This window comes from Streptomyces rimosus (assembly GCF_008704655.1).
Taxonomy (GTDB): domain Bacteria; phylum Actinomycetota; class Actinomycetes; order Streptomycetales; family Streptomycetaceae; genus Streptomyces; species Streptomyces rimosus.
The window spans coordinates 1,087,944-1,549,316 of sequence record NZ_CP023688.1 but is presented as its reverse complement, the minus strand read 5'-3'; the positions used below and the strand labels follow the sequence as shown (position 1 = coordinate 1,549,316).

Genomic DNA, 461,373 nt, shown 5'->3' with positions numbered 1-461,373 from the left:
GGAACAGCCGGTCCAGCTTTTCGGCCAGGCTGACCGGCCCGCGGTCCTCGTCCCCCATCGCGCCGCGCTCCCTTCAAGGCCAAACGTGAGACTTCCACTGTAGTGGTCCGGTCGGCGGGAAGGATCGGCACTCCCACCCCCGTGGGCTGGCACGCTCCGCCCGTAGCCTCTATTCTTCACACCTGAGTCAAAGACTCTGGTGTGAAGCGGGGCGGACAGTTCGGACCGGCACGGGGGTGTGGTCCGAACACGTCCGCAACCACGGGTGGGGCCCGCCCCGCCTCCGGGGGAGCCCCACCACACGCTCGCACAGTCAGGCGCCGAAGCGCCCGCGCGGCACCGCCGCCGTGACGGTTACTTCACGGCGCTCCGCTGCTGCCACTGCTCCCAGCTCTCCTGCCAGACCTCCAGGCCGTTGCCGACATCGGTCTTCTTCGTGCTGGAGGTGTTCTTCACCTCGACCGTGGAGCCGATCGTCAGGAAGTCGTAGGCACGCTTGGCGTCCGAGGTCGTCATGCCGAAGCAGCCGTGGCTGTTGTTGACCACGCCGATCGACTTGTTCCAGGGCGCCGAGTGCAGGAAGGTGCCGGACGCGGTGAGGTGGGTCACCCACTTCGAGTCGAGCATCCACTCGTTGCCGTGGCCGATGGTGGCGGAGTCCATCGTCTCGGCGGCGTTCTTGCTGCGTACGGTGTGCACGCCGCCGCGCGTCGGGTCCTGCGGCGAGCCCGCGGAGCCCCGGATCGTGTCGACGGCCTTGCCGTTCTCGTACAGGGTCATGCTGTGCGACGGGACGTCGATGACGGCCTTGTGGTCCGGGCCGATGGTGAACCCGAAGTCGTAGTCGCGCGCGAACCAGCCGCCGGACTCACCGGAGTCGATGCCGCCCAGACCGCCCTTGACCGACACCTTGGTGCCGGACGGCCAGTAGGTCTTCGGACGCCAGTCGATGCGGTCCTTGCCGGACCAGTCCTTGACCCAGCCCCAGGCGCCCTCCACCTGCGGCTGCGTGGTGACCTTGAGCGCCTTTTGGATCTCGGCGCGCCGGTCCTTGGCGACCGGGTGGTCGAACAGGATCGAGATCGGCATGCCGGTGCCGACGGTCTGCCCGTTGGACGGCGTGTTGGTGAGCTTGTTGACCTTGTCGGCCTTCTCGGTGGTGAAGCTCGCGTCGGAGGCCGACTCCTTGCCGTCGCCGGACTTCGTCTTGGTGTGCACGGTGTACGTGGTCCCCGGCTTGACCTTGCCCTCCGAGGTCCAGGACGTACCGTCGCCGGACAGCTTGCCCTCGACCTTGTCCCCCTTCTCGTCCTTGGCCTCGACGGCGGTCAGGCTGCCGCCGGAGACCTTCACGGATATCGGCGAGCCGAGCTTGGCCGACTTGCTGCCCGCCGCCGGGGTCACGGTCACCTTCGCGGTCGGCTTGTCCGACGCCTGCGAGCCGCCCTCCGCTCCACACGCGGTCAGCAGCGCGGCCCCCGCCAGGGCGGCGGACAGCAGGACTGTGCGACGGGCTGATCTGACGTGCACGTGGGGTTCCCTCCAAAGCAACACAACTGGCTGTGGCGGGCACCACCCCGGACCCCGGCGCGGTCACGGACCGCCGGGCCGGTTGTCGGCAACCGCCGACCATCCAGACGGCTGGACCGGCATGATCGGTTGCCTGGAGAAACGGATATTTGTGTCACAGATTGGTACAGGTGTGTGCCGGGCTGGCGGAATGTGAAATTCCGTTTACGCATGGGGCGCGACGAAGTCCGCGGGCTCCCTGGGGAGCCCGCGGACCGGGGTGCTGTGCGGCGCGGCCGGACTACGGCGTATGACAGACGGCCTCGATGTTGTTCCCGTCCGGATCCCGGACGAAGGCGCCGTAGTACGACGCGTGGTACTCGGGCCTCAGCCGCGGCGTGTGCAGGGATTCCGCCCCGGCGGCGACGGCGGCGGCATGGAACGCGTCCACGGCATCGCGGTCGGCCGCCGCGAACGCCAGATGGACCTCACGTGCCGGGCCGTCGTCGGTGCAGGGGACGAGCCAGAGACAGTGCCCGGTGGTGCCGTAGCCCACGTTCTCGCCGAAGACCTTCGTCCGCCTGCCGCCGAGCGGGGCGAGGACGGCGTCGTAGAACCGCACGCTCGCCGCGATGTCCCGTACCTGGATCGCTATGTGATCAAGCATGGGACGAGCCTTCCACGGCCGTGGCGGGACCGTCCCCCGCTTTCCCCGGAGGCTTCGCCGGTGCCCGGGACGGGATCAGGACGAAGCCGGAGCGCCCGAACCCTCGGATCTGTCCGGATTCTCCGGTTCCTCCGCCGGGGTCTCCGCCGCGTGGCCAGCCAGGACGCAGGTGCGTTTGCGCTGGATGAACCAGTAGTACGTGAAGCCGCCGACGGCGACGATGCCGACGAAAAGGAAGGCGCCCCAGCGCAGGTACCAGTGCTGGGGGCCGTTCGCGTTGTAGACCTCGGCGCGCGGCCAGGCGAGGTTGGTGGCCATCGCGGTGCCCCAGAGCACGGCGAGGATGTTGACCGGCAGGCCGAAGCGGCCCAGCGAGAACTTGCCCTCGGCCGGTTCCCACTGGCCGCGCAGCCGCCGTACCAGCATCGGCACGGTGACCATCAGATACGCCACGTAGATCATGATGATGGCGATGCTGGTGATCACCGAGAAGATCTGCGGCTGGTTGATGTTGACCAGCAGGATGCAGACCGCGATGCACCCGATGATCACCGCGGGCGCCACCGGCGTCTGGAAGCGCGGGCTGACCCGGGCGAGCAGCGAGGCGGCCGGCAGGTTGGTGTCCCGGGCCATGGCGAACGCCAGCCGGATGCCGGCGGTGTGCACGGCCAGCGCGCACACCGTGATCGCGATGACCACACACCACAGCATGATGTCGCCGATGGTCGTGCCGAGCGCACTCAGCACCACGTACTGGAGGCCGTCCACGGCCAGCCGCTTGTCGTGCAGGTCGGGCGTCGCCAGCAGCGCGAACAGCAGGATCAGGCCGCCGATGAGGAACGAGGCGAACAGGGCGCGCAGGATGGCGCGCGGCGCGTTGCGGCCGGGGTCCTTGGACTCCTCGCCGAGCGAGGACGCCGTGTCGAAGCCGTACATGACGTACGCGGAGGCGAGGGAGGCGGTGAGGAACGCGCCGAGGTAGCCCAGCGACTCGCCCCGGCCCAGCCCGTACGTCTCGGTGACCGCGCCGGGGCCCCGGGTGATGTGCGCGGCCAGCAGCACGATCAGCGCGAGGGCCGCGACCAGCTCGATGGCCACCCCGGCCGAGTTGATCTGCGCCATCAGCTTGACCCCGAAGGCGTTGACCAGGGTGGTGAAGACCACGAGCACGGCGCCGAGCAGCACCGCGTTGGCGGCCTGGTCGGTGCGGCCGCTGCCGTCGCCGACGAACTGGAAGAACGAGGAGATCTGCGGCAGCGTGACCTGGTAGGCGAGCGCCACCGCGGCCAGCGAGACCATGGTCGCGGTCATCATCATCCAGCCGCCGAGCCAGCCCACGTGCGGCCCGCCGAGCTGCTTGGACCAGTTGTAGACCGAGCCGGCCACCGGGTAGCGGGCGGCCATCTCGCAGAAGCACAGGGCCACCATCAGCTGGCCGCAGAAGACCATCGGCCAGGACCACCAGTAGGCGGGCCCGCCGTGGTTGACGCCGAAGTAGAAGAGCTGGAAGGTGCCGGTGAGGATCGAGATGTAGCTGATACCGGCCGCGAAGGTGTGGAAGTTGCCGAGGGTGCGCTTGAGTTCGGGCTTGTAGCCGAGTTCCGCGAGCGAATCGTCGTCGCTGGAGGTATCGGTCTTCTCCCCGGCGGGTGCGGTGTCCGCGCCGTCGCCCTGCCCGCCGCCCGCCGCGGGCCCGGCGCCGCTCACTCGAACCACCGCTGCGGCCGGGGCGCGGTGTTGCGCCAGATGTGCTTGGCCTCCTGGTACTCCGCCAGCCCGGCCGGGCCCAGCTCCCGTCCGACGCCGGACTGCTTCATGCCGCCCCACTCGGCCTGCGGTACGTACGGGTGGAAGTCGTTGATCCACACGGTGCCGGCCCGCAGCCGGGCGGCCACCCGGTGCGAACGCTCCACGCTCTGCGTCCATACGCCCGCCGCCAGCCCGTAGACGGTGTCGTTGGCGAGCGCCACCGCCTCCTCCTCGGTACGGAACCGCTCCACGGTCAGCACCGGGCCGAACGATTCGTCACGGATGACGGACATACCGGGGGAGCACTCGTCCAGCACGGTCGGCAGATAGAAGAAGCCGTCCCGCAGCCGGGGGTCGTCCGGGCGCTCGCCGCCGCAGCGCAGCACCGCGCCCTCGGCCAGCCCCGCCGCCACGTACTTCTCCACCTTGTCGCGGTGCTCGGCGGAGATCAGCGGCCCGCTGCGCGCGTCCTCGTCGAACGGCCCGCCCAGCCGGATGGCCCGCGCCCGGCGCACGATCTCGTCCACGAAGTCGTCGTGCAGCTCGTCGTCCACCAGCAGCCGCGCGCCCGCCGAGCAGACCTGCCCGGAGTGCAGGAACACCGCCATCAGCGCGTAGTCGACGGCGGTGTCGAAGTCGGTGTCGGCGAAGACCAGGTTGGGGTTCTTGCCGCCCAGCTCCAGCGCGATCTTCTTCACGGTGGGCGCGGCGGCGGCCATGATGCGCCGCCCGGTGGCCAGCCCGCCCGTGAAGGACACCAGGTCCACCCGCTCGTCGGTGGTCAGCGGCGCGCCGACCGCGCCGCCGGCGCCGAGCACCAGGTTGGCCACCCCGTCCGGCAGCCCCGCCTCGGTCAGCGTCCGCATCAGCAGGATCGCGGTGTGCGGGGTCAGTTCGCTGGGCTTGAGGACGAACGTGTCGCCCGCGCCGACGGCCGGGGCCACCTTCCAGGCGGTCTGCAGCAGCGGGTAGTTCCACGGGGTGATCAGCGAGCAGACGCCGACCGGCTCGTACACCACCCGGCTGTCGACCTCGGGCTGTCCGGTGTCCACCACCCGCCCGTCGTTGCCGGAGGCCACGAGATCGCCGAAGTAGCGGAAGCAGTTCGCGATGTCGTCCATGTCGTACCGGCTCTCCACGAACCGCTTGCCGGTGTCCAGGGACTCGGCCCGCGCGTACGTGTCCTTGTCGCGCTCCAGCAGGTCGGCGACGCGCAGCAGCAGCCGTCCGCGCTCCGCGGCCGGGGTGCGCGGCCACGGCCCGTCGTCGAACGCCGCGCGGGCCGCGGTGACGGCGGCGGCCGCGTCCGCGGCGCCCGCCTCGTCGACGGTGGCGACCGGTGTGCCGTCCGCCGGGCAGCGGATCTCGCGCACCTCCCCGTCGGCCGCGGCGGTCCACTGACCCCCGATGAACAGCTCCGGCATGGGCGAGCCTCCGTGCCTGTGCTCGTGGACGGGCGGCCCGGCCGGACAGCCCTTGGTGACGGTGACCGTACCGAGCGTAGGCGGGGTGGGGCGGGCCCGCATGGCGCGCTGCTCCGGGTGGCGGTCCGGCCCGTCCGGGCCGGTCCGCCGCGTACGACGGACCGGCCCGCGCCTTGGTGAGGCAGCGGGCCGGTCCGGGCGTGCTCCGTGGCGTCAGGCGGCCGTACGGGTCGCCTGCGCGCGCAGCTGCTTCTTGTCCGGCTTGCCGGCGTCCGTCAGCGGCAGCTGCTCGACGAACTCGATGTGGGCCGGCTCGTACATCGCGCCGCGCGCCTCGCGCACCATCGCGCGGAGCTGGTCCGCGTCGACGTCCGCGCCGTCGGCGAGCACCACGGCCGCGTACACCTGCTCCATCCGGTCCTCGTCCCGCACGCCGAAGACGGCGCTCTGCAGGACGCCGGGGTGCGAGTTGAGCAGGTCCTCCAGCTCGGTGGTGTACACATGGCCGCCCACCACGACGATCATGTCCTTGATCCGGTCGACGATGGTCAGGTAGTCGTCGGCGTCCAGGAAGCCGATGTCGCCGGTGTGCAGCCAGCCGTCGCGCAGCACCTCGGCGGTCAGCTCGGGCTGCTTCCAGTAGCCCTGCATGATGCTCGCCGAGCGGATGCAGATCTCGCCGTGCTCACCGCGCGGCAGGTCGCGGCCGTTCTCGTCGCGCACCGCGACCTCGACGTTGGGCAGGATGCGGCCGGCCGAGCGCAGCCGCTCCAGGTTGTCCGGGTCGTGGTCCTCGGCGGGCAGCACGCTGATGCCGCCGGCCTCGTTCTGCCCGTAGAACTGCACCAGCACCGGGCCGAAGCGGCGGATGGCGTCGGCGATGCGGGCGGGCGAGGACTGGCAGCCGCCGTAGGTCAGGCAGCGCAGGCTGGAGGTGTCGGTGGTGGCCGCGTCCGGGTGGTCGGTGAGCCGGTAGAGCAGCGGCGGCAGCAGGAAGAGGTGAGTGATCTTCTCCCGCTCGATCGTCGCCAGCACCTCGGCCGGGTCGAAGTCCTCCAGGAGCACCACGAGCCCGTGCTCGCGCAGCGTGACGTCGGCCATCATGCCGGCCGCGTGCGCCAGCGTGGTGCACACCAGCAGCCGGTTGCCCTCCTGGTCGGCGGGGCGCTCCCACAGCACCTTGGCGTCGCCCGCGTCCTCGTCGTCGTCCGCGACGAAGGTGCGGACCTGCCCGTAGGTGGTGCAGATGCCCTTGGGGTGACCGGTGGTGCCGCCGGTGTGGCGGATGGTGCAGATGTCCTCGGGCCGGGCGCCGCTGGGCACCGGCTCGTCGCTCTCGGCGGACGCCAGTTCCAGCAGGTCGGTGCCGGTCTTCGCGGGGCCCAGGGTCAGTACGGTCGGCACCGGGGCCAGCGCGGTCAGTTCGGCGGCGCGGTCGTCGAACCGGGGGTCGACGATCAGCGCGGCGGTCTCCACGTCCTTGACGATGGTGGCCTGCACGTCGGCCGAGAGCTTGTTGTAGAGGTGGTTGACCCGGCAGCCGATGAGGTTGGCGGCGTAGCGGGCGGCGACGGTCTCGGGCAGGTTGCCGCTGAGCAGTGTGACGGTCCGGCCGCGGTCGATGCCCTGCTTCCGCATCGCGCGGGCCATGCGGTGGACGAGGGCGCGGAACTCACCCGCGGTGACGCGTCGCCCTTGGTGCACCAGCGCCACGCGCCCGGGGTCGGTCCCCAGCGCGTCGAGGTTCTCCTCCACGTAGGTGCGGAAGTCGTGCGCGGTGTCGGGCATAGGTGATTCCTCCTAGATCCCGGGGCATGACGGGTAGTTAGTTGCCCCGGACAACCATTTCCATGCTAACGGCCGTCGATCAAGGGTTCCAAGTTGGCGCGAACGTGCGTTGGCGGGCCTTTTACCGAGGCGGGGATATCTGGCCAACAATGGCGGGACGACGCGGGCGTTCGCGCGTGCGGCGCCTTCCCGTGCCTGCAATTCGGGTACGGGAAGCGGCAGGTCAGGCCGTTGCCGGGCGGTCCTCGGCGGCTCGCGAGAATGGCCGGTTAACGGGGGACGGGACCGTCGGGAAGGTATACGTGCGGCCGGGGCCGCGTATTGCGGACCGCCGGCCGCGCGCGAAAATTGCACATCGTCCGGAATGACAGGTTCTCAATGGCGAGGAATTGACGGAGTGTTTGCCTGCCTTTTGCCGATGCCGTCTCGCCGGATGTGCTTAAAGCGTGGATTTGCCCGGGTCGCCCATCGGCACCGCGTCCAGCACGGCCACATCCATCGGCGCCGCGAGCAGCCCGCCGACCCCGTTCGCGATCTCCGCGAGCGCCGCACCCCGGGAGTGGGCGTCCAGCGCTGCCCGGTCCGCCCAGTTCTCCACGACGACCACCCGGTCCTCGCCCGCGTGCACCGCGTACAGCAGGCAGCCGTCCTCCTGGTGAACGGCCGGCGCGTGCGAACGGAAGACGTCGAGAGCCGTCTCCAGCTCGCCGGGCTTCGTCCTGATCGTGGCGACGACGATGGGCATACGACAACCTCCTGGGCGAACGGACTGTCGACCGAACCTATCCCACCACCGGGACAGGGCGCTGACCTGCGGAGAGGCGCCGGACGTGGCGTCAGGCCCGGCCTTGGGGCCGGGCGTGGGCGTCCGCTGCCGCACCGCTCGGGATCGGCCGGAACCACCGCCCTCCGGGAGCCGGATGCCGGGGTGGCGCATGGTACGGGTGGAAGTGCCGGTGCGGGAACGGCGGAAACGGGGGAAGAGCCATGGACACCGTGATCGTGCAACTGCCCGAAGGGGAGGGCGAAGGGCGTGGTGGGCCGCGGTTGCTGCGGCTGGGGCCGGGGGACACCGCGGACTTCGGGCGCGGCGCGCCGGGCGCGCCGGTGGCCGTCCCCCTGCCCGACCCGGGCGTCTCACGGCTGGCGGGCCAGCTCACCGCCGCGGAGGACTACTGGCGGCTGTCCAATTTCAGCCGTGCGGTGACCTGTGTCGTGGAGAACATGGAGGGCGCCGGGGAGCACATCAAGGTCGCGCCGGGGCGGCTCGGGGCTCCGGTGCCGTTCGAGTTCTCCCGGGTGCTGCTGCCCGCGACGCGGGGCGAGGCGTCCTTCAAGGTGTTCGCGCCGGAACACGCGTATCTGGACGGCGCACCGTACGACGGCGTGGGCGAGCCGACGATGAGCCCCTTCGCGCTCGACCCGACCTCGAAGTACTTCCTCGTGCTCCTCGCCCTGTGCGAGCCGCGCCTGCGCCACGCCTCCAGCGGCGCGGTGCCGGGCGTCGGCGACGTGCTGGAGCGGCTGCGCCCGCTGGAGGCGTGCCGCGAGCTGACCCGCTCCGCCGTCAACTACCACATCGACTACCTGACCTCGGTGAAGCTGCGGCTGCGCGCCGGCGACCCGGCGGAGCCGGACGCCCGCGGCGGCGGCAAGCGCGACGAACTCGTCGCCTTCGCGCTGCGCTTCGACCTGATCCGCGAGGAGCACCTCGCCCTGCTGACCCCCGGAGGCCGGCGGTGAGGCGCGGGGCGGGCTGAGAGGCGCGGCGATGGACGGAGCGAGTGCCACCCCGCCGCCCGGCGTCCGGCCCGGCTACCGGATCGGCGACTGGCGGCTGGGCGGACCCATCGGGGCGGGCAGCTGGGGCAGCGTGTACGCCGCCGAGCACACCGCCGACGGCCGCCCGGCCGCCGTAAAGATCCTGCGTACCGACCTGCTCGCGCCGGGCCAGCGCGCCTGGATGGACGAACTGGTCCGCCGGGAGGTCCGCTTCAGTCTGGAGGCCGACCACCCGCACCTCGTACGGACCCACGCGGCGCTCACCATCGAGGACCCGGACCACCCGGGGCTGGACGGGCTCACCGCCCTCGTCATGGACCGGGCCGAGCACAGCCTGCGGGACCTGCTCGCCGACGCGGCCGGCCGCCCGCTGCCGGACGGGCCGCGGCTCCTGCGGGAGGTCGCCGACGGGCTGGCCCACCTCCACGGGCGCGGCTGGGTGCACGGGGACCTGAAACCGGCCAACATCCTTCTCGCGCCGGACGGCACGGCGTGGCTCGCCGACTTCGGCCTCGCCGCCGAACTGGAGGGCAGCCACGCGTACGTACCGCCGCTCGGCTCGCTCGACCACGTACCGCCCGAGTGGTGGTCGCAGCGCACCGGGCAGCGCGGCGCGACGGTACGCCCCACGGCCGACATCTGGGCGTATGGCGTGCTGGCCCATCAGGTGCTCACCGGCGGCCGGCATCCCTTCCCCGGCCGTACGGCACGGGCCCGCGCCCTCGCCGCGCAGACGTACGCGCACGGCGGTGCGCCGCTGCGGCTGGACGGCCAACTGCCGCCGGGATGGCGGGAGCTGATCGGTGACTGCCTGCTGCCCGACCACGCGTCGCGGGCCCGGCACACCGCCGCGGAGCTGTCCCGGCGCGTACGGCGGTTGTGCGACGCGCCCGGCGTACGGCACCGTGCCGCACGCCGTCCGGCGCTGCTGGCCGCCGGTGCCGCGCTGCTCCTCGCCCTGGCCGGGAGCGCCGGTGTGCTGCTCACCTCCGACAGCCGGTCGGGCCCGGCGGTCGCCGGGGCGTCATCGCCCGCCTCGGCCTCCGCTTCGTCGTCCGCCGAGGGCATCGCCGGGGCGCTGCCGGAGGACTCCGACGTACCGCGCGCCCTGCGCCCGTACATCACCCGGGCCGCGGAGCGCTGCACGGAGCAGGAGGTGACGCCCGCTCTGATCGCCGCCATGCTCAAGACGGAGAGCGGCTTCGACCCGCACGCGCGGCGCAAGGACGAGTACGGCATCGCGATGTGGACCCCGTGGGTCTTCCACGCCTGGGCCGTGGACGGCGACCACGACGGCCGCGAGGACTACTGGTCGCCGCCCGACGCCATCGCCTCCATGGGCTCGTACCTGTGCTGGCTCGCCCAGCAGTTCAAGGCGGGCGGGCTGCGCGACGGCCTGCCCGAGCTGGTCGCGGCGGGCTACCGCACCAGCAGCCGGGTCGTCCTGGACACCGGCGGCGTGCCCGCCCGCACCCGCGACTACGTGGACCGGGTGGCCCGTCAGCTCGCCCGGTACTCCCGCTGACACCCCCCTGACCTGCGGTGTTGTTCCGGTCCTGACAGACGTCAGGTACCGCGGCGGCCCGTTGCGGCGCACGGTGGATCCCGTAAGGCAGGGAGCTGCACGGCAACGGCAGCGCCCACCGCGCACAACGGGGAAAGCAGCACAGGAAGGACACGCACCATGCGCAGGACCGCAGTCACCAGGACCATCGCCAAGCTGGCCGTCGCGACCGCAGCGGCCGGCAGCCTCCTCGCCACCACCGGGGCCGCCCACGCCACCACGCAGCAGGAGCGCTCCGCCGCACCGTCGCACGCCGCGCAGCAGGCCGCCGCCCAGGTGTGCACCGTCAACGACAACGGGGTCAACTTCCGCGGCGGGCCCGGCGAGAACTTCCCGGTCCTCGGGAAGGTCAACGCCGGCCAGAAGCTGAACGCGCGCGGGCAGCAGGGCAACTGGATCATGGGCGACCTGTGGGGCGGCCGCACCGGGGTCTGGATCCACGTCGCCTACCTGAACTGCTGACACCGTCCGACGGGGGACGACGGCCGACGGGGGAAACCGGCCGGACGGGGGACGCCGCGCCGGGTCCGCGCTGCACAAGCGCGGCCCGGCGCGGCTGCCGTGCGGGTACGGGCAGGCGGGGACGGCCGTACGGCTACTTCCCGGTGTCCGGCTGGATGTCGGTGATCCGCAGCGTGTTCAGATCGCAGGTGACGAGCAGATGGGTGTGGCGCGGGTGCTCGGCGCTGCCGAAGGTGAGGCGGACGCGCGTCCAGGCGCGGCCCATGGCGCTGTCGTTGTACGTGACGCGCCAGGCCCGCGGGGCGTCCTGGGCGCGCAGCACGCCGTCCGCGTGCTCGCGCCGCTCCCAGTTCGCCAGATGCGCCCGCAGCTCGGGGGTCAGGTAGTGGGCGCGCAGCGCTTCCGCCAGCGTGCCGCGGCCCTGGTCGCGCACGGCGTCGAGATAGCTGCCGTAGAAGTTGGCGACCCGGTCGACGGCCGATTCCGTGCTGCCGCTGCGGGCGGGTACCTCGGCCTGGTCGCCGGCCGGTGCGGGGGCGGGCGCGGCGGCGGCGCCGGCTCCGGCGGGCGCGGTGACGGCGAGGGCCGACAGGGCGGCGGCCAGCGCGACGCGGCGGACGCTCCGGTTTCCGGACATGGCGGTGCTCCTTGTTCCCGGTGCCCCACCTCCCGCCGGTGCGCCGTGCGGAGGCCGCGGCCGCTGGTCCGGTGCGCTGCGGGGGAGGGGAGGCGCGTACGTCGGAACGGCCGCCTCCGCGCGGTGCACGGGCCACGGGTAACCGGTACGCACGCCGCCAACCCCTTTCGGGCCGCCCGCCGCGCGGGAACGGCGCGAAGCGGTGCCCCGGCGGCCGGATGTGGCGGGTGAGGAGGCCGGGACGCGCCGGAAGACGGCCCCGGGCGGCGGTCCGGTATGCCGGGCGTGCACCATGCTGGAAGTGGATTTCCGTCATGAGGAGAGTGCCGTGGCCCGAGATGTCAGGTCGCTGCTGGCCGAGCTCGACTTCGCGAGCGTCACGCCCGAGGAGTTCGCGCGGATCGTCAAGGGGCTGTCGACGCGGGAGATCACCGAGCTCGCGCGCGGTGAGCTGCGGGACCGGGTGCTCGGTGAGATCTTCGGGCGGATGGAGCGGCAGTTCCGGCCCGAGGAGGCGGGGGAGCTGCGCGCGGTGATCCGCTGGCGGATCACCGGTGAGCGGGAGGCGGTCTACGAGACCACGCTCGCGGCCGGGGTCTGCACGGTCCGCGAGGGCACCGGCCCGGCCGAGCCCCGGCTGACGCTGCGGATGGGCGACGCGGAGTTCCTGCGGCTGGTCTCGGGCAACGGCAATCCGGTGACGATGGTGATCACCCGCAAGATCAAGGTGTCCGGCGATCTCGGGCTGGCGGCCAACATGAACCGGTATTTCGACATTCCCAAGGTCTGAACGGGGTAGTTCCTTCTGGGGCTCAAGTGACGCCCGGGGTACAAGAAGTTGATGTCCGACCTCTTGACCGGAGCCTGCCAATCGGTAAAGTCTAGACCAATTGGCGCACGGGAATCCGGTCCTTCCCACCCAGTCGGCACCGCACCACCGGGGCGGCCGCGGTCCCCGCGCGTCGTGCACCACACCTTCGCGTCACCCACCCCCACCAGCGAGGTCCCCCGAACCGGACGTACGGCGCGACAGCGCCGGAAGACGCCTGTCCCGGGCCGGGCCTCCACCGTGAAGGAGTCGACATGCACCAGAAGAGAAAGATCGCCACGGCCATCGGCGCCGCGCTGGCCCCGCTGCTCGTCGTCACCCTGCCGGCCGGTTCGGCCATCGCGCACGGCTATGTGAACGCCCCGGCCAGCCGCCAGGCCCAGTGCGCGGCGGGCACCGTCTCCTGTGGAGACATCAAGTGGGAGCCGCAGAGCGTCGAGGGGCCCAAGGGCCTCAAGAGCTGCAGCGGCGGCAACGCCCGGTTCCGGGAGCTCGACGACGACAGCAAGGGCTGGAAGGCCACCTCGGTGGGCGGCTCCCAGGCCTTCACCTGGCGGCTGACGGCCCAGCACCGCACCAGCACGTGGCAGTACTTCATCGGCGGCCGCAAGATCGCCGAGATCGACGACCACGGGGCCAAGCCACCGGCCACGGTCACCCACAACGTGAACTTCCAGGGCATCAAGGGCAAGCAGAAGGTGCTCGCCGTCTGGAACGTCGCGGATACCGCCAACGCCTTCTACGCCTGCATCGACGTCAACATCCGCTGATGCCGGAACGGGGCGGCGGCACCCGCATCCGCCGCCCCGTGCGCGCCAACCGCCGTGCCGCTACAACTCCTTGACGCGGATGTCGCGGTACGAGATCACGTCGGACGCCCCGTGCACCTGGAGGCCGATACAGCCGGACGCGTACCGGCGGCCGTCGGTGCCCGGGTCGTCCGGCCGCGGCGGGGCGCCCCCGCGGCCTCCTGCACAATGATCGGCATGACGCAGACGACGGGCAAGGAACAACGGGGCACGGACGGCGGGCGATTGCTGGAGGGCAAGGTCCTGCTGATCACCGGGGCGGGGCGCGGCATCGGCGCCGCCGCAGCGCGGCTGTTCGCGCGGGAGGGCGCCGCGGTCGTCCTGACCGCACGGACCGAGGCGGAACTGGCCACCGTCACCGAGGAGGTACGGGCGGCGGGCGGCAGCGCCGAGCACGTCGTCGCCGACCTGGCGGACGCGGACGCCGTACAGCGGGCGGTGGACACGGCCGTCGAGCGCCACGGCCGCCTGGACGGCGCGTTCAACAACGCGGGCATGGGCATCGCCCACGCGCCGCTGGCCGAGATCCCCGTGGCGGAGTTCGACCGGATCACCGCCGTCAACCACCGGGGCGTCTGGCTGGCGATGGCCGCCGAGATACGGGCGATCCTCGCCACCGCCGGCACCGGCGCGATCGTCAACAACAGCAGCGTCGGCAGCCTCAAGCCGTCCGCCGGGATGAGTCTGTACGGCGCCTCCAAGCGGGCCGTGAACAGCCTCACCCAGACCGCCGCCGTCGAGTACGGCCCGCAGGGCATCCGCGTCAACGCCGTCGCCCCCGGAACCACCATGACCGCCATGATCGAGGACTGGGCCGCCCGCGAACCCGGCCTCCTCGACCGGCTCACCTCCCGTACCCCGCTGCGCCGCGCGGCCGCCCCCGAAGAGGTGGCGCAGGCCGCGGCGTGGCTGCTCAGCGACCGGGCCTCGTACGTGACGGGCGCGGTCCTGCCCGTCGACGGCGGCCTCACCGTCTGAGCGGGGGCCGGCGTGGACCTGACGGCCCTGCGGACGTTCCGGATGGTGGCCCGGCACGAGCACATCAGCCGGGCGGCGGCCGAACTGCGGGTCGCGCAGCCCGCGGTGAGCCGGACGGTCGCCCGGCTGGAGGCGGAGCTGGGCGTGCCGCTCTTCGACCGGCAGGGGCGGTCGATCCGCCTCAACCGGTACGGCGCCGCCTTTCTGCGCCGTGTCGAGCGGGCGCTCGGCGAGCTGGACGACGCGCGGCGCGAACTGGCGGACGCCGCGGGCCTGGACCAGGGGCGGGTCGTGGTCGCCGCCGAGACGCTGCTGACGCTCACCTCGCTGCTGTCCGCCTTCCGGGCCGCGCACCCCGGTGTCGAGATCCGGCTCCATCAGTCGACGGCCGAGGTGATGGCCCGTCAGCTGGCGGCCCGTGAGGTGGACCTGTGCATCGCCTCGCAGCCCCTGAGCGGCGCCGGGCTGCGGTCGGTGGTGCTCAGGGAGGAGGACGTGCTGCTGGCCGTGCCGGTCGGTCACCCGCTGGCCGGACGCGAGCGCGTCGGTCTGGACGAGGTCGCGGACGAACCGTTCGTCACCACCCGCCGCGGGCACTGGCAGCGCGAGCTGCTGGACCGGCTGTTCGCGGCGGCGGGCCGCAGCCCCGTCATCACCTGCGAGGGCGACGAGCCGGCCGCGACCCAGTTCATGATCGGTGCCGGGCTGGGCATCGGGCTCATCCCGGAGATCGCCCGCAACGAGTCGGCCGAGGCGCCGGTCCGCTGGCTGCGCCTGGACGTACCGGGCTGCCGTCGCGTGCTGTGTCTGGTGCGGCGCGCGGACACCTATGTCTCGGTGGCGGAGCGGAGGTTCGAGGCGGCGGCGGTCGCGCATTTCGGGGCCGGGCGGGGGGCCGGACGTTGACGGAGTGAGTACTCACTCCGTACGGTGGTGCGCCTCAGCGACTCCAGGGGAGGGCCCGTGCCCGTCACGCTCAACCACACCATCGTGCCCGCCGCCGACCACCGCGCGGCGGCCCGGTTCTTCGCCTCGGTCATGGGGCTGGAGGAGCTGCCGCCGGCCGGCCGCGACGGGCACTTCGCGCCGGTCCGCGTCAATGATCAGCTGACCCTCGACTTCATGGCAGTGCCGGAACCGGAGGGCCACCACCTCGCGTTCGACGTGGACCCGGCCACCTTCGACGCGATCCTCGCCCGTATACAGGAAGCCGGAATTCCCTACGGCAGCGAGCCCGCCCACCCGGACAACGGCCGCACCGACCACCCGCTGTGCCCGCGCGGCCTGTTCTTCAAGGACGACACCGGGAACCTGTACGAGGTGATGTCCCCGGCATGAGGAGCCGGCGTCCTACAGCTCGCCGCCCGGCATCCCGAACGCGCCCAGGATGCGCTCCGCCGCGAGCGTCGCCGTCAGCGTGCCCGCCCGTACCTCCCGCTCCACCTCCGGGGCCACGTCCCGTACCCCGGGGTGGTCCCGGAGCCGGTTCAGCAGCTGCTCGCGGACCATCGACCAGGTCCAGTCGACCTGCTGGTCGCGCCGCTTCTCCGCCAGCGCCCCGGTGGACTCCAGCAGTTTGCGGTGCTGCTCGACGCGGTCCCACACCGTGTCCAGACCGGTGCCCTCGCGGGCGCTGCACGTCAGGACCGGCGGGGTCCAGGCCGCGTCCGGCGGCTGGAGCAGGCGCAGCGCGCCGGACAGCTCCCGGGCCGCCGACTTCGCGTCCCGCTCGTGCGGCCCGTCCGCCTTGTTGACCGACACCAGGTCGGCCAGCTCCAGCACACCCTTCTTGATGCCCTGGAGCTGGTCGCCGGTCCGGGCGAGGGTGAGCAGCAGGAACGTGTCGACCATGTTGGCGACGGCCGTCTCCGACTGGCCGACGCCCACCGTCTCGACGAGCACCACGTCGTATCCCGCGGCCTCCATGACGACGATGGACTCCCGGGTCGCCCGCGCCACCCCGCCGAGCGTGCCCGAGGTGGGGGAGGGCCGCACGAACGCCGCCGGGTCGGCGGCCAGCCGCGCCATCCGCGTCTTGTCGCCCAGGATGGAGCCGCCGGTACGGCTGGACGACGGGTCGACGGCCAGCACGGCGACCCGGTGCCCGGCCTCCGTCAGCTGGGAGCCCAGCGCGTCGATGAACGTCGACTTGCCGACCCCGGGCACTCCGCTGATGCCCACCCGCCGGGCCGCGCCGGCGTGCGGCAGCAGCTCGACCAGCAGCCGCTGCGCCAGCGCCCGGTGGTCGGCCCGGGTGGACTCCACGAGCGTGATGGCGCGCGCGATCCAGGCCCGGGAGCCCTCGCGCACGCCCGCCGCGTACTGGTCGATGTCGATCGTCGGTCGCTTGCGGGCCGCTCGGGGCCGGGGTGTCTCAGGCATCGGCGCAGTGGCTCACAGGTCGTGGCCGAGGACCCCGGCGAGGTCCTTGACCAGGTCGTACGCGGCATCGGGGATGACCGTACCGGGCGGGAAGACGGCCGCGGCGCCCGCCTCGTGGAGCGCCGGGATGTCGCCCGGCGGGATCACCCCGCCCACCACGATCATGATGTCCTCCCGGTCCTGCGCCGCCAGCTCCTCGCGCAGCGCGGGCACCAGCGTCAGATGCCCGGCGGCCAGCGAGGAGACGCCGACGATGTGCACGTCCGCCTCCACCGCCTGCCGGGCGACCTCCGCCGGCGTCTGGAACAGCGGGCCGACGTCCACGTCGAAGCCCAGGTCGGCGAAGGCCGTCGCGATCACCTTCTGGCCGCGGTCGTGGCCGTCCTGACCCATCTTGGCGACCAGGATGCGCGGCCGGCGCCCCTCGGCCCGTTCGAACTCGGCCACCAGGTCCCGGGTCCGGTCCACGCCGGAGGACGGGCCCGCTTCGTCTCGGTACACACCGGAGATCGTACGGATCTGCCCGGAGTGGCGCCCGTAGACCTTCTCCAGTGCGTCGGAGATCTCACCGACCGTCGCCATCGCGCGGGCCGCGTCCACGGCCAGCGCCAGCAGATTGCCCTCCAGGCCCTGGCCCGGACCGGCGTCGGCGGCGGCGGTCAGCGCGCGCAGCGCGTCCTGGCAGGCCGCCTCGTCGCGCTCCGCGCGCAGCCGCCGCAGCTTGTCGATCTGCTGGGCGCGTACGGCGGAGTTGTCGACCTTCAGCACGTCGATCTGCTCGTCGGTGTCCACCCGGTACTTGTTGACGCCGATCAGCGCCTGCCGCCCCGAGTCGATCCGCGCCTGCGTACGGGCCGCGGCCTCCTCCACCCGCAGCTTCGGGATGCCCGCGTCGATGGCCTTGGCCATGCCGCCGGCCGCCTCCACCTCCTCGATGTGCTGCCAGGCCCGGTGCGCCAGGTCGTGGGTCAGCTTCTCGACGTACGCGCTGCCGCCCCACGGGTCGATGACCCGGCAGGTGCCCGACTCCTGCTGGAGGAAGAGCTGCGTGTTGCGGGCGATACGGGCGGAGAAGTCGGTGGGCAGCGCGAGGGCCTCGTCCAGCGCGTTGGTGTGCAGCGACTGGGTGTGGCCCTGCGTCGCGGCCATTGCCTCCACGCACGTGCGCGTCACGTTGTTGAACACGTCCTGCGCGGTCAGCGACCAGCCGGAGGTCTGCGAATGGGTGCGCAGGGACAGGGACTTGGGGTTCTTCGGGTCGAAGCGCCGGACCAGCTTGGCCCACAGCAGCCGGGCGGCCCGCAGCTTGGCGATCTCCATGAAGAAGTTCATGCCGATCGCCCAGAAGAACGAGAGCCGCGGCGCGAAGGCGTCCACGTCCATCCCCGCGTCGATGCCCGCCTTCAGGTACTCCACGCCGTCCGCGAGGGTGTACGCCAGCTCCAGGTCGGCCGTCGCACCCGCTTCCTGGATGTGGTAGCCGGAGATGGAGATGGAGTTGTAGCGCGGCATCTTCTGCGAGGTGTACGCGAAGATGTCGGAGATGATCCGCATCGAGGGGCGCGGCGGATAGATGTAGGTGTTGCGGACCATGAACTCCTTGAGGATGTCGTTCTGGATGGTCCCGGCCAGCTTCTCGGGCGGTACGCCCTGCTCCTCGGCGGCCACGATGTACAGCGCGAGGACGGGCAGCACCGCGCCGTTCATCGTCATCGACACGGTCATTCTGTCCAGCGGGATGCCGGAGAAGAGCTGCCGCATGTCGTAGATCGAGTCGATCGCCACGCCCGCCATGCCGACGTCGCCGGTCACCCGCGGGTGGTCACTGTCGTAGCCGCGGTGGGTCGGCAGGTCGAAGGCGACGGACAGGCCCTTCTGGCCGGCCGCCAGGTTGCGCCGGTAGAAGGCGTTGGACTCCTCGGCGGTGGAGAAGCCCGCGTACTGCCGGATGGTCCAGGGCTGGTTGACGTACATGGTCGGGTACGGGCCGCGCAGGTACGGCGTGATGCCCGGGTACGTGCGCAGGAAGTCCAGCCCGGCCAGGTCCTCGCCGGTGTACAGCGGCTTGACCTCGATGCCCTCGGGCGTCTCCCACACCAGGTCGTCGACGCCCTTGCCGGTGGCCTCCTGGACGGCGGCCGCCCACTGCGCCGCGTCGCCCTCCGGGGCCTGCGGCCCGCCCAGCTCGACCGTGCTGAAGTCCGGGATGGCGCCCGCCTGCTCCGTCGCGCGCTTCATCACGCCACCTCCATGACATCCAGGGCCGAGGTCAGCACCTCGACCGCGTCGCAGCCCGCGAACACGAACGCGTCCACTCCGGCTCGTACATATGCTTCCCGCTGCTCGCCCGGTTTCCCGGCCAGCAGCACCTGACGCGCGCCCGCGGCCTTGAGGGCCGCCGCGACCTCGGCCGCCTGCTCGGCGTACAGCGCGTCGCTCGAACACAGACAGGCGATGCCCGCGCCGCCGGCCCGGAACGCCTCCGCCGCCGACTCCGCGTCCACCGACACCGGATCGTGCACCGGCTCGATGCCGCCCGCCTGGAGGAGGTTCGAGGCGAAGGTGGCGCGCGCGGTGTGCACGGCGGCCGGGCCGAGCGCCGCGAGGAACGCCTTCGGGCGGCTGCCGGTGGCCGCCAGGTGCGCGTCCGAGCGGGCGCGCAGCGCCTCGTACGCCTCGTCCCGGCGCACCCGCGGCAGCCCGCCGCCGGCCGGTACGGGCGCGGGCTCGCGCTCGACCGGCGCCTCGGCCAGGAACGGGAACTCGCTGACGCCGGTGACCGGTTCACGGCGGTGCGCCAGGGCCTCGGACCGCTTGCGCCAGGTCGAGGCCAGCCGCTCGCCGACCATCCCGGAGCCGAGCGCCGCGGCCTGCCCGCCCGCGGCCTCGATCTCCTGGAACCAGCCCCATGCGGCGTGGGCCAGCTCGTCGGTCAGCCGCTCCACGTACCAGGAGCCGCCCGCCGGGTCGATCACCTTCGACAGGTGCGACTCCTCCAGCAGGATCGACTGGGTGTTGCGGGCGATACGGCGGGCGAACGCGTCCGGCAGCCCGAGCGCCGCGTCGAACGGCAGGACGGTGACGGCGTCAGCGCCGCCCAGGCCCGCCGAGAGGCCCGCCACGGTGGTGCGCAGCATGTTCACCCACGGGTCCCGACGGGTCATCATGACCGTCGAGGTCACGGCGTGCTGGCGCTGCGCGCGAGCCGCGGGGGAGGCGCCGCACACCTCGGCGACCCGCGACCACAGCCGCCGGGCGGCCCGCAGCTTGGCGATGGTCAGGAACTGGTCGGCGGTGGCCGCGTACCGGAACTCCAGCTGTGCGCAGGCGGCGTCCACGCCCAGACCCGCCGCGGTCAGCTCCCGCAGGTAGGCCACGCCGGTGGCCAGCGAGCAGCCCAGCTCCTCGGCGGTCGAGCCGCCCGCCTCGTGGTACGGCAGCGCGTCCACGGCCAGCGCGCGCGTGCGGGGCGCCTCGTCGGCGCACCGCCGGGCCAGCCCGGCCGCCGCCTCCAGATGCCCGGCCAGGTCGTCCGCGCGGCCGGTACGGGCCAGTACGCCCAGCGGGTCGGCGCCCAGGGTGCCCGCGGTCTCTGAGCGGGCCACGCCCTTGTCGTCGCAGAGCCGGAACCACGCGTCGGCCGCCTCTGCGAAGTCCGCGCCCGCGTCCAGGGCGACGGCCGCGAGGTCCAGGTAGACCCCGTCCAGCGCGGTGGCCAGCTCCGCCACCGGCACGCCGCCGTCACCGACGGCCAGCCACAGCGACGTGACGCCGTTCTCCAGGTCGGCGAGGACCGCCTCGTTGGCGCGCCGCGGATCGGTGTCCGCGTGCCGCTGCCGTACGTCCCAGCCCGCGACGGTGCTGCCGGTGGCGCGGCCGGCCCGTACGAACGGCGGGAAGCCGGGGCGGCCGGTGGCGTCGGCGGCTTCGGGCGCGTCCTCGGCGGTGTACAGCGGACGGACCTGGATGCCGTCCTCAAGGGCGGTGGCCAGCGCGTCTTCGGCGGCGGTACCGGTCGCCTCCGCGGCGCCCGACTTGCGCAGGACGCCTTCGACCAGGCGCTGCCACTGCTCGCGGTCCGCGTCCGGGAACGCGGCGGCCAGAGGAAGTTCGGGGGACTGGGCGGTCATGGCAGCAGGCTAGGCGAACGGTCGTTAGCCGCAGCAGGGCCACGGGCTGTGACCTTGCCCTCGTTGACCTGGGATTGCTCCGTTGGGAAGCTCTACGATCGCCCTTCCGGCGGTGTTGCTACCCGCCAGTAGACATCCGCGGTGGCGGTTCGCCGCATTCTTGGCAGGTCGGGATGGTTCGCGGCCCTCGCCGGGGCGGGTTCTGTACGGTGGGCGGCGCGCCATGGTGACGAGGGAGGGACATGCGCGTGCCGGTGAGGCGGACCGTCGTCGTGGCGGCGGTGCTCGCCCTGATCGCCGGCGTCGCGCTGCTCCTCGCACTCCCCGAGCGACCGGGCCCGGCGTGCACCGCGCGCAAGGTGGCCTCCTGGTCGGCCGCATCCCGCTTCACCCAGGAGTTCATCCGTTACGGCAACGACAACACCCGGGTGGACGACTGGACCGCGGGCGACGGCACCCACTCCGTCCGGCTGCCCGACGGCCGCACCCTGTGGATCTTCTCCGACACCTTCACCGACCGCGTCCAGCCGCCGCCCAACCCCTTCGGACAACCGCACCACTGGCGTTCCTCCGACACCGGCCGCACCCCGGCACTGATCCACAATTCCCTCGTCGTCATGGACCGTTCGGGCCGCCTGGAACGCACCCTGACCGGCGCCGGGGGCTCGGGCCCGTTCTTCCCCGACCTGCCGGACGGCTGGCGCTGGCCGGTGCAGGCGCACGTGGAACCCCGTACACCCGGTTCACCCGAACAGGTCGTCCGGGTCCTGCTGTGGAACCGCGCGCCGGGCCAGAACCCGTGGATCTTCGGCATCCCCCGCACGACCGAGGTCGCCACGCTCTCCCTGCCCGACCTGCGACTGGAAGGCATCACGCCGGTCGTCGACCAGACCTCCGTACCCGACCCCGCGCGCCGCGTCCTCTACGGCACCGCATCCGTACAGGACGGCGCGTGGACGTACGTCTACGGCGGCGACGACGGGCCGTCGCGCCCCACCTCCAACGCCTATCTGGCACGGGTGCCCACCGGCCGGCTCGGGCAGGCCGGGGCCTGGCAGTACTGGGACGGGCGGGACTGGCAGTCGCACCCCGGCCGGGCCGCCCCCGTGATACGCGCGGCCAAGGGGCGCGGCGTGGGCAGCTCCTTCACCGTCGTACGGGACGGCACCACCTGGGTGCTGCTCTCCATGGACACGCCCGGGGAGCCCGGCAACGCCCTGTCGTCCATCACCACCTACTGGTCGTGCTCGGCCCAGGGCCCCTGGCACGGCCCGAGCGGACGCATCACCCCGCCCCGCCCGGCCGACCCCACCGGGCAGCACCGCGTCGCCGCCTACAACCCGCAGGTCCACCCGGAGTTCAGCACCCCCGGCCACCTCCTGCTCAGCTACGACATCAACTGGCTCGGCCCGCCGGGCACCCCCTCCGACGCCCAGGTCAACGGCGATGTCGGGCTCTACCGGCCGCGGTTCCTGCGGCTGCGGCTGGGAGCCGGGTGAGCGGTGCGCGCCGGGCCCGTGTGACCGTCACCGCCAGTATCGCGGGCCGGGTCTCCTGCCGGTCGGAGTGTGCGTGCCGGCCGGCCGAGGCCGGGGAGCTCCGCGGTCGGCGGACGAGTGCCCCGGTGGTGGCCGTCTCGCCCGGTGCCGTAGGACACAGGGAGCGGAGCGGTACGTGCACCCCGCCGGTTCACGGCAGGCGTCCGACACGGACGGGGCCGGTGGATACGGGAGTGATGACGGAGGCCGCGCGCCGCCTTATTGGTCGGGTGGCCCCTCTTCCCCCTTTCTCCGGAGGGCGGGAACAATGGTCCCGCGTGTCGCAAGAGGGGATGGACCCGTACCCGAGCGCGTGAGCGGTGACCGGCCCGGCGCCGGCGTCCGGACCGGCGCCTGTGCGCGGGTCCTCGGGCCGTGCGCGCCGACCGACATACCCTTCCCGGGTTTTCCTGAAGGAGTGGTGCATGGTCGCTCATCGTGACTACCCCGTCATCGACGCGGACAGCCACATCGTGCTGCCCGACTCCGACGACTGGTGGCGGGGGAGACTGCCCGAGAAGTACGCCGCCTGGATGCCCTCCTACCAGGACGGCCGGCTGACCGCCGAGGGCCGGGTCATCGAACAGCCCTCGTCCACCTTCCACGGCCGGCCCACCCAGGCCGCCTGGTTCGGCAGCACCCAGGGCGCCACGTACACCCCCGGCAGCTGGAAGTCCGACGACCCGGCCGCCGTGGACGTGCTCGGAGCGCTGCGGCGCGGCGGCCTGGACCCCAAGGACCGGCTCGCCGCCATGGACCGGGAGGGCATCAGCCGCGCCTACATCTTCCCGTCCAAGGTGCTCGGCCTGCTCCCGGCCCTGCGCAGCTCCGCCTTCGCGTACGAGGTCGCCAAGGCGTACAACGACTGGGCCCTGGCCTACTGCGCCGCGGACCGCGAGCGGCTGTTCCCGGTCGCCGCGCTGCCGCAGCACGACCTCGTGCTGGCCGTGGACGAGGCGCGCCGGGCCCTGGAGCAGGGCGTGCGCACCGTCATCCTGCGGCCCAACACCGTGGCCGGGAGCAACGTCGACGACCCGGTCTACGACCTGCTGTGGGAGTTCTGTCAGGAACACGGCGTGGCGGTGTGCTTCCACGAGGGGTTCGGGGTCGCGCGCATCCCCCGTATCGGGACCGAACGCACCCACGACACCATGCAGGGGCACCTCGTCAGCCACACCTTCGAGCACATGACGGCGGTCATGCTCCTCATCACCGGCGGTGTCCTGGAGCGCTTCCCCGGAGTGCGGTTCGCCTTCATGGAGAGCGGGGCGGGCTGGGCCCCGTTCTGGCTGAACCGGATGGACGACCACGCCGAGCAGTTCGCCAAGGACCGGCCGCCGCTCCCCGAGCGGCCCAGCACCTACTTCAAGCGACAGTGCTACCTGGGGGTGGAGCCGGAGGACCCGCTGCTGCCCGTGCTCATCGACCAGGGGCTGGCCCGGAACCTGCTGTTCGCCAGCGACTTCCCGCACTTTGACGCGAAGTTCCCGGGCGCGGTCACCGCTCTGGCCGACCGGAAGGACATCGACGAGACGGCCAAGCGGCAACTGCTGTGCGACAACGCCCGCCGTTTCTTCGGGATCGACTGATGCGGCGGCTCCTGCCGGAGCCGGACCCCCGGTTCACGGCTGTCCTGACCGAGCTGGAGGAACGATCCCTCAAGGAGCAGCGGGAACTTGAGGCGCTGCGCGCGCAGGGCGGTACCGCCCTGCGCGAACGTGCCGGATCGTTCATGCTCGACGTCGGCCCGGACGTCGGCCAGTTTCTGAACTCCCTGGTCCGGGCGATGGCCGCGCGCACGGTCGTGGAGGTCGGCGGTTCGGTGGGCTACTCCACGCTCTGGCTCGCCGAGGCGGTACGGGCCACCGGCGGCCGTCTGCACTCCATCGAGGTCGATCCCGGGAAGCAGGCCGAGCAGCGGGAGAACGTGACAAGGGCGGGGCTCGCCGACGTCGTCGAACTGACCGCGCTGGAGGCGCCCGCCTTCGTCCCCACTCTGGCCGGACCGGTCGACCTCGTCCTTCTGGACCACTGGAAGGAGCTGTACGTCCGGGACTTCGACGCCTGCTGGCCGGCGCTGCGGCCGGGCGGCCTGGTGGTGGCCGACAACATCCTGGTACCGAAGAAGAACGCCGAGGTCATCGCCGCGTACCGGCGGCACGTCGGCGGTGTGCCGGACGCGCAGAGCCAGGTGCTGGACATCAACGACGGGGTGGAGTTCACCGTAAAGCGTGAAGTGCGGCCAGGCGTTCGGCGGGGGCCCGGTTCCGGGCCCTAGCGTGCCAGCAACGCCCCCTTCCGACGGAGAGCTTGGACAATGAAGATCGGCATCGAGTCAGAACTGCCCGTGGTCGACCGCCGGGGGGCTGCGGCCGGCCGCCCGGCCGTACAAGCCGTTTTCGAACGGCTGGCCACCCGGCCGGACTTCACCCCCTACCGCGACGCCACCACCGGCGCATTGGTGGGCGTCCGGTCGGCGCGCGACCACGGGACCCTGGACGTGGGCAACGACTACGGCTTCTGCACGGTCGAGACGGCCCTGCCGCCCGAAGAGGGGTTCGCCGCCGCAAAGACCGCCTGGCATCGCACGCTCGACGACGTGGTGTTCCCGGCCCTGGCGGCCGGGGAACTGTCCGCCCTCGCCCACGGCTGCCAGCCACTGACCGAAACCCTCGGCGGCCCGTACCTGGCAGACAAGGCACACTACGGCCTGTGGCTGGCACAGGCCGAGCGGTTCCCGGGCCACTACGCCAGTGACGCCTGGCCCGGCTTCGCCGCCGTCCAGTTCAACGTCGACGTCCCGCTGCCGCAGGTGATCGACGCCTGCAACACGCTCATCAAGATGACGCCGCTGATCTTCGCGTGGGGCGCCAACTCAGCGGTGTTCGGCGGCCGGGTGCAGCCCTGGTACTCCTTGCGCCTGCGCGGCTACACGGAACTGTCCGACTCCAATCCGTTCTTCGCCCACCGCCTGCACTATCCGCGCCGCCTGTACGGCAGCCTGGCGGACTACATGCGTGAGGCGTGGGCGCTGCCGATCTTCGAGGTCACGCGGAACGGCACCCTCCACACCCCGCTGGTACCCGAGTTGACGACGTGGCAGTTCGCCGAGGCGGGCCACGCCGAGTTCGTCGACCCGGACGGCACCAAGCGCACCCTGCACTGCACCATCGCCGACCTGGCGTCCGGCCTGGTCTTCTGCTGGCCGGCGGTACGGGTACGGATGCGCCTGGACGAGGCGTGCAGCGTGGCGGAGGCGTTGGAGGCGGTGACGGCAGGCCGGGGCGAGGCGGTGCTCCGGGACGGCGGACGCGGCACCTTCGTCGAGATCCGCCACCTGCCCACGATGAACCGCGAGGAGACCTTCGCGTGGCTGGCCATGCTGCTGGGCTGGCTGGGCGACATCGAAGGCTGCCGCGACCTGTTCGGCGGCTGGTCCCTCCAGGACGCCCGCACCGCCGCCGCCGAGGTCCAGACCCGTGGCTGGGCGGCCGAGGCAGCCGGGACGCCGCTGACGGAGTGGGGCCGGCGCGCCCTGGACCTGGCGGCCAGGTCGCTGCACCGGGAGCCGGTGGCGCCCGCCGAGGAGCTGGAACCGCTGGCCCGGCGCCTGCGGGACCGGACGAGCCCGGCGACGGACGCCGTCGCGCAGGTCCGCGCCGAGGGTGTCGAGGCGTTCGTCGAGGGGCTGCGGATGTGCTGAGGGGCTGACGGGCCCGACGGCCGCACGGCTGACGGCGGGCGCCCGGCACGGTGGAGGGGACGCCGTACGGGCGCCCGCGCCGTGCGCGAGGACGTACGGACGACCGGGAGGAGACACCGGGATGGACCGGCGGCAGGCGGAAGCGGATCGGTGGCGCACGGAGGGCAACCGGCGGGGGGTGTCCGGCACGCCTGAGCTCCGGGGTGCGTACAACTTCTCCGCGGGACCCGCGACGCTGCCCCGGCCGGTGGCCCGGCGGGTGCGCGAGGAGCTCGCGGCGCATGCGGGCGACGGCGCCTCGATCATCGAGATCAGCCACAAGCACCCCCGGTTCAGGGGCGTGCTCGACACCGCCGTGGCGCTGTACCGGGAGGTGACCGGGCTCCCGGAGGAGCACCATGTGCTGTTCGTGCACGGCGGTGCCCGGATGCAGTGCGCCGCCGTGCCGCTCAACCTCATCGGCCGGTCCCCGACCCGCACGGCAGGATACGTCGTGACGGGCCTGTTCGCCCAGCAGGCGCAGCGCGAGGGCGCTCGCTACGGCACCGCCGCGATCGTCGCCGGCAGCCGGGACACCGGCTTCGACCGGATACCCGAGGTGACCGCGCGGCACTGTCCGCCGGACGCCGCCTTCCTCCACCTCACCAGCAACAACACGGTCTACGGCACTCGCTGGAACGATTTCCCGCGCGACTGCCCCGCCCCGCTGGTGGCCGATGCCACCAGCGACATCCTCTCGCGACGACTGGACCACGGCCGGTTCGGCATCGTCTACGCCGGGTTCCAGAAGAACCTGGGCCCCTCCAGCATGGCCCTGGTGACCGTCCGCGACGACCTGCTCGGCCACGCGCTGCCCGAAACCCCGCGGCTGCTGGACTACTCCGTCTACGCGGCCTCCGGGTCCCTCGACAACACCCCGAACACCTTCGCCGTCTTCGTCCTCTCCCTGACGCTGGAGTGGATACGCGACCAGGGCGGCCTCGCCGCGGTCGAACGGACGAATCTGGCGAAGGCGCGGCTGCTGTACGAGGAACTGGACCGCACGGCGTTCTACCGCCCCACCGCCCACCCGGACCATCGCTCCGTCACCAACATCGTCTTCCGGCTTGCCGACGAGTCGCTGACCGGGGAATTCCTCGCCCGCGCGCAGGCGGAAGGATTCCTCGGCCTGGCCGGGCACCGCCTGGTGGGCGGGGTACGGGCGTCCGTTTACAACGGGATGCCCCAGGAGGGCGTACAGGCGCTGGCGGACTTCCTCCGGGAGTTCGCGCGCGAGCGGGGGTGAGGCGGGCCGCCGGTCCGTCCCGCCCTGTCTCCCGCCCCGACCGGACCGGCTCAGCCGCCGGGCTTGACCACGGTGAACGCGTACCGGCCGAGGCTGAAGAAGTAGTTCCCCGCCACGTCCAGCTCGTGCAGCTCCCGGGCCCAGGCCCTGGTCACCTCCGGGTCCGCGCCGGGATGGCCGGCGAGGAACGCCTCGATGAAGCCCACCTGCCAGTAACTGTAGGTGTCGCGATCGCACCGCCGGTTGAGGAAGGTCAGCGTGGTCAGGCTCTCCTCGGTGAACCCGGCCTCCCGGAGCAGCGGGCCGAGCCGCCGGGGCAGCCGGGGGTCGGCCACATGGTCCTCCCACAGTTCGAGGATCCGCCGCATCCGGGGCCGGTCGGCGGAGTGCCACACCAGCGAATCCCAGTCCGTGTCGAGCACCACGGCGCGGCCTCCCGGGCGCAGTACCCGGTACAGCTCGGCCAGGGCCCGTTCGATGTCGCCGACGTACTCGTACACCTGAGAGGAGACGGCGGCGTTGAATGAGGCGTCCGGGAAGGGGATCTCCTCGCAGCGCCCCGCCACCAGGTTCACCCGCGCACCGGCCGACGCGCACCGCGCCCGGGCCAGCTTCAGCATCGACGCGCTGACGTCGATGCCGCACACCCCGCCGTCCGGGCCGACCGGGGCCACCAGCTCCGAGACCAGATAGCCGGGGCCGCAGCCGACATCCAGCACCCGCTCGCCGCGGGACACGGCGAGCTGACGGAGCAGGTGCTGCCGCTGTCCGCGCATCTCGGGGGTGTGCGCCTCGATGTCGGCCTCGCAGGCCCGCTCACCTTCGAAACGCAGCACAGCGGTCATGAGGGCACCCCCTCCTCCGCGCGGGCCGGCCGGACCCGGGCGCGCTCCACCGCCCGGTCGGTCAGGGCACCTGCCTCGCCCACATAGCGGGACGGGTCGAGCAGATCGTCCAGCGCGGCGGCGGATAACCGGGAGGTGATCTCCTGGCACTCGCGCACGCAGGCGCGCAGCGGACGGCCATCGCTCTGTGCCCGCTGGCTCACCTCGTAGACGAGGGTGTGCGCGCTCTGCTTGCCGATGGTTTCGCCGAGGGCCAGCATCAGCGCCTCGGTGCACAGGAACTCCGCCACCGACGCGGCGTTCGCCGCCATCCGCTCGCGGTGCACCCGCAGCCCGGCGAGAACCTCGTTCAGGATGGCCAGCGCCGCCAGCGTGTAGTGCGACACGTCGGCGACCGCGACCCACTCCATCCGCAGGCCCCGCGCGTCGCGCTCATGCTCCTGCACCATGCTCTCGACGCCGAGCGCGGCGGCGGACCGGGCGAGCCGGGCGAGCAGCACGACCTGCTCGGAGCGCTCGGGATTGCGCTTGTGCGGCATGGTGCTGCTGCCCACCCGCCCGTGCTCCCAGCCCTCGGACAGCTCACCGACCTCGGCGCGCGAGAGCACCCGGACCTCCTCGGCGATCCGGCCGAGCGTCGCCGCGACCAGCGCCAGCGTGGTGCCGAACTCGGCCACCCGGTCCCGCGCGACGTGCCAGCCCACGACCGGAACGCCGAGCCCCAGACGGGCGGCGAAGTCGGCGAGCAGTTCCTGCCCGCGCCCCTGGAAGCCGGCCATGGTGCCGACACCGCCGTGCAACTGGGCCACCAGGGCCCGCTCGCGCAGCTGGCCCAGCCGTTCTCCATGCCGCATCAGTTCGTCGAGCCAGCTCGCCACCTTGAGACCGAAGGTGATCGGCAGCGCGGGCTGGCCGTGGGTGCGGCCCACCATCATGGTGTCGCGGTGCATCCCGGCCAGTGCGACCAGGCGTGCCGTCATGGTGGCCAGTTCCCGGTCCGCCTCGTCCAGCACGTCCCGCATCTCCAGGGACTGCGCGGTGTCCTGGATGTCCTGCGTGGTGGCCCCCAGGTGCACCACTTCCCCCGAGCCCGCCTCGCACACCGCCTCAAGACCGCGCAGCAGCGGCACGAGGGAATGGCCCGTACGGCGGAACTCGGGCGCCAGGGAGGCGACATCGATCCGGCCCGGCTCACAGGCCCGCGCCACCCGCGCCGCCGTCCCGGGCGGCACCATGCCGAGCTGCTCCTGACTGGCCGTCAGCGCGGCCTCCACTTCCAGCCACCGTCGCAGCCGACATCGGTCACAGAAGATCCGGCGGCTGGCGGCCGTGGCATACCCCTGCCCGTGGAACAGCGAATCCAGTACGTGCCCCCGCTCATGGCCGCACTCCACCGCCGCGCGGCCGCCGTCGTCCTCCAAGGCCGGCGGCGGGTGAGCGGGTCCGGCGGGGCCGTGGGGGAGGCTGCCCCTGTAGGGGGCGGGGGCCTGCTGGGGCCTGCGAGAAGTATCCATGAATCCTCGCGCTCCATGAGTTGCTTCTAGGTCACTTCGGTCAACCCGGCGGAACTCGCCTCATGGCACCACATAGGGGAGCCGAGGCCAACCCTGTGCGCGGGGGTTGCCCGGAACGACCGCCGGCCCACGCCGGAGACGGGGCGCTACAGGGCAGTGCGCCGTTACGGTGATCTGGTCGCGGCCGTGCCTCACACGCACGCGGAGTGGCCGGCGAACTCCGGCCATGGCCACCTGGCGTTGACCGGCACAGCCCGTTGTCAGTGCCGGGTGCGACGATCGCACGCATGACGGAGACAGCGGGCTCAGACCACGACTGGCAGGCTTTCCTCACGCGGTGGAGCGGGGAGTGGGCGGACTCCGGCGGGCCCGATGACATGGGCGACGCGGACGGCGTGGAGGCCGAGTGCGCCCGTTGGCTGGGCTTCGCGCCCGCGGCGCCCGAGCGCATCGCCGCCCTCGAAGAGCGCCTGGGGCACCGGCTGCCGCCCTCGTACCGCACGTTCCTGGAGGTCACCGACGGCTGGCGGCACGCGGGCGGATTCGTGTGGTTGCTGGCGGGCACGGCGGAAGCCCGTTGGCACGAGGACGACGCGGGGCTCGCCGAGATCTTCCAGGAGAACCTGACCGAGGACGCGACGCGTCAGGAGATCCTGGAGGCCACGGTCTGGACCCGGGCCCTCGAACTGGCCGTGGAATCCGATGCGGTGGACGTCATGCTGGACCCGGAGGACGTGGACGAGCACGGCGAATGGGCGGTGTACACCTGGGCTCCGTGGCGGGCCAGCCCTCCTCACCGGTACGCGTCCTTCTGGGAGTTCATGCAGGACGCCTACCGGGAATTCCACCAGTTGCGGGCGGACCGGCCGGACTTCGTGAACGCCACGACGCGGGAGTGGGACCGGCGGGTGGAAGAGGCCCGGCGGGACGCGCTGCGGGGCGCGTACGAGCGGGCTGAGGCGGTGCTCGCCGAGGCGCAGGAGTTCGGCAGGCCCCGGGCCGGGGCGCTGCGGAACCAGATCACCTGGCTGCTCGGAGACCGGTACCGCCGTGACCCCGGCGGACCGGTCGGGGAATTGGACAACGCCCCCGGACCGTTCGGCGACGCCGTGCGGCGGGCCCGGGAGCAGGCCCGCTGGGGCGATACGGACGCGGCCTGGCGGACGCTGCTCGCCGCGCTGCCCGCATGGCAGCCGCTGGAGCCCGACCACCTCGCACCGGTCGCTCTCGCCGCCGATCCGCTGCTCGGCCCCGTGCTCACGCCGGAGCGGTGCCGGACGCTGCTGGCCACGCCCCGGGGCGAGGAGGCGACCGGGGCCGTCGCGGCAGCGGTCGACGTGGACCCGGGAGGGCTCGCGTGGCTCGCGGAGGCGGACGGCGGGCACCGGGAGTACCGCTTTGTGCTCGTGGAGGGCGCGGAGCCCGCGGCGCTGCCCGCCCTCGTCGGCGCCGAGGAGGGCGCGACGCTGGAAGAGCCGATGACACGGTGGGACGCGCGCCGGGCCCTGAATCCGGGCGGGGTGTCCTCCTCGTACGACGACAAGGCGGTGGCCGGGGTCGGCCGGGCCGGGGACGGCTGGAGCTTCGCGTTCGACGGCGATCCGCAGCCGTTCGACGAGACGCGGTTCGTCTCCCCGGCCGTCGCCGCGTCCCGGCACGGCCGTGCCGGGGTGGTCTGGGCCGCGCCCGACAGATTCGACCGGGGAGCGCTGTTCCACCTGTCCGTCGCGGAGCACGGCACCCAGCGGTATGCGTTCACGGTCTTCGGTGAGCGGTGCGAGCGTTCAGGGGAGATACCGGAAGCACTGCTGCCGGAGCGTCTCTTCCCCGAGGTGCGCGACGGCGGCCGGTACATGGAACGGCGCGGCGAGGCCGGCGCCCTGGCCGCCATCGCCGCGACGTTCGGTGTCACGCTGCCCCGCCTGGCCCTCGACCACGGACGGCTGCACTCCTTCACCACCCGCTCCTGGACCCGCCCGCCGGGCCCGGGCGAGGGGTACGCGGTCATCACCGTGGGCCCGCGTCGGCCGGACGCCGACTGAACGGCGGCGCACGGAGCGTGCGGTGCGGGCTTCAGTCGGTCTTCGGGCCCGACTGGAGCGAGCAGCGCAGCGAGAAGGGGTGCCCGGCCGGGTCGGAGTAGACCCGTACCTCGCGGGGGCCGGTGTCGTCCTTGGTGTCCAGCGGGCGCGCGCCGAGGCTGACCGCCTTGCGCTCCGCCTCGTCCATGTCCGCCTCGTCCACCAGCAGGTCCAGATGGGCCTGGAGCGAGCTGTCGGGGCGCGGCCAGGTCGGCGGCGTCATGTTCAGATCGCGGCGGAAGGACATCTGGGTGCCGTTGGCGACGACCTCCACCCGGTCGGGCAGGTGCTCGGTGCGGATCTCGCCCTCCAGGAAGTCGGCGTAGAAGTCCGCCAGCTTCTCCGGGTCGGCGCAGTCGAGCACGATGACGGCCGCTTTGACCAGTCCCATGGCATCTCCTCGGCCCCGAGGGCCCTCGGCGGAGCACCGTCGCCGGTGCCGTCCGCGCGGCGCGCGGACGGGACGACGAGTACCGCGCTCAGGCCGGTTCACTCCCGCCGGGCGGGCCCGGCGCGGTCATCAGCGGCAGGACGACCGCGGAGGCGCGGCCCGGCTCGTGGAAGACCTCGAACCGTATCGGGCGGCAGGCGACGGCGGTGGCGACCGGCGCACCGGTCCCGTGGTGGCGCGCGTACCGGGGGAACGCGCCGCCCGCCACCTGCACCCGCAGGCTGTGCCCGCGCAGGAACCGGTAGCCCGTCGGGTGCATCTCCACCCGGGCCCTCACCACGCCGTCGGCATCCGCGGGCGGCGCGCCGGGGCGCAGGCGCAGTATCCCGTCGGTGACGTTGCGGGAGACCCCGGCCCGGTCCACGTCACAGAGCCGTACGAACACATCGCCGTGCCCGGAGTCCGTACGGACGTGCACCTCGGCCGACACCGGGCCGATCAGGTCCAGGTCCCGGGGGAGCGGCCGGCCGGTGAAGACCAGCACGTCGGGCCGCTGTTCGACGGCCGTGTTGTCCTGCTGCCGGACCTCGCCCGGCAGCAGCAGCGGGCCGCCGGTCGACGGGGTCGGGTCGGCGCCGTGGTACGTGAAGCGGTCGGGCGTGCTGTCCGGCGGCTCCGGCCAGTCGAGCCCGCCGGACGGCTGGAGGCGCAGCGGCGTCGGTACGGACTGCGGTGGCGGCCACCGGTCGAAGTCGAGCCAGCGGCCCGCCCGTTGGAGGTAGAGGCGGACCGGGGACTGGTGCAGCTGCGTCACATCGCCGGCCAGCTGCGCGCTCAGCCACGACACATGGTCGGTGAGGGTGGCCTTGAGCGCGCTGCGGTCGTGGGCCCACGGCCCGATCGTGATCCGCGAGCGGTGCCCGGCGGCGGTCAGCGCCGCGAAGTCCCGCAGCTGCCACGGCAGGAAGATGTCCCACCAGCCGGTGACCATGCTGGTCGGCGTCGCCATGTCCAGCGCCGCCGCACTGTGGTCGATGGGCGCCCAGTAGGTGTCGTCCGGCTCCGCGTGCGCGCTGACCTCGCGCAGGAAGCGCTCCGGACGCCCGATCGCGGCCAGGTCGGATTCGCCGACGGGCAGCGTCCGCATCGCGCGCTGCACCCGCCGGTCGTGCAGCGGGTTGGGCAGCAGCCCGCCGAGCGGCGCCTCCTCCTGGGTGCCCGTGGCGGAGGACCACACCAGCATGTTGTGCAGCGCCAGCACCCCGCCGGGGTAGAAGGCCGCGGGGAAGGCGGAGGTGGTGATGCCCAGGCACATCGCCTCCAGCGGCGGGTCCAGGTACGGGCCGATCGCCCACTCGGTGTGCCCGAGGTAGCTGGCGCCCGCGGTGGCCAGCCGGCCGTCGCACCACGCCCGCTCGCGCAGCCACGCCGCGGTGGCCAGCCCGTCCTCCTTCTCGTGCACGAAGGCGTGGAACTCGCCGCCGGAGCCGAAGACGCCCCGCACGTTCTGCGCCACGACCTGGAAGCCGCGCCGGGCCAGCACGCCCGCGAACAGTTTGATGTCCGGCTTGTGCTTGCCGTACGGGGTGCGCAGCAGCACCACCGGCAGTGGCCCGGCGCCGCGCGGCCGGTAGCGGTCGGCGAGCAGCACGGTGCCGTCCCGCATGGGGACACGCAGATCACGGACGCACTCGACGTCGAAGGTGACCGGCTCGGGCATGTCCAGGTAGCGGTCCACGAGGCGGCCGAACCCCCGCCGGGTTCGTTCGCGCAGCACGGATTGCGTCATCGGGCCCTCCGTCGTCCGTTCCGTCTTCCCTCCGGAAACCGTTACGTGTGGTACGCGGGCGTCACTCCCTGTGCCGTCCCGGGTGTGCCCCCGGGTGGTCCAGTGTCCGGCTTTCCGGAAGATCGCGCATGTACCCGCCGGGCGGCGGCGCGCGTCAGGCGCGCAGCAGGTCGGCGGCCCGCTCGGCGATCATCACGGTGGGGGCGTGGGTGTGCCCGCGGGTGATGGCCGGCATGACCGAGGCGTCCGCGACGCGCAGGCCGGTGACGCCGCGTACCCGCAGGCGGGGGTCGGTGACGGTGTCGTCGCCGGTGCCCATCCGGCAGGTGCCCACCGGGTGGTAGAGGGTTTCGGCGAGGGCGCGGACGGTCTCCCCGGCCGTCTTGTCGTCCTGTTCGCCCGGCCATGGCTGCAGCGGCTTCGTGACGTGCGGGGCGAGCGCCTTCGTCCCGTACAGCCGCTCGGCGAAGCGGACCCCGGCCAGCAGCCGCCGCAGGTCCGCGTCGGACGTGAGGTAGCCCGGGTCGATGCGGGGCGGCGCGTCCGGGCCGTCGCCCAGGGTGATCCGGCCGCGGCTCTCCGGCCGCAGCAGGATCACGCCGATGGTGACGCCGTGCTCGGCCGGCGGCTCCAGGCCGTGGTTGACGAACGGGACCGGCGCGAAGATCAGCTCCAGGTCCGGTGCGGGCAGGTCCCCGGCGCTGCGCAGGAAGGCGACGGCCTCGCCGATGTTGGAGGTGAGCGGGCCGCGGCGGGACAGCAGGTAGCGCGCGATGTTCGCGGGGGTGTCGGCGCCGGTGAGGGTGCGGGGGAGTGCGGTGCGCATCAGGACCGGTACGGACAGGTGGTCCTGGAGGTGGCGGCCCACCGCGGGCAGTTCGGCCACCGGCGCGATACCGGCCTCCGCCAGCTGGTCGGCGTCGCCCACACCGGAGCGCAGCAGCAGCTGCGGGGAGCCGATCGCGCCCGCGCACAGGACGACCTCGCGGTGGGCCCGCAGCCGCCCGCCGGGCAGCTCGACGCCGTACGCCCGGCCGTCCTCGAAGAGCACCCGGCGGACCTCCTGGCCCGTGACCACCCGCAGGTTCGCGCGGCGCAGCGCCGGGCGCAGATAACCGTCGGCGGCGCTCCACCGGCGTCCGCGCCGCTGGTTGAGCGGGGTGGGCGCGCAGCCGCTGTGGTCGGGACCGTTCAGCTCCGCCAGCCGCGGCAGTCCGGCTTCCGCGCACGCGTCGAGGAAGGCGCCGGTCAGCGGGTGGACGTCGCGCGCCGGGGAGATCCACAGCGGCCCCGTCGTGCCGTGCACCCGGCCGCCGGGCGGTCCGGCCCAGCGCTCCGCGCGCCGGAAGTAGCGGGCCACCCCGTCCCAGGACCACTCCTCGCCGGCCGTTTCGGCCCAGCCGTCGTAGTCGGCGCGGTGGCCGCGCACCCACATCATCGCGTTGAGCGAGGAGGAGCCGCCCAGGGTGCGGCCGCGCGGCCAGTACAGCTCGCGTCCGTGCAGGCCCGCCTGGGGCGTGGTGGTGAAGTTCCAGTCGTAGGGCGTCCGGAAGAGCTTGGGGAAGGCCGCCGGGACGCGGACCTCCTGTCTGCGGTCCGGGCCGCCCGCCTCCACCAGCGCGACGCGCACCGACGGGTCCTCGGACAGCCGGGCCGCGAGCACACAGCCCGCGGAGCCGGCGCCGACGATGACGTAGTCGTACCCCTGGTCGTACGCCCCTGTACCGGCCATCCGCGCCCGCCTCCCGATGTCCCCGGCCCGCCAACGCCCCCGTGTCCGCGGGTGATCGTAGGGGAAACGGGCGGGGCGGCGTCAGCCCGCCGGGGTGGCGGAGGGCGACGGGCCGGCCTGGATGAGCGGGAAGGCGTTGGTGCCGCCGCACACCATCGGGCCGACCTTGACGTTGTCACCGACCAGGGTCACCCGGACTTCCGCGGGGTGCCGGCTGCCGGGCACCGAGGCGTTGGCGGCGGTGCACACCAGCTGGCTCACCGAGGGGGTGTCGAGGCGCTTGGCGTTCATGGGCAGGCGGAGGGTGACCTCGTCGTTGCGTACGTCCGCGGTGATCCGGCCCGGCAGCACCGGCAGGACGTTGGTGAGCCCGCGCTGCCGTTCGGCCTCGTTGGGGCCCTCCAGCAGCAGCCGGATCGCCTCCTCAGGGCCGACCGCCGCCTTCGCGGGGCGGCTGGCGGCGCGCAGGCCGGCCGGGCCGAGGAAGTACAGCTGCACGTCGGGCACCGGCTTGCCGGGCGCCTTGACGCCGTACGCCGGTTCGCCCGCGTCGATCACGCCGGTGGGCGCGATGCCGCAGCCGGTGAGGGTGCTCGCCGCCAGTCCGCCCAGCGCGCCGGCCAGCAGTCCGGCCAGCGCGATCCGCCGGGCGCGTGCGGAGTTCGTCATGTTCACGTCTGGTCCGCCTTCCCGGCCGGCGCGGCCGGCCCTCGTCCGCGCGGCCCGTCCGCCGGGGCCTTCGCCAGGCGGGTGCCGCCGTCGTCCGCGCCGCTCTCCGTACGCTCCGCGGCGTCCACCGGTTCCCCGGCCGCCTCGGAGGCTTCGGGCGGCTCCGTACCGCCGCCCGCGCCCTGCTCGGGCATCGGCAGTTCCACGGTGAACACCGCACCGCCCTCAGGGCAGTTGGCGGCCTCGATGGTCCCGCCGTGCAGCCGTACGTTCTCCATGGCGATGGCCAGGCCCAGCCCGCTGCCCTCGGAACGGGCGCGCGCGGAGTCCGCCTTGTAGAAGCGGTCGAAGACGTGCGGAAGCACCTCGGGGTCGATGCCGGGGCCGCTGTCCACGATCCGGATCACCAGCCGCCCGTCGCCCGGTTCCGGCGCCCGCAGCAGCACCCGTACCGGCTCCCCGCCGTGGTGCAGCGCGTTGCCGACCAGGTTGGCCACCACGACGTCCAGCCGCCGCGGGTCCAGCCGCGCCCGTACGCCGTCCGGCAGTTCGGTACCCACCCGGTCCTGCCAGGCGCGGGCCTGGAGCGTCTTGCGGATCGTCTCGGCGACGTCCACCTCGTCCAGGTGCAGCGCCGCGGCCCCGGCGTCGAAGCGGGAGACCTCCATCAGGTCCTCCACCATCCGCGCCAGCTTGCCGGTCTCCTGGCTGATCAGGCGGACCGCGGAGGCGGTGTCCGGGTCGAGCGCGTCGGCGTCCTCGTCGAGCACGTCGGTGACGGCGCTCATCGCCGCCAGCGGCGTGCGCAGCTCGTGCGAGACATCGGCCGCGAAGCGCCGGGCGTTGGCCTCCATGCGCCGCAGGTCCGCGACGCTCTCCTCCAGCTTGGCGGCCATGTCGTTGAACGTCCTCGACAGGTCGGCCAGCTCGTCGGAGCCCTTGACCTCCAGCCGGGTCTCCAGCTTGCCCTCGGCGATCCGCCCGGCGGCCTGCCGCAGCCCGCGCACCGGCCGCAGCACCCCGCGGGCCGCCAGCAGGGCCGGGACCACGGCCAGCGCGAGCACCGGCAGGGCGCCGTTCTGCGCCGCGCTCACCAGCGCCTCGACGTTGGCCTCCTCGGCGCGGAGCGGGAGCTGGGCGTAGACGGACAGCGGGGACGCCTTGCGGTTGCCTTCCTGCGACTGGAGCACCGGCATGCCGATCAGCAGCCACGGATCGCCGTTGCGGTCCGCCACCCGCTGGAACGCGGTCACATGCCGCTTCTCGACCGACTCCCGCAGTTCCTCGGGGACATCGACCGGGCGGCGCCAGCTGCGCACGTGGTCGGCGACGCCTTCGTACCGTACGTCGACGTCCCAGTCCCGGGCCCGGCCGGAGCGGTCCAGCTGCCGGGCGAACTCCTCCAGGTCCTCCCGGGTGGGCGGCACCGCGAGGTCCGGTGCGAGCGAATTGACCTGACCCCTGAGGTCCTGGATCGCGGTGTCCTGGGAGCGCTGGAGGATGGCGGTGCGGGCCTCGCGGTAGGTCAGCGCCGCGGTGGTCAGCGCGCTGACCGCGGCGACCAGCAGGAACGCGACGACGAGCCGGGCACGCAGGCCGCGCGGCAGCGAACGCGGCAGCAGCGTGCGCCGGGTGCCGCCCGCCGGCCGGGGGCGCTTCACAGGGGGCCGAAGCGGTAGCCGAAGCCGCGCACGGTCTGGACGTACCGGGGGCTGCGCGGGGTGTCCTCGATCTTGTTGCGCAGCCGCATCACACACGCGTCCACCAGGCGCGCGTCGCCGTGGTAGCTGTGCTCCCACACATGCTCCAGCAGCTGCTGGCGGCTGAAGACCTGTCCGGGCGTCGCGGACAGGAACAGCAGGAGCTTCATCTCCGAGGGGGCCAGCGGCAGGTCGGCGCCGCCCTTGGTGACGACCAGCCCGGCGCGGTCCACGGCCAGTTCTCCGTAGGTCTCCACGGGGGCGGGGCCGGGCTCGGCGGGACCGGCGGTGCCGTCGGCGGGCAGCGCGGTGCGCCGCAGCACCGCGCGGATACGGGCCTCCAGCACTTCGCCGCGGGCCGGCTTGACGATGTAGTCGTCGGCGCCGGCCTCCAGCCCGAGTACCACGTCCAGGTCGTCGCCGCGGGCGGTGAGCATGATGATCGGCAGCTGGCGGTCGGCGCGGATGCGCCGGCAGACCTCGAAGCCGTCCTTGCCCGGGAGCATCAGGTCCAGCAGCACGATGTCGGGGCGGAAGGCGGGGAGCAGGTCGAGGCCGTCCTCGCCGCTGGCCGCGGCCGTCACCTCGTGGCCGCGGCGGCGGAGCGCGAGGCTCACGCCGTCGCGCACCGCGGCGTCGTCCTCGATGAGAAGTACTCGGGGCATGGGACCAGTATCAATAAGTTTCATGATGGATCGGTAACAGGCGGATCCAGCCCTTACTTCTTCGCATCTGTCGTAATGCAAGGCAGTAAGCGCGCGAGCGCACCGCAGGGGGAATCGTACGGCGCCGACGGTGGCGCCCGTACACATGTCCGCGGTGGCCCGCGCACGGCAGTAGGGACGGGATACGCAATGGCACGGCACGTCAGGCGGAGCGGGATCATCGGGGGAGCCGCGGTGGCGGCGGCGTCGCTGGGTGTGGCGGGCTATCTGACCTTCGGGCAGTCCGGCGCCACCTCCGAGGCGCACGCCGAGCCCACCCAGCAGGCGCGGGCGGCGGCCCCGGTCGACCCCAGCATCGTGCACGCCTCCGACCGGCCCGGAAAGAGCCTGAACATCACCATCGACGACGGCCCCGACCCGGTCTGGACCCCGAAGGTGCTGTCCGTGCTGAAGCAGCACGACGTCAAGGCCACCTTCTGCATGATCGGTCCGTCGGCGAAGGCACATCCGGACCTCGTGAAGCAGGTGGCGGCGGCCGGGCACAAGCTGTGCGACCACACCATGAGCCACAACACCGGCATGGACCACCGGCCGGAGAGCTACCAGTCGCAGCAGATAGTCCCGGCGCAGCAGATGATCGAGCAGGCGGCGGGCGGCCCGAAGGTGGAGTACTACCGGGCGCCGGGCGGCGCGTTCACCCCGTACAGCAGGAAGGTGGCCGCGGAGCGGGGCATGCGGCCGCTGGGCTGGAACGTGGACAGCAAGGACTTCGAGCGGCCGGGCACCGACGCGATCGTGCGCACGGTGAAGCGGGAGCTGCGCAACGGCCCGACCGTCCTCTTCCACGACGGCGGCGGCGACCGCAGCCAGACGGTCGGGGCGCTCAAGCGGCTGCTGCCGTGGATGAAGCAGCAGGGGTACGGGTTCGGGTTCCCGCAGCGCTGAAGCGGACGGCGAAGCGGTGCCGGGCCCCCGGGAAGCCGGGGCCCGGCACCGCTTTCACGCGTCGCCGAGCAGTTCCGCCAGGCCGCTGTCCACGTCCATGTGCTTCTGCTCGTGGCCCGCGGGCACGGACCGGTACGTACGGTCCAGGAAGCGGCGCAGATCGTCGGTGCGGACCTGGACCATCGCGACGCCGTCCTCGACGTGGAACTCCAGCACTGTGCGCTCCGGGCCCAGCGGCCGCACCCGTACGTCACCGGTGCCGGCCGGGGCCCGCAGCCCCTCGGCGAGCAGTTCGCGCGCGAAGGCCCAGTCGACCTCGGCGCCGTCCAGGGAGATCTCCGGCGGGAAGGAGATCCGCACCGCGAGCGGATCGGCCCGGTGATAGTGGAGGACCGCGGGCACCGTGTGCGAGCCGGGGGCGGTCGCGATGAGACGTACCTGGACGGCTTGGTCGATGACACTGGGCACCGCGGCTGCTCCCTTACGGCTGTCGGAACGGGACGAGGCTTACGCCTAGTAGGACGGTGTGCCCGCCCCCGCCGTGCACGTGACAGGGGTGTGATTTATGTCATGTCCAGGTCGTCAGGGTTCCGGTGCAACGTGTGGGTTGACATGGATTTGCGATGCCGTCCCGGGCCGGAATGCCCGTGGCTGTAGGCCGGGACGGCGTTGCCGTGGCCGCCGCGGTCGCCGTGGTCGAGGAATTCCTCCAGGATGCCGGGCCCCGCGGCCGCCGCCAGGGCCGGCGCGTCGTCCGCCGCGAGATCCCGGACGTGATACCCGTCCTCGCCGGCGGCGACCGCCGCGGTGAGCGTGACCAGGCCGGTCCGCCTGCTGAACGGGGTGGTGGAGAACGTCCAGGCCGCGATGGCCTCGCGCTGGAGCGCGACGGTCTCCCGGCTGAACGTGCCGGAGCGCGTGACGAGGTAGCGTCCCTGGACGGCGTGCCCCAGGTTGCGGTACGCGTCCCCGGCCAGCCACAGCACCACCGGCGCCGACACCAGCGCGAACGCCCAGGCGCAGTGGAGCAGTACGGGCGTCAACAGCAGGCCCAGCAGCGCGAGGATCAGGGTGCCCGGGAGGGTGACGAGCAGCAGCCCGCGCGTACGGCGCCGTCGCAGCGCCGCCTTCGGATGGGCGCGCAGCCCGGCGTCGGGGAACGCGGTGCGGAGCGTGCCGGAGGCCGTGCACACCGCCTCGGTGCGCGGCGCGGGCGGCAGGATGACGCTGCGCTTGCGGTTCTCCTCCTTGTTGCCCAGCCCGCCCGCGACCACGCGGACGGTGGCGCCGCCGCCCGCCCGCAGCAGCAGCGGCTCGCGCAGGACCGCCCCGCGCAGCCGGGCCCGCTCGATGGTCACCGACCGCGTGGTGAACAGGCCGCGGCGTACCCGCAGCGTGTGCGCGTCGGTCCATTCGAGACGAAAGTTCCACCAGCCCTCGACGTAGAGGGCGAGGGCGCCGACCGTGCCGAGGACGAGGACGGCCAGCAGCGCGAGCGGAATCGTGATCCAGAGCGCACTGGCGCCGAACTCGTCGAACGCGCTGCGGACGATGCCCAGTTTCCACGGCTCGATGCCGGCGCCGTCCAGGGCGCGGTAGACACCGCCCGCAGCGGCGAAGACACCGCCGATGACCCAGAAGGTGAGCGGCGCGTAGCGCAGCCAGCGCCAGTTGATGCGGGAGACGACCGGGTCCTCCGCCGCCGCGGCGGCGTCGGCGCGGGCCATCAGCGTGGCCCGCAGCCGCTCCGCGTCGGCCGTCGTCAGCGCTTCCAGGGACAGTTCGGCGCCGCCGCCCGAGGAGCCCGCCGTACCGGCCCGCAGGACGGTGACGCCGAACAGGCGGTGCAGCGGTGAGGCGGTCAGATCGACCGTACGGATGCGGTGCAGCGGTACGGAACGCAGCCGCCGGGTCAGCACCCCGCTGCGCACCTCGAAGGAGTCGTGGGTGACGCGGTAGTCGGTACGGAGCCAGCGGATCAGGCCGATCACGGTGAGGACCGCGAAGCTGCCCGCGATGGCGGTCAGCGTGATCCAGGCGCCGGGCGTGATCCGGCCGCCGGTGGCCAGCGCGGTCAGCGCCCAGGAGCCGAGCGGCGCGGCCAGCCAGCCGCAGTGCACCAGGAGGGTGCGGCGGTCCAGCCGGTGCCACCGGGCCGGTGCGCCGGGCGCGTGCGGTGCGGCGGCGGTCACGCGGCATCACCCGGCACGGCCTGCGCGGCCTCGCCGATGCGGCGCGACAGTTCCTCGGCGTCCGCGTCGGACAGTCCGGCTATCTTCACGTCGCCGGCGGTGGAGGCGGTGGTGACGGTGACCGTCGCCAGCCCGAAGCGTTGCTGGAGCGGGCCGCGCACGGTGTCCACGGTCTGCACCCGCGACAGCGGCGCGATCCGCCGCTTCTGCCAGAACCAGCCGTTCGCCGCGTAGACCGCCCGGCCGCCCAGCTCCCAGGCGTGCACCGCGTACCGCCAGCGCGGCATGACCAGCTGGTAGCCGATCGCGGGCAGCACCAGGACGACGAGCAGGAGCGGCCCGAGCCAGGGCAGGGCGCCCGGGAAGAACAGCGCCGAGCAGACGGCCAGGGCGAGCGCGGTGAGCAGCAGCGGACCGCTGACCGTCAGCAGCGCCTGGACGGTCCACCAGCGGCGGGCGCGCGGGTCGACCCGGTTGCGGGGCGGCCGCAGCAGGGGCGTGGCGGGTGCGGACATGGTGGGCTCCCCGTTCTTGGCAAGTCATGTGTATTGAGTAGTCGTACGTTATAACGGTACGAGCGACTTGTAAAAAAGAAGGCGAGGCCAGGTGCCGAAGAAGGTGGACCACGAGGCGCGGCGGCGGGAGATCTCCGAGGCGCTGTGGCGGATCGCGAGCACCCGGGGACTGGAGGGCGCGAGCCTGCGGGACGTGGCCGCCGAGGCCGGCATGTCCCTGGGGCGGCTCCAGCACTACTTCCGCACCAAGGACGAGATGCTGCTCTTCGCGCTGCGCTACATCGAGAGCCTCGCCCAGCAGCGCATCCGCGAGAGCATCGAAGCCCTGGGCAGGGAACCGACGCCCCGTGACATCGTGCGCGCCTGCCTCGTGGGGATGCTGCCCCTGGACGAGCAGAGCCGTACCGGCTTCCTGGTCGGCGTGGCCCACTTCCACCGGGCCGTGCACGATCCGGCGCTGCGCACCGGCGCCCAGGAGGGCATCCCCGCACTGCGCGGTCTCTTCGCCGACCAGCTGCGGAAGGCGATGGAGCAGGGAGAGGTGCGGGCGGAGCGGGACGCGGACGACGAGGCGATGGTGCTGATCTGCCTGGCCGACGGCCTCTCGACGTACATCCTGCTCGACGTGCACACTCCCGAGAAGGCCGTCCAGCTCCTGGACATGCATCTCTCCCAGCTGTTCGACGGGGCGGGCGCGCGCTGACACGACGGCGCGCGGCCGGTCGGGCACCCAAGGAAAAACGGTTTTCGCAGGTGGGAACGGCCAGGGAGGATGCTGCCCATGGCCCAGGACCCGCACGACCAGGCGGCGGACGCCGGACGCCCGGCCGCCGCCCACGCCGACACCCTGCTCGCCGCCCTCGAACCGCTCCCGTACCCCCGGCGCATGACCGAACTGGCGGCCCGCGCCCGGGAAGCGGCCGGGCGCGGCACGCTCGCCGGGCTCCTCGCCGAGTGGGACACGCGCGGCCCGTACGAACGCCGGCTGGCGGCCTTCGCCGCCCGGGTGGCCGGTGACGGCGCATACCTCGCCGCCCGCCTCACCGACCCCGACGCCATCGTCCGTCCGCGCGCACGCGCTCCATGCCGTACGCACCGGAGCGCTGCCGGACGCGGCCGTCGAGGCGGCGTACGCGGACGCCCCCGCCGACGTGCGGCGGCGGCTGACCGGGGCGGTCGTCGCCGGGGGCCGCCCCGCCCTCGCCGAGCGGCTGATCGGGCCGCTGCGCGAACGGTGGGGCGACGCCGAGGCCGCCGGGCTGCTCCCCGGCTGCGGTCCCGAGGCGGTCGCGCGGCTGCTGCCCGAGCTGTTCCACGCCGCCGCGGCGTCCTCGCGCGCCCTGGCCAAGCGGCATCCGGCGGCCGTACTGGCCGAGGCGGAGCGGCAGTTGACGCCGATGTCGCAGGCGTCGCGCGCCGTCTGGTGGCAGCGGTACGCGGCCTGCGTCACGGTGGCCGCCGACCGCGAACCGCACCGCGTGCTCGGCCTCCTGGAACGGCTGTGCCGCGGCCCGCTCGCCGGCCCCCTGCTGCTGCGGCTGGACGTACTGGTCGCCGCCGACCCCGGCCGTACGCTGCGCCTGCTCCTCGAACCCGGGCGCGACGCCGCGCGGACGGTACGGTTCGGCCCTTCCGCGCTGCGCCGTCTCGTACGGGCCGATCCGCCCGAACTTGTCGAGCTGGGGCGGATGTTGCGCTACGACGGGACGGCGCTGGCCGGGCTGCTGCGGGCGCTGCCGCCCGCCCGGCGCGGTGCGTTCCACGACGCGGTGACGGCCGGCCCGGGTGCCGGTCGCGTCCTGCCGTGCGCGCCCGTCCTCGACGCGCTGCCCCGGGCGCGCCGCGAAGCGGAAGCCCGCCGGGCGGTGGCGCTGCTGCGCGAGGACGGCGCCCACTGGTCCGCCGTCCTGGAGGCCGTCGCGTACCTGCCCGTCGCCGAGGCCCGCGCGGACCTGCTCACCGCCGTCCGCCGCCCCGCCGCCGAGGACCGGGCCGCCGCCTACCCGCTGCTGATCGACAACGCGGCCCGGTCCGGCGACCCGGGCGAGATCACCACCCTGCTCACCGACGGGCTCACCGGGCTGCGCAACGAACAGGACCCGGTCCGCCGGGCCGCGCTCGACGCGCTCGCCGAGGTCCGCCCGGCGCTGTTCACCGACGGCGCCGCGGACGCCCTGGAACGCCTCGCCGTGGACGCCGACGAGGCGCGCGACGCCTCGGCCGCCACCCGCGACGCGCTGAGCCGCCTCGCCGTTTCGCTGCTGCGCGAGCACGCGGTGACCGGACAGCGGGAGCTGACCGGCTGGGCGCTGCGCACCCTCACCCGCCTCGCCGGGAGCACCGGCACCGCCCTCGGCCGCCTCGACCGCACCCTGCGCCACGGCCAGGAACACCAGGTCTTCGCGGCCCTCCGTCCCTGGCTGGAGGCGCGGGCCGAACGCGCCGACTTCTGGCCGGCGTTCACGCTCGCGTACGCGCTCGGCCGCCGCGCCCACGGTGTGCCCGGCCTTCAGGACCTGCTGCGCCGCGCCGTGCGCACGGGCGGCGACGGGGCGGTCCGTACCGCCGTCAACCTGTGGCTGGAGCCGCCTGCCACACGCGACGCACGACTCGCCGAGATCCTGGCCCTGGACGCCTCGGCGGCCGTGCTGCCGCCCGTGCTCGACCTCATCACGCGCCGCCGCACGGACCTGCTGCACCTGGTCCTCGGCACCCCGCCGTACGGCCGGTTCCTGACCCCCGCCACCCACTGGACGCCGCCGGTGGCCGGCCGCGCCCACTGCTGGACGGCCCGCCAGCAGGACGCCGCCGCGCGGCTGTTGGAGCGCGCCGTCGACGACCTGCGGTTGCGCCCGTACGAGCGGACCGCCGCGGTCGCCGACGCCGCCCGCCTCCCCGGCCGCGGCACCGCCCTCGTACGCCGCTGCGTCACGCACCCGGACGTACCACTGGCGGAAGCGGCCCTCGCCGCCCTGGCGCGGACCGACCGGCCGGACGAAGCGCTGCCGGAACTCCTCGCGCACGCGGGCGGCGACCGGGCCCGGGTCGCGGTGTACGCGGCGGGCACCGCGGCGCGGTACACGGCCCCTTCACGCCTGGCGACGGCGCTGCGCGCCATGCTCGTCCCCGCCGGGACCGCACCCGGCCGGTATGCCGCTGGGCCGCAGCCCAAGGTGACCGGCAAGAAGGAGGCCGCCCGGCTGGCCGCGGCCCGGCTGCCGGTGCCGGACGCCGCCGAACTGCTGGTACGGGCCTACCACCAGCCGGAACAGCACCGCGACGTGCGCGCCGCCTGCGCGACGGCCGCGACCGGACTGCTCGCCGACGAGGGTGCCTGGGGCCTGCTGTCGGAAGCGGCGCGCGGCCCGCGCGGTGACCGCCTGGCGGTGCTGCGCGTACGGCCGCTGGACCTGCCGGAGCAGCACCGCGCCCGCTACGCCGGGCTGGTCCGCGCCGTGTGCGAGACGGACGACGCCGAACTGGCGGGGGAGGCGTACCGGGCCGTGGGCGCCTGGTCCCGCTGGGCGCCGGACGCGGCGGGCCTGCTGGTGCTGGTCCTCACCGACCTGGACAACCGCGCCACCTGGCAGGAAGCCGCCGACGCGCTTCTGGTGCTCGCAGCGGAAGGCCCGCTGCCGGGGCACGGCCCCGGCGGACCCGTACCGCACGGGTCCGCCACGGCGGAAGACCCGCTGGCCCGCGCCGCCCGGCTGCTGGCCGCCGCCGACGCCCGGCCCGGCACACCCGACGCGGAATCCCGCCGTGACCGCCCCGCGCGGCAGCGGCTCGGATACCTCACCGGCCGGCTGGACGAGTACCGCCTGCGGGAGCCCGCGCTGCGGACCAGCGCCCTGGCGGTCGGACAACTCCTCGCCGGCCTGCCGGACTTCGTCCCGTACGCCGTCCGCGTCCTGTCCTGCGCCCTGGACCTGAACGCCGACGCCGAGCAGCTGACCGCCCAACTCGCCCGCCTGGCCCGGCTCCACGCGGACCGGCCCGCGCTCGCCCGGCGCACCGCCGATACGCTCCGCCACCGTTTGAACGGCGCCCACGCCCCGGACCGCACCACGGTGGCCGGGGCCGCCGCCCGCGCCCTGGCCGAGGACGGGGGGCACGCGACGGGCCTGTTCGCCGTGGCGCTCACCGCCTTCGGCGGCACCCGCGCCGAGTGGTCGCAGCCCTGGCGCGCCTGCCTGCGGGTCCTGCGCCGCCACCCGGTGCCCGACGTGCGCGACGCGGCGCTGGAACTGACCGCGGCGCGGGAGTGATCCGGGCCCCGGCTCAGTAGCGGGTGCCCGCGGCCGCCGGGAGGGCGTCGAGTTCGGCCAGCGCCTCGGGCGGCAGGACCAGGTCCGCCGCGCCCGCGTTGTCCACCAGGTACTTGGGCGTCTTGGTGCCGGGGATCGGCACGACGAACCGGCCCTGCGCGAGCACCCAGGCCAGCGCCACCTGCGCGGGGGAGGCGCCGTACTGCCCGGCGATGGCGCGGACCTTGGCCACCAGGTCCAGGTTGGCCTTCAGCGCCTCCTGCTGGAAGCGCGGCAGCCGGCGCCGGAAGTCGTCCTCCGCCAGCTCCTCGAACGAGGTGATGCTGCCGGTCAAAAAGCCGCGGCCGAGCGGCGAGAACGGCAGGAAGGCGATGCCCTGCTCCTCGCAGTACGGGAGGACCCCGTCGAGCACGTCCCGGGTCCACAGCGACAGTTCGGACTGCACGGAGGCGACCGGGTGCACCGCCTGGGCCCGCCGTATCTCCTCGACGGTCGGCTCCGACAGGCCGATGTGCCGCGCCTTCCCCGCCCGCACCGCCTCGGCCAGCGCGCCCCAGCTCTCCTCGACCGGCACGTCCGGGTCCACCCGGTGCAGCTGGTAGAGGTCCACGTGGTCGGTGCCCAGGCGGCGCAGGCTCGCGTCGATGGAGCGGCGGATGTGCTCGGGCCGGCCGTTGCGCACCAGCCCGCTGGTGTTCTCCGGCGTGATCTCCCCGGTCTCCAGCCCCACCTTCGTCGCCAGCACCACCCGCTCCCGGTGCCCGCCCGCCAGCGCCCGGCCCACCAGCTCCTCGTTGGTGTACGGGCCGTAGACATCGGCCGTGTCGATCAGCGTCACACCGAGGTCGATCGCCTGCCGGATCACCTCGGCCGAGGTGGCGTCGTCCCGGCCGTCCGGGTCGTAGGCATGGGTCATGCCCATGCAGCCGAGTCCGATGACGCCGACCTCGGGGCCGGTGGTGCCGAGCGTGGTGGTGCGCATGGTGATGCTCCTGGAGAAGAGTGCCGTGGTCGGAACGGGATCAACTCTTCATGTTGGAGAGCACTCGAAGTCAAGCGGCGGCGGAGCGGTACGGAAATCACCCGGTACGAACGCCCGGGCACGTACATGTCGGAAACTTGCCGGTGCCGCGCCCCGACTGCTGCTGGACTGATGGCATGACCCACACGGCAATCCCGTACGAACCCACCGCGAACCCCGCCCTCTTGGCCAAGGCCCGTGCCTTCCGCGCCCTGCACGACAGCGCCCGGCAGCACGGCGCGCCCCTGGTGCTTCCGAACGCCTGGGACACCGCGAGCGCCCGCCTCATCGAGGACGCGGGCGCCCCGGCCGTCGCCACCACCAGCGCGGGCGCCGCCTGGGGCCTGGGCACCGCGGACGGCGACCGGCTCGGCCGGGACCGGGCGCTGGAGCTGATCGCCCGGATCGCCGCCGCCGTCCGGGTCCCGGTCACCGCGGACATCGAGGGCGGGTACGGGGACGGACCCGAGGAGGTCGCCGAGACGGTCCGCGGGGTGCTCGCGGCGGGCGCCGTCGGCGTCAACATCGAGGACGCCACCCATGGCGGGACGGCGCCGCTGCGGCCCGCTCCCGAGCAGGCGGCCCGCCTCGCCGCTGCCCGACGGGCGGCCGACACTGCGGGCGTGCCGCTGTTCCTCAACGCCCGGATCGACACGTACCTGACGGCGGCCGGTCCCGACGAGGAGGCGCGGCTGAAGGACACATTGGAGCGGGCGTCCGTCTACGTGGAGGCGGGAGCCGACGGGATCTTCGTCCCGGGAGCCGTGCGGCCCGGGACGGTACGGGCGCTGGCCGAGGGCATCGCGGCCCCGCTGAACGTGATGGCGGGCCCCGGCGCACCGTCCGTCGCCGAACTGGGCGCGCTGGGCGTCGCACGGGTCAGCGTCGGCGCGGGCATCGCCCAGGCCGCGCACGCCCTGGTACGCGAAGCCGCCCGGGAGATCCTGACCGCCGGCACGTACGCGACGCTGGCCGGCGGACTCGAATACGGGGAGCTGAACAGCCTCTTCGGGCGCGGCTGAGGGGGAGGCGGGGGAGGCAGGACCGCCGCGCCCGGAGGCGGTCCCTACGCCTCGCGGAGCAGGGCGGCGAGGTCGCCCTCGACGTCCAGGTACCGGCCCTCACGGCCGAGGGGCACCACGCCGTACGACCGCATCAGGAACCCGCGCAGGTCGCGGGCCTGGAACTGGACCATGGCCAGGCCGTCGGCGGTGTGGAACTCCAGCATCGTGTACTCCGGGCCGCACGGCCAGATGTGCACATCGCCCCGGCCGGACGGCTCCCGCAGGCCCGCCGCCAGCAGGTCGCGGGCGAACGTCCACACCACCTCGATCCCGTCCAGCGACGCCACCGGCGGGAAGATGACCCGCACGGCGAACGGATCGCCGCTGTCGTAGCGCAGCCGGGCGGGAACCCGGCGCGACCGGGGCGCGGTCGCGATGAGACGGGCGTGGACGGCTTGGTCGATGACATGGGGCATCGCCGGCTCCTCGATGCTGGTGCGGACAGGTCCTTGCCTCTCTATGACCGGTAGGACGCCACGGAGATGACGCGAGGTGCACCGGACGGCCGCGTGAGGTCCGTCACGAACGTCTGGCCGAGCGGATATTTGGTCCTTACGCTCACGAAACCCATGCGAGGCTGCCGGAACCGGAACGTTCCCGTCCGAGCCGGCGGCCCGGGACGGTGGTGACACGTCAGGGGTTGTTGGTACATGTCCGAGACATCCGCGGTGTCCGGGGAGTCGGCGGCGGACGACTACGCCCGGCTCTACGAGCGCGAGCACCCGCGCCTGGTCGGGTACGCGCGGTCGCTGACGACGAGCGCCTGGCTCGCGGAGGACCTGGTCGCCGAGGCGCACTTCCGGGTCTGGCGCCGCATCCGGTCCGGACACCACATCGACAACGTGCCCGCCTACCTGCGCACCACCATCCGGCACCTCGCCGCGACCGTCGGCGCGGCGGCCGCCCGCGAGATACCGCAGGACCCCGAGGACGGCGGGCATGCGTGGCCGGTGACCGGACCGGCGGCCGAGTCCGCCGACCCGGCACAGCGCATCGCCTACGTCGACCTCCTCGCCCGTGTCATGGAGCAGTTGCCCCGGCGCTGGGTGACGGCGCTGTGGCTGGCGGAGGCCGAGGACCAGCCGCTGGAGGCGGTCGGCGAGGCGATCGGAGCGGGCAAGGGCGCCACGGCCATGCTGCTGCACCGGGCCAGGGAGGGGCTGCGGCAGGCGTTCCTCGGCACGGTGCCCGGCACACCGGACGACCCGGCCTGCGAACGGTACTGGGAGCGGCTGCCCGCGTACGTACGGGGCGAGACCACCGCCAAACAGACCGAAGCGATCGCCGGTCACCTCACCGACTGCGCCGACTGCCGGACCCGCCGGGTGCTGCTGACCCGGGCCAACGACCGGCTGCCCGCGCTCACCGGCCCCGCGCTGCTGGTGCTGCTGGCGGGCGGCTCGGCGAAGTTCCTCGTGCCGTTGGCGGCGGCCGGGGCAGGGGCCGCCGCGGCCGGTGGCGGGCACGCGGCGGGCAGCGGTGCGCTCACTTCCGTACGTACGGCCGTACGGCATCTGCTGCGCGGCCAGTTCGGTCAGGCCGGGCCGGTCGGCGCCGCCGTGGCGGGGGTCGGCGTTGTGGTGGTCGCCGGGGTGGCGGTGGCCGCGGGCACCGTGCTGACCAGCGGCGACGCTGGGGCACGGGCCGAACGGGCGGCAGCGGCGACATCGCGGCCCGGCGGAGGCGGCGACGCGCGGCCGAGCGCCGGGCCCGGCCGGGCCGCGCCCGAGGCGGGGGCGGACCGGTCGGCGACCTCCGTACCGACGGCCTTCGGCCCCACGCCGCCCACGGGCGCCGGTCCCGAACCGGCCGGGCGCGGCACGGCGAGCCCGCCGACGGTGCCACCGGCCGCTCCGGAAGGTCCCGCCGTACCCACCGCGACAGAGGGGCCGGAACCGACCCCGGGGCCGACCGGCTCGGCCACGAGCGCCGGGCCGAGCCCACGTCCGACGCCGAGCCCTCGGCCTACGGAGTCCGCGCCGACCGTCGAGCCCACCGGGCCCACGCCGGAACCCACCACCGGCCCCACGGACCGGCCGACGCCCATTCCCACGCCGACCCCGACGCCCACCCCGACCCCCGACCCGTCTCCGCCCGGGCACTGCCACTGGGCCTGGTGGGGCTGGATTCCGGTCTGGGTCTGCCGCGCCGCCTGATCCGCCGGGCTCAGTCCGTGACCCTGCTGCGGTTCTCGTACGCCAGGTCCCGGTACTCGGGATGCCGCTCCATCCAGCCCGCGACGAACGGGCACACGGCCAGCACCCGCAGCCCGTCCGCCCGTGCGGTGTCCAGCGCGTGCCGGGTCAGCGCCGAACCGACGCCGTTTCCCTCGTACACCGGGTCCACCTCGGTGTGCACGAGGGCGAGCAGCCCCTCGGCGCGCAGATACGCGGCCACGCCCGCCAGTTCGCCGCCGAGCCGGGCCTCGAAGCGGTGGGCGGCGCGGTCGTCGGTCACCGCCACCGGGGCCGGCGCGTTCACCCGCGCACTTCCTGCCGGTCCATCGCGACCTCCTCGTACGCCGCTTCCGGGCGTTCCGTACCCCCTGTGCAGCACAGTAGGAGGGCCGGGCGGAGCACGCGAGGCGAGAGTTCGGGCAGCCGTTGCCTGGTGTCCCTGGACGGGGGGTCCGGGCTGGGCTAGCTTCCAGCCTCATGAGGGTCAAGGGGAAGCCGGGACAGTCAGGACAGCCGGGGCGGATGAGACGGAAGCGCATGCTGTGGGCGGTGGCCTGCGCGGTGGCGCTCGGTGCCGCGAGCACCGCTCCGGTGTCCGCTCAGCAGCAGCGCACCGCGGCACGGGCGGCAGCCGCCGCGCAGGCCGCCGCACAACCGGCCGCGGTCGCCGCGCTGCGCGGCGGCTGGGACCTGAAGGACAGCGACAGCGACGCCCGCTTCCGGGGCCTGGCCGCCGTCAGCCGCGACACCGCCTGGGTCGCCGGCACCGGCGGCACCGTGCTGCGCACCCGCGACGGCGGCGACCACTGGCGCGACGTGTCCCCGCCGGGCGCGGGCACGCTGGAGTTCCGCGACATCGAGGCGTTCGACGCGCAGCACGCCGTGGTCCTGGCGGCCGGCGAGGGCGAGGCGTCCCGGGTCTTCCGCACGGACGACGGCGGCGCCACCTGGACCGAGAGCTTCCGCAACACCGATCCGCGGGCCTTCTACGACTGCATGACGTTCTTCGACAGCAGCCACGGCATCGCGCTCGCCGACCCCGTCGACGGGGCATACCGCATCCTGTCCACCGTCGACGGCGGCCGCAACTGGCGGGTGCTGCCCACCCGCGGCATGCCCCCGGCCCAGCCGGGCGAGGCGTCGTTCGCGGCCAGCGGGCAGTGCCTGGTCAGCTCGGGTGACCACGACGCGTGGTTCGCCACCGGCGGCGCGGCCCGCAGCCGCGTGCTGTACTCGCCCGACCGCGGGCGCAGCTGGACCGTGGCGCAGACGCCGGTCCCGGCGGGCGACCCGGCGCGCGGAATCTTCGGGCTGGCCTTCCGCGACCGTACGCACGGCCTCGCGGTCGGCGGCGACCACCGGACCGGCAAGCCCTCGCCCAAGGCCGCCGCGGTGAGCGCGGACGGCGGCGCGACCTGGCAGGCGTCCGTCCGGCCCCCGAAGCGCTACCGGTCCGGCGTGGCCTGGTTCCCCCGCTCAACGCGGGCCGCCCTCGCGGTCGGGCCGACGGGCAGCGACGTGACGTTCGACGGCGGCCGCAACTGGTACGCCATCGACGACGGCTCGTACGACACCGTCGACTGCGCGCCGGACTCCGGCTGCTGGGCGGCGGGGGAGGACGGGCGCATCGCCCGGCTGGAACCGTGACCCCGGCTATCGCGGGGAGGAGTCCCCGGGCACACGCGCGGACACGGCCAGGACGTGCGGCGCCGCCAGGTAGCGCGCGAACAGGGACGCGCTGCCGTCGGCGGCGGTGCGCGGGGACTGCCAGGCGACCTCGGTGAACCCGGCCTCCGTCAGCGCCCGTTCGTGTGCCTCGCGGGACCAGTAGTAGGCGGTCACCTGGAAGCTCTCCCCGTCGGCACGGGCGTGCAGGCCGACGGGGTCGCCGTCGCACAGGTGCGGGTCGGCCACGGTGAGGTCGAAGCCGTAGGGCCGGTAGTAGTGGGGGACCGTCGCGAAGTCCGGGTTGAGCGTGGCGGCCACGAAACGGCCACCGGGGGCGAGGGTGGCGCGGGCGGCGGCGCAGAGGCGGGCGAGCGCGGCCGGGGTGGCCGCGTACGAGAGCGCGTAGACGGACACGGCCAGGTCGAACGCGCCGGTGAGGGTGTCCGTCGTCGCTTCGTCGTGGACCAGGTAGCGCACACCCAGGGGCTCGACCTCCTCGCGGTGCCGGGCGTGCGCGATCAGCCCGGGGGAGCGGTCGACGCCGAGCACACCGGCCGCGCCGTTGCGGGCGAAGAAGCGGGCGTACAGCCCCGAACCGCAGCCGAGGTCCAGGACCCGGCGCCCCTCGACGCCGCCCGCCGCGGCGAGGACGGAGGGCATTTCGATGTGCCGTCTGAAGGGCAGCTCGTCGATGCTGCGCTCGTGCAGAGCGGCCATACCGTCGAATTGGGAAGTCATACGCTGCCTCAGGAAGCGGGTCGCCGGGCGACGGGGCGGGCGGTGGGCGGACGGTACGGACCGTGTCCCGGCGGTCCCCGCCCGGCGGCGGCCGCGAGCCGCGGCCGACCGTCCCTCCTGGGGCACGGCGTGCGCTCGGACACTGCGGCGTTCCTCCCTCGACCGTGTAGGGACCGGCGCCGGCCTGCGGAGCCGTCCACGGAACGCATCATTCCGCAGCCCGCGCGCGTTGCCCGGGAGGCGCCGGGCGAACGGCCGCCGCGCCACTCCGGCGGACCGTCCGCCGCGCCGTATACCTCCCCGCACCCGGGCACCGGGAACGCGGCGTCGCCCGTCCGGCGTACAGCGGCGCACCGCCCGGCCCCGTTCCGCCCCCGGCCGCCGTCAGTCCAGCAGGCTGCCGAGCCGCCCTTCCAGCAGTACCAGCAACTCGCTGAGCCCCTCGGACAGTTCGGCCTGCCGCCGGGCGTCGATGCCCTCCAGCAGACCGGCCTCGTAGCGCAGTTGCTCGGGCAGCAGCCGGTCGATGACCGCGCGGCCCGCGTCGGTGAGCGAGAGGTGCGAGACGCGCCGGTCCCGCTCGTCGGGGCGCCGCGCCAGCAGCCCGCGCGACTCCAACTGCCGTACCCGCTTGGTGACCGCGGCCCCGGACGCGAACGTCTCGCGCGCGATCCGGCCCGGCGTCAGCTCGCGGTCCATCCGCCGCAGCGTCCCGAGGATGTCGAACTCCGGGCGGGTCAGGCCCTCCCGCCGCAGCGGCGCGTCGGTCGCCTGCTGCAACAGCGCGGAACAGCGGTTGAGCCGTCCGATCACCGCCATCGGGCCGGTGTCCAGCCCCGGATGGACCTGCTGCCACTGGCGCAGCACCCCCGCGACGATGTCCTCGGTCACGCGCGCACCTCTTCTTCCCGGGCTCTCCCGGCCCCCGTCGGCATCCTGTGTCGCGCACGGCGGAGCACGGGCCGCCGTCCGGGCCCCGCGCCGCGCCGCGCCCGGCCATTCTGCCTGGCGCCGGGCGCGCGAGCGGTCCGGGGCGGCGCGGGCGGCACCGGCGCGGCCCGGGGTGCGGCTCCCGGCGGACGGCCCGGTCCGGCGGACACGCGCTACGCGGCCGGCGCCGGCGCGGACAGCCGGCGGACGAGCCGGGCCAGCGTCCGGTGTCCCCGCTGCTCGGCCAGGGCGACGCGCTCCTCGGGGACGGCGCGCTGCCACCACTCGCCGGCCGACACCTCCACCGCCTCCCGCAGCTCCATCAGGCTCGCGGCGAGCCGGTCCCGCGCCCAGCCGATCCGGCGGGCCCCGTCGTCCGGTACGCCGTCGCCGTCCCGTACGTCCTCGTTGCCCGGCCCGCCGTAGCCGTCCAGCAGCCGCAGGGCCGCCGCCTCGGCAGCGGCCACCTGGTCGAGCGCGATCTCGATACGGTCCGCCGCGCGGCGGTTGGTCACCAGGACGCAGCAGGCCAGCCCCACGGCGGCGCCCACGACGGTGTCGATCCAGCGGTCGGTGACCAGCGTCCGGGCGGGCAGCTGACGCGCGAACTCGGTCAGCAGCAGCGCCATCGGGGTGACCCAGACCGAGCCGAGCCAGTAGTTGCGGGTGATGCTCGCCTCCGCGCAGAACTGGAAGGTGAGCGCCAGCAGGATCATCGCCAGGTGGCCGGTGTGGATCACCGGCAGCAGCGCGGTGAAGAGCAGCAGGCCGAGCAGGTTGCCGAGGGTGCGCTGCAGGGCCCGCTGCCAGGAGAGGGTGGTGTTGGCCTGGTAGATGGAGGCCGCGGTGACCACCGCCCAGTACGGATGGCCGACGCCGACCGCCATCGAGGCCCAGCCCGCCAGCGCGCAGCCCGCGGCGACCCGCGCGCCGATGGGCAGCAGCGGCGAGCCGGGCGCGAGGCGCCCCAGCACGGCGGGCAGGCCGCGCGGGCGGCCCGGGGCGGGGCCGCGGGGCACGGCGCCTGCCGCCTGTTCGTGGTCCGCGTGCTCCGCGGTGATCCCCGCCAGCTCGCCGGCCTGCGCGCCGGTGAGTGTGATCTCCGGCAGCGGGCGGCCCCGGCGCAGGTCACGGGCCCACGCCGCGTAACGCTCGGCCTCCGCCGTATCGGCTTCCGGGGCCGCGAGGGCCGACTCGGCCCGTACGAGCAGCCGCTCCAGCCCCGCGCGGGCGGCTGCCGCGGCGGGTGTGCGGCCCGGCACCTGGAACAGCGTCTGCCAGGCGGCGTTCACGGCGGCCGCGGTGGCGTGCCGGGCGCGGTCAGGCCCGCCGGGGCCGTCCGCCGCGGCCGGGCCGGAGCGCAGCAGCCCGGCTGCGGCCTCCAGCGCCCGCGCCGTCGCGATCCGCTCGGGGCCGCGCGGCCGGACCAGCGCGGGCGCCATGCACACCAGCCAGGCGAGCCCGCCCGCGCCGAGCGCCAGCGCCATGTGGAAGGGCACCTGCCCGAGCCGCTGCGGAACGAAGAAGGCGGACGCCGAGATGAAGGTGAAGATCAGGTTTCCGGGCGGCCCGACGCGCGTCGCGTCGCAGACCATCTTGTGCACGGCGGCGACCAGCGAGGCGAGGAGGACGAGCAGCGGGACCGACGTGGTCAGGGAGGCCGCCGTGAGGGCGGCGCCGAGGCTCGCGACCATGCCGAGCACCACCCACATCAGGGTGCGGGCCCGTGCGGTGTACGGCAGGCCGTGCGCGTACAGGGCGCACATCGCGCCGGCCGAGGTGTAGAGCACCAGGTCCATGCGCCCCAGCGCGAGCAGCGTGAACTCGGGGATGCCGAGGGCGACGACGGCGCTCAGCGCGGGCTTGTGCCAGATGTCCACGGGGCGGCGCAGCAGCACCGTGCTCCTGATGGGCAGCGGCCGGGTGCGTACGGCGCCGCCGCTCCCGGACGTGGCCGCCGCGCGCTTTCCCGTGAGCCTGGCATGCTTCCCCATGGCGAAAAGCTTAACAGGTATTTTACTCGTGAAACATTTGCGCTGTTACCGGGTAGTCGCGACGGGGGAAGGGAGAACGCGGGCCCGGCACTCCGCGGGCGTGCCCCAGGCGTTTCGCAGGGCCCGTGCCTTGCGTATCCACAGGGAAAGGTCCAGCTCATCGGTATAGCCGAGGGCCCCGTGCAGCTGGAGCGCGGCCCGCGCCGCGGCATATGCCGCCTCGCCCGCCGCCACCTTCGCCATCGCGATCCCGACACCCGCGGCGTCCGCGGCATCCGCCGTTCCCGCCTGTGAAGCTCCCGCGACCTCCACCGCCGCCCCGTACACCAGCGGCTCGGCGAACTCCAGCGCCAGCAGCACGTCCGCCAGCCGGTGCTTCACCGCCTGGAACGAGCCGATGGCGACGCCGAACTGGGTGCGCTGCTTCACGTACGCCACCGTGTCGTCCAGCAGCCGCCGGCCGACACCGAGCGCCTGGGCCGCCGTGAGCAGCCGCGCGATGTCGTCGGCCTGCGCGGCGGCGGCCCGGACGGCCGGTCCGCTCGCCAGGACGGCTCCACCCGGGCACCGGGCCAGCCGCCGTGCCGGATCGACCGAGGGCTGGACCGGCCCACTCCCGTCGGACGCCCGCAGCGTGTCGCCGTCGACGAGGAACGTCACATCGGCGGTCGCCGCGTCGAGGGCGTACGGCCCGCGGGCCAGGTCCGCGTACGACACCATCGCATCCCCGGCCGCGATCGCGGGCCGCCAGATGTCGGCCAGGCCGCCCGTGTCACCGAGCCGCTCCAGCAGTACCGCCGCCACGGCGGTCTCCACCACCGGGCCGGGTACGGCATACCGCCCCAACTCCACGAAGGAGACGATCAGATCGACCGGCAGGAATCCCGCGCCCCCGCACTTCTCCGGTACGGCGAGCCCGAACACCCCGGCCCCGGCGAGCCGCCGCCACACCGCACTCCCTGGGGCGCTGTCACCGGCGCCCCAGGCCCGTACGGCGGCCGGGGTGTCCGCCGCCGCCAGCATGCGGCCGAGCGTCCGGCCGAACTCCGCCTGCTCCGCGTCCAGCAGGAACCGCATTCCCACTCCTCTCACCGGCGCGGCCCGCTCAGCGCCGTCCCTTCGGCAGGCCCAGCAGCCGTTCGGCGATGATGTCGCGCTGGATCTCGTTCGTACCGGCGTAGACCGGACCGGCCAGCGCGAAGATCCAGCCGTCGGCCCAGCCGCCGTGGTCCGGCGCCTCGGGGGCGGCGTCGGCGAGTTCGCCGTGTGGCCCGAGGAGGTCGAGGGCGGTCTCGTGCAGGGCGATGTCGAGTTCGGACCAGAAGATTTTGGTGAGGCTGGCCGCTGCCCCGGGGGTGCCGCCCTCGGTGAGGCGTGCGACGCCTGCGTAGGCGGACAGCTGGTAGGCGCGGGCTCCTATGAGCGCGTCGGCGACCCGGTCGCGCAGCGCCGTGTCCGCCGGGTCGGCGCCGGCCCGCCACAGGGCGGCGAGTCGGTCGGCGGCGGCCGTGAAACGTCCGGGGCTGCGCAGCGTCAGCCCGCGTTCGTTGCCTGCCGTGCTCATGGCGACCCGCCATCCCTGGCCCGGCTCGCCGATCACGTCCGCGTCCGGCACGAACACGTCCTCCAGGAACAGCTCGGCGAAGGCCGGCTTCCCGTCGAGGCGCCCGATGGGCCGCACCGTCACGCCCGGCGCCGCCAGGTCGAACATCAGATACGTCAGGCCGTGGTGCGGCCGGTCCCCGCCGGGGTGGCTGCGGAACAGCCCGAAGGCCCGGTCCGCGAAGGCGGCGCGGGAGGACCACGTCTTGTGCCCGCGCAGCAGCCAGCCGCCGTCGGCCCGTACGGCGGCCGAGCGCAGCGCGGCGAGATCGGAACCGGCGCCGGGCTCCGACCAGGCCTGCGCCCAGACCGTCTCCCCGCGCGCCATCGGCGGCAGCACCCGCGCCACCTGCTCGTCCGTACCGTGCTCGAAGAGGGTGGGGGCGAGCAGGCTGACGCCGTTCTGGGAGACCCGGCCCGGAGCGCGCGCCGCGTGGTACTCCTCCTCGAAGAGCAGCCATTGCAGCACCGACGCGCCGCGCCCGCCGTACTCCTCCGGCCAGGTCACGGCCGACCAGCGGCCACCGTGCAGCTCGCGTTCCCAGGCCCGGTGGGCGGCGAAGCCCTCGGCCGTCTCCAGGGAAGGCAGCGGTTCGGCGGGCACGTGGGCGGCCAGCCAGTCCCGCGCTTCCCGCCGGAACTCCTCGTCTGCCGCGGTGAGTTCGAGATCCATCGAGCGGCCTCCCCGGGGCGGCGGCGGGCTCTTCCACGACCGTTCCCTAACAAGTGTTAGGTAGGTTAGCGTACGGCCATGACGCCCGAGAAGCCTCCGACGGCGCACCCGGCACCCCAGCCACCCCCCTACGTCCCCGGACACGGCCTGCTCGCCGGCCGGACCGCGGTCGTCACCGCCGCGGCGGGCACCGGCATCGGCGGCGCCACCGCCCGCCGGCTCCTGGAGGAGGGCGCGGACGTGGTCCTCTCCGACGCGCACGCCCGGCGCCTGAAGGAGTCCGAGGCGGCGCTCGCCGCCGAGTTCGGCGCCGCGCGGATCGCCGCACTGCCCTGCGACGTCACCGACGAGGCCCAGGTCACCGCCCTCTTCGACGGCGTCGAGCAGCGGCACGGGCGGCTGGACGTGGTCGTCAACAACGCTGGACTCGGCGGCAGCGTCGACCTGGTGGCGATGACCGACGCGCAGTGGACCGCCGTCCTCGACGTCACGCTGAACGGGACCTTCCGCTGCACCCGCGCCGCACTGCGCCGGATGCGGGCCGCGGGCCGGGGCGGCGTGATCGTCAACAACGCCTCCGTCGTCGGCTGGCGGGCCCAGCGCGGCCAGGCGCACTACGCCGCCGCCAAGGCCGGGGTGATGGCGCTGACCCGCTGCGCCGCCGTCGAGGCCGCCGCGTACGGGGTCCGGGTCAACGCCGTCTCGCCCAGCCTGGCCGTCCACCCGCACCTGGCGAAGGTCGCCGACGAGGAACTGCTGGCCGCTCTCGCCGCCCGGGAAGCGTTCGGGCGCTCCGCCGAACCGTGGGAGGTCGCCAACGTCATCGTCTTCCTGGCCAGCGACTACGCCTCGTACATGACCGGCGAGACGGTCCCGGTCAGCAGCCAGCGCGCGTGAGCGGGGAGCGACAATGGCCCGGTGTCCACCGACAGCAAGCCCCGGAAGACCGGCGGCAAGTCCCAGAAGAAGCCCGCCGCGGGGAAGCCCGCCGTGACCCCGTCGCCCGCCCGCCGCCGAGAACTGCTCGCCACCGCGGCCGAGGTGTTCGCCGCGCACGGCTACAGCGCCACGACCGTACGCCGCATCGCGGACGAGGCCGGGCTGCTCGCGGGCAGCCTCTACTACCACTTCGACTCCAAGGAATCGATGCTGGACGAGATCCTCAGCACGTTCCTGGACGAGCTGTGGGCCGGCTACGACGCGGTGCTCGCGGCCGGGCTCGGCCCCCGGGAGACCATCGAGGCCCTGGTCACCGAGTCCTTCCGGGAGATCGACCGGCACCGCGCCGCCGTCGCCATCTACCAGAACGAGTCCCGGCAGCTGGCCGCCCGCCCCCGCTTCGGCTACCTCGCCGACTCCCAGCGCAAGTTCGAGAAGGCGTGGCTCGGCACGCTGGAACGCGGCGTCGCCGAGGGCGTCTTCCGCCCCGAGCTGGATGTCCGGCTCACCTACCGGTTCGTCCGCGACACCGTCTGGGTCGCCGCGAGCTGGTACCGGCCGGGCGGCCACCACGGCCCGGAGGAGATCGCCCGCCAGTACCTGTCGATGGTGCTGGACGGCATCGCCGTACGGGACTGACCACACGGCACCTCCGGGAAGCACCGCGCACGCTCCGCACGCCCCGACGACCGAGGAGCCCGCATGGCCGAGGCTTACATCATCGACGCGCTGCGCACCCCCGTCGGCAGGCGCGGCGGCTCACTCGCCGCCGCGCACCCGGCCGACCTTGGCGCCCATGTGCTCAAAGCGCTGATGGCGCGCACGGGCGTCGACCCGGCCGCCGTGGACGACGTGGTCTTCGGCTGCCTGGACGCGGTCGGCCCGCAGGCCGGTGACATCGCCCGGACCAGCTGGCTGGCGGCCGGGCTGCCCGAGGAGGTGCCGGGCGTCACCGTGGACCGGCAGTGCGGCTCCTCCCAGCAGGCCGTCCACTTCGCCGCGCAGGGCGTGCTCTCCGGCACCCAGGACCTGGTGGTCGCGGGCGGCACCCAGAACATGTCGATGGTCCCCATCGCCTTCGCGAGCCGCCGGGCCGCCGAGCCGCTCGGCCTGACCGAGGGCCCGTTCGCGGGCAGCGCGGGCTGGCGCGCCCGCTACGGCGACCGGCCCGTGAACCAGTTCCACGGCGCCGAGCTGATCGCTGAGCAGTGGGGCATATCCCGTAGGGACATGGAGGAGTACGCGCTGCGCTCGCACCGGCGGGCCGTGCGAGCCCTCGACGAGGGGCGCTTCGCGCGCGAGCTGGTCCCGTACGGGGACGTGACGGCCGACGAGGGACCGCGGCGCGACACCTCCGCGGAGAAGATGGCGGCCCTGCCGCCCGTGGTGCCCGGCGGGCGGCTCACCGCCGCCGTCTCCTCCCAGGTCTCGGACGGCGCGGCGGCCCTCCTGCTGGCGAGCGGGCGTGCCGTACGGGATCACGGTCTGACACCGCGCGCCCGCGTCCACCACCTGTCCGTACGCGGCGAGGACCCGATCCGGATGCTGACCGCGCCGATCCCGGCCACCGCGCACGCCCTGAAGAAGACCGGGCTGCGCATCGACGCCATCGACCTCGTGGAGATCAACGAGGCGTTCGCGCCGGTCGTGCTGGCCTGGCTCGCGGAGACCGGCGCCGACCCCGCCCGGGTCAACGTCAACGGCGGCGCCATCGCGCTCGGCCACCCGCTCGGCGCGACCGGATGCCGGCTGATGACGACGCTGCTGCACGAGCTGGAGCGCACCGGCGGGCGCTACGGCCTCCAGACGATGTGCGAGGGCGGCGGGCAGGCCAATGTGACGGTGATCGAACGGCTGTGAACCCGGGCCGGGGCGGGGCCCCGGCCCGGCGGTGCGTCCGGGTCAGCAGGCCCGGTTCTTCACATACAAGGCGCGCGGGCCGCGGTCCGTGCCGTACCGGACGTCCTTCGTCTGCCCCTTGGCGAGACGGCCGTTCACGGTCGGCCGGGCCGGTACGACGATCGTGTAGCAGGCCGGGCGCTGCTTGCAGAGGTTCTTCAGACGGACGAGCCGCTGGTGGTCCTTGGTGAAGTACTTCATCACCTTGGCGCACTGCGGCGCCCGCGGGGCCGCGGCGGCCTGGGACGCCGAGGCCAGACCGAGCGTCGTGCTGAGCGCCGTCACCGCGACGGCCGTGGCGAGGAACTTGCGCATCTGATCTCCCCCGATGGAAACCTCCGCCCGCGGCGGCACCACGGGCAACCTTTCTGGTCGTCCCCACCGTAGTCCGCCGGAGTCCCGTTCGATATTCGGGGCATGTGTTCGAGCCGGGTGGCGGCGTGTCGGCGCGTACGGTACGGGTCCCGGCGGCGGCCTGCTCAGGCCGGGGGCCCGTCCCTCAGACCGGGCGGCCCGCCCCAGCCGGTCCAGCGTCGCCGCCGCCTCGGCCATCACACGCCCGACCAGTTCCGCGCACGACGGCAGGTCGTCGATGAGCCCCGTCACCTGACCGGACGCCAGCACCCCGGCGTCGGTACGGCCCTCCACCAGACCGGCCCGCAGCATCATCGGCGTGTTCGCGGCCAGCAGCACCTGCCCCCACGTCAGCTCCGCGCCGCGCTTCATGGCCAGCCCGTCGCGCACCATACGGGCCCAGCCCGTGCCCGCTTCCTTCCGGAACGCCGCCGCATGCCGCACGGCCCGCAGCAGGGCCGCCGGACGCCCGGACCGTTCGAGGGCGGCGACCAGGTCCGTCCGCAGCATCCGGTGCGGCAGCCCGTCCACCTTGCGCGTCACCGTCACGTCCCGCACCGAGGCGGCCAGGTAGCGCGCCTTGACCGCGGCCGGGACGGTGCTGTCGGAGGTGAGCAGGAAACGCGTGCCCATGGCCACGCCCGCCGCGCCGAAGGCCAGCGCTGCCACCAGCCCGCGCCCGTCGCAGAAGCCGCCGGCCGCCACCACCGGGATGTCCACCGCGTCCACGACCTGCGGCAGCAGGACGGTGGTGGCCACCTCGCCGGTGTGCCCGCCGCCCTCGGCCCCCTGGACGACCACCGCGTCCGCGCCCCACGCGGCGACCTTCTCCGCGTGCCGCCGCGCCCCCACCGTCGGGATGACGACCACACCCGCGTCCTTCAGCCGGGCGATCAGCTCCCGCGAGGGCGCCAGCGCGAACGAGGCCACCCGCACGCCCTCCTCGATGATGATCCGCACCCGCTCCGCGGCGTCCCCGGCGTCCGCCCGCAGATTGACGCCGAACGGCCGGTCCGTACGGGCCGCCACCTCGCGGACCGCGGCCCGCAGCCGCCCCGTGGACATGGTGGCGGAGGCCAGGATGCCCAGCGCCCCGGCCTCGGCGGTGGCGGAGACCAGGCGCGGCCCGGCGACCCAGCCCATGCCGGTCTGCACGATCGGGTACCGGACGCCGGTCAGCTCGGTGAGCGCGGTGGTCAGGGCCCGCACGGCGGCACCTCCCGGTCGCGCAGCCCGCCCGGATCGAGCACCTCGCGGATCAGCCGCAGCTCGGCGGCGTCCGGCGCCCGGGTCACGGGCACCCCGCCGTCCGGCACGCGCAGCGCGAACCCGGTCGCCTCCCGCACGTCCGCCAGTCGTACGCCGGGGTGCAGCGACCGGACGCGCATCGTGCGGTCCGGCGTGTCGAAGTCGAAGACGCCGAGGTCGCTGACGACCTCCCGGACGTCGTGGAAGCGGGTGGCGGACGGCCCGGCGGCCGCGGCCCGGTCGTACCCGACGCCGCACACCATGTCGACCCGCTCGACGAAGGTGCGGGGCGAATGCCGGGGCACCCAGTAACTGGTCGGGTGGTTGAGCGTGTTGACGGGCGCGCCGCGCACCCCGAGCAGCTGCCGGGACGGGCGCGCCCAGTCCCCGACGCAGGAGATGTTCTGGTTGCCGTACCGGTCGATCTGGCTCGCGCCCATCATGACGTGCCGGCGGCCCGTGGCGACCAGCGCCAGATGGCGGCGGTAGGGGAGCCAGCCCTCCGTCACCGGCGCTCCGTTCCCCGCTTCCGGCGCGTCGCCGACGAGCAGCGCCTCGCCGTCCGTCAGCAGGAGCTCGGGGGAGAAGGTGCGTTTCGCGAGCCGGGCGCCGAGGGCGGGGACGGTGCCCATGGGGGAGGCGAGCACTTCGCCGGCGCCGCGCCAGACTTCGGCGCAGGCCACCACGCAGTACTCGGCTCGGGTGACGGTCATGGGTCCGGCGTCGGCTGTCATGAGCGCTCCCCGGCGGTCTCTTCGGTGAAGGCAGCGACCGCGGCCTGGTAGTCGTCCTCGTCGCCCGACAGGAAGCGCTTGACGAACCCGGCCCAGGCGTCCGGGTCCGCCGCCGCCCGTACGTACGCCCGCTGGAACGCCTCGTCCCGCCCGTAGTCCGGCGCGCACGAGGTGAAGTGCGCGCCGCGCGGCGCCTCGACGACACCGCTGACGAACATCCGGCTGACCAGCAGCGTTTGCGGGCCGCCCGCCCGGTTCAGCTCCGCGCCGTCCACGATCCGCTCGCACGAGACGTACGCCGCGTCCGCGGCCTCGCAGAAGAGGTCGTCGAAGTAGGGATCGGGCCCCAGGTACTGCCCGTTGCCCCGGGCATCCGCCCGGTTGAGGTGCACCAGCGCCGCGTCCAGCCGCAGCGCGGGGACGGCCGCCAGCTCCTCGCCGTCCGCGTACGGCGAGGTCACCGTACGGATGTGGGGGTTGACCCGCAGCACGTCGGAGCCCGGCCCGGCCCGTACCGGCAGGAAGGGCAGCCGCTGGCCGGCCGCCGTCAGCCCCCACATGAACATCGCCTCGTCCAGCTCGGTCAGCGCGAAGGCGCCGCGCTCGCGGGCCGCGCGAAAGTGCGGCTCCAGCGGGATCGAGTCCAGGGTGACGAAGGGCACGACCAGCCGGCGGATCTTCCCGGCGGCGGCCAGCAGGCCCACGTCCGGGCCGCCGCAGGAGACGACGGTGAGGTCCGTCAGCGGGGACCGCAACAGGGCCCGTACGAGCGCCATCGGCTTCCGGCGCGAGCCCCAGCCGCCGATGCCGACCGTCATCCCGCTCGCCAGCCGGGCCACCACGTCGTCGGCGGTCATGACTTTGTCCATCAACTCGACTCCTCCGAGGGTGCGTTGGTGCCCTCCGCGTCGGACCGGCCCTCCGGGCACGGCGCCCCGTTGCCGAACGTGTCCCGGAGCCGCTCCGCCACTCCGCTGAGACTGGCCTCGAAGGTGAAGCCCTGCTCGAAGCGGTAGCTGCGGTGCACATCGACGGGGTCGATGCCGTTGATGGCGGCCTTGGCCAGCCGCAGCAGGTACCCGTCCTTGGCGGCGATCTCCCCGGCCAGCCGCAGCGCCGCCGCCAGCAGCGCGTCGCGCGGCACCACCTCCCACACCGAGCCGTGCCGGTGGAGTTCGGCGGCGGTCACGGTGCGCGAGGTGTAGTAGAGGGTGCGCATCAGGTGCGGCGGGACGAGCCGGGCGAGGTGGGTGGCCGCGCCGAGCGCGCCACGGTCCAGCTCCGGCAGGCCGAACGTCGCGTCGTCGCTCGCCACGATCGCGTCCGCGTTGCCGACCAGCCCGATCCCACCGCCCAGGCAGTGGCCCTGCACGGCGGCGACGACCGGCACCTCACAGTCGTACACGGCCCCGAACGCCGCGTGGCACCCGCGGTTGACGCCGAGCAGCGCCCCGTGCCCCGGCGTCCGCCGCAACTCCTTGATGTCCACCCCCGCGTTGAACCCGCGCCCGGCGGCGGCGAGCACCACGCAGCGGGTTCCGGGGTCGCGGCCGGCCGCCCGTACCGCGTCGGCGAGGTCGAACCACCCCTGTACGGGCAGGGCGTTGACCGGCGGCCGGTCGACGGTGACGAGCGCGATGCCGTCCCCGGGACGGGACAGTGTGACGGCGGTGGAGACACCCATGGGCGGATCAGCTACCTTTCCACCAAACGTTTGTTAGGTGCCGGGTATCCGAGAAGGTAGCAGCGCGGCGCCCGCAACGGGAGGGCGGAGGTGGCCTTTTGGCGATCGGCATCGACCTGTCGGGGCGCGTCGCGGTCGTCACGGGCGGCACACGGGGCGTCGGCGCCGGCATCGCCAGGGCCCTGCTCGCGGCGGGCGCCACGGTCGTCGCCGCCGCGCGCCGACCGCCGGAACGGCCGGTCGAGGGGGCGGACGGCCGCGCCGCCGCCTTCGAGCCGCTGGACGTACGCGACCCGGACGCGGTCACCGCCTGCTTCGCCCGCGTACGGGACCGGTACGGCAGCCTCGACATCCTCGTCAACAACGCGGGCGGCACCCCGTACCGGCTCCTCGCCGACTCCACACCGCAGCAGGCCGCCCGGGTCATCGAGCTGAACCTCGTCGCGCCGCTCACCGCGTCCCTCGCCGCCCGCGCCGTCATGGCGGACCAGCCGACCGGCGGCTCCATCATCATGATCGGCAGCGTCAGCGGCACCCGCCCCTCACCCGGCACCGCCGCCTACGGAGCCGCCAAGGCGGGCCTGGAAAACCTCGCCCGGACCCTGGCCGTCGAATGGGCACCGCGCATCCGCGTCAACACGCTCGTCGTCGGCATGGTGCACACCGAACGCTCCCACCTGCACTACGGCGACGCGGCGGGCGTCGCAGCCGTCGGCCGCACCGTCCCGCTCGGCCGGCTCGCGACCCCCGACGAGATCGGCGAGGTCTGCGCCTTCCTGGCGGGGGACCGGTGCGGGTACGTGACCGGCGCCAGCCTCGCCGTCCACGGCGGAGGCGAACGGCCGGCGTTCCTGGACGCGGCGGCCGGTACACCGAGCGGGCCGCCGCCCATGCCCCGTACGCCCGTAACCACCGACCTGGAGGACGCAGATGACTGAGAACGTGCGGGAGGAAGCGGCCGGGGCGGGGCTGTGCGCCGGACGCGTGGTCGTCGTCACCGGGGCGGGCCGGGGCCTCGGGCGCGCCCACGCGCTGGCGTTCGCGGCCGAAGGCGCGCGGGTCGTCGTCAACGACCTGGGCGTACGGCCGGACGGCAGCGCGGCGGCGGAGGCGGGCGGACCCGCCGAAGAGGTCGCCGCGGAGATCCGCGCGGCGGGCGGCGAGGCGGTCGCCCACGGCGGGGACATCGCCACGCCCGCGGGCGCCGCCTCGCTCGTCGCCGCCGCGCTCGGCGCGTACGGGCGCCTGGACACCCTGGTCAACAACGCCGGTTTCGTCCGCGACCGGATGCTGGTGAACCTGACCGAGGACGAGTGGGACGCCGTCCTGCGCGTCCACCTCAAGGGCCACTTCCTGCCGCTCCGGCACGCGGCCGCGCACTGGCGCGCGGAGGCCAAGGCGGGCCGCACGCCGCGGGCGCGTGTGGTCAACACCAGCTCCGGCGCGGGCCTCGCGGGCAGCGTCGGCCAGGCGAACTACTCCGCCGCCAAGGCCGGCGTCCTCGGCCTCACCCTGGTGGCCGCCGCCGAACTGGACCGGTACGGGGTCCAGGTCAACGCCATCGCCCCGGCCGCCCGCACCCGGATGACCGAGCGGACCTTCGCCGCGACCATGGCCGCGCCGACGGACGGCACCTTCGACGCCATGGCCCCCGAGAACGTCTCCCCGCTCGTCGTCTGGCTCGGCTCCACCGCCTCCGAAGGCGTCACCGGCCGCGTCTTCGCCGCCGAAGGCGGCCGGATCACGGTCATGGAGGGCTGGCGCCCCGGCCCCACCGCCGACAAGGGGGGCCGGTGGACTCCGGGTGAGGCGGGGGAGGTGGCGCGGGAGTTGCTGGCCGAGGCGGGGGAGCCGGAGGGGGTTTATGGGGCGGGGGTGCGGTGAGGTGGTGTGCGGGAGTGCGGGAGTGCGGGAGTGCGGGAGTGCGGGAGTGCGGGAGTGCGGGTGTGCATACGTGCAGGCCGGGGGTGAGGCGGTGTTCGGGGCGTTCGGGTGTCCGGGTATGCACGCGTGCAGGCCAGGGGCGAGGTGGTGTGCGAAGCCTTCGGGGCTCGCGGGTGAGGTGGTGTGCGGGGTGTTCGGGGCCCGCGGGTGAGGCGGTGTGGGGGGCGTTCGGGGCCCGCGGGTGAGGTGGCGTGCGGGATGTTCGGGGCCCGCGGGTGAGGTGGCGTGTGGGATGTTCGGGGCCCGCGGGTATGTTGGCGCGGCCAGCACCGACCGAGGAGCACACCATGCCGTCCCGTACCTATCTCGTGACCGGAGCGGCCTCCGGCATAGGCGAGGCCGCCGCCGCCCGCCTCCGCGCGCAGGGCCACACCGTGATCGGCGCCGACCTCAAGAACGCCGACATCGACGCGGACCTCGCCACCGCCGAAGGCCGTACCGAACTGGCCGTACAGGCGCGGGAACTGACCGGCGGCCGGCTGGACGCGGTGATCGCCTGCGCCGGTACCGCCGCCTTCGACCCCCTGACCGTCAAGGTGAACCACTTCGGCGCGGTGGCCACCCTGGAGGGCCTGCGCCCGTTGCTCGCCGCCGGCACCGACCCGCGCGCGGTCGTCGTCTCCTCGATCGCATCGGTGCACCCGTACGACAGCGCCATCGTCGACGCAGCGCTGGCCGGCGACGAGCCGGCGGCGGTCGCCGCGGCGCAGGCGGCCGTCGACCGCGGCGAGGGCCACCTCGTCTACGGCTCGACCAAGGCCGCCATCGCGCGCTGGGTCCGCCGTACCGCACCCATCGAAGACTGGGCGGGCACCGGCATCCCGCTCAACGCCGTGGCCCCCGGAACCGTCCTCACACCGATGACCGCACCCATGCTCGCCGACCCGGACACCCGCCGGGTGGTAGACGCCAGTGTGCCGATGCCGTTGCACGGCCACGCACGCGCCGAACAGGTCGCGGCCCTCCTGACCTGGCTGACCTCACCGGAGAACACGCACGTCACCGGGCAGGTCGTCTTCCTCGACGGCGGCGCGGACGCGGTGCTGCGCGGGGACAGTACGTGGTGAGAGGACGCGGCGTCACCCGTCGGCCACAGCGTCCCGCTTGCCTTTCCTGCCGCCCGCCCGCTTCGTCATAAAGACGGTGCGCATCGACGGAAGGAAGTTCCTGCCGCGGCTCTTGCGTGCAGCGGCGGGAACACCGAAGTCGTGGTGCGCACCCTCGGCGGCGACGAGCGCGTACGCGCGGGAGAGGGTGTTGAGCGCTTTGCTGGACCGCCCCTTCCGCTTGCCCTTGCGGAGGGAGGTGGCCTCGCCGGCGATCGCCCTGAGGAGTTCCTCGCGGGCGACGGCAACGGGTGACCGCGGGACGGCGGCCCATTCCTTCTTGGCCATGATGGTTCCTTTTCCTGTCGAGTTCCTGTCGAGGCTGTGAGCAGGGCGGAACTGCCACCGGGACAGCATCGGCACCCGTGGCAACGTGAAAGGGGCAGGCGGGCGGTTCCGCACCGCCGAAAAGCGGGGGCGGATTCGCGGACGGAATACCGGCGTACGGCAGAAGCGATGCACGGCGATTCCGTCGGTCACGGTCTCGTCGGCACTCACCGGCCCACCGCCCGGACGCGCTGCCCCGTCCCCGGATTTCCGCCGACCTCACCAGCAGTTTCCCCAACAACGGCAGGACATAAGCCTTTTCGCGCGCTCTGTCCCCGCGGAAAACAGGCTTTGCGGCCCAACACCGCGGGCCCGCCTACCGACCCGGTTCCCACACCGAACAGTCATGGGCGAACAGCACCCGCCGCGGATCGAACTCGTTCAGCCGCTCCAGCCACGGCGGGTGGCCGGGCAGCGGGGCGCCGACACCGTCGAGGGCGGCCTGCCGGGCCAGCTGGTCCGAAGCGAACTCCGAGGCGAAATCACGCGCCTGGCCCGCCAGGACGACGGTGCCGTCCGGCCGGCGTACGACCAACGACTGGTGCCCCGCGGTGTGGCCCGGCGTCGGGATGATGTGCACACCGGGCCACACCTCGGCCTCGCCGTGCAGCTCCTCGTACACGGCACCCGGGAAGTCGACCAGCGCGTCCACCGTGTATCCCTCCTGGCGGGCCAAGGCCAGTTCCGTCGCCTGCACGAGAACGGGTTTGCCGGCCAGCAGGGGATTGCCGCCGCAGTGGTCGAAGTGCAGATGGCAGTTGACCACCAGGGAGACATCCGCGAGCCGGTGCCCTGCCTCGGCCAGCGCCGCTTCCAGGGGCCTGCGCCGCGGCCGGTAGTGCGCCTCGGTCTCCGGGTCGGCCGCGCCGATGCCCGTATCGAACAGCAGCAGCCCGGCATCGTGCCGCACCAGATAGGCGAGCACCGGTTCCACCCGCGGCTCCGATCCCCCGGCCTCCGACGCGGGACGAACGAAGTAGCCGAGGTCCAGGCGGCGCACCGCCCGGGGGAGGTCCATGACGCTCTTGGTGTCCGTGGCGTGCGCGGCGTCCGTGGTCTTTTTGGCGTCCATCCCGCCATCGTGGCAGCGGCCGGACGGGGACTCAGCTCTCTGCGGCGGTACGGGAGACTTAGACGATGCCCTACGTGGTGAGGTGGACGTAGGAGCCGGTATGGGGCGGGGGACGGTTGGACCGTTCCGGGCGGGCTGTGGGAGGTCGCGGAGCCGCTGATCCCACCGGCGTGGGTGCGCCCGCAGGGCGGCGGATCGCCGGGCTGCTGAGCGGGGCCAGGGTCACCGACCGGTCGCCGTCGGCGAGTTGGTCGCCGTCCATGCCCTGGAAGTAGAGCGACACGGCTTTGGAGCGGGTGGTCTTCTCGGCCACGGTGTAATGGGTGACCTTCCGGTGCCCGCGCCGGCCGGACCAGGTGCGCTCGTCCTTGGGCAGCAGCGGGTCGTCGTTGTGTCAGGGGCCGCGTGTCCCGGACCCGCTCACGTATGCCCACGTCGTACCACTCAGCTGACGGGCCCCGGGGGTAGTTGGCGCTGCAGCCCCACCCCTGCGGAAGCGCCTCAAGCAACTCCGGCTGACAAGGCTGCCCGGAGGGTGCGGCGCAGCTGCGCGACACCGAGGTCACGGGGACCGAGCCTCCGGGGAGGCGGGCCGGCCCGACCCCCGCCCTCCTTTCGAGACACCGTGTACCGTTTCCATGCTACCGTTTCGGTGCACGGTGAATCGAAAGTGTCCCGGGGATCATGCGTTGCGACGCCCCCGGGCGGAAATGGATGGTCATCATGCGCGTCTTCGTCACTGGTGCGACGGGCTGGATCGGGTCGGCGGCGGTCGACGAGCTGCTCGCTGCCGGTCACGGTGTCGTCGGTCTGGCCCGGTCGGACACCTCGGCGGCGACTCTTGAGGCGAAGGGCGCGACGCCGCTGCCCGGCGGCCTCGACGACCTCGACGTGCTGCGCCGCGGCGCAGCCGAGGCGGACGCGGTCGTGCACCTCGCCAACAAGCACGACTGGGGCAACCCCGCCGAGTCCGACCGCGCCGAGCGCGCCGCGGTCGAGACCATGGCCGAGGCCCTGACAGGCACCCACAAGCCCTTCGTGGTCGCCAACGGACTCTCCGGCATCGTCGAGGGGCGCGCCGCCCTGGAGACGGATTCCTCGCCGGACGTCGGCCCCGGCGCGTCGCGCGGAGGCAGTGAGAATCTCGCACTCGACTACACCCGCCGGGGCGTGAAGAGCGTCATCGTGCGCTTCGCGCCCTCGGTGCACGGCGCGGGGGACTGGGGCTTCGTGGCCTTCCTCGCCAAGGCCGCCCGCGACAGGGGTGTGTCCGGCTACATCGGCGACGGCTCGGTGGAGTGGTCGGCGGTACACCGCGTGGACGCCGCGCGGTTGATCCGGCTGGGCGTCGAGCGCGCCCCGGCGGGGACGCGGCTGCACGCGGTGGCCGAGGAGTCGGTCACCACCCGTGCCATCGCGGAGGCGCTGGGCGAGGCGCTCGGTCTTCCCGTGGCTTCCATCGCGCCCGAGGACGCGGGCGAGCACTTCGGCTTCGTCGGCGGCTTCTTCGCCACGCCGATGGCGGCCTCCAGCGCTCGCACACGCGAACTGCTGGGCTGGAAGCCGACCGGGCCGACGCTGGTCAAGGACATCCTCGACGGTGCCTACGGCGGCTGAGGCGCCGACCGTCGACGACGGGCCGCTGGTGGGTCGCGACAGTCCGCGGCGTCCACGGCCCGTCAGCCGACGCGGCAGGGCAGGCAGTGCCGACACCCCGGACGCCTGTGCCGTCAGTCGGCGCTGCCGCCGCCCCCGGACGTCCCGGACCGCCGTGCGAGCTGTCGGCCGCAGGTCTCGGCGAGGGCGGCGGTGTCCAAAAGTGCCGGATCGCGGCCGGTGAAGTGCCAGAAGAACACCGGCCCGATGAGGGACGCCGTCGCTTGGTCGAGCGTACGGCGGCAGGTGTCCGCGCCCAGGGCGCGGCTGAGGATGACGCGCGCACTGTCGCCGATGACGTCGTGGTCGGCCAGAAGGGCGGCGACGGCCGGGTCGTGCTGTGCCTCGCCGATCAGCGCGCGGTAGGCCGCCCCCGCGTGTGAACGTGTGAGGAAGACCGTCAACGCGTCGAGGTAGGCGGCGAGTTCGGCCACGAGATCGCCCGTCGGCTCCACTGCGAGCTCCTGGCGGGCGTCGTCGGCACTGGCCTCCAGGAGGATCTCCGCCTTCGTCGACCACCATCGGTACACGGTCTGCCGCCCCACGCCCGCGCGGTCGGCGATGCCCTTCACGGTCATCGCCGCATAACCGACCTCTACGAGGAGATCGTCGGCGGCGTGGAGAACGGCGGCGCGTGCCCGCTCGCTCCGGGGCCGGCCGAGACGGGCGCTCTGCTGCTCCATGCCTCGAAGCGTACCCGCGCAACCACATAGGAGACAAACTGTCTCGTATGTGTGGTGTCGCGCCCCCGGAAACCGCGGGAACCCAAGATGCCCAGGAAGCTCAAGGAAGAAGAATGCTGCGCACCGACATCGCCACCACTCCCGAGGACAGCAGGACGGCCGCGCGCCGCGCCGTCATCGTCCTCGCCTGCGTGAGCGCGTGCACCACGCTCGTGATCGGTTTCGTGGCCGCGATCAACCTCGCGGTCCCCCTGCTCGCGGCCGGCGACCTGCACCCCACCTCGTCCGAACTGCTCTGGATCGTGGACGGCTACGTCGTCGTCTTCGCCTGCCTCGTCATCCCCGGCGGCGCGGCCGGCGACCGTTTCGGACGCAAGGGCGTCCTGCTCACGGGGCTGTTCACGGTCGCCGCCGGAGCGGCGCTGTCGGCCCTGGCGCCGACCGTCGCGATCCTGCTCGCCGGCCGGGTGCTCACCGGGATCGGCGCCGCACTCGTACTGCCGAACTGCGTCGGCATCCTCATCCACGCCACACCGGCCGAGCGCCGCGGCCGCGCACTCGCGGTGTGGGCGGGCGTGAGCGGCATCGGCGGCCTGGTCGGCAACGTCGGGGGAGGAGCGCTCCTGACCGGCGGGTCATGGCGGACACTGTTCCTCGCCGTCGTGCTCGTCGCGCTCGCCTGCGCGCTCTGGGCAGCGACCGCCGTGCCGCGCAGCAGCCGTCATGAGCGTGGGCTCGACCCGGTCGGCACGCTTCTCTTCGTCGCGGCGGCCGTCGCCCTCCTCCTCGGCATCATTGAGGGCCCCGAACTCGGATGGACGAGCGCTTTCGTGGCCACCGCGTTCACTCTCTGCGCCGCCCTGACCGCCGTGTGGCTCGCCGTCGAACTGAGGGTGCGCCACCCCATGCTCGACCCGCGGCTCTTCCGCAATCCCCTCCTGGCCACGGCGAGCATCGGCATGGTGGTCGCGTTCTTCGCCAACTTCGGCCTGTTCTACGTCAACGCCTCGCTGCTGCAGTACGGCCGCGGCTTCAGCGTGCTCGGCGCCGGACTCGGCATCCTGCCGATGACACTGCCCCTGCTGCTCGGCACCCGGTACGTGCGGCACCTCGTGGCCCGCGCCGGGCACGCCGTGACCCTCGCCGCCGCGTTCCTCGCCACCACGGGCGGCCTGTTCGGCCTCTCGACCGCCTCGGAACAGCCCTACGCCGTGTACGCGTGCTGGCTGGTGCTCGTCGGCATCGGCATCACCCTGGCACTGCCCTGCCTCACCCAGGAGATCACGGCGGGGCTGCCGCCCCAGCAGGCGGGCGTCGCCGGCGGACTGCAGTCCGCCACCCGCGAACTCGGCAGCGCACTCGGCGTCGCCGTCGTGGGCACGGTGCTCACCGCCGGATTCACACGGAACCTGCCCGCCGCGGTGACCGGCGCGGACAGTGCACCGCGCACGGTCGCCGAGGCACTGGCCCAGGCGCCGGCCCGGCACACGGACATCGTCGCCGCCTACGTCGACGGCGCGGACGCGGCGCTCCGGGTCGCCGCCGTCAGCGCCTTCTGCGCCGGCGTCCTCGTGGTCGCCGGGGCCACCTGGGCCGCCCGCCGCACACGGCAGCACACCGCGTGAACCGTGCCGGCGCAGCCGCGCCACCGACACGACCGCTCCAGCGAAAGGAAAGCACCATGACGCCAATGCCGGCCTCTGACGACCCGTACCCCAAAGTCCTCGAAGCGGCCAAAAGCTTTCAAGCCTCCCTCGGCCGGAGACAACGCGCCGACCTGCTGCACCCGCACACCTTCGCCAACGCGCGCCGCTGGCACACCTACCCGCAGTGGTCGCTCGGCCGCTCCGGACGGCTCGGCGTGAACCTCGCCTCCCTCTCCGGCATCCAGTGGGAGGCCCTGATGCGCCTCCTGGAAGCCGCGCTCGGCACCGGACCCGACCGGGGCGCCGACAAGGTCAGGCAGCACATCATCGCCGACGAGTATCTCCGCTCGACCGGCATGGGCGATGGCTACGGCCGCACCGGTTTCCGTATCGCCTTCCTCGGCGAGCCGACCGCTGAGGGCCGGTGGCAACTGCAGTGCGGAGGCCACCACCTCGCCGTCGCGAACACCTACGAGGGCGGCCGGCTCACCGGAGCCACCCCGTCGTTCCGCGCCGTCGAACCGTGCCGCCCCTTCTCGTACCAGGGACGCACGTATGACCCGATGGGCCGCAAGCGCCAGGCCCTGCGCGCCCTGCTGGCCTCGCTCGACCCCGCGCAGTGGCGCGCGGCCGAACTGCCGGACCGCCTCGATGACCTGCTGCTCCGCCCCGGCCGTGACTGGACGTTCCCCACCCGCCGGGAGGGCATTGCCGTCGCGGACTTCTCCGCCGGCCAACGCGCCCTCGCACTCGATGCGATCCGTGCCTGGGTGGAGGACGTGGACGACACGAACGCCGCCCGTATCCTCGCTCGCTACGAAGCGGAGCTCGACGAGACGACGGTCGCCTACGCCGGTTCCGCCCGCCTCACCGGCACAGGCGACTTGGTCCGCATCGACGGACCGTCCGTCTGGATCGAACTGCGCATGGACGAGCCGTACTCCACCACCGAGCCCCACCCGCACTCCGTCTGGCGCGACCGTCATACGGACTACGGCGGCCTGCGGCCCTGAGGCCGACTCTGCCGGGGACCCCGGAGTCTCGTGGTGCGGCAGCATGGTCAACGGGCGTGCTCGGGTGGCTCCGGTGACAGGCGCCCCATACCCCTCCGCCCACATTCCGGCGAGCAGGTTGAGGTACCGCCGCCGGTAGGGGCGTGAGGCTCGGACTCAGAACGACCGACACGGGCGACGTCGAGGGGGCCGGCGTTGTCGGGCCGGTGCAGCACGGCCCGGTGCAGGTGGCCCCGGACGCCGGCCCTGGACCAGATCAGGAAGCGGCGGTGTGGGCCGTGCTTCGGCATGCCGAAGCACGGCGGCAAAGCCCGACAGGAGCAGTCGCTGACCATGACGTGGATGATCGCGGCGGACAGCGTCTCATCAGGCGTGTCCGGCGATCCGCCGCCCTGCGGGCGCATCCCCGCCGGTGGGATCAGCGGCTCCGCGACCTCCCACAGCCCGCCCGGAACGGTCCAACCCCATGTTCCCCGCCCCAGACCGGCTTCTCCGTCCACCTCACCACGTAGGACATCGTCTTAGTACTCCAGTGGGACTTCACCATTCCTGCTGGTCAGACGCGGTCTTTCGAGCCTAGCGGGCGGACGGTGCCCCGCGGGCCGGTTCCGGGATGTCGTCGTGGACAGCGGGGCGGAACGCTCAGGCTCGGGGCATGATGGCGGACTTTGTCACGGGACGCTGGAGCGCCGAGCTCGAAGACCTGTTCTTGCGGGTGAGCGGAAGGTTCGGCCGGGTCGAGGTGCGGCGTCGGATGCGGGATTACGTGCGGGGCCTGCTGGGCCCGGTGAGCCGCAAGAACAGCTGGCAGCTGGCCGAGTACGCCGGTCACAACGGCCCCTACGGCCTGCAGCACCTGCTGTCGTGGAGCCGGTGGGACCCCGACGAGCTCCGCGATGACGTGCAGAGTTACGTCGCCGAGAAGCTCGGCGCCCCGGGCGGCGTCCTGATCGTCGACGACACCGGGTTCGTGAAGAAGGGCACCGTCTCGGCCGGGGTGCAGCGGCAGTACTCCGGCACGGCCGGACGGACCGAAAACTGCCAGATCGGCGTCTTCGCCGCCTATGCCTCCAGCCGGGGGCGGGCGCTGGTGGACCGGGAGCTGTATCTGCCCAAGTCGTGGATGAACGATGGGGACCGCTGCCGGGCCGCCCGCATCCCCGCCGAGCGTGGCTTCGCTACCAAGGGGGAACTGGCCCACACCCTGGTCCTGCGGGCGCTGGCCTCGTCGCTGCCGATCGCCTGGGTGACCGCCGACAGTCTTTACGGGCAGGAGTGGCGCTTTCGTCACCTGCTCGAGCAGGCCCAGGTCGGCTACGTGCTCGCGGTGCCCAAGTCCCAGCAGCTGAAGTCGCTGTTCGGGATCTGGCGCATCGACCAGGTCATTGCCGATGCGCCGGACGACGCCTGGCAGATCTTGTCCTGCGGCGACGGTGCCAAGGGACCGCGCGTCTACGACTGGGCCGCGGCGAAGCTGCCCGCCAACCTCGTCTTCGACCCTGATCCGCCCACGCACGAGCGGTGGGTGCTGGCCCGACGCAGCCTCAGGCGTCCCGACGAGATCGCCTATTACCTGGCCTACGCGCCCGTTGGCACTGCCGTTGAAAGGCTGGTCGGTGTCGCCGGCTCCCGCTGGGCGATCGAGGAGTGCTTCCAGGCCGCCAAGGGCCAGTGCGGCCTGGACCAGTACGAAGTGCGCCGCTACCCAGGCTGGTATCGGCACATCACCCTGGCCATGCTCGCGCACGCCTTTCTCGCCGCCATGGCCGCGGCCGCGGTCAAAAAGGGGGCGGCCGAAACGACACAGCCGGCCTGGCCCCGCTCACCGTGGCAGAGGTCCGGCGTCTGCTGGCTGCTGTCCGCCCCTGGCCGGCGCACCGCGGTGGCGGCGCACTGACCTGGTCCCGTTGGCGCAGACGCCACCAGGCCATCGCCCGCGCCTGCCACTACCGCAGACGTGTCCGCGACTGACGCGGTATCCCGGAACCGGCCCGCGGGGCACCGTCCGCCCGCTAAAAGTTGTCCCGTAACTGATGGGGCCGCTGGGACGTTGATCGGGGCATGGGTGGGGTGATGTCAGCAGACGATCCGAAGTGGATCGAGCCGTTCACCGGGCTGAGTCCGGCACAGTTCAACCGCCTGGTCGCGCTGGTGCGTCGTCGTGGCGGTGACGTCCAGCGAGGCCGGCCGTGGCGGTTGCCGCTGGAGGACCGGGTGTTACTGGTTGCCACGTACTGGCGCACGAACCTCACGTTGCGGCAGGTCGCGCCGCTGTTCGGGATCTCCAAGTCGGCCGCGGACCGGATCCTGGACCACCTCGCGCCGCTGCTGGCGATCTCACCGGCCCGCCGCAAGCGCGAGGACACCGTCTACATCGTCGACGGCACCCTGATTCCCACCCGGGACCGCAGCGTCGCCGCTTCCAGCAAGAACTACCGGTACTCGACGAACCTGCAGGTCGTCATCGACGCCAACAGCCGCCTGGTCGTGGCCGTCGGCGCTCCCCTGCCCGGCAGCCGTAACGACTGCCGGGCCTTCACCGAGTCGGGTGTCGACATCGCCTGTCGAGGCGTTCCGGTGCTCGCCGATGGCGGATATCAGGGCACCGGCCTGCTCATTCCTCACCGCCGTCGACGCGGGCAGGAAACCCTGAGCCCGCAGCAGGAAGCCGAGAACAAGGTCCACCGCAAGGCCCGCGCACGCGTCGAGCACGCCCTGTCCCGCCTGAAGAACTGGAAGATCCTGCGGGACTGCCGCCTCAAGGGCAGCGGCGTTCACCAGGCCATCCTGGGCATCGCCCGCCTCCACAACACAGCCCTCACCGGATAATCCCCACCCCATACGGGACAGCCTTTAGGCTCGAAAGACCGCGTCTGACCAGCAGGAATGGTGAAGTCCCACTGGAGTACTTAGACGTCATTTCGTTTGGTGTGATCTTGCGGCAGTCTGGGATGGTGACTGCCCCTCTTGTCGAGCGGATGGTGCCGGACAGTCTGTGGGAGCTGTTCGAGCGCGTGGTGCCGCCGGCGCCGGAACGACCGCAGGGCGGTGGCCGAGGTCGGCGCGGGGACCGCGAGGTGCTGGCCGCGATCATCTTCGTGGCCACCTCTGGATGCACATGGAATCAACTGCCGACAGGGTTCGGACTGTCGGGGGTGACCGCGTTCCGCCGCTTCACCGAGTGGACCGAGGCCCGAGTGTGGGCCAAGTTGCACCGCCTGGTCCTGGACGAGCTCGGCGCCCGCGGCGAGCTGGACTGGTCGCGGTGCGCGATCGACTCCGTCAGCGTCCGGGCCATCAAAAGGGGCCGTTGACGGGACCGAATCCGACCGACCGCGGCAAGAGCGGATCGAAAATCCACCTCATCGTGGACCGCAACGGCCTCCCGGTCTCGATCGGCATCTCCGCGGCCAACCTCCACGACAGCCAGGCACTGATCCCGCTGGTGCGGGGCATCCCGCCGATCCGCTCCCGCCGCGGACCGCGGCGTCGCAAACCCGGCAAGCTCCATGGCGACAAGGGATACGACTACCCGCACCTGCGGCGATGGTTAGCCGGCCGCGGGATTCGCCATCGCTTGGCCCGCAAGAGAACCGAGTCCACGCGACGGCTGGGCCGGCACCGCTGGGTCGTCGAGCGCACGGTGTCCTGGCTGCTGGGCTGCCGACGCCTCCACCGCCGCTACGAACGCAAGCCCGAACACTTCCTCGCCTTCACCGCCATCGCCTCAACCCTCATCTGCCATCGACGACTCCAAATGAAATGACGTCTTAGCCGTCCGCGGCGGTACGGGCGGCCACCACGCGCAGGCCCCGCTCGCCGAACTCCCGCCGGACGGACTCCTTCGCGCCGCTGTCCGTGATCAGGGTGTCGAAGACATCCGCGGCACCGACCCGGGCGAAGCAGCGTGCGCCGATCTTCGAGGAGTCCGCGACGACCACGGCGCGCCGGGCCCGTTCGGCCATCAGCCGGTTCACCCGGGCCTCCGCCTCGTCGTGCACCGTCGCGCCCATCACCGGGTCTATCCCGTTCGCGCCGATGAAGGCGATGTCCACGGAGATCTGCTGCAGGACCAGCTCGCTGAACGGCCCGACCAGTTCGAACGACCGGGAGTGCGCCACGCCGCCGGTCAGCACGATCTTGATCTGCGGGCGTACGGCGAGTTCGTTGGCGATGTTCAGCGAGTTGGTGACGATGGTCAGATGCGGCTGCGGTCCGGCCTCGGCGAACTCCGGCCGGGTGGCCAGCACCCGGGCGATCTCCGTGGTCGTGGTGCCGCCGCTGAGCCCGACCACGTCGCCGCGCTCCACCAGCTTCGCCGCCGCCTGCGCCACCGCCTCCTTCTCGTCGGCACGGTGCGCCCGCTTGTAACGGATGGGCAGGTCGTACGCCACCGAGCTGAGCACCGCGCCGCCCCGGGTACGGGTCAGCAGCTGCTGGTCGGCCAGCGCGTCCATGTCGCGCCGCATCGTCGCGGCCGACACCTCCAGCTGGGCCGCTGCCTCCTCGACCTCCACCCGGCCGCGTTCGCCGAGCAGCTCCAGGAGGGCGTTCATCCGTTCATGGCGGTTCATGGCGCGAGCCTAAGTCCTTCCCGGCGGCCTGCGTGATATCGGGGAGCCCGCCGGACGGCCGGGGGCGCGGGGCGGGCAGGTGCCGCGCCCACCCGTCGTGCGAGGGTACGCAAACGCTTTCGCGTCCTGTGCCGGCGGGGGTACGGCGTCCGCCGTCCCTCCGCTCCCTCCCGCACGACCGGTGTACGCCCCCGCACGCCCGCGTGCTCCTCCACGCCGGTTCGCACTGGTCTGCATTGGGCCATACCGGTCTGTATCGGTAGGTACTGGATCGCACCGGCCCGGACCAACTCGCGGCGGCGGCCCCTCGACAGGGCCCGTGGTCGGTGCCTCTCACCCCTGCACGGGCGCCTCCGCGGCGATCGACTGGCCCGGGACCGCGGCCGGGGCGCCGAGCACGCCCAGCAGCCGCGCGGCTTCCCGGGTGACCGCCTCCCGGGCCGGCTTCACGTACTTCCGCGAGTCGACGAGGGCCGGGTCCCCGTCCAGGGTGTCCCGGATGCTGCGGGTGAAGACGGAGACCAGATGGGTGGAGATGTTGATCTTCGTCATGCCGGCCGCGATGGCCCGGCGCAGCTCGTCGTCCGGCACGCCCGAGGACCCGTGCAGCACCAGCGGCACCGGCAGCTTCCCGGCCAGGGCCGCGATCAGCTCCTTGTCCAGGACGGCGGTGCGCTCGTGCATCGCGTGGGACGAGCCGACGGCGACCGCCAGCGCGTCCACCCCGGTCGCCCGGACGAACGCCAGCGCCTCGTCGGGGTCCGTACGGGCGCCGGGCGCGTGCACGCCGTCCTTGCCGCCGACCTCGCCCAGCTCGGCCTCGACGTAGGCGCCGCGCTCGTGGCACCAGGCGGTCAGCTCCGCCGTGGCGGCGACGTTCTGGTCGTACGGAAGCGCCGAGGCGTCCACCATCACCGACCTCACCCCGGCCTCGACGCCCTCCCGCACCAGCGCCGCATCGGTGATGTGGTCCAGGTGCACGGCGACCCGGGCACTGGACGCCTCGGCGAGCGCGAGCGTGGCGCGGACGATGGGCAGCAGGCTGCCGTGGTAGCGGATGCAGTTCTCGCTGATCCCCAGGATGACCGGGAGCCCGGTGCGCTCGGCAGCCGTGACGAGCGCCTCGGCGGTCTCCAGATGGATGACATTGAACGCCGCCGCCCCGGCCCGCGCCTCACGCGCGGCGGTGACGATGGAAGAGGTGGCAACGAGCGACATGAAACCTGACTCCCTCGCGGGACGGGGTGGTTGGCGGAAGAGGTGAGGAGGGGCCGATCTGTCGGTAAGGGCCGACTGTCGGCGTGTCGGCGTGTCGGCGTGTCGGCGCGGAGGCACACGGAGGCGTGGCGGTCGGGAAGCGCGGCGGCCGAGCGGCCCCGCCTACCCCTACCCACCCGCTCCCTACCCGGCCACCCCCTCCCCGGCAGCCGTGAGCATCACCGACCGCGTCAGACTCCGCGGGTTGTCCGGGTCCAGGCCGCGGGCCCTGGCCCGTTCCAGTGCGATGCGCTGGACCAGGACCAGGTCGGCCAGCGGGTCGCGGTCGTGATGGACGAACCGGGCGCCGGTGCGGGCGACGTCGGCCTCCAGACCCTCCGGGACCTCGCCGAACACCCAGGTGACGCGGCCCGGGGCCGCTATGGAGATCGGGCCGTGGCGGTACTCCATCGCGGGGTAGGACTCCGTCCAGCTCTGCGACGCCTCGCGCATCTTCAGCGCCGCCTCGTTGGCCAGGCCGTATGTCCAGCCCGTACCGAGGAACGAGAACTGCTCGGCGTCCAGCCACTCCTTCTCCACGGGCGCGGTCAGCGCCTCCTCCGCGTCGCGCACCGCGGCGGACAGGTCCGCGCCGAGGTGGGCCCGCAGCAGCGCGAGCGCGGTCGTCGCGAACCGGGTCTGCACCACGGACCGCTCGTCGGCGAAGGGCAGCGGGACCGTGGCGTCCGAGAGTTCGGTGGCGGGGGTGTCGGGGTCGCCGAGCACCGTCACGGTCGGTACCCGCCCCTTGACCTCCTCCAGGACGCGCAGCACCTCCGTCGTGGTCCCGGAGCGGGTGATCGCCAGGACGGTGTCGTACCCGCGGCCGGCGCCGAGGAACGCCTCGGAGGCGGCGAACGCGTCCGTCACGCCGAGCCCGGCGCCCTCGCGCAGGGCCGCGTACGCCTGCGCCATGAACCACGAGGTGCCGCAGCCGACCACGGCGACGCGCCGGCCCGCCCCGGGCAGCGGGCCATCGGCGCCGCCGATCTTGGCGGCCTCCCGCCACGTCCCGGGCTGGCTGCGCAGCTCCTGCTCCATGTACGAGGTCCCGCTCACGACACCCTCCAGCTGCTGTCTGCGTGAATGTGCAACATCATGCTTGGTTACGAACAACTCTACGCACGCCCTGCGGCGTAATCCATCCCTCGTAAGGGTGGGACATCCGGCGGGACGGGAAGGGATGGTCCGTGAACTGGCGCTATTCACGGGGAACTGTGGCGAACACCTGGTCGCCTCAGGTGACTGTTGACACATGCAGGAAAGGAGCCGAATACTCGCAGGATCACTCATGCAGCCGCAGTGGGGCGGCGGCCGTCAGGCAGTGCAGCCAGTGCTGGCACCGGGCGGTGCGTCCGGTCCCGGCCGCCCACCGGTGGCTGTGGCAGTGATCGCCACGCAGCAAGGCCGTTCCGCCGACAGTCGTCACAAAGGACTTCCCATGTCCGTTGCAACGCGCTCCACGAAGTCACCGTCCTCGCCTCCTCCCGGTCCGCCGCCCCGCCGCACCGGCCGCCTCTTCGCCCTCACCGGCGCCGTCGTCGGCGTGATCTACGGCTACGACACGGGCAGCATCTCCGGCGCCCTGGTGTTCCTGAGCGAGGACTTCCACCTCACCGACACCGAAAAGGGCCTGGTCAACAGCATCCTGGTGTGCGGTTCGATCGTGGGCGCGCTGCTCGGCGGCAAACTGGCGGACGCGCTGGGCCGCAAGGCCGCGATGCTGATCGTCGCCGGGTCGTACACCGTCTTCGTGGCGCTGTCCGCCCTCGCGCCGAACGTCGTGGTGCTGGACGTGGTGCGCTTCCTGCTCGGCATCGCCATCGGCATCTCGATCGTGGCGGCCCCGCTGTACATCGCCGAGTCCACACCGGCCCGTACGCGCGGCGCGTCCGTGGCCACCTACCAGGTCGCCACGGTCGCGGGCATCGCCCTGACGTACTTCGTGAACTGGGGGCTGTCCGACGGCGGCCACTGGCGGCTGATGCTCGGCCTGTCCGCCATCCCGGCCGCCCTCGTGCTGATCCCGCTGTTCCGGCTGCCCGACACGCCGCGCTGGTACGTCCTCAAGGGGCGCACCGAAAAGGCCGTCGAGGTCATGGCGCTGACCGACCCCGACGTGGACCCGCGGGCGGAGACCGAGGCGGTGCGTGCCGCGCTCTGCGAGGAGAGCGGCGGTTCGCTGCGCTCGCTGCTGCGCAAGCCGTACGCCCGCGCCACGCTCTTCGTCATCGGCCTCGGCTTCTTCTGCCAGATCACCGGCATCAACGCGGTGACGTACTACAGCCCGCAGATCTTCGAGGAGATGGGCTTCACCGGCGACGGGCAGAACTTCCTGCTGCCGTCCTTCGTCCAGCTGGCCTCCCTGGCCGCGACCGTCCTGGCCATCCTCATCATCGACCGGCTCGGCCGGCGTGTCGTGCTGCTCTCCGGCATCGCCACGATGACGGCCATGCTCGCCGTGCTGACCGCCGTCTTCGGCTTCGGCGACCCGGAAGGCGCCACCCTCTGGATCGGCTTCGGCGCCATCCTGCTGTTCACCGCCGCCTTCAACTTCGGCTTCGGCTCGCTGATCTGGGTGTACGCGGGCGAGGCGTTCCCCGCCCAGCTGCGCTCCACCGGCGCGTCGGCGATGCTCACGGCCGACCTCGTCGCCAACCTCCTCATCGCCCAGTTCTTCCCCTCCCTGATGACCTGGGCAGGCGCCGCCACCACCTTCGCCGGCCTCGGCCTCCTCGCCCTCGCCGCCCTCGTCTTCGCCGCGGCCACCGCCCCGGAAACCAAGGGCCGCCAGCTGGAAGAGATCCAGGGCTACTGGCTCAACGGAGGCCGCTGGCCGACCCCCGCCGCGTAACCGGGGCGCCGCCCCCGTACACAGAAATTCGCTGGCCCACCACCACCCACCCCTGCCACGATCCCCCCATGGGCATCTTCATCTGAGCAGACGGACGTGTTCCGCGACCCGGCCGCCCGGCGTTCTGTCGCCGGGCCGGTTCCGTATGTCCGTAGGCCCGACCGTCTGCTCAGGAGACCCCCATGGCACACATGCGCCACAACCCCGCATCGTCCTGTCCCGCCCTCGACCACCGCATCGCCCGCCTCCGAGAACTGGCCGAGGCCGAACCCCGGCTGGAGGGGGTGCTGCTCTATGGGTCGTGGACCCTGGGGGAGGCCGATGCGTATTCCGACATCGAGGCGTATCTGTATGTGCGCGATGCGCATGCCGACGCCTTCGACGGGGTGGAATTCGTCGGCCGTCTGGCGCCGTTGAAGCTGGCGTACACCAATATGTACGGCATTCTGGCCGTCGTCTTCGATGACCTGATGCGTGGCGAGTTCCACGTGGTGGCCGCCGGGGCGGGGATCGACGAGGTGCCCACCTGGCGTGGCATGGTGCATTTGCCCGACCCCGGCGCCGCCGTACTGCTGGACCGCCGCGGCCCGTCGCCTTGCCGACCCGTGCCCGCCCGAGCCCGGCCCGACCGCTCAGCAGCTCACCGATGAACTCGCCAACTGGACGCTGATGCTCGCCCACGTCTTGAGGCGCGGTGAGACCGCTCGTGCACATGCCCTGCTGCACACGGTCGTCGCCCCGCAGCAGCTCCAGCTGTGCCGACTGCTGCGCGGGGCCACCACACACTGGCTGACGCCCAGCCGCGCTCTGGAACAGGACCTGCCCGCCGCCGACCGCGACCGTTACACCGCGACCACCGCTCCCGCCGTGCTCCCGGCCGTACGTACGGCGGCGCGGGCCAGCTGGCGGTGGAGCCGGGAGCTGGCCGGCGAGGCCGCGTCACGGTGGGGCATCCGGGTGCCCGTCGGGCTGCACGAGGAGATCGGGGTGCTGCTCAGCTGAGGGCTCAGGACGGCAGCTGTTCCTTGAAGCGCTCCAGTTCCGGCGCGGTCGTGGTCGCCACGAACTCGGTGATCCGGTAGTCGCAGACGCCCGCGACCGTGAAGGGGTCCTCCGCGACGATCCGCTCCGCCGTCGCCCGGTCCGGCACGGACGCGAGGATGACGCCGCCGTCGCGCGGCACCTTGCGGCCCGCGGCGAGGAAGTGCCCGGCCGCGTAGTGCCTCTTCAGCCACTCCACGTGATCGGGCAGGGCGGCGTCGACGCGCTCCAGCGGCGCGGTGTAGGTCAGCTCCAGTATGAACATGAGTGCCATCGTATGCGGCGCTGTTCACCATGCCGCCGGGGCTCCGCGGCCCGTGGCGCGGCCGCTGTGCCCCTGCCGGGCGGGAGGTGGGACCCGGCGGGGCACAGCGGCCCGGAATGCCGCCATGTGTGTGGCTTCGCGCGCCGTCAGGACTGGTTCTGGCGGCGGCGCAGGTAGTAGGTGCCGCCGATGGCGGCCGTGGCCAGTACCGCGGCGCCCGCGACGATCTCCGTGGTGTTGGAGTCCTCGCTGGTGCCGCCGGCACCCGTGCGCACCTTGCCCTTGGGCTGCTTGGCGTCGGTCCTGAAGCTGGTCATCCACTGCTTGCCGTCGGGGCAGTTGCCGTTCACGCCCCAGTTGGAGTAGCGGCCGAGGTGGTTGGGGCCGCCGCTGAGCTGGGACGCCACCCGGGCGGTCCCGCGGTAGGTCTTGCCGTGCTTGTGGGTGCGGTACAGCCAGATGGTGCCGCTGCGGAACCCCTGCGAGGAGGCGGCGATACGGCCGGCCTTGCCCGTGTCACAGGTGACGGTGACGGTGACGGCGCCGCCGGGACCGGAGAGCTTCGGCGAGGTCGTGGCCACCGGCTTGGCGAACGCGGCGCCGGTCGACAGGCCCAGTGCGGCGATGGTCAGGCCGGATGCGGCGATGACGCGAGTGGAACGCATGGTGATCCTCCGGCAGCGCGGAGGCGGCGCGGGTGCGCCGCGGCGAGATCGGATGGATCCGCGCTGACGCATTCGAGACAAGCCTCGGCGTGCCGTCCCCGCCCGGTGAGGGCCCGTCAGGTACAGTGCGCCCGCCCGGCGTGTCGGCCCCCGCCGGGAGGCGTTGTGGCAGGTCACTGCCCTGAGGGGCGGTCAGCGATTTGCCCGCGCCCGGCAGGGACAGACGGGTGAGCGGCGGCGGGGCCGGTGTAGGCCGTTCGGGAGGGCCGGTGCCCGGGCCCTCTGGCCGCGCGCGGGCCGGGCACAGGACGGGCACGGCCGGACACGCGACGGGCACAGGTTCCGTACGGCCGCGGCCTGCCCGCACTGACCGTACGCAATCCGGGCCCGCCCTTCCCGTACGGAACCCAAACTCCGCCCCCTACGGAACCCGATCCCCGCCCTTCCCGTACAGCGGCCCCGCCCCACCGAAGCCCTCAGGGCCGCGGCCCCACCACCTTCTCCCCGTCCCGGATCAGGATCGCCATGGCGGGGCAGGAGTCCGCCGCGTCGAGCGCGGCCTCGTCCTCGGGGATCTCCTCCTGGAGCGGTCGGGCGTGCGGGCCGTCCAGGACGAAGAGGTCCGGGGCGATGCCCGCGCACATGCCGGACGCCATGCACTGCTGTCCGTCGATCGCCGCTTTCCACGTCATCCGGCTCACCACCCCACCGGCATCACGCGCGGGCCGCGGACCAGCATCTGGTCCTTCCACACCACGTCCCCGGCCACATGCAGCTTCGGGAACCGGGTGATCAGGGCGATCAGCGCCTCCTGGAGTTCCAGCCGGGCCAGCGGCGCGCCGAGGCAGTGGTGCACGCCGTGTCCGAAGCCGAGGTGCTGGTTGCCGTCGCGGGTGATGTTGAGGGTGCCCGGCTCGTCGAAGCGCAGCGCGTCCCGGTTGGCCGCGCCGACGGCGACCAGTACCGGTTCACCCGCACGGACGAGTGTGCCGCCCACCTCGATGTCCTCGGTGGCGTAGCGCGGGAAGCCCGCGCCGCTGCCGAGCGGTACGAAGCGCAGCAGTTCCTCGACGGCGCTCTTGATCAGCGCGGGTTCGGCGCGCAGCCGCTCCAGCTCGCCCGGGTGGTCCAGCAGCGACAGGACGAAGTTGGGGATCTGGGTGGCCGTTGTCTCGTGTCCGGCGACCAGGATGCCGACGCACAGGTCGATCAGCTCCAGCTCGGAGAGCCGGTCGCCGACGTCCCGGGCCTCGATCAGCCGCGTCATCAGGTCGTCCCGCGGCGTCGTGCGGTGATCCTCGATCAACTTCGCCATGTAGGCGCGCAGTTCCTCGCGGTTGGCCTCGAACTCCTCGGCCGTCAGCGAGCTGGTGGACAGTGCGGCGTCGCTCCACGTACGGAACTTGGGCCGGTCCTCTTCCGGTACGCCGAGCATCCGGCAGATCACCGCGACCGGGATGGGCAGCGCGTAGCGGTCCACGAGGTCCACGGGCGGGCCCGCGGCCTCCAGCTCGTCGATCAGGCCGTGTGTCAACTCGCGCACCCACGGCCGGAGTTTCTCCACCTGGTGCACGGTGAACGCCTTGGCGACCAGGGTGCGCAGCCGGGTGTGGTCGGGCGGGTCCATGCTCAGTATCCCGCTGTCCCGCTGGCCCTCCGACTGCCGCGGCTCGTCGCGTTCGAGCCCTTCCGCGCGGCTGAAGCGCCGGTCGCCGAGGACCAGCCGGGCGTCGGCGTAGCGGGTGGCGAGCCAGGCCGGTTCGCCGTACGCCATCTGTACCCGGAGCAGTCCGGGCCGGTCGCGGACCTGTTCGTAGGTCTCGGACAGAGCCAGTCCGTCGGCGTCGTTGAACGGGTAGGCAAGGGGCATCGTGTCGGCTGTGGTCACCGGGGCCTCCCTCGTGTAAGCAGCTGCTTACAAAGTAGAGCGGGGCTCTTGGTACGGTCAACGGCCCTGCGTGCTCCGCGTGCTGGCGGTGCGTCGGGTCCCCGGGGGCGGCAGAGGGCTGGTGCGCGCGGCGAGAGCGCGTACAGGGCGAGCGGAAGGAGTACGTGAATGACCGGGAACGAGGCGTGGGCCGGGGCGGGAGCCGGTACGGGATACGTACCGGGCGGACCGGACGTACCGCGGGTGCCGGGCGGTACCGAGGCGGGCATGGCGACGCGCCGCCGCGGGGCGCAGGGCACCCGGCTGCTGCTCCTGGAGGCCGCGGAGGCGCTGTTCGCCGAGCGCGGGTACGAGCGGGCGACCGTACGCGACATCGCGGAGCGGGCCGGGGTCAACCAGGCGCTGCTCTTCCGCTACTTCGGCTCCAAGAAGGCGCTGTTCGGCGAGGTGGTGGCGCGCGGCGGCCAGGAACAGCTGCACAGCACCCCGCCCGCCGAGCTGTTCGAGGTGGCCCTGCGCGGCATGCTCGGCCGCCGCGGCGAGGAGGCGGGGGACCGGGCGCTGGAGACGTTCCTGCGCTCGATCGGCGACAGTGACGAGATCGCCACCGCCGTACGGGAGATGGGCGACGACTACGCGCGGGTGCTGGCCACGCTCAGCACGGCCGACGACCGCGGGCTGCGCGCCGACCTCGCCCTCTCGTGGATGCTCGGTATCGGCCTGATGCGGGTGGTCGTCGGCAAGCAGCCGCTCGCCGACGCCGACCCGGACGAGGTGTGCGCGCTGGTCACCGGCGCGCTCGGCACCCTTCTGGAGGACCTGCCGCGGTCGGCGCCGCCGCCGACCGCCTGACCGGTCCCGCCGACACCGTCAGCGCGCGCCCGCCCGCAGCTCCCGCCACTCCGGCGCCAGCACCGACCAGATCTCCACATCGTGGCGTACGCCGCCGCGCGCGTACTTCTCCCGCTGTACCCCGTCGCGCACCAGCCCGAGCCGCTGGGCCACCTTGATGCTCGCGGCGTTGCCGGCGGCCGCGATCCACTCCACGCGGTGGATGCCGCGTTCCTCGACCGCCCAGTCGACGATCACCCGGATCGCCCGGGTCACCAGTCCGCGCCCGACGGCCGCCTCCTCCAGCCAGCAGCCGACCTCGCAGGTCCCGGCCGCGGCGTCGAAGGTACGGAACAGGACGCCGCCGACGAGCGTGCCGTCCGCCGTCCAGATCCCGTACAGCCGCCCGCTGTCGTCCGCCGCCTTCTCCGCGTACGACCGCAGGAACGCCCGCGCGGAGTCGAGGTCGGTGCAGACGTCCGCCAGTCCGATGAAGCGGCCGATGTACTCCCGGCCGCGGTCGATGTGCGCGAGGTACTCCTCGGCGTGGTACGGCTCCAGGGGCCGCAGTTCGGCACCGTCGTCACCCAGCGAGATCGCGAACATCCCCGTTCCCCCTTGCTCCCTGCGCCCGTATGGGGCGACTCCGCGGTGCGCCACACGCGCACCGCGCGCATCATCACACACGGCAGTCACGCCCACCGCACCCCACCCACCAGGCCGTTCGATACCGTGGCCGCACCATGACGAACGACGGCACGATCTCCCTCGAAGACGAACTGGCCCACTGGCCCACCGACGAGACCGAGGCGCTGGCGGTCCAGGACCGGCTGCGCGCCCATGTGCGCCGGGAGCAGTCCGGACCCGAGCCGGGCTTCGCCGGGACGGTCGTCGGCGTGGACGTCGCCTACGACGACGAGCACGACCTGGTGGCCGCGGCGGCCGTCGCCCTGGACGCCGTCAGCCTCGCGGTCGTCGAGGAGGCCACCGCCGTCGGCCGGGTCTCCTTCCCGTACGTACCGGGGCTGCTCGCCTTCCGGGAGATCCCCACCGTCGTGGACGCGCTCGGCCGCCTCGGCCGCACACCGGACCTGGTGGTCTGCGACGGCTACGGGCTCGCGCACCCCCGCCGCTTCGGCCTCGCCAGCCACCTCGGCGTGCTCACCGGGCTCCCCACGATCGGCGTCGCCAAGAACCCGTTCACCTCGCGCTATGAACTCCCCGGCGTGGAGCGCGGCGAGTCCTCGCCGCTGGTCGACGGCTCCGGCGATGAGGGGGACGAGGTGGTCGGGCGGGCCCTGCGTACGCAGAAGGGCGTCAAGCCCGTCTTCGTGTCCGTCGGCCATCGCATCGACCTCGACCGGGCCTGCGCGCACACCCTCCACCTGACGCCCAAATACCGCATCCCGGAGACGACCCGGGCCGCCGACGCGCTGTGCCGGCGCGCCCTCTCCGAGGCGCGCACCGGCTGACGGACCGGCGCCCGGTCAGGCCACCGGGGCCGTACGCTCCGCCCGTGACCTGGATTCGGCCACCACCCGGAACGTGATGCCCGCCCGCCGGAGCCGCCCGGTGAGCGCGTCGCCCATCGCGACCGCCGTGGTCACCTGCCCGGACGTGGCGGGCAGATCGTCGAAGGCCAGGCTCAGCGCCGACTCCGCGAGGATCTTCGCCGTCTCGTCGTAGCCCGGGTCGCCGCCCGAGACCTCCGTCAGGACGCGGCGGCCCCCGCCCTCACCGACGAACCGCAGGCTGAACGTGCTGCGCGCCCGCCGCTCCGCGCTCGGCCCGGTGCCCGGCGCCAGGCGGCCGGAAAGCCACCGGCGCGCGGGCGGCACCTGCGCGAGCGTGCACGCCGCGGAGGCCGCGCCCACCGCGCCCACGGCGACCGGCAGCCACTTGACGGCGGCGAAGTGGCGGTAGCGGAAGTCCGGCCCGTACCGCTCCAGCCGGGCCGCCGAGCGCGCCACCACCTGCGGGTCGAGCGTCGGCAGCGGCAGACCCCAGGCCCGTACCGCGCCGTTGCGGTACGGGCGGCCGAGCGGGGCCCGCACCGTGCGGTCCGCGGGTCGCGGCTCCAGCCGCTGCCGGTCGCGGGCGGCGCGCACCAGGCCCAGGGGGCGCGAGACGGCCGTCAGCGCGGAGGCCAGCGTGCCGCCGGAGATGGTGCCGTTGCTCCGTACGAAGCCGTCGACGCGCAGCGGCACACCGGCCGGCAGTCGGCCGACGGTGAAGTGCGCGCCGAGGTCCGCCGGTACGCAGTCGAAGCCGCAGGCGTGCACGATGCGGGCGCCGGACGCGCGCGCCGCCGCGTCGTAACGCACATACGTCCGGTCGACGAACTCGGCCTCACCGGTGAGGTCGGCGTAGTCCGTACCGGCCTCCGCACAGGCGGCGACCAGCGCGTCCCCGTACGTGAGGTACGGGCCGACGGTCGTGGCGAGCACGCGGGTACCCGCGGCGAGCGCGCGCAGCGAGCCGGGGTCGTCCACGTCCGCGCGCAGCAGGGGCAGTTCCGCGCAGGCCGGGTCGATCGCGGCCAGGTCCTCGCGCAGCCGCGCCAGCTTCGTGCGGTCGCGGCCCGCCAGCGCCCAGCGGCAGCCGGCGGGCGCGTGCCGGGCCAGGTACGCGGCGGTGAGCCGCCCGACGAAGCCGGTGGCGCCGAACAGCACCAGGTCGTGCGGCCGTGCTGCGGTCTCCTGCGGTCCTGTCACGCCTGCCTCCGCCTCGGTTTTCCCGGCCGTTGCGTACCGCGGGCCGGTCGGCGCCACGCTAGGCAGCGGTTGACCTCCCGTCAACGAACGGTCCGGCCGTGCGTATTGACACGCCTGGGCGGCTGGACCACATTCACCCGCACACCCGCCAACATGGGACGTCCGATGTCCGGAATGTGGAGGTCCCTGCCGATGCCGCTTCCCGCCCCCCTCACCGGAGTCGTCCCGCCGCTGTGCACACCGCTGACCCCGGACGGCCGGATCGACACCGGCTCGCTGGCCGCCCTCACCGGACGGCTCATCGCGGCCGGAGTGAGCGGGCTGTTCGTCCTCGGCTCCAGCGGGGAGGCCGCCTATCTGACCGACGCGCAGCGCCGTACCGTCGTCGAAACGGTGGCCGAGGCGGCCGCGGGACGGCTGCCCGTCCTGGCCGGGGTCATCGACATGACCACGCCGCGCGTGCTGGAGCACGCCCGGCAGGCCCGCGGCCTGGGCGCCGACGCGATCGTGGCCACCGCCCCCTACTACACGCGCACCCACCCCGCGGAGATCGCCGACCACTTCCGGCGGGTGCGCGACGGCGCCGGGCTGCCGCTGTTCGCGTACGACATTCCGATGGCCGTGCACACCAAACTGCCGGCCGACACGGTGGTCACGCTCGCGCGGGACGGCGTACTGGCGGGCCTGAAGGACAGCAGCGGCGAGGACGGCGCGCTGCGGCGCCTGCTGGTACGGGTGCGCGCGCAGGCACCGGACTTCGCCGTGCTCACCGGATCGGAGCTGACCGTGGACGGCGCCCTGCTGGCGGGCGCCCACGGTGTCGTGCCCGGCCTCGGCAACGTCGATCCGCACGGCTACGTACGCCTCTACGAGCACGCCGCCGCGGGCCGCTGGCGCGAGGCCGCCGCCGAACAGGACCGGCTCGCCGCGCTCTTCGCGCTCACCGACGCGGGCGACCCGGCGGTGATGGGCCGCAACTCCTCCGCGCTGGGCGCCTTCAAGGCGGCCCTGCACCTCCAGGGCGTCATCGCCTGCCCGGCCACCGCGCCGCCGCAGGTGCCGCTGGACGAGGCTGCCGTCGGCCGCGTCCGGCGGTGCCTGGAGGAGGCCGGGCTGCTGTGAGGGCGCGCTCCCCGGAGAGGGACGGGCCGGTGCCCTGGTACCGGCAGGTGACGCCGCGCCAGTGGAAGTCCCTGTTCGCCGCCTGGGTGGGCTACCTCCTGGACGGCTTCGACTTCGTCCTGATCACCCTCGTGCTGACCGAGATCGCCGACACGTTCGGCCTGAGCACGGCCGAGGCCGCCGCCCTCGTCTCCGGCGCGTTCATCACCCGCTGGCTCGGCGGGGCGCTGCTGGGCGCGCTGGGGGACCGGTACGGACGCAAGGCCGCGATGATCACCAGCATCCTCCTGTACTCGCTGGGCACCTTCGCCTGCGGCTTCGCCTGGGACTACACCAGCCTGTTCACCGCCCGGCTGATCATCGGCACGGGCATGGCCGGGGAGTACAGCGCCAGCGCCACCTACGTCCTGGAGAGCTGGCCCGCCGCCCTGCGCAACCGCGCCTCCGGCTTCCTCATATCCGGTTACGCGGGCGGCACGGTCCTCGCGGCCCAGCTCTACCGGTGGGTCGTGCCGAACTGGGGCTGGCGCTGGATGTTCTGGCTCGGGGTGCTGCCGGTGCTGGTCGCGCTGTGGGTCCGCAGGTCGCTGCCGGAGGCGGGCGACTGGAGCGCCGAGATGGCGGCCGGCGGGCAGCGCCCCAACCCGTTCCGGCCGCTGTTCGCCGGACGCGCCCGCCGATGGTTCAACGGGGTGCTCGCGGCCGTCGCGTCCGTCGCCCTCTTCTGCGTCTTCACCCCGGCCGGTACGGGACAGGTGCCCTGGCTGGCCGCGCTCGCCGCGCTCTGCCTGACCGCGTTCGCCGTCCAGCTCGGCGGGCGGCGCGGCCGGGTGCTGTACGTGTCCCTGACGGTCACCGTGTTCTGCGCCTTCCTCTACAGCTGGCCCGTCCAGGCGCTGCTGCCCACCTACCTCAAGACCGAGCTGGGGTACGCGCCCGCCCAGGTCGCCGACGTGATGTTCTACGCCGGGTTCGGCACGACGGCGGGCTGCTGGCTGGCCGGCTTTACGGGCGACCGGTTCGGCACCCGGCGCGCGTACGCCGGCACGCTGCTGGCCTCCCTGGCCTTCGTCTTCCCGGTGTTCGCGGTACAGGACAACCTGGTCGCCCTGGGAGTCCTGCTCTTCGGGCTGCTCGCCCTGGGCCAGGGCATCTCGGGCATCCTGCCGAAATACATCGCCGGGCACTTCCCGACCCCGGTCCGCGCCGCCTCGCTCGGCTTCGTCTACAACGTCGGCGCGCTCGGCGGCGCGGTCGCCCCGGTGCTCGGCGCCCGGCTCGCCGAGGGCATGTCACTGGGCCGGGCGCTGGCCGTCCTCACCTTCGGGCTGACGCTGGTCGTCATCGTCCTGGTGGGCGGCGACGTACCGGTACGGCTGGCCCGCCTGGTGGACCGGGAGGTGGTGGGCGATCACCTGGTGCCGGGCGACGGGAGCGGTACGGGTGCGGCGGGCGGTACGGGGCCGGCGCCCGGCGCCGGCCCGGCGCCCGGCCCCGGTGGTCAGCGTCCGAAGCGGCTCACGTAACGCCGCTGCCAGGGCGTCTCGACGGCGCGGGGGTCGTAGCCGCGGCGTACGAAATCCACCGCCTGGTCGGCCGGCACCCCGTCCAGGACGGCGAGGCAGGCCAGCGCCGTACCGGTACGGCCGCGACCGCCGCCGCAGGCCAGCTCGACGCGTTCGGTGCCCGCGCGCTCCCACGCCTCGGCGAGCACGTCACGGGCCGCCGCCCGGTCGGACGGAAGCCGGAAGTCCGGCCAGCGCAGCCAGCGGTGCTCCCAGGGGACCTCGGGCGGCTCCTTGCCGAGCAGGTACACGGCGAACTCGGGCTCCGGGCCCGGCGGCAGCGGATGGCGCAGGCCGCGGCCCCGCACCGTACGTCCGGAGGGCAGCCGCAGCACTCCGGGGGCGTCCTCCGGCCAGGCCGCGTTCACGTTCACCATGCCGTGCTCACCGGTTCCCTCTCCGCCCCTGTCACTCCGTACGGTCCGATTCCTGTCCCATGGACACCCCGCGCACCCCGTCCAGTTCCGTCAGCCGCTCCACGAGCGGGTGCGCCGAGCCCCGGCCCTCCAGGCGCAGCAGCACCTCGGCCGGCACCTGGTCGTCCGTACCCGTCTCCACCTGGACGTCGGTCACCTGGAAACCGCTGCTGGTGCACATCTCCAGCATCCGGCCCAGCAGGCCGTGCTGGGCGCGGTAGCTCAGGCGCAGCTCGAAGCGCTCGACATACGGCGCACGCCGGCGGCCCGAGAACAGCTTCGGGAAGCCGCGTACGACGAGGAAGTGGACCAGCGTCGCGCCGACGGCCAGCAGGGGCAGGCCGCCACCGCACGCCATGCCGATGGCGCAGGTCAGCCAGATCGTCGCGGCGGTCGTCAGGCCCCGTACCGCGTCCTTCTTCACGAAGATCAGGCCGCCGCCGATGAAGCCGATGCCGGAGACGATCTGCGCGGCCACCCGGGACGGGTCCAGCGCGACGCCGTCCGTGCCCAGCAGCGCGTAGAAGCCGTGGACCGAGACCTCCATGAACAGCGCGCTGCCCACGCCGACGAGGGTGTGGGTGCGCAGCCCCGCGCTCTTCTGCTGTACCTGCCGCTCCAGCCCGATGAGGGAGGACAGGAGGAGGGCCAGGGCCAGTTCGGCGAACTGGCGGAGGCCCTGACCGTGGCTGATGTCGAACAACGGTGATGCAAGGTGCGTATGAGGCATCCGTCCATTGTCCATCCATGATCGGCGGACGGGCCGTTGTCAGTGGTCGCCGCTAGCGTGGTTTTCACGGTGACCGGCGGACGGCCGGTCGGGAGCGCGAGGTGGTGGGTGCGGTGGGTGCGTCGGTGCGGCGGTCCATATCCGGGCGCGGCTCCATCGCCGGTTTCTCCGGGGGAGCGCGCCGCTGGTGAGGTGACGCGCGAAGGCCCGTGGCGGCGGTGGGAGTTGACCACCGCCGCCACGGCTTTTCCGGTGCCCGCCGGTTGTCCTCGGGGTCTTGTGGAAAGTGGAACACGTTCTTAACATCGCGAGTGTTACATCAGTAGTGTCACAGTCTCGGTAATGGCACAGTCCTGCGGAGCTCAGGGGGCCCGATGGCAGGCACAGGGAACGGCCCGCTGAGCGGGGTGCGCGTGGTGGAGCTGGCCGGTATCGGTCCCGGCCCGTTCGCCGCGATGCTGCTGGCCGACCTCGGCGCCGACGTGGTGCGCGTGGACCGCCCCGGCGGGTCCGGACTCGGCATCGACCCGGCGTACGACATCACCAACCGCAATAAACGCTCGGTGCTCGTGGACCTGAAGTCCGCCGAAGGGCCTGGCCAGGTCCTCGACCTCGCCGAGCGCGCCGACGTGCTGATCGAGGGGTACCGCCCCGGCGTCGCCGAACGGCTCGGCATCGGCCCGGACGCCTGCCTGGAGCGCAACCCGCGCCTGGTGTACGGCCGGATGACCGGCTGGGGCCAGCAGGGCCCGCTGGCCGCGACCGCCGGACACGACATCGGCTACATCGCCGTCACCGGCGCCCTCGGCATGACCGGCCCGCCCGACGGCCCGCCCGCCGCCCCCGCCAACCTCCTCGGCGACTACGCGGGCGGCTCCCTGTACCTCGTCGTCGGCGTCCTGGCCGCGCTCCGGCACGCCCAGACCGAAGACGGCCGCGGCCAGGTCGTGGACGCGGCCATCGTCGACGGCACGGCCCACCTCACCTCGATGATCCACGGCATGCTGGCCGCCGGTGGCTGGCAGGACCGGCGCGGCGCCAACCTCCTGGACGGCGGCGCGCCGTTCTACGGCACCTACGAAACCGCCGACGGCCGCCATATGGCCGTCGGCGCGCTGGAGCCGCGCTTCTACGCCGAGTTCGTCCGGCTGCTCGGCATCGAGGACGATGTGCCCGCGCGCGACGACATCGGCGCCTGGGAGGAGCTGCGGGCCGCCATCGCCGCCCGCTTCAAGACCCGTACCCGCCAGGAGTGGACCGCCGTCTTCGAGGCGTCCGACGCCTGCGTCGCGCCCGTACTGTCGCTGCGCGAGGCACCCGGACATCCGCATCTCGCCGCCCGCGGCACCTTCACCGGCCACGGCGGCATCACCCAGCCCGCACCGGCCCCGCGCTTCTCCGCCACCCCCGGCGCCATCCGCCGCCCGCCGGCCCGGCCCGGCGCCGACACCGTCGAGGTGGCCCGCGACTGGGGCGTCCCGGCCCTCACCGACCGCCGGGAGCCGGCGACCGGCACCGGCCGCCGCACGGCCTGGCCCGATGGCACCCGGGCCGGGGACGGCCGCGCCCGGCCCGAGGGCGGGGCCGGCTGATGGCCGCCGCCCGCCGACCCGCCGCCCGCCCCCGAGGAGGCCCGCAGCGATGACCGCGCAGTTGAAGCGCCAGATCTTCACCGAGGACCACGACGCCTTCCGCCGCACCGTACGGACCTTCCTCGACCGGGAGGTGAAGCCGCACTACGACCAGTGGGAGAAGGACGGCATCGTCAGCCGCGACGCCTGGCGCGCGGCGGGCAAACAGGGCCTGCTGGGCCTGGCCGTTCCCGAGGAGTACGGAGGCGGCGGCAACACCGACTTCCGCTACGCCGCCGTACTGGCCGAGGAGTTCACCCGGGCCGGCGCCGCCGGACTCGCCGTCGGCCTGCACAACGACATCGTCGGCCCGTATCTGACCCAGCTCGCCACCGACGAGCAGAAGCGCCGCTGGCTGCCCGGCTTCTGCAGCGGCGAGACCATCACCGCCATCGCCATGACGGAGCCGGGCGCGGGCTCCGACCTCCAGGCCATCCGCACCACCGCCGAGGACCGCGGCGACCACTGGCTGCTGAACGGCGCCAAGACGTTCATCTCCAACGGCATCCTGGCCGACCTGGTCATCGTCGTCGCCAAGACCACACCCGAAGGCGGCGCGCACGGCCTGAGCCTGCTGGTCGTGGAGCGGGACATGCCGGGGTTCGAACGCGGCCGCAACCTGGACAAGATCGGCCAGAAGGCCCAGGACACCGCCGAGCTGTTCTTCACCGACGTCCGGGTGCCCAAGGAGAACCTGCTCGGCGAGCTGAACGGCGCGTTCGTCCATCTGATGACCAATCTCGCGCAGGAGCGGATGGGCATCGCGGTCGCCGGGATCGCCGCCGCCGAACATCTGCTGGAGATCACCACGCGGTATGTGAAGGAGCGCGAGGCGTTCGGCCGGCCGCTCGCCAAGCTCCAGCACATCCGCTTCGAGATAGCCGAGATGGCGACCGAGTGCGCCGTCACCCGCGAGTTCCTGGACCGCTGCATCGTGGACCACTGCGCGGGGCAGCTCGCCGCCGTGCACGCCTCGATGGCCAAGTGGTGGGCCACCGAGCTGCAAAAACGCGTCGCCGACCGCTGTCTGCAACTGCACGGCGGCTATGGCTACATGAGCGAGTATCCGGTCGCCAGGGCCTTCACCGACGGCCGTATCCAGACCATCTACGGAGGCACCACCGAGATCATGAAGGAGATCATCGGCCGTTCCCTCCTCGGCTGACCGGCCGCCAGGACCGGCGCCCCCGCGTACCCCCGCCGCCCCGACCCACAGCTCGAAAGGCTGCTCACCGTGACTTCCGAAGCGTACGTATACGACGCGATCCGCACCCCGCGCGGGCGCGGCAAGGCCAATGGCGCGCTGCACGGCACCAAACCGATCGACCTCGTCGTCGGCCTCATCCACGAGATCCGCGCCCGCTTCCCCGGCCTCGACCCGGCGGCCATCGACGACATCGTGCTCGGCGTCGTCGGTCCGGTCGGCGACCAGGGCTCGGACATCGCCCGGATCGCGGCGATCGCCGCCGGGCTGCCGGACACCGTCGCGGGCGTCCAGGAGAACCGCTTCTGTGCCTCCGGCCTCGAAGCGGTCAACATGGCCGCCGCCAAGGTCCGCTCCGGCTGGGAGGACCTGGTGCTCGCGGGCGGCGTCGAGTCGATGTCGCGGGTTCCGATGGCCTCCGACGGCGGCGCCTGGTTCGCCGACCCGATGACCAACTTCGACACCGGCTTCGTCCCGCAGGGCATCGGCGCCGACCTCATCGCCACCATTGAGGGCTACTCCCGCCGCGACGTGGACGAATACGCCGCGCTGTCCCAGGAGCGCGCCGCCGCGGCCTGGAAGGACGGCCGCTTCGCGCGCTCCGTCGTGCCCGTCACCGACCGCAACGGCCTGGTCGTCCTCGACCACGACGAGCACCTGCGGCCCGGCACCACCGCCGACTCGCTGGCCGGCCTCAAGCCGTCCTTCGCCACCATCGGCGACATGGGCGGCTTCGACGCGGTGGCCCTGCAGAAGTACCACTGGATCGAGAAGATCGACCACGTCCACCACGCGGGCAACGCCTCCGGCATCGTGGACGGCGCGGCGCTGGTCGCCATCGGCTCCCGCGAGGTCGGCGAGCGCTACGGCCTGACCCCGCGCGCCCGCATCATCTCCGCCGCGGTCTCCGGCTCCGAGCCCACGATCATGCTGACCGGCCCGGCCCCCGCCACCCGCAAGGCGCTGGCCAAGGCCGGACTGACCATCGACGACATCGACCTCGTGGAGATCAACGAGGCGTTCGCCGCGGTCGTGCTGCGCTTCGTGGCGGACATGGGCCTGAGCCTGGACAAGGTCAACGTCAACGGCGGCGCCATCGCCATGGGCCACCCCCTCGGCGCCACCGGCGCGATGATCCTGGGCACCCTCGTCGACGAACTGGAGCGCCAGGACAAGCGGTACGGCCTGGCCACCCTCTGCGTCGGCGGCGGCATGGGCATCGCCACCGTCATCGAGCGCGTCTGACCCCCGTCCGATCCCACCCCGGAGCACCCACCATGACCGAGTCCACCACCATCCGCTGGGAACAGGACGAAACCGGCGTCGTCACCCTCGTCCTGGACGACCCGAACCAGTCGGCCAACACGATGAACGACGCCTTCAAGACCTCCCTGACGGCCGTCGCCGACCGCCTGGAGGCCGAGCGGGACTCCGTACGCGGCATCATCGTCACCTCCGCCAAGAAGACCTTCTTCGCCGGCGGCGATCTGCGCGACCTGATCGCCGTCACCCCCGAGCACGCCCAGCGCGCGTTCGAAAGCGGTCAGGGCATCAAGCGCGACCTGCGCCGCATCGAGACCCTCGGCAAGCCGGTCGTCGCCGCCATCAACGGCGCGGCCCTCGGCGGCGGTTACGAGATCGCGCTCGCCTGCCACCACCGCGTCGCCCTGGACACCTCCGCCACCAAGATCGGCCTGCCCGAGGTCACGCTCGGCCTGCTCCCGGCGGCCGGCGGTGTGGTCCGTACGGTCCGGCTGCTCGGCATCGCCGACGCGCTGCTGAAGGTGCTGCTCCAGGGCACCCAGTACAACGCCGTACGGGCCCGGGACAGCGGCCTGATCCACGACGTGGCGGCCACGCCCGAGGAGCTGATCGAGAAGGCGCGCGCGTTCATCGACGCGCACCCCGAGTCCCAGCAGCCCTGGGACGTCAAGGGCTACAAGATCCCCGGCGGCACCCCGGCGCACCCGAAGTTCGCCGCCAACCTCCCCGCCTTCCCGGCCAACCTCAAGAAGCAGCTGAACGGCGCCCCCTACCCGGCCCCGCGCAACATCCTCGCGGCGGCCGTCGAGGGCTCCCAGGTCGACTTCGAGACCGCGCAGGCCATCGAGGCGCGCTACTTCACCGAGCTGGTCACCGGCCAGACCTCGAAGAACATGATCCAGGCGTTCTTCTTCGACCTCCAGGCCGTCAACTCCGGCGCCAGCCGCCCCAAGGACGTCACGCCGCGCACGGTCGAGAAGGTCGCCGTGCTCGGCGCGGGCATGATGGGCGCCGGCATCGCGTACGCCTGCGCCAAGGCCGGGATCGAGGTGGTCCTCAAGGACGTCACCCCGGAGGCTGCCGAGAAGGGCAAGGCGTACGCGGAGCGCCTGCTCGCCAAGGCGCTGAGCCGCGGCCGGACGACCGAGGCGAAGCGGGACGAACTCCTCGCCCGCATCAGGCCCACCGCCGAGGCGCGGGACCTGGCCGGCTGCGACGCCGTCATCGAGGCGGTCTTCGAGGACACCGCCCTCAAGCACAAGGTGTTCCAGGAGATCCAGCACCTCGTCGCCCCCGACGCGCTGCTGTGCTCCAACACCTCCACCCTGCCCATCACCACCCTCGCGCAGGGCGTCGAGCGGGACACCGACTTCATCGGACTGCACTTCTTCTCGCCCGTCGACAAGATGCCGCTGGTCGAGATCATCAAGGGGGAGCGGACCGGCGACGAGGCGCTGGCCCGCGCCTTCGACCTGGTGCGCCAGATCCGCAAGACGCCCATCGTCGTCAACGACTCGCGCGGCTTCTTCACCTCGCGCGTCATCGGCCACTTCATCAACGAGGGCGTGGCGATGGTCGGCGAGGGCATCGAGCCGGCCTCCGTCGAACAGGCCGCGGCCCAGGCGGGCTACCCGGCCAAGGTGCTCTCCCTGATGGACGAGCTGACCCTCACCCTCCCGCGCAAGATCCGCGACGAGACCCGGCGGGCGGTCGAGGCGGCCGGCGGCACCTGGCAGGAACACCCGGCGGACACCGTCATCGACCGCATGGTGGACGAGTTCGGGCGGCCGGGCCGCAGCGGCGGCGCCGGCTTCTACGAGTACGGCGAGGGCGGCGCCCGGACGGGCCTGTGGCCGGGCCTGCGCGAGCACTTCACCCGGGAGGGCACCGCCATCCCGTTCCGCGACATGCAGGAGCGGATGCTGTTCGCCGAGGCGCTGGACACCGTCCGGTGCTTCGAGGAAGGCGTGCTCACCTCGGTCGCCGACGCCAACATCGGCTCCATCCTGGGCATCGGCTTCCCCGGCTGGACCGGCGGCGTCCTGCAGTACATCAACGGTTACGAGGGCGGCCTCCCCGGCTTCGTGGCCCGCGCCCGCGAGCTCCAGGCGGCGTACGGCGACCGGTTCGCGCCGCCCGCGCTGCTGGTGGAGAAGGCGGAGAAGGGGGAGAAGTTCAGCGACGCGTGACGCACAGGAGGTGCGGGCCGGTCCCGGCCGGTCCGCACCGCCGCACGCCGCCGGTCAGTCCCGCCGGAGCCGCCACGCCGCACGCGACCCCGTCCGCCCCGGCACCGGCTCGATCTGCCCGGCGTCCCGCAGCCGGTGGAAGACCCGCTTCATGCGGGCCTCGGAGGCGATGCCGGTGATCCGGCGCGCGATCCGGTTCGGGATCTCCGGGTTCGACCGCAGGTAGCGGAGCACCAGTTCCTCGGGCCGGGCGAGCGGGGTGTGCTCCAGCACCACCACGAACGCGTTCGCCTCGACGAAGAACCGCGGCTCCTTGAGCCTGGCCGCCTTCATCGTGCTCAGCACCGTGTCCAGCCCTTCCCCGATGTCCTTGTTGGGGGCGTCCGGGTACTTGTTCAGCAGCCGCACGATCGTGGGGTTGCGCGCGAAGCGGTCCGTGAGCAGGTTGTCCGGCGTCATATGGCCGGGCAGCCGCCCCGGACTGCGCACCTCCACCCGGTTGTCGAAGACCGAGATCAGGATGTCGTCGGAGAGGTTGTAGTCCCGGTGGATCACCGCGTTGACGATGATCTCCTTCAGCGCCTCCGGCGGATAGGCCATCGGCGACAGCGAGCCGTCCGGACCGAGCACCGGCACCGACTGGATGATCCGGGTCACCGCCGCCAGCGTCCGCTCGATCAGCGGCCGCACCGGTCCGTCGACCGTCGTCGGCGGCGCCTTCAGATGCCGGCGGTCCGGCAGCTGCTCGGCGGTCTCGTACCGGGCGATCTTCACCGAGCACTTCTTCGGTACGACGGCGGGCGGTTCGGCGGCGAACAGGACGGCGCCGGCGACCGTCGCCAGACAGCCGTCGCGGTCCACCAGGCGCTGCCGGCGCAGGAACCGTTCGGCGGAGGTGCGCGGGCTGTACCGGCCGAGGAAGACATGCAGCTCCTCCTCGTCGCGCAGTTCCTCCAGCCCGTAGTCGCCGAGCGGCTGGTCCTCGTAGGAGCGGGCGCCCTTGGACAGCGACAGATCGGTGATCTGGGTGCCCTTCAACCGCCGCGACTGGGCGCCGCGCCGCTGCGGCACCTCGCCGCGCGCCGTCCGGTGCACGTCCGGACTCTTGTGCACGGTGACCAGGCAGGCCCAGCCCAGCTCCGGGCGGCCCGCGACGCGCAGGAACTCGATGTCGTACGGCACCGGCGGCTCCACCTGGTCGACCATGGCCTGCTGGACGAAGTTGGCGTCCTCCAGCGAGGCGAAGCCGCGCCACCGCGCGAGCCCCTGCCCGGTGCGCGGGTCCTCGATGCCCACCATGAACTCACCGCCCTCGGCGTTGGCCAGGGCGGCGGCGATGACCTGCACGACCGCCCCGCCGCTGCGGGCGCTCTTGAACTCCCAGAAGTGGTCTTCCTGCCGGCCGAGGAGGTCCGCCGCCTCGGCCCGGGAAACGGTGCGCCCCTCCACCCGCGGCCTCGTCTCGCTCGTAGGGCTGTGCCGCCCGGCCGGCCGCGCGCCGGGCCGGTATCCACGCTATGCCCGCCGTGCGCGGGCTCACTCCTCGGCGTACGTCGCCCGCAACTCCTCGCGCATCGACCGCTGGAAGGCCGTCACCAGCGCCTGTACCACCATCGGCTGCATATGCGCGGAGAGCGACTTCATCGTCTCCACCTGCTCCGGGTCCGACTCGCGCTCGCGGTAGGGGCCCCACACCTCGTCGTGGAAGAGCCGGGTCAGCTCGCGCGCCGCCGCGCGGGTGTGGTCCTGGACGACGGCGCGGGCGGCGAGCAGCGTCTCCAGCGATACGGGGACGTCCAGCAGCCGGATGCCGAGGTGGAGGACGGCCGGGTCGACCCGGAACGCGTCGGGCTCCCCGGTGCGCTCCAGGACGTCCATCGCCGCCAGCCGGTCGATGTCGTCCTCGCTCAGCGCCCGGCCCGCGCGGCGCTCCAGCTGGGCCCGGGTGGCCTCCTCGGCCGAGTCCGGCGACCAGGAGGCGACCAGCGCGCGGTGGATGGCCAGGTCGTGTTCGCTGAGGTCGTCGGGCAGCCGGGCGAGGTAGCGCTCGATGGCGGCCAGCGTCATGCCGTGGTGCTGGAGTTCTTCGATCAGCGCGAGCCGGGACAGGTGGGCGGCACCGTACCGGCCGACCCGGCGGGGGCCGATCGCGGGCGGGGGCAGCAGCCCGCGGGTGCTGTAGAAGCGCACGGTCCGCACGGTCACCCCGGCGCGGGCGGCCAACTCGTCGACGGTCAGCGTCGGTTCTTCCCCGGTCCCGGTGGCCATGGCCGCGCCTCACTTCCCTCGCTGCGTCCGCGCGTCTCCGCGCCCCTCGGTCCACCGCGTTGTCGTGGCGCGGTCCGTGTTCAACAGTATTGCTGTCTCACCAGCCCTGTGAAACCTCCGGGAAAGGACGGGGCGCCGGAGGCGCGGTTGTGGTGACGGTGCGCGACGGAGGACGGGGGCGGGCCGAGGCCGTCGAGTGATCACCGGCCGTCGCGGACGAGATCGCCGGAGCGCGGTGCAACTCGGCACACGGAACGGGTGCTCGCCGCTGCCGTCGGACCCGTACGTACGGCCTCCGACGGCACTTTCCAGCCACGCCCGACCGGATCGCTTCCCCCGAGCCACTCCCTTGAGTGAGGAGTGATGACCGGAGGGTGGCGAATTGCTGGGCTCGTGCAGAGGGCTTCCGTGCGGCATTCCGGGCATACCTGGGTGAATTATCGGTGTCTTATACACGCTGTGATCCAGCACACAGACGAGGGGGCGGCCTTGGGGGAAGGTGTGCCGTCGGTTGGACTCCGCGTGACCCGTGGGACAGCCGTCGGCTCCATCGCCTGCCCGAAAGCGAGATGAACCAGCTGTGAGCACGGAAACCGTCCAGGAGAACGCCCACAGGCCACCGGACGGGGGGAAGGCCGAGGCCGCGCAGGACGCGGGCGACGCCGGATACAGCAAGGGCCTCAAGGGCCGGCACATCAACATGATCGCGATCGGTGGGGCGATCGGCACCGGCCTGTTCCTGGGCGCCGGCGGCCGGCTCGCCTCCGCCGGCCCCGCGCTGGCCGTCGCGTACGCGGTCTGCGGCCTGTTCGCGTTCTTCGTCGTACGGGCCCTGGGCGAACTGGTGCTGCACCGCCCGTCGTCGGGCTCGTTCGTCTCGTACGCCCGCGAGTTCCTGGGGGAGAAGGGCGCCTACGTCGCGGGCTGGATGTACGTCGTCAACTGGTCCACGACCGGTATCGCCGACATCACCGCCATCGCGCTCTACACCCACTACTGGAGCCTGTTCACCGCCGTCCCGCAGTGGGTGATGGCGCTGATCGCGCTGGCCGTGGTGCTGTCCATCAACCTCATCTCGGTGAAGATCTTCGGCGAGATGGAGTTCTGGTTCGCGATCATCAAGGTCGCGGCGCTGGTCGTCTTCATGTTCATCGGGATCTTCCTGCTGGCCACCCAGCACCCGGTCGGCGGCAGCACCCCGGGCCTGAGCCTGATCACCGACCACGGCGGCTTCTTCCCGACCGGCCTGCTGCCCGTGGTGATCGTGCTGCAGGGCGTGGTCTTCGCCTACTCCGCCGTCGAGCTGGTCGGTGTCACCGCCGGTGAGACCAGCGAGCCGGAGAAGGTCGTCCCCAAGGCCGTGAACTCGATCATGTGGCGGGTCGGCGTCTTCTACGTCGGCTCGGTCATCCTGCTCGCGCTGCTGCTGCCGTGGAACAAGTACACCGGCTCCGAGAGCCCCTTCGTGACGGTGCTGTCCAACGTCGGCGTGCCGGCCGCGGGCGACGTGATGAACCTCGTGGTGCTCACCGCCGCCATGTCCAGCCTCAACTCGGGCCTGTACTCGACCGGCCGCATCCTGCGCTCGATGTCGATGGCCGGCTCGGCGCCGAAGTTCGCCGGCCTGATGAACCGCAACCAGGTGCCGTACGGCGGCATCATGCTCACCTCCGCGGTGTGCGTGCTGGGCGTCGGGCTGAACTACCTGGTGCCGGGCAAGGCGTTCGAGATCGTGCTGAACATCGCGGCGCTCGGCATCATCAGCACCTGGTGCACGATCATGATCTGTCACATGGTCTTCGTCCGCCGCTCCCGCGCGGGCCTGGTGCAGCGCCCCCGCTTCCAGCTGCCGGGCACGCCCGTCACCGACATCGCGACCATCGTCTTCCTGGTCGGCGTCATCGTGCTGATGGCCTTCGACAGCGAGGGCGTGGGGCGGCAGACCGTGATGCTGGTGCCGGTCATCGGCGCGGCGCTGGTCGTCGGCTGGTTCGCGGTCCGCGGCCGGGTCAGCCGGATCGCGGCCGAGCGCGAGCAGGCCGCGGGCCGGGGCACCCTCGACAAGGGCTGATCACCGAACCGTGCCCACGGGAAAGGGCGGCCGCGTGGACCTCACGCGGCCGCCCTTCGCCGTACGTACGCGAGGCTCAGCCGCCCGCCGCCTTCTCCGCCCGCGCGGCGCGGTCGGCCGCGCGCCGGAGGACGATGGTCAGCACGGTGACCACGCAGGTCAGGGCGACCGAGACCAGGGTGGTCCACATGGCGGCGCGGGCGTGGTCGGCGGTGTCCGGCGAGGGACCGGCCAGGGCGAAGAACGCCGCGCCGATGACCGCCACACCGGCGGCGCCGCCGAACTGCTGGGCGGTGGTGAGCACCCCGGCGCCGGTGCCCGCCCGCCGCGCCGGTACCCGTACCAGGGAGGCGCCGATCAGCTGCGGGAACGTGAGCCCGTTGCCCACCCCGGCCACCGCCATGGTGAGGATCACCCAGGGCAGCGCCCCGTGGTCCGGCCGGAGGGCGAGGACGAGGGTGAGCGCCGCCAGGCCGGTCACCGTGACGACGCTGCCCAGTTGCAGGATGCGCAGGCCGTAGCGCTGCACCAGCGGACGGCTGAGCAGCGAGCTGCCCGCGAAGCAGACGCCGGTCGGCGCGAAGGCGAGCCCCGCCTCGAAGGGCCCCAGCCCGAAACCGCCCTGGAGCAGCAGCGTCAGGGTGAACATCAGGCTCGCCCAGTACGCCATGAAAGCGGCCTGGGCCACCACGCCGGCCAGGTAGGACCCCTCGCGGAACAGGGTCAGGTCGACGACCGGGTCGCCGCCGCGTGCGGTCAGCGTCCGCTGCCAGTACACGGTCGCCGCGCCCACCGGCACGGCGGCGGCCAGGCACAGCCACGTCCAGACCGGCCAGCCGGCGGTCCGGCCCATCGCGAGCGGGACCAGGACCAGCCCGAGCGCCAGCGCCACGCCGCTCGCGCCGAGGAGGTCCAGCCGGGCCCGGCGGGCGGGGCGCACCGCGGGCAGGAACCGCATCGCCAGCACCGCGGCGGCCACGCCGATCGGCACGTTGACCAGGAACAGGATCCGCCAGCCCAGTCCCAGTACGTCGGCGTCCAGCAGCAGCCCGCCCAGCACCTGGCCGGCGACCGACGCCGAGCCGCCGGCGACGCCGTACCAGGCCATCGCCCGGCCCCGGGCGTGTGCCGGGAACGTGGCGGTGATCGTGGCGAGCACCTGCGGCACCATCACCGCCCCGGCGAAGCCCTGCAGCAGCCGGGCGCCCACCAGCTGGCCCGGGCTGACCGCGATGCCGCACAGCAGCGAGGTGACGGCGAAGGCGGCCAGGCCCGCGACGAACGTGCGCCGGTGGCCGAACAGATCGCCCAGCCGGCCACCGGTGATCATGCCGCTGGCGTACGCGAAGGCGTAGCCGCCGACGATCAGCTCCAGCGCGGCGGGTCCGGTGTGCAGGTCGTGTTCGAGCGAGGGGGCGGCGACATTGACCACGAAGAAGTCGAACTGCGCCATGAACCACGCGGACAGCAGGACGGCGAGCATGGCAGCGGGGTGGGAGGGTGTGGGGGCGGGCCGTGCGGCGGCGGCCCGTTGATCAGCGGTTAACTCGGTCACGCCAGCATCCTGGACCCACTGTGTCCAGGAGGCAAACGGCCGCCGGGCCGCAACTCGCGTGCGCACACCGCCCCGTGCCCGGCCGGCCGCTTCCCCAGGGGGTGTACCTGGATACACCCCGGCCCGGCATCCAGACGCAATGGCAGCGGGCCCGCCGGACGGCATCGTCGATGCCATGCCAAGGAAACCTGCTGACAACAAGACGATGGCCTTGTTCCTCACCGTCGCCTTCGTCGCGGCCGGAGCGCTCGGCGCGGTCCAGCCCGCGACCGGGATACCCGCCGAGATCATCCAGCTGACCCAGTTCGGGCCCGCACTCGGAGTGGGGCTGGCCGCGCTGCTGTGGCCGTCACGGGTACGGGAAGTGCTCGCCGGCACCGGGCCGGGCCGCAGCGGCCGCGGAGTGCTCCTGCTCGTCACCGCGCCCCTGGTCATCGCGCTGAGCGTCGGTACGTACGCGGCGCTCACCGGGGACCCCCGGTTCACCCCGCCGCAGGCCCCGTTCGCGCTGATCGCCGTGGCGCAGCTGATCGGCGCGTGCGGCGAGGAGATCGGGTGGCGCTGCTTCCTCCAGCCGCTGCTGCGCACCCGTTTCGGCCCGCTCACGACCTCGGTCGTGGTGGGCGTGGTGTGGGGCGCCTGGCACATCCAGATCTTCGCCAAGCACCCGCTGTACGCGGCGGCGTTCCTCACGATGGCCGTGTCCATGTCGGTCGTACTGGGGTGGGCTCTCGAAGGGGTGCGGGCCGCCAGGCTGCCGCTCGCGGGAGGCTTCCACGCCCTGATCAACCTGGGCCTGCTGTTGTTCATGGACGAGGAGTCCGGCGCGGTGCTGCCCATGGCGCTGTTCGGCGCGTCGTGCGTGGTCGCGGCGGGGCTGTGGACGTGGTGGGGCGTCGGCAGGGCGGCACGGTCGGCGTCGGTACCGGCACCGGCACAGGCACAGGCAAGGACACAGGCCCCGGCGCGCGCACACACGCGGGCCAGGATCTTCCCGATCATGGACGATGTTCGCTAGACCACGTACGTTCGCCTCCCGCGCCGCTGTCGCCGTCGCCCGCTGCCAGTTGGCGAGCCTCGACGCCATCGCCGTGTCGGCGGTGGGCTCCCTGGCGGTCCTCGCCCTGCTGCTGATGCCGGTGGGCGTGGGGTTCCGGCTGCTGCCGCCCGCCGCCCGGGCCCTGCGCGTCCTCTCCGACCGCGCCCGCTCCCGCGCCGAACGGTGGACGGGCGTCCGGATCGCTCCGCCGCCGCCCCTGCCCGCGGACCGCAGCCTCAACGCCCGCAGGAGATCGGGCGCGATCATCGCCGACGAGGGGTTCTGTCGCGACCTGGCCTGGGCCTGGCTGGAGCCGGTGGCCGGCGGGCTGCTCGTCGCCGTCCCGCTCGCGCTGATCGGGTACGGGGCGTTCGGCGCGCTGGTGCAGCCGTTCGTGTGGCGGCTCATCGACGACGGCAACTGGTACGCGTTCGTCCCCGTACGCAGCACTGCGGCCATGCTCGCGGCGCTGGTCCTGGGCCTGGCCTTCATGGCCGCCGGACTGCTCGCCGCCCCCGCCATGCTGCGGCTGCGCACCCGGGTGAGCCGGCCGCTGCTCTCCGTAACGCGCGGCGTCCGGCTGGCCCGGCGGATCGAGCGGCTCACCGACACCCGGGCCCGGGCCCTGGACACCCAGGCCGCCGAACTCCGGCGCATCGAGCGAGATCTGCACGACGGGGCGCAGGCCCGGCTGGTCGCCCTGGGGATGACGCTGAACCGCGCCACGCGTGTGCTGGAGACGGACCCGGCGAGGGCGCGCGAACTCCTGCTGGACGTCCGCCGTACGTCCGAGGGGGCGTTGCAGGACCTGCGCGACCTGGTGCACGGCATCCACCCGCCGGTCCTCGCCGACCGGGGCCTCGGCGACGCCGTCCGGGCACTGGCCTTCGACTGCTTCCTCGACGTGCGCGTCGAGAGCCGGCTCCCGCGCCACCTCCCGGCACCGGTCGCGTCCGCCGCGTACTTCGCGGTGGGCGAGGCGCTGACGAACGCGGCGAAGCACTCCGGGGCCCGTGAGGTCGTCATCGTCCTGACCCATGGGAGCGGCCTGCTGCGGATGACCGTCACGGACGACGGCCGGGGCGGCGCGGACCCCGCACGGGGGACCGGGCTGACCGGTGTGCGACAGCGATTGGATACCTTCGACGGCACACTCGCCCTGCACAGTCCGCAGGGCGGGCCGACCACCGTGACGTTGGAGATTCCGTGCGCGTTGTCCTCGCCGAAGACCTCTTCATACTGAGAGACTGGCTGATACGGACGCTCAAGGAGCACGGCTGCGAGGTCGTCGCGGTGGACAACGGCCCCGCCCTGCTGCGCGAGCTCCTCGACGAGGACGGCCCGGGACCGGATGTCGCCGTGGTCGACGTACGGCTGCCGCCGACCTTCAGCGACGAGGGACTCCAGGCGGCCCTCGAAGCCCGGCGACGGCGGCCCGGCCTGCCGATCCTCGTCCTCTCCCAGTACGTCGAGCAGCTCTACGCGAACGAACTGCTGGCCGGCGGCGAGGGCGCTATCGGCTACCTCCTCAAGGACCGGGTCACCAACACCGAGCAGTTCATCGACGCGGTCCGCCGGGTGGCGGCCGGCGGCACGGTGATGGACCCCCAGGTCATCTCCAAGCTGCTGTCGCGCAGCGACGCCCGCGGCATGATCGGCGAGCTGACCCGGCGCGAGCGGGAGGTGCTGGAGCTGATGGCCGAGGGCCGGTCCAACGCCGCCGTCGCCGTCGGCCTGCACATCAGCGAGAGCGCGGTCGCCAAACACACCGCGAGCATCTTCGGCAAGCTCCAAATCAGCCCGTCGGCGGACGACAACCGCAGAGTGCTGGCCGTTCTGGCCTACCTCAAGCGCTGACCGGGCGGCCCGGTACGCCGCCCGGACGGTCATCCGGCGAAACCCACCACGGGGTAGTGGTCCGAGAGGTTGGTGTAGGTGTAGTCCGTGCCCCAACTCGACACGGTCCAGGGCGCGGACCGCTCCTTGACGACCTCGTTGCGCCAGCCGCTGGGCCGGGCGTGGCCGCGGCGGTGCAGGATATGGTCCAGGTCCTCGCGCGGGTCGTCCGGGTAGCGGTATTTCGCCACGGAATTCTCCCGGGTGTCGAAGGAGTACGGGTGGCCCGTGCGCGCGTCGGCCGCCACCAGGCCGGCGTCGGTGAGCAGGGACGCGAATTCGGCGCTGCGCGAGTCGACGTTCAGGTCCCCGGCGACCATCACCTCTTCGTCGGCCGGAATCCTCTTCGCGTCCAGGAAAGCGCCGATTTCCCTGAACTGCTTCGCCCGTACCGCCGCCGCTTCGCCCGCCTTGCAGCCCGGGTCGGTGGACTGGGCGTGCGTGCCGACCACGTGCACCTTGGCGCCGCGTACATTCAGCACCACATAGGCGAAGCCCTTGTTTGACCATTGATCGGAGCCACACGCGTCCTTGAAGACGTACTGCTCCTTGCGGGTCACCGGCCATTTACTGAGCACGGTGACACCGCCGTCCTCAGGAGTGGCGGCGGAATACGCGCCGCCCGTGGCGTCCCAGCCGTTCTTCGAACGCCCGACGACCGGCGTCTGATACGGATACTGAGCCGCGGCGGCCGACTTGAGCGCGTCGGACGAGGAATTGTCGAAGGCTTCCTGGAGCACGACGACGTCCTGACCGCGGAAGAAGTCCGCGGCGGGTATGGCCTTGGCCCGGTGGTCCTGCCCCCAGTTCGGGTAGAGGTTCTTGCTCATGAGAAAGACGTTGTACGAGAGGACTTTCACCGCGGGCGCGGCGGCCGGGGCCGGAGCGGCCGACGCCGCGGGGACCGTGGCGGCGAGCGTCGTCGCGGCCAGTACGGCGGCCAGCGTCGCGCCGGTCGCGGCTCGGTGACGGCGGCGGGGGCTGCGGTGCGGCATGGAATCTCCCGGTCGAATGGGGTGGAGTGGCGGACCGCCGCACAGTGAATCAGGCGTACTTACTTCTGAGTAGCCTCCGCGTGATGCCGGAATGTACAAGCCGTGACGCGTGAGGTGCGGGTGATGCCGGGAAAGTTCATGTGCCGCCGCCATATTTTCGGTCGCTCTGCACCGGGGCGTTCCGGCCACGGCGGCCATGCGGAAGCCGCCCGTCAGCCGGTCGGTGCCGGCGTGGCCGGAAGGGCGCGGGCCGAAATGCCGCCGCACGGTGCCCGGTACGGGCCGGACGGCATGGACGCGCTCCCCGGCGGCCGGAAGCATGAACACGGTCAGCCGAAGGGACGGGCCGCTGCCGCGGAAGACGGCGCGGCAGGGAAAGGGGGCCGCAATGGCGGTCGACATCACCCCTGAGATCCGCTACCACATGGTGCTCAACGACGGCAGCGACCGGGGCATCAGCCGGGAACCCTATATGAACTGGGACTACTGCCTGCTCGCGAACGACCGCGGCAACAAGGGTTATCCGGTGGTCTTCCACGCCAAGGGCGCGGGCTTCACCATCGAGATGACGTCGAGCAACTGGGGCGGATACAGCTATCTGCAGGCCGTCGGGAATGGTGTGAAGCTGGTCCAGGAAGGCGACGCGCACGTGTGGGTGCCGGAATCCGGCGGCCAGGGCGCCCTGTTCAAGTCGTACGAGAACTATCTGGTGTATGGCACCGGCAGCAAGGGCTGGCTCTATGCCTTCGCCAGCATTCTCCCGAACCTGGGCAAGGAATTCGCCTACTGGAAGCTGGAAAAGGCCGGTTAGGGGGGGCCGAGCACGGACGAAAGGGGCCCGGCGCGGCGCGCCGGGCCCCTCGGGCTCATGGATCAGTGGCCGTGGCCGTGTCCGTGGTCGTGCACGTGGTTCGTCGCCTGGATCGACTTCCAGGACTTCGGCTGGGCGACGGCCTTGGCCGGGGCGGCCGAGCGGGCGCCGAGGGCCTTCTTGGCCGCCGCGGCAGCGGGCTTGGACGGCTGGAACAGCCAGGTGTCGAACAGCCCGGCCAGCGGCTTGCCGGTCTTGTGCTCGGCGTACGTCACGAAGTCGTGCACCGAGGCGTTGCCGTACTTCTTGTCGGTCGGCCAGGACTTCAGGAGGCCGAAGAAGGCCTGGTCGCCGACCTCGTTGCGGAGCGCCTGGAGGGCGAGCGCGCCCCGGTCGTAGACCGCGCCGTGGAACTGGTTCTCCGGGCCCGGGTCGCCCGGCTTGACCGTCCAGAACGGGTCGTCGGCCGGGTGCTGGGCGTACACGTAGTCGGCCAGTTCCTGACCGGTGCCCTCACCCTCCTTCTCCGACCACAGCCACTGGCTGTAGCGGGCGAAGCCCTCGTTGACCCAGATGTCCTTCCAGTCCTTGACGGACACGCTGTCGCCGTACCACTGGTGCGCCAGCTCGTGCACCACCACGGAGACGTTGGTGCCGTTGGCGAACGCCTCCTTGCCGTAGAACGGGCGGGTCTGGGTCTCCAGCGCGTACCCGGCCTTGACGTTCGGGACGTAGCCGCCGACGGAGTTGAACGGATACGGGCCGAAGACCGACTCCAGCCACTCCGTGACCTCGGTGGTGCGCTCGATGCTCGCGCGCGCCGAGCCCTCGTAGGAGCCGAGGTCCTTGCTGACGGCGGTGATCACCGGCAGGCCGTTGGCCGTGGTGTCCTGGGTGACGTCGAACTTGCCGACCGCGAGCGTGGTCAGGTACGTCGCCTGCGGCTTGTCCGAGCGCCAGTTGTAGCGCGTCCAGCCGAGCTTGGAGGTCTTCGACAGCAGGACGCCGTTGCTGAGCGCCTGGTTGCCGTCCGGCACCGAGACGGAGATGTCGTACGTCGCCTTGTCGGTCGGGTGGTCGTTGCTGGGGAACCACCACACGGCGGCGTCCGGCTCCTGGGCGATCACGCCGCCGTCCGGCGTGCGGTGCCAGTTGGAGGCACCGTCGATCTTCAGCTCGGACGGCTTGCCCGCGTAGCGCACGACGACGCTGATCTGCTTGCCCTTCGGCAGCGGCGCGGCCGGGGTGACCTCCAGCTCGTGCTTGCCGGAGGTGGCGAAGGACGCCTTCTTGCCGTTGACGCGTATCTCGCTGACCTTCAGGCCGAAGTCCAGGTTGAAGCGGCTGAGGTCCTGCGTGGTGGTGGCGAGGAGCGTCGCCGTGCCCTCCAGCAGGTCCGTCTTCGGCTGGTACTTCAGGCGCAGGTCGTAGTGGGAGACGTCGTACCCGCCGTTGCCGCTCTCGGGGTAGTAGGTGTCGCCCGCGCCCGGAGCGCCGGGTGTGTAACTGGCCGCGGAAGCCGGGATCGCCAGCAGCAGGCTGAGGGCGGCCGCACCCGGAACGATGAGTCTGTGACGCACGAAATCCTCCAGCGTGTAGGGGAGGTGAGCCCGTTCGGGTCGTCATCTCTTCAGATGCTCAGACTCTATGTACTCGGAAGCCGCCCGTCATGTCCATGGCCGTATCTGACACATGACCGACATCAGCACGTCACAGGCCGGCCGTCACCACCCGGCACGGCCGCCCCCGCGTCCCCTCCCGTCGCCTCGCGCACTCTTACGCACAGGAGTTCCCCCGCGCTACCGTCCGCCCGTGACCAATAGCGCGCGGATCACCCGCATCCCCTGGAAAGCGCTCGTGACGGCGGTCGTGGCCGCCCTGCTGTCCTCGCTCGTCGGCCCGGTGTCCGCCGCACGGGCCGCGCCCGCCGAGTCCAGACCCGTGTACTCCTACGACCGCGCGATACGCGAATCGGTCTGGGTGGACACACGGATCGACGGCGACTCGGACGGGCGGACCGACCGGGTCGCCGTCGACATCGTGCGGCCGCGCGAGCCCGCGCAGCAGGGCCGCCGGATCCCCGTGATCATGGACGCCAGCCCGTACTACTCCTGCTGCGGGCGGGGCAACGAGAGCCAGAAGAAGACCTATGACAGCGCCGGGCGGCCGGTGCAGTTCCCGCTCTTCTACGACAACTACTTCGTGCCGCGCGGCTATGCGACGGTGCTGGTCGACCTGGCCGGCACCAACCGCTCGGACGGCTGCGTGGACGTGGGCGGGCGCTCCGACATCCAGTCGGCGCGCGCCGTGGTCGACTGGCTCAACGGCCGGGGCCGCGCCTACGACTCCCGTACCGGCGGCAAACGCGTCAGCGCCGCCTGGTCCAACGGCGACACCGGAATGATCGGCAAGAGCTGGGACGGCACCATCGCCAACGGAGTCGCCGCCACCGGCGTCGAGGGCCTGAAGACGATCGTTCCCATCGCCGCCATCTCCTCCTGGTACGACTACTACTTCGCCAAGGGCGCCCCGCTGTACGACTCCGGCCCCGACCGGCTCGCCGACCGCGTCGAGAGTCCCGAGGCGCGCCTGCGCTGCGCGGCCATGCAGAAGAAGCTCGCCGAGGGCGCCCCGCGCACCGGCGACTGGACCCCGCTGTGGACCGAGCGCGACTACGTCAAGGACGCGGAGAACGTCACCGCCAGCGTCTTCGCCATCCACGGCATGCAGGACCTCAACGTCCGCACCAAGCACTTCGGTCAGTGGTGGGACGCGCTCGCCGACAACGGCGTGGAGCGCAAGGTCTGGCTCTCCCAGACCGGCCACGTCGATCCCTTCGACTTCCGCCGGTCGGACTGGGTGCCCACGCTGCACCGGTGGTTCGACCACTACCTGATGGGCTACGACAACGGCATCGACGAGGAGCCGATGGCCGACATCGAGCGCGCGCCCGACCGGTGGACCACCGACCGCGTCTGGCCCGCGGCCGGCACGTCGGCCACCACCGTACGGCCGCGCAACGGGACCGCGCCCGGCGTCGGCGAACTCGGCACCCGGCGCGCCCCGCAGGGCGCCACCGAGACCTTCACCGACGACCCGAGCCAGAACGAGCAGGACTGGGCCGCGCAGATCGACACGTCCACCCCCGCCAAGGCCGGATTCACCACCAAACCGCTGGCCAAGCCGCTGCGGCTGTCCGGCTCCGGCAAGGTCACCGTCACCGCCACGCCCAGCACCTCCACCGCCCATCTCTCCGCCGTCCTGGTGGACCTCGGCCCCGACACCATCCGCAACTACGGCGCCGCGGGCGAGGGCATCACCACCCTCGCCGACCGCACGTGCTGGGGCGCGAGCACCGCCGGTGACAGCGCCTGCTACAAGGAGACCAAGGCCGACACGGTCGACGTCGGCCACACCGTCTTCAGCCGCGGCTGGGCCGACCTGGGCAACTGGGCCGACCCGGGCAAGGGCCGCCCGCTGACCCCCGGCAAGCGCTACACGATCACCCTCGACCTGGCCGCCAGTGACCATGTCGTCCCCGCGGGGCACCGGCTCGCGCTCATCATCGCCGGTACGGACGCCGGGCTGATCGACCCGCCGTCCACCACCCCGCGCCTGACCCTCGACCTGGCCCGCACCGCCGCCCGCCTGCCCGTCGTCGGCGGCGGCAAGGCGCTGGCCGCGGCCACCGCCGGTGCCGGCGGACCGGCCCGCGTGGCCCCGGCGCCGCTGACCGGCGTCGAGCCGCCCGTACCGAGCCGCATCCCCGGTACGCGCTGACGGCACGGCGGGGCCGGGACACCGCACCCGGCCCCGCCACCTCGTACCGCGTTCGGCCCCGCCGTACCGCAGCCGCTACGCCCGCACCCTCCTCCACCGTTCGCCCCACCGACCGACACCGGAGGCACCCCCTCGTGAATCCCCTCTCCCGCGGCCTCGCCTGCGCGGCGCTGGCCGCCGCGCTCACCACGACCCTGCTGGCCTCGGCACCCGCCGGGGCGGCCGACCCCGACCTGCCCCGCACCGGCTTCGAGACCAGCGAGGGCGCCCGCTGGACCACCCAGCCCGAAGAGCGGGACTTCCTCGCCGCCGTGGACCGGGCGAGCGACCGGGTCCGTACGGACCGGATAGGCACCACCGCGCAGGGCCGCCCGATCCGGCTCGTACGGATCGGCGCACCGGCACCGCGGAGCGCCGAGGCCGCACGGCACGGCACCACGGTGCTGCTCATCTGCTCGCAGCACGGCGACGAGCCGTCCGGGCGCGAGGCGTGCCTGTCCACCGTCCGCGACCTGGCCTTCGCCGGTGACCGGGCCACCCGGCGCTTCCTGGAGCGCACCAGCGTGCTGGTCGTGCCGACCGCCAACCCGGACGGCCGGGCCGCGGACACCCGCGGCAACTCCGCAGGGGTGGACATCAACCGCGACCACCTCGCCCTGAAGACCGCCGAGGCGCGGGCGATGGCCGCCGTACAGCGCGACTACCGCCCGGACATCGTCTACGACCTGCACGAGTACACGCCCGTCAAGCCCTACTACACCAAGGACCTGCTGTCCCTGTGGCCGCGCAACCTGAACACCGCGCGTGCGGTGCACGGGGAGTCCACCGCCCTGTCCGAGCGGTACGTCCGGCCCGCGGCCGCCGGGGCGGGGTTCAGCACGGGGATCTACGGCATCTGGACCGACCCGGAGACCGGCGAGCCGGTCAAGCAGGTGGCCGGTGACGGCCAGGAGCGCATCCTGCGCAACACCGCCGGGGTGAAGCACTCCGTGGGGCTGCTCGTGGAGACCCGGGTCGACGCGCTGACCGACGCCGAGAAGGCCGACCCGGCGCTGAACAACCGGCGCCGGGTCACCTCGCAACAGGCCGCACTGCGCGGGCTGTTCGATTTCACCACCGAACGCCGGGCCCGGATCGAGTCCGCCACCGCCCGCGCCCGGCTGGCCGGTTACGCCGACCGGGGGCCGGTGTACCTCGGCGGCGCGGACAACGAGCCGCCCGCGGCCGAGAAGATCCTGCGCGATCCGCCGTGCGCCTACCGCCTCGACAAGCAGCAGTACACCCAGGTCAGGGACGAACTGGCGCTGCACGGCGTGGCGTTGCGACGGGACGGCCGGGGCGGCGCCGTGGTCCCGCTGCGCCAGTCGCTGCGCGCGCTCGTGCCGCTGCTGCTGGACGGCCGGGCCGAATATCACCTTACGGCCGCGACTCCGCTCAAGGGCTGCTGAACGCTTCCCGCCGTGTGGTAGGGGGTAACGGGTAGGGAAAATGTGGCCTATTGAAAGGTCGACACGTGTCGGAACCAGACAAGGACACGGGCGGCGGGGGAGGTGCGCCGGTCGTGCCGGACCCTCCCGTCGCACCGCACCGCACCGGCCCTCCACAGACCGACCGCGTGGTCTTCGGCGTCACCGCGCTGCTCACTCTCGCCTTCATCGCCTGGGGCGCCACCTCCACCGAGTCGCTGAAGAGCGCCTCCTCGACGATGCTGGACTGGATCATCAAGAACGGCGGCTGGGCCTTCGTGCTCTCCGCCTCCGGCTTCGTGGTCTTCGCGATCTGGCTGGCCGTCAGCAAGTACGGGCGGATCACCCTGGGCAAGGAGGGGGAGGAGCCGGAGTTCCGTACGGTGTCCTGGGTCGCGATGATGTTCAGCGCGGGCATGGGCATCGGCCTGATGTTCTACGGCGTCAGCGAGCCGCTGGGACACTTCGGCACGCCGCCCCCGGGCACCGACCCCAAGGACGCCGCGCAGGCCATGGACACGGCGATGGCCACCACGCTCTTCCACTGGACCCTCCACCCGTGGGCGATCTACGCGGTCGTGGGCCTGGCCATCGCGTACAGCTGCTTCCGGCGGGGGAGAAGGCAGACGATCAGCGCGGTGTTCACGCCGCTGATCGGCGCGCGGCGGGCCAACGGATGGGGCGGGCAGGTCATCGACATCCTCGCCATCTTCGCCACGCTCTTCGGCTCGGCGGCCTCCCTGGGCCTCGGCGCGCTCCAGATCGGCAGCGGGATCAAGGTGCTGGGCTGGATGGACAGTGTCAGCACCACCCTGCTGGTCGTCGTCATCGCCGTACTGACCGTCGCCTTCGTCCTGTCGGCGGTCTCCGGCATCGCCCGCGGCGTCCAGATGCTGTCCAACATCAACATGGTGCTGGCGCTGATCCTGGCCGTCTTCGTGTTCGTCGTCGGGCCGACCATCCTCATCCTGAACATGCTGCCGACCTCCATCAGCACCTTCATCGGCGAACTGCCGCAGCTCGCCGGCCGTACGGAGGCGAGCAGCGGCGACAAGGTCGGTGACTGGCTGCGCAGCTGGACGGTGTTCTACTGGGCGTGGTGGATCTCCTGGACGCCGTTCGTCGGCATGTTCATCGCCCGGATCAGCCGCGGGCGCACCATCCGGCAGTTCATCGGCGGCGTGATACTGGTGCCGAGCGTGGTCAGCCTGCTGTGGTTCGCGGTGTTCGGCAGCTCGGCGATGCACCTCCAGGACACCAAGAGGCTCTCCGGCGAGACCACGTCGGAGGGGCAGCTCTTCGACGTGCTGCACCAGTACCCGGTGGCCACCGTCACCAGCATCCTGGTCATGATCCTGGTCGGTATCTTCTTCGTCTCCGGCGCGGACGCCGCGTCCATCGTCATGGGCACGCTGTCGCAGAAAGGCTCCTTCGAACCGTCCCGGCCGGTGGTGGTCTTCTGGGGCGTGGTCACCGGCGCGGTCGCCGCGATCATGCTGCTGATCGGCGGCGGGTCGGGCGACGCGCTCACCGGACTGCAGAACCTCACGATCCTGGTCGCGGCGCCCTTCACCCTGGTGATGATCGCGATGTGCTGGGCGCTGATGAAGGACCTGCGCCGCGACCCGCTGATCGTCCGCGGGCAGAAGGGCGAGGAAGTCGTCGAACTGGCCGTCATCGCGGGCCACGAGCGCTACGACGGCGACTTCGAGATCCGCATCGGGCCGGGCAACGGCGCCGGCGCGGGGACGGGCGGTACGGCCGGGGCCGCCGAGGAGGGCAGGCCGTAGCGGCGGCCACGCAGCTGAACCACAGGGGGCCGGCGCACCACCGGCCCCCTTCTCACGCCGTACGGCCCCCGGCCAGGCGCACCACCTCGTCCGCGCAGCCCCACGCCACCGTCACACCGGCCCCGCCGTGCCCGTAGTTGTGCACGCACAGCGCGCCGCCGGGCAGCCGCTCCGTCTCCAGCCGTACGGAGCTACGCGCCGGGCGCAGGCCCACCCGGTGGGCCAGGACGCGGGCGTGCGCCAGCTTCGGGTGGACGCGCGCGCAGCGCTCCACGATCGCGCGGGCGGTCGCCGGGTCCGGCTCCCGCGACCAGGCACCTTCGCGAGCCGTACCGCCGAGCACCACCCCGTACGGCTGCGGCAGGATGTACGTCGTGGTCCCGGCGTGCTCACCGGCCGACCCGAACCACTCCTCGATACCGGGGTTCTCCACGATCACCAGCTGTCCCTGCACCGGCTGGACCGCCACGTCCGGGACCAGCTCGCGGGCGCCCAGCCCGGAGCAGTTGACGACCGTGCCGGCCTCCCGCGCCGCCTCCGCGAGCGAGGTGAGCGGACGCCGCTGCACCGTGCCGCCCGCCGCCGCCAACCGCCGCTCCAGATAGCCCAGGTGGGACGGCATGTCGACCAGCGGCATCCGCGCGCGCCACCCCGAGCCGTAGCCCGGCGGCAGCTCGTCCGGCGTGGCCCGCCGCAGGCCCGGAACGGACGCGTGCCAGCCGTCCGAACCGGATTCCGGCGCCGCGCCGGGCTCGTCGGCCATGGTGCCGGCGACCATCCGCACACCGGTCTCCGCCGGGCGCTCCGCCAGCTCCGCGAGCACGTGGAAGGAGCGTACGGACCAGGCCACCGCCCGTTCCTCGGGCCGCACCCGGTAGGGCCAGCACAGACCGCCCGCGACCGCGGAGGTGGTGTCCCGGGCCGGATCGCGGCTGACGACCCGTACCCGGCGCCCGCCCTCCGCCAGCGCGACGGCGGCCGTCAGGCCGAGCACCCCGCCGCCGATCACGATCACATCGCTCGTCGTCATGCCCAGGACGCTATCCGCTGTGCCGTCCGGGGGCGACGGGTGCGGCGGGGCGGCGGCGGACGGAGGCCCGGAACGGCCGGTGCGTGCCGTCGCGAGGAGAATGCCGGAGCGATACGGAATGGACCCCGCCAAGGGATTTGCCGCAGCCGGGCGCTTGGCGCCCGTTGCGTGGGGATACTCAGGACATGTCTGCGCATCACGCGACCTTCGGACTGGCCCCCGCGACGCGCGCCGGCGCCGTACTGTCCAACGGCGCGTACGAAGTCCACCGCGACTTCTGGGACTTCATCGTGGACGGCAGACCGCTGCTGCTGCGCCTGGCGGACCTCGACGCGGTCTCCCCGCTCGCCGCCGACCTCGGCCCTTCTCTGTTCACCGCGCACGTGCGGCGGCTGCTCCTGGAGGAGGACGCCCCGCTCGCCGGCGGACGCTACGTCCTGTACGGCTGCCCGGAGTGCGAGGGGCTGGAGTGCGGCGCGGTGACCGCCGTCATCGAGCGCGACGGCGCGGACGTCGTGTGGCGGGACTTCGCCTGGCAGACCGGGGAGACCGCGGACCTGGGGCGCGACGGCTACCCGGGCGTCGGCCCGTTCCGCTTCGACGGCGCGCAGTACCGGGCCGCGCTGGAACATCTGCTCTCCGACGGCGGCCCGGCGCACGGCGCGGCGACCGCCCGGCGGGTCCTGCTGGTCGGACAGCGGGTCGCGCTGCCCGCCCGGCTGGCCGCGGCCCTGCGCGGCATCGGCATCGGCGCGGAGATCACCCGGGACGCGGCGGGTGCCTCGCCGGACGAACTGCGCTCCTACGGGGCGGTGGCCTTCGGCAGCGCGGTGGACGGGGCCGAGCGGGCCGCGGTGCGCGCCGCGTTCGCGGCGGCGGGCTCCTCGGCGGTCTTCGTGGACCTGCCGGTGCCGGTCGTCCCGCTGCTCATCGCGCGGATCGAAGAGGCCCTGGACCGCTGTCCGCAGGACCAGCGGCGGCTGCTGCGACTGGCGGCCACGCGCGGCGAGGTCACGGTCGAGACCGCCGTACCGTGCGGGGTCGTCCTCACCGCGTACCGCGTGGACCGTCTCTCGCGCACCCGGACGGCCGAGCTGTTCGCGGGACAAGTGGAAGCGGGCACCCACCGGTTGACGGTGGACGCGCGGGCGACGAAGGGCACGGCGTATGTGGTCGCCCGGACGAGCGGGAGCGTACTGGTGGCGGAGGTGGCGGGGGAGTAGGGCCGGGTGGGGCGGGCAGGCGTGGGCCGGGCGTCCGTTCGGTACGGCTGAATGTGATCTTGACATCCCCGTAACCCGTACGTCCTGATGCGTACAAACAGGACCGTAAGCTGGATGTCGGCACCGTCGGCCGATGACGCCCCTCGGACACCCGCCCCCGATCCGCGTACCGGAACCCGCCCGGCCCTGTACGGGACAGTACGTCCCGCTCCATCCGGGTACGTACCCCTACGTTTCCCGTACACCGTCATCCGCCGCACCAAGGAGGCCCATGCCCCGCGCCCCGCGCGCCGTGCCCACCTGGCTCGCCCACCCCCTGCGCTGGCAGCGGCTGCCCGTCCCCTGGGCCGCCGTGGTCCGCGGCGCGCTGTGCGCGGGCCCGCTGCTCGCCGCCGGCCTGGCCACCGGCCACCCGGCGGCCGGGGTGCTGGCCGGGCTCGGCTCCATGCTCGCGGGCGTCAACGACCGGCCCGGCACCCGGCGCCGCGGCATCGTGCACATCGGCCTGCCCGCCCTCGCCTCGGCGTTCGGCATGCTGATGGGCGCCACGCTGCAGACGGTCGGCGCGGGCTGGTGGGTGGTTCCCGCGCTGTTCGCCGTCGGCTTCGTCTCGGGCGCGGGCAGCGTCGCCGGGCCGGTGCGCTCCAACGCGGGCATGCAGATGCTGGCCAGCACCATCCTCGGCGCGGGCATGCCGCTGTCCGGCGCGCCGTGGCTCAAGGCCCTCTACCTGCTGGCCGGCTGCCTGTGGCTGCTCCTGCTGCGCCTGGTGTTCCACCCGCCCCGCCCGGCCGGCGGGCCGCTCAGCGGCGAGCGGGCGGCCGTTGCCACCGTCTTCGACGCGCTCGCGGACGCCCTCGACGCCGTCGGCGGGCCGGGCGCCGAGGCGGCCCGGCGCCGCCTGACCGCCGCCCTCGACCGCGCCGACGAGGCCCTGCGCCTGCGCCGCCTGCTGCGCCGCCGGCCGAGCCCGGGCGAACGGCTGCTCGCCGAGCGGCTGGCCGCCGCGACCGCGCTGTGCGAGGCCAGCGTCGCGCTGCTGTGGGAGGCCCGGCCGCTGCCGGCCCGGGTCGCCGAGGGCCCGCGCCGCTTCGCCGAAGCACTGCGCACCGGCCGCCCGCCGGGCCGCCTCTCCGCGCCGGATACCAGCTCACCGGCGCGCGGCGCCTTCGACCGCGCGCTGCTGGACGCGGCGGTGGTCTTCGCCCGTACGGAGCCGGTGGACGCCGCCGGGGCCGACGGGGGGCCCGCGGTGATCTCGGGGGCGGTACGGCCGGAGGAGCGCGAGTCCGGGGATCAGCGTGGGTCCGGGGCTCAGCGTGAGCCCGAAGATCAGCGCGTGCCCGGAGAGCGGCGCGAGTCCGAAGATCAGCGCGTGCCCGGAGAGCGGCGTGAATCCGGAGATCAGCTCACGTCCGGAGCGCCGCGCAAGCTCCGGTCCGAGGCGCCGCCCGTCCGGCGCGGCCGGAGCATGTTCGGGCCGGCCGGCCGGGACTACGGTCTGCGGGTCGGCCTGTGCATCGCGGTGAGCGTGGCGGTGGCCCTCGCGCTGCGTGCCGAGCACTGGTACTGGCTGCCCGCCACCGCCACCTTCCTCGTCAAGCCCGACCTGGGCCCGCTGTTCTCCCGTACGGTCAACCGCTTCGCCGGGACCGTCGCCGGTGTGCTGGTCTTCGCGGCGGCCGGAGCGGTGCTGGACGGATGGTGGTGGCCCGCGCTGGTGGCCGGTGCGGGTGGCGCGCTGCTGCCGTTCGCCACCCGCCACTTCGCGCTGCAGACCGTCGCGATCACGCTGATGGTGCTGTCGTTCGTACACGTCAGCGGCGATCCGCAGGCCGCGCTGGAGCGGATCGTGGACACCTCGGCCGCCTGCGCCCTGGTCCTCGTCGTCGGCCATCTGCCGCGGCTGGCCGACCCGCGCCGCCGCGTCGGCCACAAAGTGACGGCCGCGCTGCGCGCCACCGAAACGTACCTGGGAGAAGTGCTGCGGACCGAGCCGGGACACGACCGGGGCGAGCGCCTGGTGCGGCGCCGGGCGGCCTACCGGGCACTGGGGGAGGCCCGCGCGGCGGCCGAGACCGCCGCCGCCGAACTCGTCGCGGCGCGTGGCCGCAACCCGGACTGGCTCACCGTCGTCACCGCCGCCGAGCGCATCGTGGACGCGGCGACGGCCTGCGCGGTACGGCTCGACCACGGCGCCCGCCGCCCCACCCCGCAGGAGGCGCGCCGGCTGTGCGAGGCGCTGACCGCGATGGCGGACGCCCTGGAGGACCCGGGACGCCCGGGCCCGCCCGCGCTCGCCGCGCAGATCCCACCCGTACCGGGCTGCGCGACGCTCACGGACGTGGCCGCCGAACTGGAACACCTGCGGGGCTTCGCGGGGGCGGCCTGAACCGGCCGCCGACGGGTAGGCGTGCCGCCGACGGGCGCCGGGCGGCTGCCGCCGGCCGCCACCCGCTTGGCACGCCGGGCATGCCGACGGAGCCGGGCCGGTGCGGTACTGGAGGAGCCGGGCGGCACCGCCGGGCGCCACCGGACCATCGACCGAAGCGTGAGCAGGGAGCCGGCATGGGTGACATGAGCATGAGTGATGACATGTCGAAGAACCGCCCCGAGCGGGAGCGCAGGGCGCAGCGCGCGGCACGGGAGGACGCCCCCGCCTCCCAGGAGCGCAGCGCCAGGGAAGCCCCCGCGGGGGAGAGCAGCTACGTCTCCGAGGAAAACGGCCGGTGGGTCAGCCACGTGGCGAAGCCGGGCACCGGACGGCAGCGGAAGGGCCCCGGCCCGGTGCCGCGCGAGGACGCGCCGGAGTGATGCGTACGGAGTGACCCGGAGGGGCCGCCCGTTGTGATCCGGCCGGGCTGCCCGTCGTGACCCGGCCGGGCCGCCGGGCCGCGGCCTCCCGAGCCGGGCGCTACCCGGAGTGCGTGCGGCCGGGTACGGCTCGCGATCCGTACGGCGTACGGCTGGGTGTGCCGCGCAACCCGTACGCCAGGGTGCGAACCGGAATTCCTACGGCCGGACGTGGCCTGGAATCCGTACGGCCGGGTACGGCTCGCGCCCCCTACGGCTGGGCGTGGCCCCGCACCCCGTACGCGCCAGGTCGCGCCCCGGACCCCTACGACCCGGCGTGGCCCGAAACCCGTACATCGGACACGGCTCGCAATCCGAGGGGCCGGGCGCGATTCGCCCCCATATGCCAGGCCGTGCCCCGCCCCCCCGACCAAGCGCCCCCGCACCCCCGTACGGCCGGGACCGGCACCCGCCGGCCCCGGCCGCCCCCGGTTCAGCGGCCCCCGTTTTCCTTGCCCAGCAGGCCCGCCCGCCGCAGCGCGTCGGCCATGGCGCCGTTCGCCGGGGCCGCGTCGCGGGAGCCGCCGCGGCGGTCGCCGCTCTGGCGCTGCCGGGGTGTGCTGCCACGCCGCTGGTCGCCGCGGTCGGGCCGGTCGCCGCGGCGGCCCTCGCGCGGGCTGCCCGCGCGCTGTCCGCCGTCGGCCGCGCCGCCGCCCTTGCCCGGCTCGTCGTCCAGGCGCAGCGTCAGTGAGATCCGCTTGCGCGGGATGTCCACGTCCAGCACCTTGACGCGCACGATGTCACCCGGCTTGACCACGTCGCGCGGGTCCTTGACGAAGGTCTTGGACATCGCGGAGACGTGCACCAGACCGTCCTGGTGGACACCGACGTCCACGAACGCCCCGAAGGCGGCGACGTTGGTCACCACGCCCTCCAGGAGCATCCCCGCCTCCAGGTCGCCGATCTTCTCCACGCCTTCCTTGAAGGTGGCCGTCTTGAAGACCGGACGCGGGTCGCGGCCCGGCTTCTCCAGCTCCTGGAGGATGTCGGTGACGGTCGGCAGGCCGAAGGAGTCGTCGACGAAGTCGGCGGGCTTCAGCGAACGCAGCACCGCCGTGTTGCCGATCAGCGAGGACACCTCACCGCCCGCCGTCTTCACCATCCGGCGCACCACCGGGTACGCCTCCGGGTGCACGCTGGAGGCGTCCAGCGGGTCGTCACCGCCTCGGATACGGAGGAAGCCCGCGCACTGCTCGTACGCCTTCGGGCCGAGCCGCGCCACGTCCTTGAGGGCCTTGCGGGTGCGGAAAGGACCGTTGGCGTCGCGGTGCGCGACGATGTTCTCGGCCAGGCCCGAGCCGATGCCGGAGACGCGCGACAGCAGCGGAGCGGACGCGGTGTTCACGTCCACGCCGACGCCGTTCACACAGTCCTCGACCACCGCGTCCAGCGAGCGCGACAGCTTCACCTCGGACAGGTCGTGCTGGTACTGGCCGACCCCGATCGACTTCGGATCGATCTTGACCAGTTCGGCCAGCGGGTCCTGGAGGCGGCGGGCGATCGAGACCGCGCCGCGCAGCGACACGTCCAGGTCCGGCAGCTCCTGCGAGGCGAACGCGGAGGCGGAGTACACCGAAGCGCCCGCCTCGGAGACCATCACCTTCGTCAGCTTCAGCTCGGGCTGCGCCGCGATCAGGTCGGCGGCCAGCTTGTCCGTCTCGCGGGACGCGGTGCCGTTGCCGATGGCGATCAGCTCGACGTCGTGCTCCCGGGCCAGCCGCGCCAGCGTGGCCAGCGACTGGTCCCACTTCTGCTGCGGCACGTGCGGGTAGATCGTCTCCGTCGCGGCCACCTTGCCGGTCGCGTCCACGACGGCGACCTTCACACCCGTACGGAAGCCGGGGTCCAGGCCCATCGTGGCGCGGGTGCCGGCCGGCGCCGCCAGCAGCAGGTCGCGCAGGTTGGCCGCGAAGACCCGCACCGCCTCGTCCTCGGCGGCCTGCCGCAGCCGCAGCCGCAGGTCGATGCCGAGGTGGACCAGGATGCGGGTGCGCCAGGCCCAGCGGACGGTGTCCTTGAGCCACTTGTCGGCCGGCCGACCGCGGTCGGCGATGCCGAACTTGTGCGCGATGGACTGTTCGTACGACGTGGTGCCCTCGACCGGCTCGGTCTCCGGCTCCAGCGCGAGGTCGAGGATCTCCTCCTTCTCGCCGCGCAGCATCGCCAGGACGCGGTGCGAGGGCAGCGCGGTGAAGGGCTCCGCGAAGTCGAAGTAGTCGGCGAACTTCGCGCCCGCCTCCTCCTTGCCCTCGCGCACCTTCGCCGCGACCTGCCCGCGCGTCCACATCCGCTCGCGCAGCTCGCCGATCAGGTCGGCGTCCTCGCTGAACCGCTCGGTCAGGATCGCCCGCGCGCCCTCCAGGGCGGCGGCCGGATCGGCCACGCCCTTGTCCGCGTCCACGAACGCCGCAGCGGCGGCCGTGGGCTCCACCGACGGGTCGCTCAGCAGGCCGTCGGCCAGCGGCTCCAGGCCCGCCTCCCGCGCGATCTGCGCCTTGGTGCGCCGCTTGGGCTTGAAGGGCAGGTAGATGTCCTCCAGCCGGGCCTTGGACTCGGCGCCCCGGATCTGCGCCTCCAGCGCGGCGTCCAGCTTGCCCTGCGACCGTACGGACTCCAGGATCGCGGCCCGCCGCTCCTCCAGCTCCCGCAGGTAGCGCAGCCGCTCCTCCAACGCGCGCAGCTGCGCGTCGTCGAGCATCTCCGTAGCTTCCTTGCGGTAGCGGGCGATGAAGGGCACGGTCGAGCCGCCGTCGAGCAGTTCGACCGCGGCCTTCACCTGCCGCTCCTTGACGCCGAGCTCGTCGGCGATCCTCGCTTCGATGGATCCGATGGTCCCGGACGCCCCGTTGGCCTCGGTGGATGCCGTCACGTTGTTTCCTGCCCCGCCTTCCAGCGTTTGCTTGAGCCTGCATTGTGCAGGTTGCCGGGGCGCACTGTCGCGCCCCCCGCGCCGCTGTCGCCAGGTGTGAGAAGCCGCACGCACCGGTGCCCGGGACCCGGCCGTCCGTACGGGGCCCGCCCTCAGCCGTCGGTGCGGCGCAGCACCAGACTCAGGAATCCCCAGCTGTCCCGGTAGCCGCGCAGCCACTCCGTACGGTGGGCCTCGGCCACGGCGAGCGCCTCGGCGCGGTCGGGGCTATCGGGGTGGTCCAGGGCCCACGCGGCGAGCGATCCGGTCCAGGACCACTCGTAGGCGTCCAGTTCGCGGCGGGTGCTGATGTGCCCGTGGACGGGCGTCCACCCGTCGGCGGTGACGCGTTCCAGGGTGGTGGGCAGGTCGGCGAAGTCGCCCAGCATCTCGACGGCCTCCGGGGACGGCGTGCGGTCCCAGAATCCGTCACCGACCAGGACCCGCCCGCCGGGAGCCAGGTGCTCGCGGGCCGCCGCCAGGGTGGGCAGTAGGCCGCCGAAGGCGTGCGCGGCGCCGACGCTGAGCACCAGGCCGAACGGGTGCGGAGAGCGGAAGTCCGCGGCGTCTTGGTGATGGAGGACGAGACGGTCCGTAACGCCCCGCTCGGCGGCGGCCGTACGGGCGTGCGCCAGGGCCTGCGCGCTGATGTCGACGCCCTCGGCCCGCAGCCGCGGATGACGGGCCAGCGCGCGCAGCAGCCACTCCCCGCCGCCGCAGCCGAGGTCGAGCACCCGCTCGTCACCGCGCGGCAGGCCGTGGTCCAGCAACTGCCGTACCGAGTCGTCGTCGAGCGGTGCCGCGATGGGGTGGCCGGTGTGGGCGATACGGGAGATCTCTTGACGGTTCATCGGGGGCAGCGTGGCAGCGGCGGGCCGTCCCGCGCACCTGATTTCCCGGTGCGCGGGACGTGATACGAGAGGGCCTGCAACTTCCGTGTCACGCCTGGTAGTTCGGTACCCATGGCGCGCCCGGGAGTCGCGGGCCCCGGCTCAGCCCTTGCCGAGGAGCGCCTTCGGGAACGCGCCCGCCGCCACCGCGGTCTGCGTGAAGCCGGTGGCCAGTTCGGTCAGCCGGGCCACGTCCGCGGCGCCCAGGTGCTCGTACGGTGCCAGGTCGAGCCGGTCCGTGGTGTCCTCCAGGTCCTCGCGCAGCTGCTTGCCCGCCTCGGTCAGCGCGCCCTCCGCGTCGAGGAAGCCGCGTCCGCGCAGCCGCTCCTCGGCGGCCTGCCACTCCTCCAGCGACCAGCCGCGGAACTCCAGCACCCAGGAGCGGGCCGCGCCGCGGTCGCTCGCGGTGTGGGTGACCAGCGCCTCCAGCCCGTCCAGTCCGGCGTCCAGCAGCGCCGCCAGATGTCCGTCGCCGCGGTGCTCGCGCAGCAACGTCGCCGCGTGCCAGAGGGCGAGGTGCGGCGCGTCGGGGACCGGCAGGTCGGCGTGCGCGGCGTACAGCGGGCGGGCGTGCCGGGTGCACGCCTCGGCGGCGCGCAGCGCCAGCCGGGCAGCCTCGGCCATCTCCGGCGACTCCACCGTCGCGTCGCCGAGCAGCCGCCGCAGGGTGCGGTCGGCGGCCCGCAGCCGCGCGGCCAGCACCTCTTCGGGCGGGGCCACCTTCCACACCTGCGGTATGTGCCGGGCGACCAGGTCGTGCTTGAAGTTGTAGAAGGTCGCCGTGACGGTGCCGGCGCCGACCGCGCCCAGGGCCGCGGCCCGGCCCGCGAAGTAGGCGGCGCTGCGGTCCTCGATGCCGAGGGCGGCGAATTCGGCGGGGGTGTCGGGCGAGAAGTAGACGGTCGAGTGCAGCGGGTTGACGACGTTGTGACAACGCCGGCCGGCGCGCTCGGGGAGCGAGGTCTTGGTGGTCATGACCGCAGGTTACCGACCCGTTGGTATGGAGGGGAGGGGGGTCAGGGGGCCTTCCGGCGGCTATCGGCCGGGGAGGGTGGTACGGGGGCGGTCGTACGGGGGTGGTGGTACGGGGTTCAGGGTCCGGCGGTGCGTGGCCCCGGATCCGGCGGCGCGGCCCCGTACCCGGCGGCGCGCGGCCGTGGGCCCGGCGGTAGTTGGCCCCCCACCCGGCGGTGCGCGACCGCGCACCCGGCGGTACTCGGTCCCGGACCGGATGGAACACAGCCCCGGACCCGCCGGAACCCAGCCCCGCCCCCCGACGCACCGGTCTCCCCATGGCCGTAAAGGTGGGAAATTCGTCATTGCCGCCATCGTCGGCACCCCCGCAGGATGGTCGCCATGGAACAGCGCGACGTGCTGGTCGTCCTCTTCGACGGCGTGCAGAGCCTCGACGTCACCGGCCCCCTGGAGGTCTTCACCCAGGCGGCCCTGCGGGTGCCCGGCGCCTACCCGGTCCGCACCGCCTCGCTCGACGGCGCCCCGGTCCGTACGGGCAGCGGGCTGACGCTGACCCCCGACCTCGCGCTGTCCGACGCCGGGCCGCCGCACACCCTGCTCGTGCCCGGCGGGCGGGGGACCCGCGAACCCGATGCCCGCCTGGTCGACTGGCTGCGGCTGCACGCGCCCCGGGCCCGCCGCAAGGTGTCGGTGTGCACCGGGGCGTTCCTGCTCGCCGCCACCGGACTGCTCGACGGCCGCCGGGCGACGACCCACTGGACCCGGTGCGCCGAGCTGGCCGCCGGGTTCCCGGCCGTACGGGTCGACCCGGAGCCGATCTACGTACGCGACGGCGACGTGGCCACCTCCGCCGGAGTGACGGCGGGCATCGACCTCGCACTGGCCCTGGTGGAGGAGGACCTCGGCCGCGACCTCGCGCTGGCCGTCGCCCGCCACCTGGTCGTCTTCCTGCGCCGTCCCGGCAACCAGACCCAGTTCAGCGCCCAGCTCGCCGCGCAGACCGCGGACCGGCGCCCGCTGCGCGACGTACAGCAGTGGATCACCGAGAACCCGGCGGCCGACCTGTCCGTGGAAACCCTCGCGGGCCGCGCGGGCCTGTCGCCCCGGCACTTCGCCCGCGCCTTCCGGGCCGAGGTCGGCATGACCCCGGGACGCTACGTCGACCGGGTGCGCCTGGAAGCCGCCCGGCGCCTCCTGGAGGACACCGCCGACGGCGTCGAGGGCATCTCCCGCCGCTGCGGCTACGGCACCCCCGAGGCGATGCGCCGCGCCTTTCTGCGCACGCTGGGCGCCGCACCCGCCGAATACCGCCGCCGCTTCCGTCCCGTGGCCCCACCGCCGTTCCCCTGACCGCCCCGCCTCCTACGCCACACCACCACCGAAAGGCACCCCATGCAGATCGCCATCCTCCTCTACGACGGCATCACCGCCCTGGACGCCATCGGCCCGTACGAGACCCTCAGCCGTATCCCGGGCGCCAGGACCGTCTTCGTCGCCGAGCGCACCGGCGAGCACCGCACCGGCAGCGGCGACCTGGCGCTGACCGCCGACGCCGTACTGTCCGAGGTCACCGCCCCGGACGTGCTCGTGGTGCCCGGCGGCACCGGCCAGGCCGCGCTCATGGACGACGGGCCGCTGCACGACTGGCTGCGCGCCGTGGACACCCGTACCACCTGGACGACCTCCGTCTGCACCGGCTCCCTGCTGCTCGCCGCCGCGGGCCTCCTCAAGGGCCGTCGCGCCACCTCCCACTGGCTCGCGCTGGACCGGCTCCCGGCCCACGGGGTGGAGCCGACCGGTGAGCGCGTCGTCTTCGACGGCAAGTACGTGACCGCCGCGGGCGTGTCCTCCGGCATCGACATGGGCCTCGCGCTGGTGGGCCGGATCGCCGGTGACACCCACGCGCAGACCGTCCAGCTCGGCATCGAGTACGACCCGGAGCCGCCGTACGACGCGGGCTCGCCCGAGAAGGCACCCGCTGCGATCACGGCGGCGATGCGGGAGCGGAGCCGGTTCATTCTGGACGGCTGACCTCCGGCGGGCCGCCGGGGCGGTCGCCCTCACCGGCGCCCGGCCCGCCGTCCTCCGGCCCGCCGCCCTCCAGTTCCTCCTGCCACAGCAGCTCCGTCAGGCGGGCGACCCCGGCGGTCAGATGACGCCGGTACGTCGTCATCGGCAGACGCAGCAACTCCGCGGCGCGCGCCTGGGTGCCGGCCGGGCGCAGATACGTGTGGTGCAGCGCCCGGAAGGCCCGGCGGTCCTGTGGCGACGCCTCCAGTGCCGCTGCCGCCGCGCGTACCGCCTTCCGCAGCGCCGCCGCCCGCTCCTTCGGGCCCGCCTCACCCGCCGCGCACCGCCCCGCGACCAGGCGCGTCCGCAGCAGCGGCGAGTCCCGCAAACCGTCCGCCCGTACGAGCCCGCGCAGCGCGTCCCGCACCGCCTCGGCGAACTCCTCCCGGTCCAGCACCCGCAGCGGGTCCGACGCGGCGGGCGGGGTCACCGTGAACGGGTCCTCGGCCCGCTCCCGCTCGGTCAGCATCGCCAGCCACGCCAGCGCCGGCACCCGCCGCCAGTCGTGCACGAACATCCCGAAGCGGCGACCGGCGGCCGTGAAGTCCGCCGCGGGCAGGCGGGCGAAGTCCACATACGCGCAGCCCGGCTCCCAGAACTCCGGGTCGGCGAACGGCAGCAGCGTCACCGCGGGCTTGTGGCCGGTCAGGTAGTGGTGGGTCAGCCGCAGGGTGATCAGGGTCTGCACGGGCGAGACGGCCTGGTACTCGTCGCGGCTCATCCAGAACCGCACCAGCAGCGCCGTCTCGCCGCCGCGCAGCTCCCCGTGCTCCGCCAGCCAGCCGCGGGCGGCCCGTACCGCCGGATCGTCCGGCACGTCCGGCGCGTCCGCCGGGGGAGCGCCGCCCAGCTTGATCAGCGTGTAGAACCCGGCCGCCACCCCGTCCGGGCCCCGCACGGTGTACGTCTCCGCCTCCGGGCGCCGCGACCAGTCGTGCACCAGCCGCGCCGCCTCGATGCCCTCGTGGATCGCCGCGATCGTGCATGCCTCCACCAGCTCACCGCCACTGACCGGGCCCGGCGAGACGGACAGCCGGTCCAGCCGCGCCGCGCCCGCCGCGCCGCGCGCCACCGGCTCCAGCAGCGGCCCGACGACCGGACTGTCCCGGTGCAGATACGCGAAGTCCGCGAGCACCGCCCGCTGCCGCGCCCGGTCGTCCTCCTGGGTGAACAGCCGCTGGTAGTACGCGCTCGCCCGCCGGTGCAGCGCCGCCCGGCGCTCCGGGTCGCGCCAGCGCAGCTCCGCGTCCAGCGCGTCCCGTACGAGGTCGTGCGGATGCACCCCGCGCAGCCCGCTCTCCACCGCGGACAGCCCGCACAGCCAGTCGAAGTACAGCCGGGCATCGGCCACCTGGAGCAGCGCGGCCAGCAGCGGCTCGGTCGTCGAGAGCACCTGCGAGGACGCCTCCAGCGCGGTCCGGTGCAGCGGTGTGGGCACCGCTTCCAGCAGGCTCGCCAGCAGCGCCCGTACGATCTGCGGCGACGGGTCGGCCCCGGCCGCCTCGCCGCCGTGCGCGGCGACGTCCGCCACCAGCGCGAGGGCCAAGGGGTGCCCGCGGGTGAAGGCCAGGCCCTGGTCCTGGACGGCTGGCGGCACGCCGCGCCGGGTGAGCAGCTCCCGGCTGTCCGCCTCGTCCAGCGGCCCGAGCGGGAGCAGGCGCAACAGTCCCTGCCAGGCCGGATCCAGACGCCAGGACAGCGGCGGCGCCGTCCGTCCGGCCAGCGCGACCAGCGCGTCGGCGGGCAGCCGGGGCAGCAGCTCGCGGTGCACGGTGTCGCGCGCCACCCGCGGATCGTCCAGGCCGTCGATGAGCAGCACCAGATCCGGCCGGTCCGGAATGCGCTCCGTCAGCTCCTCCTCGTAGGAGCGCACCCCGGCCGCCTCCAGCCGTACGGCGGGCCGCCCGGCGCGCCGCGCGAGCTGCGCGAAGTGGTGCAGGAGCGTGGTCTTGCCGATGCCGCCGGGGCCGTGGACGTACACCACCGCGCCGCGCCCGGCGGCCAGCAGCGCGCGGAAGGCCGCGGTCTCCCGGCGGCGGCCGACGAAGCCCTCTTCGCGCGCCGTCACGAGCCGGTCGCCCAACCGGTCGGTCACGCGTCAAGTATGTCGCCGCGGCGGCCACAACGGACCCTCATCGGACGTGAAGCGGACACGTTACGGTCTGCTTTCCGGGCGTTCACCGCGCCTAGCTTCCTGGGTGCCGCACACCAACGACTCAGGGGGCGAAGGAAGATGAACCGCAGGACCACCACCGTCATGGGCGTCGCGTTCGCCGCCGCCTCGGCCGCCGGACTGGCCCTGTCGGCCGCCGGACCGGCCGCCGCCTCGCAGTTCTACGGCGGGACCCTGCACCCGGGCGAGCAGCGCTGCGTGCAGCAGTCCGCCCAGCACACGGTGCGCGCGGACGGCAGGGCGACGGGCCAGGGCGCCAAGTTCAAGCTCCAGTACCAGGGCGCGACCGTGCCCGGCACCGGCTCACCCGGCCTGGTCACCGCGTACGCCGCGGAACTGCGGGACACCTGGGCGGGCTGGCCCGGCGTCGGCGACTACACCGCCTGCGTCACCAACAACGGCGCCGCCGACACCAACGTACGCCTGACCCTCAAGACGGACGGCGAGGTCACCTGACCCACGGGGGTCCGCCCGTCGCACGGCCCGCCGGGAGCCGCTCGATTCACCTCACCGACCAGGTGAAACGCGGCTCCCGGCGTTCCAGGAAAGCGGCGACACCCTCCGCGGTGTCGCCGCTTTCGTGCGCCTGCGCCTCCCAGTGGGCGACCCGCTCCCCGTCCGCGGGACCGTCCGCGAACTCCTTCGCCGCGGCCTGCGTCAGCTGCGACCGGCTCGCCAGTACGGCGGTGAACCGCGCCACCCGCTTGTCCAGCTCCCCTTCCGGCAGCACCTCGTCCAGCAGCCCGGTCCGCAGCGCCCGCGCGCAGCCGATCAACTCGCCCGAGAACAGCAGGTACTTGGCGGTCGACGGGCCGACCAGGCGCACCAGCCGCCGGGTGGACGTGGCCGGGTAGACGATCCCCAGCTTCGCGGGCGGTACCCCGAACTGCGCGCCCTCCTCCGCGAACCGCAGATCGCACGCGGCCGCCAGCTGGCAGCCGCCGCCCACGCAGTAGCCGCGTATCGCCGCCAGCGTCGGCTTGGGAAACGCCGCGAGCGCCTCCTCGGCGGCCGTCGCCAGCCCCTTCTCCGCCTCCGCCGACCCGCGCAGCGACCCGATGTCCGCGCCGGCGCAGAACGTACCGCCCGCGCCGGTCAGCACCAGCACCCGTACGGCACGGTCCGCCGCCAGCCGGTCCAGCAGCGGCGGCAGCTCCCGCCACATCCCCGTCGTCATGGCGTTGCGCTTGGCGGGATGGCTGAGGATGACGGTCGCCGTGCCGTCACTGACGCGTGTGATGATCCCTGGTTCCATGCCCCGGATGGTAAGGCGGGCGCCGGACGGCGCGGTGACGGCCGGGGCCGGGGCGATCGGCTGGGGGCTGGGGGCTGGGGGCTGGGGGCTGGAGGCGCCCACCGGATATTGAGGCGACCGCCCGAAAGCGGGCCGGATACGATCGACGGTCTGATGTCTGCCACTTCCGCCACCCTCGTCGCCAAGTCCCTCGCCGCCGGCCACGGCGAACGCGTCCTGTTCTCCGGTCTCGACCTCGTGGTCGCCCCCGGGGACGTCATCGGCCTGGTCGGCGCCAACGGCGCCGGCAAGTCCACGCTGCTGCGCCTGCTGGCCGGGCTGGACACCCCGGAGGAGGGCCGGCTGAGCCTGAGCCCGCCGACCGCCACCGTCGGCCACCTCCCGCAGGAGCCCGACAGGCGTCTTGGAGAGTCGGTACGGGCCTTCCTCGCCCGCCGCACCGGCGTCACCGCGGCCCAGGCGGCCCTGGACGCCGCCACCCAGGCACTGGTCGACGAGGCGCCGGGCGCCGACGACGCGTATGCCACCGCCCTGGAACGCTGGCTCTCGCTCGGCGCCGCCGACCTCGACGAGCGCGCCGAGGAGACCGCCGCCCAGCTCGGCCTCGCCGTCGGCCTCGACCAGCCCATGACCTCCCTGTCCGGCGGCCAGGCCGCCCGCGCCTCCCTCGCCTCGCTGCTGCTCTCGCGCTACGACGTCTTCCTGCTGGACGAGCCCACCAACGACCTCGACCTGGACGGCCTGGCCCGGCTGGAGGAGTTCGTCACCGGCCTGCGCGCCGGTACGGTCCTGGTCAGCCACGACCGCGAGTTCCTGACCCGTACGGTCACCCGCGTCCTCGAACTGGACCTCGCCCAGCAGCAGGTCAACACCTACGGCGGCGGCTATGCCGCGTACCTGGAGGAGCGCGAACGGGCCCGCCGCCACGCCCGCGAGGAGTACGAGGAGTACGCGGACACCAGGGCGGCCCTCGAAGCGCGCGCCCACACCCAGCGCAACTGGATGGAAAAGGGCGTCAAGAACGCCCGGCGCAAGGCCACCGACAACGACAAGATCGGCCGCAAGTTCCGTACGGAGTCCACCGAGAAGCAGGCCGCCAAGGCCAAGCAGACCCAGCGCATGATCGAGCGCCTGGACGCCGGCGCCGTCGAGGAGCCGCGCAAGGAGTGGGAGCTGCGCATGGAGATCGCCGCGGCGCCGCGCGCGGGCGCGGTGGTGGCCACCCTGCGCGGTGCCGAGGTGCGGCGCGGGGACTTCCGCTTCGGCCCGGTGGACCTCCAGATCGACTGGGCGGACCGGGTCGCCGTCACCGGCCCCAACGGCTCGGGCAAGTCCACCCTGCTCGCCGCCCTGCTGGGCCGGCTGCCGCTGGACGCCGGGCACGCCGCGCTGGGGCCCGGCGTCGTCGTCGGCGAGGTGGACCAGGCGCGTGGCGCGTTCCTCGGGGACGAGCCGCTGGCGGACGCGTTCCGCAACGCCGTTCCGGAGATGTCCCCGGCCGACGTACGGACGCTGCTCGCCAAGTTCGGCCTCAAGGCGGCCCACGTACTGCGGCCCGCCGCCACGCTCTCCCCGGGCGAGCGGACCCGCGCCGCGCTCGCCCTTCTCCAGGGCCGCGGCGTCAACCTCCTGGTCCTCGACGAGCCCACCAACCACCTCGACCTGCCCGCGATCGAACAGCTGGAGTCCGCGCTCGCCTCCTACCAGGGGACGCTGCTGCTGGTCACTCACGACCGGCGGATGCTGGAAGCGGTGCACACCACCCGCCGGATCGAGGTCGGGGCGGGGCGTATCACCGAGCGCGTTCGCTGAGGCCGATCCGGACGGTGGCGCCCGGAGCCAGGCGCCGGTAGCGCGCGGGCACACCGGGGCCGCGTTCGCCCAGGAAGCCGTCGACCATCGCGGTGCCGATGTCATTGAGGGCGCCGTCGTGAATCGCGTAGGCGTCCCGCGGGGCGACCTCGCGGACGTAGTCGATCAGGTGGCCGGTCGTGGACCAGGGGGCGTGCACCGGCAGCAGCAGCGTGTCGACGGGGGTCCCGGGGACGGTCAGGGCGTCCCCGGGGTGGAAGAGGGCGCCGTCGATGAGGAACCCGACGTTGGTGACGCGCGGGACATCGGGGTGGATCACCGCGTGCCAGGTGCCGTGGACCTGCACGTCGAAGCCCTCCGCGGTGAACGTCTCCCCGTCCCCGACGGCGGTGACACGGGTGCCGAGACCGTCCAGCCGCGCGGCGACGGCGGAGTTGGTCCAGACACGCAGGCGCGGGTTGCGCTCGGCCGCCCGGCGCAGCGTCTCCTCCGAGAAGTGGTCGAAGTGCTCGTGCGTGACCAGGACCGCGTCGGCGCCGTCCAGGGCTTCCGGGCCGGTCAGCCCACCCGGGTCGACGACCAGGCGACGGCCGTCCTTCTCGACGCGGACACAGGCGTGGCCGAACTTGGTGAGCTGCATGGGAAGGGCCTTCCGCTCGGGGGCTGTACGAGCGAACTGTACAACTAAGTTGTACAACTGGCTTCTATAAGGCCGGGTAGGATGCGGGGCATGGACGAAGACGTGCCGGTCGAAGATCCGCTGACCGAAGACGCGCTGACCGAAGACGCGCTGGCCGAGGATCTGCGGCAGTCGATCGGCGAGCTGGTGCGGGCGGTACGGGCGGTGGACACCATGCCGCCCGGAGAGGCGGCCGTCCTCGGCTTCCTCGACCGGGGCGGCCCGCTCACCACGGCCGACCTCGCCCAGCGGCGCGGTGTCACGCACCAGTCGGCCGCCAAATCCGTGAAGGACCTCGTCGGCGGCGGCCTGGCGCGTACCGAGCCCCACCCCGGCGACGGTCGCAAGCTCCTGGTGCACATCACGGACGCCGGCCGCGCCCGCCTGCGACGCGAACGCGAGCGGCGGGCCCGTACGCTCAACGCCGCCATCCGCGACACCTGCGGCCCCGAGGAGCGGCGGCAGCTGCGGGAGTGCGTCGCCCTGCTCTCCCGCCTGACCGCACACCTCGTCGGGAAGTGATTGCCCGGCGATTTGGCGTACGGCACCAGCGCCCCGTAGGGTGGGCGGTACCGACGCGGGGTGGAGCAGCTCGGTAGCTCGCTGGGCTCATAACCCAGAGGTCGCAGGTTCAAATCCTGTCCCCGCTACTTCCGCAGCAGGCCCGGTGCTCATGACGAGCACCGGGCCTGCTGGCGTCTGCGCGCTGCCATCCGGTTCCGAAGGGGGTATACCGGGACAAAGGCGTCCGTGAGGAGGCGGTGATGATCGGCACAAGCAGATCCTCGAAGCGCTCGGCGCGTGGCACGTCCCCGGGGACACGGGAGGCGGGAGAGCTGCGGCGCGGCTTCGCCTGGCTGGCGGTGCTCGGCGCGATCCTGGTGCTCGCGGGCCTGGTGGGTCTGGTGTACGTCGGGTTCGCGACCCTCACCTCGATGCTGCTGTTCGGCTGGCTGCTGCTGATCGGCGGCGTGGTGGGGCTGCTGCACGCGATCCAGTCGCGCGGCTCCAGCTTCTTCTGGCTCGGGGTGATCGTGGCGGCCCTGAACATCGCGGCGGGCGTGGTCGTCATCCGGCAGCCGGGGGTCGCCGCCGCCGGCCTGACGATGTTCGCCGCGCTGCTGTTCCTGACCGGCGGCGTCTTCCGGCTGGTCGGCGGCGCGGTCGTCCGGGGGCCGCAGTTCGGCTGGACGCTGGTGCAGGGGGCCTTCGGCATCCTGCTGGGCGTGCTGGTGCTCGGCGACTGGCCGCACAGCAGCCGGTATGTGATCGGCTGCTTCTTCTCCCTCGCCCTGCTCTTCGACGGGCTCGGCCTGATCGCGACGGGGGTCGGCGGCCGGCGGATCGTCGGCATGGTGGCGGGCGGTCGCGGCGCCGCGGGGGACGGCGCACCGGACGCCTCCGGCAGCCCACCGGCCTCATCCGGCCAATCTTTGAACGAGAAACAAAAGGGTCAGGATCGGTCGTAGGGCCGATCGCCGATTGCGTTATCGGTCAGAAGGCGTCGATAGAGGCTGACTTCTGTTCAGCGGGTCGGTCCGGACCAGCACAGAACCAACACTCGAAGCGTGAGGATGTCTTCCGGACCACCGGCCGAACCCCCCGAGGAGCTGACCGCCCCGCTCGCGTACGAAGGTGTCTGGCGCTTCACCGCGCCGGCACTGGAGTCCTCGGTGCCCCAGGCGCGGCACGCGGTCCGGGACCTGCTCGCCCAGCAGCGCGTACCGGTCGCGGAGGAGGTCGTGGACGCCCTGCTGCTGATCGCCTCCGAACTGGTCACCAACGCCGTGCAGCACGCGGCACTGCTCTCCCCGGAGATCGCCGTCGAGGTCACCGTCGGCGCGGGCTGGATCCGGGTCGCCGTCGAGGACGACCATCCGTACCGCCCCAAGGCCGTCGAGGCGGACGAGGGCGACGTCGGCGGGCGCGGCCTGTGGCTGGTCAAGATGCTCACCGCCGAGGCGGGCGGCAAGTGCGACGTCGAGCACACGGCGAGCGGCGGCAAGGCGGTCTGGGCCGAATTGCCGCTCGCCCCGCCGGCGGACGGGCCTACCAGCCCGCCGCCGGCCCCGTGAGCTCCCGTACGGCCGGCCGCGCCGCGTCCAGCACGGTCATGAACCACGCCGAGAACGGCGCCTGCTCGTGCCGCTCGGCCAGCTCCCGCGGCGTCACGAACGCGATCTCGCCGACCTCTTCCGGGTCCGGCCGGGGAGCGGCCCGCACCAGCCCCACGAACAGGTGGTTGTACTCCTGCTCGACCAGCCCGGAGTCCGGGTCCGGGTGGTTGTAGCGGACCGTACCGGCCTCGGCGAGCAGCGCCGGGGCCACGCCCAGCTCCTCGGCGGTGCGCCGCGCCGCGGCGGCGAACGGCGTCTCGCCCGGGTACGGGTGGCCGCAGCAGGTGTTGGACCAGACACCGGGGGAGTGGTACTTGCCCAGCGCCCGGCGCTGGAGCAGCAGCCGCCCCCGGTCGTCGAAGAGGAAGACCGAGAACGCCCGGTGCAGCAGGCCCGGGGGCTGGTGCGCGGTGAGCTTCTCCTCGGTGCCGATCGTCGTGCCGTCCTCGTCGACCAGCTCCAGCAAGATCGGTTCGGCGGCGTCGCCCGGTGGGTTCGCCGCCGCGGTCCCGGCGGTCTGTCCGTTGGCAGGTGTGATCGGCATGCCCATCCTTGTCGTAGGTCTCCTCGCCGCTCAAGTCTGCCCCAGGCGCGCCCGCATCATGGGCACGGCTGCGCCTCATGTGCCGTATGGCCGTCGGGTTCGAGCTGGAAGGTGCAGTGTTCGACGGCGAAGTGGCCGGCCAGACACCCGCGCAGGTCGTGCAGCAGCTTCTCGTGGCCCATCGCGTCCAGCGCCTTGGGGGCGACGACCACGTGGGCCGACAGCACCGGCATCCCGGACGTGATCGTCCAGGCGTGCAGGTCGTGGACGCCCGTCACGCCCGGCAGCGCGAGCAGATGCGCCCGTACCTCCGTCATGTCCACGCCCTTCGGAGCCGTCTCCAGCAGGACGTCCAGGGACTCCCGGAACAGCTTCCAGGTCCGCGGGACGATCATCAGACCGATCACGATGGACGCGATCGGGTCGGCAGCGGACCAGCCCGTCAGGGTGACCAGCAGCGCCGCCACGATGACCGCCACCGACCCGAGCGCGTCCGCCATCACCTCCAGGAACGCGCCGCGCACATTGAGGCTGTCGCGCTGCCCGCGCATCAGCAGGCCCAGCGAGACCAGGTTCGCCAGCAGGCCGACGACACCGAAGACCATGGCCGTACCGCCCTCGACCTCGACCGGCTCGAAGAACCGCGGGACCGCCGCGACCAGCACATATCCGCCCACCCCGAACAGCAGCAGCGCGTTGGCCACCGCCGCGAGGATCTCGGCTCGGGCGAGCCCGAAGGTGCGCTGCGGCGACGGCGGCCGGTTCGCCAGGCGGATCGCCGTCAGCGCCATGACCAGCCCCACCACGTCGGTGGCCATGTGCCCCGCATCGGCCAGCAGCGCCAGCGAGCCGGTGATCGCACTGCCGACGATTTCGGCGACCATGACGCCCGAGGTCAGCGCCAGCGCGCCGCGCAGCCGCCCGCGGTACGCGGCGGCCGCCGTACCGGAACCCGCGCCGCCCCCGGCCCGCCCGCCGGCCCCGTGGTCGTGTCCTGCGCCCATGCCGTACGCCTCCCGGAGAGCCGCGCCCGTGCCGCCCGGCGAACGCCGTCGGCCCTTGCAGTGAACTACGGGTGGGGGGTATACGGCAACGCGACGCTGAACACCGTTGTCATGCGCTGACCTGCGGGGATGTGGGGCGGGGTCGCCCCCATCCGCCCGGGGCGCGCTTCCCGTCCGCGTCCGCTGGGTAGACCCCCGGTGGGGGTATGTGGCACGTGGCCTGTAGGCGCTCCGCCCGGCGTCGAAACCTGCCCCAGCCGCTCGCCCGGCGTCGAAACCTGCCCCAGCTGCTCAGCCGGCGTCGAAACCCGCCCCATCCGCCCGGGGTGTGCTTCCCGTCCGCGTCCGCTGGGTAGACCCCCGGTGGGGGTATGTGGCACGTGGCCTGTAGGCGCTCCGCCCGACGTCGAAACCCGCCCCACCCCGCCCCGCCACACCGCACGCCTCGCCCGACCCCACCCCGTAACCGCCCCTCCCCGTGACCCACCCCACCCACCCGGCATTCCGCCCAAGCATGGCCAGATGTGTCATAACCGGCACGATGTCCGGGGCTCGTGCGGGCGTCAGTTGTTCACGGGCGCTTCGATCCACCATGATGATCGCGGCAGGCGCAGCCGGCGGTCACTCGATCGTGCGGTGAATGCGCGGTGAACGGCCGCATCCGGCGATCCGATAGCCTCTGCCGACGTGCCCACCCACCCCCTCGGGGCCAGGTGTGCCACGCCCGCTGCCCGGGTAGCCCGTATCGAATGCGGACCGACCGGCGCGGCCTCGCCAGCTTCCAAGGAGTGAGTTCGTCTGTCGACCGCCATCCTCACCGGTCCGCCGGTCGCCGGGTCGCCGCTCGAAGCCGCCCTGCGCTCGCTGGGTTTCCACGTCCGTACGGCGGACGGCGCCGCGGCCGTGGCCGACGCGCTCGCCGAGGTCCCGGCCGATGAGCGCGTCGCCGTCGTCGACCCGCGTTTCGTCGGGCATCTGCACAGCCTCCGGCTGGCGCTGACCGACCCGCGCTTCCCGGCCGCCGCCGTGCCGGGCGCCGTCACGGCGCAGCCAGAGGCGCGCGCCGCGCTCAAGCGCGCCGCCACCGCGGTTCCCGCGGGCCCCGGCACCCGCTACCGCGTGGACGTCCTCGCCGACGCCCTCGCCGAGGGCATGGCGGCCGAGGACGCCGCGCCGCAGAGCGTCGAGCTGGGCAGCCTGGTCGCGACCGTGCCGCTGACGCCCGCCGAGCGCGCCGCCGCCGAGGAGGCCGTCGCCGCCGTCGACGACGAGGCCGTACGGCTGCGTACCGCCGTCAAGGCCCGCGACGGGTTCTTCACCACCTTCTTCATCAGCCCGTACTCCCGCTACCTGGCCCGCTGGTGCGCGCGCCGCGGCCTGACGCCCAACCAGGTCACCACCGCGTCGCTGCTCACCGCGCTGATCGCGGCGGGCTGCGCGGCCACCGGCAGCCGCGGCGGCTTCATCGCCGCGGGGCTGCTCCTGATCTTCTCCTTCGTCCTGGACTGCACCGACGGGCAGCTCGCCCGCTACTCGCTGCAGTACTCGACGATGGGCGCCTGGCTCGATGCGACCTTCGACCGCGCGAAGGAGTACGCGTACTACGCGGGCCTGGCGCTCGGCGCGGCGCGCGGTGGCGACGACGTGTGGGCGCTGGCCCTGGGGGCGATGGTGCTCCAGACCTGCCGGCATGTCGTCGACTTCTCCTTCAACGAGGCGAACCACGACGCCACCGGCAACACCAGCCCCACCGCGGCCCTGTCCGACCGGCTCGACAGCGTCGGCTGGACGGTCTGGGTGCGCCGGATGATCGTGCTGCCCATCGGCGAGCGCTGGGCCATGATCGCCGTACTGACCGCCTGCACCACCCCGCGCATCGTCTTCTACGCGCTGCTCGTCGGCTGCGCCCTGGCCGCCTGCTACACCACGGCGGGCCGGGTACTGCGCTCGCTCACGCGGCGCGCCCGCCGTACCGACCGGGCGGCGGCCGCACTCGCCGACCTGGCGGACTCCGGGCCGCTCGCCGAACTGTTCGCCCGCGGCGGCCGCGGCGGTGCCTACACCGCCCCCGTCATGGCTTTCCTGGGCACGGCCTGCCTCCTGACCTGGGTGATCTTCCAGGAAGAGCCCATGACGTGGACGGCCGTGGTGATCGCGGTCATTTACGCCCTGTTCTCCGGCCAGGCCGTCGCCCGCCCCCTGAAGGGCCCCCTCGACTGGCTCGTCCCCCCGCTGTTCCGTGCGGGCGAGTACGTCGCCATCCTGGTCGTGGCGGCCCGTTCCGGCGTCGACCAGGCGCTGCCCGCGGCGTTCGGGCTGGTCGCGGCGGTCGCCTACCATCACTACGACACCGTCTACCGCATCCGCGTGGGCGCCGGAGCCCCGCCGCGCTGGCTGGTGCGGGCCGCCGGCGGGCACGAGGGGCGCACGCTGGTCGTTGTCCTCCTCGCGGCCCTGCTGCACTCCACAGGTTTCACAATCGCGCTGACGGCCCTGGCAGTGGTCCTGGCGCTGCTGGTGCTCGCCGAGAGCATCCGTTTCTGGGTGTCCTCCGGAGCACCCGCCGTACACGATGAAGGAGAACCCGCATGATCGGCCTCGTGCTGGCCGCCGGCGCCGGACGGCGTCTGCGTCCCTACACCGACACCCTGCCCAAGGCGCTGGTGCCGGTCGATGGTGACACCACCATCCTGGACCTGACGCTCGGCAACTTCGCCGAGATCGGCCTGACCGAGGTCGCGATCATCGTCGGCTACCGCAAGGAGGCCGTGTACGAGCGCAAGGCCGCGCTGGAGGAGAAGTACGGCCTCAAGCTCACCCTCATCGACAACGACAAGGCCGAGGAGTGGAACAACGCCTACTCCCTGTGGTGCGGCCGGGACGCGATCAAGCACGACGTGATCCTCGCCAACGGTGACACCGTGCACCCGGTCTCCGTCGAGAAGACCCTGCTCGCCGCCCGTGGCAACGGCCAGAAGATCATCCTCGCGCTGGACACGGTCAAGAACCTGGCCGACGAGGAGATGAAGGTCGTCGTGGACCCCGACAAGGGCGTCCAGAAGATCACCAAGCTGATGGACCCGGCCGAGGCCACCGGCGAGTACATCGGCGTCACCCTCATCGAGGGCTCGGCCGCCGAGGAACTGGCGGACGCGCTGAAGGCCACCTTCGAGCGCGACCCCGACCTGTACTACGAGGACGGCTACCAGGAGCTGGTCAACCGCGGCTTCCAGGTGGACGTGGCGCCGATCGGCGAGGTCGCGTGGGTCGAGATCGACAACCACGACGACCTCGCGAAGGGCCGTGAGATCGCATGCCGGTACTGACCCGCCTGATTCCGTCCCCGGTCGTCGTCGACATCAGCGCCGGCGCACTGGACGACCTGGCGGGCCTGCTGGCCGACCAGCGCATCTCCGCGTCCGGGAAGCTCGCCGTCGCCATCAGCGGCGGCTCCGGCGCCCGGCTGCGCGAGCGGCTGTGCCCGATGCTGCCCGGCGCCGACTGGTACGAGGTCGGCGGCGGCACGCTGGACGAGGCGATCAAGCTCGGCGACGCCATGAAGAAGGGCCGCTACGACGCGGTCGTGGGCCTGGGCGGCGGCAAGATCATCGACTGTGCGAAGTACGCGGCGGCCCGGATCGGCCTGCCGCTGGTCGCCGTCGCGACGAACCTGTCGCACGACGGCCTGTGCTCGCCGGTGGCCACCCTCGACAACGACGCGGGCCGCGGCTCGTACGGCGTGCCCAACCCGATCGCCGTGGTGATCGACCTCGACGTCATCCGGGAGGCCCCGGTCCGCTTCGTACGGTCCGGGATCGGCGACGCCATCTCCAACATCTCCGCGGTCGCCGACTGGGAACTGTCGCACCGCGAGACCGGCGAGGACATCGACGGGCTGGCCGCCGCCATGGCACGCCAGGCCGGCGAGGCCGTGCTGCGCCACCCCGGCGGCGTCGGCGACGACGGCTTCCTCCAGGTGCTGGCCGAGGGCCTGGTCCTGACCGGCATCTCCATGTCGGTGGCCGGCGACAGCCGCCCGGCCTCCGGCGCCTGCCACGAGATCAACCACGCCTTCGACCTCCTGTACCCGAAGCGGGCGGCGAGCCACGGCGAGCAGTGCGGCCTCGGCGCCGCCTTCGCCACGCACCTGCGCGGGGACAAGGAGACCTGCGGGCTGATGATCGAGGTGCTCAGGCGGCACGGCCTGCCGGTGACGCCCGGCGAGATCGGCTTCAGCGACGAGGAGTTCGTCCGGGCCGTCGAGTACGCGCCGCAGACCCGCCCGGGCCGCTACACGATCCTCGAACACCTCGACCTGTCCACCGACCAGATCAGGGACGCCTACGCCGACTATGCACAAGCCGTCAGTAGCTGAACTCCGCCCGGTCGTGCACCCCGCGGGTGTCAAGGACCGGCGCAGCGGTGAGCACTGGGCCGGTCGCCTGTACATGCGGGAGATCTCGCTGCGCTGCGACCGGTACCTGGTGAACACCAGGATCACGCCGAACCAGCTCACCTATGTGATGACCCTCTGCGGCGTCCTCGCCGCCCCGGCCCTGCTGGTGCCGGGCGTCTGGGGGGCCGTGCTCGGGGTGGTGATGGTCCAGCTCTACCTGCTGCTCGACTGTGTCGACGGCGAGGTGGCCCGCTGGAAGAAGCAGTTCTCGCTCGGCGGGGTCTACCTGGACCGGGTAGGCGCCTACCTCACCGACGCCGCCGTACTGGTCGGCTTCGGCCTGCGCGCCGCCGACCTGTGGGGCTCCGGGCGGATCGACTGGCTGTGGGCCTTCCTCGGCACCCTCGCCGCCCTCGGCGCGATCCTGATCAAGGCGGAGACCGACCTGGTCGGCGTGGCCCGCCACCAGGGCGGACTGCCGCCGGTCAAGGAAGCCGCGTCCGAGCCGCGCTCGTCCGGCATGGCGCTGGCCCGCAAGGCGGCCGCGGCGCTGAAGTTCCACCGGCTGATCCTCGGCATCGAGGCGTCGCTGGTGATCCTGCTCCTGGCGGTCGTGGACGCGGTACGGGGCGACCTGTTCTTCTCGCGGCTCGGTGTCGCGGTGATGGCCGGTATCGCGCTCCTGCAGACCGTGCTGCACCTGGTGTCCATCCTCGCCTCCAGCAGGCTCAAGTGACGGGGGCGCGAGAGATGAAGGTCGGCGCTGTCGTCCTGACCATGGGCAACCGCCCCGACGAGCTGCGCGCGCTGCTCGACTCGGTCGCCAAGCAGCACGGCGAGCACATCGAGGTCGTGGTCGTCGGCAACGGCTCGCCGCTGCCGCCGCTGCCCGACGGCGTACGGACCGTGGAGCTGCCGGAGAACGTCGGCATCCCGGCCGGGCGCAACGTCGGCATCGAGGCGTTCGGACCGGGCGGCAGCGAGGTGGACGTGCTGCTGTTCCTGGACGACGACGGGCTGCTGGAGCGGGCGGACACGGCCGAGCTGTGCCGCGAGGCGTTCGCCCGCGACAAGAAGCTGGGCATCATCAGCTTCCGTATCGCGGACCCGGACACGGGGGAGACCCAGCGCCGGCACGTGCCGCGGCTGCGGGCCTCCGACCCGATGCGGTCCTCCCGCGTCACCACCTTCCTCGGCGGCGCGAACGCGGTCCGCACGAAGGTCTTCGAGGAGGTCGGCGGGCTGCCCGACGACTTCTTCTACGCCCATGAGGAGACCGACCTGGCGTGGCGGGCCCTGGACGCGGGCTGGATGATCGACTACCGGTCGGACATGGTGCTGCTGCACCCCACCCACGCCCCCAGCCGGCACGCGGTCTACCACCGCATGGTGGCCCGCAACCGGGTCTGGCTGGCCCGCCGCAATCTCCCGGCCCCGCTGGTTCCGGTCTATCTCGGTGTCTGGTTCCTGCTCACCCTGGCCCGGCGGCCCTCGCGGCCCGCCCTGCGTGCCTGGCTGGGCGGCTTCAAGGAGGGCTGGGCCACGTCCTGTGGTCCCAGGCGTCCCATGAAGTGGCGTACCGTGTGGCGCCTGACCCGGCTGGGCCGCCCTCCCGTCATCTGACAAGCTCGTATCTGAGAGCATCAGGCGCGAACCCGGGGCACGGCCCCGGCAGCGCACCTTGAGGACGAAAGTGTCAACAGTGAGCGAGACTACGCACGACAGTGCGGTCGCCATGAGTGCCCCGCCAACATCCGACGACGGGCTGTCCCGCGCCGAGCTGGCCCGCAAGTACGGGCTGACGCAGAGCGGCGCCCGGCCCAGCCTGCCGGAGTACGTACGGCAGCTGTGGGACCGGCGGCACTTCATCTCCGCCTTCGCCAGCGCGAAGCTGACCGCGCAGTACAGCCAGGCGAAGCTGGGCCAGGTGTGGCAGGTGGTGACGCCCCTGCTGAACGCGCTCGTCTACTACCTCATCTTCGGCCTGCTGATCGGCACCAGCCGCGGGGTCGAGGACTATGTGCCCTTCCTGGTCACCGGCGTCTTCATCTTCACCTTCACGCAGAGCTCGGTGATGGCCGGCACCCGCGCGATCTCCGGGAACCTGGGCCTGGTGCGCGCCCTGCACTTCCCGCGCGCCTGCCTGCCCATCTCGTTCTGCCTGATGCAGCTCCAGCAGCTGCTGTTCTCGATGGGCGTGCTGGTCCTCATCCTGCTGGGCTACGGGCAGGTGCCCACCTGGTCCTGGCTGCTGGCGATCCCGGCACTGGTGCTGCAGTTCGTCTTCAACACCGGGCTCGCGATGGTCATGGCCCGCCTGGGCAGCAAGACCCCCGACCTGGCGCAGCTGATGCCCTTCATCATGCGGACGTGGATGTACGCGTCCGGCGTGATGTTCAGCATCGACCAGATCCTCAAGGAGAAGGCGGTCCCGGCCTTCGTGCACGTCCTGCTGGACTGCAACCCGGCCGTGATCTTCATCGACCTGATGCGGTTCGCGCTGATCGACAGCTTCACCTCCGACAAGCTGCCGCCGCACGTGTGGCCGCTGGCCGTCGGCTGGGCGCTGGTGATGGGCGTCGCCGGCTTCGTGTACTTCTGGAAGGCTGAGGAGCGCTACGGCCGTGGCTGAGCAAGAGGGCGCCGCGCAGACGGCGGACACCACCCGCGTTCCCACCGTGATCGCGGACGACCTGCACATCGTGTACCGGGTGTACGGCACCGGAGCGGGCAAGGGCAGCGCCACCGCGGCCCTGAACCGCATCATCCGCCGCAAGCCGTCCAGCGGGGTGCGCGAGGTGCACGCGGTCAAGGGCGTCAGCTTCACCGCGTACCGCGGCGAGTCGATCGGGCTGATCGGCTCGAACGGCTCGGGCAAGTCGACGCTGCTCAAGGCCGTCGCCGGACTGCTGCCCGCGGAGCGCGGCAAGGTCTACTCGCACGGCCAGCCGTCGCTGCTGGGCGTGAACGCGGCCCTGATGAACGACCTGACCGGCGAGAAGAACGTCATCCTCGGCGGCCTGGCGATGGGCATGTCCCGCGAGCAGGTGCACGAGCGCTACCAGAGCATCGTCGACTTCTCCGGCATCAACGAGAAGGGCGACTTCATCTCGCTGCCGATGCGCACGTACTCCTCCGGCATGGGGGCGCGGCTGCGCTTCTCCATCGCGGCGGCCAAGGACCACGACGTGCTCATGATCGACGAGGCGCTGGCGACGGGTGACCGGGCGTTCCAGAAGCGCTCCGAGGCCCGCATCCGCGAGCTGCGCAAGGAGGCCGGCACGGTCTTCCTGGTCAGTCACAACAACAAGTCGATCAGGGACACCTGCGACCGGGTGCTGTGGCTGGAGAAGGGCGAGCTGATGATGGACGGACCGACCGACGAGGTGATCAAGGCGTACGAGAAGGAGACGGGCAAGTAGCCCGCAGCGCGCCGCACGGCCCCCGCGAGTCCGGCTCGCGGGGGCCGTTGATCGTTGCCGGGACGGAGGCGGAAGGTTGTCCGCAGGTCCAAAGATCGTTAACAGATGGTCAACTGGGCCGGAAACGGGAACAGTTCGGGCCGGTTGGATGTTGACCGGATCGTTGCTTCGCGGTTCGGTACCCCCTCGGACGCCGGAGAGATGTACGGCGTAAGCTGTACGGGTACTGAACAGCACAAGTGGCACAAGTCGGGCAATGCGTACCCGCCCTGGAGACCGGGGGTTCGATCGGGTGGGTCGCGGCATGCGGCGTGTCCGAAATGGGATGCTTTGGCTTTGCGGTGTAGAACGGGAGGCGTGACGGCAATGGCTACTGGAACTCTCCGGCCCCGAAGCGCGCCGGGCAGCCTCCGGTGAGCCGAGGGATGGCACGGGCACGCGACGTCCTCGTCCGGCAGCGGGTGCCGGACGGCGCCCGCGACGACGACGCGCAGTCGCGCACCGTCCTGGACCAGGCCGCGCACGAGAACTTCCCGGTGGCGCCGTTCTTCCTGCCCCGCGCCTGGCGGCAGGATCTGATGGCCGTCTACGGCTTCGCCCGCCTCGTGGACGACATCGGCGACGGCGACCTGGCGCCCGGCGGCGGCGACGCCCGGCGCCTGGGCCTGGACCCGGCGCAGAGCGGAGACACCCTGGCCCTGCTCGACGCGCTGGAGGCGGACCTCCACCGCGTCTTCAGCGACCGGGCCCCCGGCCCGCTGCACCCCCTGATGCGCCGCCTGGGCCCCACCGTGCGCCGCTGCGGCCTGACCCCCGAGCCCTTCCTCGGCCTGATCGAGGCCAACCGGCAGGACCAGCGGGTCGGCCGCTATCCGGCGTACGGCGACCTGCTCGCCTACTGCGAGCTGTCCGCCAACCCCGTCGGCCGGCTCGTCCTGGGCATCACCGGCACCGCCAGCCCCGAGCGCATCCGGGCCTCGGACGCCGTGTGCACCGGCCTGCAGATCGTCGAGCACCTCCAGGACGTCGCCGAGGACCTGCGCCGGGACCGCGTCTACCTGCCGGGCGAGGACATGAAGCGCTTCGGCGTCACCGAGCGGGACCTCGCCGCGCCGACAGGGGGCGCACCGGTGCGCGCGCTCATCGCGTACGAGGCGGAACGCGCCCGCGCGCTGCTGAATGAAGGCACCCCGCTGGTGGGTAGCGTCCACGGCAGGCTCAAGCTGCTGCTCGCCGGTTTCGTCGGCGGCGGACGCGCCGCACTCCGGGCGGTCGCGGCCGCCGACCACGACGTGCTCCCTGGACCGCCCAAGCCGACCAAGCTCAGCCTGCTGCGCGAGGTGCGGGCGACATTGCGAAGAAAGGGGTGAGTCGGACCGTGGAGGACATCGCACACGCGTCCGCGCCGGTGCTCGCTGCGTACCGTTACTGCGAGGCCGTGACCGGGCAGCAGGCACGTAACTTCGCCTACGGCATCCGGCTGTTGCCGACCGACAAGCGGCAGGCCATGTCGGCGCTCTACGCCTTCTCGCGCCGGGTCGACGACATCGGCGACGGCCCGCTGGCGAACGACGCCAAGGAGCGGCGGCTGGAGGACACCCGCGCCCTGCTCGCCCGTATCCAGGACGGCGCGGTCGACGAGGACGACACCGACCCGGTGGCGGTGGCGCTGGCCGACGCGTCCCGGCGCTTCCCCATCCCGCTCGGCGGACTGGACGAGCTGATCGACGGCGTCCTGATGGACGTACGCGGCGAGACCTACGAGACTTGGGACGACCTGAAGGTCTACTGCCGCTGTGTGGCGGGCGCGATCGGCCGCCTCTCGCTGGGGGTGTTCGGCACGGTCCCCGGCGCACCGGACACCGCACGCGCCGCCGAATACGCCGATACGCTCGGGCTGGCCCTCCAACTGACCAATATCCTGAGAGACGTTCGCGAGGACGCGGGAAACGGCCGTACGTACCTGCCTTCCGACGACCTCGCCAAGTTCGGCTGCTCGGTGGGCTTCCACAGTCCGGTCCCGCCGCCCGGCGCCGACTTCACCGGACTGGTCCACTTCGAAGTACGGCGCGCCCGCGCCCTGTTCGACCAGGGATTCAGGCTGCTGCCCATGCTCGACCGGCGCAGCGGAGCCTGTGTGGCCGCCATGGCGGGGATCTACCACCGGCTGCTCGCGCGGATCGCCGCCGATCCGGAGGCGGTGCTGCGCGGCCGGGTCTCGCTGCCCGGCCGGGAGAAGGCGTTCGTGGCCGTGCGCGGGCTCTCGGGTTTCGACGCACGGGCGATCGGCCGCCGGCAGGCGGCGCGGGCGGCGGGCCGGCCGCCCGCGAGGAGGCGCGGATGACGGGGCGGGAGCCGGACGGGGCCGACGAGCCCAGCTCAGGGCCACGGCGGCGGTCCAAGCGGCGGGCAACCCTCCGCCGGGCCGCTGCGTCCCTGACGACAGTAATCAGGGAGGGCGAATGACATCGCAACGGATGCGGCCCGACCGGCACGATGCACATGAGGCAGGCCGTCCCGATGGGGCGGCTGCGGTGGTCATTGGGGGCGGTCTCGCCGGTATCACGGCAGCGCTGGCGCTGGCCGACGCGGGGCTGCGCGTCACCCTCGTCGAGGGCCGGCCCCGGCTCGGCGGCCTGGTCTTCTCCTTCCGCCGCGAGTCCGCGGTGGGCGAGCTGACCGTCGACAACGGCCAGCACGTCTACCTGCGCTGCTGCACGGCGTACGGCTGGTTCCTCGACCGGGTCGGCGCCCGGGACCTGGTGCCCCTCCAGGACCGGATGGACGTCCCGGTGCTGGACGCCGACGGCCTGCGGCTGGGGCGGCTGCGGCGTACCGCCCTGCCCGTACCGCTGCACCTGGCCAGGAGCCTGGCGACCTACCCGCACCTCTCGCTCGCCGAGCGGGCGAACGTCGGCCGCGCGGCACTGGCCCTGAAGAAGCTCGACCCCGAGGACCCGCGGCTGGACGGCGTGGACTTCGCCTCCTGGCTGCGCCGGCACGGCCAGTCGCCGCGCGCCGTCGAGGCGCTGTGGGACCTGGTCGGCGTCGCGACGCTGAACGCACGGGCCGGCGACGCCTCGCTCGGCCTGGCCGCCAAGGTCTTCAAGACCGGCCTGCTGTCCGACAACGGCGCCGCCGACATCGGCTGGGCCCGGGTGCCGCTCGGCGAGGTGCACGACGCGCTCGCCCGCGAGGCCCTGGAGAAGGCGGGCGTCCGCGTCGAGCTGCGCACCCGCGCGAGCGGCCTGGACCGTACCGAGGACGGGTCCTGGCGGGTGACGGTCGACAACGGCCCGCACGGCCGTGAGCAGCTGGCCGCCGACACGGTCGTACTGGCCCTGCCGCAGCGCGAGACGCACGCCCTGCTGCCCGCCGGCAGCCTCGACGGGCAGGACCGGCTGCTGGACATCGGCACGGCGCCGATCCTGAACCTGCATGTCGTCTACGACCGGCCGGTGCTCAAGCTGGGGGCGCCCCCCGGACCGTCAGGTCCGTTGAGGGGGACGTTCTTCGCGGCGCTGGGATCGCCTGTGCAGTGGGTCTTCGACCGTACGGAAGCCTCCGGGCTCGCCGCCCTGCCCGGCGGCGCCGGCAGCCAGTACCTGGCCGTCTCGCAGTCCGCCGCGCAGGACGACATCGACCGGCCGGTGGCCGAACTGCGCGAGCGCTATCTGCCGGAGCTGGCACGCCTGTTGCCCGCCGCGCGCGGGGCCGGCGTCCGCGACTTCTTCGTCACCCGCGAACGCACCGCGACGTTCGCGCCCACCCCGGGCGTCGGCCGGCTGCGCCCCGCCGCCCGCACACAGAACCCCGGCCTGTACCTGGCCGGTGCGTGGACCGCCACCGGGTGGCCCGCGACCATGGAAAGCGCTGTTCGCAGCGGCCTCGGCGCCGTTCGCGAGGCACTCACCGAACTCGGCTTCCCCCAGGGCCAGTTGCCCCAGGAGGTGGCATGACCACGAGCACGAGTACGAGCGCTCGCACGAGCACGAGCACCGGAAACAGAGGAGAAACCGTGCATCCGGCTTCCCCAGCTATCGACACCGAGAGCGTCACCGCGCTGCTGGAGCGCGGGCGGCGGCTCGCCACTCCCGTGCTGCGTGCCGCCGTGGACCGCCTCGCGTCTCCCATGGACACCGTCGCCGCGTACCACTTCGGCTGGATCGACGCCGCCGGACGCCCCTCGGACGGCGACGGCGGCAAGGCCGTGCGCCCCGCGCTCGCGCTGCTGTCCGCGCAGGCCGCCGGACAGCCGCCGGAGGTCGGCGTGCCCGGCGCGGTCGCCGTGGAACTGGTCCACAACTTCTCGCTGCTGCACGACGACCTGATGGACGGCGACGAGCAGCGCCGCCACCGCGACACGGTGTGGAAGGTGCACGGCCCGGCCCAGGCCATCCTCGTCGGCGACGCGCTGTTTGCCCTCGCCAACGAGATCCTGCTGGAGCTCGGCACGGTCGAGGCCGGCCGCGCCACCCGCCGCCTCACCGTCGCCACCCGCAAGCTCATCGACGGCCAGGCCCAGGACATCTCCTACGAGCACCGCGAGCGGGTCACCGTTCAGGAGTGCCTGGAGATGGAGGGCAACAAGACCGGCGCGCTGCTCGCCTGCGCCGTCTCCATCGGCGCCGTCCTCGGCGGCGCCGACGACCGCACCGCCGACACCCTGGAGCGCTACGGCTACCACCTCGGTCTCGCCTTCCAGGCCGTCGACGACCTGCTCGGCATCTGGGGCGACCCGGAGGCCACCGGCAAGCAGACCTGGAGCGACCTGCGGCAGCGCAAGAAGTCGCTGCCCGTCGTCGCCGCCCTGGCCGCCGACAACCCGGCCGCCGAACGCCTCGCCGGCATCCTCGCGGCCGACGCGAAGAAGAGCGAGGACGAGATCGCCGACTTCACCGAGGAGGAGTTCGCCTCGCGCGCGGCCCTCATCGAGGAGGCCGGCGGCCGCGAGTGGACCTCCCAGGAGGCCCGCCGCCAGCACGCCACCGCCATCGCCGCACTGGACGAGGTGGACATGCCCGCACCGGTCCGCGCGCAGCTCGTCGCGCTCGCGGACTTCGTCGTCGTACGAGAGAGATGATCCCTATCGAGCCGAACTAGATCGCAGTCGCCGGGCGGCGCTGCTCCCCGCGGCAGGGGAGCGGGCGCCGGCCGACGGAATCCCTGAGCACGCTTCACAGAGTTCACTGCAGAAGGGGAAGCCATGACAGCGACGACCGACGGAAGCACCGGGGCCCTGCCGCCCCGGGCCCCTTCGGCCGGCGACGCCACCGCCGAGACCACCGAGAACGACCCGGCCGCCCCCACGAGCACGGCGGCCGCCGCCCGCCGCGCCACGGCCCGCGCCACCGACTACCTGCTGTCCGTCCAGGACGCGGCGGGCTGGTGGAAGGGCGATCTGGAAACCAACGTCACCATGGACGCCGAGGACCTGCTGCTCAGACAGTTCCTGGGAATCGGCGACCCGCGCACCACCGAGGCCGCCGCCCGGCACATCCGCGGCGAGCAGCGCGACGACGGCACCTGGGCCACCTTTTACGGCGGGCCGGGCGAGCTGTCCGCCACCATCGAGGCGTACGTCGCCCTGCGGCTGGCCGGCGACGAGCCGGACGCCGCCCACATGGCCAGGGCCGCCGCCTGGATCCGCGAGCACGGCGGCGTCGCCGCCGCCCGGGTCTTCACCCGTATCTGGCTGGCCCTGTTCGGCTGGTGGAAGTGGGAGGACCTGCCCGAACTGCCGCCCGAGCTGATCTGGTTCCCGAAGTGGTTCCCGCTCAACATCTACGACTTCGCGTGCTGGGCGCGGCAGACGATCGTGGCACTGACGATCGTCTGTTCCGTGCGCCCGGTGCGCCCCGCGCCGTTCGCCCTGGACGAGCTGCACGCCGACCCGGCCCGCCCGAACCCGCCGCGGCCGCTCGCCCCGCCGACCACCTGGGACGGCGTCTTCCAGCGGCTGGACAAGGGCCTGCACCTGTACCGGAAGGTGGCCGTCCGCAAGCTGCGCCGCTCCGCCCTGCGGGCCGCGGCGAGCTGGATCGTCGAACGCCAGGAGAACGACGGCTGCTGGGGCGGCATCCAGCCGCCGGCCGTCTACTCGATCATGGCGCTGCACCTGCTCGGGTACGACCTGGGGCACCCCGTGCTGCGGCAGGGCCTGGAGTCGCTGGACCGTTTCGCCGTATGGCGCGAGGACGCGGACGGCGCCCCCGTCCGCATGATCGAGGCATGTCAGTCCCCGGTGTGGGACACCTGCCTGGCCGCCATCGCGCTCGCCGACGCCGGACTGCCCGCCGACCACCCGCAACTGGTCAAGGCGGCCGACTGGATGCTCGCCGAGCAGATCCGCCGGCCCGGCGACTGGAGCGTACGCAGGCCGCGACTGCCCTCCGGGGGCTGGGCGTTCGAGTTCGAGAACGACAACTACCCGGACATCGACGACACCGCCGAGGTCGTCCTCGCGCTGCGCCGCATCCAGCATCCCGACCCGGAGCGCGTCGACGCCGCCGTACAGCGCGCCGTGCGCTGGAACCTGGGCATGCAGTCCAAGAACGGGGCCTGGGGCGCCTTCGACGCCGACAACACCAGCCCGTTCCCCAACCGGCTGCCGTTCTGCGACTTCGGCGAGGTCATCGACCCGCCGTCGGCCGATGTGACCGCCCATGTGGTGGAGATGGCCGCCGACCTCGGCATGACGCACGACGCGCGGGTCCGCCGCGGCATCCGCTGGCTGCTCGCCGAACAGGAGCCGGACGGCTCGTGGTTCGGGCGCTGGGGCACCAACTACATCTACGGCACCGGCTCCGTCCTCCCGGCCCTGGCCGCCGCGGGCATCCCGGCCTCGCACCCCGCGGTGCGCCGCGCCGTGCGCTGGCTGGAGCGCGTACAGAACGAGGACGGCGGCTGGGGCGAGGACCAGCGCTCGTACCACGACAAGGCGTGGGCGGGCCGCGGCGAGTCGACCGCCTCGCAGACCGCGTGGGCGCTGATGGCGCTGCTCGCGGCGGGCGAGCGGGAGAGCGCGGCGGTCGCGCGCGGGGTGCGCTGGCTGGCCGGGACACAGCGCGACGACGGGTCCTGGGACGAGCCGTACTTCACCGGCACGGGCTTCCCCTGGGACTTCTCGATCAACTACCACCTGTACCGGCAGGTCTTCCCGCTGACGGCCCTCGGCCGTTACGTCAACGGCGGACCGGCCGGCGCGTCCCAGGGGGCCTGATGCCCGTCTCGCGCAGCGCGAAGGCCGCCCGGGAGGGCCTGCGGGCCGGGTCCGACGGGCCGCCGCCGCTGCTGCTCGCCTGCGCGCTCGGCATCGAGCGGTTCGCGCTGCGCGGCGGCGACCACGGCGGCGCGCCCGCGCCCGTGGTCACGCTCCGTACGGGCATGGGGCCGCGCGCGGCGACGGACGCCGTCCGGCACGTGCTGGGCGACGGCCCCGCCACCGCGCGGGTCCCGGTCGTCGCCACCGGCTTCTGCGCCGGCCTGGTCCCCGGCATGCGGCCGGGGGACGTGGTCGTCGCCGACGCGGCACGGGGCCATCTGCCGGACGGGCCGGACGTGCCCTGCTCCGGCAACGGTCCGCTGCTGCGCGCCCTGGAGGAACGCGGTATGACCGTGCACACCGGCCTGCTGCGCGGCTCCGACCACGTGGTACGCGGCGCCGAGCGGGCCGGGCTGCGCGCCGCGGGCGCCGTCGCGGTGGACATGGAATCCGCCGCGACGCTGGCGGCCGCGACACGGGACGGCGGACGTCCGGTTGCGGCCGTACGGGTGATCGTGGACGCTCCAGAACATGAACTTGTCCGAATCAGCACTTTGCGCGGTGGAATGTCAGCCTTCCGTGTGCTGCGCTCCATCCTCCCTGTCTTCTTCGAATGGCACCGTTCTTTGCTGCTCCCCAGGAGGTGAGCCAGATGGCCATGCCGCTCCGTCAGTCCATCCGGGTCGGTACGTATCTCTTTGAACAGAAACTGCGCAAGCGGGAGAAGTTCCCGCTGATCGTGGAGCTGGAGCCGCTCTTCGCGTGCAACCTCAAGTGCGAGGGCTGCGGCAAGATCCAGCATCCGGCCGGTGTGCTCAAACAGCGCATGCCGGTCGCCCAGGCGGTCGGCGCGGTCCTGGAGTCCGGCGCGCCGATGGTCTCCATCGCGGGCGGCGAGCCCCTGATGCACCCGCAGATCGACGAAATCGTGCGCCAGTTGGTGGCCAAGCGGAAGTACGTCTTCCTGTGCACCAACGCCGTGCTGCTGCGCAAGAAGATGGACAAGTTCACGCCCTCGCCGTACTTCGCCTTCGCGGTGCACATCGACGGCATGCGCGAGCGGCACGACGAGTCGGTGGCCAAGGAAGGCGTCTTCGACGAGGCGGTCGAGGCGATCAAGGAGGCCAAGCGGCGCGGCTTCCGGGTCACCACCAACTCCACCTTCTTCAACACCGACACCCCGCAGACCATCATCGAGGTGCTCAACTTCCTCAACGACGACCTCAAGGTCGACGAGATGATGCTCTCGCCCGCCTACGCGTACGAGAAGGCCCCCGACCAGGAGCACTTCCTCGGCGTCGAGCAGACCAGGGAACTGTTCAAGAAGGCGTTCGCCGGCGGCAACCGGCGCCGCTGGCGGCTCAACCACAGCCCGCTGTTCCTGGACTTCCTGGAGGGCAAGGCGGACTTCCCCTGCACGGCCTGGGCGATCCCCAACTACTCGCTCTTCGGCTGGCAGCGCCCCTGCTATCTGATGAGCGACGGCTACGTCCCGACGTACCGGCAGCTGATCGAGGAGACCGACTGGGACAAGTACGGCCGCGGCAAGGACCCGCGCTGCGCCAACTGCATGGCGCACTGCGGCTACGAGCCCACCGCCGTCCTCGCCACCATGGGCTCCCTGAAGGAGTCCCTGCGCGCCGCCCGCGAAACCGTCGCGGCGAACCGCGGGTGACGTGATGGGTACCGGTGAACCTCCCGGGGGCGGTCCTTCCGCCGCCGGTGTCGCACTGGGCATGCCGGAGATACCGGCCCGGCCGCTGGCCGAGCGGCGCGTCTCGCGCCGCATCCAGGTCGGGCCGGTGCCGGTGGGCGGCGGCGCGCCGATATCGGTGCAGTCGATGACCACGACCAACACGGCCGACATCGGCGCGACGCTCCAGCAGATCGCCGAGCTGACGGCCTCCGGCTGCCAGATCGTCCGCGTCGCCTGCCCCTCGCAGGACGACGCGGACGCGCTGCCGGTCATCGCGAAGAAGTCGCAGATCCCGGTGATCGCGGACATCCACTTCCAGCCGAAGTACGTGTTCGCCGCGATCGACGCGGGGTGTGCGGCCGTCCGGGTCAACCCCGGCAACATCCGGCAGTTCGACGACCGGGTGAAGGAGATCGCCAAGGCGGCCTCCGACGCCGGGGTGCCGATACGTATCGGCGTCAACGCGGGCTCGCTGGACAAGCGGCTGCTGCGGAAGTACGGCAAGGCCACGCCGGAGGCGCTGGTGGAGTCGGCTTTGTGGGAGTGCTCGCTGTTCGAGGAGCACGGTTTCCGGGACATCAAGATCTCGGTCAAGCACAACGACCCGGTCGTGATGATCAATGCGTACCGGCAGCTGGCCGCGCAGTGCGACTACCCGCTGCACCTGGGGGTGACCGAGGCCGGTCCGGCCTTCCAGGGCACGATCAAGTCGGCCGTGGCCTTCGGCGCGCTGCTGTCCGAGGGCATCGGCGACACCATCCGCGTCTCGCTCTCCGCCCCGCCGGTGGAGGAGATCAAGGTCGGTATCTCCATTCTGGAGTCGCTGAACCTGCGGCAGCGCCGTCTGGAGATCGTCTCCTGTCCGTCGTGCGGACGGGCGCAGGTGGATGTGTACAAGCTCGCCGACGAGGTCACGGCGGGCCTGGAGGGCATGGAGGTGCCGCTGCGCGTCGCGGTCATGGGCTGTGTCGTCAACGGGCCCGGCGAGGCCCGGGAGGCCGATCTCGGTGTCGCGTCCGGCAACGGCAAGGGCCAGATCTTCGTGAAGGGCGAGGTCATCAAGACCGTGCCGGAGTCGAAGATCGTGGAGACGCTCATCGACGAGGCCATGAAGATCGCGGCGGGCATGGAGTCCGAGGGAGTGGTGCCCGGCACCCCTGACGTCGTCGTCGGCTGAACCGTACCGGCTGAACCCGTAGAGCCGTACCGGCTGTACCCGTAGAGGGGGACGAAGCATGTCGATGCTGGAACAGATCCGCGAGCCGCGCGACCTCAAGGCGCTTCCCGGGGAGGCCCTCGGCGCACTCGCCGAGGAGATCAGGCAGTTCCTCGTGCACGCGGTGGCACGGACCGGCGGCCACCTGGGCCCCAACCTGGGCGTGGTGGAACTGACCATGGCCCTGCACCGGGTCTTCGACTCGCCGGCCGACCGCATCCTGTGGGACACCGGCCACCAGTCGTACGTACACAAACTGCTGACGGGGCGTCAGGACTTCTCCAAGCTGCGCGGCAAGGGCGGACTGTCCGGCTACCCCTCCCGCGAGGAGTCCGAGCACGACGTCATCGAGAACTCCCACGCCTCGACCGTGCTCGGCTGGGCCGACGGCCTCGCCAAGGCCAACCAGGTACGCGGCCGCAGCGACCACGTCGTTGCGGTCATCGGGGACGGCGCGCTGACCGGCGGCATGGCGTGGGAAGCGCTCAACAACATCGCCGCCGCCAAGGACCGCCCCCTCATCATCGTCGTCAACGACAACGAGCGCTCCTACGCCCCCACCATCGGCGGTCTCGCCAACCACCTCGCCACCCTGCGCACCACCGACGGCTACGAACGCTTCCTCGCCTGGGGCAAGGAGGTCGTACAGCGCACCCCCGTCGTGGGCCGCCCGCTGTACGAGTCGCTGCACGGCGCCAAGAAGGGGTTCAAGGACGCCTTCGCCCCGCAGGGCATGTTCGAGGACCTGGGCCTGAAGTACGTCGGCCCCATAGACGGCCACGACATCGCCGCCGTCGAGTCCGCGCTGCGCCGCGCCGCCCGCTTCAGCGGGCCCGTACTGGTCCACTGCCTCACCGAGAAGGGCCGCGGCTACCGCCCCGCGCTGGAGGACGAGGCCGACCGGTTCCACACGGTCGGCGCCATGGACCCGCTGACCTGCACGCCCGTCGCACCCCCCGGCCCGCCGTCGTGGACCTCCGTCTTCGGCGACGAGATGGTGAAGATCGGCGCGGAGCGCCCCGACGTGGTCGCGATCACCGCGGCGATGCTCCAGCCCGTCGGCCTCGCGAAGTTCGCGGCGGCCTACCCCGACCGTACGTGGGACGTGGGCATCGCCGAGCAGCACGCGGCGGTCTCCGCGGCCGGCCTGGCCACCGGCGGCCTCCACCCCGTCGTGGCCGTGTACGCCACCTTCCTCAACCGGGCCTTCGACCAGGTCCTGATGGACGTGGCGCTGCACAAGTGCGGCGTCACCTTCGTCCTCGACCGGGCGGGGGTGACCGGCACCGACGGCCCGAGCCACAACGGCATGTGGGACCTGTCCGTCCTCGGCGTCGTCCCGGGCCTGCGGATCGCCGCACCCCGCGACGCCGACCAGCTGCGCGCCGAGCTGCGCGAGGCCGTCGACGTGGACGACGCGCCCACCGTCCTGCGCTTCCCCAAGGAGTCGGTGGGCGCGCCGGTCCCGGCGCTGGAGCGGACCGGCGGCGTGGACATCCTGGCCCGGGGCGAGCGGGCGGACGTCCTGCTGGTCTCCGTGGGCGTGATGGCCCCGGTCTGCCTGGGGGCCGCGGAACTGCTCGCCGAGCGCGGCATCGGCGTCACGGTCGTCGACCCGCGCTGGGTCAAGCCCGTCGATCCCGCGCTCGTCCGGCTGGCCGCCGGCCACACCTCGGTGGCGGTCGTGGAGGACAACAGCCGCAGCGGGGGAGTGGGCGCCGCGGTCGGCCAGGCGCTGCGCGACGCGGGCGTGGACGTACCGCTGCGCACCTTCGGCATCCCCGAACAGTTCCTGGCGCACGCCAAGCGCGGCGAGGTGCTGGCCGACATCGGACTCACCCCCGCCGAGATCGCCGGGCGGATCGGCGCCTTCCTGGCCCGCAAACAGAACGACTAGCGCCTTCCTCGCCCGTAAGCAGAACGACTCGTGACGGAGAACGGCCCGTGACCGGATTCGACCTGACCAAGCTGCTCGCCGAACGCGGCGCCGAGCGCTACGACCTGCACGCCAAGTACATCAACCACCAGCTGCCGCGGATGCTGCACACGATCGGCTTCGACAAGGTCTACGAGCGGGCCGAGGGCGCGTACTTCTGGGACGCCGACGGCCAGGACTACCTCGACATGCTCGCCGGCTTCGGCGTCATGGGCCTCGGCCGCCACCACCCGGTCGTACGCCAGGCCCTGCACGACGTCCTCGACGCCCGGCTCGCCGACCTCACCCGCTTCGACTGCCAGCCCCTGCCCGGCCTGCTGGCCGAGAAACTGCTCACCCACACCCCGCACCTGGACCGCGTCTTCTTCGGCAACAGCGGTACGGAAGCCGTCGAGACCGCCCTGAAGTTCGCCCGCTACGCCACCGGCAGACCACGCGTCCTGTACTGCGCCCACGCCTTCCACGGCCTGACCACCGGGTCCCTCTCGGTCAACGGCGAGAACGGCTTCCGCGACGGCTTCGCGCCGCTCCTGCCGGACACCGCCGTGGAACTGGGCGACCTGGCGGCCCTGGAACACGAGCTGCGCCGCGGCGACGTGGCGGCGCTCATCGTCGAGCCCATCCAGGGCAAGGGCGTCCACCCCACGCCGCCCGGCTATCTGCGCGCCGCCCAGGAACTGCTGCACCGCCACAAGGCACTGCTCATCGCCGACGAGGTGCAGACCGGTCTCGGGCGTACCGGCGACTTCTTCGCCTACCAGCACGAGGACGGCGTCGAGCCGGACCTGGTGTGCGTGGCAAAGGCCCTTTCCGGCGGCTACGTCCCGGTCGGCGCCACCCTGGGCAAGGACTGGATCTTCAAGAAGGTCTACTCCTCCATGGACCGCGTCCTGGTCCACTCCGCCAGCTTCGGCTCCAACGCCCAGGCGATGGCCGCGGGCCTGGCGGTCCTCGCCGTCATGGAGGACGAGGAGATCGTCGCCAACGCCCGCCACACCGGCGACCTGCTCCGCACCCGCCTGGCCGCGCTCACCGACCGCTACGAACTCCTCCACGACGTCCGCGGCCGCGGCCTGATGATCGGCATCGAATTCGGCCGCCCCCGCTCCCTGAAACTCCGCGGCCACTGGACCATGCTCCAAGCGGCCCGCAAGGGCCTTTTCGCGCAAATGGTCGTCGTCCCCCTCCTCCAGCGCCACCGCATCCTCACCCAGGTCTCCGGCGATCACCTGGAGGTCATCAAACTGATTCCGCCCCTGACGATCGGGGAGAAGGAGGTGGACCGCTTCGTGAACGCGTTCACGGAGGTGATGGATGACGCGCACCGGGGCGGGGGACTGATGTGGGATTTCGGGAGGACGTTGGTGAAGCAGGCTTTGCAAGGGGGGTGAGCCGGGGGAAGTTCCTGCCTGCTACGCCGGCGCCGCCGGGCCGCATCGATGAGCGGGAGGGGCCACCGACGCGATGCTCAGCGTCGGTTCCCCCTCCTCGGGGATCGCGAAGCCGAACTGCACCTGGGAATCGACGACACGTATCGTGCGTTGGTCGTCAAAGGTCAGCGGTGCGGATTCCTCCCACCGGCAGCCGGCTGCTTCCAGCGTGTCCACGACCCGTCGGTAGGTGAGACGTTCGGAAAGCGACCGCACATGGCCCCACCCCGGCAGCGGAAGCTCGAATTCGCACTCGGCCCAGCCGGTCTGCAGGTGAATGGACTCGATCCGCCGGCAGAAGAACTGGCAGGTGCCGATTTCCAGATTGCCGTACGCGTACAGGTACGGAAGTCCGTCGTGCCCGAAAGAGGTGCCCGTGGCCCACGGCGGGCCAAGAATCTCCGTCAGGGCGGGCAATTGGTCGCCACAGCGCACCGGCCCGACCGATCCGGTCCGGGCGAAATCGACGAGAACCGGCATGACGGACGTGGGCGGTACGGCAGACATGGGGGAATTGTGTCATTCCCTTTATGGGCGCTCCGACGCCACGAACCGGGCCGCCGCCCCCGCCGCCCCGGTCGTCGCGGCCGCTCAGTCCTCCAGCAACTGGAACCGCAGCCGCTCGCGCGTCGCCGCGGACAGCTTCAGGCCCTCGCTCAGGTACGTCTCCGTCGAGCCCCACGTCGTCTCTATGGCGTCGAACGCCGCGGACAGGTATTCGGCGCGGGCGTCGAAGAGGGGGGCGAGGAGTTCCATGACCTCGGGGGACATGCCGGCCGCCGAGTTGTCGGAGCGGCGCACCTTGTAGCGGCGGTGGGCGGCGTTGGACTCCAGGTAGTCGGCCTCGATGGCCTCGCGCTCGACGCCGACGGCGAGGAGGGTGACGGCGATGGACAGGCCCGCGCGGTCCTTGCCGGCCGCACAGTGCATGAGGGCAGGGACGCTGTCCTCGGCGAGCGCGTGCAGGACACGGCTGTGGTCGGCGGTGCGGGTGGTGATGATGTGGCGGTACGTCTCGGCCATCCGGCCGGCCGCCTTGCCGTCGCCCAGCGCCGTACGCAGATGGCCCAGCTCGCCGTCGCGCACCATGGCCCAGAACTCGGCGCCGTCGGCGGGGTCGGTGAGCGGGATGTTGACGTTCCGTACGCCGGGCAGCGCGACGTCCGGGCCCTCCAGCTTGATGTCGGCGGCGTTGCGGAAGTCGAAGACGGTGTGCAGCCCGAGCCCGGCGAGGAAGGCGGCGTCCGCCTCGGTGGCCGACGCCAGGTGTCCGCTGCGGAACAGCCGGCCCCTGCGCACCCGGCGCCCGTCCGCTGTCGGCAGGCCGCCCACGTCACGGAAGTTGCGTACTTCCGCGAGCTCGGAGTCGGTCGACGGGACCTCCGGGGTCTGCTGCGTCACGGGCGCTCCTCGGGATCGGTCGCCGACGCTGCTCGTCGACGAGGCGGGCCACTTTGACGATACGACATGGGTGCGGTCGGTAACCGGGCCGGTCGCGGGGTGTCCGGGGCGCCGGGGGTGGCCATGTACCGGCCGGTCCCGCCCTGTCGTATCCGCATCCGGACCGGGCACCGTCCCGGCCACCACCCCCACCCCCCGACTGGCCGAAAACCACCGTTTACCCCGGCCATTTCTTATTCCGACTTGAGCAGAATTTGACCGGGTGGCATTAATCACCCCACGTCAACCCCTGGTTACGGTGGCGTAAGTCACTTCCGGGGGTGAAGTATGTCCTGACGTGGCAGACGATTCGAAGAAGATGAGCAGTGGCGCAGATGACGCCATCGGGTCGTACGCAGCCGTCGGGGACAGCTTCACCGAGGGGGTCGGGGACCCCGGCCGTGACGGGGCGTACATCGGCTGGGCGGACCGGCTGGCGGTTCTCCTGTCGGACCGGCGTGCGGAGGGGGATTTCCGGTACGCCAATCTCGCGGTCCGCGGGCGCCTGCTGGACCAGATCATCGCCGAGCAGGTGCCGCGTGCCAGGGAGCTCGCGCCCGATCTGGTGACGTTCTGTGCCGGCGGGAACGACATCCTGCGCCCGGGGTCGGACCCGGACGCCGTCGCCGAGCGGTACGAGGCGGCTGTCGCCGACCTGCGGGAGACGGTCGGCACCGTGCTGCTGTGCACGGGGTTCGACACCCGCGGCGTACCGGTGCTGCGGCATCTGCGCGGCAAGATCGCGACATACACCGCCCACGTACGGGCGATCGCCGACCGTCACGACTGCCCGGTCCTGGACCTGTGGTCGCTGAAGTCCGTGCAGGACCGGCGGGCCTGGAGCGACGACCGGCTGCACCTGTCGGCCGACGGGCACACCCGGGTCGCGCTGCGCGCCGCGCAGGTGCTGGGGCTCGACGTACCGGCCGACCCGGACCAGGCGTGGCCGCCGGAGGCGGAGCGCACCGCCGCCGAGGCGCGCCGGGACAACATCCACTGGGCGCGCGAGCACCTGGTCCCGTGGATCGGCCGCCGCCTGCGCGGCGAGTCCTCCGGCGACCACGTCGAGCCGAAGCGGCCCGATCTGCTGCCCCTGTAGAACGGCGATGCCACACCGCCGCCCGACGCTGACGCGCGGGCGGCGGTTTCAGTGTGCGGTGGGGGAGCCGTACGCCAGGTCGGCCCAGACGGTGCGGCCGCGGCCGGTGGGGTCGGGGCGCACACCCCAGCTCTCGGACAGGGCGCCGACGAGGAACAGGCCCCGGCCGCACTCCTTGTCCACGCTGCCGGGCTGCACGTGCGGCGTGGAGCCGCCGCGGCCCTGATCGGTGACCTCCACGCGCAGGAACGCGCCGAGCACGGTCAGTTCGCAGTCGACCTTTTCACTGTCGGTGTGCCGTACGGCGTTCGTGAACAGCTCCGAGACCACCAACTCGGCGTCATCACGGACCTGTTCTGCCGCGCCCCACTCGTGCAGCACCGCGAGAACACGTCTGCGCGCCTCCGGTACGGAGGTGCGGCGCGCCGGCAAGTGGAACGCGTCCCGGAGACGCTCGGCGACGAAGCCGCCACAGCGCCCTAACGAAGGAGCGTTGTTGGAGGAAGCCACTCCGCAACTATGTGCGATGTTGCTCACCGATGGCAAGGATCAATGTGTAATTTGCAGAATCGCAAGCACAGTCTGTTCGGGTCTGCTGACGACATGACACACTGCTGATCACTCATGTTGGTTGGAGGGGATCAGAAGTGGCGGATGCACGGTCGGGTGGCGCTCCGACCGTCCTGCGGGTGGTGCTCGGCAAGCGACTGCAGGACCTGCGTGAGAAGGCGGGGCTGTCCTACGAGCAGGCGGCCGCCGCCCTCGATGTGACCCACGCCACCGTACGGCGCATGGAGAAGGCCGAGGTCGGCCTGAAGATCCCGTACGTGGAGAAGCTGCTCGCGACCTACGGTGTCACCGACCAGGACGAGATCGACGGCTTCCTGAAGCTGGCCCGCGAGGCCAACCGGCCGGGCTGGTGGCACAACTTCCGGGACGTGCTGCCCGAGTGGTTCAGCGCGTACGTGAGCCTGGAGAGCGAGGCCAACCTCATCCGCGGCTACCAGCCCCACTACGTACCGGGCCTGCTGCAGACCGAGGAGTACGCCCGCGCCGTGCTGCGCGCGGGCCAGCCGCACGCGCCGCGCGAGGAGATCGACCGTTCGGTCGCGCTGCGCATGGAGCGGCAGTCGCTGCTCACCCGCCCGGACGCCCCCATGCTCTGGGTGGTCATGGACGAGACCGTCTTCCGGCGCCCGATCGGCGGGCCGCGGGTGATGCGCGACCAGATCGCCCGGCTGGCCGAGGCCGCGGCCCTGCCCAACATCCGGCTGCAGATCATCCCGTTCGCGGCCGGACCGCACCCCTCGATGTACGGGCCGTTCAGCATCTTCCGTTTCCCGATCCCGGAACTGCCCGACATCGCGTACGCGGAGAACCTGGTCGGAGCCGTGTACTTCGACCAGCGCGACGACGTCTCGACCTTTCTGGAGGCACTGGACCGGATGTGCGCGCAAGCCGCGCCGGCACAGACCACCGAGGCCCTTCTGGGCGGCTTTCGCAAGGAGATCTGAACCATGGATCGCATACGCATCTACAACGGCATGCCCGCCACCGACCTGGGCAGCGACGGCTGGCACAAGCCGTGGAGCGGCGGCAACGGCGGCGAGTGCGTGGAGGCGCTGCGGCTCGGGGACGGCCGGGTGGCGCTGCGCCAGTCCACCGACCCGGGCGGCCCGGCCCTGATCTACACCCACCGCGAGATCAAGAGTTTCATCGAGGGCGCGAAGGCGGGCGCGGCCGACTTCCTGCTCACCGCGGCGCCCTGCGGGTGCGGCTGCGGCACCGATCGGAGGACGGCGTGAAGGAAGCGGAATTCTCCCGGGCCGTGGTCGGCTCGTGGGACGAGGACGGCTCGCGGGGACTCCAGGACGCGGCGGCCTTCGCGCCCGAGGAGATCGACACCAGCAGGCCGCACCCGGCCCGGATGTACGACTACTACCTGGACGGCCGGGACAACTACGAGGTCGACCGCCAGGCCGCGCGGCGTGTCATCGAGGTGCACCCGCAGGTACGGCTGAGCGCCCGCGCCAACCGGGCCTTCCTGCACCGCGCGGTGCGCGAGGTGGTCGCCGGCGGCATCCGGCAGATCATCGACATCGGCACCGGCATCCCGACCTCGCCCAACACCCACGAGGTGGCCCGCGAGACGGCGCCGGACGTCCGGGTCGTCTACGTGGACAACGACCCGATCGTCGCCACCCACGCGGGGGCGCGGCTGACCAACACCGAGGACACCGGGTTCGTCCTGGCCGACGTACGCGATCCGCGGGCGATCCTCGACCACCCGACCGTGCGCGAACTGATCGACTTCGATCAGCCGGTGGCGTTGCTGCTGGTCGCCGTCCTGCACTTCGTCCGAGATGACGAGGACCCGGCGGGAATCGTCGCCACGCTGGCGCGCGAACTGCCCGCGGGCAGCGTCCTGGTGCTCTCGCACGCCACGGGCGAGCCGTACGAGGCGTACGAGCAGGGCCGCACGGACGAGCAGGCGCGGGACGGCGTCCTGAACGTCTACAAGAACGCCACGGCCACCCTGAACCTGCGCACCAAGGCCGAGGTCGAGCCGCTCTTCGGCCCGTTCGACCTGCTGGAACCGGGGGTCGTACGGGTGCCGCTGTGGCGGCCGGACGGGCCGCCGCCCGGCGCGGAAGAGCTGAACAACATCATCTTCTATGGCGGGGTGGGACGGAAGGGGTAGCGGCTGCCGGCGCCCGGCGCGCGGCACGTCCAAGTGCGCGGGTGGCGCGGTGGTTGACAGTGCCGCCCGGCAGACCGAGGGTGAAAGTTCCGTACAGGACCGGTGGTGCGACGGCCGCCCGCCGGACGTGAGGGGCGCCCGAGGGCGGAACGGGGGCAGCGGTGGGAGAGACCGCCGAAGCGGCGGGGGAGCGGCACGCGGTCGTCATCGGCGGCGGACTCGCCGGGATGCTCGCGGTCACCGCCCTGCTGGGGCACGTGGACGCGGTCACCGTCGTCGAACGCGACCGGTATCCGACCGGCCACGCCTTCCGCAAGGGCGTCCCACAGGCCCGCCACCTGCACGTCTTCCTCAGCGGCGGCCTGCGCGCGCTGGAGGAACTGCTGCCCGGCACGGGCCGCGCCCTCACCGACGCCGGGGCGCGCACCCTCTATCCGCCGCGCGACCTGGTCACCCGTACGGTCCTCGGCTGGCAGCACCGCTTCGACGAGCGCCGCCACGGATGCCTGTCGGTCACCCGCCCGGTGATCGACGGCGTCGTACGGGACTGCGTACTGCGGACGGCCGCCGGGTCGGCGACCCGCCTGGAGGTGCTGGAGGCGACCGAGGCGGTCGGTCTGACCGGCGACGCGGGACGGGTGACGGGCGTACGGGTACGGGCACGGAAAGGCGGCGGCCGGACCGGCGCAGCGCCCCCGGCCGAGCGGACCCTCCACGCGGCGCTCGTCGTGGACGCCTCCGGGCGCACGTCCAAGGCCCCGCAGTGGTACACCGAACTGGGCCGCCCCGCCCCGCGCCAGGAGACGGTGGACGCCGGGTTGGCCTACGCGACCCGGATGTTCCGCCCCACCGGACCGGCCGGCGCCCCGGACATGGGCGTCAACGTCCCCGGCTGGCCGGGCTGTCCGCGCGGCGCCGTGTACGTACCCGTCGAGGACGGCACCTGGCTGCTCACCGCCGCGGGCGTACGCGGCCACCACCCGCCCACCGACGACCAGGGCTTCGCCGACTTCACCGCCACGATCGGCGACCCGTACATCCACGGCCTGCTGTCGCACGTCGACCCGGTCTCGCCCGTCTACGGCTTCCGCGACACCGCCAACCGCCGTCGGCACTTCGAGCGGCCCGGCGCCGTCCTCGAAGGCTTCGTCGTTCTCGGCGACGCCAACTGCACCTTCAACCCGGTCTACGGGCAGGGCATGTCGGTCGCCGCGCTCGGCGCCCTGGCGCTGCGCCGCACCCTGGACTCCGGCGGTGGTCTGCGGCCGGGGCTGGCGCACGAGGCGCAGCGCGCGGTGGCGCGCGCCTCCGACGCCGCCTGGAGCACCGCGGTCGGCGCCGACCGGCCGTATGCCGACGGCCCGGACGCCCGTGCGGGGCTCGGCGAGCGGCTGACCTCCTGGTACGTACAGCGGCTCGTGCTGGGCGCCGTCGTCGACCCCGTCCTCGGCGCCGCCTTCCGTGACGTCCTGTGCCTGACCGCGCCGCCGTCCCGCCTGATGGCCCCGCGCACGGTTCTGCGCACCCTGCTGCTGCCGCTCCGGCCCGGTCTCAGTGCCCCGCCGACGGCCGTCATACCGCTGGACCGGGCGGCCTGACCGTATCCGGCGCGCCCCCTGCCCGGCGCGTCACTGCCCCCCGCTCGGCAGGAACAGACTGAACGCGCCGGTGGCCAGCGGCGCCAGGATTCCCAGCGCCGGGGCCAGCACTTTGGGCAGGGAGAGGTCCAGGCGCAGGAACGCCACCAGCCGGGCCCGGCGCTCGATCCAGTCCTCGGTCAGCTCGTCCGCCTCGGGGATACGGACCGTCACCTCGACCAGGCGGCCCGCGACCGACCGCCACAGCACCATGACCGGCAGGAAGACCAGCGCGAACATCACGCTGAAGAAAGCCCCGTAGAGCAGCACGGAGGACGCCGGGAAAGTCTTCTCCGGTGCGCCGTGGGCGAGCAGCGCGTTGCGCAGCGCGCCCGCGTCGATGACCGCGGTCGAGATGATCAGGCTCCCGCCGGTCAGGAAGCGCACCGCGTCCCGCCACGCGCGGTCCAGCTCCCGCAGCGCCCCCGCGGGCGCCAGGACGCCCGGCTCCGTGGGCAGCCGACGGCTCAGCCGTAACAGCCCGACCTGTACGTCCCACAGGCCCACCGCGCCCGGCGCCGCCGCCAGCATCCCCAGGACGAGCAGCACCGGGACGCGCCACGCCAGCCCGTCGAGCGGTACGGGCAGGGTGCCGGGCGGCGTGAAGAAGCGCAGCACGCCGAAGACCGCGCCCATCAGCAGGACGGCCCCCAGCGCAAGTGCGGCCACGGCCCAGGGGGCGGGCCGGTCGACCGGGTGCCGCCACCGCTGGTGCACCCCGTACGCCATCGCGTACGCCACCGCCACGTACAGCGCGATCGAGGCGCCGACCAGCGCGCTCCACAGGTCGAACTCCAGCAGCTTGGTGAAGGCGCGCGCCTCGGGCGACTCGGCGGCCCGGAACCGCCCCACGAAGCCGGTGCCGAGCCCGGCGACGGCCAGCAGCCCGAGCGTGACCATCAGCGGCAGGGCCACCAGCCGTACCCCCGGCCGGAACAGGTGCGGGGCGGCGCGGGCGACGGGCGGGGGGAGTTCGGCCGGGCGGGTCGGCCGGTCCGGTTCGGCCGATTCGGCCGATTCGGCCGAGGGGGCCGGGAGCGGCTTCCCGCCGTCCGAGGAATCGTCGTGGTCCGGCGGACAGGTCTGGGCCATGACATGAAGGTAGGGCCGTACGGTCCGGCCGCACAGGGGAGAGGTACGCGGAGCCCCGGGACCCGCCGGAGAGCACGCCGCCCGGCCCGGAATGCGCAGGCCGGCCGAGTGGTTCGGGACGGTGGGGGAACACGTGTCCTGTCCGGGCGTCGTGATCCGCTGCCGGAGCCACGTGCCCGGACGCCGGCGTGCCGGAACCCGTCACCCCGGCGGTCCGTTCACTGCGCGGCGACCCGTTGACAGCGTTACCGCCCGAACCATGGAGGTGCCGTGCCCGGCTTCCGACCCCGCCGCCAGACCCCGTCCGACCCGCCTGCCGCCGGGCGGTACGCACTGCGCCGCCCCGCCGTCTTCGGTGCCTGGCCCACCGGGGAGCGGCTGGCGCGGATACGCCGCTCCCCGCAGTTCGTGGACGGCCAGTTCCGCAACCCCGTACCGACCCGGCAACTGCTCCCGGGCTCCGCGCTGCCCATGGCCCGTACGCAGTTCGCCCGCGAGGGCCGGCTGCGCCGGATGCCGGTCGGCCGCATCCCGGTGCACCGGCCCACCGCGGCGGACTGGGGCGAGCCGCCCGCCTCCGGGCTGCGGCTGACGTGGATGGGGCATTCGAGCGTGCTCGCCGAGATCGACGGGCACCGGGTGCTGTTCGACCCGGTCTGGGGCGAGCGCTGCTCACCGTTCACCTGGGCCGGGCCGCGGCGGCTGCACCCGGTGCCGGTCCCGCTCGGCGAGCTGGACCCGGTCGACGCGGTGGTGATCTCGCACGACCACTACGACCACCTCGACATGCCGACGGTCAAGGCGCTGATCCGTACGGGCACCCGCTTCGTCGTACCGCTGGGCATCGGCGCCGACCTCGAACTGTGGGGCGTTCCCGAGGAGCGCATCACCGAACTGGACTGGCACGAGTCGACCGAGGTCGGCGGTCTGACCCTCACCGCGACGCCCGCGCAGCACTTCTGCGGACGCGGGCTGCGCGGCCCGCAGCACACCCTGTGGGCGTCCTGGGTGGTGGCCGGCCCCGCGAACCGGATCTTCCACAGCGGCGACACCGGCTACTTCCCCGGCTTCGCCGAAATCGGCGCCGAGCACGGCCCGTTCGACGCGACGATGATCCAGATCGGTGCGTACAGCGAGTTCTGGCCGGACGTGCACATGACACCCGAAGAAGGGGCGCGGGCCCACCTCGACCTCCAGGGCGGCCGGCCGACCGGCCTGATGCTCCCGATCCACTGGGGCACTTTCAACCTCGCGCCCCACCCCTGGGCCGAACCCGCCGAACGCACCATGTACGCCGCCCGCACAGCCGGATTCCCCTGCGCCGTCCCGCACCCCGGCCGCCCCTTCGAGCCCGCCGACGAGCCCATGGTGGAGCCGTGGTGGCGGACCGTGGCCCTCCCGCCGGTCCACGGCTGGCCGTCCTGGCCCGCCCGGACACCGGCCACCGAGGCGTTCGAGGTGGCGGGGTGAGGCGGGGGCGGGTCCCGGCCTAGCTCCTCGTTCCGTTTTCGTTCCTCAGGAGAGCGAGGTCCGGCCTGCCCTGGCCGTACGGACCGGTGCCGCCGGCGCGGCACCGGTCCGTACGGCGTTGTCAGGCACGTCGGCGGATCCACAGGGGAGTGATGACGGCGAGCAGGACGGCTGCGATGCCGATCTGGAAGATATGGCGGATCCAGTCGATACCGCCGGTGTCGCGCACGCCGAAGGCGGTGGCGAGCGCGTTGCCGGCGACGGCGCCGATCATGCCCAGGATGATCGTCAGCCACAGGGGGACGGGCTGCCGACCGGGCACGACCAGCTTGGCCAGCAGCCCGATGACGAGCCCCGCGATGACGGCCCACAGAAACGACACGACGACTCCTTCCGGTTGGTGGTGCACCCTCGGACACCCGTGCGCGTGCCCCTCCGAGGCCGTCCTACGCCACGCAATATGACCATTCGGTCACCGATCTTCACGTCCTGCTCAGATAACGGTCACTTGTCGGTATGGTCCTGGAAAACGGTCGATGCCGTCCGTCTTCCGGACATGGGGGGCGTAACGGCACGTGTGCAAAGGGGACTTGATGTTACGCATGCAGCGCATCCGCCGTCGTTTCCGTCCGGCTCTGATCGCCGCCGCCGTCGCGGCCTCGCTCGCCCTGCCGCTCGCCGCCGCCGGCCCGGCCGCCGCGTCGGCGCAGCCCCGGCCCGCCTCGGAGCGTACGGCGATGTACGCCCGTGACCACGACGGTGTGCTGTGGCAGTACGAGGGCACGGGGTGGACCGTTCCGCCGTTCCGGCCGCGGGCGAGAATCGGCGGGGGCTGGGACGAGTATGTGCAGATCACCTCGCTCGGGGGGACGTCGGCCGGCGGTACGGGGGACGTCGCGGCCGTCGACCGGAGCGGGAAGCTGTACTTCTACGAGGGCAGCGGCGATCCGTCCGCGCCGTTCAAGTCTCGGCAGGCCATCGGATACGGCTGGGACCGGTACATCAGCATCACGGGTGCGGGCGACGCCAACAACGACGGCAAGAACGACCTGGTGGCCCGCGACACCGACGGCGGCCTCTACTTCTACGCCGGTACGGGCAAGCCCTCCGCCCCGTTCGCGCCGCCGGTGCGGGTGGGCGGCGGCTGGCAGGTCTACGACCACCTGACCACCTTCGGCAACGGCCTCCTGGCCCGCGACACGGACGGCGTGCTCTGGAAGTACCAGGCCACCGGCTCCAGCGACCCTTCCCGGCCCTTCGAGAGCCGGGCCCGCGTGGGCGGCGGCTGGAACATCTACGCCGACTTCGTCGGCATCCGGGACCTGGACGGCGACCAGCTGCCCGATCTGGCCGCCCGCGACCTCGACGGCAACCTGTCGGTCTACGAGGGAATGCGCTACCAGGGCAGGGTCGTTCCCAACAAGGCCATCCCGATCGGTGGCGGCTGGCAAGCCTACGATCTCCTGTTCTGACCCGCTCCGGCTGACCGGAGCGCGGTCCACCGCACACTCGGGAAGCCCCGACCGCTTGAACATGGGCAAATCACTAAGGGATGGCTAACCTTGATCTTGTGACTCCGGTTCACCAGCTCGCCGGCGCGGCCGGTTCCACCGACCTGGACGCGACGTACGCGGCCTACTTCGCGTCGATCGCCCAGGCCGACACATGCCGCGACGGCACCGTACGGCACCGGCTGCGTCCCGAGGTCGGCGACGGCACGATCGAGGTGACGCCGTTGCGCAGCGGGTTCCACATTCTCCGGTACGACGTGGCGTTCGCCGGCGGGCACCAGGTCAGGTTCGCCTTCCCCGGTGACCACTTCGAGCTGGAGCACTGCGTCGACGGGCGCATGCACATCAGGGAGACCAGCACCGGCGCCGGCGACCTGCGGGCCAGTTCGGTGTCGCTGAGCCCCCGGTGCGCTACCGACGGCGTCATCGCGCACGGCGACGGCGAGCGGTACCGGGCGGTGTCGATCACCGGGACCTGGACCGGACTGGAGTCCTACCTCGGTGGTCTCGGTACGGGCGCCCTGCCGGCCATCGGGCCGGACCACGTCGCGCGCGAACGGTATCTGGGCCGGTCCGCCGAGCTGCGCCCGGTGGCCGGGCCGCTGGAGGAGATCTTCCTGCACCGGCGCTCGTCCCCCGGGCGCCTGCTGTTCATGGAGTCGCGGCTGGTGGCGGCGATGGCCGCACTGATCGACGGGCTCACCGTCACCGCGCCGCCCGCGGACGCCCAGGAGCCCCTGGTCCTGGACGACCACGAGGTGGCCGCGCTGCGCCGCGTCCCCGACCTGCTGTGGCAAGCACGCCACGCGCCGCCGACGCTGGCCGAGCTGGCCCGCGCGTCCTCGATGTCGGTACGGCGCCTGGCCACCGGGTTCCGCGCGCTGTACGGGACATCGGTGATGGAGTACCACCGGCGTCGCTGCCTCGACCGGGCCGCGGCGCTGCTCGTGGAAACCGACTGGCCGGTGGCCCGGATCGGGCACGAGGTCGGTTACGCCTCACCCAGCAATTTCGGCTACGCCTTCCGGCGCGACCGGGGCATCACTCCCGCCCGGTTCCGGCGGGCGCACTCGTGACGCCCTGAGGGCGGGCACGCTCTGGCTCCCGTGGCGCGCCTGGCTTCCGTAGAGCGGGCTTCCGTAGCGCGGGCGAACTTCTGACTCCTGAGAGCAGGTGCCGCAGCGCCCGCGGCGGTTGGGCACCGCGCTCCACATTCCCGGGCCCCGTGCTCCACACCATGGCGATGTCCCGGTGCGGAAGATATGGCGTGGAGCGGCCCATGCCGTTGCCGTACGCGATGACCGGCGGCCTCGGTGCCGCACCGTGGTGCCCTCGGCGCCGTCGGCGGTACCGCATGGGCCGCTGCCTTCGTGCTGCCCAACTACCCGAAGAGCGTGCGGCTTTGACCGGCGCTGATGGGCGGTGGCGATCCGGTTCCGCGCCGGGGCCGGGTCGACAGCCGAGGTGGAAGTAAGGTTAGGCTTACCTTACTGTTCAGCTATCCCTCAGGCACCTTCGGATGGAGACCGATGACTGTCAGCATCGATTCCGCGCCCGCCCGGACCGGAACGGGGCGACTCATCATCGTCCTCGGCGGGCTCTCGGCGGTTTCGCCGTTCGCCATCGACATGTACGCGCCCGGCTTCCCCGAGATCGTCGGCTCGTACGGCACCTCGAAGACGGCCGTCCAGCTCTCCCTGACGGCCTGCCTCATCGGGCTCGCCATCGGCCAGATCGTCATCGGCCCGCTCAGCGACGCGATGGGGCGACGGCGCTTACTCCTCGCCGGTTCCGGCATGTTCACCGTGTTCTCCCTGGTCTGTGCGGTCGCCCCGACCATCGCCGTCTTCGACCTGGCCCGGCTGCTGCAAGGCGTCGCGGGCGGCGCGGGGATCGTCATCGGACGGGCCGTCGTCAGCGACCGGTTCACCGGCACCCACGCCGCGCGCCAGCTCACCACGCTGAGCGTGATCGGCTCGACCGCGCCGGTGCTCGCGCCGGTGGCCGGCGGGCTGATCCTCGACATCGGCTCGTGGCGCCTGGTGTTCGTGGCGCTGGCCCTGACGGGGCTGCTGCTGTTGCTGGCGGTCCGGTCCTGGGTGCCCGAATCGCTGCCCGCCGAACGGCGCAGGACCGGCGGCCTGCGAGCCGTGTTCGCCGCGATGGGCGGCCTGCTCCGGCGCCGCGAACTGGTCGGCTACCTGCTCGTCATGGGGTGCGGGCTGGGCGCCCTGTTCGCGTACATCAGCGGCTCGCCCTTCGTCTTCCAGAACATCTACGGCCTGTCGCCCACCGGCTACAGCCTCGTCTTCGCCGCGAACGCCGTCGGCACCGTGGCGGCCGGTACGGTCTTCGGGCGGCTGGCCGGGCGCGTACGCCTGAACAGCCTGCTCGCCGTCGGCGTGGCCATCACCGTCGTCTCCCTGGCCGTGCTGGTGGGACTGCTCTCCCTCGGCATCAGCACCTTCCCCACCACCTGGGCCTGCCTGTTCGGTCTGACCACCGGGTTCGGGCTGCTGCTGCCCGCCTCGACCACCATCATCCTCGCGGTTGGAAGCGACGCCCCCGGCGCCGCTTCCGGTCTGCTCGGCGGCGCCCAGTTCGTGCTCGGCGCCGCGGCCGCACCGCTCCCCGGCGTGCTGGGCAACACCACCGCGATGTCGACGGCCGTCGTGGTCCTGGGCTGTTCCCTCATCGCCGCGGTGGCCCTGGTCGCCCTCGCCCGCCCGTGGCAGGGCCATGGCGAACCGGCCGCCGGTCAGGCCTGAGCCCGCAGCGCCGCGTCCACCGCACCCGCCCACCGGCAATGTGTCCCTCGGCGTACCGGAGAAGGGGAAACCGTGACCAATACGGAACGTGCCTCGACAGCTACAGCGACCGTGACCGCGGCCGCGCAGGAACTGGAAATCGCCCGCGCCTGCCCCTACTCCCCGAATGCGCAGCACATCGCATTCCAGCAGCAGGGCCGCCCCGTCAAGGTCACCCTGGCGACCTTGGGGCCGGGTGCGCCGGTCTGGGCGGTGAGCAATCACGCCGATATCCGCACCATGCTCAACGACGCCCGATTCAGCGCCGACCGGCAGCAGCAGGGCTTTCCCTTCCAGGTCGACGGGCAGCCGGGCAACTTCCGCCGGACGATGATTTCCATGGACGGGGCGGAACACCGGGAAGTCCGCCGTTCCGTGACCGGCGAATTCACCCTCAAGCGCATGAAGGCCCTGCAGCCGCGGATCCAGCAGATCGTGGACGACTGCATCGACACCATGCTGGCCGGTCCGAAACCCGCTGACCTGGTCAGCGCGCTCGCGCTCCCCGTTCCCTCGCTGGTGATCTGTGAACAGCTCGGTGTGCCCTACGAAGGCCACGACTTCTTCCAGTCCCGGTCCCACATGCTGTTGCTACGCGGCGCTTCGGCGGAAGAGCGGCTGCGCGCGCTGGACGAACTCATCGATTTTCTCGGCGACCTCATCACCGAGAAGGAGGCCGAGCCGACCGACGACCTGCTCGGGCGCCAGATCGTGAAGCTGCGCGAGGCGGGGACGTACCGCCACCAGGACCTGGCGCGCATGGCCTTTCTGCTGCTGGTCGCCGGACACGAGACCACCGCGAACATGATTTCGCTGGGCACCATGGCCCTGCTCGACCGCCCCGCGGACGCGGACGCCCTGCGCGCGGACCCGAGCAAGCTCCCGGTCGCGGTGGAGGAACTCCTGCGGTACTTCACCATCGCCGAGTTCATTCCCACGCGCGTCGCCACCGAGGACGTGGAACTGGGCGGCAGCCTCATCAAGGCGGGCGATGTCCTCGTGGCGCTGTGCAATGTGGCCAACCGCGACCCCTCGGTGTTTCCCGACGGCGACACACTGGACCTGCAACGCGGAGCCCGTCACCAACTGGCGTTCGGCTTCGGGGCTCATCAGTGCCTGGGGCAGAATCTCGCCCGCATGGAACTGGAGATCGTCTATGCGACGCTGCTCCGGCGGATACCGACGCTGCGCTCCGCGATACCGACCCGTGAACTGCCGTTCAAGCACGACGCGGACATCTACGGTATCCACGCATTCCCGGTCACCTGGTGACCCGCGCTGAACCTGGCGCGCCGGCCGACCCGACTCGAACCGAAAAGAGAGTGAGGATGTCATGTGCGGCATAACGGGCTGGGTGGATTTCGAGCGTGATATGCACGGCGCGCGGGACGTGCTGCGGGGCATGGCCGACACGATGGCCTGTCGGGGCCCTGACGCGCAGGGATACTGGACGGATACCCACATCGGCCTCGGCCACCGGCGCCTCGCGGTGATCGACCTGGAAGGCGGGGTCCAGCCGATGACCGTCGAGCACGACGGCCGCACGCTGGCGGCCGTCACGTACAGCGGAGAGGTGTACAACTACCGCGAGCTGCGGGCCGAACTGCGCGCGCTCGGGCACCGGTTCCGCACCGAAAGCGATACCGAAGTCGTCCTGCACGCCTATCTGCAATGGGGCGCGGGCATGGTCGACAAGCTGAACGGAATGTTCGCCTTCGGCCTCTGGGACGCGCGCAGCGAGGAACTGGTCCTCGTCCGCGACCGGATCGGCATCAAGCCGCTGTATTACTTCCCGACGGAGCGCGGGCTGCTGTTCGGCTCGGAGGCCAAGGCGATACTCGCCCATCCCGAAGTACGCCCGGTCGTGGACCAGGACGGGCTGCGCGAGCTGCTGGCCTGCGTCAAGACTCCAGAACACGCGATCTTCCACGGCATGTACGAGCTGCGCCCCGGCCATCTGCTCCGCTTCGGCCGCGCGGGATCGCGTATCCAGCGGTACTGGGCGCTGGAGGCGCGCGAACACACCGACGACCTGGACACCACCGTACGGACGGTGCGCGAACTGCTCGAAGACATCGCCGAGCGCCAGCTCATCGCCGACGTCCCGCTGTGCACCCTGCTCTCCGGCGGACTGGATTCCAGCGCGGTGACCGCGCTCGCCGCCCGTTCGCTCGCCGAACGCGGCACCGGGCCGGTGCGTTCGTTCTCCGTCGACTTCGCCGGCAACGAGCGGGACTTCACGGCCAACGTGGTCCACAGTTCCCCCGACGCTCCCTTCGCCGCGGAAATGGCCGGCCATGTGGCCGCCGACCACACCAATCTGGTGATCTCCCTGGAGGAACTCACCGACCCGCGTATCCGGTCCCTGGTACCGAAGGCATACGATTCGCCCGCCGCGATGCTCGGTGACGGATACGCCTCGCTGTACCTGCTGTTCCGGGCGATTCGCGAACGCTCGACGGTCGCCTTGTCCGGCGAGGCGGCCGACGAACTGTTCGGGGGCTACGGATGGTTCCACGCACCCGAGCTGCGCGATGCGAAGACCTTTCCCTGGGTGGCCGCGGGATACGACCTGATCCCCATGCTGTCCGGGCTGATCGACCCGGGGCTGATCGCCGACCTGGACATCGACGGGTACCGCGCCCAGCGCTATTCCGAGGCGCTGGCCGAGGTTCCGGTCCTGCCCGGCGAAGGCGCCGCGGAGCGGCGGATCCGGGAGGTGAGCTATCTCAGCGTCACCCGCTTCGTGCCCTTGCTGCTCGACCGCAAGGACCGGATGAGCATGGCCGTCGGCCTCGAAGTGCGGGTGCCGTTCTGCGACCACCGGCTCGTCGAATACACCTTCAACGTGCCGTGGTCGATGAAGTTCTTCGACGGAAAGGAGAAGAGCCTGCTGCGCGCCGCCACCCGCGATCTCCTGCCGCGGAGCATCGTGGAGCGCAAGAAGAGCGCGTATCCGGTCAGCCACGATCCACGCTACGATGCCGCGCTGCGCGCCGAGTTCGAGAAGCTGGCCGCCGACTCCAACGCGCCGGTGCATTCCCTCATCGACCACGGCGGCGTCCGGCAGCAGACGGGGGACGGCTGGCCGTACCGTATCGGGCTGGAATTCATGGTGCAGCTCAACAGCTGGCTGGAGAATCACGAATTGAAGCTCTGACGTGGAGTGAGGCCGAAAACCGGGCCGGTGCGGACCCTCTCCGGGGACCGCACCGGCCCGTGTCGTCCGCGGACAGCCGCAGCGCACCGGCCCCCGCGACGACCGATCGCTCCACCCCTGGTCAGCATCGACACTGACCATTCTGACCGTGACCTGACCCAGCTGACCGCCGCCCGTCCTTCTGGTACCCCGGGCGCCCGGCTTTGATGGGGCGCACGGGACTGCGCCAGGGGGGAAGGTGAGCGGTGGGATGACCGTCGAGTCAGCCTTACGGGCATCACGGGCCACCCCCGGGCCCGGCGCCGTGCGACCGGGCCGAGCGGTCACCGTGCCGATCAGCGCACTGGACGTCTCCCGCCCGCTGCGCAGCGGCGGACCGAATCCGGACCACGTCAGGACGCTGGCCGCGCTGGACGCCTCACTGCTGCCGCCCATCCTGGTGCACCACCCGACGATGCGCGTGCTCGACGGGGCGCACCGGGTGCAGGCCGAGCTGCTGCGCGGCGGTACGCACATCCGCGTGGAGTTCTTCGAAGGCACGGAAGAGGAGTGCTTCGTCCTGGCGGTCCGCTCAAACGTCGGTCACGGCCTCCCGCTGCCACTGGCCGACCGCAAGGCCGCGGCCGCCCGCATCCTGCGCGCCTATCCGCAGTGGTCGGACCGGTCGATCGGCGAGGTGTCGGGCCTGTCCCCGAAGACGGTGGGCGCCATCCGGCGCCGTTCAGCCGAGGAAAATCCCCGCCTGAACGGTGGGGGGCGGCTGGGCCGGGACGGCCGTACGTACCCCACCAGCGTCGCCGAAGGGCGGCTCTACGCCAGCAAGCTGATCGGCGAGCGCCCGCACGCCTCACTGCGGGAGATCGCCAGCCGCGCCGGGATATCCCTGGGCACGGCCCAGGACGTACGCAAGCGCCTGGAGAACGGGCAGGACCCGGTGCCGGGGGCCCGTGGTGGGGTGCGGCGGGCGGTGGGCCCCGATGGCGAAGGCACCTGTAACGACAGCGCCTTGGACGCCAACGGAGATCGCCGTACCGTGCCGGACGTACCGCATCCGTCATTGCCCGAGCGGCTACGCCCCCTGAGGCAGGACCCCGCATTGCGCTCCACCGATATGGGGCGCGCACTGCTGCGGCTGCTCAGCTCCCACGAAATTCCGGTCGCGCATTGGCAAGCCCTCATTGACGGGGTTCCGCCGCACCGCGCCAGGGCGGTGGCCGACATAGCGGACCAGTGCGCGCGGATATGGCAGGAGTTCGCCCGCGAAATGGCGGGACGGGTGTCGGAAGGCTGACCGAAAAGGCTGTCGTACGGGCCCCGCGCCGACCGCCGTTACCGCTGGACTGAGCTGCCGCATCTCCTGCCGAATGCTGCCGCGGACCCATCCGGACGCCGCCACCAAGGGCCGCCCTCGCCCCCGCCATTCGCGCTCAAGGCAGGAAAAGCGGACGCCAAACCCGGTCCCTCACAGGCCCGTTACGCATGCCCCCGCCTTGAACACCCCCATTTCGTTGACACCCCTCCCGGCCTCCTTGAGCATCTACCCGGCCGGGCGTTTGCTCGCACGGTGCTACGGCAGCGCGGAACCGGCCGCGCAGGCCGCGAATTGGCGAAGGGATCGTGAGCCCGATGGCGACACAACCGCCTCAGATCGACCTCTCCGTAAGCGAGCCGCTGGAGGCGGCAGTCGACGAGACCACCGCGCTGGCCCAGTACCCGGGGCTGCGGGAATTCCGGGCGACGCTGGGCGGTACCCCGCTCGTCGAGGTGCCGGGCCCGCCCGGCGGGGCGAAGATCATGGCCAAGTACGAATTCCGTAACCCGTCCGGCTCCGCCAAGGACCGCCCCGCGTATTCGATGCTCTGCCGCGCCATCAACGCGCACGCGGGCCAGGACGGACCGCTGAAGGTCGTGGACTGCTCGGGCGGCAACATGGCCCGCGCGCTGACCGGGCTCAACGCGGTCACCGGAATTCCCGTACGGGCCGTGATGCCCGATTCCGTACCGCAGAGCCTGCTGACCCACCTGACCGAGCGGGGAACCGCCATCGACCTGGTGCCGGCGTCCGAATTCCCGCTCGCCATCATGCAGCGGGCCTCGGAGATCGCGGCGGAGGACCCCAGCTGGACGCTGCTGGCCCAGCACCGGAACATGGCCAACGTCGCCGCGCACCAGTTCTTCACCGGCCGCGAGATCGTGGGCCAGCTCGACGGTGTCCGCCCCAGTGCCGTGGTCGGGGCGGTGGGGAGCGGAGGCATGATCGCCGGTGTGGCGCGGGCGCTGCGGGGCATTTCCCCCGGGCTTTCCGTCATCGGCGTGACCCCGGCCGAGCTGCCTTACGGGACGCCCGAACCGCCGAACGCCGAGCCGAAGTTCGCCGGGGCCGGCGGTCTGACGTACGGCATGCGCCAGCCCTTCGTGGAGAAACTGATCCCGGAATTCGAGAGTGCCCAGGTCTCGCATCCCGAAGCTCTCACGGCGATGTACGACTTCTGGAAGGAGACCGGCACCAGGATCGGATCGTCGGCGGGCGCGAGCTGGCTGATCGCGCGCGAGAAGGCGAAGAACCTCGGCCCCGACGAAACCGTGGTCACGGTTTTCGCGGACGCCGGGTCGAAGGAGGACTGGGAGAAGGCAGAAAGCATGGGGAACTGAGCCATGCTTTCGTCACAGCCCGACCGGACCGAGCCCATGGACCGGACACAGGCCATGGACCGGAATCAGCCCGTCGACCGAACCCAGCCCGACCGGAAGGCGAAAGCGGCCGCCGTACCGTTCGGCGGCCGGCGCACCGGCGGCGGTCCGCTGTCCCGGATGCTGGAGGACATCGAGACGACGCTGGCCCGCGACCCCTCGATCACCTCCCGCGCGGAAGCGGTGTTCCACTCCACGCTGCCCGCGCTGTGGATCCACCGCGTCGCCCACCGCCTGTACGGCCGGCGGCACCGGATCGCCGCCCGCGTACTGACCAGCTGCGCGCGGGTGCTGACCGGCATCGAGATCCACCCGGGCGCGCGGATCGGCCGTCGGCTGTTCATCGACCACGGCACCGGCGTGGTGATCGGGGAGACCGCGATCCTGGGGGACGATGTCACCATTTACCAGCAGGTGACCCTGGGCGCGGTGGGGTGGTGGCGGGACACGCTGCGGCCGAGCGGCGACCGGCGCCACCCCGAGGTCGGCGACCGGGTCACGCTCGGTGTGAACGCGACCGTCCTCGGCCCGCTGACCATCGGCGACGACGCCCTCATCGGCGCCCACGCGCTGGTGCTCGGCGACGTGGCGGCGGGGAGCCGCGTCATGGGCGAGCCCACCGTCGCCCGCCCCCGCAAGAAGGCGGACCTCCGGACCGACAGCGCCTGAGTCGGTTCCCCCGCGGTGGTGGCGCCGGGCGGTGGGCCCGGTGCCGTACGCCGCGGGCGTCTTCGCGTACGCGCGGGCCGATCCGGGCGCCCGCGCCGGAGTACTAACGCACCCAGATCTCGTAGAACGAGCCCCCTTGTTCACGCGGTCGACCTCGCTGTACTGGCCGCTGTCGACGTAATCCTGGCGCGCTTCGCTTTCGCATGCCTGCTCCGAGGAGTACCGTCCGCCGCCGGCGACCTTCCAGTCTCCGGCGGAGGCGGTGGTGGCGGTCAGCGGAATGGTGAGCGCCGCGGCACTGACAGCGAGACCGACGGTGACACGGGTGCGCCATGACTTCATACGTAGCTCCCCAGAAGGCAGAATTCATTGCCCTCCGGATCGGCCAGAACGCGTCGGCGCCCGGCGCCGGTCGGGCCGACGGCGACGGGCCTGGCTCAACGAGTGGGTGGGGCCATGGCGTCGCTGCGCGGCCTCGTGCCGGTCGGTGGCTTCGGGCGGGCGGGGCTGCCCGGCATGTTCTCCCTGGCCGCCCCGGACCGCATCCGCGACGTCCTCACCGGGGCCGGGTTCACCGGCGTCGCCGTCAGGCAGGTGGAGGCGTACGGGGAGTGGGGGCACGGGCCGCGGACGCGGTGGAATTCGTGCTGGGCACCGGCCCCGGGCGCCACCTGATGGAGCAGGCCGCCGAGCCCACGCGCGCCCAGGCCCGCCGTACCCTGACGGACCACCTGCGGGTCCGCGAGGCGGCGGACGGCACCGTACGGCTGCTGAGCACGTCGTGGCTGGTCACGGCCGACCGGCCGATACCGCCTGGCGGTGACGACTGATCCCGTGACGTTGTGGCGCCGGGGCACACTCGGCCGGAGCGTGCGTGACCGGTGCGCGCTCCGTCGGTCGGGGGTCGCCGCGTCCCCGCCAACGCCAGTGCGTCAAACGGAAGTTCGGGCGGATACGCACTGGCGTGCGGGGGCGCCCCTCGGGGGGAGGTGGCGTGGGGTAGCGAAACGCCGAAGTGCGCCCAAGTGCCACCCCCGTAACAACTAGCGTGCGTGCTCCGCGAACTGCCGACGGCCGATCCGGAGGGCGCCGATGCCTGCTGCATTCCCCCAGGGGACTCCTGCCATCCAGGAGACCCAGGGCTCCCCGGGCTGCCCCGAGGGGGCGGAGTCCGCGTCGGCGGGCTCCCGGCGCCGGGAGCGGGAGGGCGGGCGGCACGGCCGGGCCGCCTTCCCGGAGACGGCCGCCGACTCGGCGATACGAACCCGCCTGGTGCGGCTCGCCGCCGTGCCCTGCCTCCTGGTCGCCGCCACCTGCTCGGCCGCCACCGCCTTCGTCGTACGGGTCGGCGGCGCCGAGCTGGCCGGCCGCGACTGGGCCGTACTGCTCGGCGCCAGCGCCGTGGTCTGCGCCATCGTGACGGCCGCCGGCACCGCCGCCGCCAACGAGGCACGCGCCGTCGTGGCCCGCCACGCGCGCCTGCGCGAAGTCTGCGCCCGCGGCCGGCACGACCTCCACGACCTGCTGGAACGGGTACGAGAGGGAGAGTGGCTGCAGCTGCGCGAGCGTGCACCGGCCGCCGCGCCGCCCGCCGGCGACGCCCTCGACCTGCTCGCCCATGAGGTGGCCGAGGCGGGCCGGGCGGCCGAGGCGGCGGTCCTGGAGGGCGTGGCCATCGCGCGCGGCAACGCCAGCGGCAACGAGCAGAAGGTCGAGGTCTTCGTGAACCTCGCCCGGCGCCTGCAGTCCCTGGTGCACCGCGAGATCGAGCTGCTGGACGAGCTGGAGAACCAGATCGAGGACCCCGACCTGCTCAAGGGGATCTTCCACGTCGACCACCTCGCGACCCGCATCCGCCGGCACGCCGAGAACCTCGCCGTCCTCGGCGGCGCCATCTCCCGCCGCCAGTGGAGCCGCCCGGTCACCATGACCGAGGTGCTGCGCTCCTCCATCGCCGAGGTCGAGCAGTACCCGCGCATCAAGCTGGTGCCGCCGATCGAGGGCACCCTGCGCGGCCACGCCGTCGCCGACGTCATCCACCTGCTCGCCGAACTCGTCGAGAACGCCACCGTCTACTCCTCCCCGCAGACGAGCGTCCTGCTGCGCGCCCAGCTGGTCACGGCCGGCCTCGCCGTCGAGGTCGAGGACCGCGGCCTGGGCATGTCCCTGGACGAGCAGTCCCGGATGAACGGGCTGCTCGCCGACCCCGACCACATCGACGTGGCCGAGCTGCTGAGCGACGGGCGCATCGGGCTCTTCGTGGTCTCCTCGCTCGCGCGGCGGCACGGCATCGTGGTGCGCCTGCAGAGCAACATCTACGGCGGTGTGCAGGCCGTCATCGTCGTGCCGAAGGGCCTGCTCGGCCCGCAGACGGAGCAGGGGGACGGTGACGAATCGTTCACGGACGCCGGGGACATCGACCTGACGGTCCCGGAGCCGCGCACCCTGACCGATGCCGCGTCCGGGTACCGAAGCGCGTACGACGATGACGGCGCGGCCCCGCGCGGCCCGCGCCGGCGGCTCGTCCAGGCCGCGCACGGTGCGCCCGTGGCGGGGGCCGCCGAAGGCGCGTACCCGGACATCGTGTACGGCGACGGCGTATGGCCCAGCGCCCCCGACACCCCGCACGCCGGTACGCACACCGTGCACGCCACCGCGGCACCGGCCGATGCCCCGCGCCCGGCCGGCGCGCACCGCGCCCCCGACCCCTTCACCGGCGCGGACCGGCACCCCGACCCGCACCACTCCGAGCCGCACACCGCGGCCGACCCGGGCCCCGTCCTCATGCCGCCCGCCCCGCCCGTGGCGGACGACGGCACCCGCCCCAGCCTGCCGCGCCGCCGCAAGCAGGAGCACCTGGTGCCCCAGCTGCGCGGCGACCCGATCCTGCCGTCCGCCGGACGCCGCGACGGCAGGCCCGAACCCGAACACGACCCCGGTCTGATGGCCGCCTTCCGCCGCGGCATCAGCCTCGCCGACGAGAGCTACGGCAGTCCCGCCGACCACGACGGTTACGACAGTTACCGGGCCGGTACCGAAGCCGGCCACGACAGGACCGACCCCCGCCGAGGAGACGACCGCGACCATGGTGAGTGACGTGCACACGCAGGCCCCTGCGCTACAGGGAAGCCGGCACACCGACCTGTCCTGGCTGCTGACCGGACTCGTCAACCGCGTACCGCATGCGACCAGCGCGCTGCTGCTGTCCTCGGACGGCCTGGTCAAGGCGGCCCACGGCTTCGACCCGGACAGCGCCGACCACCTCGCCGCCCTCTCCTCCGGCCTGTACTCCCTCGCCCGCAGCGCCGGCGTGCGCTTCGGCAACGGCGACGACGTGCTCCAGGTCGTCGTCGAGCTGGAGACCACGTTCCTGTTCGTCTCCACGGCCGGGTCCGGCGCGTGCCTGGCCGTGCTGGCGGGCCGGGACGCCGATGTCGCGGTCCTCGGCTACGAGATGGGGATGCTGGTCAAGAGCGTACGGCCCTACCTCGCGACGCCCGTGCGACAGCAGGCCCGCGCGGGCGGTCGCTGAGGATGGGCGTACGGCGCCGCCGCAGAGCGGGCCGCGACATCCCGTGGCTGGACGACGAGGCCGGCCGCCTGGTCCGCCCGTACACGGTCAGCAACGGCCGGACCAGGCCGACCGCGCACTTCGACCTGCTGACCATGGTCATAGCCACCGGCAAGCCGCCCGCCACCTGTCAGGGGCCCGACTACGCGCAGGTGCTCGGGCTGTGCGGCGGCCCGGTATCGGTCGCCGAGATCGCCGCGCACATACGCCTGCCCGCCGTGGTCACCAAGGTCCTGCTGGCCGATCTCGTCGACTGCGGGGCGCTCGCCGCCCGCGCGCCCGTCCCGGTGGGCGCCGGCGGGCCGGACTCCCCGAACCGTACCGACCGAGCCCTGCTGGAGGCGGTGCTGCATGGACTACGCAAACGGCTCTGACGCCCTGTCCGCCGATGCCCGGCCCGCGTCCGCCGCGGGGGCGGACCTCGACCCCTTCCCGCTGGCGCTGAAGATCCTGGTCGCCGGGGGCTTCGGGGTGGGCAAGACGACGTTCGTCGGCGCGGTCAGCGAGATCGAACCGCTCAGTACGGAGGAGCTGCTCACCCAGGTCAGCGTGGGCACCGACGACCTGGCGGGCGTCGAGGACAAGAACACCACCACGGTCGCCATGGACTTCGGCCGGATCACCCTCGGCCGGGAGCACGTCGTCTACCTCTTCGGCACCCCGGGCCAGGACCGCTTCTGGTTCCTGTGGGACGAACTGTCCAACGGGGCGCTCGGCGCCGTCATCCTCGCCGACACCCGCCGCCTGGACCAGTGCTTCGCCGCCGTCGACTTCTTCGAGCGGCGCGGCATCTCCTTCGTCGTCGCCGTCAACGAGTTCGACGGCGCGTACCACTACGAGCCGGACGAGGTGCGCACCGCGATGGCCCTCGGCCCCGGCACCCCGGTCGTGCTCTGCGACGCGCGCCAGTGCAGTTCGTCCACCCATGTCCTGGTCGCGCTCGTCCGGCACCTGCTGTCCCCCGCCCTCGCCGCCACCCCGGAGCTCCCGTGACCCGTCCCGTCCCGCGCGCGTCGTACGCCTCCTACGACCCCACGCGCCATCTGCTGCTGACCCCGGAGGACCACGAGGCGCCGGCCCGCGTCGCCCGGCTGCGCGAACTGGGCATCGGCGACGCGCCGCTGCCCGCCTTCGACGCGTTCGCGCGCAAGCTGGCCCGGACGACCCGGGCGCCGTACGCCATGGTCAACTTCATCGACGAGCACCGGCAGTACTTCGCCGGGCTCTACACGCCCGGCAGCGACCAGGCACCCGTCGAGCTGGGCCCCGCTCCGCCGAGCGCCCAGCCCGGCCGGGTGATGGCCCGCGACCACGGCTACTGCCCGCACGTCATCGTCCGCCGCAAGGCGCTGGTGCTGGAGGACGTCTGCGACTACCCGCGCTTCGCGGGCAACCCGGTCGTGGACGAGATCGGCATCCGCTCCTACCTGGGCGCCCCGCTCATCGACCGTACGGGCATGGCGCTCGGTACGGTCTGCGTGGTGGACCTCGAACGCCGGCCGTGGGGACGCGAGGGCCTGGAGACCATCAAGTCGATGGCGGCCGAACTCGTCGAGCAGATCCACCGCATGGAGCGGCGGCAGGCCGAAGCCGAGGAAGGCTGAGACCGCGCGCCGCACGACCGTAGCCCGTACCGCTTCTCCCGGACGCAGCCGCCGGGAGCAGTGGCGCGGGCTTCGGCATTCGGCGCGGCCCCGCGGTGCGCTAACCGGTCGGCTGCAACTCCGTCCGCTCCCGCGGGAGACGGGCGGGCGCCGCCCCCTCGTCCGGGTCCTCCGCCGCCTCCGTGCGCACCACGTCCGACAGCCGGCTGGACCACTCGCCCTTGGGGGCACCGAGCGCCAGCTCGCCCAGGCGCAGCAGCTGGATGTCGGAGGTCCCGGCCGGGGCGAAGATGTGGTGCGCGTCGCGCAGGTAGCGCTCCACGGGCCGGTCCGTGAACAGCCCGCTGGCGGCGTGGATGTCCATCGCGTCGCGCGCCGATTCCAGCGCGGACTCGACGTTGACCAGCTTGGCGTTCATCAGCTCGGCGTCACACGGCAGTCCCCGGTCGAGGAGGTGGACGGCGTGGTAGGCGGCCAGCCGGGCGAGCAGCAGCCGGGACTGGATCCGGCCGAGCTTGATCTTGATGTTGCCGAGGTTCGCCAGCGGCTTGCCGTACCGTTCCCGCTCCGCGCAGAACCGCGAGGTCTCGTCCAGCACCGCCTGGTGGATGCCGAGGGACACCGCGGTCAGGTTCGGCCGGCCGTACAGCACGCTGGAGGAGTACGCGACGGCCAGCCCGTCGCCCTCGCGGCCGAGGAGGTTCGCCGCGGGCACCCGGCAGTTGTCGAAGAACAGCTCGCCGAAGCCGAAGCCGTGCAGCCCCATAGCGGGCCGCTGCGCACCGGCCCGTACGCCCGGCCGGTCCGCCTCCACCAGGAACGCCGACAGGCCCGAGGAGCCCTCGCCGGTGCGCATGACGACGCCGTGCAGATCGCCGACGTGGCTGTTGCCGACGTAGATCTTGCGGCCGTTGAGGACGTAGTCGTCGCCGTCGCGGACCGCCGTGCCGGTCATGCCGAGCACCTGGCCGCCCGACTGCGGCTCGGTGACCGCGATGGTCGGCAGGCACGCGCCCGTGGCGATGGCCGGCAGCCAGGTCTTCTTCTGCTCCGCGCTGCCGAAGTGGATGATCTTCGCGGCGCCGAGCTGGGACGCCTGCACCATGGCGCCCATGGCGCCGCTGACCCGCGACAGCTCCTCGATGATGACGGTCTTGGCCAGGTGTCCGGCGCCCATCCCGCCGTAGGCGCGGTGCACGGTCGCGCCGATCCACCCCTGGCGGGCGATCAGGCGCGACAGATCATGACAGACCGTACGGGCCGCCTCCATCTCGGCTATCCGGGGCCGGACCTCGCTCTCGGCGAAGTCCCGCACCCGGCGCCGGAGCGCTTCATGCCGCTGATTGGTGAAGTAGCGATGCAAGACGAGCCTCCTTGGCTGAACGCCCCCGCGCTGTGCTGCTGCTCGCTTCGCCGGACGGCGCGCTCCGGGTGTGCGCCTCCGGTCGCCCCGGCCCCTGCGGTGCCGTTCCGGACCGTCATCGGTTGCTTACCTTGTGCAATACACGTTGGCATACCTGCTGAGCGGCGCATAAAACATCAACTCCGCGCATTTATGCGACCAATAGGAGCGCGCAGAACCCATTCACCACCCCCGTGGTCTACGGTGCGGGGAGCACGTCCGGCGGTGTTTCCCCGGGGTGGCGTAGGTCGGCGCGAAGGCGGGGCCCGCGGCCCCGCACGCGCCGCCGGCCCTCGGTTCCCCGCCCCGCCGACCATGGAGTCCGTCCGACCGAGGAGGCACCTCATGACCGACGATCTGCGGCTGGGCGTCATCGGCTTCGGCCTGCGCGGCGACCTCGCGCTCACCGCCCACCGGCCGGGATACGGCGCGCGGGTCGCCGCGGTGGCCGACACCGACCCAAAAGCACTGGCATTCGCCACCAGACGCCTCCCCGGCGCCGAGGCGTTCACCGACCACCGCGCGCTCCTGGACCACCCGGACCTCGACGCGCTGCTCGTCCTGACCCCCGACCACACCCACGCGGACCTGGCGTGCCAGGCCCTGCGCGCGGGCCACCCGGTCTTCGTGGAGAAGCCCCTCGCGATCTCCGTCGAGGACTGCGACACGATCCTGCGGACCGCCCACGACACCGGCACGCGCCTGTACGTGGGCCACAACATGCGCCATATGCCGGTGATCCGGCTGATGCGAGAACTGATCACCCGCGGCGACATCGGCCGCGTGCGGACCGTATGGGTACGCCACTTCGTCGGGCACGGCGGCGACTACTACTTCAAGGACTGGCACGCCGAGCGGCGCCACACCAACGGACTGCTGCTCCAGAAGGGCGCGCACGACCTGGACGCGCTGCACTGGCTCGCGGGCGGCTACGCGCGCCAGGTGCAGGCGCTGGGCGACCTGATGGTGTACGACGATCCGGGCATGCGCCGGGCACCGGGCGAGCCCCGCCCGGAGGACTGGCTGGAGCACGACGCGCACTGGCCCCCCGGAGACCAGCGCGGCCTGAACCCGCGGATCGACGTCGAGGACGTCTCCCTGGTCAACATGCGCCTGGACAACGGGGTGCTGGCCGCCTACCAGCAATGTCACTTCAGCCCCGACTACTGGCGGAACTACACCGTCATCGGGGACGCGGGCCGTCTGGAGAACTTCGGGGACGGGCCGGGCGGTTCGGTACGGGTGTGGAACTCCCGCCAGTCCGGCTACCGCGCCGACGCCGACGCGGTGTACCAGCTGCCGGCCGGCGAGACGGACGACGAGGCGGGGCACGGCGGCGCCGATCCGCTGCTGGTCGACGAGTTCCTGCGGTTCGTCCGGCACGGCGGGCGCACCGACACCTCACCGGTCGCGGCCCGGATGGCGGTGGCGGCGGGCGCCCTGGCCACCGCCTCGCTCCGGGGCGGCGGCACCCCGCGCGAGGTGCCGCCGCTGGACCCGGTGCTGGTGGACTACTTCGAGCGGGGCCAGACCAAGAAGGTGTGAGGACGCCTCCCGCGCACCTCAGCCCCCGCAGCAGGAATCGCGCCGGTGCCGCCGCCCCACCGCCAGCCAGTCCGCCTCCCGCGCCGCGGCCCGGGCCGCGCGGGCGGTGGGCGCGGGGAAGGCCGCCACCAGGTCCCGCTGCTCGTACAGCCGCCCGCCGCGCAGCACCGCGGCCGTACGGACCAGCGAGGCGAAGTCGGTGAACGGGTCGCCGTCCACGATCACCAGGTCGGCCAGCTTGCCCTCCTCCAGGGTGCCCAGGTCCCGGTCCGCGCCGAAGACGCGGGCCGGGAGCGCGGTGGCGGTGCGCAGGGCCTGCGCGGGGGTGAGCCCGTAGCGGTGCAGGGCGCGCAGCGCCAGGTGCAGGTGCAGGCCGACCGGCGTCAGCGGCTGGTCGGTGCCCAGCGCGACGAGCCCGCCGCCGCGCAGCACCCTCCGGTAGACGCCGACTTCGGTCTCGATGTCGCCCAGCTGCTGCGGGGTGGGCCGCTTGCCGGCGTTCTCCCGCACCAGTGCGGCGTCCCACGGCGGCATGAGCGTCTTGACCCGGGCGTCGTCGGCGAGCCCGGGGTCGGCGCCCAGCAGCACGGAGGCGGTGAACGGGGTGGCGATGAGGTGGAAGTTCGTGGCGGTGTAGACCTCCTCCACGTCCTCGTACGCGTGCCCGGTGGCGGTGACCGCGTGCCCGAACTCCAGGCGCTGGGTGGCCTGGAGGTGGGTCGTCAGGTCCTGGCCGAGCTGTACGCCGGGCGTCAGCAGGTGCCCGCCGGAGCGCACCCCCAGCCGCTGGTGCGCGAAGCGCGCGGCCTCCGCCATGATCCAGCCGGGGGCCCGTACGTAGGTCTTGACGAAGTCCCAGTCGAGCGCGGCGCCCCGTTCCAGCGACCGGCGCAGGCCCTCGCGCGTGCTGTGCGCGCGGCCCATGCTGTACGCGACGCGGCTGCCGTCCAGCAGCTCGCCGCAGGCCAGCAGCCGCGGCCCGGCGAGCGTACCGGCGGTGACCGCCTCGCGGATGCGGGCCTGCTCGTAGGAGAAACCGCCGAACGAGACGGCCGTGGTGATGCCGTAGGCGAGCTGGAGCGCGGTCTGCCGGCCGCCGTACGTCGTCTGCCACGGGTGGGTGTGGGAGTCCCACAGTCCGGGGATCACCGTCCGCGCGGAGGCGTCGACGCGGCGCGCGGCGCGCCGTCCCGCCCGGGCGTGCGGCTCCACGGCGGTGATCCGGCCGTCCCGTACCACCAGGTCGACGTCCTCGCGCACCTCCTCGCCGGTCCCGTCCCAGAACCGGCCCGCGTGCACGACCGTGTCCCGGGCGCGGGTGCCGCGGTGGTCCAGGGCCACCTTGACCGTACGGGCCGCGCCGCCGTGCACCCCGATCAGCCGCAGCCTGCCCGCCGAGAGATAGAGCAGCGTACGGGAGTCGCCGGACCAGGACGGGTGGTCGGCGCTCTCGTCGGTCAGCCGGCGCGGGGCGCCGTCGGGCGTGCCGTCCGGCCGTACGGGCAGCACCCACAGCGCGGATTCCGCGATCAGCGCCAGCCACCGGCCGTCCGGGGACCAGACCGGACCGGAGTCGTAGCGGTCGGCGATGGACAGCAGTGTGGTGCCGGGACCGGGGGTGTGCAGCCGGTCGTTTCCGGTGCGGGTGTCGATGATCCGGATGAGGTTGTAGCCCTCGCGGAAGCGGCGGTTGAGGCGGTTGCGGTCGCAGAACGCCAGGTAGCGGCCGTCCGGCGACCAGCTGGGCCGGCCCGGCACACCGCCGCCGCCCAGCGGCTCGGCGGCCACCCGCTCCGTGCCGGCCGCCAGGTCCCGTACGACGAGATTGCCCGACATGTCGATCGCGGCCAGCCGCCCGCCGTCCGGGGACAGTGCGGGCTGTACCCGGCCGCCTTCGGCCAGTACCGTCTCCGCGCCGGTCGTCAGGTCGTGTCGGCGGACCGCGAACAGCCCGTCGCGGTCGTCGGCGTACAGCAGGGACCGGCCGTCCCTGGCCCAGCTCGGCCCGAGGACGTACCGGGTGGGGTCGGCCCGTACGACACGCCGCGGCCGCCCGCCAGAAGTGGGCGTCACCCACAGTGAATTGAGCGCGGCGAAGGCCACCTGCCGCCCGTCGGGGGAGAGCGCGGGCAGGTGCACCCCGCGCACCGGCCGGACGCCCGTGCGCTCGAAGCCGTAGTCCTTGACCTCGTAACGGGGGCGGCGCACCGGCAGCTCGGCCTTGAAGTCGATGGTCTCCGCGTCGTCCGGCGCACCGGGTCGCAGTACCGTGAACTGGCCGCCGACGGTCAGCAGCAGCTCGTCGCGCGAGATCCAGCGCGGCGGCACGGGCTCCACGTCACCGTCCACCGGGACCTGCGCACCGTCCACGACGAGGGCGCAGGTGGCGCCGGGGCGCTCGGTGGTGCGCAGGTAGGCGAGCCGGGCCGGGCCGCCCTTCGCGGCGGGCGCCACCGCCGGGACCATGACCTGGCCGCCGGAGGTGTCGGTGTGCTCGGCCGTGACCTCGCCGCCGCCGTCGGCCTGTACGGACACGATCGTACGGCTGTCGAGGGCGGTCTCCGAGACCGTGCCGCGCACGAACCACAGCCGTGCGCCGTCCGGCGACCAGGTGGGGTCGAAGTCCTCCCACGCGCCGTCCTGGAGGGGCCCTCGCTGCCCGGCCCGCCCCGTGATCTGGGTCAGTTTCCGTGTCCGTACGTCCAGGACCCAGATCCGGTACGGACTGCCCGCCACCGGATCGCCGCCCCGCTCGGAGGCGAAGGCGAGCCGGGTGCCGTCCGGCGACCAGGCTGGGCCGCGGTCGTCCCACGGCCCGTCGGTCAGCTGCCGCAGGTCCGTGCCGTCCGGGCGCAGCGTCCAGATGTGGAAGCCGCCGCCGCGGTAGGCGCAGACGGCGATCCGGCTGCCGTCGGGGGAGAAGACGGGCCGGGTCGGCTCCAGGTCCGGCGGGGTCAGCGCGCGGGCCTCGCCGCCCCCGCGCGGCACGGACCACAGGACGTTCTGGATCTCGGCGATCAGCCGGTCGCCGGCGGGGGAGAGGGTGGCGGAGCCGTTCGTGGCGGCGGTGAAGGAGAGGATGGGCAGGCCGGTGGCGTCGGCCGCGTGGGCCGCACCGGCGAGCGGGCCCGGCAGCCCGGCCAGGCCGGTGACCGCCGCCGCCGAGGCCGTCCCCTGCAGAAATCTGCGCCGTGAGAAGGGCCGCGGTGGGCGCGCGGCCGGGGAAACTTCCTCGGATCTGTCCGTGGTGTCCAACGGTCCTCCAGCTGTGGGGGGTTGCGCGGGTCGGTCGCCGGCAAAGGGACGACTGATCGTGTCACGCGCGGTCGGCCGGAGGTCAACACTTACGGGGGAGTGTCTGAGGTGTGTCCCAGAGGTGGCCGGGGCGTCGGGGGCACGGGGGAGAGGCCGGGCGGCGAGAATGACGCCGGAGGTACAGGGTGGTGCGTACCGGCGGGGCCGCCACCGCCCCCACTCGGTGATTCCGTACGTCGCCCGGCAGTCAGGAGAGTGCGTCATGCAGCCCGTACAGCAGGACTTCCACGAGGCCGCGGACGGCGTCCGCGTCGCCACGTACACCTGGGTGCCGGAGTCGGCCCGGCCGCGTGCCCTGGTCCAGATCGCTCACGGAGCGGCCGAACACGCCATGAGATACGACCGGTTCGCGCGCTTCCTGACCGGACACGGCTACGTGGTGATCGCCTCCGATCACCGGGGGCACGGTGCCACCGCCGCCTCCACCGGCGGCCCCGGTGTCGCCGGTGACGACGGATGGCGCGCCATCGTCACCGACCTCAAGCACGTCGGCAACCGGGCCGGTGCCTTTCACCCCGGCCTGCCGCTGGTCCTCCTGGGCCACAGCATGGGCTCGATGCTGGCCCGCGACTACGCCCAGGAGTACGGCGCCGACCTGGCCGGACTGATCCTCAGCGGCACCTTCCGCAGCCTGCCCGGCGCCGAGATCGAGACCAGCGCCGCCGCCCTGGAGGCGGAGATCGCCGAGGGCGGACGCGCCGCCCGCTCCGGCTTCGTCCCGCGCCTCTTCAGCTCCTTCAACGACCCGTACGAACCCCGTACCGGCTTCGAATGGCTCTCCCGGGACACCGCCGAGGTGGACCGCTACGTGGCCGACGAGCACTGCGGCTTCCCCTTCAGCGCCGGGCTGGCGCTGGACTGGGTACGGGCGGTCCGCAAGGTCAACGACCCGCGCAACCTGGCACGGATGCCGCTCGGACTGCCCGTCCACATCGCGGTCGGCGACCAGGACCCCTGCAACCAGCGGCTGACACACGTCGCCGAACTCCTGGAGGACTTCCGCTACCTGGGCCTGCGCGATGTGACCTGGCGGGCCTACCCCGGGGCCCGCCACGAGATCCTCAACGAGACCAACCGCGACGAGGTGCAGCGGGACCTGCTGGCGTGGCTGGACGAGCGGGTGTAGGCGGCGGGCGTCCGGGCGAGGGCCCGCCGCACCGGCTTCACCGGCCTTACCGGCCGAGGAAGCCGGTGATCCGCTCGCGCAGCGACCGCGCGTCCAGGCCCTGCCCCGCCAGGTGCTCGTCGATCTGCCCGTAGCGGCGCAGCTCCGGGCGCCCGACGCCCAGGCCGAGAACACGGTGCGGCACATGCGCCAGCGCGTCGTTCGCGTGCCGGGTCGAGGTGCCCTCGTGGTACGGCTCCACGAGCACCATGTCCGCCGCCGTGGCCCCGGCCACCGCCGTACGCAGCGCCGCGTCGTCGAAGGGGCGCACGGTCGAGGCGTACAGCACGGTCACGTCCAGGCCCTCGGTGGCGGCGAGGACGTTGTCCAGCATCGGCCCGACCGCCAGAACGACACCGTCCCGTCCTTCGCGCACCGGCAGGAACCGCGCCCCGTCGACCGGCCGCGCCGCCTCGTTGCTCTGTACGGACAGCCGTACGTAGACCTTGTCGTCACCGGCAGCGGCGGCGTGCCGCAGCAGCGTCTCCGCCTCGTCCGGGTGCCCGGGGACGTGCACGGTCCAGCCGTCCAGGCTGTCCAGCAGCGCGATGTCGCCCGGCGCCATGTGGGTGAAGCCGCCGGCCGGCCAGTCGTAGGACCCGGCGGCGCTCACCAGCACCCCGCCCACGCCCTGGTGCCCGAAGTCCAGCTTCACCTGCTCGAAGGGCCGCTCCACCAGGAAGCTGGCGAAGGTGTGCACGACGGGCCGCATCCCGGCCAGGGCCAGACCGCCGCCCACGCCGATGAGCAGCTGCTCCCTGATGCCGACGTTGACCACCCGCCGGGGGTGGCGTTCGGCGGCCGTGCGGAAGCCGTCCACGCCGATGTCGGCGAGCACGACCGCCAGCCGCGGATCCTCGTCGAGCAGCTGGGTGGTGACCGAGGCGAAACGTTCGCGCATGGTGTCCATCGGATTGAGACCTTTCGAAGTTGTCATGGGGTGCGGTGCTGCTTGTACTGCGGTACGGACGCGGCTCAGGCGGCCGCCGCGCCCGGCTCCGGCTCGGGCGCCGCCTTCGGCTTCGGCTCGCCCGCGTACTCCTTGGCCTCCACCCGGGCGACCACCGCGTGCGGCCGGTCCGGGTGCGGCTGGGTGAAGGCCGTGTACAGCGCTTCGTGGTCGCGGCCGTCCACGGTCGTCACGGACCAGCCGGCGGCCTCGAAGCGCGAGGCGATCCCGCCGCGCCAGCCGTGCGTCGCCGAGGAGTTGTCGATGACCAGCGTGTGCAGCCGGGACAGGCCGGCGGCGCCCGCGTACGCGATGGCCTCGTGGTTGCTGCCCTCGTCCAGCTCGGCGTCGCCGATCAGCACCCAGACCGCCGGGCCGGTACGCCCCTGGGCGGCCAGGCCCAGCGCCGTGCCCACGGCCAGCGGCAGCCCGTGCCCCAGGGAACCGCTGCCGATCTCCGCGCCCGGCACCAGCAGCCGGTCCGGGTGGTGGCCGAGCGGCGAGTCGTACGAGCCGAAGCCCGGCAGCCAGTCGGTGGGGAAGAAGCCCTTCGCGGCGAGCACCGCGTAGTAGGCCATCGGGCCGTGCCCCTTGGAGAGCAGGAAGCGGTCCCGCTCCGGGTCCTCGGCGGTGGCGGGGGAGACCCGCAGCACCCGGTCGTAGAGCACCCACAGGGCGTCGAGGGTGGAGGTGGCGGCCGGGCCGTGCTTCTCGTCCCCGGTCATCAGGCTCATCAGGCGGGGGAGTGCGGCGAAGTCGGCGACCGGCGAAGCGGCGGTGGCCCCGGTCGTGTCCGTGGTCGTGTTCGTCATGGCAGGAAGCTTGCAACTTAAAGCGCACTTGAAGTCAAGCGCTAACCTGCCGACATGACTTCACCCCACGACCGCCTCCCGATCGGGGAACTCGCCGGCCGCAGCGGGCTGGCCGCCTCCGCGCTGCGGTACTACGAGGAACTGGGCCTGATCCACTCCGAACGCACCAGCGGCGGCCAGCGCCGCTTCACCCGCGCCACCCTGCGGCGCGTCGCCTTCATCCGGGCGGCCCAGGTGGTCGGCCTCTCCCTGGAGGAGACCAGCGTCGCCCTGGCCAAGCTGCCGCAGGACCGCGCACCGAACGCGGCCCAGTGGAACAGCGTCGCCCGCACCTGGAGCCGCCGCATCGACCAGCAGATCGCCGAACTGGAGGAACTCAAGCGCAAGTTGGCGGGCTGCATCGGCTGCGGCTGCCTGAGCCTGCGCAAATGCGGCCTCTACAACCCCGGCGACGCGGCGGCGGAGAGCGGGGCGGGCGCCCGCTACCTGCTGGGCGAGCGCCCCGACACGGTCGGCGTCGACGCGCCCGGCGTCACACCTGGCCGGGCTTGAAGACGTCCTGCTCGACGAGCAGCTTGTCGATCCGCGCCTTGTCCACCCGGTTGGTGACCTCCTCGGCCTCCTGCCGGTCCCGTACGCACTTGGCCAGCGTGAACGCCGACGAGACCACGAAGATCAGCCCCAGCCCGAGGAAGCCCCGCTCCCAGGCGCCCACGGGCAGCTTGACGATGCCCACCATCAGGGCGACCAGGGAGAGCCCGAACGAGATCGCGGACTGCACGAAGAAGGCGGTGGTCGTCGGCCGCTGTATCGAGGGAGTGGTCATGCGCGTAGCGTGCCGCCGCCCGCACGGGGGCGCATGAGTACGCGTACTCAGCCCCGCCCGCCCCCGCCCACGGCCCGCTCCCTGGGAACCCGGCAGTGGACACCCCCTGACATGCGGTATTGTTCTCGTGCACGGCCGCCCGGGACGAAACCCGGACCGGACGGGCACCGGGACGTGGCGCAGCTTGGTAGCGCACTTGACTGGGGGTCAAGGGGTCGCAGGTTCAAATCCTGTCGTCCCGACGGTGCGAAAACGCCCGTTGGCTTGGACGTAAGTCCAGGTCAGCGGGCGTTTTCGGTGTGTCGTGGAGCAGGGTGGCGCAGGCACCCGTCCGCGTTCCTGCCCGGCCTCGTCCCACTGCCGCCTGCCGCCTCCGCGCCCGGGCCGACGCGCGCAAACGCCGCTGATGCGTTCCGTGAGCCGTCGCGCGTCCGCGCACTGCACACCCACCCTCGCGAGGCATCCACACGCGATGCAGCCACCGTCGGCATCTGAGTGAACGCACACGGTGACGGTGCTGCTGACGCCACAGCGCCCCGCACCGAGCGCGTGCCGGAGTGGTGGGCGCCTCGCCATCACGCTGATGGGGCATCACTTCCGGGCCCTCAACCGGCCGTTTGCGTGTTGCCGGCCCCGCGACCCCATCTTCGATTCCTCGGAAACAGCCCCCCGTTTCCACCGTTTTCACTGTCCGTAAGTGGACTGGTGCGCGTTATTCCTCGCGTGACAGGATGCGGGCTGCGGTTTCGGCGGTGCTAACTGCGTGCGGGGCGCGGGCGGCCGGGATCGGGGGAGCGAAGCCGGGGGGCGGATGCCATGGGGGGCGTGCGGGTCGGGAGTGGGGCGCGGGGTGTGCGTGGGCGGCGCTGGGGGCGTCTGTGTGCGGGCGCGCGAGCCCGGCGGGTCCGGCGTCGTTGCGAGCAGGTGATCGGGGAACTGGCGCTGCCGGACCGGACCGATCTGACGGGTGTGTGCGGCGCCGTGGCGGCGTACCTGGGCTGTCCCGTACGGATCGTGCCGATGCGGCTGGACGGCGCGGCGTCCGGGGTGACGGCCCGTACCGACGACGGGTACTGGATTTTCTGCGAGCTGCGGACCAGCGCCTGGCACCGGACGCACATCGTGACGCATGAAATCGGCCGTCTGCTGCTGGACCACGCGGCGCCCGGCATGACCGGCCGTGACGGCCCCGCGCCCTGGGCGGCGGAGGTGCTGGGCGGGCTGCTGATGGCGCGGGTGGTGCCCTCGCCGGTGGACCGCGGGCCGGAGCCGACGGGGCCGGCCGCCGAGCTCGCCGCCGCGCTGGCGCCCGCGCTGCGACACCGGCGCGACGGGCCGCTCCGTGCCACGGGCCGTGGGGGCGGCGGCAACAGCGGGAAGGACGGCGCCGCGCGCGGCGCCGGTGACTCGGACGGGGGATCGAGTGTTTGACGTGCTGTATCTGTGTTTCGGCGGAGTGGCCTGGACGGTTGTCGCCTTCAAGACGCGCGCCTGGCTCCGCGACCGCGGCAACGCGGATCTGGGGCTGACGTGCGTGATGAGCGCCGGTGTCGCGACGGTGTTCGTCTTCTCCGCGCCCAGCGTCTACCGCTGGTTCGACCGGCTGACCGGCGTGTCGAACCTCTCGATGGTCTTCCTCTACTCCTCGGTCGTGGTCTTCGCGGCCGGCGCGTTCGTCCTGCTGCTGCGCTGGAACGGCGGCGCGGGCGCGGAAGGCCGCGCGCGGGTCCGGGCGCGCTCCCGTACGGCGGTGACGGCCGTGGCCGTGGCCTGGGCGGTGGCGGTGACCTGCTTCGTCGTCGGGCGGCCGGACGACGTGGAGCACCCCCGCGACCTCAGTACGGCCTACGCGGGCTCGCCGGGAGTCATGGCCTTCCTGGTGCTGTATCTCGCCATCTTCGGCACCAGCCTCGCGGGCCTGGGCGCCCTCTGCCCGCGCTACGCCGGCCGGCTCGGCGCGTCCTGGCTCGCCCGGGGGCTGCGGCTGCTGGCCGCGGGCTGCTGGCTCGGCCTGGCGTACTGCGCCTGCAAGCTGGCCGGCTTCGTCCTGTCGTGGGCCGGGCACGAGGCGCCGTGGCTCTCCAACGGCGTGGCGCCGCTGAGCGCTTCGGTCGCCGCGGTCCTGGTGCTGACCGGGCTCGCGCTCCCGGCCGCGGGCCCGCGGGCATGCGCGTGGCGCCGCCTGCGCCGGCTGCACCCCCTCTGGAAGGATGTCACCGCCCAGGCCCCCGAGATGGCGGCGGGCGGCCCCTTCTGGGGCGGGCGGTGGCCGTTCGCGCGGCTCCAGTGGCGCGCCGACCGGCAGATGGCGCAGATCCGCGACGTCCAGCGCGGCATCCGGCGGTACGTGGAAGCGGACACCGTCGACATCGCGCGTGAACGCGGGCGTGCCGTGGTGGCGGACGAGCGGCAGCTGGCGGCCGTCGCGGAGGCCGCAGCGCTGCGCCGCGGCCTGGAGAACCGGGCGATCGGGCTCGTTCCCGTACTGGGCGCGGAGAGCGTGGTGGTGACGGCGGACGAGGAGCGGCTGCCCGCCCGCCCCGCGAACCGCGCCGACATATCCCGAGAGCGCCTTCCGGACACCGTGCCGGGCGGCCCCGCACTCGGCCCGTCCGCCGAACTGATCGCGGAATACGAGCACTTGGCGCGAGTGGCGGACGTCTACTACTCGCCCCTGACCGACACCGTACTCACCGAACTGCGCCAGCGGAGCGCCATGCAGCGGCACTGAGCCGAAGCGGGGAGCAGCCCCCCGCGCCCCTCCCGAACGCCTTGTCTAAAGTCATGCACCATGCAGAACACCGCCGAGACCGGCCCCGACGACCTCATTGACGTGACGCAGCTTCTGGACGATCCGCACGCCGGGTACGCGGTGTTGCGGGAGGCGGGGCCCGTCCATCGGATTGCCGGGCCGGACGGGCAGCCCGCGTGGCTGGTGACGCGGTACGAGGATGTGCGGCGGTGTCTGTCCGATCCGCGGCTTTCCCTGGACAAGCGGAACGCGCGGGGCGGCTATCGCGGGTTCGCGCTGCCGCCCGCGCTGGACGCGAATCTGCTCAACATGGATCCGCCGGACCACACCCGGGTGCGCCGGCTGGTGGCCAAGGCATTCACGCCCGCGCGGGTCGAGAAGCTGCGGGAGCCCGTACGGCGGCTGGCGGACGGGTTGCTGGACGCGGTCGCGGACGCCGGGCGGGCCGACCTGATGGAGTGTTACGCCGGTCCGCTGCCCATCATCGTCATCTGCGACCTGCTGGGCGTACCGGAGGACGACCGGCCGGACTTCCGGGCCTGGACGGACGCGCTGATCACGCCCGACCCGGCCCGGCCGGAGCGGGCGAAGGAGGCCGTCGGGGCGATGATGCGCTACTACACGGGGCTGATCACGGCCAAGCGGGCCGCGCCGGGGGACGATCTGCTCTCCGACCTGATCCTGGTGCGGGACGGCGCGGCGGCGGAGGGTGGCGCGGGGGACCGGCTCGGTGAGGACGAGCTGACCTCGTTGGCGTTCCTCCTGCTCTTCGCCGGTTACGAGAACACCGTTCACCTCATCGGTAACTCAGTCCTCGCCCTGCTCGACCACCCCGAACACCTCATGGCGTTGCGTACGAATCCAGCCGAACTGTCGGCGGCCGTGGAAGAGTTCGCACGCTATGACGGACCGGCCTCGCTGGCCATCCGCCGGTTCCCCCTGGAGGACGTGGAAATCGGCGGCGTACGGGTGCCCGCGGGCGAGAGTGTGCTGCTCTCCCTTGCCTCGGCGAACCGCGACCCGCACCGCTTCGCCGACCCCGGGACGCTCGATCCGGGCCGCGACGCCACGGGTCAGCTGATGTTCGGGCACGGCATCCACTACTGCCTCGGCGCGGCCCTGGCGCGCCTGCAGACCGAGACCGCGCTGACCGCTCTCATCAGCCGTTTTCCCGGGTTGCGGCTGGATGTGCCACGGTCGGAACTGCGCCACCGCCGCACCCTGCGGGCACGTGGCTTGATCTCGCTCCCCGTCGCCTGGTAGTTGCAGGACGAACAAGTTTTTGAGGCATAACCGTTCCTGCATGCGGTAGAAAAGGTCGTGAGGCCCGCCCGGTGTGCATCCCCCGTCGCACCGGGCGGGTCCTCGTGCGTACGGGGCGCATGCGGTAGCCGCCCGTGAATCTCTGGCCTTGAATGCCGCGCTCCCCACGCGCTCCCCGCCCCCTCCCCGGCCTCCCTCGGCGCTTCGGCCGACTGGCGTAGGCCCGTCTGCGGTCGAAGTGCGGGCTTCCTAGCGTGAAGGCATGGCAATTGACAGGCTTTTGTCCCGGAATGCCGGTGTGCTGGCCGCCATCGCCGCCACCGGCCTGACCCTCACCTCCATACCGGCGACCGCCCACGCCGAGGAAGCGGTGGGGGCCGGGGCCCCCGCACTGCCCGGCGGGGTGTCCGCCCGCTCCTGGGCGGTGACCGACGTGCGTACGGGCGATGTGCTGGCGGCCAGGAACGCGCACCAGCGGCTCGCGCCCGCCAGCACCCTCAAGACCCTGTTCGCGGTCACCGTGCTGCCGAAGTTCCGCGCGGGCGCCGTCCACAAGGTCACCGCGAAGGACCTGGCGGGCATCGGGCCGGGCAGCAGCCTCGTCGGCATCCAGGAGGGCCGCAGTTACCAGGTCGCCGACCTGTGGCGCGGTGTCTTCCTGCGCTCCGGCAACGACGCGGTACGGGTGCTCGCCTCGATGAACGGCGGCTGGACGGCCACGGCGAAGGAGATGCAGACCAAGGCGCGGCAGCTGGGCGCCCGCGACACCACGGTGCGCTCCCCGGACGGGTACGACAGCCCGGGGCAGGTGTCCTCGGCGCACGACCTGAGCGTGTTCGGCCGCGCGGGCCTCGCCAACGCCGACTTCGCCCGGTACTGCGCCACCACCACGGCCCGGTTCCCCAGCAAGGGCAGTCCCTCGTTCGAGATCCAGAACACCAACCGGATACTGACCGGCTCGAACGGAACGCGGCGCTACCCCGGCATCGTCGGCGTCAAGAACGGCTACACCAGCAACGCCGGCAACACCCTCGTCGCCGCGGCGCGGCGGGGCGGCCGCACGCTGCTGGTCACCGTGATGAACCCGCAGTCCGGCGCCTCCAACGCCGTGTACAACGAGGCGGGTTCGCTGCTGGACTGGGGCTTCAAGGCCGTCGGCAAGGTCCGCCCGGTCGGCTCCCTGCAAGCCGCCGCGGCCACGCCGGACGAGAGCCGGGTCACCGACGGCACGCGGGGCGGGGCGGAACGCCACGCCGCCACGGCGCGGCCGGTCACCGCCCAGGTCTCCCGGGAGGCCGGACGGCGGACGGACACCACGATGTGGGCGGTCGCGGGCGGCTTCGCCTTCGCGCTCGCCGTCGGCGCCGTCTTCGGCTGGCGGATGTACGTACGCGGACGGCGGGCGCCAGGCGACGATGCCTGACCGGCGACGATGCCGCCCCGTACAGCCACCGCCCCGGCTCCCGGGCGGACGGCCGCCGCCCCGCCCGGACGCCGGCCCGTCGCGCGCTGCACAATCGAAGCGTGAACGTGACGCGACGCGATGAGGGCGGCGATCCGGCCTGCTGGCTGGACCAGGTGTGCCAGGAGTGCGGCCGGATCTCGGACCACCCGGGGGAGCCCGGCTGCGAACACTGCGGTACGGGAACGGAGAGCGGGAGCGCGGCGGAAGGCGGGAGCGCGGTGGAGACCGGGCGCACGGCGGATACCGCAGCGGGCTCCGGCCCCAAGACCGGAGCCCCGCGCGACCGCGACCCCGAAGGCCGCGCCCGCAACGCCCGGCCGCGGGACGGTCTGGGCCGTCCGCTGCCGTACGGCGCCCCGGGCGTGGAGCGCCAGCCCGAGGGCGTCGAGCGCAGCCCCCGTCAGGCGCTCGCCGAGGCCCAGGACCTCCTGGACCGCGGTCTGCCCTTTCACGCCCACGAAGTGCTGGAGGACGCCTGGAAGGCGGCCCCCGAGCAGGAGCGGCAGCTGTGGCGCGGCCTCGCCCAGCTCGCCGTCGGCCTCACCCACGCCGCCCGCGGCAACGCGAAGGGCGGCGCGGCGCTGCTGCTCCGGGGCGCCGGCGCCATCGCCCCGTACGCGGACACCGTCCCGTACGACATCGACGTACCCGGGCTGACGGCCTGGGCCCAGAACCTGGCGGACCGGCTCGGCGAGCGGAACGAGCGCGACGAGCCGGTCGAGGCGGCCGGGAACGCGCCGCGCCTGTGCGCCGGGGGCGCCCGCCCCGCGGAGTGAGCCGCCCCACCGGACCCCGCCCGTTCAGCGCACCAGTGCGGGAGACGAGCCGCCGGCCACCCGCAGCGCCGGAGCGCCGCCGTCCGCCGGTACGGTCCAGATGTCGCTGCCCTTGCCGCCGCTGCCCGGCAGCGCGTAGGCGAGCGTGTGGTCGTCCAGCCAGGCCGCCTGGTCGTCCACGCTGCGCCGCTCCGCGACCGGGTGTTCGCGCATCGTGCGCAGGTCGAGCACGTACAGCCGCCAGGGGTCGCGCGCTCCCTCCCGTACCCGCTTCTTGAAGGCGAGGCGGGTGTTGTCGGGCGAGAGGGACGGGCACTCCAGGTTCTCGCGCAGGGTGCGGGCCGTCCAGCGGCGCATGTCGCCCTCGACGAGGTAGGTGCGGCCCTTGGTGGAGACGGTGGCGTAGAACCGGTTGTCGTCGCGGGCGAAGGTGACGCCCCAGTAGTTGACGTCGGGGGAGTGGTAGCGGCGGCCGTCGAGGGTGAGGGGGATGTCCTCCATGTTCTTGATCAGGTAGCCGGTGCGGGTGTCGAGGATGGACGTACGGGTGGAGAAGGCCGTGGTGGCGTAGGAGTCGCCGGTGGCGAACATCGTCCAGGACAGCATCCGGCCGGAGGCGGAGACCCGGGCCCGGTTGGGGATGCCGGTCAGGGCGATCCGGCGCTTCTCGCGCAGCCGCCCGTCCAGGACGACGGCGTACGCGGCCGGCGGGATGCCGGGGCGGCGCTGGAGGCACAGTGCGGTGCCGCCGGCCGCGTGGAAGCGCTCGCAGGCGGGGCCGCCGGTGGTGCGGCGGTCCGGCGCCGGGGCCGCTTCCGCGCTCATCGCGGCGGCGCCGCGGGCGGACGGAGCGGCGGGCAGACGGGCGACGCGCCCGGTGCCGTCCCCCTCCCGCGTACTGCGGAAATACAGCTGACCCCGGTCCAGCCCGAAGGCCGAGGGCGTGTCGGCGGATCCGGCGCGCCGGGCCGCCGACACCGTATAGACCACGGCGACCGTGGCGAGTACGGCGGTCGCCACCACGATGGCGATGACGCGGGCGCGCAGGGACGGCCCGCCCGGTCCCTTGCCGGCCGTGCCCTCCGCCGGGGCACTGGCCCTGTCCGTCACGAGCACGACGACCGCCTTTCCGTACGGGGAAGCAGCGCGGCGGCGCCCGCCAGGGCGGCCGCGAGGACGACGACGGCGGCGACCAGCGCGGGCCCGCTGCCCCACAGGGTCCAGGCGGCGCCGAACCCCGCGGCGGCGAGCAGCCGGCTCAGCGCCTGGCCCGTCTGGAGCAGCGCCATGCCGCTCGCCCGGCGCGCCGCCGGGAGGGCGGGACCGGCGAGGGCCATCAGCACGCCGTCGGTGGCCGCGTAGAAGACACCGACCAGCCCCAGCACGCCGGCCAGCAGGACGATGCCGTCGCCGACGGTCAGCAGCAGGACGTAGGCGGCGAGCAGGGCCGCGTGGCCGAGGAGGAAGGGGACCCGGCGCCCGATGCGGTCGCCGAGCCGCCCGGCGGGCACCGCGAGCAGCAGGTAGACCGCGGCGGTGCCGAGCGGCAGCAGCGGGAACCAGCGCACCGCGAAATCCAGTTGTTTCTGGAGCAGCAGGTAGACGAACGAGTCGCCGATGGTGGCCGCGCCCAGCAGGGCGGCGGCCAGCATGATCCGCCGGAAGGCGGCGTCCCGCAGCGGTTCGGTGATCCTGGTGCGCAGCGGGACCCGCGGCCCGGTGGGCGCCGCGGCCACCGGGCCCAGGGCGTCGCGCCCCGGCACGAACGCGATCAGCAGCAGTACGCCCAGCAGCCCGACGCAGAAGCTGACGACGAACACCGCGTCATATGCGTCCGCGGTCGCCCACAGCAGTGCGAACGCGGCCAGCGGTCCGAGCAGCGCGCCCGTGGTGTCCATCGCGCGGTGCACGCCGAACGCCCGGCCCAGTTCGTCGGGCGGGCTGCTGAGCGAGATCAGCGCGTCGCGCGGCGCGGTCCGTACGCCCTTGCCGATACGGTCGGCGGCCAGCGCCGCGCCGATCCCGGCCGTGCCGCCGCCCGCGAGCAGCAGGCCGAGCCGGGACAGCGCGGACAGCGCGTACCCGGTGCCGGCCACGAGCTTGTGCCGCCCGCCGCGGTCGGCGGCGTGCCCGCCCAGCAGCCGTACGAGCGCGGTGACGCCGTTGTAGAGCCCGTCCAGGAACCCGAACTGGAGCGGTGACAGGCCCAGTTGGAGGACGAAGTAGAGCGGCAGCACCGCGGTGACCATCTCGGAGGAGATGTCGGTGACCAGGCTGACCGTGCCGAGCGCGAGCACCGGTCCGGCGACGCGGCCGCGTGTCAGCCCGGAGGTGGCGGCGGCCGCGCCGGTGGTGGCGAGATACATGGCGAGTGGTTTTCGGGCCGGTCAGTGGCACCGGTAGGACGGGCTGCTGTCCTTGGTCTTCCCGTCGGTGCCGACCAGGTCCCAGGAGAACCCGTCGTCGGTGAAGTTCAGCTTGACCACGCCGAAGGTCTTCGTCAGCCGCTTCTCGCTGTTCGGCTGGACCTCCTCGATCTTGTACGGGTTGGCGCCGCCCATGCCGGCGAGCAGTTCGACCAGCCCGTTCGGGTCGGCCTTGCCGTCCGGGTCCTGCGGCGCGAAGCGCTCGTAGTGGTGGTCGTGCCCGTTCAGGACCAGCTCCGCCTTGGCGTCGTACAGCAGCTTCCACACCGACCGGCTGACCGGCTGGTTGCCGTGCTCGCCGGAGGAGAACAGCGGGTGGTGCCAGTAGGCGGCCACGCACTTCTTGGAATTGGCGGCGAGGTCGTCCTTGAGCCACTTGGTCTGCGTGGAGTCCAGGCTGTTGGAGTCCAGCGCGACGAAGTGCCAGTTGCCGTGGTCAAAGCTGTAGTAGCTCTTGCCCTGGGGGTAGGCGACGGAGCCGAAGTAGGACTTGTAGCCGGACAGCTTGCCGGCCGGGTCGTAGGTCTCGTGGTTGCCGGCGACCGGGTGGGTCTTGGCCTTGAAGGCGCCCCAGGACGTGTCGTAGTACTTCTGGAAGTCCTTCAGCCGGGCGTCGTCGTACTGGTTGTCGCCCATGGTCAGCACGAAGGCCGGGTCGATCTTCTTGACCTGGGCCGCCGTCTTCGGGTGCACACAGCTGCTGCTGCTCGCGGTGCACTGCTCGGCGATGTCACCGGCGGCCACCACGGTGAAGGCGCCCGCCTTGGCGGCCGTGCGTTCGGGCGCGGCGTCCGCGCGCCCGGCCGGCGACCACAGCAGCGCACCGCCGACGAGCGCGAGGACCGCGCCCGCGGCGGTGGGTATGCCGGTGCGGGGGTTGGTCAGGAACGTGCGGGACTTCGCGGCGCGGGGGGTGGGCGTCATGTCCGTCTCCTCGGTCGGCGGGGGGTGCCGTACGGAGGAATCTTGACGACGGCTCATGTACGCGTCAATGAATTCGGCGGAGAATAGTTAGGAAACTTTCCTACTCGCTCCCGTCCCGGCCCTCGCCCACCAACTCCGCCTCGTAGAAGCACAGATGGTCCTTGATCTGCGCGACCGCGGACTTCGGCGCAGGATAGGCCCACGCGATGTCCTCCGGGCCACCGGAAAGTGACCAGTAGGAGGCGTCTCCCTTGAACGGGCAGTGCGTACGGGTCTCGGACGGCGTCAGCAGATCCGTCCGTACGTCCTCCGGCGGCAGGTAGTAGCGCACCGGATAGCCGGTCTCGTGCAGCAGCAGCGGGCGGCGGCTGTCGGCGACGACCTGGCCGTCGTGGACGACGCGGACGTGATCGGTGCCCTGCTCGACGGTGATGCGGTGACCTGGTACGGACGGCATGACGGTTCCTCTCCTGACGGGAGTGCGGCACCTCAGGGTCGCACCGCGGGACGGCCGGACGGCCGACCCGGCGACGGCGTGCCCCCGCGTATCGGGGACACGCCGTGCAACGCCGCCCTACACCTCCCGGATTCCCCGCCCCGCCCACTCGGGCGCCGGACCGGCCAGCGCCGCCAGCCGCTCCCGCGCCTCCCCGGGCAGCGGAGCCGCCCGGCCCTCGCCCTGGTGGACGTGCAGGGCGAAGATCTCCTCGGTCGCCACCGGGTCGCCGGACGCTTCGCCCACGTACATCTCGTGCACGAACCGCACCTTCTTCGCGCCCACGCCCAGCACCGTCGTCCGCACCGCCAGTTCGGCGCCGCGCGGCACCTCCGCCAGATAGCGCACATGCGCCTCGACCGTGTAGAGCGAGTGGCCGGTGCGGTCCCGGTAGGCCGCGTCGAGCCCGGCCCCGTCCATGAGGGCGTCCGTGGCGAAGCCGAAGACCAGGACGTAGTACGCCTCGGAGAGATGGCCGTTGTAGTCGATCCAGTCGTCCTGGACCGTACGGCGCAGCAGCGGCGGGCGCTCCGCCGTCGGGTGCGCCGTCACCGGGCGGGCCCGTCCAGACGGCCGGTCGCGCGCAGCACGTCGATGACGCCCTGGTCGCGTTCGGCCACGAGCTGCGCGTACGTACGGCCGTCCGCGGCCCGCTCGCAGCCGTCGACCATCGCGTCCCGCAGCGCCCGGTCCAGCTCCGGCGCTTCCAGCCGGGTCCACGGGGACTTCAGCGACGGGCCGAAGTGGTCGAGCATATGGGCCATCCCGCCCTCGCCGCCGGCCAGCGCGAACGTCAGGATCGGGCCCATGAACGCCCAGCGCAGCCCCGGCCCCTCGGTGATCGAGGCGTCGATGTCCTCGACCGTGGCCTCGCCGTTGGCGACCATGTGCAGCGCCTCGCGCCACAGGGCCTCCTGGAGCCGGTTGGCGATGAAACCGGGCAGCTCGCGGTCCATGGTGATCACGGACTTGCCCGCCACGCCGTAGAACTCCGCCGCCCACTCGACCGCCGCGCGGTCGGTCCGCTCGCCGCCGACGACCTCGACCAGCGGGATCAGATACGGCGGGTTGAACGGGTGCCCGACCACCAGACGGCCGGGGGTCGCGGCCGTGATCTGCATGTCGGTCATCGGATAGCCGGAGGTGGACGAGGCGATGACCACACCGGGCGGGGCGGCCGCGTCCAGCTGGGCGAGCAGGTCGCGCTTGAGCTCCAGCTGCTCGGGCGCGCTCTCCTGGACGAACTCGGCGTCGGCGACGGCCTCGGCGAGGCTCGGCGCCAGGGTGAGGCGGTCGGCGGAGGCGCCCTCGGCCAGGCCGAGCTGTTCCAGGGCGGGCCAGGCGGCCGTGACCAGGCGGCGCAGCTTGTCCTCGGCGTCCGGCGCCGGGTCCCAGGCGGTCACGTCGTAACCGCGCGCGAGGAAGTGGGCGACCCAGCCGCCGCCTATGACGCCGGCGCCGATGCACGCCACACGGCGTACGGAGGAGGGAGGGGTGGGGGACACGGGAACTCCTGGGGTGGGGAAGCGGGCGGGCGGTACGGTCCGGCGTCAGCCGCGCGGCTTCAGGCCGAGGCGCGCACGGGCCTGGTCCGGGGTGGCGACGCTCGCGCCCAGCAACTCGGTGATCCGCACGGCGCGTTCGACCAGCTGGCCGTTGGTCGCCTTGACACCCTTGCTCAGGTACAGGTTGTCCTCCAGGCCCACCCGTACGTTGCCGCCGAGCAGGATGGACTGCGCGACCCACGGCATCTGCATCCGGCCGAGCGCGAAGCTGGCCCACTGCGCGCCCTGAGGGAGCATCGCGACCATCGACTGGAGCACGCCCGGGTCGGCCGGCGCGCCCCACGGAATGCCCATGCACAGCTGGAAGACGGTCGGGTCGTCGAGCAGCCCCTCGGCCAGCAGCTGCTTGGCGAACCACAGCTGCCCGGTGTCGAAGATCTCCAGCTCCGGCCGTACCCCCAGCTCCTGGATGCGCCGGGCGCCCGCGCGCAGCATGTCGGGCGTCGAGACGTAGAGGTTGGAGCCGTCCCCGAAGTTGAGGGAGCCGCAGTCCAGGGTGCAGATGTCGGGGAGCAGGTCCTCGACGTGCGGCAGCCGCTCCAGGCCGCCGACCAGGTCCGTACCGGGCAGCTGCCGCAGCGGCTCGTCCGGGTCGATGACGAGGTCGCCGCCCATGCCGGCGGTCAGGTTGATGACGACGTCGGTGCCGGTCTCCTTGATCCGTTCGACCACCTCGGCGTACAGGCGGGGATCGCGGGACGGATCGCCCGTCGCCGGGTCGCGTACGTGGATGTGCACGACGGCGGCACCGGCCGAGGCCGCCTCGACGGCGGATTCCGCTATCTGCTCGGGGGTGACGGGCACGTGCGGGGAGCGGCGCACGGTGTCACCGGCGCCGGTCAGGGCGCAGGTGATGATGACCTCGTTGTTCACGGCGGGTTCCTTGGAGAGGAGGTAACTACGGGTCTACGGACGTCAGTTCGCTGTCGACGAAGGTGAGCAGCGCCGCGTGCATGCTGTCGGGGGTGGTGCTGTCCGGCGCGGTGGCGAGTACCTGGGTGGCCAGGCCGTCGATGAGCGCGGTCAGCCGCAGCGCGGTGGACTCCGGGTCCACGGGGTGGAAGACGCCTTGTTCGACGCCCCGGCGCAGCACATCGGCGACAGTGGTCCGCCACTGCCGGTAGTAGTGCTCGTGCAGCCGCCCGACGGCGGTGGAGCGGGCGGCCTGCGCCCACAGGTCGAGCCAGACCAGCCACTGGCGCCGCTGCTGTTCGGTGCGCGGGGTCTGGAGGGCGATCAGGTGCAGCAGTTCGGCGCGTGCGTCGCAGGCTTCGGCCAGGCCCGCCGCGCGCCGCGCGGTGTCCTCGTCCATGCACCAGCGCACGGCCGCTTCCAGCAGTTCGTCGCGGCCGGGGAAGTGGTAGTGCACGGCGGCCGTGCTGGTGCCGCAGGCGGCGGCGATGTCGGCGACCCGTACGGCGTGGAAGCCGTGCTCGGCGATCAGCCGGACGGTCTCCCGGACGATCTGCAGCGGACGGCCGCCCTCGGGTACCGCGGCGGGCTCCCGGCCGCGGGCCGGCGCCGGGGTCCCGGTGCGCGAGCCGAGCAGCCAGGCCACGTCCACGCCACCGATGTCCGCGACGCGCACGATCTCGGCGAGGGTGAAGCGCCGGGTGCCGCCCAGCGACCGGGACAGCTTGGAGGGGTCCATCACGATCCGCCGGGCGAACTCGCGGCGGCTGCACCCGAGGCGCTCGACCACCTGCTTCACGCGGTCGGCCACGTCGCCGTCGTCGGCGATCCGGGTGCCGGGGTCTTCGGTCATGGTCCGGGACCGTAACAGTGTGTTGAGGAAACAGCAACGTTAGGGAAGGTGCAAGCCTGTCAGCGCAAGGCTTTCGCGCCGTGTTGCGTACTGACTGATGCGCAAGTCAGGGTATAGGGACCCGGCCGGAGCCCGGCCGCCACGCCGCCCGTAAAGCGGAGGAATGTGGCAAAGTGGCGAACATGGCTGACCGGGGTGCGAAGCCGTCGGCCGTGTCGGTGCCGGACGACTGGCCGGCCCACCCGGACCTGACCCTGGCCCTCAACGGCATGGGCGGCTTCGACTGGGACCTCGACAGCGGCCGTATGCACATGGACGGCTCCGCTCTAGAGGTCTTCGACCTGCTGCCGGAGGAGTACGACTCCGACCCGGCCACCCTGGCCTGCCGTCTGCCGCCGGAGGAGGCGGCCCGCCTCGACGCGGTCGTCGCCCAGGCCCTGAAGGACGGCAGCGACTCCTACGGCGCCTACTTCCGCGTCCGGCTGCGGGACGGCGCGGTGCGCTGGACCCACACCCAGGCCAGCATCCGCCGGGACGCGAACGGCCGGGCACGCCGCGTCATCGGCATCGTCCGGGACGCCAGCCAGGAGTACGCCCAGGCCGCGGAACGCGCCCAGGCGCACGCGCGCAGACTGCGCAACACCGGCCTGGTGGAGCGCACCACGGCCGCGCTGGCGCACGCCCGTACCGTCCGGGACGTCATCGACGTGCTCGGCGACGACCAGGCGTTGACCCGGCTGGGCGCGCAGAACGTCATCGTCGGTCTGGTCGAGGCGGGCCGCATCCGGGTGGTCCACGAGGGGCAGGCGGGCAGCTTCGTACCGCAGCACGAGGTGCTGCGCGTCGAGGACGAGTACCCGATGAGCGAGGTGGTGCGCACCCTGACGCCCTGCTTCATCCGCTCCCGCGCCGAGTTCGCCGAGCGCTACCCCGCGCTGTGGCCGCACCTGGAACGGATGGACTTCGGCTCCGCCGCGTACCTGCCGCTCATCGCGCAGGCCCGGCCGATCGGCGTGGTGGGGCTGTTCTACCGCTCGGAGAACCCGTTCGGCGTACAGGAGCGCAACCTCCTGATCGCCCTCGGCTCCAGCGTCGCGCAGAGCCTGGCCCGCGCCATGCTCTACGACCAGGAGCACGACCTCGCCGAGGGCCTCCAGCAGGCCATGCTGCCGCGCCGCATCCCCGGCATCCCCGGCGCCCAGATCGCGGTCCGCTACCGCGCCGCCCGCATCGGCCGGGACATCGGCGGCGACTGGTACGACGTGATCCCGCTGCCCGAGGGCCGGGTCGCCGCCGTCATCGGGGACGTCCAAGGGCACGACACCCACGCCGCGACCGTCATGGGCCAGCTGCGCATCGTGCTGCGCGCCTACGCCGCCGAGGGCCACCCGCCCGCCACCGTGATGGCCCGCGCCTCCGCCTTCCTCGGTGAACTGGACACCGACCGCTTCGCCACCTGCACGTACGCGGAGGCCGACCTGACCACCGGCACGGTGCGGCTGGTGCGCGCCGGGCACGTGGACCCGCTGCTGCGGCACGCCGAGGGCCACTGCCGCCGCCTGGAGGTCACCGGCGGCCTCCCGCTCGGCATCGCGACCGGCTTCCGCGACCTGGACTACTCCGTCACCACCGTCCACCTGGCCGTCGGCGAAACCCTCGTGCTGTACACCGACGGGCTGGTGGAACAGCCCGGCGTCGACATCGAGGAGGGCGTACAGCACCTGGCCAGAGTGGTCCGCGACGGACCGCAGGACGTGCAGCGGCTGGCCGACCGGCTCTGCGACCTGGCCGCCGAGCAGCCCGGCGACGACGACATGGCGATGCTGATCCTGCGGCGCGGCGGCGAGCCCGTCACACCGGCCACCGGCCGGCTCCAGCAGCATGTCGCGCCCGACGACCCCCAGGGCCTGTCCGCCGCCCGGCACATGATCCGCGCCGCGGTACGGGCCTGGGGCGCCCGGGAACGCGCCGACGAGATCGAGCTGGCCGCCGACGAGCTGATCACCAACGCGCTGCTGCACACCGAGGGCGCGGCCCTGGTGACCGTACGGATGCCGCACGGCACCGACCGGCGGCTGCGGCTGGAGGTGGCCGACCGCTCCAGCGCGCTGCCCCGGCGCCGCGAAGCCGACGAGGACGCGATGTCGGGCCGCGGACTGCTCCTGGTGGACCGGCTGGCGGATGTCTGGGGTGTGGAGCCGCGCGGCACCGGAAAGTGCGTATGGTGCGAGTTCGACTGTCCGTGACCGGCCGATCGTGCCGCGGGGACGACGCAGCAGTCCGATCGGCCGCCGAGTGAGGGGACACGCGCCATGGGACCGGTGCCGGCGCAACAGTGGGGCGACGCCCGCCAGACGGCGGCGCGCCTGGACGCGGAACACGTCCGGGCCATCGCTTTGACCTGGGTTGACAACGCGGGTGTCGTGCGTACGAAAACCGTGCCGACCGCCCGGCTGGCGCCCGCCGTCCAGCGCGGCGTCGGCATGTCACCGGTCTTCGACGTCTTCACCGCCGACGACGCCATCACCGCCTCCGCCCACCTCGGCGGCCCCGACGGCGATCTGCGGCTCTTCCCCGACCTGGAGCGGCTCACCGTGCTCGCCGCGCAGCCCGGCTGGGCCTGGGCACCGGTCGACCGCTACGACCAGCTCGGCACGCCGCACCCCGCCTGCCAGCGGCAGTTCGCCCGCCGCATGGTCGAGCGCGCCGCCGACGCGGGGCTCGCCCTGCGGATGGGCTTCGAGACCGAATGGGTCGTCAGCCGGGCGCCGTTGCACGGCCGGTGGCCGGACGGGGCGGCCGGCGGCGGGCGCCTCGACGGGGCCGTGGGCACCGGCGACCCTCTGGAATACCCGTGCGTCGGCCCCGCCTACGGCATGACCCGCGTCGTCGAACTCTCCGACTACCTCCGCGACGTGGCCGAGGCGCTGGCCCTCCAGGGCGTGGAGGTGTTCCAGCTCCACCCCGAGTACGCGCCGGGCCAGTTCGAGGTGTCCACCGCGCCGTCCGACCCGCTGCGCGCCGCCGACGACCTGGTCCTCGTCCGCGAGACCGTACGGGCCGTGTCGCTGCGGCACGGCCTGCGGGCCAGCTTCGCGCCGTCCGTCGTCGCCGGACAGGTCGGCAACGGCTGCCACCTCCACCTCAGCCTGCACCGCGGCGAACGCAGCCTGCACCGCGACCCGGACGCCCGGTGGGGCCTGGACCCGGACGCCGTACGCTTCCTCGGCGGCATCCTGGAGGCGCTGCCCGCCCTGCTCGCCATCGGCTGCCCCTCGCCCGCGAGTTACCTGCGGCTGGCGCCCTCCATGTGGGTCGGCGCCTACCAGTGCTGGGGCGTGGAGAACCGGGAGGCGGCGCTGCGGCTGGTCACCGGCGCGCCCGGCGACCCGGACGGCGGACACGCCGAGGTCAAGCCGTTCGACGCCGCCGCCAACCCGTACCTGGCCGTCGGCACGGTGATCGCCGCCGGACTGCACGGCCTGTCGGCGGGCGCCGAACTGCCGCCGCCGGTCACCGGCGACCCTGGCGTCCTGGGCGTCCGCGAACGCGCCCGGCGCGGCATCGTCCGCCTGCCCGCCTCGCTCACCGAGTCCACCGACCGGCTGGCCCGCTCCACCACGCTGGCCGAGGCCATGGGCGAGGTGCTGCACGGCGCCGTGATCGCGGTGCGGCGCGCCGAGGCGGCGCACTGCGCCGAGATGGAGCCCGCGGACATCGCCGCCGCGACCCGCTGGAGGTACTGATGACCACGGCCGCACCCGGCGGCACCGGGGTCCTGGACCTGCCGCCGCTCGTCGACCAGCACTGCCACGGCGTGCTGCGCGGCGAGCTGTCGGCCGCCGCATTCGAGTCGTACCTCACCGAGTCCGACCGGCCCGCCGCCGCGGGCACCACCTTCTTCGACACCCAGACGGGCTTCGCCGTACGCCGCTGGTGCCCGCCGCTGCTCGGCCTCGCGCCGCACTGCACCCCCGGCGAGTACCTCGCCCGGCGGCGCGAACTGGGCACGGCCGAGGTCCGGCGCCTGCTGCTGGGCGGCACCGGCATCGGCACGTACCTGGTCGACACCGGCCTGCCCGGCGACCTCACCGGAGCCCACGAGACGGCCGAGGCGGGCGGCGGCACCGGACACGAGATCGTCCGCCTGGAGACGCTGGCGGAACGGGTCGCCGCGGGCGTACGGGCGGCGGGGGAGCCGGGCGCGGCCGCCGAGGTGTTCACGGCCGGGCTCGCCGACGCCGTACGGGACGCGGCGCGCACCGCCGCGGGCTTCAAGTCCATCGCCGCCTACCGCCACGGCCTGGCCCTGGCCCCCGAACCGCCCACCACCGCCGACGTGGCGACCGCCGCCCGCGATTGGCTCGCCACCGGCACCCCCCGCCTCACCGACCCCGTCCTCCTGCGCCACCTGCTGTGGCTCGCCACCGGCACCGGCCGCCCCCTCCAGCTCCACACCGGCTTCGGCGACCCCGACCTGCGCCTGCACCACAGCGACCCGGCCCTGCTCACCGACTTCGCCCACGCCACCGCGGGCACCGGCACCGACCTGGTGCTGCTGCACTGCTACCCGTACCACCGCCAGGCCGGCTACCTGGCCCACGCCTTCCCGCACGTGTACGCCGACGTCGGCCTGTCCCTCGGCCACACCGGCCCGCGCGCGACGGCCGTCCTGGCCGAATTCCTCGAACTCGCCCCCTTCGGCAAACTCCTCTTCTCCACCGACGCCTACGCCCTGCCGGAGCTGTACACGGTCGGCAGCGCCGCCTTCCGCACGGCACTGGAGGAGGTGCTGACCGGCTGGGTCCGCTCCGGCGCCTGGTCCGAGACGGACGCGTGCCGGATCGCGGCGCTGGTGGGGGCGGGCAACGCGCGGCGGGTGTACGGGCTTTCGGGAGGGTGAAGCGGGGCCGGGCGGCCGCCGGGAGCGGTGTGGAACACATCACGCAGGTAAGTGGCACACCCACGTACCGTGCTTTACTGCCCCGTGACTCCTGCCATATCCCCCGCCACCCCGAAGCCCCGTCCACCGCTGCGCTCCCGGCTCTTCGCCGACATCACGCCGCTGCGCACCTCGGTCCACTACCGCCGGCTGTGGTTCGGCAACACCGTCTCCTGGGTCGGCCAGCAGATGACCGCCCTGGCGGTCTCCCTCCAGGTGTACGACCTGACCGGTTCCACCTTCGCCGTCGGCGCGGTCGGCCTGTGCTCCCTGGTGCCGCTGATCGTCTTCGGGCTGTACGGCGGTGCCATCGCGGACACCGTCGACCGCCGCAAGCTGGGGATGTACACCGCGGTGGGCGCCACCGTGCTGTCCGTGGCGCTGGCCGCCGCCGCGCTGCTGGACGTGCGGCAGGTCTGGGTGCTCTACACGGTCGTCGCCCTCCAGGCGGTGTGCTTCGCGATGAACTCGCCCGCCCGCTCGTCGATGATCCCGCGCCTGCTGCCGCCCGAGCAGCTGCCGGCCGCCAACGCCCTCAACTCGCTGACCAGCAACCTCGGGATGATGGGCGGCCCGATGCTGGGCGGCGTCTTCGTCGGCCTGTGGGGTTACCAGGCCGCGTACCTGATCGACGTGGTGACCTTCACCGCCGCCCTGTACGCGATGTGGCGGCTGCCCGCCATGCGCCCCGATCACGGCGGCGAGGACGGGCCGCGCCGGCCCTCCGTGCTGGAGGGGCTGCGGTTCCTGGCCACCCGGCCCAACCTGCGCATGACCTTCTTCGCCGATCTCGCGGCCATGGTGCTGGCGCAGCCCCGGGCGCTGTTCCCCGCGGTCGCCGTGCTCTGGTTCGGCGGCGACGCGAAGACGGTGGGGCTGCTGGTCGCTGCGCCCGCGGTCGGCGCGGTGCTCGGCGCGCTGTTCTCCGGCTGGCTCGGTACGGTCCGCCGGCACGGCCTGGCCATCCTGGTCGCGGTCGTCGCCTGGGGAGCGGCCATCGCCTGCTTCGGCCTCACCCGCCACCTGTGGCTCGGCCTGTTCTTCCTCGCCGTCGCCGGCTGCGCCGACACCATCTCCATGGTCTTCCGTGGCACCATGCTCCAGGCCGCCGCGCCGGACCGGATGCGCGGCCGCCTCCAGGGCGTGTTCATCGTCGTGGTCGCGGGTGGCCCCCGGCTCGGCGACTTCCTGACCGGTTCGGCGGCCGACCTCACCTCACCCGCTGTCGCGGTCGTCGGCGGCGGTCTCGCCTGTGTCGTGGCGGTGCTGCTCCTGGGCCTGTGGCGGCGCGACTTCGCCCGCTACGACGCCCGCGACCCGAAGCCCTGACGAGGGTTCCGGCGCGTCGGCGGGGCGGCGCAGTATCGCGGTGGCGAGGTCCAGGAAGTCCCGTATGAGACCCGTGCAGTTGCCTTCCGGTGCCGCCAGGCAGGTACCGACGGGCAGGGCATCGGTGACGGTCAGGTACACGAGGTCGGGCCGGGAGTACGAGCCCGCGATGCTGAGGGGGACCAGGGCGATGCCCTGACCGGACGCGATGAGCTCGAACTTCTCCTCCAGGGAGGACGTCCGCCGCGTCCGGACGTCGAGTACCGGCTCGCCGTCCAGATCGGCCGAGGTGAGGGCGGGACGACCCGCCAGCGGGTGGGTCACGGGCAGGCACGCCACCTTGGTCTCGTGGCCGATGGGGACGGTGCGCAGCCCCGTGTCGTCGAACGGGTGCCGGAGATAGCCGACGTGCGCGCGGCCGTCGCGCAGCGGCGCGTCCCGCTCCCACCAGCGCAGCGGGAAGACATCGATCGCGACGCGCGGGTGGCGCGCCGTGAACGCCCGGATCGCGTCCGCCACATGGAGGCCGGGCGAGAAGGCGACGACGAGCCGCTGCTCGCCCCGCCCGGCCTCGTGGACGCGCCGCAGCGCAGTGTCCACCACCGTGGTGATCCGCGGCGCCTCGTCGTACAACCGCTGTCCCGCCGGGGTCAGTTCGACGCTGCGCGTGCTCCGCGTGAACAGCGCGTAGCCCAGCTCCTGTTCGAACGCGCGGATCTGCCGGCTGAGGACCGGCTGGGCGATGAACAGCGCCTGTGCCGCCCGGCCGAAGTGCCGGTGCTCGGCCACCGCGAGGAAGTAGCGGAGCTTGCGCAGATCGAGGTCCATGCCGTGACGGTATCAATGCGGACGGAAAGGGTATTGGACGCCCGGACGGGCCGTCCGAAGACTGGGTTTCCCGCTCGTCGTGCCGTACGACGCCGCTGGACCACGAACAGGAACCCCATGACCGACACCCGCAAGACCGCCCTCGTCGTCGGCGCCTCCCGGACCCTGGGCCTGGGGCTCGCCGCCGAGTATCTGCGCCGCGGCTGGGACGTCATCGGCACGGTCCGCGGCAGCGGGCGCACCGGCCTGCACGACCTCGCCGACACGGCCGGCGGGCGGCTGACCGTCGAGTCGCTGGAGATGACCGCTCCCGAACAGATCTCGGCCCTGCGCGACCGGCTGGCACAGCGCTCCCTCGACCTGCTCTTCGTCAACGCCGCCATCACCCGCGGCGACATACCGATCGGCGAGGTTCCGGCGGACATGTTCACCGAGGTCATGCTCACCAACGCGCTCGCCCCGATGCGCGTCGTGGAGTGGCTGCGCCCCCTGGTCGCGCCGGACGGGACCATCGGCGTCATGTCCTCCGACCAGGGGAGCGTCAGCCTGAACACCGACGGCGGACAGGACCTGTACCGGGCCGGCAAGTCCGCGCTGAACCAGCTGATGCGCTGCTACGCCGCCCGCCACGCCGGGGACCCGCGGACGCTGCTGCTCATGGACCCGGGCTGGGTGCGCACCGAACTCGGCGGTGCCGACGCCGAACTGAGCGTGGAGGAGAGCGTTCCCGGGGTGGCGGAGACGATGGAGAGCCACCGGGGGAAGTCCGGCCTCCACTTCGTGGACCACCAGGGGCAGGTCGTGCCCTGGTAGACGCGGCGGCCGCTCCGCGCCTTCGGAGCGCGGAGCGGCCGCCGTCCGTCACCGTCCGCTGTCCGGCCAGCTCCACTCCTCGACCTCCGGCAGGTCCGTGCCGTGCTCGCGGATCCAGCTGTGGTGGCGCTGCCGTACGTCCGCCATCGCCTGCCGCACCCCGGCGGCCCGCACGGCCAGCCCCGGCACCCGGTCGACCACGTCCATCACCAGCCGGTAGCGGTCCAGGTCGTTGGTGACCACCATGTCGAACGGCGTGGTCGTGGTGCCCATCTCCTTGTAGCCGCGCACATGCAGGTTGGGGTGGACGGCCCGGCGGTAGGTGAGGCGGTGCACCAGCCACGGGTAGCCGTGGTACGCGAACACCACCGGCACGTCGTGCGGCAGCAGCGCCTCGAACTCCCGCTCCGTCAGCCCGTGCGGATGCTCCTCGTTCGGCTGGAGCCGGGTCATGTCGACCACGTTGACGACCCGTACGGAGAGGTCCGGCAGGTGGGTGCGGAGCAGTGAGGCGGCGGCCAGAGTCTCCTGCGTCGGTACGTCACCGGCGCAGGCGAGCACCACGTCGGGCCGGGTGCCGGGCTGTTCGGTGCCCGCCCACTCCCAGATGCCCAGGCCGCGCGCGCAGTGCGCCCGCGCCTGCTCGATGTCCAGCCAGTCGAAACACGGCTGCTTGCCCGCGACCACCACATTGAGCACGTCCCGGGTACGCAGCACATGGTCGGCCACGCACAGCAGGCTGTTGGCGTCCGGCGGCAGGTAGACCCGTACGGTGTGCGGGTCCTTGTTGAGGATGTGGTCCACGAAGCCGGGGTCCTGGTGCGAGAAGCCGTTGTGGTCCTGGCGCCAGACGTGCGAGGTCAGCAGGTAGTTCAGGCCCGCGACGGGGCGCCGCCAGGGGATGGAGCGGGCCGACTGGAGCCACTTGACGTGCTGGGAGGCCATGCTCGACACGATGTGCGCGAACGCCTCGTACGAGGAGAACAGGCCGTGCCGCCCGGAGAGCACGTACCCCTCCAGCCAGCCCTGGCACAGATGCTCCGAGAGCACCTCCATCACGCGTCCGTGCCGCCCCAGATGCTCGTCGGTGGGCTCGGTCCTGGCCTGCCATGTCTTGTCGGTGGCGGTGTACACGTCCTGGAGCCGGTTGGAGGCCGTCTCGTCCGGGCCGAACAGCCGGAAGTCGCGGCGGTCGGCGGTCCGCTCCATCAGGTCGCGCAGCAGGCCGCCGAGGACGCGGGTCGGCTCGTGCATCCGGGTGCCGGGCTTGTCGACCGGGACGGCGTACTTCTCGGGGTCGGGCAGCGGCAGCGTACGGACGAGCCGGCCGCCGTTGGCGTGCGGGGAGGCGCCGAGCCGCCGGTCACCGCTCGGCACGCAGGCCAGCACCCGGTCCACCGGCCGGCCGTCGCCGCCGAAGAGTTCGTCCGGCGCGTACGACCGCAGCCAGCCCTCCAGCTGGCGCAGGTGGTCCGGGTTGTCCCGCACCCCGGACAGCGGCACCTGATGGGCGCGCCAGGTGCCCTCGACGGGGGTGCCGTCCACCTCGCCGGGGCCGGTCCAGCCCTTGGGGGTGCGCAGCACGATCGCGGGCCAGCGGGGCCGTTCCCGGTCGCCTTCGCCGCGGGCGGCGCGCTGCGCCTCGTGGATGCGGTGCAGCGCGGTGTCCATGGCCGCGGCCATGTCCCGGTGCACCTGCGCGGGGTCCGAGCCGGTGACGAACAGCGGCTCGTGGCCGTAGCCGCGCAGCAGCGCCTCCAGCTCGTCCTCGTCGAGCCGGGCGAGGACCGTGGGGTTGGCGATCTTGTAGCCGTTCAGGTGGAGGAGCGGCAGCACCGCGCCGTCGTGCCGCGGGTCCAGGAACTTGTTCGCGTGCCAGGAGGCCGCCAGCGGCCCGGTCTCCGCCTCGCCGTCCCCGATCACGCAGGCCACCAGCAGGTCGGGGTTGTCCAGGGCGGCGCCGTACGCGTGCGAGAGGGAGTAGCCCAGCTCGCCGCCCTCGTGGAACGAGCCCGGTACGTTCGGCGCGGCGTGGCTGGGCACCCCGCCGGGGAACGAGAACTGTTTGAACAGCCGCGCCATCCCGGCCGCGTCCCGTCCGACGTCCGGGTTCAGCTCCCCGTACGTGCCCTCCAGCCAGGCCCCGGCGAACACCGAGGGCCCGCCGTGCCCCGGGCCCCATACGCACACCGCGTCCTGCCCGTGCGCGGCGATGATCCGGTTGAGGTGGGTGTAGACGAGATTCAGGCCGGGACAGGTGCCCCAGTGGCCGAGCAGCCGCGGCTTGATGTGCTCGGGCCGCAGGTCCTCGGTGAGCAGCGGGTTGCCGGTCAGATAGATCTGGCCGGCCGCGAGGTAGTTCAGCGCCCGCCAGTGGGCGTCGAGATCGAGCAGTTCGCTCTCGGTGAGCGGGGTCGGCGACTCCATCGGGGCCCTCCGTCGGGGAAAGGTGATCAGGGAGCGCCTCTCCACCGTACGGGCCGTCATGCACCGGCGCCGCCCATACCGGCCGTACTGGCCGGTTCGGCCGTTTTCGTGCACCGAAGGGCCCCAGGCGCCGGTCCGAAGGGCCCGGGGCCGTCAGAGCAGGACCGGTGTCAGGTCCGGGTCCTCGAAGCCCGCGTCGTCGAACGGGTAGAGCGGACGGGCGACCCGGCGATGGCCCAGACGGAGCAGGTCCTGGTCCACGCCGCCCGGGGTGAGGGCGAGCAGCCAGTCGGCGGCCATCGCGTACAGCTCCGGCTCCAGGTAGCCGATCTTCACCACGACGATGTCGTACGCCGTCGGGTCCAGCGGCCCGAAGTCGGCGCGGGTGTGGAACGGCGTGCGCCGCTCGGTGAGGACGGCGGTCACCCCGCCGCAGGTCACGGCGGCGCTGCGGCCACCGCCGTCGTACGCCGGGTTGCCGCGCGGGGCCCCGGGCGCGGGCGCGGCGGGGTCCCGCAGAGCGGTGACCGTGCCGGTCAGGTCGTACGGCTCGGCGTGCGGCCCGGTGCCCGCGCTGATGTGGCCGCCGACCTTCAGCGTCACCCGGGTGCCCACTCCGGCCTCGAAGCACGCGGCCACCGCCGCCGGGTCCGTGATGCCGGGGTGCAGCGCGGTGACCCGCCCGCTCGCCAGGTCCTCGTGCGCCAGCAGACGGCCCAGCATGTACGCGAGGTCGCCCGCGCCGCCCGCGGTCGGGTTGTCGCCGGAGTCGCTGATCAGGAACGGGCGGGCGGGGGACGCCACGGCGCGCGCTATGCAGGTGTCGGCGTCGCCGGTCGGGCCGACGAAGACGAAGTCGCGGCGCACGTCCCAGTACTCCTGGGCGAGGCTGCGGACCTGCGCCAGCGCCAGGTCCGGGTCGTCGCCGGTCACCACCACCGCGGCCCGGCAGCGCTCCTCGTCGGCCCAGGCGTACCCCACCCACACCGCCGCGTCCACGATGCCGTCCAGCGCCTCGACCGCGGCGAGCCGCCCGTAGAGGGACTTGGCCGGTTCCAGGCGGGTGCTGGTCTTCTCGCCGGGGAGCAGCACCGGGACCTGCACCCAGGCGCGGTACGGGCGGCCCTTGCCGGACGCCAGTCGCCCGACCAGTTTGCGGGCGGCCCGCTCGCGGGTCTCCCAGGCGTCCTCGTGCGGGGCCAGCCGGTGCGCGGTGAGCAGGTCGAGGCGGTCGGCGAAGCGGCGCGAGACGTTGCCGTGCAGGTCCATGGCGGCCGAGATCAGCGCGTCGGGGCCGAGCGCGTCCCGTACGGCCTCGGCCAGGTCCGCCTCGGCGTCGTCCAGGCCGGTGACGCTCATGGCGCCGTGGATGTCGAAGACCAGGCCGTCCAGCGGCCCGGCCTCCCGGATGCGCGTGACCAGTTCGGACTTGATGCGGTCGTACGTGTCCCGCTCGACGGGCCCGCCGGGCAGCGCCACCGCGTGCACCAGCGGCACCCATTCCACGTCCGTACCGAAGCCGCCCGGCCGCGTCCACGTGTAGCGGCCGAGCAGGTCGGCGCCACGGGTGACGCGGAAGTCGTCGTAGGTGGACCGGTGCGGGCAGAACTGGCTGGACTCGATGGCCATGCCGCCGATCGCGATGCGCATGTCGATGGTGCACCTTTCTTCGGGGGTTACCTACGGGCTGCGGGCAGGACCGGCAGCCCGCCTTCGGTGGCCAGTTCGCGCAGTGCGGCGTGCCCGGCGCCGAGCAGGCCCGCGTCCGGGCCGCGGCTCGCGGCCACGATGGACAGCTCGCTCGTCGCCATCGGCAGACAGCGCTCGTACAGCACCCCGCGTACGGCCGCGACCAGCGGTTCCGCGGCGGAGAGCGCGCCGCCCAGCACCACGGCCTGCGGGTTGAAGAAGTTCACCACCACTCCCAGCACCGCGCCGATGTGCCGCCCTGCCTGCCGCACCAGGGTCGTGGCGTGGGGCTCGCCGTCCTCGACGAGCCGCAGGATGTCGGTGGTGGACTCCGCTCCGATGCCCCGCTCGCGCAGGGCGGCGGCGATGGCGGCGCCGCTGGCCACGGTCTCCAGGCAGCCGATGTTCCCGCAGGAGCAGGGGCGTTCGGCGGCGGCGTCCATGCGTACGTGGCTGATGTCGCCGGCGCAGCCGCGGGCGCCCCGGTAGAGCCGGCCGTGGCTGATCACGCCGGAGCCGATGCCGCGGCCCGCCTTGACCACGACCAGGTGCCGCAGGTCCGGGTGGGTGGCCCGGTGCTCGCCCAGGGCCAGGACGTTGGCGTCGTTGTCGACCAGGACCGGCAGGCCGGTCCGATCGGCGAGCCGGTCGCGCAGCTCGTACAGATGCCAGCCGGGCATCCGGGACGGGGCGATGATCCGGCCGGACGCGGGATCGACGGGCCCGGGGAAGCCGACGCCCACCCCGCACACGGCGCGACCCGCCGCGCGCTGCCGGGCGGCCAGCGCGGTCAGCCGCTCGGCGAGCAGGCCGACGGCCGGTTCGGGGCCGGCCGTCAGGTCGAAGGCGCACTCGTCGATGTCGTAGCCGGTGCCGGTCAGGCCCACCGCGCCGGTACGGATGTGGTGGCTGCCCAGGTCGGCGGCGAGCGCGACGGTGCCGCCGTCCGGGACGCGCAGCAGCCGCGGGCGGCGCCCGCCGCGCGAGGCGCCCTCACCGGACTCGGTCAGCAGCCCGGCGTCGACCAGTTCCTGGACGCGGGCGGAGACGGTGGAGGCGGCAAGCCCCAGTTCCCGTACGAGGTCGGCGCGCGAGCGGGCGGTGCCGGCCGCGACGAGTTCGAGGACGTGCGCGGCGGAGCCGGGTTCGGTGCCGGTCATGGCGGAATCTCGGCGGCGGTCATGGCGGCGCCCTTCGCTGGAACGTCGGTATACGGTCCCGGTCTTTCTTCGATGGCCGAATGAAGTCAGGGAATCAAGTGGCGTCCAGTCCACACCAATTGGCGATGTTCCGCCAGACCCTTGACTTCTTTTCTCGGCCGTCCGTACTTTTCTCGCACTCTTCGACCGGCCGACCTCCCGGAGGCAGCATGGGCCCGCGCAGCACCCGCCGACGCGGCCCCCTCCACGCCCTGCTCGCCGCCCTCCTCGCGCTGTTGCTCGGTACGGCCACGCTCACCGGCTGCGGCCCCGAGAACGGGGCCGTCACCAGTCTCGGCGCCACCGGCGGCACCCGCGTCGAGGGCGGTACGGCCACCATGGCGCTGCCGCCCGCCGCCACCCCCAACTGGATCTTCCCGATCGGCACGGCCGGCTACCTGGCCTCGTACAACAACGCCGTACAGGACCTCCTCTACCCGCCCCTCTACACGGCCGAGAAGAAGGGCGCGGGCCTGACCATGGACAGCCCGCGCAACCTCGCCGGGCAGCCGCGCTACAGCGACGGCAACACCACCGTCACCATCGCGCTGAAAAAGGGTTACCGCTGGTCCGACGGCACGCCCGTCACCAGCCGCGACGTGGAGTTCTGGTACGACCTGATCAAGCACGACAAGCAGGAGTGGGCGGGCTATTCGCCGGGCCTGCTGCCCGACAACGTCAAGAAGTTCGAGGTGCTGGACGACCACACCTTCCGGCTGCGCCTGGACCGCGCGTACAACCCCGCCTGGTTCACCGGCAACCAGCTCCAGGATTTCACCCCGCTGCCCAAACACGCCTGGGACCCGCACGACGAGAATCCGAAGAAGGTCTTCGCGCGCCTGCTGGAACACGCCAGGAAGCTCTCGGAGTTCGCCACCGACCCGCTCTGGAAAACCGTCAGCGGACCCTGGCGCATCGAGAAGTGGACCACCTCCGGGCAGGTGTCGCTGATTCCCAACCAGCAGTACAGCGGCCCGGACAAGCCCCATCTCGACCGCGTCGTCCTCAAGCCGTTCACCACCGCGGATTCCGAATTCAACGTGCTGCGCGCGGGCGGCGTGGACTACGGCTACATTCCGCCGTCCGTGATGGCCCGCTCCGCGAGCTTCAAAAAGCTGGGCTACCGCATCGACCCGTGGGAAGGCTGGGCGATCACCTACATCGTCCTGAACTTCAATCACCCCACCGCGGGCCCGCTGCTCCGCCAGACCTATCTGCGCCGCGCCCTCCAGCACCTCATCGACCAGCGGACGATCGCCGACGTCGTCTGGCACGGCAGCGCCGAGCCCACCCGCGGCCCGGTGCCCGCCGGACAGCTCGACCGGGACCCGTTCCCGTACGACCCGGAGAAGGCGGAAGCGCTGCTCGCCGCGCACGGCTGGCAGCGCACCGGCGGACAGTTGCGCTGCGCCCGCCCCGGCACCGGGCCGGATGAGTGCGGCAAGGACATCCCCGCAGGTCAGCCCCTGCGTCTGGAACTGCTCTCGCAGTCCGGCTCCACCGAGACGTCCAACACCATGCAGGAGATCAAGTCCGCCATGGACAAGGCGGGCATCACCCTGGACATCCGGCAGCAGCCGCTGAACACCGTCCTGGGCACCACCGTGCCCTGCAAGAAGACGGAACCGGTGTGCTCCGCCTGGCAGCTGGGCTTCTTCGGGACACAGGGCAGCTGGTACTTCCCGACCGTGGCCAGCGGCGAATCCCTCTTCGCCACCGGCGCGCCCTCCAACATGGGCAACTGGTCCGACCCGAAGGCCGACGAGCTGATCAAGAAGACCGAGTACTCCGACGACCCGTCCGCGCTGCGCGACTACGCCCGCTACACCGCGGACCAGGTGCCCGTCCTGTGGACGCCCAACCCGGCCTACCAGGTCTCCGTCATCCGCAACGACCTGCGCGGCATCGACCAGAACCCCACGCTCAGCCTGGCGCCGCAGGACTGGTACTTCGTCAAGAAGGGCGGTGCGGGCCGGTGATCCGCTTCCTGGTCAAGCGCCTCGCACAGGCCGCCGTCGTCCTGCTGCTGGTCTCCGTCATCGTCTTCGTGCTGCTGCACCTGCTGCCCGGCGGTCCGGCCCGCGCCATCCTCGGCGTCAAGGCCACCCCGGAGGCCATCGCCCACTTCGACCACCAGCAGGGCTATGACCGCTCCCTGCCGCAGCAGTACGCGATGTACCTTGGACGGCTGCTCACCGGCGACCTCGGCGAGTCGTACAAGCTCAACCAGTCCGTCACCTCGCTGCTCGGCGAACGCCTCCCGAAGACCGCGCTGCTGGCCGGCCTGTCGATCGCGCTCGCCGCCGTACTGGCCGTGCCCCTCGGCATCCTCCAGGCCGTACGCCGCGGCAGGGCCGCCGACTACCTGCTCACCGGCGCCGCCTTCCTCGCCTACGCCACCCCGGTCTTCTTCCTCGGCCTGGTCCTGATCCTCGTCTTCAGCCAGCAGCTCCAGATCTTCCCGGCCGAGGCGCCGCAGGCCGACACCGTCGGCGGCCTGCTCGCCGAAGCGCCCGCGCTGGTCCTGCCCGTGGTGACCACCGCGCTCGGCATCATCGCCGCGTTCAGCCGCTACATGCGCTCGGCCGTTCTGGACAACCTCGAAGAGGACTACGTACGCACCGCGCGCGCCAAAGGGCAGTCGAACGCCCGCGTCATGGCCCGGCACGTGCTGCGCAATGCGCTGATCCCCCTCGCCACCCTCCTCGGGCTCTACCTCCCCACCCTCTTCAGTGGCCTCCTCGTCGTCGAGTCGATGTTCAACTACCCGGGCATGGGGCTGCTGTTCTGGAACGCCGCCCAGGGCTCGGACTTCCCGGTCCTGCTCGGCGTCACCCTGGTCGTCGGCGTGGCCACCGTGCTCGGCTCACTGATCACCGACATCGCGTACGCCGTACTGGACCCCCGCATCAGGAGCGTGTCGTGACCGCACCCTTCATGGACGCGCCCAGCAGCAGCGGGACCGCACCGGCCGCGGACCCGGCACCCGCCGCCCCCGGACCGCTGCGCCGCACCCTCTCGGTCTTCACCCGCAACAAACTCGCCCTCACCGGCGCCGTCGTCCTGCTCGGCCTGCTGGCCCTGTGCTACCTCGGCCCGCTGCTGCACCCCACCGACCAGACACACACCGACCTCTCGCGGGCCGCCCTGCCGCCCGGCAGCCCCGGCCACCTCCTCGGCACCACCGACCTCGGCTACGACATGCTCGGCCGGCTGATGTACGGCGGGCAGACCTCCCTCGAAGTCGGCCTCGCCGCCGGGCTGCTGGCCACCCTCTTCGGGACCGTCTACGGCGCGGTCGCGGGCTACTTCGGCGGCTGGGCGGACGCGGCCATGATGCGCGTCACCGACGCCGCGCTCGCCATCCCCGCGCTGTTCCTGCTGGTCGTGGTCGCCGCCATCGTCACCCCCAGCAAGCCCGTACTCATCCTGATCATCGCCTCGGTCGCCTGGCTGTCCCCGGCCCGCCTCATCCGCGGTGAAGCGCTCGCCCTGCGCAGCCGCGACTACGTGCACGCCATGCGCCTGATGGGCGGCGGCGGGACCCGGGCAGTCTTCCGGCACATCCTGCCCGGCGCCGTGGGAACCGTCATCGTCAACGCCACCTTCCAGGTCGCCGACGCCATCCTCTACGTCGCCTACCTCTCCTTCCTGGGCCTGTCCATCCCACCGCCCGCCGCCGACTGGGGCTCCATGCTCTCCGCCGGCATCACCTACACCCAGGTCGGCCACTGGTGGCTGATCTTCCCGCCGGGCCTGGCCATCGTCCTCGTCGTCGCCGCGTTCAACTTCATCGGGGACGGCCTGCGGGACGCCTTCGACGTGCGCCTCCGGAAGAGCTGAGGAAGGGCCCATGACCGCCGACCCCCTGTCCGCGACCACCCGCCCCGCGTCCGGCACCGCCGCACCGCTGCTGGCCGTCGAGGACCTGCACGTCGAGATCGCCAGCCGCGGCCGTACCGTGCACGCCCTGGACGGCGTCAGCCTCGACCTCGCGCCGGGAGAAGCACTCGGCATCGTGGGCGAGTCCGGCTGCGGCAAGACCATGACGGCGCTGTCCGTCCTCGGCCTGCTGCCGAAAGGCGGCCGGATCACCGGGGGACGCGTCCTCTTCCGGGACGGCACCGGCAGTCCGACGGACCTCGCCGCCGCCCCCGAACCGGTCCTGCGGCACGTACGCGGCAACACCATCGGCATGGTCTTCCAGGACCCGCTTACCTCCCTCAACCCGACCATGACCATCGGCGCCCAGGTCGCCGAACCGCTGCTGCTGCACCAGCACACGACCCGGCGGGACGCCTGGGCGAAGGCCGAGGAGACGCTGCGGCTGGTCGGCATGCCGCAGCCCGCCGAGCGGATGCGGAACTACCCGCACCAGCTCAGCGGCGGGATGCGCCAGCGCGTCGCGATCGCCATGGCCCTGGTCTGCGAGCCCCGGCTGCTGATCGCCGACGAGCCGACCACCGCCCTCGACGTCACCACCCAGCACCAGATCCTGGAACTCATCGACGACCTGCGCGCCCGCCTCGGCATGGCGATGATCCTGGTCACCCACGACCTCGGCGTCATCGCCAAACGGGTGGACCGGGTCGCGGTGATGTACGGCGGCAAGATCGCCGAAAGCGCCGGCGTACGGAGCCTGTTCGCCGCGCCACGCCACCGGTACACCGAGGCCCTGTTCGCCGCCCTCCCCGAACGCGCCGCGGCCGAAGGCACCACCCTCGCCACCATCCCCGGCCTGCCGCCCGCCCTCCTCACCCGCCCCGCCGGCTGCCGCTTCGCGCCGCGCTGCGCTTACGCGACCGCCGAGTGCCGCACGGAGGAACCCGCCCTGCTGGGCGACTCGGACCATGCGTACGCGTGCTTCCACCCGGCCGCCGCCGAGCCCATATCCGCAACGGAACCCGCAGCCGTCGTGGAATCCCCACTGGCCGGCCGCCTCACCGACCCCGGCATCCTTCTCGACCTCGACAACGTAACCAAGCGATACGCCCTGCACGCCGGGCCCTTCGCCCGCCGCAAGGGCGCCGGAGAAGTCGGCGCCGTCGCCGGGGTCAGCCTCACCGTCACCCGCGGCGAGACCTTCGGCATCGTGGGGGAGTCCGGCTGCGGCAAGTCCACCCTCGGGCGGCTGGTCGTCGGCCTGGAGCCGCCGACGGACGGCACGATCCGCTTCGCGGGCCGCGACATCGGCGCCCTGTCCCGCCGGGAATTGCGCGCCCACCGCCGCGACGTGCAGCTGATGTTCCAGGACTCCTACGCGTCCATGGACCCCAGGATGCGCGTCGGCACCATCCTGCGCGAACCGCTGGTCATCCAGGGCATCGGCGACCGCACGGCCCAGCAGCGGCGGGTCGCCGCCCTCCTCGACGACGTGGGCCTGCCGCGCGGCGCCGTGGACCGCTACCCGCACGAATTCTCCGGCGGCCAGCGCCAGCGCCTCGGCCTGGCCCGCGCGCTCGCCCTCTCCCCGTCCCTCGTCGTCGCCGACGAACCGGTCTCCGCGCTCGACGTGTCCGTACAGGCGCAGATCCTCAACCTCATGCGCGACCTCCAGCGCGACCGCGGGCTGACGTACCTGTTCATCTCCCACGACCTGGCGGTGGTCCGGCACCTCGCGGACACCGTCGGCGTCATGTACCTGGGGAAACTGGTGGAGACCGGCCCGGCCCGCGAGGTCTTCGAGCGGCCCCTGCACCCGTACACCCGCGGCCTGCTCGACACGGTCAACGCACCCGACCCCACGGCCCCCGCCGCGGGCACCCCGCTGACCGGCGAGACACCCTCGGCCGCCGCGCCGCCCTCCGGCTGCCGCTTCCGTACCCGCTGCCCGGCGGCCCGTGCCCGCTGCGCGGAGAGCGAGCCCGTACCCACCGAGCCGGCCGGGCCGGGGCACCGCGTCGCCTGCCACTTCCCCCTCGTGGCGAGCCCCGGCCCGGTCAGTAGCGGGTGATCGCCGTAGGCCCTGAGTCCGTGCCGATCGCGATGTGCGGACGGGCCGCGGGCTTCACCCAGGACACGATGCGGGCCATCGCACGGGCCGGTACGGACACACAGCCCGCCGTCGCCCCGCGGCCGTTGACGTGCAGGAAGATGCCCGCGCCGCGGCCGCGCACCGGACGGTGGTAGTTGAAACCGACGACCAGCGCCCGGCTGTACTGCGTCGGATAGCCGGCCAGCCGCTCGGCCTCGTTCGCCGCGCAGTCCGACGGCCGGGGGTCCACCCACCGGTTGTACGAGGCGGAGGCGTTGTCCTGGCACCACCAGGAAGAGGCGCGCACGGGGCGGTACGGGACCGTCGTACCGGCCGGGGCCTTCGCGAGGCCGAAGGCGAACGGCAGGTCGTACAGCCCGGTGGGGGTGGTCGAGGTCCCCTGCTCGCGGGTACGGCCCTCGGCCAGCCCGTTCGCGCCGAACCGCGCCGGCGCCGTACCGACCCGGTGCCAGCGCTTGCCGTACCGCTGCCACCAGCTGACCGTGCCGGTGGTGGAGCGCGGGTCAGGGGCGCGGGCCGTGATCAGCTGACTGCCGCCGCCGGTGTCCGCCATACGGGCGGGCAGCGGACGCCAGGCCGGTGCGGAGGCGGGGGAGCGGGGTACGGCCAGGGCGGAGGCGGGCACGGTCAGGGCGAGCGCGGCGGCGCAGACCGCGGACGCCAGGGTCCTCGCGGAGGTCATGCACGCAATGTAGGGCCACCGGGTGCACTGGGCGCCGACCGAACCGGCCAGGCTCCCTGAAGGAACGATGGTGCGTAATCCACCGGTCGTGAGGGAGATAGACCGGCGAAACCCGGGTACCGGGGCCGGAGAACCACGTGTCGACCGACCCAGGAGGTCTGCTGTGGAGCGGCAACCGACACCGCACCGTACGCAAGGGCCCGGCCAGGAGCGGGAGCCCGCACCGCCGACGCCCACACCGTCGCCGGGCCCCGGCGGACCCGAGCCGGGTCCGGGACCGACGCCGGGACCGCCGGTGCCGGGCCCGCCCGACCCCGTACCGCCGACGCCCGCGCCGCAGCCGCCGACGCCCAGCCCCGACCCCGTACCGCGCCCGCCGGGCCCGGACCCGGTGCCGGAGCCGTCACCGGCGCCCGGACCGATCACGTAGTACCCGCCCGCCACCCCATGGGAGGTGCATCCACATGGCCATCGCCACGGTCAATCCGGCCACCGGCGAGACACTCCAGACCTTCGACGCGCTCGACGCGGACGGGATCGAGGAACGGCTCGCCCGCGCCGAGGAGGCGTTCCGCAGCTACCGGACGACGTCGTTCGAGGAGCGCGGCGAACTGCTGCGCAACGCCGCCGGCCTGCTGGAGGCGGGCCAGGACGGCATCGCCCGCACCATGACCACCGAGATGGGCAAGCCGCTCGCGGCGGCCCGCGCGGAGGCCGCCAAGTGCGCGAAGGCGATGCGCTGGTACGCCGGGCACGCCGAGGAACTCCTCGCCGACGAGGTGCCCGACCCCGGTGACGTGAAGGACGCGGGCGCCACCCGCGCCTACGTCCGCTACCGGCCGCTGGGCACCGTCCTCGCCGTCATGCCGTGGAACTTCCCCCTCTGGCAGGTCATCCGCTTCGCCGCGCCCGCGCTGATGGCCGGCAACACCTGTCTGCTCAAGCACGCCTCGAACGTGCCGCAGACCGCGCTGTACGTGGAGGACCTGCTGCGCAGGGCGGGCTTCCCCGAGGGCTGCTTCCAGACCCTGCTGGTCGGCTCCGGCGCGATCGAGGACATCCTGCGCGACCGCCGGGTCGCCGCCGCGACACTCACCGGCAGCGAACCGGCCGGCCGCTCGGTGGCGTCGATCGCCGGCGACGAGATCAAGAAGACGGTGCTGGAGCTGGGCGGCAGCGACCCGTACATCGTGCTGCCGTCCGCCGACCTGGACGCGGCCGTACGTACCGCCGTCACCGCGCGCGTGCAGAACAACGGCCAGTCCTGCATCGCCGCCAAGCGCTTCATCGTCCACACCGACGTGTACGACGAGTTCGCGGTGCGCTTCACCGAGCGGATGGCCGGGCTGACCGTGGGCGACCCGATGGAGGAGACGACCGACGTCGGCCCGCTCTCCAGCGAACAGGGCCGCTCCGACCTGGAGGAACTGGTCGACGACGCGGTCCGGCGGGGCGCGGCCGCCCTGTGCGGCGGCAAGCGCCCGGAGAAGCTGACCGCGGGCTGGTTCTACGAGCCGACCGTCCTGGCCGGAATCACCCCCGAGATGCGCATCCACCGGGAGGAGGCGTTCGGCCCGGTCGCCACGCTCTACCGCGTCAACGACCTGGACGAAGCGATCACCACCGCCAACGACACCTCGTTCGGCCTGAGCTCCAACGCCTGGACCCGCGACGAGGCCGAACAGGAGCGCCTCATCCGCGACATCGAGGCCGGCGGCCTCTTCTTCAACGGCATGACCGCCTCCCATCCCGCCCTTCCCTTCGGCGGGATCAAGCGATCCGGCTACGGCCGGGAACTCGCGGGGCATGGGATCCGGGAGTTCTGTAATGCGACGACGGTTTGGTATGGGGCGTAGGGACTCCGAGGCAGGGGCCCGGGGCGCGGACCCGGGCTCCTGCTGTGTGCGTCCCTAGCTCTTGGGCACATCCTTCACGAACACCAGACCATCACTCTCCGTCAGATGCTCCAGCCCCAGCGGCGCATACCCGAACCAGGGTGACTCGCGGGGAACGGGTGGTGTGTCGCCGAGGGCGGTGGACAGTTGGGTGAGGTTGACGAGGTAGCGGTCCTCCGGGAGTGCGTACAGCAGGCCCTCGATCGTGTCCGGTGGCGGGGTGCCCACTCCCCGGTGGTGGATGGTGCCGAGGGCCGTGGCCACGAAGGCGTAGTCCTCGCCCAGGCGGGCGTTCACGAGTGCGCCGGCGCTCCACCATTCCAGCAGCGGGTGGTCCCACATGCGCATCGTGCTCTTGTGCCGCTGGAAATGGCTGTTCTGGGCGAAGGCCAGGACCGGGGCCCGCTCGGCGAGGGCGAGGAGATTCTCGGCCATCATCGAATCCCGTATGCCCAGCAGCCGCGTCATACGGTCCGGCGTGGTGTCGGCCATCCAGTAGTGGTAGCGCAGCAGGCCGGTGGCGGTGCGGCCGTACAGCCGTGCCCGGTCCCAGGCGTCGCGTGAGGTCGCCGCGATCAGGTGTGGCGTCTGTTCGTCCAGCACCGCCACCAGGTCGTCGGCCAGCAGCCGCAGCTCCCTGGCCTCGGCCGACCGCCCCGCCGACCGGGCCGGGTCCAGCATCGCGGCGGGTTCGGTCCACTGCTCGTCGGTGCCGAGCAGGCGGTCGAGGGTGTCCGCGGTGCAGGGCAGCAGGTCCTTGTTCCCGTGGGCGGCGAGGTAGCCGTGGAGGGCGAGGAGGGCCCGGCGGGGGCTCTCGGCGTTGGTGATCTCCAGCGGGCCGTCGAAACCGGCGAAGCGCAGCCGGTCGGGCCAAGGGCGGTCTTTGTTGTAGTCGCGCATCCAGCGCACGAGTTCGCGGTTGGCGGCGGACGCGCCGAAGCCGTGGCTGAACCCGCGCTCCATGACCTCGTCGAGAGTGCCGGTGCCCTCGACGACGTAGTCGTCCACGATCAGGCCCAGCAGGCAGTCGCTCTCGATGGTGATCGTGCGGTAGCCCTCGTGCTCGATGAGCTGCCGGAAGAGCGCGTTGCGCACTTCGAGCAGCGTGTCCTCGCCGTGGGTGGGCTCACCCAGGGCGAGCACCCGCGGCCGGGACGGGAGCAGTCCCAGAACGGCGGCGGCGTCGAGCGGGTGGGTGGTGTCCTTGATGTCGGTGCCCATGTCGGTGCCCGTGTCGGTCTCCATGCCTTCAACGCTATCGTTGAACCCTCGGTGGAAACTTTGGAGGATTTTTCTCGCGATATCGTCGAGTTCATGGGACGCAACCTTCAAACGGGCGATCGGCTCAGGCCGATTGACCTGGCACGCGGGCACGGCCTGTCCACGCAGGCCGTCCGGAATTACGAGGAGTCCGGCATCCTCCCGGCCGCCGGACGCACGCCCAGCGGCTACCGCACTTACACTCCGCTGCACGCCCGGGCCCTGCGCGCGTTCCTCGCCCTGGTGCCCGGTCACGGCCACCCGACGGCGACAGCGATCATGCAGGCGGTGAACGCGGACGCGCCCGAAGAGGCGCTCCGCCTCATCGACGAGAGCCACGCCCAGCTCCTCGAAGACCGCCGCACCCTCCGGGCCGTGGAAAACGCCCTCCGCGACCTGGCATCCGCCACGGCACCCGAGCCGGCCACAGGTTCAAGGACAGGCGGCATGTTCGTCGGACAGCTGGCGGCCCAGCTCGGCATCCGCCCCGCGACCTTGCGCAAATGGGAGCGCGCGGGCCTGGTACGCCCGCGCCGCGACCCCCTCACCGGATACCGCGTCTACGACGACGCCGACGTACGGGACGCCCGCCTCGCCCACCAGCTCAGACGAGGCGGCTACCTCCTGGAACAGATCGCCCCGCTGCTGGACCGGGTACGGGCGGCCGGCGGCCTCGAGCCCCTGGAGGCCACCCTGCACGACTGGCGCGGCCGCCTGTCCGCCCGCGGCCGGGCGATGCTGACCGGGGCCGCCGAGCTGGACGCGTATCTGCGCGAGCGCGAATGAGCCACCCGAGGGCCGCGGCCCTCACTCTTCTCCCGGCAGCGCGAACTCGCACCACAACGCCTTGCCGCTGCCCCTCGGCTCCGCGCCCCAGGAATCCGAGAGGGCCTCGACCATCATCAGGCCGCGGCCCGAGGTGGCGGTTTCGCCGGGGGTGCGGCGGCGGGGCCAGCGGCTGGAGCGGTCCTCCACCTCCAGGCGGATACGGCGGCGGGCGCCGCCCGGTACACCCGGGCGGGCGGGCAGCAGCTCGACCGTGATCAGCGCCCCGCTGTCCGTGTGCGTCAGCGCGTTCGTGATGAGTTCGGTGGCGGCCACCTCGATGTCGTACGCCAGTGAGCCCGCCCGCCACTGGTCCATGGTGCGCCGCAGCATCGCCCGTACCTCCGAGGCGCCCGAAGGGTCCGCCTGGTGGACGTGCAGCCGGAAACGCGGGGTGGTGGGGGTGGTCCCGGCGGAGGGGTGGCGGTGCAGGAGGACGAGGGCCATGTCGTCGGTGGACCCGGAGCGTGCCCACAGCTGGTCCGAGAGCCGGTCGGCCAGGGCCTCCAGTTCGGCGGGCCCCTCCCGTACGGCGGCGGCCAGCGCGTCGATCCCGGCGGTGATGTCCTCACCGGGCGTCTCCACCAGGCCGTCCGTGCACAGCAGCAGCCGGGAGCCGGGCTCCAGGAACAGCTGCGTCTCGGGGAAGTGGTCCTGGCCGAACGCCGTCGCCAGCCCGAGCGGCAGCCCGCCGCGTACCGGGTGCCAGTCGGTGTGCCCGGCCGCGTCCCAGATCAGCGGGCCGAGGTGGCCCGCCCGGGCCACGTGCAGCGCCCCCGACTCCAGGTCCGCCTGGACGTAGGTGCACGTCGCGAACCGTTCGGTCTCCAGCTCGGCGAGGAAGCGGGAGGCCCGTACGAGCACCGTCTCCGGCGTGTGGCCCTCGGTGGCGTAGGCGCGCAGGGCGATACGGAGCTGGCCCATCACCGCCGCCGCGTGCGTGTCGTGCCCCTGGACGTCACCGACCACCAGCCCGGTCCGCCCCTGGGGCAGCGGTATCACGTCGTACCAGTCGCCGCCGATGTCCCGGCCGGTGCTCGCCGCGTGATAGCGGACGGCGACCTCGCCCCCGGCGATGTCCGGGACCAGCCGCGGCAGCATCGTGGCCTGCAGACCGGTCGCGAACTCGCGTTCCTGGTCGAAGAGCGTGGCCCGCTGGAGCGACTGGGCCACCACACCGGCCAGCGCCAGCGCCAGGTTCCGGTCCTCCGCCGTGTGCTGCTTCGGCTCGGCGTTGAACAGGCCGAGCGCCCCGACGACCCGGTCCTGCGCCACCAGCGGCAGGAAGACGGCGCTGCCGGTCGGTATGCGGTCCAGATACGGGCGCAGCCGCGGGTAGCGGGCGAGCAGTTCACCGCGCGACGACAGGAATGCGGCCCGGCGCGAGAGGGCGGCGTCCGACAGCGGCAGCGTGTCGTCCAGCCGGGAGGCCATCATGTCCTCGGGCGTGGTGCCGGGCAGGCCGGTGATCGCGATGACCTCGAAGCGGTCGTTGTCGACCAGGCCGAGGATCAGCGCGTCCGCGCCGAAGCGCCGCGCCCCGCCGGTCCCGGTCAGCACCCGCGTCACGTCCGCGACCGACAGGGCCCGCGAGAGCGCCGCGGTGGTCTGCTGCACCATCGCGGTCTGCCGCTGCCGGTTCTCCTGGAGGGACCGCAGCAGTACGGAATCGGCCAGCTCCGTACCCGCCTCGCGTACGAGCCCGACGATCCGGTACAGCCGCCCTTCCCCGTCGCGCAGAAGGTGGCCCTGGGTGTGCGTCCACCGGGGCGTGCCGTCGCGGCAGTGCACGCGGAAGTACACACCGTACGAGGGCGCCCCGTCCTGCACGGCCTGCGACACCGCCGCGTCGAGCCGGTAGCCCTCCTCGGGCGGGATACGGGCCGCCAGCGAAGCGGGCCGCCCGTCGTATTCGTCCGGCCGCAGGTCGAAGACCTCCAGCCCGCACGCGTCCAGCTCCAGCGTCTCGCGGTCCAGGTCCCAGTCGAAGGTGCCGGTCTTGTTGAGGGCGAGGCGGTCGCCGAGGCCGATGGGGTCGAGAGGCGGGGGAAGGTCGGTACCGTCGTCATCGGGGCCGGTATCGGTGGCCCGGAACAGCCCGCCGCCGCGGCGCGGGTCGTAGCGCCCCGCAGAATCAGGCGCGTCGTGGTCTCCCGTCATGCCCCGTTCCACCCCTGTGCCACCGCCGCCGACCGGAACCCGGCCACCGAAGGCGCGCCGACCCCGGCCACCCACCGGGCAGCCAGGGCCGGCGGCGCCGGGGCCACCACGCCCGCCGCTCCCGTCCGGGGCCCGCCGAAGCGGAACCATCGCAACCGGGAAGCGGCCATGGGCTCACATTAGGACGGGGGGCGGGGTTGTGCATTTTGAGAGGGTTGGTGGGGGGATGTGGAGGTGAACGGGTGGCCGTCCACGCCCCGTGTCCGCCCCGCCTCCGGCTAGCGCACCCCCGCAGGAGCCCCCACCGGCACCCCTGCCGCCACCGGCCGCGTGGTCCGCGTGCGGTGGGCGAGTCGTGCCTTCTTCGTTGCCACGTCGACCGTGTAGGCGTCGATCGTCATCGCGCCGGCCGACACCTTCAGCAGCATGAACCCGTGCCGGGAGAAGTCCTGCCAGGCGGCCGGGTGGGTGAAGTGCGCCGTGCCGTCGCCGGTCTTGGAGGCGGCGCCGCACACGAGTTGCCGGGTGCCGCGGGTGCGGTCGGTGGGCTCCAGGATCTGGAGGGTGTGGTCGTGGCCGGACATGATCACGTCGGCGCGGCCGCACACCACCTCCTCGTAGAGCTCCTTGAGGTGGACGCCGCTGGTGTAGTGCCCGATGACGAAGCCGTCGTAGGAACCGGCGCTGCCGTGCTTGCCGTTGTTCAGATACGGGTGGTGGCCGAGGACGACCTTCCAGCGGGCGCGCGAGGCGCGCAGCGCGGTGTCCAGCCAGCGCCGCTGTTCGCGCATGTACGGACCGTCCCACCGGTAGTGCGGGTCGAGCTGTACGACGGAGGAGGCGACCGGGTTGGTGTCGAGCGCGAAGAACTCGATGAGCGGGTCCGGCCGGCCGCCGCCCGCCGGGAGCGTGACGTTGTAGTAGCGGCTCGGCATGTACCAGCGGCGCGACGTGGCGGCGTAGGCGACCTCCCGGTCACCGCGCGACGGGTCGCCGCCGCTGCCGGGCACCAATCCGGAGCAGTCGTGGTTGCCCAGCACCATCAGCCACGGCACGTCGATGCCGGTGTTGGGCCGCTCGAACTTCTCGTCGAACTCCGAGTCGTGGTCGGACTCCGGGCCGTTCTCGTAGATGTTGTCGCCGAGGCCGACCGCCAGGCCGACGCCTTCGGTGCGGCAGATCTCCCTGGCCGCCGCGGTGACCGCGTACTGCTCCGCCTTGCCGGTTCCGGCGTCGCCGGTGATCAGGACGGCGTACTCGCCGGACGGGCCCGGCGCGGACGGCAGCGGGAAGCGGTCCGCAGCGCCCGCCCGCGCGGCGGCGACCGCGCGCTGCTGCGCCCCGAAGGGCAGCGCGGCCAGCGCCGCTCCCGCCACCGCGCCGCCCAGCAGCGTCCGCCGGTGCACACCGTGTGCCGCGGCTGCGGCGTCCGGTGTGTCGTCCGGTACGGCAGCGTCGGCGAGGCCGGGGCCCGCCGTCCGCAGCCACTGGTCCTCGGTCAGGTCCGCCCGCGGCGGGATCAGCTCGCACATGGCTGGCTTTCTCTCATGGGCGGCGGGGCAACTGGTGACGGAGTGATGAACGCCGTGTGGACGTATGGAGGACGGGGGAGGGGGAGGGCGGGCGTGTGGTTCTGCGGTCGGTCTTCGGGGGCCGGTGCGGCAATCGGTCAGCGGTTCCGCCGGGCCAGCCGGCGCAGCGTCCGGCCGCAATGGCGCGCGTACAGGCGCTGGAACAGCGGGACCAGCGGCCCCGCCAGCCGCGTGTACCAGCGGCCCGGCACACTGAACGCCGTCATCGTGAACCACACCGCGCCGTCGGCCCGCATCTCCACCACAAACGATTCCTCACCGCGCTGCGGATGACCGGCCAGCGTGCCGTACGCGAAGCCGATGCGCTCGCTCTCGTACTCGCTCCACACCACCCGGCACGGCGCCCACAGCCGCAGCGGGCCGAGGCCCAGGGCGCATTCCACCCGGACGCCGGGCGCGGCCTCCGGGGCCGAGGCCCGCACCCGTACGCCCGCGGCGCGGTGCATCCGGAAGCCGGTGACCGCGTGCCCCGCCGCTTCGAGGACCGCGCGGCCGTGACCGAGGTAGGTCGCCTCGTGCAGATGGCGGTATCCGCGGGGCAGCGGGTGGCGGCGGGTGGCGCCTTCCTCGGGGTAGTTGAAGGGGGCGGGGGCGGGGGTGCCGGTGGTCATGCCGGGGCCTGCTTCCTCTGGTGTGGTGGCGTCGGGGGAACGGTCATACGGGTGCGGGGGCGGTCCGGTGGGACGTGGCGGGCTCGTTCCGGAGGCGGTGCCAGGCGAGCAGCGCGCACAGGGCGAAGCCCAGCGCGTTGCCGAGGCCGTGGGTGGCCGCCATCCATGCCAGTGTGGGGTGCGGGAGGCCGGTTGCCTCGCCGAGCGCCCAGCTCAGGGCGAGCAGCATCGTCGCGACGAGCACGGCGGCCGAGCCGCCGAGCAGCGCGCGGGTGGTCCGGTCCGGCGCGGTCGTACGGACGTCCCGCCAGGTGACCAGGGCGACCAGCCACATGCCCGCGGTCAGGACCACCGCGCCGGCCAGTTCGGCCCAGTCGTCGATGAAGTAGCCCGCCAGGACGAGCAGGGTCCCCACCGGCACGCTGAGCGCGGCGAACGGCCCGGCGCGGCCGGGGCGGGCGGCGCGGCAGACCAGCCCGGCCACCAGCGCGGCGGCGAACCCGGCGAAGTGGAAGTGCGGCACGGTCAGCGACAGGATCTCCAGGTCGAAGCCGAGCAGCTGGTGGCCGGAGCGCTCGGCGACCAGGGCGGTTCCGGCGACGGCGGGGGTGACGAGCGCTGTCAGTACGGCGATCTCACCCGGGGCGAGGCTGCGGGTGCGGGCCAGCCGGCGCGGCGCGTACAGGGCGAGGGTGAGGGTGGCGAGCGCGTAGGCGCCGGCGAGCACGGTGGCGGCGGCGCCGCGCGGCAGCCACAGGGAGGCGGCGCCCGCCGCGGCGGCCAGTGGCCAGCGGCGCCGCAGCCATCGCGTGCCGGGTTCGCGGAGCAGCGCGAGCCCCGTCGGGACCACGACGAACATGCCCAGCATGACGATGAGGTCGACCAGTGCGGTCACGATGCCCCCAGATGCGTTGCGGTGCGCGGCTCGGACCGGGTTCTTGAACGCGTTCAACCCGGCACGTAAGACAGTACGTGACGGGTTGAACGCGTTCAACAGAGGGGGTGACGGCAGGGTGCTCAGCGCACCCTGCCGTCCCACTGCCATGCCGTACGCCGTGGCAGGCCGGGGAGTGCGGCCCGGCCCGTGCACCAGAGCAGTACGTCGAACGGGCCGTGCCCAGATGGCGCTTCCGGCGCGTCAGGGAAGAGCCGGGTCAGTACGGCGGCGCACAGGGCGTCGTCCGGTGCCCAGGGCGAGTCCGGGTCCAGCGCGCGGGTGATGTCGTAGGTGTGGAGGAGCAGTTCCGTGATGCCCATGGCCGCGAAACCGGCGGCGTCGGAGTGTCCCCACAGGTGCCAGGCCCGCACATCGGACGGCGTGTCACGGACCGTGGACCCCAGGAGGGAGGCCGCGATGCGCAGCCCCTCCAGGCAGGCGGGGAGGGGCGCTTGCGGGTCGAGGGAGGCGAAGAGGGTGATGTAGCGGTCGGTGGGGCGGGCGATCAGCAGGCCCGCGTACCCGGTCAGGCCGAGGGCGAGGTGGTCGAGGGTGTCCCGGCAGGTCCAGTCCAGGTCGTGGGCGGGACGCGACCAGTCCTGGCCTGCCTGTTCGAGGAGGGCGTCCAGGCAGGTGTCGGTGGCGGTGGCCAGCAGGCCGGGCCAGGCGGCGGGCGGTGTGGTGGTGACCGGCGCCGTATCTGTCCAGGTCGTCATCGGTTGCCCGCAGCCTTCCTGAGGGTTTCGATGACGCTCGCGTAGCTGCTGGAGCCGTGGCCCGCGGCGCGGGTCCGCTCCATGGTGGCCTTGAGCAGTTCGGGCAGCGCGTTGTCGACGCCGCGCGCCGCCGCGGCGTGGATCAGATGGTCGATCGCGGCGATCTGCACGTCCACGGTGGCGTCGTCGCCCGGGTAGTGCCCGGCGTCCACCTGGGGCGCGTACGTGGTGAGGAAGCCGGTCACCGCGCTCAGCCAGCGGATCGCGACCGGGGTGAAGGCGGTGGCCGGGGTGCCCTCCGCGCCGACCAGCGCGGTACCGTGCAGCCACCCGGTCATGGCGGCCCACATCAGGCCGAGCAGAGCCGCGTCGTACAGGGACGCCAGTCCCGGGTCGGTACCCAGGTGCAGCGGGTCGCCCAGGGAGGCGAGGACCGGGCGGTGGGTGTCGAAGACCGTGCGCTCACCGCTGTAGAGGAACATCATCTCCGGGCTGCCGACGCCCGGGGGAGTGGTCATGATCGCCCCGTCGAGGTAGTGCGCACCGTGCGCCCGCGCCCACGCGGCGGCCTCCGCGGCCTGCTCCGGGGAGCCGGAGGTGAGGTTGACCAGCGTCTTGCCCGCGAGCGAGTCCGCCACCGGGTCGAGGACGGTGTGCAGGGCCGCGTAGTCCAGTACGCAGGCGATGAGGAGGGGGCTCGCCGCGACCGCCTCCTCGGGCGTCGCTGCCACCGTGGCCCCGCGCTCCGCCAGCGGCTTGGCCTTGTGCGGCGAACGGTTCCACACCGTCGTCGCATGGCCGCCCTTCAGCAGCGCGCCGGCCAGCGCCGTCCCCATCGAGCCCAGCCCCAGCACCGTCACGGCCGCGGGTTCGCTTCGCATGTGCTTCTCCTCGTACGTCCGCCGGTGTTCGTGGACCGGCGGTTGATCACGTACGGACCACGCTCGCAGCGCGGGGCGCCCGCGACCAGTGACAGTGGTGACGGCCGGCACCAAATTCCTGCCATCCCCGCGGGCTGCCTATCCTTCGGGGATGAGCGCTGGTTCCGTCGCGGTCGTCGTGACCGAGGAGATCGGGGTCCCGTCGTGGGACCTGTACGAACTGAGCATCCCCTGCACCGTCTTCGGCAAGCCGCAGCCCGACCTGGCCGACCCCTGGTACGACCTGCGGCTGTGCGGCACCGGGGAGCGGGGCGGCGCGGACGGGCCCGCGGGCGCGGCCGGGCTGGCGCTGCGTACCCCGTACGGACTCGACGACCTGGCCGGCGCGGACACGGTCATCGTCCCGTCGGTGCCCGATCCCTGTGTGGAGGAGGGCGCTCCGCTGCCGCCGGGGCTGACCGAGGCGCTGCGCCGCGCCCACGACGCCGGTGCCCGCATGGTGTCCCTGTGCACCGGCGCCTTCGCGCTCGCCGAGGCCGGGCTCCTCGACGGGCGCCGCGCCACCGCCCACTGGATGCACACCGCCCAGCTCGCCGAGCGCTACCCGAAGGTACGGGTCGACGACTCGGTGCTGTACGTGGACGACGGCGACGTGCTCACCAGCGCCGGGCTCACCGCGGGGCTCGACCTCTGCCTCCACCTGGTGCGGCGCGACCTGGGCGCGTACGTCGCCAACCAGCTCGCCCGCCGTATGGTCGTACCCGCCCACCGGCCCGGCGGCCAGGCCCAGTTCATCGACCTGTCCGTGCCCGCCGCCGACGACCAGGGGCTGGCCCCGGTCCTGGCCTGGGCCCGCGCGCACCTGGACCGGCCGCTGACCGTCGAGGACCTGGCGGAGCGGGCCGCGCTCAGCCCCAGGACGTTCTACCGGCGGCTCCAGGCCGCCACCGGCACGACCCCGCTGCAATGGCTTCTCGACCAGCGCCTGGCGCGCGCCCAGAGCCTGCTGGAGTCGACGGACCTGCCGGTCGAGAAGATCGGTGAACTCAGCGGCCTGGGCACGGCGAACAACCTGCGCCACCACTTCCTCAAGCGCGTCGGGGTCTCGCCGTCCGACTACCGGCGGGCGTTTCCCCGTACGGCACCGGACATACCGCTCGCGGGGTGAGGCGCAGGCAAGGGGACGGTGCCCCTTACGTCTCCATCGCCCCGTGCCGCCCCGCCCCCGAAGCGAAGCGCGCCGCGCCCGTCATCGCCTCCGCCAGGACGCCCTGCCCGTAACGGAGTTCCTGCGCCATGGCGGCCTCCTCGGACAGGCCCTCCTGCGCCAGGACGGAGGCGCGGTCGCTGCGCAGGCACGCCTGGGGGAAGCGGGCGATGGCGGCTGCCAGCTCCTCGGCCTCGGCACGGGCCCGTCCCGGCGGTACCACCCGGTTGGCCAGGCCCATCGCCAGCGCCTCGGCCGCGCCCACCGGCCGCCCGGTCAGCACCATGTCCAGGGCGCGGCCGGTGCCGACGACACGGGGCAGGCGTACCGTACCGCCGTCGATCAGCGGCACGCCCCAGCGGCGGCAGAACACCCCGAAGACCGCGTCCTCCTCCGCCACCCGCAGATCGCACCACAGGGCCAGCTCCAGGCCGCCCGCCACCGCGTGCCCCGCGACCGCCGCGATCACCGGTTTGTCCAGGCGCATCCGGGTGGGGCCCATCGGCCCGTCGCCGTCCGCCGCGACCCGGTTGCCGCGCTCGGCGCCGATCGCCTTGAGGTCGGCGCCCGCGCAGAACGTGCCGCCCTCGCCCCACAGGACGGCGGCGTGCGCCGTGTCGTCCGCCGCGAAGGCGCGGAAGGCGTCGGCCAGCGCGGCGGCCGTCGCGCCGTCCACCGCGTTGCGCGCCTGCGGCCGGGACAGGATGACGGTCGTCACGGGGCCGGAGCGCTCGACGCGTACGGGCCGCGCCGCCGGGCCGTCGCCGCTCATCCGGCCTCCTCCGCAGACGTCCGCTCCAGGATGGCCGTCAGGTCGGCCGTGGCGGGCAGGGTCCCGAAGGCGTGCCCCCACTCCCGGTCGAGGCGGGAGGCACAGAACGCGTCCGCGACCGCCGGGTGACTGTGCTGTACGAGCAGGGCGCCCTGGAGCGCGAGCGCCATCCGCTCCGCCAGCGAGCGGGCCGCACGCTGCGCCTGGTCCGGGTCGCCGAGCGTGCCGAGCGTCTTGCGTACCCCCGCGACGGCCGCGTCCAGCCGCCGGTCGGCGCCCGCCGCCGCGTCCACCTCCGCGAAGTACGCTTCCAGCGAGGCCGGTTCCTTGGCGAGCGCGCGCAGCACGTCCAGTGCGGCGACGTTGCCCGAGCCCTCCCAGATCGACAGCAGGGGGGCCTCGCGGTAGATGCGCGGCATGCCCGACTCCTCCACGTAGCCGTTGCCGCCCAGGCACTCCAGTGCCTCCGCCGCGTGCGCGCTGCCCCGCTTGCACACCCAGTACTTGCCGACGGCCAGCGCGAGCCGGCGCAGCGCGGCCTCGCCCGCGTCCCCGGCCTGCGCCCCGTCCACGGCGGTCGCCAGCCGCATCGCCAGCGTCGTCGCCGCCTCCGACTCGATCGCCAGGTCCGCCAGCACCGCCCGCATCAGCGGCTGTTCCGCCAGCGCGCGGCCGAACGCGTGCCGGTACGCGGTGTGGTGTAGCGCCTGCCGCAGTCCGGCGCGCATTCCGGCCGCCGAGCCGATCACACAGTCCAGCCGCGTCATGTTCACCATCTCGACGATGGTGCGCACCCCGCGCCCCGGCTCACCGACCGGCCAGGCCACCGCGTCCTCGTACTCGATCTCGGAAGAGGCGTTGGAACGGTTGCCGAGCTTGTCCTTCAGCCGCATCAGCCGCATACCGTTGCGGGTGCCGTCGGGCAGGACGCGCGGCAGCAGGAAGCAGCTCAGCCCCTCCGCCGTCTGCGCGAGCACCAGGAACACATCGCTCATCGGCGCGGACGTGAACCACTTGTGGCCGGTGATGCGGTACGTGCCGTCGCCCGCCGGCACCGCCCGCGTCGTGTTGGCCCGGACGTCCGAGCCGCCCTGCTTCTCCGTCATCGACATGCCCGCGATCAGGCCCGACTTGGCCAGCGGGGGCCGCAGCCCGTAGTCGTACGTACGGGACGCCAGCAGCGGTTCGTACTGCGCCGCGAGGTCCGGCTCGGCGCGCAGGGCCGGTACGGCGGCGTACGTCATGGAGATGGGGCAGCCGTGCCCCGGCTCGGCCTGGGACCAGACGTAGAACTTGGCCGCGCGCACGAGATGGGCGCCGGGGCGGTCGTCCGCCCATGGCGCGGCGTGCAGCCCGCGCTCCACCGCCACGGCCATCAGCTGGTGCCAGGCGGGGTGGAACTCCACCTCGTCGATCCGGTGGCCGAAGCGGTCGTGGGTGCGCAGCCGTGGCGGCTGCTCCTCCACCATCCGCGACTGCTCCTGCACCTCTTCCGTCCCGGCGAGCGCACCCAGCTCCCGTACCTCCGGCTCGCCCCACCCGGCGCCCGCGCGGCGCAGCGCCGCCAGGAGGGCCGGGTCGTCCGCCGCGCTGAATCCGGTCAGGGGCGGGGCCTGGTTCACGACTTCATGGGTGAGGGTCATACCGGGGACGTTACAGAAGCGGAACAGGCGTGGGAAGACTGTAATAGAACGGGCTGTCATAGAGTCGGGGTCCGTGGCGGCCCGACCGGCCGCCGGACTTCGAGGGGGACGGAACGTGCGGGGACGGGACCGGGCCATGGCGGCGCGCGGTGGGGACGGCGAGGCGGAAGCCGGAAGCCGGCGGCGGGTGCCGCTGCTCCTGGCGGTGGCGGGCGCCGCCTATCTGCTCGACCTGGGCAGCAAGGTGGCCGTGGTCGCGGAGCTGGAGAACGGCGCCCCCGTCAAGGTGCTCGGCGACTGGCTGGAGCTGCTGGTGGAGCGCAACCCCGGCGCGGCGTTCGGCATCGGCGAGGCGGCCACCCTCCTGTTCACGGTCATCGCCGCGGCCGTCGTGGTGGTGATCGTCCGTATGGCGCGCAAGCTCTACAGCGTCCCCTGGGCGATCGCGCTCGGCCTGCTGCTGGGCGGCGGACTCGGCAACCTGACCGACCGTCTCTTCCGTACCCCCGGCGACTTCCGGGGCGAGGTGGTCGACTTCCTCCACATACGCGGCTTCAGCATCATGAACCTCGCCGACTGCGCGATCGTCTGCGGCGGCATCCTGATCGTGCTGTTCTCCTTCCTGGGGTGGGAAGTGGACAACCGGGAGAAGACGGCGAAGGAGGAGCGCGCCGGGGCCCTGGACGGGGCGGTACGCGGCGACGCGGCCCGGTGAGGCAGGCGGCCCGCACCGGCTCGCGGGGCACCTCCTAGGATTTCGCCCGATGGACCACGACACCCCCGTACGCGACGCCGCGGAGCGTCTCGGCCTGCGGCCGCTCACCGCCCGCTCCATCGTGCTCAGCACTCTCCTCGGCCACCATCCGCCCCGCCTTCCGGCGCGTGCCCTGGTGCGGGTCGGTGAGCTGTTCGGCGTTGCCGAGGGAACCGTTCGTGTCGCGCTGTCCCGGATGGTGGCCGCGGGCGACCTTCAACTGGGGGAGGGGACGTACGGACTCACCGCGCGGCTGCTGGAGCGTCAGGCGCGGCAGGACGAGAGCCGTGCGCCGCGCACCCGGCGCTGGGACGGTGCCTGGGAGATCGCCGTGGTCACGGCCGAAGCACGCCCCGCGGCGGAGCGGACCGCGCTGCGCCAGGCCATGGCCGAACTGCGGCTCGCCGAACTGCGCGAAGGGACCTGGCTGCGCCCGGCCAACCTGGAGCGCACCCGACCGGCCGTGGCCGCCCGGCAGTGCACCTGGCTCACCGGCGCTCCGGACGGCGACCCGGCGGAGCTGGTACGCGGCCTGTGGGACCTGGACGGCTGGGCGGCGCGGGCGCGCGCCCTGCTGGCGGCGCTGTCCGACGCCACGTCACCGGCCGGACGCTTCACCGTCTCCGCCGCCGTACTGCGCCACCTCCTGGCCGACCCGCTGCTGCCGGACGCCCTGCTGCCCGCCGGGTGGCCGGGCGCCGAGCTGCGCAGCCGTTACGACGCCTTCGAGGCGGAGCTGCGCGATCTGCTGCGGCAGTACGTCACGCCCGGCAGCGCGGCCTGAGCCCGTACGCGGGCGCTCAGCGGCCCTCGAACAGGAAGTCCAGGAACAGGGTCGCCGACAGCAGCGCCGCGCTGCCCCCGGCCGTGAGCCCGTTGCGGGTCATCCGCGAGTCCAGCCGGACGAAAGCCTTGCGTCCGCGCGGGGTGCCGAAACCGCCCGACGACAGGACGTCGCGCGCGTCCATCTGCACCGACAGCAGACCCTGCGAACCGCCCCGTTGCAGCAGGGTCGTGTCGTCGAGGGTGGACAGCAGCGCCAGCAGCGCGTCCATACGGGCTGTCACTTCGGAGGCGCCCGCCGCGCGGGACTGGCGCAGCGCGGGCAGGGCCACGCCCAGGACGTTCGGGAAGCCGGAGCGGGCCTGGCCGACGGCGCCGGGAACGCCGTAGTACTGCCGGGCACGGCCGCCCGGGGACCGGCTGGCGGCGGGGGCGCCGCCGTCCGGCAGGCGCGCCAGGGTGGCCGCCGCCTCGCAGGTTTCCACGTCCGAGCGGCAGTTCGTGGCGGCGGCGCCCGCCACCAGCAGGCCAACGGACCACAGCGCTCCGCGCTTGCCGGGCGCGCCCGGGCCCGCCTGGAGCGCGCGCTGCTCGCCCGCCCGGCCCAGCCGTCCGAGCTGTTCCCGCAGCCGCCGGTCCAGCGGCCGGCCCATGGCGGCCTCGGCCATGGAGGCGAAGGGGGCGTGCAGGAGCTCGGCGGCGTGCAGCGCGAGCGGGTCCGGCTTGGGAGCGAGCACCGTCTGCGCGGTGCAGGCGGCGACGGCGAGATCGGCGAGCCGCAGCGGAAGGGGGCGGTCCGGGGAGGGATGCGGGACCGTGTGCAGGACGGGGCGCTCGTGCGCCGGCGGCACGACGTCGCGCGGCGCCTCCGGCCGTAGTCTCCTCATGATCGACCGGCTGCGTACCGCCGAGCGGGCTGAAGAAGTAGGAGTACTCATCGGGTCGCGCTCCCTCCGTGTTACGCCATGCCCTCCCAAATCCCTCCCAAAAGAGTACGGCTTCGCCCACACGTCCGATGCTCCGCCCCCTGGTCTGTCCGGTCCGCGCCCCCGCGCCACGGACCCGGCCCACCCCGGGGCCCCTTCGGCGCCCCGCGCCCGTACTTGGCGCATCCTCCAGCCCGGCTCGCATCTGCCAGGTGCATTCCCACGCAGAAATTGCAGATGAGAGAGCTTCTGCCATACGGTGCCGCACATGCAGTCCTACACGATCGGCCAGGCCGCACGCCTGCTCGGCGTCAGCCCCGACACGGCCCGCCGCTGGGCCGACGCCGGCCGGGTCCCCACCCACCGGGACGAAACCGGCCGCCGGCTGATCGACGGCCGCGATCTGGCCGCGTTCTCCACCGAACTCGCCAAGAACGGCGCCTCGGAGGACGACACCTCCCACACCTCGGTCCGCAACGCCTTCCCCGGCATCGTCACGGCGATCAAGCTGGGCGACGTCGCGGCGCAGGTGGAGATCCAGGCCGGCCCGCACCGGCTGGTCTCCCTCCTGACACGGGAAGCGGTGGAGGAACTCGGACTGGAGGTCGGCATGCGCGCCACCGCCCGCGTGAAATCGACCAATGTCCATATCGACCGCGTCTGACGCCCGCCGCGGCCCCGCGTCACCGCCCCGCGTCCCCAAGGAGTCGATTCCGATGTCCCGCACCCTCGGCGTCACCCGGCGCCGTGCCCTCGCCGCCGCCCTGACCGTCGCCGTACTCGCCCCGCTCACCGCCGCCTGCGGGGGCGGTGACGACTCGTCCGCGGCGGACGGCGGCAAGACCACGCTCAAGGTGCTCGCCGCCGCCTCCCTGACCGACGTGTTCGCCAAGGCCGCCGACGCGTACCACAAGGAACACCCCGACACCACGGTGAAGTTCTCCTTCGCCGGCTCGCAGCAGCTCGCCGCCCAGGTCAACCAGGACTTCCCGGCCGACGCCCTGGTCACGGCCGACACCCGGACCATGGACGGCCTGAAGGGCAAGACCGCCGAGCCGCAGATCATCGCCAAGAACCGGCTGGTGATCGCCACCGCCGAGGGCAACCCCAAGCACGTCAAGGGGCTGGCCGACCTGGCCACCGCCAAGAAGCTCAAGGTCGTGCTCGCCGCGCCGGCGGTGCCCGTCGGCCGCTACAGCAAGAAGGTCCTGGACCGGCAGCACATCACGGTCCAGCCGGTCTCCCAGGAACAGGACGTACGCGGCGTCCTGAGCAAGGTCGAGCTGGGCGAGGCGGACGCCGGCATCGTCTACGCCACCGACGCGATGACCGCGCCGGACAAGGTGGACGCCGTACAGATCCCGGACGAGCAGAACGCGATCGCCGAATACCCGGCCGCCACGCTCAAGGTCTCCCAGCACACCAAGGAGGCGGACGCGTTCGTGAAGTGGCTCGGCGGTGCCGAGGCGCAGAAGATCCTGCGCGACGCGGGCTTCCAGCAGCCGTAACGCGGCACGGACCGGCCACGCCATGATCCCCTCGAAGCCGTGATCCCCTCTGAGCCATGAAGCGCGATGCCATGAAGCGCGATGCCATGAAGCGCGACGCCGTCAAGCGCGACCGGAAGCCCGGCGCCGGACGCGACCGGACGCCCGCCGACGGCCGGGGCCGCACCCCCGGCACGGAGCCCGGCCGGGGACCCGGCGCCGGGCGCGCCCTCCTCCCCGGGCGCGTCCGCAAGCCCGTCCCCGGCCGCCGCGCCCCGCTGGCCCTGGCCGTGCCCGCCGTCCTGGCGGTGGCGTTCCTGCTGGTGCCCATGGCCGGCATCCTGGCCCGTACCTCCTGGGGCGAGCTCGGCACCCATCTGACCTCCGACGGGGTCGTCGAGGCCCTGCGGATCTCGCTGGTCGTCTCCTGCTGGGCGCTGGGCCTGTCCCTGCTGCTCGGCGTGCCGCTCGCCTGGCTGCTGGCGCGCGTCGACTTCCCCGGCAAGGCGCTGGTGCGCTCCCTGGTGCTGCTGCCGATGGTGCTGCCGCCGACCGTCGGCGGCGTGGCGCTGCTCCTCGGGTTCGGGCGGCGGGGCCTGCTCGGCGGATGGCTGGAGAGCTGGTTCGGCGTACAGCTGCCGTTCCACACGGCGGGCGCGGTGGTCGCCGCCACCTTCGTCTCGATGCCGTTCCTGGTCATCAGCCTCGAAGGCGCGCTGGCCGGGCTGCACGCGCGGTACGAGGAGACGGCCGCCTCGCTCGGCGCCGGGCCGCTGCGCGTCTTCGCCACCGTCACGCTGCCCATGGTCGCCCCCGGGCTCGCCGCCGGCGCCGCCCTGACCTGGGCGCGGGCGCTCGGCGAGTTCGGCGCGACGATCACCTTCGCGGGCAACCTGCCGGGCGTCACCCAGACCCTGCCCCTCCAGGTCTATCTGCTCCTCCAGGACAGCCCCGAGGCCGCCACCTCCGTCTCCCTGCTGCTGCTCGTCGTCGCGATGGCCGTCCTGGTCGCCCTGCGCGGCCGGTGGGCGGGCGGGGGCGGCCCGGTGCGGGGGCGCACGAGCGGCGCGGTGACGCGTACGGACGCGGAGGGCGGCGGGGTGCCGGATGCCGACGGCACATGGCCGGACCACGTGACCGGCGCATCCGCGGCACCCGGCCCGCCCGCCCCCGCGGACCCGTGCGCCGCCGCCACCGCGCACACCGGGGCCGCCGACGCGGGCCCCACCGCCACCGACGGCCCCGGCGACGGCGCCCGCACCGGGCGGTGGCCGCTGCACGCGGACGTCACGGGCTTCAACCGGCTCACCCTCGAAGCCGCCCCAGGCACCACCATCGCCGTCGTCGGCCCCAACGGCGCGGGCAAGACCACGCTGTTGCGCGCCCTGCTCGGCCTCACGCCCCGGGCGCACGCCACGCTGACGCTCGGCGAGCGCGACGTGACCACGCTGCCGCCGCACCGCCGCGACGTCGCCTGGGTCCCGCAGGACGGGGCGCTCTTCCCCCACCTGACGGCCCTCGGCAACACCGCGTACGGGCTGCGCGCCCACGGCACCGCCCGTGCCGAGGCCCGCCGTGAGGCCCAGCGATGGCTGGACCGGCTCGGCGTCGGCCACCTCGCGCACCGCCGCCCCGCCCAGCTCTCCGGCGGCCAGGCCGGACGCGTCGCACTGGCCCGCGCGCTGGCCGCCCGCCCCCGCCTGCTGCTCCTCGACGAGCCGCTGGCCGCCCTCGACCAGAGCACCCGCGCGCACGTCCGGCACACCCTGCGCCGGCATCTGGCCGGCTTCGGCGGCGTCTGCCTGATGGTCACCCACGACCCGGTCGAGGCGGTCTCGCTGGCCGACCGCGTGCTGGTCCTGGAGGACGGCCGCGCCCTCCAGGACGCGGCCCCCGCCGAGGTCGCCCGGCATCCGCGTTCGCCGTGGGTGGCGCGGATGCTCGGCCGTAACGCCTGGTCCGGCAGGGCCACCGCCGACGGCCTGCGGCTCGGCGGCACCGGGCGGCTGGTGGCCGCCGATCCGCTGCCCGAAGGCACCGCCGCACTGGCGATCATCGGCCCGGAAGCGGTCTCGGTGCACCGCGAGCGGCCCTCCGGCAGCCCCCGCAACGTCTGGCCGGGACGGGTACGGGAGATCACCGCGCTCGGCAGCCGGCTGCGCGTCCTGGTCGCCTCGCCGCAGGTGCCCGACCTGGTCGGCGAGATCACCCCGCAGGCCGCGGCGGAACTGGGGCTGGCCGAGGACACCGAGGTCTGGGTGAGTGTGAAGGCGACCGAGGTCACGCTCGTACCGGTGTGACCCGGGCGGCACACCCCCGGCGCACCGAAACCCTCCCTGGGGACGGCGGTGGTGCACCGCTCCCGGGGCCCGTGCGCGGTGCGTGCGGACCCCCGCCGCGCGTGACCCGAGCCCCCCGGTGCGCTCCGCGGCCACCCCCGGCTCGGACAAGCGCTCGATACGCCAGGGCAGGCCATGCGCGCCGCCTGTGAGGGTGCGCCCCTACCCGGCACGAGGGGGCGCCATGCGGCGCCGTCTGCCTCCGCTCCGGCGGTGCGGGGGCAGGCCGCCCGGTGCGGGCGCTACCGCGCGCTCTGACAATGCGGACCGTGCCCGTGGTTGTCTCGGACTCGTCGAATTCATGACGGCCCGGAAAACGCATCGCACGGACCGGTGAAGACGCGGGAGCAATTCCGCGGAAAAGCCGGGGAAAGGCGTGCGCCGACGGACGTCATGCATCCCCATAGCCGCCGGGAAACCGCGCGGTGAAGGACGGGAGCACATCGATGGAATATCCTCAGGGATCGGAAACGAGCGGACGCGGTGAAGTCCGGGGGCGCGGGGCCCGAGGGGCGACGGCGGCAGTGGTCCTGCTGGCCGCCGGCGCGTTGAACGTGGTGGCCGAAGGGCCGGCCGAAGCCCGCGGCGGTGCCACCTGGGACCGCCTGGCCGGGTGTGAGAGCGGCGGCAACTGGCGGGCCGACACCGGGAACGGCTTCTCGGGCGGGCTGCAGTTCGCCCACTCCACCTGGCGTTCCTTCGGGGGCGGCAGGTACGCCTCCCGGGCGTCGCGGGCCTCCAGGTCCCAGCAGATCAGCGTGGCGGAACGGGTGCTGGCGCGACAGGGCTGGGGGGCCTGGCCGGCCTGCTCGTCCCGCCTGGGACTGCGCGGGTCCGGCACGCGGCACAGCGCTCCGAACGCGAGCGTCCAGCGGTCCGCGCCGCGCGTCGGCGCCCCGGCCCGCGCGGAGGGCAGCGGCCGGGCCCGTGAGCGGCTGCGGCAGCGGCACTACCGCCACGGCAGCGGGTACGGGCAGCACAAGCAGTACAAGGCCCGGCCGCACCGCACATCCGGTGGCCAGGTCGTGGTGAACCGGGGGGACACGCTCAGCGGAATCGCGTACGCCCACGGCTGGGGCTGGCGGGAATTCTACCGGCTGAACCGCCAGGTGATCGGAGCGAATCCCAATCTGATCTACCCCGGAATGCGGCTGGACGTCCACCGGTAAAACGCCGGCTGAACGCGGCGGTTCCGCGGCACGCATTTCCTTCCCACCCTTCCGGGAATTCTCCGTGACACATTCCCGGAGCGGCGGTCCGGCTGGGGGCGGGCGGACCGCTGCGGGAAGCGGTGGGCACCGGCAGGCCGTCCGTGGCGCCACGGACGGCCTGCGCGTTGAGTACGGACCGGCGCCGTCGGCCTCTCGCAGGCACAGGCACAGCCCCGGGCGCAGGGACTCGACTTGGGTGAACCCGGGGCACTCTTCGTCCGGCAAGAGTTGCGCCTACGCCGGGCGGGCCCCGTTCCGCAGCGACGGGTGCACCTTCGCGGTCCACGACGACGAGAAGGACGGCTACGGCGTACAGCTCTTCGTGCACGCGACGAAGAACGGCAGCGGCCTCGACGCGCTTGACCGCCCGCGGCAGGACGCGGCCGGTCGCAGCGCGGGGGAGACGCGTGCTTCCCGCGCCGCGGGTATTCCTCCCGCCCCCGTGTTTCGCCCGTTCCGGGGAACCACGCGGTGCCGACGGTGACGGGGCATCCGCCCGGGGCATGACCGGGCGTGAAGGTGCCGCGGGGCCCGGAGGTGGGTGTGGAACGGACAGGGCGACAGCGACTGCCGTCGTTGACGGGGCTGCGGTTCTTCCTCGCCCTTCCGGTGCTGGTCTCGCACCTGCTCGTGGACGTGGCGCTGTTCGCCGACGCCGATGTGCACACGGCGCTGTACCCGTCGCAGACCCTCGCGGCCTGCGCGGTCAGCGGCTTCTTCGTCCTCTCCGGCTTCGTCCTCGCCTGGACCCACCGGCCGGGCGAACCGGTCCGCGCCTTCTGGCGCCGCCGCCTGTGGCGGATCGTCCCCGCCCATGTGCTCGGCTGGGCGGGCGGAGTGGCGTTCTTCGCCCTGACCTCGGTCTCCGCCCTGCCCGACGGCATGCCCACGGATTGCGGGCCGCGCTTCGGCGTGATCAGTCTGCTCCTGCTCCAGGGCTGGACTCCCGGCACGGCGCTGGACGCGTGCTTCAACGCGCCGTCGTGGTCCATCTCCTGCGAGATGTTCTTCTACGCGCTGTTCCCGCTGCTGATCGCCGCCGCCCGCAAGATCCCCGCGGCGCGCCTCGGGGCGTGCTGGGCGGTCCTGGCCGTCGCCGTCCTCACGCTGCCGCTCACGGTCCTGACGGTGGCCGCACCGGCACTCGGCCGGGGCATCGACGTGGGCCGGGACAGCATGTGGCTCTGCTATTTCTTCCCGCCGACGCGGCTGGCGGAATTCGCGCTCGGCATCGTCACCGCCCGCCTGGTCGCCGCCGGCCGCTGGCCCCGGGCCCCGCGCGCCCTGCTCCTCGTCCTGCCGGTTCCGGCCGTCGGCCTGGCGCCGCTCTGCCCGCCGCCGCTCCGGTACGGAGCCCTCGGGGCGATTCCGCTGGCGCTTGTGATCGCCCACCTGGCACTCGCCGACGGCCGTGAGACCCCGCGCCCCCTGGCCCGCCCGGCCTTCGTCGCCCTGGGCGAAGCCTCGTACGCCCTGTACATCATTCACTGGCCGCTGCTGCTGGCCTTCCGCCACCTGCTGGGCTACGAACGCGCCTTCACGATCCCCACGAGCCTGGCGCTGGCCGCCGCCGGCGCCGTCCTGGCCCAGGCCACCGCCTTGATCGTGTACCGCTTCGTCGAGCGTCCGCTGAACCGGCGCTTCGCCCGCCGCCCCGCGCGTACGGCACCCGGCCCGGCCGGAGCCTTCGGCGGTCCGGCCCCGGAGCACACGGGCCCCGCCGCCTGAGCCGGTCGGCCGGAAGACCGGGTTCCCCGTACGTCCCGATGATGATCCGGTCCCTCTCGCGTAGGACCCGAGGCATACGGCATGACCAATCCGCGGAGGGATTCGCCGCACCCCCGTCGCCTCGTAGCTTCGTGATCAAGCACATGCGCGATCAGGAGGCCACGGAAGACATGTACGGCAAGGCATTCGCCCCGGAGTACCAAGGCGAGCTGGGCGCGGCCCTGAACGTGAACTCGTCCTACGAGGACGTGCTCGCCACGGCCGACCGCGCACGGCACGACGCCCGCACCGACCTGGAGCGCGCCCGAACCTCGCTCGCCGTCGCCGAGGCCAACCGGCGCCTGGGGCGGGTGGACGACGCGCGCACGGCCTGGCAGGAGAGCTACCGCAGCGCCCGCACCGCCGGTGACAGCGGCGCGATGTCCTGGGCCCTGTGGAGCGGCGGCACGCTCGCCCGGCAGTGCGGCTCCCCCGCGCTGGCCCGCAGGCTGCTGGCCCACGCCGTCGCCCTCGCCGACGCGGGCGGCGACCGCCTGGCGCACGGCTACTCCCTCGCCGGGCTCGCCGAGACCGGCCGCATACAGGGCGACTACGAAGCCGTCGCCGACCTGCACGAGCAGCTGCTCGAACAGGCGCGCAGGCACGGCGAGGCCCGCCACATGGTGTGGGCGATGTCCGGCATAGCGCAGATGCACCGCAACACCGGCGACTACGAAAAGGCCCTGGAGCTGTTCGAGGAGTCCGCGCGGATCGCCGCCGACGGCGACGACGCGCGGGGCCGCGCCTGGTCGCTGCGCGGCGTGGCCGACGTCCTGTCCGTACAGGGCCACACGGAGCGGGCACTGTCCCTGCTCACCGAGGCCGAGACGATCTGCCGCGCCATGGACCTCGCGAGCGCCCTCGCCTACAACCACAAGATGCGCGGCAACGTCCTGTTCCGGGCCGGGCGGTACGCCGAGGCGTGCGAGGTCTACGCCGGGGCGCTGCGCGAGTTCGAGGCGATGCGGGAGCCGCGCGGCACCGCCCTGGCCCGGCTCGGCCTGGTCAAGTCCCGTTCCCGGCTGGGCGGTTCGAAGGACGAGACGCTCGCCGAACTGGACGAGCTGGAGCGCGATTTCGGGCGGATCGGGCTGCGGCACGCCCGCGACATGGTCATCGCCTTCCGCGCCGAACTGCTCCCGTCGGCTTCAGGAAGTCCCGCAGCTCCGTACGGAGCCACCACGCACCGGTCTCCCGCCGTTCCCGCCACGTCGTGAACCGGTACTGGAACAGCCGGGCGCGCACCAGCGCGGGCGGCGCGTCCGGGAACGGATTGTGGCGCAGCAGCCGCAGCGTGTCGGGGTCGTTCGCCAGCAGGCGCTCCACGAACGGCCCGAACCAGCTGCGCGCGTAGGCGGGGGAGAGCGCCGCGAACCACATCAGCCAGTCGAGCCGGAGGTGGTACGGCGCGTACTGGCGCGGCATGCGCCGTACGTCACCCGGCTTGCCCCGGAATTCGTACTCCCGCCACACCGCGTCCGGCGAGGCCACCGGGGAGTCCGTGCCCTCGATCACGATCTCCCGGCGCACCCGGGTGACGCTGCCGAAGGCCCCGTAGGAGTTGACCAGGTGCAGCGGGTCGAAGGAGGTGTTCATCACCTGCCGCCGGGACAGCAGATTGCGTACGGGACGGTAGCTGCGGAAGGCGACGAAGACGGTGAGGAGCACGGTCAGCACGCCGAACCAGGCCGGGGTGGCGGCGAACGCGGGCGCGTCGGCGATCCGGGAGGCGTCCACCGCGGACAGGGCGAGCACGATGGTCAGCCAGTTCAGCCAGGCGAAGTTGCCGGACAGCACGAGCCACAGCTGCGTGACGACGATCCCCAGCGCCGCCCAGGCCGCCACCGGCTGGGGGGTGAACAGCAGCACGGGCAGGCCGAGTTGCGCGACGTGGTTGGCGGCCGTCTCGACCCGGTGCAGCGGCTTGGGCAGCCGGTGGAAGAACCAGCTCAGCGGGCCCGGCATGGGCTGTGTCTCGTGGTGGTAGTACAGGCAGGTCAGATCGCGCCAGCAGTGGTCGCCCCGCATCTTGATCAGCCCGGCCCCGAACTCCACGCGGAACAGCAGCCACCGCAGCAGCCACATGACGAGCACCGGCGGCGCGATGTCGTCGTTGCCGAGGAAGACGGCCAGGAAGCCGGTCTCCAGCAGCAGGGACTCCCAGCCGAAGCCGTACCAGGTCTGCCCGACGTTGACGATGGACAGGTACATCGCCCACAGCACCGCCCACATCGCCATCGCGGCCCCCAGCGGCACGGCGTCCGCCGCCCCCGCCGCCACGGCCGCGGCCAGCAGGGCACCGGCCCAGCACCACAGGGCGAAGAACCGGTCCGAGTACCGCCACTGGAACACCGACGGAGCCTTGCGGAACGGCACCCGGCGCACGAAGTCCGGCACCGGCGTCATGCCGCGCTCGCCCATCAGCGCGCGGAACTGCCGCGCCGCCGCCACGAACGCCACCAGGTACAGCACGGCCAGCAGCCGCTGGAACACCAGCCGGCCCAGCCACATGTCGCTCTCCGTCAGCCAGTCCACACGACCTATCCCTAGCACCGCCGGGGCGCCCTGCCGCCGGTCCGGCACGCGGCACGCACGAGATGTACCGGACCGCCGCACCGTGCAGGCTGGAGGCATGCCCGAACTGCCGGAAGTCGAAGCCCTGCGGGAATTCCTCGACGCGCACGCCGTCGGCCGCGTCCTGGAACGCGCCCAGCCGACCGCCGTCAACGTGCTCAAGACGTACGACCCGCCGCTGACCGCCCTCGAAGGCGGCATGGTCACGGCGGTGGCACGGCACGGGAAGTTCCTGGACCTGACCGTCGGAGACCTGCACCTGGTCGTCTACCTGGCGCGCGCGGGCTGGATGCGCTGGCAGGACGCGCTCCCGGAGGCCCCGCCGCGCCCCGGCAAAGGCCCGCTGGCCCTGCGCGTACGGCTGAGCGCCGACGGGGACGGCCCGGCGCCCGGCTTCGACCTCACCGAGGCCGGTACGCAAAAGCGCCTGGCCGTCTACTGCGTGACCGCCCCCGCCGAGGTCCCCGGCATCGCCCGCCTCGGCCCCGACCCGCTCGCCGCGGACTTCACACGGGAGACCCTGGCGGGCCTGCTCGAAGGGGAGCGGCGCCAGGTCAAGGGCTTCCTGCGCGACCAAGGTGTGCTGGCCGGCATCGGCAACGCCTATTCCGACGAGATCCTGCACGCGGCCCGCATGTCGCCGTTCAAGCCCGCGGCCCGTCTCGACGCGGAGGACACGGACCGGCTCTACGCCGCCATACAGGACACGCTCAGGGAAGCGGTGGAGCGGTCCCGGGGCGTGGCCGCAGGGCAGCTCAAGAAGGAGAAGAAGAGCGGGCTGCGGGTGCACGGCCGGACCGGCGAGCCGTGTCCGGTCTGCGGCGACACCGTCCGCGAGGTCTCCTTCAGCGATTCCTCGCTCCAGTACTGCCCCACGTGCCAGACCGGCGGCAAGCTGCTGGCCGACCGGCGGATGTCCCGGCTGCTGAAGTAGCGCCCACAGGGACGGCGGGCCTCCGTCCGCCGATTGCCGGACCGCTGACCGCGTCCCGTACGGCAAACGGGTGAACGCCGGGCGGACCGCCGGTCGGCACCGGCCCGTGCCCGCCGCCGGGCCCGGGGCTCCTTTTGCCCTGGCCCGGCGGAGGCGGGCGGCCTCCGGCAGAATCTAGGCATTACCCCCGACTTGCGGCCATTACCGGTAAATGTCGAGCGCGCGTCGGTCGCGGTCGTTAATCTGGTGGACGACGGACGACCTGTCTGGGAGATGCCAACACCCTTGGCCCGTCGCGGGAAGTGCCACGAACCCTGGCCGACGTCCCGGTTCGTATGAAGGCGCCACCGCGTCGGAAGTGTCCCTTGATGAAGGAGTGCGTGGTGGCATTGGAAAACGCGCAACGCAAACAGCCGCGGCCCAAGCGGAGCGAGCGCCCGGGCCGGATCGGGGAAGTCCGCAATCTGGAGGTCTGGGGCCGCTGCGTCCCGGTCAGAGTCGCGGGCTGCGACGACGACCCGGCCGAGCCCTACATCTTCCGCGGCATCGACTGACCGCGCCGGCCGGCGGACCTCCGCGGGCCCGGACGGCCCGCGGACACCGGCCGGCGTCCTCCCGGCGCCGCCGGGCCTCTCACGGCCGGCGGCCCAGCAGGCACAGCAGCCGGGTCAGGTCGTCCGCTCCGGGCGGCGGTGTCACGGGGTCGGCGAACATGGACGTGTCCGCGAGTTCGTCCGCGTACGGCTCGACCTCGCGCAGCGCCGCGCTCGCCAGCTCCGGCGGCAGCCGCTCGTCCGCGCCGATGGCCCGCGACAGGTCCCAGGAGTGGACCACCGCGTCCATCATCATCTGCGAGCAGTACGCCGCGGCCGAACTGGGCCCCGAGGACAGGTGGACCGTCCGGTCCAGCGCGCCCGGCTCGGAGAACGCCGCCACCGCGGCCACCGCCGCGCGGTCCCACGCCCCGGCCGGGTCGTCACCGAGCTGGTCGCCGTCGTAGTCGTCCCCCACCTCCTCGATGGTGGCGCCGTCCCGCACCAGGCGCGGCACCCACAGCTGCTCCACCGTCAGGTGGCCGACCAGGTCGCGCACCGACCACTCGGCGCACGGTGTCGGGGCGTCCCACTGGTCGTCGCGCACCCGGTGCACCCGGCTGCCGAACAGGGCGATGGCCTCGCCGTGCCGACGCAGCAGCACATCGTGATCACCCTTTCCGCCTGCATCGGAACCGTTCTTGTCCTTTTCGTGTTGGCTCATGTTCACCGAGGATAGGAGCGGGTACGGCGGCGACCGCGGCGCGACGCACGGTCGCGTTCACGACGGGTAGAGCGCACGACGGCGTGGTTCGTGCCCGGCCCGGTCTCGTACGGCTGCGCATCGCGTGCTCCTTTGCGGTCGGTCGCCGGCCGGCCTCCCGGCACCGGCCGGTCATGTGCATGCCGTTGTGTCCCCCGCATGGTGCAGTCGCCGCACCGGCGCCGGAAGCCCTTCGGCGGGACAGACCTCGGAGCACCGGAGGCGAACGGCTGGCTCGAAACGGGTGGTTGGCGGCCGTACGGAGGCCATACCTCGGATGTCGGGCCCCCGACGCCGGGCGGGCACCGGCCTGCTCGTTCAGTGCCGCCGCCCTGCCCCGTCGTCTTGCTGACGGCTTGTCAGCGCCCTGGCGGCCGGGCGGAAGCACCTGTTCAATGGGCGCGAGCCGCAACCGTCTGGAGGCTACATGGACGTCGCCGCCACGCCCCCCGCCATTCGCTGCGCCGGGGTCGAACGCTCGTACCCGGCGTTCCGGCAACGGGCCGCCCGCATCGCGTCCGGCCTGCACGCCCTGGGCGTCGAACCCGGGGAGCGCATCGCGATCGTGCTGCGCAACGAACCCGCGCACCTGGAGATCGCCGCCGGAGCGGCGCTGCTCGGTGCCTCGGCCGTCCCCGTCAACTGGCACTTCCGGCACGACGAGCTGAGCCATGTGCTCGGCGACAGCGACAGCAAGGTCGTCTTCGCGCATACCGACCTGCTGCCCGCGGTCGCCGCCGCGCTGCCCGCCCGTGCCCGCCTCATCGAGGTTCCGGTGCCCGACGGCATCGCCGCGGCCTGCGGCTTCCCGTGCCCGCCGGTCACCGGCGACCACCCGCTCCTGGACACCTGGCTCGCCGGGCACCCGCCGCTCACCGAGGCCGCCGCCCGCCGCCCCTCCACCGTCATCTACAGCTCGGGAACCACCGGCCGCCCGAAAGGCGTGCTGCGCGATCCGGTCGGCGAGGAACAACTCGCCGAGTCGGTCGCGAAGTTCCTCGAATACTTCGCGGTGCGCCCCGGCGGCCGCACCCTGATCCCCGCCCCGCTCTACCACGCCTCACCCAGCCAGCATGCCGTCCTCGCCCTGGCCGGCGGCCTGGACATCACCCTGATGCCGCGCTTCGACGCCGAGGAGTTCCTGCGGCTGGTCGAGCGCCACCGCGTCGAGCAGGCGCAGCTGGTACCGACCATGTTCGTACGGCTGCTGCGGCTGCCCAAGGAGGTCCGCGAGCGCTACGACCTGTCCTCGCTCACCTCCGTCGTGCACGCCGCCGCGCCCTGTCCGCCGCACGTCAAGCACGCCATGATCGACTGGCTGGGGCCGGTACTGCGCGAGTACTACGGCGGCAGCGAAACCGGCGCCGTGACCTGGTGCGACAGCCAGGAGTGGCTGGCGCACCCCGGCACGGTCGGCCGCGCCGTGGAGACCTCGGCGGTGGCCGTCCTCGGCCCCGACGGGGCGCCGCTGCCCACCGGCCGCACCGGCGAGGTCTATCTCAAGCCGTCCGACACCTGGCCGCAGTTCACCTACCTCGGCGACCCCGCCAAGCGCGCGGCGATGGAGGCCGAGCGGCTGCCCGGCTACGTGACGATCGGCGACATCGGCCACCTCGACGCGGACGGCTACCTCTACCTCAGCGACCGCCGCAGCGACCTGGTCATCTCCGGCGGCGTCAACATCTACCCGGCCGAGATCGAGGGCTGCCTGCTCGGCCTCGACGGGGTGCGGGACGTGGCCGTCTTCGGCATCCCCGACGAGGAGTTCGGCGAGTCGCTCGCCGCGCACGTCCAGCCGGAGCCGGGCGCCGCGCTCACCGCCGAGGACGTACGGGCCCAGGTCGCCGACCGGCTCGCCTCGTACAAGGTGCCCAAGATGGTCGTCTTCGAGGAGAGCCTGCCGCGCGACGAGTCCGGCAAGCTGTTCAAACGGCAGCTGCGCGAGCCGTACTGGGCCGGGCGCGACCGGGCGATCTGAGCGGCCGCCCGCCGGCCCGGTCTCTCTCACAGTCCGCCGCGCCGCATCAGCTGCCGCACGATCACGTCCTTCTGGATCTCGTTGGTCCCCTCACCGACGATCATCAGCGGCGCGTCGCGGAAGTACCGCTCCACGTCGAACTCGGTGGAATAGCCGTACCCGCCGTGCACCCGCACCGCGTCCAGGGCGATACGCATCGCCGTCTCGGACGCGAACAGCTTCGCCATGCCCGCCTCCAGGTCGGACCGCTGCCCGCCGTCGTACGTCCGCGCCGCGTGCAGCACCAACTGGCGCGCCGCCGACAGCGACGTGGCCATCTCCGCCAGCAGGTTGCCGACCGCCTGGTGCCGCCAGATCGGCTTGCCGAAGCTCTCCCGCTGCCGCGCGTACCGTACGGAATCCTCGAAGGCGGCCCGCCCGACGCCCACCGCCCGCGCGGCGACCTGGATCCGGCCGATCTCCAGCCCGCGCATCATCTGCCCGAACCCCCGCCCCTCCCGGCCGCCGAGCAGCGCGTCCCCCGGCACCCGGAAACCGTCGAACGCCAGCTCACAGCTCTCCACGCCCTTGTAACCCAGCTTCGGCAGATCGCGCGAGACGGTCATCCCCGGGCCGTGCTCGGCCAGCAGGACGGACATGCCGCGGTGCGCGGGCTCGGCCGCCGGGTCGGTCTTGACCAGCAGCGCGATCAGACCGGCGCGGCGGGCGTTGGTGATCCAGGTCTTGGCGCCCTGGACGACGTACGAGCCGTCGGCGGCGCGGCGCGCGGTGGTGCGCAGCGCCTGGAGGTCCGAGCCGCCGCCCGGCTCGGTGAGCGCCATCGCGGCCCGTACCTCACCGGTGGCCAGCCGCGGCAGCCACCGCTCCCGCTGCTCCGGCGTGCCGTACCGGACGAGCAGGGAACACACCACCGTATGGCCGCCCATGGCGCCGGCCAGACTCATCCAGCCGCGCGCCAACTCCTCGGTGACCAGGGCGAAGCACGGCGCGGAGACGGGGGCGGGGCCGTACGGGGCGGGCACCGCGAGGCCGAAGACACCGAGCTGCTTCATCCGCTCGACAAGCTGCTCCGGGTAGCGGTTCGCGTGCTCCGACTCGCGTGCCACCGGTCGTACATCGCGGTCCACGAAGTCCCGGACGACATCGACGACGGCGCGTTCCTCGGGGGAGAGCGGATCGTGACCGGACATGGTGCGGCCTCCTTCGGCGGGCGGTGCTCGCGGACGTGCTTCACCTACCCGTACGCGGGCGGCTGTCCGCCGGGCCGGTCAGCTGGTCGCGGGCCGCCGTGCGGAAGGCCGCCACCAGGCGGCCGCGGTCACCGGCGCGGGTCGCCAGGACGACATGGCTCGGCTCGGCGTCGCGCAGGGGGATCGCGGTGAGGTCCGGGCGCAGCCCGTGGGCGCGCGGCCCGGCCGAAATGGCCACCGCCTGACCTGCGGCGACGACTTCGAACTTGTCCTCCAGGCCGTCGATCAGCGGGCCGGTGGGGGCCGGGCGCCCGTCGGGCCGGGGATCGATGCGCCAGAATGCCTCGAAGTGCGGATCGGCCCGGCGCAGCCGGGGCACGGGCTCGTCGGCGATGTCGTCGAAGGTGACGGATTCCCTGCCGGCGAGCCGGTGGTCGAGCGGCACCAGCAGCATCCGGGGCTCGTCGTAGAGAACCGTCACGTCCAGCCGGCCGGTCGCGAACGGCAGCCGGCTCACCAGCGCGTCCACCCGGTGGTCGAGCAGCGCGGCACGTACGTCCTGGAGATCCACATGGACGGTGCGCACCTCCGCGTCCGGATGCCGGCGGCGCAGCTCCCGCACCGCCGGAGTGACGAAGACGCCGGTCGTGTACCCGACGGTGATACCGGTGGGCTCGGCGGCGGCGCGTGTGGCGGCCGCGGCCTGCGCGGCGGAGCGCAGCAGCGCCTTGGCGCGGGGCAGGAAGATCTCCCCGGCCTCCGTGAGCCGGTTGCCCTGCGGGGTGCGGTCCAGCAGCCGGGCGCCCAGCTGCCGTTCGAGGTTGCGTATCTGGCGGCTCAGGGACGGCTGGGTGATGCGCAGGGCCTCGGCGGCGCGGCCGAAGTGCCGGTGCTCGGCGACGGCCGTGAAGTAGCGCACCAGGCGGAGGTCGAGGTCGGGTGCGGGCGGGGAACCGGACATGCCCGAAGCGTACGCCCTCCGCCCCGTGCAGCCGCTCTGACCAGGGGTGATGCCCAAACCGTATGCCGCCATACGGAACAAGCTTTGGACCGGGGCCGGGCCGTCCGCAGACGATGGGACCACCGGCCCGGAGCGCTTCCACGCACCGCACCACAGGGGCCGGATCCGCACGCCATTCAGTTCAAGGAGCGCAGCATGCGCGTATTCGTCACCGGAGCGACCGGATTCATCGGAACCGCGGTGGTACGGGAACTTCTCGGCGCCGGGCACACGGTCCTCGGCCTGGCCCGCTCCGACCGGGCCGCCGCGGCACTGACCGCCGCCGGCGCCGCGGCGCACCGCGGCACCCTCGACGACCCCGGGAGCCTGCGGGAGGGCGCGGCCGCGGCGGACGGCGTCATCCACCTCGCCTATCACCACGACTTCTCGGACCAGGCGGCCTTCGCCAACGCTGCCCAGCTGGACCTGAGCGCCGTCGAAGCGCTCGGAGCCGCACTCGAAGGCACCGGCAAGCCCCTCGTGATCACCTCGGGAACATTGATGCTCGCGTCGCTCGCACCGGGCCGTACCGCGACCGAGGAGGACCTGCCCGCGCCCGGCGCGGACGGACCGCGGATGGCGTCGGAGAACACCGCCAGGTCGCTGGCGCGGCGCGGCGTGCGCACCTCGGTCGTACGGCTCGCGCCGACCGTGCACGACGAGGGCGACCGGGGCTTCGTCCCGCATCTGATCGCCACCGCCCGGGAGAAGGGCGTCTCGGCGTACATCGGCGACGGCTCCAACCACTGGCCCGCCGTCCACCGGCGCGATGCCGCCCGCCTGTTCCGCCTGGCCCTGGAGTCCGCCCCGCCCGGCGCGACCCTGCACGGAACAGCCGAGCAGGGCATCCCGTTCCGCGCCATAGCCGAATCCATCGCCCACGGCCTCGACCTGCCCACCACCACACTCGCCCCCGACCAGGCAACCACCCACTTCGGCTTCCTCGGCGCCCTGGTCCCGCTCGACAACCCCACGTCGAGCACCCTGACCAGGAAACAACTGGGCTGGGAGCCCGTACACCCCGGGCTTCTGGAGGACCTGGGGGCGGGGGACTACTTCGGGGAGGGGGCGCGGAGGGGCTGAGGGGAGGGCGTGCTGCTTCCCTGTCGGTCAGCGAACCTGGTCGCTGTTCGGCCCGACGGCTTTGACGCTGGTCGGAGTTGCGTCCGGGGTGAACGGGTGCCGGAAGGTGAAGGCGTGCGGCGCGGAGCCGTGGTCGTGGACGTGCTCCAGCCTGGAGACCCCGTCCTGCCAGGTGGGTATCTCGCCGTCGCAGACCCACCAGAGCACGTAACTCGGGTGCCCTGTCCTCTCGAACCAGTCGTGCCGCCTGTTCAGCGCCGCACGGTGCAGGCCGGTGTAGATGGCGTCGAAGGCGGGGCGCAGGCCGGTCCAGAGCGAGAGGGTCGCGTCCAGGGCGGCGGATTCCACCGTACGGCCCTTGCCGTACCAGGCCGGTACGGTGAACTCCCCCCAGGCGCCCCAGTCCAGGTCGAAGTGTGAGCCCCGATTGCGGTCCGCCGCCACAGCACGGGTGAGGTATCCGGGATGCCGGCTGATCATCCGGTAGATGGCCTCGCCGCTGTCGCGGAGTTCGCGGGTGAGAGGTGCGGGGTCGGTGAGAGGGGACTTCAGGACGCCGAAGGTGTACAGCGCGAGATGAGGCATGCGTTTCTCCCTGCTTGGGGATGCCTGGTGGGGACCCTCGGGTGGCTCAACCCGAAGGAACTCCTGTGCGACCGTGGGTGATCGCCGAAGACCAGGTGAAGGTAGCTGCCTCCGCGGGTCCTGTCGAAGTTGCGTTTTCCCTGCGTACGTGGCTTCTTGAGCCGGTCGTCGCGGGGCTGGGCGGTTCGCCGGCCGGCCCCGCGGTGCGCCGGCTCCGCTCAGCCCACCTCCCCGTTCGGGACGATCTGGAGCTTGCGGCCCGTGCCCAGTTCGAACGTCTTCAGGGCCTCGGCGTACTGGTCGAGGCCGAAGCGGTGGGTGATCATCTTTTCGCAGTCGATGATGCCCTTGCCCAGCATCTCGACCGCCCGGCCGTAGGTGTGCAGGATCGCCATGCTGCCGACGATGCGGATCTCGTCGTTGTAGATCCGGAACGGCGAGAACCGGGCCGTCTCCTGGTCGGGCGCGCAGCCGAACTGCTGGAACGTGCCGCCGCGGATGGGGCGGGTCAGGCCGTCCTCGATGGCCCGTACGTTGCCGGTGCAGTCGGTGACCACCTGCCACCCCAGCGGGTGGTTGGCGGTCAGCGCGTCCGCGCTGGTGGCGACCGCGTCGGCGCCCAGTTCGCGGGCGACCTCCAGCCGGTCCTCGTTGATGTCCACCACCGACACCGAGGCGGCGCCCGCACGCTGCGCGACCTGGAGGTAGAGCAGGCCCATCGTGCCCGCGCCGTAGATCAGGAAGTGGTCGCCCAGCTTGGGGCCGACGAGGTCGAAGCCGCGCAGGATGGTGGACAGCGGTTCGATCAGCGGGGCGTGGCGGAGGTCGACGGTCTCCGGAAGGCGGTAGCAGTTGCCGGCCGGGACCCGGACGTACTCGGCGGCGGCGCCGTCCATCGTGATGCCGATGGTGCCCCACTTCTCGCAGAGGTTGCCGTGTCCGATGGAACAGAAGTGGCACGTGCCGCAGTAGACGGCCGGGTCGGCGGCGACCGCGTCGCCCTCGGCGAAGCCGGTCACGGCGGAGCCCACCGCCACCACCTCGCCGGAGAACTCGTGTCCGGGAATGACCGGATACCGCGTCGGCCCGAACTCGCCCGCCAGCATGTGCACATCGGTGCCGCACAGCCCGGCGGCGGTGACCTTGAGGACCACGTCGCCGGGGCCGGGCACCGGGTCGGGGACCTGGCTGACGGACAGCTTGTTCGGCTCCTCGATGACAACTGCGCGCATGGTCGTGACCGCCTTTCGGAGGGGAGGGGAGGGAGGGGGGCGGACGGGGTCAGGCCGCGGGCACGCCGGGGGACGTCAGGTTGCGCGACTCGACCTGCTTGATCTTCTCGACCTTGGGCGCGGAGCCGCCCCCGGCGAAGTCGGAGACCAGCCAGTGTTCCAGGCACACCAGCGCGGCCTCGACGCCCATGGTGCGGCTGCCGAAGCAGGCGATCTGCGCGTCGTTGGACTTGCGGGCGCGCTCCGCGCTGTAGCTGTCCGGGATCTGGGCGGCCCGGATGCCGGGCACCTTGTTGGCGGCGATGGCCATGCCGATGCCGGTGCCGCAGACCAGGACGGCGCGTGCGTGCTCGCCGCGCGCGACGCTGCGCGCCACCCGCTCGGCGACGTCCGGGTAGTCCTCGCCGTCCGTGGCGCTCAGGTCGGTGACCTGGTACCCGCGGTCGGCGAGGTACGCGGCCATCGCGTCCTTCATGGCGATCGCGGCGTCGTCGGCGCCGAGGGCGATGCGGTAGGTGTCCTGCACGGTGAACTCCCTAGGAACGGAGGGGAAGCGGGGCGGTGGCCGCGGCGACTTCTTCGAGGACCCGGCGCAGGTTGCCGGTGTCGTGGGCGAGGCGGCCCAGGAACAGGCCGTCCACGCTGCCGGCCAGCCGGCCGAAGGTGCCGGGCCCGGCGGTGCCGCCGTAGATCACCCGGCCGCGTACGCCGTGGTCGCGCAGGCAGGTGCCGATGGCGGTGGCCACCGTCCGTACATGCCGAGCGGGGGCCGGTTCGCGGGCGCCGATGGCCCAGACCGGTTCATAGGCGATGATCACCTGGCTGCCGGGTCCGGTGCCGCCGAGGGCGGCCCGTACCTGGGTCAGCGTCTCCTCGACGGCCCGCTCGGTACCGGCGTCGTGACGTTCGCCCGCGCAGATGACGGGCACCAGCCCGGCCCGGGTGACGGCGCCTGCCTTGGCGGCCACGGTCGCGTCCGTCTCGCCGAAGTGCCGGCGCCGCTCGGCGTGGCCGACCTCGACGTAGCGCGCGCCCGTCTCGGCGAGCATGCCCGCGGAGACCTCGCCGGTCCATGCGCCGGTCTCGGCCCAGTGCACGTCCTGGGCGCCGTACGCGATCCCCGTACCGGCCAGCAGCTCCCGGGCGTCGGCCAGGGCGGGGAAGGCCGGCAGGACGAACAGGTCGACGGGGCGGGGGAGTTCCGCGAGAGCGTCCCGGAGCGCGGCCACGTCCGCGAGCCACTTCCGGGTCGCGGCCAGGCCGAAATAGAGCTTCAGCGATACGCCGACGACCGGGCGGCGGCCCGCTTCCGGGGGCCCGAGGGCCCCGGAGGAGCGGACCGCCGCCGGCGTCGCGTTCTCAGGGATCACGTCGTTCATGATGCTTCAAACAAAAGCACATGTGAAGTTCTCAGATCAAGGCGTTATGTTCCCCAAGTTTGCGAGATTTCTGTGATGTGTGGGAGGCGGGATGCGGAGTGGTCAGACCAGCGGCTTGGACAGGACGGCCTTGCGGTGGCTGAACGTCTCGATCGAGTACCGGCCGTGGTAGCGGCCCATTCCGCTCTCGCCGACGCCGCCGAACGGTAGGTCGGAGATGGTCAGGTGGGCCACCGGCAGACCGAAGCCGAGGCCGCCCGAAGAGGTCTCGTCGGTCAGCCGCCGCCGGGTCTCCGCGGACTCCGTGAAGGCGTACAGCGCCAGCGGCTTGTCCCGGTCGTTGACGAAGCCGATCGCCGCGTCCAGGTCCGCGACCTCGACGATGGGCAGGATCGGGCCGAAGATCTCCTCGCCCATCACCGGCGCGTCGGGCGCCACCCCGCCGAGCACGGTCGGCGCGATGTACTTGCTGTCCCGGTCGTGCGTGCCGCCCACGACGGTGCGGCCCGAGCCGAGCAGACCGGTCAGCCGGTCGAAGTGCCGCTCGTTGATGATCCGGCCGTAGTTCGGCGCGGCGGCCGGATCGTCGCCGTAGAGCGCGGTGACGGCGCGCGCGAGGGCGGGCTCCAGGCGGGCGGCCGTCTCCGGGTCGGTCAGGACGTAGTCCGGCGCCACGCAGGTCTGGCCCGCGTTGAGGAACTTGCCGGCCACCAGCCGGGCGGCGACCGCGTCCGGGTCGGTGCCGCGGTCCACGAAGGCGGGCGACTTGCCGCCCAGCTCCAGGGTGACCGGGGTCAGGTGCTTGGCCGCCGCGTTCATCACGATGCGGCCGACGGTGCCGTTGCCCGTGTAGAAGATGTGGTCGAAACGCTGCTCCAGCAGGGCCGTCGTCTCCGGTACGGCGCCCTCCACCACGGCGACCGCGTCCGTGTCCAGGAAGCGGGGCAGCAGGCGGGCCACCGCGGCGGAGGTCGCGGGCGCCAGCTCGCTGGGCTTGGCGACCACGCAGTTGCCGGACGCCAGGGCGCCGACCATGGGCGCGAGCAGCAGTTGCAGGGGGTAGTTCCAGGGCGCGATGACCAGGGCGACGCCCAGCGGGTCGTACACCGTCCATGCCTCGGCGCCGTCCAGGTGCGGCGGCACCGGCGCGGGCTCGGGCCGCAGCCACTCCTCCAGGTGGTCCAGGGTGTGGTCGATCTCCCGCAGCGTGAAGTCGATCTCGGTGCGGTACGCCTCGGCCTCGCCCTTGCCCAGGTCGGCGCGCAGGGCGGCGGCGAGGTCCGGGCCGTGCTCGGTGAGCATCGCGCGCAGCCGACGCAGCTGGCCGGTGCGCCATTCCAGGGGCTTGGTGCGGCCGGTGCGGAAGGTGGCGCGCAGCCGTGCGACCACGGCGGCCGGCTGCTCGGGGGTGCTGCTGGTCATGGTGTCTCCGATGCGTGCGGGGTGGGGCGGGGTGGCGGGCGTCCCGCCCGGAGATGATCGCTTGACAAGGTCAAGTACCCATTCCATGTAAATGCCAACGATTGCAGAAGTCAAGTAACCCGCTCTACCCTGGCCCCGTGCCCGACACCACCCCGCCCACCCCCGACGACCTCGTGGAACCGTTCGCCCGCACGGTCCGCGGCTACTACGACGACCTCGCCGCCGCCGCGCTGCGGCACGGCCTGAGCACCGCGCAGGCCCGCGCGCTCATCGCCCTGGAGGAGCCGCTGTCGATGAGCGCGCTCGCCGGGCACCTGGTCTGCGACGCCTCGAACGCGACCCGGCTCATCGCCCGCATGCAGGAGCGCGGACTCGTACGGCGCGAGGCCGCGCCGCGGGACCGGCGGAGCAAGGTGGTCACCGCCACCGAGGAAGGCCGGGCGCTCGCCCGCCGCGTACGCGCCGACATGCACGCCGTGCACGACGCGCTCCAGGCCCTGACGCCCGGAGAACGCGCCGCCCTGCTCCCGTTGCTGGAACGCCTCGGCACGCTCCTGGACCGCTGACGCCGCGGCAGGACACCGGCGGTGGGCTCCGGGGTGATCCCGGGGCAGCTCCAGGACGGCCCCGGAGGGTCACGACCCGTCAGGATCCCGCTAAAGTCGGATGAATACCCGCTGGTGAATGAGCCGGAGCGGGCTGTCTCGGGCTGCGCGCCCCAGGGTCCGGGGGCCGCGTGCCCCATGGGCCGGGGCCCTGCCCCAAGGAAGGTACGGGGCCGGGCGCCCCGCGGGTCGGGGCCGGGGAGCCCCAGGGGAGGACGTAGATCCACATGAGTCGCCGCTCCAACGGATTAGTGGCCGTCTGGGCCGAGGCGCAGCGTCAGCAGCAGCGCCGGCAGGAGGCCCAGCGGCGGGCCGGTGAACAGGCCCGCCGCGACCAGGAGCGGCAGCAGCGCGACACCGAGCGCGCCATGGCCCGGATGCAGCGCGAACGGCAGGCCGCGTACCGCCGGCAGCGCGAGGCCGACGCCCGCCGCCGCACCGAGGAACTCGAGGCCCGCATGGCCGAGCTGTCCGGCCTGCTGGCCGACGGCTGCCGGGCTCTCGCCTTCACGCCCGCCGCGCTGCGCCGCCCCGAGCACGTCGAGCCGTTCGCGCCCGGCCGGCTGGCCGTACCCGTACCGATGCCCGACCCGTCCGCCTACCAGCCGCAGGGCGGCGGCTGGGGCCTCGGCGGCGGCCGCCGCGCGCAGGAGGAGGCCCGCGCGCGCTACGAGCACGACTGGCACGCCGCGCAGGCCGCCGAGGCGCAGCGGCTGCGCCAACTGGAGGACTACCGGCGGCAGTACGACCAGTGGGCCGCCGGGCAGCTGGCGGAGATCAGGAGCCACAACGCCGCCGTCGAGGACCTGCTGAGGGGGCTGCGCGACGGCGATCCCGAAGCGGTGGTGGAGTACTTCTCCGCCGCGCTGTACGCCACCGGCCGCCCGCAGGGCTTCCCGCGCCGCGTCCGCGCCGCCTACGACCCGGCCGCGCGCCAGCTCGTACTGGACTGGGAGCTGCCCGGCTTCGACATCGTGCCCGAGGCGAAGGCGGTCCGGTACATGTACGCGGCCGACCAGGACAAGGACGTCGCCCGGCCGGTCACCCAGCGGCGCACCGCCTATCGCGACGTGCTCGCCCAGTCCGTGCTGCTCGTGCTGCACGACCTGTTCGCGGCGGACACCTCCGGCGCGCTCGACTCGGTGACGGTCAACGGCTTCGTGGACGACGTGGACCCGGCCACCGGCCGCCCCGCGCAGATCTTCCTGGCCACCGTCTCCGCGCCCCGCACCGCGTTCGAGCAGCTGCACCTGGCGCAGGTGAGCGCGGTGGAGTGCCTGACCGACGGGCTGCGCGGGCAGCTGTCCGCGCGCCCCGACCAGCGGGCCGCGGTGCGCCCGGTGCGGCAGCCGGGCGACGTGGGCGGCGGTGTGGTCACGCACGGCGGCGAGGACGAGCCCGACCTGTTCGCCATGGACCCGATCGCCTTCGAGGGGCTGGTCGCCGAGCTGTTCCGGGCGATGGGCATGCAGGCCGTGACGACGCAGCGGTCCGGGGACGGCGGCGTGGACGTGGACGCGCTCGACCCCGACCCGATCCGCGGCGGCAAGATCATCGTGCAGGTGAAGCGCTACCGCAACACGGTGCCGCCGTCGGCCGTACGGGACCTGTTCGGCACCGTGCAGTCCGAGGGCGCCAACAAGGGCGTGCTCGTCACCACGTCCCGCTTCGGCCCCGGTGCGCACGCCTTCGCCAACGGCAAACCGCTCACCCTCGTAGGCGGCCCCGAACTGGTCGACCTGCTGGCCCGCCACGGGCTGCGTGGGCGCCTGGGGAACGCCGCGGTCCCGGCCCAGCGGCCGGCGCCCGCCGAGGAAAGCGCCGAGCGGACGCCCGAGCCCCCGGAGGAGGACGGGGCCGCGGGCAACATCCTCGGCATGAACTGGTCCGGCAGCGTCGCCCTGGACGTCTGCGCACTGGTCTGCCAGGGCAACCGCGTCCTGAGCGACGACCACTTCGTCTTCTACAACAACCCGCGCACCCCGGACGGCACGGTCCGCATGCTCTCCGGCTTCGCGCCCGACCGCGCCGCGATGCAGGTGGTCTTCGAGGCCCTGCCCGCCACCGCCGACCGCCTCGTCCTCGTCGCGGCCATCGACCCGGAGGCCGACCCGCACGCCGACCTGTCCGGCTTCACCGACGCGCGCATCCGCCTCGTCGACGAATCCGGCACCGAACAGGGCCAGCTGGAGGTCTCGGACGGCCGCCCCGGCGAAACCGCCCTGGTCCTCGGCTCGTTCCGCCGCCGCGCGAACGGCGACTGGGACTTCGTCATCGGCGGCAAGGGATACGAAGGCGGCCTGGAGGCCCTGGTGCAGGAGTACGGGATCGAGGTCGCCTGAACCACGCCCCGACCTGCCGGGACCCGCGACCGGTCCCGGCAGTTCCCCTCACACTCCCGCGCTTCCGCCACTTCCAGTTCCTCGGCCCCGCCCGACAGGCGGGCCGGGTCCTCGCCGAAGGTTGTGACTACCAGGGCGAAGCGGGCGCGGTGCAGCAGTACGGTTTCGAGGTCGCCCGAGCTGGAGAGGGGCGTCGGCGGCAACGCGTACGGCGGGAGCGGCTCCCCTCACACCCCCGCCAACGACGCCAGCACCCCCGCCACTTCCATCTCCTCCGTCCCGCCCGGCACGTCGCCGTGGTCGGCGCACCACAGGGCGTTCTCGATGGTGCGGGCCGCTGCCCAGGCCGACAGGCGGGCCGGGTCCTCGTCGAGGGCGTCGGCCACCAGGGCGAAGCGGTCGCGCAGGACCGGGCGGGGGTCGGGGTGCTCGAAGGGGGCGTCGATCTGTTCCAGGAGGGGCCATGGGTCGTATCCCGGGTCGCCGATCATGGGTTTGGGGTCGATGGCCAGCCATGGGCGGCGCCGGGCGGACAGGACGTTGCCGGGGTTGAAGTCGCCGTGCACGACGACCTCGCGGGTGGCGGTGGCCGGGAGCTCGCGCAGCAGACGGGCGCCGAGCCGGACGAGACCCGGGTCGTAGCCGGGGCGCAGCCGCGCCATGCGTTCCTCGACCATGTCGGCCCATTCGGCGCATACGTCGGCGACCTGCTCCAGGTCGCCGTCGGGCGGCGCGGGCGCGGACCACAGGCCGCGCAGCAGACCGGCGGCCAGCAGCAGTCGTTCGGCGGGCGGGAGCGGGCTGTCGTCCAGCTGCTCGCCCGGCGTGCAGCGCTCGACCAGCAGGGCGTACCGCTCCCGGTCGTGCCGTAGCAGCCGTACGGCGCCGTCGCCGTCCCACGCGCGCAGGGCCACGGCCTCTCCGGCGGCCTCGCGGTGCGGCCAGGTCACCTTGAGCACCGCCTCGCCGCCGTCCGGCAGCTCCACGGGAGCCACCCACGAGCAGCTGCCGCCGTGCAGAGGCGCGCCGAGCCGCAGATCCCACTCCTCCTGGAGGGCCTGGACGGTGGCGGGCAGTCCGTCCAGCCATGCGCGTCCGGAGGCGGTGCGTCCCATGGCGGCGTACACGGGGAGGCCGGGCGGGAAGAGGTCGTCGTTCGGCGGGGCTGGTCGGGCCATTCGGGCAGCGTAGCCGCGCGACGGGCCCGGCTCGAACGGATTGTCCACAGGTGAAGGGCTCCGGTGGCGGGCGCCGCACGCTGGGCTCGGCGCGGGGGCGCGAGCCGGGGCGGGCCCGGCCGGGGGATGGTGCGGGGCCACCGGAGTCTCCCGGTCGGTTAATCAGTTTATTACGGCATTTGTGCTGTTATGCGTGTGGCATGAGCCTGCACCGACCGTACGGCGCCGCCCTCTTCCTCATAGCGATGGCCGCGGGCTGCGCCGCCCCGCAGGGCGCCGGGCGGCCCGCCGCCCGGACGCCCGGGAGCCCCGGCCCCGCCGCACCCCAGCACTCCGGCCACCGCGCCTCCGCCGGCTTCACCCTCGCCGCCTCCGGGGACGTGATCGCCTCGTACCCCTCCGTACTGGACACGGCCCGCCGGGACGCCGGGGGCGACGGCTACGACTACCGGCCCCTCCTGGACGGCGTGAAACCCGTGATCGAGGGCGCCGACCTGGCGATCTGCCACCTGGAGACGCCCTTCGGGCCGGACGGCGGACCGTTCACCGGCTACCCCGCCTTCAAGGCGCCGCCCCAGGTGGCCGACGCGCTCCGGGCCACCGGCTACGACTCCTGCTCCACGGCCTCCAACCGCACCCTGGACGACGGCGCCGACGGCGTCCGGCGCACCCTCGACACACTGGACCGGGCCGGGATCAAGCACGCGGGCTCCGCCCGGGACGCCGCCGAGGCCACCCGGCCCGCGCTGCTGAAGGCGCCCGGCGGGGCGCGCGTGGCGCAGCTGTCGTACACGTACGGCACCAACGGGGTCCCGCTCCCGCAGGGCAAGCCCTGGTCGGTCAACGTCATCGACGCCGACAAGATCATCGCGGACGCGCGGGCCGCCCGCCGGGCCGGCGCCGACGTCGTCGTGGTCAGCCCGCACTGGGGCACCGAGTACCAGACCGAGCCGGACGCGCAGCAGCTGAAGGTGGCCAAGGCGCTCACCGGGTCGCACACCGGCGGCCGCCCGGACATCGACCTCGTCATCGGCACCCACGCGCACACCCCGCAGCCGTACGAGAAGCTGGCCGGAACCTGGGTCGTCTACGGCATGGGCGACCAGATCGCCGGGATCATGGAGAAGCCGCGCGGCAACTGGGGCACCATCGCCCGCTTCCGCTTCGAGCCGCCCGCGGGGGAGGGGCAGCGCTGGCGGGTCACCAAGGCCGAGTTCATCCCTCAGCTCTCCGCGAGCGGGCCGCCGCTGCGCATGCTCAACCTCGCCGTCACCGGAGGCCACGAGGACGTCCGCGCGGGCATCCGCGAGGCGGTGCTCAGCCGGGGCGCGGCGGCCGCCGGACTGACGGAGGGCAGCTGAGAGCCGGTGCCCGGCCCCGGCCGGGCCCGGGAGCGTTCCGCGATGTGAAACCCTGAGTACGGCCCGCGCCGGACGTGCGCACGACGGACGCGGGCGCGCCGGGCGGACGCTCCGCCCGGCGGACGGTGACGACGTGACGACGGTGCAGGACGCGGAAGGGGCGTAACGGCGGTGGGTGAGAGTGCGGCCGTACGGCCCCGCAATCCGCGGGGGCAGGGCGAGCGCCTGCGGGAGGAACTGCTGCGCGCCACCGAGCGCCTCCTCGAAGAGGTCGGCAGCGAGGACGCGCTGTCGCTGCGCGCGGTGGCCCGCGAGGCGGGCGTCGCGGCGCCCAGCATCTACCGGCACTTCGCCGACAAGACCGAGCTGGTGTGGGCCGCGCTGGAGGTCAGCTACGAGCGGCTGACGGCGGCGATGGCCGAGGCGTCGGCCGCGGCCGGCACCGACGACCCGCTGGACCTGCTCCGTGCCCAGCTGCACGCGTACTGCCGCTACGCCGTCGACCACCCCGCCAAATACCGCCTCCTGTACGAGACCCGGCAGACGCCCGTCGAGCCGGAGCGCCTGGCCGGGCACCCGGCCGGGCGGCTCGTGCGGGGCCTGCACGACGCGCTCACCGCCTGTGAGGCCGCCGGGTGGCGGGTGCGGGGCGCCCGCGAGGAGGCGCCGTACGTGCTGTGGGCTTCGGTGCACGGGCGGGTGATGCTGTGGCAGGTCATGCCCAGCCGCAAGGACGCCGGGCGGCTGTACCGCTTCGTGGACGAGATCCTGCACCTGCTGATGGAGCGGGCGGACTGAGGCGGCGGCCGCGGAAACCGCTGCTCCGGCCGCGCGCGTCAGACGCCTGCGGGGCCGTCGTACGGGCCGGGGCCCGACCGGCTACAGTTGTCCCATGCATTGTCCGTCGTGTCTGACCTGGTGGCGCTCCCCTTAGGAGCGGCCACTACTCAGCATGACCGGGCCGTTCGGATGGACGGCCCTTCCGCGTTCCCTGGACCGGGGTGCATCTGCCGTCCTGCCGGCGGCACTCACCCACCAGGAGAAACCGTGAACCGTACGCCGTACGCCACCGCGAACACCGTCCGCACGGACGCCGCCCCCGCCGACGCGCTCGGCACCTCCGCCGCCCGGACCCGCAGCGCGGAGCTGGAGAAACTGATCCGCGACGACCCCGGACGCTTCCGGGTGCTGACCGGGGACCGCCCGACCGGCCGGCTGCACCTCGGCCACTACTTCGGCACCCTCCACAACCGGGTCCGCCTCCAGGACCTCGGCGTCGAGATGATGGTGCTGATCGCCGACTACCAGGTGCTGACCGACCGGGACGTGGCCGACCAGCTGCCCCGACACGTCGAGGATCTGGCCCTGGACCACCTCGCCGCCGGCATCGACCCGGCCCGGGCCACCGTCTTCACGCACAGCGCGGTGCCCGCGCTGAACCAGCTGCTGCTGCCGTTCCTCAGCCTGGTCTCGGTCGCCGAACTGAACCGCAACCCCACCGTCAAGGACGAGATCGCCCACTCGCGGCAGTCCGCCGTCAGCGGCCTGATGTTCACCTACCCCGTCCACCAGGCCGCCGACATCCTCTTCTGCAAGGCGAACCTCGTCCCCGTCGGCCAGGACCAGCTGCCCCACCTGGAGATCACCCGGACCGTCGCCCGCCGCTTCAACGACCGCTACGGCAAGGAGGCCGCCGTCTTCCCCGAGCCGGAGGCCCTGCTGTCGTCCGCGCCGCTGCTGCTCGGCACCGACGGGACGAAGATGAGCAAGAGCCGCGGCAACGCCATCGCGCTGGCCGCCGATGCCGACGAGACGGCCCGGCTGATCAAGGGCGCCAAGACCGACTCCGAGCGGCACATCACCTACGACCCGGACGCCCGCCCCGAGGTGTCCTCTCTCGTCCTGCTGGCCGCCCTCTGCGAGGACCGCGACCCGCGGCAGGTCGCCGACGAGATCGGCCCGGCGGGCGCCGGCGCGCTGAAGAAGCGCGTCACCGAGGCGGTCAACGAGCACCTCGCGCCGATCCGCGCCCGCCGGGCCGCGTACGCCCGGGACCTCGGGTACGTCCGCCAGGTGCTGCGGGAGGGCGAGGCGCGCGCCAACGCGATCGCCGACGCCACCCTCGACGAGGTGCGCCGCGCCATGAACGGCCACCGCTGACGGCGCGTCCCGCCCGTACGGTGCCGCAGGTTCGGCGGGGAAGTCCCTTGCCGGACGCTGCGCGGGCTGCCTAACGTGACGGCCGCCGGGGGGTGCGGGCGTGCGGGCGGGAGGGCCGGATGGGGCGCAAGGAGAGGCCGCTGGATCCGGACGCGGGGCCCGTGGAACGGTTCGCCGTCGACCTGCGGGAGCTGCGCCGCAAGGCCGGTCCGCTCACCTACCGGGACATGGCCAGGCGCGTGCCCTACTCGGTGGCGACGCTGTCCCGGGCGGCCTCCGGCGAACAGCTGCCCTCGCTCGCGGTGACCCGGGCGTATGTGGAGGCGTGCGGCGGTGACGTGGAGGAGTGGTCGGCGCGCTGGCACCGCCTCGCCGAGGAGACCTTCGTCCGTACGGCACAGGGCGACACGGACCGCCCCTACCAGGGACTGGCCCGCTACGAGCCCGGCGACCGGGAGAAGTTCTTCGGGCGCGACCGCCTCACCGAGGACCTGCTGCGCCTGACGGGCGGACACCGGCTGGTGGCCGTCGTGGGCCCGTCCGGCAGCGGCAAGTCCTCCCTGCTGCGCGCCGGGCTCATCCCGCGCCTCCAGCACGCTCCCGACGACGGCCCGCGTCCCGCCGCCATCCGGACGTTCACCCCCGGCGCCCGGCCGTCCGCCACCCACCGGCAGCTGTTCGAAGCGGCCGATGGGCCCGGCGACACCTGGCTGGTCATCGACCAGTTCGAGGAGGTGTTCACCCTCTGCCGCGACCCGGCCGAGCGCACCCGGTTCCTCGACCTGCTGCTCGACGCCCAGGACCCCGCGCGCCGGCTGCGCGTGGTGCTGGGCCTGCGGGCCGACTTCTACGGCCACTGCCTCCAGCACCGCACCCTGGCCGAGGCGCTGCGCCACACCAGCGTGCCGGTCACCCCCATGAGCCCCGCCGAGCTGCGCGAAGCCATCGTCAAACCCGCGGCGGCGCACGGCCTGATCGTCGAGCGCGCGCTGACCGACCGGCTCATCGAGGAGACCGTCGACCAGCCCGGCGGCCTGCCGCTGCTCTCCCACGCCCTGCTGGAGACCTGGCGCCACCGCCGCGGCCGGACACTGGCCCTGGAGGTGTACGAGGCCGTCGGCGGCGTACGGGGCGCCATCGCCCGGACCGCCGAGACCCTGTACACCCAGCTCTCCCCCGAACAGGCCCGGCTCGCCCGCTGGGCGCTGCTGCGGCTGGTCACGCCCGGCGAGGGCGCGCACGACACCCGGCGGCCCGCCGACCGCGCCGAACTGGACGCGGCGACCTCGCCGGGCATCACCGTCGTCCTCGAACGCCTCGCCAGGGCCCGCCTGATCACCCTGGACGAGGACACCGTCGACCTGGCGCACGAGGCGCTGATCACCGCCTGGCCGCGCCTGCGGTCCTGGGTGGACGCCGACCGCGACCGGCTGCGGCTGCACCGGCAGCTGACGGAGGCGGCCCGCACCTGGGAGCGGCTGGGCCGGGACGCGGGCGCGCTGTACCGGGGCACGCAGCTGACCGCGGCTCAGGAAGCCTTCGCCGACCCGGCCGACCTGACCGCCTCGGAGCGGGACTTCCTCACCGCCGGTGCCGCCGCCCGGCGCCGCGAGGCCCGGCGCCGCAAGGGCGTCGTCGGCGCGGTGGCCGTCCTGGTGACGCTGACGCTGGTGGCCGGCGTACTGGCCTGGCAGCAGAGCCGGGCCGGCCGGGCGCGGCAGGTGCAGGCCGCGGCGCGCCGGATCGCGGCGGTGGCGGAGAGCCTGCGCGCCTACGAGCCGGCCAAGGCGCGCCAGCTGTCCGTCGCCGCGTGGAAGATCGCCGAAACCGCCGAGACCCGGTCGGCCCTCACCGGCGCCTGGGCCCAGCCCCTCGCCGACAGCTTCGACGTGGCCGACCGCGACGCCCTGGCGTATCTCAGCGGCGACGGGCGCACCGTGGTCACCGCGGCCCCCGGCCACATCGCCACCTGGGACGTGCGCACCCGCCGCAGGATCAGCACGGTCCCGGGGCCCGGCGAGCGGGTCATGGCGGCGATCGCCGTCAGCCCGGACGCGCGGCTGGTGCTCTTCCAGCTCCCGGACCGCGGTCTGGCCCTGTGGGACATCGCCGCGCGGCGCATGGTCGGCCGGCCCCTGGAGACCAGGGAACAGGCGAGCGTCGAGTTCAGCCCCAGTGGCGCCCATCTGACGATGCAGACCACGCGCACCGTCCAGGTGTGGGACACCCGGGAGCAGCGCCTCGTCTTCGAGCGCCCGGCGGCACCGCGGCGCAGCCGGGAGAGCGTCGCGACCGTCAGCCCCGACGACCGGCTGCTGGCGGTGTGCTCCCCGCGCGGTGAGATCGAGCTGTGGGACATACCGCGGCGGAAGCGGGTGCCCGCGCCGTGGGCGGGGGAGGGCGCGGGTGACCCGTGCAGCCCCCTGAACGCCCGCTTCAGCCCCGACAGCCGGATCTTCGCGCTGGTCACCCGCGACGGCGTGCGCCGGTGGGACCTGACGACGGGACGGGAGCTGCCGAAGATCGCCCAGTCCCCGCTGGGGGCCATCGGGTTCAGCCGGGACGGGCGGTTCCTCGTCGGTCGGACCCCCGGGGAGATCCTGGTGTGGCGTGCCGACCAGCCGGACCACCCGGTGTTCCGGGGTGCCATGACCGCCGACGGGCCGGCCGAGATCGTTCTCGACGGCGGCACGCTGCGCTACCTGGCCGCGAACCAGATGCGCACCCTCGACCTCGGCGCCGCGGTCACCTCCCGGTGGGCCCCGGCGGCAGCGCAGAACGCGGCGTTCAGCCCGGACGCCCGCCTGCTGGGCCTGGTGTGGTCCCAGGGCCCCACGGCCCGGTTCGAGACGCGTGGCACCCGGTCCGGCGCGATCGTGGACCGGCCGCCCGGCATGCGGCTGCCGCCCCAAACGCCGAGCCGTGAGGGCCAGTTGCGGATCGAGCCGGACGAGCTGCTGTCCTTCAGTGCCGACGGCACGCGGCTGGCGTACGGCGTCAGCGGCGACTACGCCGAGGACGGACACCTGGTGGCCGGCCGGGTCGCGGTACGGGACGTACCCGGACACCGCGACCTCACCGCCGTCCCCGGAGGCCAGGACAACAGCCCCACCGAGGGCGCCGTCCTCAGCCCGGACGGCTCCCGGCTGATCACGTCGTCGGTCCGCTCCGTCCAGATGTGGGACATCGGCGGCGGGCAGCGCGAGAAGTCCGTGAGCGTCTCCGGCGGTTCGCCCATGACCGTCCGCCCCGACGGGCGGCTGCTCGTCGTCAGAGGCGAGATCGTCCGGCTGCCCGCGGGGACCGTGGCGCCGCGCCGGCTCACCCGGCAGGACACGGCGTACGCGTTCAGCCCGGCCGGGAACGCCTTCGCGGTGGGGGAGGAGACGGGCCACGTCGCGCTGTGGGACGGCGGCGTCGAGCGGCGGTTCGGCCGACTGCCGGCCTTCACCGAGAAGCAACTGCCACGGCACGAGGCGATCTCGGCGCTGGCCTTCTCCCCGGACGGCAGGACACTCGCCGTGGCCGGCGCCTACGGCAGCCTCCAACTGTGGGACGTGCCCTCCCAACAGCCGCTCGGCTCCGCCCTCCCGACACCGGGCGACAAGATCCTCTCCCTCACCTTCAACCGTGACGGCTCGGCACTGTACGCCGCAGGTCAGCACGTCCCGCTGACGAGGTACCGCATCGCGCCGGACGCCCTCGTCGCCGAGGTGTGCCGCCGGGCCGGTGGCTCGCTGTCCCGTGCGGACTGGGAGACGTACATCCCGGAAGTGGCGTACCGGAAGGTGTGCTGAGCCGGAGGTCTTGGCGTCTGGCCCTCGCCTTCGGCTGGGGCGGCACAGGGCTGTACGCCGCCGGTCAGCATGTGCCGCTGACGAGGTATCGCATTGCGTCGGTCGCCCTCGTCGCTGAGGTGTGCCGCCGGGCCGGGGGTTCGCTGTTCCGCGCGGACTGGGAGACGTATCGGAAGGTGTGCTGAGCCGGAGGTCTTGGCGTCTGGCCCCCGCCTTCGCTCGTGACGGCTCGGCGCTGTACGCCGCCGGTCAGCACGTCCCGCTGACGAGGTACCGCATTGCACTGGACGCCCTTGTCGCCGAGGTGTGCCGCCGGGCCGGGGGTTCGCTGCCCCGTGCGGACCGGGTGCCGTATCGAAAGGTGTGTTGAGCCGGCCCCCGGCGCCCGTCTGCCCACCCCACCCCCGGCCGTCGCATCCGTGCGTTACGCGTGTAAGTTTACGGGCGTTAGGTGAACGTCCGACACCGGGCGCACGCCCCTGCCCGCGTGTGCCCAAGGAGCGACATGACCCCCTCTCCCGCTTCCCCCGCCACCGCCGCCGCACCGGCGCTTCCCGTGCAGCCGCCGCAGGGCTGCCCGTTCGACCCGCCCGCCGAGTTCGCGCGGCTGCGCACCGAGGCGCCGCTGTCGAAGATCTCCCTGCCGGACGGCACCGAAGCCTGGCTCGCCACCCGCTACGCCGACATCCGCGCCATCCTCGGCGACACCCGCTTCAGCTCCGACACCACCCGCCCCGGCTACCCGCTCAGCGGCATGACCGGCGGCGCCACCACCGAACACCGCGGCTTCATCCGCATGGACCCGCCCGAGCACACCCGGCTGCGCCGCATGGTCACCCGGGAGTTCATGGTCAAGCGCGTCGAGGCGATGCGCCCGGAGATCCAGCGCCTGACCGACGAACTGTGCGACGCCATGGAGAAGCGCGCCGGCCAGGACGTGGACCTCATCGAGGCGCTGGCCCTGCCGGTGCCGTCGCTCGTCATCAGCCTGCTGCTCGGCGTTCCGTACGACGATCACGAGCTGTTCCAGCGGCTGACCGGCACCCTGCTGTCCCGTACGGTCACCGACGCGGAGCGGGAGAGCGCGCGGGCCGAACTGCGCGCCTACCTGCACCAGTTGGTGAGCGCCAAGGAGGCCGCGCCCGGCGACGACATCCTCGGCCGCCTGATCGCCGAGCAGCAGGTACCGGGCGAGATCACCCACGACGACGTGGTCGCCTTCGCCGCCCTGCTGCTCATCGCGGGCCACGAGACCACCGCCAACATGATCGGCCTGAGCGCGCTGACCCTGATGCGCGACCGGGAGACCGCGGACCGGCTGCGCGCCGAACCCGCCCTGATCCGCGGCGCCGTCGAGGAACTGCTGCGCTTCCACAGCATCATCCGCAACGGGCCGCGCCGCGCCGCCACCGAGGACATCGAGATCGGCGGGCAGCTGATCCGGGCCGGGGAGGGCGTCGTGGTGGCCGTACCGTCCGCCAACCGCGACCCGGAGGTCTTCGCGGACCCCGACGCGCTCGACGTCTGCCGCCCCAACGCCCAGCACCACGTCGCCTTCGGCTACGGCATCCACCAGTGCCTCGGCCAGGCCCTGGCCCGCGTCGAGCTCCAGGTCGTCATCGGCACCCTGCTGCGCCGCTTCCCGGAGATGCGGCCCGCGGTCCCGGTGGACGAGATCCCGTTCCGCAGCGACATGGCGATCTACGGCTGCCACACCCTGCCCGTCACCTGGTGACACCCCGCCCGACCGTTCCCCTTCCTCCTCAGGAGTCTCCTGCCATGAACATCACCCTCGACGCCGACAAGTGCTGCGCCGCAGGCCAGTGCGTACTGATCGCCCCCGAGGTCTTCGACCAGCGGGACGAGGACGGCATCGTCGTCCTCCTGGACGCCGCTCCGCCCGCCGACCAGCACGACGCGGTCCGCGAGGCCGCCGCCATCTGTCCGGCCGCGGTCATCAAGGTGGACGAGTGAGCCCCCGCCGCATCGCCGTCGTGGGCGCCTCGGCGGCGGGCCTCGCCGCCGCCGAGGCCCTGCGCCGCTTCGGCTGGACCGGCACCCTGACCCTCGTCGGCGACGAGCCCCACCCGCCGTACGACCGTCCGCCGCTGTCCAAGCAGCTCCTTCAGGGCGCCTGGCAGCCCGACAAGCTGCATCTGCGCGCCGCCGAACAGCTCGACGCGCTCGGCCTCGACCTGCGCCTGGGCACCCGGGCGACCGGCCTGGACACCGCGACCCGCACCCTGACCCTGGACGGTGGCGAGCGGCTGGCCTGCGACGGCGTGATCGTCGCGACCGGCGTCGCGGCCCGCACCCTCCCGGCGGCCGCCGGGCTCGACGGCGTGCACACGCTGCGCACCCTGGACGACGCGCTCGCCCTCAAGGAACGGCTGTCCGGTACCGGCCATCGCCTGGTCGTCGTCGGCAACGGCGTACTGGGCTGCGAGGCCGCGGCCGTGGCCCGCGAGCTGGGTCACGAGGTCACACTCGTCGGGCGCGAGGCGCTGCCGATGGCCCGTACGGTCGGCACGGAGATCGGCGAGCTGCTGGCGGCCGAGCACCGGGAGCGCGGCGTCCAGCTGCGCACCGCGGCCGTCGACGGCTTCGAGGCGGACGGGGACGGGCCCGCGCGGCACGTGAGCGCCGTACGGCTGGCCGACGGCACCCGCCTGCCCGCCGACACCGTGCTCGTCGCCATCGGCTCGGAGCCCGCCGTCGGCTGGCTGCACGGCGACCCGGCCCTGGACACCACCGACGGACTGCGCTGCGACGCGTACTGCGCCGCCGCACCCGGCGTCTACGCGGCCGGTGACGTGGCCCGCTGGCAGCACCCGGTACACGGCCGCCACCTGCGCGTCGAGCACCGGATGAACGCCACCGAGCAGGGCATGGCCGCCGCCCGCAACCTCCTAGCCGAACTGGAGGAGACCCTGCCGGGGGACGAGGCACTGGCCCCCGCCGCGGGCCGCGAGCGCCGCCCCTTCACACCGGTGCCGTACTTCTGGTCCGACCAGTACGGCCTGAAGCTCCAGGCGTACGGCGTGCTGTCCGGCGCCGACCGGTCCGAGACGACCGTCCTGGACCCGGACGCCAGGAAGGCCGTGGCCCTCTACGGCAGTGACGGCCAGGCCACCGGCGTACTGGCGATCGGTGTGCCGCCGCGCCAGGTCCGGGGCCTGCGGGCGCTGATCGCCACGCCCGTGCCCTGGGAAGAAGCTCGCGAGGGGCTGCACAACGCCCGCGCGTGACGGCCGCCGCGGGCCCGTCCCCGCCCCCGACCCTGACCGTGGGGACGGGCCCGCGTGCCGCCATCGGGCGGTGACCGATCATGGAAGGCATGACCGACTCGTACGTCCGGGTGCGCGGCGCCCGTGAGCACAACCTCCGCAATGTCGACGTGGACATCCCGAGGGACACCGTCACGGTGTTCACCGGCGTGTCCGGCAGCGGCAAGTCCTCGCTCGCCTTCGGCACCGTCTACGCCGAGGCGCAGCGTCGCTACTTCGAGTCGGTGGCCCCGTACGCGCGCCGCCTGATCCACCAGGTCGGCGCGCCGAAGGTCGAGGACATCAGCGGGCTGCCGCCCGCCGTCGCCCTGGAACAGCGGCGCTCGGCCCCCACCTCCCGGTCCTCCGTCGGCACCGTCACCACTCTCTCCAACACCCTGCGCATGCTCTTCTCGCGCGCCGGTACGTATCCGGCGGACGCGCCGGAGCGGCTGGACTCGGACGCCTTCTCCCCGAACACCGCCGCCGGCGCCTGCCCGGAGTGCCACGGTCTGGGCCGCGTCCACCGGGTCACCGAGGAGTCGCTCGTACCGGATCCCTCGCTGTCCATCCGGGACGGCGCCATCGCCGCCTGGCCCGGCGCCTGGCAGGGCAAGAACCTGCGGGACGTGCTGGCCGCCCTTGGATACGACATCGACAAGCCGTGGCGGGACCTGTCGGCCGCCGACCGGGACTGGATCCTGTTCACCGACGAGCAGCCCGTCGTCACCGTGCATCCCGTACGGGAAGCGGGCCGTATCCACCGCCCGTACCAGGGCCAGTACCAGAGCGCCAAGCGCTACGTCCTGCACACCTTCGCCGACTCCAAGAGCGAGACGCTGCGCAAACGGGTCCAGCGGTACCTGGTCTCCGCGCCCTGCCCCGCCTGCGCCGGACGGCGGCTGCGGCCGGAGGCGCTGGCCGTCACCTTCGCCGGGCACGACATCGCGGAACTGTCCGGGCTGCCGCTGAGCGGTCTCGCGCGGCTGCTGCGGCCCACGGCCGATGCGGACGGCGAGGGGGTGGCGCCCGCCCTGGCCCGGGATCTGGTCGCCCGTATCGACGTGCTCACCGAGCTGGGCCTCGGCTACCTGAGCATGGACCGCGCGGCCCCCACCCTGTCCGCCGGGGAACTCCAGCGGCTACGGCTGGCCACCCAGCTCCGCTCCGGCCTCTTCGGCGTGGTGTACGTCCTGGACGAGCCCTCGGCGGGCCTCCACCCGGCGGACACCGAGGCGCTGCTCACCGTGCTCGGCCGCCTCAAGGAAGCGGGCAACACGCTGTTCGTCGTTGAGCACGATATGGACGTCGTACGGCAGGCCGACTGGATCGTGGATGTCGGGCCCAAGGCGGGCGAGCACGGCGGGCGGGTTCTGCACAGCGGGCCCGTCGCGGACCTCGCGCAGGTCACCGAGTCCGCCACCCGTCGTTTTCTCTTCGACGACACGCAGCCCGCCGCGCGCCCGCCCCGCGAGCCCTCCGGGGAGCTGACCCTGCACGGCATCACCCTGCACAACCTGCGCTCCGTGGACGCCGCCTTCCCGCTCGGCGTCTTCACGGCCGTCACCGGCGTCTCCGGGTCCGGCAAGTCCACGCTGGTCACCCGGGTCCTCGCGGACGCCGTAGCGGACCACCTCGGCGCCGGGCCGGAGGAGGACGAGGAGAGCGCCGCGCGGGCGCAGCTCGCCGGGGCCAAGGGCCTGGAGGCGGTCGACCGCCTCGTACGCGTCGACCAGAAGCCCATCGGCCGCACCCCGCGCTCCAACCTCGCCACCTACACCGGCCTCTTCGACGCCGTACGCAAGGTCTTCGCCGCCACCGACGAGGCCCGCGCTCGCGGCTACACGGCGGGCCGCTTCTCCTTCAACGTCGCGAGCGGGCGCTGCGAGACCTGCCAGGGCGAGGGCTTCGTCGCCGTCGAGCTGCTCTTCCTGCCCGGTACGTACGCGCCCTGCACCGCCTGCCACGGCGCCCGCTACAACCCGGAGACCCTGGAGATCACCTACCGCGGCCGCACCATCGCCGACGTGCTCGGTATGACGGTGGACACCGCGGCGGACTTCCTCGCCGACGTACCGGCCGCGGCACGCAGCCTGCGCACCCTCCAGGACGTGGGCCTGGGCTATCTGCGGCTGGGCCAGCCCGCCACCGAGCTGTCCGGCGGCGAGGCCCAGCGCATCAAGCTCGCCACCGAACTCCAGCGCGCCCACCGCGGCCACACCCTCTACCTGCTGGACGAGCCCACCACCGGCCTGCACCCGGCGGACACCGAGGTGCTGCTGCGGCAGCTGCACGGGCTGGTGGACGCGGGCAACACCGTCGTGGTCGTCGAGCACGACATGGGTGTGGTCGCGGGCGCAGATCATGTGATCGACCTGGGTCCGGGCGGCGGCACGGCGGGCGGACGCATCGTGGCCGCCGGCACCCCGGCGGCGGTGGCGGCGTCGCCGGACAGCCGTACGGCGGCCTACCTGGCGCGGCGTATCGCGGGCTGACCTGCGGCGGAGCGGCGGGCCGGGGCGCGGTCGGCGGCCCGGTGACAGTCGGTTAATGTACCCACGTCAATGCAGCGACACCGACATCAAGGGGGCACCCCGTGGCAGACATCGAGGCGGCGAAGGCCGCGTTCAGCCGGTTCGACGCGGACGGCGACGGGCTGATCACCGCGGACGAGTACAAGCGGGCCATGGCGGAGATGGGCGACCCCTACGTCACCGGGCCGGTCGCCGAGGCCGTCATCGCGGCCAAGGACACCAACGCGGACGGCAAGCTCTCCTTCGAGGAGTTCTGGACCTCGCTCCAGGGCTGACCCCCGGGACGCCCCGGCGCCCCGCACGGGCCGCACACGCGGCCGGCCACCAGGCCGGCCGCGTTTTTTGTTTGCGGGCGCCTATTGCGCCCATAGATTTACCCGATCAATCCCTTTTCCAGGTGACCGGCGCCACTTATTCGCGCAGCGGGCCGGTAAATGGTGACGCGGGCCACAAGGGTTTCCGCGCAGGGCCCGGAAATCGGGTTCCGGGGCCATTTCAAGCGGTTTCCGCGAAGCGGCCCGCCGGGGCCCGAACGTGACGCGCAGCACGGGACTTCCGTCCCTTACGGTCTTTCTTAGTAATCCGCCACTGTGCTCTTGTGGCCCGCGCTCATGGACTGAACGGCGACGGAAGGCCCGAGCTACGTAAAAGGGCCGTAGCCGGGGCCCGTCGAGCGGCTATTGCTTTCCAATTCGGGCGTCGCTAATCATTACTGAGGCGCCGGGTCGAAGCGCCGCGTAAATGCCCTCGGGGCGGACGCGGACAAGAACTCGGTTCTCGTGCCGCCAGTGGCTTCCTGCTCGTACCTCATGCCAATGGCTGCCGCCCGACCATTTCAGTGATTGGAAGAGGAATCCACGCATGCCCACTCCCACCCTGCTCCGCTCCGTCCGCGTGACCAAGACCCACAAGCTCTCCGCCGCCGTGCTGGCCGCCGCCGGCGCGACCGCGGCCCTGACGATCCCCGCCGCGACCGGTGACGCGCACGCCGCCACCTCCGCCGCGCCGGCCGCCGTCAAGAAGGTCTCCGCGAACGGTCAGCCCGCGGGTGCGAAGGCCAAGGCCGCCGAGGCGAAGCCCGGTGACGCCAAGGAGACCGCGACCCTCGCCGACTCGGTGAAGATCACGGCCGTGGCCGGCCAGGGCCACACGGCCAAGGAGGCCGCCAGCCGGGCCGCCGACCGCAAGCCGGTCGAGCCCGCCAAGCCGAAGTACGCCGACAACCTGGACGGCTGGATCAAGGAATCCCTGGCCATCATGAAGGAGAAGGGCATCCCCGGCAGCTACGAGGGCCTGCACCGCAACATCATGCGTGAGTCCAGCGGTAACCCGCGCGTGGTCAACGACTGGGACATCAACGCCAAGAACGGCATCCCGTCCAAGGGCCTGCTCCAGGTGATCCAGCCGACCTTCGAGCGCTACCACGTCGAGGGCACCGCCAACGACCTGTTCGACCCGGTCGCCAACATCACGGCCGCCGCCAACTACGCCGCCCATCGCTACGGCTCCATGGACAACGTCAACTCGGCGTACTGAGCCCGATGAGCAGGCTCGCGCGACCCCCGTACCGCACCGCCCGGGACCACCCGCCCGGGCCGGGACGGCCACGGCCGCGGCCGCCGCACACGAGAGCGCCCCAGGACCACGGTCCAGGGGCGCTCCGTCGTATGCGGGGAAGCCGTCCGCGCGGCGGTCACAGCCGCCCTTCGCGGTCCTCCAGGTCGTCGATCTCCCGCTCCGCCTTCGCCAGCTCGGAGCGCCGCCGGGAGTACGTGAAGTAGACGACCAGGCCGATCAGGAACCACACCGCGAAGCGCACCCAGGTCTGCCACTCCAGGAACGTGATCAGCCAGAGCGAGAAGACCACGCCGATCGCGGGCACCACCGGCATGCCGGGCGTACGGAACGTGCGCGGCAGGTCGGGCCGCTTGTAGCGCAGCACGATCACCGAGACGCACACCACCACGAACGCCAGCAGGATGCCGATGTTGGTCAGCTCGGCGGCCTCGCCGATCGGCAGGAAGCCCGCGATGGCGGCGGAGGACGCGCCCACGATCCAGGTCACCCGGGTCGGCACATGCCGCCGCGGATGTGTCTTGGCGAACCACTTCGGCAGCAGCCCGTCGCGGCTCATCGAGAACCAGACCCGAGTAACTCCCAGCATGAACGTGAACATCACCGTGAGAATGCCGATGATCGCGCCGACCGCGATCACATCGGCCAGACTGCTCAGCCCCACCGACTTGAACGCGGTGGAGAATCCGCTCTCCGGGTCGATGTCCTTGTAGTTCTGCATGCCGGTCAGCACCAGGCAGGCCAGTACGTACAGCACCATCGAGATCAGCAGCGAGTACAGGATCGCCTTCGGCATATGGCGCTGGGCGTCCTTCGATTCCTCCGCCGCGGTACTCATCGCGTCATAACCGAATACCGCGAAGAAGACGGTCGCCGCGCCCGTGAAGGCGCCGCTGACGCCGAAGGGGAAGAACGGCGTGTAGTTCCCGGTCCTGATGTGGAAGAAACCGACGCCGATCACCAGCAGCACGACCAGGACCTTCAGGCCCACGACGATCGTCTCGAAGCGCGCCGCGTTCTTGATGCCCAGGGTCAGCAGATACGCGATGAGCAGACACAGCGCCGCGGCGAACAGGTCCACCCGGTGCCCCTCGCCGGTCCCCGGCGCCCCCAGCATCCAGGCGGGCAGTTCCACCCCCATTTCGCCGAGCAGGAAACTGAAATAGCCGGAGATGCCGATCGCGACGACCGCCACGATCGCCGTGTACTCCAGCAGCAGGTCCCAGCCGATGAACCAGCCCGCCAGCTCGCCGAGCACCGCGTAGCCGTAGGTGTACGCCGAGCCCGCCTTCGGGATGAGCCCGGCGAATTCCGCGTAGGAGAACGCGGCCGCCGCGCTGGCCACGCCCGCCACCAGGAACGACAGCAGGACGGCGGGCCCCGCCTTGCCGTTGGCGACGGTCCCGGCGAGCGTGAAGATGCCCGCGCCGATGATGCCGCCGACGCCGATGGCCGTCAGCTGCCACAGCCCGAGCACCCGGTTGAGCTGTTCGGCCGAGCCGCCTTCCGTCTCCTGGATGAGTTCGATCGGTTTACGCCGCCACACTCCCTGCCCCGCGCGCATCCCCACACCACTTCCTCTCCGTCGTCGCCCGACGGCCGATCATCATGGCCCTTCGGGGGCGGCAGGGGAAGGAGATCCCTCGGTGCGGCGGAGTGGAACCGGAGAATCCGGGCACCCGGGGCGTGAGCACGGACAGTCGGCTCGTACACCGGCAGGCTGAAGGAGCGGTCATGACGAATCACACGTACCGGGTGACGGAGATCGTGGGCACGTCCCCGGAGGGCGTGGACGCCGCGATCCGCAACGGCGTCCAGCGGGCGGCCCAGACGCTCAGGGGCCTCGACTGGTTCGAGGTGAAAGAGGTGCGCGGCCACATCGTCGACGGGGCGATCGAGCACTTCCAGGTCGGGCTGAAGGTCGGCTTCCGGCTGGAGGACGCCGAGGAGGGCTGACGCGGGCCCGCGGCGCCCGCCCGGGCCTGGGGCCGGGCGGGCGCCGTGTCATGCTCGTACGGGCGCGCCGTCACGAGTACCGGGTGACCAGCCCCCGGCGGCGGAACGAAGCCAGCATCCGGCCCAGGAAGAACAGGGCCAGGACCAGCAGCGCGGCGGTGCCCAGCGTGGCCACGGCCAGCTCGTGCCAGGGCGTGGGCCCGTCCCCGGCCAGCGCGCGCCCGGCCGCGAAGACATGGGTGGTGGGCAGGGCCTCGGCGACCGGGCGGAGCGGCGCCGGGAGAGTCGAGACCGGGTAGAACACCCCGGACAGGGGCATCACCACCGACAGCCCGCCCCAGACCAGGGCCTCGGCGCCGCTGCCGTAGCGCAGCACCAGGCCCACCACCGCGAGGGCCACCGCCCAGCCGCAGAGCAGCAGCAGCGCCGCCACGGGAATCAGTCCCAGGCCCAGCGTCGTCACGTCGAAGGCGTACGCGGCGAAGGCCAGCGAGGCCACGGCGAGGGTGCTCAGCGCCGTACGGACCAGGGCGAACAGCCCCACCCCGGCCAGGTACTCCCAGCCGCGCAGCGGGGTGGTGAGCAGCCCGATCACATTGCGTGACCAGGTCTCCTCCAGGAAGCCGGTGGCCAGGGAGATCTGCGTCTGGTGGACCAGGTGCCACAGCACGGTGCCGCTGAGCAGGAACACCGCGAGCGTGGGACCGGTGCCCAGCTCCGCGCCGCCCGTTTCCGTACCGCCACCCGCCGCCTTCGCGGCGAACAGGCCGATCGAGCCGTAGAGCAGCGTGTCGACGACCGGCCAGACCAGCACGTCGAAGATCCGGTGCGGGCTGCGGCGCAGCACCAGCCAGTGGCGGCGGGCGACGGCGCGGACGCGATGGGCACTGGCCGCGGCAGGACCGCGCAGTTCGGGGGCCTGCGTGGCAGTCATACGGCACCGGCCTCCGCCCGGCCCCGCCCGGCACGCTCGCGGTCCCGCTCCTCCGCCAGATGCAGAAAGACCCCCTCCAGGTCCTGCTGCGCGAACTGCCGCGCCACCTCTTCCGGCGTACCGTCCGCGGTCACCCGCCCCGCCGCCAGGAAGACCACCCGCTCGCACAGCCGCTCCACCTCGACCATGTCGTGGCTGGTGACCAGCAGCGCCGTGCCGTGCCGGGCACACAGGTCCAGCAGGCCGGTGCGCACCCGCAGGGCGATGTCCGGGTCCAGCGCCGCGGTGGGCTCGTCCAGGACCAGCAGCCGGGGCGTGTGCAGGGACGCCTTGGCGATGCCGACCAGGGTGCGCTGGCCGCTGGACAGCTCGGTGCCGATGGCGTTGGCCAGGTGGCCGATGCCGAAGTGCTCCAGGGCGCTTTCCACCGCCGCACGTGGGGCGCGCAGCCCGTACAGATCCGCGTACAGCCGCAGGTACTCGTGCACCCGCAGCCGGTCGGGCAGCGGCAGATAGCCGGCCGCGAAGCCGACGCCGCGCATGGCCGCCGACCGCCCGGCGGGCAGCCGGTGGCCCAGGACGTGCACGCTGCCGGCGTCCGCCTCGACCGCGCCCAGGCACATCAGCAGCGTGGTGGTCTTGCCCGCGCCGTTGGGGCCGAGCAGACCGACCCGCTCGCCCTCGCGCACCACCAGTCGTACGCCGTCCACGGCCCGGCCCCGGCGGTACTCCTTGACCAGGTCGTGCGCCTCCAGGACAGGCGGCGGCGCGGTCATGCGACCGCCCCGGCGGACTCCGGACGGCGCACCGGCGACCAGACGCGCTCGGCGCGCAGCGGCCCGCGCCGGGCCAGCACGCTCCCGTGGTCGGCGGCCAGCGGCGCGAGCTGCGAGCCGTAGCAGAGCACCACCTCCCGCTTGCGGGCCCACGCGTCGTCGTCCAGCACGAGGTCGTGCGCGACGTCGAGGTCGTAACGGGCCAGCAGGTCCTGGTAGGAGAGCCCGTAGGTCTCGTCGGCGCCGAGGGCGCGGTCGGTGTCCGGGGTGCCCCACTCGGGCAGATGGCCGGTGTAGGGCAGGTCGGCGTACAGCAGCGGCAGCGGCGCTCCCAGCTCGTCCAGGACGCGCAGGGCGCGGTCGCGCACCCGCCGGTGGTCGTGCTGGTTGGTGCCGATGGGCAGGAGGACGAGCGGGAACGGCGTCGGCAGGGCGCTCAGGTAGGCGTCAATGCCCGTCAGTTCGTCGTCATCGCCGTACGGGCCGTCGGGGTGGTCCAGCACGGCCTGGTCCACGCCGAGCAGGGCGGCGGCCCGCGCGTCCTCGGCGAGCCGGGCGCGGTGCGCCTCGGCGCCGGTGGAGAAGCCGCAGGTGCTGTCCCACCAGGAGACGGCGTGGTCTTCGGCGGGCGGGCCGCCGAAGACGGTCAGCACGGTGACCGGGGCGGGGAGCCGGGGTATCAGGCCGGCCAGGGAGAGGGCGGCGTCGTCGAAGTGCGGGGAGACGATGACGGTGCGTGGCGGGGGAGGCGTCATGCGGGTTCCTTAGTGCGGGGTTCTCGGCGGGGGCGGTGCGGTGGTGAGTACGGGGGCGAGGGCCGCGTCCCATGCGGCGTCGTCGCCCTGCCAGCGGCCGGGCGCGGCGGCGACGGTGCCCCAGGTGATGCCGGGGCCGAGCCGGTCGGCGTCCGGCGGCGCGGTGCGGCGCAGCCAGTGCAGGGCGAACCGGTGGCCCGGGTGCTCGGTCGCGATCACCGCGCGAAGCCGGCGCAGGTCGGCGGCGGTCAGCTCGTCCCAGGCGTCGTGGTGGACGTACAGCACCCGCGCGCCGGAGCCGGCCAGCTCCCGCCAGCGCCCGGCCAGTGCGGCGAACTTGGCCTGTACGCGCGGCAGTTGCTCGTCGATGTCCCGCTGGGTGACGGGCGTACCGGCGCCCGCGGCGGGGTGGAACTCGTGGTAGAAGCGGATGTCGCTGCCGCGGTCCAGGGCACACCGTCCCTCGTCGAACGGCTCGACCAGGCCGGGGCGCAGCACATTACGGAAGCCGTCCGCGACGGCCTCGACCACCGACTCGAAGTCGAGGTCCAGCCAGTCGAAGAAGTGGGCGCGGGTGACGCCGGTGATACGGCGGATCTGGTACGTGGACTCGCAGTGGTAGCCGAGGCCCACGCAGTGGTCGTACACGCTGCTCGCTCCTTGTCCGTCCCCGGTCGCGCGGTCCGTGCCCCCGGCCAGGAGGCAGGCGCCGGTCATGTGCGCAGCGGGCCGCGCCAGGTGCGGCCCGACAGGTACTCCGCCGCCGCGGTGGCGTTGGCCAGCCCGGCGCCCCGGGTGAACAGCGTCGCCGGGGCGTCGTCGGGCAGCGGCCGGGCCGGGGCCAGGCCCATGTCCACGGTGACCAGGTCCGGGCGCCGGTCCCGCAGCGCCCGCAGGACGGCGCGCTGCCAGGGGTCGCGCTCCGCGTCCCGGACGACCACCGCGAGCGCGCCGTCGTCCGGCGGCAGGCCGATCGCGGACGGCTCGGTGCCCGGCGCCACATCGGTGGCGGAGGCCAGCGCCCCGAGGCCCCGGAGCGGGGCGTCCAGCCCCCACGGCGCCTCGCCCACCGCCATGTTGGCCACGGTCGCCAGCCGTACGGTGTGCAGACTGCGCCCGTCGGCCGCCCGGGGGACACCGGACACGAGCAGGGCGCGGCGGGCGGCGACCAGGCCGACGGGATCGCCGCCGGACAGCCGCGGCGCGCAGGACGCCCCGGCGCGCCGGGCCGGGTCGGCCCAGGCCCGCAGCGACGCGACCCGGCAGGCGGCCTCCGCCACCCGCTCCAAGGTCAGCGTGCCCCGCTCCAGCGCCTCCTGGACGGCGTCGTGTACCTCGGGCAGCAGCTTCTCGCCGTCCGTCGCCCCGAGCACCACCAGGTCGGCGCCCGCGGCCAGCGCCGCGACCGCGGCACCGCCGTACCCCCAGCGCCGCACGATCGGCGCCATCTCCAGCGCGTCGGTCATCACCACGCCCCGGTAGCCGAGCCGTTCGCGCAGCAGGCCGGTGACGATCCGCCGGCTCAGCGTCGCGGGCAGGCCGTCCAAGTGCGAGAGCCGGATGTGACCGGTCATCACCGCCTTGACGCCGGCGGCGATCCCGGCGCGGAACGGCGGCAGGTCCACCGCCTCCAGGGACGCGGCGTCCCGGTCGATGTCCGGCAGCGCGGAGTGCGAGTCGGTACGGGTGTCGCCGTGGCCGGGGAAGTGCTTGACGGTGGCGGCCACGCCCAGTTCCTGGATGCCCTGGACGCACGCGGCGGTGTGCCGCGCCACCAGGGCCGGCCGGTCGCCGAAGGAGCGGACGCCGATGATCGGGTTGTCCGGGCGGGAGTTGACGTCCGCGCAGGGCGCAAGGCAAAGGTTGACGCCCTCGGCCCGCAGGTCGCGGGCGATCGCCGCGCCCACCTGCCGGGTGAGCGCCACGTCGTCCACGGCGCCGAGGGCGTGGTTGCCCGGGTGGACGCTGCCCCGGCGGTAGTCGAGCCGGGTCACGTCACCGCCCTCCTCGTCCAGCGCGATCAGCAGGTCCGGGCGGACCGCGCGGAGCGGCCCGGTGACCTCCTCGCGCAACGACCCGGCGCCCGCGGGGAAGTTGGTACCGAACAGGCCGACGCCCGCCAGTCCCTCGTCCGCCGCGCGCAGGATCCAGTCGGCGGGCGAACGGCCCGCGTAGGCGGGGAGCAGGCAGGCGTTGACCAGGGCTGTGTCGGCGCGCATGGGGGGCCTTCCGGTACGGGGGAACGGCGGCAGCCGTGCGGAACGGGACGGCGGGCGGATGCGGTCCGGTGAAGCTCAGCCGTCGGTGCGGCGCAGCACGAGCCCGACGCTGCCGCGCTTGCTCAGGTACGCCCGGCCGCCGCAGACCGGCTCCACCCGGGGCGCGACGAGCCGGGTCTCCTCGACCGCCCGCCACACCGCGGAGGCGGCGAGCCACGGCCGCAGCCGGGTCTCCAGCGCTTCCGGCTCCAGGGCGAGGAACAGCAGGTCGGTGGGCAGATCGTCGAGGAGGGCCGGGTCCTGGCCGTAGTAGAGCATCTCGATCAGCAGGTACGCGGCCCCGGCGGGGCCGCTCTTGGCCAGCTCGGCCAGATCCTCGGCGCCGACCTGGACGGCCGTGGTGCCGCCCTGCCCGGCGGCGAGCCGCGACCGGAAGTGCGGGTTGGGCTCGGTGGCGTACACGGAGAAGCCGTCCGCCGCGAGCCGGGCCGTCAACGCGCCCTCACAGGCGCCGACTTCCACCAGCGGTGCCTCACCGGGCGCGCAGTGCCGCCGTACCCACGCGGCGGTCGCGTCCAGCCGCCGGGCCTCGTACGGCGAGGTGGCGAACTCCCAGGGGTCCACCACGGCGGCGGCCTCGTCGTCCAGGCTCGCCAGCAGAGCGAAGAGCCGTTCGCGCTCGCCGGGGTCGGCGGCGAAGAACCGCTCGGCGGCCGGGATGCGGGGCGTCTGCACCATGAACTGGGGCGACGGCGTGTCGAGCAGCGCGGCGGCCGCGGTGTTGACGAAGTCGAGTTTCGCGGCGATCTGCGCGCGGCCGAGCGGGCGGTCGAGGTCGCTGACGAACTGGAGGAAGGGGGAGTAGCCGACGGCGTGCCGCACGGTCAGCACCGTCGTGCTGCCGGCTGGTCCGGCGGCGTCCGCCAGTCCGGCGCAGGCGATGGCGGTGTCCCGGCCGACGCGGCCCCGGCTGCGCCGGTTGTCGGCGGGCGAGTGGGTCCACACACGGGCCGAGTGGCCGTCGGCGGCGCGGCGTACGAGGTCGGCGAGGGCGTCGGGGCCGGGCGACGCGGCGTCGTCCTCGGGGGACCGTACGTACGGCGCGAGCAGTGCGAGGCGTTCGGCGAGCGGCAGGCCGGCGGGCAGCGCGAGGATGTCGCCGCGGTCGGCGAGGACCACGGCGGCCGGACCGCCGCCGGGGTCGGGGTCGGTCAGGACGGAGAGAAAGTCGAGGACGGCGTCCTCGACCCGGAGTACGACCACGATTTCGATCATGGACCGGTCCCAGGGGCAGAGCTGGCGGGGGAGCAAAGCGGAACCGTACGGCCAGGCGCTCCGTACGGAAGGGACCCTAACCGCCCCCACCCGCGTGGTCCAGACCAATGTGGTTGACGCTTGCATTTCGGCCGGTGCGGTGGCCGGAATCCGCCCTCCGGAACCAGGGTGCTCCCCGGCTCCGGTTACGGAACGACCGTCACCGGCCACCGCCCGGCCTTGACCAGCCGTACCGCCACCGACCCCATGATCCGGTGCCCGGCCGACTCCGAGGCCCCCACCACCACGGCGTCCGCCGTCAGCTCGTCGGCCATCTGCACCATGCCCGAGTACGGGTCGCCGCGCAGCGTGTGGAACTCCCAGCGCAGGTCGTACGTCCCCTGCACCCGCTCCGTCGCCGCGCGGATCTCCGCCATCAGCTCCTCGGCGACCTCGTTGGTGGCGTCCACGACCGGTGCGCCCATGGCAGCCCCGGCCGGCATCACCGGCTGTACGTACACCAGGGCCAGCTTGGAGCCCTGCCGGCGGGCCAGCCCCGCCGCGTAGGCGGCGGCGCGCCACGACGAGTCCGACCCGTCGACGCCGACGACGATGACCTTGGGACCGTCCGTACCGCGCTCGAACTGCGCGGGCGTGTTCTCCTCCACACCAGGAGGTTATCGGGCTCCTCCCGCCGCTTTTCCGCCGGGCCCGCGCACCCCGGCCACTCCGGCCGGGGCGCGCCGCTCAGGTCAGGAGCCCGCGCCGTTGCCGCGCTCCGGCAGCACCGGCCGCCAGGGCGCGAAGGCGCTCGCGTCGCGCGGCAGCATCGCCGCCAGCTCGGGGCAGTGCCGCAGGATGACCGAGTTCATCCCGCCGCGCGCGATCCAGTCCATGCCGAGCGGGGTGTACAGCTCCGGCCGGAAGTCGACGGTCAGGAACCGGTCCGACTGGATACGGCGGGTCGCCATCAGGATGAAGATCCGGAAGGCGGTGTCGCTGAAGCCGAAGCCCTCCGGCGGGTTCTCCGCGAACAGCCCCACCATCGTGTCCACCTCGTCGACATCGCGGTAGACCTCCCGCAGCCGCGCCACCGTCTCCGGATCGGAGCTGATGTCCTCGAAGCGGCGCACCCGCTGCTTGTGCAGCCCGGCGCGGAAGTCGTTGTAGCGCGGCACACCGCGCCGCCGGGTCCGGGCGAGGTCGACCACCGACAGGTCGATGATCTCCCCGTCCCGCTCGAAGCGGGTCAGCGCCTTCGGGTAGTTGTGCAGCGTGATCGCGCCCGGGTGGGCGATGCCCAGCGAGTACAGCGAGTCGGTCAGGCCGGTCTTGCGGGCCACGCCCTCGGCCGCGACGCCCTGGATGTCGTCGAAGCCGACGGTCTCCACGCGCTGCCCGAAGCGGTGCTCGCGCAGTTCGTAGTCGTCGGGGATCAGCGGGTGCATCCGGTAGACGGTGACGAAGTCCTCGGTGAGGGAGTACGGCACCTTGTGGTGGTCCGGCAGCGTCTGCGGGATGCCGCGCAGCGCGTGCGCCTCGACCAGCCACAGCCCCAGCTTGCTCAGCCAGTTGTCCGGCGGGCCCTGCCAGTTCGTCTTCAGGCCGACGTCGATGGCCTCGGTCGCCAGGATCGCCGGCGTCCACTCCACGGTGTGGATCTTCGCGATGAGCGCCGAGACGATCAGCCGGGCGGTGTGGTACACCCGGTCCTGGCTCATCTTCGGGTACTCGGCGTGCAGCGCGTCGCACAGCGCGTTGTGCTCCCGGGCGAAGAGCGTGTGCATCACGCTCAGGCCCAGCCACCAGTTCTCGTTGAAGCCGGTGAGCGGGATGCCGTTGGCGCCGACCGGCAGGTGCCCGTCCTCCAGGCGCAGCTTCGGGCCGTCCGGCTCGCGCAGCGACCGCGCGGTGGCCTCGTCGCCGCCGTACACCTCCGAGCCGTCCCACCACGGCGAGGTGGTGTTGGTGAAGAGCAGCGGCGGCTCACCGGGTCGCCGTACGCCGATGTTCTCGGCGAACCGCATCACGTCCTCCGGTGGGCCGCCGAGTGTGTTGGTCCAGGCGCTGCCGGGCGGCATCGGGATCTCCACCGCTCGCTCGCCCGTCTTGTACCGCCGGTGGTTGACCCAGTCGTGCACCTGGAACTGGATCCACGCCGCCGCCAGGATGTTCAGCGAGGACGCCGGCCGGAACGCCGTACGGTGCAGCAGCTCCCGGGCGACGGTGACCGGGTTCGGCACGTCGTACAGGTCGGGCCGGTGCACCGGCGCGAGGTTGCGGCCGAAGGTCGAGCCGATCGCGCCCATCCGCGGCTCGGACAGGTCGGTGGAGGAACCGTCGTACGTACGGGCCGTCCGCGCGCCCTCGTCCACCCTCTCCGGCACCGGCACGGCCCGCGGCGGCGCCTCGGGGACCTCCGTGTCGATGAGGTTGAACCGGCGCAGCGCCTGCCGCAGCGCGACCAGGTTCAAAAGGCTCAGGTTCAGCGGCAGCCGGTGCCACGGCACATACCGGTTGACCGCCCGGAAGGCCGCCCGCACCGGCACGCCCAGCACGGTGTTGCGCAGCGGCTCCTCCGTACGGAACCGGGTGCCGAGCCGGTGCCCGGCGCTCGCCCGGTAGGCGGCCTTGCGCGCCCGGTTGAGATTGCCCAGCGGGCGGAACTCGTCCGTCGTGTACCACGGGTTGAACGCCGACGCCTCCACCCGGCGGGCCGCCGCACGGGCCTCGGCGGTCGTCACGTCCTGCCGCGGAATGACCAGCCGCCCCACCGGGACCACCGGCGCGTCCGCCTCCCGCCACGGCGCCGCGCCGTCCTCGACGGGCGTGTGCTTCTCGTTCACGAACCGCTGCACGCACAGCTCGAACTCGACGTCGGCCAGCGCCAGCCGCCCCGCCAGCTCGTGGCGCAGCAGGTCGGGGTCGTGCCGGTCCGGGCGCGGCGCGGGGGCACCGCCCGGCGCGGGCCGCAGCTGGTAGCGGACCGGACCGGCATCGCCCCACATGATCGCGCCACGGCTCCAGTACGTCTCCCGCGCCAGTGAGCCGACCACATGCCGGGTGGCGGCCTGCACATTGCGGCGCATCCGCGCAGCCGTACTCCAGCCCACCGCCAGCGGCAGCTTCACCAGCAGCCCGAACGCCTTCTGCACCGGGTTACGGGCCCCCGCCATCGCCTTGGCGAACGCCACGAACTCCCGCGCGTCGCGCGCGTGCGAGACCGGGAAGTTGGTGGCGAGCAGATCGTGGGTCTCCTCCGCCGACACCTCCACCCGTACGGCGATGCCCCGCAGATCGGGCGCGATGTCCGGCTGCGCCGTACCGCTCGCGTTCGACAGCCGCACCACCGCCGGATACTGCGCGCCCGGCTGCACCCACCCCGAGGCCAGCCCCGCGGGCAGCGACTCGTCGAACCGCAGCCGGGCGTTCTCCACCCCCAGCGCCGCCTTCGCGTGAAACGCCCGCTCGACCCCGTGCGCCCCGCGCCCCCGGTTCTTCAGCTGTACCGCCATCAACTGCCGAGCCAGCTCGTCGAAGACCACCCGCTCGGCCTCCGGACTGCCGCCCTCGTACGTCTCGTACTGCGTGTGACTCACGGTGTCGGCCATGGCAGGACACCCTCCGTACGGGAGAAGAGCGCACGACGCTACTCGTCCCGGGTGGGGGTGGCCAAGGGGTGTTTCGGGCGGGATTGTGGATCTTTGGGGAGATCGGCTGAGCGCACTGCGGTGAGGCGGGGCATGGACGGCTCAGGCCGGTCCAACAGTCTCGGCCAACAAGTGCGCCCATTCACCGATCGTCCCCGCTTGGGCGGGGTCTCGAATCAGCGAGTGGGCGAACAGAGCCAGGGAGCCCAGCACGGAGATGCCGGCGGCGAAACGGTCCCCGGTATACGACCAGCTGGTGCGCTGCAAAGCCGAGGTCAACACCGATGTGGCATGTACAGATGAATCGTTCTGCGGCGTCCCTGCGGCTCCCCCCGCGCGAGGCGGCGTAAGTCGTATCGACGTCCTGCATGCACGCTTCCACGTCATGGCAGTCAGCTGCTGAGCGTCGCCTATGGATGTCGGCACCGGTGCCCGGCTGCGCTCTGGACGAGAATCAGTCGCTGACCGGCTGCGGGTGGGCGCTCACTCGACGTTCGCCGCCGGCTCCGGCGGCCACGTCCCCGCCGCCAGCACACCCAGCACATACGCCTTGGCCACCAGGGCGGTACGGCCCTGGACGCGCCAGCGGCGGGCCAGGCGGGTGAGGTGGTAGTTGACGCCGTCGACGGTGAGGCCGAGCTGGCTGCCGATGGCGGCGGTGGTGGCGCCGGAGGCGGCCAGCGCGAGGATGCGGGTCTCGACGGGGCTGGCCGCGTCACGTGCCGCGGCCGCCGCGGGCGGCGTGTCGTCGTGCACGCTGAGCAGGGCCAGCAGGGCGGGCGGGGACTCCGATGGTTCACCGACCGGATCGACCGTCAGCTCGCCCTCCCGCTCGGCGCCGTCCGTACCGGCCCGCCAGCGCACCTCGACCGGGTAACGGGACCTGCGGCCCAGGCGCACCGCGTCGATCACGCGGTCTATCTGCGCCTGGGAGCGGGGCCGGAACAGGTCCAGCAGATTGCGGCCGCGCAGCTGCCCCGGGGCCGCGCCCCACTCCGCGGCCATCGCCGGATTGGCGATCAGCACCTCGCCGTACGCCGTGCACACCGCGATCGGCACGGGGATGCGGTACAGCAGGATCAGGAAGTAGTTGCGCCACGGGCCCGCCGAGCCGTCCGCCGTCGCGTCGTCCATTGCCCCTTCTCCGGTCCGGCCGCAAGAGCGGACAGCGAAAAACCACTGCACAATCATGCAGTTACCCGGCGTCGCAGGGTACCCGGGGCGGGTCACGCTTGAGCCATGACCGAGACGATCCCGTTCGAAGCAGTCGACGGCGCGGTGCGCCCGTCCGAGGAGGTGCCGGTCGTCGACCTGTCGGCCACCGGCCTCAGCGACACCCCCCTCCAGCAGGCCATGGGCCTGGCCCGCGAGCACGGCGCGGTGTACCGGCGGCGGCTGCACGGCCATGAGGCACTGCTCGTGTCCTCCCTGGAGCTGGTCACCGAACTGGCCGACGAGAACCGCTTCGCCAAGGGCGTCTCGGTCGCCCTGGAGAACGTCCGCGAGTTCGCCGGCGACGGCCTGTTCACCGCGTACAACGACGAACCGAACTGGGCCAAGGCGCACGACATCCTCATGCCGGCCTTCGCCCTCGGCTCGATGCGCACGTACCACCCGGCGATGCTGAAGGTCGCCCGCCGGGTGATCGGCAGCTGGGACCGGCGCGCGGCCGACGGCACACCCGTCGACGTCCCCGACGACATGACCCGGATGACGCTCGACACCATCGGCCTGGCGGGCTTCGGCTTCGACTTCGAGTCCTTCTCCCGCGCGACCATGCACCCCTTCGTCGAGGCGATGGTGCGTTGCCTGGAATGGAGCATGAAACGCCTCGGCCGGGAGCCGGACGGCGACTACACCGAGGAGGACGCTGCCTTCCGGGCCGACGCGGACTACCTCGCCTCGGTCGTGGACGAGGTCATCGCCTCCCGTACGGGTGCGGACGGCACCCCGGGCGAGGAGGCGGGCGACGACCTCCTCGGCCTGATGCTCGGCGCCACCCACCCCGCCGACGGCACCACGCTCGACCTCGCCAACATCCGCAACCAGGTCATCACCTTCCTCATCGCCGGTCACGAAACGACCTCCGGCGCGCTGTCCTTCGCCCTGTACCACCTGCTCAAGGACCCGGCCGCCCTGCGCCTGGCGCAGCGCGAGGCCGACGAGCTGTGGGGCGACCAGACCGACCCCGACCCGTCCTTCGAGGACATCGGCCGACTGCCCTACACCCGCCAGGTCCTCAACGAGGCGCTGCGCCTGTGGCCCACCGCCGCCGCCTTCTCCCGCCAGGCCCGTACGGACACCCTGCTCGGCGGCCGCATCCCACTGAAGGCGGGCCAGCTGGTCACCGTCCTCACGCCGATGCTGCACCGCGACCCGGCCTGGGGCGACAACCCGGAGCTGTTCGACCCCACGCGGTTCGCGCCGGAGGCCGAGGCGGCCCGCTCCCCGCACGCGTACAAGCCCTTCGGTACGGGCGAGCGGGCCTGCATCGGCCGCCAGTTCGCGCTGCACGAGGCGACGATGCTGCTCGCCATGCTGGTGCACCGCTACCGCCTCATCGACCACAGCGACTACCGCCTGAGCATCAAGGAAACCCTGACCCTCAAGCCGGACGGCTTCACCCTCACCCTCGCCCGGCGCACCCCCGCCGACCGCGCGGGCCTGCGCGCCGCCCTCGCCGTACTGCCCGGCGGAGCCGCGGAGCCGGACGGCACCGAGTCCGGTACGGACGACGGCCTGCCGACGCGGGTCCGCCAGGACACCGCCCTGCTCCTCCTCCACGGCACCAACTACGGCACCTGCCGCGACTTCGCCGAGCGCATCGCCGACGAGGCCACCGGCCTCGGCTTCACCACCGAGGTGGCCCCGCTGGACGCCGCGACCGGCGCGCTCCCCACGGACCGCCCGGTCGTGATCGTCACCGCGTCCTACAACGGACAGCCGACCGATGACGCGGCGCGCTTCGTCGAATGGCTTTCCGGCGACGAAGCCCGGGCCGAAGGCGTCCCCTACGCCGTCCTCGGCGTCGGCGACCGCAACTGGGCCGCCACCTACCAGCGCGTGCCCACGCTTTTGGACGAGCGGCTGGCCGCCCTCGGCGCCGAGCGGCTCCTCCCGCGCGGCGAGGCCGACGCATCCGGCGACCTGAACGGCGCCGTCAAGGCGTTCACGGCCACCCTGCGCACCGAACTGCTCGTACGCTACGGCGATCCCGCGACCATCGGCGCGAGCACACCGGCCGACGCCACGGACGCGTCCTACACCGTCCGCGAGGTCACCGGCGGCCCCCTGGACGCACTCGCCGCCCGCCACGGCCTCCAGCCGATGACCGTCACCGAGGCGTACGACCTCACCGCCCCCGGCTACCCGCGCGTCAAGCGCTTCCTGCGCCTCACCCTCCCCGAAGGCGTTACGTACCGTACGGCCGACCACCTCGCCGTACTTCCCGCCAACGGCGCGGCGGCGGTCGAACGCGCCGCGCAGGTGCTGGGCGTATCACTGGAAGCGGTCCTCGACATCCGCGCGGGCGCTGGTCGCGGCGGCCGGGACACGCTCCCCGTGGACCGCCCGCTCACGGTACGTCAGCTCCTCACCCACCACCTGGAGCTGAACGCCCGACCGACTGCCGCGCAACGGGCGGTGCTCGCCGACCACAACCCCTGTCCGCCCGAGCGTGCCGCCCTCCAGGCCATCCCCGACGACGACCCGCGCACCACCCTGGACCTCATCGAGGAACACCCGGCCCTGCGCGGTGTGCTGCCCTGGCCGGTACTCCTCGACCTGCTCCCGGCCCTGCGCATCCGCCACTACTCCCTCTCGTCCTCGCCCGCCGCCGACCCCCGCCACGCCGACCTGATGGTCTCGCTGCTCCCCGGCGGCACCGGCTCCGGCCACCTGCACACACTGCGGCCCGGCGACACGGTCCTGGCCCGGGTCCAGCCCTGCCGGGAGGCGTTCCGCCTCGACCCGGCCGACCCGACACCGGTCATCCTGGTAGCGGCCGGCACCGGCCTGGCGCCCTTCCGGGGCGCGGTCGCCGACCGCCTGGCCGCCACCCAACTTGCCCCTGCTCTGCTCTACTTCGGCTGCGATGCCCTCGAAGCCGACTACCTGCACGCCGAAGAACTCCAGGCCGCCGAGGCAGCCGGGGCCGTGTCCCTGCGCCCCGCGTTCAGCGCCCGCCCGGTGGACGGCTGCCGTTACGTCCAGCACCGCATCGCCGCCGAGGCGGAGGAAGTGGGGGCGCTGCTGGACGCCGGAGCCCGGGTGTACGTCTGCGGCGACGGCAACCGGATGGCCCCGGGCGTACGCGCCGCCTTCCGCGAGCTGTACGCGGCCCGTACCGGCGCCACGCAGGAGGAGGCCGAGGTCTGGCTGCGAGAGCTCACGGCGGCCGGCCGGTATGTGGAGGATGTCTATGTGACGGGGTGAGGTGACGAGGGCCCACGGCTCTCGGCGCCCCGCGGCGGCTGCCCGGCGAATCCCCTGCCGGGCAGCCGCGTCCCACCCGTACCGGCCCCCGACCGGGGTCTGGCTCTTCGCCCCGCCCCGGCGGCATCGTGGACGGTGGCGGCGCGGTTCCGCGTGCCGCCGGACGGCGATTCACCTGGGGAGCGCCATGACCAAAGCTCTGATCATCGGCGGTGGGATCGCGGGAGCGGTGACCGCGATGGCTCTGCAGAAGGCGGGGGTCGAGGCGGAGGTTTTCGAGGCGTACGAGAGCGGGGCCGACGATGTGGGCGCGTTTCTCGTCGTGTTCGCCAACGGGCTGGAAGCGCTGCGCGCCATCGGGGCGCACGGGCCCGTCCTGGCCAACTCCTTCCCCGCCGAGCGGGTGGAGTTCCTGAGCGGCACGGGCAAACGGCTCGGTGAGCGGCCTCTGGCAGGCACGGTTGACGAGACCGCGATGGGGCCGCGCACGCTCACCCGCGCCACCCTCTACCGGGTGCTGCACGAGGAGGCGCGACGGCGCGGGATTCCCGTACGGCACGGGAAACGGCTCGTCGCCGCCGAGACCGTCAGCGACCGCCGCGTGGTGGCCTCCTTCTCCGACGGCAGCCGCGCCGAGGGCGACCTCATGATCGGCGCCGACGGCATCCACTCGGTCGTCCGCAAGCTGATCGACCCGGCGGCACCCCGCCCCCGATACACCGGCCAGAACACCGTCTGCGGCTACACCCGCGACATCAAACCGCCGTCCGCGCCCGACACCTACACCATGATCTACGGCCGGCGGGCCTTCTTCGGCTGTACGGCGGCGCCGGACGGCGAGGTGTGGTGGTTCGCCAACGCACCGGGCCCCGAGCGCTCCCGCCGCGACCTGGCCGCCGTCACCGCCGACCAGTGGCGACAGCGCCTCCTCGCCCTCCTCGCCGACGACCACACCCCGGCCGCCGCCGTCGTCCGCGCCACCGGCGAGCACATCATCGCCTCCCACGCCTACGACCTGGCCGTCACCCCGCAGTGGTACTCCGACACCATGGTGATCATCGGCGACGCGGCCCACGCCGCAGCCCCCAACGCCGCCCAAGGCGCCTCGATGGCCATAGAGGACAGCATCGTCCTGGCCAAGTGCCTACGCGACCAGCACGAACCCCGACGCGCCTTCGCCGCGTACGAGGAACTGCGCCGCGCCCGAGTGGAACGGGTAGTGGCACACAGCGCACGCATGACCCGCCGGTCGGCACCGGGACCGATACGACGGCTGGTCCGCGACGTGATGCTGCCGCGCAGTGTGGGGCGTGGGGGAGATGGTGCGGACGACTGGCTTACGGGGTATCGCGTGGAGTGGTGAAGGGTTGTTCGAGAGGCGGCTTTGGCGACCCTGGGGGTGGAATGGGGTTCACGGCATGCCAAGGTGAAGAGGTGAGAATCTTCGTCACCGAATACCGTAGCGACTCTGATTTCCCGGAGCGGCAGATGGATGTTACGTGCATCGGTCTGCAAGCCGCCGCTGAGCTGGTGGATGTCCTGGTCGACAGGTTCGTCCATGTGTATCCCTTGAACGAGGAGCAGGTGGACGCTTTGAGGGAGCTCACAGGAGAGACGTTCCATCCGGGCGGCTACGAGTATTTCATCGAAGCCGTGGAGGACTAGAGCCGGCCGCTTGTCCATGCGGGCTGGAGACGCACTCCCGATAGGAACACTCGAAGAACCAACCTGGGACAATGACAGCCATGACTGATCACTGCTGCGAAATGATGCAGAGCCAGGTGAACTGGTCCTGCGATGAACACAGCTCCGCTTTCGCTTGCCCGGATGCCCTCGTCTTGTTCATTCCCAAGTACCGGGAGTACGGGTTGATCGTCCATGACGGCGGCAGCGCCAAGGTCGGAATCGGTTTCTGTCCGTGGTGTGGAAATCGGCTCCCCGCATCGCAGCGCGACAACTGGTTCGACGAACTGGAGAGCCGCGGGATCGATCCGGACGAGGACGAGATTCCCGCTGAGTTCCAGGACGACCGGTGGATCGGTATGGCGCGTCGGGCATGACGTGAACGGCGATCCGGTGCGCGAGCCCCGTACAGGGGCTACCGCTCCTCCGCACCCCGCAGATTCACCACCACCAATGCAACGCCCCCGAGCACCACATTCCGCGCCGCCGCATCCAACCCGTTCCAGCTCTTCGACTGCCACATCGCGAACCACTCCCCGCCGATCGCCATGAACCCGGCCCCGAAGAGCAGCAGCATCATGAGGAGTCCGACGGTGCTCCAGCGGCGTGCCCCCGCAAGCCCGGTGCCCCCGCGCAGTTGCCGTGCCCACAGTGCCGTTCCCGCGATCAGCACCAGCGCCGTGGCCGTCTCCCACGCGATGATCAGGACGTAGGCGATGTTCTGGAGTGTGGGCGACTCGATGGCACGCCACATCAGGTCCGGGTCCTTGAAGGTGGTGTCCATGGCCAGGACGTGTTGGACGAACGCCTGGTTGGTGCCGAAGTCGGTGATGTTGCCGAAGGCGACGAGCGCTATGTAGAGCGCGACCGTGCCGGTGAGCACGGTCGCCGCGAGGGGCAGGGGCTGGAACGGTCTGGCGGCGGGCATTCTCGGCCTCCTGGCCTGCGGTGGAGGGGGACTCCACGCACTGTACGGGGGCCGTCAACCGCCCGGCACCTCCGCCGTGGCCACCATCACCGTCCGCGCCGGCACCGTGCACACATCGCCCGCCTTCAGCGCCGCCGAAGCCGCCGGTGCGCCGTCCGCCGCCGTGGTGTCCAGCACCACCTCGTACACCGCCCCGGCCCGCCCCGGCACCGGGAACTCCACCGCGTCCGCACCCGAGTTGAGCAGCACCAGGACGTCGGTGTCCGGTTCCGCGGCGCGGTCCCCGGCGAGGAGGAAGGCCAGGAAGCGGGTGGCCGGGTCCTGCCAGCGCGCCACACTCATCGGCTGGCCGTCGCGGTCGTACCAGGTGATGTCGGGAGGGTTGCCGGTGCCGGTGAGGAAGGTGGTGCGCTGGAGGGCGGGGTGCACGCGCTGGAGGGCGACGGCCCGGCGTACGAAGTCGGTGAGGGGGGTGGGGGTCGACCAGTCGTACCAGCTTGTTGCGTTGTCCTGGCAGTACGCGTTGTTGTTGCCGCCTTGTGTACGGCCGAGTTCGTCGCCGCCGTACAGCATCGTGCAGCCCTGGGACAGGAGGAGCGTCGCGAGGATGTTGCGGCGCTGGCGTTCGCGGACGGAGACGATGGCGGGGTCCTTTGTCGGGCCCTCGACGCCGTAGTTCGCCGAGCGGTTGTCGTCCGTGCCGTCCCGGTTCTGCTCGCCGTTGGCCTCGTTGTGTTTGCGCGCGTAGGTGACCAGGTCGGTCAGGGTCATGCCGTCGTGGCAGGTGGCGAAGTTGATGGAGGCGTCGGGGCCGCGCCGTTCGGGGGCGTACAGGTCGGCGGAGCCGGCGATCCGGCTCGCCAGGTCGCCGACGGCGGGGCGGCCCCGCCAGAAGTCGCGCACAGTGTCGCGGTAGCGGTCGTTCCACTCGTTCCAGCCGGGCGGGAAGCGGCCCACCTGGTAGCTGTCGGGCGCGCCCACGTCCCAGGGCTCGGCGATCAGTTTGACGCGGCCCACGACCGGGTCCTGGTAGAGCAGGTCGAAGAAGGCGGCGAGGCGGTCGACGTAGCCGTACTGGCGGGCCAGGGTGGCGGCCAGGTCGAAGCGGAAGCCGTCCACGTGCATCTCGGTGACCCAGTAGCGCAGCGAGTCCATGATCAGGCGCAGTACCTCGGGGCGGCCGGCGTTGAGCGTGTTGCGGGTGCCGGTGGTGTCGAGGTAGCGGGACGGGTCGGCGGGGTCCAGCCGGTAGTAGATCTCGTTGGCCAGGCCGCGGAAGCACAGGGTCGGGTCGTCCGGCGGGCCCTCGGCGGTGTGGTTGTAGACGACGTCGAGGATGACTTCTAGCCCGGCGGAGTGGAGGGCTTTCACCATGCGCTTGAAGTCGGTGATCTGGCCGCCTTCGTGGCCCGCCGAGCTGTACGCGGCGTGCGGCGCGAAGAAGCCGATGGTGGCGTAGCCCCAGTAGTTGGCCAGGTCCCGGTCGAGGAGGAAGGGCTCGGAGAGGAAATGGTGCACCGGCATCAGTTCGACCGCGGTGACGCCCAGGCGGGTCAGGTGCTCGGTCACGGCGGGGTGGGCCAGGCCCGCGTAGGTGCCCCGGAGGGCCGGGGGCACTTCGGGGTGCTGTGCCGTCATGCCCTTGACGTGCGTCTCGTACAGGATCGTCCGCGACCACGGGTGGCGCGGCGGCCGGTCGTCGCCCCAGTCGTACGCCGTGTCGGCGACGAGGGGCAGGAGCGTGCGTGTCCCCGTCGGTTTCAGCACCCTCGCGTACGGGTCGAGCAGCAGCCGGGTCGGGTCGAAGCGCAGGCCGCGGCCGGGCGCGAACGGGCCGTGCGCGCGGTAGCCGTAGCCCTGGCCGGGGCGTGCGCCGGGCACGTACGTGTGCCAGATGTCGCAGTCCACGGCCATCGGGACCCGCCGTTCCCCGACCTCGTCGAGCAGGCACAGCTCGACGGAACCGCCGTACGCGCCCGCCGAGGAGTACACGGCGAAGGAGGTGCCGGAGCCGTCCCAGTGGGCGCCGAGGCGGTAGGGGTCACCGGGCAGGGGAGGGGCGGGCATCAGTCGTAGCCGCCGAACATGAAGAGGGACGCGCGCTGGTCCGCCGGGTTCATCAGTCCGTGCAGGTTGCCGCCCTTGAGGAGGGCGAGATGGTCGGCGGGCAGCCGCCGTACCTCGAAGGAGCGCACCCGGCTGCCGGAGTCGGCCCAGTCGCCGACCACCATCAGCGCGTCGCCCTCCAGCATCAGGAAGACCTCCTGGTTGTCGCGGTGCCGGTGCAGACCGATGCCGCAGGCCGGGTCCAGGACGTGCAGGTCCATGTAGGTGACGGCGAGGAAGGGTTCCACGTCGCCGCCGGCGTGGCCCTTGCGGCCGAACGCGTCGAAGTTGTACGGCTCCAGGCTCCGCCGCAGGTCGTCGCTGCCCGCCCAGCGGCCGTACTCGCTGAAGAGCGTGCGGTATTCGAGGAAGCCGACCCCGCCGTGCGGATGGGGGCTGGTGCCGACGCCGAGGTAGTTGTCCCAGCCGCGGACCTTCATCTCGAAGCCCAGGCGTACGGAGCCGGAGGGCGGGTCGGCGGAGCCGGCGCCGTCGGGGCTCGCGGTCCAGCGCAGGTCGATGAAGCAGGGGAGTACGGGGTGCATGGCGTGCCGCGGGGCGACCAGGCGCAGGTCCTGGTTGGTCATCTGGTCGCGGAGGAAGTCCTGGCCCAGGCCGGTGACGATGTCGGGACGGGGCTGGAGGAGCCCGGAGTCCAGTGCCGACCGGCCACGGGGACCCAGCAGGTCGCGCAGGCCGTCGCCGACCCGGCCCCACAGTTCGATGGTGTAGAAGTCGGTTTCCTCGTCGTACGGGACCCGGACCGGCATCGGCCGGCTGCCCTGGACGGAGAGCACGCAGCCGATGGCGTCGCCGAGCCGGCCCGCCTCGCGCCACAGCGCCGAGTCCGGGCCGCCCCGGTAGGACAGTTGGAGGAACGGGCCGCGCCAGTCGCCGATCTCGGCCCAGCCGCGCACCGCCCGGGTATCCGCCAGGGTGAAGTCGCGGACGTTCTGCTTCTGGAAGTCGTTCTTGTCGTCCTGCTGTTCCGGGTCAAGCTGGTCCTGGTTGGGCGAGGTGGGCCCGTACAGCTGGAGGGTGCGCAGCGGGAACAGGTACTGGAGCGAGGCGGGTTCGTAGTGTTCGCGCTCGGCGGCGAACCGGGTGCGCTCGACCAGGCCCAGCAGCTTCAGCAGCGGGTTGGCCTCCGCGTAGTCCGGGGGCTTGACCGGGTCGACGCGGAAGACCGAGTCGGTGTGCACGATCTTGGGCATCGCGGGACCGCCTCAGGTGGTGTGGTAGAGGAACGCGACGAACTTCAGCGGCTCGGTACCGGGGTTGCGGATGCCGTGCACGCCGCCGCTCTTGGTGTACAGGACGCTGCCCGGTTTGACCGGCAGCTCCCGGCACTTGACCGGCCCGACGCCGAAGACCGGCCGCTCGACCAGCGGGTAGGCGGCGGTCGTCGGGTCGTCGCCGTCGCTCATGTACGCGGTGCCGGTGCCGGAGACGACGTAGTACAGCTCCTCCGAGCCGATGTGCCGGTGGGTGCCCTCCACCGCGCCGGGCGGCACCGTCACCTCGTGGAAGAACACCAGGTCGCTGCCCAGTTCGCGCTGGAACAGCCAGCGCATCTGCACGATGTTGCCGTCCCGGCGGTCCGGGTTGCCCTCGTCGGTCATGGCGTTGCGGTAGTTGACCGGGGCCAGCTGCCCGGCGTCGGGGATGAAGAAGCCGCGCTGGAAGTCGAGGAGGTAGTTGCTGTCGGCGACGGTGTTGCGGGGGTCGCTGGGCTCCTGCGTACGCGGTTCCTGGTGGGAGCGGAGGTAGGCGTTGTCCCACTGCGGGTTGCCCAGCCGCTGGCCCGTCGGGTACAGCACGCCGTCCTCGCGGAACGCCATCGCCACCTCGGAGACCGAGCCGAGCAGCGGGGACAGTTGCGGTACGCGGGTGATGGGCGCGTTACGGCCCATCAGGGGCAGCACCCGGTGGTCGTGCGCGGTGCCGTCCGGCGGCTCCAGCGTTTCCCAGATCTCCGCCGCGTAGGCGCCGATCACCGGGTCCCAGTGCAGGGTGACGATGGCCTCGGCGGAGTCCGCGGGGTCCTCGCCGGTGACCTTCAGCCACGCCTTCGTACGGGGCCCCAGACGCCGGTTGAATTCCCTGGCCTGCTCCACGAGGCGGATGCCGGAGTACTCGATGCGCAGCATCGGGCACAGCTTGGTGCCGCCGAGGAAGACATCGCCCTTGATGGCGGTGCCGTCGGCGGAGCCGCGTACCTCGGCGACGTAGTAGCGGTAGCGGGAGGAGCGGGTGGCGTTGAGGTAGCGGGCGTGGTAGATGCGGTCGGGGTAGAAGACGACGCGGAAGATCTCGTTCTCGGGGTGGGTGAAGACGTCGTCGAAGCGGCTGTCCATGTCACGTCCTCCCGACCCTGTCGAGCAGCACGTCACCGACGCGGAAGGAGTTCGCCTCGATGGTCAGCGTCGGGTTGGCGCTGCCCGAGGTCGGCATGAACGCCCCGTCGGTGACGTAGAGGTTGTCGAAGTTCCAGACCCGGCAGTCGGGATCGAGGACGGAGTCCGCGGCGTTCGTGCCGAACCGGGCACCGCCCAGTACGTGGTTGGCGATCCGTACGACCGACCCGCCCACCGAACCCGAGCTGACGTCGCGCACGTCACCGCCGCGCACCAGGATCTGCCGGCACTGCTCGGCGAGGGTGTCCATCAGCGCCCGGTCGTGCGGATGCCAGGACTTGATGATGTACGCGACCGGGCGGCCCCACTTGTCGGTCACGCTCGGGTGCAGCTCGATGCGGTTCTCCCGCTGCGGCACCTGGTTGGCCATGAACGCCACGGACAGGCGCCGCCCGAAGCTGTCCTCCAGGTAGTCCTCGAAGCCGTCGCCGACGATGCCGGTGTCGTAGAGGTAGCCCTTCCACATGCTGTCCATGTCCATCGCGTGCCAGGTGCGGGCGAGGGAGAGGGGCAGGGCGCCGTCGGAGGTGTTGTTGTAGATCACGCCGCCCGCCCACAGGCCCTGGGCGCGGAACCACTCGGGGCGCGCGCAGTGGTCGGTGGCCCAGTCCGAGTCCAGCGTCCTGGACTTGTCGGCGCGCTCCGGGACGATGCACTGGGCGCCGCCGAAGCAGTGGGTCAGGAAGTAGCGGCCCAGCAGGCCGTTGGCGTTGACGCGCTTGTCGAAGGCCGGGTCGAGCAGGCCGGAGAGCTGGAGCAGCCGTACGGACTCGATCGCCGAGCAGGCCACGACGACGGTCCCGGCGGTGATCGTACGGGGCCAGCCGCCCGGGTCGCGGTAGTGCACCTTGGTCACGCGCGGCCCGTCCGCCTCCAGGTGGGTGACGGTGCAGTTGGCCCGCAGGTCCAGGCCGCCGCTGCCGTTCACCTCGCGCAGCGGCGCCAGCAGCGACACCCAGACGTTGGATTTCAGGCCCAGCGGGTCGCCGTAGCGGTTGACGAACGCCGTCTTGATGCTGTCCGCGTCGGCGGGCACCGTACGGCCGCTGGGCGGGTGGTCGCGGGTGATGACGGCGAGCGGGGTGCGGTAGCGGCGCATGCCGAGCGCGTCCATCCCGGCGGCGGCGTACGCGCTGATCGGATTGGGGTCGAGCGGCGGCTGATAGCGGTCCTGGGACGGGACCTTGGCCTGGCCCCCCCACGTCCCGTTGATGCCGACCAGCTCCTCGGCCCTGGTGTAGTACGGCTCCAGCGCGGCGTAGTCCAGCGGCCAGTCGCGGGCCTCCCGGCGCACCTCGCCGCCCGGGTCGTCGCGCAGGTCGCCCCGCGACGCGTTCAGGGTGGCCAGCCGCAGGTCCTCGGGGGTGAAGCGGGGCGACACCCCGCCGTACAACTGCGTTCCACCGCCGACCAATTGGGCCGTGTAACCCTCGATGGTGACCCGGTCCCGGCCGTCGCTGTCGCGGTAGACGTGCGGCTCGTCGTTCAGGTCCGGCTCCACATGGCTGGAGTAGAACGACTCGCCGGTGTTGGCCACGCCCTGGACGGTGATGCGCTTCTCCGAACCGGTGGCGAAGCACTCGTCCCGCTTGAAGTCCGACAGGCCGCCGGGGCTCTGCGCCTGGGTGCGCAGCAGCGGCCCCTTCTCCAGGACGACGACCCGGTGGCCCGCCCGTACCAGTGTGTGGGTGAGCGGTGCGCCGCCCGCGCCACTGCCGATGACGACGACCGTGGCACTCTCCCCGTCCATGACGTCCCCCGCTCAGCCGCGGTAGTCGGTGTTGTGGCCCAGCGGGGACTCCAGCGCCCGCCGCCAGTCGAAGAGCGTGGCGTCCCGCGCGTCCCGGAACCGGCTCTCCAGATACATCCAGCCCGCCGCGCCGGAATTCCCGCCGTGTTTCGGGTGGACGAACGCGCCGGTCATCGCGTGCCGACGCAGAAGCAGCAGGAAGTACCGGGGACTTCCGTAGCGGGAGTAGTCCCAGCCGTCCACCTTCTCGGTTTCCATCTGCCGGTAGAGATCCGCGAACATTTCCGGAGGCGCGGTCGCCGGGTCGAGTCCGCCGAAGCGGGACCGCAGGATTTCACCGATGATTTTGAGGCAGGTGTGGTAATCGTCGGCGTTGTGCTGTTCCTGGCGGGCGATCAGTTTGTCGATGTAGTTGACCGTACCCACCTCGTCGTCCAGCTGATAGGCCAGCGGGAATTCCTCGTCCCGGCCCGCCCGATCCAGCGACTCGTACACCCCGCGGATGAACCGCCGGTTCTCGTCGAGCCGGAAGGGCAGCAGATGGCGCACCAGCCGGCCCAGCAGATCGCGCTCGGCACGGCTGAACGACAGCGGCACGGTGCAGGCGTCGGTGAAGAAGCGCGACCACGGCTCGCCGTTGTCCAGGACGGCGCGCTGCGGGTTGACCGGGTCGAGCACATACGCCCCGTCCACCGCGAACTTGTACGTGTGCACCTGCCCCTTGGGCACCCGCACGGTGACGGCCCAGAAGCCGGTCGGCTCGCCCGCGAAGGCCAGCGGACGCAAGGGGACCGGCGAGTGCAGCGGCCCGAACGTGCCCAGCACGGCCACCGAGGAAGGCGTGGTGCGGCGGCCGTCGTGGACGAAGGTGACGTCGTTGTACGGATACGAGGAGGCCGCCGACACCCCGTCCCAGTGCGCGTCCACGACCGGGAAGCGCCACGCCTCGCAGATCGCCGCCCGGTCGTCGCCGGGCGGGTACTGCCCGAAATCATGGCGCGCGTCCCGGCTCTCCCTGGCGAGGTATTTGGTGCAGTGATTCAGTACGTACTGATCGTCCTTCTCGATGACCTCGGTCTTCACCGCGCACCCCCGGGAACGTCGTGCGGCGCCAGTGCCATTGAACGTATTGCGCGCGCCGGGGGTTGTCCACGCCGAGGGCGGACGCCGTATCGTGCCCCTTATGCGTGCCGCTTGGTACGAGAAAAGGGGACCGGCGCGAAAGGTGTTCCGGGTGGGGGAACTGCCCACTCCCGAGCCGGGCCCCGGTGAGTTGCGCATCCGGCTGGCGTTCTCCGGGATCAATCCGGGGGACGTGAAGAAACGGCAGATCTGGCTGGGCGCCGCCACGCCCGGATTCCCCCTGATCGTGCCGCACAGCGACGGCGCGGGGGTGGTGGACGCCGTCGGTGACGGGGTGTCCGCCGCCTGGGTGGGCCGCCGCGCCTGGTGCTCGTACGCACAGAGCTACCGGCCGCAGGGCACCGCCGCCCAGTACACGGTCGTCCCGGAGGGCTGCGTCGGCGCCTTGCCCGACAGCGTGTCCGCCGAGCAGGGCGCCTGCCTGGGCATCCCCGGCATCACCGCACACCGCGCGCTGTTCGCGGACGGCCCGGTGACCGGACGGACGGTGGTGGTGGCGGGCGCGCTCGGCAGCGTCGGCCGCGCGGCGGCCGTCCTGGCACGCCGGGCCGGTGCCCTGGTGATCGGCACGGTCATGCGCCCGGACCAGCTCGGCGAGTTGCGGGAGCTGGGGGTGGACCGGGCGGTGTGCCGGGGGGTTCCGGAAGCGGCGGGTACGGAAGCGGACGCGACCGGCCCCTGCCGGAACGGAGCGGACGCCGATGAGGACTGGGAGGACACCGGCCCGTACTGGGAGCCGGACGGCGCGGACGTCCTCGACGCCGTACTGGCCCTGACCGGCGGCCGCGGCGCCGACCGCATCGTCGAGGTCGCCTTCGACGCCGACGCCGACCTCGACGCGCGGCTGCTCGCCCCCGGTGGCACCATCGCCGCCTACGCGACCGGCGCCGCCGCCCCCGCACTGCCCTTCTGGCCGCTGGCCTTCAAGAACGCGACCGTACGGCTGCTCGGCTACGACGACTTCCCCCGCGAGGCGGTGCGGCTGGCCGTACCGGACATCACGGCGGCGGCCGCCGCGTCCGCGCTGCGCTACCCCATAGCGGCCGTCCACCCGCTCGACGCCATCGCCGACGCCCACGAAGCCGTCGAGCACCCGAGGACACCGGGCCGCGTGCTGCTCGCACTGCCCGGCTGAGCGGCCCCGTACCCGCCGTCCGGGCGGTGACCGGTACCGCGCGGCTGGGCCGGACGGCGTACATACCCGCGCGGAATGCGGGCACCCGGGCCGATCAGGGCAGGACCCCGAGGTGAGAGGAGACGCAGATGGTGGCGGAGAGCCGTACCGGGCGGCGGCCGCGCGTGGTGATCGTGGGGGCCGGGTTCGCCGGATACGAGTGCGCCCGCACGCTCGCCAAAAAGGCCCGCGGCGCCGCTGAGATCGTGCTGGTCAACCCCAACGACTACTTTCTCTACCTGCCGCTGCTGCCCGAGGTCTCGGCCGGGATCCTGGAGCCGCGGCGGGTGTCGGTGTCGCTGACCGGCACGCTGCCCGGCGTCCGGCTGGTCCTCGGCCAGGTCGGCGGCGTGGACCTCAAGGGCCGCCGCGTCGAGTACACCGACCCGGAGGGCCGTACCGGCTCGCTCGGCTACGACCGCCTTGTCCTGACCGTCGGCAGCGTCAACAAGCTGCTGCCCATCCCGGGCGTCGCCGAGCACGCGCACGGCTTCCGCGGCATGCCGGAGGCGCTGTACCTGCGCGACCACATGACCCGGCAGATCGAGCTGGCGGGCGCCGCCGAGGACCCCGCCGAACGGGCCGTCCGCACCACCTTCGTCGTGGTCGGCGCGGGCTACACCGGCACCGAGGTCGCCGCGCACGGCGTGACCTTCACCCGGTCGCTGGCGCGCCACAACGCCGGACTGCGCGGCGAGCCGCAGCCCCGCTGGATCCTGCTGGACCTCGCCGACCGGGTGCTCCCGGAGCTGGACGAACGGCTGTCGCGCACCGCGCACCGGGTGCTCACCAAGCGGGGCGTCGAGATCCGTACCAAGACCTCCGTCAAGGAAGCCACCTCCGACGGGGTGCTGCTGGACGACGGTACGTCGGTCGACACCCGCTCGCTGATCTGGTGCGTCGGCGTACGGCCCGACCCGCTGGTGGAGTCGCTGGGCCTGCCCACCGAACGCGGCCGGCTGTGCGTGGACGAGTTCCTCACCGTGCCCGGCCACCCCGAGGTGCTCGCCTGCGGCGACGCCGCCGCCGTACCGGACCTGACCCGGCCGGGCCAGATGACGCCGATGACCGCCCAGCACGCACAGCGCCAGGGCAAGGTCGCGGCCCACAACGTCGCCGCCTCCTACGGGCAGGGCGAGCCCCGCGCCTACAAGCACCACGACCTGGGCTTCATGGTCGACCTCGGCGGGGTGCAGGCCGCCGCCAACCCGCTGCACATCCCGCTGTCCGGGCCGGTCGCCAACGCGGTGACCCGCGGCTACCACCTGATGGCGATGCCCGGCAACCGCGTCCGGGTCGCCGCCGACTGGCTGCTGGACGCGGCGCTGCCGCGCCAGGGCGTCCAGCTCGGCCTGGTGCGCTCCTGGTCCGTGCCGCTGGACACGGCGGCGCCCGAACTGGCCCGGATACCGGCGGACGGACGCGCGGGGGAGCGCACGACGGCGCACGACACGCCCGAAGAACCCCGAAAAGCGGAAGGAAGCTGATGACCAAGCAGAACGACCCGGGTGCGGAGACCGCCCGGTACGACCGGCTGCGCGAGCTAGGGCAACAGCTGCGCGTCGACTCCGTGCGCGCCGCCGACGCGGCCGGCTCCGGCCACCCGACCTCCTCGATGTCCGCTGCCGACCTGGCCGCGGTGCTGCTGAGCGAGTATCTGCGCTACGACTTCGCCGACCCCGAGAACCCCGGCAACGACCACCTCATCTTCTCCAAGGGGCACGCCTCGCCCCTGGTGTACTCGATGGGCAAGGCGGCCGGGGCGCTCACCGACGAGCAGCTGCTGACCTTCCGCAAGAACGGCAGCCTGCTGGAGGGGCACCCCACCCCGCGCATCCCGTGGGTGGACGTGGCCACCGGCTCGCTCGGCCAGGGGCTGCCCATCGGCGTCGGCCTCGCGCTGGCCGGCCGCGACCTGGACCGCGTCCCGTACCGCGTATGGGTGCTGTGCGGCGACAGCGAGATGGCCGAGGGCTCGATGTGGGAGGCGTTCGAGCACGCCGGGTACGAGAAGCTGGCCAACCTCACCGCGATCATCGACGTGAACCGGCTCGGCCAGCGCGGACCCACCCGGCACGGCTGGGACCTGGACGCCTACGCCCGCCGTATCCGGGCCTTCGACTGGCACACGATCGAGGTGGACGGCCACGACGTGGAGGCGGTGGACCGCGCGTACGCCGAGGCGGTCGCCACCACCGACAAGCCCACCGCGATCATCGCCAAGACCCGCAAGGGCCAGGGCGTACGCGAGGTGGCCGACCAGGAGGGCAAGCACGGCAAGCCGCTGAAGGACGCGGCCGAGGCGATCCAGGAGCTGGGCGGCGTCCGCGATCTGCACGTGGACGTACACCCGCCGCGGGACGCCGCGTCGCGGCTGCGGTCCGGCGGCGGTGAGCCCGAGCTGCCGGACTACAAGGTCGGCGACGCGGTCGCCACCCGCAACGCCTTCGGCGAGGCGCTCGCCGCGCTCGGCGCCGTCCGCGGCGACGTGGTCGCGCTGGACGGCGAGGTCGGCGACTCCACCCGCGCCGCCTTCTTCGCCGACGCGCACGGCGACCGGTACTTCGAGTGCTACATCGCCGAGCAGCAGATGGTGGCCGCCGCGGTCGGCATGCAGGTACGCGGCTGGGTGCCGTACGCCACCACCTTCGCCGCCTTCCTCAGCCGCGCCTACGACTTCGTGCGGATGGCCGCCGTCAGCCGGGCCGACCTCAACCTCGTCGGGTCGCACGCGGGCGTCGCCATCGGCGAGGACGGGCCGTCGCAGATGGGCCTGGAGGACCTGGCCGCGTTCCGCGCGGTGCACGGCAGCACCGTGCTGTACCCGTGCGACGCCAACCAGGCGGCCCGGCTGACCGCCGCCATGGCCGGCGAGCGCGGCATCCGCTATCTGCGCACGTCCCGGGGCGAGAGCCCGGTCATCTACGGGCCGGGGGAGGACTTCCCGATCGGCGGCAGCAAGACGCTGCGCGCGACACCCGAGGACCGGGTCACGATCGTGGCCGCGGGCATCACCGTCCACGAGGCGCTGGCCGCCGCCGACACCCTGGCCGGCGAGGGCGTGCCCGCCCGCGTCATCGACCTGTACTCCCTCAAGCCGGTGGACCTGCCCACGCTGCGGGAGGCGGCCGAGGTCACCGGGCGGATCATCACCGTCGAGGACCACCACCCCGAGGGCGGCCTCGGCGACGCGGTGCTGGACGCCTTCACCGACGGCCGGCCGGTGCCGCGCCTGGCCCGGCTCGCGGTGCGCACCATGCCCGGCTCCGCGTCGCCGGAGGAGCAGCTGCGGGCGGCCGGGATCGACGCGCAGGCGATCGCGGCGACGGCGCGCGGACTGCTCACCGAGACGCCGTAGCCGACGTGGGTACGTGCCGGGTGGCCCCGGTCCCGCAGCGGGACCGGGGCCACCCGGCCGTTCACCCGGCCTTACGGATCTCCTCCGCGCCCTTCTTGTCGAGCGCCGCGCGCACCAGGGCCGCCGCCAGCACGGCGGCGTCCGTCTTCCCGGCGGCCTTGAGCAGCGCGTCGGGGGAGGACGGCAGGCCGACGCGTTCGGCGCCCTGCATGGCCTTGGCGTCCAGGTACGGCGCGAGGTCCGTCCAGACGGCCTGGGCCTCCCGCAGGAAGATGTCCGTACCGGCGGGCCCGAGGCCGGGGACCTCGCGCAGCAGCGAGCGCAGCCGGCCGGTGTCGCCGTCCGCCGCGTCCCGCATCCGGCGCAGGTCGCCGCCGTACTTGTCGAGCAACAGCTCGGCGCCGTCGCCCAGTTGGGTCGCGGTGCGTTCGTCGTAGCGGCGGTATCCGCCCTCGCCGAGGGCGTCCACCCGCTGCTGCCAGGTGGCGTCCTTCATGCGCCGTGCGGTCCGCATCCCGGCCTTGGACAGCGCATGGCTCGCGGCCACCGCGATGCCGGCCTGGATGCGGGCGCTGAGCAGGCACGAGAGCACCAGCAGCTGGTACAGCGGCTGCGGTGTGTCCTTGAGCCGGATGCCGGCCTCGTCGGCGTAGGTCCGGCCGTAGGTGTCCAGAAGGGCCTTGACCCGGGCGCGGTCGCTGCTGCTCATGGCCGGCCCCCGGGCGTCGTGTCGTCGAACGGTGTATCCACGGTGTCCACGATGCCGTACATGTCCTCCACATCCTGGTTTGCTGGCTCGGCACGGCGATTCCCGGCCCGCGTACCCACCCGGTGGACGGACCATCCGTCAACTCCCGTACGCTGCTGCCTCGACCGGAGGGGCTGGTGATTTCGGAGCCACCAGGGGCAGCCGGGGGGCCAGTGGAACGAAAGCGGGGGCACATGAGCAGAACACGGTGCGCGGGAACGGCCGCGGTCGCGGCGGCGGTGGTCGTGGCGCTGGCGGGCCCGGCCGGCGCGGCACAGCCCGCCGGATCGTACGGCGCGACCACGTCCGTCGGCGTCCACAACGCCTACGAGAAGGACAAGTACCCGTACTTGGCGGACGCGTTGGACTCCGGCGCGAGCCTGATCGAACTGGACGTGTGGACCAACGCGCTGGGCAAGTCCTGGCGGGTCTCGCACAGCAACCCGTTCGGCAACAACAGCAACTGCGTGAACGCCGCCACCGCGGGCGAGCTGCGCACGAAGAAGCGCGACCAGGACCTCGGCGGCTGCCTCGCCGACATGAAGGCGTGGCACGACGCCAACCCCGGCCACCGGCCGGTCACGGTCAAGGTCGAGATGAAGGACGGCTTCAACGACAAGGGCGGCCGGGGCCCGGCGGCCTTCGACGCACTGGTCCGCTCCCGGCTCGGCGACGCGGTGTACGGGCCCGGCGACCTGGCCGCAGGCCACCGCGACCTCGACGAGGCCGTACAGGCGAACGGCTGGCCCACCCGCTCCGCACTGAACGGCAAGTTCCTCTTCGAGCTGATACCCGGCACGGTCGAGGAGGGCAACCCGCTCGACAAGCTGTGGACCGACCGCGAGTACGCCACCCACCTGAAGAACCTCGCCGCCCAGGGCAAGCTGAACCAGGCCACCGCCTTCCCCGCGGTACACGGCGCGGCGGCGGGCGACCCGCGCACCCGCTACACCGAAACCGCGCTGCGCCCCTGGTTCGTGGTCTTCGACGGCGACGCCGCCACGTACCTGAAGAACGGCATCGACACCGCCTGGTACGACCAGCGGCACTACCTGCTGATCATGACCGACGCGCACAAGGTGGCCCCGGTCATCGACGGCACCAGGCCCACCGAGACCGAGGCGCTGGCCCGCGTCAACCAGCTGGCCGCGGCCCACGGCAGCATCGTGACCGCCGACTGGTACCCGCTGCCGAAGGTCCTCAGGACCGTGGTGCCGCGCGGCAAGTAGGCGTACGCCTCAGGCGCCGTCCGTCGTGGCGCGCCGGTACAGGGCGGCGATGTCCGGGCCGAACCAGCTGCTGTACGAGGTCTCGTCGTCGCCGCCCTCGTCCAGGCCGCCGATGACACCGGTCACCGTGCCGAGGCCGGTGCCCGGGTCGACGGCGGTGAGCATCGGGCCGCCGCTGGTGCCATTGGGGAAACCGGCACAGTCGAAGCGCAGCTGGCCGGGTACGGCGGTGGTGGTGTTCCGGCAGCTCACCGGCGTCTCACGGTCGTCGGGATAGCCGACGGTCCGCGTCGGCAGGCCGCCGGGCGGCGAGAAGCGGATCCGCTCGGCGCCGGTCAGATCCTCGACGCGCTGGCCGGCGGGGCCGGAGCCGCGCGGGCGGCGCACCCGCAGGAACGCCACATCGTGGTCCTCGTCGCGCCGGTCGGCCCAGCGCGGATCGACGACGATACGGGACGGCACCCACACCCCGTACGGCACGACCCCGTCGTGATAGCCCGGCGCGAAGACCAGGTTCGTACGGAAGCCGCCGTCATAGACGCAGTGCGCCGCCGTGACGACCAGGTCGCGCGTCGCGGAATGCACCACGCTCGCGGTGCAGTGGTGGTCGGCGTCACCGTCGTTGCCGGGGGAGAAGAGCGGGCCGATCGGGGCGGACGCCGCCGTCGGCGCGGCCTGGAGGGGCTGCGAGACGGGCGGCTCGGCCGGCTTCCCGCGTACGGCCGTCTCCTGGCCCGCTGTCATACGGGTGATGGCGCGCGGCGGTGCCGGGCGCTCGGTGTACGGGCCGGACAGCAGCGCGTCGGCCGCCGCGTCCCCGTCGGCGGCCTCCTCGGCGTACGAGCCCGTGAGGGGATCGCCGGACGCCAGATACCCGCCGTGCGCGAAGGCTCGTACGGCCAGGACCGTGCCGGCGCAGGTCAGGCCGAGCGCGGCGCAGAGGCCGAGGGCGACGCGGCGGCGGGTACGCGGTGTGGCCGGGGCCGGGGAGCCGGGGTGAATGGTCTGTCTCCTGACGGGGATGCGGCAACAGATCATACGGGCCTAGGGGGCGCTTCGGTCGCGGCTGCCGGTGTGCTCGTGGTCACCGAAGTGTTGCCCCCGGCCCACCACGAACTCTCCGCTGAATTCTTGCCCCGGGTACGCCGCTGCCGTTCTCTTTATTCGAGGAGAAAGCCTGGAACGAAAAGGTGGACTGCTGATATCCCGCTGGGCGAATGCGTACGGGGCGGCCCCGCGAGTCGGACCCGCCCCCGTACGGTTCAGGCGCCCAGCGCGCCCATCAGCATCGGCCATGAGGCCACCAGCTCGCGCTCCCAATAGGGCCAGCTGTGCCCGCCCTTCGAGGCGCACACGGTCGCCGGGATACCCAGCTGCGCCAGCTTGGCGCGCAGCTGCTGGTTCATGCCGTACACGGCACGTTCGATGGGGTCCTGCGTGCCGTGTACGGGCGGGTCGGTGCAGCGGGCGGGCGACGGGGCGGGCGGGGTGTCGCCGCTGCCCCAGGACCAGCCGGGCCCGCCGTCGGTCGTCCCGTCGCCGTACGACAGATACAGCGGGGTCCCGCGCAGCGACGCCGCCTGCTCCAGCGGGCTGTTGCGCTTCCACAGCCACTGCTGCCGCAGGTCGGCCGGGTCGTCGGTGTCGAACGGGTAACCCGGCTCGCCCCAGACGCGCTTCCAGTCGGCGAGGCAGGCCAGCGCACCCAGCTTCACGCCGTCCGGGCCGGACAAACCGCCGTCGGTGGACCGGTACAGAGGGTTGACCGCGCCGCTGTACGAGGCGGCCGCCCGGAACATTCCGGGGCGCGCCGCGGTGAACTTCAGCGCGCCCAGCCCGCCCATCGACAGTCCCGCGACGGCGCGTGCCGTGCCCGCGCGGTAATCGCGCTCCAGCAGCGGCCGCACCTCGTCCAGCAGGTACGTCTCCCAGGCGGGGGAGCCCCAGGCGCCGTAGTTGTACCAGTCGCTGTAACTGCTGCACCCGCTGGTCTCCGGCATGACCACGAGCACGTCGCGGTCGGCGGCCAGCTGCTCGACGTGGGTGTTGGCCGTCCAGTCCCGGTGGTTGCCGCCACCGCCGTGCAGCAGCCACAGCACCGGCCACGTACGGGAAGCACTCTTCGACCAGCCCTTCGGCAGCAGCAGCCGGACCCACTTGACCGGCGCGTCGGTCTCGGGCGACGAGATCCCGATGTCGAGCATGCGGTCGCCGATCGGCACCTCCGCGACGACGCGCGCCGGATTACGGGCGGGACTGCGGGTCGGTTCGTGGGCCGGGCCGCCCGCCGCGTGCGCGGACAGGCCCGCGGCCGGGACGCTGAGCAGCGGCAGCAACAGGGCGAGCACCAGGCCCGCCCAGCCCGCGCGGCGCGGACGGCGAACGCGGAGGAGCCGTCGCAGCTGCATGATCACCCTCCCGTGTTGTGCCGGATCAGTGTCTCCGCCAGGCCGTGTTCGTTCGGGAAGTCCATCGGGACGATCCCCAGCCCCGTCCAGCCGCGCGCCTCGCCACCGTCCAGGAAGCTTTTCACCTTCGGGTTGAGCCGGTCCGCGTTGGAGCGCGGCGGCAGCAGGGCCGCGGTGCTCACGTAGTTCACGAACAGCTTGCCGGGCTCCCTGACGGCCTTGCGGAACTGCCCCTCGATCAGCGGGTATTTGCGCAGCGGCTCGGCCATGTAGTCGTCCTGGACGTCGAAGACCTGCGGGTCGGCGTAGCGCACGCCCGGCAGCCCGTCCGAGTCGGCGAGCAGCACGACCTTGCCGCGGGCCTGCCCGAGCGAGGGCAGCGTGCCGTCCAGCCGGAACAGGGAGCGCCACCCCTTGCCGTCCAGGTAGATGTCGAAGATCCGCCGGAATTCCGCCGCGCTCTCCTCGGAATACTCCTGCTTGACCCGCATCAGCACGGTCTCCGACGGATGCGCCTGAAGGAACGCCCGGCACGCCACCAGCACGTCGCCGAACATCAGGTTCTGGTAGAACGCGCCGTGATGGATGGCGAAGACCGAGTCGATGGCCCGGCAGCGTACGTCCAGGAAGCGGATACCGCTGGTCAACTGCTCGGCAACGGTGGTGTTCTGGCAGGCCACCCAGGGGCCGCCGTGGCGCGCCCCGGAATCATGGGTGCCCGGGATGGAGAGCCGCCGCATCGGCGTGCTGTCCGGGAGGGCCGACATCCAGTCCTGTACGGGGACGGAAACGGCGGGCCTGGGGCGCGCGGCGGTACGTCCGGTGGGCAGGGCGGCTGCCGTGGCCTGCCCGCTCCCGGTCCCCGCCAGCACCCCCGCGGCCGACACCGCTGCCGCGCCCTTCAGAAACCCCCGCCGGTCCATGCGCCCACCCGGTCCTCTCCGCCGCTCTGCCGCCCTCGCGCGAACAGATGATCGCAGCATCGAAGCACAGGACGGGCGCGGTGAACAGAGCGGTGGCGAGACGCGCAGCCCCAACTCCCGTGCTGTGTACGGGCGTTACGTTGATCAGTCGTCCGGTGGCCGCTCGCGGGGCGGTGGCGTGAGACCGGGCCAGCGGCCGAGCATCCGGGCGCGCATCGCCTCGGCGAGACGGCTCAGGCCGCCCAGATCGTCGCGGTCCGCGGTGAGCCGGGCGACGACGCCGAGCCGGTACGCGAGCCGCTGCCGCGCCGTGACCGTGCCCCACTCCCAGTCCTCGTCGGGCAGCCGGGCGAGATGATCGGTGCCCCCGCGGTGGGCGCGCTGCACCAGCGCGTCGCCCCTGATCAGCCAGCCCGCGCACGCGTCGACCAGGTCGCCGGGCGGCGCGCTGCCGGTCGCCGCCTCCCACTCCCTCCGGTACGCGGCCTCCGCCTCGCGCAGCAGCGGCTCGGGCGTGGCCGTGACGCACCAGCAGGTCGGGAAGCCGACGCGCAGGTAGGCGAGTTCGGTGAGGCCGTTGCCCAGGCAGGACTGCTCGAAGTCGATGAACCGGATGCCGTCCGGCGCGTGCAGGTCGTTGCCGGGGCATGGGTCGCCGTGCAGCAGGGCCCGTCCGGGAGCCGAGCCGAGCCGGTGCAGCAAAGCGGCCAGCTCGGTATCCGTCCCGCCCGGGACCGGGGCCGCGAGGCGGTCGGCGAGGGTGAGGAAGGAGACGATGTCCGCGGGGGCCGGACCCGACCAGGCGGGCAGCGGCGGTGGCGTTCCGTCGGCCGGTACGGAAGCGGTGGCCGCGTGCAGCCGAGCCAGCGCCGCCGCGTACCCGACCACCCAGTCCGGCGCGGGCCGCCGGTGGTCCACCTGCTCCAGCACCAGGACGCGCGCGGCCGGATCCGTGCCGAGCAGACGCGGTACGACGGGCGGCGTCACCCGCGAGGCCAGCCGCAGCGCGGCGACCTCACGGGCGTACCGCTCGTCCGCGTCCGCTCCGTCGACGGCCTGCTTGACCACCGCCGGCGCGCCCCGCAGCTCGACCCGCCACACGCGGGAGCGCGGACTGCTGCTCAGCCGCACCGCGTTGCGGGCCGGGCCGAGGCGGTCCCGTAGAACGTCCGTGAACGGCAGGTCCGGCGACCTGCCCGCGTGGTGCGGCTCCGACGACATGCGCGCATGGTCGCACGGAGAGTTCTCGGACGTCGCGGCAATTACCTCCCGTACGCCTGCGCCTCTACCGCCACAGCCGCCTCACAACCGAGGGAAGAGATCCGTGAAGGGTTCCGCGGACGCCGAGATGCCGCGGCTGAACGGCGCGTCGAAGTCCCAGACCAGGAAGAGCAGGAAGGCGATCAGCGCGCTGAAGAGGGCGGCCAGCAGCAACTCGCGGCCCGACCGGCGGATCTGGAGCGTGAAGATCAGCCCGATGGTGATCGCGGCACCGGTGATCAGCCCGAACCAGACCACCGGCGGCAGCGTCGGCTCGATGCTGTCCGCCCGGGTGTTACGGGCGCTGTCGGCCGCCGCGACCTGGTCGAGCAGCGGCTGGTAGGACTGGCTCTCGTAGTCGTCGCGCGGCCGGTAGTCGGTCACGGAGGCGCGCACCTTGTCCATCAGCTCGCCGCCCCGGTCGGTGATCTGTCCCTGCTCGGCCATGACCGGCCACTCCTTGTGGACGACGTAGGAGACATAGGCGTCCACGTCCGCGCGGATGCGCTCCCGCGCGCCCTCCGGGTAGACCCGTACCCGCTCGCTGACCTCGTGCAGGGCCTGCGCCTCGGCCCGTACGGAGTCCTCGGCCGCGCCCCTGGCCTCCCAGACCCCGGCGATGGCCAGGCCGAGCACGATCGCGTACACCACCCCCACCATCATCACCATGTACTCGATGACGTCGGGCGTCTCGGACGGGTCGTCGTCCTCGCCGATCCGGCGCTGCCTGAGGACCGTGATGGTCAGCACGACCGCGCAGACCGCGGCCATCGCGATGGTCAGTACCAGCCATTCCGACATGAAGGTGGCCTCCTACGAGGAACGGCGCCCGGCGGAACCGGACGAGCTGGAGGAACGGGGGCGCAGCACGGCGGCCGCCAGCACCGCGGGCGCGGTGAGCAGCAGCATGGTCGTGACGACCGAACGGCTGTTGTGCTTCTTGTGGGCGGACGGGACGTACTTGCGGGGCAGCGCCACGGACGGCGTCGTGGACGGGGTGGGGTGCGGTGACGTGGGCCGGGTGGCCGGTGGCGGCGCGGGAGCCGCGGATTTGCTGGGCTTGGGGCGGGGTGGCGGGTGTGTTGGCCCAGGAGCGGCGGGGACGGGTGGCCGGGGCCTCGGGCGCGACGGGGTGGGGGTCGGTGTGGGCCGGGGAGTGGGTGAGGTGGTGAACGTGGGAGTGGGGGACGGGGTGGGTGTGGGTGTAGGGGTGGGCTTGGGCGGCCTGGTCGGTGAGGGCGTCGGAGTAGGGGTCGGGGTCGGGGTCGGGCACTGCCAGTGCCAATCCCAGCCCGGCCCCCAGTCCCAGTCCCAACACCAGTCCCCATCCCCACACCAGCCCCAGCCCGGCGGCCTCGGCCGGCCGGTCGGCGGGTGCACCGGCGCGTCCACCCCGGCGCTCGCGCAGGCGTCGGCGGGCCGGGCCGGGGCGGCAGACGGCCGGGCGTGGGCCACCGCGGGCGCCGACAGCACGGCGAGCACCACCAACAGCGGTATCAAAAGCGCAGGTTGGACGCTGCGGAAACGTTGCGATCCCTTCACGCCGTCATGCTGCGCAGACCGGACCGCCATCAGCCGCCGGGCGGGCCCGATTCCCCCGAACGGATGGAATACCGTACGGTCGCCTGCGTGAGAGCAGCCGACGTGTTCACACCCCGCACGTACGCCACCGCGGTCCCGTACGAACTCTTCAGGGAACTGCGGGCGACCCGGCCGGTGTGCTGGATCGAGGAACCGGCGGTCGACGGCTGGCCCGCCGGGCCCGGCTACTGGGCCGTGCTGCGGCACGCCGACGTCAAACACGTCCTGCGTACCCCCGAGATCTACTCCTCGTACCTGGGCGCGACCCAGATCCGCGACCCCGACACCGAGGAGGACCTCGCGTTCGTCCGGGCGATGATGCTCAACCAGGACCCTCCGGACCACGCGCGCATCCGGCGTGTCGTCGCCGCGGCCTTCACCCCGCGCGCGGTACGGGAACTGGCGGACGTCATCGACGCGCGGGCACGGGAGCTGGTGGCGGAGGTGGCACGGGCGGGCGAGGCGGACTTCGTGACCGTGGCCGCCGACCTGCCGGTGTGGACGCTGGCGCACGTCATGGGCGTCCCGGAGGAGGACCGGCAGCTGCTCTTCGACTGGTCGAACCGCGTCATCGGCTACCAGGACGACGCGTACGCCACCTCCAGCACTGCCGACCCCGCCCGCCTCAGCCCGATGGGACGGGCCGCCCTGCGCCACCGGCCCGCACCGGCGCTCCGCCCGGACGGACGCCCGGTCAACCCGCGCTCGCGCCGCGCACTGGCCGACATGTTCGCGTACGCCCACGCGCTGGCCGAGCACCCGCGCCCCGGCACCGTGATGGCCCACCTACGGGAAGGCGGCCTGACCCGCGCCGAGTTCGAGAACACGTTCTTCCTCTTCGCCGTGGCCGGCAACGAAACCCTGCGCAACGGCATCCCGGGCGGCCTGCTCACCCTCCTCCAGCACCCGGACCAGTTCGCCCGCCTCCGCCGGGAACCGGACCTGACCGACAGCGCGGTGGAGGAAATGCTGCGCTACTGGCCCCCGGTGATCGACTTCCGCCGCACCGCCACCCGCGACACCGAACTCGCCGGACAGCACATCCGCCGCGGCGACAAGGTCGTCGTCTACCACGCCTCCGCCAACCGCGACGAAACCGTCTTCCCCACCCCCGACCACTTCAACATCACCCGCACCCCCAACGACCACCTCAGCTTCGGCTTCGGCCCACACTTCTGCCTGGGCAGCCACCTCGCCCGCCTCCAGATGCGGGCGGTACTCCGGCATGTGCTGGAGCGGCTGCCGGGGGTGGAGCTGGCGGGGGAGCCGGTGCGGTTGGTTTCCAACTTTCAGAACGGGTTGCGGCGGTTGCCGGTGCGGGTGGGGGCGTAGAACGGCGGCCGATGCCGGAAACGGACAACTTTGGCAAATCTGATTTGACTCCTATCGGATGAAGATCGAAACTCTGCTGGCTTCTCCGTTTTCCGCTACCCCGATCGACGAAGGTGGTTCTTTTCTTGACAGGTACATACCGGCTCGGTGCTCGACGGACCCGCATCGTCATGTCCGCGGTGCTGGCCATGACGGCGCTGGGAGCGACGGCGACGGAAGCCGTCGCCGCTCCGGCCCGGTCCGCGCCGCACCGGATCGGCGCGCCTCGTGACTTCGACCGGCAATTGGTGGAAGATCTCGCCGAGTTCGGCGACGAGGAAGAAGTCCGGCTGGCCGCCAAGGCGGCCCTGGAGAGCGAGGACCCGAACGCGATCCGGGAATTCCTGGACCACGGTATGGCCGAGGCCCGCAAACGCGCCCAGGACAAGAAGAAGGACACCGACGCCGAGAACCGCAAGAAGATCGAGGCGATGCGCGGCACAGGCGGACCGCACTTCAACGCCGAGGTCGAACGCGTGCTGGGCCCCAAGGCCACGGCCAATGACCGCGCGAGCTTCCTGAGCTACGGCGCGGACCTCGCTCGGGAGCAGGACGCGAAGGAAGAAAAGGACGCCAAGGACCATGCGGCCACGCTGCGCAAGCGCGTGGAAATGCTCGCCACGGTCGGCGGCCCGGAGGTGAAGAAGGCGGCCCGGGCCGCGCTGGACGCCGGCAACGACGCGGCCATCACCGAATTCCTGGACAAGGGATACCTGGTCGCGGCGCGGAAGGACGCCGACAACCAGGCGGCCCGGGAGAAGGAGCTGAAGGAGGAGCAGGAGAAGCTCGACAAGGAGCTGGAGCTGGCCCGTAAGACCGCGGCCGCCGCCCCGGTACGGACCAAGCTGCTCGACGCCCACGCGGACGCCCTCAAGGCGCTCACCTATGTGACGGACGATCTGGCCGTCTCCGTCCACGACGCGCGTGAGGCCGGCCGGCTGATCGGGAACAACCGGAGCGAGGAGCGGCTGTACGCCTATGACCAGGCCAGGGCCGATGTGATCCGTCGGATGGAGGGCAGCGCGTTCTTTGCCAGGGCGACCCGGATCCACGCGACCCAGGTCAAGATCCATGCCGACTTCCTGACGGAGAACGGGCTGCCCCAGGACACCCGGTGGGCCGAGGTGGCCGACGGCCTCGCGGCCGTCGCCGACGCTGCGGTCAAGGCCTACGAGACCGCCCGGAGTGCCGCGAACGCCACGGCCGACGCCGCATCCCTCAAGGCGAAGAACACGCCCAAGGCATACGAGCAGCAGGTCGCGCAGTGGCGCGCCTACGTGGACCGGTACACCGAGGCGGCCGCCGCGCTGACCGCGGCGGCCCAGAAGCAGGCCAAGGTCCTGGCCGACGCGTCCGCCGGGGCCCAGGCGAAGGCCGGACAGGGGTCCTGAAGGCCCGACGCGGTCCCGGCGGGGCCGCGTCATGGGTGGGGCCGCGTCATGGGTGGGGCGGCGAAATCCGCCCCACCCGTGCGATTCCGCGCCGGTCAGCCCCGTACGGACAACGACAACGCGAACCGCCCCGCCTCATCCGTCCACCACCGGCTCAACTCGAACCCCGCCGCGCCCAGTTCCTTGCGAACCCCCTCCTCCCGGAACTTCGCCGAGATCTCCGTCCGGATCTCTTCCCCCTCCGCGAACGGCACCGCCAAATCCAGCGCCGGTACCTTCACGGTCAATTCCTTCGTCGCGCGCAGCCGCATCTCGATCCACTCCCGCTCGGCATTCCACAGCGCCACATGCTGGAAATCCGCCGGATCGAAGTCGGCCTCCAGCTCTCGGTTGATGACGTTGAGGACGTTCTTGTTGAATTCGGCGGTGATGCCGGTCGGGTCGTCGTAGGCGGCCACGAGGGTCGCCTCGTCCTTGACGAGGTCGGTGCCCAGGAGGAGGGCGTCGCCGGGGGACAGGAGGTCGTGGGCGGAGCGGAGGAAGGTGGCTCGTTCTTCGGGGAGGAGGTTGCCTATGGTGCCGCCCAGGAAGGCGAGGAGGCGGGGGCCGGGGGTGCCGGGGAGGGCGAAGCCCTGTTGGAAGTCGGCCACCAGGGCGTGGACGGTGAGGGATGGGTGGAGGGTGAGGAGGGATTCGCCCGCGGCGGTCAGGGCGGTTTCGCTTACGTCGACCGGGACGTAGGTGTGCAGGTCGGTCAGGGCCGCTATGAGGTGGCGGGTTTTGTCGGAGGAGCCGGAGCCGAGTTCCACCAGGGTGCGGGCGCCGGTGGCGGCGGCTATCTCGGCGGAACGGGTGATGAGGATTTCGCGTTCGGCGCGGGTCGGGTAATAGTCCGGCAGTGTGGTGATCTCGTCGAAGAGTTCGCTGCCGCGGGCGTCGTAGAACCACTTGGGCGGGAGCTGTTTGGGGGTGCGGGTCAGTCCGTGTGCGACGTCGGCGCGGAGCGCGGCGGTGGTGGCGTCGGCGGGAAGGGTGCGGGTGACGGTGAGGGGACTCACGCGGCGGGCTCCTTGAGCGGGGTGAGAAGGACGTCGGTGGGCGTGGCCGCGAGCAGCGTGTACGGCGGGACCTCGGTCCAGTGGGGGGAGGCGTCGTACGGCTCGGAGGCGACGGTGGTGCTGCGGCCGGGTTCGGCGAGGTAGAAGAGGGAGTCGCCCCAGGTGGTCGCGGCGATGGTGGCGCCGTCGGTCAGGAGCAGGTTCAGGCGGGCGCCGGGCGCGGCGGCGGACACCGCCGCGACGGTGTCGGCCAGCGCCTCGGCGGGGTCCATGCCGGCGCTGAGGCGGTGGTGCACCAGCGCCCACAGGAAGGCCGAGTCGCAGCGGGCCTGTAGGGACAGCAGCCGGTGCGGCGGCAGGTCGGCGGCCAGGTCGGCCAGGGAGCCGGGCCAGCCGGGTACCGCGCCGTTGTGGCTGAACAGCCAGGGCCCGTCGGCGAACGGCGCGGCGGCCGCCTCGGCGTCCGCGCCAGCGAAGGTGGCGTCCCGTACGGCGGCGAGCAGTGCGGTGGTGCGCACCACCCGGCACAGGTCCAGGACGCCGGTGTCGGCCCAGATGGGCCCGGCCCTGCGGTAGCGGGCGGGAACCGGGTCGCCGGGCGCGTACCAGCCGATGCCGAAGCCGTCCGCGTTGACCGTGCCGTGGACCTGGTGCCGGGGCTCCCAGGACTGGCGGTACAGGCCGTGGGAGGGCGCGGTGACGAGGTGGCCGAGCGGCACCTCCGGGCCCAGATAGGCGAGGTGACGGCACATCAGCCTCGCCTCCCGGGGCCGTGTGGAGCCGCCGGCGTGTCCTCCGGCGGTGCCGATGCCGGGGTCGGTGCCGATGCCGGGGCCCTCATGCGCCCGCCGTCCCGGCGTCCCGCGCCGTGCGGAAGCCGGAGAAGATCTGGCGCCGTACCGGCAGGTCCCAGTTGCGGAAGGTGCCCCGGCAGGCGACCGGGTCCACGGCGAACGAACCGCCGCGCAGCACCTTGTACGGCCCGCCGAAGAACACTTCCGAGTACTCGCGGTAGGGGAAGGCGGCGAAGCCGGGGTAGGGGAGGAAGTCGCTCGACGTCCATTCCCATACGTCGCCGATCAGTTGGCGTACGCCGAGCGGTGACTGGCCGTCCGGGTAGCTGCCGACGGCGGCGGGGCGCAGATGCCGCTGGCCCAGGTTGGCGTGCGTGGGGCCGGGGTCCTCGTCGCCCCACGGGTAGCGCCGGGACCGGCCGCTGACCGGGTCGTGCCGGGCGGCCTTCTCCCACTCCTCCTCCGTGGGCAGCCGCCGCCCCGCCCACCGCGCGTACGCGTCGGCCTCGTACCAGCTCACGTGCAGCACCGGCTCCTGCGGCGGCACCGGCTCGGTGACGCCGAAGCGCCGCCGCAGCCACTGCCCGCCCTCCCGGCGCCAGAACAGCGGTGCGCGCAAGCGGTGTTCTCGTATGTGGTCCCAGCCCTCGGGGGACCACCAGCGTTCGTCGTCGTACCCGCCGTCCTCGATGAAATCCTGGTACGCGCCGTTGCTCACCGGTGTGGTGTCGATGAGGAAGGACGGCAGCAGGCGGCGGTGTGCGGGGCGTTCGTTGTCCAGGGCCCACGGCTCGGTGGAGGTGCCCATCGTGAACGGGCCGCCGGGGACGAGGACTTCGGTGGGCAGGATGCCGTCGGAGGTCACCGGCGGCTCGGGGGCCGTGAGCGCGGCCGGGCCGCGGCGCAGCTGGTGCGTGATCAGCATGGTCTCGTCATGCTGCTGCTCGTGCTGCGCGATCATGCCGAACGCGAAGCCGGAGTCGAGCAGCGGCTCGCCGCGCAGCGGGCTGCTCTCCAGTACGTCCAGCACCCGGCTGCGGACGTCCGCCACGTAACCGTGCGCCTCGGCGGGCGGCAGCAGCGGCAGGGACGGGCGCTCGGCGCGCGGGTGCTCGAAGGCGTCGTAGACGGAGTCGATGTCCGGGCGCAGCGCCTCCCGCTTGCCGACCGCGCGCAGCAGCCACTGCTCTTCCTGGTTGCCGATGTGCGCGAGGTCCCACACCAGCGGGGACATCAAGGGGGAGTGCTGCGCGGTGAGGTCGTGGTCGTCGACGCAGGTGGTCAGCGCGCGGGTGCGGTCGCGCGCGGCGAGCAGCGCGCGCGCCGCGCGTTCCCGGAGCGATTCGGGATCGTGGGTCACTGGCTGTCCTTCCCAGGGGTGAGCTCGTCCTCGTACGCGGCGTCCGTTGCTGCCGGTAACCCGGTGGGTGGCGCGGCCCCGGCCGGCCGGGGTGGCGGCGTGGCGGGCGCGGGCTCGCCGTCCGTGTACGCCCCCTCCAGCAGGTCGTCCGCCGGGCAGCGCCCGCGTGCCACGTACCGCTCGGCGAACCGGGCGACCGCGCCGGTGACCTCCGCCGAGGCGCCCAGCCGGGGCAGCGCCTCCTGCGCGATGGTGAAGCAGGCCAGCGCGGTGGCGTGCAGCTCGGGATCGGTCAGCGCGCCACGGGTGGCGTGCCGCCACAGCGGGTTGCGCGGCGCGGGACGCGTGCCGGCCGTCTCCGCGAGCGGCTTGACCACGCGGTACGCGCTCTCGGCGGCCTCGGGGTCGTCGAACAGCGCGGCCGTGACGGCCAGCGGCACGATCCAGCCACCGTCCCCCGGCTGCGCGTCGATCATGCGCAGTTCGAGGTGCCCGCGCGGCCGTACGGGCGGGAAGAGCGTGGTGACGTGGTAGTCGAGATCCTCCCTGGTGGGCGGGCGCGGCGCGCCCGTACGGACCCAGTCGCGGAACGTCAGCCCCTCGGGCGCGTCCCACGGGCCGTCGTCGCTGCGTACGCACATCACGGGCGCGTCCAGGACGTACCCCACCCAGGCGGTGCGCGGGTCGGGGCCATCCGGCGGGGCGAGGGTACGGGCCGGGTCCATCTGCGACCACACCAGCTGGCGGGTGGAGCGGTAGCCGGTCGGGCAGCCCTCGCTGACCGGCGAGTTGGCGAACGCGGCGACCAGTACCGCACCCAGCAGGTGCGCCAGTCTCCAGCGGCGGCCGAGCCCCAGCGGACCCGGCTCCTCGTGGCCGGCGTCCACGCAGACCTGTACGGAGGCGGTGCCGCACATCATGGACCGGCCGGCCGCGCCCCAGCGGTCGAAGTACGCCTCCATGGTGGCGTACCGGGGATCGGTGAGGACCCGGCGCGGCGGGTGCCAGGGGTTGTGGCCGTGACCGGCCATGCCCAGGCCCAGCTCCCGCATGGCGGGACGCACCAGGGCCAGGTCGGCCGAGACGGCCTCGATACAGGCGGTGAGGGAGGTGGCGGGCAGCGAGCTGAGCTCCAGCTGGCCGCCGGGTTCGAAGGTGAGGGCCGACCGCAGGGGGAGGGTACGCAGTGCGGCGGCCGCTTCGCGGTGTCGTACGGGGTCGACGGGACATCGGGGGTTGCGGGCGTCGTGCACGAGCCATTCGAGCTCGACGCCTATCTGGCGAGGTGGTCCGGTCTTGAAGCAGATGCCCCGCAGGTGGGCCTCCAGCTCCGCCTCCGTGACGGCCGGACGTGCAGGCATGGGCTCCAACTCCTTCGGGCCGGGACGGCGGCTGCCGTCCGTCGGCGGAATTGCCGCCCTCCACCTAATCGGGTGCGGGCGGTGCGCTCAAGGGCACATTCTCGTCGGCCCGGCGCAGGTGCGCGAGGGCACGCACCGGCTCCGGGCCGCCCGGAGGGCCTGCGCGGCCGCTGCTGCCTGGGAGTTTTCGGGGGAGGAAGGAGATGCCGGTGGTTCGATTCTTTGTACGAATTTGGGATGCGGTCAGGTATGGACCGGTGTCCCCTCCGGGCCGTACGGCGTCGTACGGACCCGTGTCCCTCCACGGGCCCTCCGGCGTCAGTACGCTTCCACCGCCAGTTTGACGGCGAGCGCCAGCCCGGCCAGGGCGATGCCCACGCGCAGCAGAGCGGTGGGGAGACTGCGCGCGAGCGGCGGGCCCAGCCACGACCCCAGCAGCAGGCCGAGCGCCAGCGGCAGCGCGTTGAGCCACGACACGGTGCCGAACAGGACGAAGCCGGCCGCCGCGACCAGGTCCGCCACACCGACCAGGACGTTCTTCAGGGCGTTGCTGCGGAGCAGGCTCTCGGACGTGGTGGCCAGCAGCAGGGCGAGCATCACCACTCCCGAGGCAGCGGCGAAGTAACCGCTGTAGAGCGCCACCGCGAACATGCCGAGGACCGTCAGCCATGTGGTGCTCTCCGGCGGCTTCGGCTCGCCGCTGCCGAGGGTGTCCCGGGCCGGCCTCCGTACGAGGATGGCCACCGAGGCGCCGCCGACCAGGAACGGCACCACCCGCTGGAACACTCCCGGCGGGGTGGCCAGCAGGAGTGCCGCCCCGGCCGCGCTGCCGAGGACGACCACCAGGCCCAGTCTGAGGACGGCGGACGACTGGCCGGCCAGCTCCCGGCGTGAACTGGGAACGACGGTGATGTTGCCGATGGCGAGGGAGACCGTGTTGGTGACATTGGCGGTCGTCGGCGACAGGCCGGCGGCGAGCAGCGCGGGATAGGAGAACAGGGACGCGAGTCCCGCGACGGTCCCCGTCAGTCCCGCGGCCACTCCGGCCGCGGTCAGCAACGCGAAGTGTGGGATCGACAAGTGGGGGGCTCCGGGGGTCGGGGATCGGGCGGCCCGCCCGTGAGGGTGAAGCGGTACAGCACGGTCAGGTCGCCGCCGGGTGACACGGAGGAGGGCGGGGTCGGCGTCGACGAGTGCCGGGGCTGGTATGTCGCGATGGACACCGCTCGGGCCGCGCTGCCCCGTGTGCCATGAGGTCCGGCCATCCGACCGTCCGGCCGCCCTGCGGTGCCGCCGCGCTCCCGCCGGTGGCCGCGGGCCGGTCGCCGGGTGCGCACACCACGGTGAGCCGCAGGTCGGGCACCTCCGCGGTGACCGGGGGCAGACGGTCGGCGTACCGGCTGTCGACGATCAGCGCGGCGCAGTCGGAGCCGGCCAGTACATTGCGTAAAGCCGGGCCGTGATAGGCGGTGTTGACCAGGACGGTGACCGCGCCGATACGGGCCAGCGCGAAGGTGACGAACACGATTTCCGGACGGTTCGGCAGCATGACGGCGACGTGTTCACCCGTCGCCACCCCGGCCGCCGGCAATCCCTGGGCCACGCGGTCCGACTGCTCGTCCACCTCGCCGAAGGTGAACGCGGAGGCCGGGAATTCGAGGAACAGCGCGTCGTGGTGGGACTCGGCGCGCCGGGCGAGAACATCGCCGAGTGTCGTGGTGTCCGGGGGAGCTTCGCGCATCTCACCTCCCGGCGCGCGACAGGTGGGAATCCGTCGTCGCGCGCGGTTGAGTGTGTGACCGGTCAATGGCGCTGTGCGTCCTGATGATTTTCCGCATTCGGGACAGAACCGCGCGCATGTCGGGGCGCCGGATTTCCCGCGTGGGTACGCGAGGCATCCTGAGCGGGCCTCGGCGCAGCCGGCTCATACGGTCGGCTCACGCAGTCGCGGTGCCTGCCGCCGCGGTCTGCGCACCGGCGTCGAGGGGGCGCGGAACACGTTGTCAAACAGCCCCATGGGGGCGCGTTGTTGATGACGGTGGCAACGGCGGAGCGGGGGCGGCAAGGAAGGTCGTGACCAATGGGGTTGGGCTTTCGGTCCTGAAGAAGAACAGGTCGAACGCTTTGGAATTCGTCCCGTGGCCGAACGGCCGTCCGTAAATAGTCGGCAAAAGCGTGGCGGCGGCATGGGGTCTGCAATTCCTGCGCACCATGGCACTGGTACGTCGCATTCCGGCCCGGGCCCAACGCGTCGTTCCGCCTCGGGTGCTTCACCGGCCCCGCGTCACCGGCGCGCCGACCGGCCTCACGTACGATCCACTCGGCCGCCGCAACGACGGTATCCGGCCACCGTACGGACAGGGCCGCCCATGCGGGCGGCAGCCGCCGGCACCGGCACGAGAGGACGCGATGACGAGAACGGGAAGGGGCGGGCGCGGCGCGGCGTCGCGGCCCCTGGCGGTGTTCGACCTCGACGGCACGCTCGCCGATACCGCGCACCGCCAGCACTTCCTGGAGCGCAGGCCGCGCGACTGGAACGGCTTCTTCGCCGCGGCGCCCGACGACCCGCCGCTCGCGCCGGGCGTGGCGCTGGCCCGGGAGAGCGCCGAGGGCTGTGAGGTCGTCTACCTCACCGGCCGTCCCGAACGCTGCCGCCGGGACACACTGGCCTGGCTCGAACAGCACGGACTGCCCGAGGGACGCCTGTACATGCGGCCGAACAGCGACCGGCGCCCGGCCCGCCACACCAAGCTGGAACTGCTGCGCCGTATCGCGGGCGGCCGCGACGTACGCCATGTCGTGGACGACGACGAACTGGTCTGCGCCGCCTGCGAACAGGCGGGCTTCCCGGTCGTACGGGCCCGCTGGGCGGCGCCCTCCGCCGAGCTGAAGGACGCGCAGGAGCGGGAGGGACGGACCTGAAGTGTGGGTGGGCGGCGTGCCCCGGCCGCCCCCATTCCCCTATCCCTCACACCCTTCGAACCGGAACCGCCGCGCGGCTTCGGCCGCCCCCATGCCCTGCGCGCGCCCCGGGACCTCGTAGACGGTGCTGATGCCCTCCGCCAGGAGATGGCGGGTGTCGGCGGTGTCCCGGAGCAGGGTCGCGTACGCGGAGATCTCGGCGTCCGGGACGCGTTTGGCGCGTTCGCGGCTCTGGAGGAGCAGGACCGGCTCATGGGGCGCGAAGCGCAGTGCGGTGACCGGGACGCCGAACTTCCGCGCCATGGCCAGCAGCCGCTCGCGGCCCCGGGGCAGCACGTTCGTCGCGTCGATCAGGACGGTGCGCCCCTCGTGCAGCCGCTCGGCGACCCGGCGGTCGCGCTCCTCGAAGACCTGCGCGTCGACCGTGCACCGGTCCACGCCGGGACCGAACAACTCCTCGGCGATGGCATCGCTGGACACCACGGCCTCGGCGGGCAGCCGGCCCTGCGCGACCAGTTCCCCGGCGAAGGTGCTCTTCCCGGCGGCCGGCGCCCCGACGAGCAGCACCAGCCCGGCCGGGACCGGCACGGGAGTCTCCATCGCGCCATCATCCACCGCCGTCCGCGCGGGGCGCACGCCCCGTCCGTGCCACATGGCGGCGGGCCTTGGCGCGGTTGCCGCACCGCTCCATGGAGCACCAGCGGCGGTTGTGCGCGGGGGAGCGGTCGACGAAGCGCACGGCGCAGTCGTCCGCGCCGCACACGCGCACCCGCCGGACCTCGGGCGAGGGCAGCAGCGCCACCGCGTCCTGCGCGACCAGGGCGAGCCCCGCGGCCGGGTCGGCGGGGGCCGGGGCGGGTGTGGTGGTGTGTGCCAACTTGTCGTTTACCACTGTGAGTTGAGGTGTGGGGAGAGGGTGGGCGGCTGCTGTGCTGTTGAGCACGGCCAGGTCGGCGGGGGTGGGGAGGGCGCCGTCGGCCGCCGCGAGCACCGCCCGGTCCAGCGCGTCACGCAGCTTGCGTGCCAGGGCGAGCGCGTCCGCGTCCCGCGCCGCCGGGCGGGCCGTCACGGCGATTCCCGCCCACTCCAGCCACCGCCGCAGGTCCTCCGGTACGACCAGCGTCTCGCGCGGTACCCGCGCCCGGTTCCGCAGGGTGTTGACGAAGTCCAGGCACAGCCGTCCGCCGCACCGGAGCCACACGTCATCGCTCGACATGCTTGCCACTGTACTAACCCCCTGAGAGGGTTAGAAAGACGCGGGCCGCAGGGCGGTCCGGTGCGATGACGGCTGCGAAATCGCGTGGGAGGCAACAGGTGGCGGACGGTACGACCACAAGCGGCACGACGACGGGCGTGGCCCAGGTGAACGGCGTACGGCTGCACTACACAAGGGCGGGCTCCGGGCCGCTGGTGGTGCTGCTGCACGGCTGGCCGCAGACCTCCCGCTGCTGGTGGCCGGTCCTCGGCGAACTGGCCCGCGATTACACCGTGGTGGCGCCCGACCTGCGCGGCTACGGCCTCAGCGACAAGCCCACGACCGGTTACGACAAGCGGACGATGGCCGCCGACATGGCCGGTCTCGTCGAGTCGCTGGGCTGTGAACGGGCCAGTGTGGTCGGGCACGACCGGGGCGCGCGGGTCGCCCACCGCTGGGCGCTGGACCGCCCCGAACAGGTGGAGCGGATCGCCGTACTGGACATCGTGCCGACCCGCGAGGTGATGCGCCGCGTGGACGCCACCATCGCCTCCGGGTACTGGCACTGGTTCTTCCACTTCCAGCCCGACCTGCCCGAGCGGCTGGCCGGCCAGGACGTGCGCGGCTACCTGGAGTACTTCTTCGAGCGCTGGACCTACAACCGGCACGCGCTGACCGACGAGGCCGTGGACGCGTACGTGACGGCGTTCTCCCGCCCCGGCGCGCTGCGCGCCGGCTTCGACGACTACCGCGCCACGGAGACCGACATCGCCCTGGACGACGCGGACTTCGCCGAGGGGCGGTTGCTGACCGTACCCGTACTGGCCCTATGGGGAGCGGCCGGCCTGCCCGCGCAGTTGCCGACGCTGGACATCTGGCGGGACCACTCGGCCCGCCCGGAGCAGGTCACCGGCGCCGAGATCCCGGAGTGCGGGCACTTCATCGCGGAAGAGGCGCCGGGGGCGCTGCTCGCGCATCTGCGGGACTTTCTGCCGGGGGCTGCGTAAGGTGAGGCGGCGCCGGGGCTGCTTTCAAACCTGGGCGCTGGCCAGCAGGGCGGTGTGGGGGAGTACGAGCATCCCGTCCGGGCCCATGAACTCCGCGCACAGCGCGTCGTACTGACGCCTGACCTCGGTGATGACCTCGGGCGGTCGGCTCACCAGGATCTGCCCGGCCGACGCGACACCGGCGGCAGGTCCGCTCCACCACTGCTCGGCGGTGGTCCGGTGCTCCCAGGTGAGGGTTTCGCAGCGGACGGCGGTGAGGCCGGTTTCGTGGAGGAGGCCACCGAAGCCCTCTTCCGTACGCGGGAAGTCGTCCTCGGCGGCGAGCGTGGGCAGATGGGCGGGCCGGGTCACGCCGGCGGCCTGGAGGGCGCGGCCGAACAGGGCCTGGCCGGGCGCCGGTGGGGCCGCCCAGATGGAGAGCGCGATCCGGGCGCCCGGCCGCGCGACCCGGCGCAGTTCGGCGAGTGCCGCGCGGGGGCGCCCGACGTGGTTGAGCACGAGATTGCCCACCACGGCGTCGAAGTGGCCGTCGGCGAAGGGGAGGCGGGGCAGCGCGGCCACGCAGACGGCCGTGTCCGGGGCGGTCGCCGCCGCGCGGGTGGCCATGCCGGGGTCCGCGTCCACGGCCGTCACCGTGGCGCCCCTGCTGCCCGCGGCCTGGGCGGCGTTGCCGGTCCCGGTCCCGGCGTCGAGCACGCGCAGGCCGCGGCGCACCCCCGCCGCGTCGAGCAGCGCGGGCACCGGGTGGGCGCAGAGCGTGGCGAAGCTCCGCTCGTACGCCGCGGCCCGCCCGGCCCAGGCCCGGCGCTCCGCCGTGTCGAAGGGGGTGAAGATCGTCACAGTTCCTCCCGTCCTCGCGCCGGTCAGCGGCCGATGCCCCGTCAGGGGACGGCGTCCAACTCGGCGTACGGGCTGCCCGGTCTGCCGCGAGCGCCGCGAAGAACCCGGTGCCGAAGGGAACCGGACGCCGCTCCTCCAGAAACTTGTCATAGACACCAAGACGCTATTGGATCAGGGGGCCGGGGTGCGTACTATGCGCCATAGTTGATCAGTCAAGGACCGGACTGTCCGGTTCCGAGCCCCGGCCGCCATGCCGTGCCGATGCTGAGAGGTGGTCACGAGTGGGACCCGAGCTGACCGTTCCGCCGACCTACTCGCCCCTTCCGCCCGCCGTGCACCCCCGGCATCTGGAGATCGAAGCCCGGACGACGGCTTGGGCGGAACGTTTCTCCATAGGCTCCGACGAGCTGCGCGGGCGCCTGGTCACCCATGGGATCGGCGGCTTCGCCGCGCGCATCCTGCCCGACGGCCGCGAGGAGGTCGTCTCCCTCCTCGCGGACTTCGTGCTGTGGCTGTTCGGCGTCGACGACGGCTACTGCGAGGAGAGCGACCTCGGGCACGACCCGGGGGAGCTGACGGGCGTACTGCACCGGCTGCTGCGCGTCGCGCAGAACCCCGAGTCCCCGGTCCTGCCGGGCGACAGCCTCGCCGAGGGGCTGCGCGACCTGCGGCACCGGATGAGCCGGTACGGCACCGCGGGCCAGACCGCGCGCTGGATCGACGCGCTGCGCGAATACTTCTTCTCCGTCGTGTGGGAGGCGTCCTACCGGCGCTCCGGCACCGTGCCCAGCCTGCCCGACTACACCCTGATGCGCCTGTACGACGGGGCGACCTCGGTGGTCCTGCCGATGCTGGAGATGGGCCACGGCTACGAACTCCAGCCGCACGAGCGCGAGCACACGTCCGTGCGCGCCGCGGCCGAGATGGCCTCCTTCATCATCACCTGGGACAACGACATCTTCTCCCACCACAAGGAGAGCCGCGGGGAGGGCTACTACCTCAACGTCCTGAGGGTGCTGCAGAACGAGTACGGCACCTCCCCGGACGAGGCGCTGACCACGGCGATCGCCCAGCGGGACCGCGTGATGACGCTGTTCATGCGGCTGAGCGCGCACCTGCGGCAGCAGGGCAGCCCGCAGCTGCGCCAGTACCTGCACAACCTGGGCACGTTCATCCGCGGGTCCCAGGACTGGGGCATCACCTCCCGGCGCTACACCACCCCGGAAGACCCGGCCCGGCTGCCCTCGACACTGTGCTCCACACCCACCGACGACAGCCGCGCGCCCCTGGACATCCCCGTCATCTCCTGGTGGTGGGGCCTGGTTCCGGACGACGACGCGGCGCCGCACGAGAGGGCGGAGGCGGCACGTACGTCTGCCGGAGCGATGGCGGCCACGACCTGACCCTGGCGCGCGCGGAACTGGGCCCGACGCCCCCAAGCCCGACGTCCCGAAACCCCGGCGCCCGTCACTCCGTGGGATCGTCCGGCCGCTCACCGAGCCGGTTACGGCCCGTCAGCGACCGCTGAAGGCGACTGAGCGCGCTGCTCGGCGACCGCTTGCGCAGGGCAGCGCGCGCCGCGTTGGCTCCGGGCGCGCCGTGCACACCACCACCCGGATGCGCACCGGCCGACGCCAGGAACAGGCCCTTGACCGGCGTCTCCGGGCGCCCGGTGCCCGGAACGGGGCGGAAGACGAGCTGCTGGTGCATGGCGGTCGTACCGCCGTTGATGGCGCCGCCGTGCAGATTGGCGTCGAGCGCCTGCAACGTGGGCGGCGCGAGGATGCGGCGGGCCCGGATACGGCTACGGAAACCCGGCGCGTACCGCTCCACCTGCTCCTCCACCCGGTCCGCCATCGCCTGCCGCTCGCCGTCCCGCCAGGCGCCGGTGATGCCGTCCTCCCCGGCGTCCGCGCGCACGTCGTGCGGCACATGGGTGTACGCCCAGGCCGACTCCGTACCGGCCGGTGAACGGGTGGCGTCGGCGGTGGTCATCTGCCCGAAGAGGGCGAACGGCCGGTCCGGGACCCGGCCCGCCGCCAGCTGCGCCGCGAACCGGGTCAGTTCGTCGACGCCGTCGGCCAGGTGCACGGTGCCCGCGGTCGCCGCCCCGGGCGCGGTCCAGGGCACCGGCCCGTCCAGCGCCCAGTCGACCTTGAACGTCGCGAAGTCCCACTGGAAGCGGCGCAGATCGGCCAGCAGCCGGGTGGGCAGATGCCGGCGGTCGACCAGCTCGCCGTAGAGGGACGGTACGGAGACATCGGCCAGCACGGCACGGCCCGCCGGCACCGTCTCGCCGCCCGCGGTGCGCACCGCCACGGCCCGGCCCGCCCGTACGACGACCTCGGCCACGCGCTCGTCGCAGCGCAGCACACCACCGCGCGACTCCATCCGCCGCACCAGGGCCTCGGTCAGCGCGCCCGCGCCGCCGACCGGCACCGGAAAGCCGTACGTCTGGCCGAGCATGGACATCAGCCATCCGAAGCCGCCGCTGCCCGCTGCCTCCGGCGCGAGATCGGCGTGCAGGGCGTTGCCCGCGAGCAGCAGCCGCCCGCCCTCGCCGCCGAACTCCTCGTCACCCAGGCGCCGCACCGGCAGTACCAGCGTGCGGGCCAGCCGCAGGCCGCCCGCGCTGCGCAGCCGGGCGGCGAGCCGGGCCGTGGCCACCACCGGCGGGAACGGTGTGAACAGGGCCTTCAGGATGTCCGGGCCCACCCGTTCCCAGATCTCGCAGAGCCGTCGCCAGGCGTCGCCGTCGCCCGCCGCGAAGCGGTCCAGCCCGTCGGCGGTGGCCGGCATCCGGCGTTCCAGCACCGCGCACCGGCCGTCGGTCAGCGGGTGCGCCAGGACGATGGGCGCGTGGCTCCAGCGCAGCCCGTGGTCCTCCAGGCGCAGGGCGGCGAGCACGGGGGAGGCGGCGGCCAGCGGGTAGAAGGAGCTGCACAGGTCGTTGACGTAGTCGGGGTGGACGCCGCGGTCGCTGCGGACCGCGCCGCCCGCTTCCGGCTGCGCCTCCAGGACCTCCACGCTCCAGCCCGCGTCGGCCAGGAGGTTGGCGGCCACCAGCCCGTTCGGGCCCGCGCCGATCACCACCGCGTCCGGCATGGCCGCCTCCTGTCCGCCGGGGCCGGGGCCCGTACGCCCGTGAGCCGCGCCATCACACCGCCTCGCCCGGCTGCCGAGGCCGGCTCTCCACGACTCTGGCCAGCCGCTTGAGCATGCTGCGGTGCCGGAGCTGGAACAGGGCGTCCAGGACGGTGTTGTGCAGCAGCCCGCCGGGGCCCTGGAGGGGGTGCTCGTCCATGATCACCAGGGCGTGCTCGCCCCAGGGGCGGATCTCCACGGCGATCCGCGCGGTGCCCAGCGCGCCGCTGTCCACTTCGAGCTCCAGTTCCTTGGGCGGCTCGCAGCGCCGTACGACGGTCCGCCCGCTGAGCGACCACGGCCCCAGGTGCACGCTGTAGCTGATCGTCGATCCCAGCTCCGGCCAGACCCCCTCGCACGGCTGCGACCGGTACGGGCCGACCACCCAGTCCTGGTACCGGCCGCCGTCGGCGAGCACCGCCCACACCGTGTCGGGGTGCCTCTTGATCAGCTGATGTCTTACCGCCATGCGGTCTCCAACGTCGGGGGAGCCGGTCGTCGGCGTGTGCTCGCCAGCCTAGGCCGGTCCCTTCCTGCCGGCCTCCGGGACCTAGTCCGGGTGCCCAGGAAGCGCCGGACCACACGGGCCGCCCGGCCGCCACGGCGTTACGTTGGACCGGCCGCCCCGTACCGGCCGGGCACCGCACGCAGACCGTGGAGGACCGACATGAGCCACGACCTTCCCCTGCTCGGGCGCACGGCCGTGGTGACCGGAGCGGCGCGCGGCCTGGGGGCGCACATGGCGCGTTCACTCGTACGGCGGGGTGCCGACGTGGCGCTGCTCGGCCTGGAGGAGGACGAGTTGGAGCGGGTCGCGGCCGGCCTGCCGGGGCACGCCGCCCACTGGCCGGTGGATGTGACCGACGAGGACGCGATGGACCGCGCCGCCGCGCTCGTGCAGCGCCGCTTCGGCCCGCCGTCCGTCGTCGTCGCCAACGCCGGGGTGGTGGCGGGCGGCCCCTTCCTCGACACCGATCCGGCCGTATGGCGCCGGGTCGTCGAGGTCAATCTGATCGGCAGCGCGGTGACCGCCCGCGCCTTCCTGCCCGCCCTCCTGAGCACCCGGGGCTACTTCCTCCAGGTCGCCTCCCTCGCGGCGCTGGGCCCGGCGCCGATGCTGTCGGCGTACTGCGCCTCGAAGTCCGGGGTGGAGACCTTCGCGCAGGTGCTGCGCGCGGAGCTGGCGCACCGCGGTGTGGGCGTCGGGGTCGGCTACCTGAGCTGGGCGGACACCGAGATGGTGCGGGCGTCCGACCGCCGGGCGGCGATGCGGGAGCTGCGCGCCCACCTGCCGTGGCCCGCTTCGAAGACCTACGACGCCGCGCCGGTGGCCGACCGCCTGGTGCGCGGCATCGAACGGCGGTCCGCCGCGGTCTACGCGCAGCCGTGGCTGCGCGCGGGCCAGGTGGTGCGGGCCGTCCTGCCGGGGATCGTGACCGAGGGCTCCCGCCGCGCGTTCCTGCGCCTGGCCGGCCGCGCCGACCTCACGGCGACCGGCCTGCTGGGGGCGGGCGGCCGGGCGGCGGAGGCCGCCGGGGACATCCGCGGCTGACGGCCCGCCGTACGCCCGGACGGCGGGCCCGTACGCGGCCGTTCGGCGCAGTCCGCGCGGCGGGACCGTCCCGCCCGGGACAGGCTCGGGGCATGGATCATGCATCGGCTGCCCGAGTGCGGCTCGGGATCGCGTTCCTGCTGGCGGCGTCCGGGGTGGCCGCCGCACTGTCCCCCGGCGCGGCGGCCCAGGACCGTACGGGCGGCACGGCCGCGCACCGGGCCCACGCCGCCATGCCGCCGCCCGCCACCGGCGGCGACGGCACCGCAGAGGCGCCCGGAGCCAAGGCACCCGCCACGGGGACCGGCCGTACGGTCTCCGCCTGGCTGCCCTACTGGGGCGACACCCGGGGCGCCTACCGCGACGCCCTCCAGCACGCCGCGCAGCTGCACACCGTCAGCCCCTTCTGGTACCGGGCCACCTCCGCCACCACCATCAAGAGCCAGCCGGGCGCGGGGGACCGGCAGGTCGTCGCCGGGCTGCACCAAGCCGGCATCAAGGTCGTGCCCACCGTCAACGAATCCATGGACGCCGCCACCATGGCCCCCCTGCTGCACGACCCGGCCCGCCGCGGCGCGCACATCAGGGCGCTGCTGCGGCTGGTGGCCTCGCGCGCGTACGACGGCGTCGACCTCGACTACGAGACGATGGCGACCACCGGCACCGCCCGGATGCGGGACCGCGTGCGCACCGGCTACGCGCTGTTCGCCGACGAGCTGTGCGCCGAGCTGCACGCCCGGGGCAAGAGCTGCGTGATCACGGTCATGGCCCGTACCGCCCACTCCGGCAAGGCGTACGACTACGCGCGCCTCGGCAAGGCCGCCGACCGCGTCCGGATCATGGGCTACGACCTGCACTGGGCCGAGGGCTCCCCGGGCCCGCTGTCCTCGCTCGCCTGGTACGAGGAGTTCCTGCGCTACGCCACCGGCACCGTGCCGCGCGACAAGCTCGAAATCGCCTTCCCCGGGTACGGCTGGGACTGGACCCGGGGCGTCAAGGCCCGCGCCAAGCACCTGACCTGGAAGGAGGCGGAGGCGCTGCGCCGTCGCAAGGGCGTGGCCTACCGCTTCGACGCGAAATCGGGCACGCCGCACTTCACGTACCGGGTGGGCCGTGCCGTGCACGACGTCTGGTACCAGGACGCGCGCGGCGTCGCGGCGCACCTGCCGCTGCTGCGGAAGTACGGGGTGCGCAACGCCGGCCTATGGGCGCTCGGGTTCGAGGACCCGGGCTTCTGGAAGGTGCTGCGCGGCGAGTAGCCGCAGCGCCGCCTCGGACGGCGAACCGGGCCGTGCGCTGTACATCAGCAGGCCCTGCCCGGAGCCGTCCGGCGTCTGCATCAGCTCGAAGTCCAGCTCCATCGCGCCGACCAGCGGGTGGTGGAAGCGCTTGGCGCCGAAGGTGCAGTTGCTGACTCCGTGCCGGGCCCACAGGGAGCTGAACTCGGGGCTCTTCATGGACAGTTCACCGATCAGGGCGGCCAGCTGCCGGTCGTCCGGGTGCTGGCCGGCCGCCATGCGCAGCGCGGCGACGGCCCGCCGGGTCTCCGTCTCGCGGTCCGGGTACAGCTCGCGGGTGTGCGGGTCGAGGAACAGCAGCCGCTGGGTGTTGGGGCGGTCCAGCGGACGCCCGGGGCTCGCGTGGTCCAGGTGCCCGGCCAGCAGCGCGTGCCCCAGCGGGTTCCACGCCAGTACCTCGAAGCGGCGGTCGAGCGCCACGGCCGGCACCCCGTCCAGTGCGGCGAGCAGCTGGAGCACCCCGGACCGCGCCTTGTCGGGCCGTACGGCCGGGCGGCGGCGGGCCTTGGCGGGGCGCGCGAGGTCGCGCAGGTGCGCGCGCTCGTCCGGGGTCAGCCGCAGGGCGCGGGCCAGTGCTTCGAGGACACCGTCCGAGGCGTTGTGGCTCTGGCCCTGTTCGAGGCGGGTGTAGTACGCGACGCTCACCCCGGCCAGCTGGGCCAGCTCCTCGCGGCGCAGGCCCGGTACGCGGCGCCGGCCGCCGTAGGAGAGCAGGCCCACGTCCTCCGGCTGGAGGCGGGCGCGGCGGGTCTTCAGGAAGTGGCCCAGCTCGGCAGGTGTGTCCATGGCGGCCAGTGTCGTACACCGGGGCGCGGCGAGCCTGACCCTGCCGGTATCAGGATGATCCGGGTGGGTGCCGGTCCTCCTGGACTTCGACGGTTCCCTCCGGGATACCGACCGCTTAGTATGCCGATGGCCGCGGGGCCGGTGCCCCGCGCTTCCCGCGTACCCGAGGTCTGTGGAGGCACCAGTGAAGGCATGGCGCGTACACGAGAACGGCGAGCCTCGTGAGGTGATGCGGCTGGAAGAAGTGCCGGACCCGCAGCCCGGACCGGGGCAGCTGCTGCTGCGCGTGCGGGCCGCCAACGTCAACTTCCCCGACGCGCTGCTGTGCCGCGGCCAGTACCAGGTGCGCCCGCCGTTCCCGTTCACGCCGGGCGTGGAGATCTGCGGCGAGGTGCTCGAAGCGGGCGAGGGCGCGTCCGGGCAGGCGGGCGCCCGGGTGCTGGCCCAGCCCCCGCTGCCGGACGGCGGCTTCGCCGAACGCGTCCTCGTGGACGCGGCGGCCGTCCGCCCCGCACCGGACGCCCTGGACGACGCGGAGGCCGCCGCGCTGCACATCGGCTACCAGACCGGCTGGTTCGGCCTGCACCGCAGGGCCCGTATCCAGGCGGGCGAGACCCTGCTCGTGCACGCGGCGTCGGGCGGTGTGGGCAGCGCCGCCGTCCAGCTCGGCAAGGCCGCGGGCGCGCGGGTCATCGGCGTCGTGGGCGGCTCCGACAAGGCGGCCGTCGCCCGGGAGCTCGGCTGCGACCTGGTGCTGGACCGGCGTACGGACGACATCGTGGCCGCCGTCAAGGAGGCGACCGGCGGCCGGGGCGCGGATGTGGTCTACGACCCGGTGGGCGGCGAGGCGTACGCCAAGTCCGTCAAGTGCGTGGCCTTCGAGGGCCGCATCGTGGTCGTCGGTTTCGCCAGCGGCACCGTGCCCACCCCGGGCCTCAACCACGCCCTCGTGAAGAACTACACGATCCTGGGCCTCCACTGGGGTCTGTACAACACCAAGGACCCGGCCGCGGTCGACGCCTGCCACGAGGAGCTGGCCAAGCTGGCCGCGCAGGGCGTCATCAAGCCGCTGATCGGCGGCCGGGTGCCGCTGTCCGGCGCGGCCGAGGCCGTACAGCGGGTCTTCGACGGCACCACCACCGGCCGTCTGGTCGTCGTCCCCGGCCTGGAGGACGCGTCATGACCGACGGGACCACGGAGACCGGCGAGACCGGGCGCCTCGACGCCGCCGAACTGCGTCGCCGTACCGCCGACTTGCTCGCCGCCCATCCACCCGCCGACACCGCCCCGCTCGACTTCCTGCGCGCGCGCTTCGACGCCGGGCTGGCCTGGGTCCATTTCCCCCGGGGCCTGGGCGGGCTCGACGCGCCGCGCGCGCTTCAGGCCGTGGTGGACGCGGAGTTGGAGGCGGCGGGGGCACCGGACAACGACCCCCGCCGTATCGGCATCGGCCTGGGTATGGCCGCCCCCACCATCCTCCGCTTCGGTACGGACGAGCAGAAGCAGCGCTTCCTGCGCCCGCTGTGGACCGGTGAAGAGGCCTGGTGCCAGCTGTTCAGCGAACCCGGCGCAGGATCGGACCTGGCCGCGCTCGCCACCAGCGCCGTACGGGACGAGGACGGCACCGGCTGGGTGGTGGACGGCCAGAAGGTGTGGACTTCCAGCGCCCACCTGGCCCGCTGGGCGATCCTCATCGCCCGTACGGACCCGGACCTGCCCAAGCACCGCGGCATCACCTACTTCGTGTGCGACATGACCGACCCCGGCGTCGAGGTGCGCCCGCTGCGGCAGATCACCGGCGAGGCCGAGTTCAACGAGGTCTTCCTGACCGGCGTACGGATTCCCGACGCGCACCGCCTCGGCGCGGTGGGGGAGGGCTGGAAGGTCGCGCAGACCACGCTCATGAACGAGCGGGTGGCGATCGGCGGTGCCCGCCAGCCGCGCGAGGGCGGCATGATCGGCGTCGCCGCCCGGGCCTGGCGCGAACGCCCCGAGGCGCGCACCCACGACCTCCACCAGCGGCTGCTGCGCCACTGGGTGGACGCCGAGGTCGCCCGCCTGACGGGGGAGCGGCTGCGCCAGCAGCTCGCCAAGGGGCACCCCGGGCCCGAAGGCAGCGGCATGAAGCTGGCGTTCGCCCGGCTGGCCCAGCAGATCAGCGGCTGGGAGGTGGAGTTCCTGGGCGAGGACGGGCTGGCGTACGACGACTGGACCCTGCGCCGTCCCGAGGGCGTGGACTTCACCGGGCGCCAGGCCGGCTACCGCTACCTGCGCGCCAAGGGCAACTCCATCGAGGGCGGCACCTCCGAGGTGCTGCTGAACATCGTCGCCGAACGCGTCCTGGGCCTGCCGCCCGAGCCGCGCACCGACAAGGACGTCGCCTGGAAGGACCTCCCCCGATGACCGCTCCGAGCGGGGCCGCGGCCCCCACCGAACCGGCCCCCGCGCAGCCCGGCGCCGACCCCGACCTCCTCTACACGGAGCCCGAGGAGGACCTGCGGGCCGCGGTCCGCTCGCTGCTCGCCGACCGCGGCGGTCCGGCCGCCGTCCTCGCGGACCTGGAGAGCGGCCGGGCGTACGACACCGGGCTGTGGCGCCCGCTGGCCGCCGACATGGGCACCGCCGGGCTGCTGGTACCGGAGAAGCTCGGCGGGCAGGGCGCGAGCGCCCGCGAGGCCGCGGTCGTCCTGGAGGAGCTGGGCCGCGCGGTGGCCCCCGTGCCGTATCTGACCAGCGCGGTACTGGCCGTGACGGCGCTCCTCGGATGCGAGACCGACCGCCCGGAGGTGACCGCGCCGCTCGCCGCGCTCGCCGAAGGGCGCAGCGTCGGCGTGCTCGCCGTGCCGCTGCCGACCGCTCCCGGCACCCTGCCGGAACCGGCCGTACGGGCCGACGCGGACGGCGCGCTGAGCGGCGAGGTGACCGGCGTCGCGGATGGCGCCGCCGCGGACGTGCTGCTCGTACCGGCCGACGGACCCTACGGATACGCGCTGTACGCCGTGGACGCGGCGGCCGACGGTGTGCGCGTCGCGCCGGGCGTCCCGCTCGACCTGACCCGCGTACCCGCCCGGATCACCCTCGACCGCGCCGCCGGGCGGCTGCTGGCCGGGCAGGACACGGCCCGCGCGGCGGTGACCGGGGCGCTGCTGACCGGTGCGGGACTGCTCGCCTCCGAGCAGCTCGGCATCGCCGAATGGTGTCTGGCCGAGACCGTCCGGCACACCGCGCAGCGCACCCAGTTCGGCCGCCCCGTCGGCTCGTTCCAGGCGCTCAAGCACCGGATGGCAGCCCTCTGGCTGGACGTGGCCTCGGCCCGCGCCGCGGCCCGCAACGCCGCCGACGCGCTGGCCACCGGCAGCCCGGACGCGCCGGTGGCGGTGGCGGTGGCCCAGGCGTACTGCGCGCCGGTCGCGGTGCGCGCGGCCGAGGAGTGCGTCCAGCTGCACGGCGGCATCGGCATGACCTGGGAACACCCCGCGCACCTCTTCCTCAAGCGCGCCAAGGCCGACGAGATCGCCCTGGGCACCCCGGGGCGGCACCGTGCGGCGCTGGCGGAACTGGTGGACATTCCGGCTCCGTGATCATTCCCCGCTAACCGATCGGTCAGGCAACTGACCGATCGGTTAGTCTGTCGTCGACGCGTCGCGACACGCGGCGGACGACGGCGAGGGGGTACGGCATGGAACACACGACGTGCTGCGTGGTGGGGGGCGGACCGGCCGGGATGATGCTCGGGCTGCTGCTGGCCCGCGCCGGAGTGCGGGTGACCGTCCTGGAGAAGCACGCCGACTTCCTGCGCGACTTCCGCGGGGACACGGTGCACCCCTCGACCCTGCGCCTGCTCGACGAACTCGGCCTCGGCGAACGCTTCGCGCGCCTGCCCGCGGGGCAGCTCGAAGAGGTACGGATGCGCATCGGCGACCGCACCCTCGTGGCCGCCGACCTGCGCCGGCTGCCCGGCCGCCACAAGTACATGGCCATGGTCCCGCAGTGGGACTTCCTCGACCTCCTCGCGAACGCCGCCGCCGCGGAACCCGCCTTCACCCTGCGCATGCGCGCCGCCTGTACGGGGCTGCGCACCGAAGGCGGACGGGTGACCGGGGTGCGCTACCGGGACGAGCACGGCACCGAACACGAACTGGCGGCCGATCTCACGGTGGCCTGCGACGGCCGCGACTCCCTGGTACGCGGCCTGGCCGGACTGCGGCAGCGCACCTTCGACGTGCCGATGGACGTGTGGAACGTCCGCGTCCCCGCGCCCGGGGACGGCCGGGTCTTCATGCGGGCGGGCGACGGGCAGTTCGCGGTCACCATGGACCGGGGCGACTACTGCCAGACCTCCTACCTGATCAAGAAGGGCACGGACGCCGCGCTGCGCGCCCACGGCATCGAGTGGTTCCGCGACCGGCTCGGGACGCTCTTCGGCTGGGGACCCGAGGTGACGGACGCGATCGGCTCCTGGGACGACGTGAAGCTGCTCGACGTGACGATGGGCATGCTGCGCCGCTGGTACCGGCCCGGTCTGCTCTGCCTCGGCGACGCCGCCCACACCATGTCGCCGACCGGCGGCGTCGGCGTCAACCTCGCGGTGCAGGACGCCGTCGCCGCGGCACGCCTCCTCGCCGGGCCGCTGCGCCACGGCACGGTCGGCGTACGCGACCTGGCCCGGGTGCAGCGGCGGCGGCAGCTGCCCGCCGCCGTGGTCCAGAAGAGCCAGATCGCCGAACACGAGTCGCTGCTGCGCCCGGCCCTGGACGGCACACTCGACCCGGACCGCCTCCCGGTGCCGCTCCGCCTCCTCCAACGGCTGCCGCTCCTGCGGACCGTGACGGGATATCTCGGCGGCATCGGCATCCGGCCCGAGCGGGCGCCGGCCTTCGCGCGGGGGTGACGCGGGTCTAGGGCGTGTCTTTCGGATCATCCTGGGCCCGCGACGCCTGGCACGGCACTCCCCCAGCTACCGCTGGGAGGTGCCCCCACGCGGCGTTGTCGCATCACCCACGGACACCCAGTCCGAGGGCAATGCTCCGCCTTGCGAGGCTCCCCCGCAGCCCTGGACGGGCGCGGGAGGTGCCCCCATCACCAGACGCCGCGGGCTGCTCCAGGCTGATCCCAAAGACACGCCCTAGCGGGCGCGGCGCGTGATCGCGTCCAGGGTGAACGTCTCCAGCTCGTCGGCCGCCGCGTCGAGGTCGTACTCGGGGTGGGCGAGCCAGTGGGAGACGACGCCGTCGATCGCGCCGCCGATCGCGAGCGCCACCGTACGGGCGTCGAACTCCCGCAGCTCGCCCGCCTGCTGACCGGCCGACAGCAGTGCGGCCAGCTCCTGCCAGCGGTTGCCGGTGTCGTGCTGACCCGGCGTCTTGAGCTTGGTGCCGCCCGCGTCGTCGAGCAGCATCTCGGTGATGACGCGCACATGGCGGCGGTTGGCCTGCTGGTAGCCGATCATCGCGCGGACGTAGGCGACGACGGCGGCCCGCGGTCCGGCCGCGCGGTCCACCCGCTCCCGTACGTACGCGGTGAACTCCGCCAGCACGTGCTCCAGGGCGGCCCGGGTGAGGTTGTCCTTGGAGGAGAAGTGGTACAGCACGGCGGCCTTGGAGATGCCGGCCCGCTCGGCGATCGCGGCGAGCGAGGTGGCCGGATAGCCCCGGGTGGAGATCAGGTCGATGGTGCAGTCCACGAGCTGCCGGCGGCGCGCCTGCTCCGTGAAGGTCGGTGTACCGTCCGCCCGCGGGGCCATCGCGTCGCCACCCTTTCCTCGTGCACCGGTCGGCCTTGACCGTACACGGGCGGTGATCAGCCGATGAGGCCGAGGGGCCCGCTGACGTCGCTCTCCGCGCCGTCCTGGGTGGTCACCTCGACCGTGTAGGAGGTGCCCGGCGCCACCACGGGGAGGGTGGCCAGGGCCTCGCCCGCCCGCTTGCTGCCCGCCTTCGGTGCGACCAGCGACAGCCGGTCGTGCCCGCCGGACGGCGTGCGGGCGCTCAGCCAGACGTCCACCTCCTTCCCGGTGGTGTTCGTCCACTGCACGAGCAGGCTGCCCGCCACCTTCGCGCTGGAGCCCGCGGCGGGCGTCCGCACCTTCAGGGACGGATCGGCGGCGGCGGGTCCGGCCGCGAGGGCGGTCGCCACGATGGCGGCGGCCGGGACGGCTATCGTTCGGGCTCTGGCCGTACGCATGATGACCTCCGTTTGTCGGGGGCGGTCGCAGCGGAGCCTGCCCGCGCGGCGAGATCATCACCGGGTCCGGCGCGCCGGCCACCGCACCGGCGGCCCTTGAGGGGACAGGGCGCCGAAACCGCGGGACACTGTGTCCGCGCGGCGGTGCCGTGCCCGGTTGGTCCGCCACGTTGTGTCCGTTACGTATCCGTTATGTGTCGAAAGTGTGGTTCGGGTAGCGTCGTACTCATGAAGATCGCAACCCGGCGCTCCCCGGTCTCCCGAGCGGCGCTCCTCCAGCGCTCGCAGGCCGGCCCGGCGCTCTTCCTGGCGGCCGCCCTCCTGGCGGTACTCACGGCCGTGGCTCCCGGCGCGCGGGCCGCCGGCGGGCTGGACGAGGCCGCGGCGGCCTTGAAGAAGGGGCCGGTGTACGTGGACCCGCGGGCCTCCGGCGAACTGTCGGCCACCGACGCGGGGGCCCTGGCCCAGAAGATCAAGGACTCCGGGAAGCCGGTCTTCGTCGCGGTGCTGCCCAAGGCCGCCGAATACCAGCCCAACACGCTCCTGAAGGACCTGCGCACCAAGACCGGCATCAGCGGCGTCTACGCCGTCGAACTGGGCGACCGGTTCAACGCCGCCGCCGACGGGCGGGTGATGTCGCGCAATTCCGTACGCAACCTCGTCGGCGCGACCCAGCGCTCCCACTACGGCAGCACCAAGGAGCGCCTGAACAGCTTCGTGGACACCGCGACGCAGCAGGCGTCCGGCCACGAGCCCGCTTCCTGGGGCGGCGACGGCGACGGCGACGGCGTGAGCACCGGCGCGCTCGTCGGCCTGGGCGCGCTGGTGGTCATCGGCGGCGGTGGCGCGTTCGCGCTGGCCCGCCGCAACAAGAAGAAGCGCGCCGAGGAGGAGCGGGCCGCGCTGGAGCAGCTGCGCGTCGTGGTGGACGAGGACATCACCGCCTTCGGCGAGGAGCTGGACCGCCTCGACTTCCACCCCGGCGAGCCCGGCGCCGACGACGCGATGCGCGCCGACTACACCCACGCGCTGGACGCGTACGAGAACGCCAAGTCGGCGATGGCCCGCGCCGAGCGGCCCGGCGATGTCGAGCAGGTGACCAAGGCCCTGGAGGACGGCCGGTTCGCGCTGGCCACCCTGGCCGCGCGGCGCAAGGGCGAGCCCCTGCCCGAACGCCGGGTGCCGTGCTTCTTCGACCCGCGGCACGGCCCGTCCGTCGCCGACGTGGAGTGGGCGCCGGACGGCGCGGCGCCGCGCACGGTCCCGGTGTGCGCCGCCGACCGGACACGTCTGGAGGAGGGCCAGGAGCCGATGGCCCGCACGGTGCAGACCGAGTACGGGCAGCGCCCGTACTGGGACGCCGGACCGGCCTACGGCCCCTGGGCGGGCGGCTATTTCGGCGGCGGCATGCTGCCGGGCCTGCTCGTGGGCACCATGCTGGGCAGCGTCCTGATGGGCCCGTCCGCCTACGCCTCCGACTTCGGCGGCGGCCCGTCCGGGGCGGAGGGCGGCGACGTCTCCGGCTCGGACTTCAACCCGGACGATTTCTCCGGCGGCTTCGGCGGCGGCGATTTCGGCGGTGGTGGCGGCTTCGGCGACAGCGGCGGAGGGTTCGGCGGCGGGGACTGGTGACCGTACCGGTGCGGCCCCAGGTCACCGGCTGACGGGGGCCTGTCGTACCCGCTTCGCGCCCAGGAACCGCGCGTACCGGGCCCGCTCCGCGAAGTCCGCGTACGACCACACGGCGGGCCGCCCGGCCTCCTTGCACAGATGCAGCACCTGGTCGGGCCCCAGGTGCACGCCGACGTGCGCCCCGTACCCGGCGGGCCGCCCCGGCACCTCCCCGGCGTCGAAGAGCACCAGGTCCAGCGGGCCCGGCGGCGCGGCCCGCTCGGTCGCCGCGGTGTCCGCCCACAGCTCGGCGGACCGCAGCGGCGGCACCGTACGCCCGAAGTGGCGCAGCACGGCGTAGGCGTAGAGCTGGCAGTTCGCCCCGGCCGTCACGTCGTACGGGTGGCGGCCCGGCAGCGGGGCCGCGCCGGGGTGCCGGGCACCGTCGTACGGCACGTCCCGGAGGGCGGCGGGCAGACGGGACAAGGGGTCGGGGAACGGGCCCGACGTAGGGGCGGAGGACATCCGCCCATGATGGCGCGAGCCCGCCGGGCAGGGGTGGCGGGGCTTCCGTTTCTTACATGCTGTTTAATTGCCTGCGCTTTGCAACAACAGACGATCTTCAGCAAGGAGTGGGCATGACGGCCCGGTCGATACGGTCAGCGGCCGCCGCCGCACTGGCGGGAACCATGGTGTTCGGGGCGGCGGCCTGTTCCACGCCGTCCGACGGCAAGAGCGGCGCGGCCGGCGCCCAGGACTCCGCCGTGGTCGGCATCGCCTACGAGCCGGAGTCGCTGAGCCCGCTGCTGGGCTACGGCAAGGACGGCAACTCCAAGATCTTCGACGGGCTGCTCACCCACGACGCGGACATGAAACTCAAGCCCGCGCTGGCCGCCAAGCTGCCCGAGGTCTCCGACGACGGCAAGACCTACACCTACACCCTGCGCGACGGCGTGACCTTCAGCGACGGCAAGCCCTTCACGGCCGACGACGTGGTCTTCACCTACGAGACCATCCTCGACGAGAAGACCAACAACGCCTCCAAGGCCGAGCTGGACGCCCTGGAGAAGGTCGAGAAGAAGGACGCCCGCACCGTCGTCTTCCACCTCAAGTACGCCTACGCGCCGTTCGCCGAGCGCACCGTCCTGCCCATCGCCCCGCAGCACATCGCCGGCAAGCAGGACGTGAACACCGGGTCCTTCACCACCCACCCGGTCGGCACCGGCCCGTACATCCTCACCAACTGGTCCAAGGGCGAGAAGCTCACCTTCAAGGCCAACCCGCACTACTGGGGCGGCGCGCCCAAGGTGAAGAACTTCACCATGGCGATCATCAAGGACGACGACGTGCGCGCCACCCGGCTGCGCTCCGGTGACCTCGACGGCGCCATCCTGCCGCCCAACCTCGCCGCTACCTTCAAGACCGCCAAGGGCATGGAGAGCCTGTCGGCCAAGACGTTCGACTACCGCAACGTCACCCTGCCGACCGCCAACGAGGTCACCGGGGACAAGGCGGTCCGGCAGGCCCTGGACATCGCCGTGGACCGCAAGGCCATGGTGGACGGCATCCTCGACGGTGCCGGCAAGCCCGCCTACGGACCGGTGCCGACCGACAGCCCCTGGTTCGCCAAGGGCACCGAACGCACCCACGACCTGAAGAAGGCCGGGCAGATCCTCGACGACGCCGGCTGGAAGAAGGGCGAGAACGGCATCCGGGAGAAGGACGGCAGGCCCGCCTCCTTCAAGCTCTGGTACCTCGCCGGCGACAAGCTCCGCCAGGAGCACGCGCTCGCCTTCGCCTCCGACGCCAAGAAGGCCGGCATCGAGGTCAAGGTCGAGTCCGGCCCGTGGGAGGCCATCCAGCCCAACATGAAGACCGACGCGGTCCTCGCGGGCGGCGGCAGCCCCGCCGACCCGGACTTCGACCAGTACCTGCTGCTGCACTCCTCGCTGGCCGGCGACGGCTTCAACAACATGTCGCGCTACGACAACCCCAAGGTCGACAAGGCGCTGGTGGACGCCCGCCGCACCGACGACAAGGCCGCGCGCAAGGCCGGGTACGACACCATCCAGCGCGAACTCGTCGAGGACCCGGCGTACATCTTCCTCACCCACATCGACCACCTCTACGTGGTCAAGGACCGCTGGAAGGACCTCACCACCCAGGTCGAGCCGCACGACCACGGCCTGGCCTCCGGCCCGTGGTGGAACGTAGAGGACTGGCAGCCCGCCAAGTGAGCCGCCTCGCACAGCTGCCCTGGGGGCCGATGGCGCGGATGACGGGCCGGCGGGCGCTGCTCGCCGTGCCGGTCCTCCTCGCCGTCACCCTCGGCGTGTTCGCCGTCGCCGCCGCCGCGCCCTTCGACCCCGTCAAGGCGTACGCGGGCACCGCGGGCCTGACCGCCTCCCAGGAGAACCTGGACCAGATCCGGCACAACCTCGGCGTCGACCAGCCGCTGCTCGGCCGCTGGTGGCACTGGCTGACCGGCGCGCTCACCGGCGACCTGGGCGACTCGGCGACGCTGCGCGCGCCCGTCTCGCAGGTGATCGGCGAGCGCATCGGCTGGTCGGTGCTGCTGTGCGCCCTGGCCTTCGTCGTCGCGATCATCGTGGGCACGCTGCTCGGCGTGCTCGCGGCCCGGCGGCGCGGCTCGCTGCTCGACCGCGCCGTCACCTCCGCCGCGTACACCCTGGAGGCCGCCCCGCCGTTCTGGCTCGGGCTGCTGGCCGTCTGGCTGTTCGCGCTCAAGCTGGGCGTACTCCCGGCCGGCGGGCTCACCGACACCGGCAGCGAGGTCGCCACGGCAGGACAGATCGCGCGCCATGTGATCCTCCCGGCGCTGGTCCTCGCCGTCTCGCAGCTCCCGTGGTTCGTGCTCTACGTACGGCAGGGAGTCGGCGACGCGCTGGAGGAGGACCCGGTACGGGGCGCGCGGGCCCGCGGCCTGAGCGAACGCACCGTCCTGCTCCAGCACGCCCTGCGCTCCGGCCTGCTGCCGGTCCTCACCCTGATCGGCTCCCGGGTACCGGAACTGATCACCGGCGCGCTGCTGGTGGAGACCGTCTTCAGCTGGCCGGGCATCGCCGCTGCCACCGTCGAGGCGGCGACGAGCGTGGACTTCCCGCTGCTGGCGGCGCTCACGGTGCTCGCCACCGCCGCCGTGCTGGTCGGCAACCTGCTCTCCGACCTGTTGTACGGACTCGCGGACCCGAGGGTGGGCTTCGATGGCTGACACCGTGAAGACGACCCGGGAGACGGCCGGAACGCCCGCCGCCACCCACTGGCACCAGCGGGCCGACCGGCGCGGCGGGCGCGGCACCCGCACCCTGCGCGTCCGCACCTCCGCCGTCCTGGTGGCGGCCATCGTCCTGGCCGTCGTCGCCGTGCCCCTGCTGTTCCCCCTGGACGGACAGGCCGTCGACCTCGCCGCCAAGCTCCGGGCGCCGTCCCCCGCCCACCCCTTCGGCACCGACGAGGTGGGCCGCGACCTGCTGCTCCGCTGCGTCTACGGCCTGCGTGTCTCGCTGCTCGTCGGCGTCGTCGCGGCGCTCGCCGCCACCGTCATCGGCACCGCGGTCGGCGCGCTGGCGGGGGCGCTCGGCGGCTGGGCGGACCGCGGCGTGATGCGCGTCGTGGACCTCTTCTCCTCCGTGCCCCACCTGCTGCTCGGCATCTTCATCGTGGCGATGTTCCGGCCCGGCGTCTGGCCCGTGATCATCTCGGTGGCGCTGACCCACTGGCTCTCGACCGCCCGCATCGTACGGGCCGAGGTGCTCTCCCTGCGGTCGCGCCCGTACGTCGACGCGGCCGTCTCAGGAGGTGCCTCACGGTGGCGGGTGACCGTACGCCACCTGCTGCCCGGCGTCCTGCCGCAGGCCGGGCTGGCCGCCGTCCTGATGGTGCCGCACGCCATCTGGCACGAGTCCGCGCTCTCCTTCCTGGGGCTCGGACTGCCCGCCCACGAGGCGAGCCTCGGCAACATGGTCAACAGCGCGCGCAGTTCGCTGCTCGCGGGCGACTGGTGGCCGACCCTCTTCCCGGGCCTGTTCATCATCGTCCCCACGCTCGCCATCGCGGGCCTGGCCGGTGCCTGGCGCGAACGCATCAACCCGCGCCGCCGATCGGAGCTGATGCTGTGACCCCGCCGTCCACCCCGCCGCCCACCGCCCCCTCGTCGCCCGTCCTGTCCGTCCGTGACCTGTCCGTACGGTTCCGGATGCGCGGCGGGCGGCACGTCGCCGCCGTCACCGGCGCGTCCTTCGACCTCGCCCCCGGCCACTGCCTTGCCCTCGTCGGCGAGAGCGGCTGCGGCAAGTCCGTCCTGGCCTCCGCCCTGCTCGGACTGCTCCCGGGCAACGCGGAGACCGCCGGCACCCCGCACCTGGACGGCGTGGAACTGCTCACCGCCTCCGAACGCGAACTGGCCCGCTCGGTACGCGGCCGCCGCATCGGCCTCGTACCGCAGAGCCCGGCCGCCCACCTCACCCCCGTACGCACGGTGCGGGCGCAGCTCGAAGAGACCGTCCGGGAGCTGACCGGCACCCCGAAGCACGCCCTGCGGGCCGCCGCGGAGCAGGCCGCGGCGCGCGCCGCCTTCCCCGCCGGGCACCTCGACCGTTACCCGCACGAACTCTCCGGCGGTCTGGCCCAGCGCGCCGCGACCGCGCTGGCGCTGGTCGGCGACGCCCCGCTGCTGCTCGCCGACGAACCGACGACCGGCCTCGACCGCGACCTCGTGGACCGTACGGTCGACGAACTGCGCCGCCACATCGACGCGTCCGGGGACGCGGGGGATGGCACCGGCCGGGCGCTCCTCATGATCACCCACGATCTGGCGGCGGCCGAGCGGATCGCCGACCGGGTGGCCGTCATGTACGCCGGCCGGATCGTCGAACTCGCCGACGCGGCCGACTTCTTCGGCACCCCCGGCCCCCGCCACCCGTACGCACGCGGTCTGCTCGACGCCCTCCCGGACCGCGCCTTCACCCCGATCCCCGGCATGCCGCCGGAGCTGGGCGCCCTCCCGCCCGGCTGCGCCTTCGCAGCCCGCTGCGACCGGCGTACGGACGTGTGCACGGCCACCGTGCCCGCGTTCACCGACGGCACCGCCTGCCACCACCCGCTGAAGACACCGGCGGCCGCCGCGCCCGGGGGAGCAGCCCGTGCTTGAACTCCGCTCGATCACCGCGGGCTACGACCGCGACCGCCCCGTGGTCCGCGACGTCTCCCTGAGCATCGCGCCCGGCGAGGCCGTCGGCCTGCTCGGCCCCAGCGGCTGCGGCAAATCGACGCTGGCCCGGGTGGCGGCGCTCCTGCACCGCCCGGACGCCGGCACCGTCGTCCTCGACGGCGAGCCCGCGACCGGCTACCGGCACCGCGCCTCGCGCGCCCAGCGCACCGCGTACGGAGTCGTCTTCCAGCAGCCCCGCCTGTCCGCCGACCCCCGCCTCCGCCTCGCCGACCTGATCACCGAACCCCTGCGCGCCACCGGCCGCCGCACCGAGGCCCCCGCCCGCCTCGCCGAACTGGCCCCCGCCGTCGGCCTCTCCGCCGACCTCCTGACCCGCCGCCCCCACGAGGTCAGCGACGGCCAGCTGCAACGCGCCTGCCTGGCCCGCGCCCTGATCCTGCGCCCCCGCTGGCTCATCTGCGACGAAATGACCGCCATGCTCGACGCGTCGACCACGGCGGCCCTGGTGACGGTGGTCGAGGACTACCGCCGCGCGTCGGGGGCGGGACTGCTGGCGGTGGGGCACGACCGGGTACTGCTGGAGCGGTGGTGCGGGCGGACGGTGGGGTGGGACGAGCTGGACCGCGGGTGAACGCGGTGTGGGCGGACCTCAGCCCTTGACGGCCTCCGCGATCCGTGCGGCGGCCTGTTCGGGCGTGAGGTGCGTGGTGTCGACGACCTCGGCCTCGGCGTGCAGCCACGTGCGGGCCGCCTCGGCGTAAGGCTCAAGGTACTGGAGGCGGAACGGAGAGGGGCCCATGACCTTGTCCCCCTCGATGCGCCCGCGGAGGGTGTCCTGGTCGGCGTGGAGGACGAAGTGCCGTACCGGAATGGCGTGTTCGGCGAGGCCCGAGCTGATCTCCCGCCAGTACTCCTCGACCAGGACGGTCATGGGCATCACCAGTGTGCCGCCGGTGTAGTCGAGCACGCGGCGGGCGGTCTCGACCACGAGCGGCCGCCACGGCGGCCAGTGCTGGAAATTGCCCGTCCAGGGCAGCCCCGGCGTGATGTCCATCAGTGTCTCGCCGACCTTCTCGGCGTCGAACACCCGTGAGTCCGGGATCAGCTGCCGCACGAGCGCGCTGGTCGTCGTCTTGCCCGCGCCATGGGTGCCGTTGAGCCATACGATCATGGGCTCGACGCTAGCGGCGGGCCGACCGCGGGACTGTGCCGAACATGTCACAGAACGGGCACGGCGGAAAGCCGGTACGGCTTCGGCCCGTTGTCAGTGCCCCCTGCGATAGTCGGGTCAGTGGTGCCGTACGTGTTGTCCGTCCCGCCCGTCCCGTCCGAGAAGGAGCCGCTGATGTCCGTCCGCAGAGTCGTGCCCGATATCCATTCGCAGGACATGGAGGGGAGCCGGGAGTTCTACGGGCTGCTCGGGTTCGAGGAGGTGATGAATCTGGGGTGGGTGATGACGATGGCGTCGCCGGAGAATCCCACCGCGCAGGTCATCCTCATGACCGAGGACCGCGGGGCGCCCGGCACCCCGCCGGACATGAGCGTCGAGGTGGAGGACGTGGACGCGGTGTATGCCGCGGTGCTGGCCAGTGGGGCGCCCATCGTGCGGGAGTTGCGGGACGAGGACTGGGGAGTGCGGCGGTTCTTCGTGCGGGATCCGAACGGGAAGGTGGTGAATGTGGTGAGCCATCGCTGAGGGGGTCGGCGGGAGGCTTCACGCCGAGCCGTAGCGTGCCTGGATCTGCCGGCGCACGGGTTTGCCCGTGCCGGTGCGGGGGAGTTCCGGAGCGATCACGGCGGAGCGGGGGATCTTGTACGCGGCCAGGCGGCTCGTGAGGGAGGCGAGGACCGCTTCCGGGTCGAGGGTCACGCCCGGCGCCGCGACCAGGACCGCGCGGCCGACCTCGCCCCACTCCGCGTCGGGCACGGGGATCACGGCGCAGTCGGCGACATCCGGGTGGGCCAGCAACGCGTGCTCGACCTCGGCCGGGTAGACGTTCTCGCCGCCCGAGATGATCACCTCTTTGAGGCGGTCCACGACGGTCAGCCCGCCGTGTGCGTCCACGCGCGCGACATCGCCCGTGCGGAGCCAGCCGTCCGTGAGCGCGGCCTCGGTCTGCCGGGGCCGGTTCCAGTAGCCGGTCATGACGTTCGGGCCGCGCACGAGGAGTTCGCCGGTCCGGCCGGGGACGGCGGTGTCCGCCCCGGCGGGACCGGCCGGGCCCGGATCCGCGACGCGCACATCGGTGAAGAAGTGCGGCACCCCGGCGCGTGACGCTCCCGCGTGCGCCGGTCCGGCGTCGGCGTGCCCATGGTGCGTCAGCAGGACGCCGGGGGCCGCCTCCGTCAGGCCGTACCCCTGACGGAGCGTGAGTCCGCGCTGCTCGTAGGCGGCCGTCAGGGCTTCGGGTACGGGCGCGCCGCCGCAGACCAGGGTGCGCAGGGACGACAGGTCGGCGTGCGGCCACCGCGGGTGGGCGGCGATCCGCCGGAACATGGTGGGGACGCCGAACAGGGACGTGACGCGGTGCCGCTCGACCGCATCGAGCGCCGCGCCCGCGTCGAAGGACTCCATCAGGACGCACGTACCGCCCTTCAGCAGCACCGGCAGGGCCTGCATGCCCAGCGCAGCGGCGTGGTAGAGCGGCGCCGCGACCAAGGCCACCTCGTCGGCCGTCAGATCCTCGTCGATCAGGACGTTGACGGCGTTCCATGTGAGGTTGGCGTGGCTGAGCACGGCGCCCTTGGGCCGTCCGGTGGTGCCGGAGGTGTAGAGGATGAGGCAGGGGTCGTCGGCCGCCACCGTCGCGGCCGGTTCGTCCCGTGCTTCCGCACCCCATGCCGTGCCGATCCGTGCGCCCGGCGCCTCCCCGTCCCGTACGGCCGCGTCGTCCACGTCCACCACCGCCACCCCCGCACCGCCTGCCCCCTCGGCACGCTTCCCGGACCGCAGCAGGACCCGCGCCCCGCAGTCCGCCAGCTGCCAGGCCAGTTCCGGTGGGGCGAGCCGTACGTTCAACGGGACGAACACCGCGCCCATCAGTCCCGCGGCGAACAGGGACGCCAAGAAGGCGGGCCGGTTGGGGCCGAGGAAGCCCACCCGGTCGCCCTGGCGTACGCCGTGCTCCCGCAGGGTGCGGGCGATACGGAGGGTGTGGCCGTACAGGCCGGCGTAGCTGACCGGGGCGCCGTCGTGGACGAGCGCCGTGCGGTGCGGGGTGCGCCGGGCCCGTCGTGCGGCCCAGGCGCCGATGCCTTCGTCGTCCATGTGCGGTTCCGCTCCGTCCGCCTCGGCTACTGGTGGGGCCTCACCCGTGCGGCTGAGGTGCGTAGTGATGAGTTATCACCAATGGTAATTTAATAGTGACGCTGGGTGTTCGACGAGTGGGGAGGTCACGGTGACCGCAGGGCCCGGTACAGCACTTCTGATGGACGCGCGGGTCCGCCACAGCCCCGAGGCCGAGCGCATCGACACCCGCGGCGAACCGCCGGTGTGGCGCGCGGAGCTGCCCGACGGCTCCACCGCCTGGGTCGCGTCCGGGTACGACGCCGCGCGCCAGGTGCTGACGGACTCCGGCTTCGCGAAACCGGCCGTCCGGGGCGGCGAGCGCTGGACGGACTATCTGGCCTTCACCGGCAAGGAGGTCACCGACAGCATCGTGCGCAGCATGCTCAACACCGACGGCGACCTGCACCGGCAGCTGCGCGAACTGGGCGCGTCGGCGTTCACGCCCGAGCGGGTGCGGGAGACCGCCGACCGCGCGGAAACGCTCGCCGAGACCCTGCTCGACGAGATCGCGGGACGCGGCCGCGCCGACCTCGTCCACGAATTCGCCCACCCCTTCGCCGTCCGGGCCATCACCGAACACCTCGGCTATCCGCCCGATTTCATCCGGCGCGCCCTGGAGCTGCGGCGCTGGGGCCCGTCCCCGCTGTTCGATCCCCCCGGCTCCCCGGACCGCGCGCGCTACGCCGCCGACCGCACGGCCATGAGCGAGCTGCTGCACGACCTGGTGGCCTTCCGGCGCGGCAGCCCCGGGCCCGACGCCGTCAGCGGGATGATCGCGCGCGCCGACGCCGCGGGCCTGGACGAAGGGCAGCTGACCTCCACCCTCTTCCTGCTGCTCGTCTCCGCCTACGAACCGGTCGCCGACTTCCTCACGTCGAGCCTGTACTCCCTCTGGCACCGCCCCGACCTGCTCGCCGACCCCGCCCGGGTGGCCGACGGCCTCGGCGAGCTGCTGCGCTACACCTCCCCGCTGGCCGCCACCATGCCGCGCTTCGCCACCCGCCCGATGGAGCTGTACGGCGCCGAGCTGGCGCCGGGGGACGCGGTGATCGTGCACCTGGCCCTCGCCAACCGCGACCCGCGCCGCTTCACCGCCCCCAACCGCCTCGACCTCGACCGGGAAACCGGCCAGGACCTGGTCTTCGCGCACGGCCCGCACTTCTGCCTCGGCAGCCAGTTCGCGGTCCGGCTGTGCCGTACGGCCCTCGGCGCCGTGCTGCGCCGCCTGCCCGGACTCGCCGCCGCCCGGCCGCTCGACACACTGCCCTGGCAGCGCGGCTCCACGGGCGGCATCACCCATCTGCACGTCACCGCGGGCCTGACGGAGCTGCCCGTCACCTTCCAGCCCCGGCACGCGGTGGTCTCCTGATGGCCCGCGTCACCGGTCTGTCGGTCCTCACCGCGTACGGCCGCGGCCCGGACGCGCTCTGGAAGGGCCTGACCTCCGCGACCCCCGCCGCCACACCGGTCACCCGCTTCGACACCGCACGGCACCGCGCCCACCACGCCGCCACCGTCCCCGGCACCCCGGATCTGTTCACGGAGCTGGCCCACCTCATCGGCGAGTCCTGCGACCAGGCGGAGCTGTCCCCGGCCGACCGGGCCGCCACCCCCCTCGTCCTCGCCCTGCACGCCGGCCCCGACACGGCGGCGCTGGCCGTCGAGCTGGCGGGCTCCTGCGGCCTGCGCGAGGCGCTCACCGTCCACACCGCCGCCTGCGCGGCCTCCAACACCGCCGTCGCCGAGGCGTCCCACCTCATCGCGGCGACCGACGAGCGGCGGGCCGTCGTGGCCGGCGCCAGCTTCGTCGACGCGAGCATGTTCGCGGCCTTCGACAGCGCCGGCATCATCGCCCCGAGCGGCGTCTGCCGCCCCTTCAGCGCGGGCCGCGACGGCCCGGTGCTCGGCGACGGCGCCGCCGCCGTGGTCCTCGAACACACCGGCACCGCACCGCCGTGGGCCGTCGTCCGCGGTTGGGGCAACACCGCCGAGGCCCACCACGTCTGCCGCCCGCACCCCGAGGGCCGGGGGCCCGCCGCGGCCGTCGCCACCGCGCTGCGCCGCGCCGGGCTCACCGGCGACCGGATCGGTTACGTGAACGCCCACGCCACCGCCACCCCCGCCTTCGACGCGGGCGAGGCCGCCGCTATCGTCAGCGCGCTGGCCCCGCACGGCGTACGGACCCCGGTCAGCTCCACCAAGGCCCTGCACGGGCACTGCCTGGAAGCCTCCGGCCTGGTCGAACTGGCCGTCTGCGCCCTCGCCTTCCGCCACGGCGAACTGCCCGTCAACGCCAACCACCTCGGCCCGGACGACGACTGCCCCCTCGACCTCGTGCTCGACCCGGGCCGCGCCCCGCAGTCCCGCTACGCCCTCAGCCTCAACAGCGGCTTCGGCGGCGTCTGCACGGCCCTCCTGCTGGCGATGCCGTGACCGAAGCCCACCCCGTGCCGCACGACCTCACGCGTGCGGGCAGAGCCCCATGAGGACGCCATGGAACTGACCGTTGAGACCCGTGCCCAGTGGCCGCCCCCGGACGATCCGGCGGCCCGCCTGCCGGAGGTGCCGCGCTTCGAGACCTCCGCCTTCGCGCCGCTGCTGGTGGCCGTCGGCGAGCGCTGCCTCACCGACCGGTACGGCACGCCCCCGCTGCCCCCGGACATCGGCCCGCGCACCGCGCTCGTCCTCGCGGCCACCCGCGGCGACATGGTCACCCAGACCGCCATCGACGACGCGGTGGCCGGGCGGCGCCAGGTGCCCAAACCGCTGCTGTTCCAGAACGTGCCCTCCACGGCGCTCGGCCACCTCAGCGCCGTATGGGGCCTGACCGGCCCGCTCGTCGCCACGCTCGCCATCGGCGACCCGCTCGCGGCGGCCCGTGGCACCGCGGCCCGCCTCCTCGCGACGGGCGACGCCGACCAGGTCCTGGCCATCGCCGCCGATCCGGGCGACGGCCCGGGAACGCCCGGCACGGCCTGGGCCCACCTGTTCACGACCGGCAATCCCTGAGTCCCACCGCAGCCGCACCGTCCCGGCTGCCCGCACCGAACCTCCCCCCAAGGAAGACGATGCCCTCGACCCTCCGGCCCCCCACCGCCGAGCTGAAGTTCCCCTCGCTCCTCACCCCCGAGGCGCTCGAAACCGCCGCCGGGCCCGTCACCGTACGGCTCGACGACGACTCCCTCAAGGCCGTCGCGCGCTGCCACGACTACCTGCACACCTGTTTGGAGAAGGGCCGCGAGATCTACGGCTCCACCACCGGCTTCGGGCCCCTCGTGGTCTTCGCGGGCCAGGACGAGGGCGCGGACCAGTGCGAGAACGTGCTCAGCCACCTCGAAGTCGGCCAGGGCCCGGACCTGGACCCGCCGGTGGCCCGCGCCACGCTGCTCACCCGCCTGTGGAGCCTGGCCCGTGGCCACTCCGGCGTGGCCCCCACCGCCGTGGAGGCCCTGGTGGCCATGCTCGGCACCTCCTTCGCGCCGGTCATGCCCGAGTACGGCTCGGTCGGGGCCAGCGGCGACCTCGCGCCCCTGGCCCACGCCATCCGGTCCCTCCAGGGGCGCGGCAACGCCTACCTCGGCGCCATGCGCATGCCCGCCGCCGAAGCCCTCGCCGCGGCCGGGCTGCGGCCGCTGGAGCTGACCGGGCGGGACGCCCTCGGCCTGGTCAACGGCACGTCCGTCACCGCGGCGGGCGCCGGTCTCGCGCTCGCCGCGCTGCACCGCTCGGTCGCCGCGGGGACCGCGCTGACCGCCCTGCTCGCCGGTGTCCTCGGCTGCCGCCCCGACTTCACCGCCCCCGAGATCTTCGAGGCGCTGGGCCACGACGACACCGCGTACCGCGCCGCCGACCTGCGCGAACGGCTCACCGGCCATGAGCCGAGCGGCACCCGCGCCCTCCAGGAGCCGTACACCCTGCGCTGCGCGCCGCACATCCTCGGGGCGGCGCAGAGCAGTCTGCGCCACGCCCGCCAGGTCGTCACCGACGACCTCAACGGCATCAGCGACAACCCGCTCTTCTTCCCCGAGCGCGATGTCGTCGCCCACGGCGGCAACTTCTTCGGGCAGCAGGTGGCCTTCGCCGCCGACCTGATGTCCATCACCGCCGCCCAGCTGGCCAACCTCGCCGAACGGCAGCTGGACCTGCTGATCGACACCCGGCGCAACGGCGGCCTCAACCCCATGCTCGCCGAGGACCCCGGCCGCGACCACGGCGTGCAGGGCGTGCAGCTCGCCGCGACCTCGCTGGTCGTCGCGATGCGCCGGGCCGCCACGCCCGCCGCCATGCAGAGCGTGCCCACCAACTGGCACAACCAGGACATCGTGCCGTTCGGCATCCAGGCCGCGTTCACCGCGCTCCGGCAGGCCAGGACGCTGCGCCTGCTGCACGGCTCGCTCGCCGTCGCCCTGTACCAGGCCGTACGCGTCGGCGCCCGCCGCCCCACCGCCCCCGCCTGCACCCGTCTCCTGGACGCCCTCGAACCGACCGTGGCCCGGGACCGGCCGTGGGCGGTGTCCGTACGCGAAGCCGCCGACGTGCTCGACCGCGCCTGCTGACCGCCACTCTCAGGGCCGCGGCACCACCATCACCTCGGTGCCCCGCGCCCGTACGGCCCGCACCTCCGCCGCCGGCAGCCCGTCGTCCACCACCAGCAGGTCGAAGTCGGTCAGCGGCGCCAGCGCGTACAGCCCGCCCTTGGTGAACTTGGTGTGGTCGGCGACCAGCACCCGCCGCCCGGCGCTCTCCATCATCGCCCGCTTGACCTGCACGGTCTCGGGCGAGGTGTGGTAGCAGCGGCCGTTGGTGACGGCGGTGGTGGACAGGAACAGCACATCGGCGCGGAACTCCCGTACCGCATCCGCCGTGTGCGGGCCCATGAACGCGTCGTACGCCGGGAAGTAGGCGCCGCCCAGGGAGATCAAGGAGATGCCGGGCTCCTTGGCGAGGGTGGTGACGGCCGGCAGCGAGTTGGTGATGACGGTCAGCGGGGTGTGCTCGGCGAACCGGTGCGCCAGCAGCAGACAGGTGGTGCTGTCGTCCAGCAGGACGGTCTGGCCGGGCACCAGCAGCGTCGCCGCAGCGCGCGCGAGAGCCTGCTTGACCGGCGCCATGACCGCCATCCGGTCGGCCACGCTCCCGTGGAACTGCGCCGACGGCAGCCCCGTCGCACCGCCGCGCACCTTGCGCAGCCAGCCCTGCGCCTGGAGGGCGTCCAGGTCGCGGTGGGCCGTCATCAGGCTGATCCCGAACTCCTCGGCGAGGTCGGCGGTGCGCACGAACCCGCGGGCGATGACCGCCTCGCGCAGGCGCCGCCGCCGCTCCTCCTGGGCTTCGAGCCGGTCCATGGTGCCCCTTCCGGTGCCGTACGGGGGCGTGCGGCGGGCGGCGCGCACCCGTACGCCGTGTGAATTCGCCGCGTTATGTTCGCACGGATTTAACGTGGCGCGCGCGCCGGAAGCGGCCCCCACCGGCGGTTCCGCTGCGACGCAACATGGCAGGCCACCGGCCCGATGCGAAGATTTCCGGCCACCATTGACCATGGTTTCGGCCGGACTGTTGCATCGGCTGCGTCCACTCCGCAGGCCCCCTGCCACCGCCTGCCGCCGTAGAAAGGGGAGATTCGATGAAGAACCCTCTCCCGCGTTCACCGATCACACGGGCGATCACCCGCCTGGGCATCCCGCCGACCCTCGCCTGGGGCTACCTGGGCCTGCTCCTGTTCATGATCGGGGACGGGGTCGAGTCCGGCTATCTCTCGCCGTACCTGATCGACCGGGGCATCCCCGAGCCCCGGGTGGCGCTGCTGTTCACCGTCTACGGCGTCGCGGCCGGCGTGGCCGCCTGGCTCTCCGGCGTCCTGTCCGAACTGTGGGGCCCGCGCCGCGTCATGTGGACCGGCCTCGCCATCTGGGGCGCCTTCCAGGTCGTCTTCCTCGCCGCGGCCGTCCCGCTGGGCAGCTACCCGCTGATGATGCTGGGCTACGGCCTGCGCGGCCTGGGATACCCGCTGTTCGCGTACGGGTTCCTCGTCTGGATCGCGGGGGTCGCGCCGCGGGCCCGGCTCGGCACCGCCATGGGCTGGTTCTGGTTCGCCTTCACCGGCGGCCTGCCCACCCTCGGCTCGCTGGTCGCCAGCGGCCTCATCCCGCACATCGGCGCGTACGCCACGCTGTGGGCCGCCCTGGTCCTGGTCGCGGCCGGCGGCCTGATCGCCCTGCTGCTGGTGCGGGACGACCGCGGCGGCAAGCGGCCGCGCGGCGAGGGCGACGGCCCGCTGACCACCCTGATCGGCAGCGTCACCATCCTGTGGCGCAACCCCCGGGTCGGCACCGGCGCCCTCGTACGGACCATCAACACGGCCTCGCAGTTCGGCTTCTTCGTCATCATGCCGGTGCACTTCACCCGCACCGTCGGCTTCAGCCTCACCCAGTGGCTGCACCTGCTCAGCGCCATGTTCGCCACCAACATCGTCGCCAACCTGCTGTGCGGCCTGATCGGCGACCGGATCGGCTGGCGCCGCACCATCGCCTGGTTCGGCGGCGCCGGCTGCACGGTCAGCACGCTGCTGCTGTTCTACGTACCGCAGGCGGCGGGCGCGAACTTCCCCCTGGCCCTGGTGGTGGCCGCCTTCTACGGCGCTACGCTGGCGGGGTACGTCCCGATATCGGCACTGATGCCCTCCCTGGAGCCCCGGCACAAGGGCCAGGCACTGGCGGCGCTCAACCTGGGCGCGGGCGCCAGCACCTTCGTCGGACCGGCCGTCGTCGCGGCCTTCGCCGGGCCGCTCGGCGTCGAAGGGGTGGTCTGGATCTTCGCGGGGATGTACGCGGTCAGTACCGCGCTCACCGTCTTCCTGAAGCTGCCGGACGAGCCGGGCACGGCACCGGCGCGCGCCGCCGCCACCGCGCCGTCCGCCTCGGCAGCGGCGTGAAAGGACGTAACCGATGTCCGTACTGACCATCGATGTCGGCACCACGATGATCAAGTCCGTGGTCTTCGACGACCGCGGCCGGGAAATCGCCGTCTCCCGCCTGGCCACCGAAGTGCTGCGCCCCCGCCCGGGCCGGGCCGAGCAGGACATGGACGCCGTCTGGAACGCCGTCGTCTTCACCGTCCGCAACGCGCTGTCCGAACTCGCCGCCCGCCCCGGCCCCGCCGACCCGGTGTGGCTGGTCTCCTTCACCGCCCAGGGCGACGGCGCCTGGCTGGTGGACGACCGCGGCCGCCCCACCGGACCCGCGATCCTGTGGTCCGACGGCCGCGCGGGCGACCTCGTCGGCCAGTGGCAGCGGGACGGCGTCCTGGAGGCGGCCTTCCGCCGCAACGGCTCGCTGACCTGCGCCGGCATGCCCAACGCGATCTTCGCCTGGCTCGCCCGGCACGACCCGGACCGGCTCGCCCGCTCCCGCTCCGCGCTCACCGCCGCGGGCTGGCTCTTCCTGCGGCTCACCGGCGTCACCGCCATCGACGAGTCGGACGCCTCGGCGCCCTTCCTCGACCACGCCACCGGCGCGTACGACCCGTACCTCCTCGACCTCTTCGGCCTGACCGGCCACGAGCGGCTGCTGCCGAAGGTGCTGGGCGAGCACGAGCGGATCGCCGAGATCACCTCCGAGGCGGCCGGACAGCTCGGGCTGCCCGCCGGGCTGCCGGTCGTGATGGCCCCGTACGACATCGCCGCCACGGCGCGCGGCGTCGGCGTGGTCAACCCCGGCCAGGCGTGCAGCATCCTCGGCACCACGCTGTGCACGGAGATCGTCCGGACGACCGTGGACACCACCGGCGAACCGTCCGGCATCAACATCGCCTACCGCGGCCGGGAACGCGTCCTGCGCGCCTTCCCGACCCTCAACGGCGCCGAGGTGCTCGGCTGGGCCGCACGCACCCTGCACCTGTCCGGGCCGCCGGAACTGGCCCGGCTGGCCTTCGAGTCGGAGCCGGGCGCGCGCGGGCTGATGTTCCTGCCGTACCTCTCCCCGGCGGGGGAGCGGGCGCCGTTCCTCGACGCGCACGCGCGCGGCGGGTTCTGGGGCCTGTCCCTGGAACACACCCGCGCCGACATGGCCCGTGCGGTCTTCGACGGCCTGTCGCTGGTACTGCGCGACTCGCTCGTCGCCTCCCGTACGGAGGTCACCGAGCTGCGGCTGTGCGGCGGCGGCGCCAACAGCGACGCGTGGTGCGCGCTCATCGCCGACGCGACGGGAGTGCCGACCGCCCGCTCCGGCGACACCGAACTGGGCGCCAAGGGCGCCTTCCTCACCGGCCTGGTGCTGTCCGGAGCCGAGTCCAGCATGCACAGCGCCGCCTCCAAGTACGTTCGGATGCGCGCCAGTTGGGAGCCCGACCTGGAGCGCACCGCCCAGTACGCGGAGCTGTACGAGGACTTCCTGCACTGGCGCGCCCTCGCCCGCGAGGCGGGCTGGCGCCCCCGGACCGGCAGCGCCGCAGCAGCCCCCGACCGGCCACCGGCCCTGTCGCCACAGGCCGCCGTACCACCCGAAACCCCCGCCCTAGGAGTCCCGCACCGTGTCTGACGCCCTGACCGCCGACGCCGTCTGGCTCGGTCTCGACCTCGGTACGCAGAGCGCCCGCTGCGTCGCCGTGGACGGGACCGGGCAGCTGCTCGCCGCCGCCTCCCGGCCGCTGACCAGCCACCGCGACGGCAGACAGCACGAGCAGCGGCCCGAGGAGTGGTGGAGCGCCCTGTCGGCCGCCTGCCGCGAAGCCCTCGACGGCATCGATCCGTCCCGGGTACGCGGCCTCGCCCTCGACGGCACCTCCGGCACGATCCTGCTCGCCGACGACGGCGGGACCCCGCTCACACCGGGCCTGATGTACGACGACGGCCGCGCCGCCGAAGAGGCCGAGGCCGTCAACGAGGCCGGGGGAGCGGTGTGGCAGGAGCTCGGCTACCGCAGCATGCAGCCCTCGTGGGCCCTGCCGAAACTGCTGTGGCTGCTGCGCCAGGACCCCGGCCTCGGCGAGCGGGCCCGGCTGCTGCACCAGCCCGACCTCATCACCTGGCGCCTGACCGGCCGTCAGGTCCCGTCCGACGCCAGCCATGCCCTCAAGACCGGCTACCAGCTCGTCGAGGAGCGCTGGCCGTCCGCCGAACTGGCCCGGCTCGGCGTGCCCGAGCGCGTTCTGCCGCAGGTCGTACGGCCCGGCACCGTCCTCGGTACGGTCTGCGCCGCCGCGGCCGAAGCCACCGGCGTCCCCGAGGGCACCGCCATTGTCGCCGGGATGACCGACGGCTGCGCCGCCCAGATCGGCGCCGGGGCCCTCACACCCGGCGCCTGGAACTCGGTCCTGGGCACCACACTCGTCCTCAAGGGTGTCAGCCCGCACCTGATCCGCGACCCGCACGGCGTCGTCTACTGCCACCGCGGACCGGACGGCACCTGGCTGCCCGGCGGCGCCTCCAGCTCCGGCGCGGGCGTCCTGGCACGGCACTTCACCCCGGAGAACGGCGACGACCTCGACGCGCTCACCGCACAGGCCGTACGCGAGGGCCGGGACTGGGACGCGGTCACCTACCCGCTGGTGTCGGCGGGCGGCGAACGCTTCCCCTTCCGCGCCCCCGACGCCGAACCTTTCACCCTCGGCGATGTGTCCACCCGCGCCCGGCAGTTCCACGCCTACCTGCTCGGCGTCGCCTGCGTCGAACGCCTCTGCTTCGACTACCTCGACCACCTCGGCGCCCCCATCGACGGGCCCCTCACCTTCACCGGCGGCGGCGCCCGCAACGCCTACTGGTCGCAGCTGCGCGCCGACCTGCTCGGCCGCCCCGTCCACCTGCCCGAACAGGCCGAAGGCGCCCTCGGCATGGCCGTCCTCGCCGCCACCTCCGGCGGCGTCACCCTCCAGGAGGCCGCCGCGGCCATGGTCCGCACCGGCGCCCCCGTCACGCCCGACCCGGCCCGTACCGCCCGCCTGCTCCCCGCCTACCTCCGCTTCCTCGACGAACTCACCCGCCGTGGCCGGCTCGACCAGACCGTGGCCGACCACGCCCGCAGGAGGGCCGCACAGTGACCGACTTCATCCTCGTACGCCACGGCGAGACCGAGTGGCACGCCGAGAACCGCTACGCCGGGCTCACCGACGTGGCGCTGACCGGCCGCGGTGAGGAACAGGCGGCCGCCCTCGCCGACTGGGCCGCCACCGCCCGCCTGAACGCCGTCTGGTGCTCCCCGCTATCCCGCGCCCGCCGCACCGCCGCGCCCGCCGCCGCTGCCTGCGGCCTGACCCCGCACGTCGACGCCCGCCTCTACGAGGTGGACTTCGGCCGCGGCGAGGGCCTGACCAGGGCCGAGATGCGCAACCGCTTCCCCGAGGAGCTGGAGGCGTTCCTCACCGACCCGGTGGGCCACCATCTGCCCGGCGGCGAGGACCCGCGCGCCGCCGCCGTACGCGCCGCCGACTGCCTCGCCGACATCGCGCGCGCCCACCCGGACGGCCGCGTCCTGATCGTCGCCCACTCCACCCTCGTCCGGGTCCTCCTCTGCCACCTGCTGGGCATCCCGCTCGCCGACTACCGGCGCGTCTTCCCCCAGCTCCTCAACGGCGCGCTGACCGAACTGCGCATCCGCGACGGCCAGGCGGCGCTGCTGCGCCTGAACGTCCCCGCCGTCCCCGCGCCGGTCACCGCACCACTGCACTGACCCGCACCGCCCCCGCACACACCCCAGGAGAAACACCCCCATGGACAGCCCCACCGTCCTCGCCGCCGGCAACCACTTCATCCTCCCGAGCCTGCTCACCGAGGCGGTCACCGAGGCCACCGGCGGCGCGGTGACCGCCGGAGCGATCCGGGAGCTGCAACTGCCCTGGCCGCACACCCCGCTCGGCAAGGTCGCCGAGGTCGACGAGGCGTCCGGTACGGAGGACCAGCTCATCGAGGCGCTCCAGGGCGTCCGGATCTGCGTCACCGAACACGCCGCGCTCACCGAGCGCATCCTCGCCCACTGCCCCGACCTGGAACTGTTCTGCGTCGGCCGCGGCGGACCGGTCAACGCCAACCTCGAAGCCGCCACCCGGCACGGCGTCGCCGTCTGCTACGCCCCGGGCCGCAACGCCACCGCCACCGCCGAACACACCCTCACCCTGCTCCTCGCGGCCGCCCGCGGCGTCGGCGACACCCACACCGACCTGCGGCAGGGCGTCTGGCGCGGCGACTACTACGACTACGACAAGTGCGGCATCGAGATCGAGGGCACCACCGTCGGCCTCATCGGGTACGGGGCGATCGGCAGCCGCGTCGCCAAGGTGCTCGCCGCCATGGGCGCCCACGTCCTCGTCCACGACCCGTACGCGGCCCCCGAGGCGCTGACCGGCATCGCCGAGCAGGTCGGCCTGGACGAGCTGCTGAACCGCTCGCGCATCGTCTCCCTGCACGCCCGCCTCACCGACGAGACCCGCGGCATGATCGGCCGCGCGCAGCTCGCCGCCATGCCGCGCGGCTCCGTCCTGGTCAACTGCGCCCGCGGCGCGCTCCTGGACTACGAGGCGGTCTGCGACGCGCTGGAATCGGGCCACCTCAGGGGCGCCGGTTTCGACGTCTTCCCCGAGGAGCCGGTCCCGGCCGGCTCCCGCCTGCTGACCGCTCCCGGCGTCGTGCTCACCCCGCACATCGCGGGCGGCAGCCGCCAGGTCGCGCACAAGGCGGCCCGTATCGTCGCCGCCGAGGCCGCCCGCTTCCTGCGCGGCGAACCCCTCGCGCACTGCGCCAACCCGGCGGTGCTGGGCCACTGACCCGGATACGACGGAGGGCCGCCCCCACCAGGGGACACTGTTGGGGAAAGCCGTGGCCCTTGCTTGACGCCGGTCTTGATCACTCGGTTTGAGTGGTCGAGACCGGCGTTTGCGTTGGGGGTGGGTGTGATGTCGCTGAAGGTGCCGGGACTGGGAGAGATTCCGGCGGAGACTGTACGGGTGGCCCGTCTCGCCTGTCCGCAGGGGACGCTGGCGATGCGGCTGCGGGACGAGTTCGGTGAGGTCTTCTCGGGCGAGGGGCTGGTCGGGCTGTTTCCGGAGCGGGGGCGGCCGGCGGTGGCGCCGGGGATGCTGGCCCTGGTGACCGTGTTGCAGTTCGCCGAGGGGCTGTCCGACCGGCGGGCGGCCGAGGCGGTGCGCACGCGCCTGGACTGGAAATACGCCCTGGGCCTGGAGCTGTCGGACGCGGGTTTCGATCACACGGTGCTGTGTGGCTTCCGCTCCCGGCTGGTGGCAAGCGAGCAGGCCGGGGACCTCTTCGAGGCGGTCCTTACCGCTGCCCGGGAGCGGGGGCTGCTGCGGTCCGCGGGCCGGGCACGCACGGACTCCACGCGGGTGCTGGCGGCGGTCCGTGAAGTCAATTGGTGGGAGCGGGTGGGCGAGACGTTGCGGGCGGCGCTGAACGCGGTGGCCGCGGTCGCGCCTGCATGGTTGTCCGGGCAGGTGGATCCGCGGTGGTTCGACTGGTATGGGCACCGGGTGGAGGACTCCCGGCTGCCCCGCAAGAGGAGCGAACGCCTGGCCTGGCTGGAGCAGGTGGGCGCGGACGGGACGCGGTTGCTGGAGGCGGTCGACGGCCGATCGGCACCCCCGGGACTGCGGGAGCTGTCGGCCGTGGCAGAGCTGCGGCGTCTGTGGTCCCAGCAGTTCACCCGCGTTGACGGGGCGGTGCGGTTACGCGCGAAAGCGGAGCGGGCCCCGGTCCGCGAGTGTTCCGCCTCTCCCCTACGATTCTCAGGCCCGGTTCGGCGCCCGACGAGGGCTCCAGTGGGCCGGATACCTGGTGCATCTGACCGAGACCTGCGATCCGCAGTCCCCAAACCTGATCACCCACGTGGTCACCACCGATGCCTCGGTCCAGGACGGGACCATGCTCAAAGCGATCCATACCGGGCTCGCCGGACGCGGCCGGCTCCCCGCCCTCCACCTGGTCGACGCCGGTTACATCGACGCTCGTAACGTGCTGGCGGCCCGCCGGGAACTGGGGGTCGAGCTGCTCGGCCCGGTCCGGCCCGATACCAACAGATCGGCACAGAAGTTCGGCACGGATGCCTTCACCATCGACTGGGACCGCCAGACCGTGCGCTGTCCCGATGGCCGGACCAGCGTGGTCTGGCGGAACAAACTCCACGACCGTCATGACGGCCACCGCGGCCGGGATCCCGTGATCTTCGTCAGGTTCGCCGCCCGGCACTGCGGCCCGTGCCCTTTGCGGGATCGCTGCACCATCTCCCAGAGCGGCCGCACCCTGATGCTGCGGCCGTCCCGCGAGGAGCACGAACTCCTCCAGCAGGCCCGCATGCTGAATCAGACCGAGGAATGGCGGCGCCGCTACAACCCGCGCGCCGGCATCGAAGGCACCATCTCGCAGGGCGTGAGAGCCTTCGGGCTGCGCCGCTGCCGCTACCGCGGATACTCCAAGACGAGCCTCCAGCACCTGTTCACCGCCTCCGCGATGAACCTCACGCGCCTCGACGCCTGGATCGGCGGAGTCTCCCCCGCTGGCACTCGGATCTCCCGCTTCGAAGCACTGAGGCCCGCCGCCTGACGGCGACGAGCCTCACGAAAGGACCTTTTCCCAACAGTGTCCCCACCAGGGGACGGCCCTCCGTCGGTGTCAGCGTGCCTACCGGCGCCGCACCAGCGGGAACGGCAGCGTCTCGCGGATCGACAGACCGGTGAGGAACATGACCAGCCGGTCCACGCCGATGCCCAGACCACCGGTCGGCGGCATCGCGTACTCCAGGGCCTGGAGGAAGTCCTCGTCCAGCTCCATGGCCTCCGGGTCGCCGCCCGCCGCCAGCAGCGACTGGGCGGTCAGCCGGCGCCGCTGCTCGACCGGGTCGGTCAGCTCCGAGTAGGCGGTGCCCAGCTCCGTACCGAACGCCACCAGGTCCCAGCGCTCCGCGACCCGCGGGTCCTTGCGGTGCTGGCGGGTCAGCGGCGAGACATCGGTGGGGAAGTCCTTGTAGAAGGTGGGCAGCGTGGTCTTCTCCTCGACCAGCCGCTCGTACATCTCCAGGACGACGTCACCGCGGCCCATCTCCGGCTTCACCGGCACCCCGGAACGCCCGCACAGCCGGCGCAGCACGTCCGGGTTGGTGTCCGCGTCGACCTCCTCGCCCAGGGCCTCGGAGATCGCGCCGTACACCGTCTTGACCGGCCAGATGCCCGAGATGTCGTGCTCGACGAGCTTGCCGTTCGCGTCGGCCTTGCGGGCGGTGGCGCTGCCGAACGCGGCGACCGCCGCCCCCTGGATCAGCTCCCGCGTCAGGTCGAGCATCACGTCGTAGTCGGCGAACGCCTGGTACGCCTCCAGCATCGTGAACTCGGGGTTGTGTTTGTAGGAGATGCCCTCGTTGCGGAACGTGCGCCCCATCTCGAAGACCTTCTCCATACCGCCCACACACAGCCGCTTCAGATACAGCTCGGGGGCGATACGCAGGTACAGATCGAGGTCGTAGGCGTTGATGTGGGTCTGGAACGGGCGCGCGTTGGCGCCGCCGTGGATCTGCTGGAGCATCGGCGTCTCGACCTCCAGGTAGCCGCGCTCGATCAGACCCTGGCGCAGCGCCTGCACCGCGGTGCTGCGGGCCCGCAGGTTGTCCCGCGAGTCCGGCGAGACGACCAGGTCCACGTAGCGCTGGCGGACCTTGGCCTCCGGGTCGGACAGACCGCGCCGCTTGTCCGGCAGCGGGCGCAGGCACTTGGCCGTCAGCCGCCAGTGGGTCACGAAGACCGTCAGCTCGCCGCGGTCGCTCGCGCCGACCTCGCCCTCGGCCTCGATGTGGTCGCCCAGGTCGATGTCCGAGCCGAACCGCTCCAGCTCGTCCGCGCCGGTGCCCTCACGTGTCAGTGCCACCTGGAGGTCGCCCGACCAGTCGCGCAGCACGGCGAACAGCACACCGCCGTGGTCACGGGTGAGCAGCACCCGGCCGGCGATCCGCACGACCTTGCCCGTACGCGTACCGGACTCCAGATCCGGGTGCTCGTCGCGGACGTCGCCGAGCGTGTGGGTGCGCTGCACACCGACCGGGTACGGGTCGACGCCCTCCTCGCGCAGCCGCTCCAGCTTGCGGTGCCGCACGCGGACCTGCTCCGGCAGCGCCGCCAGCTCCCGCTCGCGCAGCTCCTCCTCGGTCGCCGGGGGCTGCTCGACCAGGCCCAGCTCGTCCAGCGACGGCAGGTGGGCGGTGGTCGCCGGGGTCAGCACCCGCTTCTTGCGGCCCTTGCCCCACAGCTTGCCCAGGCTCGGCACCGCCACGAAGCCCTCGGCGATACCGGAGGCCAGGCCGATACGGGCCAGGGCGCCGGTGTCCGCGTAGCACAGGAAACGCGGGTACCACTCGGGGGCGTACTTCGCGTTGGAGCGGTACAGCGCTTCGAGCTGCCACCACTTGGAGAAGAACAGCAGCAGCTTGCGCCAGACCTTCAGGATCGGCCCCGCGCCGATGCGCGCGCCCTCCTCGAAGGCGGACCGGAAGACCGCGAAGTTCAGCGAGATACGGCGCACGCCGAGCGCGCCGGCGTGCGCGCACAGCTGCGCGACCATGTACTCCATCACGCCGTTCGGGGCGCTGCGGTCCCGGCGCATCACGTCCAGCGAGATGCCGTCCTTGCCCCACGGCACGAACGACAGCAGCGCCATCATGTTGCCGTCGCCGTCGAACGCCTCGGCCAGCAGGCAGTCGCCGTCCTCGGGGTCGCCGAGCCGGTCCAGCGCCATCGAGAAGCCGCGCTCGGTCTCGGTGTCGCGCCACGCGTCGGCCCGGTGGATGACCTCCTGCATCTCCGCGTCGGACAGCTCGGAGTGGCGGCGCACCCGGAAGGTGGCGCCGGTGCGCTCGACACGGTTGACCGCCTGACGGGTCACCCGCATCTCGCGGCCGTCCAGGTCGAACTCCTTGACGTGCAGAATCGCCTCGTCACCGAGCTGCAGCGCGCTCAGGCCGCTTCGCGCGAACGCCTTCGCGCCGTCCTCGCTGGCGCCCATGACGGCCGGCTGCCAGCCGTAGCGCCCGGCGACCTTGAGCCACTCCTCGATGGCCGGGCCCCATGCCTCGCGGTCGCCGACCGGGTCACCGCTGGCCAGGCAGACGCCGACCTCCACACGGTAGGTGACGGCGGCCTTGCCGCTGGGGGAGAAGACCACGGCCTTGTCGCGGCGGGTGGCGAAGTAGCCGAGCGAGTCCCGGCCGCCGTAGCGGGCCAGCAGCGCCCGGATACGGGTCTCCTCGTCACCGTGCAGCGCGGCCTCCATGCGCTGCGACCGGAAGAGCGTCAGGGCCGCGTTCAGCAGCGCCAGCGCGCCCAGCAGCCCGAGCAGGAAGATGATCCAGTGCGGCGGGTGCCCGTGGAACTGGTGGTTGCTGAGCGTGCCGCCGCAGACCCGGTCGGCCGCCCACAGCAGCCGGTTGCCGGCGCCGCGCTCCAGGCTGCCCGGGAAGAGCGAGACCAGGCCCCAGCCGATGAGGATCGACACCACGAGGCCCGCGACCAGCACGCCCGCGGCGCGCCAGAACGCGCCGCGGCGGGTCACCGCGTAGAACTCGCGGTGCGCGACCAGCAGCAGGACCAGCGCGGCCGAGCACAGCACCAGGGAGAAGTAGTACTCCGGGAAGCCGTCGATCACGAGGAGCGCGTCGGTCAGCGTCACCAGCACCATGTAGACGACGGCGAACCACAGGGCCACCCGTTTGCGCGCGGTCATGGCCGCGGCCAGCAGGAAGAGGAAGACCGCGTACGCGAGGTTCGGCTCGACGACGATGGTCAGGGTGTCCAGCCAGTAGATGACCGGTTTCAGGCCGCGCCGCAGCGGCCCGATCAGCGCCGTGACGGCGCAGAACAGCCCTAGGAGGCTGAAGAAAATGGCGAAGCCGTTGGGCACGCGGCGACTGAAGCGTGCCCACGCCGTTATTTGGTCCTGGTCCTGCACGGTGCTCATTCCGTCACATTAGGCTCTGTAGGGGGTCAGCTGCTCGATGGGAGGGCGCTCTTCTTCTGCCACTGGGACCAGTCGACCATCCAGTCCCCGAGACCGTTGTTGTCGGCCGCCCTCCCCCGTACGGAGGAACCGGTGACCTCGAACGGGTCGCCGACGCGAACCCTGGCGTAGAGCCAGTCGGCGTCGGCGTCGGTCAGCCCGATGCAGCCGGAACTGTCGTTGACCCGGCCCACCTTGCCGGCGTTCCACGGCGCGGCGTGCGCGTACGTCCCGGAGTCGGTGAGCTTCATGGAGTCGCGGACCATCTTGTCGTACGCGTCGCCCAGTCCCACGGTTTCGGAGTTCATGTTGATCGTGCCCTCCTTCGCCATGAGCGGGAAGACGCCCGTCCAGGTGGAGTGCTGTGCGTCCGGCCGCCCGGCGGAGAAAGGCATGTCCTTCACCTCCTTTCCGTTCTCGGTGAACGTCAGGTGCTTGTTGTCCAGATCCACCTTGACCACATGGCCGGCGCCGATGGTGAAGTTCAGGTCGTAGTCCTTGGCGAAATACCGGCCGCCGCCGGAGTCCACGCCGTTCAGGTCGGCGCGCAGCCCCACCTTGGTGCCCGGCTTCCAGTACTCCTTCGGGCGCCAGTCCACCCGGTCCTTGCCGGACCAGTCCTTGACCCAGCCCCACGCGCCGGGTGTGCCGTTGTCGGTGGTGACCTTCAGGTGCTTCTCCACGGCGGCCCGGTCGGTCACCGGGAAGTCGAAGGTGATCGAGACCGGCTGGGCGATCCCCACGACGGCGCCCTGCGAGCCGGGGCTGAGCACGACCTTGTTGAGTTTGTCCGCCTTCGCGGTGGTCAGCGACTCCTTGACCTCGTTCGTTCCGCCCTGGGCGTTACGCGCCTCGGCCGCGACGGAGTACTTGGTGTCCGGCGTGGTCGGCTCGTGGGAGGTCCACACCCGGCCGCCGTCGCCGAGCCCGCCGGGCAGCCGACGGCCCTTCGGATCGGTCACGACCACCTTGGTCAGATTGCCGCCGGCCGCGCTGACCTGGAGTTTGTCGCCCGCCTGCACGGTCTTCGTGCCGTTCGCCGCGCCCAGCGTCACCCGTACCGGAGCGCCCCTGGACGCGGACGCCGCGGGGCCTCCGCAGGCGGACAGCACGACGGTGCCGAGCAGCGGCGCCAGCGCCAGCGCGGCCCGCGCGGCGCGCTGCGGCCGGTGGCGGTGCGGAGTGGGGGCAGGACTCATGGGGGGAGCTTTCGGAGAGCGGTGTCCGGCGGGTGTCGGCCGCTAAGACGCGAACGATCTCTGTCGCGTTGCGCTGCGTGACGTGATCCATGACACGATTGCGCCACCGGCGCGCGGCGTGTCCGCGCGGTGGCGTGGTGGTGTCCTGCGTCTTCGCCGTGTGCCCGCCTGTGCCTCCCGTCCGCTGCCCGTCCGCCGTGCCGTCGTTCGTCCGGTTGTTCCCGTACCCCATGCGTCCTGTTGTTCCCGCACCGTTGACGACGACCCCGCCCGCCCCTACGGTTCCCGCGTGTATCGCTTACGGGCCGCCGTGGCGGCGACAGCAGTACTCCTCCTCTCTCTCACGGCGTGCGGGAACGACGGTGCCAAGTCGGGCGGCGACGGGCCGGACAGCATCGAGATCGGCGCGCTCTCCATCGTCGACACCGCCCCGGTCCACCTCGCGGTGTCGCACGGCTTCTTCGCCAAGAACGGCATCTCGGCGAAGATCACCCCCGTCCAGGGCGGCGCGAACAGTGCCCCCGGCGTCGTCAGCGGCCAGTTCGACTTCGGCTTCAGCAACACCACCACCCTGCTCACCGCCCGGGAGCAGGGGCTTCCCCTGAAGGCCGTGGCCAACGGGGTGTCCTCCACCGGGCAGGCCGGGCCCGGCAAGGACTACAGCGCCATCCTCGTACCGAAGGACAGCTCCATCCGGTCCGCCAAGGACCTGCCCGGCCACAACATCGCCGTCAACCAGCTCCAGAACATCGGCGACACCACCATCCGGGCCGCGGTGCGCAAGGCCGGCGGCGACCCCGGGAAACTGCGCTTCACCGAGATCCCGCTGCCCGACATGGCCGCCGCGCTCGCCGCCGGCCGGGTGGACGCCGTCTGGACCGTGGAGCCGTTCCAGACCCAGACCGTCGACCAGGGCGCCCGGGCCGTGTGCTGGCCCTTCGCCGAGGCCGTCGACAACCTCACCGTCGCCATGTACTTCACCAGCGAGAAACTGCTCCGCGAAAACCCGGGCCTGGTCAAACGCTTCACGACCGCCATCAACCAGGCGCTGGCCTACGCCCGTACCCACCCCGAAGCGGTACGCGAGGAACTCGGCACATACACCAAGATCCCGCCCTCGGTCATCCACCGCATCGTGCTGCCGAAGTGGCCCACCGAGATCAACCGCGCCTCCGTGCAGGCCGTCGCCGACCTGGCCCGCAAGGACGGTGTCCTCAAGCGGCCCGCCGACGTCGGCGCACTGCTGCCGTGACCCGACGCACGGCGCGCGCCGGGGCGCCGATGAGCACGCCGCGCGCCGCCGGGCTCGGGCTGCTGGGCCTGGCGTGCCTCTTCGCCGTCGCCGAGGCGGTGCCCCGGCTCGGCCTGATCGACCCGCGCCACCTGCCGCCGGCCACCGCCATCGTGCGCCGCCTGGTCACCGAACTGGGCGACGCGGCCCTGTGGACGGCGCTCGGCGAGACCCTGCGGTCCTGGGCCATCGGGCTCGCCCTCGCCTGCTGCCTGGCCGTCGCCCTCGGCGTGCTCATCGACGCCGTACCCGGGCTGCGCGCGGCCACCGCCTCCACCATCGAGTTCCTGCGCCCCATCCCGTCCGTGGCGCTGATCCCGCTGGCCACCCTGCTCTTCGGCGCCGAGACCGGCTCCACCCTGCTCCTGGTGGTCTACGCCTCCTTCTGGCAGGTGCTCATCCAGGTGCTGTACGGCGTGGCCGACGTGGACCCGGTCGCCCGGGAGACCGCCCGCAGCTACCGCCTGGGCCGCTGGGCCCACCTGCGCCACCTGGTGTGGCCGACGGCCCTGCCGTACGTGATGACGGGCGTACGGCTGGCCGCGGCGGTGGCGTTCATCCTCGCCGTCACCGCCGAACTGGTCATCGGCAGTCCCGGGCTCGGGCTGCGCATCCAGCTCGCCCAGTCCGGCGGCGCGGTCACCGAGGTGTACGCGCTGATCGTGCTGGCCGGGCTGGTCGGGGTCGCCGTGAACGCGGTGGTGCGCGCGGTGGAGCGCCGGGTGCTGGCCTGGCACCCGTCCGTACGGGGCGAGGTGGCGCGGTGAGCCCGGCAGGCCCGGTGAGCGCGGCGGGAAAGCGGCCCGCGGGGCCGCTGCGGCGTACGGGACTGCTGAGGCGCACGGCCCTGCGCCTGCTGCGCGTCCTGGGCCTGCCCGTCCTGCTGATCCTCGGCTGGTGGGCCTACAGCGTGGCCGAGCCCACCTTCTACCTGCCGACGCCCGGCCGGGTCGCCACCGCCTTCACCGAGGTGTGGTTCTCCGACCGGATCACCGAGGACGTGCTGCCCAGCGTGGGGCGGCTGCTCACGGGCTACGCGCTGGCCGGGCTGCTCGGCGTCGGCCTCGGTGTGGCCATCGGCTCCTCGCGCACCCTGCGGGCCGCCGCCGAACCCGTACTGGAGTTCTTCCGCGCCGTGCCGCCGCCGGTCCTGGTGCCCCTGATCATGCTGCTCGCGGGCCTGGACACCACGATGAAGGTGCTGGTCATCGTCTCCGGCTGCGTCTGGCCCGTGCTGCTGAACACCGTCGAGGGCGTCCGCGCCGTGGACGAGGTGCTGGCCGACACCGGCCGCTGCTTCGGGCTGCGCGGGCCCGCCCGGCTGCGCCACCTGGTGCTGCCGGCGGCGAGCCCGCAGATCATGGCGGGCCTGCGGCAGGCCCTGTCCATCGGCATCATCCTCATGGTCATCGGGGAGATGTTCGCCAGCACCTCGGGCATCGGCCACACCGTCGTCCTCTTCCAGCGCGGCTTCGCCATCCCCGAGATGTGGAGCGGCATCGTCGTCCTCGGACTGCTCGGATTCGGCCTCTCGCTCGCCTTCCGGGCCGCCGAACGCCGCATACTGGCCTGGCACTTGGCGCGCGGCGAGGAGCGGGGGCGGCATGCTTGAGATCACCGGTCTGGGCAAGACGTACGAAGGGCGCGGCGGCGTCGAGGCGCTGCGCAAGATCGACTTTCAGGTGGCCGACGGCGACCTCGTCTGCGTCGTCGGGCCGTCCGGATGCGGCAAGACGACCCTGCTCAAGTGCGTCGCCGGGCTGCTGTCCCCCACGGCCGGCGAGGTACGCGTCGCGGGCCGCCGCGTCACCGGCCCGCCCCCGGGCATGGCCGTCGTCTTCCAGGAGTACGGGCGCAGCCTCTTCCCCTGGATGACGGTGCGCAAGAACGTCGAACTCCCCTTGCGCGAGAAGAAGGTCCCCGCGCCGCGCCGCCGCGAACTGGTCGAAGGGGCGCTGTCCGCCGTCGGCCTGGCCGACGCCGCGGCGGCCCACCCGTGGCAGTTGTCCGGCGGCATGCAGCAGCGCGTCGCCATCGCCCGTGCCATCGCGTACGAGCCCCAGGTGCTCCTGATGGACGAGCCGTTCGCCGCCGTGGACGCGCAGACCCGCGCCGAGCTGGAGGACCTGCTGCTCACCCTGTGGCGCCGGCTCGGGGTGACGACGCTGCTGGTCACCCACGACATCGACGAGGCGGTCTACCTGGGGCGGCGGGTGGTCGTACTGTCCTCGGCGCCCACCGTCGTCCAGGAGGACCTCGCCGTCGACCTGCCGGCCGACCGCGACCAGATCACCACCCGCTCCGCCCCGCGCTTCGCCGAACTGCGCGCTCACGTCTACGCGCAGATCAGGCACGCCAAGGGCCGGACTGCGGGGGACCTGACGGCGGGGGAGACCGCCCCGGCGCGGCAGGCGCCTTCGCCCGCGCCGCGGGACCTCAGCAGGGAAACAGATGGCCGCACACGATGAAGGCCAGCAGCAGCACCGAACACAGCACCTCGACGGCACCGACCACCGCCACCCGTACGCCCCGCCCCGGCATCGCCACGGCCCGCAGCAGGAACACCACGAACGGGACCGCCAGCCACGGGTCCAGTGACACTGCGGCCACCACCGCGAGCCCGTGATAGACGGCCGACGCCACCCGGAACGCCTCGCTCCCGCGCTCGCGGATCATCGTCTTCACGTAGAGCACGGTCCCGGTGAAATACAGCAGACAGGCCACGGCGGCCGTCCACGCGCCCGAATCGACCGTGCCGCTGCCCAGCCGGTCCGAGACGAGCAGCATTCCGCAGGCGGGCACCACCGCGATGATTCCGTTGACCGTGGCGCGTTCCTCGTTGCGGTACGCGTACACGATATTCACGGCGAAGAAAGGCGCCGCGCACAACGCGGCGAGCAACAGCCAGGGATGCGCCACGGCGAGCGGTACGGCACACAGAACGAATGCCGCCCCGAATCCGGCCAGCGGCGCCAGATGCCGGCGCGGCGCACGGGGATTACGGGAAAGGCGGCGCAGCCGGACGTATTGCTGGCCGTGGAAGGCCGTGCAATAGGCCAGCAGCCACGCGGGCAACAGCAGGGCGTGCCGGCCGACGAACCCACCCAGCAGGGCGCCTGCCAGGAACGGTACGAGCAGCATGGCCCAGGCGCCGTGCTGGTTCGGTATCCAGCGGCGCAGCGCGCGCCGCCCCCGCGATGTGCTCATGCCACGAATATATGGGGTGCGCAACCCGGACCGGGCCGCCGAAGGTCCGGGACCAATGTCCTGAAATCGAAGGTCAGCCACTCAAGGAGGCTGCGATTCTCCCCGCCGCTCACCCGTATGGAACGCGGGAATACGGCCGGAGAGCAGGGCCGCCGTCCGGTGACCCGCAGTGATCACCCGCATGGCGCACCCGTGAAAACCCGGGGAAAGGCGCCGAATACGCCAAACTGGCGCCCGTTGTCGTCCGTTCGGGCGGCGGGTGAGGAGGTTTGTCGTGGCTCTTTCGATCTCGGTCGTCGTGCTGCTCGTCGTACTGACCGTCGTCTTCCTGCGCAGTGGACGCCTGAAATTCACACACGCCCTCGTCTGCATGCTGCTCGGTTTCTACCTGGCGGGCAGCAGCCTGGCCCCGGACATCCAGAACGGGCTGTCCGGGGCGGCGGATGTGGTGAGCAGCGTGCGGCCCTGAGCGCCGCCACGGCGTCACCCCCGCGCGAAGACCCCGATCGCATTCGGCACCGGCCGCTCCGCGCCGCCCGAGGGGTGGTTGCGGACCGTCGCGCCCGGGCTGCCCGGCTCGCGTGTGACCAGCGTGGAGGAGCCGCCGCCGTCCAGGTTGACCGCGTCGCGGGCGCCCAGCCGGTCCATCAGGTCGGCCAGTTCGCGTACGGTCATGCCCGCCCGGCCCGGCGCGCCGTCCAGCGCGAGCAGCAGCAGCCGGCGGCCGTGCGCGCCGATGCCCGCGGAGGTGCGGACGGCCGGGGTGACGGTGTCCAGGCCGGTCAGCGGCTCCGCGTTGCGGACGATGGGGAAGCCGCCGACGGCGAAGCGCAGCGGTCCGGGCTTGCGGGCGGTCAGCCGGTGGCCGATCCGTACCCGGTCGCCGATGTGCAGCTTGCGCAGCTGCCGGGCGCCTTCCTCCCGGCCGACGAGCGCCGTCGTACCGCGGGCGATGCCGCCCCGGCCCGGCACCTGAGCGACCCCGGCCACCCGGCCGCCCCGGACCGTGACCTCGTACGTCTCCGTACTGCACGGCGCCGCCCGGTCGGTGTCCGTGCCGCAGGTCGCCCGGACGCGCGAGGTGGGCCCCCACTTGGAGGTGAACGCGCCGATGCCGTTCACCGGCAGCGCGTACTGGTTCAGGCCCTTCAGCGGCAGCGCGCCGTCGGCGGTCAGCACGGTGCCGCGCAGGGACAGCCGGTCCAGGCGGGCGCGCCGGTCGTAGCCGACGCCGATGACGTCGCGGGTGTTCGTGCCGGGCGGCAGCGCCGGGCCGAAGCGCTGCCCGTCGGGCACCGCCGCCTTCAGGTGCTGCCCGGAGGCGATGGCCGGGCCCACGGGGGCGCCGGTCGCCTCCACGCCGGGGTGCTGGGTCTCGGTGATGTTGAAGAAGTCCGCGTTGACGGCGGCCACCGCGGCCCGCGCGTCGGCCAGCCGGGAGACCGGGGAGCGCGCACCGACCGCGCCGGGGTACAGCAGGTCCACCGTCGTCCGGCGGTCGGTCAGGTCCACCGTCACGAGGTGGCCGTGCGCGGTGCCGCGCCCCACCACTAGGTCGAAGGCGCGGTACGTCACCCCTGGCGCGACGCCTACTGCCCGCCCTAGGCGCGGAGTGCCGCTGTCCGTGGCGGTGGCCCCTGCCGCCACTCCGCTTCCGGCCAGTACGCCCCATGCCGTCAGCGCCGTCAGTACCGCCCGTGTGCGAACGAATCGATTCTTCACGATCCCCCCAGACGTTCCGGCAACGGTCCCATGGGTGCGGAACGCCCACTATGGCCCGCAGATATCAGAAAGCCGTACAACCACCGAACGATCGTCGTGTCGCCCCCGTCGCCCGGATGCCGCACGCTCCCACCGGGAACGACGACCGCCCCTCCGGTCCAGGGGCGTGGCCACGGCCCTGGACCGAAGGAGCGGGAAGCTGAATGGGGACGGGGCGCGCGTCTGGGGGGCCGCGCCGGTGCGGCGGGGCCGGACCGTGCGGAACGCGCGGGTCGTGCCAGTCGTGCGGCCCGGGTCAGGCCTGGGCACCCGCCGGGGGAGTGGTCGGGCAGATCACGCGGGTGGCGGGGGTGAAGAAGGTGCCCTCCTTGGCGGGCTGGCCGCCGCCGAACTCGGTGTAGATGTACGAGTAGAAGGCGACGTCGGGGTAGCCGCAGGAGGAGTCGGCGCCGATGGTGTAGGTCATGGTGACCTTACGGGTGGCGCCGGGGGCGATCGGCACGGAGTACGTGGCGCCCGCGCCCGCCTTGCAGGTCACGCCGGGGTCAGCGGTACAGGTCTTCCAGGTGTACTTCAGACCGCTCGTCGAAGAGGTCTCCCACGTGGGCTGGAAGGACTGCCACACGAAGCGCACATCGGCGGTGCCGGTGTTGGTGAACGTCATGGTCAGCGTGACGTCCGAGCCGGGCGTGGCCTGCGTCTTGTCGACGGTGAAGGCCAGCGCCGGGGTGTCGGCGGCGGACGCGGGGGACGCGGCGCCCAGGCCGAGAACGGAGACGACGAGGGCGAGGAGGGCGGCGAGGCCGGCCCTGCTGAAGATGCTCGTTGTTCTGCGCATGACCAGGGAGCGTAAGGCGTGATCCGCCCTTTGGGGCGGTTCCGGGAGAACCTGTTTTTTCGACCGAAAAGGTCTGGCCATGCCCCAAATGGCGTGGTGGCGGCTGGATTTCCATGAAGCGGCCGAATACGGGTGCCGACCGGAATGTCCCCCGCCGTGAGTGGCCCGACCTTCGCCGAAGCGCGCGAGGCACTGCACAGCCGGGTCGCCCCGAACGCACAGCGACGGCGAACGCCCCTCCTGCCCATCGCCGTTGCTGCCACCGGAAGAGGTGAACCCCCAGGCCGGACACGGAGACGCCACTCCGCCTGTGACGCATGTGCCAGATGTGCCGAGCGGGCATACAGCGACGACACCGGACTCGCGACAACGAGTAACGGCCCCCGCCGGGCACCCGCCCGGTCGCGCCCGCGAGCCGTGGCAACACCGGAATCCCCACCGCACACACCCCAGCGGCCCCTGTCCGCCTACCGGTACACCCTGGCTCCCACCGGGCCTGGCGTAAACCCACCACCCCAGAGAGCCGGAAAACGCGGTCTTCCGCCTCATCTCCCCCTGCTGACGCGCCGTCACCTCCCGTGCGGAGTGGCCCTCCGGCCTCAACGCGCCCGGATGATCAGGTCCTCGACAGCCTGAAGCACCGCGTCGGCCCGCTCCTCGTGCAGCCACCCGTGCCCCGCGTCGCCGAGGACCCGCTGCTCCCCGCGCGGGGACTCGGCGGCCACCTCGGCGTGCAGCCTCCGCTTGAGTTCGTTGATCTCGCCGAGCAGTTCCGCGGGCCACAGGTGGGCCTGTGTGGCGTCGTGCCCCATGGCCGTCAGCACGATCAGCGGCACGTCGGGAGTGGCGGGTGCGGTGCGGAGTTCGTCGGCGACCTTGTCGTACAGGTTCTGGTTCTCGCGCCCGGCGGCCCGCCAGGTGGCGAGGTGCCGGTCGACCAGGGGGCCGCGCACCGACTCCGGCCAGCTGGCGAAGTGTTCGAGCATCGTGACGCGGGCCTGCGCCACCTGTTCCGGTGTGAACTCGGCCGCCTCCTGGGCCGCCATCTGGTCCAGCATCGCGTCGAGCATCTCCCGTGCCCGCTGGGGAGCGCGGACCACCATGTCTTCGTGGAAGGGGTCGAGCAGGAGCAGGCCGGCCACCTCGGCCGGGAAGCACCTGGCGTAGTGGCGCGCGTAGGCCCCGCCGAGGGAGTGGCCGATCAGCAGGTAGGGCCCGGGGACCCCGGCGGCGTGCAGGAGTTCGCGCAGTTCCTCGGTCACTTCGGCGGCGGTGCGGGGCAGTTCGGCGGGGTGGCTCCAGCCGTTGCCGCCGCGATCGTAGAGGACGGCCGTGGTCCGCTCGGCGACGCGCCGGTGGATGTTCAGGTAGTCCAGGCTCATCATGCCCGCCCCCGCCAGGAACACCGCGGTCGGGCCCCCGGTGCCGGAGCGGTGCAGCAGCAGACGGCGGCCGTCGCCGAGGTCGTGCAGGTGTCCTAACGGGGGCGGTGTGCAGGCCATCGTTCTCTCCTCGGTGGGCCGGAACGTGCCCGGCTACGTTCTCAAGTTTGAGAAAGGTATCACCTGTGAGAGCGTACGCCCATGGATACGGTCGACCTGCTCCTGCACCCCGTACGCCTGCGCATCGTGCACGCCCTGTCCGGCGGCCGGGCCCTGACCACCACGCAGCTGTGCACCCTGCTCCCCGACGCCTCGAAGGCCACCGTCTACCGGCAGGTCGGTGTGCTGGCGGACGCCGGGCTGCTGGAGGTCGAGGACGAACGGCGGGTGCGCGGCGCGGTCGAGCGCCGTTACCGGCTGCGGCGTGAGCGGGCGGTTGTCGACGCCGAGGCCGCCGCCTCCGTACCGGTCGCCGAGCACCGGCGGGTGTTCGCGGTGGCGATGTCGGCCCTGCTGGCCGAGTTCCACGCCTATCTCGACCGGCCCGGCGCAGACCCGGCCACCGATCTGGTCGGTTATCGCCAGCACGCCATGTGGCTCAGCCGGGAGGAACTGACCGCCCTGATCGAGGAGATGCGTGCGGCGCTGACGCGGCGGATCACCAACGAGCCCTCGCCGGAACGCACCCGCTACCTGATCAGCCCCATCCTCTTCCCCGCCGAGGACCCGGCAGCGGCCGACGGCCAGTGAGCCCTGGGCGGACCGGCACACTCCGCCCGCCGCCCCGGCACGATGCCGGGACAGCGGGCGGTTGACGTCAGGTGGCGCGGGCTAGTGGCCGATCTCCACGTCCTCCAGGACGCCCAGTGCGTCCGGTACCAGGACGGCTGCCGAGTAGTAGGCGCTCACCAGGTAGTTGATGACCGCCTGGTCGTTGATGCCCATGAAGCGGACGGAGAGGCCGGGCTGGTACTCGTCGGGGATGCCGGTCTGGTGCAGGCCGACGACGCCCTGGTTCTCCTCGCCGACGCGCATGGCGATGATCGAGCTGGTCTGGTCGGGGTTGACGGGGATCTTGTTGCAGGGGAGCAGCGGGATGCCGCGCCAGGCGCGGACGGGGGTGCCGCCGATCTCCGCGGTGGTGGGGTAGATGCCGCGGGCGTTCCACTCCCGGCCGATGGCCGCGATGGTGCGCGGGTGGGCCAGCAGGTACTGCGTCTTGCGGCGCCGCGCGATCAGTTCGTCCAGGTCGTCCGGGGTGGGCGGGCCGCTGCGGGTGTGGATGCGCTGCTTGAGATCGGCGTTGTGCAGCAGGCCGAACTCGCGGTTGTTGACCATCTCGTGCTCCTGGCGCTCGCGCAGCGCCTCGATGGTCAGCCGCAACTGTTGGTCCAGCTGGTTCATCGGGTTGTTGTAGAGGTCGGCGACCCGGGTGTGGATCTTCAGTACGGTCTGCGCGACGCTCAGTTCGTATTCACGCGGCGCCACTTCGTAGTTGACGAAGGTGCCCGGCAGCGCGGGTTCGCCGGTGTGGCCCGAGGCCACGTCGATGGCCGCCTCGCCGTGTTTGTTCTGCGGCGGGATCTGGGCGGTGCGGTAGCGCTCCAGGTGGTCGCGCAGGCCGGGGGAGCGGTCCGCGAGCTGTTCGTACGCGGTGCGGGGCAGCGTCAGTACGGTCACCCGGGTGACCGCGCGGACCGTGTGCTCCCAGACCGCGTCCGGTGACAGCAGTGCCGTTTCGCCCAGGTGGTCGCCGTCCGCGAGGACGCCGAGGACCGTTTCGTCGCCGTACTTGCCGGTGCCGATACGGTTCAGCTTGCCGTGCGCGACCAGGACGACCCGGTCGGCCGGCCGTCCCTGCTCCACCAGCACGTCACCGGGCGCGTGCTCCTCCTGCACGAACTGACCGGCCAGCGCCTCCAGCGCCGCCGGATCGTCGAAGTCGCGCAGCGGCGGCAGCTCCCGCAGCTCCGCGGGGATGACCCGGACGTCGGAACCGGTGCTGGTGAACTCGACCCGGCCGTCTCCCAGGGTGTGCGTCAGGCGCCGGTTGACGCGGTACGTGCCGCCGGAGACCTGCGTCCACGGCAGCACGCGCAGCAGCCAGCGGGAGGAGATCCCCTGCATCTGCGGCACGGTCTTGGTCGTGGTGGCCAGATTGCGTGCCGCGGCTGTCGCCAGGCTGGTGCGCGCCTGGTCGGTGTCCGGGGTGGCGCCGGGTCCGGACGTCGGGTCCGCAGATGTGGTCATGGGGGGTTTCACCTGTTCCTGTGGGTCGTGGGACGGTCAGGGCCGCGGGCCGGACGCGACCGTCCCGCGGTACGCGGCCGGGGAGCGCGCGCGGGGACTGCGCGCGGGAGCCGCGGATGTCGCGCCGGCATTGACGGGATTTCGGCCATGAATGACGCGGGATCGTCATATCTCGGCAAACGGTTCTTCAACCGCTTCTCATGGCTGGAACGGGGTGGTTCATTGGCCGGTCTGCACGTCCTCCAGAATTCCCAGCGCGTCCGGCACCAGGATCGCGGCGGAGTAGTAGGCGCTCACGAGATAGTTGGCGATGGCCTGGTCGTTGACGCCCATGAACCGCACCGAGAGCCCCGGCTCGTATTCGTCCGGGATTCCCGTCTGGTGCAGTCCGACGACGCCCTGCTTCTCCTCGCCGGTGCGCATCACCAGGAACGAACTGGTGCCGTCCGCGCCGACCGGAATCTTGTTGCACGGGAAGATCGGGACCCCGCGCCAGGAAGGCAGCGAGTGCCCCATGAAGTCGACCGCCGTCGGATACAGGCCACGGGCGCTGCACTGCCGGCCGAAGGCGGCGATCGCCTTCGGGTGGGCGAGCAGGAAGGCCGGGTCCTTCCACACCGTCGCGAGCAGGTCGTCGAGGTCGTCGGGGGTGGGCGGGCCGCTGCGGGTACGGACGCGCTGCGTCAGGTCGGCGTTGTGCAGCAGCCCGAACTCGCGGTTGTTGACCATCTCGTGCTCCTGGCGCTCGCGCAGCGCCTGGATGGTCAGCCGCAACTGCTGCTCGACCTGGTTCATCGGGTCGCTGTACAGGTCGCCGACCCGGGTGTGGGCCCGCAGCACCGACTGCGCCACGCTCAGCTCGTACTCCCGGGGGTTGAGCTCGTAGTCGACGAAGGTGCCGGGCACCCGCGGCTCGCCGTGATGGCCGGAGGCGACCTCGATGGCCCGCTCGCCGCTGGCGTTGCGCGGCGGAGCGCTGCCCGCGCCGGCCGTCGCGAGGTGGTCGCGCAGCTCCTGCGAGCGGTCCGTGACCTCCTGCGCGGCCTGCCGGGGCAGCTCCATGACGGTCACCCGGGTCACCGCGCGGTAGGTGTACTCCCACGAGGCGGCGGTGTCGGTGAGCGGCTTGTCGCCGAGGTGGTCGCCCCCGGCGAGCGCTTCCAGGACCGTTTCGTCGCCGTATTTCCCGGCGCCGATCCGGTCGGCCCGGCCGTGCACGATCAGCACCAGGCGGTCGGCGGGCGCGCCGGCGGTGGCGATCGCGTCGCCGGGCGCGTACTCGCGCTGGACGAAGCGCTCGCCGAGCGCGCCGAGCACCGCGCTGTCGGTGAAGTCGCGCAGCGCGGGCAGTTCGCGCAGTTCGTCGGGGATGATCGATACTTCGGTGCCAGAGACGGCGAAGTCCACGCGGCCGTCGCCGACCGTGTAGGTCAGCCGCCGGTTGACGCGGTACGTACCGCCGGAGACCTGCACCCAGGGCAGCAGCCGCAGCAGCCAGCGTGAGGTGACGCCCTGCATCTGCGGCACGGTCTTGGTGGTCGTGGCCAGATTGCGGGCCGCCGCCGTCGTGAGGCTGGAATTCTGAGTTTCGCCCTCGGGGCCGGGAATTGTCTCGTCCGTAACCGTCACGGCTGCGCCACCAATCTTGGAAGGTTGGAAAGAGGACGGCGGCCGGAGCCACGGCCGTTCGCGAGACGAGGTCCGTACCGCTCGTCGCACTGAACATAGGCGTGTCGTTTTAATCGGGGCAATCACTCGAACGAGTGGCATGAAAAATAAGGGAGATGGACAGGTTTAGTGGAATCAGTTGCTGGAAAGTGTGCCGGGGTGATTCCGGCCGCGGACCGGTGGACCAGGGCCGGGAAAAGGCGTCGAGGCGACGGAGCGGGTTATTCTCCGGAGAGCTGCCGGGAAACGGCGGGTGTCCAGGACCGGCCCAGCGGATCGTCGAGAACGGCGCGCAGGGCGGCGTGCGCGGCGCCGAGCAGCGGCCCGTCGGCGCCGCAGCGGGCGGCGGCCACCCGTATCCGCGGCGCGGTCCCCGCGTACGGCGCGAGGGCCGTACGGGCCGTCAGCTCCCGCTCCAGCGACGGCAGGAGCCAGGGCGCCAGCCGCGCCAGCGCCCCGCCGAGCAGCACCGCCTCCGGGTCGAGCAGGTGCACGGCCCCCGCGAGCGCGATCCCGAGCGCCGTCCCCGCGTCCCGCAGGGCGGCCAGCGTGGCGGGGTTCCCGGCGGCGGCGCGATGGGCGAGGAGTTCGACGCGCGCCCGCGGACCGGGGTGCCCGGCCGCCGCACGCCCCGGGTCGAGACCGGCCGCCCGTAGTACGGCCGCTTCTCCCGCGTACTGCTCCAGGCACCCCCGCGCGCCGCAGCCGCACGGCCGCCCGCCGGGATACACCGGTACGTGCCCCAGCTCACCCGCGAACCCCCGCGCCCCACGCAGCAGTTGACCGTCCACGACGACCGCTGCGCCGATTCCCGCCTCCGCCGAGACGTGGAGGAAGTCGGGCGGCGGCGCTCCACTGCCGTCCGGCCCGCCGCCGAGCCGCAGCTCGGCCAGCGCGCCGAGGTTGGCCTCGTTCTCGACGGTGAGCGGCTCGGGCACGGCGGTCAGGGCGCGGAGTACCGGAGCCGGATCGACGTTCCGCCAGCCGAGGTTGGGGGCGTGCACCACGGTCGTCGTACCGCGTGCCACCAGCCCCGGGACCGCGACCGTGAGCCCGGCGGGCCGCAGGTCCAGCGCCGCGATCCGGTCCGTGACCTCCGCGATCATCCCGGCCAGACGGCGCAGTACGGGGCCCGGCTCGCTGCCCCGGTCGGCCACGTCGGCCGCCGCCCGGGCCCGTATCCGCCCGCGCAGATCGACGGCGCACACCGCCAAGTTGCCCACGCCGATCTCGGCGCCGATGCCCGCGGGCCCGGTGTCGCTGACGGCCAGTTCGCTGCCCGGCCGCCCGCGTCCGCCGGTCGCCGCCGGGCCCGTCTCGACCAGCAGACCGGCCCGCAGCAGGGCGTCGACCAGTGTGCCGACGGCCGCCCGGGTCAGCCCGACCCGCGCCGCGACACCTGCCCGCGACACGGGCCCGTCGGCGGCCACGGCCCCCAGGACCCGCGCCAGGTTGCGGCGGCGGATGCCGTGCTGCGTGTCGGCGCCGGGAGCGGTCATGGGGCGCCTGTTGCGGACGGGGCGGGCAGGGCGGGTGATACGCAGGGTCTGGGCGGGGCGGACGTGGTGATCATGCGGGGCGGGGTCCTCCCGGGTTCGTCGGGTGGTGCGAGGTGGGTACGGATGCGGAGCGGCCGTCAGCCCACCGCATCCGGTCGCCCGGGCCCCAGCGCCCCGTACATCTCGGCGAACGCCATGTCCGCACACCGCCCCAGGCTCGTCAGCAGCCCGGTGCAGCACTCCGGGGCCGCTCCGGGCGCCGCCGGGTCGGCGTACTCCTCCAGCACCAGGTAGGCGCCGGGCTCGGGCAGGGTGAACCAGCGGTAGGTCGGGCTCACCGGTTCCGGTCCGGCCGCCTCGTGCAGCGCGGTGGCACTCCGCTCGATGCCGTCCTGCCGGCGGTCGCGGACATCGAACCGGGCACGAACAAAGATGCTCATGCCCGGCACCCCATCACAACTCCCGCGCCGACGGTACGGCGGCGTCCGAATCCGTTCCCCGGATCCGGATTTCCGGCCACCGTTCCCGGGGTGCGAACCGGCGCCGGTCACCCTTCGGCAGCGGGCGGAACCGCGTTCCTCTTACGTCCCGTCCGCGCGCGAAGCACCGTTCCGCTCACGCTTCGCCGACGGGCGGGTCACCGTTCCGCTCACCCTCGGCAGCGGCGGAGCACCGTTCCCGTCACGCCCCCAGCAGCGCCCCACCGGCAGAGAGCGTTTCCGCCAGCCGCTCCCGCGCCGCCGTGTCGCACGGAACCGCCGCGTACTCGGTACCGCGCGCCGTCCCCCAGCGCCGCGCCACCGCCGCCGGGTCCTCGCCCAGCAGCAGCCCCGCGGCCTGCGCCGCCGCGCCGAGGGCGACCAGTTCGGCGGCCTCGGGCACCACTACGGGCCGCCCCGAAAGCCGGCGTACGGTGTCCCGCCAGGCCCGGCCCCGCGCTCCGCCGCCGATCAGCAGCAGCGGCACATCGGCGGGCAGGTCTTCGCCCGCGATCCGGCCCAGCGCCTGGAGCAGCGCGAAGGCCGCCCCGTCGTAGGCCGCTTGGAGTACCTGCCCGCGTGTCGTGTCGTGCCGCAGGCCGTGCAGCAGCCCGGACGCGTGCGGTAGAGCGGGCGTGCGCTCGCCGTCCAGGAAGGGGAGCATCACCACCGATCCGCCGGGCTCCACGTCCTCCCGCTCCAGCCCGAGCAGGGTGGCGACCCGGTCCACGGCCAGCGTGCAGTTCAGGGTGCAGGCCAGCGGCAGCCAGTCGCCGCGCGCGTCGGCGAACCCGGCGACGGTGCCCGTCGGATCGCCGGGCGGACGCCGGTCGGACACCGCGTAGACCGTGCCCGAGGTGCCCAGACTCAGGACGGGCCGGCCCGGACGCAGTCCGAGCCCCAGCGCCGCCGCCATGTTGTCGCCGGTGCCCGCCGCGACCAACGCACCCTGTGGAAGCGGCAGTTCACCGCCCCGTACGGTGCCCGCCGCCTCACCGGGACGCGCCACCCGCGGCAGCGTCTTCGGGTCCAGGCCGACGTGCCGCAGGATCTCCTCGTCGTACGTCTCGTCGGCCGGTGACCACCAGCCCGTACCGGACGCGTCGCCGCGGTCGGTGACCGCCTCGCCCGTCAGACGCTCGGTGAGATAGTCGTGCGGCAGCCGTACCGCGGCCGTCGCGTCGGCCGCCGCGGGTTCGGTCTCGCGCAGCCAGGCCCACTTGGTCACGGTGAACGCGGGCTGCGGCACACTGCCCACCCGCCGCGCCCATGCCTGCGGCCCGCCGAATTCCTCCAGCAGACGCCGCTGCTGGGGCGCCGACCGTACGTCGTTCCACAGCAGCGCCGGACGCACCGGCCGCCCCGAAGCGTCGAGGGTGACCAGGCCGTGCTGCTGGCCCGCGACGGAGACGGCCGCCGCCTGCCGCGCGGCGTCACCGCACTGGCGCAGCGCCTCGCCGAGCGCCTGCCACCACTGCTCGGGGTCGCTCTCCTTGCCCGCGCCGCCGGGCCCCGTACCACCGCCGACCACGTGCGGAGCCTGCCCGCGGGCGACGACCCGGCCCGTCGCGGCATCCACCACGAGCGCCTTGGCGGACTGGGTGGAACTGTCCACGCCGACCACCAGCGGTCCCGCTGCCTGTGTGCCCATCGCGTGCTCCCTCCGGACTGCGGGGCGGCCTTGCCGGTCGCCGGGCAGCACACCCGTCGAAGGGCTTTCCCGGCGTGCTGCCGCATATTAGTTTGGGCTCGCCGCAATTTGTAAAGCGCCATGACGAATTGGTGGATCGGCCGAGGGAGCCACGATGAGCTACCAGCCCGTGCCCGAGGACAAATTCAGCTTCGGCCTGTGGACGGTCGGCTGGCAGGGCCGCGACCCGTTCGGGGACGCCACCCGCCGCCCGCTCGACCCGGTCGAGGCCGTCCACCGGCTGGCGGACCTGGGCGCGTACGGCGTCACCTTCCACGACGACGACCTGATCCCCTTCGGGTCCGGCGACATCGCCCGCGAGGCGGCCGTCAAGCGCTTCCGCCAGGCGCTGGACGCCACCGGGCTGGCCGTCCCGATGGCGACGACCAACCTCTTCACCCATCCGGTCTTCAAGGACGGCGCCTTCACCGCCAACGACCGCGACGTACGGCGCTACGCGCTGCGCAAGACCCTGCGGAACATCGACCTGGCGGCCGAGCTGGGCGCCCGTACGTACGTGGCGTGGGGCGGACGCGAAGGCGCGGAGTCCGGCGCGGCCAAGGACGTGCGCGCTGCCCTGGACCGGATGAAGGAGGCGTTCGACCTCCTCGGCCAGTATGTCGTCGAACAGGGCTACGACCTGCGGTTCGCCATCGAACCGAAGCCCAACGAGCCGCGCGGCGACATCCTCCTGCCCACCGTCGGCCACGCCCTCGCGTTCATCGAGCGGCTGGAACGGCCGGAGCTGTACGGCGTCAACCCGGAGGTCGGCCACGAGCAGATGGCCGGGCTGAACGTCCCGCACGGCATCGCGCAGGCCCTGTGGGCGGGCAAGCTCTTCCACATCGACCTGAACGGGCAGTCCGGCGTCAAGTACGACCAGGACCTGCGGTTCGGCGCCGGCGATCTGCGCGCCGCGTTCTGGCTGGTGGACCTGCTGGAGACGGCGGGGTACGACGGTCCGCGGCACTTCGACTTCAAGCCGCCGCGCACCGAGGACCCGGACGGCGTGTGGGACTCGGCGGCCGGATGCATGCGCACCTATCTGATCCTCAAGGAGCGCGCCGCGGCCTTCCGCGCGGACCCGGCCGTCCAGGAGGCGCTGCGCGCGTCCCGGCTGGACGAGCTGGCCCGGCCCACCGCCGAGGACGGGCTCGCCGCCCTGCTCGCGGACCGTACGGCGTACGAGTCCTTCGACGCGGAAGCGGCCGCCGCCCGCGGGATGGCCTTCGAGCGGCTCGACCAGCTCGCGATGGACCATCTGCTGCGGGCGCGCTGACCACCCCCGGTCCGCGCCCGGTCAGCCCATCAGCCCCCGCACGAAGCGGATCTCCTCCGCCCGCTGGTGCCCGCCCCCGCCCTCGTGCCCGTTGAACCGCCAGGTCCGCAGCTCCTTCGGGCCCGCGTAGTGGTGGTACGCGGCGAAACCGGTGGAGGCGGGCGTGACCGGGTCGCGCAGCGCGGTCCCGAAGAGGGCGGAGGCGCTCGCGCGGACCGCGAAGTTCAGGCCGTCGAAGTGGTCGAGCGTGTGCAGGGCCGCGTCCACCTCGGTCCGGGCGCCCGCGAGATAGCGGGTCAGCTCACCGTACGGGCCCTCGTCGGTGATCTCGACGGCGCGCCGGATGTGGGTCAGGAACGGTACGTCGATCAGTGCGCCCGCGAGGCCCGGCACCAGCCCGGCCACGGCCAGCGCGATGGCGCCGCCCTGGCTGCCGCCCGCCACCACGATCCGCGTGGCGTCCACCGCCGCGTGCCCGCGTGCCGCCGCCACGGCCCGTACGCCGTCGGTGTAGACCCGGCGGTAGTAGTAGCCGTCGGGGTCGAGCAGCCCCTGAGTCAGCTTGCCGGGCACGCCCGGGTTGGCGGCGGCGACCGGGTCGGGCGTGTCGCCGGGGCGGTTCGGGCCGCTCTGGCCCCGGGTGTCCATCACCAGCGTCGCGTAGCCCGCGGCGGGCCACAGCAGCCAGTCGTGCGGGTGCATGCGGCCGCCGCCGTACCCGAGGTACTGCACGACGCACGGCAGCGGCCCGCCCGCCGCGCGCGGCATCAGGAACCAGCCCTTGACGCGGTGCCCGCCGAAGCCCGAGAACTCCACGTCGCAGGTGTGCAGCTGGGACAGACCCGCGTCGGTCTCCGTGAAGCGCGCGTCGAGATCGAACGCGGCGGCCCCGTCCAGCGTGCGCCGCCAGAACGCGTCGAAGCCGTCGGGCTCGGGCAGCGGGGGCCGGTAGGCGCGCAGCTGGTCCAGGGGCAGGTCGACGAACAAGCGGTGCCTCCAGGTCGGGAGCGGGCGGCGGGAGGGGAGCCGCCCGGCCCCCGCCCGGTCCGCATCAGACGGTCACGGCTGCTGCTCCCCGGGCGGTGGCTCCCCTTCCGCCACCTCGATGATCCCGGCGGCCGCCGGATCGAGCACCCGGGCCAGGAACGTCCGGGTCCGCTCGTGCTGCGGATCGGCGATCACCCGCTCCGGCACGCCTTCCTCGACGATGATCCCGCCGTCCATGAACACCACCCGGTCCGCGACCTCCCGCGCGAAGCTCATCTCGTGCGTGACGACCAGCATCGTCATGCCCTCCTGCGCGAGCCCGCGCATCACCGCCAGCACGTCGCCGACCAGCTCCGGGTCGAGCGCCGAGGTCGGCTCGTCGAAGAGCATCAGCTCCGGTTCCATGGACAGGGCGCGGGCGATGGCCACTCGCTGCTGCTGACCGCCCGAGAGCTGCGCCGGATACGCGGACTCCTTGTCGCTCAGACCCACCCGTTCGAGGTTGGCGCGCGCGACCTGTTCGGCCGCCGCCCGGTCGCGGCGCAGCACCCGGCGCTGCGCGATCGTCAGGTTCTCCAGGGCGGTCAGGTGCGGGAAGAGGTTGAAGGACTGGAAGACCATCCCGATGCGGCGGCGGACCCGGTCGATGTCCACATCCGGGTCGGTGACCTCGGTACCCGCCACGGTGACCCGGCCGGCGGTCGGCTCCTCCAGCAGGTTCACGCAGCGCAGCAGCGTCGACTTGCCCGACCCGGACGGGCCGATGACGCACACCACCTCGCCCCGTTCCACGGAGAAGTCGATGCCCTTGAGGACCTCCAGCGCGCCGAAGGACTTGTGCAGCCCCTCGACCTCGATCGCCCGGCGTGCCGTCACCGGCTGCTGGTCGGTGTGCACGACGGTCACCTGGCCTTCGCGGTACGGGCCTCCAGCCGCCGGACCAGGTGGCCCAGGGGGAGGGTGATGACGAGGTAGAGCAGGCCGGCGATGAGGATCGGCGTCAGGCTCTTGTGTTCGTTCAGGGCGTCCCGCCCGAAGTTGGCCAGCTCGAACTGGCCGAGCGACAGGCCCAGCAGATAGACCAGCGAGGAGTCCTTGGTGAGCAGGATCAGTTCGTTGGTGAGCGGTGGCAGCACGATACGGAACGCCTGCGGGATGACGATCGACCGCATCGCGCGGCCCGACGACATCCCCAGCGAACGGGCCGCCTCGGTCTGCCCCTTGGGTACGGCCTGGATGCCGGCCCGGATGGTCTCCGCCATGTACGCGGCGCCGACCAGGCCGAGCGACAGCATCACGGTGATGTTCATGTCGAGCGCGACCTCGAAGGCGAGCGGTACGCCGAAGCCCAGCGCGATGAACACCAGCAGCGCGGGCACCCCGCGGAAGAACTCGATGTAGACGATGGCGAGCCAGCGGTACGGCGGCACCTGCGAGAGCCGCATCAGCGCCAGCACCAGCCCGAGCCCCAGCCCGAAACCGAAGCCGAGCAGGGTGTACTTGACGGTGTTGACCAGCGCGGTCGTGATGATGTCGGGGAACAGCGCCTTGGCGACCCCGACGTCGAAGAACGCGTGGCGCAGCGTCCCCCAGTCGGCGACCAGGGCGAACACGAGCACGGCGGCGGCCAGCACGGCGTACTGGGCGCCCCGGAAGAGGCGGGCCCGCTTGCGTCGGGACAGGGGCATCGGTGTGCGGCTCCTCATCCTGGCTGCGGTCAGCCCTGCTGGGGCGCGGTACCGAACCACTTCTTGTAGATCTTGTCGTAACTGCCGTCCGCGTGCGCCTTCTTGAGCACTTCGTTGATCTTCTTGCGCAGCGCGTCGTCACCCTTGCGCACGCCGATCCCGTAGTGCTCGCCGGTGTGGAACTCGGCCGTCACCGCGGTGTCCGGGTTCTGCTTGACATAGTCGAACAGCACCCCGTTGTCGTTGATGCCCGCGTCCACCTGCCCCGTCTTCACGGCGGTCAGCAGCAGCCCCAGGTCCTCGAACTCCACCAGGTCGACGCCCTGCCCGTGCTTCTTGGCGTACTCGGCGCCGGTGGTCGCCTTCTGGTAGCCCAGCTTCTTGCCCTTGAGGTCCTCGACCTTCTTGTAGGGCTTGCCCTTCTTGGTGATCAGCGCCTGGGTGGCCTCGAAGTACGGGTCGGAGAAGTCCATCACCTTCTTGCGCTTGTCGGTGATCGTCATGCCGGCGGCGGCCAGATCGCACTTGCGGATGTTGAAGTCCTGGCCGGTCTCGATGCCTTCGAAGGGCGTGTTGACGATCTCCTGCGGCACCTTGAGTTCCTTGGCGATCAGGTCGACCAGGTCCACGTCGAAGCCGACGATCTTGCCGCCCTTCTTCACCTGGAACGGCGCGTACGGCAGGTGGGTGCAGGTTTTCAGGGTGCCGGGGGAGACGAGCTGGATGCCGGAGGCCGACTTCCCGCCGGAGTTCGCCGGGGCTTTGGTGCTCGTGCACCCCGCGGCGAGGAGGGCGGTGGCCGCGACGAGCGCGGCCGTGGCGGACATCGATGCGCGAACGGACACAGGTCCTCCGGATCAGGATGCGGCCAACACCTACCGGTCGGAGGTGAGTTGGCTGCATCCTGCCACCGGCCAGGGCCGCTGTCGCCGCCGCCGGTGTTGCGACCGGGTAACGACCCGCCGCCGCTCGGGGCCGCGTACGGGGTCGTACGGCCCTGGATCAGCCCGCCAGTTGCCGGGCCAGCGCGGCCACCGCGTCCGGTCCCACCCGGCAGCAGCCGCCGACGAGCCGGGCTCCCGCGGCGGTCCAGGACGCCACCCGGTCCGCGCTGAAGGCAGGCGTGCCGCACCAGGCGCGCGCCTGCGCGTCCCAGTTCTCGCCACTGTTCGGGTAGACGACGACGGGCTTGCCGGACGCGCGGGCCGCCAAGGCCACCGCCTGGTCAGCGTCCTCAGGCGTGCAGCAGTTCACGCCTACCGCGACCACCTCAGGGACGTCTGAGGCGAGCGCGAAGGCATCCTCCAGCGGCTGCCCGGCCCGGGTGTGCTCCCCGGCCGCGCTGAACGACAGCCAGGCCGGTACGCCCAGGCCGCGCACCGCCCGCAGCAGAGCGCGCGCTTCGTCCGCGTCCGGCACGGTTTCCAGTGCCAGCACATCGGGCCCGGCGGCTGCCAGCACCTCCAGGCGCGGGCGGTGGAAGCGCTCCAATTCGGCCACCGACAGCCCGTAGCGCCCCCGGTATTCGGAACCGTCGGCAAGCATCGCGCCATACGGACCGGCCGACGCGGCGACGTACAGGGGCCCCGCGGCACCGGCCGCCGTCGCCTGCCGCGCTGCCTCACGCGCCAGCTCCACACTGCGGCGCAGCAGCTCGGCGGCCTCCGCCGCCCCGATGCCGCGCGCGGCGAAGCCCTCGAAGGTCGCCTGATAGCTGGCGGTGATCGCCACCTGCGCCCCGGCTTCGTAGTACGTGCGGTGCGCGGCGACCACGGCGGCCGGGGCTTCGGCCAGCAGCCGGGCCGACCACAGCGCGTCACTCAGGTCGTGCCCGGCGGACTCCAGCTGGTTGGAGAGCCCGCCGTCCAGGACGAGCGGGCCCGTGGCGAGGGCGTCGGTGAACGAAGGGGCGGCAGCGGTGCTCATGCCGCCCAGCCTCTCACCCCCGGCCCGGCTCACTCCGCCGGTACGGCCTGGATGTCCAGCTCGATGCGGATCGTGGCCCCGATGGCCGCGATGCCCCGGGCGAGCATCTTGCGCCAGTCGAGCGTGAAGTCCTCGCGGTGCAGCTCGGTCACCGCGGTGCACGCCGTCCGCGTCTCGCCGCCGATCCCGGTGCCGATGCCCAGGTAGCGGGTGTCCAACTGCACCGACCGGCTCACGCCGTGCAGGTGCAGCACGCCCTGTACGGCCCACCGGGAGCCGCCCTTGTGCACGAACCGCTCCCCGGCGAACTGGAGGTACGGGTAGCGCGCCACGTCCAGGAACTCGGCCGAGCGCAGATGGTCGTCGCGCATCTTGACGCCCGAGTCGATGCTCGCCGCGTCGATGGTCACCTCCACCCGCGAGTCCCGCATGTCCGGCGCGATCCACAGGCCGCCCTCGAAGTGGTTGAAGCGGCCGTGGATCTCGGCCAGCCCGATGTGCCGGGCGGTGAAGCGGATGGACGAGTGGTCGGGGTCCAGCCGCCACTGCCCCGGGGCGGGCAGCGACGGGGCCGGGGCCGGTTCCAGTTCCAGCGTCCGGGGCGCGGTCCGCTCACCCGCGGCGACCATGCTGTCGAACCGCTCGGGCCGGAAGCCGTCGCAGGTGACGACCACGTGGTACGCGGCGGGCGCGAGCGTGGCGGTGAACATGCCGTTGGGGTCCGTCTGGCCGCGGGTGACCTCGGTGCCCTCGGCGTTGCGCACCGATATGCCCGCCCCGGCCATCGGCAGCCCGACGGGGTCCTGGACGCTCAGGTCCAGCGCCCCGGCGCCGCGCGGGATCGGGGCCGGGGCGGGGACACTGCGGGCGGAGCGGTCACGAAGACGGGTGAGGATGGCGAGCGCCATGGCAGGACGGGGCCTCTCGGTCAGTTGTGTCGAAAAAGGTGCATCTCCATCCTGTCATTGGTTTAGACCGCTGAGGACTACACCTGTCAATACCCGCCTAAACGTGAAATTCATCGCACTGTCCGCAGCACGAGGACGAACCGGGCCGGCGCGACCGTCAGCGCGTACTCCGGCAGCACTCCGGGGCCGCACGACAGGCTGCCGATGCCGTGCTGGGCGTGGTCGAGGTGGAGCCAGACCCGGTCGCCCGGCGTCAGGTCGGTGGTGTGCCGGGCCGCGTCCAGCTGCTCGCTCGTCCAGCGGCGCGCGGTGAACCAGAACTCCGGCTCACCCTCGACGCGCAGCCCCGAACCGTCGCTGCGGGCCAGCTCCACCCACCGCGTGCCGATCCGCGCCCCGTTCTCCTGCGGACGCACATACGGCGTCTGCAAGGCGTCGACCGGCATGCTCCACAGCCCGGTCCGCGCCGCCGCCCTGGTGTCCGGGTACGCCTCGCCGGGACCGCCGCCGTACCACCGCGCCGTCATCAGGCTGCCGCACAGCCCCATCCGGACGCCGAGCCGGGGGAGCGGGCAGGGCCAGTCCCCGTACGGCCGGACCGACACCTCCAGCCGCAGCCGCCCGCCGTCCGCGCTCCACCGGTAGTCCGCGTCCAGGGCCAGTCCGGAGCCGGCCGACGCCACCCGGGTGCGTACCGTCAGCGTGTCGCGCCCGCACTCGACCGTCGCCACCCGGTGCCGCATGCGGTGCAGCCCGACGCGGCGCCACTGCTCGGCGGGGCGCGGCCCCGGCTGCCAGGGCGCGCCCTCGTCGTTGTCGGTCGGCGCCCGCCACACGTCCAGCCGGGGTCCCTCCAGTTGCACGCCGTCGAGGTAGCGGAGTACGCCGGTGGTGGCGTCGAAGGCGCCCGGGCCGAGGAGGATGAGATTGCCCTCGCCGTGCCGCGGCCGCGGGCCCGCCGAGCGCGGCACCGGCGGCGGCGTGGCCGGTGCGGCGGGCAGCTGTCCCCAGGCGACCTCGTGGTCCGCCGCGGCCCATGGGGTGTCGGCGGCCAGTAACGCCCGTACGGTCCACAGGGCTTCGCGGCCGCGCCGGCCGGCGGGCTTGGGCGGCAGCGCCACCTCGGCGGACGCGCCGGGCGCCAGCGGCGGCACGGTCAGCGGGCCCTCGGCCAGCACGTCGCCCTCGGCCTCGTAGGACCAGCGGAACGCCAGATGGGAGAGGTCGGCGAAGTCGTGCAGATTGCCGATCCGCACCGCGCGCGGCAGACCCGCGCCGATCCGCACCGGCTCGACCACCTTCTTGAACTCGGCCAGTCCCGGCGACGGCACCCGGTCGGGGAGGACCAGCCCGTCACAGACGAAGTTGCCGTCGTGCAGCTCCTCGCCGAAGTCGCCCCCGTACGCGAAAAACGTTTCTCCGTACGGGGTGCGCTTGCGGAGCCCGTGATCGATCCACTCCCACACGAAGCCGCCCTGGCAGCGCTCGTACGTCTCGAACAGCCGCTGGTACTCGCTCAGCCCGCCGGGCCCGTTGCCCATCGCGTGCGCGTACTCGCACAGGAGGAAGGGCAGTTGGCGGCGCCGGGCGTCGGCGGCCGGGTCGGCGAGCGGCTCCTCCTCGCGGCGGCCGATCCGGGCGACCTCGGCGTGGTCCGCGTACATCCGGGAGTAGACATCGGTGTCGGCGCAGGACGGGTCGCCCTCGTAGTGCAGCGGGCGGGACGGGTCGCGCTCGCGCATCCAGGCGGCCATGGCGGACAGACCGCGGCCGGTGCCGCATTCGTTGCCCAGCGACCACATGATCACGCTGGGGTGGTTCTTGTCCCGCTCGACCATACGGCGCGCGCGGTCCAGCAGCGCCGGCGTCCATGCGTCGTCATCGACCGGATTGCCCCGCCACTCCTGCTGCCCGAAACCGTGCGTCTCCAGATCGCACTCCTCGACCACCCACAGGCCCAGCTCGTCGCACAGGTCCAGGAAGGCGGGGTGCGGCGGATAGTGGCTCGTACGGACCGCGTTGACGTTGTGCCGCTTCATCAGCAGCAGGTCGCGGCGCATCGCCTCGGGGCCGAGCGCGCGTCCGTAACGCGGGTCGAACTCATGCCGGTTGACGCCGCGGAAGAGGACGCGGCGGCCGTTGACCGTCAGCAGGCCGTCCTGGACGCGTACGGTACGGAAGCCGACGCGCAGCGGTACGCGCTCGCCGGGCGTGCGCAGCTCGGCGTCGTACAGCCGCGGCGTCTCGGCCGTCCACGGCGTCACCGGAACCGTCGCGCTCTGCCCGGTCGCCAGGTCCAGCCCGAGTTCCGCGACCGTCACGCGGCCCGCCGGGTCGCACTCCACCCGCAGGGTGCCGAGGCCGGTGCGGTGGTCGTACGAGGCGTGCACGAAGTGGTCCGCGACCGAGCCCGCGGGCCGGTGATGCAGCGTCACCTCACGGAAGACGCCGGGCAGCCACCATTGGTCCTGGTCCTCCAGATAGCTGCCCGAGGACCACTGGTGGACGCGGACCGCGAGGACGTTGCGGCGCGCCCGCAGCAGGTGTCCGACCTCGAACTCGTGCGGCAGCCGACTGCCCTTGAAATGCCCCACCTCCTGTCCGTTGAGCCACACCCTGGCGCAGGACTCCACACCTTCGAAACGCAGCAGCGCGGGCCCCGGTTCCCATCCGGCGGGGAGATCGAAGGCGTGCCGGTGGTCGCCGGTCGGGTTCTCGTCGGGCAGGTGCGGCGGGTCGACGGGGAACGGGTAGCGGGTGTTGGTGTAGACGGGCGCGCCATGGCCCGCCAGCACCCAGTGGCCCGGTACGCGCAGGTCGTCCCAGTCCGCGTCGTCGAAGTCCGGCCGGGCGAAGGTGGTGTCCGCGCCGCGGGCGGTGGGCGAGAGCCGGAAGCGCCACGCCCCGTGCAGCGACATCCGCCGCGCGTCGGAGCGGGCGTACCAGGCGCGCGGCGGGCGGCAGCCGCTGCTGGGGGACGGGTCCTCGTAGTACGGGAGGGGGTGCGGTGATCCGGATACGGGGTGCTCGGCGTCGGGAGCGGAGCGGGGGCCGGCGTGCTCGGCGTCGGGCAGGGGCAAGGGTCCTCCTCGCTGCGGGGCACGGCAGGGGCGTGGGGGATCACGCCAGCGAACCACGCGCGGCGGCGCGCCGCGACCACATACGAATGATTGACCGGTGAAGTGTTCGTGCAGGGCCGTACATTGTCCCGAGCGCCCGCATTCGTGCCGTCGGACGGGGCCCGGCGGAATGAGCGCGGCCGGTCTGTTGCGGTGTGGTGACGCGGGTCCGGCGGCCTGTTGCGGGTACGGCGACGCGGGTCCGACCGGTCCGTTCCGGGTACGTGACGCGCGTCCGACCCGTCCGTTCCGGGCGCGGCGGCACCGGCCCGACCGGCTCCTTCCGTACCCGGCGTGAGAATCCGCCGTACCCGGGCACCCGGGCAGCATGAACGATGCACCGAAGAACCCGGACCCGGTACCGGAGCGCACCACCGGCCTGGAGCCGGGCGGCGGCGTGCCGCCGGGCGAGACGCCGCCCGCCGAGGGCAGCACCCCGGACGCCGGGCCGCTGGAGACCCACAACCCGACCCGCGGCTGGTCCAAGGGCCCGCTGCTGGCGCTCGCCGTCGTGGTCGTCCTCGTCGCGGCCTTCTTCATCGCCCGGATCTGGGGCGCGTAGGCCGCCGGGCCGCGCGCCGCGGCCGGGCACGTCGCCGTACGGTACGCACCCGGCCGAAGCCCGCCCGCCTCAGGAGGACGGCTTGCGCAACGGCCCCGTGTAGTCCCGGAACAGCAGGATCGCGCCGTCCCGGATGCGGAAGAACTGCACCGAGCGGCCCTCGAACGCGTCGCCGCGCCCCACGCCCTTGGTGAGCGTCTCGGTGACGACGACTTCCGGGTCCTCGGTCCGGTGCACCGCGAGCGTCACCAGCGCGTCGATGCGCAGCGCGCCCATCGCCGCCCGCGCGAACGCCCGGATCGCCTCCCGGCCCTCGATACGGTCGGGCACGTCGGGGCCCGCGAAGGGCAGTTCGATCACTCCGTCCGGCGCGAACAGGTCCGCGAAGGCGTCCGCGTCCTGCCCCGTGACGGCGGCGCGCCGCTGTTCGAGAACGTCCAAGGGGCTCACAGCAGGCACGGTCCCTCCGATCGGCCGCACACCGGGCCGGCGGTCCGTGCGCCGGCCCCCTGACGCGGAGCAGATTAGCGCCGCGCCGCCCGGAGAGTCAGCCGTACGGGCGTACGGGCAGGCGCTTTCACGGGGAGGCCGCGGAGTCCTCCGTTCCGCCGCGCAGCGCCGCGAGCGCGGCGGCCGGGTCCTCGGCCGCCGGGCCCGCGGGCGTCCACTGCCCGCGCTCCTTCCGGTACGGCCACCAGCGCCCGTCACGCCCGTACCTGAGCTGCGCGTCGGCGCCGATCACAGTCCACCGGTTGCGGTCGTGGCGCAGGCGTGGTGGCGGCTCGTCCTCGTCCCAGGCGGCGAGCTGCGCCGTAGCGCGCGCCAAGGCCGCAGGCTCCGGCGTCCACTCCTCCTCCAGGACCGCGAGCGCCGGGGCTCCGCCGTACTCCCACGCCCGTACGGCCAGGGCCAGTCCCTTGGCCGTACGCCCGGAACCGGCCGCCAGCCGCGCCGCGATCCGGGGTTCCGGACCGGCCGCCGCCAGCCGTACGGCGTCCTGCGCACACGTCAGCGGCGCCTGCGGCGGGGTGTCCGCGTGGCCGGGGGACAGCGCGTCGGCGAGCAGGCGCTGAGCGCGCGCCGCCGTATCGCTGATCAGGAACTCCAGCGCTGCCACCTCCACTCCGGGCGCCGGATCGGTCCCGCCACCGAGGGCCGGCGCGGCACCCGGTTCGTCCACGTACGGCGGAGGTGCGGGCAGTGGCGGCAGGATGTCCCGGGCCGCGTACGCCTCTGCCGCCGGTATACCGTCGGCCTCCACCGGTTCCGCGGCCTGTCCACTGGGCGCGCACTCCTCCGCGGCTTCCCGCGCGCGCGAGGCGGTACGGGCCTGAAGGTCCTCCAGCAGCTCCCGCTCACCCCGGCCACGCATCAGCAGCAGCACGAACGGATCCTCGTCCAGCAAGCGCGCCACCTGATGGCAGAGCGCAGCGGTGTGGGCACAGTGGTCCCATGCCCCGCAGCCGCACTCCGCCTCCAAGTCGCCGATTCCCGGGAGGAGTTCGATGCCGGCCGCTGCCGCGTCCTCCACCAGGTGCGGCGGCATGTCATGGTCCAGCAGCGCCGCGATGTGCCCGGCCCGGTCCGCCACCAGATCCAGGAACCGGTCCCAGTCCGCCCCGTCCAGCTCCTGGAGCAGCACGTCACAGCGGTGCCGCGTGCCGTCGCGGTCCTGGACGACCGCGGTGATGCGGCCGGGCCGTACGGACACCGCGCCCACCGCGCCCGCGCGCGCGTGACGGCGGCCCTGCTTGACCTGCCGGCCGTCGAGGGCACTGTCGGCCAGCGCCTTCAGCCAGGCCAAACCCCACCAGGTCCGCGCGAACGCGCCGCCGCTCACCGGCGGCAGCGCGGCGAAAGTACGCTCCCGGGCGGGCGCCGGCCGGTACGCGTCCTCGTGGCGGCCCGGGTCTTCCCACGTTCCGGTCGTCTCGGTCATCGCTCGCTCCCTCGCAGTGCGACCAGGTCCGCCAGCTCGGCGTCGGTGAGTTCGGTCAGGGCGGCCTCGCCGGAGCCCAGCACCGCGTCCGCCAGCCGCTGTTTGCGCGCGAGCATCCCGGCGATCCGGTCCTCGACCGTGCCCTCGGTGACCATCCGGTGGACCTGCACCGGGCGGGTCTGGCCGATGCGGTACGCGCGGTCGGTGGCCTGCGCCTCGACCGCCGGATTCCACCAGCGGTCGAAGTGCACGACATGGGCGGCCCTGGTCAGGTTGAGGCCGGTGCCCGCCGCCTTCAGCGACAGCAGGAACACCGGTACGCCACCGTCCTGGAAGCGTCGCACCATCTCCTCGCGCCGCGCGACCGGCGTACCGCCGTGCAGCAGCTGCGTCGGCACCCCGCGCGCCGCCAGGTGCGTTTCGAGCAGCCGCGCCATCCGGACGTACTGCGTGAACACCAGCACCCCCGCGTCGTCCTCGGCGAGGATCGTCTCCAGCAGCTCGTCCAGGAGTTCCACCTTCCCGGAGCGGCCCGCGATCCGCGGCCGCTCCTCCTTCAGGAACTGCGCGGGGTGGTTGCAGATCTGCTTGAGAGACGTCAGCAGCTTGACCACCAGGCCGCGCCGCGCGAGGCCCTCCGCCGCCGCGATCTCGCCCAGCCCCTCGCGCACCGCCGCCTCGTACAGCCCGGCCTGTTCCCTGGTCAGTGCCACCGCGCGGTCGGTCTCCGTCTTCGGCGGCAGCTCGGGCGCGATGCCCGGGTCCGACTTGCGGCGGCGCAGCAGGAAGGGGCGGACGAGCCGGGCCAGCCGGTCGGCGGCGGCCGGGTCCGTGCCGCCCTCGACGGCTATGGCGTACTGCTTGCGGAAGCGGCCCAGCGGGCCGAGCAGGCCCGGCGTGGTCCAGTCGAGGACGGCCCACAGCTCCGACAGGTTGTTCTCGACCGGTGTGCCGGTGAGCGCCACCCGGGCGCCCGCCGGAAGGGTGCGCAGCGCCCTGGCCGTCGCCGAGAACGGGTTCTTCACGTGCTGGGCCTCGTCGGCGACCACCAGCCCCCACCGGGTGCCCGCCAGTTTCGCCGCGTCCAGCCGCATCGTGCCGTACGTGGTGAGGACGAACTCGCCGTCCGCCAGGCCGTCGAGACTGCGCCGGTCCGCGTGGAAGCGGCGGACCGGCGTGCCGGGCGCGAACTTCTCGATCTCCCGCTGCCAGTTGCCCATCAGGGAGGCCGGGCAGACGACGAGCGTGGGACCGGCGGCGGCCGGGTCGCCCTGCCGGTGCAGGTGCAGCGCGATGAGGGTGACGGTCTTGCCCAGGCCCATGTCGTCGGCGAGGCAGCCGCCGAGGCCGAGCGAGGTCATCCGGTGCAGCCAGCCGAGCCCGCGCAACTGGTAGTCGCGCAGGGTGGCGGCGAGGGCGGGGGGCTGGGCGACGGGGGGTTCCGGGTGCGGCCGGTCGGCCGTGTCCCCGTCCGCCGCCGTCTCCGCCGCCGTGAGCCGGTCGCGGAGACGGGCCAGCCACCCGGACGCCTGCACCTCCACGCGCGCGCCGTCGTCGGACTCGGCGGTCCCGGTGAGGGCCGCGCCGAGCGCGTCGATGGGCGTCACCTTGCGGTCCGCACGGTCCCGGGCCGTACGCAGCGCCTCCGGATCGACCAGTACCCACCGGTCGCGAAGCCGTACGAGCGGCCGCCCCGCCTCCGCCAGCCGGCCCAGCTCCGCCCTGCTGATCTCCTGGTCGCCGACGGCGAAACGCCAGCTGAACGAGAGCAGCGCGTCGGCGGAGAGAAACGACGGCATCCCGGATGCGGCACGGTTGCTGCCGCTGGGTTCCGGCTCGGTGCCGTCCTTGACTGCTTGTGGGTCGTACAGCGCGCCATTCTGATCGGGTGGCCCCACCACGGCCCGGGTGCTGAGCCCCCGTACCAGGTCCGCGGGCCAGTGCACCTCGACACCGGCCGCGGCCAGCGCTCGGGAGGCCGGGCCGAGCAGCTCGGCGATCTCCTCGTCCGCGAGGCCGACGGAGTCCGGTACGGCGGCGGACAGCAGGGGCGTGAGCGGCGCCCAGGCCGCGGCGGCGCGACGCAGCGTGAGGAGGGTGTCCATCCGGGCCCGCGGGCCGAACGCCTGCCCCGCGGGGGTGGTGCCCGCCCACACCTCGGACGCGTCGGCCACCAGGGCGGGGTCGGCGAGGTCGTGCAACTGGAGGACGGCGGTGAAGCCGACGCCGTCCGGAACGCTGGTTCCGGCCCCGGTCAGCCCCGCGACTTCGATGCGCAAGGAGATCCGTACGCCCGCGTCGTGCCCGGCCGCCACGTCCGCGGCCCAAGCGCGCTGTTCGGGGATGTGCTGCGGCTCCGGCGCGGCGAAGGCCGGTCCGCCGGTGGCGAGGGAGGCGGCGGGGGAGCGGGGCAGCCCGTCCGCCACCGCGTCCAGGAACTCCCGTATTAGGCGCTCCGGTTCCGGCAGCAGTACGGGGGAGGAAGTGTCCGGGAGCGGCACCGCGTGCGCCTGGGGCGGCAGCGACGCGGCCAGCTCGCGCAGCCGCTCGATGTCGGCGGGGTCGAGCGGGCCCACGCGCCAGGCGTCGTGACCGGAACGGCTCACTCCGGGCAGCAGCCGCCCACGGGCGGCCAGTTGCAGCGCCAGCACGGCAGCGGAGCCCCAGAAGGCCGCGGCCGCGTCGGCGCCAGGGGCCGTACGGGCGCGGGTGAGGACGGGCAGGGCGGCGGCGACGGGCAGCACGACGGCCGGTACGTCGCGGAGTTCGATGCCGTAGTCGGCGCTTCCGGTACGGGTTCCCACGCCGGGGACGGGCACGGCGACGGTCAGCGACTGCGTCGGCAGCCCGGCGGTCTCGTCCGCATCGGTGGTTACGTCGACCGGTCCGCCGTCCGGCCGCCAGAACGCGACCTGCCCCGTACGAGGCGGGTCGGCCGGGAGGAAGACCGCGGCCCGGCGCGCGAGCGCGGGCGGCGGAGCGGATGGTGCCGCGGGAGGGGTGACCACGTGCAGCTAGCTCCTCAAGTTTGACTACTGGCGACCGGCTGCCCGAGGGTACAGCATCACCGGGCGTGCCGACGACCGCCGCCACGGCGCACCGGCCCGCTCGTCGGCACCGATGGAACGTCTGGGGCCCGGCAGGCGTTCAGCGGGTACCGAGAGCGCGGCGCCCGCCGCGGAAGGGACGGGAGAGATGTCCGTGAACGCAAAGGTCGCCATCGGCGGCGTCGCGGTGGGAGTGCTCCTGCTGTGGCTGCTGCCGTTCTGGGCGGCACTGCTGGTCATCGTGGGGGTGCCCGCGGTGGCCTATCTGACGCTGGACCCCTCGCAGCGGCGCAGGCTGCGGCGCGTGACCCGCAAGGAGATAGGGCACTGACCCACCGGTCGGTGACCGTGCGCCCGGCGGCGTGAGCCGGGCGGCCGGCAGACCGCGACGACGTCCCCGTCAGCGGACCCGTGGACACGGCGACGGCCCACGGGTGGGGCGGCGCCGTGCCGTCTCAGGCCGGCCGTACCGCCAGCGCCTCCAGCGACCGGAGCAGTCCCGGCAGCTCGGGCCCGCGCCCGACGGGCAGGATCTCGCCCGGCTGGTCGTCCAGCAGGACGAACGCGATGTCGTCGGTACGCGCCACCATGCTCCAGCCGGGACCGTCCACCCGCAGCGTACGGGCCTCGCCCGCCGCGAAGGCCGAGCGGATCCGCCCCGGCGGCGGAGGCGCCGCCACATAGGCGCGGGCCTCGGCCAGTGCCCGCTGCACCCCGGCGTGCGGCCGGGCCCCGGGATCGACGAACGTGACCCCGTCCTCGACCTGCTCGCGCCAGACCGCCCACCGGAGCGCGATCTCGTCCGCGCCGAGCCGCCGCTGCGCGGGCCCCCACCGCCCGGCGTCCGGCGGCCTGAGCACGGCCGGACCGCCCTCCTCCGGTTCCGGGTCGTGCGGCTCCGGCACGCCCGGCGCGGCCACGGCGAGGGCGAGTGGCCAGCCGGGGAGCGCTTCCACCACACTGTCCTCGTTCGGCGACAGGTCGTACTCCATCCCGCAGTCCCAGGCCGCGACCGCGCACGCGACGAGCGAGACGTCGTCCGTCACCACCGTCCAGCGCGCGCCCCGCCCGTCCTGGCCGAGTACGAGCCCGTACCCCTGCTCGTACGGCTCCAGACCGAGCCCGGCGCACACCTCGGGATAGTCGTCGCCCAGCACGCTCGGGAACTGCGCGGGCGTGAGCAGCACCGCCGTCAGCACCAGCAACTGGTCGTCGTCGGCACTCCCGGGCGCAGCCCCGTCCGCGTTTGCGGCCGTGGACGTACCGGCGCTCTCGGTCGACACTCGGGGCCTCCCCTGCGATGCGCTCCGCCTGATGCGATCAGTCGTCGGCGCACCCTAGTTGGCCCGGAGCCGGTTGTCACCAGCCGTACCGTACGGCCCTCAGGCCACCGGCAGGTTGAGCAGGTCCCGGGCCACCGTCTGCGGTGACTCGCTGCGTTCCCGGGCGAGTGCGATGACCGCCCGGCAGGCCAGTTCGTTGATGCCGAAGGCGAGCGCCTCGGGGGAGACCCACTCCGCCGTCTCGGCCGTACGTTCGTCGTCGTCCTCCGCGCACGCCGCCACATGGGCCGCCGCGGCCTCGAAGATGTTGTACCGCCGCGCCGTCCCGGGTGCTCTGGGCGCCTCCGCGCCCGGCAGCCGTACGGTGGCGCGGACGCGGGTGAAGACGTTCCGAAATCCGCGGAACAATCCGGAGATTCCGCGCAAGAAGCCGGTCATCATGTCCCCCATTCCCGGTGCCCGTTCCGGTCGTTCCAGTGTGCACCGGACGCTTACGATGGGAACTTCGACGACGAAAGGGCGGGTGCTCGGTGCGGCGGTACGACTGGCTGAAGGAAATCCAGCGGCTGGATCCGGAGCGCGACTTCCTGCGCATCCACCGCATCACCACGACGTACGAATTCCCGTGGGATGTCGCCCGCGCCCTGGAACTGGCGCTCTACCGCACCTACGCCGTTCCCAGCATCGGCCGGCTGCTCGCCGAAACCGCGGAGCTGACCGACCGTACGCAAAAGCGCTACGACGACACCGCGCTCCTCCTGGACACGGTGATCGAGCACGGCTTCGACTCCGAGGACGGTCGGACGGCGATCCGCCGCATCAACCAGATGCACCGCAGTTACGACATCACCAACGACGACATGCGCTACGTCCTCTGCACCTTCGTGGTGACCCCGAAGCGCTGGCTGGATCTGTACGGGTGGCGGCGGCTGAGCGAACACGAGAAGCACGCCACGGCCGTCTACTACCGCACCCTCGGGCGCCACATGGGCATCACCGGCATCCCGCAGACCTACCAGGAGTTCGAGCGCTGCCTGGACGACTACGAGCACGCGCACTTCGGCTGGGACGAGGGCGGGCGCCGGGTCTCCGACGCGACGCTCGGCCTGATGGCGGGCTGGTACGGACCGCTGGCCCCGATGGTGCGCGGCGCGAGCATGGCCCTGCTGGACGACTCCCTGCTGGACGCCTTCCGGTACGAGCGTCCCAGGCCCGCCGTCCGGGCCGCGGTGCGCGGCGCGCTGCGGCTGCGCGCCAAGTCCGTCCGCCTGCTCCCGCCGCGCCGCCGCCCGCACTACGCCCGCCAGAACCCGGAAATCAAGGGATATCCGAACGGCTACGTCGTGTCCGACCTCGGCACCTTCCCCCAGGGGCGCCCCACGGGCGGCTGCCCCGTGCCGCACTGATGCGGGCTGCTGATCAAGAGCTCCGACGTACGGCCAACGCCAGGTAGCACGTGTCCTCGTCCACGTACCGCACCAGGTCCCAGCCGGTACGTGCCAGCAGGGGCCGCAGGTTGGGCTCGGCCCGTATGTCGTCGGGGGTGATCCGGCGGCCCTTCCGCGCCGCCAGCGCGGCGCGGCCGACCGGGTGGAACAGCGCCAGCCGCCCTCCGGGCCGTACGACCCTGGCCAGCTCGGCGAGGCCCGTCCCGGCGTCGCCCAGGTGGGACAGCAGCCCGGCGGCGAAGACCGCGTCGAGCGCGGCGTCCGGCAGCGGCAGCCGGTGCACATCGGCCAGCAGGAGGTGCGCCAGGCGCTCCCTGCCGGACCGTACGGCCGCCGCCAGCATCTCGGGCGTCAGGTCGGCGCCCAGGACCGTACCGCCCGCTCCCACGGCGGCCCGCAGGGCGGGCAGGGCCCGCCCGGTCCCGCAGCCCGCGTCCAGCACCCGGTCACCCGCGCGCAGTTCCAGCGCGGCGACGCCCGCCCGATAGGCGGGCCCGTCGTCGGGGAACCGCGCGTCCCAGTCGTGCGCGCGCGGGCCGAAGAACTCCCGCACGTCATGGACCTGATCGGCGCGCCCGGGCGCACCGGCGGTGTCGTCACTCATACGGGAACTGTAGAGGCCGCCGGTGACACGGGCCGTCGGTGGCGCCGGGAACGGCCGTGGCCGGCGCGGCAACCGTTGCCTTTCGGTGTCTTACGTTCCCGGCCGCCCGGCGTAATCATGCTGGCATGACGGACACGGGGAAGTGGAATTTCGTCGACCATTTCGGTGCCGACCCCAAGGGACTCGTCGACGCGGCGCCTCTGCTGCAGAACGCGGTGACCACCATCTGCGACGCCGGCGGCGGAACGCTGGTGATTCCCCCGGGGCACTATCGGATGCACGGTCCGGGAACGGCGGTATCGGGCACGGGAGTGCTGGTACCCGACTCCGGAAACCTGACCGTGGTCGCCCACGGTGCCCACATCTTCCGCAGCGACACCTCCGCCATCGACACGCTCTGGGGCGGCGGATTCTCGCACAACGGATACAACGGCGCGTCCAACATCAGTATCCGCGGCGGCCGGTGGGACGGCGGCGCGAACAATCCGCTGCACCTGGACATGTTCGCCTTCTGCTCCGCCGAGAACATCCTCTACGAGGACCTGGTGGTGGAGAACATTCCGGACTGGCACGCGATCGAGTTCCACGGAATCCGCAACGGGACGGCACGCAACTGCACCTTCCGGGGCTTCAAGGCCACCACGCCGACCCGGTTCTTCTCCGAGGCGATAGAGGTCCAGGAGGCGCCCGACGGGACGCACAGCACCAACATCGTCGTGGACGGCTGCTCGGCGGACGGGTTCGGAGCCCTGGTGGGCACCCATACGGCCACGTTCCCCGGCCGGTTCCACGACGGAATCCGCGTGGTGAACAACCGGATCACCAACGCGAAGAACTATGCCGTACGCGCCCAGAACTGGCGCCACGCGGTCATCGCGAACAACATCATGGCGGACTGCAACAGCGGAATACAGGTACAGGTGGACCCCTCCGCGCAGTACCAGTCGTGGTTCTGGTCGCAGACCGAGGACATCATCGTCGCCCACAACGTCCTGACCCACACGGGCCTGGCGAACCAGCCGGGACAAGGGCCGCGGTACGCCACCATAGGCGTCTACGGAATGTCGGACACCCCCATGGAAAACGTCGTCGTGACCGGGAACATCATTCGCGACTGGGCCAGCTCGAACGGCATCGCGCTGCAGTACGTCCACGAAGGCGTGGTCACCGGAAACGTCGTGAAATACAGCCAGGGAGGCGACGGTACCGCCATCCTGTTCACCTCCTGCTCCGGCGGAACGGCCACCGGCAACAACATCCGCTACGCCGGCTCGGGCGTCGTCGGCGCCGAGGTGTCCGCCGGGAACAGGATCAGCCTGCGGTGAATGACGGGCCGGGGCCGCCCCTCTAGCCGGTCACCCGGGCCAGGGAAAAGCCGTCGTAGCCCTTGGCGCCCACGGTCTGCACGGCGGTCGCGGTCAGTTTCGGGTGCTCGGCGATGAGTTCCAGGAAACGGCGGATTCCGCGGATCGAGGGGTCGGTACTGTCGGCGTCGGCGACATCCCCGTGGCGTACGACGTTGTCGCCGACGATCAGGCTGCCGGGGCGGGTCAGTCCGAGGACCCGCTCCAGGTAGTGCGGGTTGTTGTCCTTGTCCGCGTCGATGAAGACCAGGTCGAACGGTTCGGTGTCCTCGGCCGCCAGCTGGGCGAGGCTGTCCAGCGCCGGGCCGACGCGGACCTCGGTGCGCTCCGCGAGCCCGGCGCGCGCGAGATTGACGCGGGCGATGTCGGCGTACGAGGCGTTTGCCTCCAGGGAGATCAGACGGCCGTCGGCGGGCAGGGCGCGGCCCAGCCAGATGGTGCTGTAGCCGCCGAGCGTGCCGATCTCCAGGATGCGCCGCGAGCCCTGTATCTGGGCGAGCAGCTGGAGCAGCCTGCCCTGGGTGGGCGTCACGTTGATTCGGGGGAGACCGGCCGCCTCGCTGTCGCGCAGGGCGGCCTCCAGCGCCTCGTCGGACGGGACGAGCAGGGAGTTGAAGTAGTCGTCGACAGTGTTCCACTGTTGCTGAGACATGCGGCCCCTTCGCCTGCCTAGTTAGATTGGCTAACCAAACTAGCAGGGTGGCTGCATCCGTTGGGGTGAAATCGGGCGCCGGAGCCGGCGTTCCCGTGCAGTCGTCCGTACAGTGCCGCCGCACACGCGGTACCGGCTCACGCCTGACGTCGGCTCCGGCGCGGTCTCACGTCCGGTGTCCTCGTACGTGCAGCGGCGTGAGGTGGTCGCACAGCTCGCACCGCGGCGCGTCGCGGGCGGCCCTGATGCCGAGCAGCGGCTCACCGCAGATGGCGACGAGCGGCCGTACGGGCGACTCCCGCGGGTGGCAGATACGGCAGACGTTGTGCCAGGGGCCTGCCTCGTTGTCGCCCGCGGCGGGTACGGCCGCGATGTCCTCGCCGGTACCGGTGGCCTCATGGATGGACATCATCAGCCTTCTTTCTCGCGCCCCGCCGGTGCGGCGACCGGCCCGCGGCGCGGGTTTCCCGCTGGTGGCGCCCGGCCGGACGGTGGCCGGGGCTTCCCCCGCAGCGTACGAAGTTGTCAACTCCACGCCACGCTGTGTAGCGAAAGGAGTACGGTCCTCGCCATGGTTTTCGACTCGCGCGACGAACCCCACGACGTATCCGTACCGCCTGCCGACGCCTCCGCGAACACCCCCGACGACACCTTCCTGGCCCTGAAGATCCTCGTGGCGGGCGGATTCGGGGTCGGCAAGACGACCCTCGTGGGAGCCGTGAGCGAGATTCGGCCGCTGCGTACGGAGGAACTGCTCAGCGAGGCGGGTGCCGCGCTGGACGACGCCGGGGACGTGGTGCGCAAGACCACCACCACGGTGGCGATGGACTTCGGCCGCATCACCATCAGATCCGGACTGTCCCTGTACCTCTTCGGAACGCCCGGACAGGACCGCTTCTGGTTTCTGTGGGACGACCTGGCGCGGGGCGCACTGGGCGCCGTCGTGCTCGCGGACACGCGACGGCTGGAGGACTGCTTCCCCGCCGTGGACTACTTCGAGAACCGCTCCATCCCCTTCCTGGTGGCCGTCAACTGTTTCGCCGGGTCCCGCGCGTACGGGGCCGACGAGGTGGCGCGGGCGCTCGACCTGGACCGGGGCACCCCCGTGGTGCTGTGCGACGCGCGGGACCGCGACTCGGGCAAGGAAGTGCTGATACGGCTGGTGGAGCACGCCGGGCGGGTGTACACCGCCCGGCTGCTGGACTCGGTGGGGTGAGGAGGCGCCGCGTTCCGGGCGTACCGACGCCGTACGGCCGGAACGTCAGTCGGCGAGATCGGCGACGGCCACGACCTTGTCGATCCGCACCCGTACCAGCAATTCTCCCGGGACGCCGTTGCGCGCCCCGTACTCCTCGGCGCGCTCCTTGCCCATGTAGCGGGCCGCGATACGGGTCGCCCAGGCGCGTACCTCGGGAAGCTCGTCGCTGGTTTCGGCCCGGCCCTCCACGATCGCGAAGCTGAACGGCGGCCGGTCGTCGTCCACACAGAGCGTGACCCGGCCGTCCCGGGCGATGTTGCGGCCCTTGACCGTGTCGGCGCCGGTGTTGAACACGAGATCGTCGCCGTCCAGGAGGAACCACACCGGTGCGATGTGCGGGCTGCCGTCGGCCCGTACGGTCGAGAGCTTGCCGGTGCGGGTGCCCTCGGACAGGAAGCTCTGCCACTCGTCCTTGCTCATTTTGCGCGCCATACCGCCATCCTGCGCCATCCGGCCCGAACAGGCCCCGCGAACCGCGCGGCACGGCCGGGACGCTTGCCGGGACGGCATGGGTGGGCCAGGCTGGCACGGCAGTTGCCCACGGGGACACGGGGAGGGAACGGGATGGCGGCGAGCAGCGGGCTCGACTGGTTGCTGGACGACCTGACCGAGCGGATGGACCAGGTGCGGCACGCCCTGGTGCTGTCCAACGACGGGCTCGTGACGAGTGCGAGCCGGCGGCTGGCGCGGGAGGACGCGGAGCATCTGGCGGCGGTCGCGTCGGGCCTGCACAGCCTCGCCAAGGGCTCGGGCCGGCACTTCGGGGCCGGGCAGGTGCGGCAGACGATGGTCGAGTTCGACGACGGTGTGCTGTTCGTGACGGCGGCGGGGGAGGGCAGCTGTCTGTGCGTGCTGGCGGGCCCAGAGGCCGACATGGGGCAAATCGCCTACGAAATGGCGCTGTTGGTCAACCGTGTGGGGGAACACCTGGGGGTCGCGTCCCGTCGGCCGGAAGGTTGTCCACAGCCCTGAAGCCGGGGCTTGACGCGGTGTCGTACCCCACGGCTATCGTCGTCACTGTCGGTAACGAACCGGCGGGGATCCGCACCGGATTCCGTGACGAACGGTGACGGGGGAGAGTGTCATGACGGTGATGTGCGACGGGCGGCAGGTGTCCGCGCTGGATGAATTCCTGACTGTGGGGGAGACGCTCGCGCCGGGTCGGGCGGCCCACGAACTGGGGCTGCGCAGCGGCGAGTTCGACCTAGCGGTGCAACTGGAGGAGATCGCCACGGTCCCGCCGGACCCCGAAGCGCGGCCCGGCCCGGCCGGACCGTGGGGGCGGCGCCGGGTGCCGGCGGAGGAGATCCGACGGCTGCGGGCGGAGGAGGGCTTCCCCGACACACTGCGTGAGCGCCTGCGAACGGTCGGCGCGACCGAGGCCGCCGGTCTGCTCGACATCGGCCCGGGCCGATTCCTGCGCCTGGCCCGCGCGGGCAGCTTCGCCCCGGTCCGCTTCTACGTGAACCGCTACGGCGCCGTGGTCTGGCTCTACCTCGCCTCGGAGCTGACGGAATTCGCCGACCGTGAGCCGGGGCTGCTGCGGGGCCATATCCCGGCGGTGATGCGGGTCATGCTCGACGGCGGCCAGGACTGGCGGGGCCGCACATGGCGCAGCCGCCGGGTAGCCCAGCTGATGGGCCAGGCGGCAGACGGCTGGCAGTCGGCCGCCGTGATCGCCGCCGTCCTGCCACCGGAGGAGTTGGCCTCGATCGCGGAAGACCCTCTGGAACGCACCGTACTCCGCCGCCTGCGCCCGTCCCTGGCCCCACCCGCCACCGGAGCGACGGCCCAGCAGGCGGTGGAGTGGGCGACCATGGCGGCAGAGTTCGACGAGGTCCTCTGGTACCGCGTCAACCTCACCCGAGCCCTGGACCAGGCCCGCCGCCACCAACCAGCCAAAAACCGCCTACGCCACCCCTCGATGCCCACCCCACCGCCTCCGGGGCCCGCTCCCGTCCGGACCTCCACGACCCGCGCGATGTCACCCTTCCGGATCGGGGCCTCCGACAGGTAACGAAGAGGAAGGGAGGTGGGGTGCACTGGGCACGCCGCGGTCAGGCGAAAACAACAGATTCGACGGACTCAACGGACTCGACGGGCTTGGCGGGCCCGGTGGGACCGGCGGGTTCCAGAGCCGCCCCTTCCTCAAAGAGCGGACAGCTCTGGCGACCGATGCGCTCGGCGACGTCGATGTAGTCGGCAAGGGCGTTGCGGGACCGAGCAAGTTGCTCCACCTGCTCGTCCAGCCGCCGCAGCCGCGACCGCATGGCGGCCAGCAGTTCGGGACACCCGATCAGCTCCGGGGCCTCCCCTTCCGCACAGGGCAGTAGGTAGACGATGTCTTCGGAGGAGAGTCCGGCGCCGAGCAGGTGGCGGATCTGCTTCACCCGAAGCACGGCGCTCTCTCCGTACTCGCGGTACCCGTTGGCTGGGCTTCGTAGTAGCGCAACTGGTGGGTGTTGACGCCCGTTCGACGACTCAGTTCCCCGATCCGCATCGCGACCTGGCTTGACCTTCACACCGGCAGGGCACTAGCCGCCGCATTCCTGAAGGCCGGGCACCAGACCACCGTAATCAACCTGACCTCGGGCTCCTCGGCCCAGGCCCGGGAGGCAGTCCGGCGGGCGGAGCAGCGCGGTGCCCGCTATCTCGACGGCGCCGTGACGGCCATCCCGTCGGCCATCGGCACCGAACAGGCGGTAATCCTGCACAGCGGACCGGAAGGGGACTTGCACACAAGTCAACGCTCAACGCGCTCGGCACCGTCACCTACCTGGGCGCGGACCACGGCCTGGCGTTCCTGTACGACGTGGCGGGCTTGGCCATGATGTGGAGCGTCCTGAACGCCTGGCTCCAGGGCACCGCCCTGCTCAGAACGGCCTGTGTCGACGCCGCGGCGTACGCAACGTTCGCACGGCAGGTGGCAGCCGGCGTGGCCGACTGGCTGCCGGGATACGCCGAGCAGACCGACGCTGATTCCTTCCCGCCCGAGGTAGCGACCCTGGAAACCGACGCGCGAGCCATGGCGCACCTGATCGAGGAGAGCGATGCAGCGGGCATCAACACGGAGCTACCAAAGTTGATCAAGGCGATGGCCGACCGGGCGATGGCCGCCGGTCATGGAGGGGAGCAGTATCCGATGCTGATTGGGGAGTTCATGCACCTCGCCGTAGCGGTGACCAAGGTTCATACGATGGCTGGCTATCGAACGTAGCTAAGGAAGGGACAGACACGAATCCGCTGACGAGAACCGCTGTTGCGATTAGGGGCCAGTTCGACGGAGACGTTCCAGCCGTGTGATGAGGACGAGGCGAACGGGTTCATGTGGGCTGGCATGGAGGACTACTGGAACTGGGGCGCAGCGCGAGCCTGGGAAGCGGGCGGATGGGCATAAGTGCTGGTGTCGGCCAGCATGTGGGCAGCCTCTCCGAGAGGCTGAAAGCCGCATCCAGCGGAACCGAGCTGATCTGTTGCTCATACGCGGACACGATGGCAACGGTCGCCTACTGGCGTGACCGGGTACTGCTCGCCCAGTTCGAGACGACGAGCCCAGGACAGCGGTCCGGGCAGAAACCGGACATCCTTGAGGAACCGATGAGGCGGGTCGGCCCGACAGCAATGATCTGGCCCCGGCCGCCAGCCCCGCAGATGCCTCGGGAGGCCGGTGGGCATGCTTCCGGCTCCGCGTCTGGTCGGCAGCGCGAAGTCCGCACCTGGTCAGTGGCGCAAGCGGACCAAAGCCTGAGCGCACGAGGCCGGGCCGTCACCGCAAAGAGCGAATCGCTGGGCTCGTGGCTACCAGGGCCGCGCATGCCAGGACGGTGCTGCCGCTTACCAGGAACAGTGTTGTCGTGCCGTAGGGGAGCAGGGCGCCGGCGAGCACGTAGGAGAATGGGTCGAAGGCTACTGTGACCAGGACGATGAGGCTCATCATTCGGCCCAGTAGTTGGTTGGGTACGCGCTCTTGCAGCGTGGCCACGACGACCACGCCGAGGAATGCGGATCCGAGGCCGACCAGTGAGACGACCGCTGTTGCGGTGATGACATGGCTGACGGCGGCTAGTCCGGCCACGCCTGCGCCGATTGCCGCGACCCCGCCGACCACGGTCCAGCCACGCCGGGCGGGTGGTCGCCAGCCGGCCATCAGCGAGCCGGCCAGTGAGCCGGCGCCGAATCCGGAGAGCACGACGCCCAGGGAGCCCGCGCCACCGAGGCGTTGGTCGGCGAGCACCGCGCCGCCCACGAGTACGGGGCCCACGACCGCGATGTTGATCAGGGCGATGGCTGCCAGCATGCCTCGTACCAGTGGTTCATGCCAGGCGTATCGCAAGCCCGCGCCGAGGGCACGTGCACTGCTGAGCTGCTCACTGCCGAAGGCGTCGGGGTCGGCGTCGTCCCTGGCGCCATCGCCACGCCGTACTACGCGGATCAGCGTGCTGAGGACGCCGGCCGCCAGCGCGGCCATCGCCGCGATCACACCGAGCGTCGCTTCGAAGCCGACGGCGGCAATGGCTCCGGCGGCCACCGCCGGGCCGATCAGATCGCCCCCCGACTCCGCGCCCTGCACCAGCGCGTTGACCCGGGCGAGCTTCCCGGTCGGTACGACGGCGGGCAACAACGCCAGGGCCGCCGGGAAGTAGGCGGCGTCGGCGGCGCCGAGCAGCCCGGCGAGCAGCGCAACCGTGGTCACTGATGGCGAGGTGAGGGTGACCAGGAGGCCGAGGGCGAGCAGGACGGCGACCCGCAGCCAGGCGGCGGCGGCCGTGATACGGGCGGGACCGAGGCGGTCGACCAGGACTCCCGCAGGAAGCAGGAGCGCCGCCCGCGGCAGCGCCACGGCCACCAGAACCAGCCCTGTGGCGAACCCGGGCTCCGACAGTTCAAGTACGAAGAGCGTGAGCCATACGAGAAAGAGCGCATCGACCACGGCCGCCAGCCCTTGGCCCACGACCAGGCGGCGCAGATGCGGATCGCCGAGCGCTTCGCGCGGACGGGAACGGGCGGTGGGCTCCGTCGTCATGGCCGACTCCCCAGGACGTCGAGTGGACCGATCCCGCGCGAAAGGCTCGCCGGATTCAGCTCCGGATCAGGTAACGGGTCATGTATCGGGCCTGATCTTTCGAGCTGGATTCGTAACGGGCAAGTGTTTGCGGCCGTGCCCGAACGAGCGCTCACGGTGATGCACGAGAGGTCGCCCACGTAATCGCCCCCGGCCACACCAAGACGTACATGACCGCATCGCTCACTGATCAGCAACATCAACACATCCGCTCGAAGGTTCCGGCAGTGGAGCCCACGCTGCGCGTCACTATGCGATATGCGTCCCCCCGTCGACCATCAGCGTGGTGCCGGTGATGTAGGACGCCGCGTCGGAGGCGAGGAAGACCAGAGCCGCGGCGAGTTCCTCGGGCTGTCCGATGCGGCCTGAAAGTACTCGCGGCATCATCGTCTCGACGTAGCCCTCGGCATAGCCGTCGGTCATCGCGGAGGGGAAGAGGCCCGGCGCGAGGGCGTTGACGCGAATGCCCTTGTCGGGGGTCCACTGCTGGGCGAGATCGCGGGTGAGTCCGAGGAGTCCGGCCTTTGACGCCGTGTAGGCGGCCTGCGGCAGGCCGCCCGTGACCAGCGCGAGGATGCTCGAAACGTTGACGATGGAACTGCCGGGCAGCATCACCGCGCCCGCCGCCTGGGCCATCCAGTAGGAGCCGTTGAGATTGATGTCGATGACCGCGCGGAACTGTTCCGGTGTCTCCTCCGTCGCGGGGTGTTCACTGCTGATCCCGGCGTTGTTGACGAGAATGTCCACCCGCCCGAATGCGTGCATGGCCGCGTCGACCAGCGCGTGGCAGTCCTCCGGCTTGGCGACGTCGGTACGCATGGTAACGGCCCGGCGGCCGAGCTTTTCGACGGCCGTACGCGTCGCCTCCAGCCTTTCGGCGCGCCGTGCCCCCAGCGCGACATCGGCTCCTGCCTCGGCCAGCGCGGTGGCGAAGGCGATACCCAGCCCGGAGGAGGCGCCGGTGACCACGGCGACGCGACCATCGAGCCGGAAGCGGTCGAGGACGCTCATGGCCGCCTGGCCCTGTGAAGACTTGCTCTGTGCACGGCATACCTCCGAAAGTCAGTGGCGGCAATTACCGATAGTCGGCGATATAGCCCACCAGATCGCCCACAGTTTTCAACTCCGCGCTCCGTTCGTCGGGGATCTGCACCTCGAACCTGTCCTCGACCGCCACGGTGATCTCCACCATCAGCAGGGAGTCGATGTCGAGATCGTCGGTGAAAGACTTCTCGGCGGTCACCTCGGCGGAGGCGACGCCGGCGACCTCTTCGACAATTTTGGCAAGAGTGTTGAGGATATCGGTGTCATTCGCCATGGGTTCCTCTTTCGTGGGGAGGGTCCGGGGATTTCAGACCCCCAGGCGCCGTCGATAGGTGAGGAGGGTGCGCAGGAAGCCGTCCATCTGCTCCTCGGTGTGGCCCGCGTGCGGGAACAGGCGCAGGAGCGCCTGGTTCCGTGAGACGGCCGGGTAGGAGAAGACCGGTACGAGATAGCCGTCCTCGACGAACCACTCGCGCATCTGCAGGGCGGCGGCGTCGTTACCGATCGGCACCGAGAGCATGTACGACTCGGTCGGCAGTGTCGGCGAGCCGGCCTCGTGCATCTGTCGGCGAAGGCGTGCGGCGTGCGCCAAGTAATCGTCGACGATCTCCGGCTTGTTGGCGAGGACGTCGATCGTGCGCTCGGCGGTGTACGCGGTGGGCGGCTGGATGGCGGCCGTGAACATCGAAGTGCCGGAGAGCAGTTCGAAGGCATCGATGGCCGCCGCCGGTCCGGCGATCGCGCCGCCTTCCAGGCCGATGGCTTTCGACAGGGACACCATGACGAAGTCGGCACGCTCCCGGATCGCGGCCGCCTCCCGGGCGTACGGGCGGTTCTCGGGCCCGTACACCATGAAGCCGTTCGCATCATCGATCATGCTGACGGCGCCGTGCCGGTCGCATTCATCGATGATCTCCACGATCGGCCCCATGGTGCCGTCGGCCGAATAAAGGCTTTCGGCGATGACCACGGTCTTGCGGGACCGGACCCGGTTCAGGATGCGTGCCAGGTCGGAAACGTCGTTGTGCCGGAACGCGTGGACGTTGCGGCCGTAGCCAAGCCCCTCCAGGCCCTTCCAGATACTCCAATGGACGTCACGGTCGACCACGAAAACGGTGTCGCGATTACGTACCTCGATCCCGGCGTCGAAGTGCGCGGCACTGCTCATGGCGTGGACGAACCCGATGTTGGCCAGCAGCCCCGTGGCGAAGCTGATGGCCCGCTCCTTGCCGGTGTGGCGGGCGATCGTCTCTTCCAGCACCTGGTGGGGGCGGCAGATTCCCTGGGTCATTCTGGATCCGCTGGTACTCAGGCCGTGGGCGAGCGCCCCCTCGGCGAAATAGCGTCGTACCGGGAGATGACGCTCCAGATCGAGGAAGCTGATACTCGCGAAGTTCACCAGCTCGCGGCCGTTGCGGACGATGGTCGGCCCGACGGGACCGTCCACCACCGGCGGGCGGTAGGCCGTGTCGTGGGTGTTCGCCTCGACGAACTCGGCGAAGGCCCACGGGGCCAGGCGGTCCATGGACGGTGCGGGGGTGTGGGGCGCGGTCATGGTGAGGTTTCTCCTCCACGATGGGCGCGGGGCGATAAGGGCTTCAGGGCCGCGGCAAGGTGGCCGAGCGAAGCCGTACCGGCCAGCTCGTCCGAAGCGATCCCGGTGAAGCCGGACCGGTGAAGCAGCGCCAGCAGACGGGGGACGGCGACCAGGGTGACTCCGTGGTCGGCGAGGCAACGGTTCATGTCCACGGCGATGGGGCTGTCGGAGGAGCCGACCGGCAGCCCGCCGGGGCCGACGGGACCGCCGGGTTGGCTGGGATCAGTGGGTTCGACGGGACAACTGGGTTCGACGGGACCACCGGGACCGATGAGGCCGCTGGGGCCGACGACGGCTACGGCGGCGATCACAGCGGCAGCCAGCGCCCGTTCGGCCTCCGACGCAGGCGGGCGCGACGAGACCCGCGGGGCCCCGGGACCGCCGATAGCAGTGCAGGAATGATCCGACGGCCGGCCGGATTCGAGACCGTCCGGCGACAGGACGTAGCAGCGCGGGGCCACGATGCCCGGCACTTCGTCGAGATGGTCCAGCACGTGGCGGTGCAAGTGGTCCGGGGTGACATCAGGGGCGGTGTGTGCGTACGCGTCGAGGTGCGGTTCTTCGCCTTCCCCTGCGGCCTCCCCGCTGGGCGCCACCGTTACGTCGAGTACTCCGGGATGGCCGCGTAACACGTCTTCGACCTTGGGCAAGCACACCCAGCCCTGCGGGGCGCGCCACCATCCGGAGGCGGCCGGTGTGAGCGAGCGTTCCGGAACCGGGCACTCGGCGCCGTCGGCGAGCGCGCGCAGGAAACCGCACAGGCGGACGGGCAACGCCATGGCCTGCTCGGCGTCGAGCAGGTGATCCCCCACGGTGACATCGAGGGTGACGACCCCAGCGTCGAGGCCGAGGTCGACGTAGAGGGTGTCGCAGGGTTCGTCGGGCGCGCTGCAGACCCAGGTGACGGGCCCGCTCGGCGGGGAGTTGTACGCCGGGGCCAGGTAATCCCGTGGCCACGAATAGCAGTTGTACTCGATGGTGGGTACGGTCACCACACCTCGGCGGCGGTCCATGCGCGCCTGGGCGGCGACCAGCTCCGCGGGGCGCCACCGACCGTGCCGGTAGGCCGCGGCGGAGGCGGCGGCGACCGAGGCGACCACCTCGCCGAACGCAGCGCCCGGGCGGAGATCGATCTGTACCGGAACCGTCAGGGCCCGGACGCCGATGCTGTTCCGCAGAGCGGCACGGGCCCGGTTGGAGACCACCACCGAGGCGAGGAACCGGTGTTCGCCGGTGCGGGTGGCGACGTCGTGGGCCAGCGCCGCGAGCATGACGACCTCCGGACTGACCCGATAGCGCCGGGCGATGCGTACGAGGTCGTCGTACGCGTCAGCCGAGCGGTGCTGGAGGCGGTGGCGCCCTTCGCCGTCGTTGGTCCCACCGAACGGGGCCAGCACGCCGGTCGGGTTGTCCGCGAGACGCGTGAGCCACTCGCGCTCCGCCGCGCGGGCGCGTTCCAGGGGCTGGGCGGCGACGGTGTCGAGGGGGTGCGCCAATGCCTCCGCCGGTGCGTCGTCGCCGAGCAGTTGATCGTGCAGTTGGTTGAGCAGTACCGCCAACCCCCACCCGTCGATCAGAACGTGGTGGGCGGCCATCAGGACCGCACGCGGCTTTCCCGCCTCCAGCAGCACCCTGGCCAGCCAGGGCGGATTGCGCTCGGGGTCGATCGGGCGGACGGCCAGTGCCGCCGTCGCAGCCTCCAGGGTGTCGGCGTCGGCGGCGGGTACGTCGACGCAGTCGACCGGCAGCGGGGCCCAGTCCGCTCGGTGGACGTGCTGTACCGGGCGGAGCGGGTCGACCGTGGTGCGCAGCGCCTCGTGACGGGCGGTGAGGGAGGCGAGCGCCATGTGGATGTCGGCGACGGTTGTGGAGGGTGGTACGTGGCAGTGGTCGGCGAGCGGCGTCGGGTTCACCCGCCGTGGTCCGGGAATGGTGCGCTCGTACCAGTGCCACTGCTGTACCCAGGTCAGCGGCCCGCTGCGGATGACGGTGGCGGCGGTCGGGAGCGGTTCCGGAGGGTGGTTCACGGCCGGAACCTCGCCGCGAGGCCGACGGCGGTGTCGCAGGCATCGGCGCCGCCCGGGCACGCCGTGCTCCGGGCACGGCCGGGTCCCGGCGTACCGAGACATCTGCCGATCTCGCCGACAGCGCTGACCACGGTGGCCGTGACCTGGAGGAACGGGCCACCGCACCGTACCCACTGCCGATGATCGCGGCGCCCCCGGCGTCGGCCGGTCGTCAACGAAGCGTCCGGCACGCTCCCAGCCCTACAGCGCCGCGACGAGCGGGTGCCGCGCGCACGGGGCGGCGCGACAGCTGGTGCGTCAGCCGGCTCCCCCGCGCCCGTCACTGAGGAACCACCCCACCCTCACGAAGCGGCGGGGGAATGTCGTCGGGAACGACCGGCACCATGAGTACGGCCGTGCCGCCCTGTGAGCAGAACCGTCGCGCCGCAAGAAGCTCCTTGGTCAGCGTGGCCTTGTCACGCAGCACCCGGTAGAGGAGGTCCGGCCCGTCCACCACGGGCGGCGGCGCGCCCGGGCGGGTGAAGGGGTGGCGTTCGGCGTCGAGGCCGAGGCGGGCGCGTTGGGCGTCCAGCCAGCCGTAGCCGCCGTTGCACAGCACCACGTACAGGATGCCGCCGTGGGCCGGAGCGGTGGCGGCGATCTCCGCGCGGGCCGCGAGGAACGCTCCGTCCCCGACGAACGCGGTGACCTCGTGGTCGGGGGCGGCCCGCTTGACCCCGATGGCCGCGGCCGCGCCGAATCCCAACGGGGTCTGCTCCGACGGTACGAGGGACCCGCCGCCGACGTGGAAGGGGAAGCAGTAGGACCACATGTCCTGCAGCCCGTTCTCCTGGACCAGTACGTGGTGCTCGCCGGCGGTGGCGTCGAGCGCGGCGAGCAACTCGGGGATGCGGACGCCCGGCAGCGCCGCCGCGCGGGCCAGTTCCGCTTCCACGTCGAGCGACATGGCCTTACGGGCGAAGCTGATCTTGTCCGCCCATACCTCCGTCGCGTCCGCGTGCCCGGCCTCACGGTCCTCGTCCAGCGCCCGCGTCCAGCCGAGCACGGCGTGCCGGGCGTCTCCGAGCACGCGCGGGCCCGGGAACTCGGCCGACAGCCCGCCCGGATCGATATTGACCTGCACCACCGGGACCGGGGGCCACGGCGTCCCGCCTTCGACGACGGTCTCTTCGAGCCGCCCGGCGAGCGATATCACCAGGTCACAGGACGACCACAGCTCACGGGCGGGGGCCGCGGCGTAGAGGCCCGCCACGCCGCAGAACAGCGGATGGCGCTCGTCGACGGCACCGCGGCCGGACGCGGTGGTGAAGAGCGCCGCGCCGAGGCGCTCGGCGAAGCCCTCGACCGCACCACCATCGTTGCGGTGCCGCATTCCGCCGCCCACCAGCACCACCGGACGCCGGCTCGCGCGGATCGCCGCCAGCGCCGGTCCCGGCGTCGCGGGCATGGGCTCAAGGGGCAGCGGTTCGGGCAGCGTCGGCTGCGGTCCGGTGACGAGGATCTCCGCCGTGCGGACGTCATCGGGTATCTCCAGGTACACGGGGCCGGGTGGCGGCCCCACCGCTCGCGTCAGCGCCGTCACCGTCGCGGGGACGACCCGGTCCGGATGGCCCACCCGGTGCGCCCACCGCACGAGGGGCGCGGTCACGGCGACCTGGTCGAGTTCCTGGAACCCGCCGCTGCCCCGGCGCCGTTCGGGCACGCCGGCGGCGAGTACGAGGACCGGCGCACCGGACTCCCGCGCTTCGAGCAGCCCCGTGGCCGCGTGCGTGACAGCCGGTCCTTTGCCCAGGGCGCATACGGCAGGCCGGCCTGACTGCAGCGCGTAGCCGGTCGCCATGTACATCGCGTTGCGCTGGTCACGGCACGGTACGAGGTCCAGCCCTGCGGCGTCGAGGGCGCGAAGCAGCTCCAGATCGTCACCGGGCAGCCCGAAGCAGGTGTCCACCCCGTTCGCCACCAGCAGGTCGACGATCGCGGTCCACGCGTCGGCGTATCGTTTGCTCACCCCGGTCACTTCCCACGCACCGCGACAGGGGCGGTTGTCGGAAGATTCTGCGCCACGGCCTGCGAGATGAGCAGGGGTTCGGCGTGCCGTTCGCCGCCGTAGGAGAGGTAGTTCGCCATCAGCCCGAATCCGCCGAACGGGTGGTTGCCGTCCTCGGCGTCGAGCAGTGTGTGGTCGACGCAGGTCCGGTGACGTTTGGCCAGGACTTTCACCGTCTCCGGATCGTTTCCGTAGACCATCGCCCCCAGCGCGCGTTCGCTGAAGTAAGGGCTCGCCAGCCGTTCACGCAACCGCCGCGCGCTGGGATAGGCCACGACGTTGAACACCGGGGCGAACATCTCGTCAAGGGGGATCTTGTCGTCGAAGCCCCACAGCAGCACGGTCGGCTCGACCTTGCGCGACGGCAGATCGATGCGCCCGCCGTGCCGGATGCGACGTGCATGGCGCACCAGGTAGTCCGAACAGTTCACCAGCGCCGAGTCGTAGCAGATCGGACCGTAGTCGGCGGCCGGGTCGTTGTTCTGTCCGAAACGCAGCGACGTCAGTTTGGCGGACAGCAGGTCGAGGAATTCCTCGGTGCGGCCCTGCGGCGCGTACACGACGTCGGGACCGAAGCAGTCCTGGCCGGAATTGTAGAGACGGATGCTGGTGAGGTCGTGTACGGCGCGTTTGAGATCGGCGTCGGGTGCGATCACGAAGGGATTGATGCCGCGGCCGAAGAAAAGGAAGAGCTGGTCTTCCGCCAGCCCTTCGCGGACTGTCTCGGCGTGGGAGTAATTGCCGGTGAAGACGATGAGGTCCGCGTCGCGTACCGGGCCGGTCACGAACTTGCGCTGGCTGAGGTCGAAAAGCTCGATGGGTAAGCCGTGCACCGGCGCCAGCAGGTCGTGCAGGCGCAGGATCTGGCTCTTGATCTCGGAGGACGGCCTGAAGGTGATCCGGTCGGTGTAAAGGGAGGTCACGAGCATGTACAGCGCGTAGGAATAGAGCGGGATGTTGGAGGGCGTGAAGACCGCGGCCCGGGGCACGCAGCCGGGCCGGGTCCGACGGATCTCTTCCTCCGCTCCGTCGAGGGTGGCGAGGAATGAACGGATCTCCGCTCGGGCGGTGTGGTGCGGTGAGATCTCGGTGAGGATGCTCAGCACCGCGTCTTCATTGGCGGCCACGTACCGGCGTACGGCGCGCAGCGCGTCGACACGGTCGGCGAAGGGAATGCGGTGGTCGGCCGCACCGACGGCCGGGCCGGACGCGGTGGCGTCGGTGGCCGTGTGGTGCGGCGCGGGCAGCGAGGTCATGGCGATCTTCTCCAGAACGGCCGGGTCGGGCTTGCCCGTATGGGTGAGGGGCAACTCGGGAAGTACGACAATGTGGTCGGGCTGCTCGTAGCGGGCGAGCACGGGGCGCAACGCTCGCTTCCAGTGCGCGGGCTCATGACCGTCCGGGTCCGCGATCACGAACACCAGACGGCAGCCCAGACGCTCGTCGGGGACGGCGACGACCTCCGTCTGCGCGCCGGCCGATTCGGCCCGCTCGGCGAGATGGTCGGGAAAGAGCGTGTGGCCGTCACGGTGCACGGCGTGCTTGCGCCCGACCGGGAAGACACGGCCGGCGGCGTCGAGCAGGCCGATGTCGCCGGTACGGTGCACGGGACCCGCGACCGGCACCAGCTCCCCGTCGTCGCCCAGGTGGCCGGTCATCAGGCCGTCACTGCGTACGACGAGTTCGCCGAGCCGGCCGTGGGGCAGCGGCCTGCCGTGGTCGTCGTGGACTTCGACGGCCACGCCCGGCAGTGGTGTGCCGCACCCGACCGGGTCGGTGGGCGGCGCCAACGCGATGTTTCCCACCTCGGTCGCCCCGTAGCCGTCGAGCAGATGCCGGCCTGTGCGGGCGTGGAACCGGGCCGCCAGGCTGCGTCCCAGCGGCGCGCCGCCCACGCACCAGGCCCGCACCGTCTTGAGTGCGTCGGCGAGAGCGGGACGGCGGTCGAGCAGGTTGAGCAGGCTGTAATACGTCGACGGGGCCGCGTCGACGATGGAGAGGCCGTGGTCCACGCCGACCGCGAGCGCACGGTCCAGGCGTGTGGTCGGCCCGTAGACCACGAGCGTGCCACCGTTCAGCCACCAGCAGAGGACCAGCGACAGACCGTATTGGTGGGAGTACGGCAGGACGGGCAGGAAGACGTCGTCGGGCCGGTATCCCATGCGTTCCGCGCTGAGTGCGAGGTTGTCCAGAATGGAGCGGCCGGAGCGGACGATGCCTTTGGGGCTGCCCGTCGTGCCCGACGACCAGGAAATCGCGGCGTCCTGGCGTTGTGCCCAGGCCGCGACATCGGGCCCGGCCGCCGTGCGCGGAGCCGGCCGTGGCGCCGGAGTATTGCCCGTACCGCCGCTGATTTCGAGCATCACGCGTGCCTGGGCGCGGATACGCGAACGCTGGGCAGGGGTGGCCCGGTGATCGGTCAGGACCACCGAAGCGTCGAGGTGAATGAGCGCGAGTAAATCGACGACCCATTCAGAAGAATTGGCGCCGCTCAGCATTACCCGTGAACCGGGGCCGACGCCGCGGTGGGCTAAAAGTTCGGTGGCTCCGAATACGCGGGCCACGATGTCGTCCGTCTCCCAGATGCGCCCTTCGGGCGAAATCAAGCGCCTTAAATCGGGCAACTTGTACTCCTCAACGCCAGGGCGTGTTCGACTTCCTGGACGTAAGTGTGGGTAAGCCCAAAATCGCGCGATAACGTCAGCTTCTGTTCAACAAGCGACTATCTCATACCTGTAGACCGGTGTCGAGTGCCGCTATGGCGCTTTGTGGCACCCGTGGGGCCGTTGGGTATGTAGTGGCAGAAGGGATATGTGGCGAGTGGCCAGTTCCGATCGGTGAATTCCGGGCGCGTTTCGCGGGCCGGTTCAGCGGGCGGAGTCGCGGCCGCAGTTGGTGTCCGAACTGCGGGAACTCCGGTGGCCCCGGGCCGGGAATTCTCGCCCCCCGCGCCCGGCTGTGAAGGATCGTCTCCGCCGAGTGGGAAATCCGCTCAGGACTCCCCGCCCGCCTCCTCCCCGTACGGCCGTTCCAGGCTCGGGGCGTTGGTGTGGGGGCGGAGCAGGCCCTCCTGGACGACGGATACGAGGAGGTTGCCCGCGCGGTCGTAGATGCGGCCGCGGGCCAGGCCGCGGCCGCCGGTGGCGATGGGGGACTCCTGGTCGTACAGGAACCACTCGTCGGCGCGGAAGGGGCGGTGGAACCACATCGCGTGGTCGAGCGAGGCCATGTCGAAGCCGCGCGGACCCCACAGCGGCTCGATCGGGATGCGGACGGCGTCCAGCAGGGTCATGTCACTCGCGTAGGTCAGCGCGCACGTGTGGACCAGCGGGTCGTCGCCCAGCGGCCCGACCGCCCGCATCCACACCGCGCTGCGCGGCTCCGCGCCCTCGATCTCCTCCGGCGTCCAGCGCAGCCGGTCGACGTAGCGGATGTCGAACGGCATGCGCCGGGCCATCCGGTCCAGCGCCTCGGGCAGCCCGCCCAGGTGCCCGCGCACCTCGTCCGCGACGGTCGGCAGCTCCTCCGGGGGCGGCACCTCGCGGCGCATCGGCAGCTGGTGCTCGACGCCCGGTTCGGGCCGGTGGAAGGAGGCGGTCAGGTTGAAGATCGTGCGCCCCTGCTGGACGGCGACGACCCGGCGGGTGGTGAAGGACCGGCCGTCCCGTACCCGCTCGACCTGGTACACGATCGGCACCCCGGGCCGCCCGGGGCGCAGGAAGTACGCGTGCAGCGAATGTACGGGCCGGTCGCCCTCCGTGGTCCGCCCGGCCGCGACCAGCGCCTGTCCGGCGACCTGCCCGCCGAAGACGCGCTGGAGGCTTTCCCGCGGGCTGCGGCCGCGGAAGATGTTCACCTCGATCTGCTCCAGGTCCAGCAGATCCACCAGGCGCTCGGCGGGGTTGGTCATGACCGTACGTCCTCCGTCAGGTGTCCGGGCAGCCTCAGAGCTGCCCCACATCGGTGACGCGCACCACCGCGCGCCCCTCCTCGTCGGAGGCCGCCAGGTCCACCTCCGCGGAGATGCCCCAGTCGTGGTCGCCGTTGGGGTCGGCGAACGTCTGCCGCACCTTCCACAGCCCGTGCTCGGGCTCCTCCTGAATCTGCAACAGCTTGGGGCCGCGCGCATCCGGACCGGTGCCCAGTTCGTCGTACTCGTCCCAGTACGCGTCCATCGCCTCGCCCCAGGCGTCCGCGTCCCAGCCGGACTCGGCGTCCATCTCGCCGAGCTCCTCGACCTTGTCCAGCGCCGCCAGCTCGACCCGCCGGAAGAGGGCGTTGCGGACCAGTACGCGGAAGGCGCGCACGTTGGTGGTGACCGGCTTGACCTCGTCCGCGTGCTCCATGGCCTGCTCGGCCGTCTCCACCTCGGGGTTGGCCAGCTGCTCCCACTCGTCCAGCAGGCTGGAGTCCACCTGGCGGACCATCTCGCCCAGCCAGGCGATGATGTCCTCGAAGTCCTCGGACTTCAGATCGTCCGGCACGGTGTGGTCCAGCGCCTTGTACGCGCTCGCCAGGTAGCGCAGGACGATGCCCTCGGTGCGCGCGAGCTCGTAGAACGAGGTGAACTCGGTGAAGGTCATCGCGCGCTCGTACATGTCGCGGATGACCGACTTCGGCGACACCGGGTGGTCGCCGACCCACGGGTGGCTCTTGCGGTAGAGGTTGTAGGCGTGCAGCAGCAGCTCTTCCAGCGGCTTCGGGTACTCGACGTCCATGAGGCGCTCCATGCGCTCCTCGTACTCGACGCCGTCGGCCTTCATCTGGGCCACCGCCTCGCCCTTGGCCTTGTTCTGCTGGGCCGCGAGGATCTGCCGCGGGTCGTCGAGGGTGGACTCCACCACCGAGACCATGTCCAGCGCGTACGAGGGCGACTGCGGGTCGAGCAGGTCGAACGCGGCGAGCGCGAAGGTGGACAGCGGCTGGTTGAGCGCGAAGTCCTGCTGGAGGTCGACGGTCAGGCGGACGATCCGCCCCTCCGCGTCCGGCTCGTCCAGGCGCTCGACGATGCCGCCGTCCAGCAGCGAGCGGTAGATCGCGATGGCGCGGCGGATGTGCCGCAGCTGGTTGCGGCGCGGCTCGTGGTTGTCCTCCAGCAGCTTGCGCATCGCCTCGAAGGCGTTGCCCGGCCGCGCGATCACGGACAGCAGCATCGCGTGGGTCACCCGGAAGCGGGAGGTCAGCGGCTCCGGCTCGGAGGCGATCAGCTTCTCGAAGGTGTTCTGGCCCCAGTTGACGAAGCCCTCCGGCGCCTTCTTGCGGACGACCTTGCGGCGCTTCTTGGGGTCGTCGCCGGCCTTGGCGAGGGCCTTCTCGTTCTCCACGACGTGCTCGGGCGCCTGGGCGACGACGAACCCGGCCGTGTCGAACCCGGCCCGGCCCGCGCGGCCCGCGATCTGGTGGAACTCCCGCGCCCGCAGCGTGCGCACCCGCGTCCCGTCGTACTTGGTGAGCGCGGTGAACAGCACCGTACGGATGGGGACGTTGACGCCGACGCCGAGCGTGTCCGTGCCGCAGATCACCTTCAGCAGCCCGGCCTGGGCGAGCTTCTCGACGAGCCGGCGGTATTTGGGCAGCATGCCCGCGTGGTGGACGCCGATCCCGTGCCGGACGTAGCGGGACAGGTTGCGTCCGAACTTGGTCGTGAAGCGGAAGTTGCCGATCAGCGCCGCGATCTCGTCCTTCTCGGCGCGGGTGCACATGTTGATGCTCATCAGCGCCTGCGCCCGCTCCACGGCCGCCGCCTGCGTGAAGTGCACGATGTAGACCGGGGCCTGCCGGGTCTCCAGCAGCTCGGTCAGGGTCTCCGTGAGCGGGGTCGCCCGGTATTCGTACGACAGCGGCACGGGCCGGGTCGCGGACCGTACGACCGTCGTCGGACGGCCGGTGCGCCGGGTCAGATCCTCCTCGAACCGGGACATGTCGCCCAGCGTTGCCGACATCAGTACGAACTGCGCCTGCGGCAGTTCCAGCAGCGGGATCTGCCAGGCCCAGCCGCGGTCCGGCTCGGCGTAGAAGTGGAACTCGTCCATGACGACCTGGCCGATGTCGGCGTCCTTGCCGTCCCGCAGCGCTATGGAGGCCAGCACCTCGGCCGTGCAGCAGATGACCGGCGCGTCCGCGTTGACGGAGGCGTCGCCGGTGAGCATGCCGACGTTCTCCGTACCGAAGAGCTTGCACAGGTCGAAGAACTTCTCCGAGACCAGTGCCTTGATCGGCGCGGTGTAGAAAGTGACCTCGTCGCGGGCCAGCGCGGTGAAGTGCGCACCCGCCGCGACCAGGCTCTTTCCCGATCCGGTGGGGGTGGACAGGATGACGTTCGCCCCCGAGACCACCTCGATCAGCGCCTCCTCCTGAGCAGGGTAGAGCGCGATGCCCTGCTGTTCGGCCCAGCTCGAAAAGGCTTCGAAGAGGGCATCGGGGTCGGCGTCGTTCGGGAGATGATCGATGAGGGTCACGCCCCCATACTGCCTTGGCCGGGTCCGGATCCGACAACCGGCGGGTCGGACCTAGATCATCAAAGGCTACGCTGTGTCGCCGGCCCGGCGTCAGGAATCCGGGTTCCGAGCTCCGTGTCCCGTCGATGGGGACCGGGCTTCGTGTCCAGCAGAACCGGGATGGGGAACGACCATGATGGGACCGGCGCACTCGCTGTCCGGGGCCGCGGCCTGGCTGGGGGTGGGTGCGGCGACGGCGGCCGCCGGGTATCCGATGCCCTGGCCGGTCCTCGTCGTCGGCGCGCTGATCTGCGCCGGCGCGGCGCTGGCACCCGACCTCGACCACAAGTCGGCGACGATATCGCGCGCCTTCGGACCGCTCTCGCGCGCGCTGTGCGGCGCGGTCGACGCCCTCTCGCACGCCGTCTACAAGGCCACCAAGATGCGCGGCGACGCCCACCGCTCCGGCGGCCACCGCACCCTCACCCATACGTGGGTGTGGGCCGTCCTGGTCGGCGCCGGCATGTCGCTCCTGGCGGTGCAGGGCGGACGCTGGGCGGTTCTCGGCATCCTCTTCGTCCACATGGTGCTGGCCATCGAGGGCCTGCTGTGGCGGGCGGCCCGGGTCTCCAGCGACGTCCTGGTGTGGCTGCTGGGCGCCGCGACGGCCTGGATCCTCGCCGGCGTCCTGGACGAGCCGGGCAACGGCGCGGGCTGGCTGTTCACCGACCCCGGCCAGGAGTACCTGTGGCTGGGCCTGCCGATCGTGCTGGGCGCGCTGGTCCACGACATCGGCGACGCGCTGACCGTCTCCGGCTGCCCGGTCCTGTGGCCCATCCCGATAGGCCGCAAGCGCTGGTACCCGGTGGGACCGCCGAAGGGCATGCGCTTCCGTGCCGGGAGCTGGGTGGAGATCAAGGTCCTGATGCCCGTGTTCATGCTGCTGGGCGGGATCGGCGGGCTGGGCGCACTGGGGTACCTCGGATAGCCGGGGCCGCACTTCGGGTGCCCCGGCCGGGCGGGGGCCGGTCCGGCCCCCGCCCGCCCACGTCCCCCTATCCGTGCCAGGACCGCCACAACGCCGCGTAGGCCCCGTCCGCAGCGACCAGTTCCTGATGGCTGCCCAGTTCGCTGATGCGGCCTTCCTCGACCACCGCGATCACGTCCGCGTCGTGGGCCGTGTGCAGCCGGTGGGCGATGGCCACGACCGTACGGCCGTCCAGCACCCGGCCCAGTGAGCGTTCCAGGTGGCGGGCCGCGCGCGGGTCCAGCAGGGAGGTCGCCTCGTCCAGGACGAGGGTGTGCGGGTCGGCCAGGACCAGCCGGGCCAGCGCGATCTGCTGGGCCTGGGCCGGGGTGAGGGCATGGCCGCCGGAGCCGACCTCGGTGTCCAGGCCCGATTCCAGGGCTCGCGCCCACTCGTCCGCGTCCACCGCGCCGAGCGCGGCCCACAGCTCCGCGTCCCCGGCATCCGTACGGGCCAGCAGCAGGTTGTCGCGCAGCGAGCCCACGAAGACGTGGTGCTCCTGGTTGACCAGTGCCACGTGCGCGCGCACCCGCTCCGCGGGCATCCGGGACAGTTCCGCGCCGCCGAGCGTGATCTCGCCGGTGCGCGGCGCGTAGATACCGGCGAGCAGCCGCCCGAGCGTCGACTTGCCCGCCCCGGAAGGACCGACCAGCGCCATCCGCGTGCCGGGCCGCACCCGCAGCGAGACCTCGTGCAGCACGTCCACGCCCGCCCGGTAACCGAAGCGCACATCGTCCGCCCGCACGTCCCGGCCGTCGGGCTCGGCCCGCTCGTCGGCGGCGTCCGGCTCGATCTCCCGTACGCCCACCAGCCGCGCGATGGAGACCTGGGCCACCTGGAGCTCGTCGTACCAGCGCAGGATGATCGACACGGGCTCGCTCATCATCTGCGCGAGCAGCGCGCCCGTCGTCAGCTGTCCCGGTGTCAGCCAGCCGCGCAGCACGAACAGGCCGCCGAGCAGCAGCACCGCGCCCAGGATCAGCACATGCGTCACATTGACGACCGGGAAGAGCACCGAGCGCAGGTAGAGGGTGTAGCGCTCCCATTGGGTCCAGGTTCGGATGCGCTGTTCGGAGAGCCGGATGCGGCGCGCGCCCAGCCGGTGCGCCTCGATGGTGCGCCCCGCGTCCACCGACTCGGTCAGCGCGGCCGAGACCGCGGCGTACCCGGCCGCCTCCGAGCGGTAGGCGTGCGGGGCCCGCTTGAAGTACCAGCGGCAGCCGACGAGCAGCACGGGCAGCGCGATCAGCACGGACAGGGCCAGCGGTGGCGCGGTGACGGTCATCCCGCCGAGCAGCAGCGCGATCCAGACCACGCCGATCGCCAGCTGCGGCACGGCCTCGCGCATCGCCTCCGACAGCCGGTCGATGTCCGTGGTGATGCGGGACAGCAGGTCGCCGGTCCCGGCCCGCTCCAGTACGCCCGGTGGCAGGGCGACGGACCGTACGAGGAAGTCCTCGCGCAGGTCCGCCAGCATCTCCTCGCCGAGCATCGCGCCGCGCAGCCGTACCAGGCGTACGAACACGGCCTGCACGGCCAGCGCGAGGACGAACAGCCCGATCGTCCACTCCAGGTGGAGGTCGCGCACGCCGTTGCCCAGGTCCTCCACGACGTTCCCGAGCAGGAACGGTCCGGCCATGGAGGCCAGGACGGCGACCGCGTTGACGGTCACCAGCAGGACGAAGGCCCCGCGGTGGCGGCGGACCAGCCCGCCCACGTAGGCGCGTACGGTCGCGGGCGAGCCGACCGGCAGGGTCGCGGCCGTCCGCGGAGCGTCCGGATCGTGCTCCGGTGGCGCCAGGCCGATCATGCGGTCTCCTCGATCTGGTCGGTGCCGGTACGGGCGAAGTGCCCGCCGGACGCGGCCCGGCCCGCCAGGGAGGCGGCCTTGGGCCCGTCGTCCGCGTCGGTCTCGCGGGTGACCACGGCGCGGTACGCCGCGTTGCCGCGCAGGAGTTCACGGTGGGTGCCGGTGCCCGCCACCCGGCCCTCGACGAGGAGGACGACGTGGTCGGCACGGTCCAGCAGCAGCGGGCTGGAGGTCAGGACCACTGTCGTACGGCCGGTGCGCAGCGCGCGCAGCCCGTCCGCGATCCGGGCCTCGGTGTGCGAGTCGACGGCGCTGGTCGGCTCGTCCAGGACCAGCACCTCGGGGTCCGCGACCAGCGACCTGGCCAGCGCCAGCCGCTGCCGCTGCCCGCCGGACAGCGACCGGCCGCGCTCGGTGATGTGACTGGCCATCGGATCGCCGGAGCCGTCGGCCGAGCCCTGCGCCAGCGCGGCCAGCACGTCGCCGCACTGCGCCGCCGCCAGCGCCTCCTCGGCCCGTACGGACCCGGACGCCGGGATGTCCAGCAGCTCGCCGAGCGTCCCGGACAGCAGGACCGGGTCCTTGTCCTGGACGAGTACGGCGGTGCGGGCGGCCTCGCGCGGTACGTCGTCCAGCGGTGTGCCGCCGAGCAGGACCGACGGCGTGCCCTCGGGCGCGTCGGCGGGGTGGCCGCCGAGCCGGTCGGCGAGCCGTCCGGCCGCGTCCGGGTCGCCGCACACCACGGCGGTCAGCCGTCCGGCCGGTGCGCGCACCCCGCTGACCGGGTCGGTCAGGTCGCCGCCGAACGTGCCGGGCGCGGCGATCCGCCCGTCGGCCGGACGGCGCAGCGCCAGCACACGGGCGGCGCGTTTGGCCGACGGCCGGGAGAAGGAATACGCCATGGCGATCTCTTCGAAGTGCCTCAGCGGGTACAGCAGGAAGGCGACCGCGCTGTAGACGGTGACCAGTTCACCGACCCGCACCCGGCCGTCGAGGGCGAGCCCGGTGCCGTACCAGACCACCGCGATCAGCAGGAGCCCCGGGAGGAGTACCTGTACGGCGGAGATCGTGGACCACATGCGGGCGCTGCGTACGGCGGCCCGGCGGACGTCCTGGGACGCGCGCCGGTAGCGGCCGAGGAAGAGTTCCTCGCCGCCGATGCCGCGCAGGACGCGCAGGCCCGCGACGGTGTCGGAGGCCAGTTCGGTGGCCCGGCCCGCCTTCTCGCGCTGCTCGTCGGCGCGGCGGGTGGCGGGCGGCAGCAACGGCAGGACGGCCAGCGCCAGTACGGGCACGCCGACGGCCACCACCACGCCCAGCGCGGGCTGGTAGACCACCAGCGCCACACAGACTCCGACGGAGGTCAGCGCCGCGGCGCCGAAACGCGAGACGGCCTCGACGAACCATCCGATCTTCTCCAGGTCACCCGTGGACACCGCCACCACTTCTCCGGCGGCGACCCGACGGGTCATGGCGGAGCCCAGTTCCGTCGTCTTGCGGGCCAGCAACTGCTGGATGCGGGCCACGGACGTGATCCAGTTGGTGACCGCGGCCCGGTGCAGCATCACGTCGCCGATCGCCACCAGGGCGCCGAGCAGCAGCAACAGGCCGCCCGCGAGCAGCAGCCGGGAGCCGGAGCGGTCCACGACGGCCTGCACCGCGATACCGACCGGGACGGGGAAGGACGCCACGCCACCGGTGTGCACCAGCCCCCAGCACAGCGCTTTGGTCTGGCCGCCGAGCTGCTGCCGGTACAGCCACCGCAGCAGCCGGCCGCCGGAACGGACGTCCGGGACCCCTGGATCGGCATGGGGAAGGTCGCGAATGTGCATGGTTTCCCAAGGTCAGGGCCGACGTGCGGCGCTTCGGGTGTACGGGCGTCGGGCCGGGCCGGGAGCCGGCGGCCGGCCCGCGTCGTCGTGCTGTGGCGGGGCCGCGCGCGGCAGGAAGAGGGGCGCGGCCGTGGGAGGGCCATGGAAGACTGGCGCGTCACGGCGCCCTGATTCAACAGGTTTTCCGCGCGGGCGCACCCAACGGGCCATGTCGGTCAGGCCCGTACGTGCCGTCCTGGTGCCACCATGGGAATCATGCGAACTGCGGGCTGCATGGTACGGAAGGCCGCGGTGGCGGCAGTGGGGCTGGCCCTGCTGGCGGGCTGCGGCACGGGCGGCGGATCGACGGACGGCGAAGGAAAGGGCGACGACAGGCGCAAGGCCGAGGCGGCCGCGTACTCGAAGGACCTCCCGGGGGTGGGCGGGCGGCTCAGAGCGCGCATCCCCGCCGAAACGCGGCAGGTCGTCGCCGTGTACGGCAAGGGCGCCGACTCGTCCGACGCCACGCTCGTCCTGTACACGAAGAAGGCCAAGGGGTGGCATCGTACGGCCGACTGGCCCGCGCACAACGGGAGGAAGGGCTGGACCACCGACCACCACGAGGACGACCTGCGCAGCCCGGTCGGCGTCTTCAGCCTCACCGACGCGGGCGGCGTGCTGCCCGACCCGGGCGCGAAACTGCCGTACACCCACTCGGCGGCCTTCACCCCGCCCCCGTACTGGGAGAAGAAGACCCGGCACGACTTCGACCACGTCATCGCCGTCGACTACAACCGCGTCAAAGGCACCCCGCCCCTGGACCCGACCCGGCCGCAGGGGCAGAAGAAGGGCGGCGGCATCTGGCTCCACCTGGACCACGGCAGCGGCACGTCCGGCTGCGTGAGCATCTCCAAGGCGGGCCTGGTCACACTGCTGCGCACCCTCGACCCGCGGCAGCATCCCGTCGTGGTCATGGGTGACCGCACGCATCTGGCGGCCTGAGGGGCGCTTCCGGGCGGCGCTTATGAGTGGCCGGGCAGCGCGGCCGAAGCCGGAGCGGTGCGGGGGCCGGGCGCGGCTCCGCCCGCCCGGCCCTGCTCCGTCACGCCGTCGGCCCGCTTGTCACGCCGTCGGCTTGGGGGAGTCCACCCCCTGCCGCGGCTTGCGCCACAGGCCCCGGGTGAAGTCGGGGAACTCCTGCGGCTCGCCCTTCGCCTTGATCGAGGCGTGGCTCAGCATCACCGGCGCGCTCCAGGTGGCCGCGTCGTAGACGTCGAAGTCCGGCACCAGCCCGAGCTGGAAGCACTGCATGATCCGGAACAGCATGATGTAGTCCATGCCGCCGTGGCCGCCGGGCGGGTTGGCGTGCTCCTTCCACAGCCAGTGGTCCCACTCGGCGTACTTGCTGAAGTCGCCCCACTGGTCGTTGCTCTGGTCGGGCTCGATGTAGATCCGCTCCGGGTAGTCCTCGAAGACGCCCTTGGTGCCGCCGAGGCTGTTGATGCGGCTGTACGGGTGCGGTGTGGACACATCGTGCTCCAGCCGCAGCACCCGGCCCTTGGCGGTCTGCAGGAGGCTGAAGGTGCGGTCGCTCTCGATGTACGACTCCTTCCAGCTCGGGTCGCCCGGCGGCATGTGGGCCGCGCGGTATTCCGCGAGCCCCAGCGCGGGCGTGCCGTAGCTGGACATGCGCACCACCCGGTCGCCGCGGTTGACGTCCATGTAGTTCGCGATCGGCCCGAAGCCGTGGGTCGGGTAGAGGTCACCGCGCAGCCGGGTGTGCCACAGCCGCCGCCACGGGCCCTCGTAGTACGTCGGGTCGAACATCAGCTGGCGCAGATCGTGGTTGTACGCGCCGGCGGCGTGCAGCAGCTTGCCGAAGCGGCCCGCGTGCGCCATCCGCAGGACGCGCATCTCGTTGCGGCCGTAACAGCAGTTCTCCACCTGCATACAGTGCCGGCGGGTGCGCTCGGAGAGGTCGACCAGGTCCCAGAGCTGGTCCATGCGCATGGCGGCCGGGCACTCCACGCCGACGTGCTTGCCCGCCAGCAGCGCCGCCCTGGCCATCTCGAAGTGCCAGTCCCACGGGGTGGCGATGTAGACGAAGTCGAGGTCGCCGCGCTCGACGAGGTTCTCGAAGTCGTGGTCGCCCTTGCTGTAGACGACGGGCGCCGGCTGTCCCGCGCCGGTGACCAGCTGGACGGCCTTGGCCGCCTTGTCCTTGACCGGGTCGCAGACCGCCACGACCCGTACGCCCGGTATGTCGAGGTACAGCGGCAGCATGCCCATACCGCGGTTGCCCAGGCCGATGATGCCGACCCGCACCGTGGCGCGCCGCTCGAACGGTACGCCGATCATGGTCTTGTGCTTGCCCCGGGGAGCCTCCGCTTCCCGGGCCGCCGTCGCCGCTCCGGCCGCCTGCCCGGTCCCGGCCGCCGCGGCGCTGCCGCTGCCCAGCCCGGCGATACCGAGCCCGGCCCCCGCCGCCCCGGCGGTCCACAGGACGGAACGCCTGCTGGGTCTCGGGCCTTCGTGACCGGCGCCGTCCTCGGGGCCGTCGTGCTCGTGGGGCTCGTGGCGCTGCGATGGTGCCTCGTTCATCGGTCCTCCATGGGAACGGATGGTGCGTGGCGGAAGCGTGAACCTCGCAGAGGACCTTGTCGGTTGAGTGGTACGGGGCACAAGAGGGCCGCCCGGACGGAATGCCCCGTACGGGCGGCCGCCACCCGCCGGTACGGACCTGGGGCGGCGCGACCCGCTCCTTGCGCAAGGGGCTGAAAAGCCTTGCGAAAACTCTTGACGGATCAACCGGCGGAACGGCAGGCTCCGTCGGACATTCCCCCCACGGCAGCCCGGAACACGGCTGCCCGCGCGGAGCCGGCCGGCGGTGCCCCACCACCGGAGACCGGCCGCTCCCGCCTGCCGAAGGAGCCGCAGCATGCAGCGTCGTGCCCGCACCCTCGCCGGCGTCCTGGCCGTCGCCGGCCTCGCCGCCGCCACCCCCTGGACGGCGCAGGCCGCCCCGCCCGGCCCGAAAACCGTTACGGCCACCCTCTTCGAGCGCCCCTTCGCGCAGGTCGCCAGGGCCTGCACGGATGAACTCGGCCCGGCCGGATACGGCTACGTCGAGGTGTCACCCGCCACCGAGCACATCCAGGGCGGCCAGTGGTGGACCTCGTACCAGCCCGTCAGCTACCGGATCGCCGGACGGCTCGGCGACCGCGCGGCCTTCGCGAAGATGGTCGAGACCTGCCACGCGGCCGGTGTACGGGTGATCGCCGACGCCGTGATCAACCACATGGCCGCCGGTTCCGGCACCGGCACGGGCGGCACGGCGTACACCAAGTACGGCTACCCCGGCCTCTACGGCGACCGCGACTTCCACACGTGCCGCAAGGACATATCCGACTACACCGACCGCGGCGACGTGCAGAACTGCGAACTCGTCGGCCTCGCCGACCTCGACACCGGCAGCGACCACGTGCGGACCGCGATCGCCGGATACCTCGACGACCTGCGGTCGCTGGGTGTGGACGGCTTCCGTGTGGACGCCGCCAAGCACATGGCCGCCGCTGACCTGGCGGCCGTCAAGGGCCGGATGAAGGACCCCGGCTTCTGGGTGCAGGAGGCCGTGTACGGCGACGGCGAGGCGGTACGGCCCGAGGAGTACACCGGCACCGGGGACGTCGACGAATTCCGGTACGGGACCCACCTCAAGGCCGCGTTCCAGAGCGGCAGCCTCGCGCAGCTGAAGTCCGTCGCCGACGGAAAGCTGGACGGCGGGCACGCCCGTACATTCGTCGACAACTGGGACACCGAGCGCAACGGCTCGACGCTCACCTACAAGGACGGCGCGGCCCATCTCCTCGCCAATGTCTTCATGCTCGCCTCGCCGTACGGCTCACCGAACGTCCACTCCGGCTACGCGTGGACCGACAAGGACGCCGGCCCGCCCACCGGCACCGACGGCTGGACCGGCCTGCACGCCCGGCGGGAGATCACCGCCATGGTCGGCTTCCGCAACGCGGTGGGCTCCGCGCCGCTCACCGACTGGTGGGACAACGGCGGCGACGCGATCGCCTTCGCACGCGACGGCAAGGGCTTCGTCGCCCTCAACAACGGCGACGCGGCCCTGGAGCGGACGTTCGCCACGTCCCTGCCCGCCGGAACGTACTGCGACCTCCTGCGGGCCGCACCCGACGCGTGCGACGGCCACACGGCCACCGTCGGGGACGACGGGACGGCCCGGCTGACGGTGCCGGGGAAGGGGGCGGTGGCGTTGCGGGTCGGGGGATGAGGGAGTGGGGCGGTCGGCGGCTCAACCCCCCACCCGAGTAGCCCCCTCCAGCGCCAGCAGAACCGAGTGGTATCCCCGGCCGTTCGTCGCGTGGTCCATGCCCACCTCGCACATCCGGTTCGCGGACAGGTGCGCGTCGAAGTGGCGGGACGTCACCTCGGCGGCCTCCTTGGCGGTTGCGGCCTCGGTGAGTTCCTTGTGCAGCATGCCGCGGTCGCCGGCGAAGGCGCAGCAGCCCGCGTCGTCGGGGACGACCACTTCCGTCGCGCACGCCTCGGCGACGGCGCGCAGCTGCGCCTCGTCGCCCAGGTGGCGCATGGAGCACGTCGGGTGGAGCACGGCGGAGCCGACCGTACGGTGGATCTCCAGGTGCGGCAGCAGTTCCTCGGCCGCCCAGACCACCGAGTCCACGACGGTCAGTTCGGCGTGCAGTTCCCGGTTGTCCGGGGTCAGGTACGGCACGACCTCGTGGGCGATGCCCAGCGTGCACGAGGACGCGTCCACGACCAGCGGCAGCCGCCCGCCCGCGGTCCAGCCCCAGGCCGCTTCCACGATGCGGTTGGCCATCACCGCGTTGCCCTCGTCGTAGCCCTTCGAATGCCAGATGGTGGCGCAGCAGGTGCCCTGCACGTCGTCGGGGATCCACACCGGCTTGCCCGCGCGCGCCGACACCGCCACGACGGCCTCGGGCAGGGAGGGCCCGTCGAAGCCGTCAGGTTCCCCGAAGATGCGGTTCACGCAGGCCGGGTAGTAGACCGCGGCGGCTCCCACCCGCCGGGTGGCGGGCGGTTTGCGGGCCGCGGCGCCGGGGATCTGCGGCAGCCATTCCGGTACGAGGTCGGGTCGTACCGCCTTGCGCGCCGCGCCCGTCAGGGACTTCAGCAGCCGGTCGGCGCGCCCCTCACCGATCCGGTCGCCGATCTTCGCGGCGGCGGCCACCGCCAGCCGTGCCGACCGTTCCACCGCCTTGAAGTGCCGGGCCGTCAGCGCCGCGGCGCGTTCCTCGGCGGGGGAGTGGCGACGGTGCCGGAACTCCTTCATCATCACGCCGGTGTCGATGCCGACCGGGCAGGCCAGCTTGCAGGTGGAGTCGCCCGCGCAGGTGTCCACCGCGTCGTAGCCGTACGCGTCCAGCAGGGCACCGGTGACCGGCGACGCCGGGGCCTGGCGCATCATCTCGCGGCGCAGCACGATGCGCTGACGCGGTGTCGTGGTGAGGTCCTGGCTGGGGCAGGTCGGTTCGCAGAAGCCGCACTCGATGCACGGGTCGGCGATCGCCTCGACCTGCGGAATGGTCTTCAGGCCGCGCAGATGGGCCTTCGGGTCGCGGTCGAGCAGGACGCGCGGGGCCAGGATGCCGTGCGGGTCCAGGGTCCGCTTGATCCGCCACATCAGTTCCGTGGCGCGCGGGCCCCACTCCAGTTCCAGGAACGGCGCGATGTTGCGGCCGGTGGCGTGCTCGGCCTTCAGCGAGCCGTCGAAGCGCTCGACGGTCAGCGCGCAGAACTCGTCCATGAAGGCGGCGTAGCGCTCCACGTCCGCGGGCCGGGCGGCGTCGAAGGCGAGCAGGAAGTGCAGGTTGCCGTGGGCGGCGTGGCCCGCGACCGCCGCGTCGAAGCCGTGCCGGTCCTGGAGTTCGAGCAGCGCCGTGCAGGCTTCGGCGAGCCGGGACGGCGGTACGGCGAAGTCCTCGGTGATCAGCGTCGTGCCGGACGGGCGGGAGCCACCGACCGCGGTGACGAACGCCTTGCGGGCCTTCCAGTACCCGGCGATGACCGCGGGGTCGCGGGTGAACTCGTTGGTGACGGACGCGACCGGGGCGACCAGCTCCAGCCCCGCCAGCACCTTGCGCGCGGCTTCCTCCTGGGCCTCGCGCGCCGCCTCGTCGGGCGCGCGGAACTCGACCAGCAGCGCGGTGGTCGTCTTCGGCAGCTCCGCCCAGTCGGCCGGTACGCCGGACACGCTCACCGAGGCGCGCAGCGTGTTGCCGTCCATCAGCTCGACGGCGATCGCGCCCGCCTCGTTGAACAGCGGCACGGCCGCGGCGGCGGCGCTCAGCGTCGGGAAGAACAGCAGGGCGGTGGAGGTGTACCGGTTCAGCGGCAGCGTCTCGAAGACGGTCTCCGCGATGAAGGCGAGGGTGCCTTCGGAGCCCACCGCCAGCCCGCGCAGGATCTCGGCGGGGGTGGTGCCGTCCAGAAAGGCGTCCAGGCGGTAGCCGTTGGTGTTCTTGATCTCGTACTTGGCGCGGATCCGGGCCACCAGCTCCGGGTCCGCCTCGATCTCCGCCTTCAGCGCCAGCAGTCCGCGGCACAGCTCGGGCTCTGCGTGCGCCAGCTCCTCGTCCGCGGCCGGGTCGCCGGTGTCCACGATGGTCCCGGAGGGCAGCACGAGGGTGACCGAGGCCAGCGTCCGGTAGGAGTTGCGGGTCGTGCCCGCCGTCATGCCGGACGCGTTGTTGGCCACCACGCCGCCCAGCGTGCAGGCGATGGCGCTGGCCGGGTCCGGGCCGAGCAGCCTGCCGTGCCGGGCGAGCGCGGCGTTGGCCCGTACGACCGTGGTGCCGGGCCGGATACGGGCGCGGGCGCCGCCGTCCAGCACCTCGACGCCCGCCCAGTGCCGGCGCACGTCCACGAGGATGTCCTCGCCCTGCGCCTGCCCGTTGAGCGAGGTCCCGGCGGCCCGGAAGACGACGCTGCGGCCCTTGCCGTGCGCGTAGGAGAAGACCGCGGAGACGTCGTCGATGTCCTCGGCCAGCACGACGACCTGCGGCACGAAGCGGTACGGGCTCGCGTCGGAGGCGTACCGGACCAGGTCGGAGACGTGGTGCAGCACCTTGTCCGGACCGAGCAGCGCCACCAGGTCGTCGCGCAGCCGCTCCGGTGTGCCGGACGCCTGCCGGTCCGTCACCCGGTCGTGGTACGGGCCTTCGGCGGCGGCCGGCCGCAGGGCCTCCGGCTTCGGTTCCAGCAGGGGCATGACGACGTACCTCCGGTCCGCTCGGCTCGCTCGGGCGGCCGGTCCGGCGTCCGGAGCGGCCACCCGGGCCAGTGTTTCAGCAGCGGGTGGCCGCCCCGTCGACGAGGGTGGACAACAGGCCGCCGAGCACCTCCCGCTCTTCGGCGGTCAGTGGTGCCAGGATGTCCCGTGCGGCGTCCCGGCGCGCGCCGCGCAACGCGCGCAGCGTCGAACGGCCGGTGTCGGTCAGCTCGATCCGTACGACCCGGCGGTTGGCGGGGTCGGGCACCCGGCGTACCGCGTCCTTCGCCTCCAGGGCGTCCACCAGCGTGGTCACCGCCCGTGGCACGACCTCCAGGCGCGCGGCCAGGTCGGCCATCCGGGGCGCCTGGTCGCGGTAGTGGTCCACGATGCGCAGCAGCCGGGTCTGCGCGGGGGTCAGGGCGATGTCGAGGTCTTCCATGTGCCGCTGCTGCGCGCGGTGCATACGGCGGGTGAGCCGCACCAGCTGCTCCGCCAGGTCGGGTTCGGTGGGGGCCGGGTCGGGGGAGGACATGGCCGGAGGATATCAGGACCAGGTTCATTGTGAGTATAGGTAACAATGAACTATGCTCGGCGGAACCTTGTTCCCGTACCGCTTCCGAAGGAGCCCATGCGCCCCGACGTACCCGAGTGGACACCGCCGCCCCGGGACCCGGCCCAGCCGGCCCAGGTGCGGCGCATCCTCGCCCTCTTCCGCCCCTACCGCGGCCGGCTGGCCACGGTGGGCCTGCTGGTGGCCGCCTCCTCGCTGGTCTCGGTCGCCTCCCCGTTCCTGCTCCGCGCCGTCCTGGACGTGGCGATCCCCGAACGCCGCACCGGCCTGCTGACCCTGCTCGCCGCCGGCATGATCACCACCGCCGTGCTGACCAGCGTCTTCGGCGTCCTGCAGACGCTGATCTCGACCACCGTCGGCCAGCGCGTCATGCACGACCTGCGCACCGCCGTCTACGCCAAGCTCCAGCGCATGCCGCTGGCGTTCTTCACCCGCACCCGCACCGGCGAGGTGCAGTCCCGCATCGCCAACGACATCGGCGGCATGCAGGCCACCGTCACCTCCACCGCGACCTCCCTGGTCTCCAACCTCACCTCGGTCGTCGCCACCATCGTCGCCATGATCGCCCTCGACTGGCGGCTGACCCTGGTCTCCCTGCTGCTGCTCCCGCTCTTCGTCTGGATCAGCCGCCGGGTCGGCAACGAACGCAAGAAGATCACCACCGCGCGGCAGAAGCAGATGGCCGCGATGTCCGCCATGGTCACCGAATCGCTGTCGGTCAGCGGCATCCTGCTCGGCCGCACCATGGGCCGCGCCGACTCGCTCACCAAGAACTTCGCCACCGAGTCCGAGCGGCTGGTCGGCCTGGAGGTCCGCGCCAACATGGCCGGACGCTGGCGGATGGCCACCATCGGCATCGTCATGGCCGCCATGCCCGCCCTCATCTACTGGTCGGCCGGACTCGTCCTCCAGATCGGCGGCCCGCAGTTCTCCCTCGGCACCCTCGTCGCCTTCGTCACGCTCCAGCAGGGCCTGCTCCGCCCCACCGTCTCGCTGTTGTCCACCGGCGTGCAGATGCAGACCTCGATCGCGCTCTTCCAGCGCATCTTCGAATACCTCGACCTGCCGGTGACCATCACCGAACCGGCCCGCCCGGTACGCCTGGCCGAACCGCGCGGCGAGATCCGCTTCGAGGGCGTGACGTTCGCATACGACAGCCCCGAGACCGAGCCCGGGACCACGCCCCTTCCGGCGACCCTGCGCGACATCGACCTGACCGCCCCGGCCGGCACCAGCCTCGCCGTCGTCGGCGCGACCGGCAGCGGCAAGAGCACCCTCAGCTACCTGGTGCCGCGCCTGTACGACGTGACGGCGGGCCGCGTCACCCTGGACGGCGTCGACGTACGCGACCTGGACTTCGACTCCCTCGCCCGCGCGGTCGGCGTGGTCTCCCAGGAGACGTACCTCTTCCACGCCTCCGTCGCCGACAACCTCCGCTTCGCCAAGCCGGACGCCACCGACGAAGAACTGGAGGCCGCCGCCCGCGCGGCCCAGATCCACGACCACATCGCGGCCCTGCCGGACGGCTACGAGACCCTCGTGGGCGAGCGCGGCCACCGCTTCTCCGGCGGCGAGAAGCAGCGGCTCGCCATCGCCCGGACGATCCTGCGCGATCCGCCCGTCCTCGTCCTCGACGAGGCCACCAGCGCGCTGGACACCCGTACGGAACACGCGGTGCAGCAGGCGATAGACGCGCTCTCCAAGGGCCGCACGACGATCACCATCGCGCACCGCCTGTCCACCGTCCGCGACGCCGACCAGATCGTCGTCCTCGACGCGGGACGCATCGCCGAACGCGGCACCCACGGCGAACTCCTCGCCGCCGACGGCCGGTACGCGGCCCTGGTACGGCGTGACGCACACCTCGTCCCCAACGGTGATCAGCCCCTGTCCGCCGACCTGACGCATGGGTAAGGTCGGCTCCGACCGCACCGGACCGACCCCAGGAGCGCCCGTGGCAGCCGCCGACCGCACCACCGACCGTTCCGCCGGCCGTTCGGCGGACCGTTCCGCCCTGACGATGGCCCGGATGCTCGGCGGCATGGGAGCGCTCCACTTCCTCGCCCCCAAGCCGTTCGACGCGATCGTGCCGCGCGCGCTGCCCGGCTCCCCGCGCACCTGGACGTACGCCAGCGGCGCCGCGGAACTGGCGGTCGCCGCCGCGGTGGCCCTGCCGCGCACCCGCCGCGCCGGCGCGCTGGCCGCCGCCGGCCTGTTCGCCGCCGTCTTCCCCGCCAACATCAAGATGGCCCGCGACTGGCGCCACCGCCCCGCGCCCCTCAGGGCCATCGCCTACGGCCGCCTCCCGCTCCAACTCCCCATGGTGGCCTGGGCCCTCCACACGGCCCGCACCGCCCGCCCGGCCCCCGCCACACCCCGCCCCTGACTCCCATGCCTTCCCAAGAGCCCCTGCCGACCTTCGAGTTCGCCTTCCCCGGCCCCCTGCGGGACCGCCTCGTGGCCGCCGTCCTCTCCGGCGCCAAAACCACCACCACGGGCCTGCTGGCCGACTACGAACACGCGGGCGACCCCCTCCCGCGGGCAGGTGAGCGCTACCAGGTCCCCGCCTCCGACGGCCGCCCCGTGGCCGTCATCGAGGTGACGGAAGTACGAGTGCTACGCCTGGCCGACGTGGACCTGCGACACGCCGTGGACGAGGGCGAGGGCCACGAGACACTGGCCGACTGGCGGGCCGACCACGAAACCTTCTGGCACAGCCCGGAAATGCGCGAGGCCCTGGGCGACCCGGAATTCAGGGTCGATGACGACACGCGGGTCGTGACGGAACGGTTCCGGGTCGTCGAGCGCTTGTAGGACGGCAGCTCACAGCGCCCCCAGATCCACCGCCCCCGCCATCGCCCGGTACCCCGCGTCATTCGGATGCTTGCGATCGCCGCTGTCGTACGTGGGCAGCAAGGCGTACGGGTTCGACGGGTCGGCGAGGGCCGTGGCGAAGTCGGCCACCGCGTCGAAGGCGCCGGAGTCGCGTATCCACGCGTTGATCTTCTGGCGCTTGGCCTCCGAGGTGGGGGTGTGGTACTCGGCGCCCTCGAAGGGCAGGATCGTGCCGCCGACGACCCGGACTCCGGTCGCGTGGGCCTGGGTGATCAGGTCGCGGTAGCCGGCGATGAGTGCTTCGGCGGACCGGTCCGGGTTCGGGCGGTACGTCGGGTACGCGGCCGGGTCCACCTCGCTGAAGCCGATGTCGTTGAGGCCGACGAGCACGATGACGGTGCGTACCCCGGGCTTGTCGAGGACGTCCCGCCGGAAGCGCGCGCCGGCCCGTTCGCCGAACCAGGGCGCGTCGCTGAGCAGCAGATTGCCGCCGATTCCGGCGTTGAGGACCGGGCGTGCCAGGCCCGCTCGTGCCAGTCGTCCGGCGAGCGCGTCCGGGTAGCGGCGGTCGGTGTCGGTGGTGGAGGAGAAGCCGTCGGTGATCGAGTCGCCGAACGTCACCACGGTGTCCCGGCGGGCCGGGCCGCCGGCCAGTTCCACGTCGGCGAGGAAGTACCAGGAGAGTGTGGTCTCGGTGAAGACCGCCGGGTCGGCGGCGGTCAGCTGGTCGCCCGCGGCGCGGTAGGCGGTGGTGAACGCCTGGGCGTGGAAGGTCGCGGGGCCGGTCGGCCGCGCGAAGTACAGGCTCACCGTCAGGTGGTCGAAGGGGGCCACGGGCAGCTCGGCCGCGTCGCTCCAGATCTCGCCGCCTGCTGGGATGCGGGCGGTTTCGGCGCCCGCGAAGGTCAGGCGGCGGGTGGTTCCCGCCCGGACGGCCGCGCCCCGGTCCGTACGGGCGAGGGCGGCGCCGGTGATCTCCAGGGGAGCCGTGCCGTAGCGGTTGGAGAGCTTCACGCGGGCCGCGGCACCGGAGCCGGTGACCCGGACGACCTGACGCACCGTCTGGTCGGCGAACCCCTCCTCGGCCCAATTCTTGTCGAAGCCGCTGCTGGGGCGCTGGACGGAGGCGCTCCAGCCGGCCTGCCACTCAGTGGTGCCGTTCATGACGGTCGCTCGCTTTCTGCCGTGAATTCTTCCGCGGACGCGGTGATCACGAGTCTGCTGAGCGGGAGTCCGGCCACCCAGCCCCCCGGGCTGCGTACGCATCGGATGCCTACCAACGCCAGGGTCACCCTGCGGCCGAAGGCGGGAGCCGGGGGGTGGCGAGCGGGTGAGAGGCGCGATGCCACCCGGCCGGTCGAAGCTGGCGCAATCTTGATCGTGATAAGGCAGACAGCGTGCCGGGCGGAGTTTCACCCGATCACAACCGGCAAGGCGCACGACGCAACCACCTCACCCCACAGCACCCACCCCTACGCACACTCGGAGGCGACGTGGTCGACAGCGCTCCCGGCCGGCCCACGGCGGACGACGGGCACCCGGCGGCCCGGCGGGCGGCCCGCGCACCCACCGGCACCACGGGCCCGGGCGGGCACATGACGCGCGAGCCGGGCCGCCGCGGCGTCCTGGCCGCCACCGCGGCGGCCGGCCTCGGCCTCCTCACCGCCTGCGCGGGAAAGGCGGACGGCGACGCGGCACCGCCCGGCGCGGCACCGCCCCGTACCGGCGCGGCCACGCCCGGCTCCTCGCACAAGCCCGCCAAGAAGCGCCCCCAACTGCCGCGCGGCGGCCGACAGCTGTTCCCCCGGTACCAACTCGCCGGCTTCTGCGGCCTGCCCGGATTCGCGGCCCTCGGCCGCCTCGGCACCGGCGACCTGGACGAGCGCGCCCGGGAGATCGAAAAGCTCGCCCACACCTACGCCGGCGACCGCGAACCGCTGCCCGTCCTGGAACTGCTGGCCACGGTCGCCAACGCGGAAGCGGGTTCCGACGGCACCTACCGTTCTCGTACCGACGCCGACACCGTCCGCCGCTTCCACGCGGCCGCCCGCAAGCACCGCGCGCTGCTGCTCCTGAACATCCAGCCCGGCCGCGCCTCGGCCCTGGGCGAGGTCAAGGCGCTGCGCGAATGGCTGGTGCACCCGGACGTGGGCATCGCCCTGGACCCCGAGTGGGAGATGGGGCCCGGTGAGAAGCCCGGCGACACCTACGGGAGCACCGACGGCCGCGAACTCACCGAGATCGCCCGCTACCTCTCCGGCCTGGTCCGCGAGCACGACCTGCCGGAGAAGCCCTTCATCTTCCACCAGGTGGCCTCCTCGGTGGTCCGCGACCAGCACGCGTTCCGGCCGCAGCCCGGCGTCGCCGCCGTCAAGTGCGCCGACGGCATCGGCTCGCCGGGCCTGAAGCGGGAGACCTGGAACCACCTGGTCACAAACCTGTCCCGGGGGATGCACACCGGCTTCAAGCTCTTCTACGAGGAAGACCCCAAGGGCAGCCGCCTGATGACCCACCAGGAGGTGCTGGCCCTGCGCCCGCAGCCCGAATACGTCATGTACGAGTAGGTGCCCCCGCCGGGCCGGAGCGGGGGCACCTGCTTCACGCCGGCCGCAGCCGGTACGCGTAGCTGTAGGGCCGGTCGGCACGCAGCAGGTACGTGTCCAGCGGCGGCGCGCCCCACGAGTCGTTCCCGCCGACGCCCATCTGCCGGTGGTTGACGCCGAGCACCGTCTCGGGGCGCCGCTTCAGCTCGTACGGATGCTCGTGCCGTTCGCTCTCCAGGTCGGACGGCGCGTAGTGCAGGGCGCTCAGCTCCAGCAGCGGCGCGCCGTCGCCCGGCTCCGCGCGCACGGTCAGCCCCGTACCGTCGCGCCCGGTCAGCGAGGCGCTGCGCACATCGGTCAGGTTGCCGGTCTGCTGGGGCCGGACGTACGGGCCGAACTGGGCGTCGACGCTGCTGCGGTAGCGGCCGACGAACGCCGCCGTGCGCCGGTCCCAGTAGTTCTCGTGCGGCCCCCGCCCGTACCAGCTCAGGGTCTCCAGCCCGGCCGGTACGGTCAGCAGCGCGCCCACCATCGGCAGGTCGGGCAGCCAGGGGCCCGGCGTGAGCGTGTGCCGCACCCGTACCTCGCCGTCACCGCGCACGGTGAAGACGGTGTTCCAGCGGGAGGCGGCGGGCCACGTGGGCAGCGTGGCCGTGACCTCGATGCTCACCTCGGCGGCGGACGGCTGCGCGGTCTTCACCCGCGTCACGGTGCGCTTGGCGCCCGCCTCGCGCCAGGTGCGCAGCGACTTGTGCGCGTCGCGGCCGATGTCGTTGTCCGTTGGCCCGCGCCAGAAGTTGGGCACCGGTCCGGCGGTCAGCAGCGCCCGCCCGCGGTGGCGGTAGGCCGACAGGGTGCCGCTCGCCTTGTCCAGGACGAGTTCGAGGTCGCGCCCGGTGACGGTGACCGTCCGGTCCGACTCGGTGAGGCGGAGCGGCGGCAGTCCGGCGGGGGAGGGCTCGGCGGGCGCGGGGGCGTGCCAGGGCAGCGCGAGCTGTTCGGCGGCGACGCTGTGGCCCGCGTCCGCCCAGGAGGTCGCGTGGCGCAGTACGAAGGAGAGGTTGAGCCAGTACTCGGCTCCGGGCGCGGGCCGCTCGGGCCGGGTGAAGGGAATGCGTACGGTCGTCTCCTGGCCGGGCGCGGCCTGTGGCGCGGGCAGCGTGCCGTGCTCGATCCGCTCGCCGTCGCGGGTGACCTCCCAGCGCAGCTCGTAACCGTCGAGCCCCAGGAACAGCTGCCGGTTGCTGATCCGTACCGTGCCGGCGGCGAGATCGGCGGCGGCCGTCCGGACGGCCTGGTAGACCTTCTTGACCTCGTGGATGGCCGGGTGCGGCACGCGGTCGGCGGAGACGATGCCGTTGCAGCAGAAGTTCCAGTCGGTCGGGTAGCCGGGGTGCCAGTCGCCGCCGTAGGAGAGATACGTGCGCTTCGGGTCGCCGGGGACGGGCCGGCGGATGGCCTGGTCGACGAAGTCCCAGATGAAGCCGCCGTGCAGATTCGGGTAGCGCTCGAAGACGTCCCAGTACTCCTGGAAGTTGCCGGTGCTGTTGCCCATGGAGTGCGCGTATTCGCACAGGAGGAACGGCTTGGGATTGCCGGACTGCCCGTAGCGCTCGACCTCGTCCGGCTTGGCGTACATCCGGCTTTCGATGTCGGCGACCGCGTTCATGCCCTCGTAGTGCACCGGCCGGGACGGGTCGCGGCGGTGCGTCCAGTCCGCCATGGCCCGGAAGGTGCTGCCCTGGCCCGCCTCGTTGCCCAGCGACCAGACCACGACGGACGGGTGGTTCTTGTCCCGTTCGACCATCGACCGCATCCGGTCCAGGCAGGCGTCCGTCCACTCCGGCAGGCTCCCGGGCAGCCGGTCGCGAACCCCGTGCGACTCCAGGTTGGCCTCGCCGACGACGTACAGGCCGTACTCGTCGCACAGTTCCAGCCAGCGCGGATCGGCCGGGTAGTGGGAGGTGCGGACGGCATTGATGTTGTGCTGCTTCATGATGCGGATGTCCTGGAGCATCCGCTCCTCGGGGACGGCCTGACCGTGGTCGGGGTCGGTCTCGTGCCGGTTGACGCCGCGGAAGACGACGGGCTGCCCGTTGACGGTGAGCGTGCCGGGCCCGTACGCGACGGACCGGAAGCCCACCCGGCTGCTCTGCACGTCCACGGTGTGGCCCGCCGGGTCGGTGAGCGTCAGCACGAGCGTGTAGAGGTGCGGGGTCTCGGCGGACCACAGGTGCGGGGCGCGGACGGTGGCCTTCGGCTCGACCGTGGCCTCCGGCCCGTCGCCGAAGCGGACCTCGGCGGACAGCGGCGCGGGCAGCGCGGGCCGCCCCCGCTCGTCGTACAGCTCCGCTCTGAGCCGGTGGGCGTCCGCCGCTGCCCCGCCCCGGTTGCGTACGGTCGCGGCCACGGTCAGCTCCGCGTCGCGGTGCGCAGCGTCCAGAACGGTACGTACGTGCAGGTCCTGGAGGTGCACCGGGGCGATGGAGTACAGGTACACGTCGCGGAAGATCCCGGACAGGTCGATCATGTCCTGGTCCTCCAGCCAGCTGCCGTCGGACCACCGGTACACCTCGACGGCCAGCACGTTCGCGCCGGGCCGCAGCCGCTCGGTGATGTCGAACTCGGCCGGGGTGTAGCTGTCCTCGCTGTAGCCGACGCGCTCGCCGTTGACCCACACGAAGAACGCCGACTTCACGCCCTGGAAGGAGAGCAGGGTGCGGCGGCCGTCCCAGTTGCCGGGGACGGTGAAGGCGCGCCGGTAGGAGCCGACCGGGTTGAAGCCGTGCGGGACGTGCGGCGGCTGCGGGTCCTCGTACCCGATCCACGGGTACTTCACGTTGAGGTAGATAGGCTCCGGATAGCCCTCGATCTCCCAGTTGGACGGCACGGTGATGCGGTCCCAGCCGCTGTCGTCGTACCGGGGCGCGAAGAAGTCGCGGGGCCGCTCGTCGGGGTTCTTGGACCAGTGGAAGCGCCACCTGCCGTTGAGGGAGCGGTAGTACGGGGAGGCGTGGAACTCACCGGCCCGTGCGGTCCGGGCGTCGCCGTACGGGATCAGGCGGGCGCGGGCCGGTTCGCGGTTGACCTGGAAGATCCGCGGGGCGGCGTCCCACTCCCCGCCGGAGGCGGCGGAGGCGGCGAAGGCTCGCTTCTGTGCGGCGAACGCGGCCCACCCGGCCAGTGCGGCGCCGGTGGCGAGGAAGGACCGGCGGTTGATGCGACGTACGTTCATGAGACAGCTCCGAACGTAAGGCAACAGGAAGCGTCAGGGTCGAACAGGGAGTGGCGCAGCGCAAGACGCCCTTCACGCCACTTCCCGCGCCCGGGCCCCGGGGTCCGCATGCCCTCACTCCGACAGCAGCACGACCTCCAGCTTCCGCGGCCCGTGCACCCCTTCCACCCGGTCCAATTCGATGTCACTGGTCGCCGACGGACCCGAGATCCACGTCAACGGCCGTGCCGGGTCCAGCCGTTCGAGCGCCTGCGGCACCGAGTCGACGACCTGGTCCGGCACGCGCACCACGCAGATGTGATGGTCCGGAATGAGCGAGATCCGGCGGCGGCCCTGGTCGGGCGAGCCGTCCAGAACGATCGTGCCGGTCTCCGCGATGGCCACCGCGCAGCCGGTGACGACGCTGTCCACCGTGTCGAGTTCGCGCGCGGTGCTCGCCGCCCGGTCGTGGATGCGGACGGGGTCGGCGGCGGCCATCCACCAGGGGTCCAGCCCCGGCGGTACGAGGACGTGCTGCGTGCCGTGCTCGTTCAGCAGGCGCATGACCAGCATGTGCACATCGTCCTCGGCGCAGTGGTGCACCACCGCCCGGTACTCCGCCAGATTCTCCGCCAGCAGCGCCACCCGCTCCTCCGCCGTACGGGAGCCATGGGTACGCAGGTAGTCGCGCGGCACCGGCACATCCCCGGGCCCCTCGCCGCGCGGTACGTCCGCCAGCGCCCGGCGCACCCGCGCCAGCACCACATCCCGGCTGCTCACTTGCCCTGCTCCTCTCCACGCGTACGCCGCCACCAGTCCCGGAACGACTCGGCCGGAACCGGCGGCAGGTCCCGGGTGTCCGACCAGGCGTGCCCGGGGCCCGGCAGCCGGCGCGGATGCAGCCGCCGGGTGCGGCCCGCCAGCCGCTGGCCGGCCCGCAGCACCCCCGGATGATCGAAGGCGAACCCCGCCGCGCGCATCGCCGCCCGCTCGGCGGCGTGCCCCTTGGCCGGCTTCAGGACGGTCTTCACCCCGCGCCGCGTCACCTTGCCGCCCTGCACCACCCGCTCCCGCAGATGCACCAGCACCTCCGGGATGTCGATGGCCACCGGGCACACCTCGTAGCAGGCGCCGCACAGCGACGACGCGTACGGCAGCGAGGCGTCCAGCTCGCTCGCCGTACCGCGCAGCTGCGGCGTGAGGATCGCGCCGATCGGGCCCGGATACGCCGAGCCGTACGCGTGCCCGCCGGCCCGTTCGTACACCGGGCACACGTTCAGGCAGGCCGAGCAGCGGATGCAGCGCAGCGCCTGGCGGCCCACCGTGTCGGCGAGCGTGTCGGTGCGGCCGTTGTCCAGCAGCACGAGGTGGAAGGTGCGGGGGCCGTCGCCGTCCGTCGTTCCGGTCCACATCGAGGTGTACGGGTTCATCCGCTCGGCGGTCGAGGAGCGGGGCAGCAGCTGGAGGAAGATCTCCAGGTCCTGCCAGGTGGGCACGATCTTCTCGATGCCGACGACGGAGATCAGCGTCTCCGGCAGGGTCAGGCACATCCGGCCGTTGCCCTCGGACTCCACGACGACGAGCGTGCCGGTCTCCGCCACCATGAAGTTGGCGCCCGAGATGCCGACCTTGGCGTTCAGGAACTTCTCGCGCAGGTGCAGCCGCGCCGCCTCCGCCAGCTCGCCCGGCGCGTCGGACAGCCCCTCGGGCGCCGCGCGGCCCCAGCGGCCCATCTGCTCACGGAAGATGTCCCGGATCTCGCCGCGGTTGCGGTGGATCGCGGGCACCAGGATGTGCGACGGCAGATCGTCGCCGAGCTGCACGATCAGCTCCGCGAGGTCCGTCTCGTACGCGCTGATGCCGGCCTCGGCCAGCGTCCGGTTCAGCCCGGTCTCCTGCGTCGCCATCGACTTGACCTTGACGACCTCGCGCTCGCCGGTCTCCCGCACCAGCCGGGCGACGATGGCGTTGGCCTCGGCGGCGTCCGCCGCCCAGTGCACCTGCCCGCCGGCCGCCGTCACCGCCTCCTCCAGCTGTTCCAGATAGTGGTCGAGATGGCGCAGCGTACGGTCCTTGACGGCGGCGCCCGCGGCCCGCAGCCGCGCCCAGTCGTCCAGCTCGGCGACCGCCTTGGCCCGCTTGTCGCGGATGGTGTGGGTGGCGTACCGCAGATTCGCGCGCAGCCGGCCGTCCTGAGTGGAGGACGCGGCGGCCGTGGGGAACGCGGGCATGCCGAGATATGTGCCGCTCATCGCGGGCTCCCTTCCCTGCCGGCCGGCTTCCGGGTATCTGCCTCCGTGGCGGCCAGGATCTCCGCGATGTGCACGGGCCGGGCCGCCGCGCCCTCCCGCCTGAGCATGCCGCCGATGTGCAGCAGACAGGAGTTGTCGACCGTGCAGACCGCCTCCGCGCCCGTCTCCCGGACGGCGCGCACCTTGTCGGCACCCATCGCGGCCGACACGGCCGGATTCTTCACCGCGAAGGTGCCGCCGAAGCCGCAGCACTCCTCGGCACCCGGCAGTTCCCGCAGCTCCAGGCCCTTGACGTGCTCCAGCAGCCGCCGCGGCCGGTCGCCCAGACGCAGCATCCGCAGGCCGTGGCAGGTGGGGTGGTAGGTGACGGTGTGCGGGTAGTACGCGCCGACGTCCGTCACCTTCAGCACGTCGACCAGGAACTCGGTCAGCTCGTACGTCTTCGGTACGGCGCGCGCCGCGGCCTCGGCCAGGTCCCGGCTGTCGCGCCCCTCGGCCGCGATCCGCGGATAGTTGTCGCGTACCATCGCCGCGCAGGAACCGGACGGGGTGACCACATAGTCGTAATCCCGGAAGGCCCGCTCGTAGCGGCGCACCAGCGGCTCCGTCAGATGCCGGTAGCCGGTGTTGAACTGCGGCTGGCCGCAGCAGCTCTGTTCCTCGGGGAATCCCACCTCGACACCGAGGCGTTCCAGCAGCGTGATCACTGCCCGGCCGGTGTCCGGGTGGAGCGTGTCGTTGATGCAGGTGACGAACAGTGCTACACGCACGTTGCCATCTCCTTTCGGCTGCCGTTACCGCTGGCGGCGGGCCGTCCCACCGGTACATGATCACCTGTCGGCTCATCCTGCCCCAGCGGCGGGCCGAGGAGAAGGACCCGGAGCGGAGGACCATGACACGTGCGGAGCAGGCCCCGGACATAACGAAAGCGCAAGGACCCGACGGCGCGCCGCGGCGGGTGTCGCAGC

Annotated in this window: 390 protein-coding genes, 2 tRNA genes and 8 pseudogenes (2 of these 400 running past the window's edge); 204 read left to right on the top strand and 196 right to left on the bottom strand. The window is 72.8% G+C overall.

Features of this window, described 5'->3' with window-relative positions; genetic code table 11:
• The 7 genes from CP984_RS06365 to CP984_RS06335 form a co-directional block, all read right to left on the bottom strand.
• Positions 1-58, bottom strand: the 5' portion of a protein-coding gene (locus CP984_RS06365; protein WP_003980898.1) for a helix-turn-helix domain-containing protein. Its footprint begins 458 nt before the window's first position; 58 of the gene's 516 nt are visible here — the first part of the coding sequence; it begins with the start codon at positions 56-58; the stop codon falls past the left edge of the window.
• 296 nt (positions 59-354) lie between these two features.
• Positions 355-1,530 carry a L,D-transpeptidase family protein gene (locus CP984_RS06360; protein ID WP_003980897.1) on the bottom strand — a complete coding sequence of 392 codons (1,176 nt, stop codon included), beginning with the start codon at positions 1,528-1,530 and terminating at the stop codon, positions 355-357.
• 280 nt (positions 1,531-1,810) lie between these two features.
• Positions 1,811-2,176, bottom strand: a complete 366-nt coding sequence (locus tag CP984_RS06355) for a VOC family protein (RefSeq protein WP_003980896.1) — start codon at positions 2,174-2,176, stop codon at positions 1,811-1,813.
• A gap of 75 nt (positions 2,177-2,251) precedes the next feature.
• Positions 2,252-3,892 carry an APC family permease gene (locus CP984_RS06350; protein WP_371282741.1) on the bottom strand — a complete coding sequence of 547 codons (1,641 nt, stop codon included), beginning with the start codon at positions 3,890-3,892 and terminating at the stop codon, positions 2,252-2,254.
• On the bottom strand, positions 3,880-5,349 hold the full coding sequence (locus tag CP984_RS06345; protein ID WP_030180380.1) for an aldehyde dehydrogenase family protein: 1,470 nt from the start codon (positions 5,347-5,349) through the stop codon (positions 3,880-3,882). Before CP984_RS06345 ends, CP984_RS06350 begins: the two co-directional genes overlap by 13 nt.
• Before the next feature lie 213 nt (positions 5,350-5,562).
• Positions 5,563-7,137, bottom strand: coding sequence for an AMP-binding protein (locus CP984_RS06340; RefSeq protein ID WP_003987046.1), 1,575 nt, complete (start codon positions 7,135-7,137; stop codon positions 5,563-5,565).
• Between the two features lie 439 nt (positions 7,138-7,576).
• Positions 7,577-7,882 carry a putative quinol monooxygenase gene (locus CP984_RS06335; RefSeq protein WP_003987045.1) on the bottom strand — a complete coding sequence of 102 codons (306 nt, stop codon included), beginning with the start codon at positions 7,880-7,882 and terminating at the stop codon, positions 7,577-7,579.
• A gap of 242 nt (positions 7,883-8,124) precedes the next feature.
• Here CP984_RS06335 and CP984_RS06330 point away from each other — a divergent pair, with 242 nt between their 5' ends.
• The 3 genes from CP984_RS06330 (at position 8,125) to CP984_RS06320 (ending at position 10,945) form a co-directional block, all read left to right on the top strand.
• Positions 8,125-8,880, top strand: a complete 756-nt coding sequence (locus CP984_RS06330) for a hypothetical protein (protein ID WP_003987044.1) — start codon at positions 8,125-8,127, stop codon at positions 8,878-8,880.
• Positions 8,881-8,908: 28 nt separating this feature from the next.
• Positions 8,909-10,444, top strand: a complete 1,536-nt coding sequence (locus CP984_RS06325; protein WP_003987043.1) for a protein kinase domain-containing protein — start codon at positions 8,909-8,911, stop codon at positions 10,442-10,444.
• 159 nt (positions 10,445-10,603) lie between these two features.
• Complete coding sequence (locus CP984_RS06320; protein ID WP_003987041.1) at positions 10,604-10,945, top strand: SH3 domain-containing protein; 342 nt, start codon at positions 10,604-10,606, stop codon at positions 10,943-10,945.
• A 133-nt stretch (positions 10,946-11,078) separates the two neighbouring features.
• On the opposite strand, the gene CP984_RS06315 is transcribed toward CP984_RS06320, so the two are convergent.
• The gene (locus CP984_RS06315; protein ID WP_030180378.1) at positions 11,079-11,582 is read right to left on the bottom strand and encodes a hypothetical protein; all 504 of its coding nucleotides are present in this window, start codon (positions 11,580-11,582) and stop codon (positions 11,079-11,081) included.
• Positions 11,583-11,910: 328 nt separating this feature from the next.
• Here CP984_RS06315 and CP984_RS06310 point away from each other — a divergent pair, with 328 nt between their 5' ends.
• The 5 genes from CP984_RS06310 to CP984_RS06285 all read left to right on the top strand — a co-directional run bounded on the left by CP984_RS06310 (position 11,911) and on the right by CP984_RS06285 (position 15,536).
• Positions 11,911-12,372 carry an SCP2 sterol-binding domain-containing protein gene (locus CP984_RS06310; RefSeq protein ID WP_003983706.1) on the top strand — a complete coding sequence of 154 codons (462 nt, stop codon included), beginning with the start codon at positions 11,911-11,913 and terminating at the stop codon, positions 12,370-12,372.
• Positions 12,373-12,665: 293 nt separating this feature from the next.
• Positions 12,666-13,181: a lytic polysaccharide monooxygenase auxiliary activity family 9 protein gene (locus CP984_RS06305; RefSeq protein WP_003983705.1), complete on the top strand. Its 516-nt coding sequence runs from the start codon at positions 12,666-12,668 to the stop codon at positions 13,179-13,181.
• Between the two features lie 216 nt (positions 13,182-13,397).
• Entirely contained in the window at positions 13,398-14,198 is an 801-nt protein-coding gene (locus CP984_RS06295; protein ID WP_030180375.1) for an SDR family NAD(P)-dependent oxidoreductase, read from the top strand.
• A 12-nt stretch (positions 14,199-14,210) separates the two neighbouring features.
• The gene (locus CP984_RS06290; protein WP_003983703.1) at positions 14,211-15,104 is read left to right on the top strand and encodes a LysR family transcriptional regulator; all 894 of its coding nucleotides are present in this window, start codon (positions 14,211-14,213) and stop codon (positions 15,102-15,104) included.
• A 57-nt stretch (positions 15,105-15,161) separates the two neighbouring features.
• Complete coding sequence (locus CP984_RS06285; RefSeq protein WP_003983702.1) at positions 15,162-15,536, top strand: VOC family protein; 375 nt, start codon at positions 15,162-15,164, stop codon at positions 15,534-15,536.
• A gap of 12 nt (positions 15,537-15,548) precedes the next feature.
• Here the strand turns inward: CP984_RS06285 and meaB are convergent, their stop codons facing one another.
• The 3 genes from meaB to CP984_RS06270 are packed head-to-tail and all read right to left on the bottom strand — an operon-like array spanning position 15,549 to position 20,710.
• Positions 15,549-16,580, bottom strand: coding sequence for a methylmalonyl Co-A mutase-associated GTPase MeaB (gene meaB / locus CP984_RS06280; RefSeq protein ID WP_003983701.1), 1,032 nt, complete (start codon positions 16,578-16,580; stop codon positions 15,549-15,551).
• A 12-nt stretch (positions 16,581-16,592) separates the two neighbouring features.
• Positions 16,593-18,818: a methylmalonyl-CoA mutase gene (scpA, locus tag CP984_RS06275; RefSeq protein WP_003983700.1), complete on the bottom strand. Its 2,226-nt coding sequence runs from the start codon at positions 18,816-18,818 to the stop codon at positions 16,593-16,595.
• A complete protein-coding gene (locus tag CP984_RS06270; RefSeq protein ID WP_003983699.1) occupies positions 18,818-20,710 on the bottom strand; it encodes a methylmalonyl-CoA mutase family protein in 1,893 nt (630 codons plus the stop codon). The genes scpA and CP984_RS06270 overlap by 1 nt, the downstream gene beginning before the upstream one ends.
• A gap of 242 nt (positions 20,711-20,952) precedes the next feature.
• Here CP984_RS06270 and CP984_RS06265 point away from each other — a divergent pair, with 242 nt between their 5' ends.
• The 5 genes from CP984_RS06265 to serC all read left to right on the top strand — a co-directional run bounded on the left by CP984_RS06265 (position 20,953) and on the right by serC (position 27,236).
• Positions 20,953-22,209, top strand: a complete 1,257-nt coding sequence (locus CP984_RS06265; RefSeq protein WP_003983698.1) for a DUF4185 domain-containing protein — start codon at positions 20,953-20,955, stop codon at positions 22,207-22,209.
• 464 nt (positions 22,210-22,673) lie between these two features.
• A complete protein-coding gene (locus CP984_RS06260) occupies positions 22,674-23,837 on the top strand; it encodes an amidohydrolase family protein (RefSeq protein WP_003983697.1) in 1,164 nt (387 codons plus the stop codon).
• A complete protein-coding gene (locus CP984_RS06255; RefSeq protein WP_003983696.1) occupies positions 23,837-24,526 on the top strand; it encodes an O-methyltransferase in 690 nt (229 codons plus the stop codon). Before CP984_RS06260 ends, CP984_RS06255 begins: the two co-directional genes overlap by 1 nt.
• A 39-nt stretch (positions 24,527-24,565) precedes the next feature.
• On the top strand, positions 24,566-25,951 hold the full coding sequence (locus CP984_RS42600) for a glutamate-cysteine ligase family protein (protein WP_003983695.1): 1,386 nt from the start codon (positions 24,566-24,568) through the stop codon (positions 25,949-25,951).
• Positions 25,952-26,072: 121 nt separating this feature from the next.
• Positions 26,073-27,236, top strand: coding sequence for a 3-phosphoserine/phosphohydroxythreonine transaminase (gene serC / locus CP984_RS06245; RefSeq protein WP_003983694.1), 1,164 nt, complete (start codon positions 26,073-26,075; stop codon positions 27,234-27,236).
• Between the two features lie 50 nt (positions 27,237-27,286).
• On the opposite strand, the gene CP984_RS06240 is transcribed toward serC, so the two are convergent.
• Complete coding sequence (locus CP984_RS06240) at positions 27,287-28,081, bottom strand: methyltransferase domain-containing protein (RefSeq protein ID WP_003983693.1); 795 nt, start codon at positions 28,079-28,081, stop codon at positions 27,287-27,289.
• Entirely contained in the window at positions 28,078-29,595 is a 1,518-nt protein-coding gene (locus CP984_RS06235; protein ID WP_078575376.1) for a class-II fumarase/aspartase family protein, read from the bottom strand. Before CP984_RS06235 ends, CP984_RS06240 begins: the two co-directional genes overlap by 4 nt.
• A gap of 287 nt (positions 29,596-29,882) precedes the next feature.
• Between CP984_RS06235 and CP984_RS06230 the strand changes: the two genes are divergently transcribed.
• Positions 29,883-31,637, top strand: coding sequence for an SMI1/KNR4 family protein (locus tag CP984_RS06230; protein ID WP_003983691.1), 1,755 nt, complete (start codon positions 29,883-29,885; stop codon positions 31,635-31,637).
• Positions 31,638-31,668: 31 nt separating this feature from the next.
• Here the strand turns inward: CP984_RS06230 and CP984_RS06225 are convergent, their stop codons facing one another.
• The 6 genes from CP984_RS06225 to CP984_RS06200 form a co-directional block, all read right to left on the bottom strand.
• Positions 31,669-32,067 carry a VOC family protein gene (locus CP984_RS06225; RefSeq protein WP_003983690.1) on the bottom strand — a complete coding sequence of 133 codons (399 nt, stop codon included), beginning with the start codon at positions 32,065-32,067 and terminating at the stop codon, positions 31,669-31,671.
• Between the two features lie 88 nt (positions 32,068-32,155).
• Positions 32,156-33,856: a CocE/NonD family hydrolase gene (locus CP984_RS06220; protein WP_003983689.1), complete on the bottom strand. Its 1,701-nt coding sequence runs from the start codon at positions 33,854-33,856 to the stop codon at positions 32,156-32,158.
• Positions 33,857-34,010: 154 nt separating this feature from the next.
• Positions 34,011-35,588, bottom strand: a complete 1,578-nt coding sequence (locus CP984_RS06215) for a GMC family oxidoreductase (protein ID WP_003983688.1) — start codon at positions 35,586-35,588, stop codon at positions 34,011-34,013.
• 81 nt (positions 35,589-35,669) lie between these two features.
• Complete coding sequence (locus CP984_RS06210) at positions 35,670-36,257, bottom strand: GerMN domain-containing protein (RefSeq protein WP_043976790.1); 588 nt, start codon at positions 36,255-36,257, stop codon at positions 35,670-35,672.
• Between the two features lie 2 nt (positions 36,258-36,259).
• Positions 36,260-37,918 carry a sensor histidine kinase gene (locus CP984_RS06205; RefSeq protein WP_003983686.1) on the bottom strand — a complete coding sequence of 553 codons (1,659 nt, stop codon included), beginning with the start codon at positions 37,916-37,918 and terminating at the stop codon, positions 36,260-36,262.
• A complete protein-coding gene (locus tag CP984_RS06200; RefSeq protein ID WP_003983685.1) occupies positions 37,915-38,622 on the bottom strand; it encodes a response regulator transcription factor in 708 nt (235 codons plus the stop codon). The genes CP984_RS06205 and CP984_RS06200 overlap by 4 nt, the downstream gene beginning before the upstream one ends.
• A gap of 189 nt (positions 38,623-38,811) precedes the next feature.
• On the opposite strand from CP984_RS06200, the gene CP984_RS06195 reads away from it, so the two are divergent.
• Entirely contained in the window at positions 38,812-39,567 is a 756-nt protein-coding gene (locus CP984_RS06195) for a polysaccharide deacetylase family protein (RefSeq protein ID WP_003983684.1), read from the top strand.
• A 54-nt stretch (positions 39,568-39,621) separates the two neighbouring features.
• On the opposite strand, the gene ssgD (CP984_RS06190) is transcribed toward CP984_RS06195, so the two are convergent.
• From ssgD (CP984_RS06190) to CP984_RS06180, 3 genes are all read right to left on the bottom strand, one after another.
• Positions 39,622-40,035, bottom strand: a complete 414-nt coding sequence (gene ssgD / locus CP984_RS06190; protein WP_003983683.1) for a spore wall synthesis regulator SsgD — start codon at positions 40,033-40,035, stop codon at positions 39,622-39,624.
• Positions 40,036-40,130: 95 nt separating this feature from the next.
• Positions 40,131-41,759 carry a PH domain-containing protein gene (locus CP984_RS06185; RefSeq protein WP_003983682.1) on the bottom strand — a complete coding sequence of 543 codons (1,629 nt, stop codon included), beginning with the start codon at positions 41,757-41,759 and terminating at the stop codon, positions 40,131-40,133.
• On the bottom strand, positions 41,756-42,274 hold the full coding sequence (locus CP984_RS06180) for a PH domain-containing protein (protein WP_003983681.1): 519 nt from the start codon (positions 42,272-42,274) through the stop codon (positions 41,756-41,758). The genes CP984_RS06185 and CP984_RS06180 overlap by 4 nt, the downstream gene beginning before the upstream one ends.
• 91 nt (positions 42,275-42,365) lie before the next feature.
• Between CP984_RS06180 and CP984_RS06175 the strand changes: the two genes are divergently transcribed.
• A complete protein-coding gene (locus CP984_RS06175) occupies positions 42,366-42,977 on the top strand; it encodes a TetR/AcrR family transcriptional regulator (protein ID WP_003983680.1) in 612 nt (203 codons plus the stop codon).
• Positions 42,978-43,287: 310 nt separating this feature from the next.
• Positions 43,288-46,542 (top strand): hypothetical protein, encoded by a 3,255-nt coding sequence (locus tag CP984_RS06170; RefSeq protein ID WP_226048622.1) that lies wholly within the window; start codon positions 43,288-43,290, stop codon positions 46,540-46,542.
• Between the two features lie 13 nt (positions 46,543-46,555).
• On the opposite strand, the gene CP984_RS06165 is transcribed toward CP984_RS06170, so the two are convergent.
• Positions 46,556-47,524: an aldo/keto reductase gene (locus tag CP984_RS06165; RefSeq protein ID WP_003987083.1), complete on the bottom strand. Its 969-nt coding sequence runs from the start codon at positions 47,522-47,524 to the stop codon at positions 46,556-46,558.
• Between the two features lie 176 nt (positions 47,525-47,700).
• Between CP984_RS06165 and CP984_RS06160 the strand changes: the two genes are divergently transcribed.
• Entirely contained in the window at positions 47,701-48,585 is an 885-nt protein-coding gene (locus CP984_RS06160; protein WP_003987084.1) for an isocitrate lyase/PEP mutase family protein, read from the top strand.
• Positions 48,586-48,629: 44 nt separating this feature from the next.
• On the opposite strand, the gene ssgD (CP984_RS06155) is transcribed toward CP984_RS06160, so the two are convergent.
• Complete coding sequence (ssgD, locus tag CP984_RS06155) at positions 48,630-49,043, bottom strand: spore wall synthesis regulator SsgD (protein ID WP_003987085.1); 414 nt, start codon at positions 49,041-49,043, stop codon at positions 48,630-48,632.
• Between the two features lie 234 nt (positions 49,044-49,277).
• Between ssgD (CP984_RS06155) and CP984_RS41170 the strand changes: the two genes are divergently transcribed.
• Complete coding sequence (locus CP984_RS41170) at positions 49,278-50,783, top strand: sigma factor (RefSeq protein WP_043976786.1); 1,506 nt, start codon at positions 49,278-49,280, stop codon at positions 50,781-50,783.
• A 10-nt stretch (positions 50,784-50,793) separates the two neighbouring features.
• Here CP984_RS41170 and CP984_RS06145 read toward each other — a convergent pair whose 3' ends face one another.
• Positions 50,794-51,108 (bottom strand): GNAT family N-acetyltransferase, encoded by a 315-nt coding sequence (locus CP984_RS06145; RefSeq protein ID WP_003987321.1) that lies wholly within the window; start codon positions 51,106-51,108, stop codon positions 50,794-50,796.
• A gap of 218 nt (positions 51,109-51,326) precedes the next feature.
• Between CP984_RS06145 and CP984_RS06140 the strand changes: the two genes are divergently transcribed.
• The gene (locus CP984_RS06140; RefSeq protein ID WP_100246756.1) at positions 51,327-52,451 is read left to right on the top strand and encodes a WD40/YVTN/BNR-like repeat-containing protein; all 1,125 of its coding nucleotides are present in this window, start codon (positions 51,327-51,329) and stop codon (positions 52,449-52,451) included.
• Positions 52,452-52,457: 6 nt separating this feature from the next.
• On the opposite strand, the gene CP984_RS06135 is transcribed toward CP984_RS06140, so the two are convergent.
• The 5 genes from CP984_RS06135 to CP984_RS06115 all read right to left on the bottom strand — a co-directional run bounded on the left by CP984_RS06135 (position 52,458) and on the right by CP984_RS06115 (position 58,409).
• On the bottom strand, positions 52,458-53,210 hold the full coding sequence (locus CP984_RS06135) for a class I SAM-dependent methyltransferase (RefSeq protein WP_003987319.1): 753 nt from the start codon (positions 53,208-53,210) through the stop codon (positions 52,458-52,460).
• A 384-nt stretch (positions 53,211-53,594) separates the two neighbouring features.
• Positions 53,595-54,101: a MarR family winged helix-turn-helix transcriptional regulator gene (locus CP984_RS06130; protein WP_003987318.1), complete on the bottom strand. Its 507-nt coding sequence runs from the start codon at positions 54,099-54,101 to the stop codon at positions 53,595-53,597.
• Positions 54,102-54,313: 212 nt separating this feature from the next.
• Positions 54,314-56,134, bottom strand: coding sequence for an FUSC family protein (locus CP984_RS06125; RefSeq protein WP_043976784.1), 1,821 nt, complete (start codon positions 56,132-56,134; stop codon positions 54,314-54,316).
• 45 nt (positions 56,135-56,179) lie between these two features.
• On the bottom strand, positions 56,180-57,211 hold the full coding sequence (locus tag CP984_RS06120; RefSeq protein ID WP_003985436.1) for an acyl-CoA dehydrogenase: 1,032 nt from the start codon (positions 57,209-57,211) through the stop codon (positions 56,180-56,182).
• Between the two features lie 28 nt (positions 57,212-57,239).
• Positions 57,240-58,409 carry an acyl-CoA dehydrogenase family protein gene (locus CP984_RS06115; RefSeq protein ID WP_030180349.1) on the bottom strand — a complete coding sequence of 390 codons (1,170 nt, stop codon included), beginning with the start codon at positions 58,407-58,409 and terminating at the stop codon, positions 57,240-57,242.
• Positions 58,410-58,487: 78 nt separating this feature from the next.
• Between CP984_RS06115 and CP984_RS06110 the strand changes: the two genes are divergently transcribed.
• The 3 genes from CP984_RS06110 (at position 58,488) to CP984_RS06100 (ending at position 61,208) form a co-directional block, all read left to right on the top strand.
• Entirely contained in the window at positions 58,488-59,306 is an 819-nt protein-coding gene (locus CP984_RS06110; protein WP_003985434.1) for an SDR family oxidoreductase, read from the top strand.
• 93 nt (positions 59,307-59,399) lie between these two features.
• Complete coding sequence (locus tag CP984_RS06105) at positions 59,400-59,987, top strand: TetR/AcrR family transcriptional regulator (protein WP_030180347.1); 588 nt, start codon at positions 59,400-59,402, stop codon at positions 59,985-59,987.
• 63 nt (positions 59,988-60,050) lie between these two features.
• Positions 60,051-61,208, top strand: a complete 1,158-nt coding sequence (locus CP984_RS06100; protein ID WP_003985432.1) for an acetyl-CoA C-acetyltransferase — start codon at positions 60,051-60,053, stop codon at positions 61,206-61,208.
• 552 nt (positions 61,209-61,760) lie between these two features.
• On the opposite strand, the pseudogene CP984_RS06095 reads toward CP984_RS06100, so the two are convergent.
• The 4 genes and pseudogenes from CP984_RS06095 to CP984_RS06080 all read right to left on the bottom strand — a co-directional run.
• Positions 61,761-62,801 (bottom strand): annotated as a pseudogene (locus CP984_RS06095) (NAD(P)H-dependent flavin oxidoreductase); the annotation flags it as partial.
• Complete coding sequence (locus CP984_RS06090) at positions 62,798-63,562, bottom strand: CoA-transferase subunit beta (RefSeq protein WP_176564577.1); 765 nt, start codon at positions 63,560-63,562, stop codon at positions 62,798-62,800. The pseudogene CP984_RS06095 and the gene CP984_RS06090, both read right to left, overlap by 4 nt.
• Positions 63,563-63,579: 17 nt before the next feature.
• On the bottom strand, positions 63,580-64,452 hold the full coding sequence (locus CP984_RS06085; protein ID WP_003985429.1) for a CoA transferase subunit A: 873 nt from the start codon (positions 64,450-64,452) through the stop codon (positions 63,580-63,582).
• A complete protein-coding gene (locus CP984_RS06080) occupies positions 64,452-65,267 on the bottom strand; it encodes an enoyl-CoA hydratase family protein (protein WP_003985428.1) in 816 nt (271 codons plus the stop codon). Before CP984_RS06080 ends, CP984_RS06085 begins: the two co-directional genes overlap by 1 nt.
• Before the next feature lie 98 nt (positions 65,268-65,365).
• Between CP984_RS06080 and CP984_RS06075 the strand changes: the two genes are divergently transcribed.
• The 3 genes from CP984_RS06075 to CP984_RS06065 all read left to right on the top strand — a co-directional run bounded on the left by CP984_RS06075 (position 65,366) and on the right by CP984_RS06065 (position 68,278).
• The gene (locus CP984_RS06075) at positions 65,366-66,205 is read left to right on the top strand and encodes an SDR family oxidoreductase (RefSeq protein ID WP_003985427.1); all 840 of its coding nucleotides are present in this window, start codon (positions 65,366-65,368) and stop codon (positions 66,203-66,205) included.
• Positions 66,198-67,151 carry an SDR family oxidoreductase gene (locus CP984_RS06070; protein ID WP_003985426.1) on the top strand — a complete coding sequence of 318 codons (954 nt, stop codon included), beginning with the start codon at positions 66,198-66,200 and terminating at the stop codon, positions 67,149-67,151. The genes CP984_RS06075 and CP984_RS06070 overlap by 8 nt, the downstream gene beginning before the upstream one ends.
• Positions 67,152-67,498: 347 nt before the next feature.
• The gene (locus CP984_RS06065; RefSeq protein ID WP_003985425.1) at positions 67,499-68,278 is read left to right on the top strand and encodes an SDR family oxidoreductase; all 780 of its coding nucleotides are present in this window, start codon (positions 67,499-67,501) and stop codon (positions 68,276-68,278) included.
• A 12-nt stretch (positions 68,279-68,290) separates the two neighbouring features.
• On the opposite strand, the gene CP984_RS06060 is transcribed toward CP984_RS06065, so the two are convergent.
• The 3 genes from CP984_RS06060 to CP984_RS06050 all read right to left on the bottom strand — a co-directional run bounded on the left by CP984_RS06060 (position 68,291) and on the right by CP984_RS06050 (position 70,029).
• A complete protein-coding gene (locus tag CP984_RS06060) occupies positions 68,291-68,815 on the bottom strand; it encodes a hypothetical protein (RefSeq protein ID WP_129820779.1) in 525 nt (174 codons plus the stop codon).
• A gap of 145 nt (positions 68,816-68,960) precedes the next feature.
• A complete protein-coding gene (locus tag CP984_RS06055; RefSeq protein WP_030180342.1) occupies positions 68,961-69,662 on the bottom strand; it encodes an N-acyl homoserine lactonase family protein in 702 nt (233 codons plus the stop codon).
• A 124-nt stretch (positions 69,663-69,786) separates the two neighbouring features.
• Positions 69,787-70,029, bottom strand: a complete 243-nt coding sequence (locus CP984_RS06050; RefSeq protein WP_030189672.1) for a hypothetical protein — start codon at positions 70,027-70,029, stop codon at positions 69,787-69,789.
• A 410-nt stretch (positions 70,030-70,439) separates the two neighbouring features.
• Between CP984_RS06050 and CP984_RS06045 the strand changes: the two genes are divergently transcribed.
• The gene (locus CP984_RS06045; protein ID WP_030180338.1) at positions 70,440-71,333 is read left to right on the top strand and encodes an SDR family oxidoreductase; all 894 of its coding nucleotides are present in this window, start codon (positions 70,440-70,442) and stop codon (positions 71,331-71,333) included.
• A gap of 113 nt (positions 71,334-71,446) precedes the next feature.
• Here CP984_RS06045 and CP984_RS06040 read toward each other — a convergent pair whose 3' ends face one another.
• The gene (locus CP984_RS06040) at positions 71,447-72,055 is read right to left on the bottom strand and encodes a TetR/AcrR family transcriptional regulator (protein WP_003985418.1); all 609 of its coding nucleotides are present in this window, start codon (positions 72,053-72,055) and stop codon (positions 71,447-71,449) included.
• A gap of 113 nt (positions 72,056-72,168) precedes the next feature.
• On the opposite strand from CP984_RS06040, the gene CP984_RS06035 reads away from it, so the two are divergent.
• Both CP984_RS06035 and CP984_RS06030 read left to right on the top strand, forming a co-directional pair.
• On the top strand, positions 72,169-73,680 hold the full coding sequence (locus tag CP984_RS06035; protein ID WP_003985416.1) for an MFS transporter: 1,512 nt from the start codon (positions 72,169-72,171) through the stop codon (positions 73,678-73,680).
• Between the two features lie 65 nt (positions 73,681-73,745).
• Positions 73,746-74,714 carry a DUF3500 domain-containing protein gene (locus CP984_RS06030; protein ID WP_003985415.1) on the top strand — a complete coding sequence of 323 codons (969 nt, stop codon included), beginning with the start codon at positions 73,746-73,748 and terminating at the stop codon, positions 74,712-74,714.
• Between the two features lie 107 nt (positions 74,715-74,821).
• Here CP984_RS06030 and CP984_RS06025 read toward each other — a convergent pair.
• Positions 74,822-75,196 (bottom strand): annotated as a pseudogene (locus tag CP984_RS06025) (transposase); the annotation flags it as partial.
• Between the two features lie 173 nt (positions 75,197-75,369).
• On the opposite strand from CP984_RS06025, the gene CP984_RS06020 reads away from it, so the two are divergent.
• From CP984_RS06020 to CP984_RS06010, 3 genes are all read left to right on the top strand, one after another.
• The gene (locus CP984_RS06020; protein WP_003987480.1) at positions 75,370-76,611 is read left to right on the top strand and encodes an IS701 family transposase; all 1,242 of its coding nucleotides are present in this window, start codon (positions 75,370-75,372) and stop codon (positions 76,609-76,611) included.
• Positions 76,612-76,775: 164 nt separating this feature from the next.
• Positions 76,776-77,543 (top strand): IS5/IS1182 family transposase, encoded by a 768-nt coding sequence (locus tag CP984_RS06015; protein ID WP_030191976.1) that lies wholly within the window; start codon positions 76,776-76,778, stop codon positions 77,541-77,543.
• Between the two features lie 122 nt (positions 77,544-77,665).
• Positions 77,666-78,480, top strand: a protein-coding gene (locus CP984_RS06010; RefSeq protein ID WP_086026293.1) for an IS5 family transposase whose coding sequence is annotated in 2 segments (ribosomal slippage) — positions 77,666-78,017 and positions 78,017-78,480 — 816 coding nt in all. Because the reading frame shifts where the segments join, the coding sequence is not laid out codon by codon here.
• A gap of 4 nt (positions 78,481-78,484) precedes the next feature.
• Here CP984_RS06010 and CP984_RS06005 read toward each other — a convergent pair.
• The 3 genes from CP984_RS06005 to CP984_RS05995 all read right to left on the bottom strand — a co-directional run bounded on the left by CP984_RS06005 (position 78,485) and on the right by CP984_RS05995 (position 81,604).
• On the bottom strand, positions 78,485-79,288 hold the full coding sequence (locus CP984_RS06005) for a DeoR/GlpR family DNA-binding transcription regulator (RefSeq protein WP_003986351.1): 804 nt from the start codon (positions 79,286-79,288) through the stop codon (positions 78,485-78,487).
• A gap of 333 nt (positions 79,289-79,621) precedes the next feature.
• A complete protein-coding gene (locus CP984_RS06000) occupies positions 79,622-80,506 on the bottom strand; it encodes a class II fructose-bisphosphate aldolase (RefSeq protein ID WP_003986350.1) in 885 nt (294 codons plus the stop codon).
• Positions 80,507-80,689: 183 nt separating this feature from the next.
• A complete protein-coding gene (locus CP984_RS05995) occupies positions 80,690-81,604 on the bottom strand; it encodes an SIS domain-containing protein (RefSeq protein ID WP_003986349.1) in 915 nt (304 codons plus the stop codon).
• Positions 81,605-81,986: 382 nt separating this feature from the next.
• Between CP984_RS05995 and CP984_RS05990 the strand changes: the two genes are divergently transcribed.
• Positions 81,987-83,399 (top strand): sugar porter family MFS transporter, encoded by a 1,413-nt coding sequence (locus CP984_RS05990; protein WP_003986348.1) that lies wholly within the window; start codon positions 81,987-81,989, stop codon positions 83,397-83,399.
• 191 nt (positions 83,400-83,590) lie between these two features.
• Positions 83,591-84,401, top strand: a pseudogene (locus tag CP984_RS05985) (nucleotidyltransferase domain-containing protein).
• A 4-nt stretch (positions 84,402-84,405) separates the two neighbouring features.
• On the opposite strand, the gene CP984_RS05980 reads toward CP984_RS05985, so the two are convergent.
• The 4 genes from CP984_RS05980 to CP984_RS05965 all read right to left on the bottom strand — a co-directional run bounded on the left by CP984_RS05980 (position 84,406) and on the right by CP984_RS05965 (position 87,258).
• Positions 84,406-84,705 (bottom strand): YciI family protein, encoded by a 300-nt coding sequence (locus CP984_RS05980; RefSeq protein ID WP_003986347.1) that lies wholly within the window; start codon positions 84,703-84,705, stop codon positions 84,406-84,408.
• Between the two features lie 146 nt (positions 84,706-84,851).
• Positions 84,852-85,370: a hypothetical protein gene (locus CP984_RS05975; protein WP_003986346.1), complete on the bottom strand. Its 519-nt coding sequence runs from the start codon at positions 85,368-85,370 to the stop codon at positions 84,852-84,854.
• A 476-nt stretch (positions 85,371-85,846) separates the two neighbouring features.
• Entirely contained in the window at positions 85,847-86,062 is a 216-nt protein-coding gene (locus tag CP984_RS05970; protein ID WP_003986345.1) for a ferredoxin, read from the bottom strand.
• 5 nt (positions 86,063-86,067) lie between these two features.
• Positions 86,068-87,258: a cytochrome P450 gene (locus CP984_RS05965; RefSeq protein WP_003986344.1), complete on the bottom strand. Its 1,191-nt coding sequence runs from the start codon at positions 87,256-87,258 to the stop codon at positions 86,068-86,070.
• Between the two features lie 168 nt (positions 87,259-87,426).
• On the opposite strand from CP984_RS05965, the gene CP984_RS05960 reads away from it, so the two are divergent.
• A complete protein-coding gene (locus CP984_RS05960) occupies positions 87,427-88,110 on the top strand; it encodes a TetR/AcrR family transcriptional regulator (protein WP_003986343.1) in 684 nt (227 codons plus the stop codon).
• Positions 88,111-88,128: 18 nt separating this feature from the next.
• Here the strand turns inward: CP984_RS05960 and CP984_RS05955 are convergent, their stop codons facing one another.
• Positions 88,129-88,695, bottom strand: a complete 567-nt coding sequence (locus CP984_RS05955) for a GNAT family N-acetyltransferase (protein WP_003986342.1) — start codon at positions 88,693-88,695, stop codon at positions 88,129-88,131.
• A gap of 137 nt (positions 88,696-88,832) precedes the next feature.
• On the opposite strand from CP984_RS05955, the gene CP984_RS05950 reads away from it, so the two are divergent.
• Positions 88,833-89,561 (top strand): endonuclease V, encoded by a 729-nt coding sequence (locus CP984_RS05950; protein WP_003986341.1) that lies wholly within the window; start codon positions 88,833-88,835, stop codon positions 89,559-89,561.
• A gap of 15 nt (positions 89,562-89,576) precedes the next feature.
• Here the strand turns inward: CP984_RS05950 and CP984_RS05945 are convergent, their stop codons facing one another.
• The gene (locus tag CP984_RS05945) at positions 89,577-90,803 is read right to left on the bottom strand and encodes a saccharopine dehydrogenase family protein (RefSeq protein ID WP_031010368.1); all 1,227 of its coding nucleotides are present in this window, start codon (positions 90,801-90,803) and stop codon (positions 89,577-89,579) included.
• A 192-nt stretch (positions 90,804-90,995) separates the two neighbouring features.
• Here CP984_RS05945 and CP984_RS05940 point away from each other — a divergent pair, with 192 nt between their 5' ends.
• Entirely contained in the window at positions 90,996-91,925 is a 930-nt protein-coding gene (locus CP984_RS05940) for a dihydrodipicolinate synthase family protein (protein ID WP_003987097.1), read from the top strand.
• A complete protein-coding gene (locus CP984_RS05935; RefSeq protein WP_100246751.1) occupies positions 91,922-93,451 on the top strand; it encodes a sialate:H+ symport family MFS transporter in 1,530 nt (509 codons plus the stop codon). The genes CP984_RS05940 and CP984_RS05935 overlap by 4 nt, the downstream gene beginning before the upstream one ends.
• On the opposite strand, the gene CP984_RS05930 is transcribed toward CP984_RS05935, so the two are convergent.
• Positions 93,427-93,867: a protein-tyrosine phosphatase family protein gene (locus CP984_RS05930; protein WP_030183830.1), complete on the bottom strand. Its 441-nt coding sequence runs from the start codon at positions 93,865-93,867 to the stop codon at positions 93,427-93,429. The genes CP984_RS05935 and CP984_RS05930 overlap by 25 nt on opposite strands.
• 31 nt (positions 93,868-93,898) lie before the next feature.
• Complete coding sequence (locus CP984_RS05925; RefSeq protein ID WP_030183827.1) at positions 93,899-94,636, bottom strand: MgtC/SapB family protein; 738 nt, start codon at positions 94,634-94,636, stop codon at positions 93,899-93,901.
• A 374-nt stretch (positions 94,637-95,010) separates the two neighbouring features.
• Here CP984_RS05925 and CP984_RS05920 point away from each other — a divergent pair, with 374 nt between their 5' ends.
• The 4 genes from CP984_RS05920 (at position 95,011) to CP984_RS05905 (ending at position 100,923) form a co-directional block, all read left to right on the top strand.
• Positions 95,011-96,228: a CaiB/BaiF CoA transferase family protein gene (locus tag CP984_RS05920; protein ID WP_078587126.1), complete on the top strand. Its 1,218-nt coding sequence runs from the start codon at positions 95,011-95,013 to the stop codon at positions 96,226-96,228.
• A 61-nt stretch (positions 96,229-96,289) separates the two neighbouring features.
• Positions 96,290-97,432 carry an acyl-CoA dehydrogenase family protein gene (locus tag CP984_RS05915; protein WP_003985487.1) on the top strand — a complete coding sequence of 381 codons (1,143 nt, stop codon included), beginning with the start codon at positions 96,290-96,292 and terminating at the stop codon, positions 97,430-97,432.
• Positions 97,433-97,501: 69 nt separating this feature from the next.
• Complete coding sequence (locus tag CP984_RS05910) at positions 97,502-98,716, top strand: acetyl-CoA C-acetyltransferase (protein WP_003985488.1); 1,215 nt, start codon at positions 97,502-97,504, stop codon at positions 98,714-98,716.
• A 32-nt stretch (positions 98,717-98,748) separates the two neighbouring features.
• Positions 98,749-100,923 (top strand): 3-hydroxyacyl-CoA dehydrogenase NAD-binding domain-containing protein, encoded by a 2,175-nt coding sequence (locus CP984_RS05905; protein WP_003985489.1) that lies wholly within the window; start codon positions 98,749-98,751, stop codon positions 100,921-100,923.
• 54 nt (positions 100,924-100,977) lie between these two features.
• Here the strand turns inward: CP984_RS05905 and CP984_RS05900 are convergent, their stop codons facing one another.
• A complete protein-coding gene (locus CP984_RS05900) occupies positions 100,978-102,372 on the bottom strand; it encodes an ATP-binding protein (RefSeq protein WP_003985490.1) in 1,395 nt (464 codons plus the stop codon).
• An 87-nt stretch (positions 102,373-102,459) separates the two neighbouring features.
• Positions 102,460-103,191 (bottom strand): MerR family transcriptional regulator, encoded by a 732-nt coding sequence (locus tag CP984_RS05895; RefSeq protein ID WP_003985491.1) that lies wholly within the window; start codon positions 103,189-103,191, stop codon positions 102,460-102,462.
• Positions 103,192-103,771: 580 nt separating this feature from the next.
• On the opposite strand from CP984_RS05895, the gene CP984_RS05890 reads away from it, so the two are divergent.
• Positions 103,772-105,262, top strand: coding sequence for an amino acid permease (locus tag CP984_RS05890; RefSeq protein WP_003985492.1), 1,491 nt, complete (start codon positions 103,772-103,774; stop codon positions 105,260-105,262).
• 76 nt (positions 105,263-105,338) lie between these two features.
• Here CP984_RS05890 and CP984_RS05885 read toward each other — a convergent pair whose 3' ends face one another.
• Positions 105,339-106,817, bottom strand: coding sequence for an MFS transporter (locus CP984_RS05885; RefSeq protein WP_226048621.1), 1,479 nt, complete (start codon positions 106,815-106,817; stop codon positions 105,339-105,341).
• A gap of 175 nt (positions 106,818-106,992) precedes the next feature.
• Between CP984_RS05885 and CP984_RS05880 the strand changes: the two genes are divergently transcribed.
• Genes CP984_RS05880 through CP984_RS05870 form a run of 3 tightly spaced genes read left to right on the top strand, consistent with a single transcriptional unit; the run spans position 106,993 to position 109,713 of the window.
• A complete protein-coding gene (locus CP984_RS05880) occupies positions 106,993-107,835 on the top strand; it encodes a CPBP family intramembrane glutamic endopeptidase (RefSeq protein ID WP_226048620.1) in 843 nt (280 codons plus the stop codon).
• Positions 107,825-109,099 (top strand): sensor histidine kinase, encoded by a 1,275-nt coding sequence (locus CP984_RS05875; RefSeq protein WP_043976774.1) that lies wholly within the window; start codon positions 107,825-107,827, stop codon positions 109,097-109,099. Before CP984_RS05880 ends, CP984_RS05875 begins: the two co-directional genes overlap by 11 nt.
• A complete protein-coding gene (locus CP984_RS05870) occupies positions 109,063-109,713 on the top strand; it encodes a response regulator transcription factor (protein WP_003985496.1) in 651 nt (216 codons plus the stop codon). The genes CP984_RS05875 and CP984_RS05870 overlap by 37 nt, the downstream gene beginning before the upstream one ends.
• Positions 109,714-109,742: 29 nt before the next feature.
• On the opposite strand, the gene sph is transcribed toward CP984_RS05870, so the two are convergent.
• Entirely contained in the window at positions 109,743-110,747 is a 1,005-nt protein-coding gene (sph, locus tag CP984_RS05865; RefSeq protein ID WP_003985497.1) for a sphingomyelin phosphodiesterase, read from the bottom strand.
• 388 nt (positions 110,748-111,135) lie between these two features.
• Between sph and CP984_RS05860 the strand changes: the two genes are divergently transcribed.
• Complete coding sequence (locus CP984_RS05860; RefSeq protein WP_003985498.1) at positions 111,136-111,558, top strand: hypothetical protein; 423 nt, start codon at positions 111,136-111,138, stop codon at positions 111,556-111,558.
• 62 nt (positions 111,559-111,620) lie between these two features.
• Here the strand turns inward: CP984_RS05860 and CP984_RS05855 are convergent, their stop codons facing one another.
• Positions 111,621-113,138: a M1 family metallopeptidase gene (locus CP984_RS05855; protein WP_003985500.1), complete on the bottom strand. Its 1,518-nt coding sequence runs from the start codon at positions 113,136-113,138 to the stop codon at positions 111,621-111,623.
• A 112-nt stretch (positions 113,139-113,250) separates the two neighbouring features.
• Here CP984_RS05855 and CP984_RS05850 point away from each other — a divergent pair, with 112 nt between their 5' ends.
• The 3 genes from CP984_RS05850 (at position 113,251) to CP984_RS05840 (ending at position 118,594) form a co-directional block, all read left to right on the top strand.
• On the top strand, positions 113,251-115,338 hold the full coding sequence (locus tag CP984_RS05850; RefSeq protein ID WP_078587125.1) for a Xaa-Pro dipeptidyl-peptidase: 2,088 nt from the start codon (positions 113,251-113,253) through the stop codon (positions 115,336-115,338).
• Positions 115,339-115,472: 134 nt separating this feature from the next.
• Positions 115,473-116,786, top strand: coding sequence for a M14 family metallopeptidase (locus CP984_RS05845; RefSeq protein WP_003987338.1), 1,314 nt, complete (start codon positions 115,473-115,475; stop codon positions 116,784-116,786).
• A 113-nt stretch (positions 116,787-116,899) separates the two neighbouring features.
• A complete protein-coding gene (locus CP984_RS05840) occupies positions 116,900-118,594 on the top strand; it encodes a BCCT family transporter (RefSeq protein ID WP_003987339.1) in 1,695 nt (564 codons plus the stop codon).
• Between the two features lie 52 nt (positions 118,595-118,646).
• Here CP984_RS05840 and CP984_RS05835 read toward each other — a convergent pair whose 3' ends face one another.
• Positions 118,647-119,624 carry an FAD-dependent oxidoreductase gene (locus CP984_RS05835; RefSeq protein WP_030183810.1) on the bottom strand — a complete coding sequence of 326 codons (978 nt, stop codon included), beginning with the start codon at positions 119,622-119,624 and terminating at the stop codon, positions 118,647-118,649.
• A gap of 185 nt (positions 119,625-119,809) precedes the next feature.
• Between CP984_RS05835 and CP984_RS05830 the strand changes: the two genes are divergently transcribed.
• The 3 genes from CP984_RS05830 (at position 119,810) to CP984_RS05820 (ending at position 123,661) form a co-directional block, all read left to right on the top strand.
• A complete protein-coding gene (locus CP984_RS05830) occupies positions 119,810-120,847 on the top strand; it encodes a hypothetical protein (protein ID WP_003987447.1) in 1,038 nt (345 codons plus the stop codon).
• A gap of 271 nt (positions 120,848-121,118) precedes the next feature.
• On the top strand, positions 121,119-123,239 hold the full coding sequence (locus CP984_RS05825) for an FUSC family protein (protein WP_030183807.1): 2,121 nt from the start codon (positions 121,119-121,121) through the stop codon (positions 123,237-123,239).
• A 176-nt stretch (positions 123,240-123,415) separates the two neighbouring features.
• Entirely contained in the window at positions 123,416-123,661 is a 246-nt protein-coding gene (locus CP984_RS05820; RefSeq protein ID WP_003987509.1) for a hypothetical protein, read from the top strand.
• A 472-nt stretch (positions 123,662-124,133) separates the two neighbouring features.
• Here CP984_RS05820 and CP984_RS05815 read toward each other — a convergent pair whose 3' ends face one another.
• The 3 genes from CP984_RS05815 to CP984_RS05805 all read right to left on the bottom strand — a co-directional run bounded on the left by CP984_RS05815 (position 124,134) and on the right by CP984_RS05805 (position 128,473).
• The gene (locus tag CP984_RS05815; protein ID WP_030183802.1) at positions 124,134-126,569 is read right to left on the bottom strand and encodes a Tex family protein; all 2,436 of its coding nucleotides are present in this window, start codon (positions 126,567-126,569) and stop codon (positions 124,134-124,136) included.
• Between the two features lie 152 nt (positions 126,570-126,721).
• Positions 126,722-127,459 carry an SAM-dependent methyltransferase gene (locus CP984_RS05810; RefSeq protein WP_003981470.1) on the bottom strand — a complete coding sequence of 246 codons (738 nt, stop codon included), beginning with the start codon at positions 127,457-127,459 and terminating at the stop codon, positions 126,722-126,724.
• A 141-nt stretch (positions 127,460-127,600) separates the two neighbouring features.
• Positions 127,601-128,473: an SCO6745 family protein gene (locus CP984_RS05805; protein ID WP_003981471.1), complete on the bottom strand. Its 873-nt coding sequence runs from the start codon at positions 128,471-128,473 to the stop codon at positions 127,601-127,603.
• Positions 128,474-128,854: 381 nt separating this feature from the next.
• Between CP984_RS05805 and CP984_RS05800 the strand changes: the two genes are divergently transcribed.
• Positions 128,855-129,823 (top strand): GlxA family transcriptional regulator, encoded by a 969-nt coding sequence (locus CP984_RS05800; protein WP_003981472.1) that lies wholly within the window; start codon positions 128,855-128,857, stop codon positions 129,821-129,823.
• Between the two features lie 42 nt (positions 129,824-129,865).
• The gene (locus CP984_RS05795) at positions 129,866-130,504 is read left to right on the top strand and encodes a DJ-1/PfpI family protein (protein ID WP_003981473.1); all 639 of its coding nucleotides are present in this window, start codon (positions 129,866-129,868) and stop codon (positions 130,502-130,504) included.
• Here the strand turns inward: CP984_RS05795 and CP984_RS42595 are convergent.
• Complete coding sequence (locus CP984_RS42595; protein WP_003981474.1) at positions 130,488-132,638, bottom strand: ATP-binding protein; 2,151 nt, start codon at positions 132,636-132,638, stop codon at positions 130,488-130,490. The genes CP984_RS05795 and CP984_RS42595 overlap by 17 nt on opposite strands.
• A gap of 138 nt (positions 132,639-132,776) precedes the next feature.
• Here CP984_RS42595 and CP984_RS05785 point away from each other — a divergent pair, with 138 nt between their 5' ends.
• The gene (locus CP984_RS05785; protein WP_003981475.1) at positions 132,777-133,172 is read left to right on the top strand and encodes a hypothetical protein; all 396 of its coding nucleotides are present in this window, start codon (positions 132,777-132,779) and stop codon (positions 133,170-133,172) included.
• Between the two features lie 46 nt (positions 133,173-133,218).
• Here CP984_RS05785 and CP984_RS05780 read toward each other — a convergent pair whose 3' ends face one another.
• Positions 133,219-133,971: an enoyl-CoA hydratase/isomerase family protein gene (locus tag CP984_RS05780; RefSeq protein WP_003981476.1), complete on the bottom strand. Its 753-nt coding sequence runs from the start codon at positions 133,969-133,971 to the stop codon at positions 133,219-133,221.
• Positions 133,972-134,124: 153 nt separating this feature from the next.
• Here CP984_RS05780 and CP984_RS05775 point away from each other — a divergent pair, with 153 nt between their 5' ends.
• The gene (locus CP984_RS05775; RefSeq protein ID WP_003981477.1) at positions 134,125-135,783 is read left to right on the top strand and encodes an ABC-F family ATP-binding cassette domain-containing protein; all 1,659 of its coding nucleotides are present in this window, start codon (positions 134,125-134,127) and stop codon (positions 135,781-135,783) included.
• Here the strand turns inward: CP984_RS05775 and CP984_RS05770 are convergent.
• Entirely contained in the window at positions 135,764-136,423 is a 660-nt protein-coding gene (locus CP984_RS05770) for an MBL fold metallo-hydrolase (protein WP_003981478.1), read from the bottom strand. The two genes, CP984_RS05775 and CP984_RS05770, sit on opposite strands and share 20 nt — an antisense overlap.
• 135 nt (positions 136,424-136,558) lie before the next feature.
• Here CP984_RS05770 and CP984_RS05765 point away from each other — a divergent pair, with 135 nt between their 5' ends.
• From CP984_RS05765 to CP984_RS05750, 4 genes are all read left to right on the top strand, one after another.
• Entirely contained in the window at positions 136,559-136,984 is a 426-nt protein-coding gene (locus CP984_RS05765) for a MarR family winged helix-turn-helix transcriptional regulator (protein ID WP_030183795.1), read from the top strand.
• Between the two features lie 54 nt (positions 136,985-137,038).
• Positions 137,039-137,112: transfer RNA gene (locus CP984_RS05760), tRNA-Met, on the top strand.
• A 114-nt stretch (positions 137,113-137,226) separates the two neighbouring features.
• Positions 137,227-137,931 carry an HdeD family acid-resistance protein gene (locus tag CP984_RS05755; protein ID WP_003981480.1) on the top strand — a complete coding sequence of 235 codons (705 nt, stop codon included), beginning with the start codon at positions 137,227-137,229 and terminating at the stop codon, positions 137,929-137,931.
• Positions 137,932-138,036: 105 nt separating this feature from the next.
• Positions 138,037-138,537: an ATP-binding protein gene (locus tag CP984_RS05750; RefSeq protein WP_003981481.1), complete on the top strand. Its 501-nt coding sequence runs from the start codon at positions 138,037-138,039 to the stop codon at positions 138,535-138,537.
• Here CP984_RS05750 and idi read toward each other — a convergent pair.
• Together idi and CP984_RS05740 are read right to left on the bottom strand one after the other, a co-directional pair.
• Positions 138,512-139,123, bottom strand: a complete 612-nt coding sequence (idi, locus tag CP984_RS05745) for an isopentenyl-diphosphate Delta-isomerase (protein ID WP_003981482.1) — start codon at positions 139,121-139,123, stop codon at positions 138,512-138,514. The genes CP984_RS05750 and idi overlap by 26 nt on opposite strands.
• Before the next feature lie 56 nt (positions 139,124-139,179).
• Entirely contained in the window at positions 139,180-140,127 is a 948-nt protein-coding gene (locus CP984_RS05740) for a cation diffusion facilitator family transporter (RefSeq protein WP_003981483.1), read from the bottom strand.
• A gap of 798 nt (positions 140,128-140,925) precedes the next feature.
• Between CP984_RS05740 and CP984_RS05730 the strand changes: the two genes are divergently transcribed.
• From CP984_RS05730 to CP984_RS05650, 17 genes are all read left to right on the top strand, one after another.
• The gene (locus CP984_RS05730; protein WP_030179328.1) at positions 140,926-142,719 is read left to right on the top strand and encodes a DUF5941 domain-containing protein; all 1,794 of its coding nucleotides are present in this window, start codon (positions 140,926-140,928) and stop codon (positions 142,717-142,719) included.
• Positions 142,716-143,453 carry a phosphocholine cytidylyltransferase family protein gene (locus CP984_RS05725; RefSeq protein WP_003981485.1) on the top strand — a complete coding sequence of 246 codons (738 nt, stop codon included), beginning with the start codon at positions 142,716-142,718 and terminating at the stop codon, positions 143,451-143,453. The genes CP984_RS05730 and CP984_RS05725 overlap by 4 nt, the downstream gene beginning before the upstream one ends.
• Entirely contained in the window at positions 143,441-144,502 is a 1,062-nt protein-coding gene (locus CP984_RS05720) for an iron-containing alcohol dehydrogenase family protein (RefSeq protein WP_003981486.1), read from the top strand. Before CP984_RS05725 ends, CP984_RS05720 begins: the two co-directional genes overlap by 13 nt.
• Complete coding sequence (locus tag CP984_RS05715; protein ID WP_078575411.1) at positions 144,480-145,259, top strand: CDP-alcohol phosphatidyltransferase family protein; 780 nt, start codon at positions 144,480-144,482, stop codon at positions 145,257-145,259. The genes CP984_RS05720 and CP984_RS05715 overlap by 23 nt, the downstream gene beginning before the upstream one ends.
• A gap of 14 nt (positions 145,260-145,273) precedes the next feature.
• Complete coding sequence (locus tag CP984_RS05710) at positions 145,274-146,146, top strand: glycosyltransferase family 2 protein (RefSeq protein ID WP_003981488.1); 873 nt, start codon at positions 145,274-145,276, stop codon at positions 146,144-146,146.
• 79 nt (positions 146,147-146,225) lie between these two features.
• Positions 146,226-147,155 (top strand): ABC transporter permease, encoded by a 930-nt coding sequence (locus CP984_RS05705; RefSeq protein WP_003981489.1) that lies wholly within the window; start codon positions 146,226-146,228, stop codon positions 147,153-147,155.
• Positions 147,148-147,945 carry an ABC transporter ATP-binding protein gene (locus CP984_RS05700; RefSeq protein WP_003981490.1) on the top strand — a complete coding sequence of 266 codons (798 nt, stop codon included), beginning with the start codon at positions 147,148-147,150 and terminating at the stop codon, positions 147,943-147,945. The genes CP984_RS05705 and CP984_RS05700 overlap by 8 nt, the downstream gene beginning before the upstream one ends.
• Positions 147,946-148,370: 425 nt before the next feature.
• A complete protein-coding gene (gene hpnC, locus CP984_RS05695) occupies positions 148,371-149,315 on the top strand; it encodes a squalene synthase HpnC (protein ID WP_003981491.1) in 945 nt (314 codons plus the stop codon).
• Positions 149,312-150,289 (top strand): presqualene diphosphate synthase HpnD, encoded by a 978-nt coding sequence (gene hpnD / locus CP984_RS05690; RefSeq protein WP_078586811.1) that lies wholly within the window; start codon positions 149,312-149,314, stop codon positions 150,287-150,289. The genes hpnC and hpnD overlap by 4 nt, the downstream gene beginning before the upstream one ends.
• A gap of 133 nt (positions 150,290-150,422) precedes the next feature.
• On the top strand, positions 150,423-151,904 hold the full coding sequence (gene hpnE, locus CP984_RS05685; RefSeq protein ID WP_043976764.1) for a hydroxysqualene dehydroxylase HpnE: 1,482 nt from the start codon (positions 150,423-150,425) through the stop codon (positions 151,902-151,904).
• 59 nt (positions 151,905-151,963) lie between these two features.
• Positions 151,964-153,028 carry a polyprenyl synthetase family protein gene (locus CP984_RS05680; RefSeq protein ID WP_003981494.1) on the top strand — a complete coding sequence of 355 codons (1,065 nt, stop codon included), beginning with the start codon at positions 151,964-151,966 and terminating at the stop codon, positions 153,026-153,028.
• Between the two features lie 123 nt (positions 153,029-153,151).
• Positions 153,152-155,167, top strand: coding sequence for a squalene--hopene cyclase (gene shc, locus CP984_RS05675; RefSeq protein ID WP_003981495.1), 2,016 nt, complete (start codon positions 153,152-153,154; stop codon positions 155,165-155,167).
• Complete coding sequence (locus CP984_RS05670; protein WP_003981496.1) at positions 155,167-155,856, top strand: phosphorylase family protein; 690 nt, start codon at positions 155,167-155,169, stop codon at positions 155,854-155,856. Before shc ends, CP984_RS05670 begins: the two co-directional genes overlap by 1 nt.
• Positions 155,857-155,861: 5 nt before the next feature.
• Positions 155,862-156,884, top strand: a complete 1,023-nt coding sequence (gene hpnH / locus CP984_RS05665; RefSeq protein WP_003981497.1) for an adenosyl-hopene transferase HpnH — start codon at positions 155,862-155,864, stop codon at positions 156,882-156,884.
• A gap of 61 nt (positions 156,885-156,945) precedes the next feature.
• Positions 156,946-158,082, top strand: a complete 1,137-nt coding sequence (gene ispG, locus CP984_RS05660) for a flavodoxin-dependent (E)-4-hydroxy-3-methylbut-2-enyl-diphosphate synthase (RefSeq protein ID WP_030179345.1) — start codon at positions 156,946-156,948, stop codon at positions 158,080-158,082.
• 58 nt (positions 158,083-158,140) lie between these two features.
• On the top strand, positions 158,141-160,018 hold the full coding sequence (gene dxs, locus CP984_RS05655; RefSeq protein ID WP_003981499.1) for a 1-deoxy-D-xylulose-5-phosphate synthase: 1,878 nt from the start codon (positions 158,141-158,143) through the stop codon (positions 160,016-160,018).
• 47 nt (positions 160,019-160,065) lie between these two features.
• Positions 160,066-161,448 (top strand): aspartate aminotransferase family protein, encoded by a 1,383-nt coding sequence (locus CP984_RS05650; RefSeq protein ID WP_003981500.1) that lies wholly within the window; start codon positions 160,066-160,068, stop codon positions 161,446-161,448.
• Between the two features lie 21 nt (positions 161,449-161,469).
• Here CP984_RS05650 and CP984_RS05645 read toward each other — a convergent pair whose 3' ends face one another.
• Positions 161,470-161,994, bottom strand: coding sequence for a hypothetical protein (locus CP984_RS05645; RefSeq protein ID WP_003981501.1), 525 nt, complete (start codon positions 161,992-161,994; stop codon positions 161,470-161,472).
• Between the two features lie 84 nt (positions 161,995-162,078).
• Positions 162,079-162,888 carry a tyrosine-protein phosphatase gene (locus CP984_RS05640; protein WP_003981502.1) on the bottom strand — a complete coding sequence of 270 codons (810 nt, stop codon included), beginning with the start codon at positions 162,886-162,888 and terminating at the stop codon, positions 162,079-162,081.
• A gap of 337 nt (positions 162,889-163,225) precedes the next feature.
• On the opposite strand from CP984_RS05640, the gene CP984_RS05635 reads away from it, so the two are divergent.
• Positions 163,226-164,026, top strand: a complete 801-nt coding sequence (locus tag CP984_RS05635; RefSeq protein ID WP_003981503.1) for an SGNH/GDSL hydrolase family protein — start codon at positions 163,226-163,228, stop codon at positions 164,024-164,026.
• A 48-nt stretch (positions 164,027-164,074) separates the two neighbouring features.
• Here the strand turns inward: CP984_RS05635 and CP984_RS05630 are convergent, their stop codons facing one another.
• Positions 164,075-164,536, bottom strand: a complete 462-nt coding sequence (locus CP984_RS05630) for an ATP-binding protein (RefSeq protein WP_226048618.1) — start codon at positions 164,534-164,536, stop codon at positions 164,075-164,077.
• A 137-nt stretch (positions 164,537-164,673) separates the two neighbouring features.
• On the opposite strand from CP984_RS05630, the gene CP984_RS05625 reads away from it, so the two are divergent.
• From CP984_RS05625 to CP984_RS05610, 4 genes are all read left to right on the top strand, one after another.
• Positions 164,674-165,540 carry a helix-turn-helix domain-containing protein gene (locus tag CP984_RS05625; RefSeq protein WP_003981505.1) on the top strand — a complete coding sequence of 289 codons (867 nt, stop codon included), beginning with the start codon at positions 164,674-164,676 and terminating at the stop codon, positions 165,538-165,540.
• Positions 165,541-165,543: 3 nt separating this feature from the next.
• A complete protein-coding gene (locus CP984_RS05620) occupies positions 165,544-165,831 on the top strand; it encodes a DUF397 domain-containing protein (protein ID WP_003981506.1) in 288 nt (95 codons plus the stop codon).
• A gap of 122 nt (positions 165,832-165,953) precedes the next feature.
• The gene (locus CP984_RS05615; RefSeq protein ID WP_100246544.1) at positions 165,954-166,727 is read left to right on the top strand and encodes an SAM-dependent methyltransferase; all 774 of its coding nucleotides are present in this window, start codon (positions 165,954-165,956) and stop codon (positions 166,725-166,727) included.
• Between the two features lie 161 nt (positions 166,728-166,888).
• Positions 166,889-168,325, top strand: a complete 1,437-nt coding sequence (locus CP984_RS05610; protein ID WP_003981508.1) for an NAD(P)/FAD-dependent oxidoreductase — start codon at positions 166,889-166,891, stop codon at positions 168,323-168,325.
• A 30-nt stretch (positions 168,326-168,355) separates the two neighbouring features.
• Here the strand turns inward: CP984_RS05610 and CP984_RS05605 are convergent, their stop codons facing one another.
• Positions 168,356-169,456, bottom strand: coding sequence for a hypothetical protein (locus tag CP984_RS05605; protein ID WP_030179361.1), 1,101 nt, complete (start codon positions 169,454-169,456; stop codon positions 168,356-168,358).
• A 270-nt stretch (positions 169,457-169,726) separates the two neighbouring features.
• Between CP984_RS05605 and CP984_RS05600 the strand changes: the two genes are divergently transcribed.
• Positions 169,727-170,926 (top strand): MBL fold metallo-hydrolase, encoded by a 1,200-nt coding sequence (locus tag CP984_RS05600; RefSeq protein ID WP_003981510.1) that lies wholly within the window; start codon positions 169,727-169,729, stop codon positions 170,924-170,926.
• Positions 170,927-171,047: 121 nt separating this feature from the next.
• On the opposite strand, the gene CP984_RS05595 is transcribed toward CP984_RS05600, so the two are convergent.
• A complete protein-coding gene (locus CP984_RS05595; RefSeq protein ID WP_003981511.1) occupies positions 171,048-171,308 on the bottom strand; it encodes a GlsB/YeaQ/YmgE family stress response membrane protein in 261 nt (86 codons plus the stop codon).
• A gap of 211 nt (positions 171,309-171,519) precedes the next feature.
• On the opposite strand from CP984_RS05595, the gene CP984_RS05590 reads away from it, so the two are divergent.
• From CP984_RS05590 to epsC, 8 genes are all read left to right on the top strand, one after another.
• Positions 171,520-172,398 (top strand): tachylectin-related carbohydrate-binding protein, encoded by an 879-nt coding sequence (locus tag CP984_RS05590; protein WP_125520293.1) that lies wholly within the window; start codon positions 171,520-171,522, stop codon positions 172,396-172,398.
• A gap of 98 nt (positions 172,399-172,496) precedes the next feature.
• A complete protein-coding gene (locus CP984_RS05585; protein WP_003981513.1) occupies positions 172,497-173,513 on the top strand; it encodes a helix-turn-helix domain-containing protein in 1,017 nt (338 codons plus the stop codon).
• Between the two features lie 453 nt (positions 173,514-173,966).
• Positions 173,967-175,205 carry a multidrug effflux MFS transporter gene (locus tag CP984_RS05580; RefSeq protein ID WP_003981514.1) on the top strand — a complete coding sequence of 413 codons (1,239 nt, stop codon included), beginning with the start codon at positions 173,967-173,969 and terminating at the stop codon, positions 175,203-175,205.
• 72 nt (positions 175,206-175,277) lie between these two features.
• Positions 175,278-176,516 carry a cytochrome P450 gene (locus CP984_RS05575; protein WP_226048617.1) on the top strand — a complete coding sequence of 413 codons (1,239 nt, stop codon included), beginning with the start codon at positions 175,278-175,280 and terminating at the stop codon, positions 176,514-176,516.
• 61 nt (positions 176,517-176,577) lie between these two features.
• Positions 176,578-178,404, top strand: a complete 1,827-nt coding sequence (gene asnB, locus CP984_RS05570; protein ID WP_030179366.1) for an asparagine synthase (glutamine-hydrolyzing) — start codon at positions 176,578-176,580, stop codon at positions 178,402-178,404.
• Positions 178,405-178,732: 328 nt separating this feature from the next.
• The gene (locus tag CP984_RS05565; RefSeq protein ID WP_050498796.1) at positions 178,733-179,695 is read left to right on the top strand and encodes a ParB N-terminal domain-containing protein; all 963 of its coding nucleotides are present in this window, start codon (positions 178,733-178,735) and stop codon (positions 179,693-179,695) included.
• A gap of 335 nt (positions 179,696-180,030) precedes the next feature.
• Positions 180,031-181,056 carry a PLP-dependent cysteine synthase family protein gene (locus CP984_RS05560; RefSeq protein WP_003981517.1) on the top strand — a complete coding sequence of 342 codons (1,026 nt, stop codon included), beginning with the start codon at positions 180,031-180,033 and terminating at the stop codon, positions 181,054-181,056.
• 159 nt (positions 181,057-181,215) lie between these two features.
• Entirely contained in the window at positions 181,216-181,764 is a 549-nt protein-coding gene (gene epsC, locus CP984_RS05555; protein ID WP_100246546.1) for a serine O-acetyltransferase EpsC, read from the top strand.
• Positions 181,765-182,102: 338 nt separating this feature from the next.
• Here the strand turns inward: epsC and CP984_RS42980 are convergent.
• Positions 182,103-182,201, bottom strand: a pseudogene (locus CP984_RS42980) (VOC family protein); the annotation flags it as partial.
• Between the two features lie 2 nt (positions 182,202-182,203).
• Between CP984_RS42980 and CP984_RS05545 the strand changes: the two are divergent.
• From CP984_RS05545 to CP984_RS05520, 6 genes and pseudogenes are all read left to right on the top strand, one after another.
• A pseudogene (locus CP984_RS05545) lies at positions 182,204-182,594 on the top strand (class I SAM-dependent methyltransferase); the annotation flags it as partial.
• A 262-nt stretch (positions 182,595-182,856) separates the two neighbouring features.
• A complete protein-coding gene (locus CP984_RS05540) occupies positions 182,857-184,860 on the top strand; it encodes a sensor histidine kinase (protein ID WP_050498795.1) in 2,004 nt (667 codons plus the stop codon).
• Entirely contained in the window at positions 184,850-185,296 is a 447-nt protein-coding gene (locus CP984_RS05535; RefSeq protein ID WP_030179616.1) for a roadblock/LC7 domain-containing protein, read from the top strand. The genes CP984_RS05540 and CP984_RS05535 overlap by 11 nt, the downstream gene beginning before the upstream one ends.
• 2 nt (positions 185,297-185,298) lie before the next feature.
• Positions 185,299-185,709 (top strand): DUF742 domain-containing protein, encoded by a 411-nt coding sequence (locus CP984_RS05530; RefSeq protein WP_003986113.1) that lies wholly within the window; start codon positions 185,299-185,301, stop codon positions 185,707-185,709.
• On the top strand, positions 185,687-186,328 hold the full coding sequence (locus CP984_RS05525) for a GTP-binding protein (RefSeq protein WP_003986114.1): 642 nt from the start codon (positions 185,687-185,689) through the stop codon (positions 186,326-186,328). The genes CP984_RS05530 and CP984_RS05525 overlap by 23 nt, the downstream gene beginning before the upstream one ends.
• Positions 186,325-186,939 (top strand): GAF domain-containing protein, encoded by a 615-nt coding sequence (locus CP984_RS05520; protein WP_003986115.1) that lies wholly within the window; start codon positions 186,325-186,327, stop codon positions 186,937-186,939. Before CP984_RS05525 ends, CP984_RS05520 begins: the two co-directional genes overlap by 4 nt.
• Before the next feature lie 100 nt (positions 186,940-187,039).
• On the opposite strand, the gene CP984_RS05515 is transcribed toward CP984_RS05520, so the two are convergent.
• Entirely contained in the window at positions 187,040-188,302 is a 1,263-nt protein-coding gene (locus tag CP984_RS05515; protein WP_003986116.1) for an acyl-CoA dehydrogenase family protein, read from the bottom strand.
• Between the two features lie 384 nt (positions 188,303-188,686).
• Between CP984_RS05515 and CP984_RS05510 the strand changes: the two genes are divergently transcribed.
• Positions 188,687-189,886, top strand: a complete 1,200-nt coding sequence (locus tag CP984_RS05510; protein ID WP_003986117.1) for a Gfo/Idh/MocA family protein — start codon at positions 188,687-188,689, stop codon at positions 189,884-189,886.
• 18 nt (positions 189,887-189,904) lie between these two features.
• Here the strand turns inward: CP984_RS05510 and CP984_RS05505 are convergent, their stop codons facing one another.
• Entirely contained in the window at positions 189,905-193,141 is a 3,237-nt protein-coding gene (locus CP984_RS05505; RefSeq protein ID WP_003986118.1) for an amidohydrolase family protein, read from the bottom strand.
• 262 nt (positions 193,142-193,403) lie between these two features.
• Here CP984_RS05505 and CP984_RS05500 point away from each other — a divergent pair, with 262 nt between their 5' ends.
• Positions 193,404-194,327, top strand: coding sequence for an alpha/beta fold hydrolase (locus tag CP984_RS05500; RefSeq protein ID WP_003986119.1), 924 nt, complete (start codon positions 193,404-193,406; stop codon positions 194,325-194,327).
• Between the two features lie 46 nt (positions 194,328-194,373).
• Here the strand turns inward: CP984_RS05500 and CP984_RS05495 are convergent, their stop codons facing one another.
• Together CP984_RS05495 and CP984_RS05490 are read right to left on the bottom strand one after the other, a co-directional pair.
• On the bottom strand, positions 194,374-195,276 hold the full coding sequence (locus CP984_RS05495) for a transketolase family protein (RefSeq protein WP_003986121.1): 903 nt from the start codon (positions 195,274-195,276) through the stop codon (positions 194,374-194,376).
• A 65-nt stretch (positions 195,277-195,341) separates the two neighbouring features.
• On the bottom strand, positions 195,342-196,127 hold the full coding sequence (locus CP984_RS05490) for a thiamine pyrophosphate-dependent enzyme (RefSeq protein WP_003986122.1): 786 nt from the start codon (positions 196,125-196,127) through the stop codon (positions 195,342-195,344).
• A gap of 54 nt (positions 196,128-196,181) precedes the next feature.
• Here CP984_RS05490 and soxR point away from each other — a divergent pair, with 54 nt between their 5' ends.
• Positions 196,182-196,679 carry a redox-sensitive transcriptional activator SoxR gene (soxR, locus tag CP984_RS05485; protein WP_003986123.1) on the top strand — a complete coding sequence of 166 codons (498 nt, stop codon included), beginning with the start codon at positions 196,182-196,184 and terminating at the stop codon, positions 196,677-196,679.
• On the opposite strand, the gene CP984_RS05480 is transcribed toward soxR, so the two are convergent.
• Positions 196,660-196,953: a YiaA/YiaB family inner membrane protein gene (locus CP984_RS05480; RefSeq protein ID WP_003986124.1), complete on the bottom strand. Its 294-nt coding sequence runs from the start codon at positions 196,951-196,953 to the stop codon at positions 196,660-196,662. The two genes, soxR and CP984_RS05480, sit on opposite strands and share 20 nt — an antisense overlap.
• Before the next feature lie 168 nt (positions 196,954-197,121).
• On the opposite strand from CP984_RS05480, the gene CP984_RS05475 reads away from it, so the two are divergent.
• The 6 genes from CP984_RS05475 (at position 197,122) to CP984_RS05450 (ending at position 203,209) form a co-directional block, all read left to right on the top strand.
• A tRNA-Pro gene (locus tag CP984_RS05475) sits at positions 197,122-197,195 on the top strand.
• Positions 197,196-197,877: 682 nt separating this feature from the next.
• Positions 197,878-198,384, top strand: coding sequence for a hypothetical protein (locus CP984_RS05470; RefSeq protein ID WP_050498794.1), 507 nt, complete (start codon positions 197,878-197,880; stop codon positions 198,382-198,384).
• Positions 198,377-199,684 (top strand): MAB_1171c family putative transporter, encoded by a 1,308-nt coding sequence (locus CP984_RS05465; protein WP_003983586.1) that lies wholly within the window; start codon positions 198,377-198,379, stop codon positions 199,682-199,684. Before CP984_RS05470 ends, CP984_RS05465 begins: the two co-directional genes overlap by 8 nt.
• Before the next feature lie 60 nt (positions 199,685-199,744).
• Complete coding sequence (locus CP984_RS05460) at positions 199,745-200,968, top strand: cytochrome P450 family protein (protein WP_003983587.1); 1,224 nt, start codon at positions 199,745-199,747, stop codon at positions 200,966-200,968.
• A gap of 262 nt (positions 200,969-201,230) precedes the next feature.
• Positions 201,231-202,391, top strand: coding sequence for a D-alanyl-D-alanine carboxypeptidase family protein (locus CP984_RS05455; RefSeq protein WP_043976754.1), 1,161 nt, complete (start codon positions 201,231-201,233; stop codon positions 202,389-202,391).
• Positions 202,392-202,492: 101 nt separating this feature from the next.
• Positions 202,493-203,209, top strand: a complete 717-nt coding sequence (locus tag CP984_RS05450; RefSeq protein WP_226048616.1) for a DUF309 domain-containing protein — start codon at positions 202,493-202,495, stop codon at positions 203,207-203,209.
• A 24-nt stretch (positions 203,210-203,233) separates the two neighbouring features.
• Here the strand turns inward: CP984_RS05450 and CP984_RS05445 are convergent, their stop codons facing one another.
• The 8 genes from CP984_RS05445 to CP984_RS05410 form a co-directional block, all read right to left on the bottom strand.
• The gene (locus tag CP984_RS05445) at positions 203,234-204,319 is read right to left on the bottom strand and encodes a TolB family protein (protein ID WP_078586816.1); all 1,086 of its coding nucleotides are present in this window, start codon (positions 204,317-204,319) and stop codon (positions 203,234-203,236) included.
• Positions 204,316-205,575 (bottom strand): MFS transporter, encoded by a 1,260-nt coding sequence (locus CP984_RS05440; RefSeq protein ID WP_003983591.1) that lies wholly within the window; start codon positions 205,573-205,575, stop codon positions 204,316-204,318. The genes CP984_RS05445 and CP984_RS05440 overlap by 4 nt, the downstream gene beginning before the upstream one ends.
• A gap of 21 nt (positions 205,576-205,596) precedes the next feature.
• Positions 205,597-206,559, bottom strand: a complete 963-nt coding sequence (locus tag CP984_RS05435; RefSeq protein ID WP_003983592.1) for a metallophosphoesterase family protein — start codon at positions 206,557-206,559, stop codon at positions 205,597-205,599.
• Positions 206,560-206,659: 100 nt separating this feature from the next.
• Positions 206,660-207,016 (bottom strand): DUF427 domain-containing protein, encoded by a 357-nt coding sequence (locus CP984_RS05430; RefSeq protein WP_003983593.1) that lies wholly within the window; start codon positions 207,014-207,016, stop codon positions 206,660-206,662.
• Between the two features lie 117 nt (positions 207,017-207,133).
• Positions 207,134-207,607, bottom strand: coding sequence for a thioesterase family protein (locus CP984_RS05425; protein ID WP_003983594.1), 474 nt, complete (start codon positions 207,605-207,607; stop codon positions 207,134-207,136).
• The gene (locus CP984_RS05420) at positions 207,604-208,560 is read right to left on the bottom strand and encodes a 3-hydroxyacyl-CoA dehydrogenase NAD-binding domain-containing protein (protein ID WP_003983595.1); all 957 of its coding nucleotides are present in this window, start codon (positions 208,558-208,560) and stop codon (positions 207,604-207,606) included. The genes CP984_RS05425 and CP984_RS05420 overlap by 4 nt, the downstream gene beginning before the upstream one ends.
• Before the next feature lie 45 nt (positions 208,561-208,605).
• Complete coding sequence (locus CP984_RS05415) at positions 208,606-209,493, bottom strand: BKACE family enzyme (RefSeq protein ID WP_003983596.1); 888 nt, start codon at positions 209,491-209,493, stop codon at positions 208,606-208,608.
• Positions 209,494-209,518: 25 nt separating this feature from the next.
• Positions 209,519-210,385 carry a TetR/AcrR family transcriptional regulator gene (locus tag CP984_RS05410; protein ID WP_003983597.1) on the bottom strand — a complete coding sequence of 289 codons (867 nt, stop codon included), beginning with the start codon at positions 210,383-210,385 and terminating at the stop codon, positions 209,519-209,521.
• Between the two features lie 182 nt (positions 210,386-210,567).
• On the opposite strand from CP984_RS05410, the gene CP984_RS05405 reads away from it, so the two are divergent.
• The 4 genes from CP984_RS05405 to CP984_RS05390 all read left to right on the top strand — a co-directional run bounded on the left by CP984_RS05405 (position 210,568) and on the right by CP984_RS05390 (position 216,656).
• Complete coding sequence (locus CP984_RS05405) at positions 210,568-212,631, top strand: SpoIIE family protein phosphatase (protein WP_030179394.1); 2,064 nt, start codon at positions 210,568-210,570, stop codon at positions 212,629-212,631.
• Positions 212,632-212,697: 66 nt separating this feature from the next.
• Positions 212,698-214,131, top strand: coding sequence for a glutamine synthetase family protein (locus CP984_RS05400; protein WP_003983599.1), 1,434 nt, complete (start codon positions 212,698-212,700; stop codon positions 214,129-214,131).
• Positions 214,131-215,288 carry an amidohydrolase family protein gene (locus CP984_RS05395; protein WP_003983600.1) on the top strand — a complete coding sequence of 386 codons (1,158 nt, stop codon included), beginning with the start codon at positions 214,131-214,133 and terminating at the stop codon, positions 215,286-215,288. The genes CP984_RS05400 and CP984_RS05395 overlap by 1 nt, the downstream gene beginning before the upstream one ends.
• Before the next feature lie 84 nt (positions 215,289-215,372).
• Positions 215,373-216,656 (top strand): MFS transporter, encoded by a 1,284-nt coding sequence (locus CP984_RS05390; RefSeq protein ID WP_043976752.1) that lies wholly within the window; start codon positions 215,373-215,375, stop codon positions 216,654-216,656.
• On the opposite strand, the gene CP984_RS05385 is transcribed toward CP984_RS05390, so the two are convergent.
• Positions 216,543-217,484 (bottom strand): LysR family transcriptional regulator, encoded by a 942-nt coding sequence (locus CP984_RS05385; RefSeq protein ID WP_003983602.1) that lies wholly within the window; start codon positions 217,482-217,484, stop codon positions 216,543-216,545. The two genes, CP984_RS05390 and CP984_RS05385, sit on opposite strands and share 114 nt — an antisense overlap.
• Before the next feature lie 117 nt (positions 217,485-217,601).
• Between CP984_RS05385 and CP984_RS05380 the strand changes: the two genes are divergently transcribed.
• Entirely contained in the window at positions 217,602-218,297 is a 696-nt protein-coding gene (locus CP984_RS05380) for an SDR family NAD(P)-dependent oxidoreductase (protein ID WP_003983603.1), read from the top strand.
• 48 nt (positions 218,298-218,345) lie between these two features.
• Here the strand turns inward: CP984_RS05380 and CP984_RS05375 are convergent, their stop codons facing one another.
• The 3 genes from CP984_RS05375 to CP984_RS05365 form a co-directional block, all read right to left on the bottom strand.
• Complete coding sequence (locus CP984_RS05375) at positions 218,346-220,724, bottom strand: phosphoketolase family protein (RefSeq protein ID WP_003983604.1); 2,379 nt, start codon at positions 220,722-220,724, stop codon at positions 218,346-218,348.
• A gap of 153 nt (positions 220,725-220,877) precedes the next feature.
• Complete coding sequence (locus CP984_RS05370; RefSeq protein WP_003983605.1) at positions 220,878-222,374, bottom strand: M81 family metallopeptidase; 1,497 nt, start codon at positions 222,372-222,374, stop codon at positions 220,878-220,880.
• A 26-nt stretch (positions 222,375-222,400) separates the two neighbouring features.
• Complete coding sequence (locus CP984_RS05365) at positions 222,401-223,573, bottom strand: ROK family transcriptional regulator (protein ID WP_003983606.1); 1,173 nt, start codon at positions 223,571-223,573, stop codon at positions 222,401-222,403.
• 209 nt (positions 223,574-223,782) lie between these two features.
• Here CP984_RS05365 and CP984_RS05360 point away from each other — a divergent pair, with 209 nt between their 5' ends.
• The 4 genes from CP984_RS05360 to CP984_RS05345 are packed head-to-tail and all read left to right on the top strand — an operon-like array spanning position 223,783 to position 229,565.
• Positions 223,783-225,591 carry a peptide ABC transporter substrate-binding protein gene (locus tag CP984_RS05360; RefSeq protein WP_003983607.1) on the top strand — a complete coding sequence of 603 codons (1,809 nt, stop codon included), beginning with the start codon at positions 223,783-223,785 and terminating at the stop codon, positions 225,589-225,591.
• Positions 225,588-226,538, top strand: coding sequence for an ABC transporter permease (locus tag CP984_RS05355; protein WP_003983608.1), 951 nt, complete (start codon positions 225,588-225,590; stop codon positions 226,536-226,538). The genes CP984_RS05360 and CP984_RS05355 overlap by 4 nt, the downstream gene beginning before the upstream one ends.
• An 11-nt stretch (positions 226,539-226,549) precedes the next feature.
• Positions 226,550-227,455: an ABC transporter permease gene (locus tag CP984_RS05350; protein ID WP_030179401.1), complete on the top strand. Its 906-nt coding sequence runs from the start codon at positions 226,550-226,552 to the stop codon at positions 227,453-227,455.
• 10 nt (positions 227,456-227,465) lie between these two features.
• A complete protein-coding gene (locus CP984_RS05345) occupies positions 227,466-229,565 on the top strand; it encodes an ABC transporter ATP-binding protein (RefSeq protein ID WP_003983610.1) in 2,100 nt (699 codons plus the stop codon).
• Here the strand turns inward: CP984_RS05345 and CP984_RS05340 are convergent.
• Complete coding sequence (locus CP984_RS05340) at positions 229,552-230,289, bottom strand: L,D-transpeptidase family protein (protein ID WP_003983611.1); 738 nt, start codon at positions 230,287-230,289, stop codon at positions 229,552-229,554. The two genes, CP984_RS05345 and CP984_RS05340, sit on opposite strands and share 14 nt — an antisense overlap.
• Positions 230,290-230,753: 464 nt before the next feature.
• Here CP984_RS05340 and CP984_RS05335 point away from each other — a divergent pair, with 464 nt between their 5' ends.
• Positions 230,754-232,145 (top strand): NADP-dependent succinic semialdehyde dehydrogenase, encoded by a 1,392-nt coding sequence (locus CP984_RS05335; RefSeq protein ID WP_003986955.1) that lies wholly within the window; start codon positions 230,754-230,756, stop codon positions 232,143-232,145.
• 54 nt (positions 232,146-232,199) lie between these two features.
• Here CP984_RS05335 and CP984_RS05330 read toward each other — a convergent pair whose 3' ends face one another.
• On the bottom strand, positions 232,200-233,405 hold the full coding sequence (locus CP984_RS05330) for an erythromycin esterase family protein (protein WP_030179407.1): 1,206 nt from the start codon (positions 233,403-233,405) through the stop codon (positions 232,200-232,202).
• Positions 233,406-233,498: 93 nt separating this feature from the next.
• Here CP984_RS05330 and CP984_RS05325 point away from each other — a divergent pair, with 93 nt between their 5' ends.
• Positions 233,499-234,230: a TioE family transcriptional regulator gene (locus tag CP984_RS05325; protein ID WP_003986953.1), complete on the top strand. Its 732-nt coding sequence runs from the start codon at positions 233,499-233,501 to the stop codon at positions 234,228-234,230.
• 21 nt (positions 234,231-234,251) lie between these two features.
• Here the strand turns inward: CP984_RS05325 and CP984_RS05320 are convergent, their stop codons facing one another.
• The 6 genes from CP984_RS05320 to CP984_RS05295 form a co-directional block, all read right to left on the bottom strand.
• Entirely contained in the window at positions 234,252-236,429 is a 2,178-nt protein-coding gene (locus CP984_RS05320) for a SpoIIE family protein phosphatase (RefSeq protein ID WP_003986952.1), read from the bottom strand.
• A gap of 278 nt (positions 236,430-236,707) precedes the next feature.
• On the bottom strand, positions 236,708-237,961 hold the full coding sequence (locus CP984_RS05315) for a metallophosphoesterase (RefSeq protein WP_030179410.1): 1,254 nt from the start codon (positions 237,959-237,961) through the stop codon (positions 236,708-236,710).
• A gap of 137 nt (positions 237,962-238,098) precedes the next feature.
• Complete coding sequence (locus tag CP984_RS05310; RefSeq protein WP_030179412.1) at positions 238,099-238,632, bottom strand: DUF1990 family protein; 534 nt, start codon at positions 238,630-238,632, stop codon at positions 238,099-238,101.
• Positions 238,633-238,675: 43 nt separating this feature from the next.
• Positions 238,676-239,527, bottom strand: a complete 852-nt coding sequence (locus tag CP984_RS05305) for a YndJ family protein (protein WP_003986429.1) — start codon at positions 239,525-239,527, stop codon at positions 238,676-238,678.
• Positions 239,528-239,649: 122 nt separating this feature from the next.
• Entirely contained in the window at positions 239,650-240,285 is a 636-nt protein-coding gene (locus CP984_RS05300; protein WP_003986430.1) for a maleylpyruvate isomerase N-terminal domain-containing protein, read from the bottom strand.
• Positions 240,282-241,166, bottom strand: a complete 885-nt coding sequence (locus tag CP984_RS05295) for an NAD(P)-dependent oxidoreductase (RefSeq protein ID WP_003986432.1) — start codon at positions 241,164-241,166, stop codon at positions 240,282-240,284. The genes CP984_RS05300 and CP984_RS05295 overlap by 4 nt, the downstream gene beginning before the upstream one ends.
• A 151-nt stretch (positions 241,167-241,317) precedes the next feature.
• Between CP984_RS05295 and CP984_RS05290 the strand changes: the two genes are divergently transcribed.
• Positions 241,318-242,334, top strand: coding sequence for a GlxA family transcriptional regulator (locus CP984_RS05290; protein WP_030179416.1), 1,017 nt, complete (start codon positions 241,318-241,320; stop codon positions 242,332-242,334).
• Positions 242,335-242,359: 25 nt separating this feature from the next.
• On the opposite strand, the gene CP984_RS05285 is transcribed toward CP984_RS05290, so the two are convergent.
• On the bottom strand, positions 242,360-243,145 hold the full coding sequence (locus CP984_RS05285; protein ID WP_003986434.1) for a crotonase/enoyl-CoA hydratase family protein: 786 nt from the start codon (positions 243,143-243,145) through the stop codon (positions 242,360-242,362).
• Positions 243,142-244,788, bottom strand: coding sequence for an acyl-CoA dehydrogenase family protein (locus CP984_RS05280; RefSeq protein ID WP_003986435.1), 1,647 nt, complete (start codon positions 244,786-244,788; stop codon positions 243,142-243,144). Before CP984_RS05280 ends, CP984_RS05285 begins: the two co-directional genes overlap by 4 nt.
• A 136-nt stretch (positions 244,789-244,924) precedes the next feature.
• Here CP984_RS05280 and lspA point away from each other — a divergent pair, with 136 nt between their 5' ends.
• A complete protein-coding gene (gene lspA, locus CP984_RS05275) occupies positions 244,925-245,503 on the top strand; it encodes a signal peptidase II (protein ID WP_003986436.1) in 579 nt (192 codons plus the stop codon).
• A gap of 49 nt (positions 245,504-245,552) precedes the next feature.
• Entirely contained in the window at positions 245,553-246,326 is a 774-nt protein-coding gene (locus CP984_RS05270) for a PaaX family transcriptional regulator C-terminal domain-containing protein (protein WP_003986437.1), read from the top strand.
• Between the two features lie 16 nt (positions 246,327-246,342).
• On the opposite strand, the gene CP984_RS05265 is transcribed toward CP984_RS05270, so the two are convergent.
• Complete coding sequence (locus CP984_RS05265; protein WP_078657927.1) at positions 246,343-247,212, bottom strand: triphosphoribosyl-dephospho-CoA synthase; 870 nt, start codon at positions 247,210-247,212, stop codon at positions 246,343-246,345.
• A gap of 307 nt (positions 247,213-247,519) precedes the next feature.
• Between CP984_RS05265 and CP984_RS05260 the strand changes: the two genes are divergently transcribed.
• The 6 genes from CP984_RS05260 (at position 247,520) to CP984_RS05235 (ending at position 255,272) form a co-directional block, all read left to right on the top strand.
• A complete protein-coding gene (locus CP984_RS05260; protein ID WP_003986441.1) occupies positions 247,520-247,915 on the top strand; it encodes a TOBE domain-containing protein in 396 nt (131 codons plus the stop codon).
• Positions 247,916-247,967: 52 nt separating this feature from the next.
• Entirely contained in the window at positions 247,968-248,759 is a 792-nt protein-coding gene (gene modA, locus CP984_RS05255; protein WP_003986442.1) for a molybdate ABC transporter substrate-binding protein, read from the top strand.
• A 56-nt stretch (positions 248,760-248,815) separates the two neighbouring features.
• Positions 248,816-251,038, top strand: a complete 2,223-nt coding sequence (locus CP984_RS05250) for an ABC transporter permease (protein ID WP_226048615.1) — start codon at positions 248,816-248,818, stop codon at positions 251,036-251,038.
• 563 nt (positions 251,039-251,601) lie between these two features.
• Positions 251,602-252,246 carry a LysM peptidoglycan-binding domain-containing protein gene (locus tag CP984_RS05245; RefSeq protein WP_226048614.1) on the top strand — a complete coding sequence of 215 codons (645 nt, stop codon included), beginning with the start codon at positions 251,602-251,604 and terminating at the stop codon, positions 252,244-252,246.
• 585 nt (positions 252,247-252,831) lie between these two features.
• Positions 252,832-254,016 (top strand): acyltransferase family protein, encoded by a 1,185-nt coding sequence (locus CP984_RS05240; RefSeq protein ID WP_063604282.1) that lies wholly within the window; start codon positions 252,832-252,834, stop codon positions 254,014-254,016.
• 170 nt (positions 254,017-254,186) lie between these two features.
• The gene (locus CP984_RS05235; RefSeq protein WP_003982775.1) at positions 254,187-255,272 is read left to right on the top strand and encodes a tetratricopeptide repeat protein; all 1,086 of its coding nucleotides are present in this window, start codon (positions 254,187-254,189) and stop codon (positions 255,270-255,272) included.
• Here CP984_RS05235 and CP984_RS05230 read toward each other — a convergent pair.
• Positions 255,169-256,590, bottom strand: a complete 1,422-nt coding sequence (locus tag CP984_RS05230; protein WP_003982776.1) for a lipase maturation factor family protein — start codon at positions 256,588-256,590, stop codon at positions 255,169-255,171. The genes CP984_RS05235 and CP984_RS05230 overlap by 104 nt on opposite strands.
• Before the next feature lie 97 nt (positions 256,591-256,687).
• Here CP984_RS05230 and CP984_RS05225 point away from each other — a divergent pair, with 97 nt between their 5' ends.
• Both CP984_RS05225 and CP984_RS41165 read left to right on the top strand, forming a co-directional pair.
• Complete coding sequence (locus CP984_RS05225; RefSeq protein WP_003982777.1) at positions 256,688-257,563, top strand: Fpg/Nei family DNA glycosylase; 876 nt, start codon at positions 256,688-256,690, stop codon at positions 257,561-257,563.
• A gap of 383 nt (positions 257,564-257,946) precedes the next feature.
• The gene (locus CP984_RS41165; protein ID WP_156100324.1) at positions 257,947-258,117 is read left to right on the top strand and encodes a hypothetical protein; all 171 of its coding nucleotides are present in this window, start codon (positions 257,947-257,949) and stop codon (positions 258,115-258,117) included.
• Between the two features lie 79 nt (positions 258,118-258,196).
• On the opposite strand, the gene CP984_RS05220 is transcribed toward CP984_RS41165, so the two are convergent.
• Complete coding sequence (locus CP984_RS05220) at positions 258,197-258,820, bottom strand: TIGR03086 family metal-binding protein (protein ID WP_003982779.1); 624 nt, start codon at positions 258,818-258,820, stop codon at positions 258,197-258,199.
• Between the two features lie 466 nt (positions 258,821-259,286).
• Between CP984_RS05220 and CP984_RS05215 the strand changes: the two genes are divergently transcribed.
• Entirely contained in the window at positions 259,287-260,837 is a 1,551-nt protein-coding gene (locus CP984_RS05215; protein ID WP_003982780.1) for an AMP-binding protein, read from the top strand.
• 26 nt (positions 260,838-260,863) lie between these two features.
• On the opposite strand, the gene CP984_RS05210 is transcribed toward CP984_RS05215, so the two are convergent.
• Positions 260,864-262,027 (bottom strand): acyl-CoA dehydrogenase family protein, encoded by a 1,164-nt coding sequence (locus tag CP984_RS05210; protein WP_003982781.1) that lies wholly within the window; start codon positions 262,025-262,027, stop codon positions 260,864-260,866.
• Positions 262,028-262,067: 40 nt separating this feature from the next.
• On the bottom strand, positions 262,068-262,988 hold the full coding sequence (locus CP984_RS05205; protein ID WP_003982782.1) for a LysR family transcriptional regulator: 921 nt from the start codon (positions 262,986-262,988) through the stop codon (positions 262,068-262,070).
• A 195-nt stretch (positions 262,989-263,183) separates the two neighbouring features.
• Between CP984_RS05205 and CP984_RS05200 the strand changes: the two genes are divergently transcribed.
• Positions 263,184-264,110, top strand: a complete 927-nt coding sequence (locus tag CP984_RS05200; RefSeq protein WP_003982783.1) for an SDR family oxidoreductase — start codon at positions 263,184-263,186, stop codon at positions 264,108-264,110.
• Positions 264,111-264,137: 27 nt separating this feature from the next.
• Here the strand turns inward: CP984_RS05200 and CP984_RS05195 are convergent, their stop codons facing one another.
• The 5 genes from CP984_RS05195 to CP984_RS05175 form a co-directional block, all read right to left on the bottom strand.
• Complete coding sequence (locus CP984_RS05195; protein WP_003982784.1) at positions 264,138-264,695, bottom strand: DUF3291 domain-containing protein; 558 nt, start codon at positions 264,693-264,695, stop codon at positions 264,138-264,140.
• 218 nt (positions 264,696-264,913) lie between these two features.
• The gene (locus tag CP984_RS05190; protein WP_003982785.1) at positions 264,914-265,927 is read right to left on the bottom strand and encodes a zinc-dependent alcohol dehydrogenase family protein; all 1,014 of its coding nucleotides are present in this window, start codon (positions 265,925-265,927) and stop codon (positions 264,914-264,916) included.
• A 49-nt stretch (positions 265,928-265,976) separates the two neighbouring features.
• The gene (locus tag CP984_RS05185) at positions 265,977-266,453 is read right to left on the bottom strand and encodes an RpiB/LacA/LacB family sugar-phosphate isomerase (RefSeq protein WP_003982786.1); all 477 of its coding nucleotides are present in this window, start codon (positions 266,451-266,453) and stop codon (positions 265,977-265,979) included.
• A 10-nt stretch (positions 266,454-266,463) separates the two neighbouring features.
• Positions 266,464-267,297 carry a triose-phosphate isomerase family protein gene (locus tag CP984_RS05180; RefSeq protein ID WP_226048613.1) on the bottom strand — a complete coding sequence of 278 codons (834 nt, stop codon included), beginning with the start codon at positions 267,295-267,297 and terminating at the stop codon, positions 266,464-266,466.
• A gap of 111 nt (positions 267,298-267,408) precedes the next feature.
• Positions 267,409-268,815, bottom strand: a complete 1,407-nt coding sequence (locus tag CP984_RS05175; protein ID WP_078575402.1) for an aldehyde dehydrogenase family protein — start codon at positions 268,813-268,815, stop codon at positions 267,409-267,411.
• 50 nt (positions 268,816-268,865) lie between these two features.
• On the opposite strand from CP984_RS05175, the gene CP984_RS05170 reads away from it, so the two are divergent.
• Entirely contained in the window at positions 268,866-269,294 is a 429-nt protein-coding gene (locus tag CP984_RS05170; RefSeq protein WP_003982789.1) for a MarR family winged helix-turn-helix transcriptional regulator, read from the top strand.
• 266 nt (positions 269,295-269,560) lie between these two features.
• Entirely contained in the window at positions 269,561-271,675 is a 2,115-nt protein-coding gene (locus tag CP984_RS05165; RefSeq protein ID WP_030179443.1) for a restriction endonuclease, read from the top strand.
• A gap of 227 nt (positions 271,676-271,902) precedes the next feature.
• Here CP984_RS05165 and CP984_RS05160 read toward each other — a convergent pair whose 3' ends face one another.
• Positions 271,903-272,853, bottom strand: a complete 951-nt coding sequence (locus CP984_RS05160; protein WP_030179447.1) for an aminoglycoside phosphotransferase family protein — start codon at positions 272,851-272,853, stop codon at positions 271,903-271,905.
• A gap of 200 nt (positions 272,854-273,053) precedes the next feature.
• Between CP984_RS05160 and CP984_RS05155 the strand changes: the two genes are divergently transcribed.
• The 10 genes from CP984_RS05155 (at position 273,054) to CP984_RS05110 (ending at position 287,507) form a co-directional block, all read left to right on the top strand.
• On the top strand, positions 273,054-274,214 hold the full coding sequence (locus CP984_RS05155; RefSeq protein WP_003982792.1) for a CapA family protein: 1,161 nt from the start codon (positions 273,054-273,056) through the stop codon (positions 274,212-274,214).
• A 171-nt stretch (positions 274,215-274,385) separates the two neighbouring features.
• The gene (locus CP984_RS05150; protein ID WP_003982793.1) at positions 274,386-275,012 is read left to right on the top strand and encodes a TetR/AcrR family transcriptional regulator; all 627 of its coding nucleotides are present in this window, start codon (positions 274,386-274,388) and stop codon (positions 275,010-275,012) included.
• Positions 275,013-275,261: 249 nt separating this feature from the next.
• Positions 275,262-276,374: a tryptophan--tRNA ligase gene (gene trpS / locus CP984_RS05145; protein ID WP_003982794.1), complete on the top strand. Its 1,113-nt coding sequence runs from the start codon at positions 275,262-275,264 to the stop codon at positions 276,372-276,374.
• Between the two features lie 119 nt (positions 276,375-276,493).
• A complete protein-coding gene (locus CP984_RS05140) occupies positions 276,494-280,171 on the top strand; it encodes an nSTAND1 domain-containing NTPase (protein WP_003982795.1) in 3,678 nt (1,225 codons plus the stop codon).
• Positions 280,172-280,676: 505 nt separating this feature from the next.
• Positions 280,677-281,906, top strand: coding sequence for a cytochrome P450 (locus CP984_RS05135; protein ID WP_003982797.1), 1,230 nt, complete (start codon positions 280,677-280,679; stop codon positions 281,904-281,906).
• 44 nt (positions 281,907-281,950) lie between these two features.
• Positions 281,951-282,145: a ferredoxin gene (locus tag CP984_RS05130; RefSeq protein ID WP_003982798.1), complete on the top strand. Its 195-nt coding sequence runs from the start codon at positions 281,951-281,953 to the stop codon at positions 282,143-282,145.
• Complete coding sequence (locus tag CP984_RS05125) at positions 282,142-283,419, top strand: NAD(P)/FAD-dependent oxidoreductase (RefSeq protein WP_003982799.1); 1,278 nt, start codon at positions 282,142-282,144, stop codon at positions 283,417-283,419. Before CP984_RS05130 ends, CP984_RS05125 begins: the two co-directional genes overlap by 4 nt.
• An 89-nt stretch (positions 283,420-283,508) precedes the next feature.
• Positions 283,509-285,932, top strand: coding sequence for an excinuclease ABC subunit UvrA (gene uvrA, locus CP984_RS05120; protein ID WP_086026246.1), 2,424 nt, complete (start codon positions 283,509-283,511; stop codon positions 285,930-285,932).
• A 101-nt stretch (positions 285,933-286,033) separates the two neighbouring features.
• Positions 286,034-286,246 (top strand): EF-hand domain-containing protein, encoded by a 213-nt coding sequence (locus CP984_RS05115; RefSeq protein WP_003982801.1) that lies wholly within the window; start codon positions 286,034-286,036, stop codon positions 286,244-286,246.
• A 586-nt stretch (positions 286,247-286,832) separates the two neighbouring features.
• Positions 286,833-287,507, top strand: coding sequence for a transglycosylase SLT domain-containing protein (locus tag CP984_RS05110; protein ID WP_003982802.1), 675 nt, complete (start codon positions 286,833-286,835; stop codon positions 287,505-287,507).
• Positions 287,508-287,664: 157 nt separating this feature from the next.
• Here CP984_RS05110 and CP984_RS05105 read toward each other — a convergent pair whose 3' ends face one another.
• Positions 287,665-289,110: an amino acid permease gene (locus CP984_RS05105; RefSeq protein WP_003982803.1), complete on the bottom strand. Its 1,446-nt coding sequence runs from the start codon at positions 289,108-289,110 to the stop codon at positions 287,665-287,667.
• 170 nt (positions 289,111-289,280) lie between these two features.
• On the opposite strand from CP984_RS05105, the gene CP984_RS05100 reads away from it, so the two are divergent.
• The gene (locus CP984_RS05100) at positions 289,281-289,502 is read left to right on the top strand and encodes a dodecin (protein ID WP_003982804.1); all 222 of its coding nucleotides are present in this window, start codon (positions 289,281-289,283) and stop codon (positions 289,500-289,502) included.
• Between the two features lie 70 nt (positions 289,503-289,572).
• On the opposite strand, the gene CP984_RS05095 is transcribed toward CP984_RS05100, so the two are convergent.
• The 9 genes from CP984_RS05095 to CP984_RS05055 all read right to left on the bottom strand — a co-directional run bounded on the left by CP984_RS05095 (position 289,573) and on the right by CP984_RS05055 (position 300,224).
• Positions 289,573-290,436, bottom strand: a complete 864-nt coding sequence (locus CP984_RS05095) for an ABC transporter permease (RefSeq protein WP_003982805.1) — start codon at positions 290,434-290,436, stop codon at positions 289,573-289,575.
• Entirely contained in the window at positions 290,433-291,212 is a 780-nt protein-coding gene (locus CP984_RS05090) for an ABC transporter ATP-binding protein (RefSeq protein WP_003982806.1), read from the bottom strand. Before CP984_RS05090 ends, CP984_RS05095 begins: the two co-directional genes overlap by 4 nt.
• Entirely contained in the window at positions 291,209-291,967 is a 759-nt protein-coding gene (locus CP984_RS05085) for a PIG-L deacetylase family protein (RefSeq protein WP_003982807.1), read from the bottom strand. Before CP984_RS05085 ends, CP984_RS05090 begins: the two co-directional genes overlap by 4 nt.
• A gap of 9 nt (positions 291,968-291,976) precedes the next feature.
• Complete coding sequence (locus tag CP984_RS05080; protein ID WP_003982808.1) at positions 291,977-292,615, bottom strand: DUF1796 family putative cysteine peptidase; 639 nt, start codon at positions 292,613-292,615, stop codon at positions 291,977-291,979.
• Between the two features lie 65 nt (positions 292,616-292,680).
• Positions 292,681-294,186 carry a glycoside hydrolase family 3 protein gene (locus CP984_RS05075; RefSeq protein WP_030179468.1) on the bottom strand — a complete coding sequence of 502 codons (1,506 nt, stop codon included), beginning with the start codon at positions 294,184-294,186 and terminating at the stop codon, positions 292,681-292,683.
• A gap of 75 nt (positions 294,187-294,261) precedes the next feature.
• Entirely contained in the window at positions 294,262-295,461 is a 1,200-nt protein-coding gene (locus CP984_RS05070; protein WP_003982088.1) for a class I SAM-dependent methyltransferase, read from the bottom strand.
• Positions 295,462-295,646: 185 nt separating this feature from the next.
• The gene (locus CP984_RS05065; RefSeq protein WP_003982087.1) at positions 295,647-296,108 is read right to left on the bottom strand and encodes a universal stress protein; all 462 of its coding nucleotides are present in this window, start codon (positions 296,106-296,108) and stop codon (positions 295,647-295,649) included.
• Positions 296,109-296,192: 84 nt separating this feature from the next.
• Positions 296,193-299,051, bottom strand: coding sequence for a peroxidase family protein (locus CP984_RS05060; protein ID WP_003982086.1), 2,859 nt, complete (start codon positions 299,049-299,051; stop codon positions 296,193-296,195).
• Positions 299,052-299,573: 522 nt separating this feature from the next.
• Positions 299,574-300,224, bottom strand: a complete 651-nt coding sequence (locus tag CP984_RS05055) for a helix-turn-helix transcriptional regulator (protein WP_003982085.1) — start codon at positions 300,222-300,224, stop codon at positions 299,574-299,576.
• Between the two features lie 105 nt (positions 300,225-300,329).
• Here CP984_RS05055 and CP984_RS05050 point away from each other — a divergent pair, with 105 nt between their 5' ends.
• The 4 genes from CP984_RS05050 (at position 300,330) to CP984_RS05035 (ending at position 305,584) form a co-directional block, all read left to right on the top strand.
• On the top strand, positions 300,330-303,524 hold the full coding sequence (locus CP984_RS05050; protein WP_003982084.1) for a cytochrome P450: 3,195 nt from the start codon (positions 300,330-300,332) through the stop codon (positions 303,522-303,524).
• A gap of 187 nt (positions 303,525-303,711) precedes the next feature.
• Complete coding sequence (locus CP984_RS05045; RefSeq protein WP_003982083.1) at positions 303,712-304,887, top strand: FAD-dependent monooxygenase; 1,176 nt, start codon at positions 303,712-303,714, stop codon at positions 304,885-304,887.
• 71 nt (positions 304,888-304,958) lie between these two features.
• The gene (locus tag CP984_RS05040; protein WP_003982082.1) at positions 304,959-305,189 is read left to right on the top strand and encodes a DUF7683 domain-containing protein; all 231 of its coding nucleotides are present in this window, start codon (positions 304,959-304,961) and stop codon (positions 305,187-305,189) included.
• An 80-nt stretch (positions 305,190-305,269) separates the two neighbouring features.
• Complete coding sequence (locus tag CP984_RS05035) at positions 305,270-305,584, top strand: DUF6980 family protein (protein ID WP_032920799.1); 315 nt, start codon at positions 305,270-305,272, stop codon at positions 305,582-305,584.
• A 38-nt stretch (positions 305,585-305,622) separates the two neighbouring features.
• On the opposite strand, the gene CP984_RS05030 is transcribed toward CP984_RS05035, so the two are convergent.
• From CP984_RS05030 to CP984_RS05005, 6 genes are read right to left on the bottom strand one after another with little or no spacing between them, the layout of a single operon-like run.
• A complete protein-coding gene (locus tag CP984_RS05030) occupies positions 305,623-306,135 on the bottom strand; it encodes a DUF2165 domain-containing protein (RefSeq protein WP_003982080.1) in 513 nt (170 codons plus the stop codon).
• A 54-nt stretch (positions 306,136-306,189) separates the two neighbouring features.
• Complete coding sequence (gene glgX / locus CP984_RS05025) at positions 306,190-308,202, bottom strand: glycogen debranching protein GlgX (RefSeq protein ID WP_030179481.1); 2,013 nt, start codon at positions 308,200-308,202, stop codon at positions 306,190-306,192.
• Positions 308,202-309,455 (bottom strand): cupin domain-containing protein, encoded by a 1,254-nt coding sequence (locus CP984_RS05020; protein ID WP_003982077.1) that lies wholly within the window; start codon positions 309,453-309,455, stop codon positions 308,202-308,204. The genes glgX and CP984_RS05020 overlap by 1 nt, the downstream gene beginning before the upstream one ends.
• A gap of 12 nt (positions 309,456-309,467) precedes the next feature.
• A complete protein-coding gene (locus CP984_RS05015) occupies positions 309,468-310,598 on the bottom strand; it encodes a cupin domain-containing protein (protein ID WP_003982076.1) in 1,131 nt (376 codons plus the stop codon).
• Position 310,599: 1 nt separating this feature from the next.
• Entirely contained in the window at positions 310,600-312,408 is a 1,809-nt protein-coding gene (locus CP984_RS05010; protein ID WP_003982075.1) for a GMC oxidoreductase, read from the bottom strand.
• 12 nt (positions 312,409-312,420) lie between these two features.
• Positions 312,421-313,491 (bottom strand): gluconate 2-dehydrogenase subunit 3 family protein, encoded by a 1,071-nt coding sequence (locus tag CP984_RS05005; RefSeq protein WP_003982074.1) that lies wholly within the window; start codon positions 313,489-313,491, stop codon positions 312,421-312,423.
• A 151-nt stretch (positions 313,492-313,642) separates the two neighbouring features.
• Here CP984_RS05005 and CP984_RS05000 point away from each other — a divergent pair, with 151 nt between their 5' ends.
• From CP984_RS05000 to CP984_RS04990, 3 genes are all read left to right on the top strand, one after another.
• On the top strand, positions 313,643-314,686 hold the full coding sequence (locus CP984_RS05000; protein WP_063726402.1) for an alcohol dehydrogenase catalytic domain-containing protein: 1,044 nt from the start codon (positions 313,643-313,645) through the stop codon (positions 314,684-314,686).
• Positions 314,687-314,814: 128 nt separating this feature from the next.
• Complete coding sequence (locus CP984_RS04995; protein ID WP_003982072.1) at positions 314,815-316,212, top strand: NAD(P)/FAD-dependent oxidoreductase; 1,398 nt, start codon at positions 314,815-314,817, stop codon at positions 316,210-316,212.
• Positions 316,212-318,083, top strand: a complete 1,872-nt coding sequence (locus CP984_RS04990; RefSeq protein WP_003982071.1) for a transketolase — start codon at positions 316,212-316,214, stop codon at positions 318,081-318,083. Before CP984_RS04995 ends, CP984_RS04990 begins: the two co-directional genes overlap by 1 nt.
• Positions 318,084-318,144: 61 nt before the next feature.
• Here CP984_RS04990 and CP984_RS04985 read toward each other — a convergent pair whose 3' ends face one another.
• Complete coding sequence (locus CP984_RS04985; RefSeq protein ID WP_003982070.1) at positions 318,145-318,792, bottom strand: hypothetical protein; 648 nt, start codon at positions 318,790-318,792, stop codon at positions 318,145-318,147.
• Positions 318,793-319,025: 233 nt separating this feature from the next.
• On the opposite strand from CP984_RS04985, the gene CP984_RS04980 reads away from it, so the two are divergent.
• Positions 319,026-320,060: a phosphatidylinositol-specific phospholipase C domain-containing protein gene (locus CP984_RS04980; protein WP_003982069.1), complete on the top strand. Its 1,035-nt coding sequence runs from the start codon at positions 319,026-319,028 to the stop codon at positions 320,058-320,060.
• A 9-nt stretch (positions 320,061-320,069) separates the two neighbouring features.
• Here the strand turns inward: CP984_RS04980 and CP984_RS04975 are convergent, their stop codons facing one another.
• From CP984_RS04975 to CP984_RS41160, 6 genes are all read right to left on the bottom strand, one after another.
• Positions 320,070-321,098 carry a trypsin-like serine peptidase gene (locus tag CP984_RS04975; RefSeq protein WP_003982068.1) on the bottom strand — a complete coding sequence of 343 codons (1,029 nt, stop codon included), beginning with the start codon at positions 321,096-321,098 and terminating at the stop codon, positions 320,070-320,072.
• A gap of 224 nt (positions 321,099-321,322) precedes the next feature.
• Positions 321,323-322,468 carry an alpha/beta hydrolase gene (locus CP984_RS04970; RefSeq protein WP_003982067.1) on the bottom strand — a complete coding sequence of 382 codons (1,146 nt, stop codon included), beginning with the start codon at positions 322,466-322,468 and terminating at the stop codon, positions 321,323-321,325.
• Between the two features lie 2 nt (positions 322,469-322,470).
• Positions 322,471-323,391 (bottom strand): phosphatidylinositol-specific phospholipase C, encoded by a 921-nt coding sequence (locus CP984_RS04965; RefSeq protein ID WP_003982066.1) that lies wholly within the window; start codon positions 323,389-323,391, stop codon positions 322,471-322,473.
• A gap of 144 nt (positions 323,392-323,535) precedes the next feature.
• Entirely contained in the window at positions 323,536-324,612 is a 1,077-nt protein-coding gene (locus CP984_RS04960; protein WP_003982065.1) for a phosphotransferase family protein, read from the bottom strand.
• Between the two features lie 81 nt (positions 324,613-324,693).
• On the bottom strand, positions 324,694-325,452 hold the full coding sequence (locus tag CP984_RS04955) for a bestrophin-like domain (RefSeq protein WP_003982064.1): 759 nt from the start codon (positions 325,450-325,452) through the stop codon (positions 324,694-324,696).
• A gap of 12 nt (positions 325,453-325,464) precedes the next feature.
• Positions 325,465-325,629 carry a hypothetical protein gene (locus tag CP984_RS41160; RefSeq protein WP_156100325.1) on the bottom strand — a complete coding sequence of 55 codons (165 nt, stop codon included), beginning with the start codon at positions 325,627-325,629 and terminating at the stop codon, positions 325,465-325,467.
• Positions 325,630-326,256: 627 nt separating this feature from the next.
• Between CP984_RS41160 and CP984_RS04945 the strand changes: the two genes are divergently transcribed.
• Both CP984_RS04945 and CP984_RS04940 read left to right on the top strand, forming a co-directional pair.
• Positions 326,257-327,564 carry a cytochrome P450 gene (locus tag CP984_RS04945; protein ID WP_078575404.1) on the top strand — a complete coding sequence of 436 codons (1,308 nt, stop codon included), beginning with the start codon at positions 326,257-326,259 and terminating at the stop codon, positions 327,562-327,564.
• Between the two features lie 125 nt (positions 327,565-327,689).
• Entirely contained in the window at positions 327,690-328,994 is a 1,305-nt protein-coding gene (locus CP984_RS04940) for a hypothetical protein (protein WP_129820900.1), read from the top strand.
• A 95-nt stretch (positions 328,995-329,089) separates the two neighbouring features.
• On the opposite strand, the gene egtD is transcribed toward CP984_RS04940, so the two are convergent.
• From egtD to CP984_RS04910, 6 genes are all read right to left on the bottom strand, one after another.
• Positions 329,090-330,052 (bottom strand): L-histidine N(alpha)-methyltransferase, encoded by a 963-nt coding sequence (gene egtD, locus CP984_RS04935; protein WP_003982061.1) that lies wholly within the window; start codon positions 330,050-330,052, stop codon positions 329,090-329,092.
• Complete coding sequence (gene egtC / locus CP984_RS04930; RefSeq protein WP_003982060.1) at positions 330,049-330,804, bottom strand: ergothioneine biosynthesis protein EgtC; 756 nt, start codon at positions 330,802-330,804, stop codon at positions 330,049-330,051. Before egtC ends, egtD begins: the two co-directional genes overlap by 4 nt.
• An 85-nt stretch (positions 330,805-330,889) precedes the next feature.
• The gene (egtB, locus tag CP984_RS04925; protein ID WP_003982059.1) at positions 330,890-332,206 is read right to left on the bottom strand and encodes an ergothioneine biosynthesis protein EgtB; all 1,317 of its coding nucleotides are present in this window, start codon (positions 332,204-332,206) and stop codon (positions 330,890-330,892) included.
• Positions 332,203-333,567, bottom strand: a complete 1,365-nt coding sequence (gene egtA, locus CP984_RS04920; RefSeq protein ID WP_078586800.1) for an ergothioneine biosynthesis glutamate--cysteine ligase EgtA — start codon at positions 333,565-333,567, stop codon at positions 332,203-332,205. Before egtA ends, egtB begins: the two co-directional genes overlap by 4 nt.
• A gap of 318 nt (positions 333,568-333,885) precedes the next feature.
• Complete coding sequence (locus tag CP984_RS04915; RefSeq protein WP_003982057.1) at positions 333,886-334,647, bottom strand: sulfite exporter TauE/SafE family protein; 762 nt, start codon at positions 334,645-334,647, stop codon at positions 333,886-333,888.
• 64 nt (positions 334,648-334,711) lie between these two features.
• A complete protein-coding gene (locus tag CP984_RS04910; RefSeq protein ID WP_003982056.1) occupies positions 334,712-335,308 on the bottom strand; it encodes an AMP-binding protein in 597 nt (198 codons plus the stop codon).
• 668 nt (positions 335,309-335,976) lie between these two features.
• On the opposite strand from CP984_RS04910, the gene CP984_RS04905 reads away from it, so the two are divergent.
• Positions 335,977-336,489, top strand: a complete 513-nt coding sequence (locus CP984_RS04905; protein ID WP_003982055.1) for a phosphatase domain-containing protein — start codon at positions 335,977-335,979, stop codon at positions 336,487-336,489.
• A gap of 39 nt (positions 336,490-336,528) precedes the next feature.
• On the opposite strand, the gene CP984_RS04900 is transcribed toward CP984_RS04905, so the two are convergent.
• The gene (locus CP984_RS04900; protein WP_003982054.1) at positions 336,529-337,089 is read right to left on the bottom strand and encodes an ATP-binding protein; all 561 of its coding nucleotides are present in this window, start codon (positions 337,087-337,089) and stop codon (positions 336,529-336,531) included.
• A gap of 7 nt (positions 337,090-337,096) precedes the next feature.
• Entirely contained in the window at positions 337,097-337,705 is a 609-nt protein-coding gene (locus tag CP984_RS04895; protein WP_030312177.1) for a CGNR zinc finger domain-containing protein, read from the bottom strand.
• Between the two features lie 98 nt (positions 337,706-337,803).
• Between CP984_RS04895 and CP984_RS04890 the strand changes: the two genes are divergently transcribed.
• Complete coding sequence (locus CP984_RS04890) at positions 337,804-338,691, top strand: alpha/beta fold hydrolase (protein ID WP_003982052.1); 888 nt, start codon at positions 337,804-337,806, stop codon at positions 338,689-338,691.
• Positions 338,692-338,715: 24 nt separating this feature from the next.
• Here the strand turns inward: CP984_RS04890 and CP984_RS04885 are convergent, their stop codons facing one another.
• Positions 338,716-339,531 carry a class I SAM-dependent methyltransferase gene (locus tag CP984_RS04885; protein WP_030179508.1) on the bottom strand — a complete coding sequence of 272 codons (816 nt, stop codon included), beginning with the start codon at positions 339,529-339,531 and terminating at the stop codon, positions 338,716-338,718.
• Positions 339,532-339,812: 281 nt separating this feature from the next.
• On the opposite strand from CP984_RS04885, the gene CP984_RS04880 reads away from it, so the two are divergent.
• Positions 339,813-340,934, top strand: a complete 1,122-nt coding sequence (locus CP984_RS04880) for a selina-4(15),7(11)-diene synthase (RefSeq protein ID WP_003982050.1) — start codon at positions 339,813-339,815, stop codon at positions 340,932-340,934.
• Between the two features lie 64 nt (positions 340,935-340,998).
• On the opposite strand, the gene CP984_RS04875 is transcribed toward CP984_RS04880, so the two are convergent.
• Both CP984_RS04875 and CP984_RS04870 read right to left on the bottom strand, forming a co-directional pair.
• A complete protein-coding gene (locus CP984_RS04875) occupies positions 340,999-342,636 on the bottom strand; it encodes a phytoene desaturase family protein (RefSeq protein ID WP_003982049.1) in 1,638 nt (545 codons plus the stop codon).
• Positions 342,637-342,688: 52 nt separating this feature from the next.
• Positions 342,689-343,144, bottom strand: coding sequence for an SRPBCC family protein (locus tag CP984_RS04870; protein WP_003982048.1), 456 nt, complete (start codon positions 343,142-343,144; stop codon positions 342,689-342,691).
• 198 nt (positions 343,145-343,342) lie between these two features.
• Between CP984_RS04870 and CP984_RS04865 the strand changes: the two genes are divergently transcribed.
• The gene (locus CP984_RS04865) at positions 343,343-344,227 is read left to right on the top strand and encodes a short-chain dehydrogenase/reductase (protein ID WP_003982047.1); all 885 of its coding nucleotides are present in this window, start codon (positions 343,343-343,345) and stop codon (positions 344,225-344,227) included.
• Between the two features lie 92 nt (positions 344,228-344,319).
• Complete coding sequence (locus tag CP984_RS04860; protein WP_030179514.1) at positions 344,320-345,486, top strand: glycosyl hydrolase family 18 protein; 1,167 nt, start codon at positions 344,320-344,322, stop codon at positions 345,484-345,486.
• On the opposite strand, the gene CP984_RS04855 is transcribed toward CP984_RS04860, so the two are convergent.
• On the bottom strand, positions 345,430-346,311 hold the full coding sequence (locus CP984_RS04855) for a helix-turn-helix domain-containing protein (protein WP_030179517.1): 882 nt from the start codon (positions 346,309-346,311) through the stop codon (positions 345,430-345,432). The genes CP984_RS04860 and CP984_RS04855 overlap by 57 nt on opposite strands.
• A 184-nt stretch (positions 346,312-346,495) precedes the next feature.
• Here CP984_RS04855 and CP984_RS04850 point away from each other — a divergent pair, with 184 nt between their 5' ends.
• The 4 genes from CP984_RS04850 (at position 346,496) to CP984_RS04835 (ending at position 351,202) form a co-directional block, all read left to right on the top strand.
• Positions 346,496-347,494, top strand: coding sequence for an NADPH:quinone oxidoreductase family protein (locus CP984_RS04850; RefSeq protein ID WP_003982458.1), 999 nt, complete (start codon positions 346,496-346,498; stop codon positions 347,492-347,494).
• Positions 347,491-348,714, top strand: a complete 1,224-nt coding sequence (locus tag CP984_RS04845; protein ID WP_003982459.1) for an acyl-CoA dehydrogenase family protein — start codon at positions 347,491-347,493, stop codon at positions 348,712-348,714. The genes CP984_RS04850 and CP984_RS04845 overlap by 4 nt, the downstream gene beginning before the upstream one ends.
• A complete protein-coding gene (locus CP984_RS04840; RefSeq protein WP_003982460.1) occupies positions 348,711-349,892 on the top strand; it encodes an acyl-CoA dehydrogenase family protein in 1,182 nt (393 codons plus the stop codon). Before CP984_RS04845 ends, CP984_RS04840 begins: the two co-directional genes overlap by 4 nt.
• A 98-nt stretch (positions 349,893-349,990) precedes the next feature.
• Positions 349,991-351,202, top strand: coding sequence for an FAD-dependent oxidoreductase (locus CP984_RS04835; protein ID WP_003982461.1), 1,212 nt, complete (start codon positions 349,991-349,993; stop codon positions 351,200-351,202).
• A gap of 234 nt (positions 351,203-351,436) precedes the next feature.
• Here CP984_RS04835 and CP984_RS04830 read toward each other — a convergent pair whose 3' ends face one another.
• Together CP984_RS04830 and CP984_RS04825 are read right to left on the bottom strand one after the other, a co-directional pair.
• Positions 351,437-352,054, bottom strand: coding sequence for a TetR/AcrR family transcriptional regulator (locus CP984_RS04830; protein WP_003982462.1), 618 nt, complete (start codon positions 352,052-352,054; stop codon positions 351,437-351,439).
• A gap of 56 nt (positions 352,055-352,110) precedes the next feature.
• Entirely contained in the window at positions 352,111-352,494 is a 384-nt protein-coding gene (locus tag CP984_RS04825) for a hypothetical protein (RefSeq protein WP_003982463.1), read from the bottom strand.
• 228 nt (positions 352,495-352,722) lie between these two features.
• On the opposite strand from CP984_RS04825, the gene CP984_RS04820 reads away from it, so the two are divergent.
• Positions 352,723-354,126 carry a hypothetical protein gene (locus CP984_RS04820; protein WP_003982464.1) on the top strand — a complete coding sequence of 468 codons (1,404 nt, stop codon included), beginning with the start codon at positions 352,723-352,725 and terminating at the stop codon, positions 354,124-354,126.
• A 21-nt stretch (positions 354,127-354,147) separates the two neighbouring features.
• Here CP984_RS04820 and CP984_RS04815 read toward each other — a convergent pair whose 3' ends face one another.
• Positions 354,148-354,630, bottom strand: a complete 483-nt coding sequence (locus tag CP984_RS04815) for a CHAP domain-containing protein (RefSeq protein WP_003982465.1) — start codon at positions 354,628-354,630, stop codon at positions 354,148-354,150.
• 113 nt (positions 354,631-354,743) lie between these two features.
• On the opposite strand from CP984_RS04815, the gene CP984_RS04810 reads away from it, so the two are divergent.
• From CP984_RS04810 to CP984_RS04790, 5 genes are all read left to right on the top strand, one after another.
• Positions 354,744-356,342, top strand: a complete 1,599-nt coding sequence (locus CP984_RS04810) for an ABC transporter substrate-binding protein (protein WP_003982466.1) — start codon at positions 354,744-354,746, stop codon at positions 356,340-356,342.
• 29 nt (positions 356,343-356,371) lie between these two features.
• Complete coding sequence (locus tag CP984_RS04805) at positions 356,372-357,337, top strand: ABC transporter permease (RefSeq protein WP_032914013.1); 966 nt, start codon at positions 356,372-356,374, stop codon at positions 357,335-357,337.
• A complete protein-coding gene (locus tag CP984_RS04800; RefSeq protein ID WP_003982468.1) occupies positions 357,330-358,244 on the top strand; it encodes an ABC transporter permease in 915 nt (304 codons plus the stop codon). Before CP984_RS04805 ends, CP984_RS04800 begins: the two co-directional genes overlap by 8 nt.
• A gap of 77 nt (positions 358,245-358,321) precedes the next feature.
• A complete protein-coding gene (locus tag CP984_RS04795) occupies positions 358,322-359,275 on the top strand; it encodes an ABC transporter ATP-binding protein (RefSeq protein WP_043976969.1) in 954 nt (317 codons plus the stop codon).
• Positions 359,268-359,927 (top strand): ABC transporter ATP-binding protein, encoded by a 660-nt coding sequence (locus tag CP984_RS04790; RefSeq protein ID WP_003982469.1) that lies wholly within the window; start codon positions 359,268-359,270, stop codon positions 359,925-359,927. The genes CP984_RS04795 and CP984_RS04790 overlap by 8 nt, the downstream gene beginning before the upstream one ends.
• Positions 359,928-359,945: 18 nt before the next feature.
• Here CP984_RS04790 and CP984_RS04785 read toward each other — a convergent pair whose 3' ends face one another.
• A complete protein-coding gene (locus CP984_RS04785; protein WP_003982470.1) occupies positions 359,946-360,467 on the bottom strand; it encodes a P-loop NTPase family protein in 522 nt (173 codons plus the stop codon).
• A gap of 174 nt (positions 360,468-360,641) precedes the next feature.
• On the opposite strand from CP984_RS04785, the gene CP984_RS04780 reads away from it, so the two are divergent.
• Entirely contained in the window at positions 360,642-360,992 is a 351-nt protein-coding gene (locus CP984_RS04780) for a VOC family protein (RefSeq protein ID WP_003982471.1), read from the top strand.
• Positions 360,993-361,010: 18 nt separating this feature from the next.
• Here the strand turns inward: CP984_RS04780 and CP984_RS04775 are convergent, their stop codons facing one another.
• Complete coding sequence (locus CP984_RS04775; RefSeq protein ID WP_003982472.1) at positions 361,011-362,564, bottom strand: acyl-CoA synthetase; 1,554 nt, start codon at positions 362,562-362,564, stop codon at positions 361,011-361,013.
• Between the two features lie 160 nt (positions 362,565-362,724).
• Here CP984_RS04775 and CP984_RS04770 point away from each other — a divergent pair, with 160 nt between their 5' ends.
• The 4 genes from CP984_RS04770 to CP984_RS04755 are packed head-to-tail and all read left to right on the top strand — an operon-like array spanning position 362,725 to position 367,141.
• Positions 362,725-363,954 (top strand): cytochrome P450, encoded by a 1,230-nt coding sequence (locus CP984_RS04770; protein ID WP_003982473.1) that lies wholly within the window; start codon positions 362,725-362,727, stop codon positions 363,952-363,954.
• The gene (locus CP984_RS04765; RefSeq protein WP_003982474.1) at positions 363,954-365,018 is read left to right on the top strand and encodes a beta-ketoacyl-[acyl-carrier-protein] synthase family protein; all 1,065 of its coding nucleotides are present in this window, start codon (positions 363,954-363,956) and stop codon (positions 365,016-365,018) included. The genes CP984_RS04770 and CP984_RS04765 overlap by 1 nt, the downstream gene beginning before the upstream one ends.
• Before the next feature lie 60 nt (positions 365,019-365,078).
• Positions 365,079-365,594, top strand: a complete 516-nt coding sequence (locus CP984_RS04760) for a beta-ketoacyl-[acyl-carrier-protein] synthase family protein (protein ID WP_003982475.1) — start codon at positions 365,079-365,081, stop codon at positions 365,592-365,594.
• Positions 365,595-365,653: 59 nt separating this feature from the next.
• Positions 365,654-367,141 (top strand): aromatic amino acid ammonia-lyase, encoded by a 1,488-nt coding sequence (locus CP984_RS04755; RefSeq protein WP_003982476.1) that lies wholly within the window; start codon positions 365,654-365,656, stop codon positions 367,139-367,141.
• Positions 367,142-367,150: 9 nt separating this feature from the next.
• On the opposite strand, the gene CP984_RS04750 is transcribed toward CP984_RS04755, so the two are convergent.
• A complete protein-coding gene (locus CP984_RS04750; RefSeq protein WP_003982477.1) occupies positions 367,151-367,930 on the bottom strand; it encodes a DeoR/GlpR family DNA-binding transcription regulator in 780 nt (259 codons plus the stop codon).
• Between the two features lie 278 nt (positions 367,931-368,208).
• Between CP984_RS04750 and CP984_RS04745 the strand changes: the two genes are divergently transcribed.
• From CP984_RS04745 to CP984_RS04720, 6 genes and pseudogenes are all read left to right on the top strand, one after another.
• Complete coding sequence (locus CP984_RS04745; RefSeq protein WP_003982478.1) at positions 368,209-369,516, top strand: MFS transporter; 1,308 nt, start codon at positions 368,209-368,211, stop codon at positions 369,514-369,516.
• A 13-nt stretch (positions 369,517-369,529) separates the two neighbouring features.
• Complete coding sequence (locus CP984_RS04740) at positions 369,530-371,119, top strand: FGGY-family carbohydrate kinase (protein ID WP_003982479.1); 1,590 nt, start codon at positions 369,530-369,532, stop codon at positions 371,117-371,119.
• Positions 371,112-372,617: an FGGY-family carbohydrate kinase gene (locus tag CP984_RS04735; protein ID WP_003982480.1), complete on the top strand. Its 1,506-nt coding sequence runs from the start codon at positions 371,112-371,114 to the stop codon at positions 372,615-372,617. The genes CP984_RS04740 and CP984_RS04735 overlap by 8 nt, the downstream gene beginning before the upstream one ends.
• Positions 372,614-373,246, top strand: coding sequence for a histidine phosphatase family protein (locus CP984_RS04730; RefSeq protein WP_003982481.1), 633 nt, complete (start codon positions 372,614-372,616; stop codon positions 373,244-373,246). Before CP984_RS04735 ends, CP984_RS04730 begins: the two co-directional genes overlap by 4 nt.
• A 40-nt stretch (positions 373,247-373,286) precedes the next feature.
• Entirely contained in the window at positions 373,287-374,336 is a 1,050-nt protein-coding gene (locus CP984_RS04725; RefSeq protein ID WP_003982482.1) for a 2-hydroxyacid dehydrogenase, read from the top strand.
• 129 nt (positions 374,337-374,465) lie between these two features.
• A pseudogene (locus CP984_RS04720) lies at positions 374,466-376,125 on the top strand (IS1182 family transposase).
• A 78-nt stretch (positions 376,126-376,203) separates the two neighbouring features.
• On the opposite strand, the gene lysX reads toward CP984_RS04720, so the two are convergent.
• Both lysX and CP984_RS04710 read right to left on the bottom strand, forming a co-directional pair.
• Positions 376,204-379,521, bottom strand: coding sequence for a bifunctional lysylphosphatidylglycerol synthetase/lysine--tRNA ligase LysX (lysX, locus tag CP984_RS04715; RefSeq protein ID WP_003982485.1), 3,318 nt, complete (start codon positions 379,519-379,521; stop codon positions 376,204-376,206).
• Positions 379,522-379,547: 26 nt separating this feature from the next.
• Positions 379,548-380,759, bottom strand: coding sequence for a L,D-transpeptidase (locus tag CP984_RS04710; RefSeq protein WP_003982486.1), 1,212 nt, complete (start codon positions 380,757-380,759; stop codon positions 379,548-379,550).
• 289 nt (positions 380,760-381,048) lie between these two features.
• Between CP984_RS04710 and CP984_RS04705 the strand changes: the two genes are divergently transcribed.
• From CP984_RS04705 to CP984_RS04690, 4 genes are read left to right on the top strand one after another with little or no spacing between them, the layout of a single operon-like run.
• Positions 381,049-382,011, top strand: coding sequence for an ABC transporter substrate-binding protein (locus CP984_RS04705; RefSeq protein ID WP_176564533.1), 963 nt, complete (start codon positions 381,049-381,051; stop codon positions 382,009-382,011).
• Between the two features lie 29 nt (positions 382,012-382,040).
• Positions 382,041-382,817 carry an ABC transporter permease gene (locus CP984_RS04700; protein WP_003982488.1) on the top strand — a complete coding sequence of 259 codons (777 nt, stop codon included), beginning with the start codon at positions 382,041-382,043 and terminating at the stop codon, positions 382,815-382,817.
• Positions 382,814-383,662 (top strand): ABC transporter permease, encoded by an 849-nt coding sequence (locus CP984_RS04695; RefSeq protein ID WP_003982489.1) that lies wholly within the window; start codon positions 382,814-382,816, stop codon positions 383,660-383,662. Before CP984_RS04700 ends, CP984_RS04695 begins: the two co-directional genes overlap by 4 nt.
• Positions 383,655-384,518: an ABC transporter ATP-binding protein gene (locus CP984_RS04690; RefSeq protein WP_003982490.1), complete on the top strand. Its 864-nt coding sequence runs from the start codon at positions 383,655-383,657 to the stop codon at positions 384,516-384,518. The genes CP984_RS04695 and CP984_RS04690 overlap by 8 nt, the downstream gene beginning before the upstream one ends.
• Here the strand turns inward: CP984_RS04690 and CP984_RS04685 are convergent.
• Complete coding sequence (locus CP984_RS04685; protein ID WP_003982491.1) at positions 384,487-385,257, bottom strand: YwiC-like family protein; 771 nt, start codon at positions 385,255-385,257, stop codon at positions 384,487-384,489. The genes CP984_RS04690 and CP984_RS04685 overlap by 32 nt on opposite strands.
• A 274-nt stretch (positions 385,258-385,531) precedes the next feature.
• On the opposite strand from CP984_RS04685, the gene CP984_RS04680 reads away from it, so the two are divergent.
• Positions 385,532-385,726, top strand: coding sequence for a hypothetical protein (locus CP984_RS04680; RefSeq protein ID WP_003982492.1), 195 nt, complete (start codon positions 385,532-385,534; stop codon positions 385,724-385,726).
• Between the two features lie 14 nt (positions 385,727-385,740).
• On the opposite strand, the gene CP984_RS04675 is transcribed toward CP984_RS04680, so the two are convergent.
• The 3 genes from CP984_RS04675 to CP984_RS04665 all read right to left on the bottom strand — a co-directional run bounded on the left by CP984_RS04675 (position 385,741) and on the right by CP984_RS04665 (position 389,319).
• The gene (locus CP984_RS04675) at positions 385,741-386,979 is read right to left on the bottom strand and encodes a phosphodiester glycosidase family protein (protein WP_030179551.1); all 1,239 of its coding nucleotides are present in this window, start codon (positions 386,977-386,979) and stop codon (positions 385,741-385,743) included.
• Between the two features lie 295 nt (positions 386,980-387,274).
• The gene (locus CP984_RS04670; RefSeq protein WP_003982494.1) at positions 387,275-387,817 is read right to left on the bottom strand and encodes a hypothetical protein; all 543 of its coding nucleotides are present in this window, start codon (positions 387,815-387,817) and stop codon (positions 387,275-387,277) included.
• A gap of 599 nt (positions 387,818-388,416) precedes the next feature.
• Positions 388,417-389,319 (bottom strand): alpha/beta hydrolase, encoded by a 903-nt coding sequence (locus CP984_RS04665; RefSeq protein ID WP_003982495.1) that lies wholly within the window; start codon positions 389,317-389,319, stop codon positions 388,417-388,419.
• Positions 389,320-389,400: 81 nt separating this feature from the next.
• Here CP984_RS04665 and CP984_RS04660 point away from each other — a divergent pair, with 81 nt between their 5' ends.
• Complete coding sequence (locus tag CP984_RS04660) at positions 389,401-389,949, top strand: helix-turn-helix domain-containing protein (protein ID WP_003982496.1); 549 nt, start codon at positions 389,401-389,403, stop codon at positions 389,947-389,949.
• Between the two features lie 81 nt (positions 389,950-390,030).
• Here CP984_RS04660 and CP984_RS04655 read toward each other — a convergent pair whose 3' ends face one another.
• From CP984_RS04655 to xylB, 5 genes are all read right to left on the bottom strand, one after another.
• The gene (locus CP984_RS04655; RefSeq protein ID WP_003982497.1) at positions 390,031-391,449 is read right to left on the bottom strand and encodes a family 2B encapsulin nanocompartment shell protein; all 1,419 of its coding nucleotides are present in this window, start codon (positions 391,447-391,449) and stop codon (positions 390,031-390,033) included.
• 219 nt (positions 391,450-391,668) lie between these two features.
• Positions 391,669-393,078 (bottom strand): family 2B encapsulin nanocompartment shell protein, encoded by a 1,410-nt coding sequence (locus tag CP984_RS04650; protein ID WP_003982498.1) that lies wholly within the window; start codon positions 393,076-393,078, stop codon positions 391,669-391,671.
• 260 nt (positions 393,079-393,338) lie between these two features.
• The gene (locus CP984_RS04645; RefSeq protein ID WP_030179556.1) at positions 393,339-394,616 is read right to left on the bottom strand and encodes an ROK family transcriptional regulator; all 1,278 of its coding nucleotides are present in this window, start codon (positions 394,614-394,616) and stop codon (positions 393,339-393,341) included.
• A gap of 137 nt (positions 394,617-394,753) precedes the next feature.
• Positions 394,754-395,056, bottom strand: coding sequence for a hypothetical protein (locus CP984_RS04640; RefSeq protein WP_043976962.1), 303 nt, complete (start codon positions 395,054-395,056; stop codon positions 394,754-394,756).
• Between the two features lie 241 nt (positions 395,057-395,297).
• A complete protein-coding gene (gene xylB / locus CP984_RS04635; RefSeq protein ID WP_003987149.1) occupies positions 395,298-396,746 on the bottom strand; it encodes a xylulokinase in 1,449 nt (482 codons plus the stop codon).
• 154 nt (positions 396,747-396,900) lie between these two features.
• Here xylB and xylA point away from each other — a divergent pair, with 154 nt between their 5' ends.
• On the top strand, positions 396,901-398,064 hold the full coding sequence (gene xylA / locus CP984_RS04630) for a xylose isomerase (protein ID WP_003987150.1): 1,164 nt from the start codon (positions 396,901-396,903) through the stop codon (positions 398,062-398,064).
• Positions 398,065-398,085: 21 nt separating this feature from the next.
• Here the strand turns inward: xylA and CP984_RS04625 are convergent, their stop codons facing one another.
• The 7 genes from CP984_RS04625 to CP984_RS04595 all read right to left on the bottom strand — a co-directional run bounded on the left by CP984_RS04625 (position 398,086) and on the right by CP984_RS04595 (position 406,653).
• Positions 398,086-399,051: an acetylxylan esterase gene (locus CP984_RS04625; protein ID WP_030179560.1), complete on the bottom strand. Its 966-nt coding sequence runs from the start codon at positions 399,049-399,051 to the stop codon at positions 398,086-398,088.
• Between the two features lie 72 nt (positions 399,052-399,123).
• Positions 399,124-399,957 (bottom strand): amino acid ABC transporter ATP-binding protein, encoded by an 834-nt coding sequence (locus CP984_RS04620; RefSeq protein WP_003981669.1) that lies wholly within the window; start codon positions 399,955-399,957, stop codon positions 399,124-399,126.
• Positions 399,954-400,739, bottom strand: a complete 786-nt coding sequence (locus CP984_RS04615; protein ID WP_003981670.1) for an amino acid ABC transporter permease — start codon at positions 400,737-400,739, stop codon at positions 399,954-399,956. The genes CP984_RS04620 and CP984_RS04615 overlap by 4 nt, the downstream gene beginning before the upstream one ends.
• 29 nt (positions 400,740-400,768) lie before the next feature.
• On the bottom strand, positions 400,769-401,566 hold the full coding sequence (locus tag CP984_RS04610; RefSeq protein WP_003981671.1) for a basic amino acid ABC transporter substrate-binding protein: 798 nt from the start codon (positions 401,564-401,566) through the stop codon (positions 400,769-400,771).
• Between the two features lie 175 nt (positions 401,567-401,741).
• A complete protein-coding gene (gene mmuM, locus CP984_RS04605) occupies positions 401,742-402,665 on the bottom strand; it encodes a homocysteine S-methyltransferase (RefSeq protein WP_003981672.1) in 924 nt (307 codons plus the stop codon).
• A 29-nt stretch (positions 402,666-402,694) separates the two neighbouring features.
• Positions 402,695-403,573 carry a YceI family protein gene (locus tag CP984_RS04600; protein WP_003981673.1) on the bottom strand — a complete coding sequence of 293 codons (879 nt, stop codon included), beginning with the start codon at positions 403,571-403,573 and terminating at the stop codon, positions 402,695-402,697.
• 110 nt (positions 403,574-403,683) lie between these two features.
• A complete protein-coding gene (locus CP984_RS04595; RefSeq protein WP_003981674.1) occupies positions 403,684-406,653 on the bottom strand; it encodes a glycoside hydrolase family 2 TIM barrel-domain containing protein in 2,970 nt (989 codons plus the stop codon).
• A gap of 367 nt (positions 406,654-407,020) precedes the next feature.
• Here CP984_RS04595 and CP984_RS04590 point away from each other — a divergent pair, with 367 nt between their 5' ends.
• On the top strand, positions 407,021-407,254 hold the full coding sequence (locus tag CP984_RS04590; protein WP_003981675.1) for a DUF6480 family protein: 234 nt from the start codon (positions 407,021-407,023) through the stop codon (positions 407,252-407,254).
• 69 nt (positions 407,255-407,323) lie between these two features.
• Here the strand turns inward: CP984_RS04590 and CP984_RS04585 are convergent, their stop codons facing one another.
• The 3 genes from CP984_RS04585 to CP984_RS04575 all read right to left on the bottom strand — a co-directional run bounded on the left by CP984_RS04585 (position 407,324) and on the right by CP984_RS04575 (position 412,201).
• The gene (locus CP984_RS04585) at positions 407,324-407,704 is read right to left on the bottom strand and encodes a nuclear transport factor 2 family protein (RefSeq protein ID WP_003981676.1); all 381 of its coding nucleotides are present in this window, start codon (positions 407,702-407,704) and stop codon (positions 407,324-407,326) included.
• A gap of 127 nt (positions 407,705-407,831) precedes the next feature.
• On the bottom strand, positions 407,832-409,193 hold the full coding sequence (locus CP984_RS04580; RefSeq protein ID WP_003981677.1) for a hypothetical protein: 1,362 nt from the start codon (positions 409,191-409,193) through the stop codon (positions 407,832-407,834).
• On the bottom strand, positions 409,190-412,201 hold the full coding sequence (locus CP984_RS04575) for a DEAD/DEAH box helicase (protein WP_003981678.1): 3,012 nt from the start codon (positions 412,199-412,201) through the stop codon (positions 409,190-409,192). Before CP984_RS04575 ends, CP984_RS04580 begins: the two co-directional genes overlap by 4 nt.
• Positions 412,202-412,388: 187 nt before the next feature.
• Here CP984_RS04575 and CP984_RS04570 point away from each other — a divergent pair, with 187 nt between their 5' ends.
• Positions 412,389-412,571: a hypothetical protein gene (locus CP984_RS04570; protein WP_003981679.1), complete on the top strand. Its 183-nt coding sequence runs from the start codon at positions 412,389-412,391 to the stop codon at positions 412,569-412,571.
• Positions 412,572-412,695: 124 nt separating this feature from the next.
• On the opposite strand, the gene CP984_RS04565 is transcribed toward CP984_RS04570, so the two are convergent.
• Complete coding sequence (locus CP984_RS04565) at positions 412,696-413,523, bottom strand: hypothetical protein (RefSeq protein WP_003981680.1); 828 nt, start codon at positions 413,521-413,523, stop codon at positions 412,696-412,698.
• Positions 413,524-413,622: 99 nt separating this feature from the next.
• Positions 413,623-413,964 carry a hypothetical protein gene (locus CP984_RS04560; protein ID WP_003981681.1) on the bottom strand — a complete coding sequence of 114 codons (342 nt, stop codon included), beginning with the start codon at positions 413,962-413,964 and terminating at the stop codon, positions 413,623-413,625.
• An 89-nt stretch (positions 413,965-414,053) separates the two neighbouring features.
• On the opposite strand from CP984_RS04560, the gene CP984_RS04555 reads away from it, so the two are divergent.
• Complete coding sequence (locus CP984_RS04555) at positions 414,054-414,929, top strand: oxygenase MpaB family protein (protein ID WP_003981682.1); 876 nt, start codon at positions 414,054-414,056, stop codon at positions 414,927-414,929.
• A gap of 13 nt (positions 414,930-414,942) precedes the next feature.
• On the opposite strand, the gene CP984_RS04550 is transcribed toward CP984_RS04555, so the two are convergent.
• Positions 414,943-415,575, bottom strand: coding sequence for a class I SAM-dependent methyltransferase (locus CP984_RS04550; RefSeq protein ID WP_003981683.1), 633 nt, complete (start codon positions 415,573-415,575; stop codon positions 414,943-414,945).
• Between the two features lie 125 nt (positions 415,576-415,700).
• Here CP984_RS04550 and CP984_RS04545 point away from each other — a divergent pair, with 125 nt between their 5' ends.
• Entirely contained in the window at positions 415,701-416,900 is a 1,200-nt protein-coding gene (locus CP984_RS04545) for a NosD domain-containing protein (protein ID WP_003981684.1), read from the top strand.
• 22 nt (positions 416,901-416,922) lie between these two features.
• On the opposite strand, the gene CP984_RS04540 is transcribed toward CP984_RS04545, so the two are convergent.
• Together CP984_RS04540 and CP984_RS04535 are read right to left on the bottom strand one after the other, a co-directional pair.
• Positions 416,923-417,591 carry an O-methyltransferase gene (locus CP984_RS04540; RefSeq protein WP_003981685.1) on the bottom strand — a complete coding sequence of 223 codons (669 nt, stop codon included), beginning with the start codon at positions 417,589-417,591 and terminating at the stop codon, positions 416,923-416,925.
• A gap of 166 nt (positions 417,592-417,757) precedes the next feature.
• A complete protein-coding gene (locus tag CP984_RS04535) occupies positions 417,758-418,003 on the bottom strand; it encodes a hypothetical protein (protein WP_030179571.1) in 246 nt (81 codons plus the stop codon).
• 159 nt (positions 418,004-418,162) lie between these two features.
• Between CP984_RS04535 and CP984_RS04530 the strand changes: the two genes are divergently transcribed.
• On the top strand, positions 418,163-418,807 hold the full coding sequence (locus CP984_RS04530) for a GTP-binding protein (RefSeq protein WP_003981687.1): 645 nt from the start codon (positions 418,163-418,165) through the stop codon (positions 418,805-418,807).
• A gap of 45 nt (positions 418,808-418,852) precedes the next feature.
• On the opposite strand, the gene CP984_RS04525 is transcribed toward CP984_RS04530, so the two are convergent.
• Complete coding sequence (locus tag CP984_RS04525) at positions 418,853-419,281, bottom strand: PPOX class F420-dependent oxidoreductase (protein ID WP_003981688.1); 429 nt, start codon at positions 419,279-419,281, stop codon at positions 418,853-418,855.
• A gap of 132 nt (positions 419,282-419,413) precedes the next feature.
• Between CP984_RS04525 and CP984_RS04520 the strand changes: the two genes are divergently transcribed.
• Entirely contained in the window at positions 419,414-419,821 is a 408-nt protein-coding gene (locus CP984_RS04520; RefSeq protein ID WP_003981689.1) for a roadblock/LC7 domain-containing protein, read from the top strand.
• Positions 419,822-419,933: 112 nt separating this feature from the next.
• Positions 419,934-420,866, top strand: a complete 933-nt coding sequence (locus CP984_RS04515; RefSeq protein WP_003981690.1) for a DUF6397 family protein — start codon at positions 419,934-419,936, stop codon at positions 420,864-420,866.
• A gap of 130 nt (positions 420,867-420,996) precedes the next feature.
• Here the strand turns inward: CP984_RS04515 and CP984_RS04510 are convergent.
• Positions 420,997-421,349, bottom strand: a pseudogene (locus CP984_RS04510) (MerR family transcriptional regulator); the annotation flags it as partial.
• Positions 421,350-421,661: 312 nt separating this feature from the next.
• Here CP984_RS04510 and CP984_RS41920 point away from each other — a divergent pair.
• The gene (locus CP984_RS41920) at positions 421,662-422,066 is read left to right on the top strand and encodes an imine reductase family protein (protein WP_003981692.1); all 405 of its coding nucleotides are present in this window, start codon (positions 421,662-421,664) and stop codon (positions 422,064-422,066) included.
• A gap of 170 nt (positions 422,067-422,236) precedes the next feature.
• A pseudogene (locus CP984_RS42975) lies at positions 422,237-422,449 on the top strand (DUF6461 domain-containing protein); the annotation flags it as partial.
• Between the two features lie 166 nt (positions 422,450-422,615).
• On the opposite strand, the gene CP984_RS04500 reads toward CP984_RS42975, so the two are convergent.
• The 9 genes from CP984_RS04500 to CP984_RS04460 all read right to left on the bottom strand — a co-directional run bounded on the left by CP984_RS04500 (position 422,616) and on the right by CP984_RS04460 (position 437,084).
• On the bottom strand, positions 422,616-423,872 hold the full coding sequence (locus tag CP984_RS04500) for an MFS transporter (protein WP_003981693.1): 1,257 nt from the start codon (positions 423,870-423,872) through the stop codon (positions 422,616-422,618).
• A gap of 288 nt (positions 423,873-424,160) precedes the next feature.
• Complete coding sequence (locus tag CP984_RS04495) at positions 424,161-424,922, bottom strand: SDR family NAD(P)-dependent oxidoreductase (protein WP_003981694.1); 762 nt, start codon at positions 424,920-424,922, stop codon at positions 424,161-424,163.
• A gap of 64 nt (positions 424,923-424,986) precedes the next feature.
• Positions 424,987-425,229, bottom strand: a complete 243-nt coding sequence (locus CP984_RS04490; RefSeq protein ID WP_003981695.1) for an acyl carrier protein — start codon at positions 425,227-425,229, stop codon at positions 424,987-424,989.
• Between the two features lie 33 nt (positions 425,230-425,262).
• Positions 425,263-426,510, bottom strand: a complete 1,248-nt coding sequence (locus CP984_RS04485; protein ID WP_003981696.1) for an aminotransferase class I/II-fold pyridoxal phosphate-dependent enzyme — start codon at positions 426,508-426,510, stop codon at positions 425,263-425,265.
• Positions 426,507-428,579 (bottom strand): condensation domain-containing protein, encoded by a 2,073-nt coding sequence (locus tag CP984_RS04480; protein WP_003981697.1) that lies wholly within the window; start codon positions 428,577-428,579, stop codon positions 426,507-426,509. The genes CP984_RS04485 and CP984_RS04480 overlap by 4 nt, the downstream gene beginning before the upstream one ends.
• A gap of 319 nt (positions 428,580-428,898) precedes the next feature.
• Complete coding sequence (locus CP984_RS04475; RefSeq protein WP_003981698.1) at positions 428,899-430,587, bottom strand: thiamine pyrophosphate-binding protein; 1,689 nt, start codon at positions 430,585-430,587, stop codon at positions 428,899-428,901.
• Positions 430,588-430,592: 5 nt separating this feature from the next.
• Positions 430,593-433,232 carry an aldehyde dehydrogenase family protein gene (locus tag CP984_RS04470; protein ID WP_199272036.1) on the bottom strand — a complete coding sequence of 880 codons (2,640 nt, stop codon included), beginning with the start codon at positions 433,230-433,232 and terminating at the stop codon, positions 430,593-430,595.
• Positions 433,233-433,618: 386 nt separating this feature from the next.
• Complete coding sequence (locus CP984_RS04465; protein WP_003981700.1) at positions 433,619-434,536, bottom strand: acyl-CoA thioesterase; 918 nt, start codon at positions 434,534-434,536, stop codon at positions 433,619-433,621.
• Positions 434,537-434,570: 34 nt separating this feature from the next.
• Positions 434,571-437,084: a DEAD/DEAH box helicase gene (locus CP984_RS04460; protein WP_003981701.1), complete on the bottom strand. Its 2,514-nt coding sequence runs from the start codon at positions 437,082-437,084 to the stop codon at positions 434,571-434,573.
• 172 nt (positions 437,085-437,256) lie between these two features.
• Between CP984_RS04460 and CP984_RS04455 the strand changes: the two genes are divergently transcribed.
• The gene (locus tag CP984_RS04455) at positions 437,257-438,051 is read left to right on the top strand and encodes a metal-dependent hydrolase (protein WP_003981703.1); all 795 of its coding nucleotides are present in this window, start codon (positions 437,257-437,259) and stop codon (positions 438,049-438,051) included.
• Between the two features lie 67 nt (positions 438,052-438,118).
• Here the strand turns inward: CP984_RS04455 and CP984_RS04450 are convergent, their stop codons facing one another.
• A complete protein-coding gene (locus CP984_RS04450) occupies positions 438,119-439,900 on the bottom strand; it encodes an ABC transporter ATP-binding protein (RefSeq protein WP_003981704.1) in 1,782 nt (593 codons plus the stop codon).
• The gene (locus CP984_RS04445; RefSeq protein ID WP_003981705.1) at positions 439,897-441,732 is read right to left on the bottom strand and encodes an ABC transporter transmembrane domain-containing protein; all 1,836 of its coding nucleotides are present in this window, start codon (positions 441,730-441,732) and stop codon (positions 439,897-439,899) included. The genes CP984_RS04450 and CP984_RS04445 overlap by 4 nt, the downstream gene beginning before the upstream one ends.
• 246 nt (positions 441,733-441,978) lie before the next feature.
• On the opposite strand from CP984_RS04445, the gene CP984_RS04440 reads away from it, so the two are divergent.
• The gene (locus tag CP984_RS04440) at positions 441,979-442,713 is read left to right on the top strand and encodes a L,D-transpeptidase family protein (protein WP_030179584.1); all 735 of its coding nucleotides are present in this window, start codon (positions 441,979-441,981) and stop codon (positions 442,711-442,713) included.
• Between the two features lie 120 nt (positions 442,714-442,833).
• On the opposite strand, the gene CP984_RS04435 is transcribed toward CP984_RS04440, so the two are convergent.
• On the bottom strand, positions 442,834-444,312 hold the full coding sequence (locus CP984_RS04435; RefSeq protein ID WP_003981707.1) for a Gfo/Idh/MocA family protein: 1,479 nt from the start codon (positions 444,310-444,312) through the stop codon (positions 442,834-442,836).
• A 337-nt stretch (positions 444,313-444,649) separates the two neighbouring features.
• Between CP984_RS04435 and CP984_RS04430 the strand changes: the two genes are divergently transcribed.
• A complete protein-coding gene (locus tag CP984_RS04430) occupies positions 444,650-446,008 on the top strand; it encodes an alpha-amylase (protein ID WP_003981708.1) in 1,359 nt (452 codons plus the stop codon).
• A 21-nt stretch (positions 446,009-446,029) separates the two neighbouring features.
• Here CP984_RS04430 and CP984_RS04425 read toward each other — a convergent pair whose 3' ends face one another.
• The gene (locus CP984_RS04425; protein ID WP_003981709.1) at positions 446,030-448,987 is read right to left on the bottom strand and encodes an FAD-binding and (Fe-S)-binding domain-containing protein; all 2,958 of its coding nucleotides are present in this window, start codon (positions 448,985-448,987) and stop codon (positions 446,030-446,032) included.
• 76 nt (positions 448,988-449,063) lie between these two features.
• Positions 449,064-449,522 (bottom strand): MarR family winged helix-turn-helix transcriptional regulator, encoded by a 459-nt coding sequence (locus CP984_RS04420; protein WP_003981710.1) that lies wholly within the window; start codon positions 449,520-449,522, stop codon positions 449,064-449,066.
• 96 nt (positions 449,523-449,618) lie between these two features.
• Between CP984_RS04420 and CP984_RS04415 the strand changes: the two genes are divergently transcribed.
• The 3 genes from CP984_RS04415 to CP984_RS04405 are packed head-to-tail and all read left to right on the top strand — an operon-like array spanning position 449,619 to position 452,375.
• Positions 449,619-451,475, top strand: a complete 1,857-nt coding sequence (locus tag CP984_RS04415) for an ABC transporter ATP-binding protein (RefSeq protein ID WP_003981711.1) — start codon at positions 449,619-449,621, stop codon at positions 451,473-451,475.
• A 40-nt stretch (positions 451,476-451,515) separates the two neighbouring features.
• The gene (locus CP984_RS04410) at positions 451,516-451,947 is read left to right on the top strand and encodes a DoxX family protein (protein WP_003981712.1); all 432 of its coding nucleotides are present in this window, start codon (positions 451,516-451,518) and stop codon (positions 451,945-451,947) included.
• A gap of 5 nt (positions 451,948-451,952) precedes the next feature.
• Positions 451,953-452,375, top strand: a complete 423-nt coding sequence (locus CP984_RS04405) for an ASCH domain-containing protein (protein WP_030179587.1) — start codon at positions 451,953-451,955, stop codon at positions 452,373-452,375.
• 9 nt (positions 452,376-452,384) lie between these two features.
• Here CP984_RS04405 and CP984_RS04400 read toward each other — a convergent pair whose 3' ends face one another.
• The gene (locus tag CP984_RS04400) at positions 452,385-453,560 is read right to left on the bottom strand and encodes an SGNH/GDSL hydrolase family protein (protein WP_003981714.1); all 1,176 of its coding nucleotides are present in this window, start codon (positions 453,558-453,560) and stop codon (positions 452,385-452,387) included.
• 329 nt (positions 453,561-453,889) lie between these two features.
• Between CP984_RS04400 and CP984_RS04395 the strand changes: the two genes are divergently transcribed.
• On the top strand, positions 453,890-454,960 hold the full coding sequence (locus CP984_RS04395; protein ID WP_226048611.1) for a hypothetical protein: 1,071 nt from the start codon (positions 453,890-453,892) through the stop codon (positions 454,958-454,960).
• A 34-nt stretch (positions 454,961-454,994) separates the two neighbouring features.
• Here the strand turns inward: CP984_RS04395 and CP984_RS04390 are convergent, their stop codons facing one another.
• The 4 genes from CP984_RS04390 to CP984_RS04375 all read right to left on the bottom strand — a co-directional run bounded on the left by CP984_RS04390 (position 454,995) and on the right by CP984_RS04375 (position 461,175).
• Positions 454,995-458,174 carry a glycoside hydrolase family 2 TIM barrel-domain containing protein gene (locus CP984_RS04390; RefSeq protein ID WP_003981116.1) on the bottom strand — a complete coding sequence of 1,060 codons (3,180 nt, stop codon included), beginning with the start codon at positions 458,172-458,174 and terminating at the stop codon, positions 454,995-454,997.
• Positions 458,175-458,288: 114 nt separating this feature from the next.
• Positions 458,289-458,933 carry a LutC/YkgG family protein gene (locus CP984_RS04385; RefSeq protein WP_003981117.1) on the bottom strand — a complete coding sequence of 215 codons (645 nt, stop codon included), beginning with the start codon at positions 458,931-458,933 and terminating at the stop codon, positions 458,289-458,291.
• Entirely contained in the window at positions 458,930-460,405 is a 1,476-nt protein-coding gene (locus CP984_RS04380) for a lactate utilization protein B (RefSeq protein WP_003981118.1), read from the bottom strand. The genes CP984_RS04385 and CP984_RS04380 overlap by 4 nt, the downstream gene beginning before the upstream one ends.
• Positions 460,402-461,175: a (Fe-S)-binding protein gene (locus CP984_RS04375; RefSeq protein ID WP_003981119.1), complete on the bottom strand. Its 774-nt coding sequence runs from the start codon at positions 461,173-461,175 to the stop codon at positions 460,402-460,404. The genes CP984_RS04380 and CP984_RS04375 overlap by 4 nt, the downstream gene beginning before the upstream one ends.
• Before the next feature lie 122 nt (positions 461,176-461,297).
• On the opposite strand from CP984_RS04375, the gene CP984_RS04370 reads away from it, so the two are divergent.
• Positions 461,298-461,373, top strand: partial view of an MFS transporter gene (locus CP984_RS04370; protein WP_030179592.1) — the beginning only. 1,241 nt of this gene lie beyond the right edge of the window; the window shows 76 of its 1,317 coding nt (coding positions 1-76); it begins with the start codon at positions 461,298-461,300; its stop codon lies off the right edge, out of view.

Coding starts and splice junctions, on each gene's coding strand:
- CP984_RS05500 (WP_003986119.1), top strand. CDS start 193,404: ATGCAGCCCGTACAGCAGGACTTCCACGAGGCCGCGGACGGCGTCCGC.
- CP984_RS06065 (WP_003985425.1), top strand. CDS start 67,499: ATGCCGTCCCGTACCTATCTCGTGACCGGAGCGGCCTCCGGCATAGGC.
- lysX (WP_003982485.1), bottom strand. CDS start 379,521: ATGAGCACCGTGCAGGACCAGGACCAAATAACGGCGTGGGCACGCTTC.
- CP984_RS05140 (WP_003982795.1), top strand. CDS start 276,494: ATGGGGCGCAAGGAGAGGCCGCTGGATCCGGACGCGGGGCCCGTGGAA.
- CP984_RS04845 (WP_003982459.1), top strand. CDS start 347,491: ATGACCGACGGGACCACGGAGACCGGCGAGACCGGGCGCCTCGACGCC.
- CP984_RS05375 (WP_003983604.1), bottom strand. CDS start 220,724: ATGGAGTCGCCGACCCCGCTCACCGAGAGCGAACTGCTCGATCTCGAC.
- CP984_RS04690 (WP_003982490.1), top strand. CDS start 383,655: ATGCTTGAGATCACCGGTCTGGGCAAGACGTACGAAGGGCGCGGCGGC.
- CP984_RS04750 (WP_003982477.1), bottom strand. CDS start 367,930: ATGGACCGGCTCGAAGCCCAGGAGGAGCGGCGGCGGCGCCTGCGCGAG.
- CP984_RS04965 (WP_003982066.1), bottom strand. CDS start 323,391: ATGGACCGGCGGGGGTTTCTGAAGGGCGCGGCAGCGGTGTCGGCCGCG.
- CP984_RS05360 (WP_003983607.1), top strand. CDS start 223,783: ATGGGCCCGCGCAGCACCCGCCGACGCGGCCCCCTCCACGCCCTGCTC.
- CP984_RS06125 (WP_043976784.1), bottom strand. CDS start 56,134: ATGGGGAAGCATGCCAGGCTCACGGGAAAGCGCGCGGCGGCCACGTCC.
- CP984_RS05310 (WP_030179412.1), bottom strand. CDS start 238,632: ATGACCACCGGCACCCCCGCCCCCGCCCCCTTCAACTACCCCGAGGAA.
- CP984_RS04685 (WP_003982491.1), bottom strand. CDS start 385,257: ATGAGCACATCGCGGGGGCGGCGCGCGCTGCGCCGCTGGATACCGAAC.
- CP984_RS05335 (WP_003986955.1), top strand. CDS start 230,754: ATGGCCATCGCCACGGTCAATCCGGCCACCGGCGAGACACTCCAGACC.
- CP984_RS04520 (WP_003981689.1), top strand. CDS start 419,414: ATGGCGGCGAGCAGCGGGCTCGACTGGTTGCTGGACGACCTGACCGAG.
- CP984_RS05385 (WP_003983602.1), bottom strand. CDS start 217,484: ATGGACCTCGATCTGCGCAAGCTCCGCTACTTCCTCGCGGTGGCCGAG.
- CP984_RS06090 (WP_176564577.1), bottom strand. CDS start 63,562: ATGACCGTCACCCGAGCCGAGTACTGCGTGGTGGCCTGCGCCGAAGTC.
- CP984_RS05195 (WP_003982784.1), bottom strand. CDS start 264,695: ATGCCTCATCTCGCGCTGTACACCTTCGGCGTCCTGAAGTCCCCTCTC.
- CP984_RS04425 (WP_003981709.1), bottom strand. CDS start 448,987: ATGCCCCTGCTGGAACCGAAGCCGGAGGCCCTGCGGCCGGCCGCCGCC.
- CP984_RS04420 (WP_003981710.1), bottom strand. CDS start 449,522: ATGTCCTCCCCCGACCCGGCCCCCACCGAACCCGACCTGGCGGAGCAG.
- CP984_RS05380 (WP_003983603.1), top strand. CDS start 217,602: ATGACCGACACCCGCAAGACCGCCCTCGTCGTCGGCGCCTCCCGGACC.
- hpnC (WP_003981491.1), top strand. CDS start 148,371: ATGGCACGGGCACGCGACGTCCTCGTCCGGCAGCGGGTGCCGGACGGC.
- CP984_RS05060 (WP_003982086.1), bottom strand. CDS start 299,051: ATGGCCGACACCGTGAGTCACACGCAGTACGAGACGTACGAGGGCGGC.
- CP984_RS05315 (WP_030179410.1), bottom strand. CDS start 237,961: ATGTGCGAGCTGATCCCGCCGCGGGCGGACCTGACCGAGGACCAGTGG.
- CP984_RS05440 (WP_003983591.1), bottom strand. CDS start 205,575: ATGTATCTCGCCACCACCGGCGCGGCCGCCGCCACCTCCGGGCTGACA.
- CP984_RS04765 (WP_003982474.1), top strand. CDS start 363,954: ATGGCCCGCGTCACCGGTCTGTCGGTCCTCACCGCGTACGGCCGCGGC.
- CP984_RS04455 (WP_003981703.1), top strand. CDS start 437,257: ATGATGGGACCGGCGCACTCGCTGTCCGGGGCCGCGGCCTGGCTGGGG.
- CP984_RS05015 (WP_003982076.1), bottom strand. CDS start 310,598: ATGGACAGCCGCTTCGACGACGTCTTCACCCACCCCGAGAACGAGATC.
- CP984_RS04700 (WP_003982488.1), top strand. CDS start 382,041: ATGAGCACGCCGCGCGCCGCCGGGCTCGGGCTGCTGGGCCTGGCGTGC.
- CP984_RS04840 (WP_003982460.1), top strand. CDS start 348,711: ATGACCGCTCCGAGCGGGGCCGCGGCCCCCACCGAACCGGCCCCCGCG.
- CP984_RS04875 (WP_003982049.1), bottom strand. CDS start 342,636: ATGCCGGACGCGGTGGTGATCGGCGCGGGCCCGAACGGGCTGGTGGCC.
- CP984_RS05875 (WP_043976774.1), top strand. CDS start 107,825: ATGTTCGCTAGACCACGTACGTTCGCCTCCCGCGCCGCTGTCGCCGTC.
- CP984_RS05215 (WP_003982780.1), top strand. CDS start 259,287: ATGGACGTCGCCGCCACGCCCCCCGCCATTCGCTGCGCCGGGGTCGAA.
- CP984_RS05590 (WP_125520293.1), top strand. CDS start 171,520: ATGTTACGCATGCAGCGCATCCGCCGTCGTTTCCGTCCGGCTCTGATC.
- CP984_RS06260 (WP_003983697.1), top strand. CDS start 22,674: ATGGTCGCTCATCGTGACTACCCCGTCATCGACGCGGACAGCCACATC.
- CP984_RS05710 (WP_003981488.1), top strand. CDS start 145,274: ATGAAGGTCGGCGCTGTCGTCCTGACCATGGGCAACCGCCCCGACGAG.
- CP984_RS06055 (WP_030180342.1), bottom strand. CDS start 69,662: ATGGACCTCCCCCGGGCGGTGCGCCGCCTGGACCTCGGCTACTTCGTT.
- CP984_RS05075 (WP_030179468.1), bottom strand. CDS start 294,186: ATGCGCGCCGACACAGCCCTGGTCAACGCCTGCCTGCTCCCCGCCTAC.
- CP984_RS06020 (WP_003987480.1), top strand. CDS start 75,370: ATGATGGCGGACTTTGTCACGGGACGCTGGAGCGCCGAGCTCGAAGAC.
- CP984_RS05940 (WP_003987097.1), top strand. CDS start 90,996: ATGCCGCTTCCCGCCCCCCTCACCGGAGTCGTCCCGCCGCTGTGCACA.
- CP984_RS04865 (WP_003982047.1), top strand. CDS start 343,343: ATGAGCCACGACCTTCCCCTGCTCGGGCGCACGGCCGTGGTGACCGGA.
- hpnE (WP_043976764.1), top strand. CDS start 150,423: ATGCGGCCCGACCGGCACGATGCACATGAGGCAGGCCGTCCCGATGGG.
- CP984_RS06335 (WP_003987045.1), bottom strand. CDS start 7,882: ATGCCCATCGTCGTCGCCACGATCAGGACGAAGCCCGGCGAGCTGGAG.
- CP984_RS05775 (WP_003981477.1), top strand. CDS start 134,125: ATGTCTGCCACTTCCGCCACCCTCGTCGCCAAGTCCCTCGCCGCCGGC.
- CP984_RS04535 (WP_030179571.1), bottom strand. CDS start 418,003: ATGATGTCCATCCATGAGGCCACCGGTACCGGCGAGGACATCGCGGCC.
- CP984_RS05035 (WP_032920799.1), top strand. CDS start 305,270: ATGACTGATCACTGCTGCGAAATGATGCAGAGCCAGGTGAACTGGTCC.
- CP984_RS04660 (WP_003982496.1), top strand. CDS start 389,401: ATGGATACGGTCGACCTGCTCCTGCACCCCGTACGCCTGCGCATCGTG.
- CP984_RS06160 (WP_003987084.1), top strand. CDS start 47,701: ATGACCCACACGGCAATCCCGTACGAACCCACCGCGAACCCCGCCCTC.
- CP984_RS04515 (WP_003981690.1), top strand. CDS start 419,934: ATGACGGTGATGTGCGACGGGCGGCAGGTGTCCGCGCTGGATGAATTC.
- CP984_RS05190 (WP_003982785.1), bottom strand. CDS start 265,927: ATGCGCGCAGTTGTCATCGAGGAGCCGAACAAGCTGTCCGTCAGCCAG.
- CP984_RS05920 (WP_078587126.1), top strand. CDS start 95,011: ATGGCAGGCACAGGGAACGGCCCGCTGAGCGGGGTGCGCGTGGTGGAG.
- CP984_RS05805 (WP_003981471.1), bottom strand. CDS start 128,473: ATGACCACCAAGACCTCGCTCCCCGAGCGCGCCGGCCGGCGTTGTCAC.
- CP984_RS04995 (WP_003982072.1), top strand. CDS start 314,815: ATGGTGGCGGAGAGCCGTACCGGGCGGCGGCCGCGCGTGGTGATCGTG.
- CP984_RS05835 (WP_030183810.1), bottom strand. CDS start 119,624: ATGACGACGAGCGATGTGATCGTGATCGGCGGCGGGGTGCTCGGCCTG.
- CP984_RS04910 (WP_003982056.1), bottom strand. CDS start 335,308: ATGCGCGAAGCTCCCCCGGACACCACGACACTCGGCGATGTTCTCGCC.
- CP984_RS06315 (WP_030180378.1), bottom strand. CDS start 11,582: ATGTCCGGAAACCGGAGCGTCCGCCGCGTCGCGCTGGCCGCCGCCCTG.
- egtC (WP_003982060.1), bottom strand. CDS start 330,804: ATGTGCCGTCACCTCGCCTATCTGGGCCCGGAGGTGCCGCTCGGCCAC.
- CP984_RS05830 (WP_003987447.1), top strand. CDS start 119,810: ATGTCTGCGCATCACGCGACCTTCGGACTGGCCCCCGCGACGCGCGCC.
- CP984_RS04980 (WP_003982069.1), top strand. CDS start 319,026: ATGAGCAGAACACGGTGCGCGGGAACGGCCGCGGTCGCGGCGGCGGTG.
- CP984_RS04600 (WP_003981673.1), bottom strand. CDS start 403,573: ATGGCGCTCGCCATCCTCACCCGTCTTCGTGACCGCTCCGCCCGCAGT.
- CP984_RS05395 (WP_003983600.1), top strand. CDS start 214,131: ATGACCACGGCCGCACCCGGCGGCACCGGGGTCCTGGACCTGCCGCCG.
- CP984_RS04860 (WP_030179514.1), top strand. CDS start 344,320: ATGGATCATGCATCGGCTGCCCGAGTGCGGCTCGGGATCGCGTTCCTG.
- CP984_RS05810 (WP_003981470.1), bottom strand. CDS start 127,459: ATGAACCGTCAAGAGATCTCCCGTATCGCCCACACCGGCCACCCCATC.
- CP984_RS04540 (WP_003981685.1), bottom strand. CDS start 417,591: ATGTCTCAGCAACAGTGGAACACTGTCGACGACTACTTCAACTCCCTG.
- CP984_RS05960 (WP_003986343.1), top strand. CDS start 87,427: ATGACCGGGAACGAGGCGTGGGCCGGGGCGGGAGCCGGTACGGGATAC.
- CP984_RS04545 (WP_003981684.1), top strand. CDS start 415,701: ATGACGGACACGGGGAAGTGGAATTTCGTCGACCATTTCGGTGCCGAC.
- CP984_RS05620 (WP_003981506.1), top strand. CDS start 165,544: ATGGATCGCATACGCATCTACAACGGCATGCCCGCCACCGACCTGGGC.
- CP984_RS04835 (WP_003982461.1), top strand. CDS start 349,991: ATGGAACACACGACGTGCTGCGTGGTGGGGGGCGGACCGGCCGGGATG.
- CP984_RS05070 (WP_003982088.1), bottom strand. CDS start 295,461: ATGATCGAAATCGTGGTCGTACTCCGGGTCGAGGACGCCGTCCTCGAC.
- CP984_RS05850 (WP_078587125.1), top strand. CDS start 113,251: ATGACCGACATCAGCACGTCACAGGCCGGCCGTCACCACCCGGCACGG.
- CP984_RS04810 (WP_003982466.1), top strand. CDS start 354,744: ATGACGGCCCGGTCGATACGGTCAGCGGCCGCCGCCGCACTGGCGGGA.
- CP984_RS04990 (WP_003982071.1), top strand. CDS start 316,212: ATGACCAAGCAGAACGACCCGGGTGCGGAGACCGCCCGGTACGACCGG.
- CP984_RS04955 (WP_003982064.1), bottom strand. CDS start 325,452: ATGTCGGAATGGCTGGTACTGACCATCGCGATGGCCGCGGTCTGCGCG.
- CP984_RS05030 (WP_003982080.1), bottom strand. CDS start 306,135: ATGCCCGCCGCCAGACCGTTCCAGCCCCTGCCCCTCGCGGCGACCGTG.
- CP984_RS06085 (WP_003985429.1), bottom strand. CDS start 64,452: ATGGACAAAGTCATGACCGCCGACGACGTGGTGGCCCGGCTGGCGAGC.
- CP984_RS05725 (WP_003981485.1), top strand. CDS start 142,716: ATGATCGGCCTCGTGCTGGCCGCCGGCGCCGGACGGCGTCTGCGTCCC.
- CP984_RS05270 (WP_003986437.1), top strand. CDS start 245,553: ATGGACCACGACACCCCCGTACGCGACGCCGCGGAGCGTCTCGGCCTG.
- CP984_RS04415 (WP_003981711.1), top strand. CDS start 449,619: ATGCGCCCCGACGTACCCGAGTGGACACCGCCGCCCCGGGACCCGGCC.
- CP984_RS04665 (WP_003982495.1), bottom strand. CDS start 389,319: ATGGCCTGCACACCGCCCCCGTTAGGACACCTGCACGACCTCGGCGAC.
- CP984_RS06230 (WP_003983691.1), top strand. CDS start 29,883: ATGACGGAGACAGCGGGCTCAGACCACGACTGGCAGGCTTTCCTCACG.
- CP984_RS05740 (WP_003981483.1), bottom strand. CDS start 140,127: ATGGGCGCAGGACACGACCACGGGGCCGGCGGGCGGGCCGGGGGCGGC.
- CP984_RS04405 (WP_030179587.1), top strand. CDS start 451,953: ATGCCTTCCCAAGAGCCCCTGCCGACCTTCGAGTTCGCCTTCCCCGGC.
- CP984_RS04780 (WP_003982471.1), top strand. CDS start 360,642: ATGTCCGTCCGCAGAGTCGTGCCCGATATCCATTCGCAGGACATGGAG.
- idi (WP_003981482.1), bottom strand. CDS start 139,123: ATGCCGATCACACCTGCCAACGGACAGACCGCCGGGACCGCGGCGGCG.
- CP984_RS06220 (WP_003983689.1), bottom strand. CDS start 33,856: ATGACGCAATCCGTGCTGCGCGAACGAACCCGGCGGGGGTTCGGCCGC.
- CP984_RS04610 (WP_003981671.1), bottom strand. CDS start 401,566: ATGTCCGCCACGGCCGCGCTCGTCGCGGCCACCGCCCTCCTCGCCGCG.
- CP984_RS06040 (WP_003985418.1), bottom strand. CDS start 72,055: ATGGAGCAGCAGAGCGCCCGTCTCGGCCGGCCCCGGAGCGAGCGGGCA.
- CP984_RS06255 (WP_003983696.1), top strand. CDS start 23,837: ATGCGGCGGCTCCTGCCGGAGCCGGACCCCCGGTTCACGGCTGTCCTG.
- CP984_RS05300 (WP_003986430.1), bottom strand. CDS start 240,285: ATGACGACCTGGACAGATACGGCGCCGGTCACCACCACACCGCCCGCC.
- CP984_RS06355 (WP_003980896.1), bottom strand. CDS start 2,176: ATGCTTGATCACATAGCGATCCAGGTACGGGACATCGCGGCGAGCGTG.
- CP984_RS04820 (WP_003982464.1), top strand. CDS start 352,723: ATGAAGATCGCAACCCGGCGCTCCCCGGTCTCCCGAGCGGCGCTCCTC.
- CP984_RS05955 (WP_003986342.1), bottom strand. CDS start 88,695: ATGTTCGCGATCTCGCTGGGTGACGACGGTGCCGAACTGCGGCCCCTG.
- CP984_RS05560 (WP_003981517.1), top strand. CDS start 180,031: ATGGCGACACAACCGCCTCAGATCGACCTCTCCGTAAGCGAGCCGCTG.
- CP984_RS05370 (WP_003983605.1), bottom strand. CDS start 222,374: ATGCGCATCGCGATCGGCGGCATGGCCATCGAGTCCAGCCAGTTCTGC.
- CP984_RS06225 (WP_003983690.1), bottom strand. CDS start 32,067: ATGGGACTGGTCAAAGCGGCCGTCATCGTGCTCGACTGCGCCGACCCG.
- CP984_RS05085 (WP_003982807.1), bottom strand. CDS start 291,967: ATGACGCCTCCCCCGCCACGCACCGTCATCGTCTCCCCGCACTTCGAC.
- CP984_RS06165 (WP_003987083.1), bottom strand. CDS start 47,524: ATGCGCACCACCACGCTCGGCACCACCGGCCCCGAGGTCGGCGTCATC.
- CP984_RS04775 (WP_003982472.1), bottom strand. CDS start 362,564: ATGGACGACGAAGGCATCGGCGCCTGGGCCGCACGACGGGCCCGGCGC.
- xylA (WP_003987150.1), top strand. CDS start 396,901: ATGAGCTACCAGCCCGTGCCCGAGGACAAATTCAGCTTCGGCCTGTGG.
- CP984_RS05495 (WP_003986121.1), bottom strand. CDS start 195,276: ATGGACACCATGCGCGAACGTTTCGCCTCGGTCACCACCCAGCTGCTC.
- CP984_RS04760 (WP_003982475.1), top strand. CDS start 365,079: ATGGAACTGACCGTTGAGACCCGTGCCCAGTGGCCGCCCCCGGACGAT.
- CP984_RS05785 (WP_003981475.1), top strand. CDS start 132,777: ATGAACCGCAGGACCACCACCGTCATGGGCGTCGCGTTCGCCGCCGCC.
- glgX (WP_030179481.1), bottom strand. CDS start 308,202: ATGCCCGCCCCTCCCCTGCCCGGTGACCCCTACCGCCTCGGCGCCCAC.
- CP984_RS05095 (WP_003982805.1), bottom strand. CDS start 290,436: ATGACTGCCACGCAGGCCCCCGAACTGCGCGGTCCTGCCGCGGCCAGT.
- CP984_RS06345 (WP_030180380.1), bottom strand. CDS start 5,349: ATGCCGGAGCTGTTCATCGGGGGTCAGTGGACCGCCGCGGCCGACGGG.
- CP984_RS05200 (WP_003982783.1), top strand. CDS start 263,184: ATGCGCGTATTCGTCACCGGAGCGACCGGATTCATCGGAACCGCGGTG.
- CP984_RS05460 (WP_003983587.1), top strand. CDS start 199,745: ATGCAGAACACCGCCGAGACCGGCCCCGACGACCTCATTGACGTGACG.
- CP984_RS05100 (WP_003982804.1), top strand. CDS start 289,281: ATGACGAATCACACGTACCGGGTGACGGAGATCGTGGGCACGTCCCCG.
- sph (WP_003985497.1), bottom strand. CDS start 110,747: ATGCCGCACCGCAGCCCCCGCCGCCGTCACCGAGCCGCGACCGGCGCG.
- CP984_RS05210 (WP_003982781.1), bottom strand. CDS start 262,027: ATGTCCGGTCACGATCCGCTCTCCCCCGAGGAACGCGCCGTCGTCGAT.
- CP984_RS05970 (WP_003986345.1), bottom strand. CDS start 86,062: ATGACGTGGAAAGCGGCGATCGACGGACAGCAGTGCATGGCGTCCGGC.
- modA (WP_003986442.1), top strand. CDS start 247,968: ATGTCCCGCACCCTCGGCGTCACCCGGCGCCGTGCCCTCGCCGCCGCC.
- CP984_RS05755 (WP_003981480.1), top strand. CDS start 137,227: ATGATCGGCACAAGCAGATCCTCGAAGCGCTCGGCGCGTGGCACGTCC.
- CP984_RS04960 (WP_003982065.1), bottom strand. CDS start 324,612: ATGTCGTCGGAGCCGCACCACGCGGGCAGGTCGCCGGACCTGCCGTTC.
- CP984_RS41170 (WP_043976786.1), top strand. CDS start 49,278: ATGTCCGAGACATCCGCGGTGTCCGGGGAGTCGGCGGCGGACGACTAC.
- CP984_RS04445 (WP_003981705.1), bottom strand. CDS start 441,732: ATGCACATTCGCGACCTTCCCCATGCCGATCCAGGGGTCCCGGACGTC.
- CP984_RS05990 (WP_003986348.1), top strand. CDS start 81,987: ATGTCCGTTGCAACGCGCTCCACGAAGTCACCGTCCTCGCCTCCTCCC.
- CP984_RS04985 (WP_003982070.1), bottom strand. CDS start 318,792: ATGAGCAGCAGCGACCGCGCCCGGGTCAAGGCCCTTCTGGACACCTAC.
- CP984_RS06235 (WP_078575376.1), bottom strand. CDS start 29,595: ATGGATACTTCTCGCAGGCCCCAGCAGGCCCCCGCCCCCTACAGGGGC.
- CP984_RS04970 (WP_003982067.1), bottom strand. CDS start 322,468: ATGCAGCTGCGACGGCTCCTCCGCGTTCGCCGTCCGCGCCGCGCGGGC.
- CP984_RS06015 (WP_030191976.1), top strand. CDS start 76,776: ATGGGTGGGGTGATGTCAGCAGACGATCCGAAGTGGATCGAGCCGTTC.
- CP984_RS05285 (WP_003986434.1), bottom strand. CDS start 243,145: ATGAGCGGCGACGGCCCGGCGGCGCGGCCCGTACGCGTCGAGCGCTCC.
- CP984_RS05905 (WP_003985489.1), top strand. CDS start 98,749: ATGACCGAGTCCACCACCATCCGCTGGGAACAGGACGAAACCGGCGTC.
- hpnH (WP_003981497.1), top strand. CDS start 155,862: ATGGCCATGCCGCTCCGTCAGTCCATCCGGGTCGGTACGTATCTCTTT.
- CP984_RS06030 (WP_003985415.1), top strand. CDS start 73,746: ATGCCGGCCTCTGACGACCCGTACCCCAAAGTCCTCGAAGCGGCCAAA.
- CP984_RS04645 (WP_030179556.1), bottom strand. CDS start 394,616: ATGACCGCTCCCGGCGCCGACACGCAGCACGGCATCCGCCGCCGCAAC.
- CP984_RS05410 (WP_003983597.1), bottom strand. CDS start 210,385: ATGACCGAAGACCCCGGCACCCGGATCGCCGACGACGGCGACGTGGCC.
- CP984_RS04525 (WP_003981688.1), bottom strand. CDS start 419,281: ATGGCGCGCAAAATGAGCAAGGACGAGTGGCAGAGCTTCCTGTCCGAG.
- CP984_RS05880 (WP_226048620.1), top strand. CDS start 106,993: ATGCCAAGGAAACCTGCTGACAACAAGACGATGGCCTTGTTCCTCACC.
- CP984_RS05055 (WP_003982085.1), bottom strand. CDS start 300,224: ATGGACGACGCGACGGCGGACGGCTCGGCGGGCCCGTGGCGCAACTAC.
- CP984_RS05580 (WP_003981514.1), top strand. CDS start 173,967: ATGACTGTCAGCATCGATTCCGCGCCCGCCCGGACCGGAACGGGGCGA.
- CP984_RS06215 (WP_003983688.1), bottom strand. CDS start 35,588: ATGGCCGGTACAGGGGCGTACGACCAGGGGTACGACTACGTCATCGTC.
- CP984_RS05130 (WP_003982798.1), top strand. CDS start 281,951: ATGAACATCACCCTCGACGCCGACAAGTGCTGCGCCGCAGGCCAGTGC.
- CP984_RS06200 (WP_003983685.1), bottom strand. CDS start 38,622: ATGCCCCGAGTACTTCTCATCGAGGACGACGCCGCGGTGCGCGACGGC.
- CP984_RS04380 (WP_003981118.1), bottom strand. CDS start 460,405: ATGAGCGGCACATATCTCGGCATGCCCGCGTTCCCCACGGCCGCCGCG.
- scpA (WP_003983700.1), bottom strand. CDS start 18,818: ATGAAGCGCGCGACGGAGCAGGCGGGCGCCATCCCGGACTTCAGCACG.
- CP984_RS06210 (WP_043976790.1), bottom strand. CDS start 36,257: ATGACGAACTCCGCACGCGCCCGGCGGATCGCGCTGGCCGGACTGCTG.
- CP984_RS06325 (WP_003987043.1), top strand. CDS start 8,909: ATGGACGGAGCGAGTGCCACCCCGCCGCCCGGCGTCCGGCCCGGCTAC.
- CP984_RS04615 (WP_003981670.1), bottom strand. CDS start 400,739: ATGCCCCTGTCCCGACGCAAGCGGGCCCGCCTCTTCCGGGGCGCCCAG.
- CP984_RS05950 (WP_003986341.1), top strand. CDS start 88,833: ATGACGAACGACGGCACGATCTCCCTCGAAGACGAACTGGCCCACTGG.
- CP984_RS05795 (WP_003981473.1), top strand. CDS start 129,866: ATGCAGATCGCCATCCTCCTCTACGACGGCATCACCGCCCTGGACGCC.
- CP984_RS05325 (WP_003986953.1), top strand. CDS start 233,499: ATGGGACGCAACCTTCAAACGGGCGATCGGCTCAGGCCGATTGACCTG.
- meaB (WP_003983701.1), bottom strand. CDS start 16,580: ATGCCTGAGACACCCCGGCCCCGAGCGGCCCGCAAGCGACCGACGATC.
- CP984_RS05535 (WP_030179616.1), top strand. CDS start 184,850: ATGGTGAGTGACGTGCACACGCAGGCCCCTGCGCTACAGGGAAGCCGG.
- CP984_RS05135 (WP_003982797.1), top strand. CDS start 280,677: ATGACCCCCTCTCCCGCTTCCCCCGCCACCGCCGCCGCACCGGCGCTT.
- CP984_RS06330 (WP_003987044.1), top strand. CDS start 8,125: ATGGACACCGTGATCGTGCAACTGCCCGAAGGGGAGGGCGAAGGGCGT.
- CP984_RS04590 (WP_003981675.1), top strand. CDS start 407,021: ATGAACGATGCACCGAAGAACCCGGACCCGGTACCGGAGCGCACCACC.
- CP984_RS04500 (WP_003981693.1), bottom strand. CDS start 423,872: ATGACGACGGAGCCCACCGCCCGTTCCCGTCCGCGCGAAGCGCTCGGC.
- CP984_RS05090 (WP_003982806.1), bottom strand. CDS start 291,212: ATGACCGCGCCGCCGCCTGTCCTGGAGGCGCACGACCTGGTCAAGGAG.
- CP984_RS05225 (WP_003982777.1), top strand. CDS start 256,688: ATGCCCGAACTGCCGGAAGTCGAAGCCCTGCGGGAATTCCTCGACGCG.
- CP984_RS05260 (WP_003986441.1), top strand. CDS start 247,520: ATGCAGTCCTACACGATCGGCCAGGCCGCACGCCTGCTCGGCGTCAGC.
- CP984_RS05365 (WP_003983606.1), bottom strand. CDS start 223,573: ATGACCGGCACCGAACCCGGCTCCGCCGCGCACGTCCTCGAACTCGTC.
- CP984_RS06195 (WP_003983684.1), top strand. CDS start 38,812: ATGGCACGGCACGTCAGGCGGAGCGGGATCATCGGGGGAGCCGCGGTG.
- CP984_RS04745 (WP_003982478.1), top strand. CDS start 368,209: ATGAAGAACCCTCTCCCGCGTTCACCGATCACACGGGCGATCACCCGC.
- CP984_RS05235 (WP_003982775.1), top strand. CDS start 254,187: ATGTACGGCAAGGCATTCGCCCCGGAGTACCAAGGCGAGCTGGGCGCG.
- CP984_RS06180 (WP_003983681.1), bottom strand. CDS start 42,274: ATGTCCGCACCCGCCACGCCCCTGCTGCGGCCGCCCCGCAACCGGGTC.
- CP984_RS06070 (WP_003985426.1), top strand. CDS start 66,198: ATGACTGAGAACGTGCGGGAGGAAGCGGCCGGGGCGGGGCTGTGCGCC.
- CP984_RS05010 (WP_003982075.1), bottom strand. CDS start 312,408: ATGGACGGGGAGAGTGCCACGGTCGTCGTCATCGGCAGTGGCGCGGGC.
- CP984_RS04755 (WP_003982476.1), top strand. CDS start 365,654: ATGCCCTCGACCCTCCGGCCCCCCACCGCCGAGCTGAAGTTCCCCTCG.
- CP984_RS06240 (WP_003983693.1), bottom strand. CDS start 28,081: ATGACCGCTGTGCTGCGTTTCGAAGGTGAGCGGGCCTGCGAGGCCGAC.
- CP984_RS04805 (WP_032914013.1), top strand. CDS start 356,372: ATGGCGCGGATGACGGGCCGGCGGGCGCTGCTCGCCGTGCCGGTCCTC.
- CP984_RS04855 (WP_030179517.1), bottom strand. CDS start 346,311: ATGGACACACCTGCCGAGCTGGGCCACTTCCTGAAGACCCGCCGCGCC.
- CP984_RS05165 (WP_030179443.1), top strand. CDS start 269,561: ATGAGTCGCCGCTCCAACGGATTAGTGGCCGTCTGGGCCGAGGCGCAG.
- CP984_RS04815 (WP_003982465.1), bottom strand. CDS start 354,630: ATGTCCTCCGCCCCTACGTCGGGCCCGTTCCCCGACCCCTTGTCCCGT.
- ispG (WP_030179345.1), top strand. CDS start 156,946: ATGCCGGAGATACCGGCCCGGCCGCTGGCCGAGCGGCGCGTCTCGCGC.
- CP984_RS05895 (WP_003985491.1), bottom strand. CDS start 103,191: ATGGCCACCGGGACCGGGGAAGAACCGACGCTGACCGTCGACGAGTTG.
- CP984_RS06080 (WP_003985428.1), bottom strand. CDS start 65,267: ATGGGTGTCTCCACCGCCGTCACACTGTCCCGTCCCGGGGACGGCATC.
- CP984_RS05925 (WP_030183827.1), bottom strand. CDS start 94,636: ATGCCTCATACGCACCTTGCATCACCGTTGTTCGACATCAGCCACGGT.
- CP984_RS05405 (WP_030179394.1), top strand. CDS start 210,568: ATGGCTGACCGGGGTGCGAAGCCGTCGGCCGTGTCGGTGCCGGACGAC.
- CP984_RS05250 (WP_226048615.1), top strand. CDS start 248,816: ATGAAGCGCGATGCCATGAAGCGCGATGCCATGAAGCGCGACGCCGTC.
- CP984_RS06120 (WP_003985436.1), bottom strand. CDS start 57,211: ATGCGGTTCCTGCTGGACGCGGAGCAGGCGGAGTTCGGCCGGACGCTC.
- CP984_RS05975 (WP_003986346.1), bottom strand. CDS start 85,370: ATGCGTTCCACTCGCGTCATCGCCGCATCCGGCCTGACCATCGCCGCA.
- ssgD (WP_003987085.1), bottom strand. CDS start 49,043: ATGCCCCATGTCATCGACCAAGCCGTCCACGCCCGTCTCATCGCGACC.
- CP984_RS04430 (WP_003981708.1), top strand. CDS start 444,650: ATGCAGCGTCGTGCCCGCACCCTCGCCGGCGTCCTGGCCGTCGCCGGC.
- CP984_RS04570 (WP_003981679.1), top strand. CDS start 412,389: ATGTCCGTGAACGCAAAGGTCGCCATCGGCGGCGTCGCGGTGGGAGTG.
- CP984_RS05715 (WP_078575411.1), top strand. CDS start 144,480: ATGCACAAGCCGTCAGTAGCTGAACTCCGCCCGGTCGTGCACCCCGCG.
- CP984_RS04550 (WP_003981683.1), bottom strand. CDS start 415,575: ATGAGTGACGACACCGCCGGTGCGCCCGGGCGCGCCGATCAGGTCCAT.
- CP984_RS05175 (WP_078575402.1), bottom strand. CDS start 268,815: ATGGAATGGGTACTTGACCTTGTCAAGCGATCATCTCCGGGCGGGACG.
- CP984_RS05800 (WP_003981472.1), top strand. CDS start 128,855: ATGGAACAGCGCGACGTGCTGGTCGTCCTCTTCGACGGCGTGCAGAGC.
- CP984_RS04670 (WP_003982494.1), bottom strand. CDS start 387,817: ATGCGCAGAACAACGAGCATCTTCAGCAGGGCCGGCCTCGCCGCCCTC.
- CP984_RS04560 (WP_003981681.1), bottom strand. CDS start 413,964: ATGATGACCGGCTTCTTGCGCGGAATCTCCGGATTGTTCCGCGGATTT.
- CP984_RS05540 (WP_050498795.1), top strand. CDS start 182,857: ATGCCTGCTGCATTCCCCCAGGGGACTCCTGCCATCCAGGAGACCCAG.
- CP984_RS04440 (WP_030179584.1), top strand. CDS start 441,979: ATGGGAATCATGCGAACTGCGGGCTGCATGGTACGGAAGGCCGCGGTG.
- epsC (WP_100246546.1), top strand. CDS start 181,216: ATGCTGGAGGACATCGAGACGACGCTGGCCCGCGACCCCTCGATCACC.
- CP984_RS04435 (WP_003981707.1), bottom strand. CDS start 444,312: ATGAACGAGGCACCATCGCAGCGCCACGAGCCCCACGAGCACGACGGC.
- CP984_RS04785 (WP_003982470.1), bottom strand. CDS start 360,467: ATGATCGTATGGCTCAACGGCACCCATGGCGCGGGCAAGACGACGACC.
- CP984_RS04465 (WP_003981700.1), bottom strand. CDS start 434,536: ATGACCAACCCCGCCGAGCGCCTGGTGGATCTGCTGGACCTGGAGCAG.
- CP984_RS06110 (WP_003985434.1), top strand. CDS start 58,488: ATGACGCCCGAGAAGCCTCCGACGGCGCACCCGGCACCCCAGCCACCC.
- CP984_RS05820 (WP_003987509.1), top strand. CDS start 123,416: ATGGGTGACATGAGCATGAGTGATGACATGTCGAAGAACCGCCCCGAG.
- CP984_RS04825 (WP_003982463.1), bottom strand. CDS start 352,494: ATGCGTACGGCCAGAGCCCGAACGATAGCCGTCCCGGCCGCCGCCATC.
- CP984_RS04725 (WP_003982482.1), top strand. CDS start 373,287: ATGGACAGCCCCACCGTCCTCGCCGCCGGCAACCACTTCATCCTCCCG.
- CP984_RS06005 (WP_003986351.1), bottom strand. CDS start 79,288: ATGAACCGCCATGAACGGATGAACGCCCTCCTGGAGCTGCTCGGCGAA.
- CP984_RS04905 (WP_003982055.1), top strand. CDS start 335,977: ATGACGAGAACGGGAAGGGGCGGGCGCGGCGCGGCGTCGCGGCCCCTG.
- lspA (WP_003986436.1), top strand. CDS start 244,925: ATGGCGGCGCGCGGTGGGGACGGCGAGGCGGAAGCCGGAAGCCGGCGG.
- CP984_RS05350 (WP_030179401.1), top strand. CDS start 226,550: ATGGACGCGCCCAGCAGCAGCGGGACCGCACCGGCCGCGGACCCGGCA.
- CP984_RS04795 (WP_043976969.1), top strand. CDS start 358,322: ATGCGCGGCGGGCGGCACGTCGCCGCCGTCACCGGCGCGTCCTTCGAC.
- CP984_RS05280 (WP_003986435.1), bottom strand. CDS start 244,788: ATGACCCTCACCCATGAAGTCGTGAACCAGGCCCCGCCCCTGACCGGA.
- CP984_RS04655 (WP_003982497.1), bottom strand. CDS start 391,449: ATGACCACATCTGCGGACCCGACGTCCGGACCCGGCGCCACCCCGGAC.
- CP984_RS05320 (WP_003986952.1), bottom strand. CDS start 236,429: ATGACGGGAGACCACGACGCGCCTGATTCTGCGGGGCGCTACGACCCG.
- CP984_RS42600 (WP_003983695.1), top strand. CDS start 24,566: ATGAAGATCGGCATCGAGTCAGAACTGCCCGTGGTCGACCGCCGGGGG.
- CP984_RS05615 (WP_100246544.1), top strand. CDS start 165,954: ATGTACGACTACTACCTGGACGGCCGGGACAACTACGAGGTCGACCGC.
- CP984_RS06265 (WP_003983698.1), top strand. CDS start 20,953: ATGCGCGTGCCGGTGAGGCGGACCGTCGTCGTGGCGGCGGTGCTCGCC.
- dxs (WP_003981499.1), top strand. CDS start 158,141: ATGTCGATGCTGGAACAGATCCGCGAGCCGCGCGACCTCAAGGCGCTT.
- CP984_RS05435 (WP_003983592.1), bottom strand. CDS start 206,559: ATGACGCCCACCCCCCGCGCCGCGAAGTCCCGCACGTTCCTGACCAAC.
- CP984_RS05105 (WP_003982803.1), bottom strand. CDS start 289,110: ATGCGCGCGGGGCAGGGAGTGTGGCGGCGTAAACCGATCGAACTCATC.
- CP984_RS05220 (WP_003982779.1), bottom strand. CDS start 258,820: ATGAGCCAACACGAAAAGGACAAGAACGGTTCCGATGCAGGCGGAAAG.
- CP984_RS05045 (WP_003982083.1), top strand. CDS start 303,712: ATGACCAAAGCTCTGATCATCGGCGGTGGGATCGCGGGAGCGGTGACC.
- CP984_RS05295 (WP_003986432.1), bottom strand. CDS start 241,166: ATGCGAAGCGAACCCGCGGCCGTGACGGTGCTGGGGCTGGGCTCGATG.
- CP984_RS04495 (WP_003981694.1), bottom strand. CDS start 424,922: ATGAGCGTCCTCGACCGCTTCCGGCTCGATGGTCGCGTCGCCGTGGTC.
- CP984_RS04830 (WP_003982462.1), bottom strand. CDS start 352,054: ATGGCCCCGCGGGCGGACGGTACACCGACCTTCACGGAGCAGGCGCGC.
- CP984_RS05290 (WP_030179416.1), top strand. CDS start 241,318: ATGAGCGCTGGTTCCGTCGCGGTCGTCGTGACCGAGGAGATCGGGGTC.
- CP984_RS05430 (WP_003983593.1), bottom strand. CDS start 207,016: ATGCCGTCCGTACCAGGTCACCGCATCACCGTCGAGCAGGGCACCGAT.
- CP984_RS04870 (WP_003982048.1), bottom strand. CDS start 343,144: ATGGCGGTAAGACATCAGCTGATCAAGAGGCACCCCGACACGGTGTGG.
- CP984_RS04390 (WP_003981116.1), bottom strand. CDS start 458,174: ATGAACGTACGTCGCATCAACCGCCGGTCCTTCCTCGCCACCGGCGCC.
- CP984_RS05020 (WP_003982077.1), bottom strand. CDS start 309,455: ATGCCCAAGATCGTGCACACCGACTCGGTCTTCCGCGTCGACCCGGTC.
- CP984_RS06140 (WP_100246756.1), top strand. CDS start 51,327: ATGAGACGGAAGCGCATGCTGTGGGCGGTGGCCTGCGCGGTGGCGCTC.
- CP984_RS06320 (WP_003987041.1), top strand. CDS start 10,604: ATGCGCAGGACCGCAGTCACCAGGACCATCGCCAAGCTGGCCGTCGCG.
- CP984_RS06295 (WP_030180375.1), top strand. CDS start 13,398: ATGACGCAGACGACGGGCAAGGAACAACGGGGCACGGACGGCGGGCGA.
- CP984_RS05265 (WP_078657927.1), bottom strand. CDS start 247,212: ATGAGGAGACTACGGCCGGAGGCGCCGCGCGACGTCGTGCCGCCGGCG.
- CP984_RS06115 (WP_030180349.1), bottom strand. CDS start 58,409: ATGGATCTCGAACTCACCGCGGCAGACGAGGAGTTCCGGCGGGAAGCG.
- soxR (WP_003986123.1), top strand. CDS start 196,182: ATGACTTCACCCCACGACCGCCTCCCGATCGGGGAACTCGCCGGCCGC.
- CP984_RS06100 (WP_003985432.1), top strand. CDS start 60,051: ATGGCCGAGGCTTACATCATCGACGCGCTGCGCACCCCCGTCGGCAGG.
- CP984_RS05780 (WP_003981476.1), bottom strand. CDS start 133,971: ATGGAACCAGGGATCATCACACGCGTCAGTGACGGCACGGCGACCGTC.
- CP984_RS05340 (WP_003983611.1), bottom strand. CDS start 230,289: ATGACCTCCGCGAGGACCCTGGCGTCCGCGGTCTGCGCCGCCGCGCTC.
- CP984_RS04740 (WP_003982479.1), top strand. CDS start 369,530: ATGTCCGTACTGACCATCGATGTCGGCACCACGATGATCAAGTCCGTG.
- uvrA (WP_086026246.1), top strand. CDS start 283,509: ATGACCGACTCGTACGTCCGGGTGCGCGGCGCCCGTGAGCACAACCTC.
- CP984_RS04710 (WP_003982486.1), bottom strand. CDS start 380,759: ATGAGTCCTGCCCCCACTCCGCACCGCCACCGGCCGCAGCGCGCCGCG.
- CP984_RS05720 (WP_003981486.1), top strand. CDS start 143,441: ATGCCGGTACTGACCCGCCTGATTCCGTCCCCGGTCGTCGTCGACATC.
- CP984_RS04580 (WP_003981677.1), bottom strand. CDS start 409,193: ATGACCGAGACGACCGGAACGTGGGAAGACCCGGGCCGCCACGAGGAC.
- CP984_RS04450 (WP_003981704.1), bottom strand. CDS start 439,900: ATGATCGGCCTGGCGCCACCGGAGCACGATCCGGACGCTCCGCGGACG.
- CP984_RS04530 (WP_003981687.1), top strand. CDS start 418,163: ATGGTTTTCGACTCGCGCGACGAACCCCACGACGTATCCGTACCGCCT.
- CP984_RS05980 (WP_003986347.1), bottom strand. CDS start 84,705: ATGTTCATACTGGAGCTGACCTACACCGCGCCGCTGGAGCGCGTCGAC.
- serC (WP_003983694.1), top strand. CDS start 26,073: ATGGACCGGCGGCAGGCGGAAGCGGATCGGTGGCGCACGGAGGGCAAC.
- CP984_RS06035 (WP_003985416.1), top strand. CDS start 72,169: ATGCTGCGCACCGACATCGCCACCACTCCCGAGGACAGCAGGACGGCC.
- CP984_RS05400 (WP_003983599.1), top strand. CDS start 212,698: ATGGGACCGGTGCCGGCGCAACAGTGGGGCGACGCCCGCCAGACGGCG.
- CP984_RS06045 (WP_030180338.1), top strand. CDS start 70,440: ATGCGCGTCTTCGTCACTGGTGCGACGGGCTGGATCGGGTCGGCGGCG.
- CP984_RS05050 (WP_003982084.1), top strand. CDS start 300,330: ATGACCGAGACGATCCCGTTCGAAGCAGTCGACGGCGCGGTGCGCCCG.
- CP984_RS05110 (WP_003982802.1), top strand. CDS start 286,833: ATGCCCACTCCCACCCTGCTCCGCTCCGTCCGCGTGACCAAGACCCAC.
- CP984_RS04640 (WP_043976962.1), bottom strand. CDS start 395,056: ATGAGCATCTTTGTTCGTGCCCGGTTCGATGTCCGCGACCGCCGGCAG.
- CP984_RS06000 (WP_003986350.1), bottom strand. CDS start 80,506: ATGTCGCTCGTTGCCACCTCTTCCATCGTCACCGCCGCGCGTGAGGCG.
- CP984_RS06305 (WP_003983705.1), top strand. CDS start 12,666: ATGCACCAGAAGAGAAAGATCGCCACGGCCATCGGCGCCGCGCTGGCC.
- CP984_RS06270 (WP_003983699.1), bottom strand. CDS start 20,710: ATGACCGCCCAGTCCCCCGAACTTCCTCTGGCCGCCGCGTTCCCGGAC.
- CP984_RS05860 (WP_003985498.1), top strand. CDS start 111,136: ATGGCGGTCGACATCACCCCTGAGATCCGCTACCACATGGTGCTCAAC.
- CP984_RS05825 (WP_030183807.1), top strand. CDS start 121,119: ATGCCCCGCGCCCCGCGCGCCGTGCCCACCTGGCTCGCCCACCCCCTG.
- shc (WP_003981495.1), top strand. CDS start 153,152: ATGACAGCGACGACCGACGGAAGCACCGGGGCCCTGCCGCCCCGGGCC.
- CP984_RS04770 (WP_003982473.1), top strand. CDS start 362,725: ATGGACGCGCGGGTCCGCCACAGCCCCGAGGCCGAGCGCATCGACACC.
- xylB (WP_003987149.1), bottom strand. CDS start 396,746: ATGGGCACACAGGCAGCGGGACCGCTGGTGGTCGGCGTGGACAGTTCC.
- CP984_RS04945 (WP_078575404.1), top strand. CDS start 326,257: ATGGAATACCGTACGGTCGCCTGCGTGAGAGCAGCCGACGTGTTCACA.
- CP984_RS05670 (WP_003981496.1), top strand. CDS start 155,167: ATGCCCGTCTCGCGCAGCGCGAAGGCCGCCCGGGAGGGCCTGCGGGCC.
- CP984_RS04490 (WP_003981695.1), bottom strand. CDS start 425,229: ATGGCGAATGACACCGATATCCTCAACACTCTTGCCAAAATTGTCGAA.
- CP984_RS05645 (WP_003981501.1), bottom strand. CDS start 161,994: ATGTCTGCCGTACCGCCCACGTCCGTCATGCCGGTTCTCGTCGATTTC.
- CP984_RS04400 (WP_003981714.1), bottom strand. CDS start 453,560: ATGAACGGCACCACTGAGTGGCAGGCCGGCTGGAGCGCCTCCGTCCAG.
- CP984_RS04900 (WP_003982054.1), bottom strand. CDS start 337,089: ATGGAGACTCCCGTGCCGGTCCCGGCCGGGCTGGTGCTGCTCGTCGGG.
- CP984_RS05510 (WP_003986117.1), top strand. CDS start 188,687: ATGACCGACGATCTGCGGCTGGGCGTCATCGGCTTCGGCCTGCGCGGC.
- CP984_RS04895 (WP_030312177.1), bottom strand. CDS start 337,705: ATGTCGAGCGATGACGTGTGGCTCCGGTGCGGCGGACGGCTGTGCCTG.
- CP984_RS05605 (WP_030179361.1), bottom strand. CDS start 169,456: ATGGCCCAGACCTGTCCGCCGGACCACGACGATTCCTCGGACGGCGGG.
- CP984_RS05330 (WP_030179407.1), bottom strand. CDS start 233,405: ATGGGCACCGACATCAAGGACACCACCCACCCGCTCGACGCCGCCGCC.
- CP984_RS05530 (WP_003986113.1), top strand. CDS start 185,299: ATGGGCGTACGGCGCCGCCGCAGAGCGGGCCGCGACATCCCGTGGCTG.
- CP984_RS05525 (WP_003986114.1), top strand. CDS start 185,687: ATGGACTACGCAAACGGCTCTGACGCCCTGTCCGCCGATGCCCGGCCC.
- CP984_RS05750 (WP_003981481.1), top strand. CDS start 138,037: ATGTCTTCCGGACCACCGGCCGAACCCCCCGAGGAGCTGACCGCCCCG.
- CP984_RS04485 (WP_003981696.1), bottom strand. CDS start 426,510: ATGACCGCGCCCCACACCCCCGCACCGTCCATGGACCGCCTGGCCCCG.
- CP984_RS05205 (WP_003982782.1), bottom strand. CDS start 262,988: ATGTCCGGTTCCCCGCCCGCACCCGACCTCGACCTCCGCCTGGTGCGC.
- CP984_RS05480 (WP_003986124.1), bottom strand. CDS start 196,953: ATGACCACTCCCTCGATACAGCGGCCGACGACCACCGCCTTCTTCGTG.
- CP984_RS04975 (WP_003982068.1), bottom strand. CDS start 321,098: ATGATCTGTTGCCGCATCCCCGTCAGGAGACAGACCATTCACCCCGGC.
- CP984_RS05930 (WP_030183830.1), bottom strand. CDS start 93,867: ATGGTGAACGTGAACGCGGCCTGGCCGGAGGACGCCCCCGGAGTGCTG.
- CP984_RS05455 (WP_043976754.1), top strand. CDS start 201,231: ATGGCAATTGACAGGCTTTTGTCCCGGAATGCCGGTGTGCTGGCCGCC.
- asnB (WP_030179366.1), top strand. CDS start 176,578: ATGTGCGGCATAACGGGCTGGGTGGATTTCGAGCGTGATATGCACGGC.
- egtA (WP_078586800.1), bottom strand. CDS start 333,567: ATGCCTGCACGTCCGGCCGTCACGGAGGCGGAGCTGGAGGCCCACCTG.
- CP984_RS04800 (WP_003982468.1), top strand. CDS start 357,330: ATGGCTGACACCGTGAAGACGACCCGGGAGACGGCCGGAACGCCCGCC.
- CP984_RS05160 (WP_030179447.1), bottom strand. CDS start 272,853: ATGGCCCGACCAGCCCCGCCGAACGACGACCTCTTCCCGCCCGGCCTC.
- CP984_RS06135 (WP_003987319.1), bottom strand. CDS start 53,210: ATGACTTCCCAATTCGACGGTATGGCCGCTCTGCACGAGCGCAGCATC.
- CP984_RS05345 (WP_003983610.1), top strand. CDS start 227,466: ATGACCGCCGACCCCCTGTCCGCGACCACCCGCCCCGCGTCCGGCACC.
- mmuM (WP_003981672.1), bottom strand. CDS start 402,665: ATGAGCACCGCTGCCGCCCCTTCGTTCACCGACGCCCTCGCCACGGGC.
- CP984_RS05155 (WP_003982792.1), top strand. CDS start 273,054: ATGAGCCTGCACCGACCGTACGGCGCCGCCCTCTTCCTCATAGCGATG.
- CP984_RS05490 (WP_003986122.1), bottom strand. CDS start 196,127: ATGACGAACACGACCACGGACACGACCGGGGCCACCGCCGCTTCGCCG.
- CP984_RS05770 (WP_003981478.1), bottom strand. CDS start 136,423: ATGCAGCTCACCAAGTTCGGCCACGCCTGTGTCCGCGTCGAGAAGGAC.
- CP984_RS06340 (WP_003987046.1), bottom strand. CDS start 7,137: ATGCCCGACACCGCGCACGACTTCCGCACCTACGTGGAGGAGAACCTC.